The sequence below is a fragment of the Shewanella sp. JNE2 genome (assembly GCF_023159115.1).
GTDB classification, from domain to species: Bacteria; Pseudomonadota; Gammaproteobacteria; order Enterobacterales; family Shewanellaceae; genus Shewanella; species Shewanella putrefaciens.
In genome coordinates this window covers 3,806,312-4,267,684 of record NZ_CP096169.1, presented here as the reverse complement: position 1 = coordinate 4,267,684, position 461,373 = coordinate 3,806,312, and the positions used below count along the sequence as shown (strand labels likewise).

Sequence of the window (461,373 nt, the reverse complement as noted above, 5' to 3'; positions counted from 1 at the left end):
CGTGTAATAAATGCAGGAAGTGCGCGCCAATTTGATCGTCATCGGTTTCAGTATCGATACGCACGCCATCGTGGCTAAAGCGATACCAGTAACAGATGATCGATGGGAATGCGGCGAGTAAACGGTCGGTAATTTCACTCTGTTCGCTAAAGCTGTGCTCGGCTTCTAAGTTGCCTAGCATAGAGCAGCCAGTACGCATTACATCCATAGGATGAGTGTCGGCTGGAATGCGCTCCAATACTTCTTTTAATGCTTGTGGCAGACCGCGAAGGCCTTTGAGTTTGGTTTTATAGGCATCAAGTTGGGCTTGAGTGGGCAGATCGCCGTAAAGAATAAGGTAGGCGACTTCTTCGAAGGTGGCATTTTCACCGAGATCTTTCACATCATAACCGCGGTATGTGAGGCCCGAGCCTGATACGCCCACTGTGCTCAATGCAGTTTCGCCTGCGCTCTGGCCACGTAATCCTGCACCGCTTAGTTTTTTAGCTTCTGACATAATCCTTCCCTTCCGTTAACTCTGTATGATTATTGCTGGTGGATGAATACGCTCATTTCAGAGCACTCATTCGCCGACATTTATTGGTTAAGGCTGCACTTTTTTAACTTGTTTAACGCTAAATCTGCTTTAACGCCAAACCCTGTAGGGTTGCAGCTTTTCGGTTATTTATCTTGGCTGAACAGTTGATCTAACTTGTCTTCAAAGGCGTGGTAGCCCAAGTATTTATACAAGTCTTTACGGGTTTGCATAGTGTCTAGCACATTGCGTTGATGACCATCATTCATCAGCGCTTGCATGACGTTCAGTGCGGCTTGGTTGGCTGCACGGAAAGTACCGAGTGGGTAGAGCACCATGTCGGCACCCGCCTCGGCGAGTTCTTCTTTATTGAACAATTGGGTTTGACCAAATTCAGTCATGTTGGCCAAAATCGGTGCTTTAACTTGAGCCTTGAAGTGGCGATATTGGTCTAGCTCAGTTAAGGCTTCGGCGAAGATCATGTCGGCGCCGGCGGCAATATACGCTTGCGCACGTTCAATACCCGCTTCTAAACCTTCCACGGCAACCGCATCGGTACGCGCCATGATCACAAAGTTAGGATCGGTACGGGCATCGACGGCCGCTTTAATGCGATCGACCATTTCTTCAATGCTCACAACTGCTTTGTTGGGTCTGTGGCCGCAACGCTTTTGTGACACTTGGTCTTCCATGTGCACTGCAGCGACGCCAATTTTTTCGAATTCTTTGATGGTACGAGCAATATTGAATGCGCCGCCCCAGCCAGTATCGATATCGACCAATAAAGGTACTTGCGTGGCAGAGGTGATGCGGCCTGCATCAATCAGCACATCGTTCATTGAGGTCATGCCCAAGTCAGGCAAACCGTAGGAAGCATTGGCAACGCCAGCGCCCGAAAGATACAAGGCTTGGAAGCCTGTTTGTTCTGCCATTAAGGCAAAATAGGCATTGGTGGTGCCAACGATTTGTAACGGTTTGGCCTTAGCAAGAGCTTGGCGAAAACGTAATCCTGCGCTTTGGGTCATGGTGTTATCCTTTTCCATTTTATGGGAAGTGGGCATATTGAGCCGTAAGAACTTAGCTATTGTTGGCTAAGGTTTCTTTTGCGGCTGCATTGGCTTGCAATTCAATTAAGCGTAATTCGGTATTTTTACGCCCTTGTTCGATATGGCGGCGCATCAGCAAACTGGCCAACTCACCATCGCGCTGGGCAATGGCTTCGACTATGCGTCTGTGCTCGGCAATCGCTTTCACGGGGCGATTTTTATTGGTGCACTGGTAGCGGTACATCCGTAGCAAGTGATACAGGCCGCCGACTAAGGTTTCCTGCAGATGCTTGTTACCGCTGGCTTGAATAATTTGGTAGTGGAAGTCGACATCGCCTTCCTCTTGGAAGTAAGTATCGCCCTTGGCGAGCGCCGCTTCTTGCGTTGCGAGCAGATCTTCTAGCTTGGCTAATTGTTCTGGGGTAATACGGCTGGCGGCGAGTTCGCAGGCCATGCCTTCAAGCACGCTACGTAGTTGATATAAATCGTTAAGTTCACTCACCGTCAGTTGGGCGACGCGGGCACCAACATGGGGCGCACGCACCACTAAACGTTGTCTTTCTAAGGTTTGCAGTGCTTCGCGGGTCGGGCCGCGGCTGATGCCGTATTTTTCGGCCAGTGCTTGCTCGTTAATCTTGCTGCCCGCAGGCAGTTCGCCCTTGATGATGCTGGTTTGGATCTGCACCAAAATTTGATCGGCTAATGTGGTCGACGTTTTATCTGCCGAGGTCGATTTGACCTTATGCAGGTGGGAAACATGTGTGTCATCAGAAACGAACGTCGTGTCTTGCTTCAACATAGAGCGCATCACTATTAATAGGATTGTCGACAATGGGTAAAAAATAGCCCTCCCTTGGTGGATTGTCAACAATGTGTTTACTTAGACGTAAGTCTATATTCCAATGGCTTTCTATTTTTGCCATTGATTTTTATCATTTTATTTTTATTATCTCGTTATTAATATTTTATGTTATGAATATTTAAATATTAAATTGTCAACAATAGCGTGGTTTTAACCTTCCAACCTCGTTGCGGATGTTGATGGTTTTGGGGTAAATCGTCCAAATGCATTTGGCATGTTTATCCTTCGCGTTATGCTATGGGCGGAATGAGACATTTGGGGATGACAGTGGAAAAAGTGTTAGTGAGCAGTTGTTTACTCGGACAAGCGGTGCGCTACGACGGTGGCCATAACTTGATGGAGAGCGAGCTGGTGCAAACGTGGCTCGAGCAAGGGCGGATTGTGGCAATTTGTCCCGAATGTGCAGGCGGTTTGCCAACACCTAGACCGCCAGCGGAGCGGATTGGACAGCGCATCTTAACTGCCCAAGGTGAGGATGTGACCCACGCTTTTAGTCTGGGAGCCAATCTCGCGCTTAAACTGGCGCAGCAACACGGGATTAAAGTGGCGATTTTAAAAGCCCGCAGTCCATCCTGTGGTAATAGGCAGATTTACGATGGTCAATTTGTAAAACAGTTAATTGCGGGACAAGGATTAACGGCTCAAAAACTCAGCGCCGCAGGGATAACGGTATTCAATGAATTTGAGTTATCTGATGCGGCGGCATTCGTTACAGAGCTAGAAGCTAGAAGCTAGCAGCGTAAGACGTTAGCTAGCTTGAGTATGATTTTGGCGGGTGGCACTATCTGCCACATTTTGGTTGGTGTGGAGCAAAGCGTGAATCTGTTGATCTTTTTCCGCCCAAACTTGGTTTAACCAGCGTTGGAATTCGACGCGGTACTCAGACTCAGAGAAATAGCGTGTTGCATCAACCTGAGGTACTGGAAGGGCATTAATCCGTAAAATTATTTTGTTCACTTTGCCGTTCATCACCCCAAATAGAATATCTTCAGGTGCATCTGGGTAAACGATTGTCATGTCTAGTAGATTAGTAAATTGCTCGCCCATAGCCGAGAGAGTAAAAGCGATACCGCCTGCTTTAGGGCGCAGTAAATATTGATAAGGAGAATTCTGACGCTGGCGCTTATCTTGGGTAAAACGGCTACCTTCAACATAGTTGATAATTGAGGTAGGCATATTCCTAAACTTTTCACAGGCTCTGCGTGTGGTTGCTAAATCTTTGCCCTTAAGCTTTGGATTTTTTTTAAGTTTTGCGGGGCTAGTTCTGTTCATAAATGGCATATCCAGCGCCCAACATCCCAGCCCCATAATGGGTACATAAATGAGTTCTTTTTTAAGGAAGAACTTAAGCATCGGGATATGGTTACGTAACACGTAAGTTTGTGCGGCGATATCGAATCCACTGAGGTGGTTGCTGATCAGTAAATACCAGCTATTTTTATCGAGTCCTTCGAGCCCTTGCACATCCCACTCAATTTTAGCGATGAGATACAAAATGCCGCCGTTACAGCAGGCCCAAGCCCACATAAAACGATTCATGACGGTGGTCACGGCATTACGTGCCCTTTGCACTGGCATTACAATTTTCACCAATCCGCCAAGGCTAATAAGTGAACCCCAAACGGCAGTGTTGATTATCAGCAAACTCAGGCTGAGTATAAACAGCACTGGACCGGGGAGAAAATTCAACATATTGGTGTAACCCTTATTCTTTATCGACTTGGCCAGCGAGTTGGCTTATCACTTGATCCTTGGTGAGCCAGAGTTGATTCAACTGTTCCTGGAAGCTAATTTTAAAATCACGGTCATTCATATAATCGCCGCGCATGGCAGGATCGATATCAGACACGTTAATGTGTACTTTAACCTTTGGCACTTTGCCTGTCAGGTAGTCCCAGTAACTTGGAACATGGTCTGGGTAGTAGATTGCCACATCCACTAACTTGTGGATCTGTTCTCCCATGGCCGATAGCGCGAAGGCCATGCCGCCCGCTTTGGGTTTTAATAAATGTTGGAACTGTGAGTTTTGCTTTTTATGTTTGGCTTTGCTGAAGCGCGTGCCTTCGACAAAGTTCATCACACTGACAGGTTTTGCTTTGAATTTAGCGCAAGCTTTACGTGTGATTTCAATATCTTTACCCTTTAACTTCGGATTTTTTTTAAGCTGCGCAGTGCTATAACGGCGCATAAACGGAAAGTCCAGTGCCCACCAAGCAAGCCCAAGCACAGGCACAAAAATCAGCTCCTGCTTTAGGAAAAATTTAAGAAAGGGGATTTTGCGATTAAATATCCGCTGCAGGATCAGGATATCGACCCAAGACTGGTGGTTGGCAATCACCATATACCACTCTTTAGTGGAAAAGTCGGTGTCACCACTCAGTTCTATTTTAACGGGATGCAAGCAACGCTCAATCACGCCATTGACGCTAATCCAAGCGCTGGCACAGAAGTCGAGCACATAGCTAGTGGCTGTTCTGGTTGGGCCAAAAGGAATAATCTTGATAAAGCTAATCAAGACAATTGGAATAGCCCAAAAAAGCGTATTAATGACGTAGCCTAAGAATGCTATGCAGCCTTTTAACTGTGAAAACACCGTTCCCATCCGAGCCCCCTGACAAAAATTGGAGGCCTATGTTACTCGGTGTCAGCCTTTGGCTCAATCTTAGCCAGTGCTGGTCGGTGCATTTGTTAACATTTATTCGTTCAATATTGCTGAGATAAACGCGCAAGCAGCCTATCCATAGCGCGATATCCTAATGCTTGAGCCAAGTGACGTCTTTCAGTATTGGGTGACTGCTCTAGATCGGCAATCGTGCGGGCGACTCGTTGAATACGATGAAAGCTACGCACAGAAAGCCCAAGTTTGACGACGCTCTGCTCTAAAAAGATAAGGTCTGCATCAGTTAGACCACTGAAAAGTTTAAGCTGTTTACCCGTAAGTTCACTGTTGAGCACTCCTGAGCGAGCCAGTTGAATATCCCTTGCGCGCCTAACTCGTTTCGCGACATCTTGGCTAGTTTCGCTCGGCGCCATGGCTTGGGTGAGTGTGCCTGCGGGTAGTTTTGGCACTTCAATCGTGAGATCAAATCTATCGAGAAATGGGCCCGACAATCTTGCAAGATACCGCTGTACTTGATCTGGAGTGGCGCGGTTATTTGCATCAATATCACCGCTAGGGCTAGGATTCATGGCGGCGATTAATTGAAAACGGCTTAAAAACGTGAGTTTAGCGGCGGCGCGGGAAATGACGACTTCGCCTGTTTCCATAGGCTCACGTAGGCAGTCGAGCACTTTACGTGGAAATTCAGCAACTTCATCTAAAAATAAGACGCCACGGTGTGCGAGGGAGATTTCACCGGGTTTTGGAATACTTCCTCCACCCACGAGGGATATTGATGAACTTGTGTGGTGTGGCGCTCTAAAGGGGCGTTTTAAAAAATCTTGTGGCTTGATGTCGAGTCCTGCAACGGAGTGAATAGCGGCAACTTCTAATGCTTCTTCATAACTTAAGGCAGGGAGTAGCGCCATCATGCGGCTGGCCAGCATGGTTTTTCCAGTTCCGGGCGGGCCCAGCATCAAAAGGTTATGATTACCTGCCGCCGCAATTTCCAGTGCTTGTTTGGCTTGATATTGTCCTATCACATCGCTTAAGCATTGGCTTGAATCATAGGATTGTTCTTCGCTTACCCATTCAAGATGAGTATCAAGTTCCGGTAGTGGTGCTTGACCTTGTAAAAATGCCGCGAGACTTTGTAAGTGCGATCCAAAAAATACCTTTTGATAGCCAACTAACTCGGCATCGTGACGATTTTCCAATGGCAAAATTAAAGTATTGTCTTGGCGTTTTGCTGCAATAATTGCAGGTAGCAGCCCTTGGCAATAACGAATCTGTCCAGAAAGCGCCAGTTCACCCACAAATTCTAAATTTTTTAAACTGTTAGCTGGGATTTGTTCGGATGCCGCGAGTATGCCCACAGCGATAGGTAAATCGTAGCGCCCCCCTTGTTTCGGCAAATCTGCCGGCGCGAGATTGACAGTAATTCTGCGCATTGGGAATTCAAAACCTGCGTTGATCAGTGCGCTACGTACTCGTTCACGGGCTTCCTTTACCGAGGCTTCAGGTAATCCCACTAGATTAAATGCAGGTAACCCATTACTAAGATGTACTTCAACCGTGACTTTTGGGGCTTCAACCCCGCAACTGGCTCGAGTGTTAACGCAGGCAATTGCCATAAACAAATCCTTTTGTTGATCTTTTTACGCAGAATTTGAGTGTAGCAGTAAATGGTAAGATGGCTTGTTATCAGTTCTGTATACAGAGGTCATTAAGCGATTACATCTTTTAGCACTAGGCCAAAAACCAACACATTATGGTTTTTGGCCCATGAATACTTACTTGATAACACCACAAGCCATACGTGCACCACCGCCGCCAAGAGGTGCTGGATGATCAGAATGATTATCTCCACCAACATGGACCATCAAAGATTTACCTTTAACATCATTGACCTTCAGGCGAGGAGCTAGTACAGCAGTTGTGGCCTTGCCATGTTCATCGACGTATAAAGGCGGTAAATCGCCCTTATGATTATCGGTTGACCATGGCGTTCCATGTTTACCCGTATTGTCTGGATCATAATGTCCACCCGCACCTCCGCCTAAGACTGTTTTTCCATCCTTAGTTACTGGCTCGCAATTGCCAGTTTGGTGTACATGAAAACCATGTACACCTGGCGTTAAAGATGACAGGTTTGGGGTGAGAACAAGACCAAATTCGGAGTCATTTAGGCTAATAGTGCCAATTGGAGTATTACCCTCTGCATTCAACAACTCCATGGTTACTTGGGACTCTTGTGCAAACGCGGTACCACTCAGTAACAAGATTGAGAGCGAGGCTAAGTGTAATTTGTTCATTTTATCGTGCTCCTTTTAATAAAATTAGCCTTAACCATACAGAATTGCTGCTTATTTTTCAACCAAGGTGGTGTTGATTGGGTTAGTGTGCTGCAGCAATTAGCGGAAGGAGTTTCCTATCGTCTTAGTTTTTGTTCGTCTTATCAGCAAAACGCTACTCCAGCTTTGCAGAACCTATGACAGCCTTGCAATTTATTATATTTGATGATGGCAAATAGTTGATAGAAATGATAAAAAGCAAACATTGGAGTCGTGAGGTAAATATGGATATGTTGTTAGCAGAAAATTCCCCCATTCGTCGGCAGTTGTTAGAGCAAAAGCTGGCGCAGTTTAAAGACCCGCATCTTGCCCATACGCTCTCGGCGTTTATTCGCAGTAGTGTCGATCTCTATCCCTGTGCAATCGAACACTATGCCAAGTTAGGTAACAGCCGGCTGGGTGGATTACCGGATTTGCCTGTCGGCATGGATTATCCGGTGACTTTGGTTGGACGGGAGGAGATGCTGGATGCTTACGCTGAGGAATTCGACCATACTCGCGAATATATCGAGGAGCATTGGCGGGAAGATTGGGCTGAAGAGAATTACCATTGGGACGAGGCTGCGCAAGCCTTTCACGTTCCCATGCAATTTATCGCGCAGCTTAATTGTAGTGAACTGAAAGCGTTACAACCCTACTTGCCCAGAGAGGGCCGATTGTTGTTCTTTTTGGAGCGTTGGCGTTTCTCGGAAATGCTTCGCGGTCACGTCTATTATGTCGCTGAGGATCAGCAACTTTACTCTGGAAAATGTATTGCCGATCTTAAGTTCGACGATTCTGTATGTGGAAACTATGAGTATGAGACAGCTTATCAACTCCACGGGATTGCCAGCATTAAGATGATTGCCCCTGACATGATTAATAGTGACAACCCGCATTTATTAAAGTTAGCCAAGGCACGTTTACAAGCGCTACCTGAACAGCAGCAAGCTATGGTGCTACAAACCCTTGAGGTTGTGGATGACGAATTGGCATCTGAGTGGCAAGATCAGCTCAAGGGCTATGAGCTGATGCAAATGAATATGCAGGGGTTAATCCCCGGTCAGATTCTCACTCAACCGCAATGGGCTGCATTGCCCGGGTGGCGGTCATCCAACTTGCAGGCATTGCTCGTCCCCGAGCAGCCGCTGCCGCATTACGATGGTATCGCCAGCATTAATGGCCATGGAGATAGCCGCTATAAAGCCCCGGAACTCCACGCCGCGGCTGAGTTAGGCGGCAATGCCGAAGATTATCTGGTGCTGCTCAAAGTTGTCTATAGTGAGCATTCTATGCGGTTGAATTTTATTATCCACCGGGACGATCTCGCGTTGGGTCAATTTGAGCGCATTTACTGCATATATGATTAGGGCGTGTTGACGTTTCAGGGGTATTTTTGCAGTGAGTTGGCTGGCTTTTATGCAAGGTAAAGCCCGTGCGGTGTAGTTATTCTACATAAACGGGCGATAACGAAGCAAAAACGCCAGCCAAACGCTGCCCGAAGGGTTCGTCTGGCAAGCTCTTGCTCTTTGTCACTCGTCATTTGAGTAGAATAACTACACGTCACTCCTCGTTTCGCGATCACGAGCTTGCCAGAGCGAACAAAATTTAATCTCGAAACGTCAACACGCCCTATGAGTTCACGATAAAAAAGAGTTACCCTCTTATTAAGCGTAACTCTTTTTTGTTCAGTCACTTATGATTGAATAATGGCTAATTCAACGATTCAATTAGAAGCGTACATTCATACTAACCCAGAGATTACGGGCTTTATCTTTGTTGTTATAGTCATCAACGTAGGATGCTGTGTACCCGTTTTGGCCATTATCGTCAGAAACACAAGTTGCGCTAGTATCGCTACATTCGGTAAAGACAATATCGTATGTTGTAAAATCTTTATCAAACAAGTTGTTGATTCGCATATTAAAGGTGACAAACTCACTTGCCTGATAAGAACCGCCGAGGTGGAATACGTTGTAGCCTTTGTAATAGAGTGGGGCATCATTAATCGTATCCCAAGAACGATAGCGTTTGGCGCGATATTCTGAGGTCAAAAATACATTAACTGAATCGGTTATCTCCCATTTTAAGGTCGCATTTGCCATATGCTTAGCGCTGTTGCCAAGTGGCCGACCTTGCTCTGCTCCGCTTTTTTGCTCGCTATCAGTGTAGGTATAGTTAGCATTAAAGGTTAAGGCATCAAGGATTTCCCAACGTCCGGCTAGCTCAGCCCCTTGAATAGTCACCTTGTCAATATTCACTGTCTTGGTGCTAACCGCATAGCCCAAATCAGCATATTCACCCGCATCGGAACATTCGATACTTGTACCTGTACCACAAGGTTGTGAAGCAATCTTATCGTCAAAATCGTTTTTAAAGACGGTTACGTTGAAGTTATGACCATCAGGATGTGACCAGTATAAAGCCACTTCACTAGAGACACTGGTTTCCGCTTCCAGATCTGGGTTACCAAACTGTGGTGAGGTTCCTTGGCCACCAAAACCAACGACACCATCATATAATTGCGTGGTTTTAGGTGTTTTAAAACCAGTGCTCACTCCACCTTTTACCGTCCACTCATTATTAATGGTGTAAACGCCATATAGACGTGGACTGAGTTGGTTGCCAAATATTTCATGGTCATCATGGCGTAAACCCGCAGTAACAGATAAATCAGAGGTCATGCTCCAGGTATCTTCAGCAAAAACAGACCACATATTGTGTTCTTGTACTGCGCCTGGCGTACCTTCTTCCATACCAAATACGCCGTCTTTTAATTCTCCTCGTATCACCTGCGCACCTGTTACCGCGACATGATTGCCAGCAGCTTCAAATGGAATGTCGAGTTTCATATCCAGTGTATATTGGTTGCTTGCCATTTCACGTTTAGGTCTAGGCAGGAAGGTCGATGAGACAATTGCTTTACGCTCTGCTTCTGTCATACCTGTGTAGACCCCTTTACCATCAATCATTTGCAGTAACAATGCCCGTTCAGCAGTGGTAAATGGGAGTGTACGGCCATGGTTTTGCGTATCGACATATGACAGTGAAACGAAACTTGTTCCAAAATCCCAAGCTCCTTCGTGGGTTAATGCCCAAGCATCACGGGTAAATTTTTGAGTTTCGCTATAACCAACTCTTGGATTAGACCGTCTTGCCCATTCTCCACCACTGGCAAGGCAGGCGGCCTCACGGGAACCTACACCACCTTTACAGAAATTACTTGCTACCCAAAGGCTTTCTAGATTATCAACTGTGCCAAGAGGATACTCACGTTCACCGTTCGCATTGATTAATGGCGTGTTGTCGTATTCCTGTGAGGATGAATCTAAGTCAAACCAAATTTTATGATGTTCATTGGGTGTCCAACTTAAGCTCCCACCGAGCATATGGTTTTCATTATCAACGGTTTTGCCTCCGCCTCCAAAACCGAGTGAGCGGGTACGCACTTCTCCATTCGGATAATTGACGGGAGCATACTCAGGTGTTGACCCCATACGATCATAAATACTGCCATGGACAGAGAGTCCAAGGACGCCTTTAATAAGTGGTCCCATCACGCTGAAATCGGTAGTGATATCTTCGCCATAGGCATCATTTGTTTGATGAGTGCGACTGTGGGTGACCGAGCCTGACCATTCGTCCCCCACTTTTTTCGTGATGATATTCACCACGCCCCCTAGCGCATCGGCGCCGTATAGTGTTGATGCAGGTCCACGAATAACTTCAATTCGATCAATTGCATCAAGTGGTGGCACATGGCCAAATTGGTTGCCGCCAAAACTGTTTGGATAAATATCACCATGGTTGTTCTGACGCTTACCATCGACGAGGATCAGGGTATAGTCAGATCCCATACCTCGTAGGCTGATGGTTCCTTGTCCTGTTTTATCACGGGTTTCACCAATATCAACCCCTTCCAAGTCACGTACTGCATCTAGGAGAGTGGTATAAGGTTTTATCATCAAATCTTCTTGGGTGATAACAGAAATACTGGCTGGTGCATCAACTAATTTCTGTTCATATCCAGAGGCGGTAACAACGATAACTTCCATTTTTCTGTCTGGGGCCTCTTCAGCTTGGACGAAATTACCAGCAAAAACAGCGGTAATGGCAGCGGCCAAGCAAGTTTGACGAAATAACATAAACCTCTCCTGTTTAGTAAACTTAATTCACAAATGTAACTTACAAATAATTTTGCGAATGATAATGATTAACATTAGCAAGATCAATCAAAAGTTGAATTCCACAGAAATAACATTTATGTTTTTTGAAATTGCTCCTGATCTACTGGGAAGTATCGCTAGAGATGAACGGCTGACTACAAAGGGATACAGTTAGCGCAGATGGCTAACCTACACAGGTTAAGAATGAGTATTAGAATGTATTACGAAGAGATAAATACGTTAGGTAACAAGCTAATATAAAGTACAGATAGCAAAACACCGGAGTGGCTCCGGTGTTTTTAGTTAACACAATTTATGGCTTAGACTAAAGATTGCATACTTGCTTGGTTTACTAAGTAACCCATATAACCTAGATAGCTCAGCAACAAAACTGCGCCTTCTCTACGGCCGATGCGTAAACCTGTCCAAGCGAAGGGCAGTATTATTACGGCTAAAGCTAACATTACGGTAAAGTCGAAGGATTGAAAACCCAGAGCCGATACTGGGTGAACTATGGCGGTGACACCTAAAATACCTAAGATATTAAAAAGGTTAGAGCCTACGACATTACCGATAGCAATATCACTTTCACCTTTTAGTGCTGCTAAAACAGAGGTAACTAATTCCGGCATACTGGTGCCAATCGCGACAATCGTTAAGCCGATAATCACTTCACTCACGCCGAAGGTTTTAGCCAGATCAACGGCGCCATTCACAAATAAAATTCCACCACCGACTAACATACTGATGCCCACTAAAATAAATAAAATTGATAACAGTGGGTTTTTAGGGCCTTCTTCAATGACCTCGGCATCGGCATCCTTAGTGTTTTTTGAACTGATGTAACTAAACACTAAATAGCCTACCAACAGTGAAAGTAGCACTACGCCATCAATGAGGCTGAGTTCACCGTCTAGTAATAATCCCCAAAACAACATAGAGGCTAAGATCATCAGGGGAATATCCCGTTTTACAATTTGGGATTGTACTTGGATGGGACGGATCAGCGCGGTGATCGCTAAAATCAAACCAATGTTGGCAATGTTTGATCCTATGACATTACCTAGGGCTATGCCGCTGTTACCTGCTAATGCGGATTTAACACTGACCGCTAACTCTGGCGCACTTGTACCAAAAGCAACGATAGTTAAGCCAATAATTAACGGCGTAATACCTAAACGCAGGGCAATTGAACTTGCACCGCGAACTAGGGCTTCTGCGCCTAAGGTTAAAATAATAAAACCACCAATAATTGAAAGTGCAATGAGCATTTTTAGACTCTGTTTGATCTTGATTAAGTGAATTAATTGAGGTGTGGACACCTTAACCGACAGCCATACATGATACGTGGTTTTAACACTGTTTGACAGAATATGTCATAAAAAAGCACGCTCCATCGCGTGCTTTGATTTAGTGATAAAAAAGTTTTCTATATCACTGTTTTGGAAAGTTATTTAATAGAAATCTCATCTTCCCAACATATTTTAGCGCCTCTAATGCCATCGACTCGTTCGCTAAAGGCTTTTTCAAGCACATGACGTTTGATTTTGAGGGTAGGGGTGAGTACATCATTCTCAATTGTCCAAGGATCACTGACCACGATAATTGCATCGACATGTTCATGGGACTCTAAGTGTGGGTTAACACTGTCGAGTGTTGCTTTCAGTGAGACTCTCACTTCTTCACGGGCTTGTAGGCTTGCCCCTTCTGATAGTTGTACCAGTGCGACAGGATGTGGCAAACCAGAGCCAATAACGCAAATCAGTTCAACATAGGGATCCTGAGCTAATTTACGTTCAATAGGAACTGGCGCGACATATTTACCTTTGGCGGTTTTAAAATTGTCTTTAACACGACCAGTAATAGTCACGCAGCCATCGGCATCGATGGCACATAAATCGCCAGTATGGAAAAAACCATCGGCATCGAAGGCTGCCGCAGTCGCTTCGGGTTGTAAATAATAGGCGGTCATTAAACCGGGGCTTTTGATCAGTAACTCGCCATCGTCCCCTTGGCGTATTAAGCAATCCTGTATTGGACGTCCAACAGTACCAATTTTACGGGCATCAAAGGGATAGTTGATAATCGAATAGGCGCAGTTTTCCGTCATTCCCCAAGCCTCACAAATATTGAGGCCAATATTGTGATACCAGTGGATCAATGATGGTGGAATAGGCGCAGATCCTGAGCCGAGCAAGCGACAATGGTTTAAACCTAATCCCTTGTGAATTTTGTATTTTACAAAACTGCTAAGTAGCGGAATTTTAAGTAATAGATTGAGTTTGCTTAGGCCAATTTTATCGATGATATTTTTCTGGAATAAGCTCCATAAACGAGGTACGGAGAAAAAGACTGTAGGTTTAGCCCGTTGCACATCGGCGACAAAGGAGTCGAGGCTTTCGACAAAGGCAACGGAGCTACCCGAATAAAAGGATGAGCCTTCAATCGCAACGCGTTCAGTGATATGGGCTAATGGCAGATAGGATAAGAGTCTATCATCACCATCGGTGCGTAAGTCACGTACAACGGCTTTACAGGTCCAGCCGTAGCTAGCAAAGGTTTGAATGGCACCTTTAGGCTGCCCTGTCGAACCTGAGGTGTAGATCAATGTCATCACTTGATCTAGCTTAGGTAGGGGAGCTTCAATTAAAGGATGACCTAGATTTAGCAATTGTTCCCATTGATATTGGGCGGGCATAGTGTCGTAGGGCATTGCTAGGCGTAATAATTCTCCGCCAACCCCAGCTTCTTGATCGGCCCAATGATCGAGCTTTCCGACAAAAATGGCTTTAGCCCCACTGTGTTGTAGCACATAACGTATGGTATCAGGGTTGGCGGTCGGGTAAATTGGCACGCTGATATAGCCGCCGTGCATCAAGGCGAGATCGGTGATAAACCACTCTGCACAGTTTTTAGATAAGACGGCAATTTTATCGCCAGACTCAAATCCTAAGTGACGTAGCGCACCCGCTAATTGCTGCACTTTCTCTTGCACTTCACCCCACGTAAAATCAAGGTATTGTCCCTTGATTGGTTGGCGCAAATAGACTTCATCCCCACGAGCTTTAGCCCAGTGTGCCAGCATTTCGATTGGTGTCTTAATCGCAGTATCCATAGGCAATTCCCTGTTCTTTATTGTTATTTTTACCCCATCACTTTAAGTATCAGTATGGCGAGTTTTGTGATGCTGCGCAAATAGTTTACAAGATTGCAAATTTTTTAAATGTAGGATGAAATCTATAAGTGAAGTATGAAATAAAGATGAAGTTAGGGGGAGGTCGGAGCTGATGATGTGGGTCAAAAGAGCAACAAAAAAGCGCCGTAGCGCTTTTGTTTAGTAAGGCAGGCTCGGGCTTACAGCTCCATCACGCCGTCCATTTCAACCTGTGAATCCTTAGGCAGCTGCTTTACACCAATTGCGGCGCGAGCAGGATAAGGTTGGCTGAAGTAGCGACTCATGATTTCATTCACTTTAGCGAAGTGGCTTAAATCAGTCAGGAAGATATTGAGCTTAACGATATCGTTAATTGACCCACCTGCTGCGTTGCAGACGGCCGTTAAGTTTTCAAATACTTGTACAACCTGGGCCTCAAAATCATCACTGACAATTTGCATTGTGCTTGGCACGAGTGGGATCTGGCCTGATAAATACACTGTACTACCGACTTTAACGGCCTGCGAATAGGTGCCGATGGCCGCAGGGGCATTGTCGGTCGCTATAATGATTTTTTCTGCCATGACGTTCTCTCTAATATTGAATGAATTAACGATTACGGGATGTACGTAACACTTCAGGAAGTACCCGGATACGGCGCATCACGTTGGCTAAATGGATCCTGTCCTTCACCGAAATACGCAGGTTAATCAGATACACGCGGCCATCACGTTCTTCAGTGCTGAGATTATGAATGTTAGAACCTTCGGCGGCAATGATCGAGGTGATTTTTGCCAGTGCGCCTTGGTGATTGACGATCTCAACCCGCAGATTTGCTTGATATTCAACGCCTTCAACATTATCCCATTGTACAGGAATGTATTTATCAGGTTCACCTTGGTAACCGCGAATATTGGCGCAGTTTTCCATATGCACCACTAAGCCTTTACCTGGACTCACGTGGGCGATAACGGCATCGCCAGGAATGGGGCGACAGCAGTTTGCAAAGGTGACTAGCATACCTTCGGCGCCACGGATTGGCATCAAGTGCGCATCGCGGCTCTCTTGATTTTCAAGGTTATCGCCAATTAGACGTTGGGCGATAACGATGCTCATCGCATTACCAAGACCGATATCGGCGAGTAAGGCGTTAAGGTTAGCGTGCTTAGTATCACGCACCACTTTTTCAATTTGCTCTGGTGGAATACTGTCGAGCTTAGTTTTGCCCAGCGCATGGTTTAGCAAACGGCGACCCAGTGCGATCGCATCGTCACCTTTAAGGCTTTTAAGCACTTGGCGAATTTTGGCTCGGGCTTTACCTGTAACTACAAAGTTAAGCCAAGCCGCATTCGGACGAGCACCTTTAGCCGTAATAATTTCAACGGTTTGACCTGAAATTAATGGCTGACTGAGCGGGTAAGCTTGGCGATTCACGCGGGCACCTACGCAAGTATTACCGACATCAGTGTGGACTTCGTAGGCAAAATCGACCGCGGTGGCATTGACGGGTAATTCCAAAATGCGACCTTCGGGGGTGAACACATAAATCTCTTCGGGGAAGAGTTCTGTTTTCACGTTCTCAACGAATTCGAATGAGGTACTGGCACTTTGTTGTAATTCCAACAAGCTTTGCATCCACTTGCGGGCGCGTACTTGGGTGGTTGTACCTTGACCGGCTTCAGCACCGCCTTTGTAGGCCCAGTGTGCAGCGACCCCTTTGTCTGCCATTTGATCCATATCTTCGGTACGAATTTGAATTTCAACGGGGACGCCGTGTGGGCCAAACAAGGAGGTATGGAGTGACTGATAACCGTTGGCTTTAGGGATAGCGATATAATCTTTGAAACGACCGGGACGAGGCTTGTAAAGGCCATGCATGGCGCCGAGTACGCGGTAGCAAGTATCGATGGAATCGACTATCACCCTGAAGGCGTAGATATCCATGACTTCTTGGAATTGCAGCTCTTTACTCTGCATCTTGTTATAGATGGAATAAAGATTTTTTTCTCGACCTTTCACTTTGCCCGGAATACCTGCATCGTTTAAGCGGGTATATACAGCGGCTTCAATGCCTTGAATTAATTCTTTGCGATTGCCACGGGCGGCTTTAACCACTTCTTTAAGCACCCGATATCGCATTGGATAATAAGCTTGAAAACCTAAGTCTTCTAACTCGGTTTTGATATTGTGGATACCAAGACGATTAGCGATGGGCGCGTAGATTTCTAAGGTTTCGCGGGCGATACGACGACGTTTGTCTGGACGTAGTGCGCCTAAGGTACGCATATTGTGGGTGCGATCGGCAAGCTTGATGAGGATAACGCGGATATCCTGCGTCATCGCCATCATCATTTTACGAAAGTTTTCGGCTTGCGCTTCTTTCTTATCGCGAAATTTAAGCTTATCGAGTTTTGACACACCTTCGACCAGCTCTGCCACAGACTCACCAAAGCGCTCTGCCAAGTCTTCTTTGGTGACATGCGTATCTTCGATAGTGTCGTGGAGCAGAGCCGCCATCAGCGTCTCGTGGTCGAGACGCATTTCGGCAAGGATGCGAGCAACCGCAACCGGATGAGTAATATAAGGTTCGCCGCTAGTACGCATTTGCCCTTCATGGGCATCACGCGCAATCTGGTACGCCTGCTTGAGTAATTCTACCTGTTCAGGTTCTAAGTAACCGGAAGCAGACTCCTTTAGACCTTCAAACAGATACAAGTGGCAGCTCTCCTTTTACCTACACAGGTGTTTACGCAATAATGCTTATAATGAACGGCCTTCAGCAATGGCTGCAACCGCTGCAATTTCAGCAGCTTCACGTTCACGTACCGTTTGACGCTCATCAGCATCTAGGGTGTGAGCGTTAACTAAGCCTAATTCGATTTCACGCAGGGCGATAACCGTTGGCTTGTCGTTCATCTCTTCAACCATAGGGTCTTTACCCTGCACGGCGATTTGGCGAGCACGACGCGCCGCAACCAGGATCATATCAAAACGGTTGCCGATTTGTTCTACGGCGTCTTCTACAGTTACGCGAGCCATGTGTTGAAACTCCAGTTTATCTAGGGAAAAAATGACGCAAAATTGTACACTATGACAGCTATCCTGCCAACAGATCGTGAAGCATATCATTTTGTGCGTGGATCTGACTAGCACCTGTTAAGCGTTGGCTGCGAATGATGGCACGCAGATCGGCCAGTGCTGTATCAAAATCATCATTGATGATAATAAAATCATATTCTTTATAGTGGGACATTTCCGATACCGCTTGTGCCATTCGGCTGGCAATCACTTCCTGACTGTCTTGTCCTCGACCAGTCAGGCGTCGCTCTAGTTCAGCTTTCGAGGGCGGTAAAATAAATACCCCTACGGCTTCAGGCATAACCGCTTTAACCTGCTCGGCACCTTGCCAGTCGATATCGAGGAACACATCAATACCTTGGGTGAGCGTATGTTCGATCACATGGCGTGATGTGCCATAGTAATTACCGAATACTTCAGCCCATTCGAAAAAGGCATTTTCAGCTATTAATGTTTTAAATTGTTCAACATTAACGAAGTGGTAGTGTTGGCCATCAACTTCACCTGGGCGCGGCGCGCGGGTAGTATGTGATACTGAAACCTGCATATCGGCAGGTTTGTCTTTTAACAATGCCGAAATTAGCGAGGATTTACCCGCACCACTTGGCGCTGACACAATAAATAAATTTCCGCGTGCGGTCATGAGCTAAATATCCAGTTGGTAAACGCAAGAAGGGCCCAGAAAGCCGTGCATTATACCGATTTTGACCACATAAAGGCTAGGGGCTGTTTGCCTTGAATTTAAGCCTATTTTAGTTTTATAAGGATATTATGGGCATTTTTATCCGACTAGAGTCTTAAGCACTGACAACAGCAACTAAATTCGGTACGCTCATGTTCAGATAATAGTGATAGTCGTGTTTGCGCTTGAATTATTCAACAATAAAGGAAGGGCCGTGCTGTTAAAATCTCTTTTTTGCCTTCGCGGGCGTGATTCTCGTCCCCGTTTTGTCGCTATTAGTGTATGCGTGTATACGTGTATTTCACTTGCTGCCGCAGTGTTTGGGCCTCACTTTTTAATGTATTTATTTGCGCTGGTAGGCTTACCTTTACTCGCGTTTGCGAGTTTGCGCCGTGTAGCCGATGCGAATAAACCTAAAGTATTGGCAGGCTTGTTGCTCTTACCATTACCCGTTTATCTCGCGTTATTGATTGTGGGTGCTCCGCCTTTTATTGCCATATTGGGTTTAGTGCTGGCGGGGGGCGCGACCTTTTGGGGTGGAAACTTAGCGTCCCCAACAATAGTGGATTATCGATTTGGCTACTATGGCCCAGCAATGGATGTACCTATATCACAGGCTATGCCACGTCGTCGTGTTGAGCCTATGTTAACGCCTAAACCAGATATTGCACCGCCCGTTTTCGCGAGTACAAACCCACTCGACACCGATGTGCCTCACCATTCGCCCAATGCCGCTTCAACTCTGCAAGCGAGTCGGGGCAATGTGCACTCAGAGCCTGTTATTACTCCAAAAATTTCCGATATCGATTTAGATGTGCTGCGCCAAGATGAGCTGCGTTTTGATGCATTAACTCGGATGACGCAAAATCCTGCTGATTTTGTCATGCAGGATGTGATGATGGATAAAAAATCAGATTTTCGGTCTGCCGATTCTAGCCGTGTCGAGCAGGCCAATATCGCGTTTTCCGAGGTCGATATTGAGCGGGGTGATCTACAGTATACGAATTCTAATGCAGCATCTGTCTATACCAGGGATCAGAATGATGAGCCTGTATGGCGTTTTGACGCGGAAGATGAACACGAGGGTTTTAACAGCATAGAATATGCCGAAGAGGTGCGTCGTCGCCGTGCTGAGGATAAAGAATCAGGCTCTATGACGGAGTTATTCCGTGGCGTGCTTGAGTTTATTTCACCTTATCGCCGCTACTTGGTGTTGCCTAAAATTCCGATGCCAGACCGTCGTTATTGGCGTCCTATGGGTATTGGTTGTGCGGCGATTTTATTCGTTGTACTGGTTTGGGGCTTGTGGCCCTCTGGCGGCGATGAGCTAGATGGTGATACGCCGGTTGCCAATAATAATGGTAGCGTAGCCTTGGCTGCTGAGCGGATTATGCTTGATTTACCCGATGGTTTTTCAGTCGCTTTAGAAGGCGATGTGTTGATATTGCGCTGGTTAGGTGAAAAAGGTGCTGCTCAAAATATCTGGTCATTAGCAACGGCTAAGGGAGATAGAAGCTGCGGTGCTTTAGTTTTTAATAATGGAACAGAATATCGGCCAGTGACTGTTGATTTGAAAGCAGACTCAGCGACAGAGGCACGTTTTTCGCCCTTGGATACGGCGGCTATTATTGTTGATCTCGCTCGTCGCGGTAATATTGGTCTATGTGGATATAAGTTTAGCCTAAAGGGCAGCCAAGCTGTCTTGGAACAAAACCGCACATTTGGGCAGTATTTAGCCCGTTAATGACATCGTAGGGCATGTTGACGTGTTGAAGTTATGTTTTTGTTCGCTGCAAAAATAACCCTGAAACCTCAACATGCCCTAGCCACAATCAGAGGGGTAGATTACACTTTTGCTCTTCTTTTTCTCTAACGCCATTTTAAGTCTATTAGCGTATTGCGCCGTGGTTTAGAGAGATCCCTTTAATACGAATAGAAATCCAACATGAATACAGCATTGACCTTAGTCATTATGGCGGCTGGGTTAGGTAGTCGTTTCGGCGGAGACAAACAATTGGCAGCCCTAGGGCCAGCAGGTGAGCCGATGTTGGTTCTGTCGATTATGTCTGCCATTCGAAGCGGATTTAATCGCGCGGTCTTAGTGATCCGTCCTGAGTTAGCGCTTGAATTAACTGAGATATTGACGCGGTTTTTACCTGCCAATTTCGAGTATCATTTTTGCTATCAAGCTTTAACAGACCTGCCAGAAGAGGCGCTGCTAACGGATACAAGTCATCGGCTTAAACCTTGGGGGACAGCGCATGCGCTTTGGTGCGCCCGTCATTTAGTTAAAGGGCCAATGGCGGTCATCAATGCCGATGATTTTTATGGCGACAGTGCATTTGCTGCATTAGCAAAAGGCCTAAGCGTAAAACCTACGCAATGGATGATGGTGGCTTACCCCATAGCACTCACTCTGTCGGAACATGGCGGTGTTAACCGTGGTCTATGTCAAGTTGAGCGTGGGCAGCTTAAGTCCGTTGTCGAATGGCTGAATATCAAGGCTTGTGAAGGGGTATTGATGGGCGATGGGCCACAGGGATTGACGATATTACCTGACCAGCCCTTAGTTTCAATGACATGTTGGGGCTTTTCACCCAGCATTTTTGATGTTATTAAGCATGAATTAAGTCAATTTATTGCGCTGGAAGGCCAGCAACCTAAGTCTGAATGTTATCTACCAGCCGTGGTACAAGCTGGGATTGAGCAAGGTGTCGCTGTTTGTGTTGATATTGCCTCAGAGCCTTGGCTCGGTGTCACCTATCCGCAGGATACTGTCTGGGTAAAGCAAAAATTAGTGGAGTTACTGAGTGATTAAACTCATCAGGCAGTTTGTATTGCCTCATTTTGGCATTGATGCAACGGAAGCAAAAATCTCAGCTTTGGGTAATGGGCATATTAACGAAACCCTATTAGTGCGTTGGCCGACAGGTGAGCTAGTGCTGCAGCGCATTAATACACAAGTATTTAAAACGCCACAGGCTTTAGTGAGTAATGCGGATAAAATCAGCCATCATTTATGCGCTAAGGCATTGCAACAACAGTATGGCTTAAAAGTCGTGAGTCCTTGCTTGACCAAAGAAGGTGAATTAGCACTCGATTTAGGTGAGCAAGGATTCTGGCGTGCAATTAGTTATTTGCCCCATAGCCATAGCATTGAAGTTGTTAAATCGGAAAAAGAAGCGGAAATGGCCGCCAAGGCCTTTGGACATTTTGCCTCGGCGTTAAGTGATTTTGATGCGACTCAGCTTGAAGATGTAATCCCTCAATTTCACCATTTGCCAGGACGTATGGCCTTGCTAAAACAAGCGGTTGAACTCGATAGCCAACATCGCTTAGCATTCTGCCGCCATTGGGTCGATTATGGTTTGTCCCAACAGGCCTTATTGGATGAATTAGCTGAAATATCCCCAAAACTACCGCTACGAATTTGCCATAACGACACAAAAATCAACAATATGCTATTTGATAAACGCGATATGTCCAGTATGGCAATTATCGACTTAGACACCTGCATGAAGGGTCATCTAATGTATGACTTTGGCGATATGGTACGTACCTTTTGTTCGCCCGAGGCAGAGGATTCCACCGCCCTTGAAAATGTTAAAGTGCGCCAGTCGATCTTCGCCGCGATTTGTCGTGGGTATTTAAGTGAACTTGGCAATGTGTTGACCGAAGTTGAAAAACGCAGTCTATGGTTGGGTGCCAGAGTGATTTGTTTGATGATAGGTGTGCGTTTTTTAACGGATTATCTTAACGGTGATGTGTATTTCCATATCCATCGTGAAGGCCATAATCTCGATCGCGCTGCCAACCAGTTTACCTTATATCAAAGTCTACTCGACCAAGATGTGGCACTTAAAGCGTGTTTTGAGCTTAATCCCTTATCTGCAGTTGAGCATTCCTAGACTCTAGCTGCAAAAATCTAGACCTTGTAATCAAAGTATTTACGCTTTTCAGGCCCTGCTGCATTAGCACTGATCTTATTGGGATGTTTATATTCATCCCAACTGGCTACATTGCGGCCGACATTGAGCTTAGGAAAACTCAGATTGTGATTTTCGGCGCTGGTTAATTCCATAAACGCCAATAGCTGACCGAGTGCACCTTGCTGGCTGACATCGATACTTAGCAAGTCCTGTCTGCCCGCAAAGTAGTTAAACACCTCTGTTTTATGGCGTTGATAACAATCGATAAGATGTTGTTCATCCTGCGGGTTTTTGATTACACCTACGCCAAAGGTATGGCGAAAACTGCGCTTCATTATTGGGTGGAAACGTCCGATTTTTGCATCCAAATGTGGCAGCATTCGACTGAGTAACATCTGCATTGACGGCACCCAAGAATCTAACTCGCGGTCAAGATAGACAAACTTGGCTTTGGGGAATAACTCATCTAACTGCTTGAAATCACTAAAACAAGGTGCATCGGAAATCGCATCTGCCTGCATAAAGGCTTCTTTGGTAAAAGCCATATGCGCCACTTTAAGCCCTTGCTCCAATAGCGCCACGCTTACGCTCGTTGTCCCAGTTCTAGGCAAGCCGATAAAAATAACCTTCTGTTTTTGCTTGGTAATTACCGACTCATGCTTAATTGCATTCGGCTTGGTTGCACTTGGTTCGATTGCTCTTGGCTCAAGTAAATTTGGCCCGATTTCATTTAGCTTAATCGAATCGCACTGTGGCTTAGCAGGCTTGTCATCATAGCTACTGCCATGCGCCTGAGTATGAGAGGCGGCTATGTTTGCGTTATCAGGCATGGAATGGGCTCAGCATATTCTAGTTAGCGTGGTTGTCGCGATTAATGTGCAAAATTGGTTTTAATATGAGTGTTTATCAACGCCAGCAGTATATCGCAGCCCACAGGTTTTAGCAGTGCAAAGCTGTTGTCTGTGTGTCTGCACCATCCTGCGGGAGCATATCAACAGCACAAATCCTTTTACTCTATAAGCATTTGGGCTAGATGAGGCGATTATCTGTATTATTTGCCTCATCATGTGAGGCGAATAGGTTTGTTAATCGACTCATTTTGTGAGTAGAATGGGCTTGTTATTCGACTCACGGGGTAAGATATGTGGATTTGGCAGCAAGTCGATTGGCCTAAATTTCATTGGAATGCCAGTAGCATTGATGTCTTACTGCGTCAGGTTTATTTCAATCAGGGCCAACTGCTTGGCAAGCAAATGCTAAGTCACGACGACAGCCTGTTAACTTCAGATGCTGCACTCGACACCTTGCTCGCTAACATTATCCACTCCAGTGCCATTGAAGGTGAAAAGCTCAATGTGGCCTCGGTGCGCTCATCCTTGGCGAAAAAACTCGGCGTGTCCGAAGACAAACCGTATCCGACCACGGCACAAACCGATGGTTTGGCTGACATTATGCTCGATGCCTTAAAAAATTTAGATACAGAGTTAACCCTTGAGCGGATATTAGGTTGGCATAAACAGTTATTTCCCCAGGGTTATACGCTGTTTAACCCCGTTATTGGTGGAGCGCTACGTGGCGATACGCCTATGCAAGTTGTCTCAGGCCGGATTGATAAACCAAGGGTGCATTTTGAGGCCCCCTCTCGATCCACTTTGGACGCTGAACTATCGCAGTTTATTGAATGGTTTAATGCTTCACGGCAAGAGCCGGGCTTAGATCCGCTTATCCGTGCGGCGATAACTCACCTTTGGTTTGTGACTCTGCATCCGCTTGATGACGGTAATGGGCGCATTACGCGTTTATTGACCGATTTGGCTTTGGCGCAAGCGGAAAAACGCTCAATTCGTTTTTACGCTATGTCGGTCAGTATTCTTGCTCGTCGCCAAGCTTACTATGACATTTTAGAGTCTACCCAAAGGGGCAGTGTCGATATTACTCCTTGGTTAGTATGGTTTTTTGAAACCCTCAATGATTGCTTACTCAATGCGATGGCAGATGTGAACAAGACTCTGCGGAAAACGCAGTATTGGCAAAATGTCGATCAATCCTTATTGAGTCAGGAGCAAGCCAAAATACTCAATCGGATGTTAGACGGCGATTTTGAACTAGGGATTAATAGTAGCCAATATCAAAAGGTCGCTAAGGTGAGTCGCGCCACCGCCACCCGTCATCTTGCGCAAATGGTCGAGCAAGGCTTTTTAGTAAAAGCCGACGCCGGCGGCCGAAGTACGAGGTACTTATTGCCGAGTGGAAAATAGAGGCAAGTTTACCTTTGTGGTGGTGCTCAATGATCACCTGTAGAACATCTTTTCCGCGTGGAATGACGGCCTATGTCGTAAGTAATCGATTAGTTTAAAGCCAAGCAGTATTAACTCCCTATCGAAAAAGACAAAACCATTCTACAAATCGCAATTTGAATCAAATTGTTATGTGATATATTCGCTACAACTTTGATTGTTAGTCTTGGGGCATATCTGGCTATGGAACAGGTCGGGATTTACGAAAAGCTTATTACTCAACTCGTTGAGAAGCGCCTAGATAAAGACATATTTTTTGTTGGAGAAAGGAAGCTAGAAGTTGCTGAGGCAAGTGTTTGGCTCTCACATTTTCTTACTAAAGTAATTGAATATGTTATTAATTCTGTTCCCGCAGATGAAAACCAAGTTATCAATCAAATCAGTTTGGCTAATCGGTTAGTGATGTGGCTCAAAGAACACATTAACGATGATGATTTTATTGATGAAAATCTCATTGATAGCCAAGGTAGGATACTTACGGCTCTCTTTAACAAGCAAAATCCTATTGCAACTGATTTACCTAAATATACGGCCGCCATATTTCCATTAACGGGGCTCACTCAGAGTGAGCTTTTTTGTGGTAGTAATGCGGGATTATCGCTTGAGAGTGAGCTTAAACGTGAGATCCGCTCATCAGATAAAATCTATTGGCTGGTGTCATTTATCAAGTGGGCGGGGATTCGCATCTTCAAGCATGAACTTGAGGAGTTTACACGCAGTGGTAAAGAGTTACGCATCATCACTACATCTTATATGGGGGCAACGGATGCTAAAGCCGTCGAGTTTCTAGCCAGTTTACCCAATACCCAAGTCAAATTAAGTTACAACACTAAACGCGAAAGGCTGCATGCAAAGTCCTATTTATTTCTACGGAATACGGGTTTTCATACCGGTTATATCGGCTCTTCAAATTTATCGCATTCAGCATTGACCAGCGGGCTTGAGTGGAATCTTAAGATCACCACCCAAGAAATTCCCCATATCATTGAGAAATCACTCAGTACATTTGAAACTTACTGGCAATCGAACGAATTTGAGTTTTTTAGCGGTGATTCGAACAGTAAAGAAAAGTTAAACAATGCGCTCAAAGAAGCGAAAGGTAGTGGCACTGAATCGAGCTCATTTCATTTTGACATTAAGCCGTTTGCGCATCAGCGAGAAATCCTCGAACAGCTTGCAGTAGAGCGAAGCGTTCATGGCCGTTTTAAAAATCTCATCGTCGCTGCAACAGGCATGGGTAAGACGATTATTTCTGCGTTCGATTTCGCGCGGTTTTATAAGCTGCATCCAGAAGCCAATTTTCTATTTGTTGCTCATAGGCAAGAAATTTTACAGCAAGCCCTCGGTGCTTATCGCGGTGTGTTAAAGAATAATCAATTTGGCGAGCTATGGGTGGCAGAGCATAAACCTAATAGTTACAAACATTTATTCGCATCTATCCAAAGCTTGAATCTGCAACTTGATAACTTGCCATTAGCTGCTGATTTTTATGATTATATTGTTATTGATGAAGTCCATCACGTTGCTGCGAATAGTTACCGTGGGCTATTAGCTCATTTTGAGCCGACGATTTTACTTGGGCTCACGGCAACCCCTGAGCGGCATGATGGTGTCGATATTCTGGCTGACTTCTGCGGTGCCATTGCCGCTGAAATACGTTTACCAGAAGCCATTAATCAACGGCATTTATGTCCATTTCAATATTTTGCGATCGATGATAACACCGACCTTAGCAAGTTAAGTTGGAGCAGTGGTCGTTATGACGTCGCTGAGCTGAGCAATTTATACACTCACAATGAACAACGCGTGACGCGCATTATTCGCAGCCTAGCTGAAACCGTAACTGATATAGACAATATTAAGGCGTTAGCCTTTTGTGTAACCAAGGAACACGCCGAGTATATGGCGAAGAAGTTCAATTTGGCGGGGATCAGCGCCGATGTGCTGACCAGTGATAATAGCTCTGAACGGCAACAAAAGCGGCAGAGCTTGGTCAGTGGCAAATTATCCATTTTGTGTGTGGTGGATATTTTTAACGAAGGTGTCGACATTCCAGAAGTGGACACCTTGTTGTTTTTACGGCCAACGGAAAGCTTGACCATATTCCTGCAGCAACTTGGGCGTGGCTTGCGTCTCACCGATGATAAGCAGTGCTGCACAATATTAGATTTTGTCGGAAATTCACGCGATGAATATGATTTTTCACAGAAATTTAGAGCGTTAGTCGGTAAAACCAATCAGTCGATTAAAGATGAAATTCTGAATGACTTTCCGCATCTCCCGCTAGGGTGTCGAATTGAACTTGAGGAAAAAGCGCAGTCGATGATTTTGCGCAATATTAGCCGCGCAACACTCAATGCCAATCGATTAACCAGTCTAATGGCAAACTTTAAACATCAGACTAACTTGCCGCTCACGCTAGGCAATTTTTTACGCCTTAACCCGCAAGTGACCTTGGAAGATGTTTATCGAATAAAGATTAATGGCCAATGTGGATGGACTTTATTAGTCGAGGCCGTTCAGGGGAATAAGATTGCAGAACCTGCAGTTCAGCCCGATTTAGCCAAGGCTTATTATCGCGCGATTAACTTCCACTTACTCAGTTGCACATCATTATCCTATTTAAAATTTATCAAACAGTTATGCGAAAATGATTTTGTCTTTACTGGGGTGGATCCTATTCAAAATCAGTTTGCTTTGATGTGTCATTACAACTTTTGGGATAAGTCAGGTACGGCTTTAAATGTGAACAGTTTAGCTGCTAGCTTGCTGATGTTACGCAATAAACCGTTGCAGGAAGAGTTGTTATCTGTGTTGGCGATACTGATTAATCGGATACACCATCAAGAAATGGATTTGGAATTACCGCAGCCCAGCGCATTGAAAGTACATTCTCGTTATACTCGCGAGCAGATTTTAGCGGCGATGGGTGCAAGCACGTTTGCTGCTAAATCTCCTTCAAGAGAAGGTGTGCTTGCGATTAATGAGCAAAACCTTGAGTGTTTATTTGTTACGTTAAATAAATCAGAGAAGCAGTTTTCACCGACAACCATGTATCATGACTATGCTATTAGTGAACATCTATTCCACTGGCAATCGCAAAATAGCGCACGGCCAGAACGAGGTCGAGGCCTGAGTTATATTGAGCAACAAAAGCAGGGGAAAACCGTGTTGTTGTTTGTTCGAGAGCAGTCAAAAGATGAAAATGGCCGCACGATGGGATTTATGAATTTTGGTAAAGTACATTATGTCAGCCATAACGGTTCACAACCCATGAATGTTACATGGCGATTAGAACAGCCAATCCCTGATGTAATGTGGCATGACGCGGCTAAACTGGCTGTGGGCTAAGTACTACTTCCCTAATTTCTCCATCAAAAACGCTATCAATACGCTCACTTTTGTCGGCAAATATTTCCGCTGCGGATAAACCGCATAAATACCGTGTTCGGGCAGCGGATAGTCAGTGAGTAATGCCTGTAAACGTCCGGTTTGTAGATCTGGCTCTACAATAAATCGCGGTAGGTTGGCGATACCTAAGCCATCGAGGCAGGCTTGATGGATGGCGTCACTATTGTTGACCTGATAGTTGCCTTTGGGCTGAACGCGTTGCACGCCATTGGGACTTTGGAAGCTCCATTCCACACCATCTTGAAAATAAGAGTAAAACAAGCAGTTGTGCTGTGTTAATGCCGCAGGTGTGCTGGGTAAGCCATGTTGTGCGAGGTAATCTTTGGCGGCGCAAATGACGCTTAAACAAGGTGCGAGTTTACGAGCGATAAGGCTTGAGTCTGGTAATTCGCCGATACGAATGGCTAAATCAAAGCCGCCAGTAATTAAGTCTGTGGTCTTGTCATCCATGTGCATTTGTAGCTGGATATCGGGGTATCGTCTTAAAAATTCAGCTATTAATGGCGCAATATACACGCGACCAAACACCATAGGCACCGAAATTCGTAGATGACCTTGGGGTGCTTGTTGCAATTCGGATATCGCATCCAATCCTTCTTGGGCGAGCTGAACGGCGGGGCAAACATAGTTGTAATAGCGGGCGCCCGCTTCGGTAAGACTTAAGCTGCGAGTAGTACGGTGTAGGAGTTGAATACCCAGACTTTGTTCTAATAGGGTAATACGTTTACTCACTGCCGATTTACTCAACCCAAGCTTTTGCCCTGCAGCGGAAAAACTACCGGATTCCACTACAGTGACAAAAATAGGTAATGCCGAAAAGTGCTCCATGGTGTCCTTAGATTATCTCGCCCCCTGCCATTATTGTTGATAATACCTCAACAGTCAGTTTTTATTATCGTGGTTATCATTGCCCTTGATGCAAGGTAGACTAATGCACTTGCTGATTGCGGGTGTTGACTGTGAAGCCTCGTTATTTTTGGATTCATCACTCATTGTTTATCACTTATCTTGATTACTGTTCGGCAACTCGCCGCAGCAGTGCCGCAATTGCCGATGTACCATTCTCTGATGCCTCTGAACGGCATAGGAATGGATCTTAGCTTAGCTATTTTGTTAGAAAGAGAGTTCCTATGTCATTGCCATACCAATGGATTCTGTTCGATGCCGACGAAACCCTATTTTATTTCGATGCCTTAAAAGGGCTTAAGTTGATGTTTGGTGAGTTTGGGGTCGATTTTACTCAAGCGGATTTTGATGAGTATCAGTTAGTTAATAAACCGCTATGGGTTGACTATCAAGACGGTAAAATCACTGCTGCCGAATTGCAAACCACACGTTTCGAGCCTTGGGCTGCCAAACTTGCGGTAGCGCCGCAAGCGCTCAATAGTGCCTTTTTATCTGCTATGGCTGAAATTTGTGCGCCGCTACCTGGTGCGCGCGAGTTGTTAGCCGCGCTGCAAGGTAAGGCTAAATTAGGCATCATCACTAACGGTTTTACTGAGCTGCAAACCGTGCGATTAGAGCGCACAGGCTTACAGCATCATTTTGATATTTTAGTGATTTCAGAAAAAGTCGGCATGGCAAAACCCGATGTGGGTATCTTCGAACATGCCTTTGAATTGATGGGGCATCCTGAGCGTGAAACTGTACTTATGGTCGGCGATAACCCGCATTCCGATATTCAAGGCGGTATCAATGCAGGGATTCATACTTGTTGGTATAACGTCCATGGCCACGATGTGCCCGCAGGGATTACTCCGCACTATCAAGTGCGCTCCCATCAAGAACTGCATAGTCTGTTGCTCGGGGTGTAAACGGCATAATTTTCAAATAGCTGCTTAATCAACCCGTTAGCGCTTCACGGATCTTTCTGGCTTTTTCCTTACCTATGCCTTCGACTCGGATTAATGCCTCTTCCGGAGCGGTAAAAATGGCCTTGATATTTTTGAAGTGGTACAGCAGTCTGCTAGTAAGCTTGGGGCCTACTTCTGGTAGGCTTTGCAAGATAAACAATTGCTGATTCTTCTTGCGTTTGGGCTTACGTCCCGTAAGGGTTAATTCATTTTCGCTACGGTTTAACTGAGTGGCGCAAAAATACAGTATTTTGGCCGTTTCCGTTTGCGATAAACTGCGGAGTATTGGGATATGGAAATTGATTGAAATGGAGCACAGCGCGCCGATAAGTGCCTCTCTGCGGATCTGGTAACCTGCGATATCTTGAGTGCAGCCTTCGATGAGTAGGGCTGTGTGGCTTGGGCTCGCGGCTAGTCTGGTAATTTGAGAAAATAGTCGGCCATCGCATAAGGATTGCACTAGATCGGGCAAGGTTTTACGTTCAATCAGCCAATCATTGAGTTGATAATCACCCAATTTTAGGCGTTTTTTGATGAGCGAAAGATCTTCGTGCAGTGATAATTCATAGAGGATTGTTTCTGCATGTTCTCTATCGTCATAAAAGAGGGGATTATATCTGCAACCAATGTTAGTGACCTCTGCCGAGTGACACATTCAGGATTGCTTATGAGTGTAGTCAGGCCGAGTCACAAGTACCAAAGTTGCCTTCAGCTTTGTTAATCATCAGCTTAAAATGAAGTGAGATGTATATGGCGTTTTTGCCTGCTATAATGCCCGCCCTTTATTTCCAACCTTTAGGTATTCAAGGTGTCAAAACGTGGCAAAAGCATAGTAAGCGCCGTTTCGATTTTTAATATCGATGATTTGTCCACGTGGCAAAAATATCGTAAAGGTCTGTGCGATACTTGCCATGCCACTTGTTGTACTCTGCCAGTAGAAGTTAGGGTGAGCGATTTAGTGCGGATGGCGCTAGTGGATGAATTTGAGGCCGAAGGCGATCTCAAAAGCATTGCTAAGCGTCTGCAAAAAGCCCGTTTAATCGATCATTTTAACCATAAGACTGCAATTTTTACCTTGGCGCGTATGGCGAATGATGATTGCCTATATTTAGATAGTCACACGCGTCGTTGCACTATTTATCATCAGCGGCCAGAGACTTGCCGCAATCATCCTCAAATTGGTCCTAAGCCTAATTTTTGCCCCTATCGCCCTCGCTAGTCCTTCGTCTACTTGCTTTCAGTTGTAGTCTTTTATGGCGGCAATCTTGTTGGGGATTGGCCTCGCTATCCATAGATTTTTATTTTCAAAAACGCTGACAACATATTGATATAAAAAGCATGAAATGCACTATCTGTTTGTGCTGACTAATAAAAATAGCTTGGGATGAGATCATAATAAGCAACAAATAGGATATAATCTGTTACCCGTTGTAATTTAACGTAGCACTCATCGCTGTATCTGTGGTGCCATTCTGGGCTTCTTTCAAACAATATAGCTAAGTCGAAGCTTGCATATAATTGGCTCTCTGCGAGAGCAGAGTCACGCCCCGTTGGACGATAAGTCGATATAATCTTGGCTTGTATCTAGCGCAATTTAGATACCTATTTAAATGAGTCTTGCCATGTGTTTACAACGAGTTAGTCCAGTGAGTGGTTACATTTGTATGGTATAGCAGTGCCAAGAATTTAACTGACACGCGAGCAATAAAGGTGCGGGTCAGTCCTAGTGAGTCCAGTGTTAAAAGAAAGGTGTTACATGAGTATCTTTGATAACGTGATGATTATATTGTGCTTAATTGGAGCAAGTTGCTTTTTCTCTATGTCAGAGATTGCACTCGCCGCATCGCGAAAAATCCGTTTACGCCAGTTAGCCGATGAAGGTGATGGGCGTGCTGAAAAAGTACTGCAATTGCAAGCTCATCCAGGAAGCTTTTTTACCGTAGTGCAGATAGGCCTAAATGGTGTTGCCATTATGGGTGGTATCGTGGGCGAGTCGGCATTTCGTCCTTATTTCTATGAATTACTCAGCCCTTGGTTAACAGGAACTTGGCTCAGCCAAGTGAGCTTTGTGCTTTCCTTCGTTTTAGTGACCAGTGCATTTATTTTAGTGGCAGATCTTATGCCGAAGCGTATTGCGATGGCGATGCCTGAGCCTGTTGCTTTGGCAGTTGTGGGGCCAATGAGCTTCTGTATTGCGCTTCTTCGTCCGCTGGTGTGGTTTTTTAATGGTCTGGCAACGGCGATTTTTAAGTTGTTGCAAATTCCGACTGTACGCAATGATGAAATCACATCCGATGATATTTACGCAGTTATGAATGCGGGTGCCGAAGCTGGCGTATTGGATCGTGGTGATCAACAGATGATGGAGAATGTGTTTGAAATGCAAACCGTTTCCGTTACTTCAGCTATGACTGCCCGCGAAAGTTTAGTGTACTTTTTACTGCAAGATAGCGAAGAGGATATTAAACGTAAGATCTCCGAAGATCCTCATACTAAGTTCCTCGTCTGTGATGGGCAGTTGGATATGGTGAAAGGCTTTGTGGATGCTAAAGAGCTACTGATACGTGTCATTAATGGTGAAGATATTACATTAAAAGACAGTAGCTTAGTGCATACCTCCCTAATTATTCCCGATACATTGAGCCTGTCTGAGGCGATGGAATATTTTAAAAATAGTCGCGCCGATTTTGCCGTGGTGATGAACGAATATGCCTTAGTGGTGGGGATTGTGACTACCAACGATTTACAACGCGCGGTAATGGGGGCTTGGTCTTTGCACGAAAGCGAGGAGCAGATTATCGCCCGCGATGGTAACTCTTGGCTAGTCGATGGGGTCACGCCTATCACAGATGTGATGCGCGCCTTTGATATTGAGGAGTTCCCGCATAATCAGAACTACGAAACCATCGCCGGTTTTATGATGTATATGCTACGTAAAATCCCTAAGCGTACTGACTTTGTGAATTATGCGGGTTACAAGTTTGAGGTTGTGGATATCGATGCCTACAAGGTTGATCAATTGTTGGTGACGCGAATTGATTCTAGCGATAAACAGATATCACCCGATACCTAAATCACTTCTAAGAAAGCGCTCAGTATCGGGTCATCCAGCCGTTTTACCTTGCAGCAGCAACCGAGTTCAAATGGCGGTATTGTAACGGGTGAGGTGAGTAACTGGATGCGATCCCGCACTGGGCTGTTATTGATCACCACTTCTGGGCTGATGCTCACGCCGCAGCCTAACGCTACCATAGAGGCGATCGCTTCTTGACCCGACACTTGGGCGTAAATATTAGGGCTGATGCCCATTTGTTTGAACCAGTTATCGGCGCGGCGCCGTCCTGGGCCGTGATCTGGGATGATAAAGGGCACGCTCGACCAATCGATGGGCGTTTGACTCACTTGTTGCTGTACTGCACAGCGGATCGTCGGTGCGATAATCGACAGTGGCACATCGTCGATTTTGGCAAAGTGTAAGCTGCTGGGGAAGGGATCGGGCAGGGCGGCGATAGCAATATCGGCTCGATTCTGTTGCACTTCTGCCAGCGCATTGGCCGCATCTCCCGTTGTCAAGGCGATTTCCACAAAGGGATGCTCTTGGCGGAATAAATCCAATAAATGCGGTAAATGGCTGTAGGCGGCAGTGACCGAGCAATACAGATTCAACCGACCGCGCAGCACATCTTGCTTAAGGTCGATACTGTGCTTGAGCGTGCTCCAATGGTGCAAGGTCTGCTCGGCGAACAGCTTAAATTCGCGCCCTGCATGGGTTAAGGTCACGCTGCGATTATCCCGCTCTAACAGCTTAGCGTTCACTTCTTCTTCTAATCTTTGCAGTGCTCGACTTAAGGTCGATGGACTCACATGCATCTGCTCCGCCGTCTTGGCGAAGTGCAAACTGTCACATAAGTGCAGGTACAATTTGAGGGTACGAATATCCATGTGCTTATCCTGTTCAGCCTGAGCTTGAGTGCTGCATATTGCCGCCGATGTAGCTGCCAATGTTACTGAGCGTTATTGCGGCTGACGTTGCGAATAATGCAATATTAAGTTTCGAATATATCATTTTAAGCAACGATAAGCATGGGGTATAGTGATTTCAATCACAACCATTCCTTAACATAGCGTTTAGTTTGGTTGAGTCCCCCATTCCTGACTTAAAGGTGGTATCTCAGATGGCTAACTATTTTAACTCTCTGAATTTACGTCAACAATTAGCACAGCTTGGCCAATGTCGTTTTATGGATCGCTCTGAATTTACCGACGGCTGCAATTACATTAAAGATTGGAATATTGTTATTTTAGGTTGTGGCGCCCAGGGTCTTAACCAAGGTTTGAATATGCGTGACTCAGGGCTGAATATTTCCTATGCCCTGCGCCCTGAAGCGATTGCACAAAAACGAGCTTCGTGGCAGAAGGCGACCGATAACGGTTTCCGTGTTGGTACCTTTGAAGAATTAATTCCCACGGCGGATCTAGTGCTTAACTTGACGCCAGACAAACAGCATTCCAACGTGGTTAACGCGGTTATGCCACTGATGAAGCAAGGTGCAACCTTGTCTTATTCCCACGGCTTCAACATCGTTGAAGAGGGCATGCAAGTCCGTCCTGATATTACGGTTATTATGGTTGCGCCTAAGTGCCCGGGTACTGAAGTACGTGAAGAATACAAACGTGGTTTTGGTGTCCCCACTCTGATTGCAGTACATCCTGAAAACGATCCAAAGGGTGACGGCTTAGAGATTGCTAAAGCCTATGCTAGCGCAACCGGTGGTGACAGAGCGGGTGTGTTACTGTCCTCCTTTATCGCCGAAGTGAAGTCGGATCTGATGGGCGAGCAGACTATCCTCTGCGGTATGTTGCAGACGGGCGCCATCCTAGGTTATGAGAAAATGGTTGCCGATGGCGTTGAGTCAGGTTACGCGGCCAAGCTTATCCAGCAAGGTTGGGAAACGGTCACTGAAGCGCTGAAACACGGCGGCATCACTAACATGATGGACCGTTTGTCTAATCCAGCCAAGATTAAAGCCTTTGAAATTGCAGAAGATTTAAAAGAAATCCTCCAGCCATTATTTGAAAAACACATGGATGACATCATCAGCGGCGAATTCTCACGCACTATGATGGAAGATTGGGCGAACGATGATGCGAACTTACTGCGTTGGAGAGCGGAAACTGGCGAAACCGGTTTCGAAAATGCGCCCGTATCGAGCGAACATATCGACGAACAAACCTATTTCGACAAAGGTATTTTCCTTGTTGCTATGATCAAAGCGGGTGTGGAACTGGCGTTCGATACCATGGTGTCTGCGGGTATCGTGGAAGAGTCGGCCTATTATGAGTCACTGCACGAAACCCCACTGATCGCCAACACTATTGCTCGTAAACGTTTGTACGAAATGAACGTGGTAATTTCAGACACCGCCGAATACGGTTGCTACCTGTTCAATCACGCCGCAGTACCTATGCTGCGCGACTATGTGAATGCCATGTCGCCAGAGTATTTAGGTGCGGGCCTGAAAGACAGTTCTAACAGCGTTGATAACCTGCAATTAATCGCGATTAACGATGCGATTCGTCACACCGCTGTGGAATATGTTGGTGCTGAACTTCGTGGTTATATGACTGATATGAAAAGTATTGTTGGGGCGTAACGATTAAGTAATCTCTTCAAATTACGGGCTAAGACTCGACGGATGCGAGTCTTAGCATAATACAAAATATTTACCTGCTTTGTGGGTTGTCGAGCGGGCAAAAACGACATGGGTTAGTAAGCGGTGCCGCTAGCTAACACTCGTTTATTAACGTTTTATGTTGTTGTTTTGCATTGTCTCGGCAGGGAAGCTGAATTTTTTTTGACAAAAGATATTTTTTATTGTGTTTGGCTGTCGCTTTATGGTAAAGCTAATAGCTCGCGCTAGGGCAAAGCCCAAAGCGAAACTAACTTTCAAGTCATTCTCGATTATTAAGAGAACAATTTTAGAAGCACCGATTAGGGATCCATATTGATGTTTAACCAAGCTGCCAAGCTCATTCTCGTGATTATTACCGTCGTGATTATTAAATCACAGCGGGGGCGGCGCATGGCGAACTGATAGACCTAAAAGGTTAAAAGTTTCGAAAGAACCCCCCGCTCCGAAAGGACCGGGGGGTTCTTCGTTTCAGGGCCTAGAGCAAGGTTCTAAGTTTCGAAAGAGTAACAGTTTCGAAAGCGTAAAAATCGAGTCGATTTTCGGCAATTCAGGACTAACGTAGCGAGAGAGAATATGGAACCAGGGCAGATGATCAGAGGCGCAGACGCGGTAATCAAAGTGTTAGCAGCACATGGAGTGACCACAGTGTTTGGTTATCCCGGTGGTGCCATTATGCCAATATACGATGCCCTCTATGGAAGCCCTGTTGAACATCTCTTAAGCCGTCACGAACAAGGCGCGGCCTTTGCTGCCGTAGGATACGCAAGAGCCAGCGGTAAAACCGGCGTGTGCTTTGCGACATCAGGCCCTGGCGCGACTAACCTTATCACCTCACTTGCCGATGCGTTGTTAGATTCAGTGCCTATCGTGGCTATCACAGGCCAAGTCTCTACCGCCGTTATCGGCACTGATGCGTTTCAAGAAATCGATGTACTGGGCATGTCACTGAGCTGCACTAAGCACAGCTTTATGGTGACAGACGTCAACGACCTGATCCCAACCTTGTATCAAGCTTTTGAGATCGCCGCATCCGGCCGCCCTGGCCCTGTGTTGGTCGATATCCCGAAGGATATCCAACTTGCTCACCTCGAATACCGTACGCCTTTGCTGGCCGTCACCAACGAACCACAAGCCGAGATGAGTGATATCGAGGCCGCCCGTGCGCTGTTGGCAGAAGCGAAACAACCTATGTTGTATGTCGGCGGCGGTGTGGGCATGGCGGGCGCGGTCGATCAACTGCGTGAGTTTATCAAAGTAACGGGTATACCTTCAGTCGCAACCTTGAAAGGGCTTGGCAGTATCGCCCACGGCACGCCCGGTTACTTAGGCATGTTAGGCATGCATGGTGGCAAAGCGGCTAACTTAGCGGTACAGGATTGTGATCTGCTGATCGTGGTGGGTGCCCGTTTCGATGACAGAGTCACCGGCCGTTTAGCGAGCTTTGCCGACAAGGCCAAAGTGATCCATTTAGACATAGACGCCGCTGAGCTGGGCAAGTTACGTATGCCAGAGGTGGCGATAGCCGGTGACTTACGCCAAATCCTCCCCGCCTTAGCCATGTCGATGAACATCACGCCTTGGCAGGCCGAGGTGGAGCATTTATCCCGTAAACACCAATGGGATTATCAACACCCCGGCAGTTTGATTTATGCGCCTGCGCTGCTGCGCCGTTTAGCCAATAAGTTACCCGAGGACAATGTTGTTTGTTGCGATGTCGGTCAGCACCAAATGTGGGTGGCCCAGCATATGTGGTTCCGCCGCCCTGAGGATCACCTGTCCAGCGCGGGCTTAGGCACTATGGGCTTTGGCTTGCCCGCCGCGATTGGTGCGCAAGTGGCCCGTCCCGATGCGACTGTGGTCACTGTGTCTGGCGATGGTTCTTTTATGATGAATGTGCAGGAACTGACCACCATCAAACGCCGCAAGCTACCAGTGAAAATCGTGCTGGTTGATAACCAAAAGCTTGGCATGGTGAAGCAGTGGCAACAGCTATTTTTTGAAGAGCGCTACAGTGAAACGGATTTATCCGATAACCCTGATTTTGTCTTATTGGCCTCCGCTTTTGATATTCCCGGCCGCACGATTTTTTCTTCCGACGAAGTGGAAGAAGCCTTAACCGAAATGTTAGCGGCTAAGGGCCCGTATTTGTTACACGTTGCAATCGACGATGCTTTTAACGTTTGGCCACTGGTGCCCCCCGGCGCATCAAACAGCGATATGATGGACGAAATGGAGAAACAAACATGATCCACTCTCTGGAATTAACGGTTCAACAACGCCCCGAAGTGCTTGAGCGTGTTTTGCGCGTGACTCGCCATCGTGGCTTTACGATTACCCAAATGCAGATGCGCATGAACGACGATGCGAGTCTGTCGCTGGATATGGAGGTCGATAGCGAACGTGCCATCGAACTGTTAAGTAATCAGCTGAATAAACTGATTGATGTGACTCAATGTAAGGTATTGTTACCACTGAGCTTGCAACAAACGGCGAATGCGTAAGCCTGCGCCATATGAATTAAGAATACGATTTTCGATTTGAGATAAAGGATACAGTCAATGCCAAAGTTACGTTCAGCTACCAGTACCGAAGGCCGCAATATGGCGGGTGCCCGTGCGCTATGGCGCGCCACAGGGGTGAAAGACAATGATTTTGGTAAGCCAATTATCGCCATTGCTAACTCCTTTACTCAGTTTGTTCCGGGTCATGTGCACTTAAAAGACATGGGCTCACTGGTGGCGATCGCCATCGAAGAAGCGGGCGGTATCGCCAAAGAATTCAACACAATTGCCGTCGATGATGGTATCGCCATGGGCCACGGCGGTATGCTTTACAGTCTGCCATCGCGTGAGCTTATCGCCGACAGTGTGGAATACATGGTTAATGCTCACTGCGCCGATGCCTTAGTCTGTATCTCCAACTGCGACAAGATCACCCCAGGCATGTTGATGGCGGCGCTGCGCCTCAATATTCCCGTCGTGTTTGTGTCTGGCGGACCGATGGAAGCGGGTAAAACTAAGCTGTCGGATAAGCTCATCAAGCTCGACTTAGTCGATGCTATGGTGGCGGGAGCCGACTCGAACGTGAGCGATGAAGACAGTGCCAAAATTGAGCGTAGCGCGTGCCCAACCTGTGGCTCTTGCTCTGGCATGTTTACCGCGAACTCAATGAACTGTTTAACCGAAGCCCTAGGGTTATCGCTGCCGGGTAACGGCTCTATGCTGGCAACCCACGCGGATCGCCGCGAGCTGTTTTTAGAAGCGGGTCGCCGCGTGATGGTGCTGGCAAAACGTTATTATCATCAAGATGATGAATCGGCATTGCCGCGCAATATTGCGAACTTTAAAGCCTTCGAAAATGCCATGACTTTAGATATCGCCATGGGCGGTTCATCTAATACCGTATTGCATTTATTGGCGGCCGCGCAGGAAGCCGATGTCGATTTTACCATGGCGGATATCGACCGTATGTCGCGCCTAGTGCCGCACCTTTGTAAGGTTGCGCCCTCGACGCCTAAGTACCATATGGAAGACGTGCACCGCGCGGGTGGTGTGATGGGGATTTTAGGTGAGCTAGACAGAGCAGGATTACTACATACCGATGTGTTCCATGTGGCGGCCGATGAAGGTGGCAATTTGAAGTCTGTATTGGCGAAATACGATGTGATGCAGACGCAAGATGAAAAAGTAAAACACTTCTTTATGGCGGGACCTGCGGGGATTCCGACCACTAAAGCCTTTAGCCAAGATTGTCGCTGGCCGTCATTGGATAATGACAGACAAGAAGGTTGTATCCGTAGCCGCGAGTTTGCCTTCAGCCAAGAGGGCGGTCTTGCCGTATTGTCGGGTAATGTGGCCGAGAACGGCTGTATCGTTAAAACGGCGGGTGTGGATGAATCGAACCTGACCTTCGTTGGTTCGGCGCGCGTCTATGAAAGCCAAGATGACGCAGTGGCGGGCATTTTAGGCGGCGAAGTGGTGGCGGGTGATGTGGTAGTTATCCGTTACGAAGGCCCGAAAGGCGGCCCGGGTATGCAAGAAATGTTGTACCCAACCAGTTACTTAAAATCACGTGGCTTAGGCAAAGCCTGTGCGCTGATAACCGACGGTCGTTTCTCCGGTGGCACTTCAGGTTTATCTATCGGCCACGTTTCACCCGAAGCGGCAGCGGGCGGCACGATCGCCTTGATTGAAAATGGCGATCGCATCGAGATTGATATTCCCAAGCGCAGTATCAAGCTGGCGATAAGCGATGTTGAACTCAATGCTCGCCGCGAAAAAATGCACAGTCTTGGCCCAATGGCGTGGAAACCTATTGGTCGCCAGCGTTATGTATCACTCGCGCTTAAGGCCTACGCCATGCTCGCCACCAGTGCCGACAAGGGCGCGGTGCGCGATCGCAGTAAACTGGAGGACTAATATGTTGCCACTTGCCTCTATGTCTACAGCATCGCAAGCTCGGACCGATTTAGCCCATTTTCAGTTGGCACAAAGCTATCTGCAAAAAATCCTGTTGTCATCTGTGTATGACATAGCGAAAGTGACGCCGCTTTCCAGCATGAACAAGTTGTCGGCGCGTTTGGGTTGTCAGGTATTTTTGAAGCGCGAAGATATGCAGCCAGTGCATTCCTTCAAGTTACGCGGTGCCTATAACCGTATCGCCCAACTGACGAAAGAAGAATGCCAGCGCGGCGTGGTGTGTGCTTCGGCAGGCAATCATGCTCAGGGTGTAGCCATGTCGGCGGCGAGTCGCGGTGTGGATGCTGTGATTGTGATGCCTGAGACGACGCCCGATATCAAAATCGATGCGGTGCGCCGTTTAGGTGGCAACGTAGTATTGCACGGCCAAGCCTTCGATCAAGCCAATGGTTTTGCGATGACGATGGCTAAAGAAGAGGGCCGAGTCTATATTGCGCCCTTCGACGATGAAGCCGTGATCGCAGGCCAAGGCACTATCGCCCAAGAGATGTTGCAGCAGCAGCGCGATCTCGAAGTGGTATTTGTGCCCGTGGGCGGCGGCGGTTTAATCGCGGGTATCGCAGCCTATTACAAGGCGGTAATGCCGCAGGTGAAAATTGTCGGCGTCGAGCCAGAAGACGCGGCCTGTTTAAAGGCGGCGATGGAAGCGGGCGAGCCCGTGACGCTGGCGCAAGTCGGTTTATTTGCCGATGGCGTGGCGGTTAAACGTATCGGCACTGAGCCGTTTCGAGTCGCGAAACTTTATGTCGATGAAGTGGTGACTGTCACCTCGGATGAAATCTGCGCTGCGGTAAAAGATATCTTCGAAGACACTCGAGCGATCGCCGAACCCGCAGGGGCCTTGTCCTTGGCTGGGCTTAAAAAATACGTCAGCACTAATGCCAGTGGAGATTGTGGCAATGGTGAAAAAGTCGCCGCGATTCTCAGTGGCGCGAATGTGAATTTCCACAGTCTGCGTTATGTGTCCGAACGCTGTGAGCTTGGCGAGCAGAAAGAAGCGGTACTGGCGGTGAAAGTCCCTGAACGTCCGGGAAGTTTCTTAAAATTCTGTGAGCTGCTCGATAAGCGGGTGATGACGGAGTTTAACTATCGTTTCAGTAGTCGCGATCTTGCCGTGGTGTTTGCCGGCATTCGCTTAAGCCGAGGCCAAGGCGAGTTAGAACAAATCATTGCTACCTTAGAGGCCAATGGCTTCGAAGTGCAGGATTTATCTGGCGATGAAACTGCGAAATTGCATGTGCGTTATATGGTTGGCGGTCATCCACCAGAGCCTTTAGAGGAGCGTTTATTTAGCTTTGAGTTCCCTGAACATCCCGGTGCGCTGCTGAAGTTTTTGACCACCTTGCAGAGTAAATGGAACATTAGCTTGTTCCATTATCGCAACCACGGCGCGGCTTTTGGCCGAGTGCTGGCGGGGTTTGAAGTGCCCGCGAGTGATGCCTTGCCGTTCCAACAGTTTTTAACTGAATTGGGTTTTGTCTATCAAGAGGAAACCCAAAGTCCTGCCTATCAGCTGTTTTTAAATGTGGGTAACGGTAACAAGGCGTTATAACCTTAGCGCACCATGCGCGTGATAGTTATGACTAACACAACTAAGGCTAAAGGAGGAGCGCACAGGCGCTCCTTTTTGTGGTAGTTTTGTAGACTTAATACTCTAGCCGCCGATTAGCGCGCCACTGTTAAGTCGCTGATGGTTAACTCGCTGGTTTTTAAAACAGAATGGCTAACGAATAACGAATTAATATCTAGACCTCGACCTACACGCATTAAGGAGACATGATGTTACCAGCACCGCATTTTACCGCTTTTAATCCTCCTCGCCGTATTTTAATGGGCCCTGGCCCGTCGGATGTTTATCCCGAAGTGCTTGCGGCGCAGTCCAGACCTACGGTTGGCCACTTAGATCCGCTGTTTGTGGGCATGATGGATGAGCTTAAGAGTCTGATCCAATACGCCTTCCAAACTAAAAACGAAATGACCATGGCGGTATCAGCGCCGGGCAGTGCGGGCATGGAAACCTGTTTCGTTAACTTAGTCGAGCCGGGTGAGAAGGTGATTGTCTGTCGTAACGGTGTGTTTGGTGAGCGTATGCGCCAAAACGTCGAGCGTATGGGCGCGATTGCCGTGCTGGTGGATAACGAATGGGGCACTCCTGTCGATCCTGCTGCGGTTGAAGCGGCACTGAAAGCCAATCCAGATGCCAAATTTTTAGCCTTTGTGCACGCCGAAACTTCTACTGGCGCCTTGTCCGATGCCAAAACCTTGTGCGCATTAGCCAAAACCTATGGTTGCTTGAGCATAGTCGATGCCGTGACTTCCCTTGGTGGTGTCGAGTTAAGAGTCGATGAATGGGGCATAGATGCCATTTATTCTGGCAGTCAAAAGTGCCTTTCCTGTGTACCGGGTTTATCACCTGTGTCTTTCTCGCCTGCTGCCGTCGAAAAACTCAAGAATCGCAAGACCCCAGTACAAAGTTGGTTCCTCGATCAAAGCTTAGTGATGGCCTATTGGGCCAGCGCGGGCGGCAAACGTAGTTACCATCACACTGCGCCAGTGAATGCACTTTATGCACTGCATGAATCCCTGCGTATGTTAGCGGCCGAAGGTTTAGAAAATGCGTGGCAACGCCATCATGACATGCACTTAGTGCTACGTGCTGGGCTGGAAAAATTAGGGCTAAATTTTGTGGTTGCCGAAGATTCGCGTCTGCCACAACTTAACGCAGTTTATATCCCCGCTGGCGTCGATGATGCCGCTGTGCGGGCTCGTTTGCTCAAAGATTACAATCTCGAAATCGGCGCAGGCCTTGGCGCCCTTGCGGGTAAAGCATGGCGCATCGGCCTTATGGGCTTCGGTGCTCGCCGTGAAAATGTCGCCTTATGCCTCAAGGTATTAGAAGAGGTCTTGAGCTAAGCGACTGAACCATCATCCCGGCAGTGTTTTTGAGCGGGGATCCAGTTTTTTTGATAACTGAAGTTTGATTAAGCATCGTCATCCCCGCACAGCATTTGAGCGGGGATCCAGCTTTTTGGCAATCTAAGTTTGTGCTAATGCTTTCTCAGGGACATTAAAATTTTAACCTATTACAGGGTAGTTATTATGAGTATAAATCCACAGGCATTTTTTATTGTGCAATCAGATCCTGATGGTAAGGGAATACCGTATTTTATGGATAAAAATTGGACTCCTGAGTTACCTGACTATGAGATTTATGACTCACCACCGTGTGAGGGTGATTTTTTAACAGCTTATTCTCTTAAAGCAAAAGCATATCAACTGAATGGTGATTATTTGGTTGATGAAAATTTAGTTTCTAATGAAATGTTATGCTTGTGTGAAAAATTAAATGTTAAGTGTATTCGTATTCCTGTCGATATTAACCTGTATCGAGGAGTTAGGCCGCAGAAAAAGTATTTTTTATTTTTCCCATTAAGTTATTTATCTATCTTGGATAAGGATGAGTCCATTTATACTATCTCGATTGATTTAGATTCTGGAAAATTGAACACGCAAGAGGAACGTGGGTTAAAGAAGACATATTATGAGTCTATCGATAAATTTAAAATAAAGAATAATATTTGTGAACATTTATTCTTTTGTAACGAGATAGCGGCTTCTGTATGTTCTATTCAGTTTAAAAATGAGTACGAAGCTCTTGGTTTAACTGGTGTGAGTTTTAAGGAGATAAATGAACATTATCAGTATTCTGCATGGGACTGAGTGCCTCATAAAATGAAAATATTGAAGCTAAGTGCAAGGAGTTATTAATGGACTGGATTGAGTTAGAAGAAAAATGCTTTGAAACTACATACGATACAATCAAGATGTTATTGTTAGAAAACAAAGATGAGACATTCTATGCGGTATCTCTTTACACTGACAGTAGTGCTATGTCGGTATCATTAAGTGCTAGCTCTGAGGAGAAGCTTAAAAGTATTCTCGCTGATGAAGAAGAGCAGAGCATAGAGTGTGAAAATTACTATAGATGGGCAGTATCTGAGTGGTTTTACGATGGATATAATGCGGGAGCCTTCTCCAAAATGAGTAAGATGCTTCGAGAGGACTCATCTCGAGAAATAAACTTTGCAAAGTTTAAGAGTGAACTCATTCAGACATTATCAAATGTGCTGATCAGAATAAAAAGAGAACTGCCTATTGAGCTACATTCGACAGTGTGTTTTGTTTCAGTTACTGACGACAATGAGTCTGAAGAAATAGAAAACTCTTCTGCAAAATTAATAAACGATGCACCACTTTCAATGGCATTTATTTCAAGATTTGACTAATTAATCGTACAGATTTATCTATAAGAATAGAAACATAATCATCTTTTCTTCATGGCGATTATTCTAAATCTTGATTCAAAAGATATGACTGCTGAGATGGTTGCCTATGTCAGGGTATTGGACTTCGGTTAGGGGGGCTGGCTATCAAGATACAGGATAGTTAACGGGATTAAGCACTGGCATCTAAGTGACCGTTGGCGGCATGGCCGCTCATTCACATCCATGTGATCGCGACATTCGTATGTCCATATACAGCAGATGCAGCCGTCGAGCCCTCAGGGATGACTTATTTTTAAACCAAAGTTGGCGCGTCACTGGAATGACTGTGCTTAATCTAAACCACTAAATATGCACAGGACTGCCAGCCTCCTCTTTTGCTAATTGACATATAATGTCATCCCGCTATTATGGCGGCACCTCAGATTAAACGAACAAGATCCTATAAATGAAAAAGTTATTTATTATGCTGGCGATGATTTTTGCGGTTAGTTTAGTTACTAGCCCTGTCGTTGAAGCGAAAAAATTCGGCGGTAGTAAGTCTATCGGCAAAAGCCATCAAACCGCTCCGGCTCAACCGGCGGCGACTAATACACCCACGACTGCGCCTGCGGGAGCTCCGGGCAAAAAAGGTATGATGGGTGGCATGTTAGGCGGTTTATTAGCAGGTGGCTTATTGGCTGCGCTATTTATGGGTGAAGGTTTTGAAAATATTCAATTTATGGATATTTTGATTATCGGTTTGCTGGCATTCGTGCTATTCAAAATCGTTCGTACTGTGATGGCCTCAAAAGCGGGTGCGCAGCCAAGACCGGCCTATGCGGGGGCTCAGCCAAGTCCTAATTTTCAGCGCCAACAAGCAGAGCAAACAGGTTTTGCCAGCAATGCGACAAATAATGCCAACAGTGGCAGTAATGGTTTTGCCCAGGCGGCAAGCGATGTGCCCTTTAATTTACCCGCCGGTTTTGATTTACCCAGCTTTTTGGAAGGCGCTCGCAGTCATTACAAAACCCTACAATTGGCTTGGAATGAAAACGATCTAAGCAAAATCCAAGAGTATGTTTCCATTGAGCTATTCAATGAACTCAGCAATCAACGCCGCGAATTAGTGGGCGACCAACACACAGAAGTGATGTTTTTGGATGCTGAACTGGTACGCGCCACGCACACTGCCAATCTTGCGGAAGTGAGTGTTAAATTTAGCGGCCGCTACCGCGATACCGTTGAAGGCGTAGAAGAGGACATTAAGGAAGTATGGCATTTGGAGCGTAACGTAGCGCAAGCCAACTCACCTTGGTTAATCGTGGGTATCGAACAGTAATCAGCCCAGTGTTCAAAGCAGCCTTAATCTCTTAAGGCTGCTGTTCATATCCCTTGAGTATCAGTCCTACCTTATCGCAACAGTTCAATTGTGTTGATAGATTAAAAATTCAGCTGTTATTGCATTAACTCTTGGCTGTGGCAACTCTTTGATCATTCTTTGCCAAAAAACCTTCACCATGCTCTAGGCTTAACTATTTGTGCGCATCTTTAATTACGTAGCTTGATAGAGGCCGTAATTTATCAACCAATAGTACACTGACCCAACTGATCACTGCTGCTAACAGGGTAGAAAAGAGCACATCTTGCGGCCAGTGCATACCGAGCAACATCCGGCTTAATCCCATTAATAATCCCCAACCTAATAGCAGGATTGCAAACATGGGTAAGCCAGCACACAGCAAATAGTAACTGGCGGTAAGTACCAGTGTTGCAGCAAAGATAGTGTGTCCAGAGGGAAAAGAGTAACCGACTTCATCTTCCCAATGTTGATGGATATGCGAGTCGAGTTTCATCGTGGGGTCTGTGGCGATTAAGCCATCGAGTGCATTAGCGATTGTTTTAGATCGCGTCTGTTTATCCAATTGATAGAAGGCATCAAGTGAAAGCTGTTCATCTATAGGTAGTGCTTGCTCAGTGAGAAAAACCACATTAGGCCGAGGTTCTTTAAAAAAAGATTTGAGTGTATGGCTGAGGCTCAAGCTTATGACTTGGCTAATACTAATCGCTAAAAATAGACTGATAAAAAGTGGTTTAGGCATAAGACGATAGGCTATCGCCAGTACAAACAAGACCGTCGCCACGCCATAGGGGGCGGTGCCCGTGGTGGTAATCCAATATAACATTCTGGCAAATGTAGAATGCAGATCGATCAGCGGAAACAGTTGGTTTTGCGTCAGTACTAATAAGCTAGGAATCGTTGCCAGCAATAACCAAGCAAGGCCTAAACGGCAGAAAAGATTGGCGCGATGAGTCAAAATAAAAGCCTCTTTATAAAACACCATAGGCTACAAGGTGAGCATGGCTTTGCCAATAAAAAAATCCCGACAGCAAAAGGTGGCGCTGTCGGGAGTCTTCAAGGGTGGATCTGTGATGCGTTATTGCGCCGTATTTTTAGCTTGATGTCTGGTCACGAACATTAAAATGAGCAGAACGACTAACAGCAAACCTGTACCCATCAATAGGGCGTAATCTTCTAATTGCAGTATCGAATAGAGCACGGCGTACAAACTCACTAGCATTAAGCCAACGATAGAACCGCGCTTCATGCTCGTAGTAGCGCTGCCCACATAGGCGGATACCGATAGCACAGGAATACAGGCGGCAATGAGATAAGCATGTAAGAAGGCTAAATGTTCAGATAACGATAGCAATAACAAGTAGAACAAGGCCATGGCACTGCCGACTAAAACATATTGAATCGTACTTAGGCTAGTTTTTTGACCGAGTTCGAAAATAAACAACATGATAAAAGTCAGCACGATAAACAGTAGGCCATATTTTACCGAGCGTTCTATCTTGCCGTAATGAGTCACAGGTTCAAATAACATGGCATTGGCCACGACTTCCGTGAGCGTCGATTGACTGCTCTTAATAAACTCTTGTGGATAGTTACGGGTTAAGTGGCTGATATTCCAACTAGCAGTAAATCCATTGGCGCTGATCTTGCGCTCTGCAGGGAGCAAGCCTTTAAAACTTGGGTGTGGCCAATCCGCTTCGATATTGATCAGGGTTTGTTCACCTAATGGTAGGGCGCTAATCGATTGTGAGCCGCGCAGTGTCATCGCAAAGTTCACACTAAAATCACTTGCTTCACCGACTTGAAGCCTTTGATTAAAGCCTTTTTCTAAGCCCCCTGTGGTTAAGCCTGTACCCGACATCAGTGAGCCAGAGAGTAAAGTGGAGTCGCCTGTAATTTCTATTTTCTCCACTTTATCAATTGCTTGGTTAGATGATACTCCAAAAACTAAACGGGCATTTTTATTATCGAAGGCGATAAGGTTAGGAATTTCATAACGGTTAAGGCTGAAGTCGGCCTGACCTTGTAGTGCTGCGTTATACACAAGGGATTGGTAAATACCGCGGGTACGGAAATCATGTTTTAGGTCTAAATCGAGGGTGAGCTTTTTCGGTAGGATCACTAACTCATCTTGATAGGTACGCTTCACTTCATGGCGAGTTTTGCCGTCGTTACTGACTTCTTCTTGCAGCACAAAATAGCTGTAAGGGATCACCAGCACAGGACCAGAGAGAGTTTGCTGCTCACCCCATGAGCGGCCAATTTCATCGACCACGCTATGGTATAGGGCTTGGCGATCTGAGGTCATATCCATAATGATCCCTAATGGGATCAAGGCAATAATTGATAATATGCCAATGGTTAAGGCTTTGAGTAGCGTGGTATTTTTAGCCAGTGGATGCAATGTTGGTTTGTTATTGGGTAACTGAGCCTGTGGCGATTCCATGTTTGCTCCTTGCTCCTGATTGAATTTTTTAAGCAGTGCTCGTACAACTAAGTATCCGGCGGTGCCAAATAACACCAGCGTGAATAGAGTTAATACGCCTGCAATAATGTTGAACATGTAATTTCATTCCCTATGAAATGCGGTCGTTAGGTTGAATTGTGCTAGCGGCTGATATTAAAACAGATTTGCCCCCAGAAGTTGCGGGCAAGTTGCTGATCAATAGTGGCAAAATCATGGCAATGACCACTAACACTATCTCTACTGTTTAAATGATTAGGCCGAAAAAGAGGAGGCTTTGCCGACATTTGGGATGGTTGTCCTCGTCGTCATCTTCTTTTCTAATGTGAGTAGCAGTATTTTGAAACTTTACTTAAAGGTGACTGGCTCTTGAATAGATAACCGAGTGAGTAGATTGGTGTGGATATTTTAGCGGTTCATCTGCAAAGTTAAAATCTGTAATCCCTCAAGTGACACTTGAGGGATTACCATTTTACCGACTTGCCAATATCCATTTCGCTTTAAGTGTCTTCCATGATGCGAAAGAATGACTAATTGACTTTATTACAGTTTAATAACCGTATTTGGCAACAGGATGCCAGTTTTTATTGACTTCATCTTCAATAAATTTTTGTTTTTCTTTAATTAAATCAGCTTCAACCAATCCAATTGCTTGTTGAGCTTTCTCTTTGGTGCTGATATCTGGATAGCTGACTTGTGTCACTTTGAAGTGTTTTAAAACACTCGCGAGTTGATTACGTGCATCGTTGGCTTGTTCAATCGCTTTATCCAATAGCTGCTTACCTTCCTCTGGATTATGGGCATAGAGGCCATGTGAAGACATGGCAAAATCCCAGCGCCATTGACTGTGCCGTATCGCCATTATGGGTTCATTCATTTGTTCCCATTTAGCGCCTGCATCCCATGCTGCTTTGGCTTCGTAGTGAGCCTTGACGAGTAAAGATTCCACTTCGCGGGCTTTGGTTTCAATGGTTAACTTATTCGCCGCGAGTTTAGTTTCGATTTTGGTTTTACTGCTATGGCAGCCGCTGCAGCTACTATCAAAATGCGGTAAGGCTTTATCAACTTTATGGCTCGTAAATTCAACACCTTTTGCATCCTGCTGGGTTGGCATATGGCAAGTAATGCAAGTGACACCGACTTCGGCGTGTTTACTACGACTCCAGTGCTCAAACTCAGGATGACGTGCTTTGAGTATGGGCGTTTTTGAAATGGGGTGGATCCATTCAAAAAAGCGGCGAGTGTCGTAATATTTTTCAATATCATCGGCGGTACTACCAAAAATCCAAGGAATATTAACGACATTACTTTTTTCTGGACGGAAATAATAAGTCACATGACACTGACCGCACACCTGTGCGCCTTGCATATTTTTATCTTGTTTATCGAATGGCAAGTGAACTTTGGCCATTGCATCTTGAGCATGTGGGCGAGGTAAGGCTAATTTCTGTGTACCAGACTCATGGCAATCGCTGCAATAGACGACACTTTGGATCTCTTTGCCCAAATCGGTAAAGTTTTTGGCAGAGTACCCTTCAAATCCCAATTGTTCTATCAATCTGGGCGCATCAGGTGTTTTACAGGTCCAGCAACTGGCGGATAAGCCCTTCTCTCCTGCTTTAGGGGGCACTCCTGTACGTAAAGTCTGTGTCACATCGGCAACGGCGAAATGGTGTCCCCGTGGGCTATGGTACTCTTTTGCATAGGAAGATCCTGCCCAGAGTATGATACTGGCAGGATAATTTGCGAGCATATCCTCGCGCTCAACTTGTTCAGATGTGGCTTGCCAAGATTGATATTGATTAGGATATTTTTGTTGATTGCTGGTATCAGAAGCCGCTACAGATGTGCATGTAGCAATAACGAGAAAGCCAATCAGCTTGAGTAATATGACTGTTTTTAAATAAATTTTCACTTTGTATCCTTTTGTCAGAACATCAATATTAACCTGGGCGCCCATCAATACGGGGGCGGGTGAGAATAGGCAGGTAATGCCATACAAATAGTGCAAATGCGATAAACCAGCAACTGGCGGCCAACCATAACCAGACTTGTGTGTGAGCCGGAAACCAAATTGGCATTAGCGCCCTAAGCAGTGCCGCTAACGGTAGGCAGATAAATGCCAAAATCATTTTCGGGCCTTCATAAATATTTCGGCTCGTGTGTCCGAGTGACACTCTAGAAATCATTGAAAGACACAAGGTCGCCATACAACCAATGGCAAATAGGTGAAGCAAACTTCGATAGGCATATTCATTATCAAGATACCAACTCATGGCCAACAGGCTGATTGGTAGCATGAGGTAAGCAATATGTAAGGACCACAGCATGGGTTCTTTCAGTGTTTTATGGGGCAGCCAGCGTGCAAACCGAACAAGCTGCAGTAGTCCAGCGATGAGTAGCAAGCTTCGTTCAATTTCTTGTGGTATTAGATGAGTTAGTGCCTGAATAACCAGCAAGATCATCGCGAGGAGCAGGGGATATTCAATCCAAGGCAAGGGGTTTGCTTTAGTTGCTTTGATGCGCATCGCGGTAAAGAAGGGAATAACGCGTCCGGCCACTATGGTAATGAGTAAGGCTAACCACCACAACATTGCCTGCCAGATCTGATTAGCAAGAATAAAGTCTCGTTCAAACAGCGCATAGTAGCTGACATTATTAATCACGAGTGCTGCAAATAACATGATCGGAAAGCCAATATTACGCCATTGCTTCACCTTATAGATACAGCGCCAGAGGGTGAAACTTGCCATGCCAAGGAACAAAGAATCAAACAAGGCTGGCAAGATTAACGGAATTTGCATTGGGAGTAAGAGTAACAATCGCGCCAGTAACCAGCAGCTAAAGGTTAGCGCCAGTGGCCATCCTTTTAATGTGGGTTGATTGGTCCAGTTTTGGACGGCGGTCAGTAAAAAACCACACACAATTGCCATAGCAAAACCGAACAACATTTCATGTGGATGCCACCATAGTGGCAATATATTGGCCCAAAAGGAGGGGGCAAAAAAGCTATATTGGGGAGTAAACCAAGTCAACAGCCATAGTGGAATGTATAGCGCAGCAATGATAGCTCCTCCAAGAAAAAAAGGTCTAAAGCCTAAGCGCCACAGTGCATGAGTACGTTCGGTTTGTTTAGGATCATCAATATTTAGCATAGTCATTAACCTAGTGGCGGGGCTGCTCAATGGCAATACACTTAAGGTGTATTTGATATGCTTTTTATATTAGGCTGAAATTGTGTGTAATTCAAACCGTATCTTAGGTTTTGGAACCAAGGTCTCATCGCGGACATTCAGCAAAGGGGCGAAGTTAAATCATCAAGGTTTTAATGGGGCATTCATATAGCGGAAGCAAACTGCGAGTAGTGCAAGGTAGGCAACAGGTAAAGCTGCATAGATAAGTGTTTGGTTTGACTGTAATTGAGTCGCTATCTTATAGAGGGGAATATAGATAGCAGGATAAATGAAGCTCCCCCAAATAAAGCCTTGGTTCATGAGCCGATTAAATAGCGGTGGTTTATATGTGCTTTTATGGCCAGCGAGTAGCATCAGGTTTGCAAATACGACAAATGGGTAGATAAGTAAGGGAAGACCGCCCAGCAGTAGCAATACCCAACTCGCTATATTTTCCCATGTACTCATATCATATGTTGTCATTTCCATTGAGAGTACCATCTTCCTTGTATTGAGGATTTAGCCCAAGTGATTTAGAACTCATCCGTTAAATTGTGCTGCAATTCAGTTACCTTGAATAGCAAGGATATAATTGGCAAGTTGCTGCATTAATCCCCCAACATGACCGAGCAGACTCAGCATTAAACTAAAAAGCACAGTCGCATTTGGCTATCTGTGCTTTTTTAATAAATGTTATAACGGTTGTTAATCAGTGGCGTTGAGTTTTTTTTCTAACTCATTCACTTGCGCTTGCAGGGCTTCTAACTTTTCACGGGTCTTTAATAGCACATGCTGCTGTACATCAAATTCTTCGCGGGACACCATATCCAACTTGAGCAGTTGATTTTGCAGTACTTGCTTGCTGCGTTCTTCAAATTCACCAGCAAATTGCTTTAGACCACTGGGTAAACTGTCACTCAGCTGTTTCGCCATTTCTTCGATTTTCTTTGGATTGATCATCATCTTGTCCGCCTTTTCACTGAATGGCTCGATTGTAACTCAGTATGTTAGGTTTCAAAAGTAAAGTAGACACGTGGGCACTTTAGCTGGTCGATGTTGGGATATAGATTAGGTCTGCCTTAGTCCAAGACGGGGATTTGTTAGCCTTAAAACGGCTGATTCTGCTATGATCCCATCCCTTTAAGTAGACTTGTTTGGATGTTGCGCAAAGATGAAACTCAATCCTGCCCAAAATGATGCTGTTCATTATGTTTCTGGCCCGTGCCTTGTGTTGGCGGGTGCGGGCAGTGGTAAAACACGCGTAATTATCAATAAAATCGCTTATTTGGTCGAAAAGTGTGGTTATAAGGCGCGCAATATTGCGGCTGTGACCTTCACCAATAAAGCCGCACGCGAGATGAAAGAGCGAATTGCTCAGTCGATGGGGCGTAAGGAAGCGAGAGGATTATGGATTTCGACGTTTCATACCCTTGGACTTGAGATCATTAAGCGTGAGCATAAGGTATTGGGTTTAAAGCCCGGATTTTCTTTGTTTGATGATCAAGATACCTTGGCCTTACTCAAAGAGTTAACCCAAGACGAGTTAGATGAAGATAAAGATTTACTTAAGTCGCTTGCGAGTACCATTTCAAACTGGAAGGGCGGCTTAATTATCCCGGAGCAGGCGCGCAAAATCGCTCAAGATGAGCAGCAGCATTTATTTGCCATGCTTTACCAGCGCTATGCTCAACATATGAAAGCTTATAATGCTTTGGATTTCGATGATTTAATTCTATTGCCTACCCTGTTATTGAGGCACAACGAAGAGGTTCGGACTCGTTGGCAAACTAAGATCCAATACTTGCTGGTGGATGAATACCAAGATACCAACACTAGCCAATATGAGATGGTGAAACTACTTGTCGGCGAGCGTGCTCGTTTTACTGTAGTGGGGGATGATGATCAATCTATCTACTCATGGCGTGGCGCTAAACCACAAAACCTTGTATTGTTAGGTACTGATTTTCCTAAACTTAAGTTAATTAAGTTAGAGCAAAATTACCGTTCTAGTCAGCGGATTTTACGGGCTGCCAACATTCTGATTGCGAATAATCCCCACGTTTATGATAAAGCGCTATTTAGCGAACTTGCCTATGGCGAGCCGCTACGAGTGTTATTTGCTGCTAATGAAGAGCAGGAGGCTGAACGTGTCGTTGCAGAAATAGTGCGACATAAGTTTGTTGGCCGTACTCAGTTTGGCGATTATGCGATTTTGTATCGAGGCAATCATCAGTCACGCTTGCTTGAGCGAGCACTGATGACGAACCGTATTCCTTATAAATTGAGTGGTGGTACTTCATTTTTCGCTCGCGCTGAAATTAAGGACATCATGGGCTATCTAAAGCTAGTGGTGAATCCTGACGACGATAATGCTTTCCTGCGTATTGTTAACTTACCCAAACGTGGCATAGGTCCGTCGACATTAGAGCGTCTAGGTCATTTTGCGAATGAAAAGCATATATCTATGTTTGCGGCGATTTTTGAGCCTGAACTCAATCACCATCTTCCGCCAGCGGCTATGTCATCTTTGTATCAGTTTGGGCGTTTTATCGTGGAAACAGGCGATCAAGCACAGCGCGGTGAGCCTGTAGAAGCTGTGAAGCAATTAATTCGTAAAATCAATTACGAAGATTATCTATACGAAACTAGCACCAGTGCTAAGGCCGCTGAAATGCGGATGAAAAATATCTCAGAGTTGTATCGTTGGGTCACAGAGATGCTTGCTGGCGATGAGCTTGATGAACCTATGACCTTACCCGATGTGGTTAATCGACTAACGCTTAGGGATATGATGGAGCGTAATAGTGAGGATGAGGGGGGGGATCAGGTTCAGTTGATGACTTTGCATGCTTCAAAGGGCTTAGAGTTTCCCTATGTATTTATGGTTGGCGTAGAGGAGCGGATCTTGCCCCATCAAACCAGCATAGATGAAGACAATATCGATGAGGAGCGTCGTTTGGCGTATGTGGGTATCACCCGCGCTCAACGTGAGCTTTGGTTTACGCTTTGCCGTGAAAGGCGCCAGTTTGGTGAAACTATGCGTTGCGAACCGAGTCGCTTCTTGTTGGAATTACCACAAGATGACCTTGTGTGGGAAAATCGTAAACCACAGCAAACAGAGCAAGAGCGCATACAAACGGGGCGAAGCCACATTGCTAATCTAAGGGATATGTTTAAAAAGTGAGCTCACGCTATATCGATCTGTTGTTATCGTACATATTTAAGCACAATCTTGTTGTTGATTATCCGCCAGCGAAAAGGTTTCAGCTAAGGCTATTCCTTGGCCAAACTGATAACCCAATGAGCTAAATATGCGGATTTGTTCTTGGCTTTTAATCCCATCTACAAAGGTTTGTAATCCTAATGTTGACGCCGCTTTTTGATAGGCAGATATCAACTTAATGTGTTGTTCATCCACTAGCTGTTGGGTGATATTGGCATCGAGTTTTAACCCTTTTATGGGTAAAAATAGCAGGTTGTTTAGTGCGCTATGACCACTGCCATAGTGGCTTATTCCAAGATTAACGCCAAGTTTATCAAGTAGTTCAAAACCATTAATATGGTTTTCAGTTTCCTGAACTAATGCCTTTTCACTAAAGAATAACCATAAACGACTTAGATTAAGTTGAGTTTGCTTGAGAACATTTTTTAGACTACGAAGTACATGCTTATGCTTTATATGTTGGCTAGATAGCATCACATGCAGATTAAGTTTATCTCCATAGCTTCTTAGTAATTGTGGATAGGCTCTATTCACGGCTGCTAAGGTGTATTTATCTAGCTCTACAATAAGATTCGTTTGCTCAGCAAGGGCATTAAGCTGCTCCTGTTGTACCGTACCTCGTAGGGGATGTTCCCAAAATAGGCGGCTTTCTAATGCATAAACTTCTTGAGTATTTAAGTCCACAATAGGGAGATAATTCAGTTGTAGCTCAGATTGCTGCAATGCTCGTCTAAAGTCATTTTCAAATGCCGCATCTTGCATAGCTTGTTGTGACGAACTATCGTCAAAAATAACATAGCAACCTTTGCCATTTGCCTTTGCTTGATACATAGCCATATCTGCATTGCGCAACATAGATTCACTGGTATCGAATTTATGATTACCACTGACAGTTATGCCAATACTGGCACCAGAGTTAAATTCTACTGAGCCTAGTTTGTAAGATTGAGAAATGGTTTGGATGACTCGTTCGGATATATCTTTGGCATCATTAATACTGTTAATGCTATCGAGTAGAATAACAAACTCGTCACCACCGAGTCTGGCTAAGGTATCGTTATCGCGAATACAGGATCTCAGGCGACTTGCTGTTTCGATTAAGAATCGGTCGCCTTCAAGATGGCCAAGAGTGTCGTTTATCTGTTTAAAGCGGTCGAGATCGATAAACAATAAGGCAAACTGTTCGAGGCTGTGGCGCCTAACATGCTTGATTGCTTGATTTAAGCGTTCCATAAACATGGCACGATTAGGGAGGCCCGTAAGCGCATCGTGCTTTGCATCGTGAACTAATTTTGCTTCCATACTACGACGTTGGAGGATCTCTTTCTCAAGGTCTTTATTCAGCTCGGCTAAATCTTTTGTTCTGGCGATGACTTTTTCTTCAAGTTCTTCATAACTGCGACGGAGTGATTCTGCTGAAAGCTTTTTCTCAATCGCCGCACCAATATGTTGTGAGACGAAAGTTAATAGCTCTAAATCCTTAATTTGATAATTCTGCGTCATGCTAAAGCTATAAATGGTTAGCGCGCCACGGACTTGATCATGGATAAAGAGTGGAATACCTATCCATTGATGCATCGTCTGTGTGTGGTTTAACGAGGGTGCTTTGGTATAGATCTCGCCACTGGTGATCAGGGTATTAATATCATTTTGGTCTAGTAATAGTGGGCGTTTATGTTTGAGCACATATTCAGTGAGTCCATCTTGTAGTGGACGAGTTCCTGGATGCTTATTACCTAGTTGTGATACATAAAAAGGGAAGGTGAGATGGGTTTCTTCTTCATTGAGTAAGGCAATATAGCAGTTATTCGCGGGTATCAAATGGCGAATAACATTATGTAGTTGAGAGTAAAAGTCAGGGGTGTCCGTGCCAGAACTGGCAAGTTCTGCTATTTCAAACAACGATTTTTGTAGACGTTCAGCTCTGCGCCTTTCATATACTTCTTGCTTGAGTTTATCGTAGGCTTGGCTAAGTTCTTTGGTGCGCTGTTGTATCGCTTGCTCTAACTGTTCTTGATGTTTAAGCCTTTCCATTACACCGGCAATATGGTGGCAAATAAACGTCATTAATTCGACTTCAATATCACCATAATTTACATTTGTATCATAGGTTTGCACGACTAATACACCAGTCATTATACCATCGTGTTTAATGGGCACTCCGAGCCATAGGTGGCAGGGTGAACCTAGGTTCACTATCTCACCTGCCGCGATGAGCTCATCAACTTTATCATTGTCACACAGGAGTGCTCTACCCGTTCTGAATACGTACCCTGTTAATCCCTGCTGCAATAAAGTAGAGAGTGATTCCTCTGGATAAAGTTGTGCGGGATGAGCATCTTTTTCATCGGCAAAAAAAGGAACAGCGATTGTGCCTGAAGCGACATCGAGAGTAGCGATAAAAAAATTGTCAGCGGAGATCAGTTGTTTTAAGTGTTGATGTACACCTACATAGAATTCTTCTAATGAGGAAACTTGAGTCGCGATATTCGATAACTCAAGTAGGGCATTCTGGATGATTTCGGCACGCTTATACTTATGCGCTAAATATTTTAAGCGGATAATTCTTTTTTTTAAGCGTTCAACCCTAAGAGTCGACGATTGCGTAGTTTCATCTTCATCCTTAAACATGATACTCACTTGTTAAATGTTTGTGTTTTTGCCAAACGCTATAATTAGCATGAAATACCGTAACATCCAAGTCATATTTATGAAGAGCGTCAGATGGAAAAGCGCACTAATGTATCAAAACTTGAGCAGTCAGTAAAAAAAGTGCGAAACAGCTATAGACTCAAAGGCTATTTGTCCATACTATATGCGGCGCTAACCAAGGCGAGCGCCCATAGCTCAGCTGGATAGAGCGCACCCCTCCGGAGGGTGAGGCCGAAGGTTCGAATCCTTTTGGGCGCACCACTTCCGTACAGCGTTGTGAGCTTTTAGGTTAGCATGATAAGTGAAATCAGTGGTGATTGTAGCTCAGTTGGTAGAGTCCCGGATTGTGATTCCGGTTGTCGTGGGTTCGAGCCCCATCAGTCACCCCATTTTATCTACAGATTCATTTTACGGTGATTAGCGCAGTCCGGTAGCGCATCCTGATAGTTAGGATGAAAGTGGACCAGAGGAACCCTCTGAGCTGATTACAAAAGTAATACAGATTGACGGTGATTAGCGCAGTCCGGTAGCGCATCCTGATATTTAGGATGAAAGCGGACCAGAGGAAACCCTCTGAGCTGATTACAAAGGTAATACAGATTGACGGTGATTAGCGCAGTCCGGTAGCGCATCTGGTTTGGGACCAGAGGGTCAGAGGTTCGAATCCTCTATCACCGACCAAATTCTTCGCATAACTAGCGAGCTTAATCTAGATTAAGCAAATAGTTTACAATTTACGGTGATTAGCGCAGTCCGGTAGCGCATCCTGATGTTTAGGATGAAAGTGGACCAGAGGAACCCTCTGAGCTGATTACAAAGGTAATACAGATTGACGGTGATTAGCGCAGTCCGGTAGCGCATCTGGTTTGGGACCAGAGGGTCAGAGGTTCGAATCCTCTATCACCGACCAAATATAAAAAAGCCTCAGTATCCAATACTGAGGCTTTTTTATATTTTCTCTTTTATCTTACTTGAGCAGTTAACAAGCCTTCTTATTGAGGATAAGAGCATAATAGCGTGCGCTCAGTTAGATATAAGATAGCGTGAAGAGTCGTAAGCTCCCGAAGGAGCTTTACGACTGGTTTATTCTAAATTTTCTGGCGGCGCAATAAATCCTTGATAGGCATCCGTTCTTAGTTCATTAAAGCGTTCAAGTTGTGCTTTTTCTTGAATGCCAGTCACTATCACTTGAATATCTAATCCTTTAGCGACATTAATAATAGCGCGGCAAAGCTCACTGTTATGTTGTGCTTCATCGTAATAAGAGAAAGACTGATCGAGCTTAACGTAACTCGGTCTAAGCTCTTGCAAATAGGACATAGAGCCAAATTGACGTCCAAAGTGGTCAATACCAAATTTAGCGCCATTATCGCGAATAATTTCACACAAGTGTAAACATGACGCTAAATCGCTATATACACCAGCTTCTGGTATTTCAAAGCAAATGCGTTCAACATGTTGGGCATTACGAAGGAAATGATTAAGCCACTCATGAAATTGGGGATCGCTAATACTTTGGTGTGTTAAGTTAATTGCCACTGGCTCATAGCTACGCTCGAGGAGTTTTTGTTCATATACAGTTTCAATTAAACACTTATCGAGTAGCGCACCAAGCGATAATAATTCAATGTAAGGCATAAATTGCCCTGCATGTGCTAATTTATCGCCAAGTTCTAATTGGCAATATAATTCCCGTTGTGCAATACCATCTCCATTACAGAATTGAATAGGTTGCCATCTAAACTTAAACTTTTTATTACTGATAGCATGACTGAGATTATCTCGCCATTGTTCACGGGTAAAAAGCTGTTGTTCAGTTGTTTCAAACCAGTGGAAGGTTTTATTTTCTTTGAGTGCTTTTTGTAATGCGTTATCCGCTTGTGCCAAAATATCCGACACTTTCATTTGCCCTATTCGCTCAGCAACGCCTATTGCAAAGTTTTCATTAGGTTTACAGCCTGCTTTGGACATTTCTTGGTTAATTGTACGGATCAATGTTTGCAGATATTTGCTGATTTGATCGTGTTCAACATCTGTGACTAAAAACGCAAATTCAAAAGCCGCAATGCGTGCGATAACCGAAGGGGTAATTTCATTCAATTCCTTCTGAAATCTCTCCGCGAGAATACGTATGGTTTCATCTCTTACTTGATAGCCATATTTGCTATGTACTTCTTCAAGCCAATCTAGTTTTGCTAGGAAGAGTGCGCCACTGCTAGGCTCACTTAACCAGCCATTGAGTCGGTTTACCACATATTGCCTATTGGGTAAGCCTGATGCTGGATCCATAAGATTTTTCTTACGAAGTGCGCCGACTTCTTCATCTAAAGATTGGAATACTTGCTTTAGTTGCGTCGACATACTGTTAAAGGCGGTTACAAGATCCTTCAGTTCAGTGGTTCTAGGCAATGGCATATCTGGGCCAAATTGGCGAGCTGCGATGCGTTTAGCATGTTCTGATAGTGCATGTAGGGGCTTTAGGATCCAAGTGAGTCCTAATCTTGCGGTAATTATGGCAACCAAAAACAATAGGGAGAAAGCGATGATGGTATTTGACATGATCCGCCACAACTCATGATAACCAAACCCAGGATGAGCGGTAATTTCAAGTTGTGCAAGTTGTAACCAGCCTGATGTGATCGTGCTTTCTTTGCGTATAGTCTTAAAGAGATTGAGATTGATAAACCACTGAGGGACGCCTTCAATTTTTAGTGGATTTGTCCATTCCTGTTGTTTGCCATCTACCATCCATGTCAATTTCACTTTTTGGTAGTAACCACCTTCAAAAATAACATTGACTAACGTTTCTGCCGCGACTGTATCACCAGCCTCGAGTGCAGGAGTGAGCATTAAGCCGAGAGAGTTGCTGACGTTGTTTAGATCGGACTCCATTTGCTTAGTTAAAAAGCTTTGGGTCTCAGTAAATTGCACATAACCTAAGCTTGCGACTACTAACAAAAAGAGGCTAAACAGCAGCGAATAAATCTGTCTAAACAGTGTCATTTTGGGGGGCTACTCCAGTTTTAATTTAGGTTGCCTGAGACGGTCAACACCTAATCTGTGGTTGAGGTCATTCCATTTTTCGAGTCGCGTAGAGGAACCCGCTAACACACCTCGTCCTTGTTCTTTGTTAAGCCATAGTTGTTTACCGTTAAAGCTATAAACGGGTAATAAATCTTTCCGTTTTGTCGCTGGTTTTATCTCATGGTCGAGATTATCGAGTACTAAGGGTACGGCTGAGGGCGTTTCATAGTAAGCCAATACCATGTGGTATTGATTGACACTGGTTGCTTTTACCATAGTAATTCGCATCTTATCTTCTGGTACGCCTAACTGGAGTAAAGTGAAGTATTTTGCAATTGAGAAATCCTCACAATCCCCCCCATTGACACCAATAAACTCCATTGGAGTCGCCCAATAATTCGACTCTCCCCACAGTTTTATATCATCAACAAAACGAAATAAATTAAAAAAGTTATTCACTTTTAACAGTTTTTCTTTTTCATCTAACGTACTTGCTTCAGATAAAACCTTAAACCACGCTTTGGCACGCATGCCTGCACGTTCGCCATAATGTTTAACCAGAGTTGAGGTTATTTTAGTTTCATCAAGGGTTTGTGTTGGCGCAGCATAGAGACAACAGATCCCTAGGGCTGACGCTATTAGACTAAAGCGGCAGACTCGCAATAATGAATCTTTATAATCAAGTCTGCCGTTCATCACTTAATGTTTTAGTCCTTAATTTGGATTGTCATCGACAGAGTAAATTGTCCATTTCATATCCGTTGTTGTGTCATCACCAGTTACTTCGGCGACAACACGGCGGTTGCGCATTTCAGCTTCTGGAGTTTGTTCTAATACTATTGGGCGACTAGAGCCATATCCGATGGCGGTGAGTCGGCTTCGATCGATGTTAAAACGATCTGCTAGCGCTGCAGTAACGGCATCAGCCCGCTCTTGTGATAACACCGCATTGCGTTCATCAGTGCCAGTGCGACTTGTGTGGCCTTCGATAGTCACTTTAGTCGTTGGATATTGGCGTAAAAAAGCCGCGATATCTTCAATCTGAGAATAGTACTCAGGTGCGATAAAGGCAGAGTCGTTTGGAAATAAAATATTTATCTCCTTTCGTTCATTAATCGCTTTAATTCTGCCACAACCATAGTTATCTGTACTTGCACCCAGCATAGTGTCGTTGCAACGTTCACGGGCCTCGACAACACCATCCCTGTCTTTATCTGATAGATCATAGGCTTGAGTCGTTGTCATTTCCTCAATATTAACCGTATCTCGCATGGAACAGCCAGCTAAAAGTATGATACTGAGGAATAGGATTACGGTTTTCATTTGTTAGTTCCTCCTTCATAGTTACGTTCGCCACGCCATGCTTCAGGGCGAGTCACTTTGAGTGAGTCTAATAAACGACCAGTAGCGTTGAGTACACGATATTTTGCGATGATTTCATCATATTCGGTCTGTAAATAATCTTTACGAGCCTCAAATAGTTCATTCTCAGTATCGAGTAAATCGAGTAAGCTGCGCTGACCGAGGTTGAATTGTTGCGCATAGGCAGATTGAGTATCTTTTGCTGCAACGACGTGATCGCGAATATATTCTTTCTGTGGTGCTAACATTTCATAGGCGTTCCAAGCTAGATTCACGCCTTCAACCACTTCTCGTTGTGCACGTTGGCGAATTTCTTTTGCTTCACCGAGCTTATAGGCAGTTTCTTTTTCCCGAGCAAGATCTCTTCCTCCAGCGAAAAGGTTGTATTTCACTCGAACCATAGCAAGGAGATCGTTGTTATGTCCGCCCACATTTTGGCTCGCCAGATTACTTACGCCATCTTCACCGCCAATATCATTATTCCAATTACCACTGAGCTCTAATGAAACCTGTGGATAATAATTGGATTGAACGGATGAGCGCTCATTTTCAGCCGCACGAATATCATTAGCCGCGGATTTTAAAATAGGATGATTCTGCTGGGCATCATTTAAACTTGAGCTAAGATCTTTTGGTAACATGTCAGCATCTGGTACGGGCTGAATTAAATCAACTGGTTCAGATTCAACGACTTTGACGTATTGTGCTTTCGCATCAAGTAAATTATTGCGCGCTGACATTACATTGGCATTTGCACGAGCAAGACGGCCAGATATTTGGGATAAGTCAGCGGTTGAACCTAAACCAGAATCGGTGCGTTGTTTAATTTGGTCATAAATCTCTTTATGGCTATCGAGATTTTTTTCTGCCAGTTTTAGGACTTCAAGAGTACGCAGATAGTTGAGGTAGACTTTACTGACCTCTAGTGCCATATCTTCTGCCGCGGCGAGTAAGGCCCACTGATCTGCACTGGCTTCAAAGCTATAGCGATTGACTTCGCTGCTGGTATAAAAGCCATCGAATAGCATTTGTTTTAAGCTAACACCAAATTCGCCACGGTTTAGCTCATTTGTTCCATCACTCAGATCTACGCGTCTACGAGTTGATACACTGTCGGTTTGCTCATAACCATAACCGCCAGTGATATCAATGGTTGGCATATAACCAGCCATTGCTTGGTTAACTTGCTCTTCCCGCGCTTTAAAGCGATTAAAGGCGACGCGCAGATCTGGATTGGTATCGATCGTGTGCGCAACCGCCTGCTCTAAAGTCTGACTTTGAGCCGATAATGGTAATAGTATTAATGACAATACCATGGCTATTTTTGAACATTGAAATGGTCGTTTTACTAAAGTATTCATTGCAAACCTCCCGGTTTATAACAGGCTTAACGCTCTCTAAGCGCAGTGTCCTTAGCCCTTAAAATTGGATTTAAAATGTACTCAAGAATGGATCTTTGTCCCGTGATGACATCAACCGTAGTTAACATCCCCGGAATTATTGGCATCTGCGTGCCATCGTCTTTAACTAAACTCGATTCTTCTGTCCTCACCCTAATAAGATAGAAGCTATTGCCCTCTTCATCCTGCGATGTATCTGCACTGATATGTTCGACAGTACCTTTAAGGCCGCCATAACGAGTGAAATCATAGGCGGTGACTTTAACTATCGCAGGTAATCCTGGATGTAAAAAAGCAATGTCTTTTGGTAGTACTTTGGTTTCTATCAATAATTGGTCCTCGGAAGGAACAATTTCAATAATGTTTACACCAGGTTGTACAACGCCACCTAATGTATTGATATGTGTTGTTTTAATGGTGCCGTTAACAGGTGAGGTGATAATGGCTTTACTGACTTTATCTTGTGCGCCAACCTGAGCTTCATTCATACGAGATAAGCGAGTTTGGGTCTCGTTAAGCTGCGCCCGCAAATCGGCGGCATACACAAATACAGCTTCCCGACGTTTTAAAATGGCTTCGTCTAGGGCTGATTTCAATTTTGGTCTAAGTAATCGTAGTGAGTTGAGTTCACCTTGAGCATCGTTAACCGCACGCTCTAACTTGAGCAATTCGACTTCTGGCACAATCCCCTTTTTAGCGAGAGGTCGAGTCAGTTCTAGTTCTCTGGAGATTAACTGCATACTTGTGGTGAGCGTTGTCGTTTTTGAGGCAAGCTCATCGATTTCCTGCTGCCTTTGTTGAATTTGGCGCACTAATATCTCAAGTTGATTACTGAGATTATCTAAACGACCGTTGTATTCCTCTTGTTGCCTATGCACGAGTGCAGGCTCCGCCGCCACTATACTATCAGGGAAAACTAAGGCTTTTTTGGTGATTAAAACCTGTTCACGCCAATCAGAGGTCATATCTGAGATTAATATGCTATCTAGCTCGGCTCGCATACGAATAGCGTTGGTTTTTAAACCAAAAACTTCCTGCTCTTGTTGAGCGAAATCTGAGCGGAAACGAGTGTCATCAATTCGTACTAAGGGTTGCCCTTTGGTGACCAGTTCACCTTCCCGTACGTAGAGCTCTTGCATTATTCCGCCATCCAAGCTTTGAATAACCTGAACCTGTGAGGAGGGGATCACTTTGCCTGAGCCTGTGGTGACTTTGTCTAATTTGGCAAAAGCTGCCCACAACAAGAAACAGACAATCATTGCCGCCATTGCCCAAATAATTAATCTGTGGCCTGTGGGAGCATCGGTCATCATGGCACCATAGACATCATCTACCATGTCCAGATCATTAGCCGTTAAGTGTTTACTCATTTTTTACTGCCCCCATTGAACAGACCAAAATTGAGTTTTTCTAACACTTCAGCTTTAGGGCCATCAGCGACGACATGACCGCGTTCAAGCACGATAATGCGATCAACTAATTGTAATAAGTGCATTTTGTGCGTAATTAACAATAGGGTTCTGTCTTTGCTCACATTTTGCATTGAGCGAATAAACTGTTGCTCAGCACGCGCATCTAAGCTTGCTGTGGGCTCATCCATTAAGAGTACTGGCGGATCATTGAGCGTTGCTCTTGCAAGCGCCACTGTTTGCCTTTGTCCACGACTAAGCGACATACCGCCTTCACCAACCTGCTGATCTAAACCTTCAGCTTCAAGATTCGTAAATTGGCTTACGCCTGAGAGTTGTACCGCCCGTATCAGTTGGTGTTCAGTCACTTGGCGAGTACCAAAGAGAATATTATCCCTAATCGTCCCGTGAAATAGCGTGACATCTTGAGGCAAATAGCCGAAGTTACGGCGTAGATCGCTAGGGTGAATTTGTGCAGAATCAATACCGTCGTAACGTAGACTGCCAGTGGTCGGCTGGAAAAGACCGACTAAAAGTTTGGCGAGTGTACTTTTACCTGAACCATTGCGCCCAATAATTGCGATGCGCTCACCGGGATTAATGGTCAGAGACATGGGATATAACACGGGTTTTTCTGACCCTGGATAACTAAAACCGACATTATCGACATTAATCTTACCGAGTAATCTCTGTTTACTGACTAAATGACCTTTATTTTGAAACTCATCTTCTTGCACCATTAAGTCATTCAGTTGACGCAATGCACTTGCTGTATGGTTTGCTCTTGTCATCAGGCCTGCGAGTTGTGCCATCGGGGCTATGGCACGGCTAGATAACATGACCGCAGCAATGATTCCTCCCATTGAAATGACATTATCAGCAACCCGATAAACCCCCAAAATAACCACACTTACAACGGTAAACTGGACAATAAAGTTGGCAATATTTGACACTGAATTAGATAGGTTTTTAGATCTCAATTGCCAGTTTGCGCTATGGCCTATCATTTGCTGCCAACTTCGTTGCACTATACCTTCGGCACCGTTTGCTTTTATTGACTCAAGCGCAGAGAGGCTTTCAATTAAATGTCCATGTTTAAGGCTTGAAAACTTATTACCTTCTTCAATCGCAGCTTTTAATTTGGGTTGTGTGTAAAGCGTAAAACCTATAATGATAACGCCCCCGATAACGGGAATAATGGCAAGATCACCAGCAACGATGAAGATAATAATTAAGAAAAATAACGCAAAGGGTAAGTCAACTAATGTGGTTATTGTTGCAGAGGTTAATATCTCGCGAATATTGTCAAATTCACCGAGTTGTTTTGCCATACCGCCGATACTGGGTGAGCGTTTCTCAAGCGGAATACCAATGGCTTTAGCAAAAAGTTGTGATGAGACAATGATATCTACCTTTTTACCTGCAACATCAATTAAATAGCCTCGTAATTGTCGCATCACAAGATCAAAAAGATAAGCAATAGAAGCACCAATTGCGAGAACCCAAAGAGATTCAAAAGCGAGATTGGGAACCACTTTGTCATACACATTCATGATGAAGAGTGGTGAAACGAGCGCAAATAAATTTACTAAAACAGACGCAATAAGTGCATCTCGATAAATAGGTGCGGAATCTTTTAGGGTTTGGAGCAACCAATGGGTTTTATTATCGTGAAGATAAACATCAAAGCCCATGTCACCACGGTATTCTTGTTTTACTAAAAATAAATAACCTACATATAAGGCTTCTAGTGACTCAATATTGAGTGTCTCTTCACCACCCGTTTCAGGTAATTGAATAACAGCTTTATCTGACTCTAAATTGAGCTCGCGTAATATACAGGCTTTCTGATCTTTTAATAATAAAATACAGGGGAGCAGTATTGGTGAGACTTCATTTAATCCCTTTCGAGACAATTTTGCAGCTAAACCCGCGCGCGATGCTGCTTGTGGAAGTAAATCTGGTGTTAAAAGAGCACCAGACAAGGGTAAACCTGCCGCAAGCGAATCGCTTGAGCATGGGTTTCCAAAATGTTCAGTGAGGAGCACTAAACAATCTAGCAATGGATCAACTATAACTCGCTGCGAAGCAGAAATAGTCCACTGCTCAATTCTTTCAGACGCTGTGACAGGCACCTAATTATCTATCCTTTGATTTTTATATGGTTATCCAAAGTATCGTCCATGATGGCCTATATTTCTATAGGCCATCAAAACGATTTTATTTAAGGGATTATAGTGCCATTGTTATGATGATCATTAAGTGGTGTTACTCCCTGTGGTGTCTCTGGAGTGATAGGCTGAGTATCGATAATTAATGGACCATTACCATTGGTACCCAGTAGACCATTAATCACTCCGGCATCATTTGTTGCGCTATAAGTGGTGAATAAATTCACGCCATCAAGAATGATGTGCTGTTCATATACACCATCAAGATTGGCATCAATATCGATGACGGTAGAGCCAGTGCTGTCTAAGCTAAAGTTTAAGTAACTGTCCAAATTATTTGCCGATTCGCCTTGGAGTAAGTCACTCAGGTCTAACTTATCTTCTGTGACTTTAAAGTCCATAATGTGGTCAGTGCCAAACTCCGCATATCGCCAGACGAAGGTATCAGCGCCGCTATCACCACGAAGGACATCATCACCAAGGCCACCGATGAGAGTATCGTTGCCCTCTCCACCACGGAGTGCATCGTTGTGGCTACCACCATCAATATAATCATTACCTGTATGACCATAGAGAATGTCAGAGCCAGATTGACCATAAATTCGGTCATCACCGCTGCCACCATTTACAATATCCGCTTTATGCGAAGCGACATCATTAGCCAATAATAGGCCGTTACTATCAACCATTCTGTTAGCGCCAGTTAATTCACCTGTCATAATATGGTGATTTAGGAGCGTATTGACTGATAACTCAAGTGCATCATCTGAACCATATCCAGTCGAGCCTGTTCTACCCGCATAGATAACATCGTTGCCTTTGCCTGTTTCAATATGATCATTACCATCGCCGCCATTAACGAATTGAGCATCCGTAGTGCTATAGCTCTTATTGTTAGCTCCTGAAGCAACAACCTCTTTTTCGTTACTGTTTGTGATGATACCGCTTTGGCCACCACCAAAACTGACGTTCAATATTTTTTGATTTGGGTTATTAGCACTTTCTCCACCATCAACAATCATACTATCATTCAGGCTAGAACCTTGAGTGGTAATAAGGTTGGCGTCCGCAATATTAATACCATCGCTATTGACTGGATTAACGTTGATTTTCAAGGTTGCACTGGATACATCACCATCACTATCACGGATGGTATAAGTAAAGGTTTCTATTGCTCCTGTTGTAGGCAATTGGCTTGCATTTGCTGTAAGTTGGTATTTATAGGTTCCATCGGCGTTTAGTATCAGAGTGCCATATAAGCCAGTTATGGTTGACCCTACTTGCCCAGATGCACCGCCGGTATTGGTAAGATCGCCCTTAGCCACCCCAATAATAGTCAATGGACCATCAGCTCCGATTACATCATTTGTCAACACATTGCCGTCAGTGCTTGGTAAGGAATATCCATTACCAGCAACCATACGAACTACTAGTTCATAACTGGTCGCAGCATCTTCATTCGTGTAGATCGATGTGACAATGTTGGCATTAGTGTCTTTAAATCCAATAACCTGCATTGTGTACATTTGGCCTTCATAATTGAAGGTGACACTGGTTTGGCCTACGGTGACAATGTCACGAGAAGCTATAGGGTCGTTTGTATTAGGTGTTTCGTTATGGTTAAAGTTGAGAGTTAACGTTACAGGTGTGGTTACTCCATATGCATCTGTGACGTTAAAGGTCACTTGCATCGTGGCGGCAGTAATAGATGTACCTGATGTAATTGGATAATTGTAGTGGGTAAATGTACCCAAAACGATATCTTGGTTAAGTGACAATGCTCCATTAAGTCCTGCATCGTTGTCCCTAAAACCATAGCCAGATTGCTGTCCATTCCAACTAGATGGGTTTCCCCAACGAACTTGATCTAAGCCTGTATCGTTATCTGGACCATCATATCTCCTGACATTTGTACCGCCAGAGGGGTTCTGCCAATCAGCAACTACTCCAGAAAACTTAAATGAGTCGACAACAACATCGAGTTGCGCTGTATCATTTTTAGCGATATCAACATCATCGGCAACAGTAACCGTGACAGTTGACTGGGCTGTATTACCAGCACCATCAATAGCCACGACTTTAATGCCATTTATCGTAAGGCTATCCACATTAACGCTATGGGGTAAATTAGTCAGTAATTCGGCAGTAACCGTCACATCACCTTGTTCTCCCGCATTAATTCGATCCCAGTCTAAGGTTAAGCGAAGAGCTTCACGGCCAAACACGGTACCTATTAATTGGCCCGCAGTATTAACGGCCCAATGAATGTGCGCATTAATACCTGTGACGGAAATATTACTAAAATCACCAAATTGGAAGCTACCAATCGAGTTACTACCAGATTTAAAGCTAAGTGTTTGTACACTCATATCTGGAGCGCCAGCCTGCAAGTCTGCTTCATTAAGGCTTGCAATGGCGTTAGTAGTGAGCGCAACAGGTGCTATTGGCGTTGTATTTGGTGCCTCAAGATGGATGTTAAATCCGCCTGTATTAGTATCACCATCACTATCGGTAACCGTTACATCAAAATGTAAGTCGACATTTTGAGTGGAGCTCACAATGGTTTGTGCCGTAGTGCCAGTAAATTGGAAACTGGTACCTGCTAAGGCAGATAATTCAACATAGGCTATAGAACCTAAATTTTGAATAACTTGACCACTTGTTATATTTCCTTCACCGATTAAATTACCTTGCTCATCATAGGCTTTAAAATAGATGGACGTCGCGCCAGTAAAGTTAAAGCTTGCTGTTGCTGCATCTTCTAAATAATCAATGATGAGAATTTCTTTACCACTAACATGTGGGTTGTCCACTCCGAAGCCGTTGTTGGTACCATTGACGCGGCCTACACTGCCATTTTCAGCGCGTGCGGTTAATGTGAAAGCAATATCCTCACCAGCAGGAATTTTAGTTATATCATTGTAGATACCATAACCCGCTGGGGAATTATTAGTTGTAACATATACCGCGTTACCAATGCCGCCTTGGCCTCCAACTAAACCTGCAATTTGGATAGTTGAAAGTTGATCAATGCTTTGATTGATATCGAAAGTGTATTGGTCGCTATGCGGATCGGTTGTCAACGTGAAGATTAATGCTTGGTTCGCCGCGCCAGTATAGGCTGAGGGGGTAGCATTGGTATCCGTATATGCAATAAGCACATTGGGATGAGCAGGGTCTACGTAGTAAAATATGGTTAGCCCTTCCGAGGTTATACCTGAGTTAGCAAACGTAGTGGTTGTTCCATTCCACCCTGTGATATTCGCTGTCAGACTTATGCTGTAATCATCATTAAGATCATGATCATTACCATCGGCTCCTAAAATATTAAGAGCACCTATGATATTGGTAGCGCTAGAGCTATTTACGCCAGAGCCACTGACAGGATCGATAGAGATCAGATCATCATTAATGACGATGCTTAAATTACCGGTCAAAACGCTACCATCGGCGCCAATAGCTTCAATGACAATGCCATCGATCAGTGAATTTAGATTTGTGCCATCTAGAGCATTCATATGTTTGATATTATCAAGCAATTCAACATTCACAGTAATATTCGCAGTTGTACCTGCGGCAATCACTCCACCTGTTAAAGTGAGCTTGATGACATCAACCCCATCAATGGAACCTATTAGTGCTCCATTTGCGGCTATCGCCCAAACGATGCTCACTCCTGCTGCGAGATTTGTCGCAGCATTAATGGCTGACTCATTAAAGCGGAACTGTGTCAGTGCTTGGTTACCTGCGGTGAAACTAATTGTACTTGAGACAACATTAGGAATATTGTCACGAAGATCGCCTTCATTAACAATGATTTGGCGATTATCAGGCAGATAAACAGTTGCATTGTCAGAGCCGGAAGGAGAAGTATTTCCGGCAAAGTTTGTTTGGGTGGCGGTTACTGTAATGTTTTGGCCTGCCGCAGGTGTGCTTTCGGTCCAACTGATGACACCATTACTATAACTAAAACCTGTTGCTGGAGAACCATCTGCAAGTTGCAGTTCACCGTTGACCAGTTTGAGTTCGACATTGGTTGTTATACCACTGTTTGTAATAGTGAGATTGACATAGCCTCCAGCAGCAAAATCAGCAGCATCAATTTCGACTTGTATTTGAACGTCGTCATTTCCTACTTCAGTAGGACTTAAATACGAGTCATTATTAGTGTCATCGATAATGGTAACTTCTGGTGCAGAAGGTGGCGCTATGTATAACTGCGGAATAACCGAGAAAGAACCGTCGGTATAGTCACCATCACGATCTGTTGCTCTTACTGTGAAATCAATATTGCCATCAGAAGGTTGGAGCATTTCTTTGTATTGGAAAAACTCCCAAGTGCCTGTTCCAGGTGTAAATTCTAATCTAAATACTAATTCACCATTTTCATCTATACCAGTAAGCGTATTTGCATTTTGAGTAATGGTAATTGTGCTGCCTGATGCTGTAAGCAGATTGTTTTCTGTACTGCCAGTCAACGTTAATGAGCCTTTACCATCAGCCCCCCACTCTGGGGTGATTACTCCCGTAGCAAAAGCGATTGCTGGAGGGGTTGGTGAACCAGTAAATTCAATTGCCGTTATTGTAAAATCACTATTATCGTTGCTGTGAGGCCCTTGACCATTATCTAGCGCCTTGATAACCATGGTATCAAATCCGCCTTGTAAGACTTGGAAATTAGCAGCATAGTCACCACTATTAGCGTCAGAGCTAAATGTTTGAGTGGCAATAAGCTGACCATCACGCCAGAACTCAACTATTCCGACTTCTAGCTCGCCGCCAAACATATGGGAAAACTGAATATTTACACCATAGGCAACAGTTCCTGGATCCAGAGTGATGATGATTTCTTCTGATGCAGAACTTCCATCTGCAAATTTACGGAAATCTACTTCATTAGCAAGATTATGATAAGGCGCCCCTACACTGCTAACTCCTATCCCGTTACTACTTCCATAGATTGCGGCATCAATTAAGTTAGAGTTTGTTGAAGAGGTAAATCCTTTGGCTGTGATCGTAAAACCATCAAAATCAAGAAGATTGTTGCTGCCACTATAGCCAGTTAGAGAGAATAGACCGACTAAAGTATCAGGAATATCTATATTCGTTACTTCGACAGGACTAATAGATGCGATTTCAGGTGCGTCATCTTCAACCGTAACACTAAAGCTACCTGTAGAGGTGCCGCCATGATTATCATTAACAGTAATACCTATATCGAATGTAATAGTATCTTCCGATGTAGTGTCTGGATGATCAAGTGGTGCCTTTAAAGTCACATCATAGGTCCAATTGGAATCACCAGAAGTTGGAGCGGTTAGAACTACAGCCATTACTTCAACATAGGAAGATTCGCCAATAACACCTGTGTAGCCTACTAGTGTTTGTGTATCCGCATCCCAGAGCCAATTTACAGATTGTCCGCCTGACATTAATTCTGTTGGGCCAGAAAGTGAAACGGTTAAAGAGTCTCCATCAATATCACTAATATTTATTGTGCCGCTAGCAGAAACATTATCTGTAGTATCAGAATTACCAATAACATCAGCTATGCCGTTGGGTAGCCCTTCTTCAGATACCGTAGCATTTGATACGGAATTTATTACGGGACAGTCGTTGGTGCCGGTAATGGTGATGGTGACGGTGTGCTCAGTGCCATCGGCACTGAGCACCACAAAGGTTTCTACCTTGGTTTCGCCTTCGGCGAGGTATTGCACATCGGCGTTGTTAACGTTGTAGGTCCAGTTGCCATTGACATCAATGGTCAGACTGCCGAGGGCGCCGACGCTTGGGACGCCGCTGCCAGCTTGGAATACCGCTTGGCCGCTGTCCGCATCGGTGATGGTCAGGGTACCCGTGTCAGTTAACACTGGATCGCTGGCATCTTCGGTGACCGCGCCGCTGTCGTCACCGGCGATCACTGGCACATCGTTGGTGCCGGTAATGGTGATGGTGACGGTGTGCTCAGTGCCATCGGCACTGAGCACCACAAAGGTTTCTACCTTGGTTTCGCCTTCGGCGAGGTATTGCACATCGGCGTTGTTAACGTTGTAGGTCCAGTTGCCATTGACATCAATGGTCAGACTGCCGAGGGCGCCGACGCTTGGGACGCCGCTGCCAGCTTGGAATACCGCTTGGCCGCTGTCCGCATCGGTGATGGTCAGGGTGCCCGTGTCAGTTAACACTGGATCGCTGGCATCTTCGGTGACCGCGCCGCTGTCGTCACCGGCGATCACTGGCACATCGTTGGTGCCGGTAATGGTGATGGTGACGGTGTGTTCAGTGCCATCGGCACTGAGCACCACAAAGGTTTCTACCTTGGTTTCGCCTTCGGCGAGGTATTGCACATCGGCGTTGTTAACGTTGTAGGTCCAGTTGCCATTGACATCAATGGTCAGACTGCCGAGGGCGCCGACGCTTGGGACGCCGCTGCCAGCTTGGAATACTGCTTGGCCGCTGTCCGCATCGGTGATGGTCAGGGTACCCGTGTCAGTTAACACTGGATCGCTGGCATCTTCGGTGACCGCGCCGCTGTCGTCACCGGCGATCACTGGCACATCGTTGGTGCCGGTAATGGTGATGGTGACGGTGTGCTCAGTGCCATCGGCACTGAGCACCACAAAGGTTTCCACCTTGGTTTCGCCTTCGGCGAGGTATTGCACATCGGCGTTGTTAACGTTGTAGGTCCAGTTGCCATTGACATCAATGGTCAGACTGCCGAGGGCGCCGACGCTTGGGACGCCGCTGCCAGCTTGGAATACTGCTTGGCCGCTGTCCGCATCGGTGATGGTCAGGGTGCCCGTGTCAGTTAACACTGGATCGCTGGCATCTTCGGTGACCGCGCCGCTGTCGTCACCGGCGATCACTGGCACATCGTTGGTGCCGGTAATGGTGATGGTGACGGTGTGTTCAGTGCCATCGGCACTGAGCACCACAAAGGTTTCTACCTTGGTTTCGCCTTCGGCGAGGTATTGCACATCGGCGTTGTTAACGTTGTAGGTCCAGTTGCCATTGACATCAATGGTCAGACTGCCGAGGGCGCCGACGCTTGGGACGCCGCTGCCAGCTTGGAATACCGCTTGGCCGCTGTCCGCATCGGTGATGGTCAGGGTGCCCGTGTCAGTTAACACTGGATCGCTGGCATCTTCGGTGACCGCGCCGCTGTCGTCACCGGCGATCACTGGCACATCGTTGGTGCCGGTAATGGTGATGGTGACGGTGTGTTCAGTGCCATCGGCACTGAGCACCACAAAGGTTTCTACCTTGGTTTCGCCTTCGGCGAGGTATTGCACATCGGCGTTGTTAACGTTGTAGGTCCAGTTGCCATTGACATCAATGGTCAGACTGCCGAGGGCGCCGACGCTTGGGACGCCGCTGCCAGCTTGGAATACCGCTTGGCCGCTGTCCGCATCGGTGATGGTCAGGGTGCCCGTGTCAGTTAACACTGGATCGCTGGCATCTTCGGTGACCGCGCCGCTGTCGTCACCGGCGATCACTGGCACATCGTTGGTGCCGGTAATGGTGATGGTGACGGTGTGTTCAGTGCCATCGGCACTGAGCACCACAAAGGTTTCTACCTTGGTTTCGCCTTCGGCGAGGTATTGCACATCGGCGTTGTTAACGTTGTAGGTCCAGTTGCCATTGACATCAATGGTCAGACTGCCGAGGGCGCCGACACTTGGGACGCCGCTGCCAGCTTGGAATACCGCTTGGCCGCTGTCCGCATCGGTGATGGTCAGGGTACCCGTGTCAGTTAACACTGGATCGCTGGCATCTTCGGTGACCGCGCCGCTGTCGTCACCGGCGATCACTGGCACATCGTTGGTGCCGGTAATGGTGATGGTGACGGTGTGCTCAGTGCCATCGGCACTGAGCACCACAAAGGTTTCTACCTTGGTTTCGCCTTCGGCGAGGTATTGCACATCGGCGTTGTTAACGTTGTAGGTCCAGTTGCCATTGACATCAATGGTCAGACTGCCGAGGGCGCCGACGCTTGGGACGCCGCTGCCAGCTTGGAATACTGCTTGGCCGCTGTCCGCATCGGTGATGGTCAGGGTGCCCGTGTCAGTTAACACTGGATCGCTGGCATCTTCGGTGACCGCGCCGCTGTCGTCACCGGCGATCACTGGCACATCGTTGGTGCCGGTAATGGTGATGGTGACGGTGTGCTCAGTGCCATCGGCACTGAGCACCACAAAGGTTTCTACCTTGGTTTCGCCTTCGGCGAGGTATTGCACATCGGCGTTGTTAACGTTGTAGGTCCAGTTGCCATTGACATCAATGGTCAGACTGCCGAGGGCGCCGACGCTTGGGACGCCGCTGCCAGCTTGGAATACCGCTTGGCCGCTGTCCGCATCGGTGATGGTCAGGGTGCCCGTGTCAGTTAACACTGGATCGCTGGCATCTTCGGTGACCGCGCCGCTGTCGTCACCGGCGATCACTGGCACATCGTTGGTGCCGGTAATGGTGATGGTGACGGTGTGTTCAGTGCCATCGGCACTGAGCACCACAAAGGTTTCTACCTTGGTTTCGCCTTCGGCGAGGTATTGCACATCGGCGTTGTTAACGTTGTAGGTCCAGTTGCCATTGACATCAATGGTCAGACTGCCGAGGGCGCCGACGCTTGGGACGCCGCTGCCAGCTTGGAATACCGCTTGGCCGCTGTCCGCATCGGTGATGGTCAGGGTGCCCGTGTCAGTTAACACTGGATCGCTGGCATCTTCGGTGACCGCGCCGCTGTCGTCACCGGCGATCACTGGCACATCGTTGGTGCCGGTAATGGTGATGGTGACGGTGTGCTCAGTGCCATCGGCACTGAGCACCACAAAGGTTTCTACCTTGGTTTCGCCTTCGGCGAGGTATTGCACATCGGCGTTGTTAACGTTGTAGGTCCAGTTGCCATTGACATCAATGGTCAGACTGCCGAGGGCGCCGACGCTTGGGACGCCGCTGCCAGCTTGGAATACTGCTTGGCCGCTGTCCGCATCGGTGATGGTCAGGGTACCCGTGTCAGTTAACACTGGATCGCTGGCATCTTCGGTGACCGCGCCGCTGTCGTCACCGGCGATCACTGGCACATCGTTGGTGCCGGTAATGGTGATGGTGACGGTGTGCTCAGTGCCATCGGCACTGAGCACCACAAAGGTTTCCACCTTGGTTTCGCCTTCGGCGAGGTATTGCACATCGGCGTTGTTAACGTTGTAGGTCCAGTTGCCATTGACATCAATGGTCAGACTGCCGAGGGCGCCGACACTTGGGACGCCGCTGCCAGCTTGGAATACTGCTTGGCCGCTGTCCGCATCGGTGATGGTCAGGGTGCCCGTGTCAGTTAACACTGGATCGCTGGCATCTTCGGTGACCGCGCCGCTGTCGTCACCGGCGATCACTGGCACATCGTTGGTGCCGGTAATGGTGATGGTGACGGTGTGCTCAGTGCCATCGGCACTGAGCACCACAAAGGTTTCTACCTTGGTTTCGCCTTCGGCGAGGTATTGCACATCGGCGTTGTTAACGTTGTAGGTCCAGTTGCCATTGACATCAATGGTCAGACTGCCGAGGGCGCCGACGCTTGGGACGCCGCTGCCAGCTTGGAATACTGCTTGGCCGCTGTCCGCATCGGTGATGGTCAGGGTACCCGTGTCAGTTAACACTGGATCGCTGGCATCTTCGGTGACCGCGCCGCTGTCGTCACCGGCGATCACTGGCACATCGTTGGTGCCGGTAATGGTGATGGTGACGGTGTGCTCAGTGCCATCGGCACTGAGCACCACAAAGGTTTCCACCTTGGTTTCGCCTTCGGCGAGGTATTGCACATCGGCGTTGTTAACGTTGTAGGTCCAGTTGCCATTGACATCAATGGTCAGACTGCCGAGGGCGCCGACACTTGGGACGCCGCTGCCAGCTTGGAATACTGCTTGGCCGCTGTCCGCATCGGTGATGGTCAGGGTGCCCGTGTCAGTTAACACTGGATCGCTGGCATCTTCGGTGACCGCGCCGCTGTCGTCACCGGCGATCACTGGCACATCGTTGGTGCCGGTAATGGTGATGGTGACGGTGTGCTCAGTGCCATCGGCACTGAGCACCACAAAGGTTTCTACCTTGGTTTCGCCTTCGGCGAGGTATTGCACATCGGCGTTGTTAACGTTGTAGGTCCAGTTGCCATTGACATCAATGGTCAGACTGCCGAGGGCGCCGACGCTTGGGACGCCGCTGCCAGCTTGGAATACTGCTTGGCCGCTGTCCGCATCGGTGATGGTCAGGGTGCCCGTGTCAGTTAACACTGGATCGCTGGCATCTTCGGTGACCGCGCCGCTGTCGTCACCGGCGATCACTGGCACATCGTTGGTGCCGGTAATGGTGATGGTGACGGTGTGCTCAGTGCCATCGGCACTGAGCACCACAAAGGTTTCTACCTTGGTTTCGCCTTCGGCGAGGTATTGCACATCGGCGTTGTTAACGTTGTAGGTCCAGTTGCCATTGACATCAATGGTCAGACTGCCGAGGGCGCCGACGCTTGGGACGCCGCTGCCAGCTTGGAATACCGCTTGGCCGCTGTCCGCATCGGTGATGGTCAGGGTGCCCGTGTCAGTTAACACTGGATCGCTGGCATCTTCGGTGACCGCGCCGCTGTCGTCACCGGCGATCACTGGCACATCGTTGGTGCCGGTAATGGTGATGGTGACGGTGTGTTCAGTGCCATCGGCACTGAGCACCACAAAGGTTTCTACCTTGGTTTCGCCTTCGGCGAGGTATTGCACATCGGCGTTGTTAACGTTGTAGGTCCAGTTGCCATTGACATCAATGGTCAGACTGCCGAGGGCGCCGACGCTTGGGACGCCGCTGCCAGCTTGGAATACTGCTTGGCCGCTGTCCGCATCGGTGATGGTCAGGGTGCCCGTGTCAGTTAACACTGGATCGCTGGCATCTTCGGTGACCGCGCCGCTGTCGTCACCGGCGATCACTGGCACATCGTTGGTGCCGGTAATGGTGATGGTGACGGTGTGCTCAGTGCCATCGGCACTGAGCACCACAAAGGTTTCTACCTTGGTTTCGCCTTCGGCGAGGTATTGCACATCGGCGTTGTTAACGTTGTAGGTCCAGTTGCCATTGACATCAATGGTCAGACTGCCGAGGGCGCCGACGCTTGGGACGCCGCTGCCAGCTTGGAATACCGCTTGGCCGCTGTCCGCATCGGTGATGGTCAGGGTGCCCGTGTCAGTTAACACTGGATCGCTGGCATCTTCGGTGACCGCGCCGCTGTCGTCACCGGCGATCACTGGCACATCGTTGGTGCCGGTAATGGTGATGGTGACGGTGTGTTCAGTGCCATCGGCACTGAGCACCACAAAGGTTTCTACCTTGGTTTCGCCTTCGGCGAGGTATTGCACATCGGCGTTGTTAACGTTGTAGGTCCAGTTGCCATTGACATCAATGGTCAGACTGCCGAGGGCGCCGACGCTTGGGACGCCGCTGCCAGCTTGGAATACCGCTTGGCCGCTGTCCGCATCGGTGATGGTCAGGGTGCCCGTGTCAGTTAACACTGGATCGCTGGCATCTTCGGTGACCGCGCCGCTGTCGTCACCGGCGATCACTGGCACATCGTTGGTGCCGGTAATGGTGATGGTGACGGTGTGTTCAGTGCCATCGGCACTGAGCACCACAAAGGTTTCTACCTTGGTTTCGCCTTCGGCGAGGTATTGCACATCGGCGTTGTTAACGTTGTAGGTCCAGTTGCCATTGACATCAATGGTCAGACTGCCGAGGGCGCCGACGCTTGGGACGCCGCTGCCAGCTTGGAATACTGCTTGGCCGCTGTCCGCATCGGTGATGGTCAGGGTGCCCGTGTCAGTTAACACTGGATCGCTGGCATCTTCGGTGACCGCGCCGCTGTCGTCACCGGCGATCACTGGCACATCGTTGGTGCCGGTAATGGTGATGGTGACGGTGTGTTCAGTGCCATCGGCACTGAGCACCACAAAGGTTTCTACCTTGGTTTCGCCTTCGGCGAGGTATTGCACATCGGCGTTGTTAACGTTGTAGGTCCAGTTGCCATTGACATCAATGGTCAGACTGCCGAGGGCGCCGACGCTTGGGACGCCGCTGCCAGCTTGGAATACCGCTTGGCCGCTGTCCGCATCGGTGATGGTCAGGGTGCCCGTGTCAGTTAACACTGGATCGCTGGCATCTTCGGTGACCGCGCCGCTGTCGTCACCGGCGATCACTGGCACATCGTTGGTGCCGGTAATGGTGATGGTGACGGTGTGCTCAGTGCCATCGGCACTGAGCACCACAAAGGTTTCTACCTTGGTTTCGCCTTCGGCGAGGTATTGCACATCGGCGTTGTTAACGTTGTAGGTCCAGTTGCCATTGACATCAATGGTCAGACTGCCGAGGGCGCCGACGCTTGGGACGCCGCTGCCAGCTTGGAATACTGCTTGGCCGCTGTCCGCATCGGTGATGGTCAGGGTACCCGTGTCAGTTAACACTGGATCGCTGGCATCTTCGGTGACCGCGCCGCTGTCGTCACCGGCGATCACTGGCACATCGTTGGTGCCGGTAATGGTGATGGTGACGGTGTGCTCAGTGCCATCGGCACTGAGCACCACAAAGGTTTCCACCTTGGTTTCGCCTTCGGCGAGGTATTGCACATCGGCGTTGTTAACGTTGTAGGTCCAGTTGCCATTGACATCAATGGTCAGACTGCCGAGGGCGCCGACACTTGGGACGCCGCTGCCAGCTTGGAATACTGCTTGGCCGCTGTCCGCATCGGTGATGGTCAGGGTGCCCGTGTCAGTTAACACTGGATCGCTGGCATCTTCGGTGACCGCGCCGCTGTCGTCACCGGCGATCACTGGCACATCGTTGGTGCCGGTAATGGTGATGGTGACGGTGTGTTCAGTGCCATCGGCACTGAGCACCACAAAGGTTTCTACCTTGGTTTCGCCTTCGGCGAGGTATTGCACATCGGCGTTGTTAACGTTGTAGGTCCAGTTGCCATTGACATCAATGGTCAGACTGCCGAGGGCGCCGACGCTTGGGACGCCGCTGCCAGCTTGGAATACTGCTTGGCCGCTGTCCGCATCGGTGATGGTCAGGGTGCCCGTGTCAGTTAACACTGGATCGCTGGCATCTTCGGTGACCGCGCCGCTGTCGTCACCGGCGATCACTGGCACATCGTTGGTGCCGGTAATGGTGATGGTGACGGTGTGTTCAGTGCCATCGGCACTGAGCACCACAAAGGTTTCTACCTTGGTTTCGCCTTCGGCGAGGTATTGCACATCGGCGTTGTTAACGTTGTAGGTCCAGTTGCCATTGACATCAATGGTCAGACTGCCGAGGGCGCCGACGCTTGGGACGCCGCTGCCAGCTTGGAATACCGCTTGGCCGCTGTCCGCATCGGTGATGGTCAGGGTGCCCGTGTCAGTTAACACTGGATCGCTGGCATCTTCGGTGACCGCGCCGCTGTCGTCACCGGCGATCACTGGCACATCGTTGGTGCCGGTAATGGTGATGGTGACGGTGTGTTCAGTGCCATCGGCACTGAGCACCACAAAGGTTTCTACCTTGGTTTCGCCTTCGGCGAGGTATTGCACATCGGCGTTGTTAACGTTGTAGGTCCAGTTGCCATTGACATCAATGGTCAGACTGCCGAGGGCGCCGACGCTTGGGACGCCGCTGCCAGCTTGGAATACCGCTTGGCCGCTGTCCGCATCGGTGATGGTCAGGGTGCCCGTGTCAGTTAACACTGGATCGCTGGCATCTTCGGTGACCGCGCCGCTGTCGTCACCGGCGATCACTGGCACATCGTTGGTGCCGGTAATGGTGATGGTGACGGTGTGTTCAGTGCCATCGGCACTGAGCACCACAAAGGTTTCTACCTTGGTTTCGCCTTCGGCGAGGTATTGCACATCGGCGTTGTTAACGTTGTAGGTCCAGTTGCCATTGACATCAATGGTCAGACTGCCGAGGGCGCCGACGCTTGGGACGCCGCTGCCAGCTTGGAATACTGCTTGGCCGCTGTCCGCATCGGTGATGGTCAGGGTGCCCGTGTCAGTTAACACTGGATCGCTGGCATCTTCGGTGACCGCGCCGCTGTCGTCACCGGCGATCACTGGCACATCGTTGGTGCCGGTAATGGTGATGGTGACGGTGTGTTCAGTGCCATCGGCACTGAGCACCACAAAGGTTTCTACCTTGGTTTCGCCTTCGGCGAGGTATTGCACATCGGCGTTGTTAACGTTGTAGGTCCAGTTGCCATTGACATCAATGGTCAGACTGCCGAGGGCGCCGACGCTTGGGACGCCGCTGCCAGCTTGGAATACCGCTTGGCCGCTGTCCGCATCGGTGATGGTCAGGGTGCCCGTGTCAGTTAACACTGGATCGCTGGCATCTTCGGTGACCGCGCCGCTGTCGTCACCGGCGATCACTGGCACATCGTTGGTGCCGGTAATGGTGATGGTGACGGTGTGCTCAGTGCCATCGGCACTGAGCACCACAAAGGTTTCTACCTTGGTTTCGCCTTCGGCGAGGTATTGCACATCGGCGTTGTTAACGTTGTAGGTCCAGTTGCCATTGACATCAATGGTCAGACTGCCGAGGGCGCCGACGCTTGGGACGCCGCTGCCAGCTTGGAATACTGCTTGGCCGCTGTCCGCATCGGTGATGGTCAGGGTACCCGTGTCAGTTAACACTGGATCGCTGGCATCTTCGGTGACCGCGCCGCTGTCGTCACCGGCGATCACTGGCACATCGTTGGTGCCGGTAATGGTGATGGTGACGGTGTGCTCAGTGCCATCGGCACTGAGCACCACAAAGGTTTCCACCTTGGTTTCGCCTTCGGCGAGGTATTGCACATCGGCGTTGTTAACGTTGTAGGTCCAGTTGCCATTGACATCAATGGTCAGACTGCCGAGGGCGCCGACACTTGGGACGCCGCTGCCAGCTTGGAATACTGCTTGGCCGCTGTCCGCATCGGTGATGGTCAGGGTGCCCGTGTCAGTTAACACTGGATCGCTGGCATCTTCGGTGACCGCGCCGCTGTCGTCACCGGCGATCACTGGCACATCGTTGGTGCCGGTAATGGTGATGGTGACGGTGTGTTCAGTGCCATCGGCACTGAGCACCACAAAGGTTTCTACCTTGGTTTCGCCTTCGGCGAGGTATTGCACATCGGCGTTGTTAACGTTGTAGGTCCAGTTGCCATTGACATCAATGGTCAGACTGCCGAGGGCGCCGACGCTTGGGACGCCGCTGCCAGCTTGGAATACTGCTTGGCCGCTGTCCGCATCGGTGATGGTCAGGGTGCCCGTGTCAGTTAACACTGGATCGCTGGCATCTTCGGTGACCGCGCCGCTGTCGTCACCGGCGATCACTGGCACATCGTCAACAGGAGTGACATTTAGAGTCAGTGTTGCACTTGCGCCTGTATTGGTGGTGTAGGTAATAACTGGAACTTGGCCATTCCAGTTTTCACTGGGTGTAAAAGTATAAGAGCCATCAGCGTTGATAATTAATACACCGCTTTCAAGAGTCACTTCAGTTCCTGCGGCATAACTTGTGCCTCCAACCTCAAAGCTGGCTACCGTTAATTCCGAATCTGCATCGCTGTCATTGTCGAGTACATTGCCTGTGGCAATTGTATCTTCATCAATAGTATTAGTGTCATTCGCGAGTATGGATGGCGAGTCAGTGGCAATGGTTTGGCTTAACTCATTGGGTGCGATGGTTGTTGGCGCTTGACCTGTTGTTGAGTAGCCTGAGGACGCAAGGGTTTCACTGCCGCTACGGGCTAATGTTACATAACCTGAGTTACCATCACTACCAGGGGTATTACCTGCTGCGGTTTCTGGCAGGCTTTGAGTTGGATCTTCTCCAGAAGCGATGAGATCTTGTAGTGCTTGGATTTCATCTAGCGTCGCTTCACTGGCGGTACTTGGCGGTGTCGCTGTAGCGGTATTCGGTACGTCTTCGTTCGATAATTTAGTGCCATCATCGAAGGTGATTTCATATGTTGCATTTTCGCCAATATGGAGGACTGCACCTTTCGGGAGTTGCTCGCCATCCTTAGCGGGTTGATTTGTACCATCAACTTCGATATTGATTTGCCCTTTAACTAATTTTAGCAAACCTTTTTTTGATGTAATGACCGATCCCATAATTAGCTCCCAACACCCAAGTGTTAATCCAAACAAAGGTCCACAAATCCAACAAATGTATGGAAGTGTGATACAAGTGGTGGAATTTTAGCTAATGAGCGAATGGAAGTCAATTTTTTGACGCGCCTCTATCGCTTGGTATTAAGGATTTTTCTTGCGCATTACCTGTAAAATTGACGCTGGTTTTGTATAAAACTAGATGTTGTATGTTTATTTGTAAAAACAACTGCATTTAGTGTGTTTGTTTTATAAATGTAAGCTTTTCTATAGCGAATAGATCTTTAACTGAGGATTAAATTTTTATGAATGCAAAATACTTGAGGCTTTAACTACGGATATGAGGAAGGATAAGGAGCTAGGGAACGCCATAATTTGGGTATTATGGCGTTATCGATGTCGTTATTGGTATTACAGGTTGGCAGCTTGACGATAGCTTTGGTTGGCGTAACCCTGTTCACCTAATTGCTCTTGAATGCGTGCAAGTGCTAACCAAGCATCTTTCGTTGGCTCAAGTCGACAGACGTTTTGCCAGCAGGTTTTCGCTTCTTTCATTTCGCGCGTTTGCTGATACAGCTTGGCTAAGCAAATTTGATAATCAGCATTATTCTCGTGGGTCACTTCGTATTTTAGGAGTTGTTTACGGATATCCATATCTTGGGCAGTGGTTATATCAGGTATTACCTTCAATAGTGCCGTGTCTGGTGCTGAGCGGAGTTTTTTCAGCAACAACTTCATCGCTTCATCTTTACGATTTAAGCGGCATAGGGCAATCGCGTAGATAGCGAGGTATTCAGACTGATTTCGCTCACTGCGTGATAACCACTGCCAGCATTCTTCTAATGCTGCTTCACTTTTTGTCGCCGCTGCTTTAAGTAAAGCGCAATGGGTAACTATATTGAGTTCATTAAACTTTTCATCATCAATGAGTTGACGTTTCTTCAATATAGGCAATAACAGCTTTAACGCATCCCAATCTTGTTGTGCTTGATAGAGATCAAGGGCCAGCTTTAGTACTGGTGCTTTGCTCTTGCTCGTGGGCGATAACTTATCGAGCTCAACGCGTGCTAAAGCTAATTCCCCTTGCTTTAATAAATAACGGGCACGAGTGGTTGTTACCGCATTGGCGGCTAGAGGTTGTGATGCTGCGCGGTCAAGATATTGATCACGCTCAGCTATTTTTTGTTGGTACTGAGCAGCCCTTGCCGCGGCAAGTAAATTTAGTGCGGGGAGCTCGCCGTTGTCAGCGCCTTTTATCATAGCGCGTTCAGCCGCTGGCCAATCTTCTTCTGCAAGTGCAAGCGCGCCCATTAATGTATGTTTTTTTGCGGATCGGCGGCGCCAATGGTAGGGGATAAAACGGCTACGTAGGATTAGATTAATAGCGGTAATCACCAACCATTCAAGTACTTGGAATACAGCATAAAATACAATTAAGGCGATAACCCCAAAGACCAAGCTGGTTTCAATTTGGTAATCACCGGCCGTAATGTATACATAACCTGTATTTCCAACTAGCCAAGGGCTAATACAGAGTCCTATTAGTACAATCCCTAGTAAAATTAATATCTTTATCATAGTGATGTATCCTCTAATGAGGTGAGTTCACCATAACTTGTGAGTTGTAATAGTAGAGGTTTAGCTGTAAAGGATTTCAGGGTGATAGGATCGAGTTCCAATGTGGCTAATTTATCGATTTCGGCAATGGCTTCGACAGTTTTATGATCTTGGGGATCAAAGTAAGTTTGGATCCACTTGCGTGCCATCATTAATGATTGATGATATGCCGCTCTATCATAGCGATATAAAGCAAGTTGGCATTGCAGCAATTTATGACGGATATTTTCAACCAGATACCACTGCTGATCTGGCGCTAATAGCGCTGGAGCGTTGGCTGTTCTGTGACGAATAGTAATAAAATCTTGGGTTAAGGCTTTCCATGTCTTACTTAGATTTGTTTGCCAATCACTCAGATTGTCAGTGATAGCAGTATCTTCAGTGGGATTTACTTCTGCATCGTGGCGATTTAGTGATAGCTTGCTCAGTTGCTCAATTAAGGCATCAAGCGCTAATACATTCCCTTCAATATCTGTCACTTTTATGCTGGCCGTTGCGGCGATATCTTTGGCGAGTGCTTTGCGGATTGGCAGCAGTGCAGGGTTGTTCATCGCAGCAATGGTTTCATCCGCGGATTTTAACAAGTCGGTAGCAGTACGAGGATCTTTCTCTAACCAGAGTTTACGTCCTGCCATATTGACGAGGTATTCTGCCTCTGACGCCATCCAATGTGTGGGACTACGTTCGGCAAGTTTATTCACTCTATCTTGGAGCTGGCTTTGGTTTTCAACGAGTTTTGATAATTCTTGATAGGTTTTTGCGTCGTTAAGTTGTTGCTGTTCTAGTTGTTCTATTCGTTGATTAGGCTGTAATAGCGCCTGTGCTAATTGGCTTTGCAGGGCATTGTTTTTTTCATCTTGTGCCAACTGTTGCTGCTGAATTTGTTGCTGGAGTTGCTGATACAGCACATAGCCACCGCCTATGGCACCAAGGGTTAATCCTAAAGCGAATAAAATACTAAAGCGAATTGCCCAAGAACTCTTGGTTAACGCAGGAGTGTTAATGGTTGTGTTTGTGGGTTTTACTGCGTCGGCTTTCGCTTGAGTTTCAGAGGATGACGTTGGCGGTAACGATGTTTCATCGGTTGTGACCGATGGTGCAATAATAGAGGTAGCCTCGGATTCTGGGCTCTTTGCGTCGTGCTTGTTGTTATCCATTTAACAGTCCTTGAAAACATGCTACTGCCGACATTCGAGTAAAATCGGGCTAAATAGCGCTTAAAGTTTAAGGGCGTTTAGCACGGCTTTGCTGTTGGCGGCACAGGCATTGGTGACGTGGTTTATACCAAAGGCGTGAGCTTGAGCTTCTACTCGGTTACTTGGGACTATGATATGACATGAGCGCAGCCATGCAAATAACTCTTTTGGCACTAGTTTAATCAGGTTATTGAGAACTTCGCCACTGGTGACCACAATGGTATCAATACCAAAGTGTTGCCATTGTTGTGTAATAGCATATCCGTCTAACGGTGGACACACTCGTTGATATACTTCCCAATAGCGTACATTTGCGCCACGGCTGGTTAATTGCTCAGCGAGAGCTTCGCGACCACCAACACCACGTATAATCGTTACTTTTTTAGCTGGAATATGTTGTAGAGAAGCAAGGGTAAGTAAGCCTTCCGTTTGTTGGCAATCATCTGGGGCTTCAACTGCGCAAATGCCTAACTGATCTAATGCCTCCCATGTTGCATGGCCCACAGCAAAATATTGAACTTTAGGCCATGTTGCTATTTGTGTATTAATTTTGTTTAAGGCTTTATTCGCAAAAATAACAGCGTTAGCACTGATGCAGATAATAATATCTGTTCCTGCCAATGGATGCGGGTCAGCCGTTGTGATGTCGTTAGTTGGTTCAACACCCAATAATGGCGTGACATAGTGGGCAATGCCTCGTGTATTCAAGGCATCGACCATGGACTGATTGCGCCCTTCAGGACGCGTCAGTAACACTTTCATTGACTTAGGCTTTAGCGTAAACGGCGTCAAGGATACTTTTTGCGCCTTTGCTTAAGAGTTCTTCGGCAAGAGCCACACCTAATTGTGTCGCTTCGGTTTTTGGACCTGTGATGATGCCTTCGATAATTTCGCTGCCGTCAGGATTGCCGACTAGACCGCGTAAGGTCATCTCATCGCCATTAATTTCAGCAAATGCACCAATAGGCACTTGGCATCCACCTTCTAAGCGAGTGTTCATGGCTCGCTCAGCGATAACACGGTAGCGGGTTTCTAAATGCTCTAATGGTGCTAGAAGTGCTTTAACTCGCTCATCGTTGGTTCTGCATTCAATGCCCACAGCGCCTTGACCGTTAGCCGGTAAGGACTGTTCGGCAGAAATAAAGCTGGCAATGCGTCCTGATAATTTAAGGCGAATTAAACCAGCAGCAGCAAGAATGATGGCATCGTATTCACCGTTATCCAGCTTAGCAAGGCGAGTACCGACGTTGCCGCGTAAATCTTTAATAATCAGATCAGGGCGTGATGCGCGCAGTTGGCATTGACGGCGCAAGCTTGAAGTACCAACGGTTGCACCAAGTGGTAATTCGCTGATCGTTTTATAGATATTTGATACAAATGCATCACGGGGATCTTCACGTTCGCAAATGACCTCAAGTCCGAGTCCTTCAGGAAAATCTACTGGCACGTCTTTCATTGAGTGCACAGCAATATCCGCTTGGTCTTCTAGTATCGCCACTTCAAGTTCTTTGACGAACAGACCTTTACCACCTACTTTTGCTAATGGCGTATCTAATATCACGTCGCCCTTGGTGCTCATTGGTAGCAATTCCACCACAATACTTGGGTGAATGCGTTCTAATTCGGCTTTAACAAATTCAGCTTGCCACATGGCTAGCGGACTCTTGCGGGTTGCGATACGTATGCGGTTTTCAGACATGCCTAGTTTCCAGTCAAAGATCTTAGTTGCGCCAATGCTAACATTGGCAATACGTTAATGTAAGGAAGCCGTATCGATTCTTTGAAGTCGGCAGCGTTCTAAATTGCACAAAAATGTGATGCAGATCTCATTTGGTTGCTCATGTTGTCAAAAGTGTTAACATAAGCACACTTCCCATAAGTGTTAGGTGTTTTGTTTTAGGATGGATCAGCAAGACCTATTTCCTGATATTGCAGAAAGACTTAATGAAGTGCGTATTGCGCGTGCTTTAGCTTTGCTATCTCCTTTGCAAAAACACTTATTCCATTTGATCCCTTTCTTAATCAACCAGAACAGCGTTCAGTATCCCGGCTATCACCATCCCAATACTCCCAGTGGTATTAGTGATTATAAAGAGGGGAAAAATGCGTCACTGGCATGTGATGTATTTAAGCTTCCCTTTATACCTCAAGAGATGGATACCTATGCTTTTGAAGGTGTTTATGCAATGGGCAGCACTGCAAGCTTTGGCCAAAATGCTAAGAGTGATGTTGATGTTTGGTTAGTTCATCATCCGCAGTTGTGCGATGAAGATTTGGCATTAATTCGTACCAAAGCGAATAGATTAACGGCATGGTTTGCAGATTATCATTTTGAAGTTAATTTTTACTTAGTGCATCCGCAGCAATTCAGTGGCGGCCAAAAAGGGCGTTCAGCATGTCAAGCATCTATGGCGCACGAGCACAGTGGTAGTACCCAACATTGGTTATTACTAGAAGAGTTTTATCGAAGTCAAATTCGCTTGGCGGGTAAAACCATTGCTTGGTGGCCAAATGCTAAGTTAAATCCTGACTTATTATACCTTGGTGATGTCCATGAGTTACCCGCGAGTGAGTATTTTGGTGCCTCCTTATGGCAACTCTACAAAGGCTTAAATAAGCCGCATAAAGCTTTGATAAAGGTTCTTCTGCTAGAAGCTTACGCTAGCGAATATCCTCATTCACATTTGCTGTGTGATCGTTTATGGCAGAAAACGCTTGAGGGAGATTTTTCAGCATCAAACGATGCGTATTACGCTATATATGAAGCGATTGAAATCTATTTATTGAAGCAAAATGATACACGACGACTTGAGATTGTTCGTCGCTGTTTTTACTTAAAATGTGGTGTGTATTTGAGTCGTGCCAAGCAAGGAAAAGATTGGCGCTACCCTAAAATGCAGCAACTGGTTCAGGATTGGCAATGGCCAGAGAGTTTAATCAATACACTCGACGATTGTGAGCATTGGCACAGTGGCCAGCTCAATTGGTTTAATGAACAACTCAATGAATTACTATTGGCGAGCTATCAAACGTTACTGCGATTTGCATCTACCCATGAGTTGAATGAAGGCTTACGGATAGAAGAGTTAGGGATGTTGACCCGTAAATTGCACACCTATTTTACCCAAGATGAAGATCAAATCGCGAAGCTGAATTTATTATGGAGTAGCTCGGTTGCCGAATCTGAAGTGACTATGGTCTCCAGTTCTCGCGAAAGCCAATATTATCTTTATCGGCAAGGTCCTCAGCCGAAGAATCTATTGGGTGAATCTGCAATTTGCAAAGGTAAAACACCATCAGCATTAATGATTTGGGCCTGTTTAAATGGGGTGTCAACGCCTGATACAAAATGGTATGAATTTGGGCAGAGTAAGCTTAAGTCTAAGCGGCTTACCGATGCGGCAAAGCGTTTACTGCATTTTATCGATCATGACTGGCGGGTGTCTAAACGGGACTTATGTCAGCCGTGGCATTTCCGTAAACTCATTTTTGTGCTCAATTTAGACTGCGATCCCACCATTAACTGGCGTGGGCAAGAAATGATGGTTGATTTTATGAATGCCAACGTGTTCTCTCTCGGGCGTAAAAAAGAGAATATGCTCGGCGCCTTAGATGTGATTTGTCTTAACAGTTGGGGGGAATGGCAATGTCATCGTTTTGAAGGTGATACCGCAGTACTGCAGGCATTGGCGTTTGTCACGCCAGGGTTAAGGCGAGCAAGTTTACCTGTTGATATGGATGTGATCAGTTGCTCCCAAAAATTACGGCCACAACTTAAGCTCGCGGTGAAGAATTTACTCAAGCAAACAGCGCGACTATGCCAGCAGGCACAGCAATCCAGCATACTCGTACAACCCCTGCAAATAAGCCATATTCGCTATGGTATTTTTTTTAATCCATTGGGTATGGCCTATGAAGATTTGAGTGATGCTAAATCTTTTTATCAGCAACTTTCTCGTAGTCATCTAGTTCGATTGCCACGCCCAGCATTGGGAGATGATCCGTTTTCTAGTATGCCCAATATTATTCAAAACTTTGCGGCTAAGGGGGCGATTCAGTATTTCTTACGTCAAAGGGGTGAAAATTTGGATGTATTTATTCTCGATGAAGAAAACCAACTCAGTCATTATGTTCAACATGGCTCTAATATGAGTGAGCTTGTCAATAAAGTGAGTCACCACTATGTGTTTGATGAGCATTATGCGGCGCGGGCGAGATTTAATATTCCGCAGTTTTTTCATTTGGTTAGAGTTGCAGGTGACCTGACAGTCGCCCCATTTGGAATTGATGTTACCGACCAAGATGCTGAGTTTTAATCGTACTAATTTGCACCATGGGAGCCTAAGCTCCTATGGTTATGTTGTCGTGTCTTAGAAGCTAAGTTTTATACCGCCTTGGCGCAGTATAGAGTCTTGAACGAATGGCATAAATTCACCGCCATTACGGCCATCTAGCCATTTACCCTCTACAAAGCCAAAGTGATAGCCGCCAAACCGCGTTGCAACCCAAATCTCATGCAAAGGTTCTTGCTTGTTGATCACAATCTTAGAGCCATCTACAAATTCCAATTGCAATACGTTGCCGCTGGCATCGATATCGACATCGGCATCTTGCTCATCAATTGCCGTTTCAATCGCGCTCTCTATGGCTTGGAACATGTCATCGGCGAGCTGGTGAAATTCTGTATCTGTCATAGCCATGCATTTCTATCCTTTGCTTTCGTCAAGATGGGTGCGATTATAAGGCTATTAGCCACCAGATGCACAGATGTTGAGAAAAATGAGACTGTTTTTATTGTTATTGCTTGGTAGCCTATTCATTACGGCATGCGGTCAGAAAGGCCCTTTATATAAAACGCCAGCGCCCCAAGTGAGCCCGCCTAAAAAAGTCGTGGCACCCAAGCCAATGCTAACGCCTGAAGAGCAGGCTGAAGCCACAACCGAAACGCGAGTTAAAACTGAACAGATACGCTAATTAGCCTAACTAACATTATTCTCGCAGCTAAGCACAGTAAGGAATCGGATATTGGATCACTTTCTCTACCATAATAATGCCCTGCACGCCGAAGGTTGTCAGGTTGCTGATTTAGCCAAAACCTATGGCACACCACTATATATATATTCCCGTGCGACACTTGAGCGCCATTGGCATGCTTTTAATAATGCCGTTATGGATCATCCACACCTCATTTGTTATGCGGTTAAAGCCAACGCTAACTTGGCCGTACTGAATGTGCTGGCACGTTTAGGCAGTGGTTTTGATATTGTGTCTGGCGGTGAGTTGGCAAGGGTTATCGAAGCAGGAGGCTCCCCCGCTAAAGTGGTGTTTTCTGGTGTGGGAAAAACCGTTGTCGAGATGGAGCAAGCGCTTAATCTGGGTATTTACTGTTTTAACGTTGAATCAAGCGCCGAGCTTGAGCAGTTAAATCTGGTTGCGGGTCGTTTAGGTAAAGTAGCACCCGTTTCATTGCGGATTAATCCCGATGTGGATGCAGGAACCCATCCCTATATTTCGACCGGCCTTAAGGAAAACAAATTTGGCATTGCTATGGATGAGGCTGAAATTGTTTTCGCCCGTGCCCATGCGTTACCACATCTAAAAGTGAAAGGTGTCGATTGTCATATCGGGTCACAACTCACTGAGATCCAACCATTTCTTGATGCAATGGATCGTATGCTGGCGCTCATAGATCGTCTGGCTGAGCAAGGAATTGTTATCGAACATTTCGATGTAGGCGGTGGTTTAGGAGTGACCTATGATGATGAAACGCCACCACATCCCGATGTATATGCGGCTGCGTTACTCAAGCGTTTAGGCAACCGTAAACTTAAACTGATTTTCGAGCCTGGCCGTGCGATTGCAGCTAATGCGGGGATTTTTGTCACTCAGGTGCTTTATCTGAAAGAAAACAGCGACAAGCGTTTTGCGATTGTCGATGGCGCGATGAATGACCTAATTCGCCCCGCACTTTACAGTGCATGGCAAAATATTATCCCAGTAGCGCCAAGAGACTCTGATGCCTATGAATTTGATATTGTAGGCCCTGTGTGTGAAACAGGCGATTTTCTAGGTAAAGAACGCAAGCTGGCTTTAGCTGCTGGCGATCTACTTGCGGTGCGTTCAAGTGGTGCCTATGGTTTTGCTATGGCATCCAATTACAATACTCGCCCCCGTGCGGCTGAAGTGATGGTCGATGGCGAGCACGCTTTCTTAGTGCGTGAGCGAGAAAAAATATCTCAACTCTGGCAAGGTGAGCAACTCCTGCCGTAAACTAGAAAAATTATATTGATTCAGGCGCTTGGTTTATTATTGAATAAACAGCGCCTCGGCTTAAAGGATAAGTATCTTGATCCAATTCACTAAGATGCACGGACTGGGCAACGATTTTATGGTGGTTGATGGTGTCACGCAGAACGTGTTCTTTTCGCCTGAGCAGATCCGCCGTTTAGCCGACCGTAACTTTGGTATAGGTTTTGACCAACTACTCTTGGTCGAGCCGCCCTATGATCCGGATTTAGATTTTCACTATCGCATCTTTAATGCCGATGGCAGTGAAGTTGAGCAGTGTGGTAATGGTGCTCGCTGTTTTGCCCGTTTTGTGCGCAATAAAGGACTAACAAATAAGAACAAAATTCGTGTTAGTACTTCATCTGGCAAAATGACATTACGTTTGGAGCGCGATGGAACTGTGACGGTGAATATGGGTGTTCCGATACTTGAACCAAGCCTTATTCCCTTTAAAGCTAAAAAGCCTGAAAAAACATATTTACTGCAAACTGCGCAGCAAACTTTTTTATGTGGCGCCGCTTCTATGGGCAATCCCCATTGCGTGCTTGATGTGGAAGATGTGACCAGTGCCGCCGTTGCCGAGATTGGTGCTTTGCTGACAAAACATGAACGCTTTCCTCGTGGGGTGAATGTCGGATTTATGCAGGTGATAAACTCTGGCCATATTAAACTGCGTGTTTATGAGCGCGGTGCTGCTGAAACCTTAGCTTGTGGCACAGGTGCTTGCGCTGCAGTGGTTGTGGGTCAAATACAAGGTAAACTTGATCAGCAAGTCCGTGTGGATTTACCGGGAGGCACGTTAACCATCAACTGGGAAGGCGAGGGTAAACCCCTGTGGATGACGGGGCCAGCACAACATGTTTATGATGGACAAATTCAGCTATGACAGAGCCCTTGATGCCACAGACGAATGTGCCCTTTGATGAGTTGATTATTCGCGAGTATCTGCTGGATAATCCTGATTTTTTCAATCGTTATCCTGAGCTATTGCTGGCAATGCGTTTGCCCCATACAGAACGTGGTGCGATTTCATTAGTAGAGCGACGCCAAGAAATGCTGCGTCAACGAGTCACCTTGCTTGAGGAAGAAATTACGAGCTTGCTGACCATGGCAGCGCGTAATGAAAAAATTTACCTTTTCAATACTGAGCTATCTTTCAAATTATTGAATTGTGCGGATTTAATCTCTCTTAAGGAAGTGCTCGCTGATAATTTAAAGCAGCAGTTTAATTTTAGCCATGTACGTTTAATCAATGTTCTCGATGTGGATATCGAGATGAAGGCGATTTGGGAACAACGTCTACGCAAGGGACATTATTTTGGCCGTTTAACCCAGCAAGAAGCCAAGCGACTTTTTGGTGCTGAAGTGGGCTCTGTTGCTTTAGTGAAGCTAGCCGAAGATATTCCCGTTATTTTTGCTATCGCTAGCCAAGATGCGACTCATTTTCACCCTGATATGGATAATATGCTGCTTGAGCAGTTACGTCGTTTATTGGCGTATATGTTAGCTAAATTATGATTTTTAGACTGTTACTTAAACTTATGTTTAGGAATAACGTCTATCTGATAGAGACGGATAAGGAACCGATAGGAGTACGCGAATGGGCGATATGTCGGACCTCGAAGTGACATGCCTGCAGGACTATGAGCGTTATTTACATTCAGAGCGGCAGTTGTCGGCTCACACTGTGCATAACTATCTCTATGAACTAAATCGTGTTAGTACGCTATTACCTAAAGACGTTACCTTACTTAATGTGGGTCGAGAGCATTGGCAACAAGTGCTCGCAAAATTACACCGCAAAGGCTTGAGCCCTCGCTCGCTTTCCTTGTGTTTATCTGCGATCAAACAGTGGGGTGAGTTTTTACTGCGGGAAGGGATGATAGCGGTTAATCCAGCCAAAGGACTCAGTGCACCTAAACAAGCCAAGCCACTGCCTAAAAATATGGATGTCGATTCCCTTACTCATTTACTTGAAATTGAAGGTACAGATCCCTTAACGCTGCGAGATAAAGCCATGATGGAATTGTTTTATTCCAGCGGATTACGTCTTGCCGAGTTAGCAGCACTCAATTTATCAAGTGTACAGTACGATCTGCGTGAAGTTAGAGTATTAGGTAAAGGCAATAAAGAGCGTATTGTGCCAGTAGGCAGTTATGCCATTAAGGCATTAGAGGCATGGCTTGTATGTCGTCAGCAAATTCCTTGCGAAGATTGTGCATTGTTTGTAACGGGAAAAGGTAGACGATTATCTCATCGGAGTATCCAGTCTCGGATGGCAAAGTGGGGGCAGGAACAAGCGTTATCAGTGCGAGTCCATCCCCATAAATTACGTCATTCTTTTGCGACTCATATGTTGGAGTCGAGTGCCGATCTGCGTGCTGTGCAGGAATTATTAGGCCATGCAAACCTCTCAACGACACAAATTTATACCAGTCTAGATTTCCAACATCTTGCGAAGGTGTATGATAGCGCCCATCCTAGAGCGAAAAAACAGCAGGATAAATAATGCGTTGTTATCTTAGACCTCAAAATATTCAAGCGATCAGTTTCGATCTCGATGATACTCTGTACGACAATCAACCTTATATTTTAAATGCCGAAGCCGAGTTAACTCAGTTTTTGCATCGGGCTTTTCCACTCACCAAGGCATGGCAAGCCTTCGACTGGCGAAGGTTGAAATTACAACTTCTGCAGCAAATTCCTGAGTTAGCACATGATACGTCTGCAGCAAGAGTTGCCACCCTTCGCCAAGGGTTATTACAACTGGGCTATTGTGAAAGCGAAGCCGAACGTGGCGCGAAAGAAGGTTTAGATTGCTTTTATTTCCACCGTAGTCATTTTAAGGTTTCTGACGCTGTGCTCTCTCTGCTCAAACAGTTATCAGGACATTTTAAGTTGGTTGGGATCACCAATGGCAATGTGGATCCTGAACGTATTGGGCTTGGAGATGCTTTTGAGTTTGTTTTGCGCCCAGGCCAAGGTGTGCATATGAAGCCTGCGAAGGATATGTTTTACCTTGCCTGTACTCGCTTAGATATTGGACCGCAACACCTTTTGCATGTGGGCGATAGTATGAATGCCGATGTGCGTGGTGCACGCTTAGCGGGGTGTCAGTCAGTTTGGCTTAACCCTAGTTTTGGACAAGTTGCATCCTTGCCAATTGCCGCGCTTTTGCCACACCTAGAGGTGGCTTCTTTAGATTCATTAGTTGAAATACTCGTGCCATAGTGTGGCTTTAATCTGGGCAACTAAGCCTCGATTTTTGCCCATCTAGGGTGATTAGGATCAAAGTTTATATTCCTTTTTTACAGTAGAGTTTTGGTTATCATTTAACCTTATTAAAACAAAAACTTATTCACCAAGGATGCTGATATGGCACGTTTATGCTTATTAACCCTATTTACTCTATTGTTTATTGCTCCAGCATCCGCCCATGAAATTCATTCTGGTGGTGGTTTTATGTCTGGATTTAATCATCCAGTGTTGGGGTTTGATCATCTGCTGGCGATGTTAAGTGTGGGGATGCTCAGTACTCAACTGGGGGGGCGTGCGATTTGGACGGTCCCCTTAGCTTTTGTCACCTTTATGTTAGTCGGTGGTATTTTAGGGTTATACGCGATTCCAGTGCCTTTCGTGGAAATCGGTATTGCTCTATCGGTATTATTACTCGGCCTGGCTATTGCTTTTGACCGTCAGCTGCCTCTGTTATTTGCCATGGCTTTTGTTGGGGTCTTTGCCATATTCCATGGGCATGCCCATGGTGCAGAAATGCCAGAATTAGCCAGCCCAGTACTCTATGCCCTTGGTTTTTTATGTGGCACCGCGGTAATCCATTTAGGCGGTGTGATGATAGGACTCGGTATGCAACGTGTTACTGGTCAGCGTAAATTGATGCGCTTTTCTGGCGCGGCAATAGCTGCTATGGGTGGATATTTACTCGCTGGGTTTTAGCGTTGGATTAACGTGCCTTGATCTGTTTATTGCACAGATGGGCACGTCTTAATAATTGGTTTACCTGCCGGCGGCTGGCGTGCATGTCGGCATCTCCTATTCGAAAATACGTACCTGTGTAAGCGTTGCCGCCAATATAGATGGGCTTTAAGTGTTCAGAGGCGAGAGGTACTCGGATCCGGATAAGTTTTTTATTCATAATTTCAATGAGCTGAACATCTGAAATCTCAAGAATATTGTGGCTTGTGCGCTGTGGATCATCGAGGATTTCCCAAAACTCTTGTAATACTGGCAGAGGATTAGGAATACCTTCAATGGTGAACTGACCGCGTTCTTCTCGTACGCCGAGGATGATCTCACCACCTAAGGTGTTGGCAAAAGAACTATAAGTTGCCCAAATATCCTCGGGGAGTTGGCCTTGGCCGTCACGGCCACCCGCGAGTTTAAATTCCACCTGAGCCGATTCTTGTAAGTTGGCAATATCGTCGAGCGCAAAGGATTGAAATGTCATGGCTGCTTGTCCATCAGCGGCACTTAAGTTTGTTGTAACATGCCTATGACTCAAAGGCCAGATCTGGGTCTAGCCTTTGGGACAGGATCGGACTAATGACTTAAGAGGATCGCGTCGTTAGTTATTGGGCTAAGTCCAAGCTCTTAGGAAATAATATATTGTTTTCTAAATGGATATGTTGGTGTAAATCGGCTTCAAATTCAGCGAGTGTGGCATAGCATACTCGCCATGTTGTGCAGGCATGTTCTGGTGGAGTGAAGTCATTGGTTAATTCGTGTAATTTCTGCAAAATTGCCCCTGCTTCTTCGTGCTCATGCTGCATAGCATTGATAGGATTACCAATATGACCAAAGCAACCCTCAACATGTTCCCCCTGACTGAGAGCGCGAATGGCAGGAAAGAGTATTTTTTCTTCTTTCATTAAATGCGGCATTAAATCTTCAATTAGGGCACGAACCCAGCCTGCAAAGGGGATTATTTCCGCATAATGTTCGCCATGAGCCCGTACCATCTTTTCTGAATACTCTATGAGTAAAGGGGCTTTTTCGCGCACGTATTGATGGTGAGTTGATTCTATATATTCGATAAGTTGATCTAAGGGTAATTGATTTAATTGATCTTCTTTGCAACCGGTAAGTGTTGCGGCATTCAGCGCAGCAACCACTTTTGCGGGCTCTACATTTGCACGCTCACAGGCGACCGCCAGTGATTTACCGCCGCCACAACAAAAATCGATACCAAATTGACTAAATACATGTGCGCGGCGAAAGTCTTCTGCCACTAGTTCACCTATTTTTCGTTCTAGCCAATGATTGTGTTGAGAATTAAACCCATGGGGTGGGAGTTGTGCATCTTTTGAGACAGAAGTAGCAGACATGAGTAGCTCCAGAGCAGCAATAAAGTTACATACATATTATTTGCAGCTTTAGTTTGTAGCAACTAATCCTGACTAAAATAGTCAGGTTTTGCAGTGCCAGTCACATAAATGGAGTCAAATAGAAGGAAGGCTATCTGATTGTTCTGAGCTACAAGCAACAGGAAGCCCAGATATCTAGCCCGTTATTTTGGCCTTGTAACCTTATCAAGTTGGTGTTGAATCAATTCTCTGGAGATTTGATTCATCTTAAGGGGGAAAAACCGCCCTCAAAGAGCCAAAAACGAGGCGCGATGGCGGGTTTTAGGGGGGCGTGAATCAGTCTGGTGTAGAGTGATTCACTGGCTCACTTTTGGGACAAAATGAGTTAGGTTATTAACTCTAACTCGTCATTTTAGGATGAAAATCTCTATGGGCTAACGCCCGGCTCACCGAGCAAATTTTTGATGGCGGCTTTTTTGCTTTTGCAAAAAAGGTGACAGCGGAAATTTGTCCGGTGCAGCCGTTTGTTATGTTCTTGCTGGTTCAAAATATAGGCCTTTCAGCTTTTCACGCTTAACTAACGATACGAAGCTCTCGCTTGCAATCAATAAAGGATGCTTAGCATTACCGGAGCCAAAGGCAACATCTGTGCGCGATAAATCAAAGCGCGGCGGTTCTTTTAAAAACGCGGGCGTGGCACCAACATATGATTCGTAATTGGCACAAACCGAACAAAATTTCTCAGCTCTAGATTTACGCTTTTCGGTATCAAAGGAAACTACGTTAGATACAAACATGACAAAGTATTCTGGTTCTTTACTGATTGCCACGAAATTTATGCCGGTTATGCCTTCTCTATTTAAAGTCTCTTTGAATTTCAGAGAGGCTATATAATAGCCATCATAAGTAGCCGATAAATCGTATGTTTTTCTTTTGATCTTAAAATCCTGATTTACGAACTCAAAGTTAGTCCTGTAATGACATCCTGGACAGACTTTTACGCCAATCACATCATCAAAAACTCTATCCGTGCTGGAGCACATGAAAGAGTCGTTATCATTAACGCTGACCGAAAAACTCTGCACAAACTCTCCATTTAGGGAACATAACATTTTATTAGTGCGCATGCGCATTTATCACGTTAGACCAGTAAAAATGCGCATAGCTAACTATCTGTTTATGCTTAATTTATCAGCTATTAATCAAATACACCATCTGGAAAAACGCGCATGCTCGTTTTCCAAACCTATTAACTAAAATTCAGTTACTATATTCAACTGATTTTAAATAGTTTTATTTATTTCAGATGGAATTAGCGCGCACTGATTTTGTCTAAAAATCATACCAAAACACCTAAATTTAAATACGACTGTATACCCATACATTGTTAGTCGATTTCTGGTAAGGCCAAACATAGGCAAATAGATAAGAATTTGTATGGTAGCAGGAGTGGGAATTTTCGGTTGAGCTAACGAGCCGAAACACGGAATGGGGCACCCGAAGCCAGCGCAAAATGGCTGTGTTTTCGCGTGTGAACCAGACTAGGCAAGTCTGATTCATTTATTATCAAAATCTAACACTTTTTAGCTCCACCCGCTCGGATAATGGCTCTCCATATTTAGGATTGGATTTATCGCCCTTAACGATAAATGCGCTGATTGATACAGTGTGTCGATGGCAAAGCTGATGCAAATTGGGTGGTTTTCCTGTCAATCCCCTGCATAACCCTATGCTTGATGCAGCATTCTTTTGATCTACTCCGCAATAAAAGTGACTAGCGCCTTAGGGTCGATAATATGCAGCTGCTGATCGCGTTTTTCGACAAGGCCGAGTTCAATGAGGGAGTTGAGTGCGCGGCGGTAGACGCGACTGCTGGTGCCAAAGCGTTCGGCTTCTTGCTCGACTTTGTTAAAGGCTCCGAGGGCGATATTGTTTTGACTGCGTTGTAGCAGATCGAGGGCGATATTGACGGCGATGGGGTGCAATAGGCGGTTGGTGTAGATTGCCATTGAGTCTTGATAATCCCATGCCAGAGCGGAGGCAAAAAAGAGCGCTAATTGCGGTTGAGTGACTATGCATTGCTGCAGTTTGGCGGCACAAATTACCTCGGCTTCCATCTGATCTTCGGCCATCACTGTCCACTGGCAGGGCAGTTTGGTAAAAAACTCAATTTCGCCAAAAATATGCTGATCACAATTTAGCTCACCTAACTGAAAGCGCCGACCATTGTGGGCGCTAGTATACATGGCGACTTTTCCTACGGACACGACATAAAGCTCACGCACATTTTGCCCCTGTTGCAACATGATATCACCGGGGGAAAATTGGCGACTGGCCGTTTGGCACTGAAATAAGGCCTGCTTAAAGAGTTCGCGCTGCTCGCTTAATGTGTCGCCAAAGCGGCTAGAGAGTTCAGGATGTAACTGCATGTTGATGATAGTTGTGGATATTGATGCGATTAAGGTACGCATTTCGCTGCAGGATTGATACTCATTCGATCATAAAATATGTAAATCCCTGCGTGCGGGCTGGCATTTTGGCGGCGGTAGATGGTCGTTCGCATTGTGTGTCGCCGTTGTTGTGACGCTGCAAACGTGTGTTATGACAGGTCGGTGTGAATGTGAGCTTTAGTGAGAATGATGGCGCATTGGCTGCGCCATTAAGAGGATGACTTGGTCGTTATCTGGATGCATTTATCGGCAAGGCTTACTGCTATTAACCTCAACAAGCTCTAATCACACAGTGCGTTGAGTGCGGCTAAAATGGCATGTTGCTCACCTTGGGCGCTTGCTTTGGACGATGCAACATAGTCATTAACGCCTGCTTTAACATCCTGCTCAAATAGCACTACGTTGGTTAGTATCGCCGCCACTTCAAGTTGGCGCAGTCGGCCGACGGTGAATAACGCAGCGGTTTCCATATCGGCCCCGAGTACGCCTTGGCGATGCCAATAGTGGCAGAGCTCCTGTTCTTGATTGGTATAAAAACTGTCGTGGGAGCGCACTACACCGCTATGGGCAATAATATGATGCTGCGCGCAGTATGCTTGCAGTTTGCCGACCAAACGATGATTGGCACAGGCCGGAAAGCTGGGCTTTACATAGCTGGCAGAGCCGCCATCATCACGCACTGCGGCCTCGGCAATAATCACATCACCTATGGTTATTTGCGGTTGTAGCGCACCGGCGGAGCCGATGCGGATAAGTTGTTTAACACCGCATTGATACAGTTCCTCAAGGGCAATGATCGCCGAGGGAGCACCAATACCTGTGCTGCAAACGGTGATTATAGTGTCGCCATAACGGCCACGCATCAGTCGAAACTCGCGGTTATCCGCCAAGGATTCGACATCCGTTAGATGCGCCGCGATGCGGTTGACTCGATTGGGTTCGCCGCAGACGACGGCTTTTTCACTAACTTGATGGGGCGCGACGAGAATATGGGGTTGAATACTCATTGTTGACCTTTATCAATTACTTAGCTTAGCGGTAGCCCCGAATTCTATCGGGCTGCCGCGAAGGGAAACCTTAGATAAACAATCCGACAATCGCGGCATTCATCAAGTTTGCTAACGTCGCCGCTAGCAGGACTTTCATCCCGAGCTGACCAATCAGCCCTGCGCGTTGTGGGATCATTTTACTCAGGGCGCCACACACCATGGCCACTGAGCCGATATTGGCAAAGCCGCAAAGGGCAATGGTCATAATGGCATTGCTGCGTGCAGACAGCTCCACATTGCCCATATTGGCGAAGGCAACAAACTCATTCATGGCGATTTTTTGGCCAAGGAAGGCGCCTGCAGTGCTTGCTTCGGCCCAAGGAATACCAATCAACCATGCTACTGGCGCAAACAAGGTGCCGAGGATCATATCTACGGTTAAGGTTGGCATGCCAAACAGTTCACCAATCGCACCCAATCCGCCGTTCAACAAGGCCATAAGGCCAATACAGGCAATAATAACTGCGCCGACGATGGCAGCGATTCCCATACCAGCAATGGCACCTTTGGCAATGGCATCAATAAAGCTGCTGGGTTTTTCATCATCGGGTAATTCTGGCACTTCGTTAACGGTTGGCTCGGTTTCTGGGATGAGTAACTTAGCGAACATCAACCCCGCAGGCGCTGACATAAAGCAAGCCATGATCAGATAGTTAAGCGCAACGCCCATGCCCGCGAGGCCCGCTAAAATGGATCCAGCAATCGAAGACAATCCGCCGACCATCACCGCAAAAATTTGCGCGCGGGTGAGAACGCGGTGGTAGGGCTTGATCAGTAACGGTGCTTCGGTTTGGCCGAGAATTATATTGCCTGCCGCATTCATTGACTCCGCCCGTGACGTGCCTAGTACCTTTTGCAAGCTGCCGCCAATGATTAACACAAACCACTGCATAATGCCTAAGTAGTACAACAAAGAAGTGAGTGCGGCAGTAAAGATGATTTGCGGTAATACCTGTAATGCCCAGACAAAACCAATGCCTTCAACGCTGAAATTGACTAAGCTGCCAAAGGCAAATTTAATCCCTTCAGTACCATAACCAAAGACTTTACCTACGGTATTCGATACGGCCAGCAGGACATCGGCACCGATCTCGGTTGCCAGCACAAAAAAAGCGAGCGCGATGATAATGCCAAATGCACCGATAACAGCGCGCCAGCTGATCAGACGGCGGTTGTCAGAACACAGCAAACCTACGCCTAAGAGCACTAAAATACCAAGGATGGACTGGATCATACTGAGTGGTCCTTATATGAATTAACGGCTGCAATCACACGCTCAGCGTGGGCCTTTGCAAGGGAAAGGGTGTTGGATTTGTTACCACCTTCGGCGGCAGTGGAGTTCATCTCAAAGCTAATAATGGTATCGATAATTTCGACAGCGGCTGCGCGAAATGGGTGTTCGTAAGCTTGCTGATATGCGTTAAAGGGTAAAAAGTTAAAGCCTGTCTCGCTGTAAGATTCTTCAGTCGCCCCCGCAGTAATAGAAAACAGGACCGGTTTACCTTGGAGCTGGCTACCATTGGGGCCAAAGGCAAAACCATAGGTAAATACCTCATCAATCCAATGTTTGAGTATGGCGGGGTAGGTGCTCCAATAGAGCGGGAATTGCACCACAATCACATCGGCATCGAGCAACTGTTGCTGCTCCGTGGCGGTATCCCCATCAAACTGAGCCACAGAATTAATACACCAGCCCGGCTGCTCAGCCTCAAGGGCAAGTATGCTGGCATTGGCCACAGACTGGGTTAAGTTAGGGTGCCCGTTTAGCACGAGTATGTTCATTTGCTAGCTCCTGAGAGGAAACGGTGCCGCCGTGTAGTTAAAACCAGAGGCCCAAGCACCGAGTTACGAAGTCATGGCGTGGATTATAGGGAGATAAGAGGGAATGCCAGAGGACATTTGTCTCCTAGCACCTGATGCAGCTCATACTATTGTGAAAGTTTGATTAAAACGTCGATATAAAAATGAATGAAGTGATAAGCGCAATGTCGGGTCATACCGGAATGCTAACGTTTATTCAGCGCTCAGCATTCAACTTTTTAATCCTGAGTGCTAAATCGTGCTCAGTGCATATGGCATCAATGTTGAACGCTAGTTAGCTTAGCGTTCTGCCATTGATGCTTGTTGTACGATAAAAATTTGATAACGCGAGAGGGATCTATGTCTCTAATTACCCAAGTTGTCCTGCAATCATCAGCTCTTTTGTTTCAGGGACTTCATTGTAGGATAAAACATGCAACCCTCTTGCGAATGCTAATGCGTAACGGGCGAGGAAGGGCCTAAGTTGTGGTGATACAAGTAGAATGGGGTTGTAGCCTTTCTCTTTTGTATCAGCGAGTAATAGCGGCATTTTTTGTTGCAGCTGTGCAAGTAGGTTCGGTTCTATTGGGAAGCTATCAAGCGATACACGCCCTTGCTGTTGTGATTGATTTAATGCGGTCATTAATGTTTGTTCTAACTCAGCGGTAAGTGTGAGTACATTTAACTGCGCACTGCTGCCAGCAATTTGGTGCAATATGCTATTGCGTAAGGCGCAGCGCACATCCGCTGCAAGTAATACCGGATCTTTAGTTTGTTCGCTACATTCCAGCAAGGTTGTCGCTATGGTGCGTATATCTTTAAGCGGCACTTGTTCTTTGAGTAACAAGCGAAAAACTTTGAGTAACTGAATGGGGGTTAAGCTCGTACTGAGTGATTCAGCGAGTTTTGGTGCTTGCTTACTGAGTCTGTCAGTTAATTGCATAATATCATCATGTTGCAATAACTCAGGCAGTGACTCACGCAGTAACTTACTCACATGAGTGGCAATAATGGTTGCGTTATCGACCACTGAGTAACCCAAGTTGAGTGCTTTAGCCTTTAAATCTGGTTGGATCCAGATGGCATCCATTTGATAGGCGGGTTCTTTGGTTAAGATCCCATCAATCTTGCCATACACGGGGCCACTTTTTATGGCTAATAGCAAATCGGGTTCGAGTTCTGCAATGGCCACCTGTGTTCCCATAAAGTTGATTTGATAAGCATGTGGCGCTAAGGCTAAGTTATCACGCACTCTGACTTCTGAGAGTAAAAATCCGATTTGTTCTGATAGCGTGCGTCTGATCCCTGTAAGGCGCTTCTGTAACTCTGCACCTTTCGTTTTTTCAACTAAATGGACCAGTCTATAGCCTAATCGCACTTCGATAATATCGATAAAGGGAAGTGATTCCCAGCTAGGCGCTGAAGGTTCTGTTAGGCTGGTTTCTATCAGTTCTTCGGTTTTTTCTTCGGTAAAAGCAGCCCTATTTTGGTTTTGCTTCCATGCGGCGAAACCAAGCAATATCGCAAAAGATAGGAAGACTAATGCTGGCATTCCCGGAGTTATCCCAAGAATTCCCATCACAATGGCCGCGGTAGCTAAGGTTTTTGGATTGGCTAATAATTGTCGACTTAACTGAGTCGGCATTTCTTCCGCATCGGAAACACGTGTGACAATAATGGCGGCAGCGGTGGCGAGCAGTAACGATGGAATTTGTGCGACAAGGCCGTCACCAATGGTTAATAAGGCATAGGTTTTAAAGGCTTCAGCGGCGCTGAGATCATGCATAAAGATACCTATGCAGATCCCGCCAATAATGTTGATGGCTAAGATTAATAGCCCCGCAATGGCATCACCTCTAACAAATTTTGATGCCCCATCCATGGAACCGTAAAAGTCGGCTTCCCTAGCAACATCTTGACGACGTACGCGTGCTTGTTCGTGGGTTAGCGTGCCAGCATTGAGATCGGCATCGATAGCCATCTGTTTACCGGGTAAGGCATCTAACGTAAACCGTGCCGAGACCTCGGAGATCCGTTCGCCACCTTTAGTGATAACAACAAAGTTAATTATCATTAAAATTAGGAAGATAACGGCACCGACAACATAGTTTCCACCAATAACGACTTCACCGAAGGCTTGAATCACCTTACCTGCTGAATCGCCACCTTCGTGTCCCTCGATGAGTACCACGCGCGTTGATGCGACGTTTAAGGTTAAACGCATTAAGGTGGCAAGTAGTAACAAGGTGGGAAAGACGGAAAACTCGAGCGGTCGCCTGATAGACACACTCACCAGTAGCACCATCACGGCAAGAACGATGTTAAACGTAAATAAAATGTCTAGTAGCCATGCCGGTAGCGGCAGAATCACCATAGCGAGAATAGCGAGCAGCATAACTGGAATACCAATATAGCTGTAATTTCCTGAAAAGGTGCGTCGTAGCCAATTCATAGGTTAAGCAATCCTTCAATCGTGACGTAAATGGGATGGAATAAAAAAGTGTGGCAAAGGTTCAGGTTTTTGTTGTAAACCCTTACGAGATGCTTTTATTTGCATGACATAACTTAATACGTGCGCGATGGCGATAAACAATGCACTGGGGATCTGTTGATCGACTTGTGTTGAATGGTAGATAGCCCGAGTGAGAGGTGGGATATCAATAATTTCGACGCCATGTTTTTTGGCCAGTTCTCGCATATAGAGAGCCAGTTCTTCGGTACCTTTTGTTAATACATAAGGCGCATCGGCTAAGTCAGGATTGTATTTTAATGCTACGGCATAGTGAGTCGGATTGACTAAAAGGACATCCGCTTTCGGTATAGTCGTATCAGCACGGGATCTAGCCATGCGTTGTTGTAACTGACGGATCTTCGCCTTGATCTCAGGTTTACCTTCTTGCTGGGTATGCTCGTCTTTTACCTCTTGGCGCGACATTCGCAATTGTTTTTTGTGATGCCAGTATTGGTATGGCACATCGATAAAAGCGATGACGAGTAGTCCTACTCCGAGGTAAAGCATTCCTTGGGATAAAAGATTTATGCCATCACGGACGGCTTCGTCAATTGGGCGATGACTATAACTGAGTAAACTCTGTAAGTGACCATTCAAAAAAACCAGCATGATACTGATCAGAAGCACGATTTTTAAACAGGATTTAAGCAACTCAACAAGGGATTGAGCGGAAAAGATTCTTCCTACTCCTGCGATAGGATCAATCCGACTGTATTTAAAATTAGCGTTTCCAACATTAAATATAGGACCACCAGGCAATGCCCCTGCAATGGCGGCGAGCAGTGCGACCATAATAAAAAGTGGGCTCAAGATAGTTAACATTTCAACTAGGCTAGTACCAAGGTGACGTACCATCATATCAGGTTGATCTAACTCAGCACGCGTGAGCAACATATTGTATTTGGTTAATCCACTGACTTTTGTCGCGAACCAGTTCGCATTACTGGTGAGCATAACGGAGCAGCCAAGGACAAGAGCGGCTGAGGCAAGATCTTTAGAACGAGGTACTTGCCCCTCTTTTCTTGCTTTGCGTAGCTTTTGCGGTGTGGCTTCTTCTGTTTTGTCTTGTTGCTGCGTTTGGCTCATGTGATCCCACCTATAAATTGATACATGGCGGTCAAGGCATCTAAACAGAGATCGCTGTAACGACTAGGTATGCCACTCAGTGACAGAAAAACACAGAGCAACCCCATTAACATCGTCATGGGAAATCCGAGTGAGAAGATATTTAATGAGGGCGCAGAGCGACTTAGCACTCCGAAAGTAATATTGACCATTAGCATGGCAAGTACTGCTGGTATGGCGAGCATAAGTGATGCCGCAAACAGCCAAGCCAATCGGCTCACTAACCCCATGAGTGGTAATTCAAAAATGCCATGACCAATCGGCCATAAACGGAAACTATCCACAATGATATTGATGGCAACTAAGTGGCCATTGAGAGCAAGAAAAATCAAAGTGCCAAAAATTTGAAACCATTCGCTGATGATCGGGCTTGAGTCACCATTGGCAGGATCGTTCATAACTGCCATGGCGAGTCCCATCTGCATGGACATAATATTGCCAAGCATGGTCATTACATGGATTAGCAGCGTTAAAAATAATGCGAGCATAAACCCAATGAGTAGCTGTTCAACGGCTAAAAAAAGTGATGCTAGTGAGATTGCGTCGACAGGTGGAACGGGTGGGAGCATAGGTGCGAGCAATGCAGCGATACTGAGCGCAAGAAAAATTCTTACCATCACGGGTACATAAGCATTACCCAAGAGTGGCATTATCATAAAAGCACCCATGATCCGGCAAAATGGCCACCAAAAGCCGCCGATGAGCATACTGATTTCTGTTGAGGTCAGTGACAGCATATCAACCGATAATATGGGGGATATTCATAAACAACCTGTCAAATAAATCACTTAGCTGTTGTATGAGCCAATGGCCTGAAAATAGCACCATCAGCAAGGTAATGATAAGTCTCGGCAAAAAACTGAGGGTTTGCTCATTGACCTGCGTTGCGGCTTGAAATACCGCCACAATTAAGCCCAGGATCAGCCCTGGCGTGACCAGTGCCGAAACCATCATAATGACAAGAAACATGGAATCTGCAAAAAGAGCAGTCAGTTCATTGATGTCCATTTAGCTATCCAAAACTGGCAGTTAAGGTGCTGACTGTCATAGCCCAACCATCGACCAATACAAAAATCATTAACTTAAATGGGAGTGAGATAATTAAGGGCGATAGCATCATCATCCCCATCGACATAAGCACACTTGCGACCACTAAATCGATAACCAAGAAAGGCAAGAAGATTAAGAAACCAATTTGAAAGGCGGTTTTGAGTTCACTCAATACAAACGCAGGCATCAGAACAAAAAATGGCACTTCCTCTGCCGTTTTCATATGTGTAGGTTCATTGGCGATTTTTAGCATTTGTTCGAGATCTGTCTCTCTCGTCTGTGCCAACATAAACCGAGTTAAGGGGACCTTTGCAATCGAAATGGCTTCCATTAACTCGATCTTACCCTGATCATAGGGCAGGTAAGCCTCTTTATAAATCTTGTCTCCCACGGGACGCATAATAAAGATAGTGAGTATTAGCGCTATTCCTACCAGCACCCTATTGGGCGGGCTTTGTTGTAATCCTAGAGCCTGCCTTAGGATGGCTAATACAATGATAATTCGAGTAAAACTGGTAAGCATCATTAACATGACAGGCAAAAAGCTAATGGCTGTCATGAGTGCTAAAATTTCGAGTTTAATGTTAACTGCTTGACTACTTTCTCCACTGTCCAATGTAAATAAGGTCAGCCCTTCCGATGCTATAGCGTGGGGAACGAACAAAAAAGTAGAGAGTAAAAGCAGCCGAACTATCATTCGTTAATTGTCCCATCCAGCGCGATACTTTCTATTTCTAACAGACGTACACCGTATCGACCTGCGACTTCTACGACTTCACCTCGACCGAGTAGTGCGCCATTGACTCTGATATCCAGAGGCTCACCTACCATACGGTCGAGTGCGATAACATCACCTTCTCCCATACGGTTTAGCTCACCTAATGACATTTCTGCACTGGCAAGTTCGAGAGTAACTTGTACCGGAAGCTGTTGAAAAAAATTGTTATTCTTCAATTTTCGGCTTTGGGTGTCCTGTTTTGACAGGCTTTTTTCGGAGAAAATATCGTCATCTAATAGAAAATCATCATCCGATAAAATAGGTTGTTCAGCCAATGTCGTTCTCCTCATACTGGTAAACATCTTGAGTCAATTTCGCTACCATCAGCCCTTCATGACTATGCACAGTTGCATGAAATAGAGGGGTACTTCCGATGGATAACAAGGTTTTTGGATATAAATTAATGGGTAAAATATCACCAGTGTTTAACTGACCAAGGGAGTGTACTGGGATGTTATGTTGCCCAAGTGTCACTTGAATTTTTACTGGAAGATTCTTTAGCCAAATGGCTAATTTTGCAGGTAAATCTGCACTTACTTCTGATTTTTTAGGTTGTTCTGCTAAATGTCCAAGTAAATGTTCGGTTAAGCAAAAAAGCATGGGTGGTGTTTGTGACTCTTGGCTAAAATTGAACGACCATACCGCCGACACAGCAAGCTCCATTTCACCTTTAATCAATTCAACTTCAAGAGCACTGGTATCTATTGTGTTATTTGGCAGCTTATCAACCACTGACAGCAATAACTTTCTGGCCAATCTAAATTCAGACTGGCTAGGATCCCTTAAGGGGGAGTTTAATGGCGTTGACATACTGCCATAGTAATTACTTGCTAATTGATCGAGCGTACAACGATCTATCCTCCAATAACCGAGAATATTCTGCTGGTGCTTCAATATGAACCAAGCGTAGTAATGCTCAGGGATAATGGGTTTTCTAGGTTCAGTTAAATGAGAACTAGAGACAGCCGAATGCCCCTGTCTTAGAAGGGGAGATAAAATGTTATTGATGGCATCAATAAGTGGGCGATGCAACTGAACCAGTTGTTGTAATAAACGGGTTCTAGCGAGTTTCTCTTGGACTAACATAATAGGCCGGATCATCTCATCCGAACTCGCTTTAATAAGCCGAGCTTTTGCGGTTATCTTCATTTTACTTCCTATTAAATGCAGTTTCAGTACCGCGAGAATTTAGTCTGTAACTTACAATGCTCATTTCTGTATAAAAAGCGTACTTAAATCGAGTGCTAAAGGTTTTTATTTATCTCAGTCAATCATCTATAGATATTCAATAGGGTCAAACGGAGTGTGGAATAGATATGCAGGAAGCGTTCCGTTTTAAACGAGGCTGATAATAAGGTAATCCGGCTAAGGTATTCAATAATAATTATTGATAAAATAGAAATAAATGTGAATGAAATGATATTTAAAGTGATTTGTAAAGAGAATGTGCTACGGATAACTGTACAATCTTTTATTTAGATTAAATGACTTCTTTATTTGTTGTGTCAATAAATTGTCGTGAAAACTTTATTTTGGCAATGGTGTTTTTTTTGACGTTTTAATGATTTTTTGTCATTTCATACTGTAAACATAACTTCGGTCCATCTTAGTTATTGTTTTATATTGGTTTTACTTTTTACCGCAGTTTATAATGTTTTGCTGATGTAAATTTAATCAGTTAAGTTGAGTTTACTATTTTATTGCAATGATAATATTTTTATCATTCTGATATATTAATTTACAAGTATATTTGGTATAAGTCAGTCTTAAGTTATATGTATCAGGATGTCACGATTAATTGTGCTATCTGGTGTAGTGATTCAGAGGTTCATAGCGTCTATTTTTATCTGTACTTTTATATTTTTACTTCAGTTGTTATAGATATCTAAAGAACCGGCTAATTTTGAAGTGGGTCACACTTTTGTTTGTGGTGGATGTTTTTTGATCTTTATGCTTTTTGTTTAGTAATAGTTTTGATGCAGTGAATAAGCATATGGTTATCACTATACAAGGGAAGCAATGCTTCCTCTTTTGATTTATGCTGAATGGGAAGTTTTATTTCCGCATTAAGTGTTTCGTTTTCAATATGCCAGCCAGTATAAATGGTTAATATATTATCTATTTGGTTAGTTGTAATAAATTTTATTTAAACTCAATTACACAAAAAATTAGTCCATTAACTAAGGTGTTATTTCATGTGCGGTAAACAAGAGGGTGTTGGCGAGTGAGAAGCCTAAGTATACGGATTGAAGGGCTAAATCTATCGGCGGATCTTATATGCAAAATAATGCATGAAAATTTTTGCCTTTGGAATGATAAAATGGACTTGCCTTGGCTCACAATCGTCAATCTTTCTGATTGTAGTCCTAGTGACGTAAAGGATTATCTCGCTCGTTTCCCTAGTCGTAACCAGCTTGCTTTGTTGGCGCCAGAACAAGGTGAGTTAGCCGCCGCAGCGATGCGTGCTGGCGTTCAAGACTATTTATTAATTCCCGTAGAAAGTGAGCAATTGCTCGCGTCTATTCATCGATTACGACGGTTAGAGTTACCTGACTCTAGTTTGGTGGTATCGGCATCTGTCAGTCGGCAGTTGTTGATGCTCGCCCATCGCGCAGCAACCACTGAAGCCAGTGTTCTATTACTGGGCGAAAGTGGTACAGGCAAAGAACCTCTCGCTCGTTATATTCACCGTCATTCTTCGCGTTCACATAAACCTTTTATTGCGATTAATTGTGCTGCAATTCCAGAAAGTATCCTTGAGTCCGTATTGTTTGGGCACGTAAAAGGCGCCTTTACAGGTGCGATTTGTGATAAGGCCGGGAAATTTGAGCAAGCCAATGGCGGTACGTTATTGCTCGATGAAATTGGTGAAATGCCTTTGACGTTGCAGGCGAAATTACTGCGAGTTTTGCAGGAAAGAGAAGTCGAAAGGCTGGGTGGGCAGCACGCAATAGCGTTAGATATCAGGATAATTGCGTCTACTAATCGTGACTTAAGGCAGGCCGTAGAGCTCGGCCATTTCAGAGAAGACTTATTTTATCGTTTAGATGTTTTACCGTTGAAAATTTCTCCTTTAAGAGAGCGAAAGGCAGATATTTTGCCTCTTGCTGAGCACTTCTTGGACTTATATCACCAGCCAGATACCACCAGTACTTGTTATTTTAGTGAGCACGCAAGGCAAGCCCTTGTGTCCTATGATTGGCCCGGAAACGTAAGGGAATTAGAAAATTGTATCCAGCGGGCATTGGTGATGCGTCGTGGGCTTGCAATACAAGCAGCCGATCTTGGCTTAAACATTCAGCTAGAAGTGCAGGCGGTTGAGCATCCAGAAGTGACTGATGGACTTAGGGCTTCAAAGCAGCAGGCAGAGTTCCAATATATTATCGACGTACTTAAGCGTTTCAATGGGCAACGTACCTTAAGTGCACAGGCGTTAGGGATGACGACGAGAGCGTTAAGATATCGACTCGTACAAATGCGGGAAGCAGGGATTGATATTGAAATGTTATTAGAACAAGCGGGCCGCGCTGCTTAGCGTGATACAAAGTAATAGGAAAAAATATGTCTTCTGGAGCGATAGTTAGCTCGAATATGCTAATGGACACCTTAAGTATTCATCGGGAAGTGGCTAAAGGAGCGATCAATATCTCCCCTAACCCCGCCGATAATGGTCAGGCTTATGGCTCATTTACGGACTTGATAAAGAGTAAGGTGGCTGCCGTTAACCAAGATCAGAATCAATCCTCTATGGCGATGACTGCGGTTGATAGTGGAAAGAGTGATGATCTTGTCGGTGCTATGGTGGCTTCGCAAAAAGCCAGTTTGTCCTTTGCGACTATGCTTCAAATTCGTAATCGTCTTGTGCAAGCATTTGACGATGTAATGAAGATGCCTATTTAAGGAATTGTGTGAATGTCTACCACTTTTGTTCAATCAGGTCAGGATATTACGGGAACTGAGCGTTCGTCAGGCCTTATTGCTGATATGACCCAGAAATGGCATAAGTTTAACCGTGGAGATCGTCAGGTCATTGCCTTAGCGCTACTCGCTGTGGTTGTTGCCAGCGTAATAGTGTTAATGCTCTGGACGGCAACGGCGGGGTATCGACCTTTATACGGTAGCCAAGAAAATGTCGATACCTCTCAAGTGCTTAATGTATTAGAAGCTGAAGGGATTCATTACCGTCTTGAGGCAAATACAGGGGCAGTGCTGGTGGCTGAGGAGCAAGTCGGTAATGCACGTATGCTCTTGGCGGCGAAAGGCGTGAAAGCGAAAGTACCTTCAGGTATGGAGGCGCTCGATAATAATGCGCTTGGTACGAGCCAATTTATGGAGCAAGCCAAATATCGCCATAGTTTAGAAGGTGAGTTAGCCCGCACTATTATGTCATTAAAGTTAGTGAGAGCGGCCAGAGTTCATTTAGCCATACCTAAACAGAGTCTATTTATTCGTCAGGAGCCGGAATTACCCACGGCCTCTGTGATGTTGCAGCTTGACCCCAATACACGTTTATCTGAATCACAGGTTGAGGCCATTGTTAACTTAGTGGCTGGCAGTGTAACTGGACTCACCGCAAGTAATATTAAAGTCGTTGATCAAGATGGTCGGTATTTAAGTGAAAACATTTCGGGTAATCAAGATCTTAGCCAGTCTAGGAATAAGCAATTACAATACACTCGTGAGTTGGAACATAGTTTAGTCGCCAATGCTGCCTCTATGCTGGAGCCTGTGCTTGGACACGATAATTTCCAAGTACGAGTGACGGCAAAAGTTAACTTCAATCAGGTTGAAGAAACCAAGGAGTCACTCGATCCACAAAATGTCGTAACCCAAGAGCGCACCAGTATTGATGACTCGAGTAATAGTATTGCGGCAGGGATCCCTGGTGCTTTAAGCAATAAGCCTCCTCAGGTCGGGACCGCGGCAACGGATGACAAAACACGTAATCTGAAGCAAGAGGAAAGTCGTCAATATGATGTTGGACGTTCTGTGCGTCATGTGCGTTACCAACAAATGCAGCTTGAAAACCTCTCTGTCTCAGTACTCATCAATAGCGCGGCGGGTCAAGGGGTATTTAATAATGAGGCTCAGCTTGTTAAGTTTGGCAACATGGTGAAAGATGCCATTGGTTTTTCAGCGGCAAGAGGTGACAGTTTTACCATCAATGCTTTTGAATTTACGCCGACAGTGGTGGCTGAAATACCGACTTCTCCTTGGTGGCAATCCGAAAATTATCAATCCTATTTACGCTATATCATAGGTGGGATCCTCGGTTTTGGGCTTATTTTGTTTGTCTTACGTCCTTTGGTTAAACACTTAACTCGTACGGCACAAATCACTGCCCCTAGTATAGAACCAGCAGCATTAAGTGCGGCATCAGCCAATGCCCTTGGTGGGCCAACGGTTGATTATGCACCTAATCAAGCCCATCAATTACCGAGTGCTGATTGGCTAGGCAGCCAAGGTTTGCCTGAACCAGGATCACCTTTAACGGTGAAGATGGAACATTTAGCATTATTGGCAAATAAAGAACCCGCACGTGTTGCAGAAGTGATAGCTCATTGGATAGGCGATAAAGACGGTGAATAACTCAATCGAAATTAAGATGGATAATTACGCCCAAGCAGCCATGTTATTGCTGAGTATGGGAGAAGAAGGTGCAGCTAGGGTGATGGCGCATTTAGACCGTAACGACGTACAGCACTTAAGCCACAAAATGGCGCGGTTATCCAGTATTACTCAGCAAGAAGCAGAAGCTGTTCTTAGTCGTTTTTTCCAGCGTTACAAAGAGCAATCGGGTATTGCAAGAGCCTCACGCTCCTATTTACAGAAGACACTCGACATTGCGCTCGGGGATAGACTGTCAAAAAGTTTAATTGACAGCATTTACGGTGATGAAATCAAAGTGCTAGTGAAGCGGCTTGAGTGGGTTGATCCTCAATTACTTGCACGGGAAATCACCCATGAACATTGTCAATTACAAGCGGTATTGTTAGGGCTTTTGCCCGCAGAGAGTGCAGCTAAGATATTGAAAATGTTACCGAGCGATAGCCAAGATGAGGTGCTTGTCCGTATTGCACAACTGGGTGAGTTGGATCGTAATGTTGTCGATGAATTACGTGAGCTTGTCGAGCGTTGTATGTTGATGGCAATGGAAAAAAGTCATACACAAGTGGCGGGTGTAAAACAGGTTGCAGATATACTCAATCGCTTTGAGGGCGATCGTGAACAGTTGATGGAAATGATTAAACTCCATGATAAACAAATGGCGATTGACGTCACCGATAACATGTTTGACTTCATTATTTTAGGTCGTCAAAAACAAGAGACATTACAAACCTTGCTAGGGCAAGTCCCCTCAGAAACTTTATCACTCGCATTAAAGGGTATTGATTTTGAATTAAAAGATGCCTTGCTCAATGCGCTACCTAAGCGGATGTCATCGGCGATTGAAACCCAAATAGAAGCATTAGGGGGTGTACCTGTTAGCCGAGCGAGCGGTGCACGAAAAGAGATCATGGAGCTTGCTAAACAATTGATGCAAGAGGGTGAAATTGAATTGCAGCTATTTGAAGAGCAGGTCGTTGTCTAATGGAAAACAAGCATTCACGTTGGCGTCTAAATCCGAATCTTGCACGTCGCTATCGTTTCCCAGCGTTGCATGATGCTGTTGATTCCTCAGATACAGGTAGTGATTTTCAAAGCTATCAGCAGGCATTTGATGAGGGGTATGAGGAAGGCGTGCTCCAAGGCAAGAATGCGGGCTATGAGGCGGGGATAGAAGAGGGGCGCATTGCAGGACATGCGGCAGGTTTTCATCAAGGTAAACTGGAAGGTGTTGCCGCAGGTAAAACCTCTATTAATGAACAGCTTAATAGTCTGCTTGTGCCGCTTGGTGCCTTGCGGGAATTACTTGAAGATGGGCATGCTAAACAGGTACGTGAGCAACAAAACTTGATCCTTGATTTGGTCCGTCGGGTTTCACAGCAAGTGATACGCTGTGAGCTAACCCTTCAGCCACAACAGATCCTCAAACTCGTGGAAGAAACGCTGAGTGCCTTGCCCGATGATCAATCGGACATGAAGATCCATTTAGAGCCTAATGCTGTGATTAAATTAAAAGAACTGGCTGAGGATAAAATCCGCGGCTGGAATCTGATTGCAGATAGCAATATTTCGGCGGGCAGTTGTCGTATTGTCAGTAATAAATCCGATGCAGATGCCTCGGTTGAAACAAGACTTGATACCTGCATGAAGTTAGTTGAAGCCAAGTTACATGAGGCCGATATTGGAGGCTGATTTTTTCCAAGACGATTGGCCACGGGTACCGGTTGCTCGAGTTTATGGACGTCTTATCCGAGTCAATGGTTTATTGCTGGAAGCCGTTGGTTGTCAGCTTGGCATGGGCGATCGTTGTCAGATAGAAGGACGTCATGGTCGTTTAATTGAGGCTGAGGTCGTTGGTTTTCACCGAGATGTACTTTGCCTTATGCCTATCGAACCTACTCAGGGGTTGATGCCGGGGGCGAGAGTATTGCCTATTACCCATGAGCAAACGATTGCGATTGGTGATGGATTACTCGGCAGGGTGCTTGATGGGCTCGGCCAGCCACTCGATTTGTTCGGCGATCTCACCGATGTTTCACAGGTTCAGCAATCACATACCAGCTATAACCCATTATTACGACAACCTATCAGGCAACCGCTTGACGTTGGGATCCGTGCCATCAATAGCTTACTGCCTATAGGTAGAGGGCAACGACTGGGGTTATTTGCGGGCTCTGGTGTAGGTAAAAGTGTATTACTCGGCATGATGACGCGTTTTACCGATGCGGATGTTGTGGTGGTGGGTTTAATTGGTGAGCGTGGCCGTGAGGTGCGTGAGTTTATTGAGGAAACGCTCGGCGAAGAGGGTCGTAAGCGCGCGGTGATTATTGCAGCACCTGCAGACACTACCCCACTCATGCGCTTGCGTGCTATGCGCTTATCCCATTCTATTGCCAGTGCCTTTCGGGATCAGGGCAAGCAAGTGTTGTTATTGGTTGATTCATTGACGCGTTATGCACAGGCACAGCGTGAAATCGCCCTGAGTTTAGGCGAGCCGCCAGCAACAAAAGGTTATCCTCCATCGGCGTTTGCACAGTTACCCAGATTAGTTGAAATGGCGGGAAATGGTGAGCATCCAACGGGCACTCTGACGGCTTTTTATACCGTTCTAGTGGAAGGGGATGATCAGCAGGATCCGGTTGCTGATGCTGCACGGGCTATTTTAGATGGTCATATCGTACTGAGCCGTAAACTTGCAGAACAAGGGCATTTTCCTGCCATTGATATTAATGCCTCGGTTAGCCGTCTTGCGATGCAGATAGCTACGGCGAGCAGTATCGAGCAGAGTCAGATATTTAGGCATATTCTAAGCCGTTACAATGAAGTGAGAGATTTATTACCTTTAGGAGGGTATCAAGCGGGCCAAGATCCTGAAATGGATCTGGCAGTACGTGTATACCCAGAGATGGCAAAATTTTTACGTCAAACCACGCAAACTAAAATCAATCTCGCCGAGAGTTTAGTGCAGTTGGAGCAATTGATGGGAGTCATGGGATATGAGCCAGCGTCATCTCTCTAAGTTATGCATACAAGCTGAAAAAAAGTTAGCCCAGCTTGGTCAAAAGCGCGAAGATTCCAGCCAGAATGTCCAACTGAACCAACAACAGCATCAAGCCCTGTCGCAGATGATTTTTACTTACCGTGGTGCTAAAGAAGGCGGCAATGTTTTACTTTGGCAAAATTCGGCAAGTATGGCGCAAGCCCTTGAACCCATGCGGGTAAAGTTAGTTCAAAAAGACATGTTTCTTCAACAGGAGCAACAACGTATTGATCGGCTTTGGCGTAAACAGTTAGGGCGTCAACAAAGTTTAAAGTGGCTTGAAAAACAAACACATCTTCAGGAAAAGGCGCGAGTGGCTCGCAATGAGCAGGCCATAGTTGATGATATGGCAGGTATCTATTATAAGAAGAAAAGTTAATCAGTTCAGGGAGTCACCACAATACCACTCTTGCCTATGATAGAGTGCTTTGGACACTCCCGCTCATAGAGTTTACTTAGCGTTTGGCGCCGTAATCAATTTCTTGGTGTTGGCCATCGCGATTCAAAATTCGGTTAATGGTTTCTTGTTGCATCACAAGTAACCGTCCGTTGGTTTCATTGGCAGTTTGGCTATCTTTGACTAACAGTTGTAAGTTGTCCCATGACATTTTAATTTGTGGTCTTAAGTGATCGGGTAGGGCGGTAATTAAACGCTTCATACCCGTGTTGTCACCATTAAAACCGAGAATTGCGAGATTTTCACTACGTTGTTTAGCTCTTAACGCGAGTTTATTGCAAAGTGCCGTTTGACGCTCGTTGTGGGCAAGGAGTGCATCATTATCTCTGCGCTGCATTAATTCACGTTGATGCTTAAGCATCGCTTTTAGTTGGCTATATCCATCAAGATCTTGACGAATGTCCCGTATTAAGCTTTGAACGAGTTCACGCTTATTTACTTGGCTATTTTCCATGTTGTATCAGTATCTTTTCTGCAATTTTATCTAAGCTCAGTTCAAAGCTACCGTTACTTAATGCTTGACGAATGGCGGCGACTTTATCCGTATCAACATCAGAGATAGTGTGTAACTCTTTATGGGTTTGTTCCAGTAATTGCCAGTCATCACTAATATCTTGCTTCGCAGATGCTGGTAAATTTTCTGATGCAACAGGCTTTTTGGGCGTATTAACGCTTTTACTTGTGTTGAAATCAGTGCTTAACGCACTGTTAATTTTATTAATTTCCATAGATGTTCATCGTCATAAATGGTCTGATACTAGATATAGGCGACCCTAATGGTGTTTTTCTAAAATAAAATTTTGATTTATTTAGATCCGGTCTACAGCCTAAAAGCGGGTTTGCACTCTGCCTTTTGCTACTGGGTAAGCGGTAATGATTTTGCCTGAACTTGTATTTCTCACTCGAATGGCATCTCCCTGCTTACCTGCATCCATCGCGACCCCTAGCATATTGGCATAAAAGGTGGCACTGGCTGCCTCGATAATCACTTCCTCTCCGATGCTCACAAGCCATGGCGCGCTTAGGTTATTCGTTCTTATTGGTTTGTTTTTTCTTATTTTTCTAGCTACAGCCTGACCTAAAATATGCTTTTCATCGGTAATGATATCTTGATCTGATGCCGTTAATGGCAGCATTTTCCATTGTAAATTTTCTGCCGTGACAACCTCATCCCGTTCGAGGGTTTTACTCGTGACAGGAATGTAAGCACTGAGATCAACCTTAGCGCGAACATACAGTGACCAACCTTCAGAACTGCAACTGACTTTGCGCTGGAGCCGACCAAAAGGGAGTCCTTTGGCAGCTTCAATATTCAGCGCTGTACTACACGTTTTTAATTTTGCCGTACTCGATGGAATGTGTAGTGAGATTTTTTTACTGATCTTTTTGATCTCCTGCGACTCTTGCCAGCGTGCAATTTCGGCTGACACGGCATTTGTCATTTGCTGAGATATTTGCTCAGTTGCAGAAAGCTTCCCTTTCGCCTGCACATTGAGCGGAAGTAGTAATAGGCTCAATAACAAAATGAGGGAAAAAGACTTTCCGTCTATTCGTAACGCGTTCATGTAACCAACTGTTTTATATTGATAAGTATATTGGCATGCTAATTGTAAGCTGCTTGGCCATCGATATTAATTTAGGCATACAGTACTAGGAGTTTAGATGGCTATCAACCTTGATAAAGCATTAGGAATACATCCTCAGACACTCGATTTTAGAGTGGAGAGAAGCAAGGTATTAGCGAGCAATTTAATCAATGCCGAAACTCCAGGGTATAAAGCAAGAGATTTAGATTTCAAGGCAGCCATGAAGCAGGTTGAAGCTGGCATGCAAATGAATCAACAGTACAGTCTTGCTTATCGCATGCCTTATCAAAACTCCGCCGATGATAATACCGTGGAACTCGGTAAAGAACAGGCGAGATATTCACAGAATGCGATGGATTATCAAACGAGTTTGACTTTTTTGAACATGAAAATAGCAGGTCTAAAATCTGCCATTGAAGGTCGTTAGGAGCCTATATGTCATTTGGTGATATTTATCAGATAGCGGGTGCTGGCATGAATGCCCAGACCATACGTCTAAATACGGTGGCGAGTAACCTCGCTAATGCGGGGGCTGCTGCCGAAACTCCTGAGTCAGCCTATCGTGCCTTAAAGCCGGTATTTGCCACTATTTACGATTCAACTCAACAAGGGGCTATCGGAGCGTCGATTGAGGTGAGCGATATAGTGCAGGCCGATGCGCCATTAGATATGCGTTATGAGCCGAATCATCCCTTTGCCAATGAACAAGGTTATGTTGCTTATTCTAACGTAAACACCATTGAAGAAATGGCTGACATGATGGCAGCGAGCCGTTCATTTGAGACCAGTGTAGAGGTGATGAATCGTGCTCGCTCTATGCAGCAGGGCTTATTGCAACTAGGAAATAAATAGCATGGAAGTGGCTAGCGCAACAAATAACCCAGTCCAGAATCCTGCTGGCGCATTGGCGGCACCGGGGAATGATGCAGCATCATTAAAAAATGAATTTATGACATTAATGATTGCGCAGATTAAAAACCAAGACCCGACTAAACCGCTTAACAGTGCTGAATATATCTCTCAGCTAGCGCAGTTTTCGCAGGTCGAAAGTTTAGAAGGGATGCGGAAGAATCAATCCAACCAAATGATCATGATGGAAAATTTAGGCATTGTGCAATCGGCGTCTTTGATCGGCAAGAATGCCATGGTGCCTGTGTCTGAATTTAAGCTCGATGGTGAAACGGTTGAGGGAAAAGTGTATTTGGAGAATGCGGTTGAAGCACTCGATATCGAGATTGTGAATGCCGAAGGACAAGTTGTCCACACTATGCAATTAGGTGCGCAAGCAGTCGGTGATATTCGTTTTGCTATCGATCCAGATGAGCTGGGATTAGAAAAAGGCCAATATGAAATCAAAGCGAAGGCGACACTGGGTGAAAATAGTTTAGTCGCGCCTACGTATATAAAAGCACCGATAGAGCGAATCCATTTTTCCAGTGCATCGGGCATGATGATGGCTGAAATGGGCCATGGTGTCGGTGTGATTTCAGTTCTCAATATTTCTGAAGTTTCGTAACTCATTTTATAGGAAATTAAGATGTCATTTAACATAGCTTTAAGTGGATTACAGGCGACGACCCAAGACCTCAATACCATCAGTAATAACATCGCCAACGCATCAACCAATGGTTTCCGTGGTGGACGCAGCGAGTTTGCATCTATCTATAACGGTGGCCAAGCGGGTGGTGTTAGTGTGATGTCCACGACGCAGAACTTTTCTAAGGGTGGCAGCTTAACGTACACAGGCCGTCAACTTGATATGGGCATTCAAGGAGAAGGCTTCTTTGTGCTTAAGGGCACCGATGGCGGCGCTATGTATGCTAGAGCGGGGATGTTCCACAAGGATAGCCAAGGCTTCATTACCGACCCCGTAGGCAGTCGTTTGCAGGGATATTCTGTGAATGCCACCGGAAAAATCCAGCAAGGTAATGTGGGTGATTTACAGGTACAAACCGCATCACTTGCAGCAAAAGCGACAACTCAAGTTGGCCTTGTTTCCAATTTAGATGCCAGAGTAGACCCTATAGCCGTTGCTTTTGATCCTAAAGATATCAATAGCTATCACTCAATTGGAACGACTAGCGTTTATGATTCCTTGGGTGCAGAGCATGTTGTGACTCAGTATTATGTCAAAACTGCACCGAATGAATGGACTGTTAATTACACTCTGGATGGCGTTCAACTCACCGAACAAACGACATTAACATTTGACGCTAAAGGTGTTTTAGACCCAACAACGACCAAACAAGCCTTCGATCTTACCTTACCTAATGGCGCATCCAACCTCCAGTTTGAAATCAATTTCGATAAAAGCACTCAGTATGCCGCCAAATACAACAACTCCAGCTTATCTCAAGACGGTTATACCTCGGGTGAATTGAAAGGGGTGCGCTTAGATGATAACGGTATGCTGTATGGCACTTATACCAACGGCCAAGAGCAGTTACAGGGACAAGTCATCCTTGCTAACTTCAGCAATCCAAATGGTTTGTCCGCAGTGAGTAACAATGCTTGGGTCGCGACTAATACGGCGGGACAAGCGATTACTGGCGCGCCATCAACGGGCACTATGGGAACCGTAACTGGTGGGTATTTAGAGGGCTCGAATGTCGATACGACTGCTGAAATGGTTAACCTTATGTCGGCACAGCGTAATTATCAATCCAACGCTAAAGTGCTTGATGTTAACTCGACAATGCAGCAAGCGTTACTTAATGCCATTTAATACGAGACGCTAACATGGAGAAGATGCTTTATACCGCGGCGAGCGGTGCTGTTCGTATTCTTGAAGCGCAAAGTATTCGTGCGAATAACTTGGCTAACGCTGAAACCGCAGGGTTTAAAGCCGATCTAGAGCGGGTGAATGCGGTTGCTTTGGCTGCTCAAGGTAATAGCTTAAATACGCGGGTAATGGCGCAGACCGAAAACAGTGGTTTTAGCCATCAAAGTGGGGTGATCAACCCTACAGGTCGAACCTTGGATTTGGCGATTCGGGACCGTGGATTATTTACGGTTGCCGTCGAGGGGGGCGAGGCTTATACCCGTTCAGGGGCTTTGATTGCTAATGCCGAGGGAGAGTTAACCATTGATGGCCGGCCAGTATTAGGAAACGATGGCCCTATCGTACTCCCTGAGCATAAAGATCTGTTCATCGGTGAAGATGGTACCGTCAGTGTGTTGCCTTCAGAAGGTGGGATCATTGAAGAAGTTGGTCGATTAAAACTAGTCAATCCCGATTTAGCTTTAATGCAAAAAGGCCAAGATGGTTTGCTTTACGGCCGAGATGGTCAGTTGATGGCGCAGGATGATGGCGTACTGGTCGATAGTGGATTCCTTGAATCGAGTAACGTGCAGGCCGTGTCGGAGCTTATTGCGTCGATGGATCTGAGCCGTCAGTTTGAAATTCAAGTTAAGTTAATGAAAAGTGCCGAAAAACTAGCTGAGGCTGGTAATCGTTTGCTGGGTAATGTTTAAGGATTAGTGGTATGCAATCAGCGTTATGGGTAAGTAAAACTGGCCTAACAGCACAAGATACGAAAATGACCGCCATTGCCAACAACTTGGCAAACGTGAATACCACAGGCTTTAAGCGTGATCGTGTCGCCTTTAATGATCTTTTTTATCAAGTCCAGCGTCAGCCGGGCGGTCAGGTCGATGCATTAAATAACCTCCCCTCCGGATTACAACTCGGAGCTGGTACAAGGGTCGTGGGTACCCAAAAGATATTCACGACAGGGGATATGCAAAATACCAGTCAGCAACTGGATTTGGCGATTCAAGGCCATGGTTTTTTTCAAGTTGAAGAACCTAATGGCGATCTTGCTTATACCCGTGATGGTCAGTTTTATCGCAGCAGTGAAGGCATGATGGTCACGTCGCAAGGGCTACCCTTAGTGCCTAATATTGTGATCCCTGAAGATGCGTTAACTGTCACTATTGCCAGTGATGGTGTTGTGACGGCACAAATGGCTGGCGAAGCTGAGCCACAAGATTTAGGTCAAATCACACTAGTTAATTTCACGAACCCTTCAGGATTAGAGGCTCGTGGTGACAACCTTTACCGTGAAACTGCGGCATCGGGTGTGGCTGTTGAAGGTGTCGCTGGTGATCAAGCTTTAGGTGCTTTAAGACAGGGCGCACTAGAGGGCGCAAACGTCAATGTAGTGGAAGAAATGGTTGAAATGATTTCTACCCAAAGAGCATATGAGATGAATGCCAAGGTCGTTTCAGCCTCAGACGATATGCTCAAATTCCTCAATCAATCGGTTTAGGGAGGCGGTAATGCATTGGTTATGGCTTTTATGTTTTGCACTGTTGTCGGGTTGTATGTCACATATTCCAGATCAGGAAACCAAACCTGGAACCAAAGAGTGGGCTCCACCAGAAATTGACTACAGCTTGCCAGATGCAAAAGATGGCAGTCTTTATCGTCCCGGCTACATGTTGACGCTATTTAAGGATAAACGTGCTTTCCGTGAGGGCGATATTTTAACTGTTGCGTTAGATGAAAAAACTTATTCGAGTAAAAAAGCGGATACCAAAACGAATAAAGAACAAGATATTGGCATGGGACTTAAGGGAAATATCGGCGAAAAAACCGCCGATGCGGATGGTAAAACCTCCTTTTCTCGAGGGTTTAATGGCGCAGGTTCCAGTACACAGCAAAACCAATTATCAGGTTCGATTACCGTTACCGTCTCTAAGGTGTTGCCTAATGGCACCTTGTTGATCCGTGGTGAAAAATGGCTGCGATTAAATCAAGGCGATGAATATTTACGCCTGCTTGGCATCATACGTACCGATGATATTGGCAATAACAACACCATATCATCGCAGCGTATTGCCGATGCCAGAATTATTTATGGTGGTCAAGGCGCTATTGCCGACAGTAATGCTATGGGGTGGGCTTCTCGCTACTTTAATAGCCCATGGTTCCCGCTTTAACCAAGGATTTTTGTAATGCTACGTTGTTTATTATTGCTACTTTTGGTTAGTGGAACATTACAGGCTCAAGAGCAAAGTCAAAGTCGCTATTTGATGGATATTGTTGATGTACAAGGGCTACGTGATAACCAACTGGTAGGCTACGGTTTAGTTGTTGGCTTAAGTGGCACGGGTGATCGCTCTCAAGTCAAATTTACCAGTCAATCTGTTGTTAATATGCTTAAACAATTTGGCGTACAAATTGATGATAAAACCGATCCTAAATTAAAGAACGTTGCCGCTGTTGCTGTGCATGCCACTATTACCTCCCTAGCGAGCCCTGGTCAGTCCTTGGATGTGACCGTTTCATCCCTTGGTGATGCGAAGAGCCTCCAAGGGGGGACTTTATTAATGACGCCACTACGTGCTGTCGATGGCGAAATTTATGCGGTGGCACAGGGGAACCTCGTTGTCGGTGGTATTTCTGCCGCGGGTCGTAATGGGTCATCTGTGACTGTCAATGTCCCAACGGTTGGCACCATTCCCAATGGCGCCTTACTTGAGGCGCCCATCAAAAGTAACTTTAGTGATAATGAAGACATTATTTTAAATCTGAAAGATCCCAATTTTAAAACGGCTCGAAATATTGAGCGCGCAGTGAATGAACTCTTTGGTCCCGATGTGGCGCGTGCACAAGATCATGCCAAGGTATTGATACATGCACCTAAATCGAATCGAGAGCGTGTGACATTTATGTCCATGCTTGAAGAACTTAAGATTGACCAAGGCCGACGTTCACCCCGGATCGTGTTTAACAGTCGTACTGGTACTGTGGTGATGGGGGGCGATGTAGTTGCAAGAAAAGCCGCCGTAAGCCATGGCAATTTAACAGTGACGATTGTCGAGCGCCAAAATGTCAGCCAACCTAATGGCGCTTATCTTGGCAATGCAGCGGGAGAAACCGTCGTCACTAACGATAGCCAAGTGCTGGTTGAGCAAGGAAATAAACGGATGTTTGTGTGGCCAGAGGGCACGTCAATCGAGGAGATTGTGAGAGCTGTTAATAGTTTAGGTGCTACTCCAATGGATTTGATGGCTATCCTGGAAGCCTTATCCGAAGCGGGTTCCTTAGAAGCTGATTTGGTGGTGATCTAATGAAAGTTGAAAATCCAAACGGTTACTTAAGTAAGCTCAATGCCGATGAGCTGATAAAGGCTAATGGTGAGCAGGGCGCGCTAAAGATGGTTAGCCAGCAATTTGAAGCCCAGTTCCTGCAAACAGTGCTTAAACAGATGCGTTCCGCCACCGACGCTATGGCCGATGAAGATAATCCTTTAACGACCAAAAGTAATAATGGCCTTTATCAAGACTTACATGATGCGGAGTTGGCAAATCGCTTGAGCCAAGTCAATGGTATGGGATTAGCTGAAGTGATGACTAAGCAGCTATCACGTTCATTTCAGTCCGAGAAAGATCCGGTCGCCTTTGATCCTCAACAGATGACAACTACAGCAATGCAGCCTGCGCTTATAATGCGGCCCATTGTGAAGGATTTTAAATGAGCATGTTGAATATTGGTAAGTCTGGCTTACTGGCAAGTATGGCGGCATTGAATGCGACGTCAAATAACGTCGCTAATGCTATGGTTGCAGGTTATTCACGTCAGCAAGTCATGCTAAGTTCAGTTGGTGGTGGCGCATATGGCTCTGGCGCGGGTGTGTTTGTGGATGGTGTTCGGCGGATCTCAGATCAGTACGAGGTCGCCCAATTGTGGCAAACCACGAGTGCCGTTGGCTTTTCTAAAGTGCAAAGCAGCTATTTGCGTCAGGCTGAACAAGTATTTGGTGCAGATGGAAATAATATTTCAAAAGGTCTTGACCAATTATTTGCAGCATTAAACTCCTCTATGGAGCAGCCTAATTTAATCGCTTACCGACAAAGTGTGCTCAATGAGGCTAAGGCCGTCGCTCAAAGAGTGAATGCGATTAACGATAATATTGACTCGCAGCGTAATCAGATCAATGGGCAACTGGGGACATCGGTCAAAGAGATAAACGCACAACTTGCGATTATTGCTAATTTCAATCGAGATATTCAGGCTGCCAGTGTGACAGGTACAATTCCACCTGCACTGCAGGATGGCCGCGATGCGGCCATTGATGACTTAGCCGCTATTATCGATATTCGTGTCGTTGAAGATAGCCAAGGTATGCTCAATATCTCGCTGGCCCGAGGTGAGCCGTTATTGACTGGAAATACCGCGGCTAAACTGACCAGCGCACCTGATCCTGCTAACCCTAAAAATAATCTAGTATCGATTCAATTTGGGGCGAGCCAGTTTAACGTCGATCAGACTGCGGGCGGCAGTTTAGGGGCATTACTTAACTATCGTGATACTCAACTTGCTGACTCTCAAGCCTATATTGATGAATTAGCGGTGATGTTGGCAACCGAGTTCAATTCAATTCTCGCTTCTGGTACTGATTTAAATGGTGCAACACCATCACAGGATCTCTTTACGTATCAAGCCAATAATCCTGGTGGGAGTTTATCGCTAACTGCTGGTTTTACACCTGATAAACTTGCCTTTGGTCAGGATGGCACCCAAGGAGATAACACAAACTTGAAAGCCTTAGTGCAGTTGGCCAATAAGGAACTGAGTTTTACTAGCCTTGGTAGTAGTACCAGCTTAGCGGAATCCTTTTCCAGCAAAGTCGGCCAATTGGGTTCTGCTTCTCGCCAGGCTATTTCATTTGCCAAAACCAGTGTGGATTTGCAAAAAGATGCACAAGTCCAGTGGGCGAGTACCAGCGGTGTTAATCCCGATGAAGAAGGGATTAATCTGATCATTTATCAGCAGTCTTATATGGCCAATGCCAAGGTGATTTCCACTGCGGATCAGCTGTTTCAAACTATGCTAAGTAGCTTTTAAGGACATTATCCATGCGTGTAACAATGCAAAATCTCTACACTAATAATTTAAACAGTTTGCAGAACACAACGTATGATGTCGCACGTTTGAATCAAATGCTCTCTAAAGGCGTTTCGATATTAGCGCCTTCTGACGATCCTATCGGCGTTGTTAGGGTAATGGATAACCAGCGCGATTTAGCGTTAGTGCAGCAATACATTAAAAATATCGACTCGTTAAGTACCAGTATGAGCCGCTCTGAAACCTATTTATCCAGTATGGTTGAGACGCAGCAACGGATGAAAGAGATCAGTATTGCCACCAATAGCTCAAACCTTTCGGTAGAAGATAGAGCTTCCTATGCTTCAGAAATGGAAGAACTCTTAAAAGGCTTAGTGGATAATATTAATGCTACAGATGAGTCAGGTAATTATCTGTTTTCAGGTAATGTGATTGATAAAATCCCCGTTGTTAAAGATGCTACTGGTCGATATGTGTATCAAGGTGATGCCAATCAGAGAACAGTGCAAACCTCAAATTCTTCATGGACAACGGCTAATGTCACCGCTGAGCAGTTATTATTTTCTAATGCAGGGCAAGATATTCTAAACCAAACAATGGATTATATTAGTGTGTTGAAGGATCCGAGTTTGTCGCCAAGCGATCCCGCCTTTAGCGCCGCCGCTAATGGAATACAAACCGCCTTAAGTGAAACCTTAGATAGCATAGGCGCGGCTATTACAGATTTTGGTGGCAAGCAGAATAATCTCGCGTTAGTGAAAAGCTCCCATGAAGAGATGGTGTTATTTAGCAAGCAAGTGATCGGTGAAACGCAGGAGCTTGATTATGCTGCCGCTACCGCGGAGTTTAATGTGAAGCTAACCGCATTAAAAATCACTCAACAAACGTTTGTGCAGATTAGTCAATTGTCCCTTTTCAATCATATGTAGGTAATGAGTTAAATGATCAAAGGGATCGGTGAGTCGCTTACTCAATTACACCAAAGTCAGACTGTAACGTCTCAATATGTTGCACCAATATCGGCTTCACCGCGCAGCATCCCTAAGGCGCGGCCTATCCCTAAACATAGGTTAGAAGCCTATGGGCGCTGGGCTAAAGTGACTCAAGAGCAGCATAATATTAGTGCTTCGCAAGTTGTATTACAGAGCTTAATCTTAGCTAAGCAGTTAATGGGACAGCTTAATAAGCAGTTACAAACCTGCCTGTTTAATAAGAATACGATTATTGAGGATACCTTAAACAGAGCTGAAGAAGTGAGGCGTCAACTTATTGAAATAAAACCTCACTACCAAGGCAAGCGTTTACTCGATCATCATCTCAATTTGATTTCAGTATCCCAGCCTGCCGCTTTGCATCTTTTTAAGTTTAGGCGGGTGGATCTCACCTCGCCTAAGAACCGCGATGAACGCATAACGCTATTTACTGAAAAGCAAACATTGCATTTGCTTTTACCAGCAAATAAAAATCGCCTAGCGCTACAAGAGATAATAGGGCCCGTATTAGCTTCGATCGGGATTGGTATTGATCGTTCATCCCCCCATGACACTGTATTTATGGTGCAGGATGACACTTGGACAAAGCTTTGCGGTGGGATTTTAATGGTCGGTGAGGGCCAAAGACTCCCTGCTGGTGAGCCAAGAAATATTCCACTTGAAGAGATATTTAGTTGGCAAGATCCCCGTGAATGGCATTTTGATAATACTGAAAAGTTAAAAATCACCTTAGCTAAAATCGCTAAGGTTGAGAAAAAAGTGACATTACAAATAGAGGAAATTAACGCTTCCCATCGCTTATTACTCGCAAAGGTTAAGCAATTGACCGCATCCAGTCAGCCTAAGGTTGAACTCCAGCATTTGCATAAATTTATGCAACCCTATCCTTTTTCCTATCAAGTGACATCTTTAATGGCGCAGGGAAATACCAACCGTGAGCAGGTTAGTGCACTGTTAATCTAGTTTTTGAACCTCACCTAATTTAGATCATAAAAATAACCGATAGCGTTTTAGTGATGCGTTATTTATGTCGCTTTAATGAGTTATGCCTGGATTCAGGCCTAATCAAAACAATCGTTATTTTCTGGAGAACTACTATGTTAGGTGTTCATACTAATTACGCTTCAATCGTTGCGCAGGGTGCTGTTAACAAAAGCAATAACCTACTGACTAACGCGATGGAGCGTTTGTCGACGGGTTTACGTATCAACAGTGCATCAGATGATGCAGCGGGTCTGCAAATTGCTAACCGTATGAGTGCAAACGTGAAAGGTATGGAAACTGCCTCACGTAATATTTCTGATGCGACCTCTATGCTGCAAACTGCTGATGGCGCGTTAGAAGAATTAACTATTATTGCCAACCGTCAGAAAGAATTGGCGACCCAAGCGGCGAACGGTGTGAACTCTGATGCTGATAGGTTAGCACTTGATGCTGAATTCCAAGAGTTGATTAAAGAGTCGGCTCGTATCATGACTAATACAACTTATGCAGGTAATGATTTATTTACTAAGTTGGAGGGGGGAGTCCAGTTTCAAATTGGTGCAGGCACTACAGAAACGTTAACTGTAACCAGTGCTAAGCCTACTGCAGTTGCTGGCGATTTAAAAGATACGGCTAAATCAACTCAAGCAATAACCGATGTTGATGCGTATATTAAGGCAGTAGGTACTGCCCGTTCTACCTTAGGTGCAAACATTAACCGTTTAGGTCATACCTCAGCTAACTTAGCTAGCGTGACTGAAAATACTAAAGCCGCTGCTGGCCGTATTATGGATGCCGATTTCGCGGTTGAATCTGCCAATATGACCCGCAACCAATTATTAGTTCAAGCAGGTACAACGGTACTATCTTCAGCTAACCAAAATACGGGTTTAGTCATGGGGTTACTACGCTAATTCCAGTTAAGTCAGTCAGTTTCGTTTTAATGCCAGTGAGTTTAGCTTGCTGGCATTTTTTATGGCGTTTTGAGCATGCAATTTCAGTCTGATTTTTACAGTGTTCATGTACTCTATTTTTAAATCGGTTTTAGTTAAGCGCTTGTGCGGTCGCTTTAGTTAGTTATCCCTGAACTCAGGTCTAACCCAAATGCTCGTTATTTTCTGGAGAACTACATATGCTAGGCGTTCATACTAATTACGCTTCAATTGTTGCACAAGGTGCTGTTAACAAAAGTAATAACCTATTGACTAACGCCATGGAGCGTTTATCGACGGGTTTACGTATCAATAGCGCATCTGATGATGCTGCGGGTTTGCAAATTGCTAACCGTATGAGTGCTAACGTGAAAGGTATGGAAACGGCTTCACGTAATATCTCCGATGCGACCTCTATGCTGCAAACTGCTGATGGTGCGTTAGAAGAGTTGACGACCATTGCTAACCGCCAAAAAGAATTGGCCACTCAAGCGGCGAACGGTGTGAACTCGACAGCTGATTTGAAAGCATTGGATGATGAGTTTCAGGCGTTGATTAAAGAGTCAACTCGTATCATGGGCAAGACTACCTATGCGGGTAATGATTTATTCGCCACATTAAGTACTGGTACTGGTGTTAAATTCCAAATTGGTGCTGGTACTACTGAAACCTTAGATGTTTTAATTGCAAAACCAGCGGATGTTGGTGGTGATCTAACTTCAGCGGCGAATGCGACAGCGGCAATAACAGCCGTTGATACATATATTAAAGAAGTGGGCACGGCCCGCTCTACCTTAGGTGCTAACATTAACCGCCTTGGACATACTGCAGCTAACCTTGCCAGTGTGACTGAAAATACTAAAGCCGCCGCAGGCCGTATTATGGATGCCGATTTTGCGGTTGAATCTGCCAATATGACGCGTAATCAGTTATTAGTTCAAGCAGGTACAACTGTACTGTCTTCAGCTAATCAAAATACGGGTTTAGTCATGGGGTTACTGCGCTAATTCGAGTAAAGCCAGTCAGTTTAGTTTTAATGCCAGTGAGCTTAGCTTGCTGGCATTTTTTATGGCGTTTAGTGTATTTCATCTAACCCTAATTTTTGATTGTAAATGCAGGTGTTTTTGAACATAGGTTTTAGTTATTTGTTTTTACTGTCGCCTTAAATAGTTATGCCTGAACTCAGGCCTAACCAAAACAATCGTTATTTTCTGGAGAACTACATATGTTAGGTGTTCATACTAATTACGCTTCAATCGTTGCGCAGGGTGCTGTTAACAAAAGCAATAACCTACTGACTAATGCCATGGAGCGTTTGTCGACGGGTTTACGTATCAATAGCGCAGCTGATGATGCTGCGGGTTTGCAAATTGCAAACCGCATGAGCGCTAACGTGAAGGGTATGGAAACAGCGTCACGTAATATTTCCGATGCGACCTCTATGCTACAAACCGCTGATGGTGCGTTAGAAGAATTAACGACCATTGCCAATCGCCAGAAAGAATTGGCTACTCAAGCCTCTAATGGTGTTAACTCAACTGATGATTTGAAAGCATTGAATGATGAGTTTAAAGAGTTGAACTCAGAAATCACCCGTATTATTGACAATACAACGTATGCGGGTAATAAACTATTTGAAGCTACAGATGGTGTGCTAGTAAAGGGTACTGGAGTTAAATTCCAAATTGGTGCTGGGACATCAGAAACAATGGATGTTAAATTAGCCGCAATTGATAAAACTGTTACCGGTGATTTAACTACTGGCGCAAATACCGCTATTGGTGCTGTAGATACTTTCTTATCTAAAGTTGGTACTGCCCGTTCAACCTTAGGTGCCAACATTAACCGTCTTGGCCATACTGCGGCTAACCTTGCCAGCGTAACTGAAAATACCAAAGCCGCTGCCGGCCGCATTATGGATGCCGATTTCGCAGTTGAATCTGCCAATATGACACGTAATCAATTATTAGTTCAGGCGGGCACAACAGTACTGTCTTCAGCTAACCAGAATACGGGTTTAGTAATGGGCCTACTGCGCTAATTACAGTTAAGCCAGTCCGTTTTCGTTTTAATGCCAGTGAGCTTAGCTTACTGGCATTTTTTTATGGTGTTTGGTGCATGCCATTTAAGTCTGTTTTTATAGAGGTGATCCCATCTATTTTTAAATAAGTTTTAGTTTTGCGCTGTTGTTGTCGCCTTAGTTAGTTATGCAGCTATACCGAGATTCTGGCATAGCCAAGATAACTGTTTTTCTAGGAGAGCTTATATGTTAGGTGTTCACACTAATTACGCTTCAATCGTTGCACAGGGCGCTGTAAACAAAAGCAATAACCTACTGACTAACGCGATGGAGCGTTTATCAACAGGTTTACGTATCAACAGTGCATCAGATGATGCAGCGGGTTTGCAAATTGCTAACCGTATGAATGCAAACGTGAAAGGCATGGAAACTGCCTCACGCAATATTTCAGATGCGACCTCTATGCTGCAAACTGCTGATGGTGCGTTAGAAGAGTTAACGACTATTGCCAATCGTCAAAAAGAATTGGCGACTCAAGCCTCTAACGGTGTTAACTCTGCTGCTGATTTAACTGCACTAAATGATGAGTTTCAAGAGCTAAATGATGAGATCGAGCGTATTGCTACCAAAACGACTTATGCAGGTAATGACCTTTTTACCAAGCTTACAGATGTAACTTTCCAGATAGGTGCAGGTAAAGATGAAGTTCTGAACGTTAAACTTACAGCGCTTACGGCAGATATTACTGCTCTTAAAGCTGGCGATTTAGAAGGCGCCGCCAATGATGCAATTAAGTTAGTGGATGATTTTATTTCTGCAGTTGGCACTAAACGTTCAACTTTAGGTGCCAATATTAACCGTCTTGGCCATACAGCAGCTAACTTAGCTAGCGTCACTGAAAACACCAAAGCGGCTGCTGGCCGTATTATGGATGCTGATTTTGCGGTTGAATCTGCCAATATGACGCGTAACCAACTGCTGGTTCAAGCAGGTACTACAGTACTGTCTTCTGCTAACCAAAATACTGGCTTAGTGATGGGTCTACTGCGTTAATCTAGCTCAATCTACGTTAGCCTTATTTTACTTGGCTTAACCTAAGGTTGCAGATTTAGCGTTAATGCCAGTGAGCTAAGCTGACTGGCATTTTTATTATTTAAGCCATCCAAATATGCCAATGCAATGGTGTCGCAATCGCTGTTTCAGATTCAGTAGTGGAAGTAGGCTTTCCGTTTGACACTGAGCTACGGAAGTGAGTTGTTATTTTTAGCGATCAAATCTATTTAATCTGCTTAAAAAACAAAGCGTTTACCTTGGCATGTGTTTTGCTTTTCAATTTGTTGGAGGTAGTTATGATTTCAGGTATGAATGCGGCACAATTTGCTCAACAACTGATAGGTGCAGATCGCGCCAGTAAAGATACGCTTTACAAAGGCAAACTAACAGCAAGCAAAACACAGTTAGATGCCTATACGCTGCTCGAAAATAATATGAAGAAAATGGCCACCAAGCTAAGTGAACTGGGTGGCGATGCGGCGAAAAGTAAAATTGCCACTGTGACGGGCGAAAATGCGACAGCGACAGTTAAATCCGATGCGCCAAAGGGTAACTATGACCTGAGTGTACATAAACTTGCACAAGCCCATCAGTTGACTAAAGCCTATTCCTCAGAAAACGAGTTGTTACCAACATCGGGCGTGATCAGTATTCAAGTCGGTAGCGATCCGACTAAGCGTATGGAAATTGATTTAGCAACGGTTAATGGCGGTGCGGCTATTTCTGTGTCCCAGTTACGGGATCTGATCAATAAACAAGCGGGTAATCCTGGTGTGCAAGCGTCACTGGTGCGCACGGGTAATCAAATCGAGTTTATGCTGTCTTCAAAGGAATCGGGCGTCGCGAATCAAATGAAGGTCGAGTTTAATGGCGCAGACTGGGGCATGACAGAACGTCGCGTGGCACAAGATGCTGAACTCACATTAAATGGTATCAATATTACCAGTAGCAGTAACTACTTAGAAAATGTGGTTGATGGCGTTAGCCTCGAATTAGTTAAGGTACATGCGGCTGGTGAAAGCAGCATGATTAAAGTTACAGACGATTTTGAAGCGAATAAGAAAGCGGTTAAGGATTTTGTCGATTCATTTAACTCCTTAATGACGCAAATTAATCAATTAACCCGTTCTATGGGGGTTAAAACTTCTGATTCAGGTACTTCCGATAAAGATAAGGAAGATAAAACCACCGCAGTAAGTGAAGCACAAATTGGTGTGTTGAAAGGGGATACCTCTATCCGCTTACTCCAGTCTCGATTACGTGATTCGGTTTTTGCAACGGCTGCTAATGGGATGCGTTTGTCTGATATCGGGATCGAGATAGGTCGTGATGGAAAACTGAAAATTGACGATGCTAAGCTGACCGATAGTTTTAAAAGTGATCCTGAAAAAGTACAAGCCATGTTTACGGGCCCAGACAGCTATGTCAAAAGTATCGAAAAGACCCTAAAACCTTTTACCCAGTTTAATGGCTATATCGATCAAAAGCAGGAAGCACTAAATAAACAGATCAAAAGCGTGAATGACAGCATGGCGCGCCATGATTATCAAATGAATCAAAAATACCAAATTTATTTGGCTCAGTTTACGGCGATGGAATCTACCATTAACCAATTTAATTCTGCTAGTCAGTTGTTTTCATAGGAAGTTGTTATAAATGTTAAATGAGTACGATCCATTTAATGCCTACAAGCAAACCGCTTTAGATGCACAAGTTGCTGCTGCAACGCCCCATGATATGGTGCGTATGTTGCTTGATGGGTTATTGGAAGAGCTAGAGCGTGCTGCAGGCCATATGGAATATCAACGGTTTGAAGCTAAAGGCATGAGTATTCATAAATGCCTCAATATCGTTCATGGATTGGACTCAATGCTCGATCTTGAGAACGGTGGTGAGGTTGCTATCAGCCTACACCGCCTCTATGACTTTTGTAGCCGTCAGCTTGTCAGTGCCAGTGTTGAAAACAGTGCTGAAGCCTTGGTTCCTATTACTCAGGTGATTACGAATGTCAGAGAAGGGTGGACAAATCTCAATTAAGCAGTGGGCGCGTTTTGGGCATGCTTTACGTCAATATGCCGATGCTCAGGATTGGACTAACGTCCAAAAAGTGAATATCGCTTTGATTAAAGCACTGCAACAAGCGGGTGAGGCCCGTGATACCGAGCAGAAGTTAGCCCGTGAGGCGCTAAAACGTGTACATGCCCAAGTACTACAGGAGCTGATTTTGGCGCGTGATGAATTAGCCGTTGAGATGAGCCGTTTTAGGGAACAACAATCGGGCTTAGCCGCCTATCAATTAACGCAAGTGAGTGGAGCTTTAGATGATCTCTGATCTTCTTTCAACTCGTCATATGGGAACAAATCCTAATGTGACGACTAAAGTGACAAGTGCAGTGGATCAAGATAAAGCGGAATCCTTTACGTTGTTGGCATTACCAGTAGAACCCTCTGCTGAATCTATGCCACAGGAGCGTTCGTTGGATATCACCACTGAACAATCGAAAGAAAGTGGTTATAACCCCTTTTTGAATCAACATATTAATAATTTAGTTGAATCAGCACCTTTTACTGGTGTGGATGCTGTTACTCAGGGGGCAATGTTCAATAGCGAGGCTGAGATTAACTCAACGTCTATTCGCCTCGATGATGTTGCATTCGCGCCTCTGAACAGTCTTACCACTCCAACGGTTGTTGCTCCGCTTGTTCCTGTAACTTTGCCGATTGAAGCATCTAAAACGGAATCTGTAGGTCAAACCTCCGCATCTTTAGTTGGGCTATCAGTTGCCTCACAAAGAGGCGCGCTATTTAGCAGTGGTATGGCGTCATCTATGGCGCTTGTCGGAAGCGCTTCTCAACCTGCCAGTATGAGTACCGAGATTTCCCCAATAAGTAGTGCATTGGCAAAGGATGCAATGACGACTCCTTTCTCAGACTCTAGTCGTTTTGACCATTTGAAGGCCGATACCTCTGTGTTCCAACGTGTGTTGGCAGAACTCAGGGGCCATGAAGCGAAAGATATTAATGCCATTGGTACTCTGCCGATTGTGAGTACACAGGCTGCAAGTGCAACACAATGGGGGCCAGTATCGTTAACACCGACAGCTTCATTGGCGCAGCAAGCACAGGAGATCCTGACTCCCCTAAGAGAACATCTTCGGTTCCAAGTTGACCAACACATTAAAAAAGCGGAGTTAAGGTTAGATCCGCCAGAGCTTGGAAAGATTGACCTTAATATTCGCTTAGAAGGCGATCGTTTACAGGTGCATATGCATGCGGTCAATCCCGCCATTCGTGATGCCTTACTCAATGGATTAGAGCGCCTAAGAATGGATTTAGCCATGGATCATGGTGGTCAAATTGATGTGGATGTTGGCCAAGGTGGATCTCAACAACAGCAGCAGGAAACTGCATTATTTGCTTCATCGATAGCACCTGAAACCGCAATGGAAAATGGCGCCGATGTGATGACCAGAGAGAAATCTCAATTAGATTTATTGGCTTAATGCCGGAGTTGTTTAATGGCAATTGTAAAATCGCGTGTAATAAAAATTACCCTAGCATTTTTTGTACTCATTAGCTGGACTGCTGGGGCGTTATGGATTGGGATAAATGGTGCCGATTGGAAGTTAACAGAGCTTTTTACCTCTGAACCTGAAGTCGAACCTGTGTCTGTGGCAAAGTTTTACCCATTAGAAAAGTTTGTGATATCGATACCAGGGGATAAATATCCCCATTACATGCTGCTTGAAATGTCATTGAAAAGTTACAATCCCGATATGAAAACAGTGTTAGTTGAGGCCGATCCCCTCATTCGTAACGCCATGATGAAAATGTTTTCACGTAAAACATTTGAGCAGTTAAATCATTTGGATCAGCTCGATGGTTTGCAGGCTGAAGCCCTTATTTTGATGGTGAAAGTGCTATCTGATAACAAATTGCCATCAGATATTGATGAAGTACTTTTTACCCGTATGGTGATCCAGTAAGGGGCCGATATGACGACAGATGGCCAACTTGCATATCAACAAACCTGTGATTATCCAATCGAAGAACGGCAATCTGAACAACAGGTTATTCGGCAATATTTACCACTGATTAAACGTATCGTGTCGCAGATGCGTAGCCACTGTGGCGTCATGTTATCGCTTGAGGATATGGAACAAATAGGGATGATGGCCTTGCTTGAGTCATCGCGTCGCTATCCTGGAGAGCTCGATAACGGATTTATTTCTTTCGCGGGACAACGTATCCGCGGCGCAATATTGGATGAGTTAAGAAGGCAAGATTGGCGTCCTCGCCCTGTTAGGCAACAAGCCCATGAACTGAATGATGTTGTTAGACGCTTGAGCCGTGAAATGGGACGGGAACCTAGCGATCTCGAGGTTGCCAGTGCATTAGGTCTTAGTGCTGAAGATTACCGAGAACGCTTATATTCCACACAAGCGGAGTCGATGAAAAGCTTAGATGAATTGTTGTTGGTGGGCGAACATCCGGTCGATAGAGGCAATGATGTTGAACAATTGATGCTAAAGCAGACCTTGATCAAAGTTATTTCAAAATTAAATGAAAGAGAACAGTTAATCCTGTCGCTTTACTATCATCATGAGCTGAATTTAAAAGAAATTGCCATGGCATTAGGGTTAACAGAAACACGTATTTGTCAGTTACATAAATCAGCAATTTCACAGTTAAAAACAATATTGCAGCGCTAAAGTTAGAAGTGAGAAGATCGTAATGAGTAAACTAGTTGGGCTGTTAATTATTTTAGCTTCAGTATTTGGTGGATATGCTTGGGCTGGTGGTGCGTTGGCTGCATTATGGCAGCCTGCTGAAATTTTAATCATTATGGGTGCTGGAGTTGGGGCGCTTATTATTGCTAATCCACAATCAGTACTAAAAGAAATGCTGGAGCAATTAAAAGAGCTATTTAATAAAGGAAAAGAAGATCCTGAGCTATACCCTCAATTATTTCCTTTAATGGGCACTTTAATGGCCCAGATCCAATCTCAGGGTTTAAAAGTGCTCGATGAACATTTAGAAAACCCACAACAGAGCTCAATTTTTTTAATGTATCCAGCGGTGCTAAAGCACCCAAATGTTCTTCAGTTCTTAATCGATAACTTACGCGTACAATCTATCGGAAAAATATCTCCCCATGATTTAGAACATATATTAGAAGAGGAGATCCATCGAATAGAAGAGGACAGACTAAGGCCATCGGAAGCATTTAGCAAAGTGGGTGAAGCCATGCCTGGTTTTGGTATTTTAGCCGCTGTACTCGGTATTATTATCACTATGTCAAATATTGACGGGCCAATTACCATGATTGGTGTCAAAGTTGCTGCTGCATTAGTTGGAACATTTATCGGTATTTTTGCCTGTTATTGTTTTTTCGATCCTATGGCTAAAGCATTGGAGCATTTAGTCGATCGCAAGTCAGCACAGTTACGTTGCATTGCCGCTATTTTAGTGACCTTTTCCAAAGGGAAACCCCCTATGATGGCGATTGATGCAGGGCGTAAGCAAATACAAAGTGAGAATCGTCCCTCGTTTATAGAATTAGAGCGTTGGATGGAGGGGCAGAGAAGCTAATGCTCCATAAAAATGAGCCGATTATTATCAAGCGGCGAAAGCGCGGAAAGCGTAATCATGGTCATGGTGGGGCGTGGAAAGTGGCTTTTGCCGACTTTACTCTCGCGATGATGGCGCTCTTCATGGTCCTGTGGATCATGCAAATTGCCGATCAAAAAGAGCGAACTATGATAGTGCAATATTTGCGTGGGGATATGAATCCAACGGGACCGATAAATCCATTTGAGCTAAGCCAATCATCCTCGATCATTGATCTGGAAGGAAATATGTCTATTGCTCCCACTATTATACCTTCTCACCCTTCTCCACGTGCTGGCGCTGAAGGTATTGAGGAGGGCGCACTGATCCCTGGTCAATTTGATACTCAGGAACAACTCACTGTTTTAGCAAGGCAATTGAATCGAGTCGTACAAAGTTCGAGTATGGCGGAGAATATCACTGTCACCATAGTCCCCCAGGGTATCCGTATTTTGATCCATGATAATGTTAATCGATTTATGTTTACTCGCGGCAGTGCGCAGATGCAGCCCTATTTTGAAGAGTTACTGTTATCTTTAGGGCCAATTTTAAAAAATATCACCAATAGCATGGTTATCTCTGGTCATACCGACTCCACGCCTTATGCCGGCAGTTTATTTACCAATTGGGAGTTATCGAGTGAAAGAGCACTATTAGCACGAAGAGTGCTTGAGCGTGGTGGTGTTAAGCGTGATCAGGTGATTCAGGTAACAGGTATGGCAGATCAGGTTCCTTATATTACTTCGGATACTGCTGCGGCGGCTAATCGTCGAATTGAGGCGCTTATTTTAACCTCCTCTGCCGAGCAGTTATTAAGGGGCATGATAGGCGCGCCTAACGAGACTATCCAGAACGGTATTAGCATTAACGATATAAAACGACAGACTATCGCACATTAGTGTTTGCACTTGTACTCATTTGTTAGGTATGACTATGAATATGTATGAAGAGTTTGTACATTCTGAGGATGAGGTTGAACCTACGCTTGAGTATCAAATTATTGAGTTTGATAATCGGCGAACTCATCAGAGACTCAGCCTACGACATGATAAAAGAGTGCCATTAGCGTTTGCCTGTGATGGCTTAACGGTTAACTTATCAACGACTCGTTGGTTTATCCTCACGCCACTCGGTACCGCGAACATAAAAGATATTAGTATTGGCGGTGTTGGCATTTTATGCAGTGAACCATTATCCATAGGGATGAAATTCTATATTGAACTTGATCAATATAGAGTCCTATGTGAAGTCACTCGAGAACGCTCAATTAAAGGTCATTTAAAATTTTTGGGTGCTCGTTGGATTAATGGTAACGATACCGAGGTTCAAAATTTAATCGACGCAATTAAATTACGAGCCAAAATATAGGGCATGCAATGGCTGCATCTTTTAATCGTAATGGCTCAGATAAGCTACAAAAAGTCTTCCTTTATCTTATCCTGCTAAACTGGCTATTACTCATTGTTATCGCTATCAATATCAACACATTGCGCTTTAGTAATGGTGTTATGATTTCCGTTATGATTTTTATATATAACTATTTTCTTGCCCATTTATGCTTTATACGCGCCGCAAGAGCCCAAGATGCCTACCTCATTTATCCTGTGGTGATTGGCGCACTCAGTTCCTTCTTTCTCGTTGTCTATTTTTTCTTCTTGCTTTAAATCGGGCTAGGTGTTGATAAGATATTTTCACTCAGTCTGTTCCAATATTATTCGGTGCAGTACACCCTTATATTTAAACTGATAATACAAAAAAGGGCTTCTCATTAATGAGAAACCCTTTTTCAATACGACAGCTTAACCCTTGCGGATTAGTTCATGCCGTATTAATTAAGTTGGTGTTTTCCTTTGTTCGCAACTGGTTGCTGCTGATTATTAAAATACTGATATTATTGATTGTTGTGTTATTTCTTGTTTATTCATGTTCTATTCTGTTTGCCCTTATACTAAGATATGTGTGTAACTCGGTGTGTAACTCAGAGGTGGGTGTGGCAACTAAGAAACTTAGTGATAGAGGGCTAAAGGCACTGCTTTCTACATTTCATGATAAACCTAAGTCATACAGCGATGGAGATGGGTTGAGCATTCGTGTCTCTCCGTCAAAAACATCTTCTGTTAATAATTTACAGTGGCAGTTTCGCTATAGATTAGGTGGAAGGGAATCAAACCCATTGACCCTAGTCTTAGGGAGATATCCCGATTTGACTTTGGCAGCAGCAAGAAAAGATCGAGAACAATGCCGACAGTGGCTTGCAGAAGGAAAAGATCCTAAAAATGAACGTAATCTAGAGCGCCAAGAGAGTTTGAAACCACTAACGGTTGAAGATGCGCTTTTACTATGGATTAATAACTACGCGGAAAAGAATCGGAAAAACTCAAAAACACATCTGCAACAATTTAACAAATGGATTATTCCTAATGTTGGCCAACTTCCGCTATCTCAGATAACTAAACATAACTGGATTAACTGTTTTGAAGCCAGAGCAAAAGTATATGGCGTAGCAGCTGGATATGTTTTGAGAAACGTCCAACAGGCATTGAAGTATGCTAGAAAAAGAGGGCACGAGGTCAATAGTGACATTTTCGAAATCGATTTTGAAAGTATCGGCGCGCGTGCACAGTCTAAGAGGTCTAGGCGCCTAGTGAGTGATACTGGTTCAAAAGAACTAGTAGATCTGTTGTGCTGGCTAGAGGACGGGAAGTTACTGCCATACTATAAAGAGTTAATAACGTGTCTAATTATATTTGGTTGCCGAACTCAAGAAATTAGATTGTCTAGAATCAGCGAATGGGACTTTGAGCGCATGATCTGGACAGTTCCGCCGGAGAACAACAAAAATCGAAAAAAGGATCAGCAAAACGGATTGAGTGGTGAGATATTGAGGCCGATACCGGAGCGACTTAAACCTTGGCTTATGGAGTTAATTGCAGATAGTCGTAATGAGTTTATTTTGGGTGAGTTAAAGGCTGATACGGCAGTTAGTGCATGGTGTGGAAACATTTATAAAAAATTAGGCCATGAGAAAAAGTGGACGTTGCACGACTTAAGACGCACGGTGGCTACTGGAATGAATGATTTAGGAGTAGCCCCTCATATTGTTGAATTAATGTTGGGGCACACAATACAAGGTGTTGGAGGCATTTATAATCGAAGTCAAAGATTACCCGAAAAGCTCCAAGCCCTCGAGTTGTGGTTAGACAGGTTGGAACTTTTACGTTCAGACTCAAGTAATGTTGTCATGTTAAAGCAAGCCAGAACAAAAGGTTTTTAATGAAAATCCCCTTGAAAGTTAAAATGAACCGTGTTGATGATATAAAGAGAATACTGTTACCAGAAATGGTGTCAGAGATGTTGAAATTGGTCGACGACACCTTTTCTGAAGAAGAACAAAATCGATTGGACCTTATCAAAGGTAGTGACGCTCCGGGGATTGGGATTATTAAGTTAGTAGGAACCAGGGCCAATGAAGTGAGGTCAAGTGGCAATGAGCTCTATGCCGAGAGGGCATCTAAACATCAACCCTCGCAACTAGGGTTAGTCATCGACAACACAAACATTTTTATGAGGCAAGCGGAGACCTTACATCATCAGTTAACTGCAGTTATAAAAGAAGGTGGTGTAGAGGCGTTAAAGCAGGTAGATATAATTATTGAGACAGTCTTTCATATTGGCTACTACGCAGGTAGCAATGATTCATTAGCCATAACTGACCGATATACCAATGCTGGTTACACGACTAAAGTCACTCAACCGCAAAGAGGTGGTCAGTCAAAAGCTAAAGCCATTGACCCTGTCAAACAATTAGTTTGCGAAATGGCTAATCATATATATCAAAATCAATCATTGTCTAATACACCTAAATTAATGTTGGGAGGAGCTATTTATAGCTTATTAAGGGGGTTCTCCCAACAAGGAGACAACAAAAACATCCCATCATTAATTAAATTTGCCAGTAGATCTCCCGAGCACGCGACTATCAATTCATGGCTTAAAGGTATTAAGAAGCCTTACAATCTTCTGCAACCACCGAAACCGAGTCTTTCTGCAGTACAGCAGGCTTTAAATGCAGCTTACACAATGCAAAAGATTAAAAGTGCGCTAAAGTGCAATATTAAATAAAAACAATGTATTAGAGCCGTTAAAAAGAGGCCCTGCTCAGTAGGACCTCTTTTTTTGCCAATTATTTTCTCCCACAATCACTTCCGAACAGACTTAAACGGGAGTGAGCATGAACTTATTAAATCAACTATCTACAGACCGCATCGTTCGTGAAGCGGAACGCAAATCAATCACCTCCATTTCACGTACTACTGCATGGTCACTTGAGCGTAGAAGCCTTTTCCCTAAACGCAGGCAGCTCTATCCACAGAGTACTTCTGTTGGCTGGCTTTTATCAGAGCTAACTGAGTGGGTCGCTTCTCGTCAAACAGTTAATGGCGGAGGAAAGTGCTAATGCAGAACCCAAACGACGATCACTTAGCGCTATTTATTGATGAGTATCGAATAGTCAAAAAACCTGAAATCCAGCGACTACTCGGCATCAGTCGGTCAACTTTAGGACGAAGAATTAAATCAGGGAGGTTTCCCAAACCGTCATTGATTGAGAATGGTCGCTCATGTTGGCTGTTCAAAAATGTGCACGAATGGCTGTTGAAGTAAGCATGTTGTCTACCTATTGGATTAAAGCAGGCTTAGCCTGCTTTTTTTACCAAACGAGATGACACAGTTTGACCCACTATTCACGCTAATCAAAACCGACTAAAAAGCCTTAAAACCCCTTAGGGCAGCAAGAAACACCATAGATCAAACCCGATACAACGGCGGATATTAAATAATATATGGTCGCCTATTATTGGGATGTCAAAAATAGAAGGCAAAGCTATGTTCTGTATCAGTAAGCATAATTCAACATTAATGGCGTATAAGAATCATGCGTACCATGTCTATAAACCTAAATCTCAAGGGCTTAAGCCACAGCTGGTGAACAAAATCATCTCAAGTTGTGAAACGATGCTAAGTCACTACAGCAAAGTGATGGTTGTCAGAATTGATCTACATCCACACCAGTTTTCTGCTGATAATAATCAAATTTCTCAGTTCCTTGATCTGCAGGTCGAAAAGCTATCAAAGCAATACAAATGCAAAGTGCAATACCTTTGTGCAAGAGAGCGACATCATTCAGAAACGCAACACTATCATGTTGCACTCATGCTTAGCGGACACAAGATCCATTATCCACACAAGCTGTTAAATCAGCTTAAATCACAATGGGAGCGTACTGGTGGAACAGCTTCACTAGTTGATAGCCCTTTCAACATTATGCGCCGTGGAAATAAGCCATCACTCAAGAATGCCATTTACCGCCTCAGTTACTTTGCGAAAGCATTTACAAAGGAGCTCAATATCAAAGCGCGTACGTTTCTCAGCAATAAGGTCCAGCCATCAGCAACATTTGATGACACCAAAGACATTCTCTTGGTTAACCCTTTGATCACCTTTGAAATAAATCAGCGCAAGAAGAAGCTAGAAAACACTGATAGCACAGTAAAGGCTATCAATAACAGAAGGTGGACAACATTTACTTGGTTTAACGAGCTAAGCCATGCCCAGCAACTCAAAGAATCCATTAGCTCGAGAACATCAAGTTTACATCACATAGTGGATCAGCTTTTGAGTGGATCACAGATTCAGCACCCTATGAACCGATAAAGGTTCATGATCCATTTACGGAAGATGATCCACCAGCAGATTTGCTTAAAACAAACTAAAACGCACAAAAACCAACAGCTCACTGCTGTCAGAGGTATTTGACGATGTTATCCCAGCGCGTATTTGTTTGAAATGCAAAACAAAGCCCATGAACCGAAGCAGATCCAACAGTTGTAGATCCACTTTTGTTGATCCAAAGAGAAAATATTAATGAGTAAATTTAATTTAGAAACGCTTCCCCGCTGCGGAGCAAAGACCCGCAGTGGCAACCAATGTCAGCGTTATGGCAACAAAACTAATGGGCGCTGCAAATTGCATGGTGGGCGCTCTACAGGTGCAAAAACTAAGGAAGGAAAGTTGGCGGTACGAGTTAACGCATTACTTAATCCCTTCATGTGGCATTTTAATAAACGGTTCAATCTTGAAATAAAACAGGCATATATAGCAAACGCCTTAAGTGCTTACCTACGTTTAATTGAGCTAACTAAACTCCAGGCTCGTGGATTAGATGAGATCACAGAGATAGTCAGTCAATACAGATTTGAATTAGAAACCACAAAATATTACATTGCTGAATTTGATGGTTCTGAGGCGCTGCTCATTATCCAGTCCGCGCTGGATCATTATTATAAGGATACGGCGGCTGAGCACCTTAAATTCCACATCTACTCAGCAGTCTTCCCAACCCCTTATTTCAATCGATTAAGCGGCTCTAATGCAGAAATAACACATGAAATGAGGGTGTTTTCTAAAACCGAACGCAAAAAAGGGTTTGGTTACATTGGCCGCATACCTACTGACCCCATACACAAAGCACTAAAAAGGCAGCTAAAGAAATCCAAAGCTGCCCATCAGATATAATCTAGTCGCTCAATCTAGGACAAGTTGGCACCCACTTTTGCGGTGCCTGACTTAATTTGAACCAACAGCTTTATTCAAGTTTCTTTTTCAGATAATGGAGGTAATGTTTAGTTGAGTAAATTAGCGTGAGGATACTCGATACTGAACACTCAACTTACTCGCGTAAACCTTTGAAATGAGCTAGAACACCTTATATTTACTAAAGCTTTATATAAGGAATAAACCCCTAAATATTATCCAAAGTCAAATTTCACATCTGCAACCACAGTCCGACTAAGCTTATTTTCAAAACACTGTTCTTGGAATAAAGTTGATTTCTGACACTTTAAGTGGTCAATACTATCGTAACAGAGCATGCCACCCTGTTGCAGCTCAGATGACAACGTACCAGATGACCAATCCTCCATATTGCCTACAACAAAGAGATGATGCTTTGCTCTTGTCACAGCAACATTTAGCAAATTTGCCTTACTATTGACCCAGCTTATCCCCCCTTCTTTAATTCTAACTTTTGATGCGGCAGTGCACACGATAACCGTAGATGCCTCTTTTCCCTGAAATGTATGTACGGTACCGATGTTGTCTTCAGCGAATTGCTCAATATCTTGCTCTTGCTTTGCTATGCCAAAAGCCTCTCGCATCCATTCGTGATTTTCTGGGGATTCAGCCCTTTGCTTCCACAGTTTTTTGAGCTCCCGTCTCATCACAGAGAAAGGTGTGATTATATAAATACCACCTTCAACCATGTCTGGTTGCTCTTCTACTAAATACTTAACCAGTTCAAATGCTGTATTTGCCTCCATTTCGTTTGCATACCCTTGCTTTCGAATATCTGATGGGAGCTCGGCAACATGTATCCAGCCACTTTGTATAGCCCGCCACTCAAAGGGTTGACTCGCCAGTATCATGCGATTGTCATAGGCAATCTTGTTGGCCACTGAAAACATCGGTTCGTTACAGCGCCGGTGAACGAGTAAGGGGATACCAACCTTACGCTCACCAATCTTAGCCATGAAATGGCTAGCATTATCAGCTACTGATTGCGCAGAGCTAGCACTTACCAGATAGTCATCTCCCCAATGGTGTTCCCCATCTTTACTCGAGATTGGAAGGAAGTCAGATGCTATAGCTAAATCTATTGAAGGTGGCATTGTGACAACGGGTTCAAGTTGAATTGGATCGCCGACAAAAATTGCCTGCCGGCTCCGCTGGAGCAAGCCAGCGACATGATAGTTAACAGCCTGACCGGCCTCATCAATCATCGCAAGACCGAAACCTCCCGGCCTTTGCATTAGCTTAAATTGGCTCTCAACGGATGAAAGCGAAGTACTCACAACAGGGAAGAATAAAAACAATAATGACCATAGCTGCTGATGTTCAGGATTAGTTTCCTTCGTTTCCAAATGCCCATCAATCAGTTGTTCAAGTTGATCCCAGTGTTTAGAAAACTGACTTGCAGCATTATCCAAAATAGCTTCATTTAAGGATAATGCCTTGATGAATAGTTCACTGCGACATTGGTTTAAAACTTTGCTCCCAAAAGGTGAGCTTAACTGCAGGCGTTTCTCTGCTTCATCTATCGACTCATGACTTCCCTTCAAATACGCTTCAGGGCCAATTAGATGTGTATGCCGGTCAAGCTGCCATTCAGAGCCAATACCGCAACCTAACTTTCCAATCTTCGCATAAGCAAGATCAAAGGCTTTTTCAGCCTCTTTCAGCTTAATTTGTAAATGCCCTTGGTATAACTTTTTACCAAACCATTGTCTCTTGAATGCCTCAATAGCCTCTAACGCTAACGACCACTGAGCCTCGCTTATATCACCCCAACTTGATGAAAACTGTTCAGCCGTTAATTCTCCAAGCTCAACCTTGGATAAGGCAGAAGTAAAGGGCTGAAAAAACATACTGTACTTCTGGTTGGCAGAACATTTCTTGATGTCATTTACCAACGAATAAAGCCTACCATTGTCACGCAAGATATTTACGAAACGTAAAAAAATGTCACTAGCCTCCTCCTTACCTTGCTTCTTCATCGAGTTGACCAAGCCGTTAAGTTGAAAGTAATCGCTGATATTGCGCATATGTTCACGTAACTTCTTCAACAGAGGCTTAAAAGCCTTGCGGTTGGATGAATTACCTAAGACAGCACAGAACAATCCCCAGTCACCCTTAGAAGCCAATTCCCTAAAGTGCCTCGTGCTGCCAGCAAAGTCATTAGGCAATTTAGCAAGTGAGGGTAACTCTTTAGAAATGTTTTCTACGGCCTTATTGTTACTGGATGCTACGACCATACTGTACTGCATTACAGCCTTAGTCACTTCTTCATTCGACACCCAGCCTTCATCTTTGCTCAGCTCCTTAAGCCTTAAGGTACGTGCAACAAATTTATCAGCAATAATGTCTTTTAATAACGTTGTTTTACCTGTACCAGGAGGGCCATTCACCGCCACTACAGGATTATCTTTAACTTTTCTGGCGACATTAACAGCTACAGTTTGCAATAAGCAGAGACCATATTGAGGCTTTTCTGGCCAACGACCATAGAGCAATCCATTGGTTAATGGCCAAAAAAATTCTCCCTGATTAACAGCGTTCCCGATTTCAATTTGTTCTTTCTTTCCAAGCAAATATGCTTGCAATGGCTCTGATAGCCCTCGAGTGCCCTCTTTCTGCACCCGAGTTATGATCCTCTCAAGATCATCCACAAAGAAAGGTCCCAACTGTTGACTCTCACTACCATCAGGGTAATAGCAAAAACGCCATCGGAAAGTCACACCACCATCAACCAACCTAGCGGGTTGATCTAACTTATCATCTTGGAAGCCACTTTCAATGGGGTGGCACTGTTGCAACATGTATTCTCGAGCTTGATCATCCGGCCAGAATTGCCCTGCAAGCTCCAGATTTATAGTAATAATCCTCCGCTGCAACTCTTCTGTATCAAGTGGAGTATCTTCATCATTCTGAGCTAGGCCTGTATGCAGCATGTTCTCGATGTTTTCCATCCTTGCCTTAACCCAGTCAGAAAGACTCATATTAGCTGCCGCTGACGGGCGGCATCGGCGATACAGAGTACGAATAGTTGCAAGATTTATGATTAAATCCTGATCTTCTTCAGAGCGAGACCAAACGATAGAGTTACTCACTTCATCCCAACGTGGAATCATGGCTTGCGCTACAAGGTAGGTTCGAGGAATTTTATAGTTAGGATGCCTTTCATCATTTTTTGCGATATATCCAGCCCGATGACACTGAAACATCACAAGCAGCCGACTATCCTTGGTTATCTTTAGCTTTCCTGACTCATACTTTTGACCAGCTTCCTGCCCCCAGTTTTCAGCAAACTTATCTGCAGGAACACTAAGGAGCTTATTTTTGTCAAAAATTGGGCAATGTGGGAGATCGAATAACTCCATATCAAGCCAATAGTTAAGAATACGCTGGCAACGATCTGCATTAGCGCGTTTAACCTCGATATCTTTAGAAGAGCTTGACCTGATCTGATGTGAAAGGGACGTACCCTCTGGCGTATTATTGTTTAACTCATTTTTTCTACAAAATAGAGCATCGAGTACCGATTTAAATAACTTTTTCATTCTGAGATGTCCTTCCGATCTAATTCACCTAGTTACATCAGATCACATTGAAATTTCACTGGTTCAAATTTTTACCAGTTGAACTTACGTTCCTAGATTGCTCATATATTCATCTGAGTAGATAGAGCCCACAGCTTGTAAGGCTAGTTTGGTCTTGTATGAGCCCACCAGCATCCTTACTTCTAAGTGGTTTTTCTTAGATTTAGACCATCAACATTCTAGGTGCAGATGTTGGTTTCAAATTAATAGCGAATATCACTCTAAAACTTGGTCAATAATTTTTTGGAGCTCATCATTCCACTCACATTCTCTCACTGTGCGGGAGCAAGCCAAAAACTCTTTATGAGTCTGCAGTTGAGATTTAATAGTTCGTTGCCATTTTGGATCAGTAGCTTTGGTTTCTAGGATCTGTTCAAAAGTAAAAAGCATAGAAGAAACGAACCAGCAGTACTTACCATACTCCTCAGATCTTTCTTGAGGCTTAACCATGCCATTAGCATACTCAGGCTTTTCTATACATAAGGTCAGATACTGGTGATACAGGTTATGAGCGGTTGTACTTCTAGCTTCCTCTCTGCTCGAATTTAACTGTCTATAAGCAATAAATAGGGCAGCACCAGCTATTGCAATAGTTGCTAAACCTGTAAGAATATCCATCCACTTCACCCATAATTCAACATCTAAAAGCGCTGACCAGCCAGTATAAAAGCAAGTCACATTGTCATTCTTCATCGTTTAAATCCTGCAGGTTTAGTCTTTCTTTTCTTATAAGTCTTGTGTTCACGAGTAAAAGCATGAGGGTCTATGTCAGCCACATTGATAGCAATTTGATTAGCTCCATGGACATGAGTAATTAGCCTTTCATAAGGTTCCTTAAAGGGGGCTTGGATAGTCGAACCACCAAACTCACCAATATTTGAAATAACAACGTGTTGATACATGTGGTAGTGCAGTGCTGCAGCCATATTATCAAAAGTACTAACGTCTCGATTATGTGCGACCACTATGAATAGATCTGTCTTATCTCGTAAGTCTGCAGCTAGGCTGATATCCGTAGCGTCATAGCATATAGCGCCAGATATTTTAAAAGGCTCTATATCTTCTCGATGAACTTCAATTAGATGCTGACAAGGGCGATATCCTTCGATACCAAGCTCCTCCTCGCCAGAGGTCATGTTAAGTTTACCTTGGTCTCTAATAATCCACTGCCTACCGCTTTCCTTGTAATCAGGGATGAACCACCTTGCAATGTTGACTAATTTGCCATCATGGTTAGTAAAAACAAGCCCGGCAAAAATCATCGATCTAGTTTTATCTGCAAGTCGTTTGATAATATCTTGATCATCAATATGAACTGATAACTCAGGAAAAATAATCAAGTCAGCAGCTGGTCGCCCTGGGGTGCCCTCTGCCTTTAACTTAGCAGAGAGTGTTTTATATGCGACCTGGCAAACTGATAACAAATGCTCACGATGTGCCGCTCTAACTTGCGATCGGTTTAGCTGCGGATCGGCTTCTCCGAAGTCTGAAGAACGAGGCAGTAATTGTTGAACCGTTACGATTCTAAAGCCCGAGTTTCCTTTAAACTGTGGTCTGTTAACTTCAGAAGGTAATGCAGGCATGTCAGAAGCTTTACAGTACAAATTGTTAAGTTTTGAAAGTCTCGTATTGAGACTCAAACTAAATGTGTTTAAATCCACAATGTCGCGTGAATCGAACCGGTAAATTCGGAGGCGGATTTGTTTGAGTCATGCTGCCGTATCTTGCCTTAATTGTCGATAATAGTTTTCCTCATATTCAGCTGGCGGGATATCGCCAATCGAGCCCAGTAATCTTCTGTTGTTAAACCAGTCAACCCAATCCAGCGTTGCAAGCTCGACCTGCTCCAACCCTCGCCAAGGGCCGTCTTTATAAATGACCTCGGCTTTGTACAGGCCATTTATCGTCTCGGCTAATGCATTGTCATACGAGTCACCAACGCTGCCGACAGACGCGGTAAAGCCTGCTTCTGATAATCGTTCTGAGTATCGTATCGAGACATACTGGCTTCCTCTGTCGCTGTGATGAATAACGCCTTTAGGCTTGCCCCTGGCCCATAAAGCCTGTTCCAGTGCATCCAGAATTAACTGCGTCTGCATCGACTTCATTACCCTCCAGCCCACAACTTTACGGGAGAACACGTCGGTGACGAAGGCGACGTAAACGAAGCCTGACCAAGTGGCCACATAGGTAATATCTGCCACCCAAAGCTGGTTTGGCCGACTTGCCGTAAACTCCCGGTTAACCAGATCCAGCGGCTTAGCAGCACTCTCATCAGGGATCGTTGTGACACAACGACGTCCTCGTCGCACGCCCTGGATCCCAAGAGTGCTCATCAGTCTGGCAACAGTACAGCGGGCTACTGTAAAGTCTTCTCGCTTCAGTTGCTTCCAGACCTTCCTGATGCCATAGCATTGCCGATTGTCCTGCCATACGCGCAGAATCTCTGGCTTTAACGCCTCATCCTGATGATAACGCTGACAGCGCAGCTGTGGCTGGGCTGCAAGTGACTTGCACCGGAAATACGTTGATGGCGCGATTTGCAGCACACGACAAATCGGCTCGACACCATGCAACGCTCGGTGCGAATCAATGAACTGGACTATTTCTTCGGTTTGCGGTCGAGCTCCGCTTGGGCAAAAAACGCAGCAGCTTTTTTCAGGATCTCGTTGGCCTGCTTAAGCTCTTTGTTCTCTCGCTCAAGTTGTTTGATCTTGGCTGCGGCATCGGTGGTAACTCCAGGCCTTTTGCCTGAATCCACCTCAATTCGATTAACCCAAGCCCTTAATGTCTCAGGTGTACAGCCAATTTTTGATGAAATAGACACCAGCGCTGCCCACCTGGAAGGGTGATCATGCTCTGAGGTTAAAACCATACGAACTGCGCGTTCGCGGACTTCTGCGGAATAAGTTGTTCTCTTGTTCATAGACTAATTCTCTCAAGAAAATTAGCCTCCGACAAACCCGGTATGATTCAGCGAATATCTTCATGCCTAACAAAGTTGGATTCAAACCCTGGCCATTGTAAACACCTCATTAGCAATTCTGAAAACCAATCGGTAACAGTTGCATACTCTCCGATTAAAGTCTCAGGTGAATGCATCATTCCCATTCTGCGTTTATACCAAGAAGTTCTCACTCCTTTATAAGTCGTAGAGTTACTATTTTTCCGCCTATTACTAGTAAAGTCACAACCACCAACTGCTGCAGCTCTTAAAATAGTACCAATCCAATATATTTTTCTTGCAGCTAGATTCGCATCATCTTCGACAGATAGAAGCCATTCAGGCGGTGCGAACCTTGGATCGAGTGTTGTTGATGAATAATCAATGTTACATTCAATATTTTTAACATTCGGATGCCAAATATCGCTCCAGTTTCTGCAGTTAGGAAATTCAACTTTGATTGCTGTTGGTGAAAGAGTTAAAGCTCTTGGATGAATGTCTATTAAATCTAATAAACTTAAACCTAACTTTATGAGGGCAGCTTCATGCTCAAATCCATTTGAATCAGATGCTATTATTTTTGATAATTTAAGCGCGGTATTTTGAATCTTTGAAGCACTCACAGGAGCAGCCCACGTTAAGGTTTTGTACAATGCTTTCAAATTTTTATTTTTGTTTATTCTATTCCATAGAGCAAACCAAAAAGGTCCACCTCGCTTTGCAAACATCTCAAGCACACTGACGTTATTATCAAGATTGCTGATTTCACTAAGCATTAAGTTAGCATAAGTGTCATTATGGCCACTGATTTGTCCTGCAATTTCAAAAAGTACCCACTTATCATGGGAAAATGATGGTGGTGTCCCATTTAAAATCAAATGAAGAATTGTCTGAATGGACCTGATGTTAGGATTGTATTGAGCAGGCTTGTTCATAATAGCCAATAATAAAAGAGCCTGTCTTTCTATAAATGGTTTCTTTTTTTCAGAACCTAATACTTTTTGAGCATAAAAAGACGCTAATTCTAATATCGAAGTAGGATCGATAGATGATGGATAACGAATGTTTTGAAAAAAACCATCAAAATCACAACAACATCTGAATAAGTCTGCAAGTAAGTAATCCATCATGATTGCTGATACTTGATTTATGCTACTTTCGGTACAAAAATTACTACGGGAATAGATGGAGTCAAAGACTGGTTCAAATAGCTCTGCATTAGGGTATATCTCAATTGCTTTTCTTAAAACGATACCTTGTGAGGGATCTTTCATCCAAGCAAATATGAGCTTTTTAGCTAATAGTTCACTTTCATTTTCAAGCTGTTTACTACTTAGCGATGCAACATTTTCATCTAGCGGAGTAATACTACGCTTTGAACGAATGATGCTCTCTAATCGATTTGCAGCAAACCGCTTTAAAGTATCTGAACGAATATCATGATCAAATTTAGCTAACTGTACGAGAGGAAGATCTTGGTGGTAAGGTGTTAAATCAGGTATATCTTCATTTTCTATTGATAACAGTCCTTCTAATGTGCCAGAGGTGTTGTCTAGTACATCTCGGTCAGCAGGTCCACTAAGTTCCCCCTGAAGGATATCAATGCGATTGGCCATACTACCGCTATTATCTAAATCTGAAATAGCTGTAATTTTTGTTTTTTTGGAATTGGGTTTTATATCTTGACCAGCGTGAATCTTTAGCAGCTTACTGATATGACGTTGAATTGCACGCTTAATGCTACTGATGTTTTCATTTTCAGTACTTATGACTAATCGTAAATCATCTACATAGCGACAGTAGTCATGAAGTATAACGCCTCCTGGAATAGGCAGTTCATTGCCTATCATTTTACCCATTTTCTCATCAAATGAAGTCATATATGCATTAGCAAAAAAGCCAGAAGAAACCAACCCTTGGGGTAAGCCCTTTCCTGAAGCTAAAGGGATGTTATTTTCTTTTGCAAACTTAAGATCATTTTCTCGCCACTGCCAATCAATTATTTTCGACAAACGATTCCAAAACATACTACATTGACTGTGTCCAAACTTACCTGTGATTTTTTTTAGTCGTTTGATAAGAACTTCACGATCGATGTTGTCGTAGAATTTTGATAAATCTAAATTTACAACATACACATGTTCAGCATCTTGCTCTTGTTCTACCAGTAGTCGGCCAATTTTTATCGGCCTTTGTAAGAAGCTCTGATAATCAGAAAAAAACTTCCGGTATACCTCACTATTCCCCCATCTGAACCAAGCCTTGTTATCATCATTCCAATCACATACTAAACGGTTGCCGTAGCTATAAACCCCTTTATTTATCCCTCGACTACAATCACCTTGTTCTGTTTCAACAGCATCAGCTAAACACATCATAGCTGTAGTTGCCCATGTCTGATCTCTTATGCTTAGATGTGCTAATGGCCTAATCGGCGGGATATTTTCTCTCTCTTCTTGTTCTTCTTTTCCTTTAATTAACGCCTTGGGGACCCACCCTAAGTTTTTATCAACAACCCAACTCTCACTCTTAGCTGCTGGCACTAATTCTAATTTATTTAGTGGTCTTCCTAACTTAAGTTGCTGTCCCCACTTACTCGCTTCCGATTCAATACCCAGTGCAGATACATCAAGCGCTAAAGTGTCCGCATACCAATTGAAACTTCGGATATAGGCATGGGTTTTCTTCCAGGCTTGTGAAATCACCACTTCATCTGTTAAGTAACTAATTTCTGGTTTTAAAGCTCGATATTTATCTGCAATGATTTTCATAACTAAGTATTCTTCCTTGAATTAGCATTCTTAATTGGTTTTGTCTTAGCTGTTTGGGTAGCTTTAGCAAGAGCTTCACGTTCGGCTTTAATGCGTTTAAGCAGGGCGCTAGCACTATTGTCACCGGATATCAGTTCCGGGTTCGCAGCGCGCCAGTCGGCAGTCAGTTCGCCACGAAAAGCTTTAGCGAGTATCGACTGAGTAAGGTTATTAACCCGTTGCTGCGCGGCATTGACCTGGGCTTCGACTTTATCGGCGAAAGCGAATAACTCTTCGACACGGCGGACGATTTCGGTTTGTTCTTTAATGTGAGGAATAGGGAAGCAAATTTTAATCATTCGCTTTAGCCCCAAATCCCTATTTGCTACGCCATGTGTATAAGATTGTGATTGTGAGTAAACATCAGGTGAATTGAATGCTAGTGATAAATATTCAGGGTTAACAATGTTTTCGTCAGTTACTCTTAGTACTGCCACATGTACCCATACATTAAAGTCGAAATCGTACTTATTTACGCATGCAGTTCCAGTCGTTCCACCTTTGGTTAGAAGAATATCACCTAACTCAGGCTTACACCTTTTGCTTAGTTCGATATGAAGATCTTCAGAAATATACTTTGCAGAAGTAAAATCAACGCCATTAATGGTAATGTTTCTTCCACTGATAAATGGAACCCCTGACTCTGAATATTTAGGGCTGAAATGAGGACCATCTTTGACGAACCTTGTAAGCTGATTTACTGAAACAAACTCCCATTCACTTGGAATATCGTTAAAAAGCTTTTGTTCTTCAGGTGTAGGTAAATAAGGTTGTGGTAGTTTATTTTTCCATGAGTCATTCTTGGGCGATTTTCCCTTTAATTCGTACTCCCTTAACTTTTCAGTTTCCCAGCCTCTATTAAATGCTTGTTGGATATCACTTTGAGTGATTTCACACCCATTATCACCACGCCACTCTTCTGTCAATTTGCCACTGACTGCGGCGGCGAGGACGGATTGGCGGAATGATTTTAAGATAGCGGGGATGGCATCGAGGCGAGCTTTGGTGCTTTCCACCAGCGCCAGCAGTTCATCCAGCTTGTCGGCAATGACCTTTTGTTCGGCTAGTGGGGGGAGTGAAAATTCATATCCTTGAACATCTGAAGATTTAGCCGCAGGATATAGTGCCCCCTGAACGGAACCACTAATAGCATCAATAAAATGCTTTGAACGAACTAAAGCAAACACAAAGCGACTATCAACTATTGTAGGTTTAATGACCTCAAAGCCTGTAGAAGCGATTTGACCATCATATTCTTTAGCTACTAAAGCGACTGCATTTAGATTTGGGCGAGTTAAAGAAACCAATACGTCACCGCACGTAATGACTTTTCTTGCTCGGCTTGGTGCATCTTTACCCATAAGCTGTTGTGGCTCAAAAATTATCTTTCGCTCACGGTCAATACTGCCAATATCTACGTACGTAAAAGCTTTATCTGGATGGGGATTTCGTTGTTCTCCCTTCAGGGCTACATCTGAAATCTGAGCACAAATCCATCCTTGCGGCAATGGATTCCCTCCTTCGCGGGAATGACGGACCGGTTCTGCAGCACGATTCATTTCACTCATCCTTTCACCCCACTAGCTAACGACTTCACCAATGCCTCAAGATCCGCTAACGCACCTTTAAGCTCAGCCATAGCTTCGCCCGCCAATTCTTCTGGTGTGCCTAAGTCGGCGGCATCGACGCTGTTGGCGTCTTTGAGCCATGAAATATCTAGCGAATCTGATTTGGTATCACGAATAAATTCACGACTAAATACGCGCCAACGGCTTTTGGCCAAGCGTGGGTCTATATCTTGGTTGACCTCAGCACTTTCAACTTCGACCTCTTCCGCATTGAAAGACCACTCTCCCTCTTTGCGTTCAGTAAGTGGGACATTACACACAACTTCAAACGGGGTTAAGTGTTGCTCACCAAAGGGAGTGCGTTTACCAAAATTAGGCATATTGGTACGTAAGTCATACACCCAAGTATTAGTGGTGCAGTTTTCTTCTTGTAACTTATCTTTGGTACTGCCTTTAGTGAAAAACAAGACGTTGGTTTTCACGCCTGCAGCGTAGAAGATGCCTGTCGGCAAACGCAAAATAGTGTGTAGGTTGCACTTGTTCATTAAGTCGCGGCGCACGTCAGTACCTACGCCCGCCTCAAATAACACGTTATCGGGCAATACCACGGCGGCACGGCCACCAGGCTTTAGGTTGCGGTAAATGTGCTGTAAAAACGCCAGCTGTTTGTTGCTGGTGGGATAGGTTAGGTCGTCACGGGTGATGGATGCATCGCCGCCCTTGCTGGTGCCAAAAGGCGGGTTAGCCAAGATAATATCGGCCTTGGGTAAACTCATACCGACTTGGCCTAAGGAGTTGCCTAAATGCACTACGCCTTCGTCGTCACCTTCCATACCATGGAGTAGACAGTTCATTAACGCTAAACGGCGGGTGGAGGGCACAAGCTCGACACCGACAAAGGCGTGGTTTTTTTGAAACTCTTTTTGTTTGTCGGTTAAATCATACAGATCATCGGTTTGCGCTTTAATGTAGCTGTCGGCGGCAATTAAAAAGCCTGCGGTGCCGGCGGCAGGATCTTGAATCACTTCGCCCGCTTGTGGGTTGATGACCCTCACCATAGAGTCGATTAATGCACGTGGAGTAAAGTATTGGCCTGCGCCGGATTTAGTCTCGTTGGCGTTTTTTTCTAACAAGCCTTCGTATAAATCACCTAAACCGTCTTTTTGGGCGCTGAACCAGTCAATCGAATCCAGTGACTTTATCAGCTGCTTTAAATGGCGTGGCTCACGCAGGCGGGTTTGCGCATCGGCATAAATGGCTAAAATCAGCGGATCGGCGTGTAGGGTATTACCTTCACTGTCTTTGCCCGTCGATAGGGTGAGCAAAATGCGTTTGTAATCATCGAGTAGGTTGAGGCCATCTTTATCGTTTAAGTCGGTCCAACGGCAGCCGGTTGGCAAGGTGTGTTTATTGAGTAACCCAGCCTCGGTATTTTCGTGCACCATTTTGATAAACAGTAATAGCACCAGTTCGGTAACGTAATCGGAATAGTTAATGCCGTCGTCGCGCAGTACATCACACAGGTTCCACAGTTTTTGGACGATATCGCTGTTGCTGCTTGTTATGCTCATTTGATTCTCAATTTTGTAATTTGGCTAATGATTGATGCATTAGGCTTAGGTATTTGGTTTATAGATAGGTTCAGGCTTATTGGCTGTCATGACCTATCGTTTAATGACCCTGTTTTAATTACCTTGTTCAAAGCTCATAACGGCTGAATTGATTGCTGTCTTTGGTCATCAAAGTGACAAATTTAGGGTGGACGAAGAGCTTCTCTTTACCCGATTGCACCTCTTCAAGCACGCCTATGTCGCATAACTGCTTTAAATAAACGGAAGCGGTTTGACGTTTGGCTAAGCCACTTTCGACAAGGTTTTGAATACGGCAATAAGGTTGCTCAAAAATCACTTGTACTAACTCATGGCTGTAAATTTTGGGTAGCTGCTGACGTACATATTCTGTGGTATGGGCGATGAGTTCGCGCGCTGCGGCAATTTTATGGGTGGTCCATTTAGCCGTTTGCTCGACAGCGTTAAGGATAAAGATGATCCACGGCTGCCACTCTTGCTGAGTCGTCACGTTAAGCAATAAACGGTAATAGTCTTGCTTATTCGCGACGATATAGCGGCTCAGATATAAGATAGGTGCGCTAAGCAGTTGTTGGTCGATAAGGTAGAGAATATTGAGCACACGGCCTGTACGGCCATTACCATCGATAAAAGGATGGATAGCTTCAAACTGGTAGTGGGCCATAGCCATTTTGATCAGTGGATCAACATCATCTTGATTATGCAAAAAGGCTTCCCAGTTACTGAGTAAGTCACGAATGACACTCTCGCCTGCTGGTGGCGTATAAATAACCTCACCTGTGGCCTGATTCGTTAAGCTAGTACCAGGCACTTTACGCACGTCCATCTGCACGGACTTAATAGTGCTGCAGATTTCTAATGCGGTAGTGACACACAGTGGGCGGTTGCTTAGCTGAGTAAAGCCTTGATAAAGCGCAGTGCGATAACGTAGCGCTTCTTTGGTCATCGGGTCCGCTTGGCTATCTTCTTGGGCATACTGAAACAGCTTGTCGGTGGTGGTAACGATATTTTCAATCTCGCTACTGCCTTGGGCTTCTAGCAGGGGCAATAAATTAATCAATAAGCCTTGATTGGGCAGTAGTTCACCTGCTTGCTTTAGCTCTGCAAGGGCGGCGCGGGCAGGAATACAGGCTTTGAGTATGGGTAAGGTTTCGGCCAACTCCGCGAGTGCGCTGTCTAGCGGTAGTGGCGGTAAATGGTTGTATGCTTGTTCAGCTTGCCATTCCATGTTTAAAAAACCTTCTTTTATCGACATAAATAGAAATTGCGGTGAGCTTATGTCGATTCAATCGACATGTAAAGAAAACATGTTTACAAAACTTAGTTTAATCGACATGTTTTGGTTGTTTTGGGGACTCATGTCGATAGTATCAACATCGAAGGAGCGTTAGGGTTGCCGTTTTGTGTTCAGTGACATGTAGAGAAAGTACCAATATCCATACACATGCAGACGACAACTGTCTTAACACTGCTCCATAGCCTACTTGCCCACTAACCTACTTGCCACAGGTAGGCATTGAGCTCGTCTAAAATGGTATCGAGTTGGTCATTGAGTACACTGTTAAAGCGTTTGGCACCACCGTCACTGGCAAAACGATTATTCACAAAGGCTTTATCAATCACAGCCTCATGCACCAATTGTTTTGCTAGACGGTCTAGCCACTTACGTTGGTTTGGGTTCCAATCATGTTCGCTGTAAATGCGTTGCATGGCGTTGTTCACCCGCTGGGCAAAGGGGACTAAGGCCTCATCCAATGCGGCTTGGCGAATATAGCCGATAATACTGGCGGCGATATCTTGGTTGGTGTTTTTACGCCACGCACTTTGCAAGTGGGCTTCGCTATAGCCTGCCTCATCAAGCAGTAATTTGACCTCTTTTAGCTGAGCTCGGGTGAGATCTTTAGGTCGATTTACCACAACGGACAAGGCTGCTGATTGGTTAATGTTTTGCTTAATGAAGTGACTGAAGCTTTCAAGATAATCAGCGGGTTTTTCGTGTATACCATAATTTTGCTGACGCTCTATGAACTCATCACGCCCTTCATAGATGATCGGCATATTGTCGCTACCCACCAGATAACGGACTTCGGCTAACTGATTAATCAAACTTTGGTGCTGCTTAAAAAATTGTGCCGCCTCTCTGGGGCCAATTTGATGTAGATGCTGGTGGAGTTTCGCTGGTGCTACGCCCCATAACTCTTCAAGTTGCTCAAGCTTGGCTTTAAGCTCTGGCTTATTTTCGGCTTTTTTAGTCGCTTTTCGCATCACCCGCATCACTTTCTGCCCAAGTTGATTAAGCACGTCGTGGGCATGGCTATTGGTGTGACTATCTGTCCCTGAACCTGAACCGACTTGTTCACCAGGGGTATTAAGGGCGCGCTCTAAAAAGGTATCGTCAGTTAACTCGTCTACCAGCTGCTCAAGGGTAATGTTGGGATCTTTCACTATCGGCTTCATAGTGTTAACGGCTTCAAGCGCGCTGTAAATATCAACCGGATCATAAATCTTAAAAGCCGTTTTACCTATGTCGTCACAGCGGCGAGTGGCACGGCCCATCATTTGTTCGTACAGAATGCGTGATTTGACCCGACGTAAAAACACTAAATGACAAATCTTAGGCACATCGATACCGGTTGATAATAGGTCAACAGTAATGGCGATATTAGGGTAACGCTCGTTTTTATATTGGCGTATCAACTGGCTGACTTTATCACTTTGACCGGTGATTTTAGCCACAGCCGCTTGATTGTAGTCATCGCCATACATCTCAAGAAAGGCTTTATCTAATAAGCGTTTTACCATGTCTGCATGCACATCGGTTGCACAAAAAATCATGGTTTTCTCATCGCCAAAAGGGTCTAACTCTTTGATTAATTCTTGGCAGATGACTTCATTAAACGACTCAGTAATCACTCTTTTATTAAAGGATTCAACATCGAACTTTAATTCGTCTTCTAAATCGGCCGTTTCAATTTCACCGGTTTGGGTGTTGATGGAGGTGACGGTTTCGCCTTTTTCAAACTTAATGCCGTGTTTGTTTAACAGCGTTTCATAGCGGATCGGTGGCTCATGGTCGATAAGCCAGTCATCGGCAACGGCCTCACGGTAACTGTAGGTGTAAACGGGTTTACCAAAAATCTCACTTGTATGCTTGGCAGGCGTTGCGGTTAAGCCAATACGCACCGCATCAAAGTAATCGAGCACCCGACGGTAACTGGACAGATATTGGCTGGCATCGCGAGTGGCAAGTTCACCTTCGGTCATTTGCTGATCTAAGGCATAACCTCTGTGCGCTTCATCGACAATAATGCAGTCAAACTCGTCCAGCGGGGGCGGGTTATCCGACATAAAAATCCGTTTAACCATGGCCTGTACTGTCGCGACTTGAATGCGAGTTTCGGCTGCACTTTTCATGTCGCCAAGCTCGGCAATATTGTAGATAGACGACAGCACTTTGTTTTGTTCAAGCTTGGCTTCATCAAAGGAGTCGCACGCTTGCTCACCCAAGGCGGTTCTATCAACAAGGAACAAGATACGCCTAAAACGCTCAGCCTTTAAAAATCGATACATCAAACCAATAATAGTGCGGGTTTTGCCTGTACCTGTGGCCATTGCCAGCAGACACTGAGTGTTATCTTGCGCTAAAGCCGACTCAACAGCTGCGATAGCTTTTTGCTGATAATCGCGCAGACCGAGGTAATCAAAGCCTTCCTGTTGAAGTTTTTGCTCGGCTGCTTCGCGGCTGCGCTTTAGCTTATCAAGCAGGCCATCAGGCGAGTGAAACTGTTGCAGCGCCCGCTTGGTGTTACTGGGTTTACGGGTATCGCGAAACCAAGTGCCTGATAACTCCGCCAGTTGCTTACTAAACTCGCGGCCATTACAGGAGTAGACAAAGGGTATATGGTAATGGCCGTCTGCGTCATCGGCCCATGCAACGGTGCGCCCTTCAATTTCCCATGCACCTTGTTGAGGCGCTATCAGTTTATAGCCTTTGGAGTAACGCTCGGCTTGGGAAATTTTACCAGCAACGTTGGTGTTTTCTTTTTTTGCTTCCACCACTGCAACGGGGACTAAGCCGCAAAATAGGACATAATCAGCGCGGCCTTGCTTACCTTTATACCATGTGGGCCATTCTGTAATCGCGAGGTTTTTACCTTTTTCAGGTCGAGCACCTTTGCGGTAATCTAGCCTTTGGGTATCAGCTATCCACTTGGCCTCATTTAATTGCTGATCAATCAGTACCCGAGTTAACTCTTCGCTTAACTCAATGTGATTACCCGCTTTGCTCGCTTGCTGACTAAGTTGTTTCTTGTTTTTTGTCGCCGCTTGGTTATCGACTTGAGCAAGCTGTACTAATTCAGCTTGTAGCGCTTTAATGCGTAATTCGAATTGATGCTTTTGCTCTACGAGAGCTTGCTCATGCTGCGCGGCCAACTTTGACAACGCTCGCGCCTCTGCATCCATTTGCTCAGCTAATACCGCGTACTCTTCTTTCTCACGGGCCAGTAATGTTGTTAATTGCTGATTATCGACTAATTGCTGGTGGTTATCGTTAAGTTCGCTACGCAATAATTCAATTTGAGTTTGTAACTCTTGCAGTTGCTGACTGGGATCTTCAGGTGGGACAAACGGGCCAGCTTTAAATGCGGTCTTTTGATCGCCAAATGTATGATGGAACCAAATCGCTAGGCTACGAGCAAGCTTTAAGCCTTCTAATGCTTCTTTATGTTGGGTTCGAAATTGGTGAGTTGCTTTATTGCCTTCAATCCTTAAGGCATGAAATAACTGGCGGACCACAGGCTCTAAGGTTAACTCACGATTAATTTTGAAGAGTAAATCTGCCTGAGTCGTTTTGTCATCAAACTCTATGCCGCATCGAGCCGCAATATCTTGCGCCATCGCTTCACCTAACTGGCGCAGCTTAATTAAGGTGGTGTTGGGATCGCTGATAAACGCACGTTCAGCACTGCTGGCCAAATCGATAAAAATAGGGTCGTATGGTTTGAGAAAACTAAAGTTAGCAGAGTCCTTTTCAGTACTCTGGCCTTGTGTGTCTAATCCCATCATTCCCTCGTAGCGCGATTATTTTCAATGTAATCATATCTTTTACAAACAGTTTAATCACCAGTTAAGTTTAGAAGTTGTTAACCCACTCATTATTAGTACGAGTTGAAAACTCTCGCTAACACTGTTTCGGTGCTTTGGTTAGAATGCGTTTAATCAACAGCTTTATTTTGTCACATGGAAGACGACATGGATCTCGATTGCATTCCAACTATTGAATCACTGCTAGAGCAAAACGCCATCTGCTTTACTGGGCGTCCAGATTTAATTGACCGTTATCTGGTTTTAATGGATTTAATAATACCAATAGAAACAATGGCACTGCTTGATGATATAGGCATCCCTTTCAAATCTTTTGAGTGGAATTCGTATCCCATTTACGGCTCTGAAACGAAGAACAGCAAAGTGAGAGAGTCTCCTATACTCGATTGCGATGACCTTTCTCTAAAGGAGTCGATTAAGTTACCTAATAGACCACTTTATACCGTTCATCTTGATGCGGATTTCACCGTCACTGCACATGTCCGGTGTAATAATGGTTATTTTGATAAGCTAATCTATAAAAAAATTGGCGTGAACCCCAAAAGGTTAACGCACAGTCTAAAAGCGGTAACGCGGGCAATAGACCAGTCACCAGCGTTCTTTATCTGCACTAAGTGCAATAAATTAATTGATGCCAATTTTAAGTCTCAAGATGGATCGGCCACATGTGCCTACAGCGCTTGCGGCAGGTTTGTGGAACAGCACTTTGATGTTCTATCTGATAAAGTCACAAGCTCCTTATATAATAAAGATATAAGTATCGATATATTTGACGATTACATAGCCATCTCCATTGGTTTAATCACTTGGCCGCATCCGCATGAACCGAGCTTTGAATGGGTTATTCAACGGGAAATGGCTCTTAGTTCTACACCGCGACAGGTTAAGTCTGCAGCAAAAGCTATCCACGATAGTAAGATTGCCCGTGGAAAGTGTAAGCACTGTAATGAGTCTATGAATGCAGGGCATATGTTCGATGATGATACCTGCCAAAGTTGTGCTACGGGCGTATATGGAGTTGTTTATTGATTTTGGTGTCTAGATGGAGTCAAGTGCCTGGTATTGGGGAGGAGCACCAGTTAACGTGAGATGAATGACAAACCAAGCATGATTTTGACTGTGTGTAACTATGTGTGTATTAAATAGCAAAAAAGCCTGAATTTCTTCAGGCTTTTTCTTTTTAATACAACAGTTTAATCCTTACGGATTAGTTCATGCCGTATTTTTTCAATTTTTTACGCAGAGTACCACGGTTGATACCTAGCATGTTTGCTGCGCGGGTTTGGTTGCCACGAGTGTGTTGCATGATGATGTCAAGCAGAGGCGCTTCTACTTCGCTTAGCACCATTTCATAAACTTCCTGTGCTTCCTGACCGTCCAACTGTGCGAAGAAGTTAGTTACGGCACGTTTCACTGCGTCACGTAATAACTGGGGCTTGATAGTGCCGTTTGCGGTTTCGATTTTGCCAACGGTAAGCTGGTGAACTTCTGTATTAGTTGTCTGATCAAACATTCTATTCTGCTCTTTATTAATTCTGTGCTAATTCATCAAAATAACATTCCACGAGGGAATACTGTTCTGCAGCGGTTTCCAGCCGATTAAAGTCAGCCCTAAATTGGCGCTGAGCTTCTTGGTCTAGGTACCATCCCATATGTTTTCTAGCGAAGCGGATGCCCTTATATTCGCCATATAAATCATACAGTTTGGTGAGGTGTTCCAGCATAACTTCTCGTTGCTGGGCAACCTCAATGGGCGCTAGCTTATTACCCGTTTCCAAGTAGTGCTGGATTTCTCTGAAAATCCAAGGTCGTCCTTGAGCACCCCGTCCTATCATCAGAGCATCGACACCAGTGTAGTCCAGCACGAAGCGGGCCTTTTCCGGACTGTCGATATCCCCATTGGCGACAACAGGAATCGAGACATTCTGTTTGATTGCTTTAATAGTGTCGTACTCGGCATCGCCTTTGTACATGCATTGTCTCGTACGGCCGTGAACGGCGAGTGAGGCAATACCACAATCCTCAGCAATCTGGGCGATTTGAACACCGTTCCTGTGTTCTGGAGCCCAACCTGTGCGAATCTTTAACGTGACGGGCACATTCACTGCGGCGACCACGGCTTGTAAAATGGCTTTTACTAAGGGTGGGTTTTGCATCAGTGCTGAGCCAGCCAGCTTTTTATTCACTTTTTTTGCAGGACATCCCATATTGATATCAATGATGTGGGCGCCTTGTTCAACGTTGAACTGAGCAGCCTGTGCCATTAAATCAGGATCGGCCCCTGCAATTTGCACTGAGCGTATACCTTCCTCGCCAGAATGCATCATGCGTTGGCGGCTTTTATCTGTTTCCCAAACATCAGGATTAGATGAAAGCATCTCTGACACCGCAAGGGCTGCGCCATAACGAAGACAGAGATTACGGAAGACTTGATCGGTGACACCTGCCATTGGTGCCACGATCAGCTGATTCTTCAGTTGATAGGGTCCAATCTGCATTTATGATTCACCTTAGCTCTTCAAAGGGGCGCTATAGTAGCCCTTTTTGTTGGCCGTGAAAAGGTCAATAAATGACCTAGGCGCAATTTTTTTTCTTGACTTTTAAGCGTTGAGAAGTAATTAGCAAAATTAGCCGAAGCCAGCCGTGGCGCATGTTAGGCCATGGCATTACTGCTATTTACGCTTACCTGTCAAGCGACTCCAGTCTTCTTTGTGAGCTGCTTCGTCCATATCGAACCATTGACTGTAAAAGTCTGAGATTTCTTGCGCTTGTTCTTTGAGGAGGCCAGAAAGCGCTAATTTACCACCACTTTTTACCCGTTCAGCGATAAGTGGAGCAAGTTCACGCAGTGGGCCTGCGAGGATGTTAGCCACTAATACATCAGCCTTAAGATCGGCGGGTTGATCTTCTGGCAAATACAACGCCAGCTTGTCGGCGACATTATTGCGCTCGGCATTAGCACGTGAGGCGTCAATGGCTTGATAGTCGATATCGATACCTGTGACTTTTTTCGCGCCAAGTTTTAGTGCGGCCACGGCTAAGATACCGGAGCCACAACCAAAGTCGATCACTTCTTCATTGCTTAAATCTAGACTGTCTAACCATTCTAAACACAGTGCAGTGGTTGGGTGAGTGCCGGTGCCGAAGGCTAGACCTGGATCGAGGATAACATTGACCGCGGTTGGATCTGGGATTTCGCGCCAGCTTGGGCAAATCCATAAACGAGAGCCAAATTGGATAGGATGGAAGTTATCCATCCACTCGCGCACCCAATCTTTGTCTTCAATCTGCTCAATTTTATGGCTGAAGTTGTCGCCTAAAAATGGCAGGTTTTTTAGCATTTCTATTGTTGGGGTGAGGTCGGTGTCCGCTTCGAACAACGCGACGACCACAGTATCACGCCACAATGGGGTTTCGCCCAGTTTAGGTTCAAAAATCGGTGTGTCTTTTCCGTCTTCGAAGGTGATTGAGACTGAACCTTCTTCCATGAGTAAGTCGCTAATGGTTTCAGCATCATCGCTATTGGTGTTTATGCGGAGTTGGATCCAAGGCATGGGAGGTATCCTGTGACTAAGCGTTCAAAAGGTAAGGGGTGAAATATGGCGCTATTGTATACCCAAACTGCTTAAAAATGCAGGATTGAGCTGGAATTTAACGTGCTTTAGCTAAGCCGTAGGGAGGGCTACCATCGCGTAGCGTTTTGTTGCTGGTGATTGCGTTATTGCGCTTTTATCTGTCCAGACAAGGTGTTAGCGAGTGAGTCAGTATTAGTGTTAAAAAGCGAATTGTCAGTTTTATTTTTTACTATAACCATATGAAATTTATTGGTTAATTGGTTTTACCTTTGTTTGGTTTGAATGTGTGTTTTGTGATCTTCTTCTAAGAGTTGCATTCTGTCGAGTGAGGTAGCTCACGCTTTAAATCTGTGACGCTGAACGGCGATTTTTGTTGCTGCTATGGTGTAGCTTGCCCAGAGGTGCCAACAATAAACACATAGGTATAAGCAAGATGACAAGCGTAACTCGAGTCCACAATCGCGTGAATACACCCGCACTAGGACACCCATGGTCGGCTAGGGCAGATAAATTACAGAGTGCCACAGGTCTTATGCTTGGGTGTTTTCTATTGCTGCATATGCATTTTGAGTCGAGCATTCTGCTCGGTAAAGAGGCGTTTTACCACGTAGTACAGTTCCTTGAGGGGGGTATGTTCAGTAGTTCTGGCCATGGTTTTCCTATAGTGACTAAAATATTTTCTGTATTTATGTTACTCGTGGTGATTGTCCATGCTGCGGTCGCGCTTAGACGATTCCCTGCCCAGCTAGGTCAGTGGCGCGCGCTTCGTTCACACTTAGGGGGAATTAAACACAAAGATACCCATGCTTGGTTTTGGCAACTCATCACGGGTTTTATTTTATTTTTCCTTGTGCCAGTACACCTTTTTACCATGATAACTAATCCCGAAATTGGCCCACATTTATCGGCTGAGCGTGTGTATCACAATAATGCTTGGCTACTGTATGCACTTTTACTCCCTGCCGTTGTGATACACGCCATGATTGGTTTGTATCGCGTGTCGGTTAAGTGGGGATTAACGACCAAGCGTTCTAGTCTGCGTAAAGTGGTTAAGGTCTTGATTATCTATTTAATATGCCTAGGTACAGCGAGCTTAATTTCTTACCTTTTTATTGGAAGTGAATTAAGTCTTCCCGTGCAGCCATTTGTCCCCCAGTAGGGATTGGGCTTATCGCCACTATGTCCGTAAAGCAGAATATTATTTCACAGCTAATATTTAAGCATTTGGTTAATTATTTCTCTGTTGATTGATCTGTCTCAGGTTCTGTGATGGATTTGTGAGCGATATTAACTTTTAGCGTTGGATTTACTGGGGTTAGCTCACTGGGCGAGGGCGTGAAATGTCGATTAATTTAAAAATCAAAAAATGGAGTGCGTGGCTGGATTTAAGCCAGAGTTTATCGGGCGTCATTCTTGCTGTCTTTTTGTGGACCCATTTAGTGCTAGTGTCATCGATTTTGTTCGGTGCGGATGCGATGAGTTGGGTTGCGCGCATGATGGAGTTGAGTTTTTTATCTTCTGATGGTCATGGCTATCCTTGGGTTGTGACATGTATCGCCATTGGCATTGCTGTTTTGGCTTTTATTCATGTGCTTGTGGCGCTACAAAAATTGCCAATGAGTTTGCAGCAACAAAGGGCACTACGCCAACAAATGCAGGTGATCAAGCACAGCGATACTCACTTGTGGCGTTGGCAGGCGATTACCGGTGTGGTGATTTTATTGCTGCTTCCTGTACATCTGTGGCTGATTGGATCTGCCCCCGAAACTATTGGCCCCCAAGGCAGTGCTAATCGCATATGGAACCAAGGTGTGTGGATGTTGTACTTGCCATTACTGTTGACGGTGGAGTTACATGCTGCCATTGGTATTTATCGTGTGGCTTTGAAATGGGGCGCAGCGAGGGATCTCAACAGTCGTGCCCGATTACGAAAACTTAAGACAATTATCAGCGTGGTATTTGTATCAGTGGGTATTGCATCGCTGCTGGCATTTTTACCTCATGCAAGTTAAATAAATTCTAATAAAAACATAGTTGTAGTTGATGTGTTATGAGAGAAAACCCGACAATAATAGCAAATCCCGTTAAGGAGCAGGCGTGAAACTGATTTATACCGATTCATTAGTGGTAGGAGCCGGGCTTGCCGGTTTAAGGGTCGCCATTGCATCGAAAGAGCGTGGGCTGGATACCTTAGTTCTATCGCTTATTCCTGCGAAACGTTCACACTCGGCGGCGGCACAAGGGGGAATGCAGGCGAGTTTAGGGAATGCCGTTAAGGGGATGGGTGATGATGAAGATGTCCACTTTCAAGACACTGTAAAAGGTTCCGATTGGGGCTGCGATCAAGAAGTGGCGCGTATGTTTGCTCATTGTGCACCTAAGGCCGTGCGTGAATTAGCAAATTGGGGCGTGCCTTGGTCAAGGGTGAGTGCAGGACCAAGGGAAGTGATAGTCAATGCGCAAAAGGTCACTCTCCATGAGGCCGAGGAAGCTCATGGTCTTATCAACGCCCGTGATTTTGGCGGGACTAAAAAGTGGCGAACCTGTTACACCGCAGATGGGACTGGTCACTCATTATTGTATGCGATGGATAACAAAGCGATTTCTATGGACATTCCCGTCCATGAACGTGTTGAAGCCTTGGCGCTTATTCACGATGGCAAACGCTGTCACGGCGTAGTGGCTCGTTGTTTGATTACGGGTGAACTGCGTGCTTATGTGGCCAAATCCACCACCATTGCTACTGGTGGTTATGGCCGTATCTATGAAGTATCAACAAACGCCATTATCTGTGAAGGTGTAGGGCACGCGCTCGCTTTAGAAACTGGTGTTGCGACCTTAGGTAATATGGAGGCAGTGCAGTTCCATCCGACAGCTATTGTACCTGTGGGGATTCTCACGACAGAGGGATGCCGTGGTGATGGTGGCTTATTGCGCGATAAAGATGGTTATCGCTTTATGCCAGACTATGAACCCGATAAAAAAGAGTTGGCATCGCGGGACGTAGTATCACGCCGTATGACAGAGCATATGCGTAAAGGCAAAGGGGTTGACAGTCCTTATGGACCACATTTATGGCTCGATATTACCCTCTTAGGTCGTAAACATATTGAAACAAACCTTCGGGAAGTACAGGAAATTTGTGAGAACTTTCTGGGTATTGATCCCGCTAAAGATTGGATTCCTGTACGCCCAACTCAGCATTATTCTATGGGCGGTATTCGGACTAATGCCACAGGTGAAAGTCCACAGCTTAAAGGGTTATTTAGCGTGGGTGAGGCGGCTTGTTGGGATATGCACGGCTTTAACCGTTTAGGCGGTAATTCGCTAGCCGAAACTGTGGTCGGGGGCATGATTATCGGTAAATATGTTGCTGATTTTTGTGAAAATAACAGTTTAGAAATCAATACCCAACTTGCTGAAAAGTTTATGAAGCAAGTGCAAGATGAAATCGATACGTTAATCGAAGGGGACGGCACAGAGAGCCCCTTCGAGCTTAAGCATGAAATGCAGCGTATTATGATGGATTACGTGGGGATATTCCGTAATGGCCCCGAGCTTGAAAAAGCGGTTGCCGAGCTTAAAGTCTTGCTCGAGCGTTCACGTAAACTCGGGCTTAAGTGTAAAAAACGTCACGCTAATCCTGAGTTAGTTGAAGCATTACGGGTCAAGCGGATGTTGAAAGTTGCGTTAACCGTAGCCTGCGGCGCAGCAGCGCGTACCGAGAGCCGCGGCGCCCACGCTCGCGAGGATTATCCGCAGCGAAATGACCGAGATTGGCTGAATCGCACGTTGGCAAGCTGGCCTGATCCCAATGCACTTGAACCCATGCTTAATTATGAAGCCCTCGATGTGATGAAGATGGAATTACCGCCTGGCTATCGCGGTTATGGGATCGACAACGCCATAGTGCATCCCGATACCCAAAAACGTGAGCAGCAAATCGCTGAGATTTTAGCAGGGCTGGGTGATGATGCCGATCGCTATCAAAGGCAGCGAGCCCTTATGCCATTTGAGTTACCCGAGAGTTTGCAACCTAATAATGAACGTTTAAGTGACACGTTAAAAAAACCATCAGCCAATGCGTTAGGAGAAAAATCATAATGAGCCAAGGTCGCCAGTTAACCTTTAATATCTTTCGTTATGATCCGCAGGAGCCAAACGATAAGCCGAAAATGGTACGTTATCAGATCACCGAAACACCGGGGATGACGGTATTTATCGCTCTTAATAAACTTAGGGAAGAGCAAGATACTTCGCTACAATTCGATTTTGTTTGTCGTGCAGGTATTTGTGGTAGCTGCGCTATGGTGATCAACGGTTTCCCGACGCTAGCTTGCCGCACCTTAACGGCCAAATACCCTAAGGGCGAAATCACCTTAATGCCGCTGCCAGGTTTTGAGTTGATTGGTGATCTCTCGGTTAACACTGGTAAGTTTATGCGGGAACTGGCCGAACGCTTAAAGCTGTGGTTACACCCTAAGGCCAATGATATAAGCGTGCATCGGCTTGAAAATCCTATGGATCCAGATGAAGCTGCGCGCTTGTATGAGCTAGAGCGCTGCGTTGAATGTGGCGTGTGTGTTTCTGCCTGCGCGACTAAACAAATGCGTGAAACTTTTGTCGGCGCTGTGGGTATGATGAAAATAGCTCGTTTTGAGATGGACAGCCGTGACGCTCGTACTGCCGAGGATTTTTACCATGTGATTGGCAATCAGGATGGTGTGTTTGGCTGCATGACTTTACTCGGCTGCCAAGATAACTGCCCTAAGGATTTGCCACACATGCAGCAAATTGCGTATTTACGCCGTAAGATGGCCATGACTTTGATTTGATGAGTGATAAATGATGAAAAGCGCCAACGTGTTTGGCGCTTTTTTGTTGATTAGCAGGCGTAGCTTTTGTGAATGTCAGCTCGATTGATGATGTCTGCGGTTTGAGCGACGAATGCTTGAAAGTGCCTACTCGCCATATGTTCATCCAGTGCGGCTTGGGATTGCCACATTTCGTACATCCAGAAGATATTTTCATCATCTAATGAGTGATGCAGTTTGTATTCGATGCAGCCAGCCTCGGTATGAGTGTCTGTCACGAGTTGCTTGAGTATCTTAAATAGCGTATCGCTTTGGCCTTGATTCGCTATGATTTGAGCAAATACTGTTATTTTCATTGGTTAAAACCTTCTAAAACAATTTTACCGATCGCTTTGCCAGACTCTATCTGAGCGTGAGCTTTGATTAAGTTTTGGGCATTAATGGTGCCGTAGTGCTCACCGAACGTACTCTGTAACTCGCCTGTATCGATAAGGGCGCTTAAGCGGTTGAGTAAGTGATGTTGCGCAATCATATCCTCGGTCTGATATAGGCTGCGGGTAAACATCAGTTCCCAGTGTAAGGATAAGCTTTTACGCTTAAGTTTCATCACATCTAATGGCCCCTTAGGATCATCGATTAATGCTAGTTTTCCTTGTGGCTTAAGCACTTGTACTATTTCATCAAAATGCTGATCGGTTTGGGTTAAGCTAATCACATGGGTCACATCAGTAATGCCAATATTGGCAAGTTCCTTTGAAAGTGGCTTGGTGTGGTCGATAACAGCATCGGCACCAAGCTTATGCACCCAAGCGGCGGATTCTGGACGAGATGCAGTGCCTATCACTTCTGCACCTGTGAGTTTTACTGCAAGCTGAGTGATGATTGAACCCACACCGCCGGCCGCTCCGATAATTAAAATACGGGCGTCAGTTGCCGAACCATCTTGGGGTAAAGCTAAACGGTCGAATAAAATCTCCCATGCCGTAATCCCCGTTAAAGGTAATGCCGCGGCTTGGGTATAGGTTAAACTTTTAGGTTTATGGCCGACAATTCGCTCATCAACCAATTGATATTCTGCATAACTTCCGCTGCGACTGATATCGCCCGCATACCACACTTCATCGCCAACGTTGAAAAGACTGACTTTCTCACCAACTGCTTTGACGACACCGACCGCATCCCAGCCGATAATTTTGTATTCACCAGTAGGCGCTGAGCTAGATGCACGGATTTTTGTATCAACCGGATTGACAGAAATGGCTTTGATTTCCACTAAAAGGTCAAAACCTGTCGCAGTTGGCTCGGCTAGCGTGATGTTTTCTAATGCATTGGGCGCTGTTATTGCCCCCGCTGTCTGGTAACCAATGGCTTTCATGTTTATTCCTCTGGGTGTACTTGCTGGAGTCTACTTGTTTGCGTGTACTTGTATCCTGTAGCCATTGTGTGGAAGATTAGCCAAGAGATAAACAGGATAAAGTTTGTAATTTTTTCAAAGGATTTTTGATAATCATGCTAATTAATGATTTAGCTTTGTTCGTGCGAGTCGCTGATTGCGGCAATATATCTGCCGCAGCAGCCGAGATGGATATCTCGGCAGCTTCTGCCAGTGCTGCAATAAAACGGCTTGAGAAACAGCTTGATACTAGTTTATTTATCCGCACTACACGCAGCTTACGTTTGACTGTGCAAGGTGAACGTTATCTTATTCATTGCCGACGTGCGCTAAGCGATTTAGCACTTGGCGAACAGGCTATCGCCAGTGATAAAGGTAAAATATCCGGCACCTTAAGCCTTTCGGTTTCTTCAGACTTTGGCCGTAATCTGTTTGTGCCTTGGCTCGACGAGTTTTTGCTCGATTTCCCTCAACTGTTAGTGCGCTTGCACCTTGGCGACAATATCAGCAGTTTTTACCACGATAAAATTGATGTCGCCGTGCGCTATGGAAAACCGCAGGATTCTAACCAAGTGGCTTTTCCTATCTGTAGTGTTGATCGTGTTTTGTGCGCCTCACCTGAATATCTCGCCAAGTTTGGTGTGCTTGATTCATTAGAACAATTAGTTGAGCATAATTGCTTGTTTTATAAGTTAGATGATCGCACCCACGATCAATGGCTATTTAGGCGTGATGGTCAAGAATTCAAAGTGCGTGTCACGGGCAATCGTAGTGCTAATGATGCCGAGATTGCCCGCCGTTGGGCTGTTGCTGGCAAAGGGTTGGTATTTAAGTCGAGTCTAGATCTGGCCGATGACTTAATCTCAGGGCGATTAGTACGTTTGTTGCCTGAGTATCAGGGGGAGCCCGTCGATTTGTACTTAGTGTGCCCAGGACGTGAACATGTCACGCCCGTCGTGCTCTTACTGCGGGAAATGCTCCGGCAGCGAACACAGGCTCTAAGTAAAAACTTGAGTAAAATATTAGCAGTGAAAAAATCTTAGATAACAAAAAAGCCGCATAATGCGGCTTTTAGCTTAGAGACTCACTGAGATTTAAGACTTAGTGCGTTTCATGGCGGTAAAGAACTCTTCGTTAGTCTTGGTCATCGCCAATTTATCGATTAAGAATTCCATTGCGCTAACCTCATCCATAGGATTGAGGATTTTACGCAGGATCCACATTTTTTGCAGTTCTTCTTGAGTCGTGAGTTTTTCTTCACGACGCGTACCGCTGCGGTTGAAGTCAATGGCTGGGAACACGCGCTTTTCTGCCGCTTTACGTGACAAATGTAGCTCTTGGTTACCTGTACCTTTAAATTCTTCGTAGATCACTTCGTCCATCTTCGAACCCGTATCTACCAAGGCTGTGGCGATAATGGTCAAGCTGCCGCCGTGTTCGATGTTACGTGCCGCACCGAAGAAGCGTTTTGGACGGTGTAGGGCGTTAGCATCCACACCACCAGTTAACACTTTGCCAGATGATGGGATAACAGTGTTATAAGCACGGGCTAAACGGGTGATTGAGTCGAGTAAGATAACGACGTCTTTCTTGTGCTCAACCAAGCGTTTTGCTTTTTCAATCACCATTTCAGCCACTTGAACGTGACGGCTGGCTGGTTCATCGAAGGTTGATGCGATAACTTCGCCCTTAACGAGGCGCTGCATCTCTGTTACTTCTTCTGGGCGTTCGTCGATCAGCAATACCATCAACACCACTTCTGGGTTGTTGTAGCTGATGCTTTGAGCAATACCTTGAAGTAATAGCGTTTTACCGGCTTTTGGTGGTGCAACGATCAAACCACGTTGACCTTTACCAATCGGTGAGCATAAATCCAGAATACGCGCAGTGATATCTTCAGTTGAGCCATTTCCACGCTCCATACGCATACGTTCTTCGGCGTGGAGTGGGGTTAAGTTTTCAAATAGGATTTTATTGCGAGAGTTTTCTGGTTTATCGAAGTTAACTTCATTGACTTTCAGTAGAGCGAAATATCGTTCACCTTCTTTTGGTGGACGAATCTTACCAAAAATGGTGTCACCCGTTCGCATATTGAAGCGGCGAATTTGACTCGGTGAGACGTAAATATCGTCTGGACCAGCCAAATAAGATCCGTCTGAGCTGCGTAAGAAGCCGAAACCGTCTTGGAGTATTTCTAATACCCCACCGCCGAAAATGTCTTCTCCACTTTTGGCGTGGGCTTTAAGGATTGAGAAAATAATGTCCTGCTTGCGAGCGCGGGCCATATTTTCGAGTTTCATATTTTCGGCTAGCGAGACTAGGTCAGAAATCGGCGTGTCTTTTAATTCAGTTAAGTTCATTTTGGGGGTCTTGTGTTACGCGACAAAGCTTACCGCGATCAATCAGTAAAGTTTGTGATTCAGGATAGTGATTGACGAGCGAGAAGTGGTTTAGTTAGAAAGAATCTGGTTATTAAAGTAGCACTAACAAAGCGGGGCGTCCAGAAATTTAGGGAAATTCCGGCACAATTAATTTATAGCTTGTGCCGGAGGTCACTCAAGACGACTGCAAATTAGATTTGTGCGTCGATAAACTCTTTTAATTGCGTTTTTGAAAGTGCACCAACTTTAGTGGCCGCTAATTCACCATTTTTGAATAATAATAATGTTGGAATGCCACGAACGCCATATTTCGCCGGAGAAACATTGTTTTGGTCAACGTTTAATTTAGCGATAGTGACACGGCCTGCGTACTCTTCAGCTACGTCATCTAGGATTGGAGCGATCATTTTACAAGGACCACACCACTCAGCCCAGAAGTCTACCAACACAGGTAAATCAGACTTTAATACGTCGTTTTCGAAGCCGTCGTCACTCAGGTATATAATTTTATCGCTCATGATGTTCTCCAGTTTGGTTGCCATTGCTGGTTTGTTAATGGCTTACCATGTATATTGGGGGTGAAAAATAGCTTTTCAAGTTACCTTTTTACAATGTGGCTATTTCAAACGATCGAGTATCTTATTGCAACCCCAAATGGTATGCTTGCGCTATGAGCGAAACACATTTATCTACCCAAAAATTTGCCGACCTTCCTCTACATCCAGAGGTAAAACAGGCTCTTGCAGAGAACGGTTTTGAATTTTGTACGCCGATTCAGGCGTTATCATTACCCGTATTACTTCAATCAAAAGATATCGCTGGTCAGGCTCAAACGGGCACTGGCAAGACGATGGCTTTTTTGGTTGCTACATTTAATCATTTATTATCGACGCCAATACCAGAAGGCCGTCAGATAAATCAACCCCGTGCCATTATCATGGCACCCACCCGTGAATTGGCTATTCAAATTGCTAAAGATGCGATTTTATTGGCTAAACATACCCGCTTAAAAGTGGGAATTGTTTACGGTGGTGAAAGTTATGATGTACAACGCAAAGTATTAGATCAAGGTGTTGATATCTTGATTGGTACTACTGGGCGCATCATCGATTATGTGCGTCAGGGCATTATCAGCTTAACGGCTATTCAAGCTGTCGTATTAGATGAAGCGGATCGCATGTTCGATTTGGGCTTTATCAAGGATATCCGTTTCCTATTTAGACGTATGCCTGATGCCAATCAACGGCTCAATATGCTGTTCTCGGCAACCCTCTCGATGAAGGTGCAAGAACTGGCTTATGATCATATGAATGATCCGGTGAAAGTGGATATTGCCCCCGACGAAAAAACCTCGAAGAACATTAAAGAAGAAGTTTTTTATCCTTCCCAAGAAGATAAAATGCGCTTGTTGTTGACCTTAATTGAAGAAGATTGGCCTGAAAAAGCCATTGTATTTTCAAACACTAAGCATAGCTGCGAAAATTTATGGTCTTGGCTCGAAGGGGATGGTCATCGCGTTGGATTGTTAACAGGTGATGTTCCTCAGAAAAAGCGTATTCGCATTCTGGAGCAATTTACTAGTGGCCAATTGGATATCCTAGTCGCGACAGACGTTGCTGCGCGTGGCTTGCATATTTCTGATGTATCCCATGTTTACAACTATGACTTACCTGACGATTGTGAAGACTATGTACACCGAATTGGTCGAACAGGACGCGCGGGTAATAAAGGGGTTTCCATCAGCTTTGCCTGTGAAGAATATGCGCTGAACTTGCCGGCAATCGAAAGTTATATCAATCACTCCATCCCTGTAAGTAATTATGATAGTTCGGCATTGTTAGAGGATATTCCTGCGCCAGTTAAGATCCCGCGTAAACATCCTGCGGGTACGCGTAACCTACGCGAGCGTGCAGGAGCTGGTCGTCCACAGGGCGCCCATCGTAGTGGTGGACGTCCACCTCGCCATGACAGGACACGTAGACACTCGTAAATGCCAACACCCGCTTATGCCGCAATTACGTTAGGCTCTAATAGCTTTAATATGCTGATCGCTAAGACAAAAGGCGGTCAGCCACATATTATTGCAAAATATAAGCGTAAGGTAAGATTAGCTGAAGGTATTGGTGAGGATGGCAAGTTAAATCCAGAGGTTATGCAACGTGGTCTCGATTGTCTTGCCATGTTTGCGCAGATGCTGACACAGCATAAAATTCATCAAGATCATGTCGCAGTCATCGCCACCGCCACTCTTCGTAGTATCAGTAATGCCGATGAGTTTAATGAGCGTGCATTGCCTCTACTTGGGCATTCCATTGAGATTATCTCTGGGATGCGCGAAGCCGAGCTTATCTACCAAGGTATGGTGGCTACCACCTGTGGGCAAGGGCGGCGTTTAGTGATCGATATTGGCGGTGCCAGTACTGAGTTTATTATTGGCGATGGTCATCAAGTGTTGTTTAAAACCAGCTTGCCTATGGGAAGCGTGACTTATAATCGCCAATTTTTCAGTAATATGCCTTTTCAACAGTTAGATTTTGATGATGCGAAACAGCAGGTTTTAGTCACTCTGGCTGAGCATAGGAAGACACTGCGTGACTTAGGTTGGCATTGTGTAGTGGGAGCCTCTGGCGCGGTGCAATCTGTGGTTGAAGTGCTATTACATCGAGAGCAATCTGAAACCATCACCCTTGAAGTGCTTAATCAGCTAAAGGCTGAAATTCTCGTTCAAGTGGATAAGCAGCTTTTGGGGATCCATGGTTTAAGTAGCGAACGTGCTCCGACCTTTGCCGCGGGTGTTGCGATCCTATTAGCACTATTTGAGCTATTGGGTATTGAGCATCTAAGCCTATCGGGTGGCGCATTACGTGAGGGTGTATTAATAATGTTAGCGCAGCGGATCCTTGAAGAAGCAATTTAGTACTCAGGGCCTAGAACGCTTCGCTGCTAGAGCCTCGCATCGATAACTGCTCCTGCGTTATTCTACCTTCTGCATCCATGCAGTCGTTCGCGAGGATGACGACCTAAGAGCGCCTCGCTGCTAGGATGTTGCTATTATCCTACTAGAACCTAGAACCTGCACTTTTTGCCGTGTCCTCGCGGGGCTAAACTCGGTCTGCTTTTTCTAGGATCTAGTTCTAAAATCTATCTCAAAGAGTTATTTCAAAGAGCTATCTCAAAGAGCTATTTCAATATTTCTGCCAAATCTTTTTCAAGCGAAGTTGTTGGGCGCTCAATAATGCGGCCAATTTCCTTGCCTTGTTGCTGAATAATAAATGTTGGAATACGAGTAAATTCGTATTTAGCGGCTAAACCTTCGGGATCTTTCTTAGTGCGATCCACGCCAATATAGGTCACTTTAATATTGGGGTTCGTGACTTCTTCCATTATGCGAATAAAACGTGGTGTTTCACGGTGACAATCTGGGCACCAAGTGCCGATGATCACGATGATTTCTGTCGGTTCTTTGATGTTTTTGAGTGGGGCGATTGCCGCTGTATCAACTTGATAGCTTTTATAGCCCTCAGTAAACTCATTGAGATCATTCACTAAATGTTGCGCTTCAACAATACCAGTTAAAATCACTTCTTGTTTCTCCTCACTGCAGGTTGCAATTAAGCCCTGTTGTTGTTCTTCAAATCCACAGCCACCATTGGCTAATACCTGACAGCTAAAAAATAAGGCTGTAGTGGCGAGTAATGCTTTAACATTATTGTGCATGATATGCCCTCGAAATCGAAGAAAAAAGAAATGGTGAGTCAGCATTCAAGCATCAATCTCGATTTTCTAAAAGGCAATTGTTAATTTGCTGCAAGCCAGATCACGTATCGCTAATGTAAAGAAGATCACTAGGCTGCTAGGACAGCTTCGCTGTGAGAACATCGCTTGATAACTGCTCCTGCGCTATTCACCCCTGCATCTGATCAGCATAGCCTATGAAAAGGTCATATTGTGTATGGAACAAAATAGACTCGGCAGTCGTACGTTTCTGCTAGGTGTTCATTCTCGTCATTCCCGCGAAGGCGGGAATCCATAGTCATTTCTTTTAGTTTTAAAATATTAGAGAACTAAAAGCTGGATCCCCGCCTGCGCGGGGATGACAGTTTAAGTGCGGAGAATCTAGTTGCAGTGCTCTTGGCCTCTTGGCAGCACTCTTGGCTGTGTCCTAGCAGGGCAAGGCATTTTCTAACAATTTTTCCAATATAGGCTTATTCGCATCGGGGAAGTCATAATTGATCAAATCGTGTTTTTCTACCCAAGCAATTTGCTGGCCCTCTAGGCCTTGGGCTTCCCCCGTAAAATGGATAACGGTATGGATATCGAGCAGGACTTGTTTGTCCGGGTAATCGTAGCTAAGCGCCATAAAAGGCTCGCTGGAGATGACCTCTATAGCGACTTCTTCTTTTAGTTCACGCATTAACGCTTGAGTAACGCTTTCACCCGTCTCAACTTTTCCTCCAGGGAACTCCCACTTACCTCCTTGGTGTAAATGATCTGGCCGTTTAGCAAGTAAAACTTGCTGTGCCTTGTTAACAATAATACCTACGGCAACATGAATACGCTTTGTCATAATATTTTCTACTAATGAGTGTGTGTGATTGCCTGTGGCATCCTGTTGTGTTTATTCCTTAAAGAAGGCATCTTCATCTAAGTCGAACTCGTCTAAGGCATCAAGATCGAACTCCGATTTTACAGGAATGGCATGTTTTTCAGATGCCCAGTCGCCAAGATCGATCAGCTTACAACGCTCGCTGCAAAAGGGCTTGAATTCAGATTGTGGCGCCCATTCAACGGGGGTTTTACAAATGGGGCATTTAACGGTTAATGGCATAATGTGCGTCTCTGTATGTATAAGCCTGATGTATGTGGTATGGGTAGCCTATAAAAAACGACCTATCACGTTATGGAAACTCAACGTGAGGCGATAACGAATGCGGCTATTTAATACGATTGGTCTAACATCTCACAGTGCTGATAGTTTAAAGGCTTCAGACACAGGTCGCTAGTAAGAAATCGATGGGTTTATCGGAGTGACGTTGTTGATCAAACTGGACAAAGTGAATGGCGTAGCGATTTTTATGTCCGCTAATAGTGGGGTAACACCCCTGTGAAGCATCAAGTTTAACACGAACTAAGGATAAAGCTTGGTTGCTATCGCCTTGATAAAAACCGGCATGGGCAATGGCATTATTAAAAATGGACGTGCTGCGGGTGAGTTGAAGTAGTTGGGTAATGGGGGTGAGCAGTGGGTCAAAATGTGCTATCCAAGCAAGGTAATCCTGTTGTCTTTCTTCCCAAGGTTTGGCTAACCAAAAATGTAGCTGGGGTAGGTCAAAACTACAACACGCACCAGGCATACCAAATCGTTGTCGTAGAGCGGATAAAAATCGATCTTGCTTGAGTTGACTGCCGAACCGCTCTGGTTTTTGAAGTAACTCACGGGCTTGGGTAAGGGCATTGATATAAAAGTTGATCTGTTGGTGGTCTGCTTGTTCGAGTTCTTGCCATTTATTGAGTTGTAACAGATGACGCTCAATATCCTTTAAGACTTCATTGCGGTAATCACAGCGTTCGGATAATTCACATAGCGAAAACAGCGGATAGAAGCATCTATGTTGGTGGTCATGATTGAGATTAGTACGCAGCTGTTTATCGAGATATTCGAGCCGTAAATAGCTGCGAATTTTCTCGTTTAATGGCTGTTCGTAAACTAAGTCAGTCATGGGCGTTATCAATACCGGATAATTGTAAATAGCGTTGGTGCAATGCTAGCACCTCTCGTTTTAAGGCTGATATCTCTCCCTGATTATCAATAATGTCGTCGGCTCTGGCGAGTTTTTCACTCCGACTACATTGGCTATTAATGATGTTATTCACTTGAGTTGCATCAACTTGATCCCGTATTACGGTGCGGCTGATTTGCAATTCTGGTGAAATATCCACCACTAAAGTCCGATTGACTAACCTATCTAACCCGTTCTCAAATAGCAAGGGCACAACCATAATTACATAGGGCGAAGTGGCATTTTTTACTTGTTCGAGCATTTCGTGGCGGATCATCGGGTGTAATAATTGGTTTAGCCATTCCCGCTCTGCACTTTGGTTAAAAATACGTTCGCGCAGTTTTGCGCGGTCGAGTTCGCCTTCAGGGGTTAGCATTTCAGTACCAAAATGTTCAACGATTGCCTTAAGTCCCTTTGAATCTTTAGCGACAACCTCTCTGGCAACAATATCGGCATCCACTAATGTAATGCCTTCTGCGGCAAATAAATTGGCGACAGTTGTTTTACCACTGCCAATCCCACCTGTAAGACCAACAACAAATTTAGACATAAAATTCTCTTGATAAGCTAAGAAGGACGCTGTGCTGCTAGAAGCTAGGACGCTAGCGCTGCTAGGGCGGACTTCGCCCTGCTAGAACCTAGCCGCTGCACCCCCATGGTTGTCATTCCCGCGAAGGCGGGAATCCACGGTAACATCTTTAGCTTACTTAGTTTTAAAAGACCTCAAATACTCAAAACTGGATCCCCGCATCCGCGAGGATGACAGCTTAAGAACTAAGGACGTATAGAATCTAGGGTCTAGATTCTAGCAGCTGTGCTGTTTGCAGTGTTCTAGCAGGGCGAAGCCCGCTCTATTTTCTCGTAGGGTGTGGCCTGTCCGGCTTTTCTAGCAGTTATAGTGTCCCTAAATACCAGTCGACGATAGTGTTTCCCCAAACCAGTGCAATCCAGCCTGCGGCGGCAATATAAGGGCCAAAGGGAATAGGGTTATCCATCTGATTACGCTTGCTGATAATCATGCCAATGCCCACAACAGCACCCACTAATGAGGAGAGTAAAATCACCAGTGGCAACATTTGCCAGCCAAGCCAAGCCCCAAAAACGGCCAACAGTTTAAAGTCGCCATAGCCCATACCTTCTTTGCCTGTGAGTAACTTAAACACCCAGAAAATTGACCATAGGCTTAAATAGCCTGCGGCTGCACCGATAATGGCATCCGTTGGGCTAGCAAAGGTATGGTGTAAATTGAGTAATAGCCCAAGCCACAGTAGGGGCAGTGTTAACTGATCCGGTAACAACATTTCATCCAGATCTATACCCGTCAGCGCAATCAATACAAAGGTGAGTAAAGAGGCAAAAACAAATTGCCAACTGGGGCCAAAATGCCAAGCTAAAGCTGCGATCAGTAAACCTGTGATTAATTCAATAATCGGATAACGGGTCGAGATAGGTGCATGACAGGTGGCACATTTCCCCCTAAGGATTAACCAACCGAGCACAGGCATATTATGCCAAGGTTTGATGGCGGTTTTACACTGAGGGCAAGCTGAGCCTGGCGCCACAATATTGTACTTTTCGGGATAGCTATCTATGGGTTTATTAAGCCTATCGATACCGACTTGGTTAACGATATCTGCATGGTATTCCTGTAAATATTGATTACATTCCTGCTGCCATTCACGCTTCATCATGATCGGGAGTCGGTGGATGACCACATTTAGAAAACTGCCAATAGTCGCGGCAAAAATAAAGCTTAAGGTGACGAAGAGCCAAGGGCTCTGTTCAAAAGCGTGGTCGAAAGATTGGCCTAATAAAGTGATAAATTCAGTCATACTCTTACTTATGAGAAGTTACTTATGAAAAGTTACTTATGATGTTATTGGAAAATAGGGCGCTTCGCTTCTAGAACGCTACAAAAAGCGCTGCTGCTAGGATGGGCTACGCCCCTCTAGATTCTAGGTGCTAGATTCTAGAAGGAGCGCAGCGACGCTCTAGCAGCGTAGCGTCCTTCTTAGCCTACGACATTTCCCATTTGGAAGATAGGGAGATACATTCCCACAATTAAACCACCCACAAGGGTGCCAATCACCACCATCATAATGGGTTCAATTAGACTCGATAAACCATCCACAGCGTCATCGACTTGCATTTCATAAATATTAGCCACCTTATTTAGCATATTATCTAGCGATCCAGACTCTTCACCAATCATCACCATTTGGATCAGCATATCGGGGAACAAACCCGTAGTACGCATCGCGACGTTCATTTGCATACCAGCCATGACCTCTTGGCGTACTTTTAACAGTGCTTTGCGATATACGGCATTACCCGATGCTCCCGCCGCGGATTCCATCCCATCAATCAACGGCACACCTGCCGCAAAGGTGGTGGCTAAGGTACGAGAAAAGCGCGCCATGGCTGCCTTATGCAGAATTTCGCCGATAACAGGGATCTTAAGTACAAATTCATCAACACGGTCACGAACCATTTGTGAATTGCGATGGGCACGGACAAATAACCAAATCCCCACCGTAATCGCAATGAAAAAGAGATACCAAGAGCTTTGCAACCAGCGCGAGATACCAATGATCATCTGTGTAAAGGCGGGGAGTTCAGCGCCAAATCCTTTAAAAATATCTTCGAACTGAGGTACGACAAAGAGTAATAACAATGTGGTCACTAAAATAGCGACGACCACAACGGCGGCGGGATAAAACATGGCTTTTTTGATTTTAGATTTTAGCTGCTCCGCTTTTTCCCTGTAGGTTGCAATGCGATCAAATACCGCATCGAGCGAACCAGAATGCTCACCTGCTGCCACTAAGTCTACATAGAGATCATCAAAATAACGCCTATGGGGGCGCAGGGCGTCTGATAGCGGAATACCCGATTGAATCTCTGACAGAATTGTCCCTAACAGATCGCGCATTTTGAGTTTTTCATGGCCACGTCCCAATATTTCTATTGTGGTCACAAGCGGAACGCCGGCGGCCAGCATAGTCGCTATCTGGCGAGTTGCCATCGCGATATCCATGGGCTTGATATCAGGATTACGGGCAAAGAAAGGAGATGCTTTTTTTCGTACGACTTTAGGATTTACTCCTTGGGATTTGAGCTGGCTTTTTACCTCTGCAACTGTTGCACCCTTTAACTCACCACCCGTTTTTTTGCCATCGCGGTTAGTGCCTTTCCATTCAAAGGTAAAAATCTTTGGTTGGCTTTTGGGCTCAATCTTCTTTGGGCGAGGCTTTTTTACTGTCGTTGCCGTAGCCATAAATAATCCCTGTTAGGTTGAAAAAGCGAAGAAGAACGCGGTGCTGCTGGCGGACTTCACCCTGCTAGGATGCTAGGGCGTCGCTGCGCTCCTGCTAGAATCTAGGGCGCTTCGCTGCTAGAACCTAGGCTCTAAGTTTAGGTTCTAATGAGTATAAATGGCGAAATAAACCCTAGTTTATATCAAAAACCGCTTTCGACTGCTGTCATTCCCGCGAAGGCGGGAATCCATAGTAATGTCTTTAACCTGCTTAGTTTTGAAAAACCTTAAAAACTAAAAGCTGGATCCCCGCATTCGCGAGGATGACATCGGTATAGGCTCTCCGCATTCGCGAGGATGACGCCAGTACAGGATCCCCGCATTTGCGAGGATGACAGCTTAGAACCCGAGCGCTTGTAGGGCGAAGCCCGTCCTGTTTTTAGAGGCCGCGCTGTTAAAAACTCGTCACCCGATTCACTTCGGCAATACTGGTGACGCCCTGTAATACTTTTAACAAACCCGATTGACGTAAATCGCGCATACCTTGTGCTTTCGCTTGGGAAGCAATTTGCAACGAGTTGCCGCCTTCCATAATGGTACGGGCAATTTCATCGGACATTTTCATCACTTCATAAATCCCTACTCGCCCCTTATAACCACCAGAGCAATGTTCACACCCCACTGGTTTAAAGGTAGTAAACCCTTGGGTAATTTGTGCAGGAGAAAAACCTAAACGTAAGAGTTCATGCTCGGGGATCACCTCTGCTTGTTTGCATTCTGGGCAAAGTCTGCGGGCAAGGCGCTGGGCAATAATAAGGTTAACCGAGCTGGCGATATTGTATCCAGGTACGCCCATATTGATTAAACGGGTTAGGGTTTCGGCGGCCGAGTTAGTGTGTAGGGTCGACAACACTAAATGTCCCGTTTGTGCTGCTTTAATGGCAATTTCGGCGGTTTCAAGATCGCGTATCTCACCCACCATCACCACGTCGGGGTCTTGGCGCAAAAAAGAACGTAGTGCTGAGGCAAATGTCAGCCCAGCTTTTAGGTTAATATGAACTTGGTTGACCCCCTCAAGGTTAATCTCTACCGGATCTTCAGCGGTCGAAATATTGCGCTCGGCGGTATTGAGGATATTTAACCCCGTGTAGAGGGAAACGGTTTTACCCGAGCCCGTTGGTCCTGTGACTAAAATCATCCCTTGGGGTTTAGCGAGCATTTCAAGGTATAACTTTTCTTGATCGGGCTCGTAGCCGAGTTTTTCGATACCTAGTTGTGCGGAGGAGGAGTCCAAGATCCGCATGACAATTTTTTCGCCCCACAGGGTAGGCAAGGTGCTAACCCGAAAATCGATAGACTTAGTGCGGGAGAGCTTCATTTTAATTCGGCCATCCTGTGGTACGCGCCGCTCGGCAATATCCAGTTTTGACATCACCTTTAAACGGGCGGATAAACGGCCCGCAAGGCTAATGGGCGGCTCTGATACCTCATGCAAAATACCGTCAATCCGAAAACGAATGCGATAGCGTTTTTCGTAGGGTTCAAAGTGTAAGTCGGAGGCGCCCTTACGAATCGCATCGGTTAAAATTTTATTGATATAAATAACAATGGGCGCATCGTCACTGCTGTCACCTGTCGGTTCTTCATTGCGTCTATCGGTATCGGTAATTTCTATCCCCGCCAGCGCCGCTTCATCCATGCCACCTAAATCGAGGCTGGTAATATCTTCTTCAAGGATTTTTTCAAGGGCTTTAGCGAGCTTATCTTCTTCAACTAAAATCGCTTCGGCATGCAGGCCGGCACTAAATTGAAAATCTTCGAGGGCGGCAATATTGGTGGGATCGGAGGTGGCGATATAGAGGCGATTTCCGCGCTTAAATAGCGGTAAACAGCGGTGTTTTTCAATCAGTTTTTTATTTAAAAAATCTTCGGGAATGGCTCGTATATCAAATTCCGCTAAATCCAGTAGCGGTGTGCCATATTCTTCATAGCAAAGCTCGGCAATGGTGCGGGATGAGACTAACTGGCCTTGTACTAAGGTCGCCACTAACCCTTGTTTATTATGACGGGATTTTGCAATAGCCCCTGCCATCTGCTCTTCATTTAGCAGACCCTTACGGATAAAGAGAGTGGATAAACCTAAATGAAGGCCTGTTGTAGACATCTAGAATACTTTCATTAACACGCGTATCTTAAATATTGGAGGACTATAAATAATCAAATAGTCCCCCGCTTATTGAGAATTGTTTAAGGTGTAGTAGTCATTGTTGTTGGGATATTTGCACCATCAATACACTGAGCTTCTGTAGCTCCAGTAGCTCCTGCTGTCAAGGTCGCAGCATATGTCACCAGACCTTCATCGCTTATCGTTGCCGTAACTGTACAAGCTCCTTCATTAAAAGCAACCGTGCCGCCAACACCTTCCCCCCAGCCGGCTGCGCCACCAGCAGTTGTTGGATTAATGGTTACTTCAGTATAAGCTCCTGCATCAGTGACCAGTGAAGGACAACCAATGCCGGACTGCACACATGCTACAGCCTTGGACGTTATCGCACTCACACCTTTCATCGCTGCGCCACCATGCGCTGCGCCTACATAATCGCGATACGCAGGTAATGCGATAGCCGCCAAAATACCAATAATGGCAACAACTATCATTAATTCGATTAGGGTAAAACCTTTAGCCTTATGATTTAACCCTGTTTTTAACGTTAGACCTTTCATATTTATCTCCAACTTATACATTGATAATTAAAGAGTTAATTTGCTTTTTGCCACTATGCAAACATAACTTAATACCACTAAGTTGCTTATGGCTTATGCTATGGCGTGCTGCGACTTATAAGGGTTTGGTAATATTTAGGTTTTGCGATTTATAGGTTATCGACTCACCTTGGTATTATCGAATTCGCCCTTTACCTGCAACATTACTACTTGCAACATAACTAGCTGCATCATCATTGGCTGCCATATCATCTTGCTGTTTACGGTTTTACCCTGTTGTTTACGGTTTTACCCTGTTGTTTACTGTTTTATCCTACCGTTATCCGTTTTTGCTTCACTTTCGCGCGGGAGATTTGTTCAAATCAGGGATCTAATAAAAAACGCAGATTCCTCCTTTTACCACCTCACCTTAGTCTGGTTGACTTTTGGCCATCTCACCTCAGTAAAAGTTAGTACAAAGTTAAATAAATTGAAACAACTTTCAGTATAAAGTATTAATTAAATGATTAATTTGTCTAAGGGCTTGACAGTGTGATGAGATAAGTTCTAACAAAAAATTGACAAAATAGGTTCAAATGGCGTCGGTGTGGTGGGTGTCAATATATAGTCGCCAAACGTCGTTATAAAAGCAGAGCGGGCTTCTTATGCTTTTAAGCCATCATCCTTGTGAACGTGGGGATCTAGTATAAATGTCATCCTCGCGGATGCGGAGAGCTTGTATCTGTGTCATCCTCGCGAATGCGGAGAGCTTGTATCTGTGTCATCCTCGCGAATGCGGGGATCCAGCTTTGATTTTTTAAGGTTTTCAAAACTAAGCAGGCTAAAGATATTACTGTTGGATTCCCGCCTTCGCGGGAATGACGTGAAGGAGAGGGAATGACGAGAAGGAGCGCTTAGATTCTAGCTGCGAAGCGTCCTTCTTCGCTTTTAGCCTTTCAGTCGCATCGACAGATCTAATGCGCGTACATGTTTTGTGAGTGCGCCTACTGAAATATAGTCCACACCGGTTTTGGCAAATTCGGCTAGGGTATCTAAAGTCACATTGCCAGAGACTTCGAGTTTTGCGCCCTTGGCTTTGCCGTTAGCGCGATATTGATTATTAAGTTCAACAGCTTCGACCATCATAGTGATATCGAAATTATCTAACATGATAATATCTGTGCCAGAGTCGAGTGCGAGCGCCAGTTCGCTTAATGATTCCACTTCAACCTCGACGGGTTTGTTTGGATGTAAATTGCGGGCTGCATCAACGGCTTGACGTATGCCGCCACAGGCCATGATATGGTTTTCTTTAATTAAGAATGCATCAAATAAGCCAATACGGTGGTTTTTGCCACCGCCGCAGGTGACGGCATATTTTTGAGCGGTACGCAGGCCGGGAATGGTTTTGCGGGTATCGAGTAAGCGAGTGTGAGTGCCTGCCAATTTATCGACATAGTGTTTAGTTAATGTGGCAACGCCAGATAAGGTTTGTATAAAGTTCATGGCAGTGCGCTCGCCCGTGAGTATGCTACGGGCAGGGCCTGATAGTTCGCATAACACTTGATTTGGCAGTATTAAATCGCCATCGTCAACATGCCAGTGGAGGGCGACTTCGCCGCCTAATTGATTAAACACTTGCTCTGCCCATGCTTTACCGCAAAATACGCCTTCTTCACGGGTAATTAAGGTTGCCTCGGCATATTTATCGGCGGGGATAAGTAGGGCGGTGATATCACCATAGGCAATGGCTTTTGTGTGCTCGTTGATATCGGTTCCGCCTAAGTCTTCATTAAGGGCGGTTTTAACGGCGTGGCGAATATCGTTTTCTAACATAATCTGATTCCTTGCACTTTTGCATTCTTGCATTCTTGCATGTGGGTGAGATTGCCTACTTGCATATGGCGTTAAGATTATCATGGCAGCGCCGCTAGGTGCTAGGATGCTGCGCTGAAAGCTAAGAAGGGCGCTACGCTGCTAGAGCGTAAGTACATAAAGCTGGATCCCCGCGTTCGCGAGGATGACGGCTTAGGGGCTAGGACGCTGCGCTGCTAGGGCGGACTTCGTCCTGCTAGAGCGTCGCTTTGCTCCTTCTAGAATCTATCCGCTGCGTTCTTTGCAGCGTCCTCGTAGGGCGAAGCCCGTCCTGCTTTTAAGGAGTAAAAATGAGCTTTGAGTTTGGGTGGTATAGCGCCGCTCGGCGCAGTGAGTCGCCACATTTTAATCAACGCCCTGAGGCTGAAGTGAGTTTATTGGTGATCCACAATATTAGCTTGCCGGCGGGCTGTTTTGGTTTACCTTATATTGATCAATTATTTAAAGGGTGTTTAGATACCAGTGCCGATGACAGTTTTACTGAGTTAGCGGGCTTGCAAGTCTCAGCACATTTTTTGATCCGCCGTGATGGTGAGTGTGTACAATATGTCAGTTGTCACGATAGGGCATGGCACGCTGGCGTATCTTGCTATGGCGAAAGGGAAAATTGTAATGATTTTTCTATTGGTATTGAGCTTGAAGGGACGGATACTGAGCCTTACGCTGATGCCCAATATGTGCGTTTGGTTGAGTTAACACAGGCATTGTTGGTTGAATATCCATTATTAAATACTAAGCGGATTGTTGGGCACTGTGATATAGCACCATTACGTAAAACAGATCCCGGGCAAAGTTTTGATTGGGAAAGATATTTAAGGGCGCTGCGCTGCTAGGGCGGACTTCGTCCTACTAGAGCGTCGCTGCGCTCCTTCTAGAATCTAGAGTCTAGAACTTCGAGCTTAAGTACATAAAGCTGGATCCCCGCGTTCGCGGGGATGACGGCTTAAGCGATTCTTCTAGAATCTAGAATCTAGAATCTAGGGTCTAGAATCTAGCAGGGCACCAGCCCGTCCTGTTTTTTATACAAGGAGTACGACCGATGGCATTATTTTCATTGTTAGTCGCCATTTTGGTGGAGCGACTTAAATTTCTTCCCTCGTCGTGGCAATTTGATCGATTGCTACAGTCTTATCAGATGACGTTTTTTGGTGATAAAGCGTCTTTGACCACACCTATGATGGCACTTGCTCTAGTGTTGCCTGCTTTGGTGGTGTATGTCTTATCTTGGTTAGTTGCAGGAATGTTTTGGGGAATACTCAGTTTGGCGCTTTGGATTGTTGTGGCGGCAATTTGTTTTAATCACCTGAAACAACGTGAAATTTTTAAAAAATATATGCAATCCGCTTGTCGTTCGGATGTGCAAGCCTGCTATCTTTATGCCGCAGAGCTTGATTGTAGCGAATGCCTAGATGCGGTATCTGAAAAGGATTTAGGGGCTAAGGTTGGCCAGAGTGTGGCATGGATTAACTATCGTTATTATGGCGCTGTAGCACTGTTTTTGATTTTCTTTGGGCCCGTCGGCACAGTGCTCTATTGCACGGTACGGTATTATGCTGAAGAAAATGCGCGAAAATCCCTTAATTTACCTTTAGTGGATGAGTTTATCGCCGTTTTAGATTGGATTCCGAGCCGGCTATTTGCCTTTGGCTATGCATTAAGCGGGCAATTTAGTGAGGGATTAACGGCATGGCGTAATAACGCGCTACGTTTTAATACCAGTGCAAGAAGGGTGATTACTGAAACGGCAGTGGCTGCGCAACCTTTACCTGAGGTTTCTGATGCACCTATTTGTGTACAATCGACCCTAGCGTTATTAGTTTTAAGTAAACGTAACTTTACACTTATGGTTGCAATTGTTTCATTATTGACCATTTTCGGATTGGTGAGTTAAAAGAAGGACGCTGCGCTGCGAGAATCTAGGGCGCTTCGCTGCTAGGGCGTCGCTGTGCTCCTTCTAGATTCTAGAGAGCGTAAGTACACAAAGCTGGATCCCCGCATCGATAACTGCTCCTGTGTTATTCTACCTTCTGCATCTGCCCACCATGGAGGGGGGAAATGTCATATTTTGTATGGAACAAAATAGACCATGCAGTCGTTCGCGAGGATGACGACTTAAGTGCTCCTTCTAGAAGCTAGAGCCTATCCGCTGCATTGTTTGCAGCGCCTAGCAGGGCGGAGTCTGCTCTGTTGTTAAATGGTCTGACCCCATATCTCTTTTTTTAGGCTATGCTCTCACATCGTGAGTGCTTTTGAATAAGATCGCCAGTTTTGAGCAAGATCACCATTTTAGGTTGATTTTCAATCTGGACATCAAAAGTCTGATTTGATAAAGTGCGCTCACTCAAAAAAATTGGTAAGACCAATTTACAACGGAGCTGAGTGCCAAATGGCCTATAGTAAAATTAATCAGCCAAAAATTTCTGATGTGATCATGGCGCAATTAGAGCAAATGATCCTAGAGGGCAGTTTAAAGCCCGGTCAGAAATTACCGCCAGAACGCGAACTGGCGATCCAGTTTGAAGTGTCTCGACCTTCTTTGCGTGAAGCGATTCAAAAGCTTGAGGCAAAGGGATTGTTAATGCGCCGTCAAGGTGGCGGTACTTATGTCAAAGAACAACTCTGGCAGACTCTTGCCGATCCTATTGTTGAACTGATGAATTCCGATCCAGAAAGTCAATATGACTTACTGGAGTTCCGTCATGCGACTGAAGGCATGATGGCTTATTTTGCCGCGTTGCGTGGTACCGACGCCGATATGCAAAATATCAAACGTATGATCCACGAAGTTGAAGCCGCGACTATTATCGAACAAAAAGCCGCCGCGATTGTACATTTTTATCGTGCTGTGGCCGAAGCGTCACATAATGTGGCCATGTTACATCTCGTACTCAGTTTAACCCCTGTGCTGCATAAAAATGTGGCGCAAAATTTGGAGCTTTTAAGCCGCCGCGAAGAAGCTTCTACCATGGCAAACGATCATAGACGGGCTTTGCTCGCTGCTATCGTTCGCCGCGATCCCGACGCCGCCAGAGAAGCCTCGAATGAACATTTAAGTTACATCGAAGAGGTGATGTTATCTGTGCGGGAAGAAGATAGCCGGTTGCAGCGAAGCTTGCGCCGCTTAAAGAGTGGCGCTTAATTTCCTGAGATTTAGCACTGAGCTAAATCGGAATATGCCGCAAACACCATTCATTATCATGTATATAGAGAAGGACAGTGTCATGTCTGAAGATATGCTACAAGACGTAGATCCGTTAGAGACTCAGGAATGGGTTGATGCCCTGCAAGCCGTATTGGAACAAGAAGGCCCAGAACGCGCACATTTTTTATTAGAAAAGTTGATCGATAAAGCCCGTCGTAACGGCACTCACTTGCCTTACAACGCGACAACCGCTTATCTAAACACTATCCCTGCGGGTCAAGAACCGCATATGCCGGGCAACCAAGAGATGGAACGTCGCATTCGCGCCATCATCCGTTGGAACGCCTTAGCTATGGTGCTGCGCGGTTCTAAGAAAGATTTAGAATTAGGCGGTCATATCTCCAGTTTCGCCTCAAGCGCGACTATCTATGACGTGTGTTTTAACCACTTCTTCCGCGCACCGAATGAAAAAGACGGCGGCGATCTCGTGTATTTCCAAGGCCATATTGCCCCTGGTATTTATGCGCGTTCATTCTTAGAAGGTCGTTTAACAGAAGATCAACTGGCTAACTTCCGTCAAGAAGTGGATGGCAAGGGGTTGTCTTCATACCCACATCCAAAACTGATGCCGGATTACTGGCAATTCCCAACGGTTTCTATGGGCTTAGGTCCTATCCAAGCGATTTATCAGGCGCGTTTCCTGAAATATTTGACTGACCGTGGCCTGAAAGATTGTTCAGCACAAACCGTTTACTGTTTCTTAGGTGACGGTGAATGTGATGAGCCAGAAGCCTTAGGTGCGATTGGTTTAGCGGCCCGTGAAGAATTAGATAACTTAGTCTTTATCGTTAACTGTAACCTGCAACGTCTGGACGGCCCAGTACGCGGTAACGGTAAGATCATCCAAGAACTTGAAGGCGAATTCCGCGGCGCAGGCTGGGAAGTGGTTAAAGTTATTTGGGGTCGTTACTGGGATCCATTATTGGCCCGTGACACTAGCGGTAAGTTACTGCAGTTAATGGAAGAAACCGTTGACGGTGAATACCAAAACTGTAAAGCCAAAGGTGGCGCTTATACTCGTGAGCACTTCTTCGGTAAGTACCCAGAGACAGCCGAAATGGTAGCGAACATGTCAGACGATGACATTTGGCGCTTAAACCGTGGTGGTCATGATCCAGTTAAAGTGTACGCAGCCTTAGATCACGCGCAAAAAACCAAAGGTCGCCCAACGGTGATTTTAGCTAAGACTGTAAAAGGTTACGGCTTAGGTGATGCGGGTGAAGGTAAAAACATCGCTCACAACGTGAAGAAAATGGGTATCGAGTCTATCCGTTACTTCCGCGATCGTTTCAATATTCCGATCCCAGATGACCAATTAGAAGACTTACCTTTCTATCATCCAGGTCCTGATTCGGAAGAAGTGAAGTACATGATGAGCCGTCGTGAAGCGCTGCATGGTAGCGTGCCACAACGTCGTCAAAAGTTCACCGAAGAGCTTGAAATCCCATCACTGAAGATTTTCGATTCGATTTTACAGGGCTCAAATGGCCGTGAAATTTCATCGACTATGGCATTCGTTCGTGTACTGACAGCGCTGCTGAAAGACAAAAAAATTGGCAAAAACATTGTGCCAATTATTCCTGACGAAGCGCGTACCTTCGGTATGGAAGGTTTGTTCCGTCAAGTGGGCATTTATGCTCACGAAGGCCAAAAATATATTCCGCAGGATTCTGACCAAGTTGCTTACTACCGCGAAGATAAAACCGGTCAAGTACTGCAAGAAGGGATTAACGAACTCGGCGCTATGTCTTCATGGGTATCGGCAGCGACTAGCTACTCAGTCAACAACGTTCCTATGATCCCGTTCTACATCTACTACTCAATGTTCGGTTTCCAACGTATTGGCGACATGGCTTGGGCAGCGGGTGACATGCGTGCTCGTGGTTTCTTAGTGGGCGGTACTTCAGGCCGTACAACCCTGAACGGTGAAGGTTTACAGCATCAAGATGGTCACAGCCATGTATTGGCAAACACTGTCCCTAACTGTATTTCTTACGACCCAACTTATGGTTATGAAATTGCCGTTGTGGTGCAAGATGGTATCCGCCGTATGTACGGTGAAAATCAAGAAGATATCTTCTATTACTTGACCACAATGAACGAAAACTATGTTCAGCCTGAAATGCCTGAAGGTGCCGAAGAAGGTATCGTTAAAGGGATTTACAAGCTGGAAACTGTTTCAGGATCAGGCAAAGGTAAAGTTCAGTTAATGAGCTGTGGCACTATCCTTGAGCAAACTCGTAAAGCGGCGCAAGCATTAGCGAAAGACTTTGGTATTACTGCCGACGTATTTAGCGTGACCAGCTTCAACGAGTTGACCCGCGATGGTCAAGCTGTTGAGCGCTGGAACATGCTGCACCCAACGCAAACGCCAAAACAAGCCTATATCAGCCAAGTGATTTCAAGTGATGCACCTGCGATTGCGGCGACTGACTATATGAAGATTTATGGCGAGCAGTTACGTGCTTACATGCCAACCGATTACAAAGTGTTAGGTACTGACGGTTTTGGTCGCTCAGACAGCCGCGAGAATCTGCGTCACCACTTTGAAGTGGACGCTAAGTTCATCGTGATTGCAGCGCTGAAATCACTGGTTGATCGTAAAGAGCTACCTGTCGATGTGTTAGCAAACGCCATTAAAGAATATGGTATCGACGCTGACAAGATCAATCCACAGTACGCGTAAGAGGCAATGAAAATGGCTGAATTAAAAGAAGTTTTTGTTCCTGATATCGGCGGCGACGAAGTGCAAGTGATCGAAATTTGTGCCGCTGTGGGTGATACCCTCGCGGCCGATGAATCGATTATTACCGTTGAAAGCGACAAGGCGACTATGGATATTCCTGCGCCTTTCGCTGGTGTGTTAGCCGAGTTAAAAGTGGCTGTGGGTGATAAAGTCTCTGAAGGTACTTTGATTGCTATGATGCAAGCAGCGGGCGCGGCAGCTGCCGATCCTGCTCCAGTTGCGGCACCTGCTCAAGCAGCGCCAGCAGCTGCACCGGTTCAAGCGGCTCCTGCTCCCGCAGTACCAGCAGCGACATCGACTCAAGCTGTTGAGACAAAAGTCGTTGAAGTGGCTGTGCCAGATATCGGTGGCGACACTGATGTCTCGGTTATCGAAGTGCTGGTTGCCGTCGGTGATAAGATTGAGGTTGATAGCGGTTTAATTACTCTCGAAACTGACAAAGCGACCATGGATGTACCTTCACCTTTTGCTGGTGTGGTAAAAGAAGTCAAAGTAGCCGTTGGTGATAAAGTGTCGGAAGGCTCTTTAGTCATCATGCTTGAAGTGGGTGGCGCAGCTCCTGCTGTGACAGCAAGTGCGCCAACCGTTGCCGCTCAGGCGGCTCCTGCCGCTACGGTAGCGCCAGTGGCTCCGGCTTCTGCAACTCCAAGTGTGGTTACGGTAAAAGAAATTCAAGTGCCAGATATTGGCGATGCAAGCAATGTCGATGTGATTGAAGTGCTAGTATCTGTGGGCGATATGATCACGGCCGATCAAGGTTTAATCACCCTTGAAACGGATAAAGCCACCATGGAAGTGCCAGCGCCATTTGCCGGCAAACTATTGTCGTTAACCGTTAAAGTGGGTGATAAGGTTTCTCAAGGTAGCGTGATAGCCACCGTTGAAACTACTGCTGTTGGAGCCGCTGCGCCTGCGCCAGTTGCTCAAGCCCCAGCGGTGCAAGAAGTGGCGCCAGTTGCTGCTCAAGCACCTGCAAGCCGTCCGCCAGTGCCGCATCATCCAAGTGCAGGTGCGCCTGTGTCGACTGGTGCGGTACATGCATCGCCTGCGGTACGCCGTTTAGCCCGTGAATTTGGTGTGGATCTCACCCAAGTCACTGGTTCTGGCCGTAAAGGTCGCATTATGAAAGAAGACGTACAGGCGTATGTGAAATACGAACTGTCGCGTCCGAAAGCAACTGCGGCAACGTCAGTCGGCGCTGGCAATGGCGGCGGTCTGCAAGTGATTGCAGCACCTAAAGTGGATTTCAGTAAGTTTGGTGAAGTGGAAGAAATTCCATTAAGCCGTATCCAGAAGATCTCTGGCCCTAACTTACACCGCAACTGGGTGACTATTCCGCATGTGACTCAGTTCGATGAAGCTGATATCACTGAAATGGAAGAGTTCCGTAAGCAGCAAAACGACGCAGCGGCGAAGAAGAAAGCCGATTATAAGATCACGCCTTTAGTCTTTATGATGAAAGCGGTGGCTAAGACGTTGCAACAGTTCCCCGTGTTCAACTCGAGCTTAAGCTCTGATGGCGAATCACTGATCCAGAAAAAGTATTTCCACATCGGTGTGGCGGTGGATACGCCAAACGGTTTGGTTGTGCCAGTCGTGCGTGACGTGGATAAGAAAGGTATTATCGAGTTATCTCGTGAACTGGCTGACATCTCTATCCGTGCCCGTGATGGCAAGCTGAAATCTGCTGATATGCAGGGCAGCTGTTTCACCATTTCAAGTTTAGGTGGTATTGGCGGTACGGCGTTTACGCCTATCGTTAACTACCCAGATGTGGCGATTTTAGGTGTGTCTAAATCTGAAATTAAGCCTAAGTGGAATGGTAAAGAGTTCGAGCCTAAATTGATGTTGCCACTGTCGCTATCATACGATCACCGCGTGATCGATGGTGCCATGGCTGCACGCTTTAGCGTGACCCTGTCAGGAATTCTGTCCGATATTCGTACTTTGATTCTGTAAACATATAAGGCTGCTCAACTTGAGCAGCCTTTTGTTTATTGTGATCAGTATCAAACACAGGTTAAAATGCGCCCACCTTACGCGCTGGCGCATTTTCGGTTGGCAGGATAGCTCCTCCAACGGATTGAATGAGAATTAGAGGAAAACATGAGTAACGAAATCAAAACTCAGGTAGTGGTATTAGGTGCAGGTCCTGCAGGTTATTCTGCGGCTTTCCGTGCTGCTGACTTAGGTCTGGAAACCATCATAGTTGAACGTTTTAGCACTTTAGGTGGTGTGTGTCTTAACGTGGGTTGTATCCCATCTAAAGCCTTACTGCACGTTGCTAAAGTTATCGAAGAAGCCAAAGCGGTTGCCGCTCATGGTGTGGTCTTCGGCGAGCCAACTATCGATTTAGATAAGTTACGTAGCTTTAAAGAAAAAGTCATTAGCCAATTAACTGGCGGCTTGGGCGGCATGTCCAAAATGCGTAAAGTTAACGTGGTTAACGGTTTTGGTAAATTCACTGGCCCTAACACGCTAGAAGTGACTGCTGAAGATGGCACTGTGACTAAAGTGACTTTCGAGCAAGCGATCATTGCTGCGGGTTCTCGCCCAATCAAACTGCCATTTATTCCCCATGAAGATCCACGTATTTGGGATTCGACTGACGCATTAGAACTGAAAGAAGTTCCAGGCAAGTTGTTAGTGATGGGCGGCGGTATTATCGGTTTAGAAATGGGTACTGTGTATTCATCTTTAGGCAGTGAAATCGACGTAGTTGAAATGTTCGACCAAGTGATCCCTGCGGCTGACAAAGACGTGGTTCGCGTATTCACTAAGCAAATCAAGAAGAAATTCAACCTGATCCTCGAAACTAAAGTCACCGCGGTAGAAGCCCGTGAAGACGGTATTTACGTTTCCATGGAAGGTAAGAGCGCGCCAGCTGAGCCTGTACGTTACGATGCGGTATTAGTCGCTATCGGCCGTACACCTAATGGCAAGCTGATAGACGCTGACAAAGCGGGTGTTAAGATCGACGAGCGTGGTTTCATCAACGTAGACAAGCAATTACGTACTAACGTACCGCACATCTACGCAATCGGTGATATCGTTGGTCAACCAATGTTGGCTCATAAAGGCGTGCACGAAGGCCACGTAGCGGCTGAAGTGATCGCGGGTATGAAGCATTACTTTGATCCAAAAGTGATCCCATCAATTGCTTACACAGACCCTGAAGTGGCCTGGGTTGGTTTGACTGAGAAAGAAGCGAAAGAGCAAGGTATTGCTTACGAAACTGCGACTTTCCCATGGGCAGCAAGTGGTCGTGCGATTGCGTCAGATTGCAGCGAAGGTATGACTAAGCTGATTTTCGATAAAGATACTCACCGTGTTATCGGTGGTGCAGTTGTCGGTGTGAACGGTGGCGAACTGTTAGGCGAAATCGGTCTAGCGATTGAAATGGGTTGTGATGCTGAAGATTTAGCATTGACCATTCACGCTCACCCAACGCTGCACGAATCAGTAGGCCTAGCGGCTGAAATGTACGAAGGTTCGATTACTGACTTGCCAAATCCGAAGGCAAAGAAAAAGTAAATTGACCTTCATTTTTGAAAAAGCGCCCTTCAAGGCGCTTTTTTATTGCGTCGCGTAAAATGTAACTTTAATGTAAACGAGCGGGTGAATTGATAGAGTTGAACTGCTAGAGTACTAATACGAGTCGTCAAATGCAGATAAAAATAATTAAAACATTTCTGGCATGTTTCATTCTTGTGCTCACTAGCTTCCACTCGGTTTGGGCGGGCGGCTTTGTGCAGCGAGTCTTTACCGATAGGGACGGTTTGGCTGCCACAAGTATTCGCGGCTTAGCCTTAGACGATTATGGTTTTGTTTGGGCGGCGACTGAGCAAGGACTCTATAGGGTCAGTAACGCTAAAGTGAGGCGTATTGATAAAATTGGTTTTGAGTCTCGCCTAGCGGATGATTTTTTAACCTCAGTGGTGAATGTTGATCGTAACCATTTACTCGTCAGTACGCATTCCACTATTTATCTTTACAATATTCTGAATAATCAATTTACTGCCTTTGGCTCAGTCAAACTTTTTCCACAGTACGTAGGAGGAGCACTTCTTTCCGCTATTCGTAAAGATGACCAAACGTGGTTGTTGTTGACCGATGCTGGATATATTTACGATTTTTCCCCCGCAAAAACTGAATTGTCAGTGATTACTCAGCTACCAGTTAATCGCGATCTTCCTTGGCGTAAGTTACTTCCACTACCAAATGGTGAAATGTTAGTGGCAGGTCAACAGCAGTTAGTCCTGCTAGACAAAAATGGTGAGTCGGTATTCCATTATCATTGGACCGAAACCATGGGGAGTATTCTCGATATGCTTGAGGATACAAAACAGCGAATTTGGATTGCGACGGGGCGAGGGGTCTATCAGTTTGAATTGGCGAGCCGTCAAATTGTGCCAGTGCCCGAATTACCCGAATGGAGCACTTCAATTGTTGAAGATCCTAAAGGATTTTTGTGGTTTACCAGTCGTGTGGGTCTGCTGAAGTGGTCACCCGAAACTCGTCAAGTTGAAAACTATCAGAAAGAACTCAAGGCTCAGGCTAACATGGAAATACTGAAGGCCATGTTGTTTGATAGTTCAGGGCTTATGTGGGTTGGCGGTTCTGGGGATGGTTTAGCTTTGTTGGCCTCGTCGCCGGATTTTATCCTCGAGACTTATACCGCAGATCAACCTTATCAGTTGAGCGATGCAATGACTTGGTCCATATATGCAAATAATGATGGCGTATGGCTAGGCTCCTCAAATTTGGCTTTTATTGGCAAGCATAGCCAAAAAGCAGTGGATATTCCGATTAATGGATTAGAACCACATCAAAGCATTTATGATATTAATGATTTTGGTGAACATAACTTATTGATATCGACTACGGGAGGGCTTTTTGTTGTCGATAAGCAAACCTTACAAGGCAACAGTTTTTCCCAATGGGCCAGTGGCCAAGACGGATTTAAAAATAAGCTGATTTATAAAACCTATAAAGATCCACAGATAAAAGGGCGTATTTGGATCGCCACATCCACAGGATTGTATTATTGGGAGTCTGGTTTATCTGAACCTCGTCCCTTTGATATAGATAGACCCTCCAATAATACCAACGAACCTACACGCCCAACTATTCGCACTATGTATCGTGCTTCGGACGGAAAACTCTGGTTAGGCGGGAAAAAAATCTTTGGTTATATCGATGCTCAAGACGAGTTTCATGATCAGCGACTTTTGTTTAATGCCTTAGCTACACCGCCAACAGTGAGCCATATTGAGGAAATGTCATCTGGTGTGATGTGGTTTGGTTCCTACGAGAAAGGGTTATTTGAATATCATCAACATACAGAAGAACTTAAATCGCTGACCACTGAGTGGCAATTAAACTGCAGTTCGGTGTTTTTTATTCAAAAAACGCCAAAGTCAAATCTTGTTGGCTGTGCTAACTCATTGATCCGTCAAGATGTCGAGACCGGAAATATTGCCATCTTTAATCATAGGGATGGGTTTATATCCGATGAGATGAATGAAGGAGCCTATTTTTATTCCCCACAGGCCGGTTTCTATCTAGGCACGCCAGAAGGTGTTATGCGACTGGATGTTGATAGGTTGGTAAACCGAATTAATGATGACCATGTCATGCTTGAGTCGGTTTCGGTGTATTACGATGACCTCACTGAGGTATCACTACTCCCTCAGCCCATGATGGTGATAAAGCCCGATGCCAATATTGTGAGCTTACAGATCACTAATCTTGATTATCTTGATGATTCACCCATGCAGTTTAAATACCGATTGCGTTATCAGGGGGAGGACGATAATTACGTTTTACTGCAGGGAGAATCTCAAATCAATCTTGCGGGCTTGGCGGCCGGTGAGTATGTGTTAGATATTTTAAGCCAAGTTAATGGGATATGGTCTAACAAGCCGTTTTCATACTCATTTTATGTTGAGCAGCACTGGTGGCTATCCCAAGGCTTTAAAGGTCTTTTAATGTTGCTGCTTTTGGCCATCGTCCTTAGCTTCGCTTGGTATCGGCAGCGGCAGGTAAACAGTTTTATGCTGATGAATCAGGCGTTAACTGAAAGTGACGATAGATTAAGGCAATCATTGCGCGGGAGTGACTCCGATCTTTGGGAGTGGCATAAAGACACTCAAAAATTTCATCTTGATAATCGTGGATCTGTACTTGGAAAACATACAAATGAAATTATCGTTTCATTAGAGGATTTACCGATACACCCGCTGGATAGAGACAAAGTCCTTGCTCAGTGGAACAGTATGCTGGTGGGTGAGGTCGATCGATTTGAGGCGGAATACCGTTATCAGCACCGAGAGGGTCATTGGGGGTGGTTAAGGGTTAGAGGTCGTCCCATTAGTCGCAATAAGCATACCCAAGAGATTGAACGTGCAGCAGGAATTTACAGTGATATTACGGTGCAGAGGCTGCTTGAGGATGAAGTGAAATTACTTGCCCAAGCTTTTGAAAACACCTCTGAAGGCGTGTTGATTTTAGAGAGCAATGAAAATATACGGGTTGCTAACCATGCCGCACAGCAGATTATTGGTTCAGGCGATACTGATTTAGTTGGCTTATCCTTTTCGCAATTTTTGCGGATGAATGATGGTTTATCCTACGAGATTAAACAGTTGCTAGACACCGAAACCTCTTGGACGGGAGAGCGAGAGTTAGTTAACCAAAGGGGGCATTTGTGTCCTGTATGGCTCAATGTTTCGATGATGCAAACGGCTAATATTAAAGAACATTATTATGTTGTGGTGTTTTCAGATATTACTGAACGTAAAAGAACAGAAGCCGATTTAAGGCGCCTCGCTAATTATGATGTGTTAACAGGCTTACCCAATCGTTCATTGTTTTCGAATCGATTATTGCAGTCGATACAAGTCGCGCAGCAGACGGGAGAAAAACTGGCGCTACTCTTTCTAGACCTTGATAGATTTAAGCATGTTAATGACTCCTACGGTCACAGTATGGGAGATGCGCTTTTAGTTGAAGCATCAAACCGACTTCAATCCTGTATCTCCAGTGAACATTTACTCTGCCGTTTTGGTGGTGATGAGTTCGTTATTTTGCTTAGGAATGCAAGTAATATCGATGAGATTAATCATATTGCTGAGCGTTTATTGGCACAGATAGTGGCACCTTTTAAGCTGTTCGGTCGGGAGTTTTATATTTCCACCAGTATTGGTATTAGTATTTGGCCTGATGATGCCATTCAACCTGAGGCCTTTATTAAAAATGCCGATCTTGCTATGTATCATGCTAAGGAAGAAGGGCGGGGTAATTTCAAATATTATTCATCAGAACGTAATGCGCAGGCTTTATACCATTTACGTTTAGAAGCCGATTTACGAAAAGCGATTGAGCGCGAAGAGTTTGAGCTTTATTACCAGCCGCAGATTGATATTGTGCAGGGGGATAAATTTATTGGCATGGAGGCCTTGATCCGCTGGCGCCATCCACAGGAAGGATTTATTCGTCCTGATATCTTTATTAAGGTAGCGGAATCCTGTGGTCTTATTGTTGATATTGATCGCTGGGTATTACGACAAGCCTGTTTGCATGGGGCTAAGTGGATTAAAGCGTATTCTGAGCCATTTAAGTTGTCGGTCAATATTTCAGCGGTGCACTTTCGGCAAGCTGATTTTATCGAGGGTATTCAACAAATTTTGTTAGAAACTCAGATGCCGCCTTCATCCCTTGGGTTAGAAATTACCGAAGGTGTATTAATGAAGGAACTGCAAGTCGCAAAAAGTCATTTAAATCAACTAAAGTCCTTAGGTATTGAAGTCGCAATTGATGACTTTGGAACAGGGTATTCATCACTGGCATATTTGCGGCATTTTGATGTTAACACGCTAAAAATTGATCGATCATTCCTTATTGATATTGCGACGAATACTGCAGACCAAGCGATAGTCAGCAGTATTATTGAACTGGCACGCAATCTTAAATTAAATGTCGTTGCCGAGGGGATTGAAACGGTAGAACAGTTAGAGCAGGTTTTCAGCCGAGGCTGTTATGTTATCCAAGGTTACTATTTTGCAAAACCTATGTCGGTGAGAGATTTTGAGTTATATATCGCTGCAGCTAATAGAGTTCACGATTAATGAACTCATCGGTTCAGATAAAATATGACTGACGGTTAAATGCATAAGTTTGTTAATATAACGCGAATTTTATCCTATAAAAAGTGATCCTTAATGATGCGCCGAATACTCGCTTCCCTCTTTTTATGCTTGTTATTTACCCCCTTAATTGCAGCTGAGCGACCTAAAATTGGGGTAGTACTCAGTGGTGGTGGAGCGAAAGGTGCAGCCCATGTGGGCGTACTTAAAATATTAGAGGAACATAATATCCCTGTGGATTACATTGCGGGCACGAGTATCGGCGCTTATGTCGCAGGAATGTATGCGCTTGGTTATAGCGCCAGTGAAGTTGAAAGTATTATGATGGGCGTTGATTGGGATAGTGGCTATTCGGATACGATCCCCCGGAATATTTTGAGTTTTAGGGATAAACAGTTACGCGATCGTTACAATATTCCCCTTAATATCGGTTACAACGAAGGTGAAGTGAGGGCGCCAAGTGGTGTGTTACGGGGGCAGACAATGTCACAGCTACTCAGGCAATCAACGGATTTAGTACAACAATTTGGAAATTTTGATGATTTAGCGATTCCCTACCGCGCGGTGGCAACTGATTTGGAAACGAGTCAACCCGTGATCATCAGCCATGGTAGCCTAGTGAATGCGATGCAAGCCTCTGCGACTGTGCCTGGTGCGCTTCAACCTACACAATTTGAGGGTAAACTACTCGTAGATGGGGGAATTGCGAATAATATGCCTGTGGATGTAGTTAAAGCCATGGGGGCCGACATTATTATTGCCGTCGATATTGGTTCACCTCTAGTCAAAAAAGATAAGTTATACAGCACCATAGCGGTACTCGATCAGTTATCAAACTTTCTGACCAACGCTAGCACCGAGAAGCAAAAACAGCTATTAACAGATAAAGATGTGCTAATTCGTCCCGCTATTGATGCCTTAAGTACAACCGATTTTACTATCATGCCTCTAGCATTAACCCTCGGCAAAGAAGCGGCAAATAACCATCTCGATAAACTGAGCAGCTTGAGTTTGAGCCCAGATGAATATGCTGCTTATGTTGATGCGAAAAGAGTTAAAGGCAAAACCTTGATGACGGATGTGTCGCATCCTATTCACGAAATTGTATTTGATAACCAATCGAAGGTCAGCTTAAACCTCCTAAAAGAAACGTTAAATCTGCAGAAGGGGCAAACCGTTTCTAAAGATGAATTAAATGAAGCATTAAAACGCATTTATTCTCTGAATAAATTTGAACGTGTTGATGCTGAGTTTGTTGAAGGAGAAGAGGGGCGCATACTCACAGTGACGACTAAAGCGAAGTCTTGGGGACCGAATTATTTTCAGTTAGGCTTTAATTGGGAGGATGATTTTAACGCCGATTCAGCCATCAGTTTTGATATGGCATACACTATGACGGATTTAACGTTCAATGGTGGTGAGTGGCGCAATGAAGTCAAACTGGGATTTGAAAAATTATTTGCCACTGAATTTTATCAACCACTCGATAGGGATCAGGAGTTCTTTAGTCGGGCCAGATATCAATACGATATCCGTAATTGGGATCTTTTTGATAATAATAGCCGCGTCTTAATTTTCGATAAGAAAACCCATACTGTTGAGTTAGGTATTGGTTATAACTATACCCTTCAGGGAAGTATTGAATTAGGTGTTGTTGGTGAAAAAGGCACGATAGAAAATGATGCTTGGTTAATTGATGATTTAGACTTCAGTTCCTATGGTGCCTACTTGAGGTTTGGCTACGATAGCTTAGATAGCATTAGTTTCCCAACATCAGGAAATCGAATCACGCTGAATGTCTATGTTCGTAATGAAGATTTTGATGATGTTATCGACAATAATGAAAATAATTATAGTGTACAGATAGAAGCGGATTGGAAAGGTGCTCTCAGTGTAGGCAATCATGCTTTTGTGGGTAAGACTTCTATTGCGACCAACAATAATGACGGTATCAATACACTTCATCTATCTGATCTGGGCGGATTCTTAAATCTTTCTGGTTACCATAAAGACTCGCTTACTGGGGCACATAAGTTATTTGGTGCTTTTATTTACCAATACGATCTTGGGCGTGATGCCCTCGGTATGACGGATTATCCTCTTTATCTTGGTTGGAGTTTAGAGGCTGGAAATGTTTGGTTTGAGCGCAGCGAGGTTTCATTGACGGATCTGATTTATGCATCAAGTCTATATGTTGGGACTGATACCGCATTGGGGCCAGCTGCATTAGGATTTGGGATCACCGATTTTGGAGATCGATCTTTCTATCTGTTTGTGGGTAAAAACTTTTAAAAGCGATTTAGCTGTGCAATAAAATCAGGGTATAACATGAGTTATGCCCTGATTTTTTGAGAAATAATCGAAACAAAATCGAAACAAAGTGGGTGAAAGTGTCATAACCTTTTACAAAATCTTGCTATTGCGGACTATAGCAAGATGGTATGGTTTGTGGGTAAAAATAATAACACTCTCAATGTAAGCTGGGGAAAACAATGAAAAAGATTAACACACTGGCACTGGGCATCGCCTTGAGCTTAGGCTTGGTTGCTTGCAGCAGCGAGCCTAAAACTGAAGTTGCAGCGGTTTCTGGCATTGAACTACAAAATTTTGATACATCCGTTCGTCATCAAGACGATTTTTATTACAGCGTGAACGGTAAATGGCTTGCCAATACCCCCATTCCTGCGGATAAGTCAAATTACGGTGCATTTTCTGTACTTTATGATCAAAGCCAAGATGCGTTGAAAAAAATCATCGATGAAGCTGCCGCCAAAAAGAATGCTGCCCCAGGCTCTAATGAGCAAAAAATTGGTGATTTTAACGCCAGTTTTATGAACACGGATTTGCTTGAAACCCTAGGGGTGACTCCTCTTAATCCTTTACTTGCCGATATTGCCGCTGCTAAAACCCATGCAGATTTACCTGCTGTGATGGGTAAATTATTGACGAGCGGAGCGGGGATCCCTTTCGGCTTTTATGTTAATAATGACGCTAAAAACTCGACTCAATATGCGGTGTATTTAAGTCAATCTGGCCTCACGCTGCCAGATCGCGATTATTATCTTAAAGATGATCCTAAGTTTGCAGCCAATCGCCAAGCGATGGCCAAGTATGTGACTGATATATTGACTGAAGCGGGTTACAAAGACGCTAAACGTGCGGCGAAAAATGTGGCAGATATCGAGATGATGATTGCCAAAAACCAGTGGAGTCGCGTTGAGTCTCGTGATGCAAATAAAGCCTATAACAAATTAGATCGCGCTGAACTGCAAAAACTGATGGGATCTTTTGATTTTAATGCCTTTGCTAACAGTGCCGGTTTAGGCGATAAGGCCTCCGAAGTTATTGTGCGCCAGCTTTCTTACTTTGAAAAACTGGGTACGAGCTTTGATACCTTTCCAGTCTCTGCTTGGCAAGATTATTTAACCTTCCACTTAGTCGATAGCTATGCTGAGTTGCTGAGCAAAAACTTTGTTGATTTGAACTTCGCCTTTAAGAGCAAAACCTTAATGGGTATCGAAGAACAACAACCGCGCTGGAAAAAGGCTGTTGACGGTGCCGATACTGTGATTGGTGAGCTAGTAGGTGAGGAGTATGTGAAGCAATACTTCAAACCAGAAGCCAAGGCGCGTATGGAAACTATGATCAAAAACCTGATCAAAGGCTTTGAGGTTAGCATTAACGAACTGGAGTGGATGACACCAGAAACCAAAGTCGCCGCTCAGGAAAAGCTGGCTAAGTTTACCTATAAAATCGGTTATCCAGACAAGTGGAAAGATTATTCAGGTTTAGATATCAAAGCTGACGAGTTAGTGGGCAACTATCTGCGCTATGCTAAGTTTGAATATCAAGACATGATCAACAAGTTAGGTAAACCAATCGATCGCACTGAATGGCATATGACGCCACAAACAGTGAATGCCTATTACAGTCCTGTCAGTAACGAAATCGTATTCCCAGCCGCTATTTTGCAACCACCATTCTTCAATATGGAAGCCGATGATGCGGTGAACTACGGTGGTATTGGTGCTGTGATTGGCCATGAAATCAGCCATGGTTTCGACGATCAAGGCGCTAAGTATGATGGTGATGGCAACTTGCGTGATTGGTGGTCGGATAAAGACAGAGAAGAATTCCAAAAACGCGGTAAGCAATTGTCGGCACAATATTCCCAGTACGAAGCACTGCCGGGCAAATTTGTTAATGGTGACTTAACCTTAGGCGAAAATATTGGTGACTTAGGTGGATTAACCGTTGCTGCGCGCTCATACATTATGAGTCTAAACGGTCAGCCTGCCCCTGTGATTGACGGCTTAACGGGTGAGCAACGCTTCTTTATTGGCTGGTCTCAAGTGTGGCGCCGTAATTATCGCGATGAAGAGTTGGGTCGTCGTTTACTGACCGATCCCCATTCTCCAAGCCATTACCGTGCTATGGGCACACCACGTAATATCGAAGCCTTCTACAAAGCCTTCGAGATGAAAGAAGGCGATAAGATGTATTTAGAACCCAATGAAAGGGTGAAAATCTGGTAACAGATTGAGTTAATAAAAAGCCAGACAATGTCTGGCTTTTTGCTTAGGTTAATGCCCATACCCTAAGGTTTCTATTTTTTCGATTTTCTGATCGGCGGCATAAATACGCCGCATCAATCTTGACGGGCCAAAATCATAGATCCATTCAGTATACTCAATCGGTAACTTGCTCGGATCGACGACGATATCGCCCGCGGAGTTTCGATAAGTCGCCGGTTGGCTGTATTCTTTGGCTTCGCTGGGATGACCACACTTTTCTAATACTATGTCCAGAGGATCGCCAACGCTAATAACGAATTACTTACAGCGCATGGAATCTGTAGCTAAGGCGGGTAAACTCGCCGTCCAGAGGGCTAACAACACATAATACTTCATCAGTTTGTCCTCGCGGTGATTCAAGTCTCTCAAATCAATTTGGGTTGCTCTTATCTATAACACTTTGTTTAGCTCAGACAAACTCTCCAATTGGTGGTGAGCAATTATCCATTTGGCCTCGCCGCGTTGCTCTAGCGCAGGGATAGCAACAGTTTGCATATTGGCGGCGCGGGCCGCAATCAGGCCATTGAAAGAGTCTTCGATGGCAAGGCAATAACGTGGATCGACCCCTAGAGCGGTCGCACAATTGAGATAAACCTCGGGATGTGGTTTGCCATAGGTGAGCGCCTCTGCTGATTCTACTGCCATAAATTGGCTCTTGAGCTTAAGTCTTGCCAGCACTGCGTCAATCAAAGCTGTTGGTGATGAGGTCGCTAAGCCTATTTTTAATCCTTTGGCTTGGCAGTATGCTATTGCTTGCTGAACGCCAGGCATAGGTTCACCGGTTTGCCGAATTTCTTCAGCAACTTTGTCAACTATGGCTTTGCTGACCTTAGTATTGTCGTAATCGGCCCAAGGCGCCTTGTGATACCAATAATCGACACATTGGTCGATACGCAGCCCCGTGGTTTGCTGAATCGTTTCGATAGTGACAGGGACGCCGAGTGCGGATAAAACATCGTATTCAATACGTTGCCACAGGGGTTCTGAATCAATTAACACGCCATCCATATCAAAAATAACGGCTTGAATACTAAGGGATGTCATTACTACTCCAAAGGATGGGAATGATAACTAAGCGTTATGCTCTGGGAGCTTGAGTGTATGTTTAAGGCTCGCCATCTTCAAAGCCTAAATACACAAAGTTGAGAAATATTTTTGGTGGAAAGGAATTGGTGTGCAAAAAAATAATCGTTCGATTTTAAATTGATTAACTTATGTTAACTCTTTGTAGCTTATGATTTTTTGTCTGTTTTCAAACTATTGTCTAATTTCGCTTGTTTTATTATTCCCGTAAGTTTGTTTATGCCGCCGGGTTTAGCCCTTATTTCGCCTTTCGCTGAGTGTGACCTGATTCATACTTTTGCAAAGCTGTAGTATACTGCTGGCCGGAAATACGGGTCGATCATGTCGGACTGTCAGCTTCAATAAAGAAGACGTGCAGTTTCGTTGTTAGAGCGCCAAACAAAGAGGAATGTTGCCGTGCTAGAAGCATATCGTAAACACGTCGCAGAACGTGCTGCAGAGGGCGTAGTCCCTAAGCCATTAGATGCACATCAAGTGGCTGAACTGGTTAAATTGGTTCAAACCCCACCCGCAGGTGAAGAGGCTTTTATCCTTGACCTGCTCGAAAATCGAATTCCCCCCGGTGTTGATGAAGCGGCTTATGTGAAAGCGGCCTTCTTAGATGCGGTTGCCAAAGGCTCTGTGACTTCACCAATCCTATCTGCTGAGCGTGCTACCGAGTTATTAGGCACTATGCAAGGTGGCTATAACATTGAACCTCTGATCGCGCAGTTGGATAATCCAACCCTCGCACCATTGGCCGTTAAAGCCCTAGCTCATACCCTACTGATGTTTGACTCTTTCCACGATGTGGTTGAGAAAATGGAAGCAGGTAATGAGTTTGCTAAGCAAGTGGTTGAAGCTTGGGCGAATGCAGACTGGTACTTAAGCCGTCCAAAATTAGCGGACAAAGTGACCCTGACAGTATTTAAAGTCTCTGGTGAAACCAACACCGATGACTTGTCTCCAGCGCCCGATGCTTGGTCACGTCCTGATATCCCATTGCACGCGTTAGCGATGCTGAAAAACGCCCGCGACGGTATCGAGCCTGATGTACCTGGTAGCGTAGGTCCAATCAAGAAATTAGACGAACTGAAAACCAAAGGTTTCCCATTGGTGTACGTGGGTGACGTTGTGGGTACGGGTTCATCGCGTAAGTCAGCGACTAACTCAGTGCTGTGGTTTATGGGCGATGATATTCCATTCGTCCCTAACAAACGTGCTGGTGGTTTCTGTTTAGGCGGTAAAATTGCGCCGATTTTCTTCAACACGATGGAAGATGCGGGCGCCCTGCCAATTGAGCTTGACGTGAGCAAAATGGAAATGGGCGATGTTATCGACATTTACCCCTATGCTGGCATTGTTAAGCGCCACGGCAGCGATGAAGTCATTTCTGAGTTCAGCTTAAAAACAGAAGTCTTGTTAGACGAAGTCCGTGCGGGTGGCCGTATTCCACTGATCATTGGTCGCGGCTTAACTGACAAGGCTCGTGAAGTATTAGGCTTACCTGCATCTGACGTATTCGTACGTCCACAGGATGTCGCCGATACAGGTAAAGGTTACACGCTGGCGCAGAAGATGGTCGGTAAAGCATGCGGCGTAGCTGGTGTGCGTCCTGGCCAATACTGCGAACCTAAGATGACGTCTGTGGGCTCACAGGATACTACAGGTCCTATGACCCGCGACGAGCTAAAAGATTTAGCTTGTTTAGGTTTCAGTGCCGATTTGACGATGCAGTCATTTTGCCACACAGCGGCCTATCCAAAGCCAGTTGATGTGAACACACATCATACGCTGCCAGACTTCATTATGAACCGTGGTGGTGTATCACTGCGCCCAGGTGACGGTGTTATCCACTCATGGTTAAACCGTATGCTGCTACCAGATACAGTCGGTACTGGTGGTGACTCACATACGCGTTTCCCTATCGGCATTTCATTCCCAGCAGGTTCTGGCTTAGTGGCGTTTGCTGCCGCGACCGGCGTTATGCCGCTCGACATGCCTGAATCCGTATTAGTGCGCTTCAAGGGCCAAATGCAACCGGGTATCACACTGCGTGATCTGGTGCATGCTATCCCGCTTAAAGCCATTGAGCTCGGGATGCTGACCGTTGAGAAGAAAGGTAAAGTGAACATCTTCTCTGGTCGTGTACTGGAAATCGAAGGCTTAGAATCCCTGAAAGTTGAACAGGCATTCGAACTGTCTGATGCATCAGCAGAACGCTCTGCAGCGGGTTGTACTATCAAGTTAGACAAAGAGCCTATCATCGAATACCTGAACTCGAACATCACTATGCTGAAGTGGATGATCGCCGAAGGCTACGGTGATCGCCGTACGATAGAGCGTCGTATCAAAGGCATGCAAGAGTGGTTAGCGAATCCTGAGCTGATGAGCGCCGATAAAGATGCCGAGTATGCTGCAGTAATCGAAATCGATCTGAACGAGATCAAAGAGCCAATCCTGTGTGCGCCTAACGATCCAGACGATGCAGTATTACTGTCATCTGTTGCGCAAACGAAGATTGACGAAGTGTTTGTCGGTTCTTGTATGACTAACATTGGTCACTTCCGTGCGACTGGTAAGATGTTAGACAAGTTCGCTAAGACATTGCCAACGCGTCTGTGGATTGCGCCACCGACTAAGATGGACAGAGATCAACTGACCGAAGAAGGCTATTACGCGATTTTTGGTCGCGTCGGTGCGCGTATCGAGATCCCTGGCTGTTCACTGTGTATGGGTAACCAAGCACGTGTGGCCGAAGGTGCAACCGTGGTGTCGACTTCTACCCGTAACTTCCCTAACCGTTTAGGTACAGGCGCGAATGTTTACTTAGCTTCTGCGGAATTAGCGGCAGTTGCAGCGCTATTGGGTCGTCTGCCAACGGTTGAAGAATACCAAGAATACGCGAAAGAGTTGGATGCTACGGCGGCTGACACTTACCGTTACTTGAACTTCGACCAAATCGATTCTTACACGAAAAAAGCAGCGGAAGTGATCTTCCAGACTGCAGTGTAATCAATTGATATAAAATAAAAAAGCCAGCTTACGCTGGCTTTTTTATTGTCTGAAAAAGAGCATTCGTTGTGGGATGAATTATACCTGTTGGGTTTGCTCTGAATGCTTGTTATACAGGACCTCAAGGAGTTCATCCTCAAGTTCAAAACGGGTTTCCATGGTATGGGCAAGGTCAGATAAGTCTTTATCGAGTTGATATAAGACATGATCATCCTGAGCTTCGGCATATTTATCATTAAAATCTAATGCCGCACTTGTGGTAGGAGTAATTTTTGGTAGAACTTGTTGCGCTAAAGTTTTACTCGATGCACCAAATTTTTCACAGGCGGTAACGACTTGGTCGTACACTTCAAAATGGCCTTCAGAAACATAATCCACTAACAGATCACAGAAGGACTTAACATGCTCTAAAGAGGGGAGAGATTTTTCGGATTTGCCGTAGGGCGGTAGGCCAGCAATCTGACAATAATGCACTAGTAGTTTGCGGCGATTTTCTAGCCATTGATCTATAAGCTTATTTGAACCGCCCCACTTTCGTTCTGCCTTTTCAAGTTTTCTCAGCATGATGCATTCCATTTAGCTGCTAGCACATGATCCTAATGTAGGGATAAGTCTGGATTCGATCAACCCTTTTTATTGGCTTTTGCGATAAAGAACCAAATGAACAAACAGGCTGTTTTGTATGAAAAAATAGAAATAAAAAGCCCAACGATAGAAAGCTATCGTTGGGCGAGTAAAGTATATAGCAGGCTCGATGCGACGAGCTTCTTGATTGTTCTTGCTAGCGCAGACTTTTTATACCAAAGGCAGGGAACTGGCGCAACTTTTTTCTGTCTGACTGTGACTTCTGGTTTGATTATTAAACAGTATGTTATCTGGCTAACATTTTGGATTGAACTGGCTAAATGGACGTCAATGATGGGGATTAGCTCACATAAATTAGCTCATATTGGTTACATTATTCGCGTAAATGCTAAACTACCGGCCCAGCGGATCTCAATAAGTCTAGGAATCAAGCCAAATGGCAGAATTAAAGAATGATCGTTATTTACGCGCCCTACTAAAACAGCCTGTCGATATGACCCCCGTTTGGATGATGCGTCAAGCTGGCCGTTATCTCCCTGAATATAAAGCGACTCGCGCACAAGCGGGTGACTTTATGTCTCTATGTAAAAACCACGAATTAGCTTGTGAAGTGACTTTGCAGCCATTGCGCCGTTATGAACTTGATGCTGCTATTCTATTTTCCGATATTCTGACAGTGCCTGATGCTATGGGCTTAGGTCTGTATTTTGAGGCGGGTGAAGGTCCACGTTTTGAGCGCCCCACAGACACTATCGATGCGATTAAAAAGCTTTCAATCCCAGATCCTGAGGATGAACTCGGTTATGTGATGAAGGCTGTGAGCACGATTCGCCGTGAGTTAAATGGTGCCGTGCCATTAATTGGTTTCTCTGGTTCACCTTGGACGCTTGCGACTTATATGGTGGAAGGTGGTTCAAGCAAAACCTTCGAAAAAATCAAGAAGATGGCCTACGCCGAGCCTGCTGCATTGCATATGTTGCTTGATAAGTTAGCTGATTCTGTAATTTTGTATTTGAATGCTCAAGTGGCTAACGGTGCCCAGTCATTAATGATTTTTGACTCATGGGGTGGTGCGTTATCGCACACGGCTTATCGTGAATTCTCATTGCGCTATATGCAGAAAATTGTTGATGGCCTGACTCGTTTCGCCGATGGTCGCCAAGTCCCTGTCACACTATTCACTAAGGGTGGCGGTCTATGGTTAGAAGCCATGGCAGAAACCGGTTGTGATGCTTTAGGCTTAGATTGGACAGTTGATATTGCCGATGCTCGTCGCCGTGTCGGTCATAAAGTGGCACTGCAAGGCAATATGGATCCATCCATGTTATATGCGCCAATTCCACGTATCGAAGAAGAAGTGAGCCAAATCTTAGCGGGTTACGGTGAAGGAACTGGCCATGTGTTCAACTTAGGGCATGGTATCCATCAACATGTGGATCCTGAACATGCTGGTGCTTTTATTAAAGCTGTACATGCACAATCAAAACAATACCATAAGTAATAAGTTGTGTTCTGTAACAGGCCCATAATGGGCCTGTTTTTTTTGTCTACTCTTTAAGATAAATTGATAATAGTGCTAGTGTTGAGTTAAGCCAGTTGGGAACAGATAGTCAGAATTAAGTTTTTACTGTGTTTATTTAATGAATTAATGCGTTAAATCAAAAGGGTAAAATAGAATTAATTGCATGCTATTGCTTACTTTAGCAACGGATAAAGCTAAGTGATGTTTAATACTATTCGTAAATGGGATATGTTGCATGGCACAGTGAAGGATAGTGCGAAGCCCTTAGTCTTAATAAGCCGTGGTAAAAGATGCACATTGGCAAGAAAATACTGATATTTATAGTGGGCTTTTGTCTTCCAGCGGTGGTTTTAGTCTCCTATTGTTTAGGTAGTTGGTATGACCATCGTGTAGAGTTATTACGTCAAGACAGTGCTAACCGTGAACTTGCTAATATCCAGCAGCAATTCCAAATCGATGTTGATCGTTTGGGCTTTCTCACCAATATCTATGCGTTACCTTTATCGCAGCTAGACAATACTCAGCTTAAAGATCTCGAATCCTCTTGGCACGCTAGTTCAATGTCTGCCAATCTCAGTTGGTATATCTTACGCCAGGGGGAGCTACAGACCTTCTTTCCTAATGAGCGAGCCTTTCCAAATGATAACCTACGGGAAATTGCGACAGCGGTGACTGAGGCCGATGATCAAAGAGTCGAAGGGGCATATTTAATTGGTAATCAGGCTTATGTTGTTACAGCGGTAAAATCTGCTCCCAATCAGTATGTGTTACTTGTGCGCCATTTGGCAGATAACGATTTGCTTGAATATGCTCAGGCATTGTTAGTGTCAAAGGTGTCTATGAGTCACGCAGCTTCGGTGCTCCCAACGATAGAAGGGGTTCACCGTGAGGTGATTGAAGTTCCCAGTTTATTAAAAAACACCCCCATTTATCTGCAAGTTCAATTTTCCGATGGGCCTTTTCGAGAGGTGAGATTTAAACTCGATTGGGTATCGATGGGTTTTATTCTGCTTGGCGTCTTTATTGTTGGTTTAGGTTATATCTGGTTACGAAGAGGTTTGCTCAAACCTTTTAAGAATCTGATGCAACAATTGGCGTTAATCGATCCTATGGCGAGCGTTTATCAGCCTGTAACTGCAGACGGTAATGAAGAATTAGAAGTGCTGGCTAGTCGAGTGAATAGTTTATTAGCGAGGATTTATCAGCAAAAAGAACGAGCTAAAATCACTTTAGAATCGATTGCCGAAGCGGTCATTTTAACCGATGTGGACGCCAGAGTCATTTATATGAATCCTCGGGCAGAATCACTTTTGAATATGGCAAGTTGTTATGCGATTAATCAGACACTTGCTAGTTTATTAAAAGCAGGAGAACAGTTAAATCAGGCTGTATTTACCTGTATTCGTCTCGGAGAGACTGCGCCACAGGTCGAGAAAATCAAGTTATTAACCGCTACACCTCGGATTATGGAGCGCAGTATCAGTAATCTACGCAATCACGATAAAGAAATCGTCGGCACCGTAGTGATATTACGCGATATTACTCAAGAAGAGTTACTGAAGCGCCAGTTACAAAAAAGAGCCGATTTTGACAGTATTACTTTACTGCTTAACCGTCAGGCCTTCGATGAGCGACTGCTGAGTTTTGCTGACAACGCCAAAACCATTGCCGTATGTTATCTCGATTTAGAGCAATTCAAGCTCATCAATGACAGTTGTGGCCATGCGGCAGGGGATCGCATGTTGGCCATGGTTGCTAAAGTGATGCAAGCCTGCCTTGGTCCACAGGAGTTATTGGGGCGGATTGGTGGGGATGAGTTCGGTTTAGTGATTTGTAATCGCAGTGCTTTATCTGTGGTGCAGTTGTTAAAGCAGATCAGTGCTCAAGTCTCATTACAAGTGCTAAATGATAAAAACTGCAATTATAAAGTTGGCTTAAGTATCGGTGTCGCCTTTGGTCGTGCACCTTATATCAATGCCCAAGAGTTATTGAAAGATGCTGATATTGCCTGTCTTGCCGCTAAAGCGAAGGGGGCGAATCAAATCCATATTTATGATGATAAAGATAAAGAGCTCACCTACCAACGAAATGCACCCAAGTGGGCGGTAAGGATTGCTCGAGCGATTGAAGAAAATGAACTTATTTTGTACTACCAACCTATTAGAGGCTTAGGAACGGGTCCACAACGGCAACGGATGGAGATCCTACTGCGAATACAGGAACCCTGTGGTCGCATTTTAGCCCCTGCACAGTTTATTGCTGCCGCAGAGCGATTTAAGCTGATGCCAGAAATAGATAAAGAAGTGATCCGAAAGGCTTTTTTATGGTTGTCTTTGCATCCAGTCCTGTGGCCGGATCATTGTATTTCAATCAACCTTTCAGGCAATAGCCTTGGTGCTGAAGGGATGGTGGAATATATTGCCCAACAGCAAAGGGTATTTGATATTCCAAGCCAATGTATTTGTTTTGAAATTACCGAAACTACGGCGATTCAAAATCGAAACCGCGGCATGGAAATGCTCAAACAGTTACGAAAACTCGGTTTTTCATTCGCGTTGGATGACTTTGGTAGTGGTTTTGCCTCCTACGGCTACTTGCGTGAACTCCCTGTGGATTATGTGAAAATCGATGGTTGTTTTATCAAAAACTTAGCCGTAAACGCTAAAGATTACGCCATTGTTAAATCGATTCAGGATGTTTGCCGTGTGATGGGTATCGAAACCGTTGCCGAGTTCGTTGAGAATCAAGATATTATTGATAGATTGCAAACTATAGGGATTAATTATGCTCAGGGATATGCGATAGGACGACCGCAGCCCCTAAGTCTGTATCGTGAACAATATGAGATGGGTTTAGCACAACGTGCATGAAGGATTGCGCTTTTAGTATGAATATGGCAGTTTATTAGATTGCTAAGTTAACATTTTCGCAACAATTGGAAGTGATATGGATGGACTCACTGGCAAGGTCGTGATTATCACAGGGGCCTCCGAAGGTATTGGTCGAGCACTCGCTGTTGCATTGGCTCGTATTGGTTGTCATCTTGTACTCAGTGCGCGCAACGAAATACGTCTTGCCTCGCTTGCCTTAGAAATTGCCAATTATGGCCCAGCTCCCTTTGTCTTTGCCGCTGATGTCGCTAGCCAAGAACAATGCGAAGCGTTAATCACTGCCTCCATAGCCCATTATGGGCACCTTGATATCTTGATCAATAATGCAGGTATGACCATGTGGTCACGCTTCGATGAACTAACCCAACTCTCTGTTCTTGAAGATATTATGCGAGTGAATTACCTTGGTCCGGTTTACTTAACCCATGCTGCCTTACCCTATTTAAAGTCTCGTCAAGGTCAAATAGTTGTAGTCGCGTCTTTGGCTGGTTTGACGGGCGTTCCCACTCGTAGCGGTTATGCTGCCTCTAAACATGCTGTGATTGGTTTTTTCGATTCTTTACGGATTGAATTAGCGGATGATAACGTCGCTGTGACGGTAATTTGTCCTGATTTTGTTGTGTCAGAAATTCACAAACGTGCGCTTGATGGTAAAGGTAAACCCTTAGGCAAATCCCCCATGCAAGAATCAAAAATTCTCTCCGCGCAGCAATGTGCTGAAATGATGCTGCCTGTGATTACCGCCCGAGATCGATTGTTGATCACATCCTTACGTGGCCGTGTTGGCCGTGTTGGCCGTTGGCTTAAGCTGATAGCCCCAGGGGTAATCGATAAAATTGCCCGTAAGGCTATCGCTTCTGGGCGTTAGTACCTATTTATCGCGGTTATTAAGGTGCTGGACTATGGCTTGTTCAGCCTCACTTTGCGTTGCCTTTTCCCCATTGATATCGATAGCTGCAGTTGCCTTATGGCCTGTCATATCTTCTGCAATATGTAACCAGTCAGGGTGCCAGTAGTAACTCATACCTTCGAGAGTCTGCCAGTTATGCACACCGGATTTTTCACCTTGATAAATCAGATCTTTTATCGAAAAACTCATATATTAACCCCATTATTTTGATTCTAAGAGAAACAATAGTTTAGATACTGCGCGCCATCCGCTTCTATGAGTGTGCTCTGGTTCACATTTGGGTGAAAATTAAACGGCTCACAGCCATCATTTGGAGATAAAAAAGCCGACATATACAGTCGGCTCTCATTCAGCGCTAAAGTCGATTAACTGCTAGCCCTGCTGTTCACGGGCAATGGCGCGGTAGCCAATATCGGTGCGGAAATACACATCATCCCAGTGGATTTCATCGACCAATTGATAGGCCGCTTTTTGTGCTTCGGTGACTGTATTACCCAATGCTGTTGCACATAATACGCGGCCGCCATTAGTGACTACATGGCCGTCTTTCATCTCAGTACCCGCATGGAATACCTTGCCGTTGTTATCGCCAAGGCTTAAACCGTCGATCACATCGCCTTTGCGATACTCATCGGGATAACCGCCTGCGGCTAATACCACCCCCACGGCCGCCCGCTCGTCGTATTCGGCAGTCACTTTATCGAGTTCGCCACGGGTGGCGGCTAAACAGAGTTCCACTAAATCAGACTTTAAGCGCATCATAATCGGCTGAGTTTCGGGATCGCCGAAGCGGCAGTTGTACTCGAGCACTTTGGCGCTGCCATCGGGCGCTATCATCAAACCCGCATACAGGAAGCCTGTGTAGACATTGCCTTCAGCCGCCATACCATCAACCGTTGGGCGAATAACGTTCGCCACAGTCCAGTCGTGTACCGCTTGGGTCACCACAGGGGCTGGTGAGTATGCGCCCATGCCGCCGGTATTTGGACCATGGTCGGCATTATCGCGGGCCTTATGATCTTGGCTGGTGGCCATTGGCAGAATATTCTTGCCATCGACCATCACGATAAAGCTAGCTTCTTCGCCCTTGAGAAACTCTTCAATCACTACGCGCGAACCCGCTTCGCCAAACTTGTTGCCGGCGAGCATGTCATCGATAGCGGCATCGGCTTCGGCTTGGTCTTGCGCGATAATCACGCCTTTGCCCGCGGCTAAGCCGTCGGCTTTGATGACGACAGGGTAGCCAGTGGTGGCGGTTAATTCACGCACGAAGGCTTTGGCATCGCTGATCTCAGTGCAGTTTTTATAACCCGCCGTTGGAATATTGTGGCGGGCTAAAAAGTCTTTAGTGAAAGCTTTTGAACCTTCAAGCTGCGCTGCCGCCTTAGTTGGGCCAAAAATCGCTAAACCTGCGGCGTTGAAGGCATCGACGACACCGATAACGAGCGGCGCTTCAGGGCCGACTATGGTCAGTTCAATCTGATTAGTTTTGGCAAAATCGAGCAGGGCAGGGATGTCGGTGGCGCTGATGGCCAGATTCTCTACATTAGGTTCTAGGGCTGTACCCGCATTGCCCGGTGCTACATAAACGGTATCAACTTGAGCCGATTGAGCGGCTTTCCAAGCTAGGGCATGTTCGCGGCCGCCGCCACCAATAACTAATACTTTCATTGTAAAGCTCCCATGAATCGAAATGGATAAGGCCCTAGAATCTAGGACCTAGAATCTACTGATTAGTGACGGAAGTGGCGCATGCCTGTCATCACCATGGCCATGCCGTGCTCGTCTGCAGCAGCGATGATTTCAGCATCGCGCATTGAGCCACCCGGTTGAATGATGCAGCTAATGCCTGCCGCCGCAGCGGCATCGATACCGTCGCGGAAGGGGAAGAAGGCATCGGAGGCCATCACTGAGTTGACCACTTCTAGCCCTTCATCGGCGGCCTTGATGCCGGCGATTTTAGCGCTGTAAACGCGGCTCATTTGGCCAGCGCCGACACCGATAGTCATGCCGTCTTTGGCATAAACGATGGCGTTAGATTTAACGAACTTCGCCACTTTCCAGCAGAACATTAAGTCTTTCAGTTCACTCTCTGTGGGTTGACGCTTAGTCACGACTTTAATGTCGTCTAAGCCAACCATGCCTTGGTCGCGATCTTGCACTAACAAGCCGCCGTTAACGCGTTTGTAGTCTAAGGTTTGGGTCTTAGTATTCCATTGACCACATTCTAATAAACGCACGTTGGTCTTTTTCGCAACCACATCGCGCGCCGCTTGGCTCACGCTTGGGGCGATAATCACTTCAACGAATTGACGCTCAACGATCGCACTGGCCGTCGCGGCATCTAACTCACCGTTGAAAGCGATAATGCCACCGAAGGCTGAGGTTGGGTCAGTTTGATAGGCGCGGTTGTAGGCGTCCAGCAGGTCTTTACCGAGTGCGACACCACAAGGGTTAGCGTGTTTAACGATAACGCAGGCGGGCTCACTGAACTCTTTTACACACTCAAGGGCCGCATCAGTATCGGCAATGTTGTTGTAAGACAAGGCTTTGCCTTGCAACTGAATCGCGGTAGCCACAGAAGCTTCATCAATTTTAGTGTCAACATAGAAAGCCGCTTTTTGATGGCTGTTTTCGCCATAGCGTAAATCTTGTTTCTTCACTAATTGAGTGTTGAAGGTGCGTGGGAACTTTGAGCCCTCAACGGATAGGGAGTCTTCGAAACATTCGTCCGTGCTGTGGGCTGGAACCCTATGCATTGGAACCATAGTACCGAAGTAGTTGGCGATCATACCATCGTAACCCGCAGTGTGCTCAAAGGCGGCAATCGCTAAATCAAAACGCGTCGCATGGGTGGTGCTGCCATGGTTAGCCGTCATTTCAGCCAGAACGCGTGAGTAATCGGCCGCATTCACCACGATAGTCACATCTTTATGGTTTTTCGCCGCCGCGCGCACCATAGTTGGACCGCCAATATCGATATTTTCGATAGCGTCTTCTAAGGTACAACCAGCTTTAGCCACAGTTTCAGCGAAGGGATAAAGGTTAACCGCAACCAGATCGATGGCATTGATATTGTTGTCGGCCATCACGCTTTCATCAAGACCGCGGCGCGCTAAAATGCCGCCGTGCACTTTAGGGTGCAGCGTCTTAACGCGACCGTCCATGATCTCAGGGTGTCCTGTGTAATCAGATACTTCGATAACAGGCACGCCGTTATCCGCTAACAGGCGAGCGGTGCCGCCAGTCGATAACAGTTCCACACCTTGGGCGTGAAGTGCTTTGGCGAACTCGAGAATTCCGGTTTTATCTGAAACGCTTAACAGCGCGCGACGAATGGGTCTGGCATTATTTGCAGCAGTCATTTGGGTACAGGGTCCAGTTATTTTAGTTTCAAGGATCTTTCGGAAAACAGAACAGCCTTAGTGCTGTACCGCTTTCCAAAAGCCCCTTGGTCCTATTTGCGTTATTCGCTAACTTTTTATCCCTTCATCACGGCGCGCGTATTCTACCGTAAAACGGCATTTACGGGTGTTTTTTCTGCGTGATTTCACAATATTCATATCAGAACAAAGTGGAGTGGTTTCTGAGTGCGGTATAAATTAAAAATACCCCTTGACCTTGGAGTAGGCTCCAAGGTTTATACTCGCACTATTGATTTGTATGCTGCAAACTCTTCTTGAGTAGGGGGAGCTTTCGCAAAGGATGAAGACATGTATCGTATTGGTGAACTGGCAGATTTGTGCGCGGTGAAAGCCGACACCTTGAGATTCTACGAGAAGCACGGCCTACTCGCGCCTTCGAGCCGCACTGAGTCTGGTTATCGCGTGTATACCGAGGCAGATGCTGCGCGGCTTCGTTTTATCCTGCGGGCGAAGGCTGTGGGTTTTACCTTGAGTGAAATTAGCGAGCTGTTGTCTATCGATCTTGACAAGTCCAACTGGGCTTGTGCCGATGTAAAAGGCATGGTCGACCTCAAGTTGGCGCAGGTGCAGGTTAAGATTGCAGAGTTACTGCATTTTCAAACCAGTTTGCAGAGCCTGTCGGATGCCTGCTGTGGCGGGCCGCGTAGCGCCGAACACTGTTCGATTTTAGAAGCGCTGGAGTCGAGTACCGAGCGAGTACGCGTTGAGCATGATCATGGTGCAGATTGCACCACAACCCTAGAAAAGTCAGGGAATTAATTATGTTACTGAAGAATTTTATCGATCTGTTTTTAGACTCTGCGCCTTGGTTGTTACTGGGCTTGATTTTGGCGGGGTTATTAAAAGTATTTGTGCCTATGGCGTGGATGCAAAAACAGCTCGGCGGACATGGTTTTAAAACCGTGGTAAAGGCAGCGTTATTGGGCGCGCCTTTACCTCTGTGTTCCTGCGGCGTTATCCCCGCGGCTGTCGGGTTGCGCCGCTCAGGGGCATCTAAGGCGGCAACGACTTCCTTTTTAGTATCCACCCCTGAAACGGGCGTCGATTCGGTGACCGTTTCCTACGTGTTACTCGGCCCTTTTATGGCGATAGTGCGCCCAATTGCGGCGATCACTAGTGCTATTGTCGCGGGTTTATTGGTTGGCCGTGATGATGACGATGGCAAGTTAGTGGTTAAGGTAGAAACTCAATCAGATAAGCCATTAGAGGGTGTGGCGTCTTGCTGCGCCTCAAAATCAGTGGCTCAGCCAGAGATGGTACAAGCCGAAGCGGTTAAAAGCTGCTGCTCATCGACTACGCCTGCGATAACGCCCGTAAAGTCTTCCTGCTGTGGTAATGACGGTGTTGATGCACCTGCAGCCGAGCCAAAGCCGAAGATCAAAATGACGCCTATGGCGGCGCCGAGCTTAATGGCGGGTTCTTCAAGTGTTATGGCTGTTGGCGGTCAAACCATGGGATCTGTTCAGACTATGGGTTCTGTGGTCAAGGTTAACGCTGCTAAAGCAAAAAGCGCGGGTTCATGCTGTGGCAGCCAAACCACAGAGTCTGAAAAAATAGTCGTAGTGAAAAAAGGCGCCTGCTGCGGCAGTGCAAGCGCGCAAACGAATGACAAGCCTGATGGCGAAAGCTGCTGCGCATCAACCCAAGATATGGCGACTGAGTTGAAGTCTGAATCGGTATTAAGCCGTGTCGGTATTGGCCTTAAATATGCAGCAACGGATTTAGTGCGTGATACCACATTATGGTTATTAGTGGGTTTGTTTTTTGCGGCTTTGGTACAAACCTATGTGCCCGCCGACTTTTTAGCGAAATGGGGCGATGGTATTCTGGCGATGCTGGTGATGGTGTTGGTTTCCGTGCCTATGTACATTTGTGCCACTGCATCGACACCGATTGCTGCTGGATTATTACTGGCTGGCGTGTCACCGGGCGCAGTTTTAGTGTTTATGATGGCGGGCCCCGCAACCAATATTGCGACTTTGGGGGTGGTTGGTAAAGAGCTTGGTAAACGTGCGCTGTGGGGATATCTTGGCGGCGTACTTGGCGTGGCTCTAGTTGCGGGTATGTTAGTCAATTATCTGGTTGATACTTTTGGCTTTGTGGTGATGCCGCAAATTGGTGAAGAACATCAGATGTTGCCTGAGTGGGTGGTTGCCATATCGGGAATAGTCCTTGCATTGTTAATGGCTAAAGTCGTATTTGAGAAAATTCCCCGTAGTTGGCTACGTCGCAGCGATTGCTGTTCTTAATCTGAATCATATTATCCTTTAACATCAGCGCTTAATTTTCCGCTGATAATAAAAAATCCCCAGTGTTATTGCTAACACTGGGGATTTTTTTATGGGTTTGATTTGCCAACTTACTGGTATTAGTTGGCTTTCTTGGCGTCGATAAACGGCAGTGTACCGGTCGGCAGCATAGTGGTTGGCAGCTTGCCGTCCCACTTTTCCGCCTTGGTCAGTTCAACTAAGTTTTGATTCTGTGCCAGTGCTTCGGCGCGGCTTTTAATGGCAGAGGCTTCGGCATCACCTTTTATGCGGATACTTTCCGCTTCGGCTTTAGCGCGAGCTAATTGTGAGTCGGCTTCGGCCTGTGCTTGAGTCACAGCAATTTGCGCGCTCACGCGCTCTTTTTCAAGATTCTGTAGCTGAGTTTGTACTTCTACTTCAGCGCGCATCCTGTCTTCAACGGATTTTTCATAGGCATTTGAAAAATCGATATTCTCAATCTGTACTGAGGTGATTTCTACTGGGCCTTTGACCGAATTAGTGATGGCATTGGTGACATCAATACCAAACTTTATCCGTTCCTGTACCACTGAGATTGCGGTGTATTTACCAAAAATATTTTCCACTTGGGTAGGTACTTGGCGATCAAGCAAACGTGCAACCATGGCATCGATACTTTTGAAGTTAGCGTACACTTCTTCTACTTTGTCTGGTGGGACGCTAAAGGTCACGGATGCATTCAGTGTCGCAGGTTGTTGATCGCGACTATAGGCCTGTAGTGAGGTATAGCTAGTGGTATGGGTTTGAGTCGATATTTTGACCACAGTATCAATGAGTGGAATTTTAAATCCTAGTCCAGGCTCTGCGGTACCAATAATTTTACCGTTGCGAAGCACCACACCTCGTTCACCCTGATCGACTGTGTACCAACTCCCGAATAATGAGATAAATAGGATTAACAGAATAAGGATAGGAATTATTTTGGTGAGATTTATAGTACTAGGTAAGTTCAGTTCATTTTTAATCATTTAGCTTCCTTTGCTTGTAAGTGATGTATTTAGCTTAATATTCCAATGAATTTGTTCCAATGGGTATTTATTGGCGCAAACTAAGGTTTTTTTGATATTTCCGAATGATTATGCTTTTGCAAGAAAATGTAACTTAAAGGTGTATTTGTAGCAATAATCTCGTTACAAAACGGTTTAATGTGATGGCAATTACAGAGTCATCTCTTAAAGTGTAAATGGTATTGCGAATTGTTATCAATAAAGTTAGTATCGCGCGGATTAAATAGATTTACCCATGAATTTCATCATGTTAGTACTTACTTATCTAAGCCAATGGCTGTCTATCTAGTCAATCACATTGGTTTATTTGACAGTGGTCTAATGTGGGGGTTGTCAGTCGCAAGTTTTTTAAGGAATTAATCGCGTGTTGCAGCTTATTTTAGTGTTGGCTAGTGTGCTTGCCTGTTTACTGTTTTATCTGAGTAATAAGCAACAAGCACTTCTAAATCAATCTCTCCCGAAGCGCCCTTGGCGTTATTTGGCCTATACTGTATCGCTTAGCTGTCTTGTGGGGTGGTTGAGTTTGTTTACCTTAAGTTCTGCAATTTTCACTTGGTTGGCTCTGTTTATATTACTGATGGGTTTAGTGCCATTTTTATCATTGATTTTGAATAGGAAATAGGAAATGGCTCGCTTAAGTGACTCGGAAAAATTACAGCCTGATTGGTGGACTAAAACCCTAGCAGGATTGATCTTAGGATTTACCTTAGCGTTAGGTTTAGTCGGTCTGTTTGCATGGTTTGGCCCTGGTGGTATCGATGCCGCCGTGAAAGTGCAATTCAATATGTGGCTGATCTCTCCTATATGGTTATTGATTGTTAGTTTTAGCTTTTTATTTAGAACCGGTTGGCGGGCTGTTGGGTATTTAGGCCTATTTAACATTCTGGTTTATGTAACTTTGTATAGTTTTAGGTGATCAGGATGAAAGTACGTAGTGATGTGTTACGGATCTATCAATCCATCCATACTTGGACAGGGATTATTGCTGGAATAGTGTTGTTTATCGGTTTTTATGCTGGTGCTCTCACTATGTTTAAGGGGGCGATTGAGGCTTGGTCTACGCCTCCAGCATTGACTTTACCTCAGGTTCCCACTGAAAAACTGGATGATTTAGTCACTCAAGTGCTAGCCCGAGATGATAAGGCTAAGACAGGGTTCCGCCTGAGTTTACATGATGAACATCAATCGCCTATGACGTGGTATCAGCAAGGCTCTGAACGTGAGCTAAGCATGAGTAACCAAATTTGGCATGCCAGTTTAGATGAACAAGGGCAATTGTTGACCCAATTGAGTACCCCAAGCGAGTTAGCGGAACTTGTTGACCAATTGCACCGTACAGCAGGCATTGCGGGTGAGGTTGGTCATGACCAGGCGGGTGTCTATGTACTTGGTGTCGCGGCATTTTTGTATTTCTTGGCATTAGTTTCTGGTGTGATCTTTCTTTTACCTAGCCTGACTAAAACCTTTTTTGCGCTGCGTAAAAACAAGGGCGAAAACCGCTTTTGGCTCGATGTGCATAATCTTATCGGTATCACGAGCTTACCTTTTCACTTAGTGATCAGTTTAACTGTGATTGTGTTTGCTTTTCACGATCAGCTTTATGATGGTTTAAAACACTTAGTCTATGGAGATAAGCCCCTATTTGCGATACCTGCACCTGACCGTACTCTCTATTCTTTGACCGAGTTACCGCGTATTGAAACTGTGCTAACGAAAGTTAAGCAACTCGCACCCGAATACCAAGTCAATGAAATGAGCTATATGAATCTGGATAATCCCCGTGCCACTTTACGCTTAGGTTTGTACAACCCTAACGGCTTTATGCGTGGACCAGTGACTGATTACCTCTATATGCATCCTTACACCCTGACAGTATCCAATAGTACTTTTGATCCGAGCGAAGAGGGGATTTGGTCGCGGACTGTGGCAGTCTTTTTTGGATTACATTTTGGTAGTTTTGGTGGTGATCTTGGGCGCTGGGTATATTTCTTTTTAGGCTTAAGTGGGGCATTTTTGTTTTATAGCGGTAATTTACTTTGGCTTGAAAAGCGCCGTAAAAAACAAGCCGCTGAGCAGTCCCGTGCGAGTCGGTTGATGGCAAGTGCTACCGTTGGGATTTGTTTAGGATCGGTCGCTGCGCTCGCGGTCAGCATGCTGCTGGGTAAATGGGTTTATTCCTATTTTAGTAATATCAATTATGTTTATTTATCAGCCTATTATTCGGTTTTTGTACTTTTGGTTGCTTATGCTTTTTGGCGGGGTGCTGCACGGGCTGCGCTACTTATTTTGCCGCTCTGTGCTATTGCTACATTCGCGATGCCATTCACTTCGTTATTGGCATTTGTATTTCCACAACTGGGTCTATGGGCGCCTTATTCCATGGCAACGCTAGGTGTTGATTTAGTCGCTTTAGCCTTTAGTGCTGTGTTCTTTTATGGTTATCGATTAACTCGTCAACGTGCGTTGCATGGCCCTCAGGATAGTGTTTGGGCATTACCTGTTAAGCAATCTTTAGTTGAAAGTGAGCTTAGTCAACAAGCACCGTAATTAAATCGGTATAGGAGAGGGGCTCGTATGATGCGAGCCCCAAGCAACATTATATTCGTAAGGAAGTTAAAAACATTATAGGGAGGAAAAACGGGGTTTAGTGTTTATAACCAATTGAGCAAAAAGGTAACTACTGGTTAGAACGCAACATATGCCCAAATAAATGAGTAAACCATACTCCATTTGTCCAAAGCCGCTGGCAGCTAATGGGCCTATCACAGAACCTATTGAATAACTCAGCAGCATCACTTGAGTCGCTGAAACGATCTGGCTTGCTGGCAAGTCATCACAAGCTAAACTGATCGCAATAGGGTAAAGGGCAAATGCACTGGCACCAAGCAGTAGAAACCCAATGATTAAACTCATATTTGAATACTGAGTCAGCAGAAATAATGCGGCGGTGCCCAGCAGACAAAAGCCCATTATCAAGCCACTTTTATTGACTCGAGGCGATAAATAACTCACTAAGGGTTGTACTAGCATCCCGCCTAGGATGATGAGGGCCATAAATAGCCCTGTTTGTCGATCAAGTGCCATATCTATTGCTACATAGATAGGTAGTAAACCATAGATAGGGCCGAGTAATAATCCGGAAACTAAACATCCCACAATGGCAGGTTGGCTTAAATTTTTTAGTCCAGACAGTGACATAGACTGTTGCTCACTTGCGATAGGTTGCCCTCGTTTGACCAGCAATGCGGGTAAACTGGCTGCCGCTAATAATCCTATGATGACTAAATAGGGGAGATTCCCTGCCGTACCTAAATAATCTATAGCTAATTGCCCTATGGCTGTGCCGCCATAGAGTGCCGTCATATAAAGTCCGAGCCGTTTAGCGCGTTGCTTTTGGGTATCAGCCATTAAGAGCCATGATTCAACAACGACAAACACCCCCGCTACGGCAAACCCAGCCACGAGTCGAGAGGCCAACCAGACGCCACTTTGAGGTATTAAGATCATAGCGACAACGCTGCAAAGCAGGATATTCAAAAAAAGGATAAAGGCTTTACTGTGGCCGATACGGGCGACAATGGGAGCAATGCAAGGTGCCCCCAACAACAAACCCAAATAAAAAATACTGGCAAGTAATGGGGCAAGTGAAGTATTGAGCTCAAAAAAGGTGAGCGACAATGGGATCAAACTCATCAAATACCCAGATGCCAATGCAAACAAACTTAAACCTGCCACAGGGACAAATAAGCTGTTCTTTTGGGTTGATTGGTTTAAAACAATATTTTCCACTAAATGCACCAAAGACAACTGACAGTGTTTAAGGTCGCGACTTTAGGATTTATTCTTATCAGGGTAAAGTGAGTTAGATTAACTGTGTTGGTCAATAATATTTGTGTTTACTATTCATATAGATATTGAGGGTTTGATGTTATTTTTTTGAAATAATGCTGTATTGATAGTCCGTTTTTTCAACTGAGAAGCCGTTTTTAGTGCATGATCAGCAGTATTCCCATTCAATTTAACGCCAAACTTGGTTTAGTGGACAATAACTCCCCTACAACTTGTAAGTTGCCAGAAGGGATAATTAATTTCGTTGGTTATCACCTTGCTAAAAAATCAAGGTGTGATTAGTGTCACAGTTTAAAATATTTATTCAATTACAACACCCATAAGCATTTGCTCGATATTTATGCGTTTGAAAATTAAAAACACAACTTCAGATCAGTATTTGGTGATTTTTATCGCGCAAATGGCTTTTTTGCGATTTTTATCGACAAAGTTTGTTGTTTTGATGTGGTAAAGCTACAAAATAAAGCGCTTTGTCGTGTGTGATCTATGCCATAAATTTACACCCAAATGTAATGGTATTAAGGTTGTAACCATGTCTTTAACGCAATCAACTACAGTTCCACCAAATAAGACACCTGCAACAGCGGGGCTAGATAAGAAAAAAATGCTGATTTTAGCGATTGATATCATCCTATTATTTGCACTCTACTATGGTTTACCCTTCGAGCAAGGGGTCAATACTGGGCTAGCCATTCTGGTATTTGCGGCAGTTCTGTGGCTAACAGAAGCTATTCATATCAGCATTACAGCGATTTTAGTCCCTATACTTGCTGTGTTTTTTGGGGTATTTCAAACCCAAGAGGCCATGAGTAATTTTGCTAACCCTATTATTTATTTATTTTTTGGTGGTTTCGTGTTGGCCGCGGCTTTGCATCATCAAAAAATTGATACCTTAATCGCACAAAAGCTGTTGCTAGCCTCAAAGGGTAAACTCAGCATAGCTTGTTTGATGTTATTTGGTGTGACAGCATTATTATCTATGTGGATAAGTAACACTGCGACAGCAGCGATGATGTTACCGCTAGCCTTAGGGATTTTGCAGCAGTTAGATCGCGACAAATACCACAACACTTACGTATTTTTACTGCTTGGTATCGCTTACTCGGCCAACATCGGTGGAATTGGCACTTTGGTTGGTAGCCCTCCGAATGCGATTGCAGCCGCTCAGGCAGGGTTGAGTTTTAGTGATTGGTTAAAGTTTGGTATTCCAACCGTGATTCTGATGATGCCGATGATGTTGATTGCTTTGTACTGGTACTTTAAGCCAGATCTATCGGTAAAATGCGATCTTAATCTTGAAGATCAACAGCTCACTTTCCAAGGTAAATTTACCCTTCTTATCTTCCTTGCGACTGTATGTTGCTGGATTTTCAGTGTGCCTTTAGCCAAGGCGTTAGGGGGCATCTCTCAGTTTGATACCATAGTCGCCTTGGGAGCCGTTGTTTTACTCTCAGGCTTAGGGTTGGTTGGTTGGAAGAAGATTGAATCGACAACCGATTGGGGTGTATTAATTCTCTTTGGTGGCGGTTTAACCTTAAGTGCCGTGCTTAAAACCACGGGAACGAGTGTCTTTTTAGCGCACTGGATGACGGATATTTTTGGCAGCACCCATATGTCATTATTCGTTTTTGCGGTAATCGCTTTCGTGGTGATGTTAACGGAATTTGCCAGTAATACGGCGAGTGCTGCACTGTTAGTGCCTGTTTTTGCCGCTATTGCAGAGGCGTTAGGTGTATCCCCTGTGATGTTATCTGTCTTGATTGGTATCGCTGCTTCCTGTGCTTTTATGCTGCCTGTTGCGACGCCACCCAATGCTATCGTGTATGGCTCTGGTCATATTAAGCAATCAGAAATGGTGCGGGTGGGTATGATAATTAACTTTATCAGTATGGTTGTATTAGGGATTATCGCCCATACCTTCTGGGATGTATAACGTCGTTATCTAGTCTTATATGTACAATAAAATACCCAGCGCTTAGCTGGGTATTTTTATGGACGATATTTTATGGATATTAGCGATAACTTGTTAACCATTGATCGAAAGCCGATTTTGGCAAAGCCCCCGCTTGTTGGGCGAGTATATGCCCCTGCTTGAAAATCATTAAGGTTGGAATAGAGCGAATATTAAACTGAGCCGCGAGGGATTGTTGCTGTTCAGTATTAATTTTTCCGAACCGAAATTGAGGTTCCCACGTTTTAGCTGCCTCAGAAAATATGGGAGCAAAACTTTTACAGGGCCCACACCAGCTTGCCCAAAAATCGACAACAAGGGGAAGTTCAGATTTAGTGGCATGATTGGTAAAGTTTGCGCTAGTGAGTTCAATTGGTGCTGCTGTAAAGACACTGAGCTTACATTTACCGCAAGTCGGATGCTGGTTTAAGCGCTCATTGGGAACGCGGTTTAACGTATCGCAATGGGGGCAAGCAATAATCATGGCAAAGCTCCAAAATAAAACGTCTGTATGTTTCATATATTGGGCTAATGGGCGGATATTTAAAGGGGTGTTGATGTAATCACCAACCGTGTACTTGTGATGAAGGATGGCATGAGTGTGCATTTTCAGCCAAAATGCTGCAATAGCGCCGACAAGCGTGAGCGTCGATGATAAAATCCGGTGCCAAGTGACTATCGCGTAATCAATGAAATACGCAAAAGAAAAGAGAGCGAAAAAATGACGGAATTAGAAGTAATAGATCTAGTCGTTGGTGAGGGTAAAGAGGCAGTAAAAGGTGCACTGATCACCACACAATACCGCGGCTTTTTAGAAGATGGCACTCAATTTGATGCATCCTATGATCGTGGACAAGCATTTCAGTGTGTTATTGGTACTGGCCGTGTTATTAAAGGTTGGGATCAAGGTATTATGGGCATGAAAATTGGGGGAAAACGTAAGTTGTTAGTACCTGCCCACCTTGCCTATGGTGAGCGTCAAGTGGGGGCACATATCAAACCTCATTCAAATCTTATTTTTGAAATCGAATTGCTTGAGGTGCTAACGCGCGACTAAGACACCTGATTCATTAGTGTGGCAACGCTGATGGAAATTGCTACTTTTGTTGTACTCGCTTTCGATGTATTACTACAAAGAGTGTTTTACACTGAAATAGCATTTATCTCATCAGTGGATTTCCGCCTTCGCGGGAATGACGAATTAAGGAAAATATTCTCGTGGATTCGGATACCATAGCGTTAATTCAGCAACTTCAAGCAGAAATTGCTCAGCTAAAAAGCGAAAATGCCCATTTATCGGCATTGAATTATCGTGCAGAAGAAAAGCTATTTGCAGCGCTTGATGGTAATGGTTTGTGTCTCTGGGAGCAGCATATTCCAAGCGGAAATTTAACTATATTCAATATGCGCTGGGGGGAAATGCTCGGGTTTAGTCCAGAAGAGTTGGCTGCCCATGTTGATATCTGGAAAAGTAAATTACACCCAGAAGATAAAGCGTGGGTTATACAAGTCTTCGAAGATCACGTTAGCGGCAAGTCTGATTATTATCAGGCAGTGTACCGAATGTTGCATAAAGATGGCAGCGTCACTTGGGTCTCTGATCGTGGTCGAATTGTTGAGCGCTTAGCCGATGGTACACCACTGCGAATGATGGGCAGCCATATCGATATCACCCAAGAGAAACGCTATGAAATGGGGTTAGCGCAACTGGCCCACAGTGATCCATTAACCAATTTGTTGAATCGCCAAGCCATTACTAAAGCCTTTGATGAATTGTTATTGTCTGATGCTGGTGGAGCATTACTATTTATCGATCTTGATGGATTTAAAGCATTAAATGATCGCCATGGACATAAGTTTGGCGATAGCTTACTGATACATGTAGCGAATACCTTAGTGTTGCATGCTGGGGAGTATGCACAGATAGCAAGATTTGGTGGTGATGAGTTTGTGATCTTGCATCCTTCATCGGAGATTGCCTCTTTGACTCAACTTGCCCAATCATTGCTTGATGTTTATCGACAGCGTTTTCTGTTAGATGGGCTTGAAGTAGAGATCGGTCTGAGTATTGGTATCGATATTTTTGGAGATGGCGACAGTTTTACTGACAGTTGTGAGCGTGCAGATATGGCAATGTATGATGTTAAACGTCAAGGTAAGAATGGGTACTGTTTCTATAGGAAGATTATTTAGTAGAAATATTTTCTGGCTCGATTTTTTGTCAAGTTAAATTGTTAGATGCACTTTTTATATAATATTCTGTAATGTTATTAATATTATATTTTCGTATTGTTAATCCATCACTAAATCACCTAATAAAATGTTGTGACAATACATTATGTCTGGTGTAATTCCATGAGATAAAAATATTTTTAATGAGCGGCGCCGATCTCAGTGTGGTTTTTTTATGATTATGGTAAAATAAAATATTCACAGTATATGGCGATAAGTTTCACTTATTTACATTGTAAGGCAGTGATACCCTATTTTAGTATTCCTAAGGAATGTCGTTAACATGTCTGGTAAAAATTTAAAAGCACTGATTATAAGCGATGATGTTATTCGTAATGGAATTGGTGTTGAGTTTTATATTGATGATAAGCTTATAGTCGAAATTTTTCGTGATGATAACGAGCACACTAAGATGTTGAGTGTGTTTGAACAACCTGTATCGCTTGAACTTATTGAAGAATGTGTCACTTTATTTAAGGAGTTGGTGCCAATATATTAGCGGTTAATATAGCAGGTAGTCATTTGTGACAATAATAGTTTAATAATATTTTATAAATGACTATGGTTTTTAACTCTTAGATGTTGTCTTTCTCTTTGTTTTTAAAATACTATTCTATCCATACATCTCTCGATATTATCTAATCTTTCTTCACTTTATAATGTTTCATACTTTATCCGATCTTTTATGTGATTCAACATGAGAAACATATAGTCAGTTGGTGGTGAATATTAGTTTAATCTTAATCTCATTATTTGAATATTAAGTTTTTATAATAAAAAACCACCTATAAAAGGTGGTTTTCAGGGGTTGATCATTTCGTCGTGTTATTAACTTATGGTGTTACAAAGTTAAATGGTTGATGACAGTTGACACAATAGTTTTCAGATTTCTTGTGTATATGGTGGCATTTACTACAGTCAGTTTCGGTGTCAAAGTGGCGATTTTTATGGGGATTGGTGGGTTTCACGTCCGCCGTTTTTTCCGCTAACTTTTTAGTGTTGTGACATTGCACACATTTAAGCATTGGTACTGCTTGTCGCTCTTCTGCACCATGGCAACTTGCACATTTCACTCCTTTCGCGATATGAATTTGATCGAGTAAAACACTCTCTTTCTCTTTAGCTATTGCGCTGCCAGCAAAAATGCCCAAAACAAGAGCAAATATAATCGTTACGTTTTTCATTGTTTGATCCCATTATTCATTTACTGGATGCCAAAATATAAGGCATCCATTATTGATGACTTTGCGTTCTATAGTTTTGCTACATACTTGCCAGCTAAGTAACCAAAGGTATAGCAGCGACCCAAAGACAAACCGAATACGGTTAATGGGTAGTCAACACCACCATAGAAGCCGGCTCCGAGGTTGCCAACAATGAATAAACCAGGAATTTCTTTACCATCAGCATCAAGTACTTGATGGTTTTCGTTAACAAGAATTCCTGAGCACAAAGTGGAAATGCGCATACGGCGGTGAATACCGTAGAATGGCGGTTTGACGACTGGCACCATTTTGCTTGCAGGTTTACCGAAATCTTCATCCTTACCTTTTTTGCACAGTTCGTTATAGCGATTCACGTTGGCAACAAAGGTTTTTGGATCGCATTCCAGCTTCACGGCCAATTCTTCTAAGGTGTTAGCAGAATGGGTGTTGATCAAAGAGGGGAATACCCCTGTTTTTTCACCAGGAACGTCTGGCATGTAAATTTTAAGTTCTTCAGGAGAGTAGAGGCGACCAGGCCAATCCTTCGCTTGCGTCATATAGTCTGAATCAAATACCTGAGAGTAATGACCAGCGTTCTGCTCATCTTTCAGATAGTTATTCATTAGTGACATTTCAACTTTTTCATTAACGAATCGCTCACCTTTGCGGTTAACCGCTAAGAATGGCATGTCACACATGGAGGCTGGACCAGCATCGAAGTCATGCAACATTTTGGTGTGACCAACGGGTTCGATAACACCGCCCGCCCAATAGGCCATGGCAAAACCATCACCAGTACGATCCATTTGTTTACGTTCAAAATTTTTCAGTTCAGGAATAAAAAAGTCACACATAGCTTTGTTATTTTGATAGTCACCTGATGACAGAATAACGCCTTTCTTAGCCATGTATTTGTGATACTTACCATCACGAGTCTGAGCTATAACTCCAATGACTTTCCCTGATTCGTCTTGGATTAACTGTTGTGCTGGCGTATTAAAGAAGAATTTAACGCCTGCTTTTTCGGCTGTTTTGGCGAGTGCACGGATAGCATCACCCGTGGTATAGGGTTTAGGGCCACAGAAAGAAGTGACAAAGCTTAGACGATCGCCTTCATCAGCAATACCGCGAATACCGTGTTGTACTTTTGTTCCTTGGTCTACAACTTGGCCGCCACCTTGCTTCATTCGGTCCATCACCCAATTGACGGCTTCACCAGAGTTGTACGCCCATTGTCTTAACAGGCCAGGATGAGAACGGTGGGTGTTATCAGCCATTAAACGGCTAACTAAAGCTTCGATTGCAGATTTATCGCTGTTTTTGAGATCGATCCCTGATCCTGTGTTTCCTTGAGAAACTGGAATGGCTTGCTTTTGCAAACATGCTACAGTGGCGCCACTTTCTCTTGCTGAAAGTGCCGCGGGTACACCAGAAGCCCCTGCACCAACAACAACGACATCAAAGGTTTGTGTTGTTGCTATGTCTTTGTCTGCAATAGGTTTTGGTTTAGGTAGGAAGTTTAATGTTGCACCACCAATCTCACCATATTCAGTCCCCACTTGGAGTGGTGCAGCGCTAGCAGAACCAATACCAAGACCAGCAAAGGCTAAACTACCGCTTCCGACTGCTGCTCGAGTCAGAAAACTTCTTCGAGATATACCGTTTTGAAGGACGCTAGCAGTGTACTGATCAATTTCTTTCGATTCTTTACTCATTTAATACTCCTTTGGCCCTCATTGCTAAAGAGTTCCTCCCTAACAACGACACTGGATCTATTTATAACCACATATGTTTTCTTTCTTTAAAACCTAAAAGTGCTGTTGTGTGACAGTGATGAAATTCTCACTCGTTAACAACATACCTTTAAATGTATGACATATGACCATAAACCAAAAGTGTTATTCATTACATCTTTGCAGTGCTTCACAAAACGCTGGAGTTTTGAGCTGTGAATATAATTATTCTTTTTAAAACAATCTAATATAGGGTTTTCTATATTAAAGAATTGTATGTGATTTTTGCGAGATGACGCTTTCGATAAATTCAAAGACCTGAATAAAATGGATGCCATAAAATGCTTTTTGTTATTAATTTGTTTTGAAATAGGGTTTGAATTTCAACAGGTAACAGAGGGGTAAAGAGTGTTTATCGTGACAGTTTTATTCCCCATTGGGCGGTGTGTGTGTGGGGTAAGGGGTAACTTATATCTTGAGGAAAAATGCCATCTCGTGATTTTCGAGATGGCATTTTTGAGGTGATATTTTGGATCTTATTCAGGTGTTACACAGGTAAAGTTAGCGGCATCTTCAATATTACCTATGCCGTTATATTTTGCGAATTGGGGGTAGGGACATAAGACTCGAGTCCTGCTTTTCGACCAATCACTAGGCAATTCAGTATTTTCTGCACGCACTGCCGCGGTGATACTTTGCGGTTCTACGCCTTTTTCAACCCAATCGACCAATGCACGCACCATATTAAATTTATCGGTTGTTGGGCCTTTTCCGCAATGATTCATACCAGGGATTAGAAATAAGCGGGCGAAGGTCTGTGCGTGTCCAGCATTTGCATTTCCTAAGTCGTTATACCAGTTCACAGTATCATTTACTGAAAATACAGGATCTGATGTGCCATGGAAAATCATCATCTTAGCGCCACGATTTTTGAGTGTCGTCAGGTCTGTTGGGTGAGGTGGGGTCATAAAATCAACGCCAGATTCAGCGTAAATGGAATCGGTTGCATAAATTCTTTGTGCATCATCATCCATGCTAAATGACTGGATAAAATCCAAACTGGATTGTTCACTTTCACCATTAAAGGGGGTTGGCGGTGAGCTAAAAATAATTCCTACAGCACCAGAGTCTCTAGTTAGCGCCATAGAGTATTCCCAATTGGCCCAATCTTTAGCTCCTATCCCTGCATCATAGAGAAAATCAGCATAAATGGCTTCACCCGTTTTGCTATTGTGCGGGCCTGCCATTATATTGCCTAGAACCTGCTTTTGCTTGGCGGTTAAACAAGTGTTGTCCCTCAGATTTGAGCAGGTTGGAATATCCCTTTCGAGATCAAATGCTTTTTGACAAGCATAGGTATTTGCAATCATTCCATCATTGAGCCCATCGAGGGCATCACACTGTTCTAAGACTTTTTGAGAAACGAGTGAAAATTCTTCAGGCGTAATTGCCTTTTGCAGTGTGGCTAAAATATCTGCGCCATCAAACTCAACCAGTTTTGAATATTCTTGGATCCCGTACAATTGAGCAACGGCGGACTGGGGTAAATTAAAGCCTGGATTTCCAACAAGGAAGCCATCATACATATCGGCATAACGGCTTGCGGCAACCATAGTGTGTCTACCGCCGTTAGAACAACCTGCGAAGTATGATCTATCAGGTTGTTTACCATAGGCTTTTTCAATTAAGTTTTTCGCCATTGGTGTTAATTCGGCTACGGCATTATAGCCATAATCCTGCCTTGCTTGGGGATCTAGACCAAAATGTGGTGTAGGGGCGGGGTGGCCCATATCTGAACTTATTACGGCAAAACCTTCATTCAGTGCCGCTGAATCTGGGCCTCCAGAGAAGAGCAATCTACCCACCGCTTTGGCGACTGAACCATCGAGGCCACCATTGGCTTGATAATAGAATCGGCCATTCCAGTTAGTGGGTAAACGCATTTCAAAGCCAATCGCATAGCGAGTATCACCCGCGATACCCGTTCCTATCCTTTCATTCATATAGCCTTTGACTAAACAATGTTCTGGAGCGCGATAACTTTCAGTCGCGTTATATTCAACATTGCCAGCCTCAATCATTTTTGAGTCAGTGATGACGGTATTTTTGAAATGATATTGTGCCGCTATCTCATTGCATATATTCAGTGTTCCTGTTTTCGCAGGGGTTAATTGTGGTATGGAGATTTCGGCATTATCGTTATTTCCACACCCGCCAAATAAAAAACAAGAAATAGTTACGGCTGGAATCAGTAATAAATTCTTTTTTTCCATTTTTATCTCAATCCTTAAGTCAAAGTATTCACCGCAACTAATTATTGGGGAGGGGATATTTTGCGGTGTAAAAATCGGGTGTATCTAACTAGGCTGATACACCCGCATTAATTTTGGTGCAGGGGAGTTGAACTTGTGACTATTGACCTAAAACAAATTTGTAAGTGATATATAAACGCAGATCATCATAGTCTTCGCCTTGATCAACATCGATCATGGCATAGCGTGCTCTAAGACCTAGGCCTGATAATGCACCAGAAAATTTATAGGTAATTGAAAAGTTCGTTTCGTTAAAGTCTTTTGCCGTACCCGTTGGCACATCATATTGACCATAAAATGCATAGGCCTCTAATCCACTCATGCCCACTTTTTCAAAGTCATAGGCGACTTTTAAAGCATTCACTTCTTCATCGGCTCTTGCTGATTGGTTTACTTGCTGGATAACCACTTTTTCATCTCCCCAAGGGGTGAGTACTGTGTCATCGCCTGTTTTGGCATAGATATAGGTGATATCCGTTCCCGCAAATTTTGCCCCTAAATGGAAGCCATATTGATAGGTATCCAGTGAACCACCAGTTTTATCTCCTGTTGCTTCTTGCGTTAAATAGGAGGGTGTTAAATAAACGTTGGTTGCGCCTAACTGACTGGATAACTTCACTTTTGCATAGGTTTGATTGAAAACATCTTCCATGCGGTAGTGCCAGAGATCGACTTCAGTTTTAATGGTTTCAAAGGGAAGTTGATACTTGGCGCCAAGGGCATACACTGGATTATCCGCGACATCGGCGATAACACCAGCCCTTGCTAATTCGTTTTGTACCGCGTCTTTTACAGAAATAAAGCTATTATCGGACCAACCCATAGAGTCGGTGATATAGAGTGCAGAAAGTGTCAGATTATCAACACTTTTATTTTCTGCTGAAAAACCACGGAAAGTACGTGGAATAGCGCGAATATCATGGGGATTCATCATTGGAGTGCGCAGTTCTTGGGCACCTAATTTAAGTTTTGTATTCCACCATTCACCTTGAACAAAATATTCTTGTAAGCGGTTTACGTTGTCATGATCTCCTTTGGCATCACGTGCCACTAGGCCGTAGACATCATCAGAATCATTCGTCCAAACTGGATTTGCAGATGCGAAGCTAGTGCCAAAACTAATACCATTTACTTTAGCTGTATTGTAATAAAACAGGCCACCAAATGACGTATCGTGTTTGGTATTCGTCGTATTATCAAAGTCACGAGTAAAATCAAATAAACGAAATTCCCCTTTTAACGTACCTTGGCTAAACATTTGGTCAATGCTGGTATCCGCAATAGCAGGAACGGCTAAGGCTGATAGTACCAGCACAGATAAATAAGATTTGTTCATCATCATTTTCCTTATTTTATTAAGTTAGCCCAGAGCTGAAATGTCTAGGCTAGGTAAAAGATCATTTTTAATATCTTTAGGTGAAATGTATGACGTATAACCTTTATCCACAACGAGGTAAGAATGAATATGAGAAACAAGTTACGAAATTCGTACAGATGTTACGTAGATCAACAAAAGTGTTTGTTTTTTAATCACTAATATAGGAGATACGCGGATACTTTTTCTGCGTGAATGAGTCCGTTTATGGTAAGATGGGCGCATTAAGCATATTCGGGATAATCAAGTGCATATCTTCAAGCCAATTAAGCAGATAAAAGCATCGAGTGAAGTTGGACAACAACTCAAAAATGCTATTTTAGGCGGTGATTATAAAGCGGGTGATAAACTGCCTTCCGAGCGTGAATTGATCGAACTATTTCAAGTTAGCCGTACCGTAATAAGGGAGGCAATTAAAAGCCTCGAAGCGGGAGGTTTGGTAGAGATTCGTCAAGGTGCTACGGGCGGTGCGTTTGTTAAGCACTTAACTTTCGAGCGCTTAAGTGATGCTTGCCACGATTTGTTTATGATGGGGAAACTCTCATTACCCGAACTATGCCAAGCGCGTATGCTGATTGAGCCGCAAGTGGCTAGAATGGCTGCTAAAAATTGCACGCCAGAGCAAGCTAAAGCTTTGCAAGAAGCGAATAGTCATGAAAGTGACTCATTGGCTTATCCCGAAACTGTCATATTGCGATCTCAAGTACATTATTTGCTCGCTGAAATGTCAGGAAATCGCTTTTTAGAAGCGATCGTAAAATCCTTGTTGGTTTTATTAAGTAATCAAACGACTAAGTTTCAGCCACCGACTGATGAAATTCATCCTTTAGGTTTGCATGATGTCATTGTCGAAGCGGTTATCGCAAAAGATGGGGCGAAAGCTGAGGCCGAAATGTTTGCACACCTTGAGGATTTTAATCAGCGCCTAATAAAAATTGAGCGTAAATATATGGATAAACGCGCTTAAGGCAAAGAGCCGCAACCCCAAAGTTCAACCGCGGCTGTTTGTTTGTTGGGTACGCCAATCCAATGACTCATGGCTTGGCATTGCACTTTTCCTGAGATTTGAGTGAAGCAAAGCTCAAAATCCCCTGCTTCGGGCGTGCGACCTAAGCGCAACACAGGCAAAATGGGCAGCTTGGGCTGATAATGCCAGCTGCCATTTTTAAGATAGGCATCATCTGGGATTTCCATTCCTGCACCCGTACCTTTCACTCTTGCTTCGACCAACACTAATCCTTGTGGCGTGACGTTATAGTCTTCCTCCCAGCGAATTTTTTCTATGCTGTGGTTCCATGCCAAGGTGAAGTTGTCTGTGGGCTCTTGGGCCCACAGCGTGCCAGCTAGGCCAAAACATAGGCCTAGCATTTCTTTTTCCTCTTTGTGTCTTTAATTTTTAATGATCCCAAAGGCTTATCCTTGCTCCATAAGGCGTTTTAGTTTTCTGGCGCGCCAACTGTGTTGCAGGATAAACAAGAGTGCGAGACCAAAGCCAATTTCATCACTCAGTGGGGTAGCAAGAATTAAACTTGCACCGGCTAGGAAGCCGATAAGACGTTCCCACCAATAGAGTTTTTGTAACAGGAAACCCGTAAATATCACGCCCCAAATACCAATCGCTACCGTTGCTTTAAGCACGACAAATCCCGTGGCTAACCAGCTATCGCTTTGTAACATTAAGGCGGGGTCGTATACCGCCATAAAAGGGATCACAAAGCCTGCAATCGCGATACGAATTGCCCATAGGCTAATTTTAAGCCCCGATTCCTTAGCAATGGGAGCCGCTGCAAAGCAAGCTAACGCTACTGGAGGGGTTAGATCTGCCATAATGCCAAAATAGAATACAAACATATGGGACACAATCAGCGGCACGCCTAAATCCAGTAGGGCAGGCGCGGCAATTGAGCTGGTGATAATGTAGTTTGGGATAGTCGGAATACCCATGCCCAAAACAAGGCAAGTGAGCATAGTTAACACAAGTGATAGGAAGAGGTTATCTTGCCCTACGGCCAATATATAGCTGGCAAAAGTAGAAGCTATACCTGTGAGTGACACTATGCCGATAATGACACCTACGAGGGCACAGGCGATACCCACAGGCACCGCATGACGAGCACCCTCTACCAATGCATGCAAGCAGATAACGAGGGTTTCTTTGCCGCCTTTAATAAACCAACATACCGCAACTAATAGGGCGATAACCGCAAATACAACGGCAATGCCGAGTTGGAAAAAACCAGCGCAAAGTACACCTAAGGCTATCCAAAATGCAAAACGCATCGCCTTTGATGGCAACCTTAATACGATTGCTGAACCTAAAATCACGATTGAGGTAAGTGCTAAACCCACCATGCCTGAGAATAGCGGTGTTCTGCCTGAAAATAGCAAGTAAATTAAAATAAACAACGGGATAAGCAGATACCAACGCGCTTTTATTGCCGCCCAAGGATCGGGACACTGATCTTTAGGTAAGCCTGAAAGATTGGCGCGTTTGGCTTCTAAGTGCACCATCCAGAATACGGAGCAGAAATACAGTAATGCAGGAACCAGTGCGGCTTTAGCAATTTCAATAAAGGGCACGTTAATGGTTTCAGCCATAATAAACGCGACGGCGCCCATGATGGGCGGCATAATTTGGCTGCCCATACTGGAGGTTGCTTCAACGCCACCGGCAAATGCGGGACGATAGCCAAAGCGTTTCATTAGGGGGATCGTAAATTGTCCGGTAGTCACCACATTCGCAACGCCTGAGCCCGTAATAGTGCCCATCATGGCGGATGACACCACAGCAACTTTTGCTGGGCCACCCAGTTTGTGGCCAAATAATCCCATAGCAAAATCGGTAAATAATCGGATCATTCCCGCCTGTTCTAAAAAAGCTCCAAACAGAATAAACAGGAAAATATACGTTGCAGATACATAGGTTGGTGTACCGTATAACCCTTCAGTCCCAAAGGCTAATTGATTGATTATTTGGTCAACTCCATAACCACGGTGCATTAATTCACCTGGAAGATATTGGCCAAATAAACCGTAAGCCAAAAAAATGCAACAAATGATCGGGAGTGCCCAACCCATTACCCGTCTAGCAGCTTCAAATACTAAGACAATCAGAATAATACCTATCACCATATCCGCATCAGTGAGTTCGCCTGAGCGTTGGATCAAATCAGCTTCAAAAACCCATTGATAGGCCGCAGTTGCCATGCCAGCAATGCCGAGTAACCAAGCTAAGGGCTGCCATGGCCGAGATTTCCCCACAGCGGGATAACTTAAAAAAACCACAAGTAGCAAAAAGCCGACATGGGTTGCCCGCAATACTTGGGTGGATACAGGATGAAACGCAGCAGTAATAATCTGAAAAATGGAGAAAATGAGGGCTGTATAAAACAGCGCCTTGGGCCAGTCGCCAGTATTGGCACCCAAACCTTGTTGTGGATCGCTCATATTATGCCTCACAGCATTAGACTACAGAGGGTGGTGCAGCATTGGGGATATTAATGTCGTTAATATCCCCAATGTGTATTAGTAAATAGGTCGCACAAAATATTTAGAGCGCGCCCACTTCTTTGTAATAACGCTCAGCACCAGGATGTAGTGGAATGGGGAGATTTTTCGTTGCATTTTCGAGGTTAATGGTTTTGGCTGCGGAGTGTGCATTGCCGAGACGTTCAAGATTCGTGAACATAATTTTAGTCATTTGATAGGCTAAATCATCTGAGACGCCATTATGGGTAACCAGTAAATTTTCTATCGCAACGGTAGACACATCCGTCGTTTGACCTTCGTAGGTTGAGGCGGGGATGACACCATGTTGATAGGCAGGATTATTTATGTTGAGTACGACATCCTCAGGAATTTCGACAAAGTTGATAGGCATAGTAGCGGCGAGATCGCGGATTGCCGCCATACCTAAACCTGATGATTGTAGCGTTGCATCTAATTGACGATTTTTGATCAATTCAACGGATTCTGCATAGGGTAAAAATTCTACTTTCCCCATATCTGCGTAACTTAATCCAGCAGCCTTAAAAATGGCTCTGGCATTGAGTTCTGTCCCCGATTTAGGGGCGCCAACGGAGATACGTTTACCCTTTAAATCGGCTAAGGTTTTAATACCCGATTCTTTATTGGCAACAATTTGGATGTAATTAGGATAAGCCGCGGCAATGACTCTAATTTTATCTAAAGGTTTATTAAAGCCTGCATCAATATCACCTTGGTAGGCGGCTGACACTGAGTCACCTAATGCAAAAGCTAATTCACCACGACCCGATTGCAGTAGATTAAGATTTTCTACAGAGGCTTTTGTTGCCTGAACAGAGGTTTTAGCACCTTCGATCCCACTACCATAGAGTTGAGACAAGGCCACACCAATAGGATAGTAAACACCACTGGTTCCACCTGTGAGTATGTTGATAAATGCAGGGGCTGCGGCCATAGTGGCAGCGCTGAGAGAGAGTGTGATTGCGGCACCGATGGCGACAAAATGTTTGTTGATTTTCATATTGAAATATCCTTGTTTTTTATTGTGTTATATAGGTTCTTTCGAGTAGGGAATAGCATAATCAGCTTAATATAACCGCATAAAACCTAAAAAAGGTCAATTAGGCTATAGTCGATAGCGGAGTTGTTACATGATAAAACGGAGGTTTGATTACTGTTTGGTTTGAGGCAATAAAAAGGGCTAACCTAAGTTAACCCTATTTGTGTTATTTGAGGATGACTCCCTTAATAACAGGACACTATTTAGTGTTATCTAAGAAACCTTTTGAAGCATTCTTAGCGTGTTTTGCTGCTCTTTTTTCTTTTGCAGACATTAACGGCTGCTTCTTGGACTCTTTGCGATTTTTTTGCTCTTTACTCATAGCTAACTCCATGTACTTTTGTGGTTGTTCATCAGGCTAATCATGTAAGCCATACGCATTGAACCTATTCCATGATGTCCTGATTAAAGCGAAACGTTAAATCTCGAATTACAACATTTTTAAATCACAATCATTTAAAATCATTGATAATTTATTTGAATTTGTTTGCCTCTTTGAGCTGTACTCGCAAAATAATCTTATCACTGAAATCCGCAGTAGGATCCACTCCATGCTTAGAATAATTAGCGCTAATGGTAGTGTTAACTTGTCTATAAAATATGCGATCGGTGGCACTGTATTGCACAATAACCAAACTAACGGGAGGACTTCCCTAATATGCCACCGAGTATCCCGCGTAAAATTTGTTTTCCTAATTGGTTGCCAACGGTACGCGCCGTCTGTTTAGAAAGGGTCTGTGCTAAACCTTGTCGGCGTTTATTGCCAAAAATAAGCTCGCTAAACCAACCTTGTTCATCGGCCTGATGATGGGGTGTGGCTTCTATTATCGGTGCGCTAGTGGCCGCGGCGTTTTCTGTTCGTCTTTGGTGGAGTAATTCATAGGCCGATTCGCGGTTGACTAACGTATCGTATTTACCGCCAATTGGACTCTGCGCGCGGATTTGTTTTAGTTCTTCAGTCGTTGCTGGCCCCATGCGACAGCGGGGCGGAGCAATTAAGGCGCGCTCTACCATAGTGGGTACGCCCTTATCGGCAAGCATTGAGACTAAGGCTTCACCCACTGCGAGTTGAGATATCACCTCGCTGACAACCAGTTTAGGGTTGGGGACAAAAGTTTCAGCGGCGGTTTTGACCGCCTTTTGATCCCTTGGCGTATAGGCCCGCAGCGCATGTTGGATACGATTACCTAATTGACCGAGGATTTCATTGGGGACATCATCAGGGAATTGTGAGCAGAAATAAACGCCAACACCTTTTGAGCGAATAAGGCGCATGATCTGCTCAATACGCTTTAATAAACTGGGCGGGCAACCCTCGAAGAGGAGATGTGCCTCATCAATAAAAAACACCAATTTAGGTTTATCAAGATCGCCAACCTCTGGCAGGTTTTCAAATAGCTCGGAGAGTAACCATAATAGAAAACTTGAATATAAACGTGGCGTTAAAATCAGTCTATTCGCAGCGAGTAAATTAATGATGCCGCGCCCTTGTAAATTAGTACGCATTAAATCTTCAAGCTGTAAGGCTGGTTCACCGAAAAAGTCTTTGCCACCATCACGTTCTAACCCTAAAACGGCACGTTGAATCGCCGCGAGGGATTGGGCACTGATCAGACCATATTTAACCGAGATTTCTTTGCGCTCATCAGCGACCAGTGTCAGCATAGCACGCAGATCATCTAAATCGAGCAGCAGTAATCCTTGATCGTCAGCCAGTTGGAAGACGATATCCAAAATACCGCTTTGGGTGTCATTCAGTTCTAAAATTCGGCTGAGTAAGGTCGGGCCCATTTCACTGACAGTGGTGCGTAAAGGATGCCCTTGAACACCGGCTAAATCCCAAAATACTACGGGGTTGGCCTCATTTTGATAATCCTCAATGCCAATGCTAGCCGCCCTTTGTAACAGTTTTTCACTGGGTGTCCCCATGATCGCTAGGCCAGAAATATCCCCTTTAACATCTGTGATAAACACTGGCACGCCTTGGCGCGAAAACCCTTCGGCGATACTCATTAATGATACTGTCTTTCCCGTACCCGTAGCGCCCGCAATGAGTCCGTGACGATTAGCGTATTTAAGATGTAAGTGAACCTGTTGCTCACCTTTGCCAAGGAGTAGAGTATTCAAGATGATTCCTTATCTTAACTGAAGGGCAGATACTGGCGTTGTTGCACTGCTCTTATCTAACCCACTGCTGTGTCATTATATGTTTGTATGAAAATTCACCATTGAGTGTTGGCCTTAGCGGTATTTATGTCAACATGAGGGATTAAGTTAAAGGTCAGTGAGAGGACGAATCGCTTAAGTTACGTGGCAAATTGTGATAAAACCAATCACGTAAAAATGGTTAAAACAGGATAGCAGCGAAATAAGGATTAGCATCGAGAAGTTTAACGGTGAAATCGGTATTGATGCTATAAGCGGTTTAAGCAAAGAGTTAAGGAATGCGAAGCGTTGGCGTGACACAGAAAGAAGCTTCAATTCGTACCGAACAGACATGCAAGGATAATTGAGTGGCCTTTAACGATACCTTTAGATTGAGCAGCCACGCGGTTATTACCAATGCGCTGGGACAAGTGCTGTTGCTTAAGGCCAATTACGGTAATTTTGCTTGGGGTTTACCCGGCGGCGCACTCGAACCAGGCGAAACGATTCACGAGGCCTTGGTGCGTGAATGCCAAGAGGAATTAGGCTTAAGTGTGCGGGTGAACTATTTGAGCGGTGTGTATTATCACAGCGCTTATCAGTCCCAAGCCTTTATTTTTCGATGCGAATTACTGTTGCCTGAAGTGGCAAAAGATGGGGTAGAAGACGAGCTATTGCCGATCCAATTAAGTCACGAACACTCAGCGTTCGCCTTCCACGATATCGACACCCTTAGCACGGTTCAGCAGCAAAGAATTAAAGATTGCCTCAATTTCAACGGGGTTGTGGTGAGTGCCAAGTTCTAATGCTTTGCCAGTAAACCGCCGGCTGTTAATCGGCTTGGGTTTGCGCGAGTAAGGTTTCTAAGCAGTGTTCCTTGATACCGTAATAGGCTTTAATGTCTGCTATTTGCGCGAGTATTGCGGCGCTGTCTTTCGGGTTATGCTGCGACTTTTTAACGGCCAAAATCATTTTATTTTTATTGGTATGTTCTAGGCTGATAAATTCAAACACCTTAGTCGCATAACCATTGGCTTCCAAAAATAGCGCACGTAATGAATCTGTCACCATTTCAGCCTGTTGGCCCATGTGCACCCCATATTGCAGCATAGGTTTAAACAATTCTGGGCTGTGCATCTGCGGGCGAATTTGTTTATGGCAGCAAGGTGAACACATGATGATGTCGGCATTGGCGCGAATACCATAATGAATCGCATAGTCAGTAGCGATATCGCAGGCGTGCAGCGCGATCATCACATCGGTTTGCTTAGGCGCATGGGTTCTCACATCACCACAGACAAACGACAGGCCTTGATGATCGAGCGTTGCCGCCGTTTCATTACATAAATCGGCTAAGGCTTGACGTAATTCTACTCCAGTCACCTGCGCATCATTGTGGAGGCTATGGCGCAAATAATCATGAATGGCGAAAGTCAGATAACCTTTGCCTGAACCAAAATCGACCACATTGATAGGTTGGTTATTCTTGTGGGGGGAGGCTTCGAGTGCTTGGCTAAAAACCTCAATAAACTTATTGATTTGTTTCCATTTACGCGACATCGCAGGGATCACATTATGCTGGCTGTCAGTTACACCTAGCTTAGTGAGAAAGGGTCGTTCAATATCCACAAAACGCTTTTTCTCACGGTCATGTTCTAACGGCGCCGCGACGGTTTGTTTAACATTATGTGTACTGATTTGGACTTTGCCTTTTTTGCTGATCTCAAGCTGAACTTCTGCCTGCACCGTGGCTAAGTGGGCGCTCTTAAAATCGCTACCGAGTAGCTGTTTTATGCTGGCTAAGCCTTCGTCATAACTCAGATTTTTAGTGATGTGATTCGTCTGATGCTGATACACAAACGACAGCATAGGTTCATTCTGCAAACTAATCGGCCGAATCGTGATGCGCTGCAGGCTTTTATCTGCCCCTCGGTACTTACTCAACAATAGTTTGATCAGACTATTCTTCGCTAAGCTGTCAGCTAAAAGCTGGTAAAAATCATCAAAAGAATTAAGCGCTGAATGGGACATTATTGTTTCCGAAAAAGTAACCAAGAAAAACAGGGGGAGTATTCTAACCGCGATCCGCCGCTACCTAAAGTTATTCTCGTCAAGAAGGAGGGTTCAGTTTCGATGCATTACTATCTATTTCAGGTAGTCGTGTTAAGCACTGCTACTCCTGTTACAGTCCCAACTCTTGTTTGAATTATTTAATCAAAGTCAAAGTCGTGGGGCTTCACCCCCTGATGTTTTAATTAAAATTCGACCAAGGAGCACTGCTCGTCCTATCCTCCTTCCTATTTATAAACAATCAGCCATGACGCCCCTAATGAAGTTGAAAGCCTCTTGCCCTGCGGCAACTCCGCGAGGGGATGGCGTATTCCTTTGATTTTTGAGTTGTCTGTTTGTCATTAAAAGCATTAAAAAAATTGTGAGTGTCCTGTTTCACCCTTCAATAAATTTTCATAAGCACGAAATTCACCGATTTTCATTCGCGCTTGCCCCGCAAAATTTAACAATGGGTTTCTTGATAAACTAAGTATTGAACGTGATGCGATAGCGGTGATAACTTACCGCCATATATTAAATAATTATGCCCTTAAGGCTCAAGCTCAAGCGTATTTCTGTTTGGGTTTAACGAGAAGTTAGGGTAAAACGCTGTTAGCCCTCTTGGAGGAACATGAGCACTCCCCTAGTTTACATTGATCAGAATATTATCGGGCTGCAGCAAGGCTTAATTGAGCTATCTAAGAGAGATGACATTATTTGGGTTTACTCAAAAGAGCATTTCGCAGAAATGAGACGTTCCGATCATCCAGAAAAATATTTAGACGTACTTAATGATATTGGCGCTAAATTCTTGGATCTTATTCTGGATGAAAACTGGAAAATTACAGGTGAAGCAAAGTTGTTCGAGCTGGGAACTCCACACCAGTATTACGAAAACTATATTGAGGCAATGGGAGACGTTCATTTTGACGAATCAGTTTTTGACCCATTCCAAGTATGGGTTAACGGTGGCGGAGATGAAGGTCCACTTAGAGATTTATCTGCTAATGTTGCAAAGCAAATTCACCAACTAATGGCTGGATTGCCCTTCGATACTAGCGAAATTACTGAAAAGGCAGAATCTATAAAACCCAAATTCGACTCAATCATTGATGAAATGATTTCGATTGGGAATGATATTCAAAAAACAAGATCAGCTTTTGGTGATGAGAAAGGTACTATTGGTTCCATTTCAGGCAAAAACAAATAGAGAAAATCTGGGAACTAATATCTCCCGCAATGGGTGAAGCAAATATTAGCTGCGATCAATTTTTTGGTTTTGATTCTATCGATAAGCAAGGTTATGAATCGTGGCCGATGTACCTTGGAATAGTTGGATGTAACGCTGTGCTGGATATATTGGGATTTCAAGCTGAAAAGAAATGTAGGAAAATTAGCAAAATTCACAATGTTAAGAGCGATGCTGGTCACATAGGGATGGGAGCATATTGCTCAGCGATTCTATCTGAGGATAAGCGTTTAATTAGACGAGCAAAAGCTATATATGAATATAAAAATATAGGTACGGCGACAATATTAGTCGAACGAATAACTAACAAGTCACAGCAGCCGAATGCTGACGTGTCGGAGGATTGAATTTTTATCGATTGACTAATGGACGTTGCTCCCAATTTTAATTCACTTTAGTTCGAAAAAAGACTGACGACTGCAAAGACCGGACAGGCATCTTTTTCACTGTAGCTACAGTGTCGGTTATTTTTTGAATCCAAGCTTCAATAGATATGTCTGTTGAGATTGCCGCCTCTGTTTTGGTATCGCAATGCGCCATAATTTAGTTATCAAAGCGGGAATAAAGTTAAGGGTGTGCCACGTTTCGCCTTCGTTCTTTGCTGGCTAGCAGAGATACGCAAAGGTTAATAGGATTAAGCACTGTCATGTAAGTGACCGTTGACGGCATGGTCGCTCTTTCACATCCATGTGATCGCGACATTCGTAAATCCTTTTACATCAGATGCCGTCGTCGAGCCTATAGGGACATATTCACGGCGTGTCACTGGAATGACAGTGCTTAATCGCTGAAACAGAATGATGAACACTCTCTCTATGAGTCATTAATAAAGCCTTGCATTTGTTCAATTCCTACCCTAAAAACAAAGATCTGTTACCGAAAAGCTGGATTCCTGCCCACAAGCATTGTGGGAATGACAGTGCTTAATCAATGTCGTCATTACAACACAAGCGCAAAGCAAGATGCGGCAACTTGTTATTCGTCCTATGGTTCTCGTCTAGTGGCTCTTGTATTGTGGATCAAGCGCGCAGGCGGGTTTTCTTCTGTTATAATGCCCCCTCGATTTTTTGGAGGCGAGAATGGACGTATCTTCTTTACTAGACGGCCTGAATGATAAGCAGCGCGAGGCTGTCGCGGCACCGCAATCTAGCATGTTAGTGTTGGCGGGCGCGGGCAGTGGTAAAACTCGGGTGTTGACCCACCGTATTGCGTGGCTGATGCAGGTTGAACAGCAGAGTCCTTACTCGATTCTTGCGGTGACGTTTACCAATAAAGCTGCGGCTGAGATGCGCGAGCGAGTTGAAAAAGTCGCTGGCACCAATATGGGCCGAATGTGGATTGGCACGTTCCACGGCTTGGCGCATCGCTTGTTACGCACTCACTTCCAAGATGCGGGTTTACCGCAAAGCTTCCAAATTCTTGATTCTGACGATCAAGTGCGCTTGATCAAACGTATTCTTAAAAGCCTGAATTTGGATGAGAAACAATATCCTCCACGCCAAGCTCAGGGTTATATCAATGGTAAAAAAGACCAAGGATTACGCCCTAAACATATCGATGCCATCGGTTTTCCCATTGAGCAAAATCTGTTAAAAATCTATCAGGTTTATCAAGAGTCTTGCGACCGCGCAGGTTTAGTCGATTTTGCCGAAATCCTTTTACGTGCCCATGAGTTATGGCTTAATAAGCCGCATTTGTTGGCCCATTATCAAGAACGCTTTAAGCATATTTTGGTGGACGAGTTCCAAGATACCAACGCGATCCAATATGCGTGGATCCGCGTGCTTGCCGGTCAAACTGCCAATGTGATGATAGTCGGTGATGACGACCAATCGATTTACGGCTGGCGCGGCGCTCAGGTTGAAAACCTGCATCGCTTCCTTCAGGATTTTCCTACCGCAACCACCATTCGCCTCGAGCAAAACTATCGCTCTAAGGGGAATATTCTTAAAGCGTCCAACGCGTTAATCGCCAATAACCCCGAGCGTATGGGCAAAGAGTTATGGACGGATGAAGCCGATGGCGATCCAATTTCGCTCTATTGCGCCTTTAATGAAATGGATGAGGCGCGCTTTATTGTCGGTCGGATAAATGATTGGCATGAAAAGGGCGGTAACCTCAGTGATTGCGCAATTTTATATCGCTCGAATGCTCAGTCGCGGGTATTGGAAGAAGCCTTATTACACAAAGGCTTAGCCTATCGCATCTACGGTGGCTTACGCTTTTTCGAGCGTCAAGAAATTAAAGATGCCATGGGCTATATGCGCCTCATCAGCAATAAAAATGACGATGCCGCCTTCGAGCGGGTGGTGAATACGCCGCCCCGTGGTATAGGCGATCGCACCTTAGATATTTTACGCACTACGGTGCGCCAACAAGAGCTTACGTTATGGCAAGCGTGTTTACGGCTGCTGGATGAAAAAGTACTTGCCGGCCGTGCAGCCAGTGCGGTGCGTGGCTTTATGGATTTAATCGTTACTCTACAGGAAGATACGCAGGATATGGCCTTGTATCGCATGGCCGACACTGTGATCCAAGCGTCGGGCCTTAAGGCCATGTATGAAGCCGAAAAGGGCGAGAAAGCCCATGCTCGTATCGAAAACTTAGAAGAACTCGTCACCGCTGCGCGCACCTTTGAAATGCCTGAAGAGCTTGAGGATATGGGCGAGCTTAACGCCTTTTTATCCCACGCTGCGCTTGAAGCGGGTGAAGGGCAGGCCGATGCCTTTACCGATGCGGTGCAACTGATGACGCTGCATTCGGCCAAAGGGCTAGAGTTTACTATGGTGTTTATGGCGGGAGTCGAGGAAGGGATTTTCCCGAGTAAAATGGCGCTCGAAGAGGGCGACAGACTCGATGAAGAACGCCGTCTCTGCTACGTGGGCATGACCCGCGCGATGGAAAAACTCTACATTACCTATGCGGAATCGCGCCGTATCTATGGCCGCGAAGATTACGCGCGGCCGTCGCGTTTTATCAAAGAGATCCCGCCGCAATATGTGGATGAAATTCGCCTTAAGGCGCAGGTTTCCACTCCCATGGCAAATAATCGTTTTAGCACTCAAAAGTCGGCAGCGGCAAATGATACGGGCTTTAATGTTGGACAGAGAGTCAATCATCCTAAATTTGGTGAAGGCAAGGTCACCAACTTTGAAGGCAGCGGCGCACAGGCCAGAGTTCAGGTTAGTTTTACCGACTTTGGCAGTAAATGGTTAGTGGTGGCTTACGCTCGTTTAGAAGCGCTTTAAGCTTGAAATGATGGGTGAGTGTCATTCTTTTGTGACAATGTTTTTGGGTGGGAATTCGCGTTCAGGGTTAGCTTAGGTATATGATGCTAACCCATAGGGATGAAGGCGAAAATGGTAGATTATTAGGCGTGGGAGTACCTCGTTAATGAATTTAAAGCAGAAGTGGGACGTGTATTCCCGTCTGACTCGACTCGACCGTCCTATCGGTACGTTATTATTGATGTGGCCATGCTTGATGGCGCTGATGTTAGCGGCGGGTGGTATGCCCGATCTTAAGGTATTGATCATATTCATTATTGGCGTGGTGATCATGCGTGCCTGTGGCTGCATTATTAACGACTATGCCGATCGCGATCTTGACTCTTTTGTGGAGCGCACTAAATCTCGGCCGCTGGCCAGTGGCGAAATCAGCACTAAAGAAGCCTTGATACTTTTTGTCGTCTTAGGTTTATCTGCATTTGGTTTAGTCTTATTACTCAATGGATTAGTGGTTAAATTATCCGTTGTTGGCATTATCCTCACTATCATTTATCCCTTCACCAAACGCATCACTAATATGCCGCAGATGTTTTTAGGCGTGGTGTGGAGTTGGTCTATCCCTATGGCGTATGCCGCGCAGACGGGTGAAGTACCGATGGAGGCTTGGTGGCTATTTGCGGCGAATTGGTTTTGGACAGTTGCCTACGACACTATGTATGCCATGGTTGATAGGGACGATGATCTTAAGGTGGGTATAAAATCCACTGCCATTTTGTTCGGTAAATATGACCGCCAAATCATAGGCTTATTTCAGATTGCTGCACTAGTCTGTTTTATTGCTGCGGGTTGGAGTGCTGAGCGCGGTTTACTCTATGGCCTTGGTTTACTGACTTTTGTTGGCTTTAGTACTTACCAACAAATGCTGATTTTTGGTCGTGAACGCGCCCCTTGTTTTAAGGCTTTTCTTAACAATAACTGGGCGGGACTCGCATTATTTGTTGGCTTGGGGGCTGATTATCTAATCTAAACGTTTGTCGTTCACGATTTTTGTTTACGGCTAAGGCTAAGTTGTTCAGTTTTATCAGGAGCACTATCAAAGGAGGTGATGTATGCCGTGCCAGTTAACCCGACTATTTGGAATTGAGTTACCCATTATCCAAGCGCCGATGGCAGGTGTCCAAGGCAGTGCCTTAACGATTGCGGTATCACAGGCGGGCGCGTTGGGATCTTTGCCCTGTGCCATGTTATCCCTTGAGACATTAGATGCAGAACTTAGCCTGATCCGTAGCCACACAACTAAACCCATTAACGTAAACTTCTTTTGTCACCACGAACCTGAACCGCAAGCGGCGAAACAAGCCGCATGGCTTAAACAACTCACCCCTTATTTTACTGAATTGGGTATCCATCCTGATACTCAAATTGCGGGAGCACAACGTGCGCCATACACGAGTGCTCAGGCAGAAGTGTTAGCTAAATTTAAGCCCGAAGTTGTGAGTTTTCATTTTGGTTTACCGAATGAAGACTTGTTGCTGGAGATTAAATCTTGGGGTTCCAAGGTTATTTCTACCGCAACCACTTTAGAAGAAGCCTTATGGTTAGAAGCGCGTGGGGTAGATGCCATTATTGCTCAGGGTTTAGAGGCTGGGGGGCACAGGGGGCATTTCCTATCGGACGATCTCACCGAGCAGCTTGGTACTTTTGCTTTATTGCCACAGATTATTGCCGCCGTTGATGTACCTGTTATCGCCGCGGGCGGGATAGTCGATGCTAAAACGGTGCGCGCTGCGATGGCAATGGGCGCGTCGGCGGTGCAAGTGGGTACGGCCTATTTACTCTGTCCTGAATGCACTACCACTAAAATTCACCGCGCAGCACTGCAAAGTGAGACTGCGCAACATACGGCGCTCACTAATTTATTTTCTGGCCGCCCTGCCCGCGGTATTGTAAACCGTTTTATGGCCGAACTTGGGCCTATCAATAGTGCGGTACCGGATTTTCCGCTTGCTTCGAATGCTATCGCTGGATTGCGAAGCGCCGCTGAACAACAGGGATTTGGCGATTTTAGTCCGCTCTGGTGCGGCCAAAATGCAACTGGCTGTCAGGCGATTCCCGCCGCAGAGCTTACAAAACAATTGGCGTTGGGGATTTGGTTGAGTGCAGAAGTGTCATAAAATCTGCTTTCTAGAAATAGAATATCAAACCTATGAGTTAATGCTTTGAAGTAAAGGATACAGTTTAGTTATGACGCCGATTTTCAGTAATGCCGCAATTGGTCGAACTCTGTTAATTTTACTCTTATGTGCCGGTGTATTCTTTTTTATCGACTTTTTAGTCCCCGCCTTAGCTGCCCTGATTGTGTGTTTTTCGAGTTGGCCGCTTTATCAAAAACTGTTGGCAAAATGCCGTGGTCGTTCAGCGTTGGCGGCGACGATTGCTTTGGTGCTGATTGTATTAGGGTTGGTTATCCCGCTTGCGTTCGTTTTTTCCTATGCTTTACATGAAATTAGGGGCTGGGTTGAGTGGCTCGTCCACACGAATCAGCATGGTGCTGCTGTGCCTGTCTGGATCAAAGAATTACCTTTGATAGGAGAGTGGCTCACCCTGCAATGGCACGAGTTTATCGGTGAACCCCACGAGTTGGGTAAAATAATCAGCGCCATCAGTGGTCAAAATTTAAGTGGTATTTCCCGTTGGGTACTGCAATTGGGCTGGAACACCTTAGGGCTGTTACTGACCTTACTTTTTATGCTGATCACTTTGTTTTTCTTATATAAAGATGGCGAACATATTGCGAAACAGCTCGATATTGTGGGTGAACGTGTTTTGCCTGCCCGTTGGCACAGTTTTTCCCGCGTGGTGCCTACAACGGTTAGTTCTACCGTGATAGGTATGACGCTTATTGCCATTGGTGAGGGCATAGTGCTCGGCATTGCCTATTGGATTGCGGGTGTACCTTCGGCTGTGGCTTTTGGGGTGTTAACCGCATTTATGGCGCTGATCCCCGGCGGTGCGCCCACGATGTTTACCTTGATTTCACTCTATCTTGTCGGCACTGGTGATATGACCGCCGGAGTCGGTTTATTCCTTTGGGGCAGTATAGAGCTGTTTATTGTCGATAAAACCCTAAGGCCAAATCTTGTTGGTGGGCCGATTAAATTACCTTTCTTACCGACTTTTTTCGGTCTGATCGGCGGGGTGAAAACCATGGGGTTTGTTGGTTTATTTGTCGGTCCAGTACTGATGGCCTTGCTGGTAGCCATTTGGCGGGAATGGCTAAGGGAAGAACCTGAAGTTATACAAATAGATACACAGGCGGGAAGCTAAAAGTTAAGGCTTAGTCTGTCCTAAGGTATTTTTGCGTTCATCGGTGTAAAACCACCAAGGCTTAGGATCATCACCCGCCATAAAACGGGTGATGGAGATAAACACATCGAGCATACAAGGATCCTGTTTTACCCCTGTTAATGTGTTGAGTGTGCGGTACATTTCGTAGGGATTTCTCCCAAGCAATTGCACTGGCGTCTCTATGCCGAGTAGACGCAGATCCGCAGCGCAGGCTTTACCAATATTGGGTAAATCCGTTAATTGCTTAACCTCGGCACGCACCACTTTCGCTGGATTCATACGAATTTCCCCGTGATAAATATCATTGAAAAGCCTGCGCCACCGTAGAGTCGACTCGAAAGCGTTTAGGCTTTAACCAGTGTTGTTAAATCTGCTGGGCGGTAGTAAACCGATTTTAGTACCTTGCCTTGGCGAACGACTTTACCTGCCATTTCCACATCTTTAGCGCATTTGGCGATGATAAAATCACCTTGCTGACTACCGACAATTTCAACACCTTGTTTGGCATAAAAGGCAATAGTCTCAGCCAGTTCTTGCTCGTTACGGCACACTTTACTCATATTGCTCGAATGCACTTCATCCCAGCAGGCGATAAAGTCGATTTCACGGTTATGAGCCACGCAAAGCAACAAGTCAATCAGGTAACTGATTTCGAGTCTGTCCGTCATTGCTTGCGCGCCCAAATGCACTAAACGTCCCATTAACACATATACAGAATCGACTATGGCATCGGCCTGTTCGATACGGCTATCGGCTTCGGCAAGCTCAGTTAACTCCTCAATAATCAGTGAAGTATGTAGGGTGTCTGCCTTGTCATCTAAGGAATGAACATCATTAACGGGTAAATCGAAGGTGCGACGAAACTCACTGATATCACGATATAAGTGGTCATAAATAGGTTGAGTTAAGCGGGTGAGTTTCATCTGATGTGCCTTGATATAAAAAAGTTTGGCGACAATTTTAAAGAAACGCACCGCAGAATACAAAGATGGGGCGAATATAAAAATACCCGCAGCCAAATGGGTAGCAGCGGGTTTCGGCAAATATTGGCGGATGACCGAATGGAGAAATATATTGTGAGCCTGTGTTACTTGGTGATTATTGGCCGTATTTTGCAATCAGTTGATCAAGATAAGGGCCAACATCTTTATCACTCCAATCTAAATAACCCCGTACAAAACCCACAAGATTACCTTTAGCATCAAAAATATAACTCGCTGGGACGACATTCGCAGGGATGATTTGCTCTACATTTTGCTTTGGGTCAAGCCAAGTGGCATAGCCGCTAAAGCCATATTGGTTAAGAAAAGGGCGTACATCTTTAGGTTCTTCATCGATAGAGATAGGGATGATGGCGATATTTTTCCCTTGATATTGTTGCTTCAGTTTTTGGAGTTCTGGAATTTCCCGTAAACAGGGGGCACACCAGGTTGCCCAAAGGTTGACCAAAACCAATTTTCCTTGGTGTTGTTTTAGGGTTTGAGTTTGCCCTGATTCATCAATAAAGGGGACTTCTGGTACGCCGCGTGCGTGCTGCATCTCTACAAAGCCCGTCATAACTCGAGGTTTAGGAAGGGGCTCGCCCGTGCTGTAGAGTTTATTGTCTAATGAGTGTGCTGGGCTGCTATTAGAAAATAGGCCAAAACACGCCAGTAGAACAAAGGGAAAATAGCGTAATTTCATCTGGTTATCCTTTATTTCAAATAGACGATTGTGTTTTTTTTCGGGTTATCAAAGCAAAACAAAGCCCAACACCAAGCACTAATAACAGCAGTGGCCCAAGCCAAAGTGCGGACGTGGATGCCTTAAATTCAGGTTGATAACGGATTTTTTCGCCATAGCGTTGCACCATAAAATCGATAATCTCATCTTGGCTTTGCCCCTGTTCTAGCATCGAGAATATTTGTGCTTTGAGCTCGTGGGCGATAGGCGCCTGTGATTCAAATAGGCTTTGATTGGTCGCCATAGGGCAACGCAGCACTTTACTGATATCCATTGCCTGTTGCTGGTGGGAAAGGCCAGATATGGACTGTGCTTGCGCCATGGATAAGGATGTGGTTCCTATCCAAAATAGGGTGATAGGGAGCAGTAAGACTAAAAAGCGTAATATTGGATTCATTAGGCAAGCGTCTCCTTTGGTTTGTGATGGGATAGGTTAACTAAGGTTGTTAAATCAGCTTGGTAGCTAAAGCGGCGGGTAGGCCAAGCGGCAATCGCCCCGCCCAGCATCATAAATAGGGCACCAAGCCAGATCCAACTCGCAAGGGGTTTATAGCTGATACGGATAAGGTATTCGTTATCACTTAATTGCAGCCCCATGGACACATAAATATCCCGCCATAAACCGTGGTCGATACCCGCGTGGGACATTTCCATCCCGTTGCTTTTAAAGGTTTGTCGTTGTGGTGTGATATAGCCTAAAACCCGTTCATCATTCGCTGCATCACGGATACTGATATTGGCTTGAATGGCGGTAAAGCTGCTCGTTTCAACATTCTCAGTGCTTTCATAAACTAAGACATAACTCGCCAAAGGCTTACCTTGACCAGGCCCCATTCGTAGCAGGGCTTCCTGCTCAAAAAAGGAGACGGATGTTGCTCCTATAATAGTGATAGCCACCCCCAAGTGGGCGAATAGCATGGCGACAAACCCTTGTTTTGATGACTTAACGGGAGGATTTAAGCCGTGCTCACTGCGGGTTTGGGTTAATTGACAGGCATATACTCGTCTACCCAATCCCGAGGCTACCAATATCGTGAGCAATAAACACACCAGCAACCAAAGTGCCGCGGCAGTGCCAAGGAGTAAAAATAAGCTACAGCCCGAGGCGGCTTGTAAGCTTACCCAGCCAGCGACGGCTAATATCATTAGGCTAGGAATGAGCAGGGAAGTAATACGAGTCTTTGAGGCATTTTGCCATTGTACTTTTTGCCATTGCACTAAGGGCGCAATGCCCATTAACAGGACAAGCAAGAAAGTGAGGGGGACAAATATAGCGTTGAAATATGGGGCGCCCACTGAAAGTGTGCCTAAATCCAGTAGCTCATAGATCAAAGGGTAAAATGTGCCGAGTAACACGGAAAACGCGGCAACGACTAAGATAACGATCCCGAGCAGTAACAGCGTTTCCTTGCTAAAAAGCGCGAAAGTCACATCCTGTTTTAAATGATGCGCTTTGAGCGCAAAAATCAGCAACCCAGCACCAACAAAAATCACTAATAAGCAGAGGATTGACATGCCACGGGTAGGATCGGCGGCAAAGGCATGTACCGATTGCACTATGCCGGAACGCACCAAAAAGCTGCCGAGTAAACTGAGTGAAAATGCCAATAAGCACAGCAGTAAAGTCGTCAGTTTAAAGCCATGAGTACGTTGAGTGAGAATGAGGGAATGCACTAATGCTGTTGCCACAAGCCAAGGAATAAAGGAGGCATTTTCGACAGGATCCCAAAACCACCAACCACCCCAACCCAGTTCGTTATAGGCCCACCAAGATCCAAAGGCATTGCCGCCTGTGAGAAACACCCACGCTAATAATACCCAAGGTCGTAAATAGTTAATTTGGCGAGTATTAAAGCCACCACCGAGCAGTGATGCTAACGCTGCGGCAAAGCAAACCGTAAGGCCTACATAGCCAAGAAAGAGCATGGGGGGGTGTAATATGAGGCCTATGTCTTGCAAAATGGGGTTAAGATCTCGCCCTTCAATTGGAATGTTAGGTAATAAACGGGCAAAGGGATTAGAGGTAAAGAGTAAAAATAGGTTAAAACCAAGGATCACTAACGCCAGAATAGCCAACAGTCTCGCAAAATACAGGGAGTCTTGGTAGCTATCGGTGGCCTTATCCTGAGTGCAATCCGCTATCTTCACGCGATAACTGATGATTGCGCCCCAAAGAGCAATCGCAAATATCCAGAAGAGCATTGACCCTTCATGGCTGCCCCAAACGGCGGCCACTTTATAGCCCAATGCCAATTGGCTATTCGAGTGGTTTGCAACATAAGCAACAGAAAAGTCATCAGTGACAAAACAATAAATTAAGCAAAGAAGTGAAAAAAATACCGAGATAAATATGGTTCTAAAGAGTACCGGACTTAACCCAACCAGATAGGCATTATGCTGTTTAATCCCCATTAGTGGCAGTATTGCAGAAAATAATGCCAATACGCTACTGATGATCAATAATATATGCCCAATCTCTGGAACCATAGTTGTCATTTATTATTCCTTAGAATAATGATAACGCGGTAAAGTAAAAGAGTGTTGATAGTTACTTTGTTCATGTGATTTAAAACTTTTAACTTTATTTCTTTAATAGGTTTTATCTAATATTTGATTTTTCATATCAGTCTTGGTTGAACACATTGTTCAAATATCATTTGACGACTGATTTGCATCACTGTTCATTTTGAGATTAGTCGAATTTTTCATTTGATAATGTGATCTTATTCGTTATTAATTCACTCCCTCCCATCCTTAATTATTTTTGAAAAATAAAATCTATTTTTAGTTTTTTTTATAACTAAAACAGGCTTTTTTACTTCTAAAAAACAAGTGTTTGATTAGATTTATGTGTTTGTATTTTATATGCTTTTGTCGCTATTACTCCTCTTTATTTATCAGCGGGTATTTAATGTGCTCTAGCTCTGATTTTTCATGGTTTTTTGTCTCCATTATGCCATCACTGGTCAATTGTTTATGTCGTTCAGTGAGCAGTTAGGTTCAGTGGAAAATATAAAACTAATGATAATTAGGAGTGAATGATGAAACGATGGAAATCCAAGGTGGCACTCAGTGTGCTATTTGGTTTAGGTTCTGCCATAAGTACCATCTCAATCGCTGCCGATGCTAAATCGGATAATAAGGTGGTTCCTGGAGTGGGTAATAAACAGCAATCCCACTATACTCAAGATATTTTGGCTAACCCCAATTTAGCTGAAAATTTAATGGAACAATCTCGTGGTGTTAAAACACTACAGGATTATATTGTTCAAGAAAAAGAGTTGTTTGATTTTTTATTTGAAAATCACCCCGTTTTTAAATATGACGCAGAAGGGCGATTAAAGGGCACTTATAAAGTCAGTGATCGTGGTGAAGAATATTTACACGGTGGTGACAGTGTTGCTTACAGCAAACACAGTAAAGAAGTGAATTCAACGGATGGCACTGCGGTGCGTTACAGTTCCTATAACGATGGTCAACGTCCCAAGGCCCTACAATACCGTTTAGGCGCAAAATCGATTTTAGATTTTCCCAACAAGTTTGTTGGCCCTGAAAAATGTGGTGAGTGTCATGGTCCACAGTATGAGAAATGGAGACGTTCACGCCATTCAAAAACGATTCGTTTCCCTGGGGAGCATCCAGAGGTTGAAAACAATCTAGATAAAACCATGTATGGCACTAAGGATACCTCTATCCTGCCAGACGGTATTACTCCAGATGTGATTTATGCCACTGTAGGTACGCCAAGAACAAAATATGGCTTTATCGACGGTTACTTAGTACGCGGAACGTACCATGTGAAGGACGGTCTGCTTAAAGATGGCACTGGTACTATGGTCGCTGGTGGTAACCAATTCTCCCGTGGTTGGGCTGAATGGTTAACACCTGAAATGGCAAAGAAAATCCAGAAAGTTATTCCTGACTTTCCAACTAAAATGGAAGATTTTGGCGGAAGTGGTTCACACCAATGGGGTATGAGCTCCTATGGCGCTAAATATGAGAAGGAATTCTTATTCCAGCCTGCCAGTTCCTATTGTGAAATGTGCCACTCCTTTAAGTTTGACTTTAAAACGAAGGATGAGTTTTTTGCAGCTTTAGGTAATCCTAAAGAATTACAAAAACATACTATTTCTAAAGGTATTACCTGTGAAGAGTGTCATGGTGCAGGTGGTCATTTAGATGGTGGTATCGGTGGTGGTATGCCGTCTAACTGTGAGCGTTGTCACCAGCGTTTCAACTTTGTTGAAGAGTTAGCCGAAACGCCGCAGGGTAAAGATAAACTGGAATATGCCTTTAACGTGAAGATGAAATCTTCTTGCCCATCCTGTGGTACAGAAGGTTCGCAAATGTTTGCCTCATCTCACTACGATAAAGGCATGCGTTGTTCTACCTGTCACGACCCACACGAAGTGACGGATGGAGATTGGAAATCCGGTATTACCAAACCCAAAATCATCAAAGAATGTACCGATTGCCATACGGCACAGGCCGAAATTGCGAGTAATACCAAGACTCACAGCAAACAAACCTGCCAAAGCTGCCATATGCCAAACATGGGTAGTTGTGAAAACTTCACGGCGATCCAGTTCCCTGATGTCGCAGGCTTTGACAACGTCCGTAAATCACATATGTGGAAAATTGATGTTGATCCGCTACGTAAAACCCTTAATCCACCTGAAGGTAAGTCTCGCGACTCATCCACAAAAGGCTGGACTGTAGCGAAGGACGAAAATGGCCATAACTACCTCGATCTCATGTGGACTTGTGCTCGCACATCCGCTTCTGATCACGATGTGGTGGATAACAAAGGTTGCCATAGCCAATTCCAATCTAAGTTAGGTGAGGGTCTGCACTTTAAAGATCAACAGGAAATCTACGGCAGAGTTCAGAAGTGGCAAAAACCTGTGAAAGAAGCCTATGCCAAAGTAGAAAAAGCCCTTATTAGCATCGATAAGTCGCCCAATATGGCCAAGTTATCGGTAGAAGATAAGACGCAAGTGCTGTTGTTAACCGATAAAGCTCAAGATGTCCTCAAGCTGATTAAAGCCGATGGTTCATGGGGTGTTCATGGTGCGCGTTACTCACAAAAACGCTTAGATGCCGCCTTGACCTATGTGACCCAAGCCCAAGCCATTATTGATGGTAAGGCGCTGAGTGCGAAGAAAATATAATTTAACTTGAGTCCTAGTTATCCCCGACACCCTAAGGTGTCGGGGAATATGAGAGCCTAATTATGCATAACGTGATTCGTCAAAGTGTAAGCCGAACATTGATGGTGTTGGCCTTAGGCGTGATAGCCCTGCCAGTGATAGCTGGTGGAGGTTCTGAAATGTCTGAAGTGCCCTATAACGAAATCCAATTAAATCCTATTTCGATGATGGAAGCGGAGACCTTGGTTGGCAAGCAAGGTGTTTATTTTTTCGACGTAAATACGCTGGAGATATGGGCAGAAGGTTTTATCCCCGGAGCGGTTTTTTTCAATGTTCAGAATTGGAGAGAGTTACTTCCAAAGAATAAAGATGCGGTCATGGTGTTTTACTGCGCTAACCGCCTTTGCACCACCAGCAATATGGCGGCGAGAGAAACCATGAAGCTAGGTTACACAGGTGTGCGTCATATGGCCGATGGTATTTATGGCTGGCGTATGTCTGGGCGAGTAACAGAAAAACCTTAGTAACACACAAGGCCGATGTTTTATCGGTTTGGTTTGCAGGGCCAAAAGGCGAAACCCACAGGGTTAACATTGTAGAGAACATAATATGAAAACACGTATACCAACTTCTTTTATCCCCAAAAGCATCACAGTGACGACCTGTGCCGCATTATTTGTTTCGGTAGCCAGTTTTGCAGGCACAGGTCTGAAAACCGATGCAGATAAAACCTCCTACAGCATTGGTGCTTCTATTGGTAATTACATTTCAGGCCAAGTCTACAACCAAGTTGAATTGGGCTCAGAGGTCAATGTCGACTTAGTCGTGCAAGGTTTTGTGGATGCGCTTAAAGATAAACAGCAATTAACCGACGAAGAAGTGCTGACCTACCTGAACCAAAGAGCAGAACAACTCAATGCAGCAAGAGCCGTTGTTGCTGAAAAACAAATGGCAGAAACCCAAAAGGCAAGTGCGGCATATCTTGCTGAAAATCAAAAAAAGTCAGGCGTTAAAGTTACAGCATCGGGGCTTCAGTACGAAGTCTTAACCCAAGGTAAAGGTCATAAACCCAATCCAGAAGATGTGGTCACAGTGGAATATGTTGGCACCCTTATCGATGGAACTGAGTTTGAAAATACGGTTGGACGTAAAGAGCCCACTCGCTTTGCATTAATGTCAGTGATCCCCGGCTGGGAAGAGGGGTTAAAGCTGATGCCTGTGGGGTCTAAATACCGTTTTGTGGTACCCGCAAGCCTTGCCTATGGCGCTGAAGCTGTAGGCATTATCCCGCCTGAGTCTGCACTTATTTTTGAAATTGAACTGAAAAATATTGAGAAACCCAGCGAAATGAAAGAAATGAAAAATAAAAAGATGATGCCTGCACACGGTTAATCAGGCTCCTAAAACGAGTTGTTTGGAGAGTGAAATGGAGACAGGAATGGTGAGCTTAGGACTAGGCATTGGCATCAGTTTACTGGTGTTTGTTGCTTACATTTACTGGCAGCACATGCGTCTAAACCTAGTAATGGGAATAGCACAGTTGCCAAACATGTCGAGCAAAGTGCCCTTTGCGATGGGAATCGTCCTAGTGTTGCTTACCCTTGCTATCTACAGTCAAACAGGCCGTTTTAGGGATTGGGATCAAGGTCGGCTTGATGAAAATATTGACTATTTAGTGGCGGCCGAAATCACCAAAGCTAGTCGTTGGGTTCAGAGTGAGCCACAAAATACCTTGGCACTTATGGCATTAGCTCAGGCATACAGTGCGGGTGGTTTGTACTCAGATGCAGTGCTGACCTTGGATAAATTACTCGAAATAGGGGGAGAAGATGCCGAAGTGTTAGGGGCAAAAGCTAACGCGCTTTATTACCGCGAGCTTCGGCAAATGACACCTGAAACCCAAGAGGTGATTGCCAAAGCATTAGCACTCTCTCCCTTTGAGCCTCAAACCCATATGTTACTCGCGGCAGATGCTTACTTACATGCTCGTAACCAAGAGGCCATTGACCATTGGCAGCTTTTGCTCAAACACAATGGGGACAGTATTAACCGTGAAGCAATCAATAATGCGATTGCAAAAGCACAAAGCAAAATGAATGAAAGATGAAACCCGTTTCTATCAACCCTCGCCGTAACGATCTGTCCCTGCAAGGCATCTGGCGAGGTGTTGATATTTTAATAAAAGGATAAATAGGATGAAGAAATACTATGCATTGTTGCTGTTAGTGCCTTTGCTATTTGGCTGTAATAAAAGCGAGGCCACAGACCATGTTCATAAAGCCGAGATGATCCACGAGCATGACCGTTGTCATTTATGTGGCATGGTGATCACTAAATATCCCGGACCTAAAGGGCAAGTGCACTTCAAGGCTGAGAAGACAGTACCTAAGTTTTGTTCGGTTCGCGATATGTTCAACTTTGCATTGCAGAGTGAGAACAAACGTCAAATTGACTACATGATGGTGCATGACGCGGCAACCACCGATTGGGATCAGCCAGATGATGGCGCCTTTATCGATGCTAAAAATGCCTTCTATGTTTACGGTACGACCAAGAAAGCCGTGATGGGACCTGCCGTTGCCCCTTTTAGCACTCGCGCTGCTGCCGAAGCCTTTGCCAAGGAATATGGTGGTCGCGTACTGAGTTTTGATGACATCACCTTAGAACTGCTCGCGGGTGATAAATAAGGCTGTGATGATGAAGCTACGTCTATTGCTGATTGGGCTGCTGTGTTTTGCCTCTTTTGCTAGTTGGGCAGCACTCCTTCGGGTAACAGATACAGATTCACTCACCCTTGCCCTTAACAACGCTCAAGCTGGTGACACCTTAGTGTTAGCCACTGGGGTGTATGAAGGCTCCTTTAAGGTGACGCAATCCATTTCGCTAAAGGGAGAAAGGGGCGCGACATTAGATGCACTGCGCCAAGGGAGTGCGCTGATTATTGAGGCGCCTAAGGTGAGTATAGAGGGGCTAAATATCCGCCACTGGGGACGGGATCTGTATTACCGTGATGCCGCCATTTTACTAAAACAAGGGGCGGATAATGTGCTGATTAAGGGGAATCGCTTGGTGGGTGATGGTTTTGGCATTTATGGCGAACAGCTAAACTCGCCCACCATCACGGACAATAGCATTAGTGGCAACGGTGCTATTTATGTGCTTGATCGGGGAGATGGTATTTATCTTAAGCATGTTAATTCGCCACAAATTGACCGAAATCAGCTGATTTTTGTCCGTGATGGTGTGTATTTAGAGTCTGTTACCCAAAGCCGCATTTATGAAAATCAATTCGCTAAGCTGCAATATGGTATTCACTACATGTATACCCAAGCCGACGAAGCGTGGCAAAACCAAGCGATTGCCGTCGATGGCGGTTATGCCCTAATGAATTCAACCCATATTTACCTGCACCACAACCGTGTTACCCAGGCGCGGGACTTTGGTATTTTGCTCAACATTACTGAGGCATCCCATGTGCAAGCCAATATTGCCAGTCAAATCCATAACCCTAAGGGTACTGTGGAGCTTGGCAATGAAGGGAAAGGTATTTTTATTTACGCCGCTCAACATAACCGTATTCAAGATAACGAGTTTAGCTACAGCGATACCGGGATCAGTATGGCCATGGGCGGAGAGGAAAATCACCTTTGGCACAATCGTATTATAGCTAACCAAACCCAAGTCAAATATGTCGGTGAAAGCCAACTTGAATGGAGTTATCAGGGGCAGGGGAATTACTGGTCCGAATATCAGGGCTGGGATCTGAATGGCGATGGATTAGGGGATATTGCCCATAGGCCGAATGACAGTTTAGACAAACTGTTTTGGCTTTATCCTGAAGCCAAACTGTTGATGGAAAGCCCCGTTGTTTTACTACTGCGTTGGGTGGAACGTCAATTTCAGCCTCAAATGACGAGTGGTATAAGTGATAGTTTTCCCCTTATGCGGTCAAGTACTGTCTCACTGATTGATGGAGGTTCGCGATGAATTATCAGACTTTGACCTGCTCGTCGAATGCAAATGTTGTTAAAGCGATAAATGTCAGTAAAAGCTATGGCAAGTTTAAGGCGCTAGATAAGGTGAGTTTTGATGTGTTAGCGGGGCAAATGATTGCGCTTCTTGGCCACAATGGCGCGGGTAAATCTACGCTATTGAAATTGATTTTAGGGTTAGTGACCCCGTCAAAGGGGCAGATCCAAGTGCAAGGGCAAGATATGAGGTCGATGAATCTAAGGCAGCGTTTATCAATAGGTTATTTACCTGAAAATGTGAGTTTTTATGACAATATGACCGCCAATGAGCTACTGCGATATTTCGCTAAGCTTAAGGGCGTTGCCTTGCATAGAGTACATGAATTACTTGCTGAATTTGGTTTAGAGGCCGCTAAAGATAAGCGTTTGAGTACTTTTTCCAAGGGGATGCGGCAACGTCTTGGGCTCGCACAGGCGATATTGGCAGAGCCTAAAGTATTGCTGTTAGATGAACCGACAGTCGGCTTAGATCCTCTGGCATCGGCGTTTCTTTATCAAAAAATGGCGCAATTAAAGTCGCAGGGATGTGCGATTATTATCAGTACCCATGAGCTAGGTTTAGTACAGGAAAATATGGATCGCGCCTTGATCTTAGGTCAAGGACATATGCTCGCCTCGGGTCATTTAACCTCCCTACGCGAGGCGACAGCACTACCCGCATGTATTACCTTGCATGCCATCTCTAATGCACAAAGGCAGCAAGTGTTAGTCGATCCCGTATTAACCCCTTTCATATCGACTTCAACACCCCAAGGAATAAGGTTAAGCGTTCCTGTGGTACAAAAGTCTGTGGTATTAACGCATTTATTACAAACACTGAAGTTAGATACGCTTTCAGTCGAACCGCCCAGTTTGCAGGATATTTTTCATTACTATATGGATAAGGTTGATGCTCCGTCATCCCACACTTTATCGGCAGATATTTCACTGAGAACCAATCCCACAAAAGCACTAATGCAGCGGACCAAACGGGAGTGCGTGGCATGAAACAAGCGTGTGTTTTGCAGGAGAATGTCCATTTAAGTGCCATGAGCCTTATTGTCACTATTGCCGCAAAAGAGTTTAAGGATAATTTGCGTAACCGTTGGTTATGGATGATGACGGGAATATTGTTACTGCTCTCCTTGAGTGTCGGTTTTATGGGGAGTTCGATATCCGGTAGCTTAGTGATCTTCGAGCCTGCCCAGATCCTGTCGGGACTTGTGACCTTATCGGTATTTATGCTTCCCTTGGGCGCGATTCTATTGAGCTACGACAGTTTTGTTGGGGAAAAGGAATCCGGTACTTTGCTGTTACTGCTCACTTATCCGCTAGCCCGTTGGCATATTGTGTGTGGCAAATTGTTAGGCCATGCCAGTGTATTAGCCGTTGCCTGTATTTTGGGGTTTGGGATTACAGGGTTTATCTTGGGGATGCTTAGCGAGGTACACATTAGATTATCGATACTTATTGGGTTTATCCATTTGATAAGTAGTGGAATTTTATTATCACTGGTGTTTGTATTACTCGGTTACTGGATAAGCTTAATGGTAAGGGAAAAGGCCAAAGCCCTAGGCATATTGCTAGTGTTATGGTTTGCGCTAGTGCTGGTATATGACTTAGTGTTGTTGACAGCATTAGTGGGATTGGCTGATACACTCAATCGCACTTTATTCAATGTGTTAATCCTACTAAACCCGAGCGATTTATTCCGTGCTTTAAATTTACTCGCAGGTCAATCAGAGACCTTAGCCGCTAAAAGTAGTCTCACATTAATCGCACAAACTGGAATAGGGTTACCGTTAATGTATGGCTCATTAATGTGTTGGATTGGCCTATTACTGCTTGGGTGTTTTTGGATATTTAACCATCAAGACATTTAATTTAGCGATATCTCTATTAGTTTACATTTGTACTTATTAAACAATGACTAAACTGAGTATAGAGTCACACTCTTATATGTTGTTAAAAGGTAAAATAAACCATCTTGATTTGGTGATTGCATATCATCGTTTTCTTGGAAAGAAACAATGTCACATGATGATTGCATGTTGCTAATGTAATCAAACTTTATCAGTATTGGCTGATCTTTCAGGCGTTTAACATGCATAAAATCACATCATATTTAATGTTAGATGAACAGGCTAAGGAATTAGTCGATCATGTGAATGGCGCAACCATCAGTCTGACATTCTCTGAAACGGCGGTATTAGTTCTGCTGTTATCCTCCACTAAGGCCATTTTTACTAAGGAAGAATTGCTACAGGTAGGCTGGCCTGAAAGGGTGGTTGCTCCTACCTCTTTAACGCAATGTATTAGTACCTTACGTAAAAAACTTGAACCCTATACCGAAGTGCAACTTAAAACTGTGGCACGCCGTGGGTATCAGTTACATGTGTCTGAACAATCCCATGTAAAAATGTTGGCCATTAACGATGCCGATGCGATTCGCGATGCCATAGTCGGAGTATCCATTTGGACAAAAGTTGCAGGCATTTTGCTACTGTGTGTGATTTTAGGGGGGATCTGGTATGTGAGCGATCACCACGCTGTAGTGAAGCGTATCGCGAAATGGCATGCCGATAAGTACATTAGTTTAAATATTGGCGGCACATTGGGCACAGCCCACATGCTTTATATCAGCGGTGAGGAACATTTACATCCTTCGTGGTGGCAAAAACATTTGGCGCCAGAAGGCAACCATATCAATAACCTTAACTATTTCAGTGCATTTGCTTCAACCGATGGTAAAAACTATTCGATGGCCATTTGCCCAGAGCTGGATGCCAAAGCCTGTAATGGCAATGGCATCATCAATATTACGGCGATAGATGCAAAACCTGCTGGATTGAATATGGCGGAGTTTATTCCGCTCAGTAAAAAGATGGAGCAACGCATTCGTTATAACCGCATTGTGCTTCCCATTGATGATAAGAGTTCTGGCGAATTACTTGAGCATAATTATCATGCCGATATCTATTTCCCTGTCGCGGGAGAGTTACTGGTTCGTACCGATCTCAGCATGTCGCTCGTCTATGAAGGGGAGAAAAAAGGCAAATTTTACTCCACCTCCTGCATCACAGATCAAGACTGTTTAACCACGCCAATTAAATACACCATTCGGGGGGAGTTTGAGCAATATCAAACCACTATAGATGAGTTAAAGGTCGATGTGTTTCATGTTAAAGTGCTGCAAAAAGAACTGACAAAACCGGATGAAGTGAGCCCTTCTGCCATGCACTTTTACCGTGAGATCCGTAAACATGATATCCGCGATGAAGATTTATTTTACTACCGCGTTTATCAAAATGAGCACACCGCTGTATGGATAGTCCCTCAAATGGGACAAGTTTTGGCTTGGACTCAGTACACCCAAGTGAAACTGTAAACACTAGGATTAAGGGAATGACAAACGCTGACCTTCGCTATTTTTATGAACCCCAAAAGGGCCATGGATTACCCCATGATCCTTTAAATGCCATTATTGCTCCCAGTCCAATCGGTTGGATCTCATCACGCAGTGCAGCAGGACAGCGCAATCTCGCGCCTTACAGTTTTTTCAATTGTTTCAACTACAAACCGCCCATCATCGGTTTTGCCAGCACAGGCTGGAAAGACAGTGTCGCTAATATTATCGAGACTGGGGAGTTTGTGTGGAACCTCACCACACGAGATTTGGCCGAGCAGATGAATCAAACTTCTGCCATGTTGCCACGCGGTCAAGACGAATTTGCCTTTGCCGGACTCACGTAAGCGGTTAATGAACCAGTGAAGCCCTACTCAATTCCACTGAGATAAACATTCCATGGCATCAGATCCGACATATCATCGGCGATTGAACGCTTTGGCAACTCCGTGAACAGGTGCCGGAAGTAATAATAGGGGTTGATGTCATTCGCCCGACACGTCATGACCAAGCTATACAGATTGGCACTGGCTTTCGCACCACCGACTGACGTTGAGAACATCCAGTTTTTTCGCCCCGTCGTGAACGGCCGGATATCCCGCTCTGTCACATTGTTGTCGATGCTGATATGTCCATCTTCCAGGTAGGTCAGCAGCTTAGGCCACTGATTCTTGGTGTAGGTGATGGCCTGGCCTAATGCTCCTTTGGGCAGCACATTCAGGCTATCGAGCCACGCTTTGAAGTCATTCAATATGGGGAGGCTTTCTTGCATCCTCAGCTGTTGGCGGGCTTCGGCCGACAGCGTTTTGGCTCGCTTTTCTATCCCATACAATTTGGCGATAAAGGCCAGGGCCTTTTCGGGTTTCCCTGCCTTTTTCGAAGGGGATGCCTTTTGAGCATCGGTGAACTTGCGGCGCACATGCGCCATGCACGCGGCTTGAGTGACACCGTCTACCGTGTCATACGCACTGTAACCATCTGACAACAGATAACCATGGTAATCACCAAGGAATTCGCGCACACAAGCGCCTGCTCGGCTGGGGTGATAGTCGTAGATGACGACGGGATTGGGGGTGAACTCGCCGCTGCGATAAACCCACATATAGGATTTGGACTGGGCCTGTCTGTCTTCTTCTCTGAGCACTTGCACCGTGGTTTCATCGGCGCAGATGAGGGATTCTTTTAGGAGCTGCGCTTTCATTGCATCGATAATGACCTGCACTTTACTGCCAAGCTGCACACACCAGTTGGCCAAGGTGGCGCGACTAATATCTATACCCGAGCGGTTCAGGATATCTACCTGACGGTAGAGCGGCAGTGCATCGACGTATTTGGCGGTGACCACGGCGGCGAAGGCCTCGGCACTGCCAAGGCTTTTAGGGAGCATACTCGCCGGTTTTGGAGCTGTGACCACTTTGCTGGTTTCGGCTGTTTGCTCGCAGTGGCGACAAGCATATTTGGTGCGCTCATGGCGAATGACACTCACTCGCTGAGGTAGGATTTTCAGGGTTTCGCTGATTTCCTTACCGCATTCATGTAAAGGCGCATCACAGCAGTCGCAATACGGCGCATTTAAGGTATGGGTTTGCACCTCGCGCTCAAGGTCAGCAGGCAGCGGTTTACGACCCGTTTTTCTGCGCTCTTTAGGTGAGGAAGGCAACGCGTTTTGCTGTTCAGCTTCGTTGAACGTTCCTTTGGCGACTTTTTCGCTTTGGGCAGCGAAGCGTTTGGATTTGCTGAGGTTGAGCTGCTCAACGAGCAATTGCACCTGCGTTTTGAGGGCGGCGACTTCCTCCTCTTTGGCCTGCAACAATGCATCCTTGGCAAGAAGCATGGCCTTGAGTTGTTCGATGTCATTGGGGAAGTCGGTCATTGGGCATCATCTTACAGCATTCAATAGTCCCCAGTGTGACGGTTAAAAAGGATCGTTCAAGTGCAAAATTACGATCAGTGTCTAGCATCACACTTCTAGCCCATTTAAGGGCCGATGGGCTTTGTTGTTCTCGAGTGACAGCCCAGAGAGCAACCAGTGAAGTTGCGGTTTGCTAATGACAATCACGCCCTGGGAATTCGGGCGAGGCCATTTGAAGGTACCGTTCTCCAAACGGCGATAGTAAAGCCAAAACCCGTTGGTATCCCAAAACAAGATTTTGAGTTTATCGCGTCCGCGATTACAGAATATAAACCAGGCCTCGCTGAACGGGTCCATGTCGAGTTGTTCGGCGACAATGAGCGACAGACCATCGATAGACTTTCGCATGTCGGTGACACCGGAGACCAGAAAGACCTTGCCGGAGGGAGTCATTGCAAGGCATCTACCCAGTGTTTGATCTGAGCGGTACTCAGTGTTGTTGGTAATTCAGCGCGAATACCATTGGCAAAAGTAATGATCACCGACTCAGCCTTCGTCTCTTCATATTCATTGAAAATAATAGGCTGAAGTGTTTGCGTTGCGTCAGGAGAACGCAATCGCTTAGACCAATAGTAGAAGGTTTGATAACTGATGCCGCTGTCTGCACAGAATTGCTTGATGGAAAGCGTGCTTTGTTTTTGTTGCTCAACAACTGTTGCCCAATGGGCGCGCTTTTGCTCTTGGTTCATAGTGCCTCCGATGAAAAAGGCACTATGTCAAAGTATTGGTATTATTGGTATGTGGGGTTTATTAACCGCTTACGGACTCACTGCCAAAGCGGGCACTATTGTTAAGGCCGATTTAGTGGCTGAAAGCCCAGTGAATTTTGAATGTAAATTGTCCCAATGTATCCAGTTAACTGCCGCTAATGGCGACAAGATCGATACTTGGTTAGTGTTAGGCGAAGTGGTGGCCGTGCATATTGCCAAGCATTTACTCAATGCCGAGGGGATTTATCAAACTGCACTCGCCGAGCCCGTATTACGTGCCGGCGGCCCATCGGCCTATTACGGGATCTCCGAAGCGTTACGTTTCGATTTGCATCGACCGCAAGTGTAGGGTTGCTCAGGTGCCGCAGGGCTTTGGATTTTCAAGCTTCGTTTGAGTTTGATCTTGGTGTAAAGGTTTGTGCATTAGAAATCAAAATCTAAATCAACGTCGTGGGGCTTCACCCCCTGATTTTTAATAAAGAGTCGACCAAGGAGGACTGCTCGTCCTATCCTCCTTGGATTCTCCTTTGCCGAACAACATATATGGACCCATCCGGTTTGCAAGACATTCGATATCAATTTTGAGAAGAGTTCATTGCACCCATATATTCGGCCTGTTATTGAGGGATTCCTCTGGCCCTGATGGATATTTGCTTCTACTGTCCTTATCATCCCTGCGGCTTCATCAGAGCCTGTGTTTTCGTAAGGTTTTTAGTAGATCAGTCTGACTGTCTCATCATCAAATCAAGTGTCTTAGCAACTTGCTGGTTGGTTAATCGTTAACATAATAAGTACATTTGATGTTGTTACATAGCGAGCCGAAACTCTTCTTCACGTGCCGCGATAACCCATGACATTCTGGCGAGCTTATTCGCGACGGCCACACACGCACGATTGAAACCTCGGCGTTCCGCTAGCTGGATAGCCCAACAACTCAACTTATCCGACTTACTCCCACTGTGCCGCAACACCGCTCTGGCGCCGTGGATGAACAGCGTACGTAAATAGGCGTTTCCCCGCTTACTTATCCCGAGGAGGTTATCTTTCCCGCCACTGCTGTGCTGCTTAGGTACTAAGCCACACCAAGCTGAAAAATGTCGGCCATTGCTAAAGTCTTTACCGTCACCCACTGCAGCATAAATCGCCGTAGCGGTGACAGGCCCAACACCAGGGATAGTCTGTAATCGCTGACAAATCACATTGTTTTGAGTTTCGTTTAGTACTTGAGTGTCACAACTCTTAAGCCGTTTTTCAATGTCGATAACCTCATCATATAACTGATAAAAGATGGCTCTACCCTTGGTGGTCAGTGTATTGGCTTCATCGATCAAAATATCAGGTAGCTGGGCTTTAAAAGCCGATTTACTTTTGGTCATCACAATGCCGTATTCCGCTAGCATCCCTCTGACTTGATTGATTAAAGCTGTTGATTGTTTAGTTAATCGTTCCCGCATACGGTGGAGCAGTTGCACATCTTGCTGCTCGACGCTTTTGGGTTTTACAAACCGCATGTTGGGTCGCTGCGCAGCCTCCGCAATGGCTAGCGCATCGTTGTAGTCATTTTTATTACCTTGCCTAAAAGGAACCACATACTGCGGGGCAATTAACTTAACTATGTGCCCAAATTGCTCAAATTCTCTGGCCCAATAACTCGCGCCGCCACACGCCTCCATAACGATAAGGCAAGGCTCAATTTTCGCGACAAAGGGCAGCAAGTCTTTGCGTCTAAGCATTTTCTTTTTGATTAACTTGCCAGCTTTATCAACACCAACAAGATGAAAAACAGACTTTGCGATATCTAAACCGATTGTAGTAATCTTCATAGGTGGACCCGTCCTCTTTCTGATGAGTTTTAGCGACTACATCGTGGCCCATTGCGAGGCCGATTTAAAGTGGATGGGTCCATTCCATTATCCATGTCTAACTGCCAGTTCGCCATCCCTGGCTCTCGTTCGAAACGCTGCTACGCAGCACTCACCCTAGCGAAGTTACATGCATTGATTAGTAGTCTCATACTCCAATAAAAATCGCCTAACGGCTCAGATGGGACATCCCTGTCCCCCCGAGCCTGCGCCATCATCCATGATATCGCCACGGCATTTTTATCTGCGTATTTCGACAACTTCGCAGGGGAAGGTGTATACCTTGATATCTGGCGTTGTCTTCAAGTCAACGGAAGTTATTGGTTATTGTTAATAAATTTGAGCTTACTTATATACAGTCTTTATTTTTAAGTACACAAAGAACTGAGTGTAGTGCTATTGATTATGAATATATATATGATTAGAATCAGTAAATTTATTTAATTGTTAGATATATATGAGTACTAAGAAGTTAATTGCTTATGGACCGCCCGCTCTGGCAGGATAGTTGTCACTACTTAAAATTTAACCAGTTGGGGCGTTAAGGCTTAATTGTGCCGAGTTATAGTGAAGAACGTAAGCAGCAGATTTTGAACAAGTTACTGCCTCCTTCGAACATGACCGTAGCAGAAGTTTCCAGACAAGAAGGGATTGGCGTACAAACTTTGTATAATTGGCGGGATAAAGCCAAACAACAAGGTCGTCCTGTGCCCGGAAGTAAACCAACCTCAGAACATTGGTCAGCAGAAGCTAAGTTTGCCACAGTGCTTGAAACTGCCAGTTTAAATGAAGCCGAATTGAGTGAGTATTGTCGAGCTAAAGGTCTGTATGTTGATCAGGTAAAGGCCTGGAAAGCCAATGCACTGCGAGGGTTTATGAGCTCCCGCGAGCAGGAATTGGAAGCTAAACGGCAGCGCCAAGCCGACCATAAGGAAATTAAACAGTTAAAGAGCGAGTTGAGGCGCAAAGAAAAAGCTTTGGCTGAAACCGCAGCCTTGTTGGTGCTTAGAAAAAAGTTAAATGCGCTTTGGGAGAACGACAACGAGGACGATTAACCTTGGTCTCAGAGCGCACTGAATGTGTAAACTTGATACAGGAAGCGAACCAGGCTGGCGCCAGGCTTCATCTGACTTGCGAAGAAGCTGGCATTACACTGCGCACTTATCGGCGCTGGTATCGGGATGGCCAGATCACCGCAGACAAAAGGCCGGATGCGATTCGGCCGCAGCCATCGAATAAGCTGACGGAAAAAGAACAGGCGAAAATCATCGAGGTGTGTAATTGGCCAAAGTTTGCCAGCTTACCGCCATCGCAAATCGTCCCAACGCTGCTGGATGAAGATGAATATTATGGTTCTGAATCAACATTTTATCGGGTATTAAAAGCCTTTGGTCAGCTGCATCATCGCGGCCGGAGTTTAGCGCCGAAAGGGTCAACGCTGCCAACGACCTACACAGCGACCGGGCCTGGCCAGGTGCTCTGTTGGGATATCACCTACTTGCCAAGCACGGTGCGTGGGCAGTTTTATTACCTGTACATGCTGGAAGATTTGTTCAGCCGGAAAATTGTTGGTTGTGAAGTGTTTGAACAGGAAAGTGGAGAAAACGCCGCGAAATTGTTAGAGCAGACACTGGTCCGGGAGAAATGTTTACACAGTGGAGTCGTGCTGCATTCGGACAACGGTGCGCCAATGAAATCGCAGACCATGCGAATGAAGGCGTATGAGCTTGGTGTAACGACATCGTACAGCAGGCCACGAGTGAGCAACGATAACCCGTTTGCAGAGTCGTTGTTCCGCACCTGTAAATATCGGCCTGATTGGCCATCAGCAGGTTTTAAAAGTATCGATGAAGCAAGGACTTGGGTGCTGAAGTTTACGCGCTGGTACAACTACGAACACAAGCACAGCAAACTACGGTTCGTGACCCCGCACCAACGTCATACCGGTCAGGATCAACTCCTGCTGGCAAAGCGCAAAGAACGGATTGAAGCGGCGAAAGCAGAAAATCCAAGTCGTTGGGGAAAACGAGAAGTACGGAACTGCGAACCTGTGGGACCGACAACACTGAATCCGGAAAAAGAGTCAGTTAAAGAAGTGGAAAAAAAGGCCGCTTAAAACGGTCGATGGTGACAACTAGCTTGAAAAACGCCGACCGTTTAGAGTAGTTTTATTTATCGGTGTGTTTATTTTTTCTATCTCTTTTATTTCATTACTCATCACTGAAGTTTTAGAACATAATAGTACCCTATGCGTTTCAAAGGAGTGCTTTGTAAATTTTGTTAGTATTTTTAATTTTCCGATTGATGTGGTAAAGGGAACCGTTGCGCTTTTAGCACTTATAGCATTATTGCATAAAAGTGAGGAAACTCAACATCAAATAAAAATTTCAGAGGCTCAAAATGTGTTCAATAACTATTATCATCACCGGAGGATGGTGTTTGAGGAACTAAGTGACATAACTAAAAAAAATGAGTTTGTAAAGTTAGATAATTTAAATAAGTTGTATTCTTCAGCTTTTCCATTAAATTCCCCTGTTAATTTTATTCCAGTCTCTGACCTTGTTAACGTTAGGCAGACTATAAATTGTTTTTTTAAAGGGGTATTTTCAGAAGATTACTTTAAAAATATCCAATGTGTTGATGCTTATAATATTTCTTTATTTAGAGAATTTGAAAAGTTTACATTAATAGATAAAAGTAACTTTATAGAAAATTTTGAGTTAAATTTGAAAATCATGCTTGATAGTTTAGGATTGGGACTTTGTTGTGAAAACTACAAGTTTTCAGATGAAATTATAAATGACACTGAAAAAAGCTGGTTAGTAGTGCAAGAGATTTATATTTCAAAAAACAGTGAAATATTGAACATTGATTTTTTAAAAATATTAGATGAAATAGATTCATTGATGGCAACACTTAATCGAATTGCAAATTGTCATGATGAATTGAGTTTTACTTTGGTTGGATTAATGTTTTTCGAAAAAATTACAGATGTCAATGGGATACGCAGAGTTTTCTATGATCTAAATAGAAGTAGAAAGCAGTTTGCGTCCTTTATTTTTGATAGCAGCAATGTTACAGAAATCTCATAAGTTCTCAGTTGTGCATTGACTACAGATAACACCGATCCCCTGCGAAGTTGCCGCGGGGCGTTAGACTATTTGTTTTAAATAGTATTGCGTGAGTCCGGTTATGACCGGCTAGCTTCCGTAGGTACAGGGGCGTCATTAAAAATTTAATAAACCATCCATTATTAAATTTTCAGGAAGATAGCAGTAAGAAGAAGACTTTCTGGTTTCTGAGGAGGTTAGGGAGATTAAGTACTGGCATGTAAGTGACCGTTGACGGCATGGATGCCGTCGTCGAGCCCTCATGGATGAGTTTATGGCGTGTCACTGGAATGACAGTGCTTAATGGCTTAATTTTATGCTAAATCAGTTGGTTAGGTTAATCATTTATTTACTGTTAAATGATTAAGCAACAGCCAGTTAGCTCAAAGCTGGATTCCCGCTTAACAGCATTGCGGGAATGACGCTGAATGAGTGGCTGTATTAGACAAATTTAAATGAGCCATCCATTGTTAAATTTTCAGGAAGATAGCAGTGAAAAGAAGACTTTCAGGTTTCTGAGGAGTTTAGGGAGATTAAGCACTGGCATGTAAGTGACCGTTGGCGGCAGGGCCGCTCATTCACATCCATGTGATCGCGGCATTTGCACGTCCATATGCAGCAGATGCCGTCGTCGAGCCCTCATGGATGAGTTTATGGCGTGTCACTGGAATGACGGTGCTTAATGGTTTAATTTGATACTAAATCAGTTGGTCAAATTAATAAGCTATTTGGTTAAATGATTAAGCAACAGCCAGTTAGCTCAAAGCTGGACTCCCACTTAACAGCGTTGCGGGAATGACGCTGATGAGTGGCTGGCTGTATAGACTGACGGCTAACTGTATATACTGACAAATGCCAATAAATCAATGTGTTATTTGATAAACGCGAACGCATCACCGTAGAGATGTGCTTCTTCTACGCCCATCTCACGGAAGATTTCCCGTGCCGCACCGACCATATCGAAACGGCCGGCGATATAGATGTCGTAGCCATTTAAGCTGACAAAATCTAGTTTGATTTGCGCTAACAGATTGGCAGTTTTACCTTGCCAGTTGGTTGGGGCTTCTTCGATGACGGGGATAAAGTGTAACCAAGGGTGAGCGTCGTGCCACTGGCGGGCGATGGTTTCAAAATACATGGCATCTTGGGTGCGACAACCCCAATACAGCATCGTTTCAACCTGTTGGCCGAGGGCGATTTGGTGCTCGACGATACTCTTAATATAAGAAAACCCAGTACCACCGGCGATTAATAGGCGAGGGCGTAGGCTTTCGTGGCGTAGGTGGGCTTCGCCACCTGGGGCTTCGATGTCAATATGGGTGCTGGTATTTAAACGCTCAACCACTTGCATTGGATAGCTTTCGCTGACGGCGGCGCCAATATGTAACTCAATAAACTCGGCATTGGGCGCTGATGCGATAGAGAAGGGGCGTTTATCTTTATCACCCATAACAACACATAAGTATTGTCCCGCTTGAAAATCGAAGGCGGTTTCTGGCTTTAACAATACTTGATAAACGGCATCGTTAAATGGGCTTACTTTCTCTATCTTACAACGTATGGTTTTCATCAAACTTCCTTTGCACCTTTCTCAATGTGTTGTGTTTAAGGTGTCGCATTAGGGCCGTTAGCGGCCTATTTTCTTGGCTTAAGTCGGTACTTGAGACTCTGCTTAAGCTGCATTATAGGGTTGGGCTGTCGTCTATGCCTAACTCATCCCAGATTGAGTCGATCTTTTGTTTTACTTTTGGATCCATCACGATTGGCGTACCCCATTCGCGATTAGTTTCACCTTCCCACTTATTGGTGGCATCGAGTCCCATTTTTGAGCCTAAGCCCGCAACGGGTGAGGCAAAATCGAGGTAGTCGATGGGGGTATTTTCGATCATCACGGTATCGCGTTTAGGGTCCATGCGGGTGGTGATCGCCCAGATCACATCCTGCCAATCGCGGCAATTCACATCTTCATCCACGATGACAATAAACTTAGTGTACATAAATTGGCGCAGGAAAGACCAAGCGCCCATCATCACTCGTTTGGCATGTCCCGGATATTGTTTGCGAATGGAGATCACTGCCATGCGGTACGAACAACCCTCAGGCGGCAGATAAAAGTCAACGATCTCAGGGTATTGCTTACGCAAAATCGGTACAAACACTTCGTTTAAGGCAACCCCCAGCATAGCGGGCTCATCCGGTGGACGGCCAGTGTAAGTGCTGTGGTAGATGGCATCTTTACGCTGCGTGATGTGGGTAACGGTAAATACTGGAAACTTATCGGTTTCGTTGTAGTAGCCCGTGTGATCGCCGTAGGGGCCTTCTTCCGCCAATTCCTCTGGGTCGATATAACCTTCGAGGATGATTTCACTGGTGGCGGGCACTTCTAAGTCACAGCTTAATGCTTTGCAGACTTCGGTGCGTTCACCACGCAGTAAACCGGCAAAAGCATATTCGCTCATGGAATCGGGGACTGGGGTGACGGCACCTAAAATGGTCACAGGATCGGCACCAAGTGCGACCACAACCGGATAGCGTTCACCGGGGAATTGCTCTTTAAAATCAGCAAAATCTAACGCGCCACCACGGTGGGATAACCAGCGCATAATCAGCTTGTTTTTACCCAGTAACTGTTGGCGATAAATGCCTAAATTCTGGCGACTCTTACGCGGGCCTTTGGTGATGGTTAAGCCCCATGTCACCAGTGGTGCGACATCGCCCGGCCAGCAATGCTGAATAGGCAATTGGGTTAAGTCGACCTCATCGCCAGTTTTGATGATTTGTTGGCAAGGCGGATTACGCACTGTCTTTGGCGGCATATTCAAGGCTTGCTTGAACATAGGGATCTTAGCGATCGCGTCTTTAAAACCCCGTGGCGGCTCGGGCTCTTTTAAAAAGGCTAACAGTTCGCCCACTTCACGTAGGGCTAAAGGGTCGTCTTTGCCGAGCGCCATAGCTACACGTTTTGGCGTACCAAACAGGTTTGCCAGCACGGGCATGTGGTGATTTTTGGGATTTTCAAACAAGAGTGCAGGGCCTTTGGCGCGTAGAACGCGATCGGCGATCTCTGTCATTTCTAAATGAGGATCAACTGGGTAGCTAATGCGTTTGAGTTCGCCATTGGCTTCTAAGTGATCAATAAAGCTGCGTAAATCCTTAAAACTCATGTGGAAATAGCCTCTGCAGTGAAAATCCATGTGGCGCGCACTATAGCATTTTTCTGTTTTAGGGTTAACCTATTCAGTGATCTTCAAGCTTTAGAAGCGTAAAATAAGCTTCCGTAGGCAATAGTCTAGCTCGCTTACGCTTTATCTTTCGAGGTGCTTATGAATATTCCCTTAGCGTTTTCTCAAAAACAGTGTTGCCAAAGTCAGCTCCATAGCACTTATCAATGGCTGCGAAAGTGGGGGACTTGGTCGCTTGTGGGTGGGACTGCACTTTTGAGTGGGTTGTGTGTATCCGCCAATGCAGTTGCTGGAAATCGGGACTATTCGGATCACGTTGAGTCTTATGCTCAGTCTCGCGATAGCTATAGCCGTCATATCAATCATGCGGATCAACGCTATGATAAGCGTTACCGCCACAAACATAAGTATCGCTATTACAATCCATGGGGCTTGGGCCTAGGGTTGGGGTTAGCTACGGGATGGAATTCTGGCTGGAACCTTGGTTATGGTTGGAATACCCAGTGGAATAATGATTGGGGCTGGAATACTCGTTACCCATACTATCGTGAAGCTTATTTACGGGATAATTACGCCCGAGATTATCGCAATTCGCCTTATTCGAGCATTGGGTTTTCGATTCCAATGGCCTATGACGATCAAGTTGTTGCAGTTTCAACCCCTGTGCGGGTGACAACCAGTATGCAGTATGCGCCAGCAGAAGGTCGGATGGTATCGAGTATGCCTGCGAGTGTTGGTAGCCAAACAAGCACTCCAGATAGTGCTTCAATTCAACAGCGCCGTGCCCGTACCGTGTCTACTTTGCCAACCAATGCCAGAATAGTGCAGCAGGATGGCCGTACTCTTTACGAGTGGCAAGGTATACTTTATGCCTTTGATTGGAATAGTAAAACCTACCAAGAACAATTGATGAAGTAGGTTTTTTATACTGAAATGGGAGCAAGCAATGCTCCCATTTTTACTTTGCCTTCAAGTATTAGCCGCGTTGTATGCTGATATCGGCGATATAGCCATGCGCTGTAGCAACTAAGGCTTGTTTGAGCATAGTTGCTGCTTCATCTGCCGACATAAAGCTTGAGGTATCCAAAGTTTTACCGCTACTGGGCCAAAAGCCTGTATCCATGCCTCCGGGATACACGGCAATCAACTTCATCGGGCTGTGCTTTAATTCCAAACGTACCGACTCGATAAATCCTCGCACCGCCCATTTTGCGGCGCAATAAGTCGACTCTCCGGCCTTAGCTGCAAGTGCTGCGGTAGACATGACGATGACGAGAGTGATGGCTTGATCTTTATAGCGTTTTATTAATTCCCGCACCAATAGAATGGTCGATGTAATATTGTTATTTAAAAGCGCTTGGATAGCGTTCACGTCTTGGGTTTCAATCGGGCCAAAGTAGCCACTACCTGCACAGTGGATAACGGTTTTGGGGATTGCAGTGAGACTATCAAATAGACTGTTAACGCTCTGTACATCCGCTAAATTTGCCGCCACCGCTGCAATGGGCCGGTTTGAGAATGGTGTCAGAGCATTGGCGACGGTATGCAGCCGCTCAGCATTACGCCCTGTGAGTGTCAGTGGTTCATTTTCTTTGGCGTAGAGTGCCGCGAGAGCTGCACCTAGTCCGCTGCTAGCGCCAGTAATTAATATCATTTTGACCTCGTTAATTCAGGCTATGGGTCACTCAAAATAGCCTAATGCTTGGCGTTAGCCCTTAAGTTGTTTAATGGCCGCCGACAGTGCAAACTCATAACCCTGAGCACCAAAACCGCAAATCACGCCTATCGCCTTATCGGAAAAATAGGAATGGTGGCGGAAGGCTTCACGGGCATGCACATTGGATAAATGCACTTCAAAAAAAGGAATTGCCACCCCAAGTAGAGCATCACGCAGGGCAACACTGGTATGGGTAAAGGCAGCGGGATTGATGATAATCATCTGCGCATCGGTCGCATGAATCGCATTGATTAGCTCAAATTCGGCGTTGGACTGAATATGCTCGAGCTCGACTCCCGCCTGTTGCGCCTGCTGGTTTAGCGTTGCCACTATATCGGCTAAGGTTTGATGACCATAAACGCTGGGCTCGCGGCGGCCTAAGAGGTTGAGATTAGGGCCATTAACGAGCAAAATTTTGTGACTCATTGCGCTTTCCTTCACGAACATGCCTTGGGATTAATGCAGGGATAAATGGATTTCAGTTTTGCATATAGGCCACTAACTTAACCTGTTCAAATCGATTTTGCATTATCTGTTATTAAAGTTAATAGTCACTCTTCTGTTGACGCATGGCCTTAGTGGCACCTTTTTGTTTCTTGGTTTCTAATCGCCGCGTTTGGCTGCCCTTAGTGGCGCGGGTGGGGATGCGTTTTTTCTGTACTTCACCGACACTGGCAACTAAGGCGATAAATTGCTCCAAGGCGGTTTGGCGGTTGGCATCTTGGCTGCGGCTCGCTTGGCATTTGATAATGATTTTGCCGCTTTTAGTGATGCGGTGATCCGCCTTGTTGAGTAAGCGTTCTTGGTAAAACTCGGGTAATGATGAGCTTTTAATATCGAAAATCAGCTGCGCAGCGGTGGACACTTTATTTAAGTGCTGGCCGCCTGCACCACTCGAACGGATAAATTGCCACTCGATTTCATTTTCCTGAAGTTCCACACGGTTTGAGATTTTTATCATGGCAAACTTAGGCATTTTTCAGCATGGATTGAGAAGCCATCAATAATGACTTATGGCTTTCCAATAGATTTGTTATCATCGGGCGCATTCTTTGCTGCTGCATTGGCTAAAGCCATTGCCTGCAAAAGTGTTCTCGATTCGGAGTGCCTCTATGTTATGCCAAATCCCCGATATTGCTAAGGGTGTTATCAGTCTTTTTGCCAGTGGCCGACTATCCTCCACCGATTATCGGACCCGTTTACAGCCAGCGATTAAGAGCTATCGTAAGGATTGGGGCCAAGTTTGCCTGTATATTGAGGCGGATGTGTTACTCGAAGGCTGGGAATTTGAATCGCTGACCGGCAGTGGTGAAGTTCAGTTACCGAATTTTGAAGCGCTAGTGTTTGTGGGTGGCCCTGATTGGGTGGGAAATGCGCTGCGCTTACTTGGGCCTTTTATGCAGGGCGAAGTGGCTTGGTTTCCGCTCGAACAGAAAGCCAAAGCGATTGCTTGGATCACTAAGCGTTCGAATAATTAATTGCCTAAGATGGGCTTTGTTTATAAGGAATTAAATATGTCTTTGTTGAAATCTCTGGCGGTCAAGCCTTTATGCACCAAACTGGGTGCCATTGCGTTCGTTATCGCTTTTACGGCTGGGCTGAGTGCCTGTGCGCCAGAAGTGGGTAGCGATGCTTGGTGTAAACAGATGAAAAATAAGCCATCTGGCGATTGGACTGCTAACGAAGCTGCTGATTACGCTAAGCACTGTGTATTTAAGTAAGTTGAGTGGTTATAGATCACAGCTTGGCGGCTTTTGCTTGCGGGCTGTGAACTTATGTTTATGATACGGGTCAGATGTTCCGTTATCCGTTATCCGTTATCCGTTATCCGTTATTTGCTATAGGTGATATTTGAATTCTACCGCTAAGCCATTTTTTACTCGAATGGTGACCCTACTGATAGCCATTATCGTGCTGCAATTTGCTGGCGCGAATTTGGGTGCGCATCAGTTACATGCGGGTAATAGCGCGGAAGAAGCTGAGAATCACCCCCATCTGCAATTTAGTGCTCAAGTGACCACTTTGACCCAATGTATTGAGTGTGTTTGTCCAAGCGAGAAAGTCTTAGGCTTTGCGGACTCCACGGGTTTAACCAGTCATCACGCGGGTGAAAACCAAAGCAGAGGATTTCATTCCCACTTAGTGAAAACCACTGAAATACAAGATTTTGACCTATGCCTCGATTGCCAATGCCATGGCGGTCATGTGGCGCTGTTATCTCAGGCAGTGAGTCAGCCTGTACAGGCGTTAGAAAGCGTCTATCTGCCTACCGATGTATCCTATTTCCCGCCTGATAATTTACCTAAAGATCGTCCTCCTATCGCTTAATTCTCCAATATTCGGCTTATTTCTCGGCTTAGGACGATTGATTCATCTGATTGGATCTCATTCTATTTTGCCGTGTGATAAGCCCGTTATGTTCATCCCCCAAAAGATACGCTTGAACTGATGCTCAGCAGCGTTAACTGTTGGAGCCGTCATCGGCCTTTTAGCCGCGTACTGTATTGCTTGGCGGGATGATTCGATCGGCGCTTATTTGCCATGTCCAGAACGATATGATTGCTTTGCATTGAGCTATTGAAATCAAGCTCACATCTAGCCGTTTCGCTTTGGGTGCAAAAGCCAGCCGATCCACATTCGATATTGTTAGGATCTGCGATGAAAAAAACGATTCTCGCCCGTACTTTAGTTTGTCTGTTTAGATCGGGCTTGTTTAGCTGCGGATTAGTATTGGCCGCCGGATTGCTAGCCTTTGCCCTCGCGGCAGAAAATGACTCTCTTGAAGTCGACGTCCTTGAAGTCAAGGTCCTTGAAACCCAAGCCTCTGAAGCTAATGCCCCTGAAATCAATGCCTCTGAAGTTGAGGCATTTAAGGCGCAATCACTGGGCTTGCCCGCCAAAGAAAGCGATGTGCCATATGTCAACTTTAGCCAATGGTTGCCTGAGTTACTCACACAGTTCAATCAGTTACCTGAGGTTCAGGCGCAACTTGTAAGGCAGCAACAGGCCAAACTGGCCATTCAGGCGGCAGATCGCGCTGTGTATAACCCAGAACTTGGGCTTAATTATCAAAATGCCGATACAGATGCCTACAGCTTAGGGCTGAGCCAAACCCTAGATTGGGGTGACAAGCGCGGCGTGGCGACAAAGCGTGCCGAGCTTGAAGCGCAAATCCTGTTAGCAGATATAGGGTTAGAGCGTAGCCAAATGTTGGCCGAACGCTTACTTGCGTTGGCAGAACAGGCGCAAAGCCGTAAGGCGCTGACCTTTGCCGAGCAGCAATTAAGGTTCACCAAGGCGCAGCTCAATATTGCTGAGCAGCGATTGGCGGCGGGGGATTTGTCTAACGTCGAGCTGCAATTGATACAACTCGAAGTCGCCTCTAATACTGCCGACTACGCCTTAGCCGAGCAGGTGGCCTTAGTGGCCGATGGCAAAGTAATTGAATTAATTGGGGATAATAATTTCGCTTTTAGTGAGTTTATCAAGGAAATCCATTTCTTTGTGACTCAGGCTAAGCAAGCGCCAGCGGCCGAGTTGGGCACCTCTAAATCAGCTTTGCCAGCCTTGGCGAGTGCTTATCAGCAAGTGCTGCTCGCCAGAGTTAATGTCATGCAAGTCAAAGCGGAAGCTTCAGCTGACCCGACCATTAGCCTAGGCGCTGAAAAGGAGGGCACGGACAATAAGCTCAGTGTCGGCGTGTCGATTCCTCTACAAGTTCGCAATAACTACAGTGAGTTACAAGCCGTAGCCGATAAGGGCATCGCTATCGCGGAGCAAGGTTATCTTGCCCGTGAGCGAGTGCTTACCGCTAAGCAGAAACAATTCCTCTATGCGTTACCGCGTTTACTCGAACGTTACCAAGACTGGCGCGAGTTAGTGCAAGTGTCAGGTGCTAAAGCCGCTAAATCCTTAAGCCAACAATGGCAGGCGGGGGATGTGAGTACTAGCGAGTACTTGCAGAGCCGTCGTCAGTTAGCCGCCAGTTATTTGGTGGGCTTAAACCTAGAAACGGCTATCTATCAGAGTTGGTTAACTTGGATGGGCGAAAGTGGCCAGCTTATGCCTTTTATCGAAAAGCTCATTATTGAAAAGCTCAACTCAGTCCCTTCGATAGCATCTAATGCCGCCGCACGCACAGTAAACCCATGAGGTCACAACAATGAATTCAAATACTCACTACGAAAATATCCTTCAACTGGATGCTGTAACGACGTCTGAAAAGCGTCGGTTTAACCTATCAAAAATCGCGCTCGCATTATTCGTGCTGAGCACGCTGGCCTTTCTCGCTCAGCCTGTATTGGCTGGCGGTGATCACGCTCCCGTCGCTAAGGCAAGCGGCGATTCGGTAACGCAAACGGCGCCGACGGATGAACACGGCGAGCAGGCGTTGAAATTGACCGAAGTGCAGCAAGCCTTGGCGGGGATTAGCTTGTTACCTTTGTCGAGCGATAGCTTGAACCTAGCCAATTTGAATCTCGATATTAGGGCGACGGCGACCTTAGTGGTGGATCGCGATAGAACTGCCACCCTTGCGCCACAGCTAGATGTACGTGTGTTGGCGCGCCATGTAGTGCCGGGGCAAGAAGTGAAAAAAGGTGAGCCTTTACTTACCTTGGGTGGCGCAGCCGTTGCGCAGGCACAGGCGGACTACATTAATGCCGCTGCCGAATGGAGTCGAGTCAAACGCATGAGTGAAGGTGCGGTTAGCGTCAGTCGGCGGATGCAGGCGCAGGTGGATGCCGAACTTAAACGGGCGATTTTAGAGGCGATTAAGATGACGCCCGCGCAAATTCGTGCACTGGAATCGACGCCCGAAGCCATAGGCAGTTATCAACTCTTAGCGCCTATTGATGGCCGAGTGCAGCAGGATATCGCCATGCTAGGTCAAGTGTTTAGCGCGGGCACGCCCTTAATGCAACTGACCGATGAATCCTATTTATGGGTCGAGGCGCAGTTAACCCCAACTCAAACTACGCATATCCAGGTTGGCAGTTCAGCTTTAGTGCAAGTAGGGGATAAGACGTTGGTAGGTAAGATCATCGGTCGCTCCCATGAACTCGACAGCGTAACGCGCACCGAGCAAGTGCTGGTGAGTATGCCCAATCCTGAACATGTGTTGCATGCGGGGCAATTTGCTGAATTGTACTTTGCTGGCTCTACTACCGATCCAAACGGCAGTGGCATAGTGCTGCCCGATGCGGCGCTGACCCGTGGCGGCGATGGCGACTGGCAGATTTTTATTCAAGATGAGGATGGCTTCGAGTCCATTGAGGTAGAAGTGGTGCAGCGTCAACGCGGTTTGAATCTAGTGCGTGGGCCAGAGCTTGAAAAAGCCCAGCAGGCACAGCTCAATGTCGTGGTGGCTGGCGCGTTCTTCTTGGCATCCGAGCAGGCGAAAGCGGGCTTTGATATTCACGCCCACTAATATGAGCGCCCTCATTTTGGAGATTTTCTATGTTGCAAAAGTTAATCGAAGCCGCGATTAAAAATCGGCTGTTAGTGGTATTGGCTCTGCTCGCCGTGATTGTGGGCTGTGTGGCCATGCTGCCAAAGTTGAATCTCGATGCCTTTCCTGACGTGACTAACGTGCAAGTGACCATCAATACTGCGGCCGAAGGCTTAGCCGCTGAAGAGGTGGAAAAGCTTATCAGTTATCCGGTGGAATCGGCCATGTACGCCCTCCCTGCGGTGATTGAGGTGCGCTCGTTATCGCGCACTGGCTTGTCGATTGTGACTGTGGTATTTGCCGAGGGGACGGATATTTACTTCGCCCGTCAGCAAGTGTTTGAACAGTTGCAGGCGGCGCGGGAGATGATCCCAAGCGGCGTCGGAGTGCCTGAAATCGGCCCGAATACCTCGGGATTAGGGCAGATTTATCAGTATATTCTGCGTGCAGAACCTAACTCTGGCATTAATGCCGCCGAGCTGCGTAGCTTAAATGATTATCTGGTGAAGTTGATATTGATGCCCGTGGGCGGCGTGACTGAAGTCTTGTCTTTTGGTGGCGATGTGCGCCAATACCAAGTGCAGGTCGACCCGAATAAACTGCGTGCCTATGGCTTGTCGATGGCGCAAGTTACCGAGGCATTAGAGAGCAATAACCGTAACGCTGGCGGTTGGTTTATGGACCAAGGCCAAGAGCAACTTGTGGTGCGCGGCTATGGCATGTTGCCCGCAGGAGACGCGGGATTGGCGGCGATCGCGCAGATCCCTCTGACCGAAGCCAGCGGTACGCCAGTGCGTATTGGCGATATCGCTCAGGTGGATTTCGGTAGCGAGATCCGTGTCGGGGCTGTGACTATGACGCGCCGCGATGAATCTGGCCAAGTGCAAAATCTCGGTGAAGTGGTGGCTGGTGTCGTGCTCAAACGCATGGGGGCAAACACTAAGGCGACGATTGACGATATTGGTGCGCGGGTGAGCCTTATCGAGCAGGCCTTGCCCGATGGCGTGTCCTTTGAGGTGTTTTACGACCAAGCGGATCTGGTCGATAAGGCTGTGACCACAGTGCGCGACGCGCTGCTAATGGCCTTTGTGTTTATCGTGGTGATCTTGGCGTTGTTCCTCGTCAATATCCGCGCGACCTTGCTGGTGCTGCTGTCGATTCCAGTGTCTATCGGGCTCGCACTTATGGTGATGTCCTATTATGGATTGTCGGCAAACCTGATGTCGCTCGGCGGTTTAGCCGTGGCGATTGGTATGTTAGTCGATGGCTCTGTGGTGATGGTGGAGAATATTTTCAAACACTTAACCCTCGCTTCTAAGGGAAAGTCGGATCGCCGCCATTTACCTGAGGCGAGGGCGCGTGCCGATGGTGAGGTTGACCCTTACCATAGCGATGAGGACGGTGGTCAGCAGGCCAATATGGCTGTGCGTATCATGCTCGCAGCTAAAGAGGTTTGCAGCCCAATCTTCTTCGCCACCGCCATCATCATTGTGGTGTTTGCGCCGCTATTTGCGCTGGAAGGGGTTGAGGGCAAACTGTTCCAACCTATGGCGGTCAGTATCATTCTGGCAATGATATCGGCGTTGCTGGTGGCGCTGATTGCCGTGCCAGCCCTTGCCGTGTATCTGTTTAAGCGCGGTGTGATGCTTAAACAAAGTGTGATTTTAGCGCCTCTGGATGCCGCTTATCGCAAGCTACTGACGGCAACGCTTGCTAGGCCAAAGGTGGTGATGCTCAGCGCCTTATTGATGTTTGCTTTGAGTTTATTGTTACTGCCAAGGCTGGGTACTGAATTTGTGCCCGAGTTGGAAGAAGGCACGATTAACCTCAGGGTCACGCTGGCGCCAACGGCGAGTTTAGGTACTTCGCTCCAAGTCGCACCTAAGCTTGAAGCCATCTTGCTGGAGTTTCCAGAGGTGGAATATGCCCTGAGCCGCATTGGTGCACCTGAACTGGGCGGCGATCCCGAGCCTGTGAGTAATATTGAAGTCTATATTGGCTTGAAACCGATAGCAGAGTGGCAGTCGGCAAGCTCGCGCTTGGAACTGCAACGCTTGATGGAGGAAAAGCTCAGCGTGTTCCCTGGACTCTTGTTGACCTTTTCGCAGCCAATTGCGACTCGGGTAGATGAATTACTTTCGGGGGTAAAAGCCCAGCTAGCGATTAAAATCTTCGGCCCTGATTTAGCAGTATTGTCACAGAAAGGCCAAGCACTCAGCGATCTCGTTGCGAAAATTCCCGGTGCCGTGGATGTGTCGCTTGAGCAAGTGAGCGGCGAGGCGCAATTGGTCGTGCGGCCAAAACGCGAGTTATTGGCGCGTTACGGCATCAGTGTTGATCAAGTGATGAGCCTCGTCAGCCAAGGTATTGGCGGCACGAGTGCAGGGCAAGTGATCGATGGCAATGCCAGATACGATATCAATGTGCGACTCGCGGCCGAGTTTCGCCAAAGCCCTGATGCGATTAAAGACTTATTACTTAGTGGTACAAATGGCGCCACAGTGCGCTTAGGGGAAGTCGCTAGCGTCGAAGTGGAAATGGCGCCGCCGAATATTCGCCGTGACGATGTGCAGCGCCGAGTGGTGGTGCAGGCCAACGTGGCGGGACGCGATATGGGCTCAGTCGTGAAAGATATTTATGCCCTAGTGCCAAAGGCGGATTTACCTGCGGGATATACAGTGATCATTGGCGGCCAATATGAGAATCAGCAGCGGGCGCAGCAAAAGCTGATGCTAGTGGTGCCGATTTCTATCGCCTTGATTGCCTTGCTGTTGTACTTCTCCTTTGGTTCATTCAAGCAAGTGTTGCTCATCATGGCGAACGTGCCCTTAGCTTTGATTGGCGGCATAGTGGCCCTGTATGTCAGTGGTACTTATTTATCTGTGCCTAGCTCTATTGGCTTTATCACTCTATTTGGGGTTGCGGTGCTCAATGGTGTGGTGCTGGTGGATTCGATTAATCAGCGCAGGCAAAGCGGCGAAGCACTCTATGATTGTGTTTATGAGGGCACGGTTGGGCGTTTGCGACCCGTATTGATGACGGCACTGACCTCGGCATTAGGTTTGATCCCTATTTTATTGTCATCGGGTGTCGGCAGTGAGATCCAAAAGCCCTTGGCAGTGGTGATTATCGGTGGCTTGTTTAGCTCGACGGCGCTGACCTTACTCGTCTTGCCGACCTTGTATTGCTGGCTATATCGCGGCGATAAGCGCATTGATGAGCTTGATTCGCTACAGATTAGCCACAAGTAAGCCGTCATCGTAGGCAATAACTGGTTATGTTTCGGGTTATTGCCTTCGTTGTAGACAGGGTTATCAGATTGACTAAAACTCTAAAAATCAGTGAGCTAAATAGCGATAGATAGGCTAGTCTTAGGGTCGACATTAAGGACATTCATTTCTGGAGAACATTATGATCGCGGTAATTTTTGAAGTCATCCCGACAAAGGAAGGGAAGGAAGAGTATCTGCACGTGGCGGCTGAAATGCGCCAATATTGATACCCAAATAACCTCTAGATACGAGTTTCAGAGCGCCTAGGGAGCTTCAATTCAAGGCGCATCAATGACAGAATGTCGGCCACCTTTTGAATTGATGCAACACAGAAGTGGAGTGCCCTAGGCGCTCCGTCCCGGCGGGTTTTAACGCACTTTATGCTGTGTTGGTTATTTTTAACTTAGCCCACTAGGTCTGCAAATAGCCGCCTTGCCTAAAGTGCGTTAAATTCCCGCTGAATCCCGCATCTTTAGGTTATTTGGGTATCTTGGCCGTAAGGGACTGATCTCGATCGAACGTTTTCAGAGCTTAACCGACGATGGCAAAGTGCTGAGTTTGTCGTTTTGGGAAGACCAAGCTTCGATCACCCAATGGCGTAATCAGATGGCTCACAGCATTGCCGAGCAAACGGGTATAGTGCCTTGTTTGTTTAACTCCTATCGCATTCGGGTGGCCGAAGTGGTGCAAGATTACAGTGAAACTGTACACATTGAAGCTGAGTAATCACTTATCTCGCTGAGGTAAAGAACAAAACCCATCTCTAGAGATGGGTTTTTTATGCGTGACACTTAAGTTTGAGATTATTTTTCTTGTTGAGCTTTCAATAGATCGCGGATTTCAGACAGCAACTCTTCTTCTTTGGTCGGTGCGGGTGGTGCTTTAGGCGCTTCTTCTTCCTTGCGTTTTAGGGTGTTAATGGCTTTTAAACCCATAAAAATCGCGAAGGCGATAATCGTAAAGTCGATAACGGTTTGAATGAATTTGCCATAGGCAATGACCACAGAAGGCGCATCACCTTGGGCTGCCTGAAGCACTATGCTCAAATCACTAAAATTCACACCACCTAGGATGATACCAATCGGTGGCATGATGACATCGGCCACGAAGGACGAGACGATTTTGCCGAATGCGGCACCTATGATGATACCAACGGCCATATCGATCACATTGCCGCGGGACGCAAAAGCCTTGAACTCTTTAATTAAGCTCATTAGGTTTTCTCCAAAATTAAGATTAAATGTTGAGTTTTACTTTGCTAACGATATCAGGAAAACCCAAGGTCTTTTTCACCCTGTTAGCTTTTCAAGCTTATAGGGGCTTGTGAATTAAGGCAATTCAGACATTCTTTAACGGCAAAAAAGCATGTTAGACTGCGTCCGATTTAAGCCATTCTGGGGAGGAAGTATCACGTGCATTGGAATAATCTAACTTTTAACCAATTAGATATTAATATGCTGTATGACATATTAAGACTTAGAGTTGATGTGTTTGTCGTCGAGCAGGCCTGTGCGTATCCAGAGCTTGACGATAAGGATAGGCACCCAGAAACCCAGCATTTATTTGGCTTATCGCCTGACGGGGAACTGCTTGCCTACGCGCGCATTTTGCCGCCGGGATTGAGTTATCCAGAGGCGAGTATTGGTCGTGTGGTGGTATCGCCAGCGGGACGAGGCAAAGGACTGGCAATGCCTTTAATGCAGCAAGCCATTGAATCAGCACTGACGACATGGCCCGATGCGGGGATCCAAATTGGCGCCCAAGATTACCTCAAAGCTTTCTATCAAAAACTCGGCTTTGTCGCCTGCTCTGAGATGTATTTAGAAGATGGTATTCCCCATTTAGATATGCGCTATCAATCAGCATAAGCGGCTATCAATAAGAGTTATCTACATCAATTATCAACATAAACATTCAACATTAAGTCAATAAGGAACTGAGATGTCGACTTCAACGGACTATAGAATCAATCAACAACAAATTGCCTGCGTGGCGAGTTTTCTGGCTAAAGAGGGCAAAACCGAAGCGCTAATCGCTGCGCTCTCGAGCCTTATTCCTGATACGCGCCGCGAAGCGGGTTGTATTCGTTACGAGCTCAATGTGAGCCGTGATGAACCACGCCGCGTGACGTTTGTAGAAAAGTTTGTCGATATTACCGCCTTCGATGAACACTGCGCTAAAGACGCGATTCAACATTATTTCCATCAAGTGATGCCCGAATTGGTTGAGTCATATCATGTAGAAACTTACCACCAAATTATTGCTTAGTGCTAGGGCGTGCTAATTCCACTTAAGCTGACTTTCATCGTAGACACATATAGCGTCCGCATAAAGGCACTACAGCGGGCTGTGCGCTAACTATCTTCATACGAGTGGCTCATTATTTGAGTGGGCCAGCTCGCTTCATTCCTCTATTCTCAGCCAAGGATTTGCTCGAACGAATACAAGGTCATTTCAAAATATTAACTGGCCCTCGTAATAGGCAAATTTAAGTAAGCAAATAATCACTTTATAGCGCATCATGTTGCTGTATCTACCTAAAGCTCGACTAGGGATTAGGTGGAACTCTCAAGGTGAAAATCCTGCAATGCTGTATCTCCAAGGAAATAATATGAAACGGGTTAGCGTATTAGGTGATTGCGATAAGTGTAAAAAAACTGAGGAAATGTTCAAAGATATATCAGAGGAAATGGCCGTCGATCTGATCGTTAAAAAAGATACTGATCCACAGAGTTTAGTGAAATTTAAAGTAACAAAAACTCCCGCAGTCGTTATCGATGGGGAGCTAGTGCATAGCGGTTCAGTGCCGAGTAGAGCCGATATCGAAGAATGGCTGCGAGACTAACACAGCTAGAATGAATGCTGGGATCATACTCAATGCAAAAGCGTTGCAGAATTGTGCGGTACATAAGTCAGTGTATACACTATGTTATGTTGAGTGCATGGTTTGGAATCTTTCCCCTATCGGCGGCTGACCCAGCACAGTCCATCGGCAAAGTACTAGAACGAGAGACCCGTTGGCAAAATCCAGATTATATCCGCCAAGCTTTCAGTCATATTGCGTTAAATAATGAATATGACACTTATAAACACAGAGTTCGTAAATGGCAGGTACCAATACGGGTTTTTATTGAACATCAAGTTGCCGATGGTGCTCTGCACACTCAATTAGTGCAGATGCATTTAAGCCACTTAACGGAGATTACGGGTCACGATATTCGCTTAGTCGATTCGCTTGAAAAGGCTAATTTGCACTTAGTATTTACCCGTCAATCCCTGTGGGCGAATGAGATAGTGCGCTTAATGGGGCAAAGTGCTGTGCAAAATATCCATGGTTCAGTTTGCATGGCAAAATTTGCCCTCAATTCTTTGCAGCAAATTGAACGTGCTTGGATCATTATTCCCGTCGATCAAGCAAAAATGCACGGTAAGTTAGTGGCTTGTATTGTGGAAGAAATGACCCAAGTACTTGGATTGCCCAATGACTCAGAAAAAGTGTTTCCCTCCATTTTTAACGATAAAACCCAGCAGGATTTGCTCACAGGGCTGGATTTTATTCTCCTAAAACTACTCTATAGTCCACTGATTCACGCTGGGATGACAGCCGCTGAGGTTGAACAACCTTTGTTAAACTTGCTCATCCAATGGCAGCATGATGGCACAATTATGAATGCCGATAAAATGGTGCGACAAGGTAAATTGTACCCCTTACTCGGCTATTAACTACTGTGTGTTACTCCTAAAGTTGACATTACTCGTATGTGATTAATTAATCCTTTTTGTTTTAGGAATAAGGGCATAGTCTATCTTTAATAAGAAGTAAATACGGTGGAGGGACACTATGCGAATGACACTGCAGTTTTTAGGGGCAACGAGAGAAGTGACAGGTTCGTGCCATTTACTCTCGGTCGATCATGAACATTTATTACTCGATTGTGGGTTGATACAGGGCGGTAAAGAAGATGAATTGCGTAATCACGACCCTTTCACTTTCGAGCCCGAGTCTATTTCCGCTGTCGTGCTGAGTCATGCCCATATCGATCACTCTGGACGTTTACCTCTGTTAGTCAAATCGGGGTTTGATGGGCCTATTTATACTCATAAAGCGACAGCTGAACTTTGTGCCATTATGCTTAAAGATGCTGCTATGCTGCAGAGCAGAGATACGGAACGTACTAATAAAAAACGGGCTAAGCACGATCTTGAGCCTTTAGCACCCTTATTTACCGTTGAAGATGTCGAACAAGTGATGAGGCAATTTATTCCCTTAGAATACGGCCAAGTGATAAACGTGATCCCCCATGTGGATATTTGTTTGTCGGATGCGGGCCATATTTTAGGTTCGGCTTTAGTTGAAATTTGGTTAGGTGAAGGTAAGTCGCAGAAAAAAATTGTTTTCAGTGGTGATCTTGGCCGTGCAGGTATGCCGATTTTACATAATCCAACCTTAGTTGATACGGCCGATTTAGTGCTAATGGAAAGTACCTATGGTGATCGTTTTCACCGGAGTTGGACTGATACCTTAGCAGAGTTGAAAGCCATTTTTACGAAGGCGGTGACAGAAAGCCAGGGTAATATTTTGTTACCCGCATTTTCAGTCGGACGAGCACAAGAGTTACTCTATCTTTTTCATTTATATGCCAAGGAATGGGATCTATCCCGTTGGAGAATTTGCCTTGATAGCCCAATGGCGATTGAAGCGACTCGCGTCTATGTTAATAACTACCAGTTGATGGATGAAGACTTTAAGCATTTTACTCGCCAGTCACCAGGGAAGCATCCACTGCTGTCAAACGTTGAATTTATTCAAACCACCGAAGAATCAATAGCATTAAATGATATACACAAGGGGCTGATTATTATTGCAGGGAGCGGGATGTGTAATGGTGGGCGTATTCGTAGCCATTTTGAACATAATCTATGGCGCCCTGAATGTGATGTGATTATTTGTGGCTATCAAGCCAGAGGCACTCCTGGGCGTGCTTTAGTCGATGGCGCAGAAGAGCTAACCATTCACGGTAACAGTATTAAAGTCGCCGCTAAGCTACATACGGTAGGTGGGCTATCTGCCCATGCGGATCAGGCTGAGTTATTACATTGGTATCACCACTTTGATGATCAGCCCCCCTTAGTTCTCGTCCATGGCGAACCCGAGGCACAGCAGGGGTTAGTCGATGTCATTAACCAAGATCCTAAAACTAGACCTAAGGATATTGCGATAGCTGCATATGGTGATAAGTTGGATTTAACTGCATTGCCGCGGTTAATGTGGATCACCTCTTAAGTTTATGCCCTTCTTTGTAACGCCCTATTTAGTAAGAATAGGGCGTCTTATTTGCTTATAAATCAACGCGCCTTAGGTATGGTACCGAATAAATTTATCCATTATTTAGGTTTCCAATTGTTAATCATTCGTTGTAATCTGGATTGAGGCTATCTAGATTGGCTCATTAAATAGTCTCAATTAGGTCAAACCTAATTTTGCAGAGCTAATAAAACTATAACTATAACAATCAATCACGAGGTTTGAATGGAAGCAATTACGGAATTTGTTGGCCTAGTTAATGGCTTTGTCTGGGGCACACCTATGTTGGTGATGATCCTTGGTGTGGGTTTGTTTCTCTCTCTCGGGCTTAGATTGATGCCCATTCTTAAATTAGGTACAGGTTTTAAGCTACTCTGGTCTGGGCGAATTCCCGATAAAGATAAAAATGTGAAAGGAGATGTGAGCCCTTTTAATGCGTTGATGACGTCACTTTCAGCCACTATTGGTACAGGTAATATTGCGGGGGTTGCTACCGCGATTTTTATTGGAGGCCCTGGTGCCTTATTTTGGATGTGGTGTACAGCGTTAGTGGGGATGGCAACTAAGTTTGCAGAGGCCGTTTTAGCGGTGAAATACCGTGAAGTTGATGACCATGGTAACCATGTTGGTGGGCCTATGTATTACATCAAAAATGGCCTTGGTAAGAAGTGGGCTTGGTTGGGCACATTATTTGCGATTTTTGGTTCTCTTGCTGGTTTTGGTATTGGTAATACAGTACAGGCAAACTCAGTTGCAGATGCGTTAAGCAGTAACTTTGGGATTCCCGCTTGGGCTTCGGGCGTGGTGATGATGCTGTTAGTTGGTGCAGTATTGATGGGAGGGATTAAACGTATCGCCGATGTAGCGGGTAAGTTAGTGCCCTTTATGACAATTTTTTATATTACCGCGGGTTTAGCTGTGTTAGCTATGCATATTGAAGAGGTGCCTGCTGCATTTGCCTTGATTGTTCATAGTGCGTTTAATCCAGTTGCTGCCCAAGGTGGTTTTGCGGGGGCGGCAGTTTGGGCTGCCATTCGCTTCGGTGTCGCTCGCGGTGTGTTTTCCAATGAAGCAGGTTTAGGAAGTGCGCCTATCGCCCATGCCGCTGCGCAAACGAATAACCCTGTAGCGCAGGGGCTTGTTGCTATGCTTGGCACCTTTATCGATACCATTATTGTTTGTTCTATTACGGGACTAGCGATTGTGGTGTCAGGAGCATGGACTTCAGGTGAAAATGGCGCCGCATTGACTTCCTACGCCTTCTCCCACGCCTTACCGATGGGGAATTATATTGTCGCTGTAGCTCTGGCTATTTTTGCGTTTACAACCATTATTGGTTGGAGTTTTTATAGTGAGAAGTGTGTGCAATATCTCTTTGGTATTAAAGCAATAAAACCATTCCGCCTACTGTGGACGCTTGCGGTTCCCTTAGGAGCGGTAAGTTCTTTAGATTTCATTTGGCTATTAGCGGATACCTTAAACGCTATGATGGCTATTCCGAACCTTATTGCTTTAGTGCTGTTGAGTCCTGTGGTTTTCGGTTTGACGCGAGAATACTTTATTAAAAAACGCGCAGAAGAGACGGCAAAAGTGCGCACTTAATTGCCGATGCGACTGAGTGTTTTCGAACCAAAAAGCTCACATATTGGTGAGCTTTTTAATCGAGCTGGTTACGCGATTAGTCTGAGTTGTTATCAAACTCTGTATCATCAAATAACTCATAGGCGGGAGATACGTTGGGGACATCCTTAAATAAGCGAGTGAAGTGACGCTGCACACCTTTTAAATCAATTCCAGCTAGGCCAGAGGCAAAACCAAACCATGCGTAAAGACCGCTAAAGTTATCAAACATAGGAGGTAGGTATTTTGGGGGCGTCAGAATTCCTTCTTGGCAGGCTTGATACAACACAGGGATATCTTCGATCGCCAATTTCCCTAAGAACAACATAGGGATGAGCTCGGGTAAGCCTGATGTAATTGCACTACGAATAAAGTTAATATTTTCTACATAACCGCGGACATAGGAAATATCTTTAGTGAAAAAGCTCCCACCTTCTACCATACCGCCACGGAAAACCCTTTGAGTGACCCGATAGCTGTCCTTTGCACTGAGATTTAATTCTCTAAAATAGTTAAACACGTCGATAAAGTCTGCACCATTTTCCGCCATATCGACAGCCGCAACACGGTCGCTAATACGCCGAGCTCGGCCTGGATTGGAGCTTAAGGTCAACATTTCGAGCAATACAGCGAGCCCTTCTTGGGTTGCCGCTACACGTGGAGACCCCACACTGAGCCAAGTTGCGTGGGGTTGGGCTCTGCCATTAAGGGTTGTACCAACATGTACCCAGCCTTCATGAACCTCATATACATTGAGGTCTGACTCACTGAACATCGCTTTACTGTTGAGTTTAACGGTATCGCCGCCCACTGCGGCATCCGAAACAATACCGTCACTGAGGCGAACACGCATATCATCGCTATGGAAATACTTTTCTAAACGCTGACTTAGTACATTAACGGCTTCCGGTGCGCTAATAATTTTGGGGTGATGCTTATTCATATGTCGTGCTGCGGGCAGCGAGAATATATAACTCAGTTTATCGCCCAACTGACGCAGGGTATGGCGATCGCCATGCAATCTATGGTTTGCACTGCCGTATAATTCTTGACTGAGTTTACCAAAGGTCGGCGTACCTCTGTGGCCTAACATATCGACAACGAGACGATATTGATCGACGTTGGCAACTAATAATTTTCCAAGTTTGTCCCGTTTACCTAAACGTCTATGAATATCCTGTTTCAGGGCGATAAGTTCAGCTTGCGTTTTTATAGGGTCAAAAGGTAATGCTATGTTTTGATAGAAGTCTTGTTTAATCGCTGGAAGTGAAGAACCTTTGTTTGATAGAAAACGCTCTTCCATTTCCCTTGGCCATTTAATCGCATCGAGGATTTTTATGGGAGTTTGGATACGAATGAGTTCATCGGAAAAGCGGCGTAGATCTTGTTGGTACTGGGCTAACGACTCTGACATTTCCGTCATCCTGCGGGCTGTTTAAGCAATAGAAATTGACATAATCATAGCCTTTAACCCTATTGATTCCTATGGCTCTGCTAGGCTGATGTTAAAAATTTTAGATTAAATAATCAATTTTTCATCGATTTAAAGCATCACTCGGTGAAAAGTTCTACACAGGATCTGCGATATGAACGCTGGCGCGTTTGGCGCTGGGATGAGGAACTTATACTTATTTATATAAAGGTTGGATGACTTCTCATTAAAACCAAGACATAAAAAGGCAAAATGATAAGGTTGGTGGTACTAAAAATTAATGCTCACCCAGCCGATGAAGTACTGGGTGATACTTGTTTATAATCGAGCAAAATATCTATGCTTGTCGGTTTGTAGCGTAAGCATAATGGTATTAGCAGGGCTTAAAAAAATTCGTCGTCTCCTAATGCACGTCGAAGTTCTGCGCGTTCGAGATAATCTTCTAAGCGTTTTTTGATTTCACGCTTATACTGCATGGCTTCGGCTGCTTTGCTGTTTCTAGGGGTGGTCATCGCCTCAATTTCAGTATCGTTGGGCACGACTTCAATAATATGAGCCATAACGAATTCCTCATGTTGTTCCTAAAGACTTTCTATCTAAAAATAGTGTGGCAGAAAAGCAAAAAATTTTGTGAATTAGAGTAAAAATTTCTTCCCATTGGTTGAATCGCATGCTGTCGCTTGGGGTAATAATAATGACATTTTTATATAGCAGTCTTCCTGTAATTTAACTCTATTTTGTGACTGAACACCTGATACTTTATTGTTAATTTATTGACTAATCCCTACTTAAATACTCAGACAAACTTGAATTAATTGACAACTACAACAACACTTTGATGATTAATGATTCGCTAGGGATGGCATATATGCACAAGGATGACTTTCCTAAATACTTTGACTCTCCTAAAAATTTTTATTTCAGCGTCCTAAGTTCCAGTTGGATGGTGATCACGGCTGCATTGTTTTTCATGGGCGTTTCTTGGTACGTCTTAGAGGTATATCTTAGAGATCGCGGGGAAGAGCGTTTTAATAATAATGTGCAGGAGCTAATTGAAGCCGTAAACAGCAGAATGATAGTGTATGAGCAGGTATTACGGGGGGGGATTGGGTTATTTCTTGCCTCTGATGGCGTGACCAGAGAAGAGTGGCAGACCTACGTAGTAAATGCGCGTTTGATTGAATATTACCCAGGTATTCAAGGCTTTGGTTACACTCCCTTACTGACTCCTGAAACCTTGGAGGCGCATGTCAATCAAGTTCGATCTGAAGGGTTTAGTGAATATAACGTCTATCCCCAAGGAGAGCGCGATCTCTATTGTGTCATTCAATATTTAGAGCCCTTTGATTGGCGTAACCAGAGGGCTTTTGGTTTTGACATGTGTTCAGAGATGAATCGACGCTCTGCCATACTCAGTTCTATAGCAACAGGGATGCCGACAATTTCAGGAAAGGTGATATTAGTTCAGGAAACCCAAGATAATACCCAATCGGGTTTTTTGATGTATTTACCCTTATATCAAGGGCAAGCGACTACTGATGAGGAGCGAAAACAGCGTGCCGTCGGTGTAATTTATGCAGCTTTTCGCATGGATGATTTGATGCAAGGGATTATGGGAAATAGATTTTCGGGTTTAACACTCGCTATTTACGATGGGGAAAATGCAAACGCTGAAAGTTTAATGTTTACTAGCAATAAATTGTTACCTAGTCCGCAGGATCTTTTTTATCAATCACAAACGGCAATCATTGAAGGCCGAGTATGGCGTTTAGATATTTCGTCAGAATCAGCCTTTATTTCTAGTTCGGAGCAAACCCAGAGTTTTTGGCTCCAATTGATTGGGTGCGGCTTTATATTAGCGTTATTTTACTCCGTGGTTGTGATGGCGCGTAATCGTTATCAAGAATCTAGGTTGACATCTGAACTTATCGCCAACGAGAAACGATTTAGATTAGTCATTGAAGCCTCACCAAGCGCCCTATTTATGATTGATAGAACAGGCGTGATCACTTTAGTCAATACTCATGCCGAACGCTTATTTGGTTATGCCAGAGAAGAATTGCTTGGGCATTCAATCAATATGCTACTGCCTAAGGGATTGTGGGATATACATCAGCAGCATATGAGTAATTATTTGGTCCAGCCTATCGCAAAAAATATGTCTATGCGGGACGATTTATTTGGCTGTTGCAAGGATGGTAGCCGATTAGCGATTGAGGTTGGCTTAACACCAATCCATTTTAGTAATGGGCTCTCTATACTCGCGACAATCAATAATGTGTCAGAACGCAAACGTGTGGAAATTCAAAGAGCTCAACATACAAAAGAACTTGAGCGTATTAATCAAGAACTCGATCGTTTTGCCTATATTGCATCACATGATCTTAAGTCTCCTTTAAGGGGGATTGAACAGTTGACGAGTTGGTTGGCGGAAGATCTTGTTGATAATACGAATGAAAATGTCCAAAAGTACTTAGGATTAATTCAAAATCGGATTCATCGTATGGTCTTGCTACTCGATGGATTATTAATGTTTTCCAGAATTGGTCGGGTTGATGCTGAAATTGTAGAGGTGGATGCGCGGCAGTTAATTGAGGATATGTTTGAGTTAGTCGCTCCTCCACAGGGATTTGAGTTGTTGCTAGAGGGGGAATTCCCAAACTTTAAGACAGTCAAAACACTTTTGGAGTTGGTTGTTAGAAATTTAATGAGTAATGCCATAAAACACCACGATCGAGACACAGGTGTTATCAAAGTGCAATGTGAACCTAAAGGGGATGTATATTGGTTTAGTGTTGTTGATGATGGCCCAGGTATTTCAAAGGCTTATCATGGGAAAGTCTTTGAAATGTTTCAGACGCTTAAACCAAGGGATGAAGTAGAGGGGAGTGGTTTAGGCTTATCACTGGTAAAAAAAACCATAGAAAGCTTAGGGGGAGAAATCAAACTAGAATCAGAGGGACGAGGTTGTCGTTTTCGATTCAGTTGGCCAGTACGTATAGTGAACAAGGAGGTTTTATGAGCAGTTCAAATAGCTACACTCAAGTGACAATTTTACTGGTCGATGACGATGATGTTGATTATATGGCTGTTCAGCGTGCAATGAAGCAGCTTCGCTTATTGAATCCTTTGATACGCGCCAGAGACGGACTTGAGGCGTTACATATTCTGACTAATCCCGAGGCGATTAAGGGGCCCTATCTCATACTGTTGGATTTAAATATGCCGAGGATGAATGGCTTTGAGTTTCTTGAGCATCTTCGATCCGATCCAACACTTTCTTCCTCTGTGGTTTTTATGTTAACCACCTCAAGTACCGATGAAGATCGGATGAAAGCCTATAGTCATCATGTGGCGGGCTATATGGTGAAAACAGATATAAAAGACGGTTTTAATAATATTTTTAATATGTTGGAAGGTTACTGGCGTATTGTTGAGCTTCCATCGGCATAGGATGGGCATATGGATTTACTACTAATCGATGATGATGAAGTGGATAGAACCGCGGTCATTAGAGCATTGAGGCAGTCAAAATTAGCGTTTAATGTCATTGAGGCAAATTGTGCGTTCGATGGATTAAACCTAGCGTTAGAACGCCATTTTGATGGCATTTTATTGGACTACATGCTGCCCGATGCCAATGGCCTCGAAGTGCTGATTAAACTCAATGCGATGACTCAAGACCAGACCGTAGTCGTGATGCTCAGCCGTTATGAAGATGAAAAGTTAGCCCAGCGCTGTATAGAACTGGGTGCTCAGGATTTCTTACTCAAAGATGAAGTTAATTCCCGTATTCTTACCCGAGCTATTCGTTACGCCAAACAACGAGCCTCAATGGCATTAGCACTACGTAATAGCCATCAAAAACTGAAAGAGCTAGCAGAGCATGATTCGCTGACGAAACTCGTTAACCGTTATGGGTTCGAGCTTTGTTTAAATCGAGCCATAGCTAGAGCCAAAAGGAGTAACAATTATTTAGCGGTAATTCTACTCGATCTAGATGATTTTAAAGCGATTAACGATACATTAGGTCACCAGACTGGCGATATCTTATTAGTCAAAGTGGCCTCTCGCTTAAGTGAGGTTCTGCGGGATGGTGATGTCATTGCTCGTTTAGGGGGCGATGAGTTTGTTGTGCTGGTGACGGATGATGATTACAAGTATTTTCCGATGATAGTGGCTAATCGACTGCTTAAGGCATTTGAGGAGGTTTTTTGCCTCGGGGATAATGATGTGCTGATTGGTGCCAGTATTGGCGTTGCTTTTTATAACGAGGCTGCATCAGACAGTTCCGAGTTGATGAAATGTGCCGATATTGCGATGTACCGCGCCAAGAAAATGGGGCGTAATCAGATCCAATTTTATTCTGAAGCCTTAGATAGAGAGGTGCGTTATCGCAATCATATCGAGTCAAGTCTTAGGGTTGCACTCAGACAGAATGAATTTAAGGTGTATTACCAAGCACAGGTTGATTCTTTGACCCATCAAATGGTCGGTATGGAAGCACTTATTCGTTGGCAGCATCTTAAAGACGGGGTTATCGCACCGGATCAGTTTCTCCCTATTGCAGAAGAGATGGGCCTGATGGAGGAGATTGGGGATTGGGTTCTCGCGGAGGCTTGTAGACAAGCTCAGATTTGGCTGACACAACTAAAACCCATTGGGCGTGATTTCACCATTGCGGTAAATTTATCAGCCTCACAAATAGCGCAGATTGATTTGCTGAGTAAAATTATCCAAACACTGGAATTAACGGGTTTACCTCCCACTGCACTAGAGTTAGAGATTACTGAGAATTGTTTGATTGAAGATCCCCATGAACACGCTAAAGTTTTAGATCAAATCGCTAAACTTGGTGTTCGTTTCGCCCTCGATGATTTTGGTACAGGATTTTCATCCTTAGAACACATCAAATTATTTCCTATTAGTGTATTGAAAATAGATAAAAGCTTTATCGCATCCTACGATAAAGATGAAAAAGACACTCGATTATTAGCCGCATTACTTAATTTTGCCTACGGTTTTAATGTTATTTCTGTCGCAGAAGGCGTGGAAACATTGGAACAGGCGGAGTTTTGTACGGCTCGCAATTGTAATATTTTGCAAGGATATTTATTCTCTCGGCCCTTAGAGGCAATAGACTTTGAGGCAAAATTTATTACACCATTACTCACAAAATTGTGAACCTTATCCAGTGGTCATTCCTGTAAACCGTTTTCATCTGGTGAGGAATATTTTCTTGCTTTACACTGAGCAATAGACAAATATCAGCCCCCTTTTCTGATGCCGAATTTTGTTGTGTCAGAACTCTTTATTCACTGTGCTTAAGTGGGTCATTCCGTAATGAAAATAGGTATCTTATCCCAGTTTCCTCAACTGTATTCAACGCAACGTTTAGTCGCCGCCTGTGAGAGTCGTGGCCATGAAGCGGTTGTGATCAATACTCTGAACTGTTATATGAATATCAACTCGATCAAACCCAGTATTCATTATGAGGGACAGGAGTTGGTTGGATTCGATGCAATCATTCCTCGAATCCATGCAAGTGTGACTTTTTATGGTTGTGCAGTGGTACGTCAGTTTGAAATGATGGGTGTATTTGTGGCTAATGACTCGATTTCGATAGCCCGATCCCGTGATAAGTTAAGGGCATTGCAGTTGCTTTCTCGTAAAGGGATAGGTATGCCAATTACGGGGTTTGCGAATAAACCTAATGATATTCCTGATTTAATCAATATGGTGGGAGGTGCTCCCTTAGTGATTAAACTGCTTGAGGGTACTCAAGGTATTGGTGTTGTGTTAGCTGAGACGAAAACCGCGGCAGAGAGCGTGATCGAAGCCTTTTTAGGGTTGAAAGCCAATATCTTAGTGCAGGAATATATTAAAGAGTCTAACGGAAGCGATATTCGCTGTTTTGTTGTAGGTGATAAAGTTGTCGCTTCGATGAAACGCCAAGGACCAGAAGGAGATTTTCGCTCTAATCTTCATTTGGGCGGTTGTGGTGAAACGGTAAAAATCACCTCCGTCGAGCGTAAGATGGCTATTGCAGCCGTAAAGGCCATGGGGCTTGTTGTCGCTGGTGTGGATATTTTACGCTCTAACCGTGGCCCTTTAATTCTTGAAGTGAACTCGGCACCTGGCATTGAAGGTATTGAGCAAACTACAGGGATTTCAGTCACTGAACCGATAGTTGAATATATCGAGAAAATGGTTGCAGCGCGTAAAACAAATAGGCCAATCATTGCTTAATGGATCATTGCGATAGCACAACGCCACCGCTTAAGGTGGCGTTTTGATAACTTGTACTCGCTCGGGCTAGATAGTAAAGCTTAGAGGTCAAAGCTGTAGGAATAGCCTAAAACAATTTTAGTATCGTCATCGGTTAAGTCTGTATCTGCAACCATAAAGGATACTGTCCCCATACTCGTGTCGGCGCTTAAGGTCACGTTATAGTCGGCGTAGTTATCTTCACCAAACCAAGCTTCAACCACATCGCCGCTGGAATAACCATAATGCATGGATAAGCTCACCTTTTCAGTAAGTGGTATTGATACAGTAGCCGCAAGATAGCTCAAATCTTTATTATCTAAAGGCGATGCTGCTACATCATCTCCAGCATTAATGACATGGGAGTAGCTAAGCTCAATCCATTTCCAAGTAACAGCACCATGGAGTTCGCCGAAGTCGATACTTCCTGGTGCATCAGGATAGCCATAATAGAGATAACCTATGTCGTAACTAATATCTTCAGTGATATTACCTGCATAACCCACATAAAGATCGAGCTCATAGCTTGTTTCATCACCAAAATCCACATTCGATGCCCATGTGCCTGCATAAAATCCAGAATCATGGCTATAGTCAATTCCACCTTGGATGGCTACCGCATCGTCAGTTTGGGTTACACCACGCCATAGGTAATTTGATGTACCCCCTATATTGGCTGACACGGCAGCAAAGGCATTGGATGTCAGTAACATTCCTGTCGATAAGGCTAAAACGCTATACAGTGATTTTCTCATGCTCATCCCCTCGATTGATGTATTTATTGATTCACTTATGCCCCATTTTGTTGGTGGCACTGGTGCATCTTGGTTTTTTTCTGAAGAGTGAGTTGCTAATCGTATGCCATTATTACAATCTTATGGAAAACATAATGTTATGAAAATGTTTATCAGTTGTGCTTTTGGGTGTGCATGAAAATGGAGCAGGCACGCACTGTCGTTGTGCAATAAATCGTCATTTCGAGTTGAGTTTTGCGCAAAAAAAAACGCCTCACAAAGTAGGAGGCGTTTCATCACGAATGGTTTTATCTACGAATTAATTGACGCTATCGCGTAGGGTTTTACCGGCTTTAAACTTAGGCACAGTTGCTTCTGCAATTTGGATTTCTTTACCCGTTTGTGGGTTACGACCTGTGCGAGCTGCACGGGTGGCCGTTTCGAAAGAGCCAAAGCCCACGATAGAAATTTTGTCACCATTTTTCATGGATTCGGTGATAGCCGCTTCGAAAGACTTTAATGCGCGTGCTGCTTCCACTTTTGTTAGATCGGCATTTTCCGCAATCTTAGCGATAAGTTCAGTTTTGTTCATCTTTGTTGTCTCTTCTTTCCGTAGATTATTTAAGTAAGCGTGCCTAACATGCCATAAGGCTTCATACTTTGAAAGCCTTTTACTGCCAGAGAATAGAATGAAACGCGGTAAATTGGAGAATATTTACTCGGTTCGTGACTTAGGTTTTATTCTTCTAACAGTTGAAATAAGAGCTGCTTGACGAGTTGAGGTTCGAAGGGTTTATCGCACAGAGCATTGACGCCTGCCTGTGATACATTGCTTAAGTGGGTATCGTTGGCTTCTGAGGAGACCATTAAAATAGGGATATGGGATTGTTGGCTCTCGTTGCGAATAAATTGGGTCAATGCTAATCCATCAATACTGGGCATGTTATAGTCAGTAATGACCAGATCAAACATATTATTTCTCATTAACTCAATAGCTTGTGCGCCATCTTCTGCTTCGGTAATGAGCTTTATTCCTAAATTACCAATAGTTCGTTTGATGACATTTCTCGCCATACGACTGTCATCGACTACTAAAACGCGCACATCATGTACATCAAAATGGCTAAGATCGAGTTCATCATGGCTTAATAGATCGATGGTCGCGTTCAGGGCTTTACCTAAGTGCTCGGCATGGAAAGGCTTAGGTAAGATAGCGACTACGCCTGATTGTCTAAAAATCTCCAATTGCTCGCGACGGCATTCGCTCGACACCAACATAAACTGAATGTCTTTGTAGTCACTATTTACACGTAAATAGCTGAGTAGATCGATGGCAGTGCCATCTTCGAAATGCATTGCACTGGCGATGAGATCGGGTTTATGGCGGCCAACCACGGCTTTAGCCTCTTCGATATTTGCAGCCGTTTGAATGCTGACAATCCCTTCTTGTTGTAGATGCTGAATAATGATTCGGCGTTGCGTATCCGAAGGCTCTACTAAGAGAATGGATAATTCGTTGGGTGATAGATGACTCATAGTTTTCGTCGGTATTAGCTGAGGGTCTTTTATAGGATTGTTAAGCTACGCTATAAATAACAGCTTAGCAATAAATCCGCTATTACTCTGTTTTACCACTTAAATACTGGTAAGTGACTTTAGAAAATGCAGCCCAATATTGTACTAACAACATAGCAATTATGCCGATAACAAGTGGTAGCATCGGAATTTGCTTACCTGCAAAGAACACTTTTACGTCTTCTGGTGTGATACGGTAGGCAATCACCGCAGTGATACCAAGTGCTGAAAAACCGAGGGTTTGCATTCCAAGATAGATTTTAAGCACTAGGCTTGACCAAGGGGCTCGCATCAGGATACCAACTAGTACGGGAAGCACTCCTAAGGTAAATAAATCAAAGGATTGGGTTGTTATTGCTCGCCATAGTGCGGCTATGCTAAAGAGGCAATAGAGCGCGGTGAGTAAAATGAGACGTTTAGGCATTGAATGACTGATGGATTTCGTGGTCTTAGGATGAGGCAGTGTAGGAAAAGCGCTGAACTGAGTCCAGCATAACCGCATTATCATGTAGAATATTGCCTTTGCTTGGGTATAGTTAATAGGTTTAGGTTATGACAGAAGTTGAATTTTGGGCATTGGTTACGCGTACTGAGGCTGCACAACCACAGGAATCTTTAGTGCAGGCACTCAAGCAAAAACTCACCGAACTCAGTAATGAAGAATTAAAAGCTTTCGATAAAATATTTAGCCAACAGATGCGGCGTAGCTATTTATGGTCAGTATGGGGAGCGGCTTATATTATCACTGGGTGTGATTCTGAATATGCTTTTGCGGAGTTTAGATGTTTTCTTATTTCTTTAGGGCAAGAGCGTTATGATGCAGTTATTACACATCCTGATAGCCTAGCGCGTTTATCCGCATGGCCAGAGAAAGACGGATATGCCTATCCCTTTGTCGATGAGTACGACTTAATTGCTGGGCAGCTATATGAAGATAGGACGGGTCAAGAGTTACCTTTTATGCCATCGGGTAAAGCGACTCCTGTTGGTAAAAAATTTAGCACTAAACCTAAGGATCTTAAACAGCAATATCCTGAGTTAAGTGCCCGTTTTCCATTTTAAACGTTAATCATTAATCTCTGTGGAATAGGCCTTAATTGTCATTTTTCATTTTTTTGCATTGAAACCCTTGCTTGCGTGGATCAAATTCACAATTTAAACCACATTCCCAAGGGACATTATCATAGAGAGAAGATTGCACCCGGGCAAAATCTCGGCAGGCATCATAATGATCAAAATTATCTGTTTTTTTGTATTTTCCAGAGTCATACCCATGGGTGTAGATAAAGGATGACCAAGTTTGGTGATGGTCATCCTTACTGTCTGGGGAGATAAACCAAATCGCACTGGCGAAACAGGTAAAAAGAATAAGAATGAACACAGGTACAACGGGGAATTTCATTTTCTAATCGTAGCCATATAAACAATAGGCGAAGAATAACGTGTTTTTAATCAAGATGCGCGCAAAATGATCACAAATTTATAACGCTGCACTTACTTAGTGCAGTGTCGATACAAAAAGATACGTGTCAATTTACAGCAAAGTAAAATATTTTGTTTATTATACAAATGCTTGTGTTTATTTTATGTTCTTGAGACTGTTTTGCGTTAAGCTTTAGTTCAGGTTAGATTTTGTACTGTCAATATAGAAATGATTAGGCCTAGGAGGCAAGCATGAAAGTTCAATTCCTTTTACTCGCAGGGGTATTAAGTTGCAGTGCAGTGTGGGCCGCAGATGAAACATCAACCCATCCTGTCACGGAAGATGGTGTGGTGAAAATTGTTTGGCAAAATCCGAAGGATTTTCGCGATATTAAATCATCGGGGGAAGTTCAATCCCGTTATGAGACTCGCTTATTTGAGACCTTAACCAAGAATATCAATAAAGAAGCCGCTAAAATTTTAAAACCCAATCAAAAGCTTGAAATGATGGTTACCGATGTGGATTTAGCGGGGGATATGCGTCCAACATTTGGTGCAACGGCAAATGATTTACGGGTTGTGAAGGATATTTACCCACCACGAATCACCTTTAGCTACCAGGTGTTAGAGAATGATAAAGTGATCGTTGCTGGGGATGAAAAATTATCTGATATGGGGTTTTTAACGGGTATTCAGCCCTTAAACGATAAACCTTTTATGTATGAAACACAGATGCTAAACGACTGGTTAAAAAAGACCATCGCCCCTAAGATTTAGATGTAAAAGCCACCTTAAGCGATTAATGCGTGTGGATTGAGTGCATTATTTTCCAACAGGCAAAATCCATTACTTGCGGATTTTGCCTGTTTTTTTGCCCTCGCACTCAGCGTGGACAAGCTATGTTCATTGCAATTATGGGTATGTTCCGGCGAGAGTAAGCCAACGCATAGGCTTATAAGTTTGTGGTAGCAGGCTTGCCCCTGTCTATCATCAGCCAGCATTTGTTGTGCTTGCCAATGTTCGGCACTATAGAAGAATTGTTTATGGTGTTCAAAGTCAGTCAATATCCGCTGACAACGAGTCACGATTTGATCGCATGTACTAATTATCACAAAATCATCGCCTCCCACATGGCCAATAAAGCAGTTATCACTTTTATATTTCATTAATAAATTGGCCACTTCGCAAATCACTTCATCACCACGACAAAAACCATAAATATCGTTGTAGGGTTTAAAATGACACAGATCGAAATAAGCGAGGTAAAAAGGCTTTTGTTGAATTCTTAGTCGCTTTAGCTCTTCTTGTATAGGCACATTTCCCGGCAAGTCCGTAAGTGGATTAGCATGGCGTGCCATTTTAATTCTGTGCTCAGTTATGCGCTGTAATAGATCTTTGGTGTGACCAATGCCGAGCAATTTGCCACGGCGCAGAATAATAAATTGCTGTGCCACGGTATTTGCACTTTCTGACGTCAGTAGCTGACTAACAGTCGAAAGGGGCTCATTGGCTTCTATTTGCAGTACCTGAGGATCCATGACCTCACTAACGGCATGATTTTCATGTAATGCTCGACCATAGGGGGTGCTAAAAAGCTCAAGTAATGTTGCACGGCTAATAATACCTTGGGGTACTTGATCTTCAACCACAACAACTGCTTGCAGTGCAGGTTGGGAGATAAAAGTATCACTTAGATGTTTAAGCTTTAGGTTTGGTAGAACGGTAACGGCACTGCAACAGAGGCTTTCTGCTGACTCACTATATCGGGGTTGTGCTTGGGTATTATTGGGAACTAAGGTGGCTTTCATTGCTCTGCAGGGCATAGCCTCAGGACGACCGAGTAAATAACCTTGGCAATACACAATGCCAAGTTGTTTAAGTACTGCTAATTCCTCTTGAGTTTCAATCCCTTCGGCTATCACTTTACAGGTTAAACTCTGACAGAGTTCAACAATGGATCGCACAAATTCTTGTTTTACTGGGGTAGAGTCGATCTGATGGATAAAGTGACGATCAATCTTCACATAATCGGGTGACAATTCTGACCAGAGTCTTAAGCCAGAATATCCCGCACCTAAATCGTCAATTGCCGTCATAAATCCTTGACTACGATAGTGATTTAAGCAGGATTTAAGCAGGTCTATATCATCCGCAGGATATTGCTCCGAGAGTTCAATCACTACCTGTGAAGGTGAAATCCCAAGCTGTTGCAATAGTTGCAGTGTCATACCTTTGGGGTGGCAGGGATCTAACAGCGCCTTGGGTGAGATATTGATAAATAGTCGCCCCTGAAACTGACGACATTTAAATTGCTCGAGTGAAATCCGTCGGCAAAGGGTTTCGAGTTCACTGAGTTTACCCTGATGTTCGGCGGTCTGAAAAAGGGGAACGGGTGAATATAATGGGCTGTGTTCTGGGCCGCGACTTAGGGCCTCAAATCCATGGATCTTATGTTCTAATATATTGAAAATAGGCTGGAATAATGGACTGATAGCCCCTTTAGAAATTATTTTATCAAGCTCTTTAGCGAGATCTAAACTTGTCATTATTCAGCCCCTTCGTCTGTGTTTGCGGAGTCTATGACTTAGAAATGACAAAATGATGACAATTTTTGTGGCGTTAAAAGGGGTTTTCTCTGGCGCTAACAGGGTAAAGAGGAAAGGGAAAGCGCTAAACTTAACGAAAAATTTTAGCGCTTAGATAAAGAAGTTAGCTCTGTTTTTTAAAGACCTGAAGTGTTTTCAATAGGATACCTAATTGGCGCACATAGGTTTCAAGTGCGACAGGATCGAGCGTCGGTTGGCTCTCTAATGTGGTTAAATCATCAACGAGCTCTTGCACGTAGGGCAAAAAACGATTACTCGAAATGATAAATCCTTGATCTGCCGTAAAGATGCTGGTGAATTTTCCATAGCCCGCTTTTTTCAGTTCATCTAATTTAGCGTCGGCATCTATGGCTTGGCGATAGGCGGTTTGAAGGTTTTCTTTCAGTTGCTCTATAACCTTAGTGTGTGGCATAACAGCGTCTCATTGTAAAATTTGCAGGAATTATAAGGGGCAAAGGATATGGCAACAAGCCACAGACGACTCATCGCCGCAATCAGTTGTGTGACATTATTTTTTCATGCCGCAATTTTTGCGGCACCAAGCGATAAACCGCCGTTTTATCAAGTGCAGTGGCAGGGTAAAAGTGCCTATTTATTGGGATCAATTCATATTGGTAATCGCGACTTTTATCCCTTACCTGAGCAAATTGAAACAGCGTTTAGCAAAGCCAAGGGGTTAGTGGTTGAAGTCGATATGAATAAAGTCGATAGCCGCGCGCTATTGCAAAAGTATGGGATGGCAGATGGCACTAAGGGCTTAGATTGGCAGAACCGCGATAAGCAAACTGTTGAGAGTATGACGCTTTACTGTGCGAGTAGAGCAAGTGTATGTCAGTCAATTCAATCATTTGCACCTTGGTTACAGGCGACTCAACTCAATCTCTTACGTTACAATGGCTTAGGTTATAGCACTGATTATGGTGTTGATGCACAGTTGATGGCTCGTAATAAAACACTGCCAGTGTTTGAGCTGGAAACCGCAGAATCTCAATTTCAGTTGTTAGCTACGTTCGACAGCCAAGAGCAGTGGTCTATGGTGCGAGATGCGATTAGTGTGTCGGATGATGAGCTTTTATCGCTGATAACGGCGTGGCGTTCGGGTGACGAGACCGAACTTGATACTATTATGCAAGAACAGATGGGCGGCGAGGGTGATACTCGAATTATAGATAAGATCCTATGGCAGCGAAATCACACAATGGCCGAGGGTATTCTTAAGCTTATGGATGCCAGTGATGTGCCAGCACTGTTATTTGTGGTGATTGGGGCTGGTCATGTTGTGGGTGATAAGAGTGTTGTGCAGTTACTTAAACAGGCGGGTGCTAAGGTGACCGCCTGTTGGAGTGATACTTGTCTTTAACATCACGTTGGTTCAGTCGAGGTGCTATGTTCCTCGACTAATACCTAAGAAATGGACATATCTGCCAAGTGATATATACGGCTCGTGCTGGGAATATTCGAGTTCCATCTGCAGAAGTTTTTGGTAATCAAAATCTGCGGCTTGGCTCTTTTTCAAGTAATCGTGGATAACCCTCACCCCAGATTGGCTTATTAACGTCATTTCCCAATCCATAAACCATTGCTTAACCTCTTGAATATAAAGCGGGTGTGTGGGTGTTAGCCTCACTTTTTTCTTTACTTTAAGATCTGCGGCCACGTAGTCAAAATTTCCTGATATTAAGGCATGGAAACGCATTGCTTCTTTGTTATAAAACATCAGTGAAAACAAACCATTGGGTTTGAGCATTGTCAGCAATCCTTCCATCGTACGCTGGGCATCGGTAAGCCATTCGACTACGGCATGGCACAGTATGAGATCGAAAACACCATTCTGTTCAACTGATAATGCTTGGATAGGGGCATGGATAAGCTCAATATTTAAAGGCTCGGTAGAGGCATCAATATGTGCTTGGGCTTGGATAAGCATCTCTTGTGAGATATCGCAAAGCACGACTTCATGACCAAGGCGTGCCAGCTTTTGGCTAAAGAAACCAAAGCCACCGCCAGCATCTAAAATTCGGAGTTTTTTATCGCCAAATGGGGCTAACGCAGAGCTGAGATCTCGCCATAGTACGGCTGCACGAATTTCCCCTTTTGGGGAGCCATAAATATTTTTCGCAAACTTGTGCGCGAGCTTATCAAAATTCTTATCTTGCACGTGTAAATTAACTTAAAGAGTGTGGGGTAATAGTGTGGCACAGACGAAATATTTTCGCACTCTGTAGGTATTATCTTTCAAGTTAGCTTACTTATTCACTCATGAAATTAGCTAACACAATGATTTTATTGATGGTAAATATTCCTACTAAACTTAGGGATACACAGAACTCTATCCCCTAGGTTATAATCACGCCGTTTTCAACAAACCTGACTCTTTCGCTGTCCATTCAAAGAGTCTGCATCACCCTTTTTAAGACGCAGCACAGCCCGTTTTACACTCGTTTTTAGCTTGATTTATCAGATGTCACCCGTCTGAGCGAGGTAATTTATGGCTATCTGTGCTAAGGGATAGTTAATTAAAAGGTACACAGACTTGAATAATGCATATTGTGTTGAGTTGAACGCGATGCCGTCGCTGCTTTCTCTTTATCGCAAGATATTTTTTGGCCGCAAACCAGGTTGGGATCAACAGCCATTGCCTCACATTAGAGTGACTGCACCTGGTGTTACCGTCTCAGAAGCAAAAGTGAGTCAATACGCCCAAGTTTGTGGTTTCCAGTTTGATGGTAACCTGCTACCTCCAACTTATTTATACGTGATGGCGTTTCGTTTACACGCGGTGATTTTTACCCATGATGGTATTACATTTCCATTACTTGGCATGATCCACCTTAAAAACCGTATCCAAGTATATCGTCCAACCACAGTCAACGAAAAATATTCCTTTGAGTGTGCGTTAACGACAAGTCGTGAAACGGATTCAGGCTTGGAGTTTGAATTTGTTTCTAAAGTGTATGTTGGTGAGGAGTTAGTGTGGGAATCACTCTCGACCTATTTATATCGTATTGAAACCGCAGGTCGCCGCGTTCGCCCACCTAAGGCGATTGAAATGGAATGGGATGCTCCGCAAGCGTGGGAGCTGGGGGAAGATCTGGGCCGTCGGTATGCAAAGGCATCCGGTGACTATAACTTGATCCATTTGCATCCATTGTTATCAAAGCGATTTGGCTTTGATCGCGTACTCGCCCATGGTATGTGGTCTAAAGCCCGCTGTTTGGCTGAGTTAATGCCTGAACTTGGTACTCGCCCATTCACTGTCGATGTGACATTTAAGCTGCCACTCTTAATGCCTGCACAGGTCGGGTTTGGTTATGAGAAAAACGAGGATAATTGGGTGTTTGAGCTTAGAGACAGTAAAGGTCGCCGTCCACATCTGAGCGGTGAAATATATTTTTAGTATTAAACAATAAACGGCGCCGATGGCGCTGTTTGCTTATAAGAAATCAGTAATTAACCTTTTCGGCGACTGTATCTCTTAAGATCAATCACCTAATATCCGCCATATTCAAGCGATGTTGTTTATTACAATCACATCTATTTATCCGGAATACTTCAAAGGAGAAACCGACGCATGCTGACCGATATGGAGATTTCAAGCCGTGCCAGTTTAACAAATGTGGCAGAGCTTGGCGCAGAGTTAGGCTTATTACCGGAAGAAATGCTTCTATTTGGTAGCACAAAAGCTAAGGTAGATTTAAGTGTTCAGCAGCGTTTAGCGGGTCAAAGTCGGGGAAAACTGATTATTGTCACTGCTGTCACCCCAACACCCCACGGTGAAGGTAAAACAGTGACAAGTATTGGGCTAACTCAATCCTTAAAGGCCATAGGTAAAAAAGCCTGTGCCTGCATTCGCCAACCGAGTATGGGGCCCGTCTTTGGCGTCAAAGGTGGCGCAGCGGGTGGCGGTTATGCGCAAGTTGTACCTATGCAGGAACTTAACTTGCATTTAACGGGTGATATTCATGCTGTCAGCAGTGCCCATAATTTAGGTGCCGCCGCGATTGCGGCGAGGCTTTTCCATGAGTCACGTTTAGGTAAAGTGGAATTTGAGGCGCAATCTGGGCAAGCTTTTTTGGATATCGATCCTGCGCAGATCCGCTGGCATAGGGTGCTTGACCATAATGATCGTTGCCTGCGGCAGGTTCAGGTTGGACTAGGAGAAAACAACGGTCCTGTATATGAGTCTGGTTTTGATATTACGGCAGCATCTGAATTAATGGCTATTTTGGCCTTGAGCGCTAATTTGGCGGATATGCGGGCCCGCATTGGGCGATTAGTTCTAGCACTTAATCGCCAAGGGCAGGTGATAAGCGCAGAAGATTTAGGGGTCGCAGGCGCTATGACGGCGATTATGGTGGATGCGATTAAACCCACATTGATGCAGACCTTAAATGGCGCACCATGCCTCATTCATGCTGGCCCCTTTGCCAATATTGCCCACGGAAACTCCTCGATTATTGCCGATGATATCGCTTTAAAACTTGTGGACTATGTGATCACCGAAGGGGGCTTTGGTTCCGATATGGGATTCGAAAAGTTCTGTAATATCAAGGTGCGTCAGTCCGGGCAAGTCCCAAGTGCCGCGGTGTTAGTGACGACATTAAAAGCGCTTAAGGCAAATAGCGGTATTGAGTCAGACACAGATATCAATACTCCTGATGAGATTCGTCTAGAGGCAGGATTTGCTAATTTACACTGGCATATTAACAATGTGGCACGCTATGGCATTCCTGTCGTCGTGGCAATCAATCGCTTCGCCACGGATACCGAAGCCGAGTTGCAATGGTTAATCAACGCCGTTAACCAAACTGCGGCATTTGGTTGTGAGGTCAGTGATGCTTTTAGCCAAGGTGAAGCGGGAGCTATTGAACTTGCACATACTGTGGTTCGCGCCGCTGACACTCAGAGCCAGTTTAGGTTGTTATATCCGGATGATGCTTCTTTAGAGGCTAAGTTATCCACTTTAGCTGAGGTTGGTTATGGTGCGGCGGGCATCAGTCTCTCGGATGAAGCTAAGCAACAAGTGAGGGAGTTTACTTCGCTCGGTTATGCTCATTTACCCGTGTGTATGGCAAAAACACCCCTATCGATTAGTCACGATCCTATACAAAAGGGCGTCCCGAAAGATTTTATTGTGCCAATCCGCGCTTTAGTGCTGAATGCGGGGGCTGGTTTTGTTACAGCATTAGTGGGCAATGTGATGACAATGCCTGGTCTTGGTATAAAGCCAGGTTATCTCAAGATTGATATTGATGAGGCTGGAGAGATTATTGGTTTAGGTTAGGTGCTGAGGTTGTCATCGCTAGTGCTTAAAATGAATGGTATCGCCGCAGTGGGTTGATTGTTTGTCACCATGGATTGGGGCTGATTTTAGGCTTGCATAATAGTGTCAATAGTCAAAGTAAAACTAAACTCTGAGCCTTAACCTAGGGCTCAGAGTGTATGCTAAGTGTTATTGTATAACTTGTTCTTGGCTCTTTAACGAATGCTCTACGTAGTAAATCCCGCCCAAAATTAATGCGCCGAAAATCACTACACCTAAGATAATTCCTAAGTTTTCACGGAAAAATGCTAGCATTTCTAGTTGCCTTTTGGTGGATGGAAAAAGAGACGAATGCCGAGAATTCACTGAGGAGCTTTCATCGACATAAAACTAAATACACTATAGTTACACTCACTTAAGCTAATCTTAAATAGCCTATTTTGTGAGAGTTTGTTCCGCTTAACGGGTATTTCTCGCGGTTTTTAACCTAAACATATCAAAGACAAATATCTTGTAACGTATTGGCGGTAGGTTGTCTTATTGCAACTTACTATGCGCCTGACATAAACTTGTGTCACTTTTTAACTATGGGGATGACTGAGTGAGACTTCCAAGTCACATTAGACGCATGATTTCAATATGGCTTGCGGCCCTATTGATTTTGCTGTCTTTTGCTGCCTCAGCCCATAGTGTGACGCACCTTGATGATGGTGCTAAGACTCACTGCACCCTCTGCTTCCACCAGCATCAATTTAATAAAATCTTATTGACTCAACCACTGGTGCTTAATTTAGCCGTACAGCGGTTTGATGTTGTTGAGTTTGTTCTACCGGTTTTCCTCTCAAAACACATCAGTGTTTATCGTAGTCGCGCTCCACCTGTTTTACTCTAAATCAACTTACATATTTTAACTTATTGTATTTCTTGATGGTTTTCACCATCGAGCGTTTGTTGTATTTTGGAGATATTATGACAGTTTTTAACACCCAAGTTTCTTTGGTGGCATTAGCCTGCGCGTTTGCTTCACCTTCGTTGTTTGCCGCTGATTCTAGCTTGACCAACCCTAATATTAGCGCGGTATTAAATGGTTATTACCAAACGGGCGAACGGCCTTTATCTGAAACCTCTGAAGGTTTTGGTCTAGGTGAAACTGAATTAGCCATGAGTGCCAATATTGATGATATGTTCTATGGCAAGGTGACTGCCGTTGTTGAAATCCATGATGGTGAGAGTGAGCTCAACCTTGAAGAAGCCTTTATCCAGACGATGGCGATGCCAGGGGGATTTTCTATTCGTGGTGGTCGTTTTTTATCGGATATTGGCTACCTTAATAACCAACACTTACATACTGATTCTTTCACCGATCGTCCTATCGCCTACCGTGCCTTTTTAGGTGGTCACTACTTTGATGATGGTGTGCGCTTAAACTTTGTTGCTCCAACCGATCTTTATTGGACTATGGGTGTAGAAGCCTTTAAAGGAGAAAGTTTACGTGCGGCCGATGAGCATGGTGAGCGTGAATTTGAAAATGTCGGGGTTTACACTTTATACACCAAAATCGGTGGTGACATTGGCGATAACAGCTCATGGCAGGCAGGTTTAAGTTACTTGCGTAACGAAAATGGTCAAGTGACCGCCCATGAGGAAGGTGAAGAAGATGAACATGAACATGAAGAAGGACATGATCATAGCCATGCGGCATCTTATACGGGTAAAAATACCTATGGGGCTGATTTTGTTTATAAGTGGGCACCTAATGGTAACTACAAATACCAAAATTTAACCTTGAGCGGTGAATATTTTCGTGTAACGGATTTTACGCCAGTAGATTTGCATCCAGAAGATGCTCCGAGCAAGGATTATCATCAAGGTTGGTATTTGAGTAGTGTGTACCAATTTACACCAAGTTGGTCTGCTGGAGTGCGTTATGGTGAAGTTGATACTCAAGAACTCCATGGCGATCATTTTCATGCACAAAAGTTGAAGGAGTCAGAGGTCACACTGGCATGGCATTCGAGCCATTTCTCGACGGTTCGTTTTCAGTATACTAATCAAAAAGGGACGAATTTTGATGGCATTGAAGACGATAACATCTTTACTATTCAGTATATTATGACGTTGGGGGCTCACGGTGCGCATCAATTCTAAATTAGTGAAATTGGCTGCAGTGGCGCTCTCTGCAGCTTATATGGGGTTGGCCCATGCTGAGCTGAATGTGTTTGCCTGTGAACCTGAGTATGCGGCCTTGGCGAAGGAATTAGCGCCCACGGCTAATATCTATTCGGCGACAACGGCATTACAGGATCCTCACCAAGTTCAAGCGCGCCCGAGTTTGATTGCTAAAATGCGCCAAGCAGATCTTGTGGTTTGTGCGGGGGCTGATTTGGAGGTAGGTTGGTTACCTATGTTACAAATGAAATCGGCAAACGCTAAGGTGCAATCAACGGAAAAGGGCCTATTCTTTGCTGCCGATCACATTGAGACACTAGATAAATTAGCCAGTGTTGATCGTAGTATGGGGGATGTACACGCCCAAGGAAATCCGCATCTGCATTTTGATCCTATGCGTTTGCTTCAGGTTGCCACAGCTTTAACCAGTAAGATGGCTCAGCTTGATCCTGCGAGCGAAGCTCATTACCAACAGTCCTTAGCGGATTTTACCGCGCGCTGGCAAGCTGCCATTCCGCGTTGGGAAGAGCAAGCAAAAGGGCTACAGGGTAAAAAAGTGATCGCTTACCATTCTAGTTTTCGATACTTATTTAACTGGATTGGTATCGAGCAAGTGGCTGATTTAGAACCTAAACCTGGTCTAGCACCAACTAGCGGGCATTTAGCTAGCTTGTTAACGCGCGCTGAGCAAGGTGATATTTTGGCCGTTGTTGTGGCATCTTATCAAGATGAGCGCGGTGCAAAATGGTTAGGTGAAAAAGCCCATTTGCCAGTGCTAATGCTACCCATGTCAGTGGGTGGTAATGATAGCAGTAAGGATCTCTTCAGCCTTTATGACAGTGTGATTTCCCTCTTAAATGGAGTGAAATAACGCCTATGTTTGATCTGGAGCTGATGTCGATTTTGCTGCCAGCATTTGCTGCTGGGGTTTTAGTGCTGTCGACTCATGTTGTACTCGGAAGACAAGTCCTAAAGCGTGGCATTATCTTTATTGATTTAGCCATAGCACAAGTGGCGGCTTTGGGAGCCATCGTCGCTCATATGGATCACAGGGTAGAAGATATACCTTTTTCTCATGTGTGGATGCCAGCGGTGTTCGCCCTTGCAGGCGCAGGGTTTATTGCTTGGTTATCTAAGCGTATGGCGGATGAGCTAGAAGCGATGATTGGTTGTTTTTACGTGTTGTCAGCGGTTGCAGCTATGTTGTTGTTGGCAAACGACCCCCATGGGGCTGAGTTACTAAAACAATTGATGTCAGGGCAGATCCTATGGGTCAGTTGGCCACAGTTAATCTTACCTACTGTGGTTTATGCTGTTGTGCTATTAACATTTTTTCTGCGCCCTCAAATCCTTGATGGCGCAGGATTTTATTTGTTATTTGCGCTGGTTATCACCCTCTCAGTTGAGCTTGTTGGTGTATATCTGGTCTTCAGCACCTTAATTTTGCCCGCGCTAGCACTGAATAAATACCGTGGAAAAGGTCAATTATTCTATGCCTACCTTGTGGGGTTAATTGGCTATTTACTCGGACTCGTGCTTTCTGCAGCTTTCGATTTACCCAGCGGTGCAGCGATTGTTGCTACATTGGCCGTGAGTGCGCTGGTATTTCGTTGGTGGTTAGCTAAATTAGGGACTTTTTCTGCTCAAATCGCCTCTAAACATTAGATGTTGAAATTAAAGCCCATCAACACACTGTATTTACAATGAGTTGATGGGCTTTTTTTTGTTAGCGAATCGGCTTACAGATGTAAACAATATATTGAGTCCATAGGCCATGCTGGCTATACTGTCGCCAATTTTATCGTTGGAGTATGCTGTGCTGTTAATCGTCAGATCTATGCTGTTGGCGGTGTCTTTGTTGCTTGCCTTTATTTTTGGTGGATTGGTGTGTTTACTCAGACCTCGCCACCGTGACAATGTACATATGTTCGCCAAGATCTTCTCTTCTGTTGCACCGATCCTAGGGATAAAAGTGATCGTTCGTCGGCATAAAGAGGTGCAGGATGGCCCCTATATTTTCTTAGCAAATCATCAGAATAACTTCGATCTTTTTACTCACACTAAGGCCGTTCCTAAGGGCACGGTTAGCTTAGGTAAGAAAAGTTTGGTTTGGATGCCACTATTTGGCCAAATTTATTGGTTGTCGGGCAATATTCTCATCGATCGGAAAAATCGACACAGTGCCTTTGATACGATGGCGAAGACAGTTGAGAAAATTAAGCAAAAAAGTTTATCTGTATGGATTTTTCCTGAAGGCACCCGTTCTCGAGGACGTGGTTTATTACCCTTCAAGGCGGGGGCTTTTCATACAGCGATTGCAGCAGGTGTCCCAATTGTGCCCGTGTTAGCTTCCTGTCAGAGCCATATTAATTTAAATCGTTGGGATAATGGGGTTGTTATTATCGAAATGATGGCGCCAATACCCACTGCGGATATAGACAAAGCGGATGTTAAAGCTTTTTCTGCACAAATTTATGACAGTATGTCGGCAAAATTTAATGAGATAAACCGAGAAGCGGCAACATTAATGGGTAAAACTCCTATGGATGATGGCGTATAATAGCCTCAATTTGAGCCAGATTTATCTTAACGGAGACACGTTTATGTCTATTGAAAGTCAGTTAAAAGCGCAACTTGCCGAGAATCGCGACATAGTGCAAGCCCTACTCGATGATGGCTCTGAGCCTGATGCGGAGTATGTGATTGAGCATCATTTTTCATCAACCAACTTTGATCGCCTCGAAAAAGCAGCAGTAGATGCCTTTAAACTGGGCTTTGAAGTCAACGATGCCGAAGAAATGGAGTTAGAAGATGGTTCTGTGATCTTCTGTTTCGATGCAGTGGCTCACCATAAGTTAGATGTAGCATTAATCGATAAAGCGACTGAGCAATTGCTACAGTTAGCCGCTAAACAGAAAGTGGACTACGATGGTTGGGGCACTTATTTTGTTGGCGATGATATGGATGACGAGGATGAAGACGAAGAAGATGACGGATTTCCGCATTAATTTAGATTAAGTGTTAAGCATCCATAAAGATAATAAAAAGCCCATTGAGATGGGCTTTATTGTCTTTAAAATCATGTGATTATTGTTTTTTCAGTATGTAGTACACTACAGTTACGACCTTTTTGCTTTGCTTCGTATAGTGCTTTATCAGAGCAGGAAATCCAACTTGAGCTACTACTAATATGCTTGCCTATCTCGCACACCCCTAAGCTGACAGTCACTTTTATTTTTAGGCTCTCATACACTATGGTCGACTCAGCAATTTTTTCCCGTAGACGTTCAGTAAAATGTAAGGCATCTTCACCGCTGGTTTTTGGCATAACAACTGCGAACTCTTCCCCTCCATAACGTCCTGCGCAATCGGTTTCCCGTAAAGATTGGCTGAGAATATGGGCTATATGTTGGATCACTTTATCCCCAGCGACATGACCATAGGTATCGTTAATGTATTTAAAGTTATCTATGTCTATCATCACTAGGCTCGCGATATCGTTATAGCGAGCATATAAGTCAAATTCATGCTCTAGGCATAGTTGCCAGTGCCGACGGTTATGCAGTTGGGTGAGTCCATCGGTTTGGCTTAGGCGTTCGAGTTGTTCGTTTGCCGCTTTTAACTGTAACTTGTTGACGGCAATATCAGTGACATCATACACAATCACGCTGATGTGGGTGATTTTGCCCGTTAAGGAGGCCAGCGGGAGGAGTGTCACGTTTTGGTACATAAAGTCAGCGCGACCAGTAATAGGACGGTAATTTTTAAACTGGAACACGTATGGGCGCTGCTCCCAACTGATGAATGCTCGGTTTTTGAGCATAAAAACCGATTCCATTTTTTGCTTTAACCAAGTTGCGGGTAGATCGGGGAAACGCGTAAATACGTTTTGGCCTTTGATTGAATTTGGAGAAACACCGCTGTGATTCTCCATAAAGCCATTCCATAGTTGGATATTGTAATGCCGATCTAACACCACCAAGCCTACTTCAATGGTTTGTACCATATCAATGAGCCAGTGTAGTTCGTTCATTGCGCTTTGGTCGTTTGACATAAAGTTAAATCCAACTGGTTAATCGAGTAAATAGCCAAGTTTATAGCTGAGTGTCGGGATCGAGTCTTCAGTAAATAGCAATAATAAATCACACTGAATATCATGGTTTTCAATACGATAGTTTATTTCCATTGCGAGTGTTCTCTGCCATTTTTCTGAATTATCGTGGATAAGATCATTGACTGTGCAGTGGCGTCCAAGCACAACTGGATGCCCTTGGCTAAATTTCATATCGAGTTGCTCGGAAATCCCGTTCAGGAATGCACCAATTAGCACGTTACCAGTATCGATAAGTACTTCAATTTCGGTGTTTTTATCTTCAGGATCGGCGAGTCTCATTAGTTTTGCCATATCCTGAAAACTGGAATCATGGAATAGCAGTAGAGCCTCACCCGCAATGCCTGCGCCAATAAACCCTTGGCAAAGAGCTGAAACAGTTGAACTTTCCTCTGTTGCTTTTAGAGCCATGGTGAGTTCACTCACCTCAAGTACGTTCACATTTGGAATAGGCAGCAATACAAATACATCGAGTAACTTGGCAAGCAGATCGGCAGCGCGCCCCATGGCAACGTTAGCTATTTCTTGGCAAGCATCGCGCATATCCACCTTAATCATCGGAGTTTCATCTTCGAGCGCTTTTTGCGTCAGAGTCAGAATGCCGTATTCCTGCAAGATATTACTAATGGCATCGGCACTAACGGGCTTTTGAATAAAATCCAATGCACCTAGTGCTTTTACCCGTTCATGGGCTTTGATTTGAATATCGCCTGAAACCACAATAATAAGAGCGGGAAGGTCGTTTTGTTGTACCGTTTGCAGTACTTCATAGCCATCCATCACAGGCATATTGAGGTCGAGAAAGACGACCTCTCCTTTACCTGCGCGTATGGCGTCTAGCCCTTCGGCCCCGTTGGTGGCGTAAGTAATCTCCACATCCCACTCTTTTGGTAGGGTGCGAGCCATTTGTTTGCGCGCCATAGCGGAATCGTCACAGATGAGTACAGATATTGTCATGCTGACTGGTGATCCTTATTTGCCCATTTATTGAAGATAACACTTATTTTCAGGTCCGACGGATGAATTGCGGTCTTCGGGCAAATCTGATTTATATCTTCTATTTATAACTTGCAGATTTTATTAGTTAATATGGCTAATTAATGGGGATAAATTCCTCAATGAATTTTATATGTAACTGAATAAACTCTTGTTCTTAGCTGTAAAAAGCGTTGCAGTATTCATATCATTTTTGACCGCTGATATGCTTTGTGCTGGTATTTATTAACCTAGATTTTGCCATCAGAGTGTGTGATTACCACCAATCTATGCCCTAATTGGGGTATAAATTGCGTAAGTTGCTGATAGTTGTAGTTATCAGGTTTAGTTGTTACAGCCTAACATAAACACTACCCAAAATTTATTAAGGCTGACAATATTTTGACTAAGGTCAAAATTAAGGTTTATGTTATATCTTTTAGTGGATTAGACCAAATGTGTTAACATTTGTTCTGGACTGACCAGTAACGGAATATTTGATGAGTACCCAATGTGTAAAAGTCACTATCAGCGATGGCATTGCCTATGTGCAGCTTAATCGTCCTGAAAAAATGAACGCGATTAACTATTTAATGTTTAGCGAATTAGATAGAACAATTAAAAAAATTCAGAAAAATCGAGCCATTCGAGTGGTTATTCTTTCAGGCGCTGGTGGAAACTTTAGTTCAGGGCTTGATGTTAAAAGTGTTATGTCAGCACCGATGCAAGCGGTGAAATTACTTTTTAAATGGTTACCTGGGAACGCTAATCTTGCTCAGCGCGTTTCCCTTGGCTGGCAGCGCTTACCCGTCCCTGTTATTGCCGTGCTTGATGGATGTTGTTTTGGTGGTGGAATGCAGATTGCGCTCGGCGCAGATATACGTATTGCCACCAATGACTGTCAATTATCGATTATGGAGGCTAAGTGGGGGTTAGTACCCGATATGGCGGGATTGGTTTCACTTAGGCAAATTATGCCTAAAGATCAAGCGATGTTATTAAGTTTGACTGCTAAGGTTCTTTCAGGGGAACAAGCCTTCGCTCTTGGACTAGTCACTCAGTTATCTGAGCAGCCAATGGCTGCTGCAGAGCAATTAGCCAGAGAGCTAATCAAGACATCACCCGATGCTACCGCGGCGATTAAGCTCAGCATTAATAGGAGTTGGACGGCCTCAGTACGTAGCCTCTTAAGCCGTGAGTCATTGAGCCAAATTCGACTTTTGTTAGGTAAGAATCGTAGCATTGCGGCATTGCGTCAGCTTAAAGATCCTGAAAAACCTTATCAGGATCGCCAGTCTGGTTGGTAATACTGGGAATGTTGAACGCACTTAGGAATAGATGAGATATTTCGTAAAAACCTATCTATCAGTGTGCGCCGCTCATTCTGGCGGCGAAGCCCTTGATCGTGTTCAAACAATTTTGCCAAGCACTTTCATTATCTAAGTTGAGTACCAGCGTAGTTTGGCGGTAGTTTGGTGTGCCTAATGTCACAGCCAGTATTTTGCGTTGTTCGGCAGTCTCTAGTGAGGCAGGGTGGCCATCGGGCGATTGAATATCTAGGATTGGCATCGTGAGTTTAGCCAGTTTTTCTGCAATGGCTTGATTGCGTGTCTCATCTTCATTGTAGGGATTAATGACAATCAATACGTCGGGATCGGCAATCTTCTTTTGGCTTAGTAGGCTTATCAATATTCCCGCACTTTGTTCCGCAGTAATAAGGACTCGCTTACCCGGATAGTCTGTGCCTATGCCATCGAGCTGTGACATGGTTTTAATTAAAAATTCTTCTTGTTCTTGTAGGTGTTTATTGCTGTCTTCAGGTTTAATTTTCTGACTGGGCTTATTGGATGGTGTTGCTAATTGTGCTGCCCCAGCGGTGGTGACTTCCGCTGCCGCGGTGGCAAAATTGGGGGCTGGCAATTCTTTGGGCGGCGTTAAACTTAAGCTTGCCCAACCCGCAGGATTAATATTACGGCGCAAAAATGCCATTAGGCCGGGGGAATCAGCCGTACCATTGGTAGCGGGTAAAATAATGGTTGCGCCGAGTTTCTTTTTTCCTTCCCATGGGCGAACTAATAATTCATAGGGTTTGTTATCTATGGTGATTTGTTTTACTTCATTAGCGGGTAGATAGTTCCTCGTGGGGTTAGCTCTAGGAGTTTCAGTGGACGTATTAGGCTCTGCACTTAGGCAAGGTAACGTCATCAGGCTTAAGGACAAAACCCAAAAAGCTAAAAAGATGTGTGCCATAGGATGGATAACCCACTGTGTAGTATTACAAATTACTTCGCTTGAGTATAACCTGAACACTTATCAGTGGGCGATGTTTTAGATAATAGTGTCATCCTTAAAATAAAAACGCCCAGAGTATAATTACGCTGGGCGTTATTTTAAGTACTAAGTCTATCTGGCTGTGTGTTTACACATGGCTGACCAATACCATACGAATGGCATCAAGCTGTAGCTGACTGGCGTCAAGATAGGTGTTTAGCTCTTGCATTTGGTTACGTAGGTATTCCAACTCTTCTTCACGAATATTGGGGTTGACGGCTTTGAGAGACTCTAAGCGGTCTAATTCTCCCGTGAGTTGTGTTGTCATTTTCTCACGCGCTTGTATAACTAACTCATCTACAGCGGCCTGTGCGTATTCTTCACCTTTGGCAAACAGTGGATGCAAGATTGGTTGTGATGCAGTCACTAACTTTCCGCCGATATGCCGATTTACCGCACTCAGCTGCTTATCAAAGCTGGCGTAATCCACTTTGGCCGACAGATCATTCCCATTTTTATCCAGCAAGATGCGGATAGGTGTGGGTGGTAAGTAACGGTATAACTGGCTCGACTTAGGCGCAGAAGCATCGGCCATGTAGATGAGTTCTAAGAATAATGTGCCAGCAGGCAGGGCTTTATTCTTTAATACTGCGACACTGGTAGTACCCGTTTCTGAGCCTGTGATCAAATCTAAGCCCGTTTGCACTAATGGATGTTCTTGGGTGATCAGCGCAATATCATCACGCGAAAGTGCTGTGTCGCGGTCAAAGGTCACAGTTACGCCATCTTCTGGTAAGCCAGGGTATGTTGGGAACATCATATGTTCACTCGGGCGCAGGATAATGGAATTCTCACCCTTATCCTCTTGATCGACACCGATAATGTCCCATAGACGGATCACTGAGCCAATGAGTTGAGTGTTCTCATCGTTTTGGGCAAGACGCTCAACAATGGTCTTTGCCCTATCGCCACCGTGGGAGTTGATTTCCAGCAGCTTATCGCGGCCCTGTTCCATGGCGTGCTTGAGTTCTTTATAGCGGGTCTGAGTATGGTTGAGCAGATTCGTGAGTTCATCCGCGTCATCACCCACAAGTACATTGAGCAAATCTTCAGCAAATTCAGCGTAAAGCACATGGCCGCTTGGGCAAGTGAGTTCAAAGGCATTGAGCCCTTGATGATACCACTGCATTAGGCGTTCTTGGGCGGTATCTTCAAGGTAGGGCAAGTGAATTTGGATATCATTTTTTTGACCGATACGATCTAAACGCCCGATACGTTGTTCTAGCAAGTCAGGGTTGAGCGGTAAATCGAACAGTACTAAGTGGCTGGCAAACTGGAAATTACGACCTTCTGAGCCAATTTCAGAACAGATCAGTGCCTGTGCGCCACCTTCCTCTTGGGCAAAGTAAGCGCCCGCTTTATCGCGCTCGATAATCGACATGCCTTCGTGGAATACGGTTGCTTGAATACCTTCTCTGGTTCTCAGGGCTTCTTCAAGGCTGAGTGCAGTTTCCGCTTGGCTGGCGATGATAAGCACTTTCTTACTGCGGTGGGATTTTAAAAACGCGATCAACCAATCCACACGGGGATCGAATTTCCACCAACTGGCGCTGTTATCTTCAAATTCTTGATACAGTTTTTCAGGGCTTAAGGCTTGCGCAGCTTTGGCCTCTAAGGTTTTATGCCCGCCCATCATACTACTCACGCGCGCAGCCGTGAGGTATTGCTCTGGCATGGTTTGAGGATGCGGATTAAAAAAGCGCTTTGGAAAGCCTTTTACCGAGGCGCGGCTGTTACGGTAGAGCACGCGACCCGTGCCGTGACGGTCGAGCAGTTCTTGCAGTAATTCGCTGCGGGCGGCCTGTTGTAGTTCGCTATCTATGCCGTCGGCTTGGATTAAGCGAATGCTCGGCGCTATGTCTTTTTCGCTGAGTAATTCGGTAAGGCTATTAATCGCGACATCGGGTAATTTTGTGTTGCCCGCGAGGGCTTCTGCGGCAATGGCGACATCTTTATAGCTGTCTTCTTCGGCGAGGAAAGCATCGTAATCGTAGAAACGATCCGGATCGAGCAGACGCAAACGAGCAAAGTGGCTTTCGTGGCCGAGTTGATCTGGCGTTGCCGTTAATAGTAATACGCCGGGCACGACTTCACTTAAAGCTTCAACCACTTGGTAGGCACGGCTTGGTGCTTCTTCGGTCCACTCTAAATGATGCGCCTCATCGACGACTAATAAATCCCAATCGGCATCTAAGGCTTGATCGAGGCGTTTCTTTTTACGCAGTAATTCGAGTGAACAAATCACTAACTGTTCTGTATAGAAAGGGTTGTCATGGTCGGCGTAGGCTTCCACACAACGGTCTTCATCAAACACTGAAAAACGCAGGTTAAAACGGCGTAGCATTTCGACTAACCACTGGTGACGCAGAGTATCAGGGACGATAACGAGTACTCGCTCGGCGCGACCGGTCAACAGTTGTTGATGAATAATCAGGCCTGCCTCAATGGTTTTGCCTAAACCCACTTCGTCGGCGAGTAATACCCGCGGTGCATAACGGCGGCCGACTTCATGGGCAATCCACATTTGGTGTGGGATCAGGCCAACTCGCGGACCTTGCAGACCGAGTAAATCAGAGGTTGCCAGTTTATGGCGTAGCATTTGGCACTGATAACGCACACCAAAACGGTCGAGGCGGTCAATTTGGCCAGCAAACAAACGGTCTTGGGGTTTATTAAAGCGAATATTGTGATTTAACAAGGTTTCGCGCAGAGTAACTTGCTCGCCCGTTTCACTATGAATACCGTGATAAATCACTAAGCCGTCTTTTTCAGTAAGCTCTTCAATGGTTAAGCTCCAACCTTCGTGGCTTTCAACCGTATCGCCGGGATTATAGGTGACGCGTGTCAGAGGGGCTTCTGCTCGGGAGAACATGCGATTCTCACCCGTTGCAGGGAATAACACAGTGACCATACGGCCTTCTACTTGAACCACAGTTCCTAAACCAAGCTCTGACTCGGTATCACTTATCCAACGTTGACCTAAGGCGAACGGCATCTTAAATTCTCATTTCTGGGCGGACTTTAACAAAGGGCGCGTATGTTATACCAATACTGGCAATATTTGAATCGCCCTCTCACCCGTTAGAGCCTAATTCCCCAAACGCTAGATTACAAATTGAACAAGTCAGAAAATTGTCGTAGTCGGCCATCGATTTGTCATGCTACTGTCATATCGAGGGACCTACACTGCCCTCGAGTCACAGACTTAAACAATGGCAAACTTAATTGAGCTTTGGTGAGTTTGGTGCCAGTATTAATTCAAGCCTTTAGCTTTATTGAGCTAGATGTTTGAACCTAAAGATCATTCTAACCTTATCTCAGCTAATGACAGGAGCCATGCAATCTAACGTGAGACAGGATGTAGCGTAGACATCAATCAAGCACTCTGGAGGCGCCATGGAACAAGACGACAGAAAGTTGTTTGTACTGGATACCAATGTGTTACTGCATGAACCTTTGGCGATCTATTCGTTTAAAGAGCACGACGTGGTCATTCCGATGACAGTGCTAGAAGAGCTAGACCAGATAAAAGATCGAAAGAGTGATGTGAGTCGGGATGCTAGGGTGGCCATCAGGGCGTTGGAGGATACCCTAGGAGGTGATACCACACCTGAGCAGATTATTAATGGTGTACCACTGCCGAGTCGAGAGGGTCATGCCGATGCGATAGGAGCGCTCTCTATTTTCCCTGATCACCTTGTTGATTTTACCTTAGGCAGCTTGCCGGGGGATGGAAATGACAACCGCATTATCAACACTGCACTTCACCTACAAAACCTCCACCATCCACGTACCGTCGTATTAGTCACTAAAGACATTAATATGCGCCTTAAAGCCAAAGGTGCTGGCATTCAATTGGTGGAAGATTATCGTACCGACCAGTTGATTGATGATATTCGCTTCCTCAGTAAAGGTTTTTACCAATTTGAAGGCAATTTTTGGGAACATTTAAATAAAGTTTCTACCGAGCGCCATGGCAGACATATTATCCATGAAGTGCCACTTAAGGATCTGGAAAACGATCAATTTTATATTAACCAATACCTTATCGATACAGAGTCGGATTTTTGTGGCCGAGTCACGGGGCGCACCGACACGCACCTACATATTTTAGATTTAGGCCGTGAGCGGATGAAAAACCTTGAGGCTTGGGGGGTTAAACCGAAAAATGTCTATCAAGGCATGGCATTGCAAGCACTACTCGATCCCGATATCGAACTCGTGATTTTAACGGGGCCCGCAGGTTGTGGTAAAACCTTGCTTGCTATGGCTGCAGCCCTTGAGCTTGTGGTTGAGCGTAACCGCTACGACAAGGTGATAGTCACCCGTAACACGCCTGAAATAGCGGAGTCTATTGGTTTTTTACCCGGCACAGAAGAAGAGAAAATGATGCCGTGGCTCGCCGCCATCACAGATACCTTAGAAGTGCTGCACAAGAATGATGTGAATCCCACGGGCAGCCTCAATTACATTATGGAAAAGGCCAATATTCAGTTTAAGTCGATTAACTTTATGCGTGGCCGCTCGATTCAAAACTCAATTGTATTATTGGATGAGTGCCAAAATCTCACCGCTTCGCAGATTAAAACTATGATTACCCGTATGGGTGAAGGTACAAAGCTGATTTGTTGCGGTAACTTAGCGCAAATCGATTCTAATTATTTAACTGCCGTTACCTCAGGGCTGACCTACATTGTTGAGCGCTTTAAAGACTTTGAAGGTAGTGCTAACTTGTACCTCAATGGGGTTGTACGTTCACGTTTGGCTGAATATGCCGAAGAACACCTTTAACTGAACCCTTGAATATGACCAAAAGGCCTCGTCTTTGAGGCCTTTGTTTTTCTGCACCCATTTACACTTTTTTAATCGATGAATCATGGGCATGGATAGCATTAGTTCGGCAATTATTTAATGTGATTGGTGGTTTCTTCCTGCTACTATATTAGCCCTATAGCTTTTGTCACAGAGAGCTAAAATAAAGCGCTGCAATCAAGGGTAGTGGATGAAATCGAGTGAGCCGGATCTTCAACTAAAATCGCCGATCCAAAAGAATTACAACCGTGCCGTTTTTTATACGTACATAGGCGTTATCGTCATGTCGTTATTAACTGCGTGGGTGTTTTTTGACCGCCAGAAAACCCAGCAGATGGAACAGCGTGAAGAGCAAGTTGAACGACATGTGTTGCAAATTGATCTGTTGCTTGAGTCGAGTATTCGTGCCGTAAAAAGTCTGCGTGATGTTGCAGTCGATCATTTACGCTTAGGTGAGCTAGTTCGGAAAGACCGTTTACCTGAGTACGGTAAATTTAACGAAAGTGGTCAATATTTTACCCTTGAGCCCAGTTATGCCAAGGGAGGCAAGCCTTTCACTAATATGGGAAGGATTACTGGTGCTGGATCGCTTGATGGTCGTAGTGACAAGTTTTATCAAGAACTTGAGATGCTATTTGAATTATCTTTGTCTTTTCCCGTCGCGAAAGAAGCCGCCCCTAAAGCGTCAGCTATTTATTATTTATCCAGACAAAGAATCATGTCCTATTTTCCTTGGACCAATGATGATTTGCGATTTAGGGATGAACTCCTCAATAAGAAACAGTTCCAGTATGCGACTCCAGCGATGAACCCGCAGCGCAGTGTGTTTTGGAGTGAGGCCTACATTGATTCAACGGGTAAAGGTTTGCTCACTACTTTGGGCGTTCCAATTTATCTAGATGATGAGTTTATTGGTTCTATTAACTTAGATATGACCCTTGCTTCACTTGCGCGGCAAATCCGCGTTTATTTTAGAATGCCCGGCACTGTGATTTTGCTCGATCAACAGAACAATATTTTATCCCACAGTGATTTTGACAGTTCCGATATTAATCGGGTGTATCACATCAGTCAGCGCATTCCATCTGAATTACATTCTTTACCTGAGTCTGAACTGTTCGATGCCCATGAAGGCATGATCCGTAATGGCTACTATATCCACTCAGTCGCCTTACATAACGCGCCTTGGCGTTTGTTGTACTTACAAGATGAAGACGACCTATTCCAAGATTCGTGGGAAAAATTGCAACTGACGTTTATTTTAGTGGTGATTGCGCTCTCAGTGCTGGTGACTATCGTGCATTGGCAAACGCGTCGTTCTTTTGTTAGTCCTGCATCACGTCTTTTGTCGCACCTTGAGGGATGTTCTCAAGAACCGCGCAAACCGCCTGAGAAAATTACTCAGGGTTGGGAGCCTTGGTTTTTGTTGGTGAGTCGGATTTTTGAAGAAAATAAACAATATACTCATCATCTTGCTGAGCAGAATAAGCGTCTCGATAAACTTGTGGCGCGGCGTACAGAGCGCTTGAAAGACACCACTGAGCGTCGTGAACGTGAGTATGCACTGCTGCGTTCGCTCCTTGATTCGATTCCTGAGGCTATTGTCTTCAAAGATAAAGAAGGCAACTACCTAGGTTGTAACAAGGCTGCAGAGCGCATGCTGGGTTACACCGAGAGTGAGATGATTGGCCTATCATCAGAGGATCTTACCTCACCGGAAATGGGGATCCGTATTCGCGCCGAAGATCAACAAGTACTTAAAGATCGTACACCGCTGCGTTATCAAGAAAAGGTCGAGTTGGCGGGTAAACCCGTGTTACTCGATACTCTCAAATTGCCATTTTATAACCGCCGCGGTGAGTTGCTCGGATTAATCGCAGTATGGCGTGATGTGACGCGAGAATATGAATCTGCTGAACAATTACGCTTATCTGAGGAGCGTTACCACTTAGCTATGGATGCGGTAGAGGATGGATTGTGGGACTGGTATTTAGATTCTGAGCAAATCATCTGTAACCCCGCGTATTATTCTATGCTGGGGTATAAAACAAATGAGTTCCCAGCGTTGGTATCGGCAATTGATCATTTAACTCACCCTGATGATCGTATTCGGGTGGAGGAATATCGTAACCAGTATTTACAAGATCCGGTTGATGCCTATGAAATTGAGTTTCGACTGTTAGGCAAGAATGGTACCTATCATTGGGTGCTTTGTCGTGGTCGGGTGGTGGAATTTACCGCCGATGGTCAACCTAAGCGGATGCTGGGGACACATAAAGATATTACCAGACAAAAGAGTAATGAAGTTGCCCTGTTAGAAGCTAAACAAGATGCGGAACTGGCAAACCTCTACAAGAGTGAGTTCTTGGCGAATATGAGCCATGAGATCCGCACGCCAATGAACGCTATTATCGGTATGTTGCAGTTAGCGCAGCGCACTTCATTAACGCCGCAGCAAAAAGATTATCTCGAAAAGGCCGGTTTCTCTGCCCAATCATTATTACGAATTATTAATGATATTCTTGATTTTTCTAAAATTGAGGCGGGTAAGCTTGAGCTTGAGCGGGTGCCATTTCCACTGGATAAAGTGCTTGACCATGCGCTTGATCTTAATGCACTCAAGGCTCAGGAGCAGGGGGTTGAACTCTTACTCTATGCTCCCGTCACCGCAGGGCTTATTCTTAAGGGCGATCCGCTGCGTCTAGGCCAAGTGCTGATAAATCTATTATCGAATGCGGTCAAATTTACCCAATCGGGTGAAATTGAACTGGGTTGTGAGGATGTCGGCGAGCGAGATCATCGCATTACCCTTAAATTCTGGGTGCGAGATACCGGTATTGGTATTAGCAAAGACCAGCAGGAAAAACTCTTCGATGCCTTTGCCCAAGCCGATGGTTCCACGACGCGTAAATATGGGGGCACAGGTTTAGGTTTATCGATCAGTAAGCATCTCGTGTCTATGATGGGCGGTAAGATGCAAGTACAAAGTGAGCTTGGCGTCGGCAGTACCTTCAGTTTTACCATCAGTTTTGAAATTGCCGAAGAAGCTAAGGTTGAGCCGCTAGTCGTACCTGAAAAACTCAATAATTTACGTACGTTAGTAGTTGATGATAATCCAACTGCACTGCAAATCTATTCTGCTGTGATGCGGGATTTCCACTTTGAAGTGGATACCGCCGCCAGTGGCGCCGAAGCCCTGTATAAACTGTCACGGGATCCTATCGATTTATTATTGCTCGACTGGATGATGCCCGAAATGGATGGCAGTGATGTGATCAGTGCTATCGATACTATGGTCGCTGAAGGCAGGCTGGATAAGCGCCCTGTAATTATTATGATGACGGCTTACTCTGCAGAGCCTTTGCAGTATGAGGTGGAAAGTGCCAACGTATTTGCTGTGCTGCAAAAACCCTTTAAAGCATCGAGTTTGTTTGATGAGATCATCGCCGCTTTTGCCGATGAGCCGAGGTTAAATGTAGTTCAGTCCATGGAAGAAACTGACGTTGGCGAGCATACAGGTTTAGTGTTGCTGGTAGAGGATAACTTTATCAACCAACAAGTGGCGACTGAATTACTTAAGAGCGCAGGCTATGAAGTGGTGCTAGCCGATAATGGTCAAGTCGCGTTGGATATTATCGATTCCCGTCCCTTTGATGCGGTGTTGATGGATATTCAAATGCCAGTGATGGATGGATTAACGGCTGCAAGGGCGTTGCGTGAGCGTTATAGTCCAGAAGAACTACCTATTATTGCGATGACCGCCCATGCAATGTCAGGTGATAGGGAAAAAAGTTTGGCAGCGGGAATGAACGCCCATATTACTAAACCCATAGTGCTCAATGAGCTATTTGAGACGTTAAATCACTGGATCCAGCACAAGAACCAGCATAGTTGATTTTTGCTTGGGGCCAGTGATGGCCTCGCAAGGCATACGCCCTGCAGCCAGCACTATTAGGAGGAAGCATGAAACCCTATAACTTAGCCTTAGCCTTAATTCTTTTAGGCTTACCTGTTATGAGTGTCGCGGCTCGTGAACCTAGCACTAAGATCATTAAACAGAGCCAAGAGGCTAAAGGGTTTCTTAACCTTTACTACGAAACGTCTCAGGGACAGTTATACCTTGAAGTCGATCGTCTCAATCAGCCCTTCTTATTAGTCACTAGCCTCCCTGAGGGCGTTGGTTCAAATGATATAGGCTTAGATCGCGGTCAGCTTGGTCAAAGCCGTATGGTGCAGTTTGAGCGGCAAGGCCCCTACATAATACTTAAGCAACTCAATACCCAATATCGTGCTAATACCCTCGATATAGCAGAGCAGAGGGCGGTTAAAGAAGCCTTTGCGGACTCAGTTTTATGGCAAGGGAAGGTCATTGAGGGTAAACCTGATTTTGTGGCGATAAATAATCTCGTTCTCAATGATTTACATGGCGTATCGTCGGTATTACAACAAACATCACAGGGAGATTATCAGCTCGATTTGAGTCGCTCAGTTATCTTACCTGCTGGAGTCAAATCCTTTGAAAGAAATGCCGATGTTGATGTCCAACTTACGTTTCATAATGCTGTTGCAGGGAAAGACGTTGCCAAGGTCACTCCCGACGGCACTCTGATGTCAGTTAGGATGCGTTACTCTTTCGTTGAACTCCCCGATGAGGGTTATCAACCAAGGGCTTATCACCCGATGAGTGGTTATTTATCCGATGAATATCAGGATTATGCGACCGATTTTGATCAACCTCTCGTACAGCGATTTATGTTAAGGCACCGTTTGCAGAAACTGACGCCAGGCCCTTTACCAAGCAAAGTGGTTAAGCCGATAGTGTATTATCTTGATCCCGGTGTACCTGAGCCTATTCGTTCTGCCTTACTTGATGGTGCCAGATGGTGGGAGAGTGCATTTACCCGAGCGGGTTTTATTGATGGCTTTCAAGTGAAGTTACTGCCAAAGGATGCCGATCCACAGGATATTCGTTACAACATGATCCAATGGGTGCACAGAGCAACTCGGGGCTGGTCCTATGGCGCGGCGTTAACCGATCCGCGCACGGGTGAAATTATTAAAGGTCAAGTTACGCTGGGTAGCTTGCGCGTTCGTCAGGATTATCTCATTGCTAAAGGGTTAACCGCAGCTTGGCGGGATAGGGTCGCGGCAGAACAAGCTGCCACAGAGTTATCTTTAGCGCGTCTTCGACAATTGGCGGCCCATGAAGTGGGTCACACCTTAGGGCTAGATCATAACTTTGCAGCTTCGACCAATCAGGATGCCTCCGTGATGGATTACCCTCATCCTAAGATCCAACTAAAGGGCAATGATATTGATATCTCAGCCCCTTATACTACTGGGATTGGCCCTTGGGATTATTTTGCAATTACCTATGGTTACAGTGATGAAGGGGATGCTATTGCGCAAAAAAATCTCCAAACCCAATTATTGGCTGAGGTAGCGAAAAAGGGCCTACGTTACATTGGTGAGAGCGATTCACGCCAAAAGGATGCTAGCCAAGCCTATGCAAGCCTGTGGGATAGTGGGGAAGATCCTATTGCTCAACTGGTGATGCTCGATAAAATTCGTACAAAAGCCATTGAAGGTTTTTCCAGTGCAGCGCTACATCCTAGTGAACCGCTAGGGGAATTAGCCGATGCCTTTGCGCCTATTTATTTGCTAACGCGTTACCAAATTGATGCAGTTGCTAAGTTTATTGGTGGCACTGACTACAATTATCAGTCCATTGGTGAAGGCAGTCGCTGGAGTTATATCGCTCCACAGTTACAGCTAACGGCATTAGATACATTATTAAAAACCTTAGATGCAACTAGTTTAACTGTACCTCCGCTTTTGCTCGATAGCTTAGTACCTAAGGCGGGGAATTATCGCACTACTCGCGAATCCTTTGATTCGGGTCTCGGTGCAATAAGTGATCCTTTAGCTATGGCAGAGGGATTTAGTCGCCATACGGTTAGTTTGTTATTGATGCCGAAGCGTTTAAACCGTGTGAGCCAAGCATCGATGGCGGATAATGAACAGCTTTCAGTAGCCAGTTTATTGGATAAACTATTTGCGGCCACGCTGTACCAAGAAAATCAGCTTGGGCTTATCGAAGGTGTATGGATGCGGGTTAATGCCGTCGTGATTGATGAAGTACTGGCAACGCTGCACGATCCGCACACTTCCCCTGAGGTAAAAGCGGTAATGAACGATCGCGCTCAGTTTGCGATTAAACAATTAAAAGCTAAGGCAAATCGAGCGAATATGAATCGTGCAGCCCATTATAATTGGCTGCAGCAGGGATTCAATCAGGGGCTAACCGATGCTAAGGCCAAACTTATTGTTAAGCCGTTAATATTACCGCCAGGCGCACCGATTTAACTTCAAAATAGTGTTTAAGTAGGCGCGATTAGGCGCCTATTTCTTTTGGATTTTTGGGATAAAAGTGATCAGCTTGACGCTCAAGATGAGTAAAGCGACGGGTATTTTTATAGGGCAATTTCATAAAACCAGAGACACCATGACCTTGGATCTTACCCACATGGTGCAAAATGCGATCTAGGCTAGCACGAAATGCGGCCTGTTTACGTGGATTGAGTAGCTTTAAGTAACTGTGAATTTTTAAGTGATTCGGCAGCGCCTCAAAAATGATGCAACCTGTATGATGGATCTGGTTGATACGCGCCAGTTCTTCCATTATTTCGACGGGTAATTCGAGGTTTTCATCGGGATCTTTACCATCCTCAAAGTAGGAATGTAAGCGTGATTTATCTTCTAGAGTGGGCACATCGCCGACTTCAAAAGGTAATTGCTGATCGGCACTGGCGACAAAAGGCTCATTGGTGCTAGCCCGTTCAATATGCAGCGTGTCTCTTGCGTTAAAGAAACAGGCTTTAAAAACCCCGATACGTTTAATCCCTCGCGCTAGTGTCACCATATTATTGACCGCGATGACCAAGGCACTTTTTTGTTGAGCATCATAAATGGCAAGATTTGAATCGATAAACACACCACTTTCCCGCCAGTGAATTGCCAGCCCTCCCACGATAGGGTATTGAGCCAAACGACCAACAGCAGCGATAAACCCCTTTTCGGTATCCCCCATGCCCGCTAAAAAGTTTCGATAATACTTTTCGAGCTGAATATCATCCATCTTAGCGATAGGATCTTGAGCGTTATGCTCCTTTAAAAAGGATTTACGTGAGCTATAGCTAACCGTTTCTACATCTTTGTCGCGGGATTGTACCCATACGGGGATTTCGCCCTGTAATTCAGTTTTAGGCAACTCAGGCAAATGCAATCGGTGGCTGTGTCTCATGCTCTTTAAAAAGTAATCGCCAGCAATAATACGCTGCTGAGGATCGCTACTGAGCATACCTTCTAAGGTACGAGCGAGTTCCACGGGTAAACCTATGCTGGTGGGAGGAATAACTTGAGCGCCGAAGCGGCTTGCTTGTCCTGATGCGAGTGCATATAAGGTGGCAGCCACACCTTGTTCGTCAAAGCGTGGGCTTGAGAGTCCGCCATTAAGCTGTTCTTCACCAATAAAATACACATCACCCATGCGGGCATTGGTATGTTGCTGATCGCTCGACATCAGTGCCATTACATTGTCTTCAACTGGCTTATTATATTCATCGCGTTGGGCAAATACTGCCGATCCCCAATCGATCAAAGACAAATGCTGGCTTTGGATATCGTAGACTAAATTTGATGGCTTGATATCGCCATGAACCAGTGGTTTACCTGTGCGTAGATAATAAAGAATATCAGCGAGTTGGCGAGCAATGCTCATTACCATCGCAGCGGGAAGTGCACCTAAACGACGGCAAAGTTGCTCAAGATCTTCTCCTTTAGCGCGTTCCATCACAAGAATACCTTGTCTACCAACTCGCTCAAATTTGATCGCTCTGGGTATATTAGGGTGTGTGAGTAAGGACAGCATAAAGGCTTCTTCTTCGAGCCTATCCTGAATATGTTGTGGAAGGTTAATCCTTGAAAATTTAAATACATGGGCTTCACCTTCCAGATTAATACCCGCAAACACGAAGCCATAAGCTCCTTTGCCGATGAATTCAATATCGGAATAACCCAGTTTACTTAATTGTTGTTTACATAGACGGATCCACGCCTTGTGCTTGCGGGCATCATTGGCTTTGAGCAAATAAATAGATTGCTCTTCAGAAATGTAAAAATGCTGTAACTGGGGTGTTTTCAAAATTCTGCTCCTTATTTTGCCACTTCACCGGTATTGAGCGGAAATATCGCTATCGAGTGAAGTGGAACTTGCATTTTGAGGTTGCTTAGGTATTAGCGCAAGTCATAGGCTGCCTATCGCATCATTTCGTCGCTGACTTTGACTTATATCAAGTTAAATAGTGGCAACTATAGGTAATCTTTGTGGCATTGGATGGGATAAATTTTGGTTAAGAAAACCCACAGACAGAGTGCATTAAAGGAGGGCATATGCCCACCCAATATAAAGCGTTATTGATCGAGTTATTGGAATATCCACGTAAGCGTATTTTACAGTCGATGGAAGTCACCCATTGTCCCCATGCCGTGTTTTTTAATGACAGTGATGAGCAATGTTTAACCTGTCATCAGGGTATGGAATGTATTTGGATGAACCAAAATGATGAACTGGTTGCAGTGGAGAAAAAATCGATTGCTGAGTTAAAACAGCAATTACTGATCGCTGTTGATTTTATTGATTCCTCATTGAGTCCACATCATCTATCTCGTCGTCAGTGTCAATGCGATAACTGTGTATGGCTTCGTAAGGTGCAAGAGGCGTTAGATCAGTAAGTTAGTTTTTACACAGCGAGGAAGCGTTGCTTACATTAGCGGTTTTGCATCTATTTGGAAATGCCATTAGAGTAGGGCTACTTTCGTTATTTGAGATATTCCTATGGAACCCGGTTTTTGGCATGAAAAGTGGTACAAGCAGCAGATAGGCTTTCATCAACAGGATATTAATCCCTTCCTCGTTCAGTATTGGCAACGGTTAGCATTGCCTGCCGGGGCTAAAGTGTTTGTGCCTTTGTGTGGTAAATCCTTAGATATGTGTTTCTTGGCAGAGCAGGGGCACCAAGTTATAGGATGTGAGTTGAATGAATTAGCGGTGCAGCAGTTCTTTAGCGATAACCAACTCGAGATGACACAAACTGTTGAGGGTGAGCATCAACACTATCAAACCGAGCAAGTCAGTTTGTATCAGGGTGATATTTTCACCTTACCTAAGCGCATTACCCAAGATGTGACGGCATTTTATGATCGTGCGGCGTTAATTGCTTGGCCCGAAGAGATGCGCGCACAGTATGCTAAGCAACTGGCCAATTTATTACCTAGCGGCAGCCTTGGTTTGCTTGTTACCCTAGATTATCCACAAGAAACCTTAAACGGCCCGCCATTTGCTGTGTCGCCCAATTGGATTGAAGCCCATCTAACCGATGATTTTGAGATCCAAGCACTCGCTTGCCAAGATGTATTAGCCGATAACCCTCGATTCGTTAAAAAAGAGGTTCCTTGGTTAAATGAAGCCGCCTATCTTTTGAAACGTAAATAGCACGATATTAGATTTTGAACGCACCTCATTGAATAATAATGTTTTATTAATTAAAGCTTGAGTTTGATGAGGTGTTTTTGATTAAAAGTTAATGTGTTGATAGGCAGGTTTACAAATATTTTTATGGGGATAAGTCGCCCTAATGACAACCGTTTGGTCTGCGGATTGGTGAGATACAGTCGTAAGGCGTGTTGTGATTATAACGACTAATATTTAACGGTTTTTTTGCTATTTAAAACTTAACTTTAAATGACTTACGCTACTTCATAATATTTAGGTTCTAGCTCCAATTGATTTTGGATTATCTGTACGGCCATTCTTGCACATTTGCCACATTGATCTGCAACACCTAAACGCTTTTTCACATCGGCAAGGGAACTATCGCCCTGGCTTACCGCGTTTTTAATCTGCGTATCTGTGATGGCATGGCAAAGACAAACGTACATATATTAGTCTCCAAAATGAATTGGTCTAATTCTAAATGAAAACGCTTATCAAATGCAATACAGTATTAAAAAAGGATATAAGAGAGTGCTAGAAAGTTTAATGATTTGTTACTCTGCGCACATTTTTTAGGCTATTCTCTTGGCTCAGTGCCTAGAAATGGAGTGGCAATTTTAAGTAAAGATAAGCAACTGCTCAGGGTGATGCCTCATGGATGACTAAAAATATTAATCGTTATTCCATAAGGTGATCATGAGAAAAAACTTACCAGTTACACAGCGTGAATATGACTATCCGGCAGATTGGATTTTATTATCGACCACGGATACTCAGAGTCATATCACCTACGCGAATGCCTCATTTTGTAAGGCCTCCGGTTATGAGCTCGATGCCATGTTAGGCCAGACCCATAATATGGTTCGTCATCCGGATATGCCACCACAGGCATTTGAAGATCTGTGGAAAAAAATCAAAAAAGGGGAGCCATGGAAGGGCATCGTCAAAAACCGTTGTGCCAATGGCGATCATTATTGGGTGGATGCTTATGTCTCACCTATTTCCATTAATGGCCAAGTCGTTGAGTTTCAATCGGTACGTACTAAGCCTAGTCGCGAGCAAGTTAAGCGAGCAGAAGCTGCCTATAGTGAATTGAATAAAACAGGCAGTATCAACGCATTAAAGCTTACCCTAAGTATGCCAACCAAGTTACTGCTGATCGCTTTAATTGCTTTGCTACCTGTTTTGTACCTAGCGATTAAAGTTGGATTGGTTGGATTTATTGCTTTTATCTTTAGCTTCATTGTATTGCTTGTGGGAGGGCATCTCGTGCTTGGTCGCTACTATGCCTTAGTTGAAAAAGCGAAGCGGATCTACGATAGCCCTCTGATGGCACATATTTATAGTGGTAACTGTGATGATCTTGGCGCGATAGATTTGGCCCTACAAATGCAAAGTTCGGAGCTTAAGTCGATTCTTGGCCGCGCATCAGACTCCTGCTATAACGTCGCTGAGCAGGCTAAAGTTTCGGCGGCTAAGGGGTTGGAAATACAGAGAACAAGTCAGTCTCAGCTTTCTGAAATAGAACAAGTTGCCACAGCCATGCAGCAAATGACTGCCACGTTAGGGGATATGTCATCCAATTGCGCCGATACCGCCAGTGCGTCTCAAATGGCATCGGCCGAAACCATTAATGGTGATAAAAGGGTTGCGAGTACGATTAGCTCTATTCAGGCTATGGCTGAGCAGTTACAGGAGACTGCTAAGGTGATTACTCAATTAGAAAGCCACAGTAAAGATATAGGTACTGTGCTTGACGTGATTCAGAGTATTGCGGGTCAAACTAATTTACTGGCGCTGAATGCGGCAATTGAAGCGGCTCGAGCCGGAGAGCAGGGGCGAGGATTTGCAGTGGTGGCCGATGAAGTGCGTGCATTAGCGCAACGTACCCATGATGCAACTAAAGAAATTCACAGCATGATTAGCTTATTGCAGCAAGGAACCAGTAAGGCCGTTGAGAGTATGCAGCATGGCTTAGTGGCGGCCTCACAATGTATTTCGACTGCCGATCTGGCGGGGGCTGCGTTACAAACGATTCGTGAAGCCATCGCGACTATCACCGATATGACTCACCACATTGCTAGTGCAGTGGAAGAACAATCGAGTGTGGCGAATGAAATGAACCGAAGTGTGGTGAATGCGGCGCAGTTTACCCATTTAAGTCATCAGCTTGGCAGTGAAATGGTGAGTTTAAATGATGACGTTATTCAAGAAATGGATTCCCATTCGGTATTAGTTGGTCAATTCTTAAAGCGTAGTTTTAAGGTTTAATCGCTTTAATTAAATGCGGTAGCATAAAGGCAATAAGCGTGGCTATTGCCTTTTTTATTTTAATAGCTATTAAAAATCAATTGGTTGGTTATAGTGATCGTTCATCTGCTACTTGATGGTCACCACTATAGTTGTGACGGTGGGGTTTTAAGAGAGCGCCCGTTTAAGATCAGCTCATCCACTATGTAGGCTTGCAACATTGACAGAATTATCATTGAGTCAAACTAGATTGGGGGAATTTTGCCCCCAATTCATTGGCGATGGAGTGCATTTGCTTTGGAGAGTAAGAGTCACTTGTGCCTCACAGCATCTCCCTTTATGCTTGTTATTGTTATTTTTCAATACACTGTCTTAGCCAGTATTATGGTTTGAGAACAGCTTTCTAGGTTGAATATTATGTTTGAACAGTTAGTTGCCATTATCGCCCAATTGGGTAATATGCTTCGCCCTTGGGCATTTGATATTGCCACCGCTATGGTGGTGTGCCTGATTTTGGTGTTTTCCGCGGATGTAAACCGCATTTTAAGACGTCATCTCTTAGGATATTCTTTTGTACTGCGCACTTTCGTCTTTATCATTCTAAACGCTTTTGGTTATGGTCTTTTAATCATAAAAACAACACCTTGGGTAGCTAGGCATATTGTTGCCATGCCACCACATTGGATGTTTCTATTAATTGTTTCTATGTTTATTTTTATCGGCTATTGGGCTCAGCGAAACAACCAAGCTTGATCTTGTCACTGAAGCTTACTCAAAGTAGCCTTGGTAATTGAGCGAGGGTGTTTGAGTTAGGGCCTCCATAGCGCGATCGGGATAATTACTGAAAATACCATCAACTCCCATTTGCTTTAGAGCATGAATATCATCGCTATGGTCTACAGTATACACGTACACTTTTGCGCCCCTTTGGTGAGCATCGTCCACGAGTGCTTGGCTGATAAAACTGACATCTAAATGTAAAGAGTAAGCACGAAGTTGGCTCACTACTGTAGCCCCATCCAGTGGAATGCTGGCGAGTAGTGGGGCAACTAGAGCCTGAGGTAATGCGCGCTTAATGTCACTTAGATAGGGATGATTAAAGGAGGATATTAATAGCTGATCTTCAGTAAATCCTAGTTCACTCAACACTTTTGGGTATAAGTCGACTAAGGGCTGAACGGTATTTATCCCTTTTAATTCGATATTGACAGTGCAGCGTCCGGCAATCAGTTCCAGTATTTGCCACAATGTTGGTATGGGTTCGCCCTTTACGTTTATCCCAGCCAAATAATCTTTAGTCACAGTATGGATAACACCCGTACCCGAGCTTTTGTTATCTAGGCGTCTATCGTGAAAGACCACTAACTCGCCTTCAACATTATGTACATCTAATTCAATTGCTTTTGCACCTAGTTCTAGTGCTTTTGCCATTGCGGCTAAGGTGTTTTCGACCTGATAACCGCTAGCACCGCGGTGAGCAAAAATAAGCATTTTCTACTATCCTGTTAGCTTCTAATGATACCGACCTGATCCCGATTTTGACCATTTTTGATATGGATTTCCATCTGAGGGTAGGCGAGTTCTAAATTGTTTTCTTTCAGCTTTCTGGTAATTCGTTTATGCAAATCATGGCGTAGAGGCCAGCGAGACGACATTTCTTTAGCATAGGCGCGTACCTCGTAGTCTTGTGTATGTTTACCAAAGCCTGCGAACCAGACCTCAGGCTCTGGCGTTGGGAGTGCATCTTCACACTCCTGCACTGCTTGATAGAGGGTTGCTTCGACTTTTGCGGGATCAGAATCCCGTGCCACCGACACATAGACAATAACCCGAGTAATCGGATCTGATAATGACCAATTGATTAATTGCTCAGTAATAAATGCTTTGTTTGGAATGATAATTTCTTTTCTATCCCAATCGATAATCGTGGTCGCGCGGATTTGGATTTTACTGACGGTGCCCGTTAGCTCCCGGATAGTGACGGTATCGCCAATCCGTACGGGTTTTTCAAATAAAATAATCAAACCTGAAATAAAATTGGCAAAAATCTCTTGTAAACCAAAACCTAAACCAAGTGAGAGCGCTGCGATTAACCATTGCAGTTTGGACCATTCCATCCCTAGGTTTGAAAAGCCGATCAATAACCCTAAGAAGACCACTAAATAGCGGCTGACTGTGGTAATAGCAAAACCGGTGCCGGGTGAAAGCTCGAGCCGTTGGAGGATCATCAGTTCTAGCAAGCCGGGTAGATTTGTCGCGACCATTAATGAAAAGCCAACCACAATTAAACCAAACATGAGGGATTTCATTGTGATAGGTAGTTGTTGCTCTACCCCATTGACACTCGTGTTGGTTGTCCACAATGTTATGCCATCAAGGAAGGAGAATAATGCCGTATGGGTTTGAGCCCACAAGCCAATTAAACTGGCTAAAAAGGCCAGTAAAAGTAATGAGCGAACAAGGCCTAATGATTGGCTCGAAATCGTTTCCAAGTCGACAACGGGTTCTTCATAGGTATCTTGGCCATCACTTGAGAGATGGTGTGTTTCGTGTTTTTCTCTTTGAGCTAATCGTTCTGCACGTTTAGCTTTTGCGCGATCAAACGCAATGCGTCGGCGCTCAATCAGCATCCAGCGTTTAATGAGTTGATATAAGAGTAAGAATCCCAAACCTAATACTAAGGAGAGTTGTAGTTGTAACAACATTTGAAACGCGGTGAAATAATAGCCTCTAAATGCAAGTCCAGCACTGAACAGAGGTACAACAATTAACAAAGCCCAAAGCATTTTTTGAAGGAGTTTTTTGTTTTTACCGTCCATCTTAGAATCGATATTTTGGCGATTTAACACAAAAATATCTTTATATAACAGGAATAAAATAATACAAAAAAGAATAAATGCACCGCGCCCTATGCTATTACGAACCAAGGATGCATCGAGTACTTCAGTAAAACCCATTAAACCCAGTAGTGGGCTAGCCACTAATACAAAGTGCTTTAATCTAAATTGACCCGCTTGAATTAGTTTTGAAGGACGTCTGAAGTGACCGACAAGCACGCCTTTATCAAGAGCCAGTACAAAAATCAGACGATACAGTAGGTAAACTAATCCAATAACTAAAATTCCCATGCCAATGGCCTGCACGAAGTTGCGTTCGGACTGATAAAAAATCAATCCCGCAATCACAACGGGTAATGGCTTTATCAAGGCATAACAAACACTGCAAAGCAGGGCTTTTAGGGTATAAATAAACTTATCTTGCGTCACATTGCCAACATAGGTGGTGTAATGTGTTAGTAGCTGATTGAATTTAGGAGTAACCAGATCTTGGGTCATTAAACAAAGTATTAGCAATATAATCCACCAAGACCAATAATCATTTTGCTCTTGCCACGCTTTCGTGAGTTGTCCCCATTGCGCTGTTTGGGCTAACCAAATCGTGCTGCGTTGCACATCGGTAAACCATAGTTTATTGATGCTGGCAGCATTGGGAACCCAAAATAAGTGCTCATTTAGCGTATTTTTTAGGGTAAGATTTTGCTGGCTAAGTTGCTGATAATTAACTTTAAGTTTGCCAAGTTCACTTAAATATTGGTCATAGCTTTGCATTAACTGTGCAATAAGCGCTTGTTGGGAAGTTAACAGCTTAATTTGACTGTCATTATAGAGTCCTGATTGTTCTAACTCTTGGTCATTCAGGGCTTGTTGCTGCTCTAAATGGTATCTGTCTAAGCGCGCATCGGCGATTAAGGTTTGTAGCTTTTCATGGTTTGGAGGCTTAGGTAGCGATTGCAGCATTTGCAAAAAACGCTCCCCAAAAGCTGAGTTCATTTTGACCCAAGTAATTTGCTCTTGAATATTGGCGAGCTGCTTAGCTTGAGACTGATATTGGATCTCGGCTTGTTCTTGTTGCTCAACTACATTATTGATTTGTAAGGTTAATGTTTGTAATTTCTGACCGTAAATTTGATTGGTATCAGCAATGTTGCGTGTAACAGGATCTAACTCTTTGCTATCCGTATCGACTAGGTTTTTGGCAAGCGTTGCATCAGTTTGCTGCTGGCGCTGCTTATTAATTGCCTTATTGATTGTTTCAATGAGCGCCTCTTGTTGGATTAATTGTTGGCGTACTAACTGTAATTTTAGTTGAGTTAATTCTATGCGCTTTTGACTACTCGCCAGCTCAGCCTCACTAGTTGCAAGGCTTTGCTCAAAGAAGAGTCGCTGGGTTTGTTGTAACTCGCCCGAAGGGGTGTCTAAGGGGGCCAACTCCGTTTTTTTATTCTGCACCACATTTTGTCTGGCAGTCGCGATCACCGAGGGTAAAAGATTGTGGCGTTGCAGCAATTCATTAACTTGGTTACCTAATGCAGCCTCGCTTTCTTTGAGCTCTGAAAGGTGTGAATAAGCGATTGATGCTTGCTGGCTAAGATCGGTGTTTTTTTTGAGTTTTAAGGGTTTTGAGGCTTCTTTTAACTTTTGGTTAATTTCTTTTTTATTATCTTCAAAGTCCAATTGTGCTTGTTGAAAACTGGCTGCATTGGCTGCCAGCTTATCTATGTTGTTCTTTAACTCTGTAATTTGCTCATCAATACCTGCGGTTTGCTGCTGATTTTTATTATTGAGTCCAAGACGTTTATCCAACTGTAGGGGAGAGTTGGCTTGGATAGAAAATGAGAGAAAAACAATAATGAACAATAAAATACGTGGCATATAGGCAGATATACTTAGGGACAAAAGACGCTCTCATCTTAGCCCAAAATAGGGCTAAATGGGTATGTTTCAGATCCTCTTTTTTCGTCTTAGTGATTGATGGGATTGATGGGTTTCAAAGATGGCGGTAGCGACTATGATAGTCCCCCCAAGAAGCGTATTAAGATTTAAGGTTTCACCTAAAATCATCAGTGCTAGCATTGCACCATAAAAAGGCTGTAAACACGAAACGAGGCCAACGGTTTTTGCGCTTAACTGCCTTAGGGCTGAAGTAAATAATGCATGTGGCGCAGCCGTAAATACGATGCCCAGTAAAATGATTAATTCCCATACATCCAATGTGATGTTATTCAGGGGCGTTTCATGCCAAGGCATAAGAAACACCGCCGCCACTAAGGTTTGATAAAACATCGCATGCGGGCCGCTATATTGAGTAAAGTAGCGTTTCTGGAGCAGATTTCGTGCGGTAAATAACATGGCAGAGAGAATACCAATCGCGATACCTAAGGTTGTATCATTACTAAAATTTGCTTCAGGTATCAGTAAGATAACACCAATAAAAACGAGGATCCCGCTTATCATATCGATTAACTTGATTTTATTACCAGTCAATAGCGGTTCAGCGATAACAGTCATTACTGGATAAGTGAAAAATGCAATCATGCCAATAGCGACGGAGGAGAGTTGCATGGCGGCAAAGTAAGTCACCCAATGGAGGCTGACAATAATACCGAGTGCAATAGCAATCAGGTAATCGTGTTTGTGTTCTAAGCTGAGTGGTTTTCGGCTGAATTTAATCAATAAAGCCAAAATCAGTGCGGCGACGATACAACGCCAAAAGGTGATATCAAGGGCACTTAATGGAATTAATTTTGAAAACAAAGCTGTGCCACCAAACATCAGCACAGCTAAGTGTAATTCAATTAATCCCGAAGGTTTCGTTATTGACCCCAAGAACGGTTAGTCCGTTTACTTCGGATTATTAAGATTAGCAAAGGCTTGACCCATGCGTGTAACTGCTTCGGCTTCCACTCCTTCAGCGAAGGTATCGATAGCGTCTTTAGCAAATAACATGACGACAGTACTGCCTAACTTAAAGCGACCCATTTCATCGCCCTTGTCTAAGGTGATGGCATCAGGGCCAACCGTGGGATATTCCCAAGTAAAGACTTGCTTACCTGTCGGTGGCGTGATTGTGCCAGCCCAGACGGTTTCGATGCTGGCAACGATAGTGGCGCCGACTAATACCATGGCTAATGGGCCATGTTCGGTTTCAAAAATGGCGACCACACGTTCGTTACGGGCGAAAAGGCCGGGTACATGTCTTGCTGTTAGCGGATTAACCGAAAACAGCTCACCGGGAACGTAGGTCATTTTTGATAATGTACCTTTTATCGGCATGTGAATTCGGTGGTAGTCCTTCGGTGCTAAGTAGATTGTCGCAAAATCCCCGCCTTCAAAACGTTTGGCATCTTGAGCTTGATCGCCAAGTAAAGTGAGAGATGAGTAATGATGACCTTTTGCTTGGAAGATTCGACCTTCTTTTATTGGACCAAGTTGGCTAACGGCACCATCAACCGGATGCACCATAATATTCGTATGTTGATTTATCGGACGAATCCCCGGCTTTAATGCGCGGGTGAAAAAATCGTTAAAACTTTTATAGGCCTGTGGCTCGCTTTGTGCCGCTTCACTCATGTCGATTTTATATTGTTTGATAAACCATTTAATCGCCGCAGTTGTTAACGTGCCCGCTTCAGCCGCAGCCAGTTTACCCACTAGACGTGATAATAAATGTTTTGGCAGCATGTACTGCAGAGCAATTTTGACTTTATCCAATTTTAATTCCTTTTCTTACTTTACTGCTCAAATTTTACTGAGACCGTTGTTATGTATCAATCAGTCGTTATTCATCGGTGGTCGCACGGAAATGCCGAGCATGGCGTTGCTCATCAAGGCTGGCGATAATCCGATGGTAATTGTTGAAGCGATCTTCGCTAATTTTACCTTCATCCACCGCAGTTTTTAATGCACAACCGGGATCATCACCGTGTTTACAATCACGGAACTTACAGCCACCGAGAAACTCACGGAATTCAATAAAACACCAACCAACTCTCTGTGCGGGTAAGTGCCAAAGCGCAAATTCGCGTACACCGGGTGAGTCAATTAAATCGCCACCGCTGGCTAAATGTAGCAACTTAGCTGTGGTGGTGGTGTGTTGCCCTAGGCCTGAGTTATCTGACACATCACCCACTAATAAGTCTGCATCAGGTAGTAGCGCGTTGATTATCGAAGATTTCCCTACACCAGATTGTCCGGCAAATACACTGACCTTGTCTTTAAGTAAACCTTTGATGGTATCGATACCTTCACCTAACTTGCTACTGACTTTATACACAGGATAACCAATGTCCTGATAGCGTTTAAGTGCAGCTTCGATTACCGGTGCTTCTTGCGGATTTAATAGGTCAATTTTATTTAAAATAATGATAGGTGGAATATTGGTATCTTCGGCGGCGACTAAATAGCGGTCGATAATTTGGGTGGTAAAACTGGGTAACACTGAAGATACAATCAAGATTTGATCGATATTCGAAGCGATAATTTTTACGCCATCGTATAAATCGGGACGCGTAAGTGAAGATCGTCTTGGGTGCACGGCTTCAACGATACCAGCAATGCCACTATTTGCTTGGCTCTCAATCGCTAAGCGTACGACGACCTTGTCACCAGTGACTAAGCTATTAATCGTACGGCGAATATTACATCGTACTATTTGGCCGTCTTCGGTTTCGATGTCGGCATGTTGGCCAAAACGGGAAATCACAGTGCCGCTCTGTTCGGCACCAAGTGAACTATCCTGTAGCTCTGGCGTATTTTTTTCACCGCTGTCACGATTGAGTCGTTTCTCGTGATTAGCGCGCATACGGCGTAATTGACCTTGGCTTAGGGGTTTCTTTTTACTCACTGATTCGTCTTCGTCAATTAGATTATTTTTTGTGTTGGAAAAAAGCAGTATGATACACGCTCTTGAATAAAAAAGCCTGAATTTAGGCTAACTGACATGATAAGGCTGATTTATGACGGCGAATGTAAATAATCTCATTTGGATCGATCTTGAAATGACGGGGCTAGAACCTGATGTCGACAGAATTATTGAAATTGCCACTTTAGTGACGGATCAAGAACTCAATATTATTGGTCAGGGCCCCGTAATTGCTATCCATCAGCCAGATGAAGTGCTTGCGGCAATGGATGATTGGAATCAAAAGCATCATGGTGAGTCTGGACTGATTGATCGCGTTCGAGCGAGCCAAGATAATGAAGCGCAAGCTGTGGCAAAGACCATTGCATTTTTAGAGCAATATGTGCCTAAGGGCGCTTCACCTATGTGTGGCAATAGCGTTGGTCAAGACCGACGTTTCCTCAATCGCTATATGCGCGAACTGGAGGATTATTTCCATTATCGCAATCTTGATGTGAGCACAGTAAAAGAACTGGTCAAGCGCTGGAGTCCAGAAATTATGGAGGGCTTTAAGAAGCAAAATACCCATCAAGCACTACAAGATATCCAAGAGTCGATTGCAGAATTACAGTATTACCGCAGCAAAGTATTTAAAATTTGACCGATTAGCAGATAAATCTGAAAGAAGGGGTTGCAGCCGCATGAATTTTTCATATAATGCGGCCTCGACTTTTTGATGCGAACGGATGTTCTAGTCATTTAGATTGAACGCGACATTAGCTCAGTTGATAAAGGTTGATAGGCGATACCTTTGTTAATGTTGAAGGCAAATGTAGCAGCGATGCAAAAGGCGACATTAGCTCAGTTGGTAGAGCGATACCTTGCCAAGGTATAGGTCATCGGTTCGAACCCGATATGTCGCTCCAAATTAAAATTTAGTGATTTACCAAATCATTAATACAGATTATGCGACATTAGCTCAGTTGATAAAGGTTGATAGGCGATACCTTTGTGAATGTTGAAGGCAAATGTGACAGCGATAATTATGCGACATTAGCTCAGTTGGTAGAGCGATACCTTGCCAAGGTATAGGTCATCGGTTCGAACCCGATATGTCGCTCCAAATTAAAACTTAGTGATTCACCAGATCATTAATACAGATTATGCGACATTAGCTCAGTTGATAAAGGTTGATAGGCGATACCTTTGTGAATGTTGAAGGCAAATGTGACAGCGATAATTATGCGACATTAGCTCAGTTGGTAGAGCGATACCTTGCCAAGGTATAGGTCATCGGTTCGAACCCGATATGTCGCTCCAAATTCCAATATTTAAATGTCAATCCAACATTAGCTCAGTTGCGCTCTTAATATGGCGGTACCTTCTTTTTTCCAAGGTATAGGTCATCGGTTCGAACCCGATATGTCGCTCCAAATTCCAATCTTTAAATGTCAATCCAACATTAGCTCAGTTGCGCTCTTAATATGGCGATACCTTCTTTTTTCCAAAGTATAGGTCATCGGTTCAAACCGCTCTTGATCAAAATCAGGTCGCTCCAAATTCCAATCTTTAAATGTCAATCCAACATTAGCTCAGTTGCGCTCTTAATATGGCGATACCTTCTTTTTCCCAAGGTATAGGTCATCGGTTCGAACCGCTCTTGATCAAAATCACGTCGCTCCAAATTCCAATCTCTAAATGTCAATCCAACATTAGCTCAGTTGCGCTCTTAATATGGCGATACCTTCTTTTTCCCAAGGTATAGGTCATCGGTTCGAACCGCTCTTGATCAAAATCACGTCGCTCCAAATTCCAATCTCTAAATGTCAATCCAACATTAGCTCAGTTGCGCTCTTAATATGGCGATACCTTCTTTTTTCCAAGGTATAGGTCATCGGTTCGAACCGCTCTTGATCAAAATCAGGTCGCTCCAAATTCCAATCTTTAAATGTCAATCCAACATTAGCTCAGTTGCGCTCTTAATATGGCGATACCTTCTTTTTCCCAAGGTATAGGTCATCGGTTCGAACCGCTCTTGATCAAAATCACGTCGCTCCAAATTCCAATCTCTAAATGTCAATCCAACATTAGCTCAGTTGCGCTCTTAATATGGCGATACCTTCTTTTTTCCAAGGTATAGGTCATCGGTTCGAACCGCTCTTGATCAAAATCAGGTCGCTCCAAATTCCAATCTTTAAATGTCAATCCAACATTAGCTCAGTTGCGCTCTTAATATGGTGATACCTTCTTTTTTCCAAGGTATAGGTCATCGGTTCGAACCGCTCTTGATCAAAATCACGTCGCTCCAATTTTTTTATCAAATCTTTTCATAAATATAATCAATCTACATTTTGTTGATGTATCTAATTTTGCGGTTCTTCAAGCTAGCACTCTATCAGTCACAGCGAGTAAGTTCGGGTTTTAGCAACAGTTTTAGTCTGTGATGGATGCAAGCGTTGGTGAGGCTGCGAGCAAACCTTTTCTTTTTAACTTGTTTTTTCATTTTATGGAAAATAAAACACAGAGTTTAATGCGTGATCTGCGCTGTGTTTCTTCAAGTTTTCCTAAATTAGATGTATTTTGGAAAGGTAAATTATGACCTTGTTCAAATAATCGTAATGCGTTTACTTACATAATGGTTCCAGACAAAGTTAATAGCGCCAAGTTGTTGGCCTGACAGTGGAGTGCTTTATATGCGTATTCAACAATTACGTGATCTACTTGAGTATGTGGCAAATTGCCGCTTAGATATGGCGCAACTCTATGGCCGTCTTATCAATCAAGCCGACTCGGCCCGAGTGAAAATGATGCTAGAGTATTTTGAGTCGCACCAAAAAACCATGGCAGAGAAACTGCGCGACTATATGGACGAAGCACCACATCGTATTCTTGATACTTGGTATAAAGACTTTACTTTTGAAGATTTTACTAAGCGTTGCCAAGATACTATGTTGCCTGCAAACATGAATGAAGACGATGTGCTCAATTTGCACTTAGATTTAGAAAATCGTCTGATAGGCTTGTTAGAAAAAACCGTTAACTCAACCACTGCGGAAGATGCACGTAATGCGTTAGCCAATTTGATCCGCGTAGAAAAAACGCAACAGCAACGTCTAGTGCATAGCACCATTCGGATGGATGATATCTAGATCGCCTGCACGCCATTCTCTCAACAAAGCCAGCATAGTGCTGGCTTTGTTGTCTTTATATGCATTGCAAATTCGTGGATTGCGAGACTTTAAGCGCATTTTCGCGTATCAACTGATTTACGTCATGATTTTATAAAGCAAATTTTGCTACTTTCTTGGACTATTGGTTGATTTTAACTTCGACTTTCTCAACAGGGATATCAGATTGATAGGTTGCCATCATTTAAGAGCTTGGTGGCAAATTTACAGTGTCTCACCTTGAAATTCATTCTTAATAGCGCAGGAGATCCTCTATGGCACAAGATTTATCTAGACTACCCACAGCGCTTTATACCCAGCAACAAGTTAGGGAAACTGAATTACTCGCTGTTTCACAGGGTGCAGCGACACTTTATGAGTTGGTTGAGAGGGCGGGATATGCGGCGTTTCAATATTTAGCAAAACATATTGCAACAGAGCATGGTACAGCATCAACTCCTCTGCTTATGCTTGTTGGCAGTGGTAACAATGGTGCTGATGCCTTAGTCTGTGCACGCCTCGCACTCGAAGCGGGTAATACTGTTTCTGTGATGCTGACTAAAACGACAGGTAGTGTGGAGTATGAGCGTGCACTCACAGCCTACGTTAACCAAGGTGGTTTAACTCAAGAAATCGATATTAATGTGATTTCAGAGGCTGAAATTATCGTTGATGGCTTATTAGGTACGGGTGTGAAAGGTGAAGTGCGTGATGACACCGCTAAATTAATCAATGCTATTAATCAAAGTACAGCTTGGGTGCTTAGCCTCGATTTGCCTTCAGGAATTAATCCGGATACGGGTGCTGTGGCTAATGTTGCTGTAATGGCAGATGTTACCCTCTGTTTTGGGGGGATCAAGCAAGGTTTACTTACCAGTAAAGCTCGGCATCATAGTGGACTTATCGAGTTTGCCGAATTAGGTTTAACCCCATTTTTTACCCAATCCAGCGCGCAACGTGTTGGGCGTGAAATCCTGAAGGATTACTTTGCGGCTCGGGCACGAGATAGTCATAAAGGTCAGTCAGGCAAGGTCACTGTTATTGGCGGTGACTTTGGTATGGCAGGTGCGATCCGTCTTGCGAGCGAGGCTTGTTTGCGTGCAGGAGCAGGACTTGTAACTGTAATTAGCCGTCCTGAACATCAACTCACTGTGAATGTTTCTCGCCCTGAATTGATGTTTTGGGGCTGCGATCTGGTTGATATGGAAGTCTATCTTCGCCTCGGTTGGGCGCAGGTCATAGTACTTGGGCCAGGCTTGGGTAAGCATGACTGGGGTTATAATTTGTTTAAGGCTGCAGGGTTGAGTGATAAACCCTGTGTACTAGATGCCGATGCGTTAAATCTTCTTAGCCATGAACCTCGTCGTCAAAATAACTGGGTACTGACACCGCATCCCGGTGAAGCTGCTCGTTTACTTGGTTGCTCTGTCGCTGAAATTGAGCAGGATAGATTTGCTGCGGTGCTTGCAATGCAGCAAAAATATGGTGGAGTTGTGTTATTAAAAGGCGCAGGAACTGTGATTTATGATGGTAAAACCATGGTCGTTGCACCTGTGGGTAATCCCGGCCTTGCAAGTGGTGGGTGTGGGGATGTGTTATCTGGTATTATAGGCGCGCTCATGGCACAAGGTATGGATAATATGCAGGCAACAATTGTCGCCGTAGTTGTCCATGGTTGTGCTGCCGATCTTGCGGCTACACAGGGTGAGCGCGGTATGTTAGCAAGTGATTTAATGCCTTTTATTCGCCAATTAGTGAATAGTGATTTACTCTAGGCGATATGTGAGACTCAAGTGCTGAAGATGGTTGATTTTTGTGCTTGAGTTGCTTCCTCCATTACTAACAGCAGTGATATAAGCGGAAATGACAGAGTTAACCTTTTTCTTAAATAATGAAGACGACACTATTGCGGTAGGGCAGCAACTGGCTCGCTATATTAAAGCGCCGTTAACTCTTTATTTAACGGGTGATTTAGGCGCAGGAAAAACGACACTGAGTCGAGGGTTAATTCAAGGGCTTGGTCATCAAGGGGCGGTAAAAAGTCCTACATACACACTCGTTGAACCTTATGAACTTAACGGTGTCGAAATTTATCATTTTGATTTGTATCGCCTCAACGATCCTGAAGAACTCGAATTTATGGGGATCCGCGATTACTTTTCAGATAAGAGTCTTTGCATAGTGGAATGGCCCGATAAAGGGGAAGGTTTATTGCCAGATGCCGATATCCATTTGCATTTGAGTTATGTAAATTCGGGCCGTGAAATCCATATTCAAGCCCTGTCTAAATCAGGTGAAAAGTTATTAGCTGCGATAAAATAAAAACAACAATGACTAAAATTAATCATTATTTTCATCTTATTACTCTTTTTTTATGCACTTTTTTTACTGTATCTGCCCATGGGGCAAATCGATTAGAAGGTGTGCGTATTTGGGCTGCCCCTGAATCGACCCGTGTAGTGTTTGATCTCAGTGATGCGCCTAACTATACCTATTTTTCAATAGAAGGACCTAACCGTTTAGTGGTCGATCTTAAAAAGACTTCAACTAAACTCACCCTTAAAAATATCGACAATAACAGCAAGCTCGTTAAAGGGGTGCGCATTAGTCAATCTCCAACGAAGGGTGATTTGCGTTTGGTGATTGACCTTGTAAAGCCTCTTAATGCTAATTTGTTTTCACTTCCCGTTACGGCTCCCTATGGTAATCGTCTTGTTGTTGACCTTGAAGATAAAACGGTCACACTGGCACCACCTGTCGCCAGCTCAACCCCAGTTAAAAAGTCCGTTACTCAAAGTATGCAATCCTCCCGCGATATTGTAATTGCTATCGATGCTGGGCATGGTGGTGACGACCCCGGCTCAATTGGTCCATCGGGCCTTTATGAGAAAAAAGTGGTATTCGAAATTTCTCGGCGCCTTGCGAGTAAAATTAACGACACCCCTGGAATGCGTGCCGTTATGATCCGCAGTGGCGACTACTTTGTTAATTTAAATAAGCGCTCTGAACTTGCCCGCAACAGTAAAGCTGATTTGCTGATTTCTATCCATGCGGATGCGTTTACTTCGCCCAATCCTCGCGGTGCGTCTGTGTGGGTATTGTCTATGCGTCGTGCAAACAGTGAAATTGGTCGCTGGTTGGAGCAAAAAGAAAAGCATTCTGAACTACTTGGCGGTGCGGGGGAAATTATCCAAAATACCGATAATGAACAATATCTTGCTATGACATTACTCGATATGTCGATGAACAGTTCTATGGCTATTGGTCATGCGGTTGCGGGGGATATTCTCAAGGATTTAGGCGCTGTGACGACGTTGCATAAAAGTCGGCCCGAATCAGCCAGTTTTGCAGTGCTAAAGTCACCGGATATCCCCTCAATTTTGGTTGAGACTGGCTTTATTTCTAATCCTAAGGAAGAGCGACTCTTATCCAGTCACCAACACCAAGAAAGTATTGCAACAGCTATTTATAAAGGGGTTAGCCGATATTTCCATAGCAATCCGCCGGCAGATACTCTGATAGCCAAACAAAATGGGGTAAGGCCGAGTCCTATATCTAGTTCTAAATCAGCATCTACAGGAATAAGTTCAAGGCCAAGTGTTAGATCTTCTGGTACGGTCAAACATAAAGTCAGCCGCGGTGAATCGCTTTCAGCCATTGCGCAGCGTTATCAAGTCCCAATGTCGAGTATTAAACGTGCGAATGGGATGAAAACCGATGTAGTGCAACTAGGGCAAACGCTCGTTATTCCTGAGAGTTAGAATGGAAAAATCTATGGGTATTCAGATCTTACCGCCGCAATTAGCCAACCAAATCGCTGCGGGCGAAGTGGTTGAAAGGCCCGCCTCAGTGGTTAAAGAGTTGGTTGAAAATAGCCTTGATGCGGGTGCGACTCGAATTGATATTGAAATCGATAAAGGCGGCAGTAAGCTGATTAAAATTCGGGATAATGGCTCCGGAATTCCTAAGGAAGAACTGACCTTAGCCTTATCACGCCATGCGACGTCAAAGTTACATTCATTAGATGATCTTGAGGCCATACTCAGTTTTGGATTTCGCGGCGAAGCGCTCGCGAGTATAAGCTCGGTTTCACGTTTGACTTTAACCTCTCGCACTGCTGAACAAACCGAAGCATGGCAAGCCTATGCGGAAGGTGTTGATATGGCAGTTAAAATTATGCCCGCAGCACATCCCGTAGGCTCCACAATTGAAGCCGTTGATTTATTTTTTAATACCCCAGCAAGACGGCGCTTTTTAAAGAGTGATAAAACCGAATTTACTCACATTGACGAGTGGTTAAAGCGTATTGCTCTAGTGCGTGGCGATATCCATTTTACGCTGACGCATAATGGTAAACTTGTGCGTAATTACCGCCCAGCGGTAAATGAATCCCAATACTTACAGCGTTTAACGCAGGTGTCAGGGCGACAGTTTGCGGAACACGCTTTAAAAATTGAGTGCCAACACGATGATTTACGACTAAGCGGTTATTTGCAATCGCCTTGGTCGACCGTGTTAACGGACACTCACTATTTTTATGTAAATGGTCGTTTAATTCGCGACCGTTTAGTGAATCATGCAGTGCGCCAAGCTTTTGCACACAAAGCCGAAATTGAACAACCCGGTTATGTGTTGATGTTAGAAATTGATCCCCATCAGGTGGATGTGAATGTGCATCCCGCTAAGCATGAAGTTCGATTCCATCAGAGTCGTTATGTCCATGATTATATTTTACAAGCATTACAATCGGCCCTCGAAGAGGCGGGGGAACTCTGCCTTACGGACAATGGTAATTTAACCGAACCTGAAGCTGCATGTATGGATACACAGTGCACTAAGGCGATTGAACCCTCAGGATTATTTGAACTTGCAAGTATCAGTGATCAAACTGACAAGATTGAACGTATTCGAGACGCAAGCCCTGTTACGGCTTCTCAGGAGCGATTCACTGAGTCTTCCCAAGCGCAAGCCGTGACATCAGTTCGTTCAGGTTTTGGCATCCAGAAAAATGCTTTTGGCAGTATGGCACAGCCAAGAGATAGCCATTACCGCAGTTTTTCAGGTGGTGAAGCTCGGCAGCGCGCTGAATTACCTTCAAAGTCGGCAATAGTGAGTTATGGTGCTTTATTGCAAACACCATCTTATAACGTAAAAGATAAAGATTATCAGCCAGTAGCCCCTATGCCACCTATTTTAGATGGCCAATATTGGGTCGTCGTCGAAGCAAATCATCTTCGTCTTTTACCCATAAAATCAGTCGCATTGGCAACTCGCGCCCAAGAAATAGAAGCTAAGCTGGCAACGGGTCTCATTGGTCAACCATTGTTGATGCCGGTATCAGTTGTAGCCGATCCAGACTGGCAATCATTGCTCGATGAAAATGAGCAATTAATACGTCAAATAGGCTTAGAACTTACAATTCGTTACCAGCAGTTGATAATTAAAAAAGTGCCCCCATATCTGAGGGAAAGCCAATTAGCGAAGCTGATACCAGAGTGGTTACAATCGCTGCGTTTTGAAACGCCATCGCCCAATGCATTGGCTAAGTGGTTGGCAAAACAAAGTTTAAGTGGATTTATGTCGGCACCAGAAATCTGGGCGGCTTTTTCCTTGCTAACGGATGAAACAAGACAGCATATTGCCAATCAAGCGATATCCTTACCTTGGCAATCATGGCTAGAAGAGTAATAAGTGAATACAGAATTGCTGCCTAAAGTGTTATTTCTTATGGGGCCTACTGCCTCTGGAAAAACGGCTTTAGCACTAGAATTAGCCGAAAACCATAACTGCGAGATTATCTCAGTTGATTCTGCACTCATTTATCGCGGTATGGATATTGGTAGTGCAAAACCTTCTATGGAGGAGTTAGCGCGCGGGCCACATAGATTGATTGATATTCGCGATCCTAGCGAGAGCTATTCTGCCGCCGATTTTAGAGCAGATGCTTTAGCTGAAATTGCGCAAATTATTCGCATGGGGAAAACACCATTACTCGTTGGTGGAACCATGATGTATTTTAAGGCTCTATTAGAAGGGTTATCACCGCTTCCGAGTGCCGATGACGCCATTCGTGCCGACATTCAGGCGGAGGCTGATGTGAAAGGATGGGAAACCTTGCATGACCAATTACGGGATATTGATCCCGTGTCGGCGGAAAGAATTCATCCTAATGATCCACAAAGGCTTTCAAGAGCGCTGGAAGTCTATAGAATAAGCGGTAAGAGTTTAACTGAGCTTACACAGACTAAGTCTGCACCTTTACCTTACGATGTGGTGCAATTTGCCATTGCACCGCGAGAGCGTAAAGTATTACATGACTTAATTGCGCAGCGTTTTCGCATAATGTTACAGCAAGGTTTTATTGGCGAAGTGACTCAACTTAAGGCAAGGGGAGACTTACATTTAGATTTGCCATCAATGCGTTGTGTTGGATATCGGCAATGTTGGCAACATCTCGATGGAGAATTCGACTATGATACTATGGTCGAAAAAGCAGTTGCAGCTACTAGGCAATTAGCGAAGCGTCAATTAACATGGTTACGTAGTTGGCCAGAGTTAAATTGGCTTGAAAGTGGTGCTGAGGGGAATTTAGTTACACTTATGCGTCATTGCCGCTAGCTTATTAGCCCTTGCTGTATAATACTAAAACTAAACAAAAAACTTCACTGATATAGATTTATTTTTATAAATTAAAAAGGAAATAATAAAATGGCTAAGGGGCAATCTTTACAAGACCCATTTTTGAACGCACTACGCCGCGAGCGCGTTCCTGTATCAATTTACTTAGTAAACGGCATTAAACTCCAAGGACAGGTAGAGTCGTTTGATCAATTTGTCATTCTGTTGAAAAACACAGTGAGCCAAATGGTATACAAGCACGCTATTTCTACGGTTGTTCCTGCTCGCCCATTCAATGTCACTGGTCACCAAAATGCCCAGGGTGGATATGGTCCGCAAGACGATGTACCTAGTGGCGAATAAGCGTTATATGAGGAGTTTGCTTCTTGTTTGATCGTTATGAGGCGGGAGAAACAGCGGTTCTTGTCCATATCGACTTTTCCGATGAGGAACGCCGAGAAGACTTAGTCGAACTGCAGCTATTAGTTGAATCAGCTGGAGCACGCTCTGTCGGGGTCATTACTGGAAGTCGACGCTCTCCAGATCGTAAGTTTTTTGTGGGATCTGGAAAAGCCGAAGAGTTAGCCGCACTTGTGGCTGCCACTGAGGCGAATGTGGTTATTTTCAATCACGCGTTGAGTCCAGCTCAAGAGCGTAATCTTGAGCAAGTATGTCAGTGTCGTGTACTCGATCGCACTACGCTTATTCTTGATATTTTTGCCCAGCGTGCACGAACCCACGAAGGTAAGTTGCAGGTGGAGCTAGCGCAATTGCGCCACATGTCAACTCGTCTGGTGCGAGGTTGGACTCACCTTGAGCGTCAAAAAGGCGGCATTGGTTTACGTGGTCCTGGGGAAACTCAACTCGAAACCGATAGACGCCTTCTCAGGGGCCGCATTAAAAATATCAATAAACGCTTAGAGCGGGTTGATAAACAGCGTGAGCAGAGCCGACGAGCACGTAAACGCAGTGAAATGCCAACTGTGTCATTAGTCGGCTATACAAATGCGGGTAAATCTACGTTATTTAATGCGCTAACTTCATCCGATGTTTATGCCGCAGATCAGCTATTTGCTACGCTCGATCCAACGCTTAGAAAGTTAGATTTACCCGATGGTGCCGTTATTTTAGCTGACACCGTTGGATTTATTCGCCATTTGCCACATGATCTCGTTGCCGCTTTTAAGGCGACATTGCAAGAGACACGTCAGGCCGAACTATTGCTGCATATCGTTGATTGTGCAGATGAAAATATGGCGGATAATTTTGAACAAGTGCAATCTGTCCTGAAAGACATCGAAGCCGATGAAGTTATGCAATTAATTGTGTGTAACAAAATCGATTTACTCGAAGATGTTACGCCTCGAATTGAGTATGATGATCAAGGCAAACCCATTCGAGTTTGGGTTTCAGCACAGAAGCGTTTGGGATTTGATTTGCTGTTGAAAGCGATTACCGAGCTTATCGGTGAGGTGATTAGGGAGCTTACACTTAGAATTCCGGCAACTGCTGGACATTATCTTGGCCAGTTTTATCGACTGGATGCGATACAGCAGAAAGAGTACGACGATCTGGGGAACTGTATTTTGTCTGTTCGTTTATCGGACGCCGATTGGCGCCGGTTAGCTAAACAGAGTCAGGGTGAGTTAGAAACCTTTATCTTCGATGCGTCGATAGAAAAGGCTGTTTGTTAATAATCTAATTTATTTCATCCACTTATGGAGTGCTAAATGGCTTGGAATGAGCCCGGTAACAAGGGTAATGATCCTTGGGGAAATAAAGGTGGTAACGACAAAGGACCACCGGACCTTGATGAGGTTTTTCGTAATCTTTCAAAGCGCTTTGGCGGCAAAGGGACTGGTTCAGGCCAATCTTTTAGTTCGCTAAGCTTAATCATCATACTTGCCATTGCTTTAGCTGTTTGGGGACTCTCGGGTTTTTATACAATTAAAGAGGCCGAGCGTGGTGTGGCATTGCGCTTTGGTAAACACATTGGTGAGATTGGGCCAGGACTTCACTGGAAAGCGACTTTTATTGATGAAATTTATCCCGTCGACATTCAATCGGTTCGCTCTATTCCTGCGTCTGGTAGTATGCTGACGTCCGATGAAAACGTCGTGAAGGTAGAACTCGATGTACAGTATCGAATTTTAGATGCTTATTCATACCTGTTCAGTGCTGTCGATGCGAACGCCAGCTTACGTGAAGCAACAGATAGCGCCCTGCGTTATGTGATTGGTCACAATAAGATGGATGATATTTTAACGACGGGTCGTGATGCTATTCGCCGCGATACGTGGAAAGAATTAGAACGTATCCTTGAACCATACAAATTGGGTCTCTCGGTTGTGGATGTTAACTTCTTACCGGCACGTCCACCTGAAGAAGTGAAAGATGCTTTCGATGATGCGATTTCTGCCCAGGAAGATGAACAGCGTTTTATTCGTGAAGCTGAAGCTTATGCCCGTGAGATTGAACCTAAAGCGCGTGGTGAAGTTGAGCGCATGGCACAACAAGCTAATGCTTATAAAGAACGTGAAATCTTAGAGGCTCGCGGTAAAGTGGCTCGTTTCGAGTTGTTGTTACCTGAGTATCAAGCATCGCCAGAGGTAACCCGTAAGCGTTTGTATCTTGATACAATGCAACAAGTGATGACAGATACAAACAAAGTACTTATTGATGCTAAGAACAATGGTAACTTGATGTACTTGCCGTTAGATAAGTTAATGAAAGAGAAGCCTGCGACACCTGAACTTGAGCCTAAACCTCAGCAGAATGTCAATTCTTCATCTGTATCAACGACTCGCATTAGTAGTGAGCCTTTGAGTGGACGTCCGTCCCGCGATGATCGTACTCGCCAAGGGAGGGATTAATTCATGGGTAGATTAGGTATTATTCTTATCGCCATCGTTTTAGGTGTTGTCCTATCTTCTGTGATGGTTGTGAGTGAAGGTGAGCGAGCTATCGTCGCACGTTTCGGCGAAATCGTGAAAGATAACGTTGATGGCAAACCTATGACTCGCGTTTTCGGTCCTGGATTACACTTTAAAGTGCCAGTGATTGATAAAGTTAAGTTACTTGATGCTCGTATTCAGACATTGGACGGTGCAGCGGATCGTTTCGTTACCTCAGAGAAGAAAGATCTGATGGTGGATTCCTACGTTAAATGGCGCATTTATGATTTCGAAAAATACTACCTGTCCACAAATGGTGGTATTAAAGCGAATGCAGAATCGCTATTACAACGTAAGATAAACAACGATTTACGTACTGAGTTTGGTCGCCGCACTATCAGAGAAATTGTTTCAGGCAAGCGCGATGAATTGCAGAACGATGCGCTCGCAAATGCATCTGAAAGTGCAAAAGACTTAGGTATTCAGGTTGTTGACGTACGTGTAAAGCAAATCAATTTACCTGCGAACGTCAGTAACAGTATCTATCAACGTATGCGTGCCGAACGTCAGGCTGTGGCAAAAGAGCATAGAGCACAGGGTAAAGAGCAATCTGAAATTATCCGTGCGACTATTGACGCTAATGTCACCGTTAAGATTGCTGAAGCTGAACGTAAAGCACTCACTATTCGTGGTGAAGGGGATGCATTAGCCGCAAAGATTTATGCTGATGCTTACAACAAAGATCCTGAATTTTTTGGTTTTATGCGTAGTTTAGAGGCTTATCGTGCAAGTTTCTCTGGTAATTCAGATATCATGGTCTTAGAGCCTGATAGTGAGTTCTTCAAATATATGAAGAGTACATCACCTAAGAAGTAATACGATATAAAGCTCATTTTAATAGGCCCTGTTTTGCAGGGCCTATTTTTTATCTCAAGTTGATAGAGTTAAAATCGGGGAATTAATGCATATTAGTAAAGTATGCTTTATGCCGATCTCAATCCTTTCATGTTCCAAATACCATTCATGTGGATAGAAATAGGTTAATAGTTGTGCTTTTTTTGAACTTTTTTTAAAAAACACGCAATCTCCCTAACTTACTTGCGTCTTTTCACTATGATCTGCTTCTAATTTTTAGCTATAATGAGCCCCGCTTCAAACTTCGATTTTTGCCCATGGTGATGACCCGGGCGGAAAGTCTTTGAAAAACAAAAATTCCAACACCCTCTGGGAGATAAGTGGATGAGCAATGCGCCAGTCGATACCGGACGTCGCAGATTCCTGACAGCCGCAACCGCCGTAGTAGGTGGTGCTGGTGCCGTCGCTGTAGCGGTTCCTTTCATCAAGTCATGGAATCCGAGTGCCAAAGCGAAAGCTGCAGGTGCACCGGTCGAAGTAAATATCAGTAAAGTAGAGCCAGGTCAGCTGATCCGTGTTGAATGGCGTGGAAAACCTGTATGGGTTGTCCGTCGTACTGACGATGTGATCAACGCCCTACCAAAACACGATAATAAGTTAAGAGACCCTGCTTCTGTAGAAATGCAGCAGCCTGATTATGCAACGAATCCTCTGCGTTCAATTAAGCCAGAGTTCTTTATTGCTGTCGGTATTTGTACACACTTAGGATGTTCACCTACTTACTTACCTGATTCATTTGGTGAGCAAGTTGAAGGTGTGACTTCTGGTTTCTTCTGTCCATGTCATGGCTCTAAGTTCGATATGGCTGGTCGCGTTTTCCAAGGCGTACCAGCTCCATTGAACCTAGTTGTCCCTCCACATCAATACGTTGATGATGGCACCGTGATTATCGGTGTAGATAAAGGAGTGGCGTAATGGTTAAGAATCTAATTAATTGGATTGATGCACGTATTCCAATGACGGCGACTTATAACCGTCATGTGGGTCAGTATGCTACACCAACAAACTTCAACTTTTGGTATTTTTTCGGTTCGTTAGCAATGTTGGTATTGGTTAACCAATTACTGACAGGTATCTGGCTAACCATGAATTACGTACCCACAGCAGAAGGCGCATTTGCTTCTGTTGAATACATCATGCGTGATGTTGAGTACGGTTGGTTGCTGCGTTATATGCATTCAACGGGTGCATCAGCCTTCTTCGTTGTGATCTATCTACATATGTTCCGTGGTTTAATTTACGGTTCATATCAGAAGCCTAGAGAACTACTGTGGCTGTTCGGTATGTTAATTTTCCTCGTGTTGATGGCCGAAGCCTTTATGGGTTATTTGCTACCATGGGGTCAAATGTCATATTGGGGCGCGCAGGTAATTATCTCTCTGTTCGGTGCAATCCCTGTTATTGGCGATGACTTAACCCTGTGGATCCGTGGTGACTACGTGATCTCTGGCGCGACACTGAACCGTTTCTTTGCGCTGCACGTTATCGCGCTGCCATTAGTGTTAGTCGTATTAGTGTTCCTACACTTAATTGCACTGCACGAAGTAGGGTCAAACAACCCTGACGGTATTGAAATCAAGAAGAACAAAGACGAGAACGGTTGGCCAGTCGATGGCATTCCATTCCACCCATACTACACAGTTAAAGACATTATGGGTGTTGCGGGCTTCCTGATTGTGTTCTGTTATGTGTTGTTCTTTATGCCTGAAGGTGGTGGTTACTTCCTTGAAAAGCCAAACTTTGAAGCGGCAAACTCAATGAAGACACCTGAGCACATTGCGCCAGTGTGGTACTTCACTCCTTTCTACGCCATTTTACGTGCAGTACCCGACAAACTGGGTGGTGTAGTGATGATGGGGCTATCGATTGCTGTGTTGTTCGTATTGCCTTGGCTAGATCGTTGTAAGGTTAAGTCAGTGCGCTACCGTAGTACGCTGCACAAGTTGAACATTGCACAATTTGCAATTTCTTTCATTGTGTTAGGTTACTTAGGTGTTGTTCCTGCTACACCAATCCTAACGATTGTTGCGCAAATATTTACTGTTACTTATTTTGGTTTCTTCTTGGCGCTGTGGTTATACAGCAAGAACGAAAAAACTAAACCTGTTCCAGCGAGGTTGACACACTAATGAAAAAATTATTGATTGCATTAGTTACCTTGTTGCCGACGCTGGCGATGGCCGCGAGCGGACATAATGTACATTTAGAAGACGCAAAAGTTGATTTACATGATAAAGCTTCCCTAGAGCGTGGTGTGGATCTTTTCCAACACTACTGTTCAGGTTGCCATAGCACTCAATATCAGCGTTATGAGCGTGTAGCGAATGATATTGGTATCTCTGCTGATGATATGCGTAACAAGTATATGTTTACCGATGCTAAAATTGGTGAGCTGATGCAAAGCGCTATTCCTGCTAAAGATGCGGCTAAATGGTTTGGTGCTACTCCACCTGATTTAACCTTAGTTGCTCGTGTTCGTGGTGAAGATTGGGTGTATTCATACTTAAAGGGTTTTTATAAAGATCCTAGTCGCCCATTTGGTGTGAATAACACTGTATTTCCATCTGTCGGTATGCCACATGTGCTCGAAGAGCTGCAAGGCACGCCTGTTAAGCAAGAAGATGGCAGTATTGTGGTGACTGGCGGTAAATTAAACGCAGAAGAGTATGACCAAGCGGTGCGTGATATCACGGGCTTCTTAGTCTATTCGGCTGAACCTGTTAGACTAGAGCGTGAAGCGATGGGATGGTGGGTACTCGGATTCCTATTTATATTCTTTATTGTGGCCTACCTCTTGAAGAAAGAGTATTGGAAAGATGTACACTAGGCACTAATAACGGGTAAAATGTAATATCCGCATAGTGTAAACGGGGGGCTTTGCCCCTCGTTTACTTTTGTTTTATTTCGATTCTGGAGGGTATCAATGGCTGTTGCTGCCAACAAACGCTCTATCATGACACTGTTTTCAGGTGCTGATGATCTGTATAGCCATCAAGTACGTATCGTGTTAGCTGAGAAAGGGGTTACTGTTGATGTTTTACAGGTCGACCCTAATGAAATGCCTGAGGATTTGCTTGAAGTCAATCCTTATAATTCAGTGCCCACTTTGGTAGACCGTGAACTCGTTTTATACGAATCACGCATTATCATGGAATATTTGGATGAGCGTTTCCCTCATCCCCCTTTGATGCCAGTCTATCCGGTATCACGCGGCCAAAGCCGCTTGATGATGCATCGCATAGACACTGACTGGTATGCGCTGGTTGATCGCATTCGCAAAGGTGATCGTGCTGAAGCCGCTCGTAAAGAGTTGACTGAAAGTTTGGTTGCTATTGCTCCTGTGTTTGGCGAAGTGCCCTATTTCATGAGTGAAGAATTTGGCTTAGCGGATTGCTATCTCGGCCCACTATTATGGCGTTTGCCAGTATTAGGCATCGAGTTAGACAGCCGCGTAGCGAAAGACATCAAAGCCTATATGACACGTATTTTTGAACGTGAGTCGTTTAAAGCTTCTTTGACTGAAGCTGAACGCGAAATGCGTATGGGCATGTAATGAAATCTTTGACTCCAAATCGTCCTTATTTACTTAGGGCTTACTATGATTGGTTGATGGATAACCAATTAACGCCTCACGTTGTGGTTGATGCCTTTGTTAAAGGCACCCAAGTACCACAGCAGTATGTGAAGGATGGCCAGATAGTGTTAAACATTGCTGCTGGCGCTGTGGGCAATTTGCAAATTAGCAATGAGTTTGTGGAGTTCAATGCGCGTTTTGGTGGCGTACCTCAACAGGTGTTGCTGCCAATGGCGTCAATTATTGCTATTTATGCCCGAGAAAATGGTGCTGGTACTGTTTTCGATGTTGAAGATGCATATCTGATGGAGGATGAAGCCGAATCGGTTTTATCTGTTGTTGATGTAACGGATAAACCAAAGGATCCGACAGATCAGCCTCCTAAGCGTCGCAGTCACTTAACTGTTGTAAAGTAGTTAATTCACTGTCATGTATTGCTAAGATTAAAACTAAGCCAGTCATATGACTGGCTTTTTTGTACCCTTACTAAACTTTAATATGCTTAGTTAATGTTCAGAAAAGCGCGTATAGCTATTTTAATGGCTAACATAATTATATAATATATTGATTTTATTTAAATTAGTAACATTCTATTTACTAGGGTTACTCATAAATAGTCAAAGATATAAAGAGGAATATATGTTTTTTAAAATGCAGGAGTTTTATTATAAAGATATTTATTTCTGTTACTCGGATAAAAATGCTATTTCTTATGTTGATGCATTAAAATCGACTTCAAGCAAAATAGATAACATGTATTATGATGTAGACTGTCTGGATGATATCGTTAACCAATATGATATTTTACCTACCTTAGGCTTACCTCTCGTTAGTCAGCGATTTTTTGATTTATTTAAAGATAAATTGGGTAAGGAAATTAATTTAATCCCTGCGGTTATTATGGATAGCGAGGGCAGGGTAAATAGTCATTTTTATGCCTTACAGGTTCTAACCTGTTATGAATGTGTCGATTTAGCCAGATCCCACATTTCCTACAAAAATTATGGTAATCGACTGTGGATGACAATAAAAAATCTCATTATTGATATGAATAAGGTCGGAAGTGCTTCAATTTTTTCGTTAAAAGAAAAACATGGGTATATTATTGTGAACAATGCAGTTAAAGAACAATGCGAAAAACTTAAAGGGTTTGAATTTAAATATATTAGTGAGTGATTTATCATTTTAGTTGATGATGTTCAATATTCTATCTCGGGGGCTAGTTTATCTTTGCTCATCATGTTGAAATGCTTAAGTGGTGTAGTTGAGCGATTCGTTCATATCAAAATGTGATATTGATCTACTAAAGTTGATTACCATAAATAAAGAAGTCCTCACAATGGGAATGGCTACTATCCCATCGCTACATGTGTCTATTGGAGAAGCACTGTTGTCATCATTTTCTTGGGTTCTTTCTCTCACTATCATCTTGGTTTTGTCTTTCTATTTGGCCAAGTTAACGCGCACATACAAAGCAAAGGTGAAGTCATTTCAGGCTGAACTTATTCAGGCTAATAAAACAATACAATCACTTATACAACAACGTGAATGTGTTATTGGCAGTTATCCGCTAAGCTCTATCCCTATGATAGCGATATTCAATATAACCTTGGCGTGTATTACCTCAATACCGAGCGCGACTTAGACAAAGCCCGCTACTACTTTAGCCAATGCAGTTGGCAAGAAAGCGAATGTGCCAGCGTGTTATCGCATCCCTTGTTAATTGGCCGCAGCGCCGAACAAGCACATTGGCAAACATTGCGCCAAGGGAGCGCGGTCGAGCAGCGTCATCGGTTAGAAGACAGGGCCAAGCACTTGTTGCCCGTACCTGTGTATTTTGACGATGAAACAGCAGAGATTATGCTGCAAGTGCAATTGAGCGATAAAGGGTTACAGAGCATTACCGCCACGACCCAAAGCCGAGATCTGTTGGAAAAAGCCCGCACTTGATTAAATCGCCTGATTTTGGTAGATACCTTTTCGGGGGCGAATGCGCAAACTTATATGAAGCTAAACCGTAGCGCGTTAATGTTACCCTTGGAGTGGCAATATCAAGGGGTGAGCTATCGTCTTGATGAATCATATGATCGGTGGCGTTGCTCAGTTAGTCAGCTTTCCTTCCTTACGCATTATTTTTCAGCATATTCTGACTATATTTCAAGGCGATAAACTATTTTTGGTACGGCATAAGGTATTGATTTTGTGACTTAAAGTGCTTTAAGTACTATAGTGAAAGCTTATTTTATCTGAAACATAGGTGAGCGCTTCCTAGGTTTCTTGTTTGATTTTGGGGGAAAAGTGCGAATTTTAATGAACAATTTCAAGGTAATTCGTTTTGTACGTCAGTGGTTACTGCTGGCGCTTTTGAGTATGGCGTTGCCACTGCAGGCGAGCGAAGATCCGCTGTGGATGGGGACTGCTGATTTACCTATGAGCGGACGCATCCATACTGGTGAACTTACTAATGGCACGCGTTATTTATTGGTGAGCAATAAGACGCCGGAGCAGGCGGTCATAGTGCGGATGCGGGTGGATGTGGGCTCTTTGGTGGAATCAGATACCGAGCAAGGGTTAGTTCACTTTCTTGAACATATGGCCTTTAATGGCTCGACGGGGTTGGCCGCGGGGGAGATGATCCCTACTTTGCAGCGCCTTGGCCTGAGTTTTGGCGCCGATACCAATGCCGTGACAGAGTTTCAGCAGACGGTCTATCAATTTAACTTGCCGAGTAATAGCCAAGATAAAGTCGATACCGCTTTGTTTTTAATGCGAGAAATTGCCAGTAATCTATTACTCGATCCTGCGCTAATTGAACGTGAAAAAGCGGTGGTGTTGTCTGAGCTGCGTGAACGTAGCGGTGCGGATCTTGAGAATTACCGTCATCAATTACAGTTTTTAATGCCAAACACATTGTTGTCAAAGCGCTTCCCTGTGGGTGAGGCGAACAGTATCAGTAATGCCAATCGCGAGGCGTTGCTGTCTTTATATCAGCGTTTTTATACACCCTCACGCACCACTTTAATTGTCGTGGGTGATATCGAGGTGGCCGCGGTAGAACAAAAGATAAAAAAACAGTTTGCCAGTTGGAAAGCCGCGCCTTTGGCCGCTAAAACCAAGGAACAAGTGATTGGTACTGTCGCAGAGCGCCAAAGTGTCGATGCGGCGGCATTTTTTGATCCAAGTCTGTCAACGTCAGTTTCCCTTGGCATGCTAAAACCCATCTCAGCGATTACCGATAGCCCTGATGTGCGGGAGCAGGAAATGTTGCTCGAGCTTGCCCACGGCATCTTGTATCGTCGTATGGAGTCGCAATTACTGCATAGCCAAGGTTTATATGGTGTAAACCTGCAGGTTGGGCCGCAGTTTGATATTGCCTATGGCACACAAATGAGCCTAGGTACGCAGGAAAATAACTGGCAAGAGGGAATCGCACTCTTGGAGAAAACCCTGCGTCAAGCAAAAGAGTTTGGTTTTAGCCAGCAGGAAATTGACCAGCAAATCAAACGGATGCATAAGGGATATCAGCTCAGTGTCGCGGGTAGCAGTACCATTCACAGTGTGAATATTGCCGAGAGTCTAGTGTATTCGGTGGCGGGCAATCGCGTTCCTGTCGAACCCGATTGGCAGCTCGCATTTTTTGAAAAAATAATGCCAACAGTGACACCGCAAAAGCTAAGCCAAGTGTTTAATCAAACATGGAACGCTACGCCGTATTTGTATCTGACCAGCAATAAGCCCATTGAAAATGCTGAAAAACAGCTTATCGCCAGCTACGAGAAAAGCCGTAAACAAGCGGTGAGCGCACCAGCAATCAAGGCCATTGATGAGTTTGCTTATACTCAGTTTGGTGAGCAAGGCAAGTTAGTGGCTGACAGTCGCGATAAGGAAACGGGGATTCGCCAACTGCAATTTGCCAATGGCGTGCGCCTTAATCTTAAGCCTACCAACTTTAATAAAGGTACCACATTGGTCAGCCTAAACATTGGCTTTGGTGAAGTGCCATTCCCTGAGTTGGATGGTTTGTCTTATCTGTTTAACAGTGCGTTTGTGCAGGGTGGGCTCAAGGCCCATGATTATGACAGTCTGCAGGATATTTTTGCTGGACAAGATATTTCCATCAACTTAGGCCTGCGTGAGCAAAGTTTTGGCGGCGAGATTAGCACTAATGCCGCAGAGCTACGCACACAGCTTGGCTTAATGACGGCTTATTTAATTGAGCCGGGTATGGATAAGCAGGCTGAGCAATTGTTTCGTGAACAAGTGATTGCCGAGCAACAAAGTATTCATAGCAACCCACAATCTGAGTTTTCTAATCAGTTTGCCCGTATCTCCCATAATGGTGATAAACGCTATGGTTATGGTGAGCCTGAAGAAATTCTCAAACGTCACTTTGGAGAATTAGCGCCGAGTTTCCATTCGGCCGTCGAGCAAGGGGCGATTGAACTCGCTATTGTGGGCGATTTTGACGAAGCGAGTGCCATTGCTGCTGTGGCTGAAACGCTTGGCGCCATTAAGCGTAGCCCTATTGCTAATGCTCAGTCGATAGTACCTGTGTTTCCGAAAGTGCCCGTTCAGAAAACATTAACCCATTATGGTCAACTGGATATGGCGGCACTTGCCATGGTTTGGCCTACAACGGATATGACTCACTTGAGTCAACATGTGGGATTGGGTCTGCTGGAGCAAGTGCTAAGCATTCTATTAACGGAAAACGTGAGGGAGAAAGCGGGCGCGAGTTATTCGCCATCGGCCTTTTCTTACAACGATTTCAATGCCAGCGGTTATGGTTACTTAGGTTTGTTTAGCGTGACGACTCAAGCTATGTTGCCAACGGTTGCCGAGTATTTCACCGCCGCAGTTAAGCAAGTTAAAGCGCCTTCGGGGATCAGTGAGGACTTACTTAATCGAGCCCGCCAACCAGTACTTGAGTGGATGCAAGCTGCGCCGCAAACCAATGGTTTTTGGTTAGATCTCACCTCAACCGCCCAGAGTCATCCCGGTCGTTTTGCTGCCTTTAAACAAAGGCAAGCGTTAGCGCAGCAGATGACAGTTGCAGAACTTAATAAATTGGCGCAGCAATATCTGCAAGACGATAGCAGTTTAATGATCCAAGTTCTGCCTGCACCGCCAGAACCTCAGCAATGAGTGTTGGTCTCATAGAATAGTAGACTGATCATTCACCGACATATCCCCTGTGGTCGCAAACCGCTGGGGATATTTTTCTACCCCCTGTCCTCCTTATGTTTTGTTACTAACTTTTCTTCCTCGTTCGTGGTGTTATGCCCACCCATAAGTCGTCAATGGAAATACCTGTTGTCGAAAATGCCACTCACAGATCTGCGCGAGTGAAACTAGGCTAGGCGCAACTTATGTGTGAGATGGCTAATGGGGTGAGGTATATGTTTCGATATCTATTGTGCAGTTTTATTTACCGATCTTCCTCAGGTGTATTTGCGCCGCGATCATCCTGCCTTGCAGGAAGAGTGGAATATAGACACCTTTCTTAAACATCCGCATATCAACATCTTGTGGGAAAAAAGTGAAACTTGGGCTTTGGATGATGTGCTTATTGAGCTTGGGTTAACTCGCAATATTGTGCTGACCTTGGCCTGTTTTGAGCAGTCACTGTTTGTCGCGGCAGAGCCTCACCACAGCATGATGGCAATTGCACCACAATATTGTGAGCAATATGCTCGCCAATTACACCCTGACTTAGTCAGTCGCCCCATCCCGTTAAGCGACGAATATCTTGATAAACTCGCCATTCCTTTTACCTTGATTTGGCATAAGAGAAACAGCCATAACCCCAAAATCACTTGGTTGCGAAGCAAGATAAAAGCGATTTATCAGCCGCGTGCGCATGATTAAGACGTTAAGCTTCACAGAGGATATATGTTAGAACTGTTGACTCCTTTAAAGAAGACTGTAAATCAGTCTGCAAAAGATGACCTAGAGTACTGGCTAAGTTCCATGCCTGACAGGACTGCTTGGTATGTTATTTCGGATTATTGTTTCGGGGACAAAACTAAGCAAAATGACACAGTGTCATTTACAGTTCTATTAAACTGCGATGTGGTTATAGTTATTATTGAGTTTGGTGGTAGTGTTTCCCGTCCCTTAGGCGTTTTGTGCTTTGAGGTAAAAATGGAATATTTAGAAGTCGAATCAACAGAAACCCCTATCCAGCTTTTGCTTGAAGCCGATCCCTCGGAGCAAAGCATTCGCTCATATCTAAGTGATTCGTGGTGCTACGTAGCGAAGAATAATGGACAGATTGTCGGTGCTTGTATTGCCAAATTAATCTGTGCTAGCACAGCAGAGATATTTAACATTGCAGTCTATCCTGACCATCAGCAGCAAGGTATTGGTTCTGGTTTAATAAAGCTTGCTTTGAACGAGTTAGCTAACAAAAAAATACATAGAGTGGAGTTGGGTACAGGTACGTTCGGTTATCAACTGACATATTATCAGCGCATAGGTTTTCGAGTTGACTCTGTTGTGAAAGAGCATTTCTTAGCAAATTATCCGGAACCCATTTTTGAAAACGGTATACAGCACAAAGATATGCTAAGGTTGTACATCGAATTTTAACCACGTAGATAAACGACTTTAAAAGGGACTGTCCACGAGTGGAGTTTCCAGTCCCATTGAACTGCGATGTGGTTACGGCTGTTGTGATTGAGTTTGGTGGTCGCGCTGTCTGCTCCTTAGGCGGGCGTTATTCCCAATTGCTGACAAATATGTTGGATACAAAGTTCCCGCTGTTGGCACCATAACCCGTAGCTGACGGGGATAAGTTTAATCCCCGCGCGCTGTAAGAGTTTATACAGTTCAATATCGAAAAAGTCCGCCCATGGCCCTGGGTAACCGATTAAATCTATTGCTAAATATTGGTTACCATAGCGGCACAGAATATCCAGTTCTAGCCCCGCCATATGGTAGGCGCGCCAGACTGTTATGCCTTTTGCTTCAATCGCCTGCGCCACCGACTGGCCGAAGCTATCGAGGGCATCGACATAATTGTGTGCCGCTTGAAATTGGCCCGCCGATGCTAAGTAAGTTGCCAGTAAATTATTGTTGGGGAGTTCATGCTCTTGTACCGATAAAAATAGCCACTGCATTTGTTTAGCGCGGGTGATGGCAACATTGAACATATCGGTTCGATTTAAATACACAGCGGCGCGGCTGTCGTTGGCCGTAATGCTAAACGACAGCAGCATAATATCGCGCTCTTCCCCTTGAAAACCAAAGGGCGTGGCAATCCGTAATTGGTGACGCTCGAGTTGTTGCGCGCTAAAGCGCGCGAGGATCTGCTGGGATAAATACTCCGTCTGATTGCGAAAACAGGAGAGCACACCAATGCTGGAAGGCACTAATGCATTCTCTTGTTCATCAATCAGTTGAGCTAACTTTTGAATTAATGCCTCAGCTTCTATGGCGTTAATTCCCTTACTATCACGGCTGCCAGTAACGTGGACTCTGTGTAAGTGCCCTGAACTTGTGCAAGGTCTGTGCTGCATAATCTTCAGCATGCCTTGATAAAACTGCTGATTACTAAATTGGATCAGCTCAGGTTTACTCCGAAAATGCTCATTTAAAAATACCACTTGGGATTGGCTCGCGAGGGATTGTGATACTAAGTCGAGCATACTGGCATCACGGTAGCTCATTAGGCCGCGGCAATCCGCAGCAAGTCCGAGTTGGGTCTGGATTTGGGTTTGTTTTGCGCGGGATAAAAACGAGAAATGGCGCAGTTGTTTGCTATCTCCCACCACCAGTGCCGCCTTTGCTCGCTGCAAGGCCGGTAAACATGCGGCAATATTGGCTTGGGTGGCTTCATCAATAATCACTAAATCAAACATTTGCTGCTCCATAGGGAGCACTTTATGCAAGCTGGCAAGGCTAGATAACCAAATGGGAAAGGTTTGTTTTAAGGCATCAAAATCCGTCTTGTAGAAGCCGTCGAGTTGCTTAGCGGACTGGCGAGCGCGTAACGCACTGGCAAAACTCACCAATGTACTGCGCTTATTTTTGAGTAATTGGTTTAATCGATAGTGAGTGGCCAATTGTAAGTATTTGAGGCTTAAGTCTTCTTTTTGCGCGATGAGGGCCGTTAATTTATCGAGTTCATGCCATTGCTGGGCAAACCTTTTTATACCTGCACGGTAAGCCCAGTTGTAAAATCCTAAGCGCCAACGGGATTGTCCTTGTTGTAAGGTCGCCAGTTTTTGGCCGCGACGTATGGCATGGCGGCAATGACGTATAAAGCCCGCTTCCATCTTGACTTGCTGACGAGTCACAGTGTTAAGTTGCTGTTTTGCACTTAATAGCAACCTATCCGAGACGGCTTCATCAGACGCAGGGTGCTGACCATGGAGCATTTCATCAATCTGGTTTTTAAGGACTTTTATAAACTGCGGCGAGCCTGCTCGAATAAGGCTGCTCCCTAGCTGGAATTGTTGCTGTAACTTATCGGCAATCACATCAACAGCCACATCGGTATGCGCGACGATGAGGACAGATTTGCTTCTTAATACCTGCTCTGCTGCCACTGTGGCTATGGTGTAACTCTTACCTGTTCCCGGTGGGCCTGAGATCTGCCCCAAAGTATGATTGGCCGCAATCTTTAAGGCCTGAATTTGCACGCGGCTTAACAGCCCAGGAAGATAAGCCTCTTGCGTGTCTACACTGGCGCTTATTGATGTTGTTTGTTGTGTTTCTGCGAATAGCGCTTTAAGCGGTGCTGATGGTTCAGCCGCTGTCATTAGTTTGTCCAGTTCGTGCAAAATGCCCCGACTCGCGATCGAACGTTCTGCCAAAATGATTTGGCTTCGACTAACAAGAAACTGCCCACGTTTACGGCATAGCAGAGCAAATTCAGCCTCATCGATCAGCTTGGGAAAATGCAATAAGTGACTGGTATCAACATCGGCTTGGCCCGCCCGCAGCCAAGCTATCCAGCCACTGACATCCGTTGGATTATCGCGTAACTCTTGGCTTAGGCTATGTCCTTCAACGACTAATTTTTCTAATAGAGCTTCATTGATAGTGAATGGTCCGCTGCCAGATAAGGTGTTATTGCTCTCTAGATAAATATTATCGCCATCAGCTTGTAGTTGGCATTCCCTATACAATAGCGGTGTCACTACTTTTCGTTTTTCACCATTGAGTTCGACTGTGCCACAAAAAAACAAACAGCAATGTAATAACACGCGTTCACGTAAATACAAGGCACTGCGGGCCAATAATGCAGAAGCTGGCGAAAATGGTAGGGGTAAACGAGGAAGAAAGCCACTGCTTAACTCGTCTGCTTTTTCGAGTAATAACCATTCTTTTTCTGCAAGTTTATGGGTCGACCAGAGGTTTATTTCAGCACTATCATGCTGAAAACATTGTTTGTAGTAGTTTAAAATTCCTTGCAACTGCTATTCATCCTAGAAACGTCATTGGCGATGTGAGGGTAACCTAATCCAATAGGGCGGACAAGTTGTGTACTGTCTTTGGATGATTTAGCCGTAGAGAGCGTAGGTTCCTCTGCGAACTGTAAAAAAATGCCCGCACTTACCTGCACAGAGGGGGGCTTTACTTGTGAACAAAAGTATCCGCTCACGCATTTGTATCAATTTAACCCTCATAAAGTGTGGTTTGTATCACTATTCTTATTGTTATTGAAATGTTTGTTAATTGTTTGAGTTTGTGAAAAAATTGTTCTTATTTTTATATCTATCAGCCATTGTTGTGGCGCTATATCTGCGTAGACTAAACCTGATTTTTCGTCAGTCTATGAGGGATATAATGATAAAAAGTAAATTAAAGGAATGGGTTGCTGTTACCGTGGCGTGTTTAGCCGTTACGGCATGTGGATCAGATGATAAGGATGAAGGGAGTTCTGAACAAAACACCACTTATGTGCAATTCTACAATGCTTCTGCTAGAAGTACCGCAACGGCGCTCAAAGTTGCCGACAAAACCTATGAAAGTGTGATCTATGGTGATGCGATGCCCCGTTTTACGTCGACAGTTGGAGTATCTGCAATTGAGGTGATGGGGAAAGACGCCTCCAATAAAGAGATTTCTATTTACAAAGAGAATATTGAATTAAAAGCGGCAACGGATCACTTCTTTGTATTACATGGTGATTTTGCCGAACCTAAATTACTTAATATCAACTATTCTCGCACTGAACTCGATAAGCTCAACGAAGTGGTTGAAAACAGTAAAATGCAGCTCTTGATTGCCAATACCGCTGTACATGCCCAAGCCTTTGACGCCTATGTTGCTAAGTCGACCCAAACCTTTGCCGATGCCGTGATGTTAGGTAGTGTGGCTTATGGTGAAGTGTCGCAGCCGCAAATGATGGATACAGGTGAATATAAGGTTTATCTCACACCCACGGGAACAACCAATGTTGCTTATACAACGGCTAACATTAAATTCAGTTCAAAGGTGCCCTATAAGTTGATTATCCGCGAAGGTTTTGGTGCTTCGGATGCCAAAATCACCTTAGACAGTGTCGATTCAACTACCAATGTTCGCAACCATGTGGCATTAGAAGCGAGTGTCGATTATCGCGTCTTTAACGGTTTAGGCTCGAACATTATTGATGTGAAAGTCGCCAGCAGTAAGCAAGAAACCCTGTTTAGCGAAGTGCCATCTTTTGGGGTGACTAGCTATCAAGGTGCTGAGTTTAATGATTTTGGTGTGAGTGTGTTCGACCACGGTACGCAAACTAAATTACTCGATAATGTGCTTATCACCCTTAACCAAGATGACATTAAAACCATCTTCATCTATGAGCAAACGAATGAGCAGGGCAGCCAAGTGAAGGCGATAGAGATGAAGCAAACTCAGATGCCAAGTCCCTATAGCGTTAAGTTCGATATTGTGAGTTTTGCCGATAAAAGCAATCTAACCGTGTATTTTTTAAAGGCGAATGACACGATTGAAACGGCTGCAAATAAGATCACTGCGGTCAATCCAGCGAGCCCTCAGTCATTGACTGTGCCTGCTGGCGAATATTCCATTAAGGTCATCGCCGTGGAAAACGGTACTAAAACCGTTGTCTATGCATCCGACTTAATGGATTTCAGCAATGAAGACAATGTGACTATGGTGCTGAATAAAGATCCTTCTACCAGCTTTGGTTATAACCTCATTAAGCTGTAATTACTCACATAAGGTTATTAAGCAAATAAAAAAGCGCTATCTAGGTCCTAGGTAGCGCTCTTTATGAATCCAGTGTTTATATTACTCGGATAGCTTTAGCTCTTGGCCGGGTTTAATAATGCTCTTAGCATTTAGCTGGTTCCACTTCATTAAATCAGCCAGTTTTACTTTATGTTTACGGGCTATTTTATCCAGTGAATCACCGGATTTTACCTTATAAGTAGCCGCTTTTGTTTCCGTGACCTTGGCGCTAGATTTACTGCTTGTTTTAGGCGTTGCTGGGACAACTTTAGTCTCTTTATCATTAGCCGCCAAAGGGGTTAATAGCGTGAGTTCTTGGCCTACTTTGATCCTATCTGATGTGAGGTTATTCGCCTGTTTTAACTCATTCACTGAGATATCAAACTTAGCCGCTATAGCACCTAGACTATCACCCGATTTGACGATGTAACTTTGGCTGTCATATCTTTTTTGGGCATAGAGTTTATCTTGATTTTCCTGATAGGCGCCGATGTTTTCAATGGGAAGGGCTATTTGATATTTGCCTTTACTGGGGATCATATTTTGACGGTAACCAGGGTTATAGGTTTTAAACTCTGCTTTAGTGAGTCCCGCCGCATTGGCAATGTGGCCAATTTCAACGCCATTAGGTGCGGGGAGTCGCTCAAGGAAAGGGCGATTGGCAATGGGAGACACTTTTAAGTTGTAATGGCTAGGCTCGCGAATAATTTGAATAAAAGCGAGCCACTTAGGGACTGTTTGTACTTGTCTTGCAGGGATATTAAGTGACCAAAAATCGGTTGGCTTTCCCTTTGCTTTGTTTCTTTCTATTGCGGATTTTATAACCAATTCACCACTGTTATAGCCCGCTACAGCGTTGATCCAGTCATTGCCTAGGGTATCGTATAAGTGCTGTAAGTAGTCGAGAACGGCATCAGTTGAGGCCAGCGCATCTTTACGACCATCATAAGCGGAATTAATGGTCAGGCCAAAATTGCGACCAGTTGCAGGAATCATCTGCCATAAACCCGCCGGACCATTGGCTTGCGCTAGTGGGTTATAACCGCTTTCAACAATAGGTAATAAGGCTAATTCAAGCGGCATATTACGGGCTTCTAGTTGACTGACGATGTAATACAAAAAAGGCTCTGCACGGTCACCAACTTGATTCATAAACCTTTGTTTATCAGCAAAAAATTTACGTTGTTTACGTACTTCTGCTTCATCGTGTACGTCAATAGTGCGCGCATGTTGAATTTTTTCCCATACGTCGCTGTATTGTTCTTCAACGGGTTCAGGTGTATCGCTGGTCTCTTGTGCTGAATGGTCACTTTTACCTATTTCTTCAGGCGTAGTGGCAGTGAATTCTGTTGGCGCATTATCCGCCGAGGTGGCTACGCAGCCACTGAGATGGGCCGTTAGCATGGCTAGCATAAGCACTGCAAAAGCGTGCATTTGGCGAAAATTTTTCCGCATGATAGTCCTGTTATTAGGTGACTTAGCTTTCAATATTTGTGCACATGCTAATCTGTTTTTGTGTTTCTGGATAGTTCTGTGCATTTTTTGTACAGCTTGAGTCGAGTTTGGTTTGTGGGTTAGCTTTTAGATTTTTCAATAAATGCGGTAACATAAGCGCGATTTTTCACTGATTTAGGTAGTCATGTGCAGACGTTAGCGCAGTTAAGAGCAGGGCAATTACAAGGGATCACGCGTTTACAGTTGGTTGAAGATTTAACTGAGTTTCCGCAGGAGATTTTTGACTTAGCCGATACACTCGAAATCCTCGATTTATCGAATAATCAATTAAGTGCGCTGCCTCAAGATTTGTATCGTTTATCCAAACTGAAGATATTGTTTGCTTCCAATAATCGGTTTGAGCATTTACCCGAGGCTTTAGGACGTTGTCCAAGGTTAGAGATGATTGGTTTTAAGGCGAACCGCATCAAGACAGTGCCTGAGGCATCTTTACCATTACAAACTCGCTGGCTTATCTTAACCGATAATCAGATCGAAACCCTGCCTTCGGCAATGGGAGATTTACAGCGTCTGCAAAAATTAGCCTTGGCGGGCAATTGTTTAACGGCTTTGCCCGAGTCGATGGCTAATTGCCGTAACTTAGAATTAGTGCGTCTTTCGGCCAATCAACTGCAGGCGCTACCTGCTTGGTTACTGAGCTTACCTAAGCTGACTTGGCTCGCCTTTGCGGGTAATCCTTTTAGCCATACTTTGGTCGATCCCCACGCCGATGTCGCGACAGTTGCTAATGTTACCCTCGATGAGCTAAAGCTGACTGATAAGCTAGGAGAAGGTGCCTCTGGTGTGATTTACCATGGTCAATGGTTGACTCAATCTATGATTGAAGCGACGGGCTCGGCGCATGTTGCTGTCAAACTGTTTAAGGGCGAAGTGACAAGCGATGGTTATCCCGCAGATGAGTTAGATTGTTGCCTCACCACGGGAGATCATCCTTGCCTTATCAAGGTGGTAGCGCACATTAGCCAAAAAGATCAATTGGGCTTAGTGATGGCGCTTATTCCCGAAGAATTTCGTAATTTAGGGTTACCGCCAAACTTAGACACTTGTACCCGCGATACCTTTACCGCGGATAGCCAATTTAGCCTTGCCGATATTATAAAAATTGCATATCAGTTATCTGATGTTATGGAACATATGCATGCTAAGCAGGTAAGCCATGGCGATATATATGCCCATAATATTGTGATTAATAAAGAGATGAAGTTACTTTTTGGGGATTTTGGTGCAGCGTCTAATTTACGACAGTTAACCGATGTTGAACGCTTGGCGATGGAGAAAATTGAAATACGTGCATTAGGCTGTTTAATCGAAGATCTGTTGGCCTATGCCGATGCTCATGTCAATCCAGCAGATTATGCGCAGTTAACGGCAATTAAAGAGAGGTGTATGGTCGCTGATTTAGGGCTGCGTCCGAGTTTTAGTGCGGTAAAACATACACTTTTAAATGTGACACCTAGGGAGTGTTGATGCTTAGGAGCTCAGTATAAATAGTGTGATTTTACATCTGTTGCAGTTTTAATGGTTTTTTTAGGTTTTTGTGTGTTTCGCTTTTTAATTGTTAGTTCTTTAGTTAAGTTGCTGTTTTGTTTGACTCTGTGTTTCGTTTTTTACTAGCGTAAATCTGGATAATGCCTTTAGGCTATGTACCGCACGATGGCGAAAGCGTATAGATGCCGTGCGGTTAACGATCTTAGGCTCAATCCGGTTTGTTGTCGGATAGGATGTCCGCTAAATGGTAAAAACGATAGGTTTTACACATTATGTTTAAACAAAAAATGAATCAACAAGCGCGTATTTCTCCTCTTTTTTCTGCAAAAAATAATATACATATTTATTCAAAGGCGCTGTTTTTTGCGTTTTTATCATTATTGCTCATCTGTATATTTGCCATCAATTTACCCCCAGCTACTGCCGCAGAGGATAAAAATGAGGCTATTCCCGTCACAGTGGAGGCCGTAAAAGCTGCGACTTTTGCCGATGTAGTGAAGGAAGTGGGCAAAATTAACGCTATTGACTCGGCGATACTCAATTTCAACGCGAGCGAAAAAATCAGTGCTATTCACTTTAGCAATGGTGACAAGGTGACTAAAGGACAGGTCATAGCCGAGTTGGATAACACTAAGGCTAAAGCGGATTTAGATAAGGCCAAAAGTACCTTAGCGCTTGCCAAAACCAAACTTGAACGGGTTGAAGATTTGCTGATCAAAGAACCTTTTGCTTTGGCGAAGCAGGATGTGGATGAGCTCAGGGAAAACGTCAATCTTGCTGATGCGGATTTTCGCCAAAAGCAAGCGATCATGAATGACTACTTAATCAAGGCGCCCTTTGATGGGCAGTTAACCAGTTTTAGCCAGTCAATTGGTAGCCAAATTGGTGCGGGAACTGCCCTTGTCACGCTCTACAGCTTACATCCTGTTGAAGTGCGTTATGCCATCAGTCAAAACGATTTCGGTAAAGCGAAAAAGGGACAAGAGGTGGATGTCACCGTTGAGGCCTATGGAACACAGATTTTTAATGGGGTAGTGAATTATGTGGCTCCTGCAATTGATGAAAGTGCTGGGCGTGTCGAAATCCATGCAACGATTGATAACGCAGAGTTTAAGCTTGCGCCCGGCATGTTTGCCAATATTAAGCAGTATTATAGTCAAGGCACTCAACGCCTATTAGTGCCACAAAATTCAATCATTGCGAATAATGAAGAGCGTTTTGTCTGGTTAGTAAGGGGAGATTCAGCAATAAAACAATCGGTTAAGTTAGCTCATAACACTAATGACGGTTATGCCATAGTGACTCAAGGCTTAATTGAAGGTGACTTAGTGGTTAAAACCGGTATGCAAAACCTTAAGTCCGATAGCACGATTAAGATTGTTCAAGATAAACAAACCTTGCCGAATACAGCGACTTCTGGCGCAGTGGAGATTAAGTAATGCGGTTGCCTGAGGTTTGTATTCGTCACCCAATATTTGCTTCTGTACTCAGTATTATGGCTGTTCTACTGGGGTTAATTGCCTTTCACAAACTCGATATTCAATATTTCCCTGAGCACACGACTCACTCGGCATCGGTAAATGCATCGATTGCAGGGGCGAGCGCCGATTTTATGTCGAGCAATGTCGCCGATAAGTTGGTTGCTGCCGCATCTGGATTAGATAAAGTCGATACCATGTCGACCGACTGTAGTGAGGGCCGCTGCTCGTTAACGATTAAATTTAAAGATGATACTACCGATATTGAATACACCAACTTAATGAATAAGTTGCGTAGTAGCGTTGAAGGGATTAACGATTTCCCCCAGAGCATGATAGATAAGCCCACAGTGACAGACGATACTTCGGCTACCGATTCTGCCAGTAATATCATCACCTTTGTGAATACTGGAGGTATGGAAAAACAGGCGATGTACGACTACATCAGCCAGCAAATAGTGCCGCAGCTCAAACAAGTTCAAGGCGTTGGCGCTGTGTGGGGGCCCTATGGAGGATCACAAAAAGCAGTGAGAGTCTGGCTTAATCCTGAGCAAATGAAGGCACTCAACATTAAGGCCGCCGATGTGGTGGGCACGTTAGGCTCCTACAATGCCAGTTTTACCTCGGGTGCCATTAAAGGGAAGTCGCGGGATTTCTCGATTAACCCTTTGAATCAAGTTGAGACGCTAGAAGATGTGAAGGATCTGGTGATCAAGGTTAGCGACGGCAAGATCATCCGCGTATCCGATGTTGCTGAGGTGGTGATGGGCGAGGAGAGTTTATCGCCGAGTCTGTTGTCTATTGGTGGACATAGTGCAATGTCATTGCAGATTTTGCCGCTGAGCAACGCTAATCCCGTGACTGTGGCTTCGAACATTAAAGCCGAAATTGCACGTATGCAGAAACATTTACCCCAAGGCTTAGAAATGAACTTGGCCTACAATCAAGCGGATTTTATTGAAGCCGCTATCGATGAAGGCTTTGCTGCGTTGATTGAAGCGGTGATCTTGGTCTCGCTGATAGTGGTGCTGTTTTTAGGGAGCTTACGGGCGGCATCGATCCCGATTATTACCATTCCAGTGTGCGTAATTGGGGTGTTTGCGGTGATGTCGGCCCTCGGTTTTAGTATCAATGTATTGACGATTCTGGCAATTATTTTGGCTATTGGCCTTGTTGTGGACGATGCCATTGTGGTCGTCGAAAACTGTTATCGCCATATCGAAAATGGTGAAACTCCCTTTAATGCGGCAATTAATGGGTGTCAGGAGATCATCTTCCCGATTATTGCCATGACCTTAACGCTCGCCGCGGTTTATTTGCCTATTGGATTAATATCTAGCTTAACCGCCGATCTGTTTAGGCAATTCTCCTTCACCTTAGCTGCCGCTGTGATTATCTCCGGCATGGTGGCGTTGACCTTATCGCCGATGATGAGTGCTTATCTTATCAATACCACTGAGCAGCAGCCTAAATGGTTTAGCCGAGTCGAAGGTGCGCTGCAGCAGTTAAATCATTTGTATATCAATGAACTCAGTAAATGGTTTACCCGTAAGCGCCAAATGCTCGGGATGGCCTTGGTGCTTATGGGTCTTGCGGGCATCGCCTATTGGCAGTTGCCTAAGATACTCTTACCCGTAGAGGATTCAGGCTTTATCGATGTGGCGGCTAATGGTCCTACTGGCGTGGGGCGGCAGTATCATTTGGACCATAATAGCGAGCTTAATGGTGTGATTGACGGCCATCCTGCGGTGGGGGCGAATCTGTCCTATATCGAGGGTGAGCCCGTCAATCATGTGCTGCTTAAACCTTGGGGGGAGCGTCGTGAGGGGATAGATGAAGTGATCGCTGATTTGATCGCTAAATCGAAGGAAAGCGTTTCTGCCTATAATATGTCCTTCAGCATCCGCTCGGCGGATAACCTAAATATTGCTACCAATGTACGCTTGGAACTCACGACCTTAGACCGTAACAAGGATAAGTTGAGTGAGACGGCTGCCAAGGTGCAAAAGCTTATGGAGGATTACCCGGGTTTAACGAATGTGGGTAACTCAGTACTAAGGGATCAACTGCGCTACGATCTATCTATCGATCGTAATGCCATTATCCTCTCTGGGGTGAGCTATGGCGATGTAACGAATGCACTCTCGACATTTTTAGGCTCAGTAAAAGCGGCGGATTTACACGCTACCGATGGGTTTACCTATCCCATTCAAGTGCAAGTTAATTTAGATAAGCTCAGTGATTTTAGGGTAATGGATAAACTCTATGTCACCTCTGAATCAGGTCAGGCACTGCCACTGTCACAGTTTGTGTCGATTAATCAGACCACCGCAGAATCTAATATAAAGACCTTTATGGGCCTCGATAGCGCGGAGTTGACGGCGGATATTATGCCCGGTTATTCCACCGATGAAATCAAAGCCTACTTAGACGAACAGCTACCAACCCTGCTCACCGATGCTCAGGGCTTTAAATACAATGGTGTAATAAAGGAACTGATGGATTCACAGGCGGGTACTCAGTCGTTATTTTTGTTGGCACTGGTGTTTATCTATCTGATTTTGGCTGCGCAGTTTGAAAGTTTTGTCGATCCCTTAATCATTCTGCTCACAGTTCCCTTATGTATTGTTGGCGCGCTGTTGACCTTGACCTTGTTTGGCCAGAGTCTAAATATCTACTCACAAATTGGGTTACTAACTCTAGTTGGGCTAGTGACTAAGCACGGTATCTTGCTGGTGGAATTTGCCAACAAGCAGCAACTTCAAGGCTTGAGCGCGATTGAGGCGGCGCTGAGCAGTGCCAAGTCGCGTTTAAGGCCGATTCTTATGACCTCACTCACCATGATTTTAAGTGCTATTCCCTTAGCGCTGGCCTCGGGCCCGGGCTCGTTAGGGTTAGCCAATATAGGCTTGGTCTTAGTGGGTGGTTTATTAGCAGGCACTTTCTTCTCATTATTTGTAGTGCCTGTGGCCTATGTCGCTATGGCCGAGTTAAAGGCAAGGGATGTATACCCAAGTTACCTGAAGATGCAGGATTCATCGGCTGATTTTAATGATTAAGTAACGCACTTTAGGCAATGCCATTTATTGCTCCTGCATAAATGGCATTCACGCCTTCCATGGCGATTACGGTTATTTGCTAGACTGCGCTCGGCGTGATTGCAGTTGGGGTATTCGCTGACCAGTTTTGAATTGAGTCGGCAATTGTGTAGACTCCGCTAGGTTTATGGCGTGAATAGCGTAAAGACTCATCAGCAATGAAAGACTGGTATTATGGGTGTCAGATTAGTACTTAAATTAGTACCTAGATTAGTAACGAGATTGACTCCACTAGGCTTAGGCCTGACTGTGCTTGGGTGCGCCTTAGTGGGGAGCTTTTATTCCCCTCAGTCCTTTGCCTCTATTTGGGATTTATTTACCAATAAGCGAGGAGTGAGTCAGACAAGTGTCCCCAAGGACAGCCCTCGTATTGAGCTCGTTGGCACGCTTCCCGCTGATACTGAGCTAGAGCTTATCGGTTTTTATTCATCAATTTGCACCGAAAAAGAGATGTATTTCCCCAGTGGTGATATCGCTAATCCCCAGTGGCGCACCAAAGGTACGACTTCTCAATTGCGGCAAGTGGTCACCAGTTTGCACAGTGCCAGTCATTTTACCCAATCTGTTGCGTTGCAGGGCGGAGGGTCATGTGAGTGGCAGCTGACTAACATTCAATTGAATATGTCACTTCTGCCCAGTCATCGCCTGTGGCAGGAAGCGCAATCCTTGAAAAAGCAGTATTTAGCTGAGTTACCTGTCGCCAAGGTGAAAGATGAAGCCCTTGAAAAAGATGCTTTTAAGCAGTCTTTTGACTTGATACCCACCTTAAAGGAAGCTGATGCGGCCAGCGTTGATAGCAATGACGCCACTATCTCCTTTTCACCAATTTATTATCCTATTTACAGTTATGCCCCCGAGGATAAGCAGCCCTTTGATGTTGGGCTGAAAAGCAGTTTGCAGCGCGAGGTTTCTGACCGATGGAGTTTGCAACACTCGAGGCGTATCCGTTTAACCGATGAACGGGTAACACGGGTGAATTTTATCCCTCACATTGCTGAAGATTATGCTGTGAATATCCATATCTTGGACAGAAAAGCCAAGGTAAGTTATCCCGATGGCACCGAGTTTACCTACATCAAGGCCGATTTACGGCTTTATCCTTACGATTCTGCAAAATCCCGCTTCAACAGCTTACAGCGCAGTGCGCGTCTTGAAGATAAAAGACAGTTAGCCAAGATTTACGATTCAGGCATTGAGCATGTGTTTAAAGGGGATAAAGCCAAGGCTGAAGTCTTGTATCGCGAATTGGGTGAGGCAGGGGATATGGAATCAATCAACTGGCTTAGAGAACGGGCTCGTTGGGGCTACATTAAAGATGGCCAGTACTGGTTAGAGTGCGCTGCTAAGCTTGGCGATATTCAAGCTCAACTGGAGTTAATTAATCAACCCTTATCCGTCATTCCTCTGGGTAAAGTGAATACTGGCCAAGCAAAAATCCGTGAGCAGCAAGCATGGCAAGCGTTAACTGAACTGACTAAGCAGGGAATACCTCAAGCCGTCAGCACGATGGCGTATTATCAAGTGTTTTCTTGCTCGCCCTATTTTGATACCACCGCAGCGCTGGATAATTATCGTAAAAGTGTTAAAGCGCAACCTGATTTAGCCCAGGGCGCTGCTGAAACCTATTATTACTTTAAAGAGGATTTTAAACAGGCCGAGGAGTTTTGGGATATTGCCGCTGAGCAGGATCTATATAGTGCTGCTGAATTTGCCAATATTTTAATGACAGATAAATATAAAAATGTGGCTAAAGCACGATATTTACTAGAGAAAGTCGCTAATTACGGTGCTGAACAAGGTCTTCAAAATAACATTATGGGTACGGCGTATTTTCAATTGGCGACCTTACTTGAGAATGCAGATAGTGGGGATAAAGATCTTGGTCGTGCGCTCGCCCTTTACCAGATGAGTATTGATCTTGCTGCAGGTTTTTCAAATGATTATGAAACTCAAGCTAAGGCGAGAGTGCAAGCACTACAAAATTTATCGAGATAGCGAATAAAAGTGGTAATCAGGTTTGAAATTGCGCTAGCTTAGCCCCAATAACTTCTAGTCAGGTCTTTTGTATCGAATAAATATTGTTCCTCTCATTACGCGTTAATTCCTGCCGTTTTCACGCGGTAATTGACGAGTTTTGTGCAATGTCTTAGTTAACTATTCGCATATAAAAGAGTTAAGCCGTTACCTTCGCTAAAGGAATATTCTATGTCAGCTTTACCTAATGATTATGTCCATATCCATATTGAACAAGCTGGTGCACCTGAGGTGATGCAGCTCGCTCGCTCCCCTTTACCTATCCCTTCGGCAGGACAAGTGCTTATTCGTGTGCATGCGGCAGGGGTGAATGGGCCTGATATCAAGCAAAGAGTCGGTATATATCCGCCTCCGCCAGGGGCATCGCCCATTATAGGGCTTGAGGTTGCAGGGGAGATTTGCGCTCTGGGTGACGGCGTAAACCAATGGCAAATCGGCGATAAGGTATGCGCCTTAGTTCCGGGCGGTGGTTATGGTGAGTATGCGCTGACCTATGCTGCCCATTGTTTACCAATACCAACTGATTTTAGTTATGTTCAGGCTGCTGCATTACCGGAAACCTTGTTCACCGTATGGGGCAATTTGTTTATGCGTGCGGGGCTAAAAGCAGGTGAAACTGTGCTCATCCATGGCGGTTCTGGCGGTATCGGTAGCACAGCCATTCAGCTTGCAAGTGCGTTAGGAGCCAAAGTGATTGCTACCACAGGCAAGGATGAAAAGCGCGACTACTGCTTGGGTCTAGGTGCCCATGAGGTGATTAACTATCAAAGCCAAAACTTTGTTGAAGCCGTGATGGCATTCACGCAAGACAAAGGGGTAAATGTGGTATTTGATATTGCGGGTGGTGACTTTATCAACTTGAATTTACAAGCTCTTGCAATGGATGGGCGAATGGTGTCAGTAGCCATGCAGCGTGGCCCTAAAGCCGAGGTTGAACTCTTTCGCTTAATGGCAAAGCGCATCGTTTGGACAGGTTCCACCTTAAGACCGCAGAGTGTGGAGTCTAAAGCCGCAATCGCCAATGAATTGCAAACAACCGTATGGCCGCTTTTGGATAGTCATAAAATAGTGCCTAATATTTTTGCAACTTTTCCGTTGAATGAGGCTCCTAAAGCGCATGCTTTGATGGAGTCTGGCGAGCATAGGGGAAAAGTGGTTCTCACATTGGTTTGATTAAAACGGCAAGTGAGCGATTAGGATGAATTTTACAGTAAAGCTGTCCTAGTCAGTCTTTTGATGGATTAAAGGGCTGAATAAAAACTGGCAGCGATGGTTTTTTCGACTAAAGTCGTTAGTGCCGCAACTTTTTGGGGACTTTGGCTGAAATTAATGCGTAATAAGTGAAAATTTCATGGTATGAGGCATTGATTATCGGAAATATTCTGTAAAAATACCCACTTGAAAACGTCAGAGACAATCCGGCGCTATTTGTGGATCAAAGCAAGCGACACTTCGCTTATTCAGACTAAAAAACTCATGGTGTATGTGTTGATTTAAGGGTATTGGCATATATGTATAACACAGCAAAGAAACAAGTTTGGTATGGTGAGCTGAGAACATCGAAAGGCAATGCGATTGTCGTCCATGACAACCAACTGCCAGACGCCTCTCCTGGACGAATCTACCTATACAATACAGAGCGTGACGCCATTGTTGAGTACGTGGAAGATATTGTTAAAGTGAACCTATATGACTTAGATGAGGCTGCGTTAAAAGCTGCTGAGGCTAAGTTTGGTGGAGCATGGAAAGCGGCTAGATCTCAATTTATGAGCAAACATCAAGCTCGTATTGATCTTAATAATGTCAAAGAGACCGCTCCTGTACGTAAGGCGAAGCCTGAAGTTGAGCCTGAAATTGAAACCGATGCTATCGGTGCAGATTTTGATGATGACTGGGGCGATGATTTTGATGATTAACACAGTGTTGGCCTAGAGCCAAATGCTGTAAGGAATAAAATAGCCATTATTTTATTCCTTATCCCTACCTTTTATATTTTTCCAACCTGTTTTTCTAAATCCACAATCTTTATTATTAGGCATAAGTATCAAACTGATAGCGACTAATATGGTGGTAAATTTCCCCCGGTACTAACCAGACATTATCACCACATAAATGGGGTTGGTTTGGTGAATCAGGCGGCATTTGAGGTTCTATACATACGCCATGGTGTTGATTGAAAACCTGTTGATGACGGCCTAACGTCCCTTTTAAAAAATTGGAACAGTAAAGTTGGACACTCGGTTGATTGGTAAATACTGTCATAGCGCGGCCGCTCACGGGGCTGCTTAAACAACCAAAGCGTGCAAGGGAACCTTCGGAATTATTCATCAAATAGCAGTGATCGTAGCCATGGGTACTAGCGAGTTCGGCTGAATGTAGTTTATCACCGAGACGTACGGCTTGACGTAAGTCGAAGATAGAGTTTTCAACGCTCGCGATTCCAGTAGGAATGCTGACACCATTTATGGTCAGATAACGCTCGGCATCCACTTGCATAAAGTGGTTGTGGTTAGTATCCGAGCCATCAAGATTGAAGTAACTGTGTTGAGTCAAACTAACGGGGCAAGGCTTATCTACAGAGGCTAACATTTCGACATAGAGGTTATTGGCCGCTAAGCGATAGTCTAATTGCACAGTACAATTACCAGGAAACCCCATGTCACCATCGGGGCTAACTAGTGTTAAGCGTACTCCATCGGGGAGTGTACCTAATTGCCAGACTTTGCGATTAAAACCTTCACGTCCTCCGTGTAAACAGTTCGTCGCTTGATTGATATCCAGTTGATAATTTTGCCCTTGATAGTGCATTTTGCCATTAGCAATGCGATTAGCAAAACGGCCAGTAATGGCACCAAGATGGGCATTTTGGGTGAGGTAATCTTCGACGCTATCGCAACCAAGTACAATATTGCCACGTTCCCCATGTTTATCGGGTGTCCAAAGTGAGCGAATAATACCGCCTAAGCTGATAACTTCTAATGCAAGAGTTCCATTGTCTATCCGTACTCGTTCGATTTCGCCACCGCGGGGATCCGTCCAAGGTTCTAATACACTGAAACGTACCATTTCGCTTCCTTCTGTATTTTGTTAGCAACTAGTTATCGATACGACCCGCTCCAGCACTTGCAGAACATAAATAGACTGTGGCATCGATCCCTGTTTTCTCGAAAAAATCATGCTCTACAGCCGCAACGACCTCATCGGTAAGTTCATGATCCACTAAAGCCACGACACAACCATCTGTCATACGTATGCCGCCACGTACTCCTATCACTTGGCCAACAATGTCAACTAAGGTGTCAAATTCGGGCAAGGTCACTTCAAAATCATCCCTGAGTGAGGCATGGGATTGCGCCATTAACTGGCTAAATTTAGTGATATTATTTTGTTCGAGTGCGCGCGCAGCACTCTGAGTGCGTTTATTCTCGGTCACTACATGTTTGGCGCGGCGATATAGAGTGTCAGTTAATTTATCTTTAGCACTTTCTAACTGACGCAAATCCAAGTGGCGCAATGCATCTAAACCAAAATATTCAGCAGCTTGGGCACACTCATCGCGGCGTTGTTGATTGGTGGCCGCTAAGCGCTGTTTTTCAATATGAGCATCTATGATGATAAGGCTTAAATTTTCGGGGATCGAAATGGCTTCACTGTCGAGATCCAAACAGTCGATCAGTAAAGCGTGGTCCTGCTCACCCATGGCACTGATCATATGATCCATAATGCTGCAGGCCGATTTTACATATCTATGCTCACCACGCTGGGCTAATTGCGCGACTGCCATGGGGGATAAGTGTAGTTGGCTGCTATCACTGATTGCGGTGCCAAAAGCAACCACAAGCGCCCCTGAAGAAGATAAACCCGCGGCTAAAGGAACATCACCCACTATGGCTAAATCCAGTCCTTTTGCTAATAGGCCTGTGTGAGCCATGGCCGCTGTGAGTCCTTTTAGATAATTCACCCAGCCATCAGCCGGATCAATATGCCCCTCTTGGCCGAAGGTCCACTCTTTGAGTTGTCCAGGAAATGCATCGGTAACGGCGCGAAACTTGGTATCTTCACGACGCTTAACCGCAATAACGGTATGAAAATTAATGGCTGCTGGTAATACAAAACCATCGTTGTAATCAGTATATTCGCCGATCAAATTGACTCGGCCTGGGGCTTGATATAAATCATCGGCTTTAGTGCCAAAGGTTTGGACAAATAACTTAGTGGCGCGCTGCGCAGGGTTTGACATGCTGTGAAAACTTCCAAAAAAGCTGAGCTAATTTCGTTCTTGTCTTCGATTTATATCACGACTGAGTCGGCTATGTAACTGAGATTTTGTATCGTTATTGCGATGGAGAGAAAAGAGAAAATCGATAGTCTTCTTGAGTGCAAGTTAATCATCTTATATAAGTTATGTAGCCATTTGATTTGTAAAGAATAGTAAATTACAAGTGCGATAGGCTCAGTGGTATTCCTCTGAGCCTATCTAATGCTTTGTTAACTCACATTGTTTAATGTACTTGGCTTTAATGCATCTTGCTCTTCGAGTGTTGTTTTATCAGAGGCTTGCAGTAATTCATGGATAACATGGTCGACAAAACCTGCACCAGCGGCTTCGTACAAGTTATAAACACTGTGCACACCGGATGCCCTTAGTGCATCGGCATCATCACTGTACTGAACTATCGCACTGATTTTGCCTTGATAATCGAGTTTTTTGAGTTGTTCAACTGCAAACATATTTCCTGCATGGTGTGGCATGGCGAGCAGTACGAGTTCGAGATTGGGTGCATGGTCGAGTTTTTCCCAAAAGTCGGTATCTGATGCATCGCCCTTGACCACATTGCGGCCGTTGGCTCTGTGTAAATCCACCAATTCTTGCTTATGTTCGATACCAAGGATTTCACCCTCAAATTTGTTACGTAGCTCATCGTAGGCACCGCTACCAATACGACCCATTCCTAGAATTAAGAAACGGGGATTGCCAATGGCGATTGGCCTATCTTCTGGGTGTAATGGCTGTTTTTCAAATCTAACCAACCGCTGTTGGAATCTCTGATAGATATTGCCGACAGTCGCATTGAGTGGAGCTGCGAGTAAGAAACTAAAACTTAAAGCCACTGCAATAATGACTAACCACTGCGAAGGTAACCAGCCTTTACTGGTGGCCACCGCGGCGACAATTAAGCCGAACTCACTAAAATTACCTAGATTAAAAGAGCCTAACATTGAGGTACGCGAGCGTAGCTTAAAGCGGGTAAGAATATAGACAAATAATAGAATTTTTAACGGTACTAATAGTACTAAAAGGGCGGCGAGCACGATATCGGATACCGAAGGTAAGCCATTGAGCCCAATGGTTAAGAAGAAGGCGACAAGAAAAAGTTCTTTAAAATAGAATAAGGATTTTGCGAGTTCAGAGGATTTTTTATGCCCTGCGAGTAGAATCCCGATAATTAAGGCGCCTAAGTCAGGTTTTAAGCCCACGACTTCAAATAACCAAGCACCGACCACAAGTGCCATCACCAGTCCGAAAAGCACTAATAGTTCACCGTGGCCGACACGGTCAAAGGCTTTGTAAATAAGCGGCTTAGCCAGCGGTAATAAGAGTAATGCGAAGGCCCAAACCGAAGGTACATCTCCCTTGGAAATGGTTAAAAACAGTACGGCGAAAATATCCTGCATAATCAGGATACCAATGGCAACACGACCATAGAGAGATTGTATATCCCCCTTATCCTCCAATACTTTTACGGCAAATACGGTGCTTGAAAAACTTAAGGCAAAAGTAAGTAGGGTAAGTTGCTCAATATTAAGGCTAGTCAGTTGACTTAAGCCGATAAGGCCTAAGATTTTAAGAATGGGCACAAATATTAGCATTGATAGTATTAAGTGTATGCTCGAACCTGCCCAAACCTCAGCTTTGAATAGACTCCGAATATCAAGTTTTAAGCCAATAGCAAAGAGCAATAGGGTAACCCCGAGGTTTGCGAGTTCTTGCAGTAGTGGCAGACTTTCTTTTTCTATGCCTAAAACAAACAGCACAAAGCCCGCCACTAAATAGCCGATGAGAGGTGGGAGTCCTATCCTGCTGACGAGCATGCCGCAGACGAGTGTGATGACAAGGATAGCCGGTTCCATAATGCTCCAATTTAAAAAGTCCACAATAAGAATGAATTGTATAAGAAATCGATGACAGAGCGATAAAAAAGCGGACTTTTAATTAAAAAAGTCCGCTTTTCTTTGTGGTTGTGTCAAAGCAGTGTTTAAACCCAAACTACCATAATTTTATCTTGGGGCTTTGCTTAACATTATGTTCTATAAGGCGTTATCTTTATTTTACTAGGTGATCTAAATGGGCCGCGAAGTCTTTAGGCCCCATAAAGCCTGTTACGCGTAAATCTTCTCTTTGCTCGCCCTGTTCATTAAACATCAAGAGCGTTGGCAATCCAAGCACATTGTATTTTTCTAAAAGAGCGACATCCACAGCATCCGTTTTAGTCACATCGGCTTGCAATAACACTATTTTATTCATGCGATTTAAGACTTCTGCATCCTTAAAGGTTATGGCTTCAAATTCTTTACAGGCAACGCACCAATCAGCATAAAGATCTAACATCACAGGTTTGCCTTCGGCCACTGCCGCCGTAATTTCGCGATCTAGATCTTCTACTGACTTAATGCGTTTGAAGCCATGGGATTCTTCGGACGTCACCGCGACGCCCACAGGATGATGGCTAAAACCAAAATGCCTCATTACTGATTGAAAACCATAGGAGAAGCTAGCGAGGAGAGTCAGCATTAACAGTACCGAACGGACAGTCTGTTTCCAGTTAAAGGTGCTCAGTTTGTTTTGGTGCATCAAGTAGCCAGTGAAACTAATGCCCCAAAGTGACCAAAGCACATCGGAAATGACGCCAGTCCAAATACGGCCAAGCATCACAATGGACACTGCTATGAGAAGGAAACCAAACACGGTTTTAATGATATTCATCCATGCTCCAGCGCGCGGCAGCAATTTACCGCCAGAGGTGCCAATGATCAATAAAGGCACGCCCATTCCCATGCTGAGTACGTAAAGCGCTAAGAAGCCTTGGAGTAAATCACCCGTTTGCGCCACATAGACTAATGCGCCTGACAGTGGAGCCGTTGTACAAGGAGATGCCACTAGACCCGAAATCACCCCCATCAAAAATACGCCAACTAAGTTGCCACCCTTTTGACTGTTTGATACCGAGTTCATTTTTTCCTGCCAGCGTGATGGCAGTTTTAAATCATAAAGGCCAAACATCGATAAGCTAAGAACAAAGAACAGGATAGCCAATACCACTAACACAGCAGGATGTTGGAGTGCGGCCTGATATTTCATCCCGGCTGAAGCGACAACTAAGCCCAGAAGTGAGTAAGTAATTGCCATACCTTGTACATAGGCCATGGACAAGGTAAAAGCTTTTGCCGTTGAGAGTTTTTGTCCTTGGCCGACAATAATGCCAGACAAAATGGGGTACATAGGAAAGACGCAGGGCGTCAGTGCTAAACCAATACCTAAGCCAAAAAAGATCACTAAGGTCCAAATTAAGCTGTCGTTGGATAGCATTTGGCTTAGGGTGTCTTGTTGAGTGATAGGTTGGGTGGTTTTATCTGGACTGACTGCTTGAGTCTTTGTCGCGTCACCATTGGCTAGAATACCGTCGTTGGCAGCTACGGCTTTAAGGGACACTTCGCGCTTTGTGGGCGGATAACATAGTTTGCCTTCGGCACATCCCATAAAGGTAACAGTGAGTGTACTATTTTCATCGGCTTGCTTTAGGCCAACAGGAATATCTACATAGGTGTAATAGACTTCTTGTTCGCCAAAATATTCATCGGTATGGGGTTTACCCTGGGGTAAGGCGATGGTGCCTAATTCGGCACCATTGACGGAGAATACCAGTTTATCGCGGTACATATAGTAACCGTCGGCGATAACCCAATTGAGTTTGACTTGATTTCCTTCCTGCTTGTAATCGAAAACAAATGCCTTATCGACGGGCATTAGTTCTGGTTCACTTTTTAAAAAACCAAAGGTGTTTGCTAAAACGCCCTCGCTATAGGTTAACGGAGCGAGGAGCAATAAAGAGGTTAAGATAAGGCTAAGTAGTTTTTTCATGGCTGCGTGTTATCTTTTATCCAATCTAAGTAAGCTGGTAGCCCGTGAGTCACAGGTACGGCAATTATTTCAGGTACTTGATAAGGGTGGAGTGTTAGCACAAGTTGTTCTAACTCGGCATAACGATTTTGTAAACATTTAATGTGTAAGCTAATTTCTTGCTCTTCACAGATTTTCCCCTCCCACGAATATATAGAACGAATAGGCGCCGATATATGCACACACGCGGCAATACGCGACTCGATTAAGGCGCATGCTAAGGTGTTGGCCAGTGACTCATCTGGGCAGGTAGTGCTCACCACTAAATATTGATCTTGCATGGTATGGGGTATCGTCCCTTAACAATCTTAAACTTCACTTAAGCCCGTTGGGGTAAGCTACTTTACGTGTTTTCATGGTCTCATACATTAACGCGTTAACAAAAGGGTGAGCTAAATTACATTCCGATGTGGACTATGCTCGTACTGATGACTTGATTTAAGACCGGACAACCCCCATTTAGTTTACAGTGATAGTGAGATAAAAACGGATAATCGGATAAAAACGGATAGTGAGATAAAACTGAGGTCGGTATGTTATTCATTCTATTTTTACTTTTTGTGCTGATCCCTGTGGTTGAGCTATCGGTGCTAATACGTGTTGGTGAAGTGTTAGGAACGTGGACCACCATTGGCTTAGTTCTCTTTACCGCGATACTTGGGGTATCTCTGGTGCGCAGCCAAGGGATCAGTACTTTAATGCAAGTGCAACAAAAGCTCACAAGGGGCGAAGCACCTGGGCAAGAAATTGTCGAAGGCATGATGCTAGCGATGGCGGGTGTGTTGTTGGTTATACCCGGATTTGTAACGGATTTTATTGGCTTATTGCTTTTAACGCCGTTAACTCGTCGCCCTATTGCTGCTTTGGTCTTTAAACGTATGCAGTTACGCGTGGTTGCGGGATTGCATGGTGGAATGAAGGGCGGTTTTGGTGAAGGGCCATTTAGTCAGCATACACAAGACCCGGGATCTAACCCATTTGGACACTCGCCTTTTGAACAGGATAAACCCGCTCAGGGAAATACCTACGAGGGCGATTTTGAGCATAAAGAGGATCCTCTCGAGCACAAGCCAAGGATCCACCAAGTTTCAGATAAAGACATAGATCCAAAGGAGCCTAAGATTTAGCTGTCAGCTTTGTCTATCGCGGTGATAATACAGTTACGGCCAGCGCGCTTAGCGGCAAATAGCGCATCGTCAGCAGCCCGTAAACATCGTTGATAGTCTGGATGCCCATCATACATTGCTAAACCAATACTGACTGTAATTTGTAGTTGTTGATTGTGTGGCAGTAAAAAGGTTTCACGCTCAACTTTGCGTCGGATATTTTCAGCCGAGAGAGCCGCTTCTCTGACGTTTATATCGACTAACAACATTAGAAATTCCTCTCCACCGAGGCGAAATAAATAATCTCCACCTCGACCTGTATTACTCAGTAATGCCGCCAGATGTTGCAATACAAGGTCACCGCCTTCATGTCCATAGGAATCATTTACGGTTTTAAAATGGTCAATATCAATAGCAAGTATCGCAAATTGACTTTTATTACGCCGACTATAGCTGACTTCTTTCGTCATCACTGCGGGGAGAAATTTTCTGTTTAACAACCGCGTAAGAACATCACGACCAGATTCAACCTCTCGATTTTGCTCAAATAAAAGATCAAGATAGTAACGGATAGATTTAGATTGCTCGCGCAATTCACGAAGGCATTGGAGCTTTTTGGTATCGGCTTGTAAGGAGGGTAATGCTAAAAGAGGTAGCAACACATTATCAATATGGTTAATACCGTCATTAATCAGTGTTATCTCCTCCGCGCCCGCAAAAGCGTGCTCTGCTTTATGGCGAAACCATAAACCAAACTCAGAAGAATATAATGGCTGAAGTAGCGCTGCATCAACACCACTTGCGCAATCAAACATGACTTTGTTTTCCCAATCTAGGAACGCGGCACGTTGTTTATCTTTTTCATGGGCAATGTTTTGTGCAATAGCATGTAAGCGATAGGCTTCCTCTGAGCGGGAATTTCGCTCATGTGAGTTAGAATACGCTTGGCTCATTATCTCCATTGCCAAATCAATCAAGATACTTGCATGGGATGCAAGTGCGTGACTGGTTAACTGGGTGATTCTTGTTTTTAGGTAGCGAGCGCCATTGAGTACTAAGTGTACTGGTACACCAATTCGGGCGTGAATTTCACCAATTTTTATCTGTTGTGCAACGAGTGCTTGAATATGCTCGGTCGTCTGACTTTGAAACATATCCGTCAACCATTGTTGCATTGATGCTTTTAAGCGTTTTTGTACTAAATCATTAGACAAGAATTCAGATGCTGAACTGTCTTGCATCATCGCTTGATAAAAAGTATCGCTAAGGGCATGTTGATTTTGATGAATAAGGTGCTCTAGTTGCCCTGCATCAGATCTGGAGAGGTTGTTGACTAAGGCAAGCCATTCAGCAGTATATTTTTCGGTGCCGATAGTTGGCATGAGCATAATCCTTACTTCACTTGTTCTTGCGGTGTTGTATTTAAAGGTAGAGGGTTATTGCTGAAATTGCGCCTTTGCAGCTTCCACTTTGGCGAAGTCTAAACCGAGCTCCAGTACCGCCTCTTTGATCAACGCAGGCTTTTGCATTACCAGCGCCATAAGCTGCTGTAATTTTTCAGGTGGGATCCCCAACTGACCAATCGTTGCCATGGCAGCAAACGGATTTTCTGTTAAGGTTTGGAATAGCGCATTAATTTTGGCGTCGCTGATATTGTGCTCTTTTAAAATGGCAATAATGGGATTCATTGTATTACCTTGCTGATGTCAATACGAAATAGGCTCTGATGTTATCACAAACTGCTTGGTGAGTGTGAAGGGAGGGCGAGGGGATAACATACAGTAAATATAGATGAAGGAAAGTGACCTATAAAATTCTGCAAATTATCCCATGTTAATAAATGGTCCAGTAGGTTATTTAATCAGCTTTAATAGTGCCTTAAAGCGTTCACCTTGGGCTTGGTGTTGTAACTCAAATAGCAATGATTCCACATTGGTGAGTAGCGCGCCTTTATTCGTCATCATTTGTATACCGAGTTGCTTGTTAGTCTCACTTCGTGATGAGACAGCATCTGCGACTAAGTGCACCAAATATTGGTTCGCTAGTAAATCACAGCAGGTTTGATAAACACACACATGGGTTTCTATCCCTGCCAAGATGATTTGTTTACGTTCAGTTTGAATTAACGCTTGCTTAAATTCATCACAGCGCCAACCGCTAAAATGTGCTTTGGCGATAGGCATGTTGGTTTTTTCAAGCAATGTTTGTAATTCTGGGCTAGTTGCGCCGAGTTTATCTGGGAGTTGCTCTAGCCATAAAATGGGGATTTCAAACAACTGCGCGCCTTGAATTAAGGTTTGGAGTTGCTGGTGGAGTTGTTCACTACCTTGCATAATCTGAGCGAGTTTTCCCTGCACATCCACGATGACAAGCACACATTCTTCGGGTTTTAACATTGTGCTTTCCTTTTGCATTTTAGTTTATGACGGCGTTTTTTTCATATCACGCTGTATCAGTAAACCCTAATTCCCCACGGTTACCAATAGGCATAAGGTCGAATAGTTCTGCACTTAAACAGATCACTAAAAGAGTGCGTTGCTAAGTGTTATGCACAAATGTGGTGCATTTTTAAGCGCAACATAAGGTCTGTTTGTATTAAATATATTATAAATCAATATATTAAATTATTGGCCTGATGATTGAATTACCTTTGATACAAGTTAATAACAATCGTGTTTTTTGGAGGTCAGGATGAAACTAGTCAGCGCTATCATCAAGCCATTTAAGTTGGATGATGTTCGTGAAGCTATCGCCGCAATTGGTATTGAAGGTATGACGGTGACCGAAGTTAAAGGTTTTGGCCGTCAGAAAGGGCACACAGAGTTGTACCGTGGTGCTGAATATCAAGTAGATTTTTTGCCGAAAGTAAAATTAGAAATTGCCACAAAGGCTGAAAATCTCGACATGCTGATAGAGGCTATTACCACAGCAGCTCATACGGGAAAAATTGGCGACGGTAAAATTTTCGTCGTTGACTTAGAACATGCTATCCGTATCCGTACGGGTGAACTCGACTCTGAAGCGCTATAAGGGGCTGATAATGGAAGAATTAACAAAATTAGGCGTTACAGTCACAGAACTACGCTTTGCACTTGATACCTTTTATTTTTTAATCTCAGGTGCTTTGGTCATGTGGATGGCTGCGGGGTTTGCCATGCTAGAAGCGGGCTTAGTACGCTCAAAAAATACTACTGAAATTTTAACTAAAAACGTGGTTCTTTATGCAATTGCCTGTGTGATGTACCTCTTAGTCGGCTACAACATTATGTATGTCGATAATACCGAGGGCGGTTGGATACCCTCCATCGGCACTTTAATCGGTTCACAATCTGCTGATGCGAGCCATGCGTTAGAGTCTGACTTCTTCTTCCAAGTGGTGTTTGTGGCAACGGCGATGTCAATCGTTTCAGGTGCAGTGGCTGAACGCATGAAGTTATGGGCGTTTCTTTGTTTCGCCATCGTCATGACTGGGGTGATTTATCCTATTGAAGGGTATTGGACATGGGGCCAAGGGTTTATTGCCAAATTAGGTTTTGTTGACTTTGCTGGTAGCGGTATCGTGCACATGACAGGCGCTGCGGCGGCGATTGCAGGGGTGTTATTACTCGGTGCTCGTAAAGGTAAATACGGCCCTAACGGTCAAGTCAATCCCATTCCTGGTTCTAACTTACCCATGGCAACCTTAGGTATGTTTATTCTGTGGATGGGGTGGTTTGGGTTTAATGGTGGCTCTCAACTTATGGTGTCTGATGCTGAAAACGCAAGTTCAGTGGCAAAAGTGTTTATGAATACCAATACTGCCGCGGCCTTTGGCGCTATTTCTGCCCTTATTGTATGTAAAATGATTTGGGGGAAAGCAGACTTAACAATGATTTTAAACGGTATTCTAGCGGGTTTAGTCGCAATCACTGCCGATCCTTTATCTCCTTCATTTTTAATGGCGGGCGTCATTGGCTTGGTTGCTGGTGGTGTAGTGGTGTTCTCCATTGTCGGATTAGATCGCGTTAAGATTGATGATCCTGTCGGGGCTATTTCAGTTCATGGTGTGGCAGGTTTTCTTGGTCTGATGTGCGTACCTTTATCGAATGCTGATGCAACCATTACGGCACAGCTAACTGGTGCTGCGATTATCTTTGCTTGGGTATTTTGTTCCTCATTTGTCGTATGGTCTATTATCAAAATGACTATGGGTATTCGAGTTTCTGAGGAGGAAGAATATAACGGTATGGATGCTTCCGATTGCGGTATCGACGCTTATCCTGAGTTTGTGACAGTAAAAAATGCCAGCTAAAAACTCACTGATATGACTTGATGCCATAACAAGATCAGGGGATAGTAAAGCAGAGCTTAGTGCTCTGCTTTTTTATGGGGTTATTTCAGTGGCTCTTGCGCTCTAGCATGTAGAATTGAAGAAAAGCATCTTGTTGCAAATTAAGGAGTGACCGATGAACTTGATTGCAAATACTGTGCGGCGTTCTGGCTTACTAAGTCTTATCGCCATTAATATATTGTTGGCTATGCCTGTAGTGGCTGGGGAAGTGGTTGTTACCCGTTCGAGTGAGCCTTTCGACGCTTTTGCTGTCCGCGATCAAGTGCTTAAAGATTTTGAATGGCAAGAATCGCTTCGTCGACAGGAGCAGATCCAAATCTTAGAGGCTTTGCCCATTGGTTGTGTTGCTGTGATAAAGCCCTATCGCCATTTCTCCTGTGGTGAGAGCGCGTATCGACCCTATCATTATCAGCAAAGGGAATTATATATAAAAGTTGATCCCCCTAGAGGATAAGGGTTTTAACTTCACCATGCTAAAAATGGTTATCTTTCACAATGAATTAGGGGAGTATTCTTATTTAGGGCTTGAGCCGAATTCATTTTTTGTAACTATTTTATAACGTTTTTTCTGCCATTTGTTATAAGCTCAAATAAGCGCTAATGGTGTGGGAGGACGTATGTCGAAACTATTCCGAGCTGTCTATTTAACTGCTTTTTTAGGCGTTGCACTTGTCCAATTATGTGCCTGTACGACTGTGACTACGCCTAAGACGGATGAGGTAGAGTCTTTGTTTGCAGACTTACTCTTTACCCCTGTGACTGACATTCCCTCAATTAAGGATATTTTCTATTTACCCCCTGAAGTCGTCAGTGATATTAAACGTACCTATGATAGAAATGCTTTATCTTTAAATAGTGCTATTGCTGCAAACGAATGGTTAGTAAGGTACATCAGTGCAAATCAAACTGGGGCTGAGAGCAATTTTCGTTATCAAGATAACTTGACGCAAGTGGCATATGAAACTTATCTCCAAAGGGCCGGTAATTGTATGTCACTTGTTGTCATGACCTCTGCCTTAGCGGATATTTTGAATATTGAAACCGAATTTCAAGATATCGCCATTGAGCCTATGTGGGATAAGCAGGGGGATTTCTATTTAATTAATGGTCACGTTAATTTACGTTTGTTGCCCTCTGGTACTAGGCATACGGTTTATATGTCATCCCATGCCATTCTCGTTGATTTTATGCCGGAGCGTGCCCTACGAGGCTATGCCAAGACACAAATCAGTCGGCAAACATTGATCACTATGTTTTACAATAACATGGCTGCGGAATCTCTAGTCAATGGTAACTTAGATCGTGCCTATGCCTTGGTAAAAGCAGGTGTAAAGGCGGGGCAGTTTATTCCGGCGCTCAATACCTTAGCCGTTATTTATCGCCATAAAGGGGATGAGAAGCGTGCAGAGCAGGTATATCGGTACGCGTTAAGGTTCGATGCGCAAAATATGACAACACTCTATAATCTAGCGGTGATTTTAGGGGATCAAGGTCGATTAGATGAATGGGCTAAGATCCATAAAGTGCTCGAACTTTCCCGTATCCGTAATCCCTATTATTACTATGATATGGCACAACAAGCATTTGATGAAAAACAATATAACCAAGCATTGAGCTGGTATCAAAGGGCGCTTGAGCGGGCCGATTATCGCCATGAGTTTTTCTTCGGTATCTCGCAAACCTATTGGGCTTTAGGGGATAAAAAACGTGCTCAGCTCAATATGGAAAGAGCCATGGTACTCAGCCGTAGTGCTACTGAAAGATATCGTTATCAAGCTAAACTTGAAGCAATGAAACATCATTAACGGCCGACCTAAATAGCTGCGGAGGATAGTTGATACCTAAGCCCATCTCAAATGCAGATCCACGGCTGTATTCGATTTTACTAAGAATGACTGTGATTTCTGCTGCATATTTGAATTTATAGTTTTTAAAAATATATTAAAACAATAAGTTATATTTGATTTTTTGAAATAGAAACAACTTGGTTGCATTAGCGCTTCAGACTGGATAAATTGAACTCAGTATTGCCGTTGAGATCCCGTATTGCAGCGATAGAAATAGCCTAAGACACCAGAGTTGGAGCAGTAAATTATGCATTACCAAAACGATGACGTTCGCATTAAAGAAATCAAAGAATTACTTCCTCCCATTGCGATTCTTGAACGATTTCCTGCTTCCGAAAAAGCCTCTGCCACTGTATTTAATGCCCGTCAAAGTATTCACCATATTTTAGCGAAAAATGATGATCGCCTTTTAGTGGTAATCGGCCCTTGCTCTATCCATGATCCTAAAGCCGCATTGGAATATGGTCAGCGTCTTGTTTCTCTGCGCGAGCATTATAAAGATCAACTTGAGATTGTGATGCGAGTGTATTTTGAAAAGCCAAGAACGACTGTGGGTTGGAAGGGGTTGATCAACGATCCTTATATGGATAACAGTTTTAAACTGAATGATGGACTGCGTACCGCCCGAAAATTATTAGTGGATTTAAATGATAGTGGTATGCCAACGGCGGGAGAGTTCCTTGATATGATCACGCCACAATATATGGCCGACTTAATGTGTTGGGGAGCCATTGGTGCGCGTACAACTGAGTCACAGGTACATCGAGAGTTGGCATCGGGGCTTTCGTGTCCTGTCGGGTTTAAAAATGGCACTGATGGTACGATTAAAGTCGCTATTGATGCGATTGGTGCTGCAAATGCACCACACCATTTTCTTTCTGTCACCAAGTTTGGTCATTCTGCGATTGTGTCAACTAAGGGGAATCCCGATTGCCATATTATTTTGCGTGGTGGACGCGAACCTAACTACAGTGCGCCCCATGTCGCACAGATAAGTGAGCAGCTACAAAAAGCCAAATTACCCGATAATGTGATGATCGACTTTAGTCATGCTAATAGTAGTAAACAGTATCAGCGCCAAATGGTAGTCGCTCAAGATGTGGCTGACCAAGTTGCCGCAGGCAATAAAGCTATTTTTGGCGTTATGGTCGAGAGTCATTTAGTGGAAGGGCGTCAGGATCTCGTTGATGGGCAAGATTTATGCTACGGCCAAAGCATTACCGATGCCTGTATTGGTTGGGATGACACTGAGCGTTTGTTGGCTGTATTAGCCCAAAGTGTGATTGAGCGTCGCAAGGCCTAAAAGTCGGTCAGTAAGCAAAATAAAGGCGCTTTTCAGCGCCTTTATTTTTATGATTTATTGCTTATTTCGGCTAAATATTCGTTTGCTTTGGCTAAGCTACCAAAGGCGGCAATCAGGTTGTTTCGACCTTTGTCCTGAATTTCTGGATTGCCTGATTCTATCATCATCCACACCCAAGTTTGGATCAGTGGTAATGGCGGGTATTGAACTTTAGCGGAATCCAACATAAAGCTTCCTTTGATCTTGATTTAATTGAGTTATCTTAATATTACCGCCAGATATAAGTCAGTTGCGCTTATACCGTTCTATCTAGCGTCTTGAGATTAGCAAATTTTGTGGCTTTTCATCACCAACCCCAATGGCATTTTGGGTAAATCTTGAAAAATAATCAACACTATAAATCTCACTAATAACGCTTATTTTAGGGGGTTGCATATCGATAAGTTTATTCTTTGTGAGTTAAATGTGTTCATGGGTGCTGTTGATAAATTTTTACATGGTATGTCTCTTATAAGTCGTAGGAATGACATTACGATTAACGAGTCTATCTGCCCCAATTCTGATTGTCTGTCAGATAAATCTGATTGATTTTGTTCAAGCTTTGTCGGTTTGATTTCACCCAATGTTGATATCTGCTGTTACAATTGGCCTAACTCATTTAAGGTTAAGTCATATGCGTCCAACATCATATTTTGAAGGTCCAATAGATAAGCTAAACTGGCATGTCCTCAAGTTACTTTGGCCCTATTTGCTTGAATATAAAGGTCGTATTACCTTGGCTATGTCTTGTCTTGTCGTCGCAAAACTGGCCAGTGTCGCATTACCATTTATCCTTAAACAGTTAGTCGATACTTTAGATGACGATAAAACAATACAGGCATTAAGTGTTCCTGTTGGCCTAGTGCTTGCTTACGGTGCGGTGCGTTTATTGACTGTTATTACTGGGGAAATACGCGATACGCTATTTGGTCGAGTCACTGAACGAGCTATCCGACGTTTGGGGTTAGCGGTATTTGATCATTTGCATCGGCTAGATTTAGATTTTCACTTAGAGCGAAGAACGGGGGGCTTATCACGGGATATTGAGCGCGGCACGAGTGGTGTGAGTTTTTTAATGCGCTTTATGGTATTCAATATCGTGCCAACCTTACTCGAAATTGCCATGGTGATTGGTATTTTCTTCTTTAATTACGGTGTCGCCTTTGCATCAATTACTTTTTTCTCTGTACTGGCTTATATCCTTTTTTCCGTTATTGCGACTGAATGGCGCACCGAATATGTGCGTGATGCCGCTAAAGCTGATTCGCTATCCAACACAAGGGCTATAGATAGTTTACTGAACTACGAAACTGTAAAGTACTTCAATAATGAGAAATATGAGTCTGAGCGATATGATCAAGCTCTGGACCAATGGGAAGTGGCGAAGCGAAAAAACCGTTTATCGCTCTTTGCCCTAAATGGAGGGCAGGCTTTAATTATTGCATTAGCGATGACGGCCATGATGGCGCTAGCGGCTTATCGTGTCACCTATGGCGAAATGACATTGGGTGATTTTGTATTAATTAACGCGTTTATGATGCAACTCTTTATGCCATTAAATTTTCTCGGTTTTGTTTATCGTGAAATCAGGGGTGCCTTAGCTAATATTGAACGTATGTTTAGCCTGCTTGATAAATATCCTAAGATCATCGACTCACCAAATGCCCTCGATTTTCAGCCATCAAAAGGTGAGCTTTCTTTTGAGAACGTCAACTTTAGCTATGATGATAGACCTATTCTGCGGGATGTGAGTTTTAAGGTCGCTGCGGGTAAAAAAGTTGCGGTTGTTGGTGATAGTGGAGCAGGTAAATCGACACTGATTAAACTCCTTTTTCGTTTCTATGATGTTGATCAAGGCGCGATTAAGATCGATGGTCAAGATATTCGTCATTTGACTCAAGATGCACTACGGCGTGCGATCGCGATTGTACCGCAGGACACTGTACTTTTTAACGATTCCTTAGTTGAGAATATTCGTTATGGTCGCCCTAGCGCGAGTGATGATGAAGTCCGAAATGCCATTAAACTCGCACACTTAGAACAGTTTATCGCTTCACTTTCCCAAGGTTGGGATACTAAAGTGGGTGAGCGCGGCTTAAAGTTATCTGGCGGAGAAAAGCAACGAGTCGCTATCGCCAGAGCCATTCTTAAGGGATCGCCGGTGCTAGTGTTTGATGAGGCAACCTCATCACTGGACAGTCGTTCTGAGCAGGCTATTTTATCGGCGCTACGTGAGGTGGCTAAAGGGCATACTAGCTTAGTGGTTGCCCATAGACTTTCGACAATTGTGGATGCCGATCAAATTGTTGTATTGAGCCAAGGTAAGATAGTTGAGCAAGGTAATCATGCTTCTTTGCTGGATATGGGAGGGTTATACGCGAAATTGTGGCGAATACAAAATGAGCAATCACAAGCCCCTGTGGATGTTTAATTGCACAATACAGTTCAGTCTTTATTCAGCTTCAGATCTCTATACTCAAGAGCCATCAATCAATCGGTAGAGGTGTGGCATGGAGAATATTTCACTTAGAGTCAATATTGAAGGCAAAGAAGAGAAAGTCGCCACTGATTGGTTTGCAATTATGGCGACCTTAAAAAAACGTGGTGTGGATTATGATTCACTACAACGTATTCATGCAGAACTCAGTGCAGGGCTAAAAGTCACGACAAGACGTCTTACGCTGGCCAAAATGAATGAAGAAATACCTCTCGTCGGCGTGATCCGAGATATGAACATCTCTCATAGAGAATCAATAGGGATGCATTAGATATCGCTGTTGATACAACTGCAGGGGAAGATAGGGAAACGATTTACAACATTCCCTTCAGTTTTCCCCCTTTCCAGCCTTCGCATAACAAATTTAATTTAGTTGTCGATTCATCTATAAGGGTGAGTCTAATAATCTGCCCTTCACGAAAACACACAAGCTCGCCTTCGATTTCGGTCAAGCGATTACAGCTCTTACAGCTCGTGCTTACAGTTTTACTGGCGGGCAGTTGACTTCCAAAGCTTGATTTCAAAGTGTTTCCTCAATTGTGTGATGCCGATTTAGCATTTTAATTATGCCATACCTCACGGATCTTACCCCTTTTGTGATACGCATTCAAATATACTCCACTTACCTAGTGTAGTCGAAAGTTGTATAAGCATGAAATTTTGGCGACTTTTCTTACTGATCCATGTGGGAATAGTATTTATCAAGGGAAACAGACAGACCACTGTCTAGCACTATCCTAACGTGGGAAGGTTTAAGCTGCCTTGGTTCTTTCACGCCGCAGGAGTGAGCAATCAAACCAAGGTCGTGATGTAGGTTGCGGTTATAGTTGGCGACACGCGTAGATTTATCCCTTGGGTTTAGGCCTTGTTGTAGCTTTTTATTGTGAGTCGTTATTCCTGTTGGACAGGTATCTTTGTTACATTGTAAAGCTTGAATGCATCCAAGGGCGAACATATTACCGCGAGCAGAGGCAATAAAATCGGCACCTAGTGCTAATGCCCAAGCGACTTTTGACGGCACGATCAATTTACCGGATGCGATAATTTTTACTCGTTTCCGCAAACCCCGTTGGATCAAAATATCAACTAATATCGGCAAACTTTCTTTAAGCGGTAAACCTACATAGTCCATCAAAGACTGTGGTGCTGCACCAGTTCCCCCGTCAGCACTGTCTAAGGTAAAAAAATCAGGGGCGGAATCTTCACCTCGGCGCTCAATTTCATTACAAAAGTCTTCCAGCCATTGAACATCACCGAGTACGGCTTTAATTCCTGTGGGTTTACCTGTTACCTCACGCACTCTGGCGATCATGTCCAAAATATCGCCCACGGATTTAAATTCGATATGACCATTGGGGCTAATGGAATCCAATCCTTGAGGAATACCGCGAATATGGGCAATTTCTTCGGTGACTTTTATGCCCGGCAGTATGCCGCCTTTACCAGGCTTTGCTCCTTGGCTCATTTTGATTTCAAACATTTTAACTTCTGGATGGGCGGCAATGGATTTGAGTTTTGCATCGTCTAAGTGACCATGTTCATTACGTACGCCATATTTTGCTGTACCGATTTGAAAAACAAGATCACAGCCACCCTTGAGGTGATAGGGACTTAGACCACCTTCACCAGTGTTTAACCAACAACCCGCGAGTGCAGCTCCGTGTGATAGTGCGGTAATTGCGGGTCGTGAGAGGGCACCATAACTCATCGCTGAAATATGGCAAATGGCTTGAGTGGTATATGGTTCTCTGCAGTGAGGGCCGATAGTGACAGGGTAAATTGGCGTGATATCTTCATCTTGGGTAGGGAAGGCTGTGTTCATAAACATAATTGTGCCAGCATTATCCAAGGGGCGAGTCGAACCAAAGGCAATTGTTCTATCCACATTCTTCGCGGCGCGGTATACCCAGCTTCGTTCAGCACGGTTAAAAGGCAGTTCTTCTCTATCTTGGGCAAAGAAGTATTGTCTAAAAAATTCTCCTTGTTTTTCAAATAAGTATCTAAAACGGCCTATCACGGGATAGTTGTGTCTGATGGCTTGTTTTGTTTGCATCTTATCGACGATATACATGTAGAAAAGGGCAAGTACACCGAATCCTATTAGGATTAAAAATAATCCAGAAAACAGATCTAGCCCCCACATAAACCAATGTTGTTCACTCATTTTGTGATCCTTTATTCTTGTCCATAACGTGTCGCAATTAGACTTGCAGCTTGACTATCACCGATGGAAAGCAAAAAAAGTTGGCTGTAATCATCTTCATTGATGGCGCTGATCTCGGGTCCACCCAATGCTTTGATAATAAGAGGGATAGTATTGGAGTGCCCGACAATTAATGAATTCCCCTTTACCGCATAGACTTGTTCAACGATTTGTTGGATATGCTCTTCGATAGGTTTTTGAGCAGGCACTATAGTTACGGGTAAATGACGTACTTTACTCATGGGAGACAGCGTTTGTTGCGTGCGTTGATACTGCGTGGCAATAAGTTGAGATAGTGGTGTACGATTTAAGGCAGTAATAAGGGCTACGGCTCGCATTTCTCCTTGAGGAGATAACTGGGGATCATCAATCTGCAGGTTAATCTTTTCAGCATGTCTTACTAGGACGATCAATCTCGTATCTGCTACGGCTTGATTTATGGAAGACGCAGCAAAGCAGAGCAATAACAAAAAACCAGTTAATAGCTTAATGGGTGACAGATAAGGGATGAAACGACGATTTGTCAAACTCACTACTACTTGAAAATTAAACTGATTGATGTCATGACATGCTGCCATTGCATTACATCCTTTTTATCGATTTAGATAAGCATTTTAGTGATTGGTTGAATAGGTACTTTTAAAAATAACCACCAATTTATATTGGTTTTATCATAGCGTTACGGCTTGATAATAGTGTAATTTTAAAAATTACTAAAGTTGTTCAAATTTTGGTCGATAATTAGGTCGACCCGAATTGAATGGATAGCTACCATGGAAATCAATAAATCCGCTCCGACTCAGCAGAGCACATCTTTGCCCCATAAAAATGTCCCTAAAGATAACGAGGCGAGTGAATCTAAAGCGGCAGCAGCCCCCTCTAAGCTCACGGCACAACAGACAAGTAAAAATCTGATGAATCAGGCCATTTTATCCGCACAGCAGGATGTGAATATCAAGGCTGGTGATAAGTCTATGGTCTTACTCTATCGCGCAGCAATCGAGGCGATAAACAAAGAGTTAGCACCGAGCATGGGTGAGAATGCCATTCAAACGGCTTATGACAATGGCGTTGACACTTCGCCAGAGGCGACGGCCGATCGCATTGTTAGCTTTGCAACGCAGTTTTTTAGTATCCACCAGCAGCAGAACTCAAGAATGAGTTTCGATGAACAGCTCGATAGTTTCATGACCATTATTGGTGGCGCTATAGATAGTGGTTTTAAGGATGCAAGAGAGATTTTATCAGGTCTTAAAGTGCTGCAAGGCGATATTGCTGATGGCGTTGATAAAACTTATTCTCTGGTACAAGAGGGTTTACAAGCTTTTAGAGATAGCTTTAATAAGAAAAACGATAACAGTCAGACTGCTGCCACATAATGCCAATAGCTTCTGCATTTAACTTACCCTAAACCCCTTTATTACAAGGGGTTTTTTATTAACAGCGAATCATAGTGTTGTTTAAATCCCCCTATTCCTGAAATTCGCATCTTGAGGTAACTTGGGTATATGCTAGAGATCTGTTCAAGATTTTACTTGAGGATGGCTTATGTGGATTAGAGGAAGAATTATTGAACGTATTGATTGGAATGATAAATTATTCTCACTGCGCATTGCTGCAGCACTGACACCATTTATTCCCGGTCAGTTTATTAAACTTAGCCAAGTACAAGACGAAAAACGTGTCGCTAGAGCATACTCGCTCGTAAACTCGCCCGATAAACCCTATGCAGAAGTACTTGCGGTCGCGGTAGAAGAAGGACAATTATCGCCTCAATTACAACACTTAACCATAGGCGATGAGATTGATATTAGCTCGACAGCAACGGGTTTTATGACCTTAGATGAAATTCCTAAGGGGGAGGGTCAAGGAAAGCATTTATGGTTTTTAGCGACAGGAACTGCGGTTGGCCCATTTCTTTCGATGTTGGATACCGCGGAACCTTGGCAGCGTTTTGAAAAGATTGTGCTTGTGTACGGGGTGAGAGAGGCAAAAGATTTAGCGTATCTCGACAAATTACGCAGCTATGAACAGCAGTATCCAAACCAATTTATTCTGTGCTTATGCGTGACTCGCGAAGCTGTGGATGGTGCATTGCAATGTCGCATTCCAGAAGGTTTAGCTTCAGGAGAAATAGAGCATCAAGTAGGGTTAACCTTGAGTATGAACGATTCTCAGGTGATGATCTGTGGTAATCCTGGCATGATTAGCGGTGCTCAGTCTGTTCTACTTGATAAAGGTCTTACTAAGAATTTACGCCGTGCGCCTGGACAAATTACCGTTGAAAAATACTGGTAATGTCGCTATTTACAAGTGATTTCAACATACTGATTTAACTAGTATTAAAAGTATTTTGGTAAGGTAAATGATGATTCCAACAAGAGAAGGATATTTTTGATGAAGTTGCTGTGCTCTCAGGCATCCCCCTATGCCCGCTGCGTTAGAACGCTAATTCGTTATTTAAATATTAAGGATATTGAAGAAGTTACTGTAAACCCCTTTGAGAATACCGCTGAGTTGCTTGATGCCAATCCACTAGGCCAAATCCCGTGTCTTATCACGAATGATGGTATACCTCTGTATGATAGCGAAGTGATTATGCGTTATTTGGATGCTGAACTTGGTGAACAACATATGTTTGGTGTGCCCAATAGTCATTGGGTATTGCAGTGCCAGTTCTCTATGATAAAAGGATTGATCGATAGCGCGGTAAAATTACGTCAAGAGCAAATGCGTGAAGATGAAGGTTTGAGATCAGTCTTTTGGACATCGCGATTTGAACAGGCGTTGCTCCGCGGTTTAATGCAGATGGAGCATCAAAGTGTAATCACCCAAGCTACAGTGCAAGCGCCACAGTTAGCCTTAATTTGCCTACTTGATTATATGGACTTTAGACATCCAGAGCTTGATTGGCGAAAAGTTGCACCCGCTACGGCACTTTGGTTTAGTGACATGCGAGATTTACCTGCATTCGTTGAAACTCGTCCTCACTAGTTTGAAAAGGCTTAGCAATCAGTTACGCGCCTTCCCCTTGGATTGTCACGGCGATTTTGCTCACCAAAAGCGCCGTATAACTCCCGAGTGACACCGTAATCCACTCGACGATCATGGCCAACTTGACGCCTATCTTGATGGTGTTGATAACGACACTGACAACTTGCTTGGGTGCATTCTTCCATCGGCAGTTCAGGGGCTTCTTTGGATAAAAAACGTTTTCCTGATAGCGCATTCACTTTTTCACAACCACTGCCATTGCTTACTATGCTAACACTATGAAAACGGTGCTCTTGGATTATAGGTACTTTTTCTGCCGTATAAGATGTCGTTTTACTGCGGTATTTTCGCTGTTTTTTACGGCTCTTGAGTGTGCTTAATCCAAATAACATCAGTGTTGCTACGACTAGCAGGAGTATGGTCAACATATTTGTTCCCCATGGATTTTGACAAATTAAGGTTCAGTTTAGTTTGATTTGAGATAATCGCCAGTTTTAAGGTTAAATCTATTAAAAACAAAAAGTTAAACTTGCTATTGCTCTGTGGTTGACTATCTATTACTCTGGAATAAGTGATAACTATTATCATTAAAGTGCATAAAAATACTGGCGAGTGATATCACAATATTGGGGAGAAATAGATAATGAAATTGGTAACTTATGCTGCGTTAGTTGGGTTAATTTCCGTTGGGCAATCAGCGTTTGCGGATGAAAAACTAACGGTTTACTCTTATCGCCAAGCATTTTTAGTGGAGCCAATCCTTGCGCGTTTTACTGAGGAAACTGGCATTGGCGTGAATGTCGTATTTGCGAAAGATGGTATTGCAGAGCGCATTGCCCGTGAAGGCCGCTTATCTCCTGCTGATTTAGTATTGACCTCTGATTTTTCTCGCCTAGTTGAATTAGTCGAAAAAGATCTCACTTCTCCCGTTAAAACGCCCACACTCGAAAGCAATATCCCCGCACAATATCGTGATCCTGATGGTCAATGGTATGCTTTGACTATGCGAGTCAGAAACCTATACACAGCAAAGGATCGTGCTGGTCCGCAGCAATTAACCTATGAGGAACTTGCCGACCCTAAGTACAAAGGAAAAATTTGTACTCGAAGCGGTAAACATCCATATAACATTGCGTTAGTGGCATCAATGATTGCGCATCATGGTGAGGCTGAAGCAAAAACTTGGCTGCAAGGTGTGAAAACTAATTTAGCACGTAAGCCACAGGGTAACGATAGAGGCCAAATTGCCGCTGTTAAAGAGGGATTGTGTGATGTTGCGATAGGCAATAGCTATTACTATGGCAATATGTTGCAGGATCCTGAGCAAAAAACTGTAGCGGAAGCTGTCGTGATTAATTTTCCAAACCAAGCCAATCGCGGCGCCCATGTGAATGTTTCAGGTATGGTATTAACACGCCATGCGCCTAATAAAGAAAACGCGATTAAATTAATGGAGTTTTTATCGGCCGATATCGCGCAAAAAGCCTATGCTGATGTAAACATGGAATATCCAGTCAAAGCCAATGTAGCACCATCACCGCTTGTGGCTTCTTGGGGAGAGTTTAAGGTTGATCAACTGCCTATTTTCAAACTTGCTGAATATCATCAAGCCGCGGTGAAGTTGTTAGATGAAGTACAGTTTGATTTGTAGTTGCTTGTTATTAAAAGCATTGCATTAATATTAAAGCCAGCGCCATTTATTGGCGCTGTGACTTTTTAAGGATTGACATGATTTTAGGATTAGCCAGAAGCTGGTCGCTTGCTGGTTATGCCGTGGCAGCATTACTCGTATTGCCTCTTTTTGCCTTAATATTTCAAGCATTTCAGCCCGATGAGGCAGTGTTTGACCACTTAATGGCAACTGTGTTACCCACTTATATCATCAACAGCTTATTACTGATTTTTTGGGTGAGTGTGGGTGCGCTTTTACTCGCTTTACCCTGCGCTTGGTTGGTGGCTCGCTGCGAATTTATTGGAAGGCGTTATTTGCAGTGGGCGCTGTTACTGCCTTTGGCTATGCCTGCCTATATTGTTGCTTATGTATATACCGATTTACTCGACTATGCAGGGCCTGTTCAGCGAGGGCTGCGCTTACTCTTTGATTGGCGTTCATCTCAAGAATACTTTTTTCCTGATATTCGTTCCTTAGGCGGTGCAGCTTGTATGCTGTCGCTCGTACTTTTTCCTTATATTTATCTTTTAGCGCGCACCGCTTTTATGGAGCAGTCCCTAAGCTTAGCCCATGCCTCTCGTATTATGGGCTGTTCTTCATGGCAGAGCTTTTGGCGCCTCTCTTTGCCAATGGCAAGACCCGCAATCGCCGTGGGAGTTGCTTTGGTCGCGATGGAAACCGCGGCAGATTTTGCGACTGTAAGCTATTTTGCTGTGCCCACTTTAACTACTGCGGTATACGATACATGGCTCGGCTACGGTAATCTGACTGCTGCGGCGAAATTGTCAGCCATTATTTTACTGGTGATCTTTATGCTCATTGGAGTCGAGCGATTTGCGCGCCGTAAACAGCAGCTATTTCAAAAACAGTCACGTATTCAGACTACTGATTTATATCGACTTACCACTAAACAAACTGTGTATGCACTCATTTTTTGTGGAACAGTACTCTTACTATCGTTCTTATTACCTTTTGGGATTTTAGTATCCTATGCTATTGGTTATTTTGGAAAAAGTTGGGATTCAAGTTTTTGGCAATTGAGTCTTAATAGCCTTAGTCTTGCGTTAGTCACCAGCATACTCTGTTGTTTGATAGCTTTGTTCTTGATGTTTGTGCGTCGTATCAGCCCAAGGCGCAGTGATACATTACCTTCACGTTTAGCATCAACAGGCTATGCCTTGCCCGGTACTGTGTTAGCTATCGGAGTATTAGTGCCGTTAACTTTGCTCGATTTTGGAATTAACGATCTGGCTGAGTATATCGGTGTCAAAGGTCCTGGACTCCTACTCACGGGCAGTGTAGTGGCTTTGATTTTTGCTTTTTGCGTGCGTTTTATTGCCATCGCAATCGGGAGCATTGAAAGTAGCTACAAGCGCATCTCACCATCATTAGATATGGTGAGTTTAACAATGGGACAGAGTCCAATAAGACTACTCAGTCGAGTACATTTACCCTTGCTCTCAAAGGGGATTTTTGCCGCGGCGTTGTTGGTTTTTATCGAAAGCATGAAGGAACTGCCAGCCGCTTTGCTGCTAAGGCCGATTGGGTTTGAAAATCTTGCAACTCATGTCTTTCAGTTTGTGTCCGATGAAAAACTGGAACATGGCGCTCTAGCTGCTATTGTGATTGTCATCGTGGGCTTAGTGCCTCTCATTTATTTAAATCGTTCTTTGGAGCAACACAGCGGATGACTCGTACGCTCACCCTTCACCAAGTTCATAGTGATTATCAGGGCCAGCAAGTGCTCAAAGGCTTAAGTTTAGATCTTGCTCAAGGAGAAATTCTTGCACTGTTAGGGCCTAGTGGCTGTGGAAAAACGACTTTGCTAAGGGCTGTCGCTGGATTGCAGGCGATCAGTCAAGGCGAGATTTTGATTAATGGCAAGCTCGTGAGTGGTCAAAAGACATTTGTGCCTAGTGAGCAACGTGGCATTGGTATGATTTTCCAAGACTATGCACTTTTTCCGCATTTGACCGTAGCAGAAAATATCTTATTCGGTGTACCTAAGTTATCAGGGGCTCAGCGTCAATCACGTTTAGATGACATGTTAAGTCTGGTTAAACTTGATGGTTTAGCAAAACGCTATCCGCATGAATTATCGGGTGGTCAGCAGCAGCGAGTTTCGATTGCTCGTGCGCTGGCCTATGAGCCGCAGTTATTGCTGCTTGATGAACCCTTTTCCAATATCGACGCTCAAGTGCGCTACGAGATGATGGCTGAAATTCGCAGCATCTTAAAACAACGTAATGTCAGTGCGGTATTTGTTACTCACAGTAAGGATGAGGCATTTGTGTTTGCTGATACTTTAGCCATATTTAATCAAGGGGTTATCGTGCAATATGGCAGTGCAGAGGCTGTGTATGCCACGCCAAATAGCCGTTATGTGGCTGACTTTTTGGGGAGTGGCAATTATTTACCTGCTTCAGTAGTCGATGGGCACAGAGTTACAACACCAATAGGGCATTTAACCAGTCTTACACCTTTACCATTTCCGAATGAGTATCGTGGACAGATCTTCTTGAGACCGCAGCAATTGACATTATCAGCAGATGAACAGGGTGTTGGCACTATTACGGAGCGACGTTTCTTAGGCACTTTTTGCCATTATTGGGTGAAGGTTGAAGAAGCGTCCCATGCCTATTATGTGGAGGTTCGTAGCCAAATGATGCAACTTACCATTGGCCAAAAAGTAGGGTTGACGACAGAACCGCATTCATTAGTGCTATTCGAATCTTAAGCATATTTAAAATGTGGGAACCCAATTTAAGCAATGAGTATTTATTGGATGCTGATACCACATAGCCAATGAAAGTAAGACATTTTTGCTTACGTTTAACTTGGGTCTACGCAGTATTGGATGATGATATTTTCAACCATCCTTGTTACTTTAAACCTCCGGTTTCGGAGGACTTATGCTAAAAATAATAAATTCAATTTGTACCCTCATCATAGTTGCAACTGCGGTATCTTCATCAGGAGTGATGGCTATGGACAGGATCACAGGTAAAGCTTTTGCAACTCGTTCAGAAGTGTATGCTACCCAAGGAATGGCAGCCACAAGCCAACCCTTAGCGACACAGGTTGCGATCGATATTCTTAAACAAGGCGGTAGTGCTGTTGATGCGGCTATTGCCGCCAATGCGATGCTAGGGTTAGTTGAACCGACAGGTTCCGGTGTAGGTGGTGATTTATTTGCAATTGTGTGGAGTGCGAAAGATAAACGTCTCTATGGTCTTAATGCCTCTGGTCGCAGCCCCAAATCCTTAACGCTAGAGAAGCTAAAATCCCTCGGATTAGATTACTTGCCTCCTTTGGGGCCGCTACCCGTATCCGTTCCCGGCGCGGTGGATGGATGGTTCGAACTGCACGGTAAGTTCGGCAAGTTACCAATGGCCGATAACTTAGCGCCAGCGATTCGTTATGCCCGCGAAGGTTTCCCTGTCTCCGAGTTGATTGCCTATTACCTTGAGGGCAGCGGTAAAAAGCTCGCTCAATTCCCCGGTTTTAAAGAAACCTATATGCCAAATGGCAAAATGCCAGCCGTAGGGGAAATCTTTAAAAATCCTGCGCTTGCTAATACTTATGAAAAAATTGCCAAGGATGGGCGCGATGCTTTTTATAAAGGGGATATCGCTAAAAGTATAGATAAGTATATGAAATCTCAAGGTGGCTATTTAAGTTATGATGATTTAGCGAGTCATACGAGTGAATGGGTTGATCCAGTTTCGGTCAATTACCGAGGTTACGATGTGTGGGAATTGCCGCCCAATGGACAGGGTATTGCTGCGCTGCAAATCCTTAAAACGATGGAGCCCTTTAATGTTGCTGCTATGGGCTTTAATAGTTCTGAATACGTACATTTATTTGTTGAGGCTAAAAAACTCGCCTTTGCCGACAGGGCGAAGTTTTATGCAGATATGGCTTTTAACAAAGTCCCCGTTACAGAGCTTATCTCACAGAAATATAACTATGATCGCGCTAAGTTAATCAATCCTAATAAAGCCGCTAAAAGCGTTGATGCTGGAAATCCAGCATTACAACATGGTGATACGGTTTATCTAACTACCGCCGACAAAGATGGCAATATGGTGTCACTCATTCAGAGTAATTACCGTGGTATGGGCTCTGGGATGACACCACCAGATCTTGGTTTTGTATTGCAGGATCGTGGGCAAATGTTTGATTTAACAGAGGGGCGTTTTAATTCATACGCCCCTGGTAAGAGGCCATTCCAAACCATTATTCCCGCTTTTGTGACTAAAGATGGGAAGCCTTGGCTGAGTTTTGGTGTGATGGGCGGCGCAACCCAGCCACAAATGCATGCTCAAATATTAGTCAATCTCATTGATTTTAAAATGAACTTGCAAGAAGCGGGCGATGCTCCCAGAATTTTACATTCTGGCTCCACTGAGCCAACGGGTGAAGTCATGCATGATGGTGGTTATGTCAGTCTGGAATCAGGTTTCCCGGTAGAAACCCGCCGTGAGTTAATTAAGAAAGGCCATGTGTTGCGTGATAGTCTTGGTGATTTTGGCGGCTATCAAGCCATTGGATTTAATGCCGAAACGGGTGTATATCGTGCGGCATCTGAGAGTCGCAAGGATGGTCACGCCGCAGGCTATTAACACTAATATAAATGCTAAGGTAAACTCAACACTGAGTGAACCTGACTTCATTGATTCGATTAAACTGATTGGCGAGACTTTAATGGTCTCGTCAATTTTTATGTTTAAGGGTCTTGGGGGATAATGCTCCGCTATTGGCATTATCATAAACAGATCAGAGCAAACTGTGCGTTACTTAATGTCATTTTTGGGTAAAGTTGCGGATAATATTGCCGAAAATGAATTTATAAAAAGGGTCATAACCAGATGGATATCCAAAATATGCCACGTGAACAGTTGGGTGTGTGTGCAGAGGGGAACTTACATAGTATTTATTTGATGTTTACTGCGAATGATAATGTTGAGTCTCAATTACGTCCCTGTATTGCCAACGTCGCGCAGTATATTTATGAGCTGACAGATCAGTATTCCGATAGTGCATTCAATGGCTTTGTGGCTATTGGCGCTAACTATTGGGATAGCCTATATCCAGATTCGCGTCCAGCAATGCTCAAACCTTTTCCTGCGATGCAAGTTGGAAGCCGTGAAGCGCCTGCAATCGAATACGATTTATTCGTGCATATTCGCTGTGACCGTTACGATATTTTGCATTTGGTTGCCAACGAAATTAGTCAAATGTTTGAAGATTTAGTGGAATTAGTCGAAGAAGAACGCGGTTTTAGATTTATGGATAGCCGCGATTTGACAGGGTTTGTTGACGGTACTGAAAATCCCAAAGGTCGTCACCGTCAGGAAGTGGCACTTGTAGGAGATGAAGATCTTGAGTTTAAGGGCGGCAGCTATATTCATGTGCAAAAATATGCCCATAATCTGAGTAAATGGAATCGATTACCGGTTAAAAAACAAGAAGATATTATCGGGCGTACTAAGCAAGATAATATTGAATATGAATCGGAAGACAAGCCGCTAACGAGTCATATCAAACGTGTGAATCTTAAATATAACGATGGTCAGTCCATGGAAATTCTGCGTCAAAGCATGCCCTATGGCTCGCTCAAGCAGCAAGGTTTAATGTTTATTTCTAACTGTCGTACACCGAATCATTTTGAACAAATGCTGCATAGCATGATGTTTGGTGATGGTGAGGGAAACCACGATCACTTAATGCACTTTACTAAGGCGATGACAGGCTCGTCTTTCTTCGCGCCCGCATTAGACTTTATGCTGCAGTTTGACGAATAAGCCTTCTCACGCGATTTAAGCAAATACGAATAAAACGCACTGATGCTCAAGCATTAAGTGCGTTTTTTATGTTTAAATCAGATTGGCGGGTGTCCATTTCTTGATATCGAGTTGCCATTGCTGAGCGGTGAAATCGATAAACGCTCTGACTAACATCTGCTGATAACTTCGGGATAAATAGACGGCCCATAGAGTTTGGCCTGGAGCCGTAAAGTCGGGTAAAACTTCCTGAAGTTGGCCACTGGCAAGGTACTGATTGGCCAAGTCACAGGGGAGACGTACAATGCCGTGCCCCCTCAGTGCTGCGCTAACCAATACCCCCATATCGTTGGCTTTGAGGTTACCAGTGACTTTGATGACTTCACTTTGTTTTTCTTTTAGAAAATGCCAACTGTGCTGCGCCGTGTGGACAAGGCAATTATGTGTTAGTAAATCAATCGGTTCGTTTAAGGGGCTTGTATTAGCAAGATAAGTTGGTGCAGCGCAAACCACTGCATCTATCATCATTAAACGCCGCGCAATCAAATTCTCATCGGGCTGTTCGGTGTATCGCAGTGCCACATCAACCCGTTCATCGACCAATTGGGCAAAACTGTCCGACATCGCCAGTTGGATATTGACCTTAGGATGAAGTTTAATAAAGCGATCGACCACGTCGAATAAGCTGTGCTGCCCCAGCCCTATGGGGGTTGCGATTCTGATGCTTCCAACAAGTTCAGTATTATGACTATGTGCACGGCTCTCCATTGCGGCAACTTCACTGAGCAAGCGCTGGCAATACTGCAAGGTCTCTTCCCCCTGTAGCGTTAGGCTTACGCTACGGGTCGTTCGGTGTAATAAGCGTAAATTGAGCCATTGCTCAATTTCTTGAATATGACGCGAAACCTGTAGTCGACTTAGGTCGAGGTGTTGGGCGGCCTTAGTAAAGCTTCCACAGTTTGCCACCTCGACAAAACTGCGTATTGCGGCAATCTTATCCATATTAGTATCCCAATCTGAAACAATCTTGCTCATTTATCGATATTTATCACGTGAAATATCCCAAGTAAACTGAATCCAATGTAAACCATCTGAATAAGGTAACAAAATGAAAATCGCAATTTTAGGTGCAACAGGTTGGATTGGTGGTGCAATTTTAAAAGAAGCACTAAGCCGAGGGCATGAAGTCACCGCACTGGTTCGTGATCCAAGCAAATTACCAACAACGAATGCGGCAGTGCGTACCGTGGATTTAAATCAGCCACTTGTTACTGATAGCTTTACCAATCAGGATGTCGTGATCGCCGCGATCGGTGGCCGTGCCGCACAAAACCACGAAATAGTGGCGGGAACAGCCACTCATTTATTAGCAATATTGCCTAAGGCCAAAGTGCCGCGTTTATTATGGGTGGGTGGTGCAGGGAGTTTAGAAGTCGCACCGGGTGTAACTTTAGTATCAACCCCTGATTTTCCCGAAGCTTACAAGAGCGAAGCATTAGCGGCGGTTGAAGCATTAAAGGTGTTTAGAGAAGCCAATACAACGGTCAATTGGACATTTGTTAGCCCTGCCGCTGAGATTTACCCAGGAGAGAGTGAGGGCCCCTATCGTGTTGGTGGCGACAGTTTTTTTACCGATGCCAATGGTCAAAGCCGTATTTCGGTCACTGATTACGCCAAAGCCATGCTAGATGAGGCTGAAAAGGGCACTCACCCAAACCAACGCATCAGTGTGGCTTATTGATATGACGATGGTGAGTTAGATACTGTGCTGGAATGTGTAACGTAATAGGGACAGTAGACATATAACTGCACCGTTATGTACTTAAAAATGCACAGGTAAAATAAAACAGGTCAGCGAACTGACCTGTTTTTTTATTCTGCATAATTGAATAAAGATTTGATCGTTTCTAAGGTATCGGCGATATCTTGGATACTCGATGGACAAATAAAGATAGTGTCATCACCAGCAATCGTCCCCAAAATCCCTTCAGGTTTACCGATTGAATCCAATAAACGAGCAATTAACTGTGCAGCACCCGGACTGGTACGTACAACTATCATAGCTTGGTTGTGGTCAACATCGAGTACCAAATTCTTTAAGGGGCTTCCCGCAGTGGGGACACCTAACTCGGCTGGTAAGCAATACACCATTTCTTGCTTAGCGTTACGAGTCCGCACAGCACCGAACTTGCTGAGCATCCGCGATACTTTTGATTGGTTGATGTTGCCAAAGCCTTCTGCTTGCAAGGCGGCGACGATTTCACTTTGAGAGCCAAAGCGCTCTTCTTTTAAAATCGACTTAAAAATTCTAACAAGGTCATCCTGATTCTTGGTCGTTTGCATAATGTTATTATTCGTTATTCAAAAAAACAGGCCCATTTTGAATATTTTTAGAAAAATTGTCAACAAATAACCAGATTGGTTGAATAAAAATTCACTTGTTAAGTGGGGTTATGCTTATGTTTCGCACTTTAATGCATAGAATAGAGTGATTGTTCTACTTTATTCCGTAATTCTTTTCTCCCACGACTAAGGGATAATTGAAATTGTTGTGACATTCCAGTAATGTGACGCCAACGGAAACTAGATCCATGTCACACATATCCGAGAAATAACGGAGATAACTATGAAAGTTGCTGTACTTGGTGCTGCTGGTGGTATCGGCCAGGCTCTTGCCCTACTGTTAAAAACTCAATTGCCTGCGGGTTCTAAACTGTCTCTATACGATATCGCACCGGTGACTCCGGGTGTTGCGGTTGACTTGAGCCATATTCCAACTGCGGTTGAGATCAAAGGTTTTGCTGGTGAAGATCCAACGCCTGCCCTCGTGGGCGCTGACGTTGTACTCATTTCTGCAGGTGTTGCACGTAAGCCTGGTATGGATCGTTCAGATCTGTTCAATATCAACGCGGGCATTGTTCGCAATCTGATTGAAAAAGTGGCTGCGACTTGTCCAAAAGCACTTGTTGGTATCATTACTAACCCAGTGAATACGACAGTTGCTATCGCTGCTGAAGTGATGAAAAAAGCAGGTGTTTACGATAAGAACCGTCTATTCGGTGTGACCACTCTGGACGTTATCCGTTCTGAAACTTTCATCGCTGAATTAAAAGGCTTAAACGTTGCTGACGTTAAAATCAACGTGATCGGCGGCCACAGCGGTGTGACCATTCTGCCATTACTGTCTCAAGTTGAAGGCGTGACTTTCTCCGATGAAGAAATCGCTTCTTTAACTAAACGCATTCAAAACGCGGGTACTGAAGTGGTTGAAGCTAAAGCCGGTGGCGGAAGCGCGACTCTGTCTATGGGCCAAGCGGCTTGCCGTTTCGGTATGTCTCTGGTTCGTGGTCTGCAAGGCGAAGCGAATGTCGTTGAATGTGCCTACGTTGATGGTGGCAGCGAACACGCTGAATTCTTCGCACAACCTGTGCTATTAGGCAAAAACGGTATCGAAAAAGTACTGCCTTACGGTGAAGTGAGTGCATTTGAAGCTAACGCCCGTGATTCTATGTTAGATACGCTGAAAGGCGATATCAAACTAGGCGTTGATTTCGTTAAATAATCTTTTTAGATTGTGACGAATGAATAACGGAGCCATTGCGCTCCGTTTTTTTATGCCTACATTTTACACTTTCTCAAGCTAATTCAGTCGATCAGCGGCGCTTAGTGGGAATTTGGCAGTTATCATCGCAGCGGGCTTTGCCCGTCAGTAAATAGGAGATGCGGTATCTGTGCTTTGCGAATCTGAGGTAGCACCAATCAGCAATGGGTTTGATCACAGGCAAACGTAATAGCTGGATCCAAGCGCGTGTGCATGTGAGCGCCCACGCTTTACAAGTGACATCTAACCCGAGTAACACTTCGCCCGTTGCGGTTTCGCCATGGAGAATGGTATTAGCAAGGTCCTTATCGATATGGCTGAAACGCTCGCTAAAGTCGGGTGCATTTAAATCCTCTAGCGCAATTAAGTTCTTGGGATCGCGTGCTTTCAGTTGACGCATTTCGGCGCTACATAATGGACAATTACCATCGTAAAAAATCCGCAGTTCCATTGGGTTTACCTCTGATGACGTGATCACAATACTTGGTCTAAGTTCTCGGCTCGAGAACTTAAGGCTCAGTTTTCTTCTACCCTATACGCAGCATAAAGGGTTTTAGATCGAAGCGATTGTAGAACAGATCAGCATCTCATTTGGCTTTTTGTTAGGTTAAATTCAAATGATTGCAGTAACATCTTGGTTATTCATCAGTTTAACTTGATTGCTGATTTTTAAGTGAACAAGGTAAAGCATGACAAATAACGACTCAAAAGGATAAGTATGACATCTCCCATCATCATCACAGGCGTGGGTAAGCGTATCGGATACGCCTTAGCCAAACATCTTCTTGCCCAAGGTCATAGTGTGATTGGCACCTATCGTAGCCATTATCCGAGTATTGATAAGCTGCGGGTTTTGGGCGCGACTTTAATTCAATGTGACTTTTACGACAATGTTCAGGTACAAGGCTTAATTGATCAATTGGGCCAGTATCCAAAGATCCGCGCCATTATCCATAACGCCTCGGATTGGTTGGCGGATAGCAGTCAAACCTTTACTGCCAGTGAAGTGATACAGCGGATGATGCAGGTGCACGTAAGCGTACCTTATCAATTGAATTTGGCGTTAGCATCGCAGTTGCAAGCGGGAGCAGAAGAGGAGATTGGTGCCAGCGATATCATCCATATCACCGACTATGTGGCCGAAAAGGGCAGTGCTAAACATATCGCTTATGCCGCCAGTAAAGCGGCGCTACATAATTTAACTTTGTCCTTTGCGGCTAAATTCGCCCCCGAAGTGAAAGTCAATTCGATTGCACCAGCGATGATCCTATTTAATCAAGGCGATGATGAAGCCTATCAGCAAAAAACCTTAGCTAAAGCACTACTGCCAAAAGAGGCGGGGAATGAAGAGATTATCGACTTAGTGGAATATCTGCTAAATAGCCGCTATGTCACGGGGCGCAGCCATCATGTCGATGGTGGTCGGCATTTAAGGTAAAGAAAAATCTAGATTTTAGGCCCTAGGCCCTAGGCCCTAGAATCTAATTACCTAGCACCTAGCACCTAGCACCTAGCACCTAGCACCTAGCACCTAGCACCTAGCACCTAGCACCTAGTACCTAGCACCTAGCACCTAGCACCTTCCTTTTTAAAACGTCAGCACGCGACTTGGGGTGATGATAATAGGTAAAGGTACATCCCAATGCTCGCAGGGCAAACTCGCAACTTGCTGACAATCATGGGCGTAACCCATAGGCAAAGGTTTACCTTTAAGCTGCCAGTTTGCCAGCGTCCTATCGTAATAGCCGCCGCCCATGCCCATACGATTTCCCATTAAATCAAAAGCCACTAAGGGCGTGATAACCACATCTAGCGCTGTCACGGGGATAATGGCGCGCACATCTAACTTAGGTTCTAAGATGCCGAATTGATTGGGTTGCATCAGGGTATCTGCGGTGTAATGCAAGAATAACAATTGTCCGGCATTAAAGGGATGCAGCCTTGGGAGATAGGTGTTTATGCCCAATTGCCATAGTGCATGGATCAACGGTGGTGTAGCAAGTTCGCCATCGTGAGTTAAATACAAGGCCACATGCTGTGCTTTTTTAGCCTGCAATTCATTGAGCATTTTCTGGCTGGCACAGAGACTTGCTTGGTTTTGCTCTGTTGCGGACAGGGCATTACGGGCTGCTCGGATAGTTTTGCGTAACTGATTGCGGCTTGCTTTTAAATGGATTGCAGCATCATCGGCAAGGTGTGCCGTTTTGTTTTGGACGCTGAAATAAGAAAGTTTGGCTGATGTGGACATAGAATTAAGATGCTCCCCAGAATGCCGCTACCGGTGTAGCCCTTGAACCGTAGGTTCAAGGCGGGTAAATGATTACTTCCTAAGGCTTCTCGGTACGAGCCGAGCATGCTCAATGTCAGTAAAGCATTCACCCTGAGATCAAAATTATCGGCACAGGGACATTACCAGTTGGCCTGCACCCCAGGGAGCAAAAACGGTATCGAATCGTTAAACATTGCCCTAAGAGTATAGGTCAGTTTAACTATTCACTGTACAACTCTTGTCTGAAATTGAGTGGCTAAATAACCAAGTTGCACAGTTTAAATCTATTTAGTTGAACGCTCAACTAAGGCATTCTCGAGGGTTGACTGCAACAGACTAATGCGGTCATCCATTTGTTTCATATAATCTTTATTTTTTTGCTTTTCTTGGAACAACTCGTGTCCAATATTCAGCGCCGCCATAATAGCAATTTCTTCACGGCTTAAACTATTAGTGCGATTTTTCAGAGAGGTAAGCTGTTGCTCAACCCCAGTTGCCACTATACGCAAGGCATCCTCTTGCCCTTTAGGACAAGCGATAGAGTAGGTGCGCCCAAGCAGGGTGATTTCAACTGCACTATTACTCATGTTGCGGATGATCCTTTTATTGGCATCGATAGGCCGGACTATATAGGGCTGATCTTAAAAGTGCAAGGTAAGCTGCAAATGGATTGTGTATTCACCGTTGTGTTTGCTGCTTGTGTGAGCAGTTGCCAAAAATCTACTGGTGATTTTGGCATAAACAGGATTCAGTATTGGTTCAAGTCTTTATCTCTGCTAGCATTGCTGCTGGAAAATTCTTATTGGAATCTGATATGGCTACCCCTCCTTCGTTACGCATTGAGAGCTTAAAAATAGCCTTAGATGCGGCTGAAATTGGTCAGCATCCCGTGGAAGTTCACGGTGCCCTCGTGGGTTTAATCTGCGGTGGCGTAGAGCAAACCGGCGATATGTGGATTAAGCCCTTATTCGACTTGATGAACGATGGTCAACCACTGCCTGCGCAGTTACATCAATTAGTGTGTGAGTTATTCCAAGATTCGGTTGCGCGTTTAGTGGACTTTGAATTTGGTTTTACTCCTTTGCTACCCGAAGAGGAAGAACCGCTCAGTAAACGTGTAGAGGCGCTATCCCTTTGGGCACAAAGTTTCTTAACGGGTATTGCTATTATTCAGCCAAAACTCAATCAAGCCTCAGTTGAAGTGCGTGAAGTGATTAAGGATTTAGCCGAAATAGCCCAAGTAGAATTTGATGTCGTTGATGATGAAGAGTCTGAAACTGCCTATATCGAGTTGCTGGAGTTTGTGCGAATCGCCGCCATTATGTGTTATTCGGAATTCGGCCCAGAGATCCCGCACGGTGAGGATGACGACACCGCTGTTGTTCACTAATGCCTGACGAGTGAACTAATTTGATGTAAAAAGGTTGATACGCTTCCTCAACATTTGCAGATTCAGCCTTTTAGTACATGGTTCTACTTTTTAGGATCATGCCATAGCTTGAATGAGATCCCCATGACGGTAACGAATCACATGGATACTTCAGTTCAAAACGTCGACATCGCGATTGTAGGCGGTGCCATGGCGGGGGCAATCTTGGCGTTGGCACTTGCGCGCCTTTCCCACACAACAGCCCCACTTTCTGTTGCCTTAGTTGAGGCACACCTTCCCGATAAGCAACACCCCGGATTCGATGCCCGCTCTATTGCCATTGCCCATGGTTCTGTCTTTGAATTATCCCGCTTAGGTTTATGGCAAAAGCTCGCCCATTTGGGCACGGCGATTGAAAATATCCATGTGTCGGATCGCGGCCATTTTGGTATGACAGAGTTAAATGCGGCACAGTTTCATTTAGATGCCCTAGGCCAAGTAGTCGAGCTTGAACGTGTCGGCCAAGTGCTGTTTAACGAGTTACATAAGAGCGAGGTTAAACTTTACTGCCCCGCTAAGCTTGACCAAGTAGAAGCCGCAGTCGAAGGTCACACCTTAGTGCTTGATACGGGCGAGCGCATTCACGCCAAACTTGTGGTCGCCGCCGATGGTTTACAATCTAAAGTGCGCAGCAGTTTTAATCTGCCCATTACCCAAGTGGCGTTCGAGCAAACTGCGATTATTGCCAATATTCAAACCGCTGATTTGCCAACCAATAGGCCTCAAAAACATTGGGCCTACGAGCGTTTTACCGAGACAGGTCCCTTAGCGCTGCTGCCTATGGGCGATAGCCAAGGCCAACCGCGTTTATCCCTCGTATGGGCCCTCGATAATGCGCGGGCTAAGCAGATGCAAACCGTGCCTAAGGTCGAATTTTTAGCGGCGCTGCAACAAGCCTTTGGTTATCGTGCGGGCACGTTTATCGATGTTAGCGCGCGCCATGCGTATCCGCTTAATTTGTCTTATATGCCAAGGCCAATCCACCATAGATGTGTGTTTATCGGCAATGCGGCGCAGACACTCCATCCGATTGCAGGGCAAGGCTTTAACTTAGGGCTAAGGGATGTGGTGAGCTTGCTTGAGGTGGTCAAATCGGCGCTAGTACAGGGGGAGGATATCGGCTCTGTCGCTGTGACCCATGCGTACCTTCATGCCCGCGAGGACGACAGAAACACCACTATCCGTAATATCGAATTTTTAGTTCGTGGCTTCTCCAACCAATACTGGCCCTTGGCCCTTGGGCGTAATTTAGGATTACGGCTCTTGTCTTGGTTTCCGCCACTCAAAACCCCCGTCGCTCAAAAAGCGATGGGTTGGAAATAACACAGCAATTTACTGGTATCGCAACGCGAAAAGGATGTACCCATGTTAAGTTCACAAGCCTATGACATTGCCATTGTGGGTGGCGGCATGGTGGGACTCGCCACCGCGATTGGATTGGCGCAGGCCGATTTAAATGTCGTCGTTATTGATGCGGGCCATACACAGGCCGTTGTCGGCGAACCGCGTTTGCGGGTGAGTGCCATCAATAAGGCGAGTCAACGCTTATTGGAACACTTAGGTGCGTGGACATACTTAGATACAAACCGTGCCACGCCTTATCAAAAAATGGCGGTGTGGGATAAAGACGGTTTTGGCAAAATTGCCTTCGATGCCAGTAGCATCAGTGAGCCCAGCCTAGGTGCGATTATCGAAAACGACGCCATTAGTTTTGCCCTCGCCAAACGTGCCAGTGAGTTTGACAATATTACCCATATCCAAAACCACCGCCTCGAGCGCATTGCCTTTGGTGATCGTGAGGCTTGGTTGACCTTAGCCGATAGCGCCGATTCTGAAATCGAAAGTGTTAGTGCAGCCTTGGTGATCGCCGCCGATGGCGCCAATTCTTGGGTACGTGAGCAGTGCAAGATCCCATTGACGTTTTGGGATTACGGTCATCACGCGATTGTTGCAACTATCCGTACGGAATTACCGCACCTTGCCACCGCCCGCCAAGTGTTTTTACAGGATGGCCCTTTGGCATTTTTACCTTTGTATGAAGACAATCTCTGCTCCATCGTCTGGTCGGTACCGCCCGAGCGCGCCACTGAATTACTGGCGATGGACAAAGTGCAATTTGAGCGTAGCTTAACCGCCGCCTTCGATGGCCGCCTCGGGATTTGCAAGCTTGAAAGTGAGCGCCAAGCCTTCCCATTACGAATGCGCTACGCCCGCCATTTTGCCCGTCACCGCCTGTTATTAGCAGGAGATGCGGCTCATACGATTCATCCGCTGGCAGGTCAAGGGGTTAACCTCGGCTTTTTAGATGCGGCGAGTATTATCGAAGTGGTCAGTGAGCTACATACAGCAGGTAAGGATATTGGGGACTATGCACACTTGCGTGCGTTAGAGCGTTGGCGCAAGGCCGATGCGATGGAGATGATTGCGGCGATGGAAGGCTTTAAACGCCTATTCGAAGGTTCAAATCCGGTCAAAAAGGCCATTCGCGATTTGGGATTAAACCTAGTTGATAATGTCGCTGGGCTGAAAACAGTGTTCATGCAACAGGCCATGGGCAATAAGTCGTCGCTGCCTAAGTTATGTCGTTAGCCTAGGTTGCGCTAATGTGATCAGAATTGCTGACAATATCAGCAATTTGGCTGCAAGCTGCGCAAATCTGGTCTTTGAATGTAAAAAAATTACATGTTGAAGATGAGAAAATCTAATGACATTGGCTTCGGATTAGAAAAATATCCTGTATACAAATTTGTGACGCAAGGTATAATTTCGCCGCATTTTAGACCCTAGTATCTACACCCTACACTAGGCAGAGACCTGAAAAAGGCCGCACAAAAGGGATAACAATGGCTAATAAAACTATTCTGTTTAACAAGCACTTAGAATCAAACGCTAAGATGGTCGACTTCCACGGTTGGGATATGCCCCTCAACTATGGTTCCCAAATCGAAGAACACCACGCAGTACGCCAAGATGCAGGTATGTTCGACGTTTCCCACATGACTGTGGTTGATGTGACCGGAACCGACGCGTGTGCATTCCTGCGTAAGTTGCTCGCAAACGATGTGGCTAGACTTAAAGTGCCAGGTAAAGCCTTATACAGTGGCATGTTAGATGAAAATGCCGGCATCATCGACGACCTTATTACTTACTACCTGACCGACACTTTCTACCGCGTTGTCGTCAACAGCGCGACCCGCGAAAAAGATTTAGCGTGGATCGCCAAGCAATCCCAAGGTTTTGATATCACTGTGACTGAGCGCCCTGAACTGGCGATGATCGCTGTTCAAGGCCCTAATGCTAAGGCCAAAGCCGCCGCCGTATTCAGCGCAGACCAAAACGCCGCCATCGAAGGTATGAAGCCATTCTTCGGTAAGCAAGCTGGCTCGCTATTTATTGCGACCACAGGTTACACAGGTGAAGCGGGCTACGAAATTATCGTCCCAGAAGATGAAGCCCAAGCCTTGTGGCAAGCATTGTTAGATCAAGGGGTTAAACCTTGTGGTTTAGGTGCCCGTGACACGCTACGTCTCGAAGCCGGTATGAACCTCTACGGCCTAGATATGGACGAAACCATCAACCCACTGGCCGCCAACATGGGCTGGACCATCGCATGGGAACCAACCGACCGTGACTTTATCGGCCGCAAGGCGCTTGAAGCCCTGCGCGATGCCGGAACCGACAAATTAGTCGGTCTAGTGATGGAAGAAAAGGGCGTGTTACGCCATGATATGCCAGTATTTTTCACCGATGCAGCGGGTGTTGAGCACCAAGGCGTGATCACCAGCGGGACTTTCTCGCCAACATTGGGCTATTCTATTGCGATGGCGCGTGTTCCTAACCAGATTGGGGATACGGCAGAAGTCGAAATGCGTAAAAAACGTGTGGCTGTTAGAGTTGTGGCGCCAAACTTTGTGCGCAACGGTAAACAAGCATTTTAAAAAAACGGAACAAGGACCAAGAACAATGAGCAATATTCCGACAGAACTGAAATACGCCTCTTCACACGAATGGATCCGCAAGGAAGAAGACGGTAGCTACACAGTTGGTATCACTGAGCACGCCCAAGAGCTGTTAGGTGATATGGTTTTCGTTGAACTCCCAGAAGTGGGCGACACTGTGACGGCGGGTGATGACTGTGCCGTAGCTGAATCAGTAAAAGCGGCGTCTGACATTTATGCCCCCATTTCTGGCGAAGTGATTGCCGTGAACGAAGCGCTGGAAGATTCTCCAGAACTCGTTAACAGCGACGCTTACGGCGAAGGCTGGTTCTTCCGCGTAATGCCTTCTGATGAAACAGAAGTTGACGCACTGCTCGATGCAGAAGGTTACCAAGCTGTTATCGACGAAGAATAATCGTCGACGCTAACGAAGCCCTTAGGGGCTTCGTTTGTTTTAGCACAAGTTTGACATAACAATAGCCCGTTAATCAGTACCCTACAGTCCTGAGTTACGGCAAATCTGGAACAAGGTTTAACATGACCAAGCAAACCCTCACTCAGTTAGAACAGCACGATTTATTCCTACGTCGTCATATCGGCCCTGATAGCAGTCAACAGCAAGCCATGCTGAACTATGTTGGTGCCGAGTCACTGGATGATTTGACCGCGCAAATCGTGCCTGAGTCGATCCGTTTAAGCCAAGAGTTGAGCATTGGTGATTCCTGCGGCGAAGCCGAAGGTATTGCTTACATTCGTGGTTTAGCGAAACAAAATCAAGTCTTCAAAAGCTACATTGGTATGGGTTACTACGGCACCCAAGTCCCGAATGTGATTTTGCGCAACGTCTTAGAAAATCCAGGTTGGTACACGGCCTACACGCCCTATCAGCCAGAGATCGCCCAAGGCCGTTTAGAAGCCATTCTAAACTTCCAACAAGTGTCGATGGATTTAACCGGATTAGATTTAGCCTCAGCGTCACTGCTTGACGAAGCAACTGCTGCGGCCGAAGCGATGGCGCTGGCCAAGCGGGTTTCTAAAGCGAAAAAAGCCAATATCTTCTTCGTTGCCGATGATGTGTTCCCGCAAACCTTAGACGTAGTGAAAACCCGCGCTGAGTGTTTTGGTTTTGAAGTGGTGGTAGGCCCTGCATCTGAGGCCGTTAACCATGAGCTGTTTGGTGCTTTGTTCCAATATACTAACCGTTTCGGTCAAATCACTGACTTCACTGAATTATTCGCCGAATTGCGCGCCAAGAATGTGATTGTAACTGTGGCTGCTGACATCATGTCGTTAGTGTTACTGAAATCACCGGGCGCTATGGGCGCCGATGTGGTCTTCGGTAGTGCGCAGCGTTTTGGCGTGCCAATGGGCTTTGGTGGTCCACACGCTGCCTTCTTCGTGGCCCGTGACGAACATAAACGCTCTATGCCTGGCCGTATCATTGGTGTGTCAAAAGACGCCCGTGGTAACCGTGCACTGCGTATGGCGATGCAAACTCGCGAGCAACATATCCGCCGCGAAAAAGCCAACTCAAATATTTGTACTGCACAAATTCTGTTAGCGAACATGGCGTCTTTCTACGCCGTATTCCACGGCCCTGATGGCCTGAAAACTATCGCTTCACGTATTCACCGTTTCGCCGATATTTTAGCGGCAGGCTTACAAGCGAAGGGTGTGAGCTTAGTCAACAGCACTTGGTTCGATACCCTCAGCATCAAAGGCTTAGATGTTGCTGCCGTGAATGCGCGCGCACTGGCCGCTGAAATGAACCTACGTTTTGATGCCGATGGCACTGTGGGCGTGAGCTTAGATGAAACGACACTGCGCACCGATATCGACGCCCTGTTCGATGTAATTTTAGGTGCCGGCCATGGTTTAGATGTTGCCGCGTTAGACGCGCAAATCGTTAGCCAAGGTAGCCAATCGATTCCTGCTGCACTCGTGCGCCAAGATGCGATTTTAAGCCACCCAACCTTTAATCGCTACCAAAGCGAAACCGAGATGATGCGTTATATCAAACGTCTCGAAAGTAAAGACTTAGCACTGAACTACTCGATGATTTCACTGGGCTCATGCACCATGAAGTTAAACGCAGCGGTTGAAATGATCCCCGTAAGCTGGCCAGAATTTGCCAACATGCACCCCTTCTGCCCACTGGATCAAGCCAAAGGTTACACTCAGCTGATCGAAGAACTGTCTTCATGGTTAGTGAATGTAACGGGTTACGATGCCGTGTGTATCCAACCTAACTCTGGCGCTCAAGGTGAATACGCTGGCTTGTTAGCTATCAAGAAATACCATGAGTCACGTGGCGATGCGCACAGAAACATCTGTTTAATCCCGCAATCTGCCCACGGTACTAACCCTGCATCGGCGCAATTAGCCGGTATGCAAGTGGTGGTGACGGCGTGCGATAAGCAAGGTAACGTCGATTTAGAAGATCTGAAGACCAAAGCTGCCGAAGTGGCTGAAAACCTGTCTTGCATTATGATCACTTACCCATCGACCCACGGTGTGTATGAAGAGTCTATCCGCGAAATCTGCAACATTGTGCATCAGCACGGCGGTCAAGTGTACTTAGATGGCGCCAATATGAACGCACAGGTCGGCTTAACGTCTCCTGGCTTTATCGGTGCCGACGTATCACACCTTAACCTGCACAAAACCTTCGCGATTCCACACGGCGGCGGTGGTCCTGGTATGGGCCCAATAGGTGTGAAATCACACTTAGCCCCATTCGTTGCGGGTCACGTTGTGGTGAAACCGGGCCGCGTGAGCGACAACAACGGCGCCGTATCGGCTGCACCTTACGGTAGCGCTGGCATTCTGCCAATAAGCTGGATGTACATTAAGCTGCTTGGTTCAAACGGTCTTAAAAAGTCGACCCAAACTGCGCTGTTAAATGCTAACTATGTGATGAAGAAGCTGTCGGAACACTACCCAGTATTGTTCCGTGGCCGTAACGATCGCGTCGCGCACGAATGTATTATCGACCTACGTCCACTGAAAGAAGCCTCAGGCGTGACCGAAATGGATATCGCTAAGCGTTTGAATGACTACGGTTTCCACGCGCCAACCATGAGCTTCCCGGTTGCGGGAACCCTGATGATTGAGCCGACGGAATCTGAGTCTAAGGTGGAACTCGATCGTTTCATCGACGCTATGGTGTCAATCCGCGCTGAAATCGCCAAAGTGGAATCGGGCGAATGGCCAGCGGACAACAACCCGCTGCACAACGCACCGCACACTATGGCCGATATCATGGACCCAGAGTTCGATACGCGTCCATACAGCCGCGAAGTGGCCGTGTTCCCAAGTGCAGCAGTACGCACTAACAAGTTCTGGCCAACCGTGAATCGTATTGATGATGTGTACGGCGACCGCAACTTGTTCTGTGCTTGTGTGCCGTTATCAGACTATGAATAATGGCTACTTGGCCTAGATAATTTGGCGTTGAATGAGGCTTTCGCATAGCTCGAAATAGAGAGTTTGACACCAGTCAACTCCGCGCGAAAGCTTTCAATCCGCCTTGCATTAGCTTCGCCAGCAACGCAATTATGATGTAGTTGGCTTCAGCGAATTTGAAGCATAAAAAAGCGACCGAAAGGTCGCTTTTTTGTTGCCTGCCGCAGGATTCTGCATGCTCTTGACGCTCTTGTATGAGCTACACCTGTGACACGCCGCCTAAGATTTAAATATTAGCGTCTTTGTAGGCTCCCATGTGTTAGAAGGTCACTGGTGCAACAATGCCTATTCTGGTGTAACGGTTGAGCACAGAGTTATGCTTGTTCTGACATTTCCCAAATACGAGACGCTGGCTGATAAAACGGAGGTGTTATAGGCTTGCCAATAAGCTATTAACAAGCTCGAAACCATACACCTCCATTGAGGTATAGTTATTATACTCAGAGACAGGGATTCGTTTAATTTCTTCCTCTCCCTTATATAGTCCTCCTGCGTAATTAAAGATCCTTAACTCGTCTTTATCTTCGGTCAGGTCTGCATGTCCAATTATCTCCCAAGAACCATTTTTTACATTTTGATTCCCAGTAAATATAACTTTCATCTCTTTCCCCATATCCATGATAGGAATAGGGCGAAGTACGTTATCACTTTTAAAAACTTTATTATCCTGTACAAATAGGACGCAGAAACCTATGACTTGCTTAAACTTCCCTTTTGGGGCAAAAACAATTTGGCAGATGGTAAATTTACCCTCTGTAGGAATAATAAAAATATTACCTTCTTGATATCTCATTTTCACAATCTTTTACCTCTTAGAATAGAAAGAGCATTATCCGTATCTTATCACCCCAATCATAACTTTCTACTTTAGAAGGGCTAAATTGTGCAGTCCACCTTTAATGATTTGAATTTTATTTCTGCTGAGTTTAGTGGTGCTAAATGGCTTTATCGTGGCTTCTGGCAACGGTATTTCCTAATTGCCTGCCGCAGGCTTTCGCATTCTCTTATAAAAGCTACACCAGTGACACGCCGCCCATGTTGTAAACATTAGTCGTCCTGTAGGCTCTGCTAAAACATCCTGTTTTAGAAGGTCACTGGTGCAACAATGCCAGTTCTGGTGTAACGTTTGAGCACAGAGTTATGCCTGTTATGTCTTTTTCTTTATTCAGGAAGTAAAAAGGTCTCAATTAAACTTAAAGGTTCTTTGAATGCGATTATTAATTCATCAAGTTGTTCACAATTACTTAATCTTTGAATATACTTACTCATTTCTTCTTTACCGATGTCAGTGAAGTTATAGTTAAGTAATGTGCTTTGGTGCTCTGATAAGTGTTCAGTCATTTTATCAAAGCTTGTTTTTTGGTTACATATCAATTTTCGTCCATGCTCTGTTAGTTTTGTGTAAGGTTCGTCAATAAACTCTAGCCACTTATTTTTTTTCGCTATTATCCAAAAGCATTCTGGCATTAGTCTTTCTAAATCAGTACATACATTTAGTCCATCAATTTTTAATAGAGCTTTTAAATCTACATTTGGCCTTAGCTTTAATCGCTTAATATTAGGTGATTGAACAGCATCATCAAGCATTGAGTAAGCTTTCAATCCAGCATCATCATTATCTAATATTATTAAAGCTTTAACTTTATCACTTGAATTCACATGTTTTTACTGGAGGAAGAATGCTTTTAGTCTATCTGAAGCAGAGCTAGCGCTATTTCCTGCATCAGAAGGTACATATATATGCACTTTATCATTTATTCCTTTTGCTTTTAAGAGTCGATTAAAAACTCTCTTATCACTCATACCTTCAAGAAATAATTGTGGAAGCCTTAATTTATTTATTTTGTTGGAAAGTTCATTTTGGACGTTAATGTATTCCTTTTCTCTAGCTAACCATTCAACTTTTTTTTCTTCAATGATAGGAGCAATTAGTTGCAAAAAGCCCATATTTCCATGTAGTGAGTGTTCGTTAGTTGTATTTACATGAGTTTCATTATTTTTTTGTTCAACATAATAATTGATGGTTTTAATGTGTTCTGGAAGGTTTTCAGATGATCCAATTGAATATATTGCTGGTGAGTGTGTGGTTATTAGTACTTGGGTGTAACTTTTAGCTACAGAGATCAACTGTCTGTTAAGTTCAAAACAAGATAAAAATTCAACATTATTTTCAGGTTCTTCGAATGCCCATATTTGGGGTTTAATAGTATTTCTTCTAGAAGAACTTTGTTTTCTAGAGGCAATAAAGGAAAGTATCATAGGTATATGTCTTATTTTTATACCATCTCCACGTCTAGTTAAGGGGATGTCGTCAGAATTAAACTCCAATGCACCAAAAATGTTTCTTAGATTTTTAGGTAATTTGACAACGTTACTTCCAGTAAACTCTTTATCAATTTCCATAGTTAAATCTTTAACGTGACTATTTATCTCCTCCTCAAAACTAGAAGCAGAACGATGAAGTCCTCGGTCTGAAAAGTTAGCAAGAGAATCATAAAGTTTTACCTGTAGATTCTGAAAGTAACTCCAATCTTTTGTGGCTGGAATATATTCAAAATCTATAGCAGATAAAAGTGAAGGAATCTTGCTTCTAGCAGGGAATCCTTTTGTCCGCTTTTGAATTTGACTATTTTTTACGATGCAAAGTCCGCTTTCCTCTAAGTCAAATCTCACACCAGTATCGCGCCATGCTTTTCTCCAATAAACATGATCTTGATCTAGTTTTTGCCTGTAACTTGCAGGCAGTTTTAGTGCTAGCTCAATGACAACCTCTTGTGCTCTTTGGTTATATTTGGGAGCGTATTTGTTATGGTCATTATCAAAATTAAATTCAATATTATAGTCAGTTTTATTGTTAAAAAACAAATTAAGTGCTCTTAGAATATTAGATTTTCCTGCATCATTTCTGCCAACAAAAGTTGTAATTTCTTCAACCTTAAATGTTTGGTTTGAGATGGAACGGAAATTTTTAATAGTTATTAATCTTATCATTGTCAATCCTGCTAGCTATTTTAGTAAGTATGTAACGATAAAGTTGCTGTTGTTTCATTCCCTTACTTCACGTTTACTCAAACATCTTTGTGCGACTTGATAAATAATTTGTTCTACTTGTTGCTGGGTAAAGGCTTGGGTTCTGAGTGTTGGAATAGTGTCGACTAATTGTTTGTGGTTCAGCTCTTTATAACAAAGATGTGGGAACGGTGGTTTCGATTGACTTGTGACATACCAGCCGGGGAATACGAGTACTGGGGTTGAGGATACTGGTGTTCCTGTAGCTTTAGTTAACCATTGGCTGATCCCTTCTCTTAAAAAGAGTGCCAGCCGTTCGGCTTGTTCTATGGGATTGGTTTCTATCCACGAGAGGAAGTTTAATCGCCCGTCTTTGCTCCGCGCATACATAACTCCAATAGTGACAAACATGCTGGATAGGATGATCACTACCGATAAAAGATTGTTAGTAAAATCTGCCATTTACATCCTTGAAATCAAAAGGTTTAGCATTAATTCCATTACTTACACAGGCTTCCCCTGTGCTGATTTAGCTGGGTGACAGAGGTGGCTGTTAAGAGGGGTGAGGCAGATAACTGATTTGCTTCTTCATCCCTAAATAGCGTGCTCGATATTGGTGTTCGAGTGTGGCTCTGTGTTTTCCTTAAGTGACCACACTTTAACCTGCTCGATACGGTTTAATCAATGCGTTTTGTCACAAAAGCTCATTTTAAATAACAACTTGTGATCATTTGGCGGAAGATAAACATAAGGTTGAAACTTCGGTGTTAGGTAGGCAAATAAAAACGGCCAATCAGATTGGCCGTTGTTATGCTCCCGCTCTTTGCGCTAAAGCTTAACGATAAAACGCTTCAACTGTGCCTTTTACTGCGAGTAGCAGTGGTTGGCCGAGACAGTCCAATGATTTATTGCGGATAACCATTTATTTTTTGTTTAAATTTTTTCAAAGGTAATATTTTTAGGGGGGAAACTATTAGGTAATGATCCTGATCTTATTTTTCTTAACAATAAACCAGATAATAGAGAGGTTATATTTTCATCAAAATATTCTACATCTGGCGATCTAGATGCGATTATTGCTGTGCCCCATGTATCACTGTCTTTTAGATCGGAAACAACCCAAAATATGCAATCACCATTATCCGTTATTCCTATCGGTAAAAGGCCATTAATTTTTGGATAGAGGTTATATTTAAAATACTCTGGGTCTTCATTATTAAGGTAATTGAAATCCTCAATAATTGTTTTCTTCTGCTCAAAAAAATCAAGGTCATAATTTGTAGTAAATGGATTGAATATCGCAATAAAATCGGCAATTCTTCCTGTGCCATAATGATTAATAAACGCAATATAATCCCTAGGAAAACTAAGATCTTCATCTATAGAAGGCCAAACCTTACCAATCCCAGATTCATTAGGGAAGTTAGGGGGAGTTAAAATGCTATTTAATACAGATAGGGTCATGATCTACATTCCACGAGGATTAAGAAGAGTAATGTTTTCAAAGAAATCACCACTATCTTGAGCGTTTACTGTTATACCTGCCGGTATTCTGGAAGGACCTTTATATATTGGAGTTACCGAGACATCAACTATTTCTCCTCTTTCTAACATTTTTCTCTAGTAAATCCCCAAATAAACTTGATGATATTCAAATAAGTAGACATGCATACTGCTGTTTGATTTAATCCATTTCGCCAAAAACCGACTGGATAGCTGTTCCGAATGGTAGTTAACTGCACTCGTGCAGTTTCAGCAAGTAGTATTGAATTAGTATCATTTGCTGCTGGGCAAACAAAAACGGCCAATCTAATTGGCCGTTGTTATGATCCCGCTATTGCGCTAAGGCTTAACGGCTTAACGATAAAACGCTTCAACAGTGCCTTTTACTGTGAGCAAAAGAGGTTGGCCGCGACGGTCTAAGGATTTGCTTGGCACTTTTACCCAACCTTCACTGATGCAATATTCTTCGACATCAAAACGCTCTTTGCCGTTGAGCTTAATACCGATATCGTGCTCGAAAATTTCTGCCACATGGTGTGGGCTGCGTGGGTTAACGGAAAGGCGATCCGGTAAAGCTGGTAATGATGTTGTGTCGGTCATGGTCGTGATCTGTCATTGTCTATAGTGAAAAAGCGTGCGCTATTGTAGGCAATCCCAGCGCAACGCTCAAGACTTTAACTGTGACTGATTGCGCTGCATGGGATAAGTATGGGCAGCATTTGTTAGAGAACCTTATTATCCTGATAGGATACAGTGCTACACTTTCGCGCTAGGTATTTTATGGCGCTTGAATGTTAAGCCGACCTTACCCAATTGCCATGAAAGTATTCGATAAACCAACAGTTATTCATCACGCGTTATGAACGACGACATTACTATCTCGCTGCCCTCGCTTATTCATCGAATTGGGCGCGAGGCGGTTAAACAAGCTCAAGCGATTGCAACTCAGTATGATTGCGAGCTTAAGCGTGTGCGGCGTTCGAGGAATTGGTGCATTGTTGGCGCAGCGATCAAGATCCAATCCTGCACTGCCCATTTACAAGCCGAGCAGCGACTGATGGCTGATGGTGCATTTCGTTATCTTATTCAAAAGCTTGAGTCAGCTTTGCTACAGTATGCAGACAAACTTGAACCATTAGATGCTAAGCTGATTCGGCTTATCACAGACAACCCTGCGATTACCTTAGGTGAGTTGATGCAATTGACTCAATGCACTGTCACAGAGGCCAGATTGGCACGTTTTCAAGCTGACTCTTCGCATTTTAAGTAAACCAATGGGTTGCTACTTTTCATTCTGATTTCGCAACCCATTGCGACATAGCTTTAAATTTTAAACTGACCGACGAGCTTACCTAAGTTTGTTCCTTCCTGTGATACGGTTTGGCTCACTCTGGCGGCATCTTCGCTAGAGTGAAGTAGCTCATTCACAATCTCTTGGATGGCGTACACATTACGGTTAATTTCTTCGGTGACAGAGCTTTGCTCCGTTGCTGCGGTGGCAATTTGGGTACTCATATCGTTGATTGCTGTGACTGCCGATGTGACTGAGCCAAGGCTTTCAGAGATAGCGCGAGAAGAGTCTACCGAGCGCACGCAGCTTTGCTGACTTTCTTCCATTGTTTTTACGGCCTGTGCGACAAGTTTGTGCAGTTCAGAGAGCATTTTATTGATTTCTAATGTGCTTGATTGGGTGCGGCTCGCTAAGTTACGCACTTCATCGGCCACCACGGCAAAACCTCGACCTTGCTCACCCGCGCGGGCCGCTTCGATAGCAGCATTTAATGCCAATAGGTTTGTTTGCTCAGCAATACCGCCAATCACTGACAGCACGTTGTTGATTTTTTTAGACTGTTCGCTTAAGGATTGAATGCTACCCGCGGCATTATTGATTTGCTCCATCAAGCCTGCAATTTCCTCTAATGAGGCATCGACACAACGCTGAGCGTTGGCGACATCACCTGTTGCGGCTTGGGTTGCTTCGGCCACTTGGGTGGTATTTTGTGCCACTTCGCTTGCTGTGGATGACATTTCAGTAATGGCCGTTACCACTTGGTCGGTTTCATTGTTATGGCTGATAAGTTGGCTCGACATGGCTTTGGTTTGGTCATGAATCGCATTCGCTGCCGATTTAACTTTGGCCGTTGCACTGGCGACATCGCCTATGATGGTTTGAAGTTTATCGACAAACAGGTTAAACGATTGGCCGAGTTTGGCGATTTCATCTTCCCCTTTGACGGTAAGGCGCTTGGTTAAATCGCCTTCGCCTTTGGCGATATCGTTTAGGTTATCGGCCATATTTTTAATCGGTGTGACCATACGATGGGTTGTGATCATGATGATAAAAGCGGTGATGCCAGCAAGGACAAGCGCAATCAACAGAATTGCAAAGGATTTACTCATCATTTGCTCAGTTGCGGTGGCGCGATAATCCTCAACGACCGCGTCGATATCATCAATATAGGCTCCAGTACCTAACATCCAGTCAGTGCCTGGGATCATCATGGAGTAACCGAGTTTTTCTATTTGCTCCTTGGTGTTAGGTTTTTCAAAATAAAAGGAGAAGTTGCCATCGCCATTTTTAGCGGCATCGAGTAAACCGACAATAATTTTTGTGCCGCGAGGATCTGTCATATCGATTTTATTTTGCCCTTCGAGGTTGGGCATCACGGCGTGGAAGAGGTTCTTGCCTTGGGAATCATAGATAAAAAAGTAGCCTGCACTACCAAAACGAATATCACGCAGTGCTTGGTTTACGTTGCCATTTTCCTTTAACGACAGTTGGTATTGTATTATCCCGGCGGCAATTTCGGTTGCTTCTTTGATTTGTGCTTTACGCTCGCCAATCAGTTTCGTTCTAAAGATAGTGACTTCATCGGCGAGGGCGTCTTGCTCGACATAGTAAGTGACAGTCATTAGGACACATAAAGTAAAGAGCAGGGGGAACAGCGATAATAATAGTAATTTATTACGTAGACTAAAATGAGGCATATCTGAATACTCCAAGATGAACATCGCTTTTACTGCGGGGAGTATAGCTAATATTCTCTCTTTCTTAGTGCTTAGGTTAACAAAATTGTCATACTCCGACTAAAAGCCTGCTTTTAGCTTACCTTGATGACAGGTTTACCCCTGTAAATCCCTCGTCGAATTTGTTTAACATAATTAACCCAAGACTAATGGGCGAAAAACACCGATAATTCACCCCTAATGACTCATTACCGATGAAGCGTCTTGGTTAATGGCTGCTACAGACTCACATATTTAGTGGAAATCATATTCAATGGAAATCAAAGTTAATTTTCTCGACAATCTTAGACTTGAAGCCAAGTTTGATGATTTTACCGTGACCGCCGATCAGCCGATCCGCTACAAAGGTGATGGTTCTGCCCCTAGTCCGTTTGATTATTTTTTAGCGTCATCAGCCCTGTGTGCGGCCTATTTCGTGAAGGTATATTGCAAAGCCCGTGATATTCCAACGGATAATATTCGCCTGTCGCAAAATAATATTGTTGATCCTGAAGATCGCTATAACCAGATTTTCCAAATTCAGGTTGAGCTACCCGAAGATATTTCCGATAAAGATCGCGAAGGTATTTTGCGCTCGATTGACCGTTGTACTGTTAAAAAAGTGGTACAAACGGGGCCAGAATTTAAGATTGAAACCGTTGAAAACCTCGATGCCGATGCGAACGCTATGCTGATGGGACATTCTGAGGGTGAGAGCAGCACTTATATCTTGGGTAAAGATTTACCGCTGGAGCAGACCATTGCCAATATGACGGCGATGCTCGCCGATCTAGGCATGAAGATTGAAATCTCATCCTGGCGCAATATTGTGCCGAACGTGTGGTCACTGCATATCCGCGACGCAGCCTCGCCAATGTGTTTTACCAATGGCAAAGGCGCAACCAAAGAAAGCGCGCTGTGCTCGGCACTCGGTGAGTTTATTGAGCGGTTAAACAATAACTTTTTCTATAACGATCAGTTCTTTGGCGTTGAGATCGCCAATAGCGAATTTGTGCATTACCCCAATGAAAAGTGGTTTGTATTAGAAGAAGACGATTCGCTGCCAGCAGGGATTTTGGATGACTATTGTTTAGAGATTTATAACCCAGATGAGGAGCTTTGCGGCTCGCACTTGATTGACACCAATTCGGGCAATATCAAGCGCGGTATCTGTGCGATTCCTTATACCCGTAAATCCGACGGTGAAACGGTTTACTTCCCGTCAAACCTGATTGAAAACCTCTTCTTAAGCAATGGTATGAGTGCGGGAAATAACCTTAACGAAGCCCATGTGCAGTGTTTATCAGAAATTTTTGAACGTGCCGTTAAACGCCAAATCATTGAGCAAGAAATTGTCTTGCCCGATGTGCCTATGTCTGTGCTGGAAAAATACCCTAGCATTTTGGCTGGCATTAACGGTTTAGAAGAACAAGGTTTCCCCGTGGTGGTAAAAGATGCCTCACTCGGCGGCCAGTTCCCGGTAATGTGTGTCACTTTGATGAATCCGAAAACCGGTGGTGTATTTGCCTCTTTCGGCGCGCACCCAAGCTTTGAAGTGGCGTTAGAGCGCAGCCTAACGGAATTGCTGCAAGGTCGCAGCTTTGAAGGGTTAAACGATGTGCCAAAACCCACCTTTAACAGTATGGCGGTGACTGAGCCTGAAAACTTTGTTGAGCACTTTATCGACTCAACGGGCGTGATCTCTTGGCGCTTTTTTAGCAGTAAGCATGACTATGAGTTCTGCGAATGGGATTTCTCCGGTACTAACGAAGAAGAAGCGGAACGCTTATTCGGCATCTTAGAAGACCTAGGGAAAGAGGTGTATATTGCTGAGTTTACCGATTTAGGCGCCTCGGCCTGTCGTATTCTCGTGCCTGATTATTCTGAGATTTATCCTGTTGATGACTTGATTTGGGACAACACCAACAAGGCGTTGGCGTACCGTGAAGATATCTTAAATCTGCATTCATTAAGCACTAAACAACTGGCTAATTTGGTTAACCGTTTAGAAGAAAGCCAACTCGATAACTATACGGATATTCGTACCCTGATCGGCATTGTATTTGATGAAAATACCGTGTGGGGTAAGCTGACGATTATCGAGCTGAAAATATTGATTTATTTGGCACTGGGTGAGCATGAAGAAGCCCTGGAGTTGGTCGGTGAGTTCCTGCAATTTAACGATAACACGGTTAAACGTGGTTTGTTCTACCAAGCGATGAATGCCGTGCTGGAAGTGACCTTAGATGAAGACCTCGAACTCGAAGACTTTATCCATAATTTCACCCGTATGTTTGGTGAGGAAGTGATGAATGAGGTGGTTGGCAGTGTCACAGGTAAAGTGCGCTTTAGCGGACTAACCAAGACCAGTATGCAACTTGAGGGTATTGAGCCGCACTTAAGGCTTATTGAAAGCTATAAAAAACTGCATCAAGCCCGTAAAGCTAAAATGGTTAATTAACCTGATTTATTGACTGATAACTCGGTATCTAAAGCGAACTCTAGGGTTCGCTTTTTTGTAGTGACAAGCGGTATAGCGTTGCTGGATCAGCGGTGAGAAATCTGCTACGAATGCGCTTTTATCTGCAAACCCTATCATTTAAGTCGTAGGACAGAGTTGTGCTTTTAGCTCATCTTCACTGGTAAAACCGCGATATCCCTTCACCAACTCTCCCTTTGCATTTAACAGCAGTAGGATCGGGGTTGCGGGTATGCCGCCCATTTCTTTGAGTAACTCTGGCGGTGCGCGGTAGGCTTCAAAGGGAAAATTAAGCCGAAATAGTGCACGCTTTAGCGTTAAATGATCGCCATTCACCCCCAGTGCAACAGGGTGAATAGGCTGACCACAATCTTGCTGTAGTTTTTTGAGTACTACGGATTGTTTGATACACCAAGGGCATTCAGGCTCAAAAAACATGATTGCCGTAGGCTGGCCCTCAAGATGGGAAAGGTGAGTGAGTTTTTGGTCACGCAGAGATTGAAACTGATAGTCGCGGGTAAGCTGCGCCGCCTGTAGAGGCGCGGCGCAGCAAACTAGCACTAATATGATTTGACGTAACATTAGAAGGCTAACTTCATGCCGGCGTAAATCTCTCTGCCACGCAGCGGTCCGTAGATATATCCCACGTCAAAGGCACCTTCAGCATCGTAAAAAAGCGGTGTTTCTTCATCACCCGCTTGGGTGTAATCAAATAAATTGCTGACACCACTGTAAAGGGACAGATATTCATTTAACTGATAGCTAACACGTAAGTCTACTGTGAGGTAAGACGGTGCATCCGTGGTTTTTTTAGAGTCAGGATCGACTTGACCATTGGCATCTAAACGGTTGTAACCTTCATAACCATATTTGGATAAATCACGACTGCCCACCCAAACAATATTAGCGAAGAATTCCCAATCGTTGACATCCCAGTCGAAGGTGAGCGTAAGCCTTTCCTCTATTGGTGCAATTGCATAGGATGATTTGAATACCGAATCGTAATCAAAATGCTCAGCCGTTAGGCTTAATGTCATGTCATCGGTTAAGCGGTAACCTAATGCAATATCGCTGGTGATCACCGTCGCTTTTTCATCGAGCTGAGTGAGTAATGGAATACCAAGGTCATTGGTGGTTAATGCGGCAAGATGCTCCACCTCTGTCCATGCGATAGAGGCGGTAGAGGTGAGTTTTTCACCTTCATAACTTAATGCATAGCTGGCTGAGTTTGAGCGTTCTAACTCGTCGATATCAATGTCAAAACCCAGTGAACCGTCTAATATGCCGTGGTCGGTTTCAAAGAAGGAGAGTGGGGCACGATAGCCTCGTCCTGCTGTGACCCGAGAGGTCCATTCATCATTGTGACGTAGGCGTACATCCAGTCGTGGGGACAGAATGGATTCATCGAGTTCAGTACCCGGTTTGTTAGGATCGGTAAAATCGGCGGTGATAGTGTCGTAACGTAGTGCCATGGCAATTTCGAGTGCTTCAGTTGCTTGCCATGTATCCTGTATATAAACCCCTTTCACATCATAATCAAAGGAGTCAGAAGCATAATTGGGGTTGGCGCTGCCTGCGCGGGAGTGGGAGCGCATTTCTTCGGTGCGTAAATCTGCGCCAAAGGTCAGTAGTTGGTTTTCTGTCAGTAGGTAATTAAAACGCGCATCGAAGAACCACATTTTGTCTTCGGCGGTATAATCAAAACCTTCATAGAATGAGTCTTGCTTATGTTCGGCATAGCTTGCGGCTAAATGCATATTCCAGTCATCGCTGAATTCTTTAAGCCAAGCTAATGAAGCCTCATTACGCTCTGTTTTGATCCATTCAGTGGTTTCCCATGCTTTACCTGTAAATGGTTTGCGAACATCCCCATCTTCAAACAGTTGTTGTGGTTCACTAAATTGATCGTCAAAACCGGATAATACATTGCCAATGCTTGAGGCTGTGCCATCGGCAAAGGTGCTCCCTAACATAGGCCCACCAAAAATTTCTGATTGAATATTGGCAATACGTAACACGAGATTGTCTGTGTCTGTGACGTCCTGTGACACTCTGGCGGTTAGGCTGCGGTTTTCTTGCTGCGGCGCTTCGTTGACCTTGTTATGATCGGCGTCAAACTGATCTCTATCATCGTATTGGGCAACTAAAGTCGCACGGGTACGGCCATCTTCACTCACTCCCTTACCTAGGAAGCCCATTTTCCGATAACCATTTTCACCCGCAGATACATCGAGTTCGGCACCATTTTCTGTGGGTTCGTAGCTGATAATATTGATCGTGCCACCAATCGCTTCGGGAGCAATTAATGACGCGCCCGCCCCACGGGCAACTTCAATACGTTCTATCCCTGTGGTAGGGATAGCATCTACGGCATAGTAGCCCGAGATCATGGTATGTACAGGTAAGCCATCGACTAAAATCGTGGTTTGCTCGCCTTTCATACCGTTCAGCATAATGCGTTTAACACCACACATTGAGCATTCGTTAGAAACCTTTACTCCCGGCGAGTTATCAATCGCTTCTGATAAATTAACGGCATTTTTGTTTTCAATCGTGGTGGCGTTAATCACCTCGGTTTTCATTATGGTATTGGCTAATGTTCCTGCTTGTTCTAGCCGCTGCCTAACTCCGATAACACTCATACGTTCAATATTTGCTGTTTCAGCGCTATCAACTTCTTCAGCGACCACCAGTTGTGGGCTGAGTAAAATGGCTAAGATTGTGGCCAGATAAGTAGGTTTCACTCTCGTTTCTCCGTAAAATAGAAAGTGGCGCCATAGTATGCGAATGAGAATGGTTATTATTTGATGTGGATCGTGTTTTTAACATCTTTTTAAAACACGTATAAACGAGATGATAAAAATTTGATTAGGATCTTTTTTCAGAGGTATTGAGTATGCAGACCGCAGATGAATTTATTGAACATTTAGCACTAGAGCAGCACATTGAAGGTGGATATTACCGCTCATCCTACCGTTCTGATATGCCGTTTGATGACAATCGTGCACTATGGAGCAGCATTTATTTTCTACTGCGAACGGGGGAAGTGTCGCATTTTCATCGCCTCACGGCTGACGAGATGTGGTATTTCCATGCGGGGCAATCATTGACGATTTATATGATTTCTCCCGATGGCGAATTAACGACCGCGCAATTAGGGCTCGATTTAGCGGCGGGTGAGCGCCCACAGTTTTTAGTGCCTAAGGGCTGTATTTTTGGTTCAGCCATGAATCAAGCGGGATTTTCACTGGTGGGTTGTATGGTGTCCCCTGGGTTTACCTTCGAAGATTTCGAGTTATTTAGCCAAGAAACATTGTTAGCGCAATATCCGCAGCATAGAGATATTATTCTGCGACTGAGTAGAAGTGAGCACTGTTAAAGTTTAATTGTTAACATGACCTAGGTTGTTGGGCATAAAACAACCTTATTGTGCTGGATATTCCAATAATGGCGTAATAGGACTTGTCTATTAGTGTTTAACCACGTAAAACAAGTTTTTTTAGCCTACCTCGATGTAGCAAGTGTGATGGAGTAATTGAATTTGGAACACTTAGTGTGGGGGCCAGATCCTGTATTAATCTCGTTTATGGGAGTCAAAATACATTGGTATGGTGTCTTGTTTGCTGTGGCGATCACTGCGGGTTTTCAGGTGATGAAGCGAATGTATATCAAGGAACATCTCGATCTCGAATCCCTTGATAATCTGCTGATTTATTGTGTGGTTGGTATTGTTGTTGGCGCGCGCTTAGCCCATTGTATTTTTTACGATCCCGCATACTACTTCTCCCATCCATTGAAGATTTTGGCGATTTGGGAAGGTGGGCTTGCCAGCCATGGTGGGGGACTTGGGGCAATATTGGCCTTATATTATTACCAACGTAAGGTGAAGCTGCCCTTCCTCTTTTTATTGGATAGGCTGGCGATTGCGACTGCCATTTTTGGCTTTTTTGTGCGTATGGCGAACTTTGCCAACTCAGAAATTTTAGGTGAACCCACGACTCTGCCTTGGGCCATTATTTTTAACCGTGTTGACATGTTGCCAAGGCACCCGGCGCAGCTCTATGAGGCTTTTGCTTATTTAGCTATCTTTATTGGTTTGTATGCTTTGTATCAATATACGCAGATTAAACAAAGGCATGGGGCAATATTTGGCTTATTTTTGGTTTTGGTATTTAGTGCAAGAATAGGCATAGAATCAATTAAAGTGAGCCAAGCGGCTTACACAGAAACACTGCTCAGTGCGGGACAACTGCTTAGCTTACCTTTTTTAGCTGTGGGTATCGTCTTGCTGCTATTGGCGTATCGAAAGCCGCGGACATAAGTCCTAATACCATTGGGATAAGAATAAGGCTTTCTATTTGAATAGGAAGCCTTTTTTATTTATACCAATCGTATTAAACCTAAGCCATTAAAGAGATCGCTAGGATGTTTTCACAATATTGACTACCTGCACCATGGCATCCCGAGCGGAGCGGCTCACTCCTGCGAGTTGGAAGAAGCCGTGGATCACCCCAAGATAACGGCGGCAATGGGCATTTACGCCAGCCTCTAATAGATGTCTAAATAGCTGCTCCCCCTCATCGACAAGCGGATCAAACTCAGCGGTGATGATATGGGTTTCGGGTAAGCCTGCTAAGTCATCGCGGCGCAGTGGACTGGCTTCAACGTCGGTTCTAGGGTGCCAATCGAGGTACATATCAAATCCCGTGAGCAAGGTATCGCGGGTGATAATGTATTTTTCGCCATTATCACTATAACTCTGGCTTTTGGCAGTCGCATCGAGCATAGGATAAATAAGTACTTGTTTTTGTGGCAACCATTGCCCTTTGGCTTTTAAACGCAGGCAAGTGACTAAGGCTAAATGGCTGCCCGCGCTGTCGCCCATTAGGGTGATATTGTTTTTATCGCCACCCCATTGTGAACAATGTTGATAGATAACCTCGGCGGCATGGAAGGCATCGTCGTGGGCGGCGGGGTAAACGTGTTCAGGAGCGAGGCGATAATGAACGGCAATGACCAATGCTCCTGCATCATTGGCGAGTTTTCGCAGTTGCTGATTATGGGTTTCAACACCGCCGCTGACAAAGCAGCCACCATGGTAGTAAATCACTACAGGTAAATTGGTTGCCGCCGAAGGCTTAAATAAGGTGAGTTCTGCGCCATCGATTGAAACTGAGCGAACCTCAAATACCTCTTCAGGTTCACCTGCCAGTACCGTACTGGCAATATAACCTTGGCGACGTTCTGCTATTGTTTGGGCCCGCACCGATGGACAACCTGCTGCAATAAATTCGCCGACTAATTGTTTAATTCCTTCTTCCAAATAGAGTTGGCTCATTTTGTTCTCCTAAAATTCGATTGTATTACTGCGCCGTACCGCTGCGGTAAATTGCGTCGCTTGCGGGAGTTTATCCCTCGTATCATACAAATGGTAGTGACCTTGTCAGACCTTATAAAAAATAAATGGTAATAAAATTACCATTACAATTGACTGTTAGTGTTAATGCGCTTAAATTTCCGCCTAAATCCGGCTGTCAGTCTGGTTTTAACTGAATAACGCTTGTTTTGTGAAATTAATTTTCAAAAAAGTAACATTAAAGTGTTATTTATGGATTAGTGACGCATGTGGTCGTTCTCGGTTATTTTGGGGATTGGCGACATAAGCGGTAAAACTGAACAAAAACTCTCTTACGATTTCATTCTCCATTTAGTAGGCATTTCTGTGGCAAAAGCACCCAAAACATTGCAGCAGCGCATGAGTATCGTGGCGCTGACTTGGCCTATTTTTATCGAGACCTTGCTGCAATCCTTGCTTGGAATAAGTGACATTTTTATGCTCAGCAACTATTCCGATAATGCGGTTGCCGCGGTGGGACTCACCACTCAGTTGATGTTTTTTATGATGGTGATGTCCATGATGGTGAGCACGGGCGCGAGCATTTTGATTAGTCAACACAATGGTGCGGGACAACCGCAGCAGGCGATTGATATTGGTGTTGCAAGCATTGCTTTGAGTCTCGGCTTAGCCGTGGTGATGGGCGCCTCAATGTTTTTAGGTGCTAAGAGCATTATCGGTTTATTCGCCCTTGAGCATGAAGTTGCAGGCTTTGGATACGATTATTTAGTCATTTGCGGCAGCTTGAGCATAGGGCTAGTGATGAACATTGCCTTCGCCGCTATTTTGCGTAGTTATGGCTTTACCCGCTCGGCCATGTTAGTCACCTCGAGCACGGGCTTGATGAATGTGTTAGGCAATTATATTGCCCTGTATTCTCCCTTTGGTTTGCCTGTATACGGGGTAACAGGGGTGGCGATTTCTACTGTGACCAGCCAGATTATCGGTGCCTTTATTATGCTGATGGTGATCCGGCATAAGCAAATCCCGCTGCCGCTGCAACGACTTAAGCTCTTACCGCGCAGCACTTATTGGCGCGTGATGCGCATTGGCCTGCTTAATGCGGGTGAGATGCTGTCTTACAATATGGCGCAAATGACGATTATCTACTTTATTAGTCAGATGGGCACTTTATCGCTCACGGCTTATACCTATGGTTTGAACATTAGCCGTTTTATCTATTGTTTTGCAGTCGCACTCGGGCAGGCGACGCAAATCCAGACTGGATATTATGTGGGTAAACAATGGTTCGATGAAATCACCACTCGGGTGCAGCGTTACTGTTTGGTGGGTTTTATTGCTTCATTGACCATAGTATTGCTCTTCTACTGGCAGCGATTCGTTATTGTCGGCTGGTTGAGTGAAAACGAAGAAGTTATCCAACTAACAGCGTTATTGCTCGCAGGTTCCATCGCCCTTGAAACCGGACGAGTGTTTAATCTGGTGATTATCTCGGCCTTAAAGGGCGCTGGTGATGTGGCATTTCCCGTGCGGATTGGTCTCTTTAGTATGTGGGGCATTGGCGTGTTATTGGCTTGGTTCTTTGGCTTGCATTTAGGTTATGGCGTGTTGGCTGCTTGGCTTGCCGTTGCGGCAGATGAGTGGGTGCGTGGATTGATTATGGTGCAGCGTTGGCGCTCGGGTCGCTGGCAGCGTTTTACGCGTATTCCGCCAGTAACCCCAGCTTAACCTGTTCTGATATCAAAAGGTCAACGCTTATTGTTTGCCCCATTTACCCGATTTCAGCAGTTCATTTTTAAATTGTAGATACCTTGGGTGCCCTTCATAGGTTTCGATTTCCATAGTGCTATAAGGGGCAAAAATAGCCCCTGGAATTTGGAATCCTCTAGTAAGAACGTCTTCTAATGAAGGCATAAAACATTCTTTAATCGGGTCAAAATGGATTTTATAACTGGCATAGCCGCGCTCAATAAATCTATCGGTTATGGTTTTGAATAGCTGTCCAAAAGGTGTATTGAGCGTCTCTGGCGTGGAGTAATAAAAGCCTTGTCCGTACCAGTAGAGTAATAAGGCGGTACCTGCATCACACAGTGGATGTTCGATAATCGCCCTGACTATGTCGGGATCATCGTCATCCCAATTCAAGTTGGCCGCGACAAAATGCACTTCCTCCATACTTTGTAAGTCACTGATACAGGTGATTTGTGTCGCCGCTTTGCCAAAGTAGGTACTGTCTTGATGTAAAAAGTCGTAATCGGGATCGGCGAGTAATTTGGCGAGTTGTTGTTGATTGGCAAAACAGCCAAATTCTGCGCATTCATAGGAGCGAATAAATTGTTCTTGTGAGAGTAATTTAGCCAAGGGAATCCTTTCTTTTTATAGAAAATACAGTTTATAAAAAAATACAACGCCAGCCTTTACGTAGTAAAAGGCTGGCATAGAAGAAAAGGAGCGTAAAACGTTACGCTTGCTGTTGCAGCAGGGTACGGCACAGCTTAATAAAGTCCGATGAAGTGACTATACCGAGCACTTTTTTATCGGCATCGACGACGGGCAGGCAACCAAGTTTGTTCTCGATAAAATACTCCACCACAACGGTTAAAGGCTCATCGGCAGTTAAGTGCTGGAATTCTTTTTCCATAACAGTGTTAATCGGTGTGTAGCGTTCTTTGCGATCGAGTGCCCCTTGGCCGTATTTATTGAGCATAGACAGCACGCTGGCAATCATTTTTTTGTGGGTGAGTATACCTACAAGGGTGCCATCGGTTTCAGAAATGACGGGCAGATGGCGAACATTACGGGTTTGCATGAGATGATGGGCATCTTTTAGGCTGGCGCCATCGCTAATGCAGATGGTGTTTTGGCTCATAATATCGCTGACTTTCATCATATTAAATTCCTTCCTTGCGGTTCGCGAGCATCTATCTTATGCCCTATAAAACGGGCTGAATTTAGCGTAGTTCGATGTTAGCAGCTTCTTCGCCCACAGTGCTAGTCCTGCATCAATAAAGTAGAACGCCTAGTATAACCATTTGAATTGATAGAGATCCTAAATGGATTATTAGGATGTCACCAATATGTAACAGTTATGTCCCACAATCTTGGCCTCATTAGACCTCATACCTGTAAATGTGAAGCGTAATCTAACAAGGGAATAATAATGAATCGTACCGTGACTCGTCGTGATTTTCTGGCTATGTCGGCCAAAGGTGTTGGCGTTGCTGTTATTTCCTACGGCTTGATGGGCTGTAGTGATAATGATGATAATGCTGTCCCCGCGCAATTTCTTCATGGGGTAGCCAGCGGCGATCCAGCCCATGATGCCGTTATCCTATGGACTCGTGTAACACCCGAGTCACAAGGCGATGTGAAAGTGAGTTGGCAAGTGGCGAGTGATGCGGCGTTTTCACAGTTAGTCACTACGGGGGAAACGGTGACTAATGCCAGCCGTGATTACACGGTTAAAGTGGATGCCCGTGGTTTACGTGCAGGGCAACACTATTTTTACCGCTTTAAGACGGGGGATAAAACTTCAGCGTTAGGTCAAACCCAAACTTTGCCAGAAGGTGAAGTCAGCTCAGTAAAGTTAGCCGTACTTTCTTGTTCTAATTTCCCTGCGGGTTACTTTAACGTGTATGAGTTAGCGGCGGCGCAGGACGATTTAGCTGCTGTGGTGCACTTAGGGGATTACATTTACGAATATCCTCGCGGTGGTTATGCCAGTGAACATGCGGCAGAATTGGGCCGAGAAGTGCTTCCCGCCAATGAGTTATTGAGCTTAAGCGATTATCGTACCCGTTATGGCCAGTACCGCACCGATGCGAGTTTGCAAAAATTACATGCCAAAGTGCCTTTTATCACGGTATGGGATGACCATGAAGTGGCTAACGATACATGGCGTGATGGCGCAGAGAATCACAACGAAGATGAAGGGGATTTTACTGCTCGTAAAGAAGCGGCATTACAGGCTTATTTTGAGTGGCTGCCCATTCGCCCATGGCGTGAAGGCAACCATGAGGAGATTTACCGCAGCTTTAGTTACGGTAACTTAGTGGATCTACATATGCTCGATACTCGCGTGTTAGCGCGGGATAAACAGCTCGATTATGCTGATTATATGGATGCCACTACAGGCACCTTTGATGGCGAGCGTTTTCTTACGGATGTGACATCGACCTCGCGTACGTTATTAGGTTTGACACAGTTATTATGGTTGCAAGGTACATTATTACAGGCAACGGGTAAGTGGCAGGTGTTAGGTCAGCAAGTGTTAATGGGTAAAATGTCATTACCTGCGGCGATTGCGACTCAGCAGATGAGCATTCCCCAATTTGCTATGTTAGGGGCTTTAGCTAAGTTAGCGGCGCGTGCAGCGGCCAATGATCCCACCTTAACGGCCCAAGAATTACAATATCTCCAAGCCAACCAAGCCTTATTAACCCCAGAAGTGATAGCCCTGCTGCAATTGCCATCGATTCCCTATAACTTGGATGCCTGGGATGGTTATGCCTATGAGCGTGAAGTGATTTTAGGTACGGCTAAATCGAAAAATCTCAACCTAGTGGTGATTGCGGGTGATACCCATAACGCTTGGGCGAGTGAGCTTAAAGATATGAAGGGCGATACTGTTGGTGTGGAGTTTGCGACGAGTTCTGTATCCTCGCCGGGGCTTGAGTATTATTTGAATCTCCCCGCAGAACAGATCCCGGCAACCGAAGCGGCGATTGTCGAGTTAGTGCCAGATCTTAAGTACACCAACTTGAAAGACCGCGGCTTTATGACGCTGACATTCACTCCCGATGCGGTGCGCAGCGATTGGCATTATGTGGACACGATTTTGTCGAAGGATTTCCAACTTGCAACGGCGCGTAGTTACAGTGCGGTGACGAAAGCAGGTGAACACACGATTAATCCTGTAAGTTAATGCCTTGGCGTGTTCTATGTTGGCTACCTTAGGGTGGCCTTTTTTGTTAGTTTCATCCTAAAAATACAAAATAAATGGCTGTTACCGCCCAAGTTCTTATTATTACTGCAGCACTGCGGTTTTTTTTGGTATAAAATTCGCTCCCAAAATTCGGCGGCTGCCTACACTTGCTAGGACTCTTGTGAAGAGAATGCTGTTCTCGTGTTTTGGACGCCGAACAGACCTACTAGGTAAAAGCATTCGCTTTAGCCACCTAAAAATAAATAATCGCGATGGGGACGGTGTCATGTCAGAAAAGTATTTTGTTACCGCACAGCAACTGCTGGAAGATTCATTTTTATTAGCTTCACAAGTGTATGAGAGTGGTTTTCGTCCGCAGTTTATCGTGGGTATATGGCGTGGCGGTGCTCCAATTGGGATTGCAGTTCAAGAGTTTTTCGATTTTAAACAAGTAGAAACTGACCATATCGCCGTGCGTACTTCCTCTTACTATGGTATTGGTACCGACAAGCAAAGCAAAGAAATCAAAGTGCATGGCCTGCATTACATCGTTGAAAATGCAAATGCCAGTGATGGATTATTGATTGTCGATGATGTGTTTGATTCAGGCCGTAGCATCCATGCATTAAAGGAAAAGTTAAGCCAGCTTATGCGCTTAAACATGCCACAGGATATCCGTATTGCTTGCCCTTACTACAAACCGAAAAATACCGCAGTGCCTTTAAAACCAGATTATTATATCCACGCTTCTGAAGATTGGTTGGTGTTCCCCCATGAAGTCACGGGATTAACGCCTGAAGAAATTGCTGAAGGAAAAGGTGATTTAAAGAATATTCAGCACCTTTTTAAATAATTTTAAAATTCATATCAATACAAATGCGTTAGCGGTCGCCGTTAGCGCATTTTGCTTATTTAGGCCAAACTTGCCAAGCTAGTATGTGACTGGATTTGAGAAATGTTAGGCCGCAGAGTTAAATTGACCTTAGTGGTATTGCAAAGCTGAGGTCGTGATGTTCAGTGTCAGAACGATAGATGAATATGTGAAGCTAACATGAATATTTTCACTCGAGCGATCTTTCTAGGCTGAAATCAAGTAAACTGCGCTCCTTTTGTTTTATGATGAGCGTTTGGTTCGCTTGATAAGACAAACGTGACAAGCATCATTTAGGAAACAGAGCAGAATGAGCAAGGGTAAAAAATACGATTTTCGCGTAACACAGGGCGATAATGGTTGGAAAACTGAAATCACACGTCGCATGACATCCACTAAAACCGTAGTGTCTAAAAGTCACGATGGTTTTGCGACCGAAGCCGAAGCACAAGCTTGGGGCTTAACTGAATTACAAGTGTTTTTAGGTACGTTAACTGAGCGCAATAAACGTCGTTCAGAGAAACAAGCTAAAGCAAAATTAGCGGCAGCATTAGCGGCTGAAGCGGCAACTGATGCCGATGATCTTGATGAAGATGATTTCGACGAAGAGTAACACTCATTCGTTTATTTTTGTCTTATCAGCGAGAGTGACCCTAAAAGGGCATTGATGCTCTGGATGAGTCATTCTGGCTATCAACAATAAAAGGCGGATCTTAGGTTCCGTCTTTTGTGTTTTTGTTCTGCGCTAATTTGTTCTGCTCTACATTGAACTGATAGCCTCATTTCACCTCTTTCCTCCTTTTAGTGTGCTCCCGAGTATTTAGCTTGTTCTAGTCTATTCAATATCGATATCGCTATTACCTTGTTTTGATAACACTTCAGCGCGATTACGTATTCTATACCATTAATAATTAACGATAACTATTATCATTTAATTTACTTGGATTCGGGTCTGTGTTCATATGTAGGGAATTCGAACGCACGTTTAACTTTTTAACGGTAAGGAAACTCCTATGAAACGACTTCAATCCAGTTTATTGCTGTGTTTGTCAGTTTGGACCTCCATGAGTTATAGCCAGACCCTAGATACAGAGGCGTTGCGATTGTTACAGGTGTCACTAGACGATTCGACGTTAAATACACAAACTCAGTTAACCAATACGAAAAGAGCTTTAGCATTAGATCTAAGCCATCAATATGCGCAGCTTGAACCTATTTTACAGATGGAAATAAACCAGTATCAGCTAGCAGTGAATGCAGATGCAATCCTATCCCAACATACGCTTAATAGTCAGGTGATGATCAAAGCCGATGCCTCTATCCGCCGGGCGAAAGGGCTAAACTTAAGTGCGCAAGCGGATTCGTTGGTACAAGTGCGTTTGGCAGATGCGACTATGTTAGGGGCTTGGCAGCAAGGAGAATTGCCCTTATTTGCCTTTGAACCTGAGGGAGACGAGCGTCAGTGGGATTATATTGAAGCCTTTGATATTTATGGACAGGTGCATCAGTTAGATGTGTATAACCTGCCGCAGCAGCCAGTGTTTGTGGTTGGTATTGATAGTAAAAAAGCCTTTATTGCTGGATTAAAGGTGATGCGATCTACTTTTGCCGAAGCACAAGTTAAACAAGGTGACAGGGCCTTTTTGAACCGTTCATCAAGTAAAGCGGTCGCCGATAAACCGATTTCAACTACAGTGATCAAGCAGATATCTTTGAAGGATGATCATGAACCTTGGATTTCTGGGGCTGCCGAGATTTATGCCATAGTGACAGGAGTTGACCCGAGTCGCGATAAACCAGTGCTCGATATTGTCGAAATGCCCTATTTAGATTATGCAGATACGACTTATTATCCAAATCAAGTCATTATTCATTGGGAGCGTTATCGCTGGGCTGCTGCGGATGTGATTTTAATGGAGCACGATGATGGCACTAACTATAAAGTGCTGGCGACTAAGTTGTTGGAAGCGGCTGAGCAGATCTTAAAATCGATCCCAGATCCTGAAGCTCAGGGCTATGCACTGATCCCACAAATCACTAATGGTATTCTAAGTGCGATGCCAGATGCGTGGTTTACTAATGACGATGATTTTGTCGACGTATATTACACATTACAAGAAGGGCTGGATTATCCTAACTTGAATGGTGCTAATGGCAATGCGATGACGACTTTTTCCCCGCTTATTATTCAACCTAGGCATTAAAAACTTACGGCTATCCCGTCCTAAGATAGATAAAAGCGGATCCTAAGATCCGCTTTTTTGTAAAGTGAACGCGAGCCTAGCTCAATCTATGCACTTTATGCTTTTAGCTTAAAACTGCCTTGCATAATTGCCCAGTGGCCTGGGAAGCTACAGAAAAATTTGTAATCTTCCGCGGCATCCATTCCTTCTGTACTAAAGGTGATTGAAGTTGATTCACCGCCGCCTACCAATCCAGTGTGTGCTATTACGCGAGTATCATCAGCTTTTACATAGGCTGCATCGGCACCGGCACTCATTCCATCATTAGCGGCACCTGCCATATCAGCGGCTTTTGTTAATACCCAGTTATGGCCCATGGCAGCCTTTGGTAGGGTGCCAGTGTGTGTCAGAGTGAGGGTGACTTCTTTACAACTCGCAGGGACTGACAGTTCTTTTGTGTCAAATTGCATTGCATCAGTGGCAGCAATCTTCAACTCACATTCATTGGCACTCGCTTGACTCGCGACGAATAATCCTAAACCTAAAAGACTCACACTGGTTAGGTTACGTAAAGAGGTGCTCTTTGCTTTCATCTGGTACTTCCTTATTTAAACAAGGGGAAGTTGAGCCGTTTTGGCTCAACCATGCGCTGAAAGAATAGCCAATTTGTATTAAATGGGAATGAATTAGTTTAGTAAATTATGTATATACAACTTTCGACTGAAAGCCGCGCAGTGCGACAATCTGTCGCACAAATGAGTGCCTAGTTAGGGACTTCGTGGCGGTAGGGGATGGCCCTTTGTGCGCCTTGGCGAGTCACCGTTATGGCGCTGGCGGCATTGGCAAATCCCACGGCAGCATCAATCGACATTCCCTCACTTAACCCGACAACTAAAGCACCATTAAAGGTATCACCCGCCGCAACGGTATCAACGGCTTGTACATTGATGGCGGGTACGAGCCCGGTAAAATGAGGACTGCTGATATAAGCACCCTTTGCCCCTAAAGTGATAACCACAATACCTACGCCCTGTTGATGCAGCAATTGTGCGGCGAGATGCGCATCATCGAGGTGATTAATCTCGACGCCAGTCAGTGCCGCGGCTTCGGTTTCATTTGGGGTAATAATATCCACCCACTGAAGATAATTAGGTCCTAATACTTTGGCTGGAGCAGGATTTAATACTGTCGTAACGCCCAGTCTTTTCGCCATTTGTAGCGCTTTCGCTACCGTCGTCAATGGGGTTTCTAACTGGATAAGCAGGTACTGTGCATTCGCAAATAGGGCATAATAATTTTCTAAATCTTCAGGTAACAGATCCGCATTAGCCCCTGCGGCAACGCCAATGGTATTTTCACCGTTGTCACCGATAAAAATCATGGCCGTTCCAGTACTTATATTGGATGTTTGACTGATCCCTTCTGCACTAATGCCGTCTTTTAGCCAGCTTTGGAGCATATCATCGCCGACGCTGTCTTTGCCTAAGCGGCAGATAAAATCAATGTGTGCGCCGGGCTTGGCTAAATGCGCGCAGGCAACCGCTTGATTTGCTCCCTTACCACCGTGTTCAAGACGGTATTCTCGGCTCATCAAGGTTTGTCCTGCGGCGGGTAGGTATTCAAATTTCATCACATGGTCGGCATTGGCACTGCCGATAATGAGTATTTGACTCATAGACGATCCTCTGTCGTTGTTATTTGCGATTGAGATAAGTGGGGTCATAAACACTGACACTTTCTACGAGCAAATCGACAAAACCTTGCCTATCGAGCCCAAATAATACCGTAGCATTGGCGGCTTTACCTGTAAGCTGATAGCGATCAACCACTGTCATGCCTAGGGTCAACTCACTTTGGGTTTCAATACTGACCCAGCAATCTTGCGCTTCAAATAGTTCAGGTTTAAGCAACCAAGCAATAGTGCAGGGATCATGCAGTGGCGCGCCAATAAAGCCCCATTTAGGATCTCTGTGGTAAATCATAAAGAAATCCAATAATTCGGCGACGCACTGAGCAATGGGATTTTGAATCGCGCGAATGCGCTCAATATCTTCATCCATGATCTGCGCCTGATGGGTTACATCGAGCCCACACATGGTAATGGGAATACCTGATTTGAATACAATATCGGCGGCTTCGGGGTCGACAAAAATATTAAACTCGGCGGCTGGGGTCCAATTACCGACACCGGCTGCGCCGCCCATTAGCACTATGCGCTCAATCTTATGGTGTAATTCACTGTGACTAGCCAGCAATAGGGCGATATTTGTCAGCGGCCCTGTGGGAATTAATGTGACAGGTTTTGTACTGTGGCGAATTTGCTGCGCCATTAACTCCACTGCGGTAATGGGTTGAGGGCTAAAACTTGGATTAGGTAATACAGGACCATCGAGTCCTGTTTCCCCGTGAACATTGTCGGCAATAATCAGTTCGCGGGCTAAAGGTTTGATCGCACCACCGGCCACAGGGATATCACCGCGATTTAACAGCGTTAAGATCCGTAAGGCATTATTGAGGGTTTTATCTGGGGTTTGATTGCCTGCGCTAGTTGTGACGGCAAGGGGAACAAGCTCTGGGTGAGCTAAAGCTAATATAAGCGCGATAGCATCGTCATGGCCGGGATCGCAATCCAGAATAATAGGGCGAGTCATACTGTTACTCCTTTAAACAGATACTGTGGTGCATTAGAGTAGCATGCTTAATATTTTGAGGAAGTTAGATTATTCGACTCAAGAGGCAAAGTGTGAACTTTTGCGCCTTTTCGCGATAAGCTGCTAGAATCGCGCGCATTTTATTGCTGTAAAAATTGAGTGCTGTAAAAATTGAGCGATACAACAAATACAAGGAAATAGTAATGCGAGCTAATCGAATCTCTTGGCCAATGGCTGTGCTAGCGGGCATGGTTGCTGTACAACTCGCAGGCTGTAGCGACCCTAAACCTACGGCTGTAATTGAAAGCAATAACGAATCATTAGTGCAGTTTGATAACGGTAAACTCATTCAATTGAAGGAAAAACCGAGTCCACAATACCGTCATATTCCCTGTGATTTACCCACGCTAGCCTCCGTTATAGCAAATAATATGGCTATTGCAGCTATCACCCAAAATGGCGATGTGATCACTTGGGGTAATAGTTTTAGC

At 44.8% G+C, this 461,373-nt stretch carries 387 protein-coding genes, 7 tRNA genes, 1 other RNA gene, 2 pseudogenes and 1 other annotated feature (2 of these 398 only partly in view); of the genes and pseudogenes, 225 read left to right on the top strand and 172 right to left on the bottom strand.

The features are described from left to right. The 3 genes from prpC to MZ182_RS18915 form a co-directional block, all read right to left on the bottom strand. Positions 1–496, bottom strand: the beginning of a protein-coding gene (gene prpC, locus MZ182_RS18925) for a 2-methylcitrate synthase (RefSeq protein ID WP_248067923.1). 632 nt of this gene lie to the left of the window's left edge; 496 of the gene's 1,128 nt are visible here — the first part of the coding sequence; the start codon lies at positions 494–496; its stop codon lies off the left edge, out of view. 164 nt (positions 497–660) lie between these two features. After that, positions 661–1,539, bottom strand: a complete 879-nt coding sequence (gene prpB / locus MZ182_RS18920) for a methylisocitrate lyase (RefSeq protein WP_006084450.1) — start codon at positions 1,537–1,539, stop codon at positions 661–663. A 52-nt stretch (positions 1,540–1,591) separates the two neighbouring features. Further along, positions 1,592–2,359: a GntR family transcriptional regulator gene (locus MZ182_RS18915; protein ID WP_248067925.1), complete on the bottom strand. Its 768-nt coding sequence runs from the start codon at positions 2,357–2,359 to the stop codon at positions 1,592–1,594. A gap of 300 nt (positions 2,360–2,659) precedes the next feature. Here MZ182_RS18915 and MZ182_RS18910 point away from each other — a divergent pair, with 300 nt between their 5' ends. Continuing rightward, the gene (locus tag MZ182_RS18910) at positions 2,660–3,157 is read left to right on the top strand and encodes a DUF523 domain-containing protein (protein WP_248067927.1); all 498 of its coding nucleotides are present in this window, start codon (positions 2,660–2,662) and stop codon (positions 3,155–3,157) included. A 12-nt stretch (positions 3,158–3,169) separates the two neighbouring features. On the opposite strand, the gene MZ182_RS18905 is transcribed toward MZ182_RS18910, so the two are convergent. The 4 genes from MZ182_RS18905 to sodC all read right to left on the bottom strand — a co-directional run bounded on the left by MZ182_RS18905 (position 3,170) and on the right by sodC (position 7,336). Continuing rightward, positions 3,170–4,114 carry an acyltransferase gene (locus MZ182_RS18905; protein WP_011791015.1) on the bottom strand — a complete coding sequence of 315 codons (945 nt, stop codon included), beginning with the start codon at positions 4,112–4,114 and terminating at the stop codon, positions 3,170–3,172. A 13-nt stretch (positions 4,115–4,127) separates the two neighbouring features. Continuing rightward, entirely contained in the window at positions 4,128–5,024 is an 897-nt protein-coding gene (locus tag MZ182_RS18900; protein WP_011791014.1) for an acyltransferase, read from the bottom strand. A 101-nt stretch (positions 5,025–5,125) separates the two neighbouring features. Further along, positions 5,126–6,655 carry a YifB family Mg chelatase-like AAA ATPase gene (locus tag MZ182_RS18895; protein ID WP_011920159.1) on the bottom strand — a complete coding sequence of 510 codons (1,530 nt, stop codon included), beginning with the start codon at positions 6,653–6,655 and terminating at the stop codon, positions 5,126–5,128. A gap of 159 nt (positions 6,656–6,814) precedes the next feature. Beyond that, entirely contained in the window at positions 6,815–7,336 is a 522-nt protein-coding gene (gene sodC / locus MZ182_RS18890; protein ID WP_011920158.1) for a superoxide dismutase family protein, read from the bottom strand. 263 nt (positions 7,337–7,599) lie between these two features. Between sodC and MZ182_RS18885 the strand changes: the two genes are divergently transcribed. Further along, entirely contained in the window at positions 7,600–8,724 is a 1,125-nt protein-coding gene (locus tag MZ182_RS18885; protein ID WP_248067930.1) for a DUF1963 domain-containing protein, read from the top strand. Between the two features lie 360 nt (positions 8,725–9,084). On the opposite strand, the gene MZ182_RS18880 is transcribed toward MZ182_RS18885, so the two are convergent. The 7 genes from MZ182_RS18880 to gmk all read right to left on the bottom strand — a co-directional run bounded on the left by MZ182_RS18880 (position 9,085) and on the right by gmk (position 18,395). Next, complete coding sequence (locus MZ182_RS18880; RefSeq protein ID WP_248067933.1) at positions 9,085–11,499, bottom strand: TonB-dependent receptor domain-containing protein; 2,415 nt, start codon at positions 11,497–11,499, stop codon at positions 9,085–9,087. A gap of 341 nt (positions 11,500–11,840) precedes the next feature. Next, positions 11,841–12,791 carry a calcium/sodium antiporter gene (locus MZ182_RS18875; RefSeq protein ID WP_248067936.1) on the bottom strand — a complete coding sequence of 317 codons (951 nt, stop codon included), beginning with the start codon at positions 12,789–12,791 and terminating at the stop codon, positions 11,841–11,843. A gap of 179 nt (positions 12,792–12,970) precedes the next feature. Further along, positions 12,971–14,635 carry an AMP-binding protein gene (locus MZ182_RS18870; RefSeq protein WP_248067939.1) on the bottom strand — a complete coding sequence of 555 codons (1,665 nt, stop codon included), beginning with the start codon at positions 14,633–14,635 and terminating at the stop codon, positions 12,971–12,973. A gap of 239 nt (positions 14,636–14,874) precedes the next feature. Next, positions 14,875–15,258: a RidA family protein gene (locus MZ182_RS18865; RefSeq protein ID WP_011791007.1), complete on the bottom strand. Its 384-nt coding sequence runs from the start codon at positions 15,256–15,258 to the stop codon at positions 14,875–14,877. A 25-nt stretch (positions 15,259–15,283) separates the two neighbouring features. Continuing rightward, positions 15,284–17,389, bottom strand: coding sequence for a bifunctional GTP diphosphokinase/guanosine-3',5'-bis pyrophosphate 3'-pyrophosphohydrolase (gene spoT, locus MZ182_RS18860; protein ID WP_011791006.1), 2,106 nt, complete (start codon positions 17,387–17,389; stop codon positions 15,284–15,286). A 45-nt stretch (positions 17,390–17,434) separates the two neighbouring features. Next, on the bottom strand, positions 17,435–17,713 hold the full coding sequence (gene rpoZ, locus MZ182_RS18855; RefSeq protein ID WP_007651394.1) for a DNA-directed RNA polymerase subunit omega: 279 nt from the start codon (positions 17,711–17,713) through the stop codon (positions 17,435–17,437). A 58-nt stretch (positions 17,714–17,771) separates the two neighbouring features. Next, a complete protein-coding gene (gene gmk, locus MZ182_RS18850) occupies positions 17,772–18,395 on the bottom strand; it encodes a guanylate kinase (RefSeq protein WP_011791005.1) in 624 nt (207 codons plus the stop codon). Between the two features lie 253 nt (positions 18,396–18,648). Between gmk and MZ182_RS18845 the strand changes: the two genes are divergently transcribed. From MZ182_RS18845 to MZ182_RS18835, 3 genes are all read left to right on the top strand, one after another. Next, positions 18,649–20,178: a hypothetical protein gene (locus MZ182_RS18845; RefSeq protein WP_248067942.1), complete on the top strand. Its 1,530-nt coding sequence runs from the start codon at positions 18,649–18,651 to the stop codon at positions 20,176–20,178. A 201-nt stretch (positions 20,179–20,379) separates the two neighbouring features. Beyond that, positions 20,380–21,252 carry a nucleotidyltransferase family protein gene (locus tag MZ182_RS18840; protein ID WP_011920152.1) on the top strand — a complete coding sequence of 291 codons (873 nt, stop codon included), beginning with the start codon at positions 20,380–20,382 and terminating at the stop codon, positions 21,250–21,252. Continuing rightward, the gene (locus MZ182_RS18835; RefSeq protein ID WP_248067946.1) at positions 21,245–22,342 is read left to right on the top strand and encodes a phosphotransferase enzyme family protein; all 1,098 of its coding nucleotides are present in this window, start codon (positions 21,245–21,247) and stop codon (positions 22,340–22,342) included. The genes MZ182_RS18840 and MZ182_RS18835 overlap by 8 nt, the downstream gene beginning before the upstream one ends. Positions 22,343–22,359: 17 nt before the next feature. Here MZ182_RS18835 and MZ182_RS18830 read toward each other — a convergent pair whose 3' ends face one another. Next, on the bottom strand, positions 22,360–23,193 hold the full coding sequence (locus tag MZ182_RS18830; RefSeq protein ID WP_248067950.1) for a sulfotransferase family protein: 834 nt from the start codon (positions 23,191–23,193) through the stop codon (positions 22,360–22,362). 312 nt (positions 23,194–23,505) lie between these two features. On the opposite strand from MZ182_RS18830, the gene MZ182_RS18825 reads away from it, so the two are divergent. Then, on the top strand, positions 23,506–24,621 hold the full coding sequence (locus MZ182_RS18825; RefSeq protein ID WP_248067954.1) for a Fic family protein: 1,116 nt from the start codon (positions 23,506–23,508) through the stop codon (positions 24,619–24,621). A 222-nt stretch (positions 24,622–24,843) separates the two neighbouring features. Next, complete coding sequence (locus MZ182_RS18820) at positions 24,844–28,011, top strand: DUF3427 domain-containing protein (RefSeq protein WP_248067979.1); 3,168 nt, start codon at positions 24,844–24,846, stop codon at positions 28,009–28,011. A 3-nt stretch (positions 28,012–28,014) separates the two neighbouring features. On the opposite strand, the gene MZ182_RS18815 is transcribed toward MZ182_RS18820, so the two are convergent. Further along, a complete protein-coding gene (locus MZ182_RS18815; protein ID WP_248067981.1) occupies positions 28,015–28,899 on the bottom strand; it encodes a LysR family transcriptional regulator in 885 nt (294 codons plus the stop codon). Between the two features lie 302 nt (positions 28,900–29,201). Between MZ182_RS18815 and yjjG the strand changes: the two genes are divergently transcribed. Next, positions 29,202–29,885, top strand: a complete 684-nt coding sequence (gene yjjG, locus MZ182_RS18810; RefSeq protein WP_011920146.1) for a pyrimidine 5'-nucleotidase — start codon at positions 29,202–29,204, stop codon at positions 29,883–29,885. A 28-nt stretch (positions 29,886–29,913) separates the two neighbouring features. Here the strand turns inward: yjjG and MZ182_RS18805 are convergent, their stop codons facing one another. Then, the gene (locus MZ182_RS18805) at positions 29,914–30,579 is read right to left on the bottom strand and encodes an ERCC4 domain-containing protein (protein WP_248067982.1); all 666 of its coding nucleotides are present in this window, start codon (positions 30,577–30,579) and stop codon (positions 29,914–29,916) included. Positions 30,580–30,732: 153 nt separating this feature from the next. Between MZ182_RS18805 and MZ182_RS18800 the strand changes: the two genes are divergently transcribed. Both MZ182_RS18800 and MZ182_RS18795 read left to right on the top strand, forming a co-directional pair. Further along, positions 30,733–31,143, top strand: coding sequence for a YkgJ family cysteine cluster protein (locus tag MZ182_RS18800; protein WP_025008175.1), 411 nt, complete (start codon positions 30,733–30,735; stop codon positions 31,141–31,143). A gap of 537 nt (positions 31,144–31,680) precedes the next feature. Continuing rightward, entirely contained in the window at positions 31,681–32,997 is a 1,317-nt protein-coding gene (locus MZ182_RS18795) for a hemolysin family protein (RefSeq protein WP_011790992.1), read from the top strand. Here the strand turns inward: MZ182_RS18795 and ilvY are convergent. Further along, entirely contained in the window at positions 32,994–33,866 is an 873-nt protein-coding gene (gene ilvY, locus MZ182_RS18790; protein WP_248067983.1) for an HTH-type transcriptional activator IlvY, read from the bottom strand. The two genes, MZ182_RS18795 and ilvY, sit on opposite strands and share 4 nt — an antisense overlap. Before the next feature lie 233 nt (positions 33,867–34,099). On the opposite strand from ilvY, the gene ilvC reads away from it, so the two are divergent. The 9 genes from ilvC to MZ182_RS18745 all read left to right on the top strand — a co-directional run bounded on the left by ilvC (position 34,100) and on the right by MZ182_RS18745 (position 45,699). Further along, a complete protein-coding gene (ilvC, locus tag MZ182_RS18785) occupies positions 34,100–35,578 on the top strand; it encodes a ketol-acid reductoisomerase (RefSeq protein WP_248067985.1) in 1,479 nt (492 codons plus the stop codon). 612 nt (positions 35,579–36,190) lie between these two features. Then, positions 36,191–37,864: an acetolactate synthase 2 catalytic subunit gene (gene ilvG, locus MZ182_RS18780; RefSeq protein WP_248067987.1), complete on the top strand. Its 1,674-nt coding sequence runs from the start codon at positions 36,191–36,193 to the stop codon at positions 37,862–37,864. After that, entirely contained in the window at positions 37,861–38,118 is a 258-nt protein-coding gene (ilvM, locus tag MZ182_RS18775) for an acetolactate synthase 2 small subunit (RefSeq protein WP_006083459.1), read from the top strand. The genes ilvG and ilvM overlap by 4 nt, the downstream gene beginning before the upstream one ends. A 57-nt stretch (positions 38,119–38,175) precedes the next feature. Beyond that, positions 38,176–40,035 carry a dihydroxy-acid dehydratase gene (ilvD, locus tag MZ182_RS18770; protein WP_248067988.1) on the top strand — a complete coding sequence of 620 codons (1,860 nt, stop codon included), beginning with the start codon at positions 38,176–38,178 and terminating at the stop codon, positions 40,033–40,035. A 1-nt stretch (position 40,036) separates the two neighbouring features. Then, positions 40,037–41,647, top strand: a complete 1,611-nt coding sequence (gene ilvA, locus MZ182_RS18765; RefSeq protein ID WP_248068001.1) for a threonine ammonia-lyase, biosynthetic — start codon at positions 40,037–40,039, stop codon at positions 41,645–41,647. A 227-nt stretch (positions 41,648–41,874) separates the two neighbouring features. Then, positions 41,875–43,008, top strand: a complete 1,134-nt coding sequence (locus MZ182_RS18760) for a pyridoxal-phosphate-dependent aminotransferase family protein (protein ID WP_248068017.1) — start codon at positions 41,875–41,877, stop codon at positions 43,006–43,008. 186 nt (positions 43,009–43,194) lie between these two features. Continuing rightward, positions 43,195–43,815 carry a hypothetical protein gene (locus MZ182_RS18755; RefSeq protein WP_011790985.1) on the top strand — a complete coding sequence of 207 codons (621 nt, stop codon included), beginning with the start codon at positions 43,195–43,197 and terminating at the stop codon, positions 43,813–43,815. 47 nt (positions 43,816–43,862) lie between these two features. Further along, a complete protein-coding gene (locus MZ182_RS18750) occupies positions 43,863–44,381 on the top strand; it encodes a DUF4303 domain-containing protein (RefSeq protein WP_248068003.1) in 519 nt (172 codons plus the stop codon). A 445-nt stretch (positions 44,382–44,826) separates the two neighbouring features. Next, positions 44,827–45,699, top strand: a complete 873-nt coding sequence (locus tag MZ182_RS18745; RefSeq protein WP_248068006.1) for a Tim44 domain-containing protein — start codon at positions 44,827–44,829, stop codon at positions 45,697–45,699. A 193-nt stretch (positions 45,700–45,892) separates the two neighbouring features. Here MZ182_RS18745 and MZ182_RS18740 read toward each other — a convergent pair whose 3' ends face one another. From MZ182_RS18740 to ubiK, 6 genes are all read right to left on the bottom strand, one after another. Next, positions 45,893–46,702 carry a phosphatase PAP2 family protein gene (locus MZ182_RS18740; protein WP_248068009.1) on the bottom strand — a complete coding sequence of 270 codons (810 nt, stop codon included), beginning with the start codon at positions 46,700–46,702 and terminating at the stop codon, positions 45,893–45,895. A 93-nt stretch (positions 46,703–46,795) separates the two neighbouring features. Further along, the gene (creD, locus tag MZ182_RS18735; protein WP_248068012.1) at positions 46,796–48,280 is read right to left on the bottom strand and encodes a cell envelope integrity protein CreD; all 1,485 of its coding nucleotides are present in this window, start codon (positions 48,278–48,280) and stop codon (positions 46,796–46,798) included. A 451-nt stretch (positions 48,281–48,731) separates the two neighbouring features. Then, entirely contained in the window at positions 48,732–50,141 is a 1,410-nt protein-coding gene (locus MZ182_RS18730; protein WP_011920132.1) for an ammonia-forming cytochrome c nitrite reductase subunit c552, read from the bottom strand. Beyond that, the gene (locus MZ182_RS18725) at positions 50,125–51,336 is read right to left on the bottom strand and encodes an NnrS family protein (protein ID WP_011790978.1); all 1,212 of its coding nucleotides are present in this window, start codon (positions 51,334–51,336) and stop codon (positions 50,125–50,127) included. Before MZ182_RS18725 ends, MZ182_RS18730 begins: the two co-directional genes overlap by 17 nt. A 162-nt stretch (positions 51,337–51,498) precedes the next feature. Further along, positions 51,499–51,855 carry a hypothetical protein gene (locus MZ182_RS18720; protein ID WP_011920131.1) on the bottom strand — a complete coding sequence of 119 codons (357 nt, stop codon included), beginning with the start codon at positions 51,853–51,855 and terminating at the stop codon, positions 51,499–51,501. A 204-nt stretch (positions 51,856–52,059) separates the two neighbouring features. Continuing rightward, positions 52,060–52,314: a ubiquinone biosynthesis accessory factor UbiK gene (gene ubiK / locus MZ182_RS18715; RefSeq protein WP_014611466.1), complete on the bottom strand. Its 255-nt coding sequence runs from the start codon at positions 52,312–52,314 to the stop codon at positions 52,060–52,062. A gap of 211 nt (positions 52,315–52,525) precedes the next feature. Here ubiK and rep point away from each other — a divergent pair, with 211 nt between their 5' ends. Continuing rightward, positions 52,526–54,538 carry a DNA helicase Rep gene (gene rep, locus MZ182_RS18710; RefSeq protein ID WP_014611465.1) on the top strand — a complete coding sequence of 671 codons (2,013 nt, stop codon included), beginning with the start codon at positions 52,526–52,528 and terminating at the stop codon, positions 54,536–54,538. A gap of 36 nt (positions 54,539–54,574) precedes the next feature. Here the strand turns inward: rep and MZ182_RS18705 are convergent, their stop codons facing one another. Beyond that, a complete protein-coding gene (locus MZ182_RS18705) occupies positions 54,575–57,208 on the bottom strand; it encodes a diguanylate cyclase domain-containing protein (protein WP_248069712.1) in 2,634 nt (877 codons plus the stop codon). A gap of 205 nt (positions 57,209–57,413) precedes the next feature. Between MZ182_RS18705 and MZ182_RS18700 the strand changes: the two genes are divergently transcribed. From MZ182_RS18700 to MZ182_RS18685, 4 genes are all read left to right on the top strand, one after another. After that, positions 57,414–57,490 (top strand) — tRNA-Arg (locus MZ182_RS18700). 52 nt (positions 57,491–57,542) lie between these two features. Further along, positions 57,543–57,618 (top strand) — tRNA-His (locus tag MZ182_RS18695). Between the two features lie 215 nt (positions 57,619–57,833). Next, positions 57,834–57,910: transfer RNA gene (locus tag MZ182_RS18690), tRNA-Pro, on the top strand. Positions 57,911–58,062: 152 nt separating this feature from the next. Then, positions 58,063–58,139 (top strand) — tRNA-Pro (locus MZ182_RS18685). 173 nt (positions 58,140–58,312) lie between these two features. Here MZ182_RS18685 and MZ182_RS18680 read toward each other — a convergent pair. The 11 genes from MZ182_RS18680 to hemC form a co-directional block, all read right to left on the bottom strand. Beyond that, positions 58,313–60,232, bottom strand: coding sequence for an EAL domain-containing protein (locus MZ182_RS18680; protein ID WP_011790973.1), 1,920 nt, complete (start codon positions 60,230–60,232; stop codon positions 58,313–58,315). Positions 60,233–60,241: 9 nt separating this feature from the next. After that, positions 60,242–60,949, bottom strand: coding sequence for a transglutaminase-like cysteine peptidase (locus MZ182_RS18675; RefSeq protein ID WP_014611463.1), 708 nt, complete (start codon positions 60,947–60,949; stop codon positions 60,242–60,244). Positions 60,950–60,967: 18 nt separating this feature from the next. Continuing rightward, positions 60,968–61,576: an OmpA family protein gene (locus tag MZ182_RS18670; protein WP_011790971.1), complete on the bottom strand. Its 609-nt coding sequence runs from the start codon at positions 61,574–61,576 to the stop codon at positions 60,968–60,970. Further along, the gene (locus MZ182_RS18665; RefSeq protein WP_248069714.1) at positions 61,573–62,976 is read right to left on the bottom strand and encodes a TolC family outer membrane protein; all 1,404 of its coding nucleotides are present in this window, start codon (positions 62,974–62,976) and stop codon (positions 61,573–61,575) included. The genes MZ182_RS18670 and MZ182_RS18665 overlap by 4 nt, the downstream gene beginning before the upstream one ends. Positions 62,977–63,002: 26 nt before the next feature. Beyond that, entirely contained in the window at positions 63,003–64,385 is a 1,383-nt protein-coding gene (locus MZ182_RS18660) for an HlyD family type I secretion periplasmic adaptor subunit (protein WP_011920125.1), read from the bottom strand. Next, positions 64,382–66,559, bottom strand: a complete 2,178-nt coding sequence (locus tag MZ182_RS18655; protein ID WP_248069716.1) for a type I secretion system permease/ATPase — start codon at positions 66,557–66,559, stop codon at positions 64,382–64,384. The genes MZ182_RS18660 and MZ182_RS18655 overlap by 4 nt, the downstream gene beginning before the upstream one ends. Before the next feature lie 89 nt (positions 66,560–66,648). Beyond that, the gene (locus MZ182_RS18650; RefSeq protein ID WP_248114733.1) at positions 66,649–82,749 is read right to left on the bottom strand and encodes a VCBS domain-containing protein; all 16,101 of its coding nucleotides are present in this window, start codon (positions 82,747–82,749) and stop codon (positions 66,649–66,651) included. A gap of 408 nt (positions 82,750–83,157) precedes the next feature. Further along, a complete protein-coding gene (locus tag MZ182_RS18645; protein WP_248068876.1) occupies positions 83,158–84,324 on the bottom strand; it encodes a heme biosynthesis HemY N-terminal domain-containing protein in 1,167 nt (388 codons plus the stop codon). Beyond that, complete coding sequence (locus MZ182_RS18640; RefSeq protein WP_014611458.1) at positions 84,321–85,520, bottom strand: uroporphyrinogen-III C-methyltransferase; 1,200 nt, start codon at positions 85,518–85,520, stop codon at positions 84,321–84,323. Before MZ182_RS18640 ends, MZ182_RS18645 begins: the two co-directional genes overlap by 4 nt. A gap of 60 nt (positions 85,521–85,580) precedes the next feature. After that, complete coding sequence (locus MZ182_RS18635; protein ID WP_248068873.1) at positions 85,581–86,321, bottom strand: uroporphyrinogen-III synthase; 741 nt, start codon at positions 86,319–86,321, stop codon at positions 85,581–85,583. 4 nt (positions 86,322–86,325) lie between these two features. Then, positions 86,326–87,258 (bottom strand): hydroxymethylbilane synthase, encoded by a 933-nt coding sequence (gene hemC, locus MZ182_RS18630; protein ID WP_248068835.1) that lies wholly within the window; start codon positions 87,256–87,258, stop codon positions 86,326–86,328. Between the two features lie 202 nt (positions 87,259–87,460). On the opposite strand from hemC, the gene MZ182_RS18625 reads away from it, so the two are divergent. Continuing rightward, positions 87,461–89,875, top strand: a complete 2,415-nt coding sequence (locus MZ182_RS18625) for a class I adenylate cyclase (RefSeq protein WP_248068831.1) — start codon at positions 87,461–87,463, stop codon at positions 89,873–89,875. Positions 89,876–89,929: 54 nt separating this feature from the next. On the opposite strand, the gene cyaY is transcribed toward MZ182_RS18625, so the two are convergent. Beyond that, a complete protein-coding gene (cyaY, locus tag MZ182_RS18620; protein WP_011790961.1) occupies positions 89,930–90,259 on the bottom strand; it encodes an iron donor protein CyaY in 330 nt (109 codons plus the stop codon). A 67-nt stretch (positions 90,260–90,326) separates the two neighbouring features. Between cyaY and lptM the strand changes: the two genes are divergently transcribed. The 7 genes from lptM (at position 90,327) to MZ182_RS18585 (ending at position 95,801) form a co-directional block, all read left to right on the top strand. Beyond that, complete coding sequence (gene lptM, locus MZ182_RS18615) at positions 90,327–90,533, top strand: LPS translocon maturation chaperone LptM (protein WP_011790960.1); 207 nt, start codon at positions 90,327–90,329, stop codon at positions 90,531–90,533. 51 nt (positions 90,534–90,584) lie between these two features. Then, positions 90,585–91,829, top strand: coding sequence for a diaminopimelate decarboxylase (lysA, locus tag MZ182_RS18610; protein ID WP_248068828.1), 1,245 nt, complete (start codon positions 90,585–90,587; stop codon positions 91,827–91,829). 76 nt (positions 91,830–91,905) lie between these two features. Beyond that, entirely contained in the window at positions 91,906–92,733 is an 828-nt protein-coding gene (dapF, locus tag MZ182_RS18605; protein ID WP_248068825.1) for a diaminopimelate epimerase, read from the top strand. Next, positions 92,730–93,365 (top strand): DUF484 family protein, encoded by a 636-nt coding sequence (locus MZ182_RS18600; RefSeq protein ID WP_011920118.1) that lies wholly within the window; start codon positions 92,730–92,732, stop codon positions 93,363–93,365. Before dapF ends, MZ182_RS18600 begins: the two co-directional genes overlap by 4 nt. Positions 93,366–93,447: 82 nt before the next feature. Further along, positions 93,448–94,356, top strand: coding sequence for a tyrosine recombinase XerC (xerC, locus tag MZ182_RS18595; protein WP_011790956.1), 909 nt, complete (start codon positions 93,448–93,450; stop codon positions 94,354–94,356). Further along, positions 94,356–95,078, top strand: coding sequence for an HAD-IA family hydrolase (locus MZ182_RS18590; protein WP_011790955.1), 723 nt, complete (start codon positions 94,356–94,358; stop codon positions 95,076–95,078). The genes xerC and MZ182_RS18590 overlap by 1 nt, the downstream gene beginning before the upstream one ends. Positions 95,079–95,222: 144 nt before the next feature. Continuing rightward, entirely contained in the window at positions 95,223–95,801 is a 579-nt protein-coding gene (locus tag MZ182_RS18585) for a HupE/UreJ family protein (RefSeq protein WP_011790954.1), read from the top strand. A 7-nt stretch (positions 95,802–95,808) separates the two neighbouring features. Here MZ182_RS18585 and MZ182_RS18580 read toward each other — a convergent pair whose 3' ends face one another. The 14 genes from MZ182_RS18580 to MZ182_RS18515 all read right to left on the bottom strand — a co-directional run bounded on the left by MZ182_RS18580 (position 95,809) and on the right by MZ182_RS18515 (position 109,081). Then, positions 95,809–96,312, bottom strand: a complete 504-nt coding sequence (locus MZ182_RS18580) for a helix-turn-helix domain-containing protein (protein WP_011790953.1) — start codon at positions 96,310–96,312, stop codon at positions 95,809–95,811. Between the two features lie 121 nt (positions 96,313–96,433). Then, on the bottom strand, positions 96,434–97,189 hold the full coding sequence (gene ric / locus MZ182_RS18575) for an iron-sulfur cluster repair di-iron protein (RefSeq protein ID WP_248068822.1): 756 nt from the start codon (positions 97,187–97,189) through the stop codon (positions 96,434–96,436). A gap of 506 nt (positions 97,190–97,695) precedes the next feature. Further along, positions 97,696–98,253, bottom strand: a complete 558-nt coding sequence (locus MZ182_RS18570) for a hypothetical protein (RefSeq protein ID WP_248068819.1) — start codon at positions 98,251–98,253, stop codon at positions 97,696–97,698. A gap of 669 nt (positions 98,254–98,922) precedes the next feature. Further along, a complete protein-coding gene (locus MZ182_RS18565) occupies positions 98,923–99,639 on the bottom strand; it encodes a Crp/Fnr family transcriptional regulator (RefSeq protein WP_248068817.1) in 717 nt (238 codons plus the stop codon). Positions 99,640–99,899: 260 nt separating this feature from the next. Beyond that, positions 99,900–100,625 (bottom strand): nucleoside phosphorylase, encoded by a 726-nt coding sequence (locus MZ182_RS18560; protein ID WP_248068814.1) that lies wholly within the window; start codon positions 100,623–100,625, stop codon positions 99,900–99,902. A 70-nt stretch (positions 100,626–100,695) separates the two neighbouring features. Next, complete coding sequence (locus tag MZ182_RS18555) at positions 100,696–101,901, bottom strand: NupC/NupG family nucleoside CNT transporter (RefSeq protein WP_248068811.1); 1,206 nt, start codon at positions 101,899–101,901, stop codon at positions 100,696–100,698. Next, on the bottom strand, positions 101,898–102,449 hold the full coding sequence (locus tag MZ182_RS18550) for an NAD(P)H-dependent oxidoreductase (RefSeq protein WP_248068809.1): 552 nt from the start codon (positions 102,447–102,449) through the stop codon (positions 101,898–101,900). Before MZ182_RS18550 ends, MZ182_RS18555 begins: the two co-directional genes overlap by 4 nt. Positions 102,450–102,837: 388 nt before the next feature. Further along, positions 102,838–104,919, bottom strand: a complete 2,082-nt coding sequence (gene flhA / locus MZ182_RS18545; RefSeq protein WP_248068806.1) for a flagellar biosynthesis protein FlhA — start codon at positions 104,917–104,919, stop codon at positions 102,838–102,840. A gap of 15 nt (positions 104,920–104,934) precedes the next feature. Then, complete coding sequence (gene flhB / locus MZ182_RS18540; protein ID WP_248068802.1) at positions 104,935–106,065, bottom strand: flagellar biosynthesis protein FlhB; 1,131 nt, start codon at positions 106,063–106,065, stop codon at positions 104,935–104,937. After that, positions 106,062–106,841 carry a flagellar biosynthetic protein FliR gene (gene fliR, locus MZ182_RS18535; protein WP_248068799.1) on the bottom strand — a complete coding sequence of 260 codons (780 nt, stop codon included), beginning with the start codon at positions 106,839–106,841 and terminating at the stop codon, positions 106,062–106,064. Before fliR ends, flhB begins: the two co-directional genes overlap by 4 nt. A gap of 1 nt (position 106,842) precedes the next feature. Next, positions 106,843–107,112 (bottom strand): flagellar biosynthetic protein FliQ, encoded by a 270-nt coding sequence (locus tag MZ182_RS18530; protein WP_011787845.1) that lies wholly within the window; start codon positions 107,110–107,112, stop codon positions 106,843–106,845. 4 nt (positions 107,113–107,116) lie between these two features. After that, positions 107,117–107,851, bottom strand: coding sequence for a flagellar type III secretion system pore protein FliP (fliP, locus tag MZ182_RS18525; RefSeq protein ID WP_011787846.1), 735 nt, complete (start codon positions 107,849–107,851; stop codon positions 107,117–107,119). After that, the gene (locus MZ182_RS18520; RefSeq protein ID WP_025008807.1) at positions 107,848–108,207 is read right to left on the bottom strand and encodes a FliM/FliN family flagellar motor switch protein; all 360 of its coding nucleotides are present in this window, start codon (positions 108,205–108,207) and stop codon (positions 107,848–107,850) included. The genes fliP and MZ182_RS18520 overlap by 4 nt, the downstream gene beginning before the upstream one ends. Next, positions 108,200–109,081 carry a FliM/FliN family flagellar motor switch protein gene (locus MZ182_RS18515; RefSeq protein ID WP_248068796.1) on the bottom strand — a complete coding sequence of 294 codons (882 nt, stop codon included), beginning with the start codon at positions 109,079–109,081 and terminating at the stop codon, positions 108,200–108,202. Before MZ182_RS18515 ends, MZ182_RS18520 begins: the two co-directional genes overlap by 8 nt. Positions 109,082–110,156: 1,075 nt before the next feature. Here MZ182_RS18515 and MZ182_RS18510 point away from each other — a divergent pair. From MZ182_RS18510 to MZ182_RS18480, 7 genes are read left to right on the top strand one after another with little or no spacing between them, the layout of a single operon-like run. Next, positions 110,157–111,467 carry a sigma-54 dependent transcriptional regulator gene (locus tag MZ182_RS18510; RefSeq protein ID WP_248068793.1) on the top strand — a complete coding sequence of 437 codons (1,311 nt, stop codon included), beginning with the start codon at positions 110,157–110,159 and terminating at the stop codon, positions 111,465–111,467. A 26-nt stretch (positions 111,468–111,493) separates the two neighbouring features. Further along, entirely contained in the window at positions 111,494–111,832 is a 339-nt protein-coding gene (gene fliE / locus MZ182_RS18505) for a flagellar hook-basal body complex protein FliE (RefSeq protein WP_011787850.1), read from the top strand. 12 nt (positions 111,833–111,844) lie between these two features. After that, positions 111,845–113,521 carry a flagellar basal-body MS-ring/collar protein FliF gene (gene fliF / locus MZ182_RS18500; protein ID WP_248068789.1) on the top strand — a complete coding sequence of 559 codons (1,677 nt, stop codon included), beginning with the start codon at positions 111,845–111,847 and terminating at the stop codon, positions 113,519–113,521. A gap of 16 nt (positions 113,522–113,537) precedes the next feature. Further along, a complete protein-coding gene (locus MZ182_RS18495; protein ID WP_011787852.1) occupies positions 113,538–114,524 on the top strand; it encodes a flagellar motor switch protein FliG in 987 nt (328 codons plus the stop codon). Beyond that, complete coding sequence (gene fliH, locus MZ182_RS18490) at positions 114,524–115,231, top strand: flagellar assembly protein FliH (RefSeq protein WP_011787853.1); 708 nt, start codon at positions 114,524–114,526, stop codon at positions 115,229–115,231. Before MZ182_RS18495 ends, fliH begins: the two co-directional genes overlap by 1 nt. Next, complete coding sequence (locus tag MZ182_RS18485) at positions 115,209–116,558, top strand: FliI/YscN family ATPase (protein ID WP_248068772.1); 1,350 nt, start codon at positions 115,209–115,211, stop codon at positions 116,556–116,558. Before fliH ends, MZ182_RS18485 begins: the two co-directional genes overlap by 23 nt. Then, positions 116,536–116,958 carry a hypothetical protein gene (locus tag MZ182_RS18480; protein ID WP_011787855.1) on the top strand — a complete coding sequence of 141 codons (423 nt, stop codon included), beginning with the start codon at positions 116,536–116,538 and terminating at the stop codon, positions 116,956–116,958. Before MZ182_RS18485 ends, MZ182_RS18480 begins: the two co-directional genes overlap by 23 nt. Before the next feature lie 76 nt (positions 116,959–117,034). Here MZ182_RS18480 and MZ182_RS18475 read toward each other — a convergent pair whose 3' ends face one another. From MZ182_RS18475 to flgA, 3 genes are all read right to left on the bottom strand, one after another. Continuing rightward, complete coding sequence (locus tag MZ182_RS18475; protein WP_011787856.1) at positions 117,035–117,490, bottom strand: flagellar protein FlgN; 456 nt, start codon at positions 117,488–117,490, stop codon at positions 117,035–117,037. Then, complete coding sequence (flgM, locus tag MZ182_RS18470) at positions 117,480–117,764, bottom strand: flagellar biosynthesis anti-sigma factor FlgM (protein ID WP_011787857.1); 285 nt, start codon at positions 117,762–117,764, stop codon at positions 117,480–117,482. Before flgM ends, MZ182_RS18475 begins: the two co-directional genes overlap by 11 nt. 99 nt (positions 117,765–117,863) lie before the next feature. Continuing rightward, positions 117,864–118,601 (bottom strand): flagellar basal body P-ring formation chaperone FlgA, encoded by a 738-nt coding sequence (flgA, locus tag MZ182_RS18465; RefSeq protein WP_248068769.1) that lies wholly within the window; start codon positions 118,599–118,601, stop codon positions 117,864–117,866. A gap of 97 nt (positions 118,602–118,698) precedes the next feature. On the opposite strand from flgA, the gene flgB reads away from it, so the two are divergent. The 32 genes from flgB (at position 118,699) to MZ182_RS18310 (ending at position 144,641) form a co-directional block, all read left to right on the top strand. Continuing rightward, positions 118,699–119,049, top strand: coding sequence for a flagellar basal body rod protein FlgB (gene flgB, locus MZ182_RS18460; protein WP_011787859.1), 351 nt, complete (start codon positions 118,699–118,701; stop codon positions 119,047–119,049). Positions 119,050–119,057: 8 nt separating this feature from the next. Next, positions 119,058–119,474: a flagellar basal body rod protein FlgC gene (gene flgC, locus MZ182_RS18455; protein ID WP_011787860.1), complete on the top strand. Its 417-nt coding sequence runs from the start codon at positions 119,058–119,060 to the stop codon at positions 119,472–119,474. 1 nt (position 119,475) lies between these two features. Further along, positions 119,476–120,138, top strand: a complete 663-nt coding sequence (locus MZ182_RS18450) for a flagellar hook assembly protein FlgD (protein WP_248068767.1) — start codon at positions 119,476–119,478, stop codon at positions 120,136–120,138. 21 nt (positions 120,139–120,159) lie between these two features. Next, entirely contained in the window at positions 120,160–121,347 is a 1,188-nt protein-coding gene (gene flgE, locus MZ182_RS18445) for a flagellar hook protein FlgE (RefSeq protein ID WP_011787862.1), read from the top strand. A 14-nt stretch (positions 121,348–121,361) separates the two neighbouring features. Next, a complete protein-coding gene (locus MZ182_RS18440; protein ID WP_011787863.1) occupies positions 121,362–122,096 on the top strand; it encodes a flagellar basal body rod protein FlgF in 735 nt (244 codons plus the stop codon). Between the two features lie 11 nt (positions 122,097–122,107). After that, entirely contained in the window at positions 122,108–122,893 is a 786-nt protein-coding gene (gene flgG, locus MZ182_RS18435; RefSeq protein ID WP_011920054.1) for a flagellar basal-body rod protein FlgG, read from the top strand. Between the two features lie 10 nt (positions 122,894–122,903). Next, complete coding sequence (flgH, locus tag MZ182_RS18430; protein ID WP_011787865.1) at positions 122,904–123,566, top strand: flagellar basal body L-ring protein FlgH; 663 nt, start codon at positions 122,904–122,906, stop codon at positions 123,564–123,566. Positions 123,567–123,581: 15 nt separating this feature from the next. After that, positions 123,582–124,700 (top strand): flagellar basal body P-ring protein FlgI, encoded by a 1,119-nt coding sequence (locus MZ182_RS18425; protein WP_011787866.1) that lies wholly within the window; start codon positions 123,582–123,584, stop codon positions 124,698–124,700. Beyond that, on the top strand, positions 124,700–125,107 hold the full coding sequence (locus MZ182_RS18420; protein WP_248068764.1) for a rod-binding protein: 408 nt from the start codon (positions 124,700–124,702) through the stop codon (positions 125,105–125,107). The genes MZ182_RS18425 and MZ182_RS18420 overlap by 1 nt, the downstream gene beginning before the upstream one ends. Beyond that, a complete protein-coding gene (gene flgK / locus MZ182_RS18415; protein ID WP_248068752.1) occupies positions 125,104–126,477 on the top strand; it encodes a flagellar hook-associated protein FlgK in 1,374 nt (457 codons plus the stop codon). The genes MZ182_RS18420 and flgK overlap by 4 nt, the downstream gene beginning before the upstream one ends. Positions 126,478–126,488: 11 nt before the next feature. After that, positions 126,489–127,406 carry a flagellar hook-associated protein FlgL gene (gene flgL, locus MZ182_RS18410; RefSeq protein WP_011787869.1) on the top strand — a complete coding sequence of 306 codons (918 nt, stop codon included), beginning with the start codon at positions 126,489–126,491 and terminating at the stop codon, positions 127,404–127,406. Between the two features lie 12 nt (positions 127,407–127,418). Next, entirely contained in the window at positions 127,419–128,432 is a 1,014-nt protein-coding gene (locus MZ182_RS18405) for a hypothetical protein (protein ID WP_248068749.1), read from the top strand. 134 nt (positions 128,433–128,566) lie between these two features. Continuing rightward, on the top strand, positions 128,567–129,367 hold the full coding sequence (locus MZ182_RS18400; protein ID WP_248068746.1) for a flagellin: 801 nt from the start codon (positions 128,567–128,569) through the stop codon (positions 129,365–129,367). A 218-nt stretch (positions 129,368–129,585) separates the two neighbouring features. Continuing rightward, entirely contained in the window at positions 129,586–130,392 is an 807-nt protein-coding gene (locus tag MZ182_RS18395) for a flagellin (protein ID WP_248068743.1), read from the top strand. A 218-nt stretch (positions 130,393–130,610) separates the two neighbouring features. Next, complete coding sequence (locus tag MZ182_RS18390) at positions 130,611–131,426, top strand: flagellin (protein WP_248068740.1); 816 nt, start codon at positions 130,611–130,613, stop codon at positions 131,424–131,426. Positions 131,427–131,651: 225 nt separating this feature from the next. Further along, a complete protein-coding gene (locus tag MZ182_RS18385) occupies positions 131,652–132,458 on the top strand; it encodes a flagellin (RefSeq protein ID WP_248068738.1) in 807 nt (268 codons plus the stop codon). Positions 132,459–132,754: 296 nt separating this feature from the next. Then, positions 132,755–134,101: a flagellar filament capping protein FliD gene (gene fliD / locus MZ182_RS18380; protein ID WP_248068735.1), complete on the top strand. Its 1,347-nt coding sequence runs from the start codon at positions 132,755–132,757 to the stop codon at positions 134,099–134,101. Positions 134,102–134,114: 13 nt separating this feature from the next. Then, positions 134,115–134,495 carry a flagellar export chaperone FliS gene (fliS, locus tag MZ182_RS18375; RefSeq protein ID WP_011787874.1) on the top strand — a complete coding sequence of 127 codons (381 nt, stop codon included), beginning with the start codon at positions 134,115–134,117 and terminating at the stop codon, positions 134,493–134,495. Then, a complete protein-coding gene (locus MZ182_RS18370) occupies positions 134,464–134,790 on the top strand; it encodes a hypothetical protein (protein ID WP_011787875.1) in 327 nt (108 codons plus the stop codon). The genes fliS and MZ182_RS18370 overlap by 32 nt, the downstream gene beginning before the upstream one ends. Beyond that, entirely contained in the window at positions 134,780–135,961 is a 1,182-nt protein-coding gene (locus MZ182_RS18365) for a flagellar hook-length control protein FliK (RefSeq protein WP_248068719.1), read from the top strand. Before MZ182_RS18370 ends, MZ182_RS18365 begins: the two co-directional genes overlap by 11 nt. A gap of 15 nt (positions 135,962–135,976) precedes the next feature. Continuing rightward, positions 135,977–136,444 (top strand): flagellar basal body-associated protein FliL, encoded by a 468-nt coding sequence (gene fliL, locus MZ182_RS18360; protein ID WP_248068716.1) that lies wholly within the window; start codon positions 135,977–135,979, stop codon positions 136,442–136,444. A gap of 9 nt (positions 136,445–136,453) precedes the next feature. Continuing rightward, on the top strand, positions 136,454–137,170 hold the full coding sequence (locus tag MZ182_RS18355; protein WP_011787878.1) for an RNA polymerase sigma factor FliA: 717 nt from the start codon (positions 136,454–136,456) through the stop codon (positions 137,168–137,170). Between the two features lie 22 nt (positions 137,171–137,192). Beyond that, positions 137,193–138,050, top strand: coding sequence for a flagellar motor stator protein MotA (motA, locus tag MZ182_RS18350; RefSeq protein ID WP_011787879.1), 858 nt, complete (start codon positions 137,193–137,195; stop codon positions 138,048–138,050). Next, on the top strand, positions 138,050–138,967 hold the full coding sequence (locus MZ182_RS18345; RefSeq protein ID WP_011787880.1) for a flagellar motor protein MotB: 918 nt from the start codon (positions 138,050–138,052) through the stop codon (positions 138,965–138,967). The genes motA and MZ182_RS18345 overlap by 1 nt, the downstream gene beginning before the upstream one ends. Positions 138,968–139,001: 34 nt before the next feature. After that, positions 139,002–139,436 carry a PilZ domain-containing protein gene (locus MZ182_RS18340; protein WP_248068713.1) on the top strand — a complete coding sequence of 145 codons (435 nt, stop codon included), beginning with the start codon at positions 139,002–139,004 and terminating at the stop codon, positions 139,434–139,436. Positions 139,437–139,444: 8 nt separating this feature from the next. Further along, positions 139,445–139,732 carry a hypothetical protein gene (locus MZ182_RS18335; RefSeq protein WP_011787882.1) on the top strand — a complete coding sequence of 96 codons (288 nt, stop codon included), beginning with the start codon at positions 139,445–139,447 and terminating at the stop codon, positions 139,730–139,732. 326 nt (positions 139,733–140,058) lie between these two features. Beyond that, positions 140,059–141,342, top strand: a complete 1,284-nt coding sequence (locus tag MZ182_RS18330) for a tyrosine-type recombinase/integrase (RefSeq protein ID WP_248068710.1) — start codon at positions 140,059–140,061, stop codon at positions 141,340–141,342. Beyond that, positions 141,342–142,190, top strand: a complete 849-nt coding sequence (locus MZ182_RS18325; protein ID WP_248068707.1) for a hypothetical protein — start codon at positions 141,342–141,344, stop codon at positions 142,188–142,190. The genes MZ182_RS18330 and MZ182_RS18325 overlap by 1 nt, the downstream gene beginning before the upstream one ends. Positions 142,191–142,299: 109 nt before the next feature. Next, a complete protein-coding gene (locus tag MZ182_RS18320) occupies positions 142,300–142,524 on the top strand; it encodes a helix-turn-helix transcriptional regulator (RefSeq protein ID WP_248068704.1) in 225 nt (74 codons plus the stop codon). Beyond that, positions 142,524–142,730, top strand: coding sequence for a helix-turn-helix transcriptional regulator (locus tag MZ182_RS21485; RefSeq protein ID WP_411028099.1), 207 nt, complete (start codon positions 142,524–142,526; stop codon positions 142,728–142,730). The genes MZ182_RS18320 and MZ182_RS21485 overlap by 1 nt, the downstream gene beginning before the upstream one ends. A 198-nt stretch (positions 142,731–142,928) precedes the next feature. Further along, a complete protein-coding gene (locus MZ182_RS18315; protein WP_248114732.1) occupies positions 142,929–143,780 on the top strand; it encodes an inovirus-type Gp2 protein in 852 nt (283 codons plus the stop codon). A 210-nt stretch (positions 143,781–143,990) separates the two neighbouring features. Then, positions 143,991–144,641, top strand: coding sequence for an HGGxSTG domain-containing protein (locus tag MZ182_RS18310; protein WP_248068699.1), 651 nt, complete (start codon positions 143,991–143,993; stop codon positions 144,639–144,641). 233 nt (positions 144,642–144,874) lie between these two features. Here MZ182_RS18310 and MZ182_RS18305 read toward each other — a convergent pair whose 3' ends face one another. The 9 genes from MZ182_RS18305 to hsdR all read right to left on the bottom strand — a co-directional run bounded on the left by MZ182_RS18305 (position 144,875) and on the right by hsdR (position 162,254). Beyond that, entirely contained in the window at positions 144,875–148,240 is a 3,366-nt protein-coding gene (locus MZ182_RS18305) for a DEAD/DEAH box helicase (RefSeq protein WP_248068696.1), read from the bottom strand. A 255-nt stretch (positions 148,241–148,495) separates the two neighbouring features. Next, entirely contained in the window at positions 148,496–148,972 is a 477-nt protein-coding gene (locus tag MZ182_RS18300; protein ID WP_248068693.1) for a hypothetical protein, read from the bottom strand. Then, positions 148,969–149,862, bottom strand: a complete 894-nt coding sequence (locus tag MZ182_RS18295) for a hypothetical protein (RefSeq protein ID WP_248068690.1) — start codon at positions 149,860–149,862, stop codon at positions 148,969–148,971. Before MZ182_RS18295 ends, MZ182_RS18300 begins: the two co-directional genes overlap by 4 nt. 126 nt (positions 149,863–149,988) lie before the next feature. Then, positions 149,989–151,205, bottom strand: a protein-coding gene (locus MZ182_RS18290; protein WP_165564867.1) for an IS3 family transposase whose coding sequence is annotated in 2 segments (ribosomal slippage) — positions 149,989–150,923 and positions 150,923–151,205 — 1,218 coding nt in all. Because the reading frame shifts where the segments join, the coding sequence is not laid out codon by codon here. Continuing rightward, positions 150,811–150,927 (bottom strand) — a sequence feature (AL1L pseudoknot). Its footprint overlaps the gene before it by 117 nt. Positions 151,206–151,252: 47 nt before the next feature. Next, positions 151,253–153,994, bottom strand: a complete 2,742-nt coding sequence (locus tag MZ182_RS18285; protein WP_248067488.1) for an RNA-directed DNA polymerase — start codon at positions 153,992–153,994, stop codon at positions 151,253–151,255. A 2-nt stretch (positions 153,995–153,996) separates the two neighbouring features. Further along, positions 153,997–155,592, bottom strand: coding sequence for a restriction endonuclease subunit S (locus MZ182_RS18280; protein WP_248067492.1), 1,596 nt, complete (start codon positions 155,590–155,592; stop codon positions 153,997–153,999). Positions 155,593–155,597: 5 nt separating this feature from the next. After that, entirely contained in the window at positions 155,598–157,172 is a 1,575-nt protein-coding gene (locus tag MZ182_RS18275) for an N-6 DNA methylase (RefSeq protein WP_248067494.1), read from the bottom strand. 127 nt (positions 157,173–157,299) lie between these two features. Next, positions 157,300–158,418 carry a protein adenylyltransferase Fic gene (gene fic, locus MZ182_RS18270; protein ID WP_248067497.1) on the bottom strand — a complete coding sequence of 373 codons (1,119 nt, stop codon included), beginning with the start codon at positions 158,416–158,418 and terminating at the stop codon, positions 157,300–157,302. 263 nt (positions 158,419–158,681) lie between these two features. Next, positions 158,682–162,254, bottom strand: coding sequence for a type I restriction-modification system endonuclease (gene hsdR, locus MZ182_RS18265; RefSeq protein WP_248067500.1), 3,573 nt, complete (start codon positions 162,252–162,254; stop codon positions 158,682–158,684). 189 nt (positions 162,255–162,443) lie between these two features. Here hsdR and MZ182_RS18260 point away from each other — a divergent pair, with 189 nt between their 5' ends. Then, entirely contained in the window at positions 162,444–163,325 is an 882-nt protein-coding gene (locus MZ182_RS18260; protein ID WP_248067502.1) for a hypothetical protein, read from the top strand. Between the two features lie 178 nt (positions 163,326–163,503). Here MZ182_RS18260 and fis read toward each other — a convergent pair whose 3' ends face one another. From fis to prmA, 3 genes are all read right to left on the bottom strand, one after another. Continuing rightward, entirely contained in the window at positions 163,504–163,809 is a 306-nt protein-coding gene (gene fis, locus MZ182_RS18255) for a DNA-binding transcriptional regulator Fis (protein ID WP_006083371.1), read from the bottom strand. Between the two features lie 16 nt (positions 163,810–163,825). Further along, a complete protein-coding gene (dusB, locus tag MZ182_RS18250) occupies positions 163,826–164,794 on the bottom strand; it encodes a tRNA dihydrouridine synthase DusB (RefSeq protein ID WP_011787883.1) in 969 nt (322 codons plus the stop codon). Between the two features lie 174 nt (positions 164,795–164,968). Then, entirely contained in the window at positions 164,969–165,850 is an 882-nt protein-coding gene (gene prmA, locus MZ182_RS18245; RefSeq protein ID WP_248067504.1) for a 50S ribosomal protein L11 methyltransferase, read from the bottom strand. Positions 165,851–166,304: 454 nt separating this feature from the next. Here prmA and MZ182_RS18240 point away from each other — a divergent pair, with 454 nt between their 5' ends. The 4 genes from MZ182_RS18240 (at position 166,305) to MZ182_RS18225 (ending at position 170,706) form a co-directional block, all read left to right on the top strand. Further along, complete coding sequence (locus tag MZ182_RS18240; protein ID WP_011920044.1) at positions 166,305–167,030, top strand: fumarate reductase cytochrome b subunit; 726 nt, start codon at positions 166,305–166,307, stop codon at positions 167,028–167,030. A 181-nt stretch (positions 167,031–167,211) separates the two neighbouring features. Further along, a complete protein-coding gene (locus MZ182_RS18235) occupies positions 167,212–167,883 on the top strand; it encodes a fumarate reductase cytochrome b subunit (RefSeq protein WP_248067507.1) in 672 nt (223 codons plus the stop codon). Between the two features lie 85 nt (positions 167,884–167,968). After that, positions 167,969–169,975 carry a fumarate reductase flavoprotein subunit gene (locus tag MZ182_RS18230; RefSeq protein WP_248067510.1) on the top strand — a complete coding sequence of 669 codons (2,007 nt, stop codon included), beginning with the start codon at positions 167,969–167,971 and terminating at the stop codon, positions 169,973–169,975. Then, the gene (locus tag MZ182_RS18225; protein WP_248067513.1) at positions 169,975–170,706 is read left to right on the top strand and encodes a fumarate reductase iron-sulfur subunit; all 732 of its coding nucleotides are present in this window, start codon (positions 169,975–169,977) and stop codon (positions 170,704–170,706) included. The genes MZ182_RS18230 and MZ182_RS18225 overlap by 1 nt, the downstream gene beginning before the upstream one ends. A gap of 50 nt (positions 170,707–170,756) precedes the next feature. On the opposite strand, the gene MZ182_RS18220 is transcribed toward MZ182_RS18225, so the two are convergent. Both MZ182_RS18220 and MZ182_RS18215 read right to left on the bottom strand, forming a co-directional pair. Then, positions 170,757–171,041 carry a putative quinol monooxygenase gene (locus tag MZ182_RS18220; protein ID WP_248067516.1) on the bottom strand — a complete coding sequence of 95 codons (285 nt, stop codon included), beginning with the start codon at positions 171,039–171,041 and terminating at the stop codon, positions 170,757–170,759. Beyond that, positions 171,038–172,060: a zinc-binding alcohol dehydrogenase family protein gene (locus MZ182_RS18215; protein ID WP_248067518.1), complete on the bottom strand. Its 1,023-nt coding sequence runs from the start codon at positions 172,058–172,060 to the stop codon at positions 171,038–171,040. The genes MZ182_RS18220 and MZ182_RS18215 overlap by 4 nt, the downstream gene beginning before the upstream one ends. Before the next feature lie 134 nt (positions 172,061–172,194). On the opposite strand from MZ182_RS18215, the gene MZ182_RS18210 reads away from it, so the two are divergent. Then, complete coding sequence (locus MZ182_RS18210) at positions 172,195–173,121, top strand: LysR family transcriptional regulator (protein WP_011920041.1); 927 nt, start codon at positions 172,195–172,197, stop codon at positions 173,119–173,121. Positions 173,122–173,172: 51 nt separating this feature from the next. On the opposite strand, the gene rho is transcribed toward MZ182_RS18210, so the two are convergent. Together rho and trxA are read right to left on the bottom strand one after the other, a co-directional pair. Next, positions 173,173–174,438: a transcription termination factor Rho gene (gene rho, locus MZ182_RS18205; protein ID WP_011787892.1), complete on the bottom strand. Its 1,266-nt coding sequence runs from the start codon at positions 174,436–174,438 to the stop codon at positions 173,173–173,175. Between the two features lie 212 nt (positions 174,439–174,650). Further along, positions 174,651–174,977, bottom strand: a complete 327-nt coding sequence (gene trxA / locus MZ182_RS18200) for a thioredoxin TrxA (protein ID WP_011787893.1) — start codon at positions 174,975–174,977, stop codon at positions 174,651–174,653. 152 nt (positions 174,978–175,129) lie between these two features. Between trxA and rhlB the strand changes: the two genes are divergently transcribed. Together rhlB and MZ182_RS18190 are read left to right on the top strand one after the other, a co-directional pair. Continuing rightward, positions 175,130–176,449, top strand: a complete 1,320-nt coding sequence (rhlB, locus tag MZ182_RS18195) for an ATP-dependent RNA helicase RhlB (protein WP_011787894.1) — start codon at positions 175,130–175,132, stop codon at positions 176,447–176,449. Beyond that, positions 176,450–177,376: an exopolyphosphatase gene (locus tag MZ182_RS18190; RefSeq protein WP_248067521.1), complete on the top strand. Its 927-nt coding sequence runs from the start codon at positions 176,450–176,452 to the stop codon at positions 177,374–177,376. It abuts the gene before it with no gap. Between the two features lie 263 nt (positions 177,377–177,639). Here MZ182_RS18190 and MZ182_RS18185 read toward each other — a convergent pair whose 3' ends face one another. The 10 genes from MZ182_RS18185 to nadC all read right to left on the bottom strand — a co-directional run bounded on the left by MZ182_RS18185 (position 177,640) and on the right by nadC (position 188,034). Then, positions 177,640–178,176 (bottom strand): thioredoxin family protein, encoded by a 537-nt coding sequence (locus tag MZ182_RS18185; protein ID WP_248067524.1) that lies wholly within the window; start codon positions 178,174–178,176, stop codon positions 177,640–177,642. 445 nt (positions 178,177–178,621) lie between these two features. Beyond that, positions 178,622–179,026 (bottom strand): 8-oxo-dGTP diphosphatase MutT, encoded by a 405-nt coding sequence (mutT, locus tag MZ182_RS18180; protein WP_011787897.1) that lies wholly within the window; start codon positions 179,024–179,026, stop codon positions 178,622–178,624. A 51-nt stretch (positions 179,027–179,077) separates the two neighbouring features. Continuing rightward, positions 179,078–179,287, bottom strand: coding sequence for a DNA gyrase inhibitor YacG (gene yacG / locus MZ182_RS18175; protein WP_011920039.1), 210 nt, complete (start codon positions 179,285–179,287; stop codon positions 179,078–179,080). A 157-nt stretch (positions 179,288–179,444) separates the two neighbouring features. Next, entirely contained in the window at positions 179,445–180,179 is a 735-nt protein-coding gene (gene zapD / locus MZ182_RS18170; RefSeq protein WP_011787899.1) for a cell division protein ZapD, read from the bottom strand. After that, positions 180,172–180,789 (bottom strand): dephospho-CoA kinase, encoded by a 618-nt coding sequence (gene coaE, locus MZ182_RS18165; protein ID WP_248067527.1) that lies wholly within the window; start codon positions 180,787–180,789, stop codon positions 180,172–180,174. The genes zapD and coaE overlap by 8 nt, the downstream gene beginning before the upstream one ends. Positions 180,790–181,132: 343 nt before the next feature. Then, complete coding sequence (locus MZ182_RS18160) at positions 181,133–182,071, bottom strand: prepilin peptidase (RefSeq protein WP_248067529.1); 939 nt, start codon at positions 182,069–182,071, stop codon at positions 181,133–181,135. Between the two features lie 179 nt (positions 182,072–182,250). After that, positions 182,251–183,516 carry a type II secretion system F family protein gene (locus MZ182_RS18155; RefSeq protein ID WP_011787902.1) on the bottom strand — a complete coding sequence of 422 codons (1,266 nt, stop codon included), beginning with the start codon at positions 183,514–183,516 and terminating at the stop codon, positions 182,251–182,253. Positions 183,517–183,949: 433 nt separating this feature from the next. Then, positions 183,950–185,659 carry a type IV-A pilus assembly ATPase PilB gene (gene pilB, locus MZ182_RS18150; RefSeq protein WP_248067532.1) on the bottom strand — a complete coding sequence of 570 codons (1,710 nt, stop codon included), beginning with the start codon at positions 185,657–185,659 and terminating at the stop codon, positions 183,950–183,952. Positions 185,660–185,742: 83 nt separating this feature from the next. Next, positions 185,743–186,219, bottom strand: coding sequence for a prepilin-type N-terminal cleavage/methylation domain-containing protein (locus MZ182_RS18145; RefSeq protein WP_248067534.1), 477 nt, complete (start codon positions 186,217–186,219; stop codon positions 185,743–185,745). 927 nt (positions 186,220–187,146) lie between these two features. Then, a complete protein-coding gene (nadC, locus tag MZ182_RS18140) occupies positions 187,147–188,034 on the bottom strand; it encodes a carboxylating nicotinate-nucleotide diphosphorylase (protein WP_011787905.1) in 888 nt (295 codons plus the stop codon). A 329-nt stretch (positions 188,035–188,363) separates the two neighbouring features. Here nadC and ampD point away from each other — a divergent pair, with 329 nt between their 5' ends. The 9 genes from ampD (at position 188,364) to MZ182_RS18095 (ending at position 206,703) form a co-directional block, all read left to right on the top strand. Then, positions 188,364–188,906 carry a 1,6-anhydro-N-acetylmuramyl-L-alanine amidase AmpD gene (gene ampD, locus MZ182_RS18135; protein WP_248067538.1) on the top strand — a complete coding sequence of 181 codons (543 nt, stop codon included), beginning with the start codon at positions 188,364–188,366 and terminating at the stop codon, positions 188,904–188,906. A 206-nt stretch (positions 188,907–189,112) separates the two neighbouring features. After that, positions 189,113–189,964 (top strand): beta-lactamase regulator AmpE, encoded by an 852-nt coding sequence (ampE, locus tag MZ182_RS18130; RefSeq protein ID WP_248067541.1) that lies wholly within the window; start codon positions 189,113–189,115, stop codon positions 189,962–189,964. A 495-nt stretch (positions 189,965–190,459) separates the two neighbouring features. Then, positions 190,460–191,212 (top strand): pyruvate dehydrogenase complex transcriptional repressor PdhR, encoded by a 753-nt coding sequence (gene pdhR / locus MZ182_RS18125; protein WP_025008136.1) that lies wholly within the window; start codon positions 190,460–190,462, stop codon positions 191,210–191,212. A gap of 82 nt (positions 191,213–191,294) precedes the next feature. Then, a complete protein-coding gene (aceE, locus tag MZ182_RS18120; RefSeq protein ID WP_011787909.1) occupies positions 191,295–193,961 on the top strand; it encodes a pyruvate dehydrogenase (acetyl-transferring), homodimeric type in 2,667 nt (888 codons plus the stop codon). A 12-nt stretch (positions 193,962–193,973) separates the two neighbouring features. Further along, entirely contained in the window at positions 193,974–195,980 is a 2,007-nt protein-coding gene (gene aceF / locus MZ182_RS18115; RefSeq protein ID WP_248067543.1) for a dihydrolipoyllysine-residue acetyltransferase, read from the top strand. A 147-nt stretch (positions 195,981–196,127) separates the two neighbouring features. Then, positions 196,128–197,555 carry a dihydrolipoyl dehydrogenase gene (lpdA, locus tag MZ182_RS18110; protein WP_248067545.1) on the top strand — a complete coding sequence of 476 codons (1,428 nt, stop codon included), beginning with the start codon at positions 196,128–196,130 and terminating at the stop codon, positions 197,553–197,555. Positions 197,556–197,686: 131 nt separating this feature from the next. Further along, a complete protein-coding gene (locus tag MZ182_RS18105) occupies positions 197,687–202,150 on the top strand; it encodes an EAL domain-containing protein (protein WP_061783199.1) in 4,464 nt (1,487 codons plus the stop codon). A 93-nt stretch (positions 202,151–202,243) separates the two neighbouring features. After that, positions 202,244–204,460, top strand: a complete 2,217-nt coding sequence (locus tag MZ182_RS18100; RefSeq protein WP_011787913.1) for a patatin-like phospholipase family protein — start codon at positions 202,244–202,246, stop codon at positions 204,458–204,460. Between the two features lie 200 nt (positions 204,461–204,660). Beyond that, a complete protein-coding gene (locus MZ182_RS18095) occupies positions 204,661–206,703 on the top strand; it encodes a M13 family metallopeptidase (protein ID WP_248067547.1) in 2,043 nt (680 codons plus the stop codon). Between the two features lie 48 nt (positions 206,704–206,751). Here MZ182_RS18095 and MZ182_RS18090 read toward each other — a convergent pair whose 3' ends face one another. Together MZ182_RS18090 and hxpB are read right to left on the bottom strand one after the other, a co-directional pair. Beyond that, a complete protein-coding gene (locus tag MZ182_RS18090; RefSeq protein WP_264302501.1) occupies positions 206,752–206,994 on the bottom strand; it encodes a DUF2845 domain-containing protein in 243 nt (80 codons plus the stop codon). Positions 206,995–207,132: 138 nt separating this feature from the next. Further along, a complete protein-coding gene (hxpB, locus tag MZ182_RS18085; RefSeq protein ID WP_011787916.1) occupies positions 207,133–207,786 on the bottom strand; it encodes a hexitol phosphatase HxpB in 654 nt (217 codons plus the stop codon). A gap of 435 nt (positions 207,787–208,221) precedes the next feature. Here hxpB and acnB point away from each other — a divergent pair, with 435 nt between their 5' ends. Then, a complete protein-coding gene (gene acnB, locus MZ182_RS18080) occupies positions 208,222–210,819 on the top strand; it encodes a bifunctional aconitate hydratase 2/2-methylisocitrate dehydratase (protein ID WP_248067549.1) in 2,598 nt (865 codons plus the stop codon). Between the two features lie 78 nt (positions 210,820–210,897). Here acnB and MZ182_RS18075 read toward each other — a convergent pair whose 3' ends face one another. Next, positions 210,898–211,383 (bottom strand): Rsd/AlgQ family anti-sigma factor, encoded by a 486-nt coding sequence (locus MZ182_RS18075; RefSeq protein ID WP_081429807.1) that lies wholly within the window; start codon positions 211,381–211,383, stop codon positions 210,898–210,900. 96 nt (positions 211,384–211,479) lie between these two features. Here MZ182_RS18075 and MZ182_RS18070 point away from each other — a divergent pair, with 96 nt between their 5' ends. The 4 genes from MZ182_RS18070 to MZ182_RS18055 all read left to right on the top strand — a co-directional run bounded on the left by MZ182_RS18070 (position 211,480) and on the right by MZ182_RS18055 (position 216,685). Beyond that, positions 211,480–211,860 (top strand): hypothetical protein, encoded by a 381-nt coding sequence (locus tag MZ182_RS18070; RefSeq protein ID WP_229781386.1) that lies wholly within the window; start codon positions 211,480–211,482, stop codon positions 211,858–211,860. Further along, on the top strand, positions 211,841–212,905 hold the full coding sequence (gene hemE / locus MZ182_RS18065; RefSeq protein ID WP_011787920.1) for a uroporphyrinogen decarboxylase: 1,065 nt from the start codon (positions 211,841–211,843) through the stop codon (positions 212,903–212,905). The genes MZ182_RS18070 and hemE overlap by 20 nt, the downstream gene beginning before the upstream one ends. Positions 212,906–213,216: 311 nt before the next feature. Beyond that, positions 213,217–215,796: a putative bifunctional diguanylate cyclase/phosphodiesterase gene (locus MZ182_RS18060; protein WP_248067550.1), complete on the top strand. Its 2,580-nt coding sequence runs from the start codon at positions 213,217–213,219 to the stop codon at positions 215,794–215,796. 76 nt (positions 215,797–215,872) lie between these two features. Then, complete coding sequence (locus MZ182_RS18055) at positions 215,873–216,685, top strand: SDR family oxidoreductase (RefSeq protein WP_248067553.1); 813 nt, start codon at positions 215,873–215,875, stop codon at positions 216,683–216,685. 3 nt (positions 216,686–216,688) lie between these two features. Here the strand turns inward: MZ182_RS18055 and MZ182_RS18050 are convergent, their stop codons facing one another. The 3 genes from MZ182_RS18050 to purH all read right to left on the bottom strand — a co-directional run bounded on the left by MZ182_RS18050 (position 216,689) and on the right by purH (position 220,092). Then, positions 216,689–216,916 carry a hypothetical protein gene (locus MZ182_RS18050; protein WP_011787923.1) on the bottom strand — a complete coding sequence of 76 codons (228 nt, stop codon included), beginning with the start codon at positions 216,914–216,916 and terminating at the stop codon, positions 216,689–216,691. 183 nt (positions 216,917–217,099) lie between these two features. After that, on the bottom strand, positions 217,100–218,398 hold the full coding sequence (gene purD, locus MZ182_RS18045; protein ID WP_248067555.1) for a phosphoribosylamine--glycine ligase: 1,299 nt from the start codon (positions 218,396–218,398) through the stop codon (positions 217,100–217,102). 62 nt (positions 218,399–218,460) lie between these two features. Further along, the gene (purH, locus tag MZ182_RS18040) at positions 218,461–220,092 is read right to left on the bottom strand and encodes a bifunctional phosphoribosylaminoimidazolecarboxamide formyltransferase/IMP cyclohydrolase (RefSeq protein WP_248067558.1); all 1,632 of its coding nucleotides are present in this window, start codon (positions 220,090–220,092) and stop codon (positions 218,461–218,463) included. Positions 220,093–220,440: 348 nt separating this feature from the next. Here purH and zntR point away from each other — a divergent pair, with 348 nt between their 5' ends. Together zntR and MZ182_RS18030 are read left to right on the top strand one after the other, a co-directional pair. Then, positions 220,441–220,911, top strand: coding sequence for a Zn(2+)-responsive transcriptional regulator (gene zntR, locus MZ182_RS18035; protein ID WP_115016971.1), 471 nt, complete (start codon positions 220,441–220,443; stop codon positions 220,909–220,911). A 2-nt stretch (positions 220,912–220,913) separates the two neighbouring features. Then, entirely contained in the window at positions 220,914–222,401 is a 1,488-nt protein-coding gene (locus MZ182_RS18030) for an SO_0444 family Cu/Zn efflux transporter (protein ID WP_248067561.1), read from the top strand. A gap of 119 nt (positions 222,402–222,520) precedes the next feature. Here MZ182_RS18030 and MZ182_RS18025 read toward each other — a convergent pair whose 3' ends face one another. Further along, on the bottom strand, positions 222,521–223,408 hold the full coding sequence (locus MZ182_RS18025; RefSeq protein WP_011787928.1) for a prohibitin family protein: 888 nt from the start codon (positions 223,406–223,408) through the stop codon (positions 222,521–222,523). A 664-nt stretch (positions 223,409–224,072) separates the two neighbouring features. On the opposite strand from MZ182_RS18025, the gene MZ182_RS18020 reads away from it, so the two are divergent. Both MZ182_RS18020 and MZ182_RS18015 read left to right on the top strand, forming a co-directional pair. Further along, positions 224,073–224,363 carry a hypothetical protein gene (locus MZ182_RS18020; RefSeq protein WP_011787930.1) on the top strand — a complete coding sequence of 97 codons (291 nt, stop codon included), beginning with the start codon at positions 224,073–224,075 and terminating at the stop codon, positions 224,361–224,363. A gap of 5 nt (positions 224,364–224,368) precedes the next feature. Beyond that, on the top strand, positions 224,369–225,994 hold the full coding sequence (locus MZ182_RS18015; protein WP_248067564.1) for a PepSY-associated TM helix domain-containing protein: 1,626 nt from the start codon (positions 224,369–224,371) through the stop codon (positions 225,992–225,994). 75 nt (positions 225,995–226,069) lie between these two features. Here MZ182_RS18015 and MZ182_RS18010 read toward each other — a convergent pair whose 3' ends face one another. Then, positions 226,070–227,236, bottom strand: coding sequence for an MFS transporter (locus tag MZ182_RS18010; RefSeq protein ID WP_248067567.1), 1,167 nt, complete (start codon positions 227,234–227,236; stop codon positions 226,070–226,072). Between the two features lie 592 nt (positions 227,237–227,828). Here MZ182_RS18010 and MZ182_RS18005 point away from each other — a divergent pair. Continuing rightward, positions 227,829–229,229, top strand: a complete 1,401-nt coding sequence (locus MZ182_RS18005; protein WP_248067570.1) for a DASS family sodium-coupled anion symporter — start codon at positions 227,829–227,831, stop codon at positions 229,227–229,229. Positions 229,230–229,308: 79 nt separating this feature from the next. On the opposite strand, the gene trxC is transcribed toward MZ182_RS18005, so the two are convergent. After that, entirely contained in the window at positions 229,309–229,731 is a 423-nt protein-coding gene (gene trxC, locus MZ182_RS18000) for a thioredoxin TrxC (protein WP_115016973.1), read from the bottom strand. Positions 229,732–229,968: 237 nt separating this feature from the next. Between trxC and MZ182_RS17995 the strand changes: the two genes are divergently transcribed. From MZ182_RS17995 to MZ182_RS17985, 3 genes are all read left to right on the top strand, one after another. Further along, on the top strand, positions 229,969–230,304 hold the full coding sequence (locus MZ182_RS17995) for an FKBP-type peptidyl-prolyl cis-trans isomerase (RefSeq protein ID WP_011920030.1): 336 nt from the start codon (positions 229,969–229,971) through the stop codon (positions 230,302–230,304). 161 nt (positions 230,305–230,465) lie between these two features. After that, positions 230,466–231,440, top strand: coding sequence for a sensor domain-containing diguanylate cyclase (locus MZ182_RS17990; protein ID WP_248067574.1), 975 nt, complete (start codon positions 230,466–230,468; stop codon positions 231,438–231,440). Between the two features lie 322 nt (positions 231,441–231,762). Then, positions 231,763–231,978: a hypothetical protein gene (locus MZ182_RS17985; protein WP_115016978.1), complete on the top strand. Its 216-nt coding sequence runs from the start codon at positions 231,763–231,765 to the stop codon at positions 231,976–231,978. Between the two features lie 334 nt (positions 231,979–232,312). Here the strand turns inward: MZ182_RS17985 and MZ182_RS17980 are convergent, their stop codons facing one another. The 4 genes from MZ182_RS17980 to MZ182_RS17965 all read right to left on the bottom strand — a co-directional run bounded on the left by MZ182_RS17980 (position 232,313) and on the right by MZ182_RS17965 (position 238,068). Next, positions 232,313–232,663, bottom strand: a complete 351-nt coding sequence (locus tag MZ182_RS17980; protein WP_248067577.1) for a cytochrome c3 family protein — start codon at positions 232,661–232,663, stop codon at positions 232,313–232,315. A 68-nt stretch (positions 232,664–232,731) separates the two neighbouring features. Next, positions 232,732–234,399, bottom strand: coding sequence for an FAD-binding protein (locus MZ182_RS17975; protein WP_248067579.1), 1,668 nt, complete (start codon positions 234,397–234,399; stop codon positions 232,732–232,734). Positions 234,400–234,953: 554 nt separating this feature from the next. Continuing rightward, on the bottom strand, positions 234,954–236,690 hold the full coding sequence (locus tag MZ182_RS17970) for a DUF6351 family protein (RefSeq protein WP_248067582.1): 1,737 nt from the start codon (positions 236,688–236,690) through the stop codon (positions 234,954–234,956). 139 nt (positions 236,691–236,829) lie between these two features. After that, positions 236,830–238,068 carry an OprD family outer membrane porin gene (locus tag MZ182_RS17965; RefSeq protein ID WP_011787941.1) on the bottom strand — a complete coding sequence of 413 codons (1,239 nt, stop codon included), beginning with the start codon at positions 238,066–238,068 and terminating at the stop codon, positions 236,830–236,832. Positions 238,069–238,351: 283 nt separating this feature from the next. Here MZ182_RS17965 and MZ182_RS17960 point away from each other — a divergent pair, with 283 nt between their 5' ends. After that, a complete protein-coding gene (locus MZ182_RS17960) occupies positions 238,352–239,071 on the top strand; it encodes a FadR/GntR family transcriptional regulator (protein ID WP_011920025.1) in 720 nt (239 codons plus the stop codon). Here the strand turns inward: MZ182_RS17960 and MZ182_RS17955 are convergent. The 5 genes from MZ182_RS17955 to MZ182_RS17940 all read right to left on the bottom strand — a co-directional run bounded on the left by MZ182_RS17955 (position 239,068) and on the right by MZ182_RS17940 (position 244,777). Then, positions 239,068–239,472: a DUF1850 domain-containing protein gene (locus MZ182_RS17955; protein ID WP_248067585.1), complete on the bottom strand. Its 405-nt coding sequence runs from the start codon at positions 239,470–239,472 to the stop codon at positions 239,068–239,070. The genes MZ182_RS17960 and MZ182_RS17955 overlap by 4 nt on opposite strands. A 45-nt stretch (positions 239,473–239,517) precedes the next feature. Next, entirely contained in the window at positions 239,518–241,551 is a 2,034-nt protein-coding gene (locus tag MZ182_RS17950; RefSeq protein ID WP_025008145.1) for a TRAP transporter permease, read from the bottom strand. Positions 241,552–241,654: 103 nt separating this feature from the next. Beyond that, a complete protein-coding gene (locus tag MZ182_RS17945) occupies positions 241,655–242,611 on the bottom strand; it encodes a TAXI family TRAP transporter solute-binding subunit (protein WP_248067588.1) in 957 nt (318 codons plus the stop codon). 238 nt (positions 242,612–242,849) lie between these two features. Next, positions 242,850–242,972, bottom strand: a complete 123-nt coding sequence (locus tag MZ182_RS21325) for a hypothetical protein (protein WP_011787946.1) — start codon at positions 242,970–242,972, stop codon at positions 242,850–242,852. Positions 242,973–243,286: 314 nt separating this feature from the next. Further along, on the bottom strand, positions 243,287–244,777 hold the full coding sequence (locus MZ182_RS17940) for a helicase HerA-like domain-containing protein (protein WP_248067591.1): 1,491 nt from the start codon (positions 244,775–244,777) through the stop codon (positions 243,287–243,289). Between the two features lie 386 nt (positions 244,778–245,163). Here MZ182_RS17940 and MZ182_RS17935 point away from each other — a divergent pair, with 386 nt between their 5' ends. Next, the gene (locus MZ182_RS17935; RefSeq protein WP_011787948.1) at positions 245,164–245,601 is read left to right on the top strand and encodes an NUDIX hydrolase; all 438 of its coding nucleotides are present in this window, start codon (positions 245,164–245,166) and stop codon (positions 245,599–245,601) included. 25 nt (positions 245,602–245,626) lie between these two features. Here MZ182_RS17935 and MZ182_RS17930 read toward each other — a convergent pair whose 3' ends face one another. Then, positions 245,627–246,826, bottom strand: coding sequence for a class I SAM-dependent methyltransferase (locus MZ182_RS17930; RefSeq protein WP_248067594.1), 1,200 nt, complete (start codon positions 246,824–246,826; stop codon positions 245,627–245,629). Positions 246,827–247,475: 649 nt separating this feature from the next. Between MZ182_RS17930 and MZ182_RS17925 the strand changes: the two genes are divergently transcribed. The 6 genes from MZ182_RS17925 (at position 247,476) to MZ182_RS17900 (ending at position 254,647) form a co-directional block, all read left to right on the top strand. Next, positions 247,476–248,054: a hypothetical protein gene (locus tag MZ182_RS17925; RefSeq protein WP_248067597.1), complete on the top strand. Its 579-nt coding sequence runs from the start codon at positions 247,476–247,478 to the stop codon at positions 248,052–248,054. 29 nt (positions 248,055–248,083) lie between these two features. Continuing rightward, on the top strand, positions 248,084–248,440 hold the full coding sequence (locus MZ182_RS17920) for a hypothetical protein (RefSeq protein ID WP_248067600.1): 357 nt from the start codon (positions 248,084–248,086) through the stop codon (positions 248,438–248,440). Positions 248,441–249,172: 732 nt separating this feature from the next. Then, positions 249,173–251,341, top strand: coding sequence for a DNA helicase II (gene uvrD, locus MZ182_RS17915; RefSeq protein WP_248067602.1), 2,169 nt, complete (start codon positions 249,173–249,175; stop codon positions 251,339–251,341). Positions 251,342–251,486: 145 nt separating this feature from the next. After that, positions 251,487–252,347: a 4-hydroxybenzoate octaprenyltransferase gene (ubiA, locus tag MZ182_RS17910; protein WP_011787952.1), complete on the top strand. Its 861-nt coding sequence runs from the start codon at positions 251,487–251,489 to the stop codon at positions 252,345–252,347. A gap of 82 nt (positions 252,348–252,429) precedes the next feature. After that, positions 252,430–253,494, top strand: coding sequence for an NAD(P)H-dependent flavin oxidoreductase (locus tag MZ182_RS17905; RefSeq protein ID WP_014611408.1), 1,065 nt, complete (start codon positions 252,430–252,432; stop codon positions 253,492–253,494). A 70-nt stretch (positions 253,495–253,564) separates the two neighbouring features. After that, complete coding sequence (locus tag MZ182_RS17900; RefSeq protein ID WP_248067604.1) at positions 253,565–254,647, top strand: AI-2E family transporter; 1,083 nt, start codon at positions 253,565–253,567, stop codon at positions 254,645–254,647. 3 nt (positions 254,648–254,650) lie between these two features. On the opposite strand, the gene MZ182_RS17895 is transcribed toward MZ182_RS17900, so the two are convergent. The 5 genes from MZ182_RS17895 to MZ182_RS17875 all read right to left on the bottom strand — a co-directional run bounded on the left by MZ182_RS17895 (position 254,651) and on the right by MZ182_RS17875 (position 258,886). Then, a complete protein-coding gene (locus tag MZ182_RS17895; RefSeq protein ID WP_025008151.1) occupies positions 254,651–254,947 on the bottom strand; it encodes a helix-hairpin-helix domain-containing protein in 297 nt (98 codons plus the stop codon). A gap of 65 nt (positions 254,948–255,012) precedes the next feature. Beyond that, positions 255,013–255,591, bottom strand: a complete 579-nt coding sequence (locus MZ182_RS17890) for a nucleoside triphosphate pyrophosphohydrolase family protein (protein ID WP_025008152.1) — start codon at positions 255,589–255,591, stop codon at positions 255,013–255,015. A 175-nt stretch (positions 255,592–255,766) separates the two neighbouring features. Beyond that, entirely contained in the window at positions 255,767–256,351 is a 585-nt protein-coding gene (locus MZ182_RS17885; RefSeq protein ID WP_014611404.1) for a TlpA family protein disulfide reductase, read from the bottom strand. A gap of 16 nt (positions 256,352–256,367) precedes the next feature. Continuing rightward, the gene (locus MZ182_RS17880) at positions 256,368–256,787 is read right to left on the bottom strand and encodes a cytochrome c-type biogenesis protein CcmH (RefSeq protein WP_248067606.1); all 420 of its coding nucleotides are present in this window, start codon (positions 256,785–256,787) and stop codon (positions 256,368–256,370) included. Then, positions 256,787–258,886, bottom strand: coding sequence for a heme lyase CcmF/NrfE family subunit (locus MZ182_RS17875; RefSeq protein ID WP_248067608.1), 2,100 nt, complete (start codon positions 258,884–258,886; stop codon positions 256,787–256,789). Before MZ182_RS17875 ends, MZ182_RS17880 begins: the two co-directional genes overlap by 1 nt. Before the next feature lie 545 nt (positions 258,887–259,431). On the opposite strand from MZ182_RS17875, the gene sirA reads away from it, so the two are divergent. From sirA to MZ182_RS17825, 10 genes and pseudogenes are all read left to right on the top strand, one after another. Then, positions 259,432–261,561 carry a dissimilatory sulfite reductase SirA gene (gene sirA, locus MZ182_RS17870; protein WP_011787960.1) on the top strand — a complete coding sequence of 710 codons (2,130 nt, stop codon included), beginning with the start codon at positions 259,432–259,434 and terminating at the stop codon, positions 261,559–261,561. Positions 261,562–261,623: 62 nt separating this feature from the next. Continuing rightward, positions 261,624–262,064 (top strand): rhodanese-like domain-containing protein, encoded by a 441-nt coding sequence (locus tag MZ182_RS17865; protein ID WP_011787961.1) that lies wholly within the window; start codon positions 261,624–261,626, stop codon positions 262,062–262,064. Between the two features lie 85 nt (positions 262,065–262,149). Next, the gene (locus MZ182_RS17860) at positions 262,150–262,932 is read left to right on the top strand and encodes an FKBP-type peptidyl-prolyl cis-trans isomerase (protein ID WP_025008155.1); all 783 of its coding nucleotides are present in this window, start codon (positions 262,150–262,152) and stop codon (positions 262,930–262,932) included. Positions 262,933–262,966: 34 nt separating this feature from the next. After that, complete coding sequence (locus MZ182_RS17855) at positions 262,967–263,647, top strand: tetratricopeptide repeat protein (protein WP_248067610.1); 681 nt, start codon at positions 262,967–262,969, stop codon at positions 263,645–263,647. 88 nt (positions 263,648–263,735) lie between these two features. Then, positions 263,736–264,227, top strand: coding sequence for a nitrous oxide reductase accessory protein NosL (locus MZ182_RS17850; RefSeq protein ID WP_248067612.1), 492 nt, complete (start codon positions 263,736–263,738; stop codon positions 264,225–264,227). A gap of 10 nt (positions 264,228–264,237) precedes the next feature. Next, positions 264,238–265,527 (top strand): nitrous oxide reductase family maturation protein NosD, encoded by a 1,290-nt coding sequence (gene nosD, locus MZ182_RS17845; protein WP_248067615.1) that lies wholly within the window; start codon positions 264,238–264,240, stop codon positions 265,525–265,527. Further along, entirely contained in the window at positions 265,524–266,558 is a 1,035-nt protein-coding gene (locus tag MZ182_RS17840) for an ABC transporter ATP-binding protein (protein WP_248067618.1), read from the top strand. The genes nosD and MZ182_RS17840 overlap by 4 nt, the downstream gene beginning before the upstream one ends. After that, positions 266,555–267,433: an ABC transporter permease gene (locus MZ182_RS17835; RefSeq protein ID WP_248067621.1), complete on the top strand. Its 879-nt coding sequence runs from the start codon at positions 266,555–266,557 to the stop codon at positions 267,431–267,433. The genes MZ182_RS17840 and MZ182_RS17835 overlap by 4 nt, the downstream gene beginning before the upstream one ends. Before the next feature lie 221 nt (positions 267,434–267,654). Continuing rightward, positions 267,655–268,938, top strand: a complete 1,284-nt coding sequence (locus MZ182_RS17830) for a winged helix-turn-helix domain-containing protein (protein ID WP_011787968.1) — start codon at positions 267,655–267,657, stop codon at positions 268,936–268,938. A 17-nt stretch (positions 268,939–268,955) separates the two neighbouring features. Then, a pseudogene (locus tag MZ182_RS17825) lies at positions 268,956–269,300 on the top strand (flavin reductase family protein); the annotation flags it as partial. 26 nt (positions 269,301–269,326) lie between these two features. Here MZ182_RS17825 and tnpC read toward each other — a convergent pair. From tnpC to tnpA, 3 genes are all read right to left on the bottom strand, one after another. After that, complete coding sequence (gene tnpC / locus MZ182_RS17820; protein WP_248085115.1) at positions 269,327–270,829, bottom strand: IS66 family transposase; 1,503 nt, start codon at positions 270,827–270,829, stop codon at positions 269,327–269,329. An 87-nt stretch (positions 270,830–270,916) separates the two neighbouring features. Then, positions 270,917–271,261 (bottom strand): IS66 family insertion sequence element accessory protein TnpB, encoded by a 345-nt coding sequence (gene tnpB, locus MZ182_RS17815; protein WP_088585868.1) that lies wholly within the window; start codon positions 271,259–271,261, stop codon positions 270,917–270,919. Next, positions 271,258–271,557: an IS66 family insertion sequence element accessory protein TnpA gene (gene tnpA / locus MZ182_RS17810; RefSeq protein WP_088585869.1), complete on the bottom strand. Its 300-nt coding sequence runs from the start codon at positions 271,555–271,557 to the stop codon at positions 271,258–271,260. The genes tnpB and tnpA overlap by 4 nt, the downstream gene beginning before the upstream one ends. Positions 271,558–271,630: 73 nt before the next feature. Here tnpA and MZ182_RS17805 point away from each other — a divergent pair. Further along, positions 271,631–271,927: pseudogene (locus MZ182_RS17805) on the top strand (flavin reductase family protein); the annotation flags it as partial. 457 nt (positions 271,928–272,384) lie between these two features. Here MZ182_RS17805 and MZ182_RS17800 read toward each other — a convergent pair. Beyond that, positions 272,385–273,401 carry an IS110-like element ISSpu22 family transposase gene (locus MZ182_RS17800; protein WP_014609791.1) on the bottom strand — a complete coding sequence of 339 codons (1,017 nt, stop codon included), beginning with the start codon at positions 273,399–273,401 and terminating at the stop codon, positions 272,385–272,387. Between the two features lie 593 nt (positions 273,402–273,994). Between MZ182_RS17800 and MZ182_RS17795 the strand changes: the two genes are divergently transcribed. Continuing rightward, positions 273,995–275,556 (top strand): IS3 family transposase gene (locus MZ182_RS17795; protein ID WP_248085119.1). Its coding sequence is split into 2 segments (ribosomal slippage): positions 273,995–274,463 and positions 274,463–275,556, totalling 1,563 coding nucleotides; the frame shifts between segments, so codons are not numbered across the junction. A gap of 64 nt (positions 275,557–275,620) precedes the next feature. Beyond that, positions 275,621–276,532 carry a hypothetical protein gene (locus tag MZ182_RS17790; RefSeq protein WP_248068529.1) on the top strand — a complete coding sequence of 304 codons (912 nt, stop codon included), beginning with the start codon at positions 275,621–275,623 and terminating at the stop codon, positions 276,530–276,532. An 889-nt stretch (positions 276,533–277,421) separates the two neighbouring features. On the opposite strand, the gene fre is transcribed toward MZ182_RS17790, so the two are convergent. Then, complete coding sequence (gene fre, locus MZ182_RS17785; RefSeq protein WP_248068527.1) at positions 277,422–278,120, bottom strand: NAD(P)H-flavin reductase; 699 nt, start codon at positions 278,118–278,120, stop codon at positions 277,422–277,424. Positions 278,121–278,232: 112 nt separating this feature from the next. Continuing rightward, a complete protein-coding gene (ubiD, locus tag MZ182_RS17780) occupies positions 278,233–279,714 on the bottom strand; it encodes a 4-hydroxy-3-polyprenylbenzoate decarboxylase (protein WP_011787972.1) in 1,482 nt (493 codons plus the stop codon). Positions 279,715–279,873: 159 nt separating this feature from the next. On the opposite strand from ubiD, the gene MZ182_RS17775 reads away from it, so the two are divergent. Further along, entirely contained in the window at positions 279,874–280,650 is a 777-nt protein-coding gene (locus tag MZ182_RS17775; RefSeq protein ID WP_248068524.1) for a hypothetical protein, read from the top strand. Positions 280,651–280,708: 58 nt separating this feature from the next. Here MZ182_RS17775 and MZ182_RS17770 read toward each other — a convergent pair whose 3' ends face one another. The 3 genes from MZ182_RS17770 to arfB form a co-directional block, all read right to left on the bottom strand. After that, a complete protein-coding gene (locus MZ182_RS17770; RefSeq protein ID WP_011787975.1) occupies positions 280,709–281,386 on the bottom strand; it encodes an SDR family NAD(P)-dependent oxidoreductase in 678 nt (225 codons plus the stop codon). Positions 281,387–281,440: 54 nt separating this feature from the next. Further along, positions 281,441–281,875: a type II 3-dehydroquinate dehydratase gene (gene aroQ / locus MZ182_RS17765; RefSeq protein ID WP_061783072.1), complete on the bottom strand. Its 435-nt coding sequence runs from the start codon at positions 281,873–281,875 to the stop codon at positions 281,441–281,443. 118 nt (positions 281,876–281,993) lie between these two features. Then, entirely contained in the window at positions 281,994–282,425 is a 432-nt protein-coding gene (gene arfB / locus MZ182_RS17760) for an alternative ribosome rescue aminoacyl-tRNA hydrolase ArfB (protein ID WP_011787977.1), read from the bottom strand. A gap of 136 nt (positions 282,426–282,561) precedes the next feature. Between arfB and MZ182_RS17755 the strand changes: the two genes are divergently transcribed. The 7 genes from MZ182_RS17755 to MZ182_RS17725 all read left to right on the top strand — a co-directional run bounded on the left by MZ182_RS17755 (position 282,562) and on the right by MZ182_RS17725 (position 290,895). Beyond that, positions 282,562–282,927: an STAS/SEC14 domain-containing protein gene (locus tag MZ182_RS17755; protein ID WP_011787978.1), complete on the top strand. Its 366-nt coding sequence runs from the start codon at positions 282,562–282,564 to the stop codon at positions 282,925–282,927. A gap of 36 nt (positions 282,928–282,963) precedes the next feature. Continuing rightward, the gene (locus MZ182_RS17750) at positions 282,964–283,170 is read left to right on the top strand and encodes a DUF3012 domain-containing protein (protein ID WP_011920016.1); all 207 of its coding nucleotides are present in this window, start codon (positions 282,964–282,966) and stop codon (positions 283,168–283,170) included. A 163-nt stretch (positions 283,171–283,333) separates the two neighbouring features. Then, the gene (locus MZ182_RS17745) at positions 283,334–283,777 is read left to right on the top strand and encodes a hypothetical protein (protein ID WP_248068551.1); all 444 of its coding nucleotides are present in this window, start codon (positions 283,334–283,336) and stop codon (positions 283,775–283,777) included. Between the two features lie 330 nt (positions 283,778–284,107). Beyond that, the gene (locus tag MZ182_RS17740; protein ID WP_248068521.1) at positions 284,108–285,601 is read left to right on the top strand and encodes a TolC family protein; all 1,494 of its coding nucleotides are present in this window, start codon (positions 284,108–284,110) and stop codon (positions 285,599–285,601) included. Between the two features lie 10 nt (positions 285,602–285,611). Next, positions 285,612–286,877, top strand: coding sequence for an efflux RND transporter periplasmic adaptor subunit (locus MZ182_RS17735; RefSeq protein WP_248068519.1), 1,266 nt, complete (start codon positions 285,612–285,614; stop codon positions 286,875–286,877). Between the two features lie 29 nt (positions 286,878–286,906). After that, positions 286,907–290,149 carry an efflux RND transporter permease subunit gene (locus MZ182_RS17730; RefSeq protein ID WP_248068516.1) on the top strand — a complete coding sequence of 1,081 codons (3,243 nt, stop codon included), beginning with the start codon at positions 286,907–286,909 and terminating at the stop codon, positions 290,147–290,149. Positions 290,150–290,619: 470 nt separating this feature from the next. Further along, positions 290,620–290,895, top strand: a complete 276-nt coding sequence (locus tag MZ182_RS17725) for an antibiotic biosynthesis monooxygenase family protein (protein WP_317233126.1) — start codon at positions 290,620–290,622, stop codon at positions 290,893–290,895. 77 nt (positions 290,896–290,972) lie between these two features. Here the strand turns inward: MZ182_RS17725 and mscL are convergent, their stop codons facing one another. Further along, positions 290,973–291,383: a large-conductance mechanosensitive channel protein MscL gene (mscL, locus tag MZ182_RS17720; RefSeq protein ID WP_011920011.1), complete on the bottom strand. Its 411-nt coding sequence runs from the start codon at positions 291,381–291,383 to the stop codon at positions 290,973–290,975. Positions 291,384–291,581: 198 nt separating this feature from the next. Here mscL and MZ182_RS17715 point away from each other — a divergent pair, with 198 nt between their 5' ends. The 6 genes from MZ182_RS17715 to MZ182_RS17690 all read left to right on the top strand — a co-directional run bounded on the left by MZ182_RS17715 (position 291,582) and on the right by MZ182_RS17690 (position 297,076). Next, positions 291,582–292,037: a GNAT family N-acetyltransferase gene (locus tag MZ182_RS17715; protein ID WP_011920010.1), complete on the top strand. Its 456-nt coding sequence runs from the start codon at positions 291,582–291,584 to the stop codon at positions 292,035–292,037. A 73-nt stretch (positions 292,038–292,110) separates the two neighbouring features. Continuing rightward, positions 292,111–292,437 (top strand): putative quinol monooxygenase, encoded by a 327-nt coding sequence (locus tag MZ182_RS17710; RefSeq protein WP_248068510.1) that lies wholly within the window; start codon positions 292,111–292,113, stop codon positions 292,435–292,437. Between the two features lie 343 nt (positions 292,438–292,780). Continuing rightward, positions 292,781–293,014, top strand: a complete 234-nt coding sequence (locus MZ182_RS17705) for a thioredoxin family protein (RefSeq protein WP_014611382.1) — start codon at positions 292,781–292,783, stop codon at positions 293,012–293,014. Positions 293,015–293,100: 86 nt separating this feature from the next. Next, the gene (locus MZ182_RS17700) at positions 293,101–293,892 is read left to right on the top strand and encodes a DUF2927 domain-containing protein (protein WP_373973548.1); all 792 of its coding nucleotides are present in this window, start codon (positions 293,101–293,103) and stop codon (positions 293,890–293,892) included. Between the two features lie 118 nt (positions 293,893–294,010). Then, positions 294,011–295,453, top strand: a complete 1,443-nt coding sequence (locus MZ182_RS17695) for an MBL fold metallo-hydrolase RNA specificity domain-containing protein (protein WP_248068507.1) — start codon at positions 294,011–294,013, stop codon at positions 295,451–295,453. 246 nt (positions 295,454–295,699) lie between these two features. Next, a complete protein-coding gene (locus MZ182_RS17690) occupies positions 295,700–297,076 on the top strand; it encodes an alanine/glycine:cation symporter family protein (RefSeq protein WP_011787990.1) in 1,377 nt (458 codons plus the stop codon). Positions 297,077–297,152: 76 nt separating this feature from the next. Here MZ182_RS17690 and MZ182_RS17685 read toward each other — a convergent pair whose 3' ends face one another. Both MZ182_RS17685 and MZ182_RS17680 read right to left on the bottom strand, forming a co-directional pair. Then, complete coding sequence (locus MZ182_RS17685) at positions 297,153–298,508, bottom strand: flavohemoglobin expression-modulating QEGLA motif protein (protein ID WP_061783077.1); 1,356 nt, start codon at positions 298,506–298,508, stop codon at positions 297,153–297,155. A gap of 401 nt (positions 298,509–298,909) precedes the next feature. Then, positions 298,910–299,086 carry a PA3496 family putative envelope integrity protein gene (locus MZ182_RS17680; protein ID WP_248068503.1) on the bottom strand — a complete coding sequence of 59 codons (177 nt, stop codon included), beginning with the start codon at positions 299,084–299,086 and terminating at the stop codon, positions 298,910–298,912. Positions 299,087–299,394: 308 nt separating this feature from the next. Between MZ182_RS17680 and MZ182_RS17675 the strand changes: the two genes are divergently transcribed. The 4 genes from MZ182_RS17675 to rimK all read left to right on the top strand — a co-directional run bounded on the left by MZ182_RS17675 (position 299,395) and on the right by rimK (position 304,775). Further along, a complete protein-coding gene (locus MZ182_RS17675; protein WP_248068488.1) occupies positions 299,395–301,548 on the top strand; it encodes a CHASE domain-containing protein in 2,154 nt (717 codons plus the stop codon). Further along, positions 301,545–301,979, top strand: a complete 435-nt coding sequence (locus MZ182_RS17670) for a response regulator (protein ID WP_011787994.1) — start codon at positions 301,545–301,547, stop codon at positions 301,977–301,979. Before MZ182_RS17675 ends, MZ182_RS17670 begins: the two co-directional genes overlap by 4 nt. Before the next feature lie 9 nt (positions 301,980–301,988). After that, complete coding sequence (locus tag MZ182_RS17665; protein ID WP_011787995.1) at positions 301,989–303,710, top strand: putative bifunctional diguanylate cyclase/phosphodiesterase; 1,722 nt, start codon at positions 301,989–301,991, stop codon at positions 303,708–303,710. 159 nt (positions 303,711–303,869) lie between these two features. After that, positions 303,870–304,775, top strand: a complete 906-nt coding sequence (gene rimK / locus MZ182_RS17660) for a 30S ribosomal protein S6--L-glutamate ligase (protein ID WP_011787996.1) — start codon at positions 303,870–303,872, stop codon at positions 304,773–304,775. A gap of 80 nt (positions 304,776–304,855) precedes the next feature. On the opposite strand, the gene MZ182_RS17655 is transcribed toward rimK, so the two are convergent. The 4 genes from MZ182_RS17655 to MZ182_RS17640 form a co-directional block, all read right to left on the bottom strand. Beyond that, on the bottom strand, positions 304,856–305,548 hold the full coding sequence (locus tag MZ182_RS17655) for a TorF family putative porin (protein WP_025008616.1): 693 nt from the start codon (positions 305,546–305,548) through the stop codon (positions 304,856–304,858). Between the two features lie 298 nt (positions 305,549–305,846). Then, the gene (locus tag MZ182_RS17650) at positions 305,847–306,119 is read right to left on the bottom strand and encodes an HU family DNA-binding protein (protein WP_006079990.1); all 273 of its coding nucleotides are present in this window, start codon (positions 306,117–306,119) and stop codon (positions 305,847–305,849) included. Positions 306,120–306,265: 146 nt separating this feature from the next. Beyond that, positions 306,266–307,063: a response regulator gene (locus MZ182_RS17645; RefSeq protein WP_011787998.1), complete on the bottom strand. Its 798-nt coding sequence runs from the start codon at positions 307,061–307,063 to the stop codon at positions 306,266–306,268. 82 nt (positions 307,064–307,145) lie between these two features. Further along, on the bottom strand, positions 307,146–307,526 hold the full coding sequence (locus MZ182_RS17640; RefSeq protein WP_041408313.1) for a hypothetical protein: 381 nt from the start codon (positions 307,524–307,526) through the stop codon (positions 307,146–307,148). A 128-nt stretch (positions 307,527–307,654) separates the two neighbouring features. Here MZ182_RS17640 and MZ182_RS17635 point away from each other — a divergent pair, with 128 nt between their 5' ends. Next, a complete protein-coding gene (locus tag MZ182_RS17635) occupies positions 307,655–308,164 on the top strand; it encodes a DUF4240 domain-containing protein (RefSeq protein WP_011788000.1) in 510 nt (169 codons plus the stop codon). A gap of 31 nt (positions 308,165–308,195) precedes the next feature. Here the strand turns inward: MZ182_RS17635 and MZ182_RS17630 are convergent, their stop codons facing one another. Continuing rightward, positions 308,196–308,504, bottom strand: coding sequence for a hypothetical protein (locus MZ182_RS17630; protein WP_011788001.1), 309 nt, complete (start codon positions 308,502–308,504; stop codon positions 308,196–308,198). A 272-nt stretch (positions 308,505–308,776) separates the two neighbouring features. On the opposite strand from MZ182_RS17630, the gene MZ182_RS17625 reads away from it, so the two are divergent. Continuing rightward, positions 308,777–309,301 carry a DUF3016 domain-containing protein gene (locus MZ182_RS17625; RefSeq protein WP_011788002.1) on the top strand — a complete coding sequence of 175 codons (525 nt, stop codon included), beginning with the start codon at positions 308,777–308,779 and terminating at the stop codon, positions 309,299–309,301. Positions 309,302–309,315: 14 nt separating this feature from the next. Here MZ182_RS17625 and MZ182_RS17620 read toward each other — a convergent pair whose 3' ends face one another. Beyond that, positions 309,316–311,070, bottom strand: coding sequence for a GGDEF domain-containing protein (locus tag MZ182_RS17620; protein ID WP_248068485.1), 1,755 nt, complete (start codon positions 311,068–311,070; stop codon positions 309,316–309,318). A gap of 163 nt (positions 311,071–311,233) precedes the next feature. Beyond that, positions 311,234–311,542: a hypothetical protein gene (locus MZ182_RS17615; protein WP_011788004.1), complete on the bottom strand. Its 309-nt coding sequence runs from the start codon at positions 311,540–311,542 to the stop codon at positions 311,234–311,236. A gap of 48 nt (positions 311,543–311,590) precedes the next feature. Between MZ182_RS17615 and MZ182_RS17610 the strand changes: the two genes are divergently transcribed. After that, the gene (locus MZ182_RS17610) at positions 311,591–312,490 is read left to right on the top strand and encodes a TraB/GumN family protein (RefSeq protein ID WP_248068483.1); all 900 of its coding nucleotides are present in this window, start codon (positions 311,591–311,593) and stop codon (positions 312,488–312,490) included. A gap of 24 nt (positions 312,491–312,514) precedes the next feature. On the opposite strand, the gene MZ182_RS17605 is transcribed toward MZ182_RS17610, so the two are convergent. After that, on the bottom strand, positions 312,515–313,288 hold the full coding sequence (locus tag MZ182_RS17605) for a methyltransferase domain-containing protein (RefSeq protein WP_115017057.1): 774 nt from the start codon (positions 313,286–313,288) through the stop codon (positions 312,515–312,517). A gap of 408 nt (positions 313,289–313,696) precedes the next feature. Here MZ182_RS17605 and MZ182_RS17600 point away from each other — a divergent pair, with 408 nt between their 5' ends. After that, positions 313,697–314,527: a MaoC/PaaZ C-terminal domain-containing protein gene (locus MZ182_RS17600; RefSeq protein WP_248068547.1), complete on the top strand. Its 831-nt coding sequence runs from the start codon at positions 313,697–313,699 to the stop codon at positions 314,525–314,527. Positions 314,528–314,701: 174 nt separating this feature from the next. Next, entirely contained in the window at positions 314,702–316,414 is a 1,713-nt protein-coding gene (locus MZ182_RS17595; protein WP_011920004.1) for a formate--tetrahydrofolate ligase, read from the top strand. Between the two features lie 168 nt (positions 316,415–316,582). Here the strand turns inward: MZ182_RS17595 and MZ182_RS21320 are convergent, their stop codons facing one another. Continuing rightward, a complete protein-coding gene (locus MZ182_RS21320; protein ID WP_011920003.1) occupies positions 316,583–316,708 on the bottom strand; it encodes a hypothetical protein in 126 nt (41 codons plus the stop codon). Positions 316,709–316,994: 286 nt separating this feature from the next. Here MZ182_RS21320 and MZ182_RS17590 point away from each other — a divergent pair, with 286 nt between their 5' ends. The 6 genes from MZ182_RS17590 (at position 316,995) to rraB (ending at position 321,570) form a co-directional block, all read left to right on the top strand. Next, positions 316,995–317,285, top strand: a complete 291-nt coding sequence (locus MZ182_RS17590) for a hypothetical protein (protein WP_011920002.1) — start codon at positions 316,995–316,997, stop codon at positions 317,283–317,285. A gap of 77 nt (positions 317,286–317,362) precedes the next feature. Beyond that, a complete protein-coding gene (locus MZ182_RS17585) occupies positions 317,363–318,541 on the top strand; it encodes a hypothetical protein (protein ID WP_248068479.1) in 1,179 nt (392 codons plus the stop codon). Then, positions 318,525–319,433, top strand: a complete 909-nt coding sequence (locus tag MZ182_RS17580) for a metal ABC transporter solute-binding protein, Zn/Mn family (protein ID WP_011788012.1) — start codon at positions 318,525–318,527, stop codon at positions 319,431–319,433. Before MZ182_RS17585 ends, MZ182_RS17580 begins: the two co-directional genes overlap by 17 nt. 5 nt (positions 319,434–319,438) lie before the next feature. After that, a complete protein-coding gene (locus MZ182_RS17575) occupies positions 319,439–320,227 on the top strand; it encodes a metal ABC transporter permease (RefSeq protein WP_011788013.1) in 789 nt (262 codons plus the stop codon). A 151-nt stretch (positions 320,228–320,378) separates the two neighbouring features. Next, positions 320,379–321,122 carry a 1-acylglycerol-3-phosphate O-acyltransferase gene (locus MZ182_RS17570; protein ID WP_025008625.1) on the top strand — a complete coding sequence of 248 codons (744 nt, stop codon included), beginning with the start codon at positions 320,379–320,381 and terminating at the stop codon, positions 321,120–321,122. A 43-nt stretch (positions 321,123–321,165) separates the two neighbouring features. Then, positions 321,166–321,570 (top strand): ribonuclease E inhibitor RraB, encoded by a 405-nt coding sequence (gene rraB / locus MZ182_RS17565; RefSeq protein WP_011788015.1) that lies wholly within the window; start codon positions 321,166–321,168, stop codon positions 321,568–321,570. 71 nt (positions 321,571–321,641) lie between these two features. On the opposite strand, the gene MZ182_RS17560 is transcribed toward rraB, so the two are convergent. Both MZ182_RS17560 and MZ182_RS17555 read right to left on the bottom strand, forming a co-directional pair. Next, positions 321,642–322,616, bottom strand: a complete 975-nt coding sequence (locus MZ182_RS17560; RefSeq protein WP_011919997.1) for a sensor domain-containing diguanylate cyclase — start codon at positions 322,614–322,616, stop codon at positions 321,642–321,644. Between the two features lie 18 nt (positions 322,617–322,634). Next, positions 322,635–323,630, bottom strand: coding sequence for a response regulator (locus tag MZ182_RS17555; protein WP_011788017.1), 996 nt, complete (start codon positions 323,628–323,630; stop codon positions 322,635–322,637). Between the two features lie 518 nt (positions 323,631–324,148). On the opposite strand from MZ182_RS17555, the gene MZ182_RS17550 reads away from it, so the two are divergent. After that, positions 324,149–324,955, top strand: coding sequence for a crotonase/enoyl-CoA hydratase family protein (locus MZ182_RS17550; protein ID WP_014611367.1), 807 nt, complete (start codon positions 324,149–324,151; stop codon positions 324,953–324,955). 58 nt (positions 324,956–325,013) lie between these two features. Here the strand turns inward: MZ182_RS17550 and MZ182_RS17545 are convergent, their stop codons facing one another. Together MZ182_RS17545 and rapA are read right to left on the bottom strand one after the other, a co-directional pair. Further along, on the bottom strand, positions 325,014–325,898 hold the full coding sequence (locus MZ182_RS17545) for a DUF3530 family protein (RefSeq protein ID WP_011919995.1): 885 nt from the start codon (positions 325,896–325,898) through the stop codon (positions 325,014–325,016). A 169-nt stretch (positions 325,899–326,067) separates the two neighbouring features. Beyond that, positions 326,068–328,974 carry an RNA polymerase-associated protein RapA gene (rapA, locus tag MZ182_RS17540; RefSeq protein ID WP_248068464.1) on the bottom strand — a complete coding sequence of 969 codons (2,907 nt, stop codon included), beginning with the start codon at positions 328,972–328,974 and terminating at the stop codon, positions 326,068–326,070. 401 nt (positions 328,975–329,375) lie between these two features. Between rapA and MZ182_RS17535 the strand changes: the two genes are divergently transcribed. The 3 genes from MZ182_RS17535 (at position 329,376) to MZ182_RS17525 (ending at position 337,157) form a co-directional block, all read left to right on the top strand. After that, positions 329,376–330,770 carry a PhoH family protein gene (locus tag MZ182_RS17535; RefSeq protein WP_011788021.1) on the top strand — a complete coding sequence of 465 codons (1,395 nt, stop codon included), beginning with the start codon at positions 329,376–329,378 and terminating at the stop codon, positions 330,768–330,770. A gap of 211 nt (positions 330,771–330,981) precedes the next feature. Next, on the top strand, positions 330,982–334,686 hold the full coding sequence (locus MZ182_RS17530) for a response regulator (RefSeq protein WP_011788022.1): 3,705 nt from the start codon (positions 330,982–330,984) through the stop codon (positions 334,684–334,686). 68 nt (positions 334,687–334,754) lie between these two features. Next, positions 334,755–337,157 carry a zinc-dependent metalloprotease gene (locus MZ182_RS17525; protein WP_248068460.1) on the top strand — a complete coding sequence of 801 codons (2,403 nt, stop codon included), beginning with the start codon at positions 334,755–334,757 and terminating at the stop codon, positions 337,155–337,157. 28 nt (positions 337,158–337,185) lie between these two features. On the opposite strand, the gene MZ182_RS17520 is transcribed toward MZ182_RS17525, so the two are convergent. After that, on the bottom strand, positions 337,186–338,994 hold the full coding sequence (locus tag MZ182_RS17520; RefSeq protein ID WP_248068457.1) for a protein kinase domain-containing protein: 1,809 nt from the start codon (positions 338,992–338,994) through the stop codon (positions 337,186–337,188). 248 nt (positions 338,995–339,242) lie between these two features. Here MZ182_RS17520 and MZ182_RS17515 point away from each other — a divergent pair, with 248 nt between their 5' ends. Together MZ182_RS17515 and MZ182_RS17510 are read left to right on the top strand one after the other, a co-directional pair. Beyond that, positions 339,243–339,584 carry a hypothetical protein gene (locus tag MZ182_RS17515; RefSeq protein WP_011788025.1) on the top strand — a complete coding sequence of 114 codons (342 nt, stop codon included), beginning with the start codon at positions 339,243–339,245 and terminating at the stop codon, positions 339,582–339,584. A 103-nt stretch (positions 339,585–339,687) separates the two neighbouring features. Continuing rightward, positions 339,688–340,344 carry a thiopurine S-methyltransferase gene (locus MZ182_RS17510; RefSeq protein WP_011788026.1) on the top strand — a complete coding sequence of 219 codons (657 nt, stop codon included), beginning with the start codon at positions 339,688–339,690 and terminating at the stop codon, positions 340,342–340,344. A 254-nt stretch (positions 340,345–340,598) separates the two neighbouring features. Here the strand turns inward: MZ182_RS17510 and MZ182_RS17505 are convergent, their stop codons facing one another. After that, positions 340,599–340,790, bottom strand: coding sequence for a bacterioferritin-associated ferredoxin (locus tag MZ182_RS17505; RefSeq protein WP_011788027.1), 192 nt, complete (start codon positions 340,788–340,790; stop codon positions 340,599–340,601). Positions 340,791–341,040: 250 nt separating this feature from the next. On the opposite strand from MZ182_RS17505, the gene MZ182_RS17500 reads away from it, so the two are divergent. After that, positions 341,041–342,615, top strand: coding sequence for a PAS domain-containing methyl-accepting chemotaxis protein (locus tag MZ182_RS17500; RefSeq protein ID WP_248068454.1), 1,575 nt, complete (start codon positions 341,041–341,043; stop codon positions 342,613–342,615). 396 nt (positions 342,616–343,011) lie between these two features. Further along, a complete protein-coding gene (locus MZ182_RS17495; RefSeq protein WP_011788029.1) occupies positions 343,012–343,347 on the top strand; it encodes a DUF3392 domain-containing protein in 336 nt (111 codons plus the stop codon). A gap of 15 nt (positions 343,348–343,362) precedes the next feature. On the opposite strand, the gene MZ182_RS17490 is transcribed toward MZ182_RS17495, so the two are convergent. From MZ182_RS17490 to rsgA, 5 genes are all read right to left on the bottom strand, one after another. Continuing rightward, a complete protein-coding gene (locus MZ182_RS17490) occupies positions 343,363–344,085 on the bottom strand; it encodes a glycerophosphodiester phosphodiesterase (RefSeq protein WP_115017073.1) in 723 nt (240 codons plus the stop codon). Between the two features lie 14 nt (positions 344,086–344,099). Beyond that, the gene (locus MZ182_RS17485; protein WP_248068545.1) at positions 344,100–347,306 is read right to left on the bottom strand and encodes a mechanosensitive ion channel domain-containing protein; all 3,207 of its coding nucleotides are present in this window, start codon (positions 347,304–347,306) and stop codon (positions 344,100–344,102) included. A 69-nt stretch (positions 347,307–347,375) separates the two neighbouring features. Beyond that, positions 347,376–348,260 carry a DMT family transporter gene (locus MZ182_RS17480; RefSeq protein ID WP_262917344.1) on the bottom strand — a complete coding sequence of 295 codons (885 nt, stop codon included), beginning with the start codon at positions 348,258–348,260 and terminating at the stop codon, positions 347,376–347,378. Positions 348,261–348,275: 15 nt separating this feature from the next. Beyond that, the gene (gene asd, locus MZ182_RS17475; protein ID WP_115017077.1) at positions 348,276–349,145 is read right to left on the bottom strand and encodes an archaetidylserine decarboxylase; all 870 of its coding nucleotides are present in this window, start codon (positions 349,143–349,145) and stop codon (positions 348,276–348,278) included. A gap of 67 nt (positions 349,146–349,212) precedes the next feature. Further along, positions 349,213–350,277, bottom strand: coding sequence for a small ribosomal subunit biogenesis GTPase RsgA (gene rsgA, locus MZ182_RS17470; protein ID WP_248068452.1), 1,065 nt, complete (start codon positions 350,275–350,277; stop codon positions 349,213–349,215). A 112-nt stretch (positions 350,278–350,389) separates the two neighbouring features. On the opposite strand from rsgA, the gene orn reads away from it, so the two are divergent. The 24 genes from orn (at position 350,390) to MZ182_RS17350 (ending at position 374,033) form a co-directional block, all read left to right on the top strand. Beyond that, positions 350,390–350,935, top strand: a complete 546-nt coding sequence (gene orn, locus MZ182_RS17465) for an oligoribonuclease (RefSeq protein ID WP_011788035.1) — start codon at positions 350,390–350,392, stop codon at positions 350,933–350,935. Positions 350,936–351,124: 189 nt separating this feature from the next. Further along, positions 351,125–351,200: transfer RNA gene (locus MZ182_RS17460), tRNA-Gly, on the top strand. Between the two features lie 121 nt (positions 351,201–351,321). Beyond that, positions 351,322–351,397 (top strand) — tRNA-Gly (locus tag MZ182_RS17455). Between the two features lie 121 nt (positions 351,398–351,518). After that, positions 351,519–351,594: transfer RNA gene (locus MZ182_RS17450), tRNA-Gly, on the top strand. A 1,373-nt stretch (positions 351,595–352,967) separates the two neighbouring features. Further along, the gene (locus MZ182_RS17445) at positions 352,968–353,423 is read left to right on the top strand and encodes a hypothetical protein (protein WP_011788036.1); all 456 of its coding nucleotides are present in this window, start codon (positions 352,968–352,970) and stop codon (positions 353,421–353,423) included. A 293-nt stretch (positions 353,424–353,716) separates the two neighbouring features. Beyond that, positions 353,717–355,216 carry an NAD(P)H-hydrate dehydratase gene (locus tag MZ182_RS17440; RefSeq protein ID WP_248066538.1) on the top strand — a complete coding sequence of 500 codons (1,500 nt, stop codon included), beginning with the start codon at positions 353,717–353,719 and terminating at the stop codon, positions 355,214–355,216. An 88-nt stretch (positions 355,217–355,304) separates the two neighbouring features. Beyond that, positions 355,305–355,763, top strand: a complete 459-nt coding sequence (gene tsaE / locus MZ182_RS17435; RefSeq protein ID WP_011788038.1) for a tRNA (adenosine(37)-N6)-threonylcarbamoyltransferase complex ATPase subunit type 1 TsaE — start codon at positions 355,305–355,307, stop codon at positions 355,761–355,763. A gap of 8 nt (positions 355,764–355,771) precedes the next feature. Next, entirely contained in the window at positions 355,772–357,202 is a 1,431-nt protein-coding gene (locus tag MZ182_RS17430; protein WP_248066540.1) for an N-acetylmuramoyl-L-alanine amidase, read from the top strand. A 1-nt stretch (position 357,203) separates the two neighbouring features. After that, complete coding sequence (gene mutL / locus MZ182_RS17425; protein WP_411028085.1) at positions 357,204–359,129, top strand: DNA mismatch repair endonuclease MutL; 1,926 nt, start codon at positions 357,204–357,206, stop codon at positions 359,127–359,129. Between the two features lie 3 nt (positions 359,130–359,132). Continuing rightward, positions 359,133–360,059, top strand: coding sequence for a tRNA (adenosine(37)-N6)-dimethylallyltransferase MiaA (gene miaA, locus MZ182_RS17420; RefSeq protein WP_248066544.1), 927 nt, complete (start codon positions 359,133–359,135; stop codon positions 360,057–360,059). 90 nt (positions 360,060–360,149) lie between these two features. Next, positions 360,150–360,422: an RNA chaperone Hfq gene (hfq, locus tag MZ182_RS17415; RefSeq protein WP_011788042.1), complete on the top strand. Its 273-nt coding sequence runs from the start codon at positions 360,150–360,152 to the stop codon at positions 360,420–360,422. Positions 360,423–360,445: 23 nt separating this feature from the next. Next, a complete protein-coding gene (gene hflX / locus MZ182_RS17410; protein ID WP_011788043.1) occupies positions 360,446–361,753 on the top strand; it encodes a ribosome rescue GTPase HflX in 1,308 nt (435 codons plus the stop codon). Between the two features lie 36 nt (positions 361,754–361,789). Further along, complete coding sequence (gene hflK, locus MZ182_RS17405; RefSeq protein WP_014611356.1) at positions 361,790–362,932, top strand: FtsH protease activity modulator HflK; 1,143 nt, start codon at positions 361,790–361,792, stop codon at positions 362,930–362,932. Positions 362,933–362,935: 3 nt separating this feature from the next. After that, entirely contained in the window at positions 362,936–363,829 is an 894-nt protein-coding gene (gene hflC, locus MZ182_RS17400; protein ID WP_011788045.1) for a protease modulator HflC, read from the top strand. A 363-nt stretch (positions 363,830–364,192) separates the two neighbouring features. Further along, complete coding sequence (gene petA, locus MZ182_RS17395; protein WP_011788046.1) at positions 364,193–364,783, top strand: ubiquinol-cytochrome c reductase iron-sulfur subunit; 591 nt, start codon at positions 364,193–364,195, stop codon at positions 364,781–364,783. Then, positions 364,783–365,997, top strand: a complete 1,215-nt coding sequence (locus tag MZ182_RS17390) for a cytochrome b (protein WP_011788047.1) — start codon at positions 364,783–364,785, stop codon at positions 365,995–365,997. Before petA ends, MZ182_RS17390 begins: the two co-directional genes overlap by 1 nt. After that, a complete protein-coding gene (locus MZ182_RS17385) occupies positions 365,997–366,695 on the top strand; it encodes a cytochrome c1 (RefSeq protein ID WP_011788048.1) in 699 nt (232 codons plus the stop codon). Before MZ182_RS17390 ends, MZ182_RS17385 begins: the two co-directional genes overlap by 1 nt. A gap of 96 nt (positions 366,696–366,791) precedes the next feature. Next, positions 366,792–367,421: a stringent starvation protein SspA gene (gene sspA / locus MZ182_RS17380; RefSeq protein ID WP_011788049.1), complete on the top strand. Its 630-nt coding sequence runs from the start codon at positions 366,792–366,794 to the stop codon at positions 367,419–367,421. Continuing rightward, the gene (locus MZ182_RS17375; protein ID WP_011788050.1) at positions 367,421–367,858 is read left to right on the top strand and encodes a ClpXP protease specificity-enhancing factor; all 438 of its coding nucleotides are present in this window, start codon (positions 367,421–367,423) and stop codon (positions 367,856–367,858) included. The genes sspA and MZ182_RS17375 overlap by 1 nt, the downstream gene beginning before the upstream one ends. A gap of 223 nt (positions 367,859–368,081) precedes the next feature. Further along, positions 368,082–368,618: an imm11 family protein gene (locus MZ182_RS17370; RefSeq protein WP_014611353.1), complete on the top strand. Its 537-nt coding sequence runs from the start codon at positions 368,082–368,084 to the stop codon at positions 368,616–368,618. Positions 368,619–368,990: 372 nt separating this feature from the next. Beyond that, on the top strand, positions 368,991–369,392 hold the full coding sequence (locus MZ182_RS17365; protein ID WP_248066546.1) for a hypothetical protein: 402 nt from the start codon (positions 368,991–368,993) through the stop codon (positions 369,390–369,392). A gap of 360 nt (positions 369,393–369,752) precedes the next feature. Then, on the top strand, positions 369,753–372,587 hold the full coding sequence (locus MZ182_RS17360) for a M16 family metallopeptidase (RefSeq protein WP_248066549.1): 2,835 nt from the start codon (positions 369,753–369,755) through the stop codon (positions 372,585–372,587). Positions 372,588–372,887: 300 nt separating this feature from the next. After that, positions 372,888–373,310, top strand: a complete 423-nt coding sequence (locus tag MZ182_RS17355) for a LysR family transcriptional regulator (RefSeq protein WP_248066551.1) — start codon at positions 372,888–372,890, stop codon at positions 373,308–373,310. A 24-nt stretch (positions 373,311–373,334) separates the two neighbouring features. Continuing rightward, complete coding sequence (locus MZ182_RS17350; protein ID WP_248066553.1) at positions 373,335–374,033, top strand: GNAT family N-acetyltransferase; 699 nt, start codon at positions 373,335–373,337, stop codon at positions 374,031–374,033. 116 nt (positions 374,034–374,149) lie between these two features. Here the strand turns inward: MZ182_RS17350 and MZ182_RS17345 are convergent, their stop codons facing one another. Further along, positions 374,150–376,864: a DEAD/DEAH box helicase gene (locus MZ182_RS17345; protein WP_248066555.1), complete on the bottom strand. Its 2,715-nt coding sequence runs from the start codon at positions 376,862–376,864 to the stop codon at positions 374,150–374,152. A 373-nt stretch (positions 376,865–377,237) separates the two neighbouring features. Between MZ182_RS17345 and MZ182_RS17340 the strand changes: the two genes are divergently transcribed. Beyond that, positions 377,238–378,608, top strand: a complete 1,371-nt coding sequence (locus tag MZ182_RS17340) for a DUF4397 domain-containing protein (RefSeq protein WP_248066557.1) — start codon at positions 377,238–377,240, stop codon at positions 378,606–378,608. A gap of 81 nt (positions 378,609–378,689) precedes the next feature. Here MZ182_RS17340 and MZ182_RS17335 read toward each other — a convergent pair whose 3' ends face one another. Further along, the gene (locus MZ182_RS17335; protein WP_248066559.1) at positions 378,690–380,084 is read right to left on the bottom strand and encodes a LysM peptidoglycan-binding domain-containing protein; all 1,395 of its coding nucleotides are present in this window, start codon (positions 380,082–380,084) and stop codon (positions 378,690–378,692) included. A gap of 186 nt (positions 380,085–380,270) precedes the next feature. On the opposite strand from MZ182_RS17335, the gene MZ182_RS17330 reads away from it, so the two are divergent. From MZ182_RS17330 to MZ182_RS17305, 6 genes are all read left to right on the top strand, one after another. Continuing rightward, the gene (locus tag MZ182_RS17330) at positions 380,271–381,611 is read left to right on the top strand and encodes a leucine-rich repeat-containing protein kinase family protein (protein ID WP_248066561.1); all 1,341 of its coding nucleotides are present in this window, start codon (positions 380,271–380,273) and stop codon (positions 381,609–381,611) included. 293 nt (positions 381,612–381,904) lie between these two features. Continuing rightward, positions 381,905–383,071: an efflux RND transporter periplasmic adaptor subunit gene (locus tag MZ182_RS17325; protein WP_248066563.1), complete on the top strand. Its 1,167-nt coding sequence runs from the start codon at positions 381,905–381,907 to the stop codon at positions 383,069–383,071. After that, a complete protein-coding gene (locus MZ182_RS17320; RefSeq protein ID WP_248066567.1) occupies positions 383,071–386,169 on the top strand; it encodes an efflux RND transporter permease subunit in 3,099 nt (1,032 codons plus the stop codon). Before MZ182_RS17325 ends, MZ182_RS17320 begins: the two co-directional genes overlap by 1 nt. A 213-nt stretch (positions 386,170–386,382) precedes the next feature. After that, on the top strand, positions 386,383–388,203 hold the full coding sequence (locus tag MZ182_RS17315; protein ID WP_248066570.1) for a sel1 repeat family protein: 1,821 nt from the start codon (positions 386,383–386,385) through the stop codon (positions 388,201–388,203). Positions 388,204–388,413: 210 nt separating this feature from the next. Beyond that, a complete protein-coding gene (locus tag MZ182_RS17310) occupies positions 388,414–389,415 on the top strand; it encodes an NAD(P)H-quinone oxidoreductase (protein ID WP_011788070.1) in 1,002 nt (333 codons plus the stop codon). A 338-nt stretch (positions 389,416–389,753) separates the two neighbouring features. Beyond that, on the top strand, positions 389,754–390,158 hold the full coding sequence (locus MZ182_RS17305; protein WP_011788071.1) for a hypothetical protein: 405 nt from the start codon (positions 389,754–389,756) through the stop codon (positions 390,156–390,158). A gap of 115 nt (positions 390,159–390,273) precedes the next feature. Here the strand turns inward: MZ182_RS17305 and MZ182_RS17300 are convergent, their stop codons facing one another. The 5 genes from MZ182_RS17300 to cutA all read right to left on the bottom strand — a co-directional run bounded on the left by MZ182_RS17300 (position 390,274) and on the right by cutA (position 396,702). After that, positions 390,274–391,308 (bottom strand): aldose epimerase family protein, encoded by a 1,035-nt coding sequence (locus MZ182_RS17300; protein ID WP_248066572.1) that lies wholly within the window; start codon positions 391,306–391,308, stop codon positions 390,274–390,276. Positions 391,309–391,336: 28 nt separating this feature from the next. Beyond that, positions 391,337–392,482, bottom strand: coding sequence for a galactokinase (gene galK / locus MZ182_RS17295; protein WP_011919968.1), 1,146 nt, complete (start codon positions 392,480–392,482; stop codon positions 391,337–391,339). 248 nt (positions 392,483–392,730) lie between these two features. Beyond that, positions 392,731–394,374 carry a cation:proton antiporter family protein gene (locus MZ182_RS17290; protein ID WP_248066575.1) on the bottom strand — a complete coding sequence of 548 codons (1,644 nt, stop codon included), beginning with the start codon at positions 394,372–394,374 and terminating at the stop codon, positions 392,731–392,733. A 193-nt stretch (positions 394,375–394,567) separates the two neighbouring features. Next, complete coding sequence (locus MZ182_RS17285) at positions 394,568–396,382, bottom strand: protein-disulfide reductase DsbD (protein ID WP_248066577.1); 1,815 nt, start codon at positions 396,380–396,382, stop codon at positions 394,568–394,570. Continuing rightward, positions 396,379–396,702 (bottom strand): divalent-cation tolerance protein CutA, encoded by a 324-nt coding sequence (cutA, locus tag MZ182_RS17280; protein WP_011788076.1) that lies wholly within the window; start codon positions 396,700–396,702, stop codon positions 396,379–396,381. Before cutA ends, MZ182_RS17285 begins: the two co-directional genes overlap by 4 nt. A 252-nt stretch (positions 396,703–396,954) precedes the next feature. Here cutA and MZ182_RS17275 point away from each other — a divergent pair, with 252 nt between their 5' ends. Continuing rightward, entirely contained in the window at positions 396,955–397,548 is a 594-nt protein-coding gene (locus MZ182_RS17275; RefSeq protein WP_248066581.1) for an FxsA family protein, read from the top strand. On the opposite strand, the gene MZ182_RS17270 is transcribed toward MZ182_RS17275, so the two are convergent. From MZ182_RS17270 to MZ182_RS17260, 3 genes are all read right to left on the bottom strand, one after another. Next, positions 397,545–398,909, bottom strand: a complete 1,365-nt coding sequence (locus MZ182_RS17270; RefSeq protein ID WP_248066583.1) for a diguanylate cyclase — start codon at positions 398,907–398,909, stop codon at positions 397,545–397,547. The two genes, MZ182_RS17275 and MZ182_RS17270, sit on opposite strands and share 4 nt — an antisense overlap. 54 nt (positions 398,910–398,963) lie before the next feature. After that, positions 398,964–399,215: a DUF2999 family protein gene (locus MZ182_RS17265; protein ID WP_011919963.1), complete on the bottom strand. Its 252-nt coding sequence runs from the start codon at positions 399,213–399,215 to the stop codon at positions 398,964–398,966. A gap of 165 nt (positions 399,216–399,380) precedes the next feature. Then, positions 399,381–399,923 carry a hydrolase gene (locus tag MZ182_RS17260; protein ID WP_011919962.1) on the bottom strand — a complete coding sequence of 181 codons (543 nt, stop codon included), beginning with the start codon at positions 399,921–399,923 and terminating at the stop codon, positions 399,381–399,383. A 295-nt stretch (positions 399,924–400,218) separates the two neighbouring features. Between MZ182_RS17260 and MZ182_RS17255 the strand changes: the two genes are divergently transcribed. From MZ182_RS17255 to aroG, 5 genes are all read left to right on the top strand, one after another. Next, positions 400,219–400,557: a P-II family nitrogen regulator gene (locus tag MZ182_RS17255; RefSeq protein WP_011788081.1), complete on the top strand. Its 339-nt coding sequence runs from the start codon at positions 400,219–400,221 to the stop codon at positions 400,555–400,557. Positions 400,558–400,567: 10 nt separating this feature from the next. Beyond that, positions 400,568–401,818 carry an ammonium transporter gene (locus MZ182_RS17250; protein WP_011788082.1) on the top strand — a complete coding sequence of 417 codons (1,251 nt, stop codon included), beginning with the start codon at positions 400,568–400,570 and terminating at the stop codon, positions 401,816–401,818. Between the two features lie 154 nt (positions 401,819–401,972). Continuing rightward, positions 401,973–402,311 (top strand): hypothetical protein, encoded by a 339-nt coding sequence (locus tag MZ182_RS17245; RefSeq protein ID WP_248066585.1) that lies wholly within the window; start codon positions 401,973–401,975, stop codon positions 402,309–402,311. A gap of 163 nt (positions 402,312–402,474) precedes the next feature. Further along, the gene (locus MZ182_RS17240) at positions 402,475–403,662 is read left to right on the top strand and encodes a tetratricopeptide repeat protein (protein WP_248066587.1); all 1,188 of its coding nucleotides are present in this window, start codon (positions 402,475–402,477) and stop codon (positions 403,660–403,662) included. Between the two features lie 289 nt (positions 403,663–403,951). Further along, on the top strand, positions 403,952–405,007 hold the full coding sequence (gene aroG / locus MZ182_RS17235) for a 3-deoxy-7-phosphoheptulonate synthase AroG (RefSeq protein ID WP_061783124.1): 1,056 nt from the start codon (positions 403,952–403,954) through the stop codon (positions 405,005–405,007). Positions 405,008–405,054: 47 nt separating this feature from the next. On the opposite strand, the gene MZ182_RS17230 is transcribed toward aroG, so the two are convergent. After that, positions 405,055–405,234 carry a hypothetical protein gene (locus tag MZ182_RS17230; RefSeq protein WP_011788085.1) on the bottom strand — a complete coding sequence of 60 codons (180 nt, stop codon included), beginning with the start codon at positions 405,232–405,234 and terminating at the stop codon, positions 405,055–405,057. Positions 405,235–405,680: 446 nt separating this feature from the next. On the opposite strand from MZ182_RS17230, the gene MZ182_RS17225 reads away from it, so the two are divergent. Together MZ182_RS17225 and MZ182_RS17220 are read left to right on the top strand one after the other, a co-directional pair. Beyond that, the gene (locus tag MZ182_RS17225) at positions 405,681–407,477 is read left to right on the top strand and encodes an ABCB family ABC transporter ATP-binding protein/permease (protein WP_248066589.1); all 1,797 of its coding nucleotides are present in this window, start codon (positions 405,681–405,683) and stop codon (positions 407,475–407,477) included. A 79-nt stretch (positions 407,478–407,556) separates the two neighbouring features. After that, on the top strand, positions 407,557–407,814 hold the full coding sequence (locus MZ182_RS17220; RefSeq protein ID WP_011788087.1) for a hypothetical protein: 258 nt from the start codon (positions 407,557–407,559) through the stop codon (positions 407,812–407,814). A gap of 43 nt (positions 407,815–407,857) precedes the next feature. Here MZ182_RS17220 and MZ182_RS17215 read toward each other — a convergent pair whose 3' ends face one another. The 3 genes from MZ182_RS17215 to MZ182_RS17205 form a co-directional block, all read right to left on the bottom strand. Continuing rightward, positions 407,858–408,067 (bottom strand): hypothetical protein, encoded by a 210-nt coding sequence (locus MZ182_RS17215; RefSeq protein ID WP_011788088.1) that lies wholly within the window; start codon positions 408,065–408,067, stop codon positions 407,858–407,860. Between the two features lie 149 nt (positions 408,068–408,216). Continuing rightward, positions 408,217–409,707, bottom strand: coding sequence for an FMN-binding glutamate synthase family protein (locus MZ182_RS17210; protein ID WP_011788089.1), 1,491 nt, complete (start codon positions 409,705–409,707; stop codon positions 408,217–408,219). Positions 409,708–409,718: 11 nt separating this feature from the next. After that, positions 409,719–410,324, bottom strand: a complete 606-nt coding sequence (locus MZ182_RS17205; protein ID WP_011919959.1) for a histidine phosphatase family protein — start codon at positions 410,322–410,324, stop codon at positions 409,719–409,721. 195 nt (positions 410,325–410,519) lie between these two features. Here MZ182_RS17205 and MZ182_RS17200 point away from each other — a divergent pair, with 195 nt between their 5' ends. From MZ182_RS17200 to MZ182_RS17190, 3 genes are all read left to right on the top strand, one after another. Continuing rightward, positions 410,520–411,125, top strand: a complete 606-nt coding sequence (locus MZ182_RS17200; RefSeq protein ID WP_011788091.1) for a DUF5610 domain-containing protein — start codon at positions 410,520–410,522, stop codon at positions 411,123–411,125. 169 nt (positions 411,126–411,294) lie between these two features. Next, a complete protein-coding gene (locus MZ182_RS17195; protein WP_025007523.1) occupies positions 411,295–412,044 on the top strand; it encodes a ferredoxin--NADP reductase in 750 nt (249 codons plus the stop codon). A 99-nt stretch (positions 412,045–412,143) separates the two neighbouring features. Continuing rightward, a complete protein-coding gene (locus tag MZ182_RS17190) occupies positions 412,144–412,740 on the top strand; it encodes a glutathione S-transferase N-terminal domain-containing protein (protein WP_011788093.1) in 597 nt (198 codons plus the stop codon). Positions 412,741–412,751: 11 nt separating this feature from the next. Here the strand turns inward: MZ182_RS17190 and MZ182_RS17185 are convergent, their stop codons facing one another. Then, a complete protein-coding gene (locus tag MZ182_RS17185) occupies positions 412,752–413,168 on the bottom strand; it encodes a hypothetical protein (RefSeq protein ID WP_011788094.1) in 417 nt (138 codons plus the stop codon). A 215-nt stretch (positions 413,169–413,383) separates the two neighbouring features. Between MZ182_RS17185 and MZ182_RS17180 the strand changes: the two genes are divergently transcribed. From MZ182_RS17180 to MZ182_RS17160, 5 genes are all read left to right on the top strand, one after another. After that, the gene (locus MZ182_RS17180) at positions 413,384–414,391 is read left to right on the top strand and encodes a Fe(3+) ABC transporter substrate-binding protein (protein ID WP_025007525.1); all 1,008 of its coding nucleotides are present in this window, start codon (positions 413,384–413,386) and stop codon (positions 414,389–414,391) included. Positions 414,392–414,468: 77 nt separating this feature from the next. Further along, on the top strand, positions 414,469–416,103 hold the full coding sequence (locus MZ182_RS17175; protein WP_248066591.1) for an ABC transporter permease: 1,635 nt from the start codon (positions 414,469–414,471) through the stop codon (positions 416,101–416,103). Further along, complete coding sequence (locus MZ182_RS17170; protein ID WP_014611328.1) at positions 416,100–417,149, top strand: ABC transporter ATP-binding protein; 1,050 nt, start codon at positions 416,100–416,102, stop codon at positions 417,147–417,149. The genes MZ182_RS17175 and MZ182_RS17170 overlap by 4 nt, the downstream gene beginning before the upstream one ends. A 175-nt stretch (positions 417,150–417,324) precedes the next feature. Continuing rightward, positions 417,325–419,037 carry a gamma-glutamyltransferase gene (gene ggt / locus MZ182_RS17165; protein ID WP_248066593.1) on the top strand — a complete coding sequence of 571 codons (1,713 nt, stop codon included), beginning with the start codon at positions 417,325–417,327 and terminating at the stop codon, positions 419,035–419,037. A gap of 246 nt (positions 419,038–419,283) precedes the next feature. After that, positions 419,284–420,219 (top strand): Dyp-type peroxidase, encoded by a 936-nt coding sequence (locus MZ182_RS17160; protein ID WP_011788099.1) that lies wholly within the window; start codon positions 419,284–419,286, stop codon positions 420,217–420,219. Between the two features lie 72 nt (positions 420,220–420,291). Here the strand turns inward: MZ182_RS17160 and MZ182_RS17155 are convergent, their stop codons facing one another. Further along, positions 420,292–421,200 carry a LysR family transcriptional regulator gene (locus MZ182_RS17155; protein WP_248066596.1) on the bottom strand — a complete coding sequence of 303 codons (909 nt, stop codon included), beginning with the start codon at positions 421,198–421,200 and terminating at the stop codon, positions 420,292–420,294. Between the two features lie 106 nt (positions 421,201–421,306). Here MZ182_RS17155 and MZ182_RS17150 point away from each other — a divergent pair, with 106 nt between their 5' ends. Beyond that, positions 421,307–421,939 carry an NAD(P)-dependent oxidoreductase gene (locus MZ182_RS17150; RefSeq protein ID WP_248066599.1) on the top strand — a complete coding sequence of 211 codons (633 nt, stop codon included), beginning with the start codon at positions 421,307–421,309 and terminating at the stop codon, positions 421,937–421,939. A 131-nt stretch (positions 421,940–422,070) separates the two neighbouring features. On the opposite strand, the gene argR is transcribed toward MZ182_RS17150, so the two are convergent. Further along, entirely contained in the window at positions 422,071–422,541 is a 471-nt protein-coding gene (gene argR, locus MZ182_RS17145) for a transcriptional regulator ArgR (protein ID WP_011788102.1), read from the bottom strand. Positions 422,542–422,824: 283 nt separating this feature from the next. Between argR and mdh the strand changes: the two genes are divergently transcribed. Further along, positions 422,825–423,760 (top strand): malate dehydrogenase, encoded by a 936-nt coding sequence (mdh, locus tag MZ182_RS17140; RefSeq protein WP_248066602.1) that lies wholly within the window; start codon positions 422,825–422,827, stop codon positions 423,758–423,760. Positions 423,761–423,851: 91 nt separating this feature from the next. Here mdh and MZ182_RS17135 read toward each other — a convergent pair whose 3' ends face one another. Continuing rightward, positions 423,852–424,250: a thiol-disulfide oxidoreductase DCC family protein gene (locus MZ182_RS17135; protein WP_248066604.1), complete on the bottom strand. Its 399-nt coding sequence runs from the start codon at positions 424,248–424,250 to the stop codon at positions 423,852–423,854. Between the two features lie 267 nt (positions 424,251–424,517). Here MZ182_RS17135 and folM point away from each other — a divergent pair, with 267 nt between their 5' ends. Then, the gene (gene folM / locus MZ182_RS17130) at positions 424,518–425,237 is read left to right on the top strand and encodes a dihydromonapterin reductase (RefSeq protein WP_011919955.1); all 720 of its coding nucleotides are present in this window, start codon (positions 424,518–424,520) and stop codon (positions 425,235–425,237) included. A gap of 150 nt (positions 425,238–425,387) precedes the next feature. On the opposite strand, the gene MZ182_RS17125 is transcribed toward folM, so the two are convergent. From MZ182_RS17125 to MZ182_RS17115, 3 genes are all read right to left on the bottom strand, one after another. Next, positions 425,388–426,047 (bottom strand): 5-formyltetrahydrofolate cyclo-ligase, encoded by a 660-nt coding sequence (locus MZ182_RS17125; protein WP_011919954.1) that lies wholly within the window; start codon positions 426,045–426,047, stop codon positions 425,388–425,390. Positions 426,048–426,056: 9 nt separating this feature from the next. Next, positions 426,057–426,237, bottom strand: a non-coding RNA gene (gene ssrS / locus MZ182_RS17120) — 6S RNA. 115 nt (positions 426,238–426,352) lie between these two features. Then, on the bottom strand, positions 426,353–426,655 hold the full coding sequence (locus tag MZ182_RS17115; protein WP_011788107.1) for a cell division protein ZapA: 303 nt from the start codon (positions 426,653–426,655) through the stop codon (positions 426,353–426,355). 227 nt (positions 426,656–426,882) lie between these two features. On the opposite strand from MZ182_RS17115, the gene MZ182_RS17110 reads away from it, so the two are divergent. From MZ182_RS17110 to gcvP, 6 genes are all read left to right on the top strand, one after another. Next, positions 426,883–427,458, top strand: coding sequence for a UPF0149 family protein (locus MZ182_RS17110; protein WP_014611321.1), 576 nt, complete (start codon positions 426,883–426,885; stop codon positions 427,456–427,458). A gap of 123 nt (positions 427,459–427,581) precedes the next feature. Next, positions 427,582–428,820 (top strand): 2-octaprenyl-6-methoxyphenyl hydroxylase, encoded by a 1,239-nt coding sequence (ubiH, locus tag MZ182_RS17105; RefSeq protein ID WP_014611320.1) that lies wholly within the window; start codon positions 427,582–427,584, stop codon positions 428,818–428,820. Positions 428,821–428,862: 42 nt separating this feature from the next. Next, a complete protein-coding gene (locus MZ182_RS17100) occupies positions 428,863–430,086 on the top strand; it encodes an FAD-dependent monooxygenase (RefSeq protein WP_025007529.1) in 1,224 nt (407 codons plus the stop codon). 254 nt (positions 430,087–430,340) lie between these two features. Then, on the top strand, positions 430,341–431,435 hold the full coding sequence (gcvT, locus tag MZ182_RS17095) for a glycine cleavage system aminomethyltransferase GcvT (protein ID WP_014611318.1): 1,095 nt from the start codon (positions 430,341–430,343) through the stop codon (positions 431,433–431,435). A gap of 25 nt (positions 431,436–431,460) precedes the next feature. Beyond that, a complete protein-coding gene (gene gcvH / locus MZ182_RS17090) occupies positions 431,461–431,850 on the top strand; it encodes a glycine cleavage system protein GcvH (RefSeq protein ID WP_011788112.1) in 390 nt (129 codons plus the stop codon). 122 nt (positions 431,851–431,972) lie between these two features. Continuing rightward, the gene (gene gcvP / locus MZ182_RS17085) at positions 431,973–434,861 is read left to right on the top strand and encodes an aminomethyl-transferring glycine dehydrogenase (protein ID WP_248066608.1); all 2,889 of its coding nucleotides are present in this window, start codon (positions 431,973–431,975) and stop codon (positions 434,859–434,861) included. A gap of 409 nt (positions 434,862–435,270) precedes the next feature. Here gcvP and MZ182_RS17080 read toward each other — a convergent pair whose 3' ends face one another. The 6 genes from MZ182_RS17080 to MZ182_RS17050 form a co-directional block, all read right to left on the bottom strand. Next, entirely contained in the window at positions 435,271–435,693 is a 423-nt protein-coding gene (locus MZ182_RS17080) for an Imm26 family immunity protein (protein WP_248066610.1), read from the bottom strand. A gap of 368 nt (positions 435,694–436,061) precedes the next feature. Next, positions 436,062–436,559, bottom strand: coding sequence for a hypothetical protein (locus MZ182_RS17075; RefSeq protein WP_248066611.1), 498 nt, complete (start codon positions 436,557–436,559; stop codon positions 436,062–436,064). A 6-nt stretch (positions 436,560–436,565) separates the two neighbouring features. Continuing rightward, entirely contained in the window at positions 436,566–437,891 is a 1,326-nt protein-coding gene (locus MZ182_RS17070) for an ATP-dependent nuclease (protein WP_248066614.1), read from the bottom strand. A gap of 54 nt (positions 437,892–437,945) precedes the next feature. Next, positions 437,946–438,371, bottom strand: coding sequence for a hypothetical protein (locus MZ182_RS17065; protein ID WP_248066615.1), 426 nt, complete (start codon positions 438,369–438,371; stop codon positions 437,946–437,948). 471 nt (positions 438,372–438,842) lie between these two features. Then, complete coding sequence (locus MZ182_RS17055) at positions 438,843–439,373, bottom strand: SMI1/KNR4 family protein (RefSeq protein WP_248066617.1); 531 nt, start codon at positions 439,371–439,373, stop codon at positions 438,843–438,845. 393 nt (positions 439,374–439,766) lie between these two features. Then, a complete protein-coding gene (locus tag MZ182_RS17050; protein WP_006080205.1) occupies positions 439,767–440,012 on the bottom strand; it encodes a DUF3297 family protein in 246 nt (81 codons plus the stop codon). A 259-nt stretch (positions 440,013–440,271) separates the two neighbouring features. On the opposite strand from MZ182_RS17050, the gene MZ182_RS17045 reads away from it, so the two are divergent. Continuing rightward, a complete protein-coding gene (locus MZ182_RS17045; RefSeq protein ID WP_248066619.1) occupies positions 440,272–440,682 on the top strand; it encodes a ribosome recycling factor family protein in 411 nt (136 codons plus the stop codon). A 53-nt stretch (positions 440,683–440,735) separates the two neighbouring features. Here MZ182_RS17045 and MZ182_RS17040 read toward each other — a convergent pair whose 3' ends face one another. Beyond that, the gene (locus tag MZ182_RS17040) at positions 440,736–442,400 is read right to left on the bottom strand and encodes a methyl-accepting chemotaxis protein (protein ID WP_248066621.1); all 1,665 of its coding nucleotides are present in this window, start codon (positions 442,398–442,400) and stop codon (positions 440,736–440,738) included. Between the two features lie 292 nt (positions 442,401–442,692). Between MZ182_RS17040 and MZ182_RS17035 the strand changes: the two genes are divergently transcribed. Then, the gene (locus MZ182_RS17035) at positions 442,693–444,879 is read left to right on the top strand and encodes an OsmC domain/YcaO domain-containing protein (protein WP_248066623.1); all 2,187 of its coding nucleotides are present in this window, start codon (positions 442,693–442,695) and stop codon (positions 444,877–444,879) included. 138 nt (positions 444,880–445,017) lie between these two features. On the opposite strand, the gene MZ182_RS17030 is transcribed toward MZ182_RS17035, so the two are convergent. Both MZ182_RS17030 and MZ182_RS17025 read right to left on the bottom strand, forming a co-directional pair. Then, positions 445,018–445,479 (bottom strand): TlpA family protein disulfide reductase, encoded by a 462-nt coding sequence (locus MZ182_RS17030; RefSeq protein WP_248066625.1) that lies wholly within the window; start codon positions 445,477–445,479, stop codon positions 445,018–445,020. Continuing rightward, on the bottom strand, positions 445,479–447,641 hold the full coding sequence (locus MZ182_RS17025) for a TonB-dependent receptor plug domain-containing protein (protein WP_248066627.1): 2,163 nt from the start codon (positions 447,639–447,641) through the stop codon (positions 445,479–445,481). Before MZ182_RS17025 ends, MZ182_RS17030 begins: the two co-directional genes overlap by 1 nt. A 152-nt stretch (positions 447,642–447,793) precedes the next feature. Between MZ182_RS17025 and MZ182_RS17020 the strand changes: the two genes are divergently transcribed. Together MZ182_RS17020 and lgt are read left to right on the top strand one after the other, a co-directional pair. After that, the gene (locus MZ182_RS17020; RefSeq protein ID WP_011919941.1) at positions 447,794–448,276 is read left to right on the top strand and encodes a cupin domain-containing protein; all 483 of its coding nucleotides are present in this window, start codon (positions 447,794–447,796) and stop codon (positions 448,274–448,276) included. Between the two features lie 162 nt (positions 448,277–448,438). Next, the gene (gene lgt / locus MZ182_RS17015; RefSeq protein ID WP_011788133.1) at positions 448,439–449,218 is read left to right on the top strand and encodes a prolipoprotein diacylglyceryl transferase; all 780 of its coding nucleotides are present in this window, start codon (positions 448,439–448,441) and stop codon (positions 449,216–449,218) included. A gap of 99 nt (positions 449,219–449,317) precedes the next feature. On the opposite strand, the gene MZ182_RS17010 is transcribed toward lgt, so the two are convergent. Next, positions 449,318–450,235, bottom strand: a complete 918-nt coding sequence (locus tag MZ182_RS17010) for an alpha/beta hydrolase (RefSeq protein WP_248066629.1) — start codon at positions 450,233–450,235, stop codon at positions 449,318–449,320. Positions 450,236–450,619: 384 nt separating this feature from the next. Here MZ182_RS17010 and MZ182_RS17005 point away from each other — a divergent pair, with 384 nt between their 5' ends. Continuing rightward, the gene (locus tag MZ182_RS17005; protein WP_025007542.1) at positions 450,620–451,981 is read left to right on the top strand and encodes an MATE family efflux transporter; all 1,362 of its coding nucleotides are present in this window, start codon (positions 450,620–450,622) and stop codon (positions 451,979–451,981) included. Positions 451,982–452,008: 27 nt separating this feature from the next. Here the strand turns inward: MZ182_RS17005 and MZ182_RS17000 are convergent, their stop codons facing one another. After that, positions 452,009–452,614, bottom strand: a complete 606-nt coding sequence (locus MZ182_RS17000; protein WP_248066631.1) for a DUF4274 domain-containing protein — start codon at positions 452,612–452,614, stop codon at positions 452,009–452,011. Between the two features lie 100 nt (positions 452,615–452,714). Beyond that, positions 452,715–453,140, bottom strand: a complete 426-nt coding sequence (locus MZ182_RS16995) for an HPP family protein (RefSeq protein ID WP_025007544.1) — start codon at positions 453,138–453,140, stop codon at positions 452,715–452,717. Positions 453,141–453,413: 273 nt separating this feature from the next. On the opposite strand from MZ182_RS16995, the gene MZ182_RS16990 reads away from it, so the two are divergent. The 4 genes from MZ182_RS16990 (at position 453,414) to MZ182_RS16975 (ending at position 458,252) form a co-directional block, all read left to right on the top strand. Beyond that, positions 453,414–455,177, top strand: coding sequence for an alkaline phosphatase D family protein (locus MZ182_RS16990; protein ID WP_248066634.1), 1,764 nt, complete (start codon positions 453,414–453,416; stop codon positions 455,175–455,177). 286 nt (positions 455,178–455,463) lie between these two features. Further along, entirely contained in the window at positions 455,464–456,030 is a 567-nt protein-coding gene (locus MZ182_RS16985; protein WP_011788139.1) for a phosphoribosyltransferase, read from the top strand. Positions 456,031–456,358: 328 nt separating this feature from the next. Next, positions 456,359–456,661, top strand: a complete 303-nt coding sequence (locus MZ182_RS16980; protein ID WP_011788140.1) for a DUF3622 domain-containing protein — start codon at positions 456,359–456,361, stop codon at positions 456,659–456,661. Between the two features lie 400 nt (positions 456,662–457,061). After that, complete coding sequence (locus tag MZ182_RS16975; protein ID WP_248066637.1) at positions 457,062–458,252, top strand: DUF3103 domain-containing protein; 1,191 nt, start codon at positions 457,062–457,064, stop codon at positions 458,250–458,252. A gap of 95 nt (positions 458,253–458,347) precedes the next feature. On the opposite strand, the gene azu is transcribed toward MZ182_RS16975, so the two are convergent. The 3 genes from azu to rihA form a co-directional block, all read right to left on the bottom strand. After that, a complete protein-coding gene (gene azu / locus MZ182_RS16970; protein ID WP_014611302.1) occupies positions 458,348–458,824 on the bottom strand; it encodes an azurin in 477 nt (158 codons plus the stop codon). A gap of 170 nt (positions 458,825–458,994) precedes the next feature. Then, positions 458,995–459,906, bottom strand: coding sequence for a ribokinase (gene rbsK, locus MZ182_RS16965; protein WP_248066639.1), 912 nt, complete (start codon positions 459,904–459,906; stop codon positions 458,995–458,997). Positions 459,907–459,925: 19 nt separating this feature from the next. Next, a complete protein-coding gene (rihA, locus tag MZ182_RS16960; protein ID WP_011788144.1) occupies positions 459,926–460,882 on the bottom strand; it encodes a pyrimidine-specific ribonucleoside hydrolase RihA in 957 nt (318 codons plus the stop codon). Positions 460,883–461,085: 203 nt separating this feature from the next. Between rihA and MZ182_RS16955 the strand changes: the two genes are divergently transcribed. Continuing rightward, a protein-coding gene (locus tag MZ182_RS16955) for a hypothetical protein (RefSeq protein WP_248066642.1) crosses the window boundary here: on the top strand, positions 461,086–461,373 show its beginning. Its footprint extends 1,155 nt past the window's final position; the window shows 288 of its 1,443 coding nt (coding positions 1–288); the start codon lies at positions 461,086–461,088; its stop codon lies beyond the right edge, outside the window.

Bases quoted from the DNA above. Each gene is read 5' to 3' on its own strand.
- MZ182_RS17740 (WP_248068521.1), top strand. From the start codon at position 284,108: ATGAAAAAAACGATTCTCGCCCGTACTTTAGTTTGTCTGTTTAGATCG.
- mdh (WP_248066602.1), top strand. From the start codon at position 422,825: ATGAAAGTTGCTGTACTTGGTGCTGCTGGTGGTATCGGCCAGGCTCTT.
- folM (WP_011919955.1), top strand. From the start codon at position 424,518: ATGACATCTCCCATCATCATCACAGGCGTGGGTAAGCGTATCGGATAC.
- fic (WP_248067497.1), bottom strand. From the start codon at position 158,418: ATGGAATGGCAAGCTGAACAAGCATACAACCATTTACCGCCACTACCG.
- MZ182_RS18825 (WP_248067954.1), top strand. From the start codon at position 23,506: ATGTGGATTTGGCAGCAAGTCGATTGGCCTAAATTTCATTGGAATGCC.
- MZ182_RS17970 (WP_248067582.1), bottom strand. From the start codon at position 236,690: ATGGAAAAAAAGAATTTATTACTGATTCCAGCCGTAACTATTTCTTGT.
- MZ182_RS18740 (WP_248068009.1), bottom strand. From the start codon at position 46,702: ATGGTGTTTTATAAAGAGGCTTTTATTTTGACTCATCGCGCCAATCTT.
- MZ182_RS17985 (WP_115016978.1), top strand. From the start codon at position 231,763: ATGTCTGGTAAAAATTTAAAAGCACTGATTATAAGCGATGATGTTATT.
- MZ182_RS17325 (WP_248066563.1), top strand. From the start codon at position 381,905: ATGTTTAAACAAAAAATGAATCAACAAGCGCGTATTTCTCCTCTTTTT.
- MZ182_RS18675 (WP_014611463.1), bottom strand. From the start codon at position 60,949: ATGAACGGCAGACTTGATTATAAAGATTCATTATTGCGAGTCTGCCGC.
- MZ182_RS17850 (WP_248067612.1), top strand. From the start codon at position 263,736: ATGAAGAAATACTATGCATTGTTGCTGTTAGTGCCTTTGCTATTTGGC.
- MZ182_RS18725 (WP_011790978.1), bottom strand. From the start codon at position 51,336: ATGCTAAATATTGATGATCCTAAACAAACCGAACGTACTCATGCACTG.
- prmA (WP_248067504.1), bottom strand. From the start codon at position 165,850: ATGCCTTGGATCCAACTCCGCATAAACACCAATAGCGATGATGCTGAA.
- gcvP (WP_248066608.1), top strand. From the start codon at position 431,973: ATGACCAAGCAAACCCTCACTCAGTTAGAACAGCACGATTTATTCCTA.
- MZ182_RS16990 (WP_248066634.1), top strand. From the start codon at position 453,414: ATGAATCGTACCGTGACTCGTCGTGATTTTCTGGCTATGTCGGCCAAA.
- MZ182_RS17595 (WP_011920004.1), top strand. From the start codon at position 314,702: ATGCTGACCGATATGGAGATTTCAAGCCGTGCCAGTTTAACAAATGTG.
- MZ182_RS18670 (WP_011790971.1), bottom strand. From the start codon at position 61,576: ATGAAAACCGTAATCCTATTCCTCAGTATCATACTTTTAGCTGGCTGT.
- MZ182_RS17175 (WP_248066591.1), top strand. From the start codon at position 414,469: ATGATTTTAGGATTAGCCAGAAGCTGGTCGCTTGCTGGTTATGCCGTG.
- MZ182_RS17710 (WP_248068510.1), top strand. From the start codon at position 292,111: ATGTCGACTTCAACGGACTATAGAATCAATCAACAACAAATTGCCTGC.
- MZ182_RS17360 (WP_248066549.1), top strand. From the start codon at position 369,753: ATGAACAATTTCAAGGTAATTCGTTTTGTACGTCAGTGGTTACTGCTG.
- MZ182_RS17645 (WP_011787998.1), bottom strand. From the start codon at position 307,063: ATGAGTCATCTATCACCCAACGAATTATCCATTCTCTTAGTAGAGCCT.
- MZ182_RS18550 (WP_248068809.1), bottom strand. From the start codon at position 102,449: ATGAACATACTCGTGCTAAACGGGCACCCTAACTTAACCCAGTCTGTG.
- lpdA (WP_248067545.1), top strand. From the start codon at position 196,128: ATGAGTAACGAAATCAAAACTCAGGTAGTGGTATTAGGTGCAGGTCCT.
- gmk (WP_011791005.1), bottom strand. From the start codon at position 18,395: ATGACCGCACGCGGAAATTTATTTATTGTGTCAGCGCCAAGTGGTGCG.
- MZ182_RS17180 (WP_025007525.1), top strand. From the start codon at position 413,384: ATGAAATTGGTAACTTATGCTGCGTTAGTTGGGTTAATTTCCGTTGGG.
- MZ182_RS18625 (WP_248068831.1), top strand. From the start codon at position 87,461: ATGGATCAGCAAGACCTATTTCCTGATATTGCAGAAAGACTTAATGAA.
- ilvM (WP_006083459.1), top strand. From the start codon at position 37,861: ATGATCCACTCTCTGGAATTAACGGTTCAACAACGCCCCGAAGTGCTT.
- MZ182_RS17575 (WP_011788013.1), top strand. From the start codon at position 319,439: ATGTTTGATCTGGAGCTGATGTCGATTTTGCTGCCAGCATTTGCTGCT.
- MZ182_RS17670 (WP_011787994.1), top strand. From the start codon at position 301,545: ATGAGCAGTTCAAATAGCTACACTCAAGTGACAATTTTACTGGTCGAT.
- MZ182_RS17275 (WP_248066581.1), top strand. From the start codon at position 396,955: ATGTTATTCATTCTATTTTTACTTTTTGTGCTGATCCCTGTGGTTGAG.
- MZ182_RS17510 (WP_011788026.1), top strand. From the start codon at position 339,688: ATGGAACCCGGTTTTTGGCATGAAAAGTGGTACAAGCAGCAGATAGGC.
- MZ182_RS18880 (WP_248067933.1), bottom strand. From the start codon at position 11,499: ATGTTATTTCGTCAAACTTGCTTGGCCGCTGCCATTACCGCTGTTTTT.
- MZ182_RS17270 (WP_248066583.1), bottom strand. From the start codon at position 398,909: ATGCCAACTATCGGCACCGAAAAATATACTGCTGAATGGCTTGCCTTA.
- MZ182_RS18870 (WP_248067939.1), bottom strand. From the start codon at position 14,635: ATGGATACTGCGATTAAGACACCAATCGAAATGCTGGCACACTGGGCT.
- MZ182_RS18340 (WP_248068713.1), top strand. From the start codon at position 139,002: ATGAATATGTATGAAGAGTTTGTACATTCTGAGGATGAGGTTGAACCT.
- MZ182_RS17655 (WP_025008616.1), bottom strand. From the start codon at position 305,548: ATGAGAAAATCACTGTATAGCGTTTTAGCCTTATCGACAGGAATGTTA.
- MZ182_RS17170 (WP_014611328.1), top strand. From the start codon at position 416,100: ATGACTCGTACGCTCACCCTTCACCAAGTTCATAGTGATTATCAGGGC.
- MZ182_RS18305 (WP_248068696.1), bottom strand. From the start codon at position 148,240: ATGAAAAAGTTATTTAAATCGGTACTCGATGCTCTATTTTGTAGAAAA.
- MZ182_RS17800 (WP_014609791.1), bottom strand. From the start codon at position 273,401: ATGAAGATTACTACAATCGGTTTAGATATCGCAAAGTCTGTTTTTCAT.
- MZ182_RS17620 (WP_248068485.1), bottom strand. From the start codon at position 311,070: ATGACAAGTTTAGATCTCGCTAAAGAGCTTGATAAAATAATTTCTAAA.
- MZ182_RS18660 (WP_011920125.1), bottom strand. From the start codon at position 64,385: ATGAGTAAACACTTAACGGCTAATGATCTGGACATGGTAGATGATGTC.
- MZ182_RS17895 (WP_025008151.1), bottom strand. From the start codon at position 254,947: ATGAATCCAGCGAAAGTGGTGCGTGCCGAGGTTAAGCAATTAACGGAT.
- MZ182_RS17390 (WP_011788047.1), top strand. From the start codon at position 364,783: ATGGTTAAGAATCTAATTAATTGGATTGATGCACGTATTCCAATGACG.
- MZ182_RS18805 (WP_248067982.1), bottom strand. From the start codon at position 30,579: ATGTGTCACTCGGCAGAGGTCACTAACATTGGTTGCAGATATAATCCC.
- MZ182_RS18555 (WP_248068811.1), bottom strand. From the start codon at position 101,901: ATGATCCAGTCCATCCTTGGTATTTTAGTGCTCTTAGGCGTAGGTTTG.
- MZ182_RS17680 (WP_248068503.1), bottom strand. From the start codon at position 299,086: ATGGCTCATATTATTGAAGTCGTGCCCAACGATACTGAAATTGAGGCG.
- MZ182_RS17550 (WP_014611367.1), top strand. From the start codon at position 324,149: ATGAGTACCCAATGTGTAAAAGTCACTATCAGCGATGGCATTGCCTAT.
- MZ182_RS17010 (WP_248066629.1), bottom strand. From the start codon at position 450,235: ATGAGCCAACTCTATTTGGAAGAAGGAATTAAACAATTAGTCGGCGAA.
- fliP (WP_011787846.1), bottom strand. From the start codon at position 107,851: ATGATAGTTCGGCTGCTTTTACTCTCTACTTTTTTGTTCGTTCCCCAC.
- MZ182_RS18220 (WP_248067516.1), bottom strand. From the start codon at position 171,041: ATGAAAATAACAGTATTTGCTCAAATCATAGCGAATCAAGGCCAAAGC.
- rep (WP_014611465.1), top strand. From the start codon at position 52,526: ATGAAACTCAATCCTGCCCAAAATGATGCTGTTCATTATGTTTCTGGC.
- MZ182_RS18875 (WP_248067936.1), bottom strand. From the start codon at position 12,791: ATGCTCATTGCACTTTCAATTATTGGTGGTTTTATTATTTTAACCTTA.
- MZ182_RS17685 (WP_061783077.1), bottom strand. From the start codon at position 298,508: ATGTCAGAGTCGTTAGCCCAGTACCAACAAGATCTACGCCGCTTTTCC.
- MZ182_RS18400 (WP_248068746.1), top strand. From the start codon at position 128,567: ATGTTAGGTGTTCATACTAATTACGCTTCAATCGTTGCGCAGGGTGCT.
- MZ182_RS17945 (WP_248067588.1), bottom strand. From the start codon at position 242,611: ATGAAAATCAACAAACATTTTGTCGCCATCGGTGCCGCAATCACACTC.
- fliF (WP_248068789.1), top strand. From the start codon at position 111,845: ATGTCTACCACTTTTGTTCAATCAGGTCAGGATATTACGGGAACTGAG.
- uvrD (WP_248067602.1), top strand. From the start codon at position 249,173: ATGGACGTATCTTCTTTACTAGACGGCCTGAATGATAAGCAGCGCGAG.
- MZ182_RS18730 (WP_011920132.1), bottom strand. From the start codon at position 50,141: ATGGGCGCCCAGGTTAATATTGATGTTCTGACAAAAGGATACAAAGTG.
- MZ182_RS17995 (WP_011920030.1), top strand. From the start codon at position 229,969: ATGACGGAATTAGAAGTAATAGATCTAGTCGTTGGTGAGGGTAAAGAG.
- galK (WP_011919968.1), bottom strand. From the start codon at position 392,482: ATGTCAAACCCTGCGCAGCGCGCCACTAAGTTATTTGTCCAAACCTTT.
- orn (WP_011788035.1), top strand. From the start codon at position 350,390: ATGACGGCGAATGTAAATAATCTCATTTGGATCGATCTTGAAATGACG.
- MZ182_RS17675 (WP_248068488.1), top strand. From the start codon at position 299,395: ATGCACAAGGATGACTTTCCTAAATACTTTGACTCTCCTAAAAATTTT.
- MZ182_RS18210 (WP_011920041.1), top strand. From the start codon at position 172,195: ATGCTAATTAATGATTTAGCTTTGTTCGTGCGAGTCGCTGATTGCGGC.
- mscL (WP_011920011.1), bottom strand. From the start codon at position 291,383: ATGAGCTTAATTAAAGAGTTCAAGGCTTTTGCGTCCCGCGGCAATGTG.
- MZ182_RS17640 (WP_041408313.1), bottom strand. From the start codon at position 307,526: ATGCCTAAACGTCTCATTTTACTCACCGCGCTCTATTGCCTCTTTAGC.
- MZ182_RS17860 (WP_025008155.1), top strand. From the start codon at position 262,150: ATGAAAACACGTATACCAACTTCTTTTATCCCCAAAAGCATCACAGTG.
- MZ182_RS21320 (WP_011920003.1), bottom strand. From the start codon at position 316,708: ATGCTAGCATTTTTCCGTGAAAACTTAGGAATTATCTTAGGTGTAGTG.
- pdhR (WP_025008136.1), top strand. From the start codon at position 190,460: ATGGCCTATAGTAAAATTAATCAGCCAAAAATTTCTGATGTGATCATG.
- MZ182_RS18405 (WP_248068749.1), top strand. From the start codon at position 127,419: ATGATCAAAGGGATCGGTGAGTCGCTTACTCAATTACACCAAAGTCAG.
- ggt (WP_248066593.1), top strand. From the start codon at position 417,325: ATGCTAAAAATAATAAATTCAATTTGTACCCTCATCATAGTTGCAACT.
- MZ182_RS17490 (WP_115017073.1), bottom strand. From the start codon at position 344,085: ATGCTTATTTTTGCTCACCGCGGTGCTAGCGGTTATCAGGTCGAAAAC.
- MZ182_RS18345 (WP_011787880.1), top strand. From the start codon at position 138,050: ATGCTCCATAAAAATGAGCCGATTATTATCAAGCGGCGAAAGCGCGGA.
- MZ182_RS18235 (WP_248067507.1), top strand. From the start codon at position 167,212: ATGTCGATTAATTTAAAAATCAAAAAATGGAGTGCGTGGCTGGATTTA.
- MZ182_RS18515 (WP_248068796.1), bottom strand. From the start codon at position 109,081: ATGAAGATAACCGCAAAAGCTCGGCTTATTAAAGCGAGTTCGGATGAG.
- flgL (WP_011787869.1), top strand. From the start codon at position 126,489: ATGCGTGTAACAATGCAAAATCTCTACACTAATAATTTAAACAGTTTG.
- MZ182_RS18325 (WP_248068707.1), top strand. From the start codon at position 141,342: ATGAAAATCCCCTTGAAAGTTAAAATGAACCGTGTTGATGATATAAAG.
- MZ182_RS17495 (WP_011788029.1), top strand. From the start codon at position 343,012: ATGTTTGAACAGTTAGTTGCCATTATCGCCCAATTGGGTAATATGCTT.
- MZ182_RS17445 (WP_011788036.1), top strand. From the start codon at position 352,968: ATGCGTATTCAACAATTACGTGATCTACTTGAGTATGTGGCAAATTGC.
- MZ182_RS17525 (WP_248068460.1), top strand. From the start codon at position 334,755: ATGAAACCCTATAACTTAGCCTTAGCCTTAATTCTTTTAGGCTTACCT.
- argR (WP_011788102.1), bottom strand. From the start codon at position 422,541: ATGCAAACGACCAAGAATCAGGATGACCTTGTTAGAATTTTTAAGTCG.
- flgE (WP_011787862.1), top strand. From the start codon at position 120,160: ATGTCATTTAACATAGCTTTAAGTGGATTACAGGCGACGACCCAAGAC.
- tsaE (WP_011788038.1), top strand. From the start codon at position 355,305: ATGACAGAGTTAACCTTTTTCTTAAATAATGAAGACGACACTATTGCG.
- MZ182_RS18365 (WP_248068719.1), top strand. From the start codon at position 134,780: ATGATCTCTGATCTTCTTTCAACTCGTCATATGGGAACAAATCCTAAT.
- MZ182_RS17630 (WP_011788001.1), bottom strand. From the start codon at position 308,504: ATGAAATTCCCCGTTGTACCTGTGTTCATTCTTATTCTTTTTACCTGT.
- MZ182_RS17635 (WP_011788000.1), top strand. From the start codon at position 307,655: ATGACAGAAGTTGAATTTTGGGCATTGGTTACGCGTACTGAGGCTGCA.
- purD (WP_248067555.1), bottom strand. From the start codon at position 218,398: ATGAAAGTATTAGTTATTGGTGGCGGCGGCCGCGAACATGCCCTAGCT.
- sodC (WP_011920158.1), bottom strand. From the start codon at position 7,336: ATGAACAAATTACACTTAGCCTCGCTCTCAATCTTGTTACTGAGTGGT.
- MZ182_RS18680 (WP_011790973.1), bottom strand. From the start codon at position 60,232: ATGACACTGTTTAGACAGATTTATTCGCTGCTGTTTAGCCTCTTTTTG.
- MZ182_RS18275 (WP_248067494.1), bottom strand. From the start codon at position 157,172: ATGAGCATAACAAGCAGCAACAGCGATATCGTCCAAAAACTGTGGAAC.
- MZ182_RS18565 (WP_248068817.1), bottom strand. From the start codon at position 99,639: ATGCGTACCTTAATCGCATCAATATCCACAACTATCATCAACATGCAG.
- zntR (WP_115016971.1), top strand. From the start codon at position 220,441: ATGTATCGTATTGGTGAACTGGCAGATTTGTGCGCGGTGAAAGCCGAC.
- MZ182_RS17840 (WP_248067618.1), top strand. From the start codon at position 265,524: ATGAATTATCAGACTTTGACCTGCTCGTCGAATGCAAATGTTGTTAAA.
- MZ182_RS17230 (WP_011788085.1), bottom strand. From the start codon at position 405,234: ATGTTGGATTCCGCTAAAGTTCAATACCCGCCATTACCACTGATCCAA.
- MZ182_RS17335 (WP_248066559.1), bottom strand. From the start codon at position 380,084: ATGCGGAAAAATTTTCGCCAAATGCACGCTTTTGCAGTGCTTATGCTA.
- rraB (WP_011788015.1), top strand. From the start codon at position 321,166: ATGTCTATTGAAAGTCAGTTAAAAGCGCAACTTGCCGAGAATCGCGAC.
- MZ182_RS17245 (WP_248066585.1), top strand. From the start codon at position 401,973: ATGAACTTGATTGCAAATACTGTGCGGCGTTCTGGCTTACTAAGTCTT.
- yjjG (WP_011920146.1), top strand. From the start codon at position 29,202: ATGTCATTGCCATACCAATGGATTCTGTTCGATGCCGACGAAACCCTA.
- coaE (WP_248067527.1), bottom strand. From the start codon at position 180,789: ATGTCTAAATTTGTTGTTGGTCTTACAGGTGGGATTGGCAGTGGTAAA.
- MZ182_RS17865 (WP_011787961.1), top strand. From the start codon at position 261,624: ATGCATAACGTGATTCGTCAAAGTGTAAGCCGAACATTGATGGTGTTG.
- MZ182_RS17965 (WP_011787941.1), bottom strand. From the start codon at position 238,068: ATGATGAACAAATCTTATTTATCTGTGCTGGTACTATCAGCCTTAGCC.
- MZ182_RS16980 (WP_011788140.1), top strand. From the start codon at position 456,359: ATGAGCAAGGGTAAAAAATACGATTTTCGCGTAACACAGGGCGATAAT.
- MZ182_RS17110 (WP_014611321.1), top strand. From the start codon at position 426,883: ATGGCTACCCCTCCTTCGTTACGCATTGAGAGCTTAAAAATAGCCTTA.
- MZ182_RS17885 (WP_014611404.1), bottom strand. From the start codon at position 256,351: ATGAAATTACGCTATTTTCCCTTTGTTCTACTGGCGTGTTTTGGCCTA.
- MZ182_RS17735 (WP_248068519.1), top strand. From the start codon at position 285,612: ATGAATTCAAATACTCACTACGAAAATATCCTTCAACTGGATGCTGTA.
- prpB (WP_006084450.1), bottom strand. From the start codon at position 1,539: ATGACCCAAAGCGCAGGATTACGTTTTCGCCAAGCTCTTGCTAAGGCC.
- flgG (WP_011920054.1), top strand. From the start codon at position 122,108: ATGCAATCAGCGTTATGGGTAAGTAAAACTGGCCTAACAGCACAAGAT.
- MZ182_RS17770 (WP_011787975.1), bottom strand. From the start codon at position 281,386: ATGATATTAATTACTGGCGCTAGCAGCGGACTAGGTGCAGCTCTCGCG.
- MZ182_RS18600 (WP_011920118.1), top strand. From the start codon at position 92,730: ATGACAGAGCCCTTGATGCCACAGACGAATGTGCCCTTTGATGAGTTG.
- ric (WP_248068822.1), bottom strand. From the start codon at position 97,189: ATGTCTGCTACTTCTGTCTCAAAAGATGCACAACTCCCACCCCATGGG.
- MZ182_RS17305 (WP_011788071.1), top strand. From the start codon at position 389,754: ATGTATAACACAGCAAAGAAACAAGTTTGGTATGGTGAGCTGAGAACA.
- MZ182_RS17055 (WP_248066617.1), bottom strand. From the start codon at position 439,373: ATGACCCTATCTGTATTAAATAGCATTTTAACTCCCCCTAACTTCCCT.
- ilvC (WP_248067985.1), top strand. From the start codon at position 34,100: ATGGCTAACTATTTTAACTCTCTGAATTTACGTCAACAATTAGCACAG.
- MZ182_RS17690 (WP_011787990.1), top strand. From the start codon at position 295,700: ATGGAAGCAATTACGGAATTTGTTGGCCTAGTTAATGGCTTTGTCTGG.
- MZ182_RS17610 (WP_248068483.1), top strand. From the start codon at position 311,591: ATGGCAACAAGCCACAGACGACTCATCGCCGCAATCAGTTGTGTGACA.
- MZ182_RS18450 (WP_248068767.1), top strand. From the start codon at position 119,476: ATGGAAGTGGCTAGCGCAACAAATAACCCAGTCCAGAATCCTGCTGGC.
- hflC (WP_011788045.1), top strand. From the start codon at position 362,936: ATGGGTAGATTAGGTATTATTCTTATCGCCATCGTTTTAGGTGTTGTC.
- MZ182_RS18260 (WP_248067502.1), top strand. From the start codon at position 162,444: ATGGATCTCGATTGCATTCCAACTATTGAATCACTGCTAGAGCAAAAC.
- ampE (WP_248067541.1), top strand. From the start codon at position 189,113: ATGGCATTATTTTCATTGTTAGTCGCCATTTTGGTGGAGCGACTTAAA.
- MZ182_RS18050 (WP_011787923.1), bottom strand. From the start codon at position 216,916: ATGAGTTTTTCGATAAAAGATCTGATTTATCAAGGTGAAAAATCCGGT.
- MZ182_RS17705 (WP_014611382.1), top strand. From the start codon at position 292,781: ATGAAACGGGTTAGCGTATTAGGTGATTGCGATAAGTGTAAAAAAACT.
- ampD (WP_248067538.1), top strand. From the start codon at position 188,364: ATGAGCTTTGAGTTTGGGTGGTATAGCGCCGCTCGGCGCAGTGAGTCG.
- MZ182_RS18020 (WP_011787930.1), top strand. From the start codon at position 224,073: ATGGCTCGCTTAAGTGACTCGGAAAAATTACAGCCTGATTGGTGGACT.
- MZ182_RS18585 (WP_011790954.1), top strand. From the start codon at position 95,223: ATGGCACGTTTATGCTTATTAACCCTATTTACTCTATTGTTTATTGCT.
- MZ182_RS18300 (WP_248068693.1), bottom strand. From the start codon at position 148,972: ATGAAGAATGACAATGTGACTTGCTTTTATACTGGCTGGTCAGCGCTT.
- MZ182_RS18295 (WP_248068690.1), bottom strand. From the start codon at position 149,862: ATGCCTGCATTACCTTCTGAAGTTAACAGACCACAGTTTAAAGGAAAC.
- MZ182_RS18005 (WP_248067570.1), top strand. From the start codon at position 227,829: ATGTCTTTAACGCAATCAACTACAGTTCCACCAAATAAGACACCTGCA.
- MZ182_RS18335 (WP_011787882.1), top strand. From the start codon at position 139,445: ATGGCTGCATCTTTTAATCGTAATGGCTCAGATAAGCTACAAAAAGTC.
- flgM (WP_011787857.1), bottom strand. From the start codon at position 117,764: ATGGAAATTAATAAAATTAACAGTGCGTTAAGCACTGATTTCAACACA.
- MZ182_RS17125 (WP_011919954.1), bottom strand. From the start codon at position 426,047: ATGTCCACATCAGCCAAACTTTCTTATTTCAGCGTCCAAAACAAAACG.
- aroG (WP_061783124.1), top strand. From the start codon at position 403,952: ATGCATTACCAAAACGATGACGTTCGCATTAAAGAAATCAAAGAATTA.
- fliR (WP_248068799.1), bottom strand. From the start codon at position 106,841: ATGCTGTCACTGACCTCAACAGAAATCAGTATGCTCATCGGCGGCTTT.
- flhA (WP_248068806.1), bottom strand. From the start codon at position 104,919: ATGAATTGGCTACGACGCACCTTTTCAGGAAATTACAGCTATATTGGT.
- flgK (WP_248068752.1), top strand. From the start codon at position 125,104: ATGAGCATGTTGAATATTGGTAAGTCTGGCTTACTGGCAAGTATGGCG.
- MZ182_RS18440 (WP_011787863.1), top strand. From the start codon at position 121,362: ATGGAGAAGATGCTTTATACCGCGGCGAGCGGTGCTGTTCGTATTCTT.
- MZ182_RS17045 (WP_248066619.1), top strand. From the start codon at position 440,272: ATGAACGACGACATTACTATCTCGCTGCCCTCGCTTATTCATCGAATT.
- mutT (WP_011787897.1), bottom strand. From the start codon at position 179,026: ATGACAAAGCGTATTCATGTTGCCGTAGGTATTATTGTTAACAAGGCA.
- rhlB (WP_011787894.1), top strand. From the start codon at position 175,130: ATGAGCGAAACACATTTATCTACCCAAAAATTTGCCGACCTTCCTCTA.
- MZ182_RS17185 (WP_011788094.1), bottom strand. From the start codon at position 413,168: ATGTTGACCATACTCCTGCTAGTCGTAGCAACACTGATGTTATTTGGA.
- MZ182_RS18070 (WP_229781386.1), top strand. From the start codon at position 211,480: ATGAACAAACAGGCTGTTTTGTATGAAAAAATAGAAATAAAAAGCCCA.
- MZ182_RS18530 (WP_011787845.1), bottom strand. From the start codon at position 107,112: ATGGACATCAATGAACTGACTGCTCTTTTTGCAGATTCCATGTTTCTT.
- hxpB (WP_011787916.1), bottom strand. From the start codon at position 207,786: ATGACATCCCTTAGTATTCAAGCCGTTATTTTTGATATGGATGGCGTG.
- MZ182_RS18750 (WP_248068003.1), top strand. From the start codon at position 43,863: ATGGACTGGATTGAGTTAGAAGAAAAATGCTTTGAAACTACATACGAT.
- MZ182_RS17950 (WP_025008145.1), bottom strand. From the start codon at position 241,551: ATGAGCGATCCACAACAAGGTTTGGGTGCCAATACTGGCGACTGGCCC.
- MZ182_RS17975 (WP_248067579.1), bottom strand. From the start codon at position 234,399: ATGAGTAAAGAATCGAAAGAAATTGATCAGTACACTGCTAGCGTCCTT.
- MZ182_RS17320 (WP_248066567.1), top strand. From the start codon at position 383,071: ATGCGGTTGCCTGAGGTTTGTATTCGTCACCCAATATTTGCTTCTGTA.
- MZ182_RS17555 (WP_011788017.1), bottom strand. From the start codon at position 323,630: ATGACAATATCTGTACTCATCTGTGACGATTCCGCTATGGCGCGCAAA.
- MZ182_RS18240 (WP_011920044.1), top strand. From the start codon at position 166,305: ATGACAAGCGTAACTCGAGTCCACAATCGCGTGAATACACCCGCACTA.
- ubiH (WP_014611320.1), top strand. From the start codon at position 427,582: ATGACGGTAACGAATCACATGGATACTTCAGTTCAAAACGTCGACATC.
- hfq (WP_011788042.1), top strand. From the start codon at position 360,150: ATGGCTAAGGGGCAATCTTTACAAGACCCATTTTTGAACGCACTACGC.
- flgH (WP_011787865.1), top strand. From the start codon at position 122,904: ATGCATTGGTTATGGCTTTTATGTTTTGCACTGTTGTCGGGTTGTATG.
- MZ182_RS17905 (WP_014611408.1), top strand. From the start codon at position 252,430: ATGCCGTGCCAGTTAACCCGACTATTTGGAATTGAGTTACCCATTATC.
- rimK (WP_011787996.1), top strand. From the start codon at position 303,870: ATGAAAATAGGTATCTTATCCCAGTTTCCTCAACTGTATTCAACGCAA.
- ilvY (WP_248067983.1), bottom strand. From the start codon at position 33,866: ATGGATATTCGTACCCTCAAATTGTACCTGCACTTATGTGACAGTTTG.
- fliL (WP_248068716.1), top strand. From the start codon at position 135,977: ATGGCAATTGTAAAATCGCGTGTAATAAAAATTACCCTAGCATTTTTT.
- MZ182_RS17250 (WP_011788082.1), top strand. From the start codon at position 400,568: ATGGAAGAATTAACAAAATTAGGCGTTACAGTCACAGAACTACGCTTT.
- MZ182_RS18095 (WP_248067547.1), top strand. From the start codon at position 204,661: ATGAAAAAGATTAACACACTGGCACTGGGCATCGCCTTGAGCTTAGGC.
- creD (WP_248068012.1), bottom strand. From the start codon at position 48,280: ATGTTCAACATTATTGCAGGCGTATTAACTCTATTCACGCTGGTGTTA.
- MZ182_RS18055 (WP_248067553.1), top strand. From the start codon at position 215,873: ATGGATGGACTCACTGGCAAGGTCGTGATTATCACAGGGGCCTCCGAA.
- MZ182_RS17070 (WP_248066614.1), bottom strand. From the start codon at position 437,891: ATGATAAGATTAATAACTATTAAAAATTTCCGTTCCATCTCAAACCAA.
- MZ182_RS17375 (WP_011788050.1), top strand. From the start codon at position 367,421: ATGAAATCTTTGACTCCAAATCGTCCTTATTTACTTAGGGCTTACTAT.
- rbsK (WP_248066639.1), bottom strand. From the start codon at position 459,906: ATGAGTCAAATACTCATTATCGGCAGTGCCAATGCCGACCATGTGATG.
- MZ182_RS17440 (WP_248066538.1), top strand. From the start codon at position 353,717: ATGGCACAAGATTTATCTAGACTACCCACAGCGCTTTATACCCAGCAA.
- MZ182_RS18390 (WP_248068740.1), top strand. From the start codon at position 130,611: ATGTTAGGTGTTCATACTAATTACGCTTCAATCGTTGCGCAGGGTGCT.
- MZ182_RS17900 (WP_248067604.1), top strand. From the start codon at position 253,565: ATGACGCCGATTTTCAGTAATGCCGCAATTGGTCGAACTCTGTTAATT.
- MZ182_RS18185 (WP_248067524.1), bottom strand. From the start codon at position 178,176: ATGCACAATAATGTTAAAGCATTACTCGCCACTACAGCCTTATTTTTT.
- MZ182_RS17260 (WP_011919962.1), bottom strand. From the start codon at position 399,923: ATGTTAAAACCCGAAGAATGTGTGCTTGTCATCGTGGATGTGCAGGGA.
- MZ182_RS16975 (WP_248066637.1), top strand. From the start codon at position 457,062: ATGAAACGACTTCAATCCAGTTTATTGCTGTGTTTGTCAGTTTGGACC.
- MZ182_RS17115 (WP_011788107.1), bottom strand. From the start codon at position 426,655: ATGAGTAATAGTGCAGTTGAAATCACCCTGCTTGGGCGCACCTACTCT.
- MZ182_RS18895 (WP_011920159.1), bottom strand. From the start codon at position 6,655: ATGGCAATTGCCTGCGTTAACACTCGAGCCAGTTGCGGGGTTGAAGCC.
- MZ182_RS18745 (WP_248068006.1), top strand. From the start codon at position 44,827: ATGAAAAAGTTATTTATTATGCTGGCGATGATTTTTGCGGTTAGTTTA.
- rihA (WP_011788144.1), bottom strand. From the start codon at position 460,882: ATGACTCGCCCTATTATTCTGGATTGCGATCCCGGCCATGACGATGCT.
- MZ182_RS17080 (WP_248066610.1), bottom strand. From the start codon at position 435,693: ATGAGATATCAAGAAGGTAATATTTTTATTATTCCTACAGAGGGTAAA.
- tnpC (WP_248085115.1), bottom strand. From the start codon at position 270,829: ATGACCGACTTCCCCAATGACATCGAACAACTCAAGGCCATGCTTCTT.
- MZ182_RS17040 (WP_248066621.1), bottom strand. From the start codon at position 442,400: ATGCCTCATTTTAGTCTACGTAATAAATTACTATTATTATCGCTGTTC.
- MZ182_RS17505 (WP_011788027.1), bottom strand. From the start codon at position 340,790: ATGTACGTTTGTCTTTGCCATGCCATCACAGATACGCAGATTAAAAAC.
- MZ182_RS17880 (WP_248067606.1), bottom strand. From the start codon at position 256,787: ATGAATCCAATATTACGCTTTTTAGTCTTACTGCTCCCTATCACCCTA.
- MZ182_RS18160 (WP_248067529.1), bottom strand. From the start codon at position 182,071: ATGACTGAATTTATCACTTTATTAGGCCAATCTTTCGACCACGCTTTT.
- MZ182_RS17890 (WP_025008152.1), bottom strand. From the start codon at position 255,591: ATGAAACTCACCCGCTTAACTCAACCTATTTATGACCACTTATATCGT.
- rapA (WP_248068464.1), bottom strand. From the start codon at position 328,974: ATGCCGTTCGCCTTAGGTCAACGTTGGATAAGTGATACCGAGTCAGAG.
- MZ182_RS18480 (WP_011787855.1), top strand. From the start codon at position 116,536: ATGAGCCAGCGTCATCTCTCTAAGTTATGCATACAAGCTGAAAAAAAG.
- hemC (WP_248068835.1), bottom strand. From the start codon at position 87,258: ATGTCTGAAAACCGCATACGTATCGCAACCCGCAAGAGTCCGCTAGCC.
- MZ182_RS18225 (WP_248067513.1), top strand. From the start codon at position 169,975: ATGAGCCAAGGTCGCCAGTTAACCTTTAATATCTTTCGTTATGATCCG.
- MZ182_RS17955 (WP_248067585.1), bottom strand. From the start codon at position 239,472: ATGCTAGGCCTATGTTTTGGCCTAGCTGGCACGCTGTGGGCCCAAGAG.
- MZ182_RS17625 (WP_011788002.1), top strand. From the start codon at position 308,777: ATGAAAGTTCAATTCCTTTTACTCGCAGGGGTATTAAGTTGCAGTGCA.
- MZ182_RS18425 (WP_011787866.1), top strand. From the start codon at position 123,582: ATGCTACGTTGTTTATTATTGCTACTTTTGGTTAGTGGAACATTACAG.
- MZ182_RS17665 (WP_011787995.1), top strand. From the start codon at position 301,989: ATGGATTTACTACTAATCGATGATGATGAAGTGGATAGAACCGCGGTC.
- cyaY (WP_011790961.1), bottom strand. From the start codon at position 90,259: ATGGCTATGACAGATACAGAATTTCACCAGCTCGCCGATGACATGTTC.
- MZ182_RS17930 (WP_248067594.1), bottom strand. From the start codon at position 246,826: ATGTCCCATTCAGCGCTTAATTCTTTTGATGATTTTTACCAGCTTTTA.
- sirA (WP_011787960.1), top strand. From the start codon at position 259,432: ATGAAACGATGGAAATCCAAGGTGGCACTCAGTGTGCTATTTGGTTTA.
- MZ182_RS21485 (WP_411028099.1), top strand. From the start codon at position 142,524: ATGCAGAACCCAAACGACGATCACTTAGCGCTATTTATTGATGAGTAT.
- MZ182_RS18025 (WP_011787928.1), bottom strand. From the start codon at position 223,408: ATGATTAAAAATGAACTGAACTTACCTAGTACTATAAATCTCACCAAA.
- aroQ (WP_061783072.1), bottom strand. From the start codon at position 281,875: ATGAGTCACAAAATTTTGCTCGTTAATGGCCCTAATCTCAACCTCTTA.
- MZ182_RS18580 (WP_011790953.1), bottom strand. From the start codon at position 96,312: ATGACATTTCAATCCTTTGCGCTCGACGATATTGCCAACTTACAAGAA.
- MZ182_RS18865 (WP_011791007.1), bottom strand. From the start codon at position 15,258: ATGGCAGAAAAAATCATTATAGCGACCGACAATGCCCCTGCGGCCATC.
- MZ182_RS17500 (WP_248068454.1), top strand. From the start codon at position 341,041: ATGAGAAAAAACTTACCAGTTACACAGCGTGAATATGACTATCCGGCA.
- MZ182_RS18560 (WP_248068814.1), bottom strand. From the start codon at position 100,625: ATGAGTATTCAACCCCATATTCTCGTCGCGCCCCATCAAGTTAGTGAA.
- MZ182_RS18645 (WP_248068876.1), bottom strand. From the start codon at position 84,324: ATGATAAAGATATTAATTTTACTAGGGATTGTACTAATAGGACTCTGT.
- ilvA (WP_248068001.1), top strand. From the start codon at position 40,037: ATGTTGCCACTTGCCTCTATGTCTACAGCATCGCAAGCTCGGACCGAT.
- MZ182_RS18495 (WP_011787852.1), top strand. From the start codon at position 113,538: ATGGATAATTACGCCCAAGCAGCCATGTTATTGCTGAGTATGGGAGAA.
- tnpB (WP_088585868.1), bottom strand. From the start codon at position 271,261: ATGACTCCCTCCGGCAAGGTCTTTCTGGTCTCCGGTGTCACCGACATG.
- MZ182_RS18385 (WP_248068738.1), top strand. From the start codon at position 131,652: ATGTTAGGTGTTCACACTAATTACGCTTCAATCGTTGCACAGGGCGCT.
- arfB (WP_011787977.1), bottom strand. From the start codon at position 282,425: ATGCCTAAGTTTGCCATGATAAAAATCTCAAACCGTGTGGAACTTCAG.
- MZ182_RS18840 (WP_011920152.1), top strand. From the start codon at position 20,380: ATGAATACAGCATTGACCTTAGTCATTATGGCGGCTGGGTTAGGTAGT.
- fliH (WP_011787853.1), top strand. From the start codon at position 114,524: ATGGAAAACAAGCATTCACGTTGGCGTCTAAATCCGAATCTTGCACGT.
- MZ182_RS17535 (WP_011788021.1), top strand. From the start codon at position 329,376: ATGGAACAAGACGACAGAAAGTTGTTTGTACTGGATACCAATGTGTTA.
- MZ182_RS17920 (WP_248067600.1), top strand. From the start codon at position 248,084: ATGGGTGAAGCAAATATTAGCTGCGATCAATTTTTTGGTTTTGATTCT.
- MZ182_RS17875 (WP_248067608.1), bottom strand. From the start codon at position 258,886: ATGACAACTATGGTTCCAGAGATTGGGCATATATTATTGATCATCAGT.
- MZ182_RS18885 (WP_248067930.1), top strand. From the start codon at position 7,600: ATGGATATGTTGTTAGCAGAAAATTCCCCCATTCGTCGGCAGTTGTTA.
- MZ182_RS17150 (WP_248066599.1), top strand. From the start codon at position 421,307: ATGAAAATCGCAATTTTAGGTGCAACAGGTTGGATTGGTGGTGCAATT.
- tnpA (WP_088585869.1), bottom strand. From the start codon at position 271,557: ATGAACCAAGAGCAAAAGCGCGCCCATTGGGCAACAGTTGTTGAGCAA.
- rho (WP_011787892.1), bottom strand. From the start codon at position 174,438: ATGAACTTAACTGAATTAAAAGACACGCCGATTTCTGACCTAGTCTCG.
- MZ182_RS17615 (WP_011788004.1), bottom strand. From the start codon at position 311,542: ATGCCACACACTAAGGTTATAGAGCAACTGAAAGAAAACCTTCAAACC.
- MZ182_RS17240 (WP_248066587.1), top strand. From the start codon at position 402,475: ATGTCGAAACTATTCCGAGCTGTCTATTTAACTGCTTTTTTAGGCGTT.
- MZ182_RS18315 (WP_248114732.1), top strand. From the start codon at position 142,929: ATGTCAAAAATAGAAGGCAAAGCTATGTTCTGTATCAGTAAGCATAAT.
- MZ182_RS17160 (WP_011788099.1), top strand. From the start codon at position 419,284: ATGGATATCCAAAATATGCCACGTGAACAGTTGGGTGTGTGTGCAGAG.
- MZ182_RS17020 (WP_011919941.1), top strand. From the start codon at position 447,794: ATGCAGACCGCAGATGAATTTATTGAACATTTAGCACTAGAGCAGCAC.
- MZ182_RS18015 (WP_248067564.1), top strand. From the start codon at position 224,369: ATGAAAGTACGTAGTGATGTGTTACGGATCTATCAATCCATCCATACT.
- trxA (WP_011787893.1), bottom strand. From the start codon at position 174,977: ATGAGCGATAAAATTATATACCTGAGTGACGACGGCTTCGAAAACGAC.
- yacG (WP_011920039.1), bottom strand. From the start codon at position 179,287: ATGCCATTAACCGTTAAATGCCCCATTTGTAAAACCCCCGTTGAATGG.
- trxC (WP_115016973.1), bottom strand. From the start codon at position 229,731: ATGATTATTGCTTGCCCCCATTGCGATACGTTAAACCGCGTTCCCAAT.
- MZ182_RS18820 (WP_248067979.1), top strand. From the start codon at position 24,844: ATGGAACAGGTCGGGATTTACGAAAAGCTTATTACTCAACTCGTTGAG.
- xerC (WP_011790956.1), top strand. From the start codon at position 93,448: ATGGGCGATATGTCGGACCTCGAAGTGACATGCCTGCAGGACTATGAG.
- MZ182_RS18215 (WP_248067518.1), bottom strand. From the start codon at position 172,060: ATGAAAGCCATTGGTTACCAGACAGCGGGGGCAATAACAGCGCCCAAT.
- fliS (WP_011787874.1), top strand. From the start codon at position 134,115: ATGTTAAATGAGTACGATCCATTTAATGCCTACAAGCAAACCGCTTTA.
- MZ182_RS17210 (WP_011788089.1), bottom strand. From the start codon at position 409,707: ATGAGTGAACAACATTGGTTTATGTGGGGGCTAGATCTGTTTTCTGGA.
- MZ182_RS17855 (WP_248067610.1), top strand. From the start codon at position 262,967: ATGGAGACAGGAATGGTGAGCTTAGGACTAGGCATTGGCATCAGTTTA.
- MZ182_RS17750 (WP_011920016.1), top strand. From the start codon at position 282,964: ATGTCTTTGTTGAAATCTCTGGCGGTCAAGCCTTTATGCACCAAACTG.
- MZ182_RS17745 (WP_248068551.1), top strand. From the start codon at position 283,334: ATGGTGACCCTACTGATAGCCATTATCGTGCTGCAATTTGCTGGCGCG.
- ubiK (WP_014611466.1), bottom strand. From the start codon at position 52,314: ATGATCAATCCAAAGAAAATCGAAGAAATGGCGAAACAGCTGAGTGAC.
- MZ182_RS18590 (WP_011790955.1), top strand. From the start codon at position 94,356: ATGCGTTGTTATCTTAGACCTCAAAATATTCAAGCGATCAGTTTCGAT.
- MZ182_RS17035 (WP_248066623.1), top strand. From the start codon at position 442,693: ATGGAAATCAAAGTTAATTTTCTCGACAATCTTAGACTTGAAGCCAAG.
- MZ182_RS16985 (WP_011788139.1), top strand. From the start codon at position 455,464: ATGTCAGAAAAGTATTTTGTTACCGCACAGCAACTGCTGGAAGATTCA.
- MZ182_RS17835 (WP_248067621.1), top strand. From the start codon at position 266,555: ATGAAACAAGCGTGTGTTTTGCAGGAGAATGTCCATTTAAGTGCCATG.
- MZ182_RS17290 (WP_248066575.1), bottom strand. From the start codon at position 394,374: ATGGAACCGGCTATCCTTGTCATCACACTCGTCTGCGGCATGCTCGTC.
- fre (WP_248068527.1), bottom strand. From the start codon at position 278,120: ATGAAAACCATACGTTGTAAGATAGAGAAAGTAAGCCCATTTAACGAT.
- MZ182_RS17730 (WP_248068516.1), top strand. From the start codon at position 286,907: ATGTTGCAAAAGTTAATCGAAGCCGCGATTAAAAATCGGCTGTTAGTG.
- MZ182_RS17200 (WP_011788091.1), top strand. From the start codon at position 410,520: ATGGAAATCAATAAATCCGCTCCGACTCAGCAGAGCACATCTTTGCCC.
- MZ182_RS17205 (WP_011919959.1), bottom strand. From the start codon at position 410,324: ATGGCAGCATGTCATGACATCAATCAGTTTAATTTTCAAGTAGTAGTG.
- MZ182_RS18650 (WP_248114733.1), bottom strand. From the start codon at position 82,749: ATGGGATCGGTCATTACATCAAAAAAAGGTTTGCTAAAATTAGTTAAA.
- MZ182_RS17190 (WP_011788093.1), top strand. From the start codon at position 412,144: ATGAAGTTGCTGTGCTCTCAGGCATCCCCCTATGCCCGCTGCGTTAGA.
- aceF (WP_248067543.1), top strand. From the start codon at position 193,974: ATGGCTGAATTAAAAGAAGTTTTTGTTCCTGATATCGGCGGCGACGAA.
- MZ182_RS18830 (WP_248067950.1), bottom strand. From the start codon at position 23,193: ATGCCTGATAACGCAAACATAGCCGCCTCTCATACTCAGGCGCATGGC.
- MZ182_RS17545 (WP_011919995.1), bottom strand. From the start codon at position 325,898: ATGGCACACATCTTTTTAGCTTTTTGGGTTTTGTCCTTAAGCCTGATG.
- MZ182_RS18100 (WP_011787913.1), top strand. From the start codon at position 202,244: ATGATGCGCCGAATACTCGCTTCCCTCTTTTTATGCTTGTTATTTACC.
- fliD (WP_248068735.1), top strand. From the start codon at position 132,755: ATGATTTCAGGTATGAATGCGGCACAATTTGCTCAACAACTGATAGGT.
- MZ182_RS18060 (WP_248067550.1), top strand. From the start codon at position 213,217: ATGCACATTGGCAAGAAAATACTGATATTTATAGTGGGCTTTTGTCTT.
- MZ182_RS17585 (WP_248068479.1), top strand. From the start codon at position 317,363: ATGACAGTTTTTAACACCCAAGTTTCTTTGGTGGCATTAGCCTGCGCG.
- MZ182_RS17050 (WP_006080205.1), bottom strand. From the start codon at position 440,012: ATGACCGACACAACATCATTACCAGCTTTACCGGATCGCCTTTCCGTT.
- MZ182_RS17560 (WP_011919997.1), bottom strand. From the start codon at position 322,616: ATGTCAAACGACCAAAGCGCAATGAACGAACTACACTGGCTCATTGAT.
- MZ182_RS18640 (WP_014611458.1), bottom strand. From the start codon at position 85,520: ATGGATAACAACAAGCACGACGCAAAGAGCCCAGAATCCGAGGCTACC.
- MZ182_RS18905 (WP_011791015.1), bottom strand. From the start codon at position 4,114: ATGTTGAATTTTCTCCCCGGTCCAGTGCTGTTTATACTCAGCCTGAGT.
- nadC (WP_011787905.1), bottom strand. From the start codon at position 188,034: ATGTTAGAAAACGATATTCGCCACGCCGTTAAAACCGCCCTTAATGAA.
- MZ182_RS18105 (WP_061783199.1), top strand. From the start codon at position 197,687: ATGCAGATAAAAATAATTAAAACATTTCTGGCATGTTTCATTCTTGTG.
- MZ182_RS18310 (WP_248068699.1), top strand. From the start codon at position 143,991: ATGAGTAAATTTAATTTAGAAACGCTTCCCCGCTGCGGAGCAAAGACC.
- MZ182_RS17370 (WP_014611353.1), top strand. From the start codon at position 368,082: ATGTTTTTTAAAATGCAGGAGTTTTATTATAAAGATATTTATTTCTGT.
- flgA (WP_248068769.1), bottom strand. From the start codon at position 118,601: ATGAACGCGTTACGAATAGACGGAAAGTCTTTTTCCCTCATTTTGTTA.
- MZ182_RS17925 (WP_248067597.1), top strand. From the start codon at position 247,476: ATGAGCACTCCCCTAGTTTACATTGATCAGAATATTATCGGGCTGCAG.
- MZ182_RS18395 (WP_248068743.1), top strand. From the start codon at position 129,586: ATGCTAGGCGTTCATACTAATTACGCTTCAATTGTTGCACAAGGTGCT.
- MZ182_RS17225 (WP_248066589.1), top strand. From the start codon at position 405,681: ATGCGTCCAACATCATATTTTGAAGGTCCAATAGATAAGCTAAACTGG.
- MZ182_RS17530 (WP_011788022.1), top strand. From the start codon at position 330,982: ATGAAATCGAGTGAGCCGGATCTTCAACTAAAATCGCCGATCCAAAAG.
- MZ182_RS17350 (WP_248066553.1), top strand. From the start codon at position 373,335: ATGTTAGAACTGTTGACTCCTTTAAAGAAGACTGTAAATCAGTCTGCA.
- MZ182_RS17695 (WP_248068507.1), top strand. From the start codon at position 294,011: ATGCGAATGACACTGCAGTTTTTAGGGGCAACGAGAGAAGTGACAGGT.
- petA (WP_011788046.1), top strand. From the start codon at position 364,193: ATGAGCAATGCGCCAGTCGATACCGGACGTCGCAGATTCCTGACAGCC.
- MZ182_RS18030 (WP_248067561.1), top strand. From the start codon at position 220,914: ATGTTACTGAAGAATTTTATCGATCTGTTTTTAGACTCTGCGCCTTGG.
- MZ182_RS16995 (WP_025007544.1), bottom strand. From the start codon at position 453,140: ATGAAAGTCAGCGATATTATGAGCCAAAACACCATCTGCATTAGCGAT.
- MZ182_RS18635 (WP_248068873.1), bottom strand. From the start codon at position 86,321: ATGAAAGTGTTACTGACGCGTCCTGAAGGGCGCAATCAGTCCATGGTC.
- MZ182_RS18665 (WP_248069714.1), bottom strand. From the start codon at position 62,976: ATGAATACTTTAGTAAAACGACCATTTCAATGTTCAAAAATAGCCATG.
- MZ182_RS18485 (WP_248068772.1), top strand. From the start codon at position 115,209: ATGAGGCCGATATTGGAGGCTGATTTTTTCCAAGACGATTGGCCACGG.
- MZ182_RS18280 (WP_248067492.1), bottom strand. From the start codon at position 155,592: ATGAATCGTGCTGCAGAACCGGTCCGTCATTCCCGCGAAGGAGGGAAT.
- MZ182_RS18900 (WP_011791014.1), bottom strand. From the start codon at position 5,024: ATGGGAACGGTGTTTTCACAGTTAAAAGGCTGCATAGCATTCTTAGGC.
- lptM (WP_011790960.1), top strand. From the start codon at position 90,327: ATGTTGAGAAAAATGAGACTGTTTTTATTGTTATTGCTTGGTAGCCTA.
- MZ182_RS18795 (WP_011790992.1), top strand. From the start codon at position 31,681: ATGAGTATCTTTGATAACGTGATGATTATATTGTGCTTAATTGGAGCA.
- MZ182_RS17285 (WP_248066577.1), bottom strand. From the start codon at position 396,382: ATGAAAAAACTACTTAGCCTTATCTTAACCTCTTTATTGCTCCTCGCT.
- MZ182_RS17755 (WP_011787978.1), top strand. From the start codon at position 282,562: ATGTTATGCCAAATCCCCGATATTGCTAAGGGTGTTATCAGTCTTTTT.
- MZ182_RS17100 (WP_025007529.1), top strand. From the start codon at position 428,863: ATGTTAAGTTCACAAGCCTATGACATTGCCATTGTGGGTGGCGGCATG.
- zapD (WP_011787899.1), bottom strand. From the start codon at position 180,179: ATGACTGACTTAGTTTACGAACAGCCATTAAACGAGAAAATTCGCAGC.
- MZ182_RS18420 (WP_248068764.1), top strand. From the start codon at position 124,700: ATGAAAGTTGAAAATCCAAACGGTTACTTAAGTAAGCTCAATGCCGAT.
- MZ182_RS18815 (WP_248067981.1), bottom strand. From the start codon at position 28,899: ATGGAGCACTTTTCGGCATTACCTATTTTTGTCACTGTAGTGGAATCC.
- hflK (WP_014611356.1), top strand. From the start codon at position 361,790: ATGGCTTGGAATGAGCCCGGTAACAAGGGTAATGATCCTTGGGGAAAT.
- fliE (WP_011787850.1), top strand. From the start codon at position 111,494: ATGTCTTCTGGAGCGATAGTTAGCTCGAATATGCTAATGGACACCTTA.
- MZ182_RS17265 (WP_011919963.1), bottom strand. From the start codon at position 399,215: ATGAATCCCATTATTGCCATTTTAAAAGAGCACAATATCAGCGACGCC.
- MZ182_RS18915 (WP_248067925.1), bottom strand. From the start codon at position 2,359: ATGTTGAAGCAAGACACGACGTTCGTTTCTGATGACACACATGTTTCC.
- MZ182_RS17515 (WP_011788025.1), top strand. From the start codon at position 339,243: ATGCCCACCCAATATAAAGCGTTATTGATCGAGTTATTGGAATATCCA.
- ubiA (WP_011787952.1), top strand. From the start codon at position 251,487: ATGAATTTAAAGCAGAAGTGGGACGTGTATTCCCGTCTGACTCGACTC.
- MZ182_RS17315 (WP_248066570.1), top strand. From the start codon at position 386,383: ATGGGTGTCAGATTAGTACTTAAATTAGTACCTAGATTAGTAACGAGA.
- MZ182_RS17030 (WP_248066625.1), bottom strand. From the start codon at position 445,479: ATGTTACGTCAAATCATATTAGTGCTAGTTTGCTGCGCCGCGCCTCTA.
- MZ182_RS17135 (WP_248066604.1), bottom strand. From the start codon at position 424,250: ATGGAACTGCGGATTTTTTACGATGGTAATTGTCCATTATGTAGCGCC.
- MZ182_RS18285 (WP_248067488.1), bottom strand. From the start codon at position 153,994: ATGAAAATCATTGCAGATAAATATCGAGCTTTAAAACCAGAAATTAGT.
- cutA (WP_011788076.1), bottom strand. From the start codon at position 396,702: ATGCAAGATCAATATTTAGTGGTGAGCACTACCTGCCCAGATGAGTCA.
- dusB (WP_011787883.1), bottom strand. From the start codon at position 164,794: ATGCAGATTGGACCCTATCAACTGAAGAATCAGCTGATCGTGGCACCA.
- MZ182_RS17980 (WP_248067577.1), bottom strand. From the start codon at position 232,663: ATGAAAAACGTAACGATTATATTTGCTCTTGTTTTGGGCATTTTTGCT.
- aceE (WP_011787909.1), top strand. From the start codon at position 191,295: ATGTCTGAAGATATGCTACAAGACGTAGATCCGTTAGAGACTCAGGAA.
- MZ182_RS17700 (WP_373973548.1), top strand. From the start codon at position 293,101: ATGTTGAGTGCATGGTTTGGAATCTTTCCCCTATCGGCGGCTGACCCA.
- MZ182_RS17310 (WP_011788070.1), top strand. From the start codon at position 388,414: ATGTCAGCTTTACCTAATGATTATGTCCATATCCATATTGAACAAGCT.
- motA (WP_011787879.1), top strand. From the start codon at position 137,193: ATGAGTAAACTAGTTGGGCTGTTAATTATTTTAGCTTCAGTATTTGGT.
- ubiD (WP_011787972.1), bottom strand. From the start codon at position 279,714: ATGAGTTTTAAGGATTTACGCAGCTTTATTGATCACTTAGAAGCCAAT.
- MZ182_RS17385 (WP_011788048.1), top strand. From the start codon at position 365,997: ATGAAAAAATTATTGATTGCATTAGTTACCTTGTTGCCGACGCTGGCG.
- flgC (WP_011787860.1), top strand. From the start codon at position 119,058: ATGTCATTTGGTGATATTTATCAGATAGCGGGTGCTGGCATGAATGCC.
- MZ182_RS18755 (WP_011790985.1), top strand. From the start codon at position 43,195: ATGAGTATAAATCCACAGGCATTTTTTATTGTGCAATCAGATCCTGAT.
- MZ182_RS17365 (WP_248066546.1), top strand. From the start codon at position 368,991: ATGTGTTATTGGCAGTTATCCGCTAAGCTCTATCCCTATGATAGCGAT.
- hemE (WP_011787920.1), top strand. From the start codon at position 211,841: ATGGCAGAATTAAAGAATGATCGTTATTTACGCGCCCTACTAAAACAG.
- pilB (WP_248067532.1), bottom strand. From the start codon at position 185,659: ATGTCTACAACAGGCCTTCATTTAGGTTTATCCACTCTCTTTATCCGT.
- MZ182_RS17195 (WP_025007523.1), top strand. From the start codon at position 411,295: ATGTGGATTAGAGGAAGAATTATTGAACGTATTGATTGGAATGATAAA.
- MZ182_RS21325 (WP_011787946.1), bottom strand. From the start codon at position 242,972: ATGAGTAAAGAGCAAAAAAATCGCAAAGAGTCCAAGAAGCAGCCGTTA.
- sspA (WP_011788049.1), top strand. From the start codon at position 366,792: ATGGCTGTTGCTGCCAACAAACGCTCTATCATGACACTGTTTTCAGGT.
- MZ182_RS17830 (WP_011787968.1), top strand. From the start codon at position 267,655: ATGCATAAAATCACATCATATTTAATGTTAGATGAACAGGCTAAGGAA.
- flhB (WP_248068802.1), bottom strand. From the start codon at position 106,065: ATGAGCCAAACGCAGCAACAAGACAAAACAGAAGAAGCCACACCGCAA.
- MZ182_RS17430 (WP_248066540.1), top strand. From the start codon at position 355,772: ATGACTAAAATTAATCATTATTTTCATCTTATTACTCTTTTTTTATGC.
- MZ182_RS17255 (WP_011788081.1), top strand. From the start codon at position 400,219: ATGAAACTAGTCAGCGCTATCATCAAGCCATTTAAGTTGGATGATGTT.
- MZ182_RS17065 (WP_248066615.1), bottom strand. From the start codon at position 438,371: ATGGCAGATTTTACTAACAATCTTTTATCGGTAGTGATCATCCTATCC.
- MZ182_RS17300 (WP_248066572.1), bottom strand. From the start codon at position 391,308: ATGGTACGTTTCAGTGTATTAGAACCTTGGACGGATCCCCGCGGTGGC.
- MZ182_RS18910 (WP_248067927.1), top strand. From the start codon at position 2,660: ATGGGCGGAATGAGACATTTGGGGATGACAGTGGAAAAAGTGTTAGTG.
- MZ182_RS18155 (WP_011787902.1), bottom strand. From the start codon at position 183,516: ATGGCTACGGCAACGACAGTAAAAAAGCCTCGCCCAAAGAAGATTGAG.
- MZ182_RS18760 (WP_248068017.1), top strand. From the start codon at position 41,875: ATGTTACCAGCACCGCATTTTACCGCTTTTAATCCTCCTCGCCGTATT.
- MZ182_RS17775 (WP_248068524.1), top strand. From the start codon at position 279,874: ATGAATATTCCCTTAGCGTTTTCTCAAAAACAGTGTTGCCAAAGTCAG.
- MZ182_RS18475 (WP_011787856.1), bottom strand. From the start codon at position 117,490: ATGGAAAATAGCCAAGTAAATAAGCGTGAACTCGTTCAAAGCTTAATA.
- MZ182_RS17485 (WP_248068545.1), bottom strand. From the start codon at position 347,306: ATGCCACGTATTTTATTGTTCATTATTGTTTTTCTCTCATTTTCTATC.
- MZ182_RS18075 (WP_081429807.1), bottom strand. From the start codon at position 211,383: ATGCTGAGAAAACTTGAAAAGGCAGAACGAAAGTGGGGCGGTTCAAAT.
- MZ182_RS17155 (WP_248066596.1), bottom strand. From the start codon at position 421,200: ATGGATAAGATTGCCGCAATACGCAGTTTTGTCGAGGTGGCAAACTGT.
- fis (WP_006083371.1), bottom strand. From the start codon at position 163,809: ATGTTTGATCAGACAACTAATACAGAAGTTCACCAGCTTACCGTTGGC.
- MZ182_RS17340 (WP_248066557.1), top strand. From the start codon at position 377,238: ATGATAAAAAGTAAATTAAAGGAATGGGTTGCTGTTACCGTGGCGTGT.
- MZ182_RS17600 (WP_248068547.1), top strand. From the start codon at position 313,697: ATGCCGTCGCTGCTTTCTCTTTATCGCAAGATATTTTTTGGCCGCAAA.
- MZ182_RS18705 (WP_248069712.1), bottom strand. From the start codon at position 57,208: ATGTTTAAGGATGAAGATGAAACTACGCAATCGTCGACTCTTAGGGTT.
- gcvT (WP_014611318.1), top strand. From the start codon at position 430,341: ATGGCTAATAAAACTATTCTGTTTAACAAGCACTTAGAATCAAACGCT.
- MZ182_RS18320 (WP_248068704.1), top strand. From the start codon at position 142,300: ATGAACTTATTAAATCAACTATCTACAGACCGCATCGTTCGTGAAGCG.
- ilvG (WP_248067987.1), top strand. From the start codon at position 36,191: ATGGAACCAGGGCAGATGATCAGAGGCGCAGACGCGGTAATCAAAGTG.
- nosD (WP_248067615.1), top strand. From the start codon at position 264,238: ATGAAGCTACGTCTATTGCTGATTGGGCTGCTGTGTTTTGCCTCTTTT.
- azu (WP_014611302.1), bottom strand. From the start codon at position 458,824: ATGAAAGCAAAGAGCACCTCTTTACGTAACCTAACCAGTGTGAGTCTT.
- ilvD (WP_248067988.1), top strand. From the start codon at position 38,176: ATGCCAAAGTTACGTTCAGCTACCAGTACCGAAGGCCGCAATATGGCG.
- MZ182_RS18190 (WP_248067521.1), top strand. From the start codon at position 176,450: ATGCCAACACCCGCTTATGCCGCAATTACGTTAGGCTCTAATAGCTTT.
- gcvH (WP_011788112.1), top strand. From the start codon at position 431,461: ATGAGCAATATTCCGACAGAACTGAAATACGCCTCTTCACACGAATGG.
- flgB (WP_011787859.1), top strand. From the start codon at position 118,699: ATGGCTATCAACCTTGATAAAGCATTAGGAATACATCCTCAGACACTC.
- MZ182_RS18355 (WP_011787878.1), top strand. From the start codon at position 136,454: ATGACGACAGATGGCCAACTTGCATATCAACAAACCTGTGATTATCCA.
- mutL (WP_411028085.1), top strand. From the start codon at position 357,204: ATGGAAAAATCTATGGGTATTCAGATCTTACCGCCGCAATTAGCCAAC.
- MZ182_RS18720 (WP_011920131.1), bottom strand. From the start codon at position 51,855: ATGGTACTCTCAATGGAAATGACAACATATGATATGAGTACATGGGAA.
- purH (WP_248067558.1), bottom strand. From the start codon at position 220,092: ATGACTGCTGCAAATAATGCCAGACCCATTCGTCGCGCGCTGTTAAGC.
- MZ182_RS18145 (WP_248067534.1), bottom strand. From the start codon at position 186,219: ATGAAAGGTCTAACGTTAAAAACAGGGTTAAATCATAAGGCTAAAGGT.
- MZ182_RS18370 (WP_011787875.1), top strand. From the start codon at position 134,464: ATGTCAGAGAAGGGTGGACAAATCTCAATTAAGCAGTGGGCGCGTTTT.
- rpoZ (WP_007651394.1), bottom strand. From the start codon at position 17,713: ATGGCTCGCGTAACTGTAGAAGACGCCGTAGAACAAATCGGCAACCGT.
- hsdR (WP_248067500.1), bottom strand. From the start codon at position 162,254: ATGGGATTAGACACACAAGGCCAGAGTACTGAAAAGGACTCTGCTAAC.
- MZ182_RS17220 (WP_011788087.1), top strand. From the start codon at position 407,557: ATGGAGAATATTTCACTTAGAGTCAATATTGAAGGCAAAGAAGAGAAA.
- MZ182_RS17650 (WP_006079990.1), bottom strand. From the start codon at position 306,119: ATGAACAAAACTGAACTTATCGCTAAGATTGCGGAAAATGCCGATCTA.